Raw genomic sequence first — 456,691 nt, 5'->3', positions numbered from 1 at the left:
GCCATAGAGCTGCCCGAGGCGGCGTGAGGCCCGGCGCACCGCGCTGTTGCTGCAATGCAGCCAGATGCCGTCTTCCTGCTGATTCGTCATGTTGTTTCGCACCTTCCTGCCGATCGGAGGGATATGGTCGTTTCGCTTAAAGCTCCACTCCCGCAATATTCCCGCCCGCCTCTTGCAAGAGCAAATACCTCCCACATATTTTGTGGTATATACCAGTAAATAAAGACAGGAGACAGCCATGACGACCACTTCCGGCAAGGGCACCGCCCTTGTGACAGGTGCATCCTCCGGGATCGGTGCCACCTATGCCGATCGCCTCGCCAGGCGCGGCTATGACCTTGTTCTGGTCGCCCGCGACGAGAGCAGGCTGGCGGAGCTGGCCGGAAGGCTTGAGCAGAACTATGGGATAAGCGCGCAAGCCTTTCGCGCGGATCTCGGCGAGCGGGCCGATCTGCGACGGGTCGAGCAGCGGCTGCGCGATGACGAAGGCATCGCCCTCTTCGTCAACAATGCAGGGATCGGGCCGCAGGGACCGCTCCTGACCGCCGATCTCGATTATCTCGACACCATGGTGGACCTCAACGTCTTTGCGGCCAATCGGCTTGCAGTCGCCGCGGCACAGGCCTTTGCGCCCCGTGCAAGCGGCGCCATCATCAATACCGCCTCGGTGGTGGCGCTCGCGCCGCATTTCTTCAACGGCAGCTATGCCGCAAGCAAGGCTTTTGTTCTGTCGCTCACCGAAGCGCTGGCCGGCGAACTCCAGGGCAAGGGCGTGCAGGTCCAGGCGGTTCTGCCGGGCCTGACTCGCACCGAAATCTTCGACCGTGCAGGCGGGTCGATGGAGGCGCTGGATCCGGGCAGGGTCATGGAAGCAGGCGACATGGTGGACGCGGCGCTTGCAGGCTTCGACCAAGGCGAACTGGTGACCATTCCATCGCTGGCGGATGCGGGTCTTTATGACGGCTACATCAAGGCGCGCAGTGCACTCGGCCCCCACCTTTCGCTGAACCGTCCGGCACCCCGCTACGGCGTTGCGGTCTGACGGTTCACATTCGACAATAGTGTCACCAGGCCAGGTCCAGCCGCTCCAGGCCGTGGAAGTGATAAACGTCCTTCACCACCGGCGGGCTGGCGATCCGCATATCCGGAAGGCGGCGGAAGAGGATCGGCAGCACCGTGTTGAGCTCCAGGCGGGCAAGCGGCGCGCCGATGCAGAAATGGATGCCGGCGCCGAAGGACAGGTTCGGCGCTTGCTGCCGGTCCGGCTGGAACGAGAGCGGGTCTGAAAACTTCTGCGGATCGAGATTGGCGGCGGCAAGAATGAGGCTCACTTTGTCGCCGGGCTTCAGGCTGACCCTGTCGACTTCCACGTCTTCCAGCGCCCAGCGTTGGAAGATATGCACCGGCGCGCAGATGCGCAGCGTTTCCTCGACAGTCCGTTCGGTGGCCGCCTCGTCGCGGAACATCACCGCCGGCGGCAGGCCGCTTTCGAGGATCACCCGCACCGAATTGCCGATCTGGTGCACGGTTGCTTCATGGCCGGCATTTAGAAGCACGATGGTCGTCGAGACCAGCTCGTCATCGGTCAGATACTGGCCCTTATGTTCCGTGTGGATCATGTGGCTCAGCAGATCCTCTTGCGGCTTCAGCCTGCGCTCGGCGATCAGCGACTTCACGTAATCGGCGAATTCCTGAGCCGCGCGGTCGGCTGCATATTCGTCCTGCTTCGATCGCTTGAACATATACATGCCCACATAGGCATGACTCCAGGCCAGCAACTGCGGCCCCATTTCATCCGGAATGCCGATCATGCGGGCGATCATGGTGACGGGAATGATGTCGGCAAAGGCGGACAGCAGTTCCGTCGTACCGTTCTTCTCGAAGCGGTCGATCAGGCGTTCCGCCAGTTCGGCGATGTCCGGCCTAAGTTTTTCGATATGGCGGGACACGAAGGCGCGGTTGACGAGCGTTCGCAGCCGCGTGTGCTCCGGCGGCTCCAGCTCCAGAAGCGAATATCGTTCGGCAAGATCGAAATTCTCCAGATGTGGAGCCGGGGCAGGCAGCCCCAGTTCTTCGCGCTCGGCAATATGCAGGATCTGCCGCCCGAAGCGCCGGTCGCGCAGCAGCATGTTGACATGCTCGTAGCCGGTGAAGAACCATTGTTTCTGCTCTTCCCAGTAGAAGGTCGGGCAGTGCTGGTGCAAAATCCCGTAGACCCGGTTCGGATCACCGTAGAAGGCCGGATTGCGGCCATCCAGGCAGACGCGGCGGGTTGCAGGGTCAATACGGAGAAAATCGGGCAGGGCGGTCATCACCGATGCCTAGCCCAATCTTCCCTTGCGTGGAAGCCCGCTAACCGCCGACAGCCAGGCCCTCGCGACGCGGATCGGCGCTGCCGGCAAGCCCGTCCTGACCGATTTCAATGGCCTGCAGGCCGGAGTTCATTTCGCCCGCCTTGATCTCGTAGCCCAGTGCCTTCAAAGGCTCGGCCATCGCCTCGGCCGCGGTGCCCGCTTCGATCTCATACGTGCCGAACCGGTTGATCAGATGCGGCTGCGAAACAATCTGCTCGACCGGCATGTTCCAGTCGATATAGGCGATCAGCGCCTGCGCCACATAGCCGATGATCTGGCTGCCGCCAGGCGAACCGACGGCCAGCAGCGGCTTGCCCTCCTTCATGACGATGGTCGGCGACATGGAGGAGCGGGGGCGTTTGCCCGGTTCGACGCGATTGGCGACCGGCAGGCTGCCGTCATGGGTCTTGAACGAGAAGTCGGTCAGCTCGTTGTTGAGCAGGAAGCCGTTGACCATCAGTCGGGAGCCGAAGCCGTTTTCGATCGTCGTGGTCATCGACACGACATTGCCTTGCCGGTCGACGATGACGAAATGGCTGGTGGACGGCAGTTCGATCGCCGCGTCGCGTCCGTAAAGCATGGCGTGATCCCATTCCGGTTCGCCCGCCTTGACCGCGTCGGCGGCCAGCGCCTTGTTCCCGTCGAGAAGCGCGGCCCGCTTGCTCAGATAATCCTTCTTCAACAGGCCCTTGATCGGCGAAGCAAGGAAATCGCTGTCGGCGAGATAGCGCTCGCGGTCCGCAAAGGCCAGCCGCTGCGCATCGCCGATCAGCCGCCAGGTCTCGGCATTCTGCGGCCCGAGACCGCGGATGTCGAAATTCTCGATCGTGCCTAGCATCTGGCCGATCGCGACGGCCCCGGAAGAGGGCGGTCCCATGCCGCAGACATCCAGTGCCCGGTAATTGAAGCAGACCGGCTCGCGTTCCTTGATGCGGTAATTGGCGAGATCGTCAAGCGACAGCACGCCCGGATTGCCGGCTGCCTCGCGCACGGTCCTGACGATCGCCTCGGCGATCGGTCCGGTGTAGAAGGCGTCCGCGCCGCCTGCCGCAATGGCTTCAAGGGTCTGCGCATAGGCGGGGTTCTTGAGCACCGTGCCGGCTTTCAGCGGTGCGCCTGCCGCGTCGAAGAAATAGCCCGTCGGCCCCTCGTATTTCTTCAGCTTGTCACCTTCTGCCGCCACCAGTGATGCCAGCCGTGGCGAGACCTGGAAACCCTCGGTGGCAAGCGTCCGTGCGCGTTCGAACAGAGCTGGCCATTCCAGCTTGCCGTGCCGCTTGTGGACCTCTTCCAGCAGTCGCACGGTCCCGGGCGTGCCGACGGAACGCCCGCCGACCACCGCATCCATGAATTTGAGCGGCTGGCCCTGGGCATCGAGAAACAGTTTGGGCGTCGCCTGCATTGGCGCCGTTTCGCGACCGTCGAAGGTCGTCAGCTTGCCGGAAGCCGCATCGTAATAAACCAGAAAGGAACCGCCGCCGAGGCCGGAGCTTTGCGGCTCCACAAGGCCGAGCACGGTCTGAACCGCCACCATGGCGTCGATCGCATTGCCGCCCTTTTCAATGACATCGCGTCCGGCTTGGGCCGCCATCGGATTGGCGGCGGCGACCATGAAATTCTTCGCTTCCACCCGCTTGCCCACGGCAAGCCCGGTGGCCCGCTCGGGCGCAACCGTATCGGAGGCCTGCTGGCCATAAGCGCCCGCCGCGGTGAAAAATGAAACCACAAAGCCTGTGAGAAGCCGTTTGCGCATGACACGCCCTCCGCCGTTAGATCCTTTGATGGATCTGGGCCGTTATGGCCCGTTGGCAAGGGGAGGTGGCGCCGCGACAGCCTCAGCTCTTGCCGAGTGCCGCGAGCTTTTTCAGGACGGCCACCTGCTGGTTGGGATCGGCAATGGTGAGCTCCTCCTCATCCGCCGGCCGGTCGGCTGCCGGAACAACGGAAACATCCGGCCCGCTGCAGATCGCCGTGCGGTCGCGGCCGTTCTGCTTTGCGGCATAAAGGCCGCGGTCGGCCTCTGTCAGCAGCAGGTCGAGATCGGCGTCTTCGGCAGTCGAAAGCGCTATGCCCGTGCTGACCGTCAAGCGGATCTCGTGCTCGCCGAACGGGATGGGTTGGCGCTTCAGGGTCATGCGGATGGCTTCCGCAATGCTTGCGGCCTCCACCACGTCGCCGACGCAGACGATGGAAGCAAATTCTTCGCCCCCCATGCGCCCGAATTGGCCCCGCGCCTTCAGCGAGCTTTGGCCGATCCGCGAAAAGGCGATAAGCACCGCATCGCCGGCCTGATGGCCGAAGCGGTCGTTGATGGTCTTGAAACTGTCGAGGTCGAAATGCAGCAGGGCGAGGATCCGGGGTTCCTCGCTCGGTACCTTTTGCAAGGCGTGAAAGGCCTCGATCATGCCGCGCCGGTTGAGGACGCCGGTCAGAGGGTCGGTGACGGCCAAGGCCCTCAACTTTTCCTCCGAACGCTCGGTCAGCAGTTTCGCGCCGCTCATGATCGCCGCAACGAAGCAGAATGCGGAAGGGAAAAGCAGCCACATGGCGTGGCGGGTCGTGCCGAAGGAGGTTGCCTGGGCACTCACGGTCAGAATGCCGGTGAGGCCGCTTGCGCAGAATTGTACGGCAATGAAGCCGGCCAGCACCCGGCGGGTCAGCCGCGACGGCCCTGAGTGCCGCAGAAGCATGCCGATCATGATCGCATAGCCGGTCATCGCGGCGCCGTTATAGAGCGCTGTCCGGAAGGCAAAGCTTTCCCGCACCGGATTGAGGAACATGCCGGCGATCCAGATTAGCGCCGGAATGGCCGCATAGCCTTGTACCGGCTTGCCGTCGAACTGGAGGAAACCGGCAATCCAGGCACCCACGCCGCCAAGGATCATCGTGTTGGCGATCTGGATGGAGACGAAGTCGGGGATCTCGCCACGAAGGACGATCAGGATAATACCAAGGCCATGCAGGCAAAAGCCGGCGCCCCAGCCGAGGTAGAAGTCTTCCCGCTCGTAGAACCAGCGTGACAGCAGGAGGATTGCAAGCGTGATTGCCTCGACCGCCCAGACGGTCAGGCCCGTGAAAATGTCCAAGTTCAAAATCCCCGTGCCGTTCCGGCGCGGTGACTATGGCAAACACTGCTTAAGACGGAGTTGCCGCAACCTGCCGACAAGTGGGGCACATGAAGATCCGCGCCTTCACATGCGCTTTACCCTAAACGGGGAAAAGCCTGTGGCTTGGGTGCCAGGCTTGCCGAAAGCGCACGCGGTTTTGCTATCTGGCTTGTCCGTCAGCCCCGCGCATCCTCCGGCAGTTAAGGATATCGGCCTCTCCGTCTTGAAGTACCGGGCGTTGACACTCTATGTAGGGGAAGACCAATTCCAATGATTCCGGAGCGCATGGCTGTCTTCGGCAAGGCATTTGACAAAGGACGGACATGAGAAATCCAGTTGATACCGCAATGGCCCTTGTGCCGATGGTCGTAGAGCAGACCAACCGCGGTGAGCGCTCCTACGACATTTATTCGCGCCTTCTCAAGGAGCGCATCATCTTCCTGACCGGCCCGGTCGAAGATCACATGGCGTCGCTCGTCTGCGCCCAGCTGCTTTTCCTCGAGGCCGAAAACCCGAAAAAGGAAATCGCGCTTTACATCAATTCGCCGGGCGGCGTCGTCACCGCCGGCATGGCGATCTACGATACGATGCAGTTCATCAAGCCGGCCGTATCGACGCTCTGCGTCGGCCAGGCAGCCTCCATGGGTTCGCTGCTTTTGTGCGCTGGCGAAAAGGGCATGCGCTTTGCGACCCCGAACGCCCGCATCATGGTGCATCAGCCTTCCGGCGGCTTCCAGGGCCAGGCCTCGGACATCGAGCGCCACGCTCGAGACATCATCAAGATGAAGCGCCGCCTGAACGAAGTTTACGTCAAGCATACGGGTCGCACCTACGAGGAAGTTGAAAAGACGCTCGACCGTGACCACTTTATGACTGCGGACGAGGCCCAGGATTGGGGCGTCATCGACAAGATCTTGACATCGCGCCAGGAACTCGAAGGCGGCTCCTCGGATTAAGCGAAAGCAAGGCTCGTGCGGCTCACCCCGATGTGACCAAATTCGGGGGTTTCAAGTCGTACGGAACGCGCTATGAGTAGATATTAAGGCTGTGTTGAGCTTTTATGACATAGTCTTGTGGCTTTAAGGGTTTCGTTGCCGCCGGTCTGGATGTCTGATCCGGATCGGTAGAGTACCCCGGAAGCGAGGCGGGCGCGAAATCATTCGGGCCTGCCGACAGCGGTAGAGTGGACCGCGCACGCCTCAGGCGGAGAGCGGAGTGCTGGAAGGAAAGTGATATGAGCAAGGTCAGCAGCGGCAACGGCGGCGACTCCAAGAACACATTGTACTGCTCGTTCTGCGGAAAGAGCCAGCATGAAGTCCGGAAACTGATCGCCGGGCCGACCGTCTTCATCTGCGATGAATGCGTCGAATTGTGCATGGACATCATCCGCGAAGAGAATAAGTCTTCGATGGTAAAGTCGCGCGACGGGGTTCCGACGCCGCAGGACATCATCAAGGTTCTCGACGAGTATGTCATAGGCCAGAAGCAGGCCAAGCGGATCCTGTCCGTGGCGGTGCATAACCATTACAAGCGGCTCGCGCATGCCTCCAAGGGCGGCGATGTCGAATTGGCGAAGTCCAACATCATGCTGGTCGGCCCGACCGGCTGCGGCAAGACCTATCTTGCCCAGACGCTCGCCCGCATCATCGATGTTCCCTTCACCATGGCCGATGCCACGACGCTCACCGAAGCCGGCTATGTCGGCGAGGACGTCGAAAACATCATCCTCAAGCTGCTTCAGGCAGCCGATTACAATGTCGAGCGCGCCCAGCGCGGCATCGTTTACATCGACGAAGTGGACAAGATTTCCCGCAAGTCGGACAATCCCTCGATCACCCGCGACGTGTCGGGCGAGGGCGTTCAGCAGGCGCTTCTGAAGATCATGGAAGGCACCGTGGCTTCCGTGCCGCCGCAGGGCGGCCGCAAGCATCCGCAGCAGGAATTCCTGCAGGTGGACACGACCAATATCCTGTTCATCTGCGGCGGCGCATTTGCGGGTCTTGACAAGATCATCTCGGCGCGCGGCGAAAAGACCTCGATCGGCTTCGGCGCTTCGGTCAAGTCGCCGGAAGACCGTCGCGTCGGCGAAGTGCTTCGCGAACTGGAGCCGGAAGATCTGGTCAAGTTCGGCCTCATCCCGGAATTCATCGGTCGTCTGCCGGTTCTGGCAACGCTCGAGGATCTCGATGAGGACGCGCTGATCCAGATCCTGTCCGAGCCGAAGAACGCGCTGATCAAGCAGTACCAGCGCCTGTTCGAAATGGAAGACGTCGAACTGACCTTCCACGAGGACGCTCTGCGCGAGATCGCCAAGAAGGCGATCGTCCGCAAGACCGGCGCCCGCGGCCTGCGCTCGATCATGGAAAAGATCCTGCTCGACACCATGTTCGAGCTGCCGACCTTGGAAGGCGTACGCGAAGTGGTCATTTCGGAAGAGGTCGTGCGCGGCACTGCCCGCCCGCTCTACATCTATGCGGACCGGCAGGACGAGAAGGCCAATGTTTCGGCCTGAGCTCGTTTGGGCGGATGATATTGAAGAGGCCCTCGCGGGCCTCTTTTTCTATGTGTGGTGACCTTGTTCTTTTCGATTAATCCACCAGTTTTGCATCCCAAAGAGTTGCACCACATTGTGCTTGCATTAGAGACGGGCAGGGAAGATCATCTTTGTTCGGACTGCTTCGTTATCTGGTATAAGCCGCCGAGAGACCGGAATCACTGCCGGATCTTCCCATGTGCAGCGTAGAGCGTTTGAGTGGGCGCCCTGTAATACCACTGTCACAATCGAGCGCGGCAGCGGACTTGCAAGGCTTGAAATCGGATTTCGAAAACTCCACTTTTAGGGGGAGTGAAGTGCCTGGGTGATCAACTCGGGACATATCCCGGCAACGGGGATGGAAAGGAAATATCATGACGAATTCAACGTCTGCGGCATCCGGCGGCGAAACCTATCCGGTCCTGCCCCTGCGCGACATTGTGGTCTTCCCGCACATGATCGTGCCTCTGTTCGTCGGACGAGAAAAATCCATTCGTGCGCTCGAAGAAGTCATGGGTTCGGACAAGCAGATCATGCTCGTCACCCAGATCAATGCGGGTGACGACGATCCGGAACCTTCGGCCATCTACAAGGTCGGCACGGTTGCCAACGTGCTGCAGCTTCTCAAGCTGCCCGACGGCACGGTCAAGGTTCTGGTGGAAGGCCGTGCGCGCGCCAAGATCGACAGCTACAGTGAACGCGAGGAATTCTACGAAGCCAAGGCCAATGTGCTCGACGAACCTGAAGAGGATCCGGTCGAGGTCGAGGCTCTGTCGCGCTCCGTGGTTTCCGAGTTCGAGAATTACGTGAAGCTCAACAAGAAGATCTCTCCGGAGGTCGTTGGTGCCGCAAGCCAGATCGAGGATTACTCGAAGCTCGCCGATACGGTCGCCTCGCATCTTTCGATCAAGATCACCGAGAAGCAGGAAATGCTCGAAACCGTCAGCGTCAAGCTGCGGCTCGAAAAGGCGCTCGGCTTCATGGAAGGCGAGATCTCCGTTCTGCAGGTGGAAAAGCGTATCCGCTCGCGCGTCAAGCGCCAGATGGAAAAGACCCAGCGCGAATATTACCTCAACGAGCAGATGAAGGCGATCCAGAAGGAGCTCGGCGACGGCGAGGAAGGCCGCGACGAGATGGCCGAGCTGGAAGAGCGTATCGGCAAGACCAAGCTGTCCAAGGAAGCCCGTGAGAAGGCGGATGCGGAGCTGAAGAAGCTGCGCCAGATGAGCCCGATGTCGGCGGAAGCCACCGTCGTGCGCAATTATCTCGACTGGCTGCTGGGCATTCCGTGGAGCAAGAAGTCGAAGATCAAGAGCGATCTTAACAATGCCGAAAAGATCCTGGAACTGGATCATTTCGGCTTGGACAAGGTCAAGGAGCGTATCGTCGAATATCTGGCGGTTCAGGCCCGCGCCACCAAGATCAAGGGACCGATCCTGTGCCTCGTCGGCCCTCCGGGCGTCGGCAAGACCTCGCTCGCCCAGTCGATCGCCAAGGCGACCGGCCGCGAATACGTGCGCATGGCGCTCGGCGGCGTCCGTGACGAGGCCGAGATCCGTGGTCACCGCCGCACCTATATCGGTTCCATGCCCGGCAAGGTCATCCAGTCGATGAAGAAGGCCAAGCGGTCCAACCCGCTCTTCCTGCTCGACGAGATCGACAAGATGGGCCAGGATTTCCGCGGCGATCCGTCTTCGGCTCTGCTGGAAGTGCTCGACCCGGCACAGAACTCGACCTTCATGGATCACTACCTGGAAGTCGAATACGATCTATCGGACGTGATGTTCATCACCACGGCCAACACGTTGAACATCCCGGCGCCGCTGATGGACCGCATGGAAGTGATCCGCATCGCCGGCTACACGGAAGATGAGAAGCGCGAGATTGCCAAGCGTCACCTTCTGCCGAAGGCGATCAAGGAGCACGCCCTGCAGCCGAACGAATTCTCGGTTGCGGACGATGCCCTGATGGCGATCATCCAGCAGTACACCCGCGAAGCCGGTGTCCGTAACTTCGAACGCGAACTGATGAAGCTCGCCCGTAAGGCGGTCACCGAGATCATCAAGGGCAAGACGAAGTCGGTGGCGGTCACGGCCGAAAACATCAACGACTATCTCGGCGTTCCGCGCTTCCGCCACGGCGAAGCAGAACGCGAGGATCAGGTCGGCGTTGTCACCGGTCTCGCCTGGACGGAAGTCGGTGGTGAGCTTCTGACGATCGAAGGCGTCATGATGCCGGGCAAGGGTCGCATGACCGTGACCGGCAACCTGAAGGAAGTGATGAAGGAATCGATCTCGGCAGCGGCCTCCTATGTCCGCTCGCGCGCCGTCGATTTCGGCATCGAGCCGCCGCTTTTCGACAAGTCGGACATCCACGTCCACGTGCCGGAAGGGGCCACTCCGAAGGACGGCCCGTCTGCCGGCGTCGGCATGGCAACCGCGATCGTGTCGATCATGACCGGTATTCCGATCGACAAGAATGTCGCAATGACGGGTGAGATCACCCTTCGCGGCCGCGTCCTGCCGATCGGCGGCCTCAAGGAAAAGCTGCTCGCGGCGCTTCGCGGCGGCATCAAGAAGGTTCTGATCCCGGAAGAAAACGCCAAGGATCTGGCGGAGATTCCGGACAATGTGAAGAACAACATGGAGATCATTCCGGTCTCACGTATGGGCGAAGTCATCAAGCATGCGCTTGTTCGCCAGCCGGAACCGATCGAATGGGATGGTACGGTTGAAACCCCGGTGATCGCGACGGTCGAAGGGGCCGACGATACGGGTGCCACCCTGGCGCATTGATCTCGCCATAGAGGCCTCTATACAGGGGCATGAACAGTGAAAAAGCCGGCTTTATGCCGGCTTTTTTTGTGAAAATACGGCTGGACCCCTTGTTTTTCAGGCGATAGCGGAGCTTTTGGGTTGCCAAGCGCCGAAGCCTTACTATTGTCGGCGCCGAACGAATGAGTCTTCCAAAACCGTTGAAAGGGGTGGAAACATGAACAAGAACGAATTGGTATCCGCAGTGGCCGAAAAAGCCGGTCTCTCCAAGGCTGATGCCACATCTGCAGTGGATGCCGTTTTCGAGACTGTCCAGGCCGAACTGAAGAATGGCGGCGATATCCGCCTTGCTGGTTTCGGCAGCTTCTCTGTTTCCCGTCGTGAGGCTTCCAAGGGACGTAACCCGTCCACGGGCGCCGAAGTTGATATTCCGGCACGTAACGTTCCGAAGTTCTCGGCAGGCAAAGGCCTGAAGGACGCTGTCAACAACAAGTAAAGGCTGCGGCGGTTCGTCCGCTCGGCATGAAAAGGCTCGGCTTCGTCCGGGCCTTTTTTCATGTCTGGAGACGGTAAAAGGCACGCCTTCGCCTGGCGGCGAAACTGTCATCTGCCTGTCATGCGCGTAGCCCAAAAGCCCCCTGTAGTTCCAAGGACTGGAGGGCTCCCATGACATTCCGTATTCAGGCCGCGCTTGCGGCAGCACTTCTCGCATCGGTCGCCATGCCGGCCAATGCAGATCAGGTTTTCAACCGCATCGCATCCTTCCCCGTCGCCGGCAATCTGCCCGCCGGCAAGGACAAGACGACTGCCACCTCCGCCGAAATCGTGACGGCCAGCGAGGACGGCAATACGCTGATCTATTCCGACAGCCCGCTCGGTGCGATCGGCTTCGTCGACATCACCGATCCCAAGGCGCCGAAGGCGCTTGGCGCCGTTACCTTCGAGGGCGAGCCGACCTCCGTGGCAGCTGTCGGATCCAAGGTCCTCGCCGCCGTCAACACGGGCAAGAGCAAGGCCAATCCGACCGGCATGCTCGCCGTCGTCGACATTGCCTCCAGGAAGGTGGAGCTGACCTGCGATCTCGGCGGCCAGCCCGATTCTGTCGCCATTTCCAAGGACAAGAGCTTTGCCGCGATCGCCATCGAAAACGAGCGCGACGAGGACGTCAATGACGGCGCCCTGCCGCAGATGCCGGCCGGCGATCTTGTCATTGTCTCGCTGAAGGACGGTACGGCCGATTGCGGTTCGATCAAGCATGTCGATCTGAAGGGCATTGCCGAAGTGGCGCCGGAGGATCCGGAACCGGAATTCGTGTCCATCAACGACGCGGGCGAAATCGCGGTGACGCTGCAGGAAAACAATCATGTCGTCATCGTCGATGGCAAGACGGCCAAGGTCACCGGGCATTTCTCCGCCGGAAAGGTGGATCTGGAAGGCATAGACACCAAGACGGACGGGCAACTGGCCTTTACCGGCAAGGCGCAGGGTGTGCTGCGCGAACCGGACGCCATCAAGTGGCTGGACAACAACCGCCTCGCGGTTGCCAATGAAGGCGACTGGAAGGGCGGCTCGCGCAGCTTCACCATCTTCGACCGCGCCGGCAAGGTGCTGTTTGAATCCGGCGCTTCGCTGGAACGCGCCGTCGCCCGCCTCGGTCACTTCCCGGAAGGCCGCGCCAAGTCGAAGGGGATCGAGCCCGAAGGCATGGAAACGGCGACCATCAACGGTCAGAAGTACATCTTCATCCTCGCCGAACGCGCTTCGGTCGTTGCCGTCTACAAGGATACCGGCGCCGAACCGCAGCTCGTGCAGATCCTGCCGTCGGGTATTTCTCCGGAAGGCGCCGTCGCCATTCCGGGCCGCAACCTGCTCGCCACCGCCAACGAGGCGGATCTCGGCGAGAAGGGCGGTGCCCGCTCGCATGTGATGATCTTCCAGCTGGCCGAAGGCCAGGCGAACTACCCGATGCTGGTATCCAACGACGTGGACGGCAATGTGCTCGGTTGGGGCGCTCTATCGGGCCTCGTCGGTGACGCGGAAAAGGACGGCGTCCTCTACGCCGTCAGCGACTCGGTCTATGCCATGCAGCCGTCGATCTTTACCATCGACACGACCAGGAAGCCGGCCCAGATCACCAATGTCCTGCGCGTTACCCGCAATGGTCAGGTGGCCCAGAAGCTGGATATCGAAGGCATAGCGCTCGATGGCAAGGGCGGCTACTGGCTGGCGTCGGAAGGCGACTCGGCCAAGCTCGTCGGGCACGGCATCTACAACGTCAACGCCAAGGGCGAGATCAAGTCCGAGATCGGTCTGCCGGCCGAACTGCTTTCGGGTGAGAGCCGCTATGGCTTCGAAGGCATCACCAGCGTTGGCTCAAGCGACGACCTGACGCTTTGGATGGCCATCCAGCGCGAATGGAAGGACGATCCCAAGGGCACCGTCAAGCTCGTCTCCTACAAGCCGAAGTCGAAGGAATGGGGCGCCGTCCGTTACCCGCTCGACAAGACGCAGGCCGGCTGGGTCGGCCTGTCGGAAATCACCGCGCATGGCGACTATGTCTACATTATCGAGCGGGACAACCTGCTGGGCGATGCGGCCAAGCTGAAGAAGCTTTACCGCGTCAAGATCGCCGACCTGAAGCCCGGCAAGATCGGCGGCGAGCTGCCGCTGATCAGCAAGGAGGAAGCCCATGACTTCCTGCCCGACCTGAAGTCGGCCTCCAACGGTTATGTGGTCGACAAGCTCGAAGGCTTCACCTTCGACAAGTCCGGCAAGGCTTTTGCAGTGACGGACAATGACGGCGTCGACGACTCCTCGGGCGAAACGCTGTTCTTCCCGGTCGAGATGAAGGGCACCAACTGAGCCCCGTCGCCCGCTGACGTGGAAAGGCCGGGCATCGCCCGGCCTTTCTTTTTGCTGACTCTAGAGAACCGAGAACTTCAGCGGTGACCTACCAGCGCTGATGCACATGCGGCGCGATCAGCCGCGCATAGATGTCCTGGGCAGCCTTCATCGTGTCGGCAGAAATCGCCGCAAGCTCGGCGGCTTCCGCATTGCCGCGCGCCTGTTCTTCATTGCGTGCCCCGGGAATGACGACCGTGACCGCCTCGTTCATCAGGATCCATTTCAGCGCAAAGGCCGCCATACTGGCGCCTTCGGGCACAAGCCGACGGATTTCCTCCACGGCCTGAAGCCCGACCTCGAAGGGCACGCCGGCGAAGGTCTCGCCCACATCGAAGGCGTCGCCGTTCCGGTTGAAGTTGCGGTGGTCGTCCCTGGCGAAGGCCGTATCGCGGCTGATCTTGCCGGACAGCAGGCCGCTGGCGAGCGGCACGCGAACGATGACGGCGATTTGTCTGCGTTTCGCTTCCTTGAAAAACAGGTCGGCGGGCCGCTGGCGGAACAGGTTGTAGATGATCTGGATGCTCGACACGTTGGGAAATTCGATCGCTTTTAGCGCTTCCTCGACCTTCTCGACGCTGACCCCGTAATTCCTGATCTTGCCGGCCTGGCGCAGGTCGTCCAGCGCACCGAATACGTCCGGCCGGTAGAATACGTCGGTTGGCGGGCAGTGAAGCTGCACCAGATCGAGGCTGTCGACCTGCAGGTTTTCAAGGCTGCGATCGATAAACGATTCAAGGTTGGCCTTGGTATAGCCTTCGGCCAGATGTGGGTTGAGGCGACGGCCGGCCTTGGTGGCTACCATCGGACGGGGTCCGGAACGCGCTCCAAGCGCGCCGGCAATGATTTTCTCCGACCGTCCGTCGCCATAAACGTCGGCGGTGTCGATGAAAGTGACGCCCGCGTCGAGCGCGGCATCGAGCGCGTTGCGACCGTCTGCCTCGCTGACATCGCCCCAGGAGCCGCCGATCTGCCATGCGCCGAAGCCGATTTCGCTGACGGTAAAGGATGTGCGTCCAAACGCGTGCTGTCTCATGGTCTTCCTCCGGATTTGTGATTTTTCCGCCTGTCCACAGGCGATTGATGCGGATGCTTTCGTCCTGCCCGGCATTTGCCTAAAACACATGTTCAGCCTCGGCAACCAAGACAAGCGATTCTATGACCTCCTTCCGTTTCATTCACGCCGCCGATCTGCATCTCGGCAGCCCTTTCCAGGGGCTGGCACTGAAGGATGCGAGCATTGCGGAAATCTTCATCGATGCCAGCCGCAAGGCGCTGTCCACGCTGGTGGATCAGGCGATCGAGCGCAGGGTCGACTTCTTCATCGTCGCGGGCGATGTCTATGACGGCGACTGGAAGGACAACAAGATCGGCCTGTTCTTCAACCGCGAAATGGCGCGGCTGGAGCGTGCCGGCATTCCGGTCTTTCTTCTCAAGGGCAACCACGACGCCGAAAGCGTCATCACCCGCACCATCACCCTGCCGAAGAATGTCAGCGACTTCCCGGTCGCCAGGCCCGGCAGCTTCAAGCTGGAGCATCTGAAGGTGGCGCTGCATGGCCAGGGTTTTGCGGAACGATCGGCAAACGAAAATCTGGCGCTCGCCTATCCGAAACCTGAGCCTGGCTGGTTCAATATCGGCGTGCTGCATACGTCTCTGACGGGGCGTGAACCGCATGCACCCTATGCGCCCTGTTCGGTCGAGGATCTGCGATCGCGCGGCTATGATTACTGGGCGCTCGGCCATGTCCATGATTTCGAGGTGGTTGCAGAAGACCCGCTGGTGGTTTTTCCCGGCAATCTCCAGGGCCGCAGCATTCGCGAGCAGGGCGCCAAAGGCGCCGTTCTGGTAACGGTCGAGGATGGCCGCGTCACCCATGAGAGGATCATCGCCGACAGCGCCCGTTTTGCGGAACTGACCGTGACCGTCGAGCCCGACGAGAATATTCCCGCCATTCTTCGGCGCTTGGAACAGGCGCTGGAAGCCGTTGCCGAACAGATGGAAGGCCGCCCTCTGGCTCTGCGCATCCGGTTGACCGGCAAGAGCGCCCATAGGCATGAACTGGCGGCCCGGGCAGAGGATTTCCGCGACGAGGTGCAGGGTGCCTGTCACCGGTGCCACGCCGATATCTGGCTTGAAAAGCTCGACGTCCGGCTGGTAGCGGCAACATTCGCGGCAGGAGGCGCACAGGATCTGCTGGGCTTCGAAGGTCTGATGCCGATCACGGACTTTCCCCCGGAACTGATTGCCGACGCCCGCTCGAAGATCGCCGAGATCGCTGCGCGCCTACCGGGCGGAATAGGCGCGGGCGATTTGGCGCTCGGCGATGATGCCGAGACGCTGCTGGCCGAGGCCCGCGAGCTCCTGCTTGCCCGCGCCTCTAGGGCAGGCTGAACGAATGCGCTTCAAACGTCTGGACATCCTCCGCTACGGAGCTTTGACCGACCGAGGTCTCGAGTTCCGGCCCGACGCGAAGTTGCACGTGATCTACGGCCCGAATGAAGCCGGCAAGTCTTCCGCTCTTTCGGCCATATCCGACCTGCTGTTCGGTTTTCCGACGGCTGCCGAATACAGTTTCCTTCATGATCCGGCATCGCTGCGGGTCGGTGCGGAAATTTCAGCCCGGGACGGGCAGACGCTGGCCTTTCGGCGTCGGCGCGGGCGAAAGAGCACCCTGCTGTCCAGCGATGATATGGAGCAGGCTTTGCCTGAGGACGCGCTGTCGCCGTTTCTCGGCACCCTCAGCCGCGATGTCTTCCAACGGGCTTTCGGGCTCGACTCGCTGTCCTTGCGTGAGGGGGGCCAGAGCATGTTGAAGAGCGGCGGCGAAATCGGCAGCCTGTTGTTTTCGGCGGCCTCGGGGCTGACGGGCCTTAGCGATCTGCGAAAAACGCTGGAAGCCGAAGCCGACGGTATCTACGCCCAGCGCCGCTCCAAAGATCGGCTCTTCTACCAGGTTCTCGATGCGCATGACGAAGCGCGCAAGGCGGAACGCGACAGCGAGCTGAAATCGGGTGACTGGAAGAAGCTGCTTGCTGAACAGGCGCAGATCGAGGGGGATCTGGCGGCTGTTCAGGCGGAGCGTCAGGACACCAAAAGACGGCTCGAACATCTGCGCCGGCTGTCACGGCTGGAACCGGTGCTGCGGGAAATCGACCGCGAGCGGGAAGCATTGGCGCGTTACGACGCCATCGCGTCGCTTGCTTCCGGGTTCGAAGCCCGCCTGGCCGCGGCCCTCGAGGCCGAGCGCAACAATGCTGCCGCGCTCAAGGCCGCCGAGTCGGACACGGCACGCCTGGCCGACGAGATCGCCGCAGTGCATGTCGAAGAGGCCTTGTTGGAGGCCGCCCCCAGAATCGTCTCGGCGCTGGCGCAAAAGGGCGCCTATCTGAATGCCAGGGAAGACATTGCCAGGGTTCGCCATGAAGTGGATGGCTTTGACATGCGCCTGGGACAGGCCGCCCGCCGGCTCGGCTTTGCAACCCCCGGCGATCTGGAACGCAGTCAGCCAACGGATGCAGATCTTGTTCGCCTGCGCAAGCTGGTCGATGAAGGAGGCGAAATCGACCGCGGCCTGAAGCAGGTCCTCCAGCAGATGGAGAATGCGCAGGAGAGCTTGAGCAGGCTGACCGGCACCGGACAGAGCAGCCGGCTGATCGATCCCAAGCCCTGGACCGAACAACTGGCGGCCTTGCGCCCAGACGTGGACGACCTGGCCAGGCTCGAGGCTGTGCAAGTCCGCCTGTCGCGGGCGGAAGCGGATCTTGCCGCCATGGCTGGCCGTCTCGACCCGCCGGTCAAGGATATCAAGCGACTTCTCTCGTCGCCGCTGCCGGATGTGGCGACGCTCAATACCCACCGTCGGCTGATCGAAACGGCCGAAGCCGAAAGCGCCGAAGCTCGCAAGACGCTGGCTGCGCTGCAGGATCAGGCGAGGGCGGTTGCTTCCGAGATGGACGCACTGCAGGACAAGGGCCGCATCGTTTCGCGTTCGGATATCGAGGCGGCGCGGCTGGCTCGTGGCAAGTCCGTTGAAGCCTTTGCGGAGAAGGCTTCGGCGGAGAGTCTGCGCGAGCTAAAACGCGCCATCGACGATGCAGACCAACTGGCCGATGCCGCGCTCACGGATGCCGAGCGCGTTTCGCGCCATGCACAGCTTTCCCTTCGGCAGCGGGAATTGCAGCAGGCCGTGGCGGCAGCGGAACTGGCGGCAAAGCAAAGCGAGATCGCCGCATCGGATGCGGTCACCGAATTCCAGGATCTTTTCCATGCGGCACCCGTCGTGCCGACCGCTCCGGATCGGATGGTGGAATGGCGTCGGGCAGTGGAAGAGCTCTCCCAGCGCGCCGCAGCTCTCGACCAGGCGAGGGACGAGCTGGAGGCGCTTCGTCTCAAGGAACAGAAGCTGAGCCCCGCGCTTTTGGCGCTTGCCGATGCCATCGGGCTTGCCTCTGCCGGCCTGCCACCGTTGGCCTTGGCCCGCGCCGTCGACCGGCGGCTTGGTGATCTGGCGGAACGTTGGACGGAAAGCCGCTCGCTTGAAGGCAAGCGCCTTGCAGCCGAAGAGGCGTTGCAGCGGCTCGAGCAACAGGAAACCGCGATGCGCCGTCAGGCGGAGCGGTGGCGGGCAGAGTTTTCGCAAGCCGTTGTTCTGGCGAGCCTTGTCGAAGACGCCGGCATGGATATGGCGCTGGCGGCTCTGGAAGTCTGGCGCGTCGTCCCTGACCAATTTTCGGAGCGCGAAAACCGCCAGCGGCGGGTTCGCGGCATGGCCCGTGACATGGAGGAATTCGAAGATGCGATGCAAAAGCTCTGCGCGCAGCTCGCGCCGGAGCTTGTCTCCGTATCCGCCGATGTCGCCGCCACTATGCTGAACGAACGGGTTCTGACGGCCCGCACCGCAGCCCACCAGCGGGCGACGCTGGAAGCTGCCCTGGAGCGGGCCGGGCTCGCCGTCGCGCGCCATGCGCAGGATAAGGATGCGCTGGCCGCCGAGCTCGAAGAACTGGCCGCGGCGGCATCCTGCAAGCCGCAGGAGGCCGAGGCATTGCTGGGCGATCTGCGCGAGCGCGCCCGCCTTCAGGCAGGACTGGCTCAATGCCGCGCCCGTTTCGTCGAACATGCCGATGACATGAGCGAGGAGGAGGCGCGGCACGCCCTTACCGGCTTTGACAAGATATCGGCGGCCCTGGAGATCGAGCGGCTGGAAGCTGAAGACCATCGGCAAGTCGATAGATTGAAGGACCTCGGCATCGCCCAGGCCGACAATGATCGCCGTCGGCGCGAACTGGAAACGGGCATCGGTGCGGAGCGCGCCGTGTTCCAGCGGCTGGGTGCCGAACAGGAGGCGAGGGAGCTTGCGCGGCGCTGGGTTGTGTTGAAGCTTGCCGCCGGCCTGCTTGCCAATTCCATGGAAGCCTACCGAGACCGTCAGGCCGATCCGGTCATGCAGCGCGCCGGCCAGTTGTTTTCGGAGCTGACGGGTGGGCGCTTCTCGCGCCTTCTGCAGGTTTATGACGACAAGGACGAACTGCTTTTGGCCGTCGAGCGCCGCTCCGGCGAACAGGTCCCGCTTCCCGGCCTGAGCGAAGGAACCGGCGATCAGCTCTATCTGGCGCTGCGTCTTGCTTTCCTGGAGGATTATTGCAGCCGCAACGAGCCGGCGCCGCTCATCCTCGACGATATTTTTCAGACCTTCGATGATGAGCGTACATCGGCCGGCATTAGAACCTTGGCCAAGGCGGGTGAGAAATTTCAGACCATCCTGTTCACCCATCAGATGAGCCTCGTGGACGCCGCCAGGAAAGAGCTCGGCGACGGCCTCGATCTTCTCCACCTGGAGCGAGGCTAGGATTGCGGCTTGCCGAGCGTTCCGGGACGCAGCGCCAGGCAGCCTACCGAGAGATGGTAGGTCTGGGCATGGGCCCCGGCGCCCGCAGCCGTCGCGGTGCTGTCGCAGCCGGCGGTCATTGGCCGCGGCAGGATGAGGAGGTTGAAGCGCCGCTCGTCAGTCATTTCACGGCTGAAGGTCATCCGGTAGTTTTCGACAACGGAGTTGAATTCGCGGCGTGCCGGTAGCCTTTCGCTCAGATAAGCACGGCTTTCGGGGCTCAGCGCCAGCCCGAAAAGGTTGACCGATTCCATGGCCGCTTTGACGACAGCCCTGTCTTGAGACGAGTCCGTCAGGCTCAACTTGATCCGGAATGTGCGAAGGTTGTCCGCCTCGCTCCCGCGCGCCTGGATGAACAGCGACGCCGGCTCGGGCGCCGACCCGAATTCCCTGTAGAAGAGGCACTCCCAGTCGCCCTGTACGGATTTGAAACTGGCCTCTTCTTTGCCTGAAGCATCGAGATTGTCGCAGCTTTCGCTCGGGCTGCTGTCCGGCGCGGCAAGGAATGTCGCACCGCGCTCCAGCCGCGGCTGCAGAAGCCGCGAAGGATAGAGCCCCCGCGGCGGGATCTGCCTTTGGCGATCAACCCGCAGCCGCGGCGGTGGCGCGGCCGGGAGAAGATAGTGCTCCAGCCCCGCCTGGCGCACCAGCCGCCGGTAGTTGCGACCGTTGTTGACGGCAAGTACGGTCGCAACGAGGCTGATGAGCACCGTTGCCAGGACCAGGCCGAAGATGAAGACGTTTTTTCTTCGCCGCCGCCGCAGATCGGCGGGCGTTAAAAGCCCGGCTCTTTCTCCTGGCCTCATCGCGTGAATTTCCGGTTGCGGAATGCTTAGCCCTTGATGATCCCGCCTTAACACATCCTTGTCCGGCTTCAACGCCTGGGCCGCATGATTGGTCAACAAAGCGTCTTCTGCTATACCAGAAAATTGCCGCTCCGCGCAGCAGCGGTAGCCGTTAACCAGTTTTCTTAGAGGGCATTTAACTCAAATTTTCTTAACTAGGGTAACGATGAAGCCCGGCGTCCAACTATGGCCTTAAAACCGCACAGGATCTTAATTTTAAGCGCTGAGGTGCAAACCGGCTTGTTGTTCAATGCCCGGTATGCTTTCAGAAGCGGGCGGATTCTAAGCATCGTTCTTGCTGCCGTCGCAGACGCATCGCGTCGGCGCTGAACTGGAGTGTCTGATTTGGTTCGAATGACTGCAATTGTGGTGTGTGCGGCTCTGGCGGGATGTCAGGCTGTACCGGGTGAAGGACCTTTGGCATCGGCCATCAACAAGGATGCCGGGCGTTCGAGCGCTGACATAGGCCGATTGAACGCCGCCGTTTTCGAGATCGTCGATGTCGACAACCGTTCTGCTCATCTGGTCTCGGACTATGTTTCCTCCGCGTTGAAGCGCCGGTTCGGCATTGGAAATGCAGGCGTCGGCCGGGCTGTGATCGGGGTCGGCGATCAGCTGAAGGTGACGGTTTTCGAAGCGGGCTCCGACGGCCTTTTCTCCACCAGCGAATCGAAGCAGACCAGTATCGATATCGTGGTGCAGCCGGATGGCACTGCCGCCATTCCTTATGTGGGCACGGTCAGATTTGCTGGCAGAACTCTTGAAGAAGCCCGCAAGGCTATTCTCGCTGCCTTGGTCAGCAAGGCTGTGGAGCCGGACGTTATCATTGCCACCGGCGATACTCCGTCTCGTTCGGTCACTGTTTCTGGTGCCGTCGGCAAATCCTCGCAGGTATCTTTGAACCTCAGCGGCGAGCAGATCACGGACGTCATTGCCAAGGCGGGCGGTGCTACGGCGCAACCCTATGAAGCCTATGTCACCATCGTTCGCGGAAAGCGGACGGGGACGGCGCTACTGAAGTCGATTATCGAGAACCCGTCGGAAAACATTTATGTGCAGCCTGGGGACCAGGTTTTCGTAACCCGGGACCCGCGCACCTTCACGCTTCTGGGCGCGGTCAAGGGCAATGCACGGGTCGAGTTCGGCGCGAACGACCTCAACCTGCTCGAGGCAGTGGCACTCGGTGGGGGCGGCAACGATTATACCGTAGACACCAAGGGATATTTCCTGTTCCGCTATGAAGAGCCGGAAGTCATTACCGGCCTCGTCGGCCAAGGGCGGTTCAACGAGCTCCTGCGCAAAGGCATGAAGCCGAACCGCGATGGTCGCTACCCGATCGTTTACCGCTTCGACATGACGCACCCGGATAGCCTCGTAGTCGGGCAGACCTTCCCGATCAAGAGCAGGGACGTCATCTATGCGGCACGCCATAAGTCGGTGGACTTCAGCAAGTTCCTGAGCATCATCGGCGCGCCGCTTGGCATTGCTGCGCAAGGCGCAGGAACGGTGTCGGTGGTCGGAAGCGTCGGTAACTAGGCAATTCAACCGGCAATTGTTTGAAAAATACGTAATATTGCTTTTGTGAGCGGCCGTCGCCGGTTGGGCGAAGCGGTGCATGAAGACGCTTTTCTGGTGACAACGGCCTCTAAGTATGTTGTTAAGGTCATTCGAAGACGAGTTTCCGCATCCGCCATTTTAGCTGTGATGAACACAGAGTGACGATGACGATTGAAGTAATTGGCAGAGCCTGCGTAGCACCAGGCGCGAACTCCATCCAGGAACTGCAGAAAGTTCTCAGCAAGGGAAGATGCACGGTCACGCAAATTCCCGCTGACCGCTGGGACCTTGCTCGGTTCTGGCATCCTGTGCCTGGAACGCCTGGCAAGACCTATACCTTTGCCGCCGGCGTCATCGATTCCGTTTACGATTTCGATCCGGCCGTATTCGGTCTTTCGCAGCGCGAAGCCATGCAGATGGATCCGCAGCAAAGGCTGCTCCTGACGCTTGTCTGGCAGGCGCTGGAAGACGCGAGTCTGCCCGTCAGCTCCTTGGCTAAGGAACGTGTCGGCGTTTACGTCGGCGCCTCCAGCCTCGACAGCGGTAATCTGTCGGCAGAAGATCCTGCATCCGGCAGCCCTTACTTCATGACCGGCAATACGCTGTCGATCGTCTCCAACCGTATTTCGCACGTCTTTGGCCTCAATGGGCCGAGCATGACCATCGACACCGCCTGTTCGTCGTCGCTGGTGGCCCTCGATCAGGCGGTCCGCGGCCTGGAGCGCGGCGATATCGATACGGCGATCGTCGGTGGCGTCAATATCCTCGTCCATCCTCTGTCCTTCGTCGGGTTCGCGCAGGCGCGCATGCTGTCGCCGGAAGGCCTATGTCGCGCCTATGACACGAATGGACATGGATATGTGCGGGCGGAAGGTGGCGTCGCCATCGTTCTGCGTCGCAGCGACCGGGCGCGGCAGCAGAACGACCGCAGCTATGCCCGCATCCATGCCACCGGCGTCAATTCCTCCGGCCGCACCAATGGCATCAGCCTGCCCTCGCGTGAGGCCCAGGCCGAACTGCTGCGGTCGATCTATGAGGGCAATGGCATCGATGTGAACCGGGTTGCCTTCATCGAGGGCCACGGCACGGGAACCCGCGTTGGTGATCCTGCCGAGGTTTGGGCGATCGGCAGCATCATCGCCCAGAAGCGGCGGGCGCCGCTGCCGATCGGTTCTATCAAGTCCAATATCGGCCATACCGAGCCTGTGTCCGGGCTTTTCGGTCTGATCAAGGCGATGATCGCGCTCGAAAACGACTTTGTGCCGGCGACCCTGCATATCGAAAAGACCAACGAGGATATCGACTTCTCGGGCCTCAACGTGCGGGTCAATACCTCGGCGATCAAGCTGCTGCGCGGCAAGGAGGCAAGGCTTGCGGGCGTTAATTCCTTCGGCTTCGGCGGAACCAATGCGCATGTGGTGATCGGCGATCCCGAGCCCGTCAGCCAAACGGCGTCGAATGCGAAAGCCGAAAACTCGCTTTTCCTTGCCAGCGCCCACAGCGCGGCTGCCTTGAACAGCCTGCTGCAGGATTACAAGGCGGCTCTTGAACAGGCGGAGCCGGTAAAGGCCCGTCAGGTCGTGGCCGCGTCGACAGCCAATCGCGACCCGATGCGCTACCGCTTTGCCGTGGATGCAAAGGGCGACGACGCGGTCCTCGATGCGATCGCTGCCCATCTAGCCGGCGAGACCTCCGAAGGAGAGCGTGGCGAGGCGCCTTCCAGCACCGGCAAGATCGCATTCGTCTTCTCCGGCAATGGTGCTCAATGGGCCGGGATGGGCGTCGAAGCCTACCGCGAAAATCGCCATTTCCGCCAATGCTTCCAGTCCTTCAGCGCGCTTTTCGAATATCATCTCGGACACAAGCTGACCGATCTGCTGACATCGGCCGATCTCAGCATGCGTCTCGGCGATACGAAGATTGCCCAGCCGCTATTGTTTGCCATCCAGGCGACGCTGTCCGATTGTCTCGCGGCGCTCGGCATCCGGCCGGATGTGGTTTTCGGCCATTCCGTCGGCGAACTAGCGGCAGCCTATGCCGCCAAAACCTTGACGGCGGCCGAGGCGGTGGCGATCGTTGCCAAGCGGTCCAAGTCTCAGGACCTTTTCGCCGGCCAAGGCAAGATGGCGGCCGTCGTCCTAAACGAAGAAGCTGCCTTGGCTTTCGCCAAGTCCTGTGGCCTCACGCGGATCTGTGTTGCCGCTATCAACGCGCCGAACTCGGTCACCATTTCCGGCCCGGTGGAGGAAATCCAGGCCTTCAAGGATGCTGCCCGCAAGGCGCAGATCGTCGCGCACATCCTCGACATCAATTACCCATTCCATCATCCGATCATCGACAGCGCCCGCGACGCGTTCCTGAGCGATCTTCCAACCATCGAGCCGGAAAGCGGTGCCTGCACATTCGTCTCCACCGTCACCGGCGAAGTCTATGACGGACGTGGGCTGGACTCGGAATACTGGTGGCGCAATGTCCGCGATCCGGTGCTCTTCAAGGCGGCTGCCGAAACGGCGATTGGACTGGGCTGCAACCTGTTCATCGAGATCTCGCCGCGGACTATACTGTCGAACTATGTCAGCGAAGTCGCCAAAAGCCTGTCGCAGCCTGCCGTGGTGATCGGCACCCTGCAGCGCGAGGCGCCGGTTGCCGGACACGATCCTGTGGCTCGGTCCTTTGCCCGTGCCGTTGCGCATGGCGCCGCACTGGCTCCGTCGCGGCATGGCGGCAAACGCAATGCCTTCGCAAGCCTGCCGCCGCTCCCCATGGAGCCGGTCACCTTGAGGATGCCCGGCACCAGCGACGAGATCGACGTCTTCGGCCGCGACCGCAAGAGCCCCTATACCCTGCTCGGCTGGCGCAGTGATCCGAATGGTTCCCATTGGAAGAACCATGTGGATGCATTGCTCTTCCCGGATCTTGCCGAACATGTGGTGGATTCTCGTGCCATTCTGCCGGGAAGCGGTTTTGTCGAAATCGCGGTCACGGCCGCACAACTTCATTTCGGCACCGATGAGGTCGAAATCTCCAATATGGAGATTGTCCGGCCCATGGAGCTTCGCCAGGACCGGATGCTTGAGGTATCGACGGTTCTGTCTCCGGAAACCGGCGACATCGAGATCCGCTCCCGCGAGCGTCTGAGCACCGACGACTGGACGGTCCATGCCGTGGCACGCTGCCGCAAGCCGGTCGAAGAAGCGAGCCTGCGGACATGGCATGGCAGCGACGGCGAGGGCGTGACGCTGACGTCGCGCGATGTCTATGACACGGCCGAAAGATTTGGCTTACAATACGGGCCGCGTTTCCGCCTTCTGTCCAAGGCGGTCTCCTTCGGCCGCAATCTGGTCGAGGTGGAGTTAAAGCCTGCCGATGCGCCCGCGCATCCCTTTATCGGCTATAACCTCAACCCCTTCACGGTGGATGCGGTCTTCCACGGCCTGGTCGCGCTGTTCGATCAGCTTTCCGGAAGCGAGGCTGGCTCGCCTTATATTCCGGTTCGATTCGGCTCGGTCCGGGTTGCGGGCAAGGGGTCGGCTATCACCAGGGCGATCATCGAGATCGAACGCTTCAGCGGCTTCTCGATCAAGGTCAATTTCCGCATGTTCGATGCGGATGGCGCACAGGTCGCGAGCTTCGAAGATTGTCGTTTCCGGCGCACGTCGCTGCGTCGCCATCACGGTCTTTCTTCCGTCGCATTCCATTTCGAGGCGGTTCCGGCCTTCCTGCAGGCCGGGCAGGTTCCACTGCAGCTGGGCCAGCATGTTCTCGAACCCGCCGACGCCGATCTCGATCGCGACAATGCGTCCCTGATGCTGGATGCCGCAGTCTACCGGGCCTGTCATGAAATCGCCCTGTCGCTTGCCAACCAGGACGGTTTCGTGTCGCCGCAGCGCTTCGTGGGCGACGATAATTTCCGCGCATTCCTCGCAAGCTGCCTCTACATTCTGGAAGATGCAGGCATTGCCTCCGCGGACGAACCCGGATGGCGGGTGCCCGCCGAATTCAGCTTTCCACCGGTCGGCGAACTCCTGCAGGAGATCTACCGGGAAGATTCCGGCCGCATTGCCGAAGCAGTGCTGATCAACAATGCCTATCGCGACGCGATGGAGCAGCTGTCGCATGTTTCGCTGCGTCCGGAGGTGGATCAGGCCGAAGGCCGCAACAGCAGCGAAGCGACGCTTGATCACGTTCTGGTCCATTCGCCTTTGGGCCGCAAACGCTCGAGCGTTGCGATCGAGATGGTGGAAGACATATGCCGCTTGAATGGCGGAAACGTCCGCCTGATCGTCGAAGCTGGCACGACATCCGTGTCTTTCAGCAGCAGGCTTGCGGCACTGGCCGACGATCAGGGCGCCAAGCTCGTTGTCGTCGAGGCTCGCGAGAGCGTCAGACGCTCGCTCGAGCTGGCATTCGAGAACCGCACCAATGTGTCGGTCCTCGAGCCCAGGAAGTTTGCAAGCGTGAAGTCCGCCGATCTCATTATCGCAGCGGGCCTCGAAAGCCAGCGGCTGCTGGCCAGCGATGAAGATATCCGCGCCGCCGTTCGGACGGCGGCCGCTTCCGGCGCGACCTTAGTCTTTACCGATCGTGCCCCTTCGGCTTTCAACGACTTTGCCTTTGGCCTGTCCGACAGCTGGTTTGCTGCGAGCCAGTTGCCGGAGTTTCCGGTCGGACAGCTTTTGACCGCAGGTCAGGTCGAGGATCTTGTTCTCGGCCTTGGTTTCGTTGCGCCCCAGGTCGAGGAACGAAATTATTCCGAAGGCGGGCTGATCGTCGCGGCAGCCCAGTCGCTCGTAGCAAGTGCTGCCGCTGACACCGGCACGCGTTCCGATCTGATTGTGGTCGCGGAGCAGAAGGGACAGCTTCTCGGCAAGCTGGCGTCCGTGGAGATCGAGGCGAAGTCCGTCGAGCAATCGCTTGATGCGGCGCTCGAAAAGCTCGATGGCAAGGGCGCGCGGCTTGTTTATGTGGCCAACCGTTCGGCCGCAAACCAGGCGTCGGATCTGTCGCAGGCTCGCCTGCAGCGCTTCAAGATCATCGCCGAAACATTGGCGCGCATGTCCGGTGCCGAAAAGCCCCAGCTCGTCATCCTTGCTCCCGGCGGTTCTCCGCTGGCCGGCGCGGGAACCGGTGACGCCAATGCGGGGCTTTGGGTCTTTGCCCGTGTCCTGCAGAATGAATTCGATGCGGTCGATATCCATATGCTGGATGCGGAGGTCGACGGGGGCGAGCTTGCAGCGGTGATTCCGGCTGTCTTTTCGGCCGCGACCGCCAACCGTGAATGGGTGCTGCGCGAGGGCCGTCTGTCCGAACTTCGCGCCGCGTCCGGACCCTTCCCATTGAAGGACGTCGAAAAGGCCGATTTCACCGCTGCCACGATCACCCAGCTGACGACAGGACGGGTCGACAGCATCGTCTGGCAGGCCTGCGATGTGCCGGTGCCGGGTGATGGCGAAGTGGTCATCGCCGTCGAAGCCGCCGGTCTGAATTTCCGTGACGTGATGTGGGCCATGGGCCTGCTTCCGGAAGAAGCCCTGGAGGACGGGTTTGCCGGTGCCACGATCGGCATGGAACTGGCCGGTCGAGTGCTGAGCATCGGTTCCGGCGTGACCGATCTTGCCCCGGGCGACCGGGTCATGGGCATCGGCCCCGCAGCCTTTTCCACGCATGTGCGGGTTCGCCGCGACGGGGTGACGAAATTCCCGGCGCGGTTGGATTTCGCCGCTGCCGCGACCGTCCCGGTCGCCTTCCTGACCGCCTATTATGCGATGATCCAGCTCGGCCATATCGAACCGGGCGAAACCATCCTGATCCACGGTGCCGCCGGTGGCGTGGGGCTCGCGGCTCTGCAGATCGCCAAGCTGAAGGGTGCCGTGGTGATCGCCACGGCCGGAACGGTGGAAAAGCGCCGCTTCCTGGAAGCGCTGGGTGCGGACCATGTCTTCGATTCCCGCTCGCTGGATTTCGTGTCCAGGGTCCGTGGCGTGACGGGGGGCGCGGGCGTCGATCTGGTTCTCAATTCGCTGTTCTCCGAAGCCATGGAACGCAGCCTGGAACTGGTGAAGCCGTTCGGCCGCTTCCTGGAATTGGGCAAGCGCGATTATTATTCCGACCGCAAGATCGGGCTTCGCCCCTTCCGTCGCAATGTTAGCTATTTCGGCATCGACGCCGACCAGTTGCTGGTCAACCTGCCGGCCATCACCAGACGGATCTTCGCCGAGATCGGCGAACTTTTCGAAAAGAGCGATTTGCAGCCGCTGCCTTACCGCGCCTTCGGCTATGACGAGATCGGCAATGCCTTCCGGCTGATGCAGAATGCAGGCCATATCGGCAAGATCGTCGTGCAGCCGCCGGTGATCGGCGAGGACCGCGTCACAGCTGCGGCTGGCAAGCCGCTCCGCTTCGATGCGCAGGGCGTCTTCCTGGTGGCGGGCGGTATCGGCGGCTTCGGGCTCGTGGCCGCCGATTGGCTGGTCGCCAAGGGCGCCCATCGCATCGCGCTCTGCTCCCGTCGCGGGCTTGCCGATGAAGACACGCTGGCAGCGCTGGCGAGATGGGCCGAGAAGGGCGTCACCGCCACGATCCATGCCTGCGACATCACCGATGAAGCGGCGCTGTCCGCTTTGCTAGCGGAATTGCGGACGGAAGGCCCTCTCAAGGGCGTCGTCCACGCCGCCATGGTTCTCGACGACGCGCTGCTGTCGAACCTGACGCCGGAACGCAACCGGCCTGTGGTCGAGGTCAAGGTGAAGGGCGCGCAGCTCCTCGACACGCTGACGGCGGGCGACGAGCTGGAGCTTTTCCTGCTCTTCTCGTCGGCAACCACCATGCTCGGCAATCCGGGCCAGGCGAACTATGTGATCGCCAACGGCTATCTCGAAGGCCTGGCCCGTTCGCGCCGCGCCAAGGGCAAGGCGGGGCTTGCGGTCGGCTTCGGCGCGATTGCCGATACCGGCTTCCTCGCCCGCAATGCCGAGGTCAATGATCTCCTGTCGAAGCGGATCGGCAAGACGGCGATGAAGGCGCGCGACGCGCTGGAACAGGTCGAGCGTTACATGGTCTCCGACACCGGATCGGTGGACGCAGCCGCCGTGATGATCGCCGAGGTGGACTGGTCGGCCGTGCGCATGCTGCCGATCGCCAATGCCTCGATCTTCGAAACGGCGATACGCTCGGCAGGCAGCCAGCAGGCCGCCGCCGACGGCGACCGGATCGACCTCGAAGACCTGATCCGCGGCAAATCGGCCGACGAGTCGCAGCTTCTGCTGCACAAGCTGGTCGCCGCCGAGATCGCCACCATTCTGCGCATCACCGAAGACAGCATCACGCCTGAAAAGATCCTCAAGGATATCGGCCTCGACAGCCTGATGGCGATGGAGCTCGGGATGAGCTTCCAGCAGAAGACGGGCTTTGATATTCCGCTCAGCGGGGTAGGGGAGGACACGACCGTCAGCGACGTCGTGGCGCGTCTGCGCGAACGCGTCGCCAAGCGAAACGGCGAAGAGGAAGCCTTGCCGCAGGACGAGGTCATCGACCGCCTGGTCAAGAGCCACTCCACGCCGCAGCAGAAAGCAGCCGCACAGTGACAAGCGACGATATGCGAGACGGCAAGCCTTCCGAGCCCGGCTCGGAAGGGCGCACTGGTTTTCTGAACCAGATGCGGCAGGCGAGCGAGAATTCCGGGCGAAACCGCGCGGCGCGCCTCAACCGCCAGCCGCAGCAGCCGGTTCGCCAGCCGCTGCGCTTTGATGCCCTGCCGGAATATCAGCGGGTCAACGCGCAGCGCAAGATCGGCGAGTTGATCGGCGTCGACAATCCTTTCTACCGCTCCCACGATATCGCCGCCGGCGCGACGACGGTCATGGGCGGGCGGGAGTTCGCCAATTTCGCCTCCTACGACTATCTCGGCACCAATACGGATCCGAAGGTGACGGAAAGCGCCAAGGCGGCGATCGACCGCTTTGGAATTTCAGCCTCGGCCAGCCGTCTGGTGGCCGGCGAGCGCCCCGTTCACGTTTCGCTCGAAGCTAAGCTGGCGCAGGTTTACGGCGTCGACGCCGCCGTCTGCTTCGTCAGCGGCTATCTGACCAATGTGGCGGCCATCAGCTGTCTGGTGGGCCCCCAGGATCTCGTCGTGCATGACGAGTTCATCCACAACAGCGCGCTGGCCGGAATCAAGCAGTCGGGCGCGACGCGGCGGCTTTTCCGCCACAACGACGTGGAAAACTTGGATACGGTGCTGCGCACGCTCTCGTCGGATTTCCGCCGCGTGCTGGTCATCGTCGAAGGCGTTTATTCCATGGACGGCGACATTGCCGACCTGCCGGCGCTCTTGGAATTGCGCAATCGCTACGGCTTCTGGCTGATGGTCGACGAGGCGCATGCGCTCGGCGTGCTCGGCCGAACCGGGCGCGGCACCTTCGAGCATTTCGATATCGACCCGCGCGAGATCGATATCTGGATGGGCACCCTGTCCAAGACGAGCTCGAGCTGCGGCGGCTATATTGCCGGCAGCCAGGCGCTGGCCGACATCCTCAAGGCCGAGGCCGGCGGTTTCGTTTACAGCGTCGGGCTGGCGCCGGTGCTGGCGGCTGCGGCCGGTGCCGCGCTGGATATCCTGCGATCGGAGCCGGAACGGACGGAAAGGCTGCGCCGCAACGGAACCCTGTTTCTTCAATGCGCCAGGGAGGCCGGGCTCGATACCGGCATCAGCCTCGGCTTTTCGGTCGTACCGGTGCTTGTCGGTGATTCGCTGCGGGCGGTGCAGCTGTCGAACGAGCTTCTGGAAGAAGGCGTCAACGCGCTACCGATCATCCATCCGGCCGTGCCGGAAGGAATGGCGCGCCTGCGCTTCTTCATCACCTGCAACCATACGGAAGAACAAATCCGCCACGCCGTCGCCTCGACTGCGCGGCGCCTGAAGGGTCTGCAGGACCGCAATTTCGGCCTCGGCTCGCTCGACATGGAAAAAATGATGCAGCTGTCGCCGCTGCTCCAGGCAACCGAGCAATCCTGATCACGAGGCCTTGCCATGCATGTGATCGTCACGGGAGGATCGAGCGGCATCGGGCTGGAAGTGGCAAGGATTTATGCGGGCCGTGGCGCCCATCTGTCGCTCATCGCCCGGGATACTCTCCGCCTTGAACAGGCACGCAAGGATCTTGCGGCAGTTGTTGCGGGCTCCGGCAGCTGCATCCGCACCGCCACGGCCGATATAGCGGCTGAAGCCGAGATCACCGCCGCCATTGCCGCCTGCGAGGCGGAACTAGGCCCCTGTGACATTCTCGTGGCCTCTGCCGGCATGGTGGATCCGGGCCTTTTTGACCAGCAGTCGTCGCAAGCCTTTGCGGCCCAGATCCAGACCAACCTGTCCGGCACGGTCAACACGGTTCGCGCCGTTTATCCTTCCATGTGCCGGCGTCGATCCGGCCGGATCATGATCGTCTCGTCCGGTGCAGCCCTGGTCGGCATCCACGGCTACACCGCCTATTGCGCTTCGAAATCCGCGCTTGTCGGCTTTGCCGAGGCGCTGCAGGCGGAAGCCCGTCACCACGGCGTCTTCGTATCGATCTGCTTTCCGCCCGATACGCTGACGCCGCAGTTCGAAAAGGAACTGCCGCAGCGTTCCCCGCAGGCCCGCAAGCTGATGGGCGCGGCCCCGCCCTGGTCGGCACAGGCTGTGGCCAAAAACATCGTCAAAGGGATCGAGCGGCGCAAGCAAAAGGTTTATTTCGGCCTGTCCATCACCGCTCTCGGCTGGCTCGGTCCGCTGATCAAGCCATGTCTGTTCCGGTGGCACGCCTCAAGGCAGGGCAGGTGATCTAAAGAACCGACGCCAATCCGTCCTCGATCTTCAGAACTGTGAGCTTGCCCGAATAGAAGGCGCCGGTATCGATGCCGATCCGCTGTGCACCGAAGCTCGCATCGGTGCTCGGCGTGTGCCCGTGGATCACCAGAAGAGACGGCAGCCGTGGTCCTTCCGTCAGGAACGGCTCGCGGATCCAGATCATGTCCTCGTTGTCTTGGCGGTTGAGGGCGACGCCCGGGCGGATGCCGGCGTGAACGAAGAGCAGCGACCCGATCTTCAAGGACACCGGCAGGTTGAGCAGGAAGTCGCGGTGCGCTTGGGGGACGGCGTGGGCGAGCATCTCCTTCAGCTTGCCGTTGCGGCCCTTCGGGCGGATGCCGACATGGTGGATGTCGATGCCGTAGGACATCAGCGTCTGCTCGCCGCCCAGTGCCAGCCATTCCAGATGCCGGTCGGGATCCGGAATGAAGGCGCTGAAAATGTCGTCGTGATTGCCGCAAAGGCAGACCCGCTTCAGGCCATACGGGCTCGGTGCGATGAGATGATCGATCACCTGCGCCGATGCAGGACCCCGATCGACATAATCGCCGAGGAAGATGACGGGACCGCGGCGGCCGGTTGCCCGGATATCGGCGGCAATCCGTTCTTCCGCGCGCAGCAGGTGGTCGAGACAGCCATGCACGTCGCCGATCGCATAGATCGGGAAGCCCGGCGCTTTTTCGCCAAGGTCGATGCGGCGGCGCAGAGGCGCCGGTTCGGGCGGAGGCGCGTTTCGCCAAAGCCAGCCAGTCAGTCTGCGCATGATCCCAAGCCGGTCTCGCCTCTTTCCGTAAGGTTATCACAATGGAAATGGAGCCTTAAGACAATGTTAAAGATTCATCGCGAATGGCGAATAGACTTGCGGCCTGTTCAATGCGCTCTATTGATGATCCGAGGCTGCCACTGGTGCGCCTTTTCCCGGAGGAGGGTTATGTGATCGCCACAAAAAACAAGATCCTGGGCCTCCTGTCAGCTCAGGACTGCGAGATTATATCTCCCTATCTTGAAAGGACCGAGCTTAAACGGGATCAAGTTCTTTTCGAGCCACTGGAGCCGATCGAATACGTTTATTTCTTCGAAGGCGGACTTTCTTCAGAAATCGTCGTCAATCCAGATGGAAATGGTGTTGAGGTTGGTTGCATCGGTTTTGAAGGATTCGCGGGCGTTCCTGTCGTTCTTGGACTGACGTCTACGCCCCACAAGAGCTTCATGCAGGCAGCCGGACAAGCCTTGCGCATCCGCCCTGATGATCTGCGCCGAGCAATGGCGACAAGTCCTTCGCTCACGTCACTGCTTCTACGCTACGCGCACGTCTTCATGGTTCAAGTCGCTGCAACTGCGCTGATGAACGGGCGCTACCATATCGAGCAGAGGCTGGCTCGATGGCTGTTGATGTGCGACGATCGGCTTGGGGTAGAGCTTCCTCTTACTCATGAGTTTCTGGCGCTCATGCTCGGAGTAAGGAGGCCCAGTGTCACGGACAGTTTGCATGTTCTTGAAGGTCAGCAGTTGATCACGGCCACTCGAGGCCGCATCACGATAAGAAACCGCCGCCGGTTAGAAGAAGCTGCAGGTGAAGCTTATGGTATGTCGGAACGTGAATACCGCCGGATACTCACTGACACTTGGCCAAGCCTGCACTCTCCGCTAATCACGCAGCGTCAGGAGCATCAGTAGGCGCCTTGAGCTTGAGCTTCCCTGACTTCGTGGACAAAGGCGTCGTCTACCGGGATTACGCCCGATATAGCTGCAGCGAGTGTCACCTGTCCGAGCGCGTTGCCTTGATCGTCGGTTATCTCAACGCTTCGCACAAGCAGCTCCTTTCCCGAGAACAAAGCATCGGCAACAAGAGATCTCATTCCTTTGCGGGCCTCCTTGCGGACGGCTTCCAAGTCCCTGAAATCGGCCCCTTCCGGATCTGTGGCTAATCCGTCTGTCGATCTGACGTGAAGGTAGAAATGCGGCATGACGGTTTTCCGTGTTGGCTGATGGCTTACAATAGAAACACAACTAGGATCGGCGACTTCGGTTTCATCTGCAACAGGCAATGCATGCGTTCTTGGTTATCCCATGCGCACCATGCCTCGGCCAGTCCTTCCTCCAGCACCCTGACGCAAAATGACTTGCGAAGATATCCTATTGACTGGCGCCATCGTTCCCAACCGATCTCATAGGCGGTGATGACTGAGGGCTGCTGTGCTCCGGCCTGCCAAACAGGCCGGCGGCAGCAATAGCTGTTCGAGTTCTGTCAACGAATGCCGATGAACTCGATTTGATGGGCCTGCGTACGCCGTTGGCAGGTGGATACGGCGTGCAAAGCTGTTGCCTATTGCACAGCACCAAGCATTTTAGGCCGGAACCACTGAACCCGATGTCCTGCAGGCGCAAACATAACGCAGTCCCTGTTCGCTCTCGTGCACAAGCTGGCGCTTGATGAATTCGAAGCACAGACGGCCTCAGCGAATGAGGTCAGCTTCCCGACGCGCTAATGGTACGGATCAACGCCCGCACCGGCTCTGTGGATGGCTCTCACCAAGGCGGGAAAATCAATCAGCTTGCCTTGGGCTGATATGGTCTCCAATCCGTACCAAACCTCGAGGAAGGCGCGGGTACGCTGGGAAGTCCCTAGCATAGCAAGGGGGGTAGGTGAGGGAGTGGAGAATTTGGTGGGCGATGAGAGACTCGAACTCCCGACATCCTCGGTGTAAACGAGGCGCTCTACCAACTGAGCTAATCGCCCGTCGCAAGTGCGGAGCAAAACGTCCGCCGCGTCGGTGGCCGTGATCTATGCGGATCGCGGAAAAACCGCAAGAGCTTTCAAGATGTTTTTTCGAATTTTTTGTCCGTCCTATGGGTGAAACGGGCAGGGCAGGTGCAAAGCAGTGCCTCGTCATCCTTTTGTCTTGAAACCTGCTTGACACCCGTTCGCGAACCTCTTAGTTAGCCGCTCAACCGGACAGCCAAGGCCATCCGGGAAAGGTCTTCGGACCTTTTGAGAGATGCGCGGGTGTAGCTCAGTTGGTTAGAGTGCCGGCCTGTCACGCCGGAGGTCGCGGGTTCGAGCCCCGTCACTCGCGCCATTCTCTCAAAACATCTTTGTCTTCGAAGGCTCGCGCCGGAAGATGGGGAATGCCTTCATCGGCATTATGCGCGGGTGTAGCTCAGTCGGTTAGAGTGCCGGCCTGTCACGCCGGAGGTCGCGGGTTCGAGCCCCGTCACTCGCGCCATTGCCGCCATCCGCGAAAGGCGGCTCCGGTCTCTTCGAATTTATCAGATTTATCTAAAATAAATCCAGTGCCTGCATTGTGCGGGGTAATGGCTTTTCCTATTTAACCTGTAGGCTGGCTGACGCGTCAAATCTCCTCGCAGGCGAACCCCACATTTCATCATCGGCTTTTCTTATCTGCAGTGTTCGGAAGGGGAGGGCTCTTCTTGGCCGGACTGCCCGCACCACGGATGCCGGAGATGTGGTTCATCGAACCCCGCTATATTTGGAACTGTTCCAAATTGACACGGGAATCGCCGTTCAAAATGCTTGCGTGGGGGCTTCGGCTGCGCTAGTCACGGCTTGTTGCAATGCACGTTCGCTTGCCGCGCATTGATTCCGAGTGCCGCCCGGCGCTCATGGCAAGCAGGGATCGAATATTATGAGTGAACTTCTCACTTCCTATGTCCCGATCGCGATCTTTATTGGCATCTCTCTGGTGATTGGCCTCGCTCTGTTGATTGCGCCTTTCGCCGTAGCCTATAAGGCGCCCGATTCGGAAAAGCTGTCGGCCTACGAATGCGGCTTCAACGCCTTCGATGACGCGCGCATGAAGTTCGATATTCGCTTCTACCTCGTGTCAATTCTTTTCATCATCTTCGATCTGGAAGTAGCTTTCCTTTTCCCCTGGGCCGTGTCCTTCGGCGAAATGGGCTGGTTCGGCTTCTGGTCGATGATGGTTTTTCTCGCCGTTCTGACGATCGGCTTTATTTATGAATGGAAGAAGGGAGCATTGGAATGGGAGTAGTCGATAACGGCGGCACCCTCATTGCGCCGCAACCCAAAGGCCTCGTCGATCCGAGTACCGGCAAGCCGGTCGGCAGCGACGACCGCTTCGTCAGCGAGATCAACAACGAGCTTGCCGACAAGGGTTTTCTGGTCACCTCGACTGATGAGCTGATCAACTGGGCCCGGACCGGCTCGTTGATGTGGATGACCTTTGGTCTCGCCTGCTGCGCCGTCGAGATGATGCAGCTGTCCATGCCGCGCTACGACGTCGAGCGCTTCGGTTTTGCGCCGCGCGCCTCGCCACGCCAGTCCGACGTGATGATCGTGGCCGGCACGCTGACCAACAAGATGGCGCCTGCGCTTCGCAAGGTCTACGACCAGATGCCGGAACCCCGCTATGTCATCTCCATGGGCTCCTGTGCCAATGGCGGCGGCTACTACCATTATTCCTATTCGGTTGTGCGCGGCTGTGACCGCGTCGTGCCGGTCGATATCTACGTACCGGGCTGTCCCCCCACGGCGGAAGCGCTGCTTTACGGCGTGCTTCTGCTGCAGAAGAAGATCCGGCGGACCGGTACGATCGAGCGCTAAGGGCTTGAGGACAAGATCATGATAGAAGCGCTGAACGAGCTTTCGACCTATATTCGCGAAGCGCGCCCTGCTCTTGTAGCGGGCGCGGAGATCGCCTATGGCGACCTGAACCTGGTGGCCGAGCCGGAGGCAATCGTTCCGCTTTTGACCTTTCTGCGGGACGACCCGCGCTGCGCCTTCATCAGCTTCATCGATATCTGCGGCGTCGACTATCCCGCCCGCGAAAAGCGCTTCGACGTCGTCTACCACCTCCTGTCGCCGCGTCATAATCTGCGCATCCGCATCAAGGTGGCGGTCGGAGAAGACGAAGCCGTGCCGTCGGCCTGCGACGTTTATCCCGGCGCCGATTGGTTTGAGCGCGAAGCCTGGGACATGTACGGCATCATCTTCACCGGCCATCCGGACCTGCGCCGCATCCTCACCGATTACGGTTTCGAGGGACATCCGCTGCGCAAGGATTTCCCGACGACCGGTTATGTGGAAGTGCGCTATGACGACAGTGCCAAGCGCGTGGTCTACGAGCCCGTGGAACTGCGCCAGGAATTCCGCAGCTTTGATTTCCTGTCGCCTTGGGAAGGCACCGATTATGTCCTTCCCGGGGATGAAAAGGCGAAAACCTGAGGCGGCGCGTGATCGCCGCCTGAAGGCAGTTCTTTTCCGCTCGGTGCGGCCTGTCCGCCCGGCATGGAGCAAGTAGAATGACTGAACACAACGTCCGCAACTTCAACATCAACTTCGGTCCACAGCACCCGGCGGCGCACGGCGTGTTGCGGCTTGTGCTGGAGCTGGACGGCGAAATCGTCGAGCGGGTCGATCCGCATATCGGCCTGCTGCACCGCGGCACGGAAAAGCTGATCGAAGCCAAGACCTATCTGCAGGCGCTGCCCTATTTTGATCGGCTCGATTACGTGGCGCCGATGAGCCAGGAGCATGCCTACTGTCTGGCGGTCGAAAAGATGCTCGGCCTCGAGATCCCGATCCGCGGCCAGCTCATCCGCGTCCTTTACGCCGAAATCAGCCGTATCCTGTCGCATCTTCTCAACGTCACCACCCAGGCCATGGACGTCGGCGCGCTGACCCCGCCGCTTTGGGGTTTCGAAGAGCGGGAAAAGCTCATGGTGTTTTACGAGCGCGCGTCGGGCTCGCGCATGCATGCCGCCTATTTCCGTCCAGGCGGGGTGCACCAGGATCTCCCGCATGAACTGGTCGAGGATATCGGCCGCTGGTGCGACGAATTCCCGAGCCGTATCGATGATATTGCCGGCCTGATCAGCGACAACCGCATCTTCAAGCAGCGCAATGTCGATATCGGCGTGATCAGCCTCGAAGATGCCTGGGCCTGGGGCTTTTCGGGCGTCATGGTGCGCGGTTCCGGCGCGGCCTGGGATTTGCGCAAGTCCCAGCCCTATGAATGCTATGCAGACATGGAATTCGACATTCCCGTCGGCAAGAATGGCGACTGCTACGACCGCTACGTCATCCGCATGATCGAGATGCATGAGTCGGTGAAGATCATGAAGCAATGCGTCAACCGTCTGCTGGGCGATGCCAAGGTCGGTCCCTTCTCGTCGGCCGACGGCAAGGTCGTGCCGCCGAAGCGCGGCGAGATGAAGCGCTCCATGGAAGCGCTAATTCACCACTTCAAGCTTTACACCGAAGGCTACCACGTGCCGGCCGGCGAGGTTTACGCCACCGTCGAAGCGCCGAAGGGCGAATTCGGCGTCTATATCGTCGCTGACGGCACCAACAAGCCATATCGCTGCAAGGTGCGTGCGCCCGGTTATGCCCATCTGCAGGCCATGGACTTCATGACCCGTGGCCACCAGCTGGCGGACGTTTCGGCCATTCTGGGATCGCTCGATATCGTCTTCGGCGAGGTGGATCGCTGATGCTTCGTCCGGTCGTCCTCGCTGGCTGCCTGTTTGCCGCGCCTGCTGCCTTTGCGCAGTTGGCGACGCAGACGCCGGATGTCGGCGACACGACCGCCGGCGGCGGATCGAAATCAATGAAGGAGCTTTTGGCCAACGGGTACGAGATCAAGTCGTCGACGCCCAATGGTACAAAGTTCATAGTGTTCATGCAGAAAGACAAGTCTGCCTATGCCTGCGAATTCGTGTCGCTGACGCGGTCGCGGTGTGGTGCCATAAACTGATAAGGCCTGGAAAAGAATGTCCGTTCGTCGATTAGCCGAAGACCAGTTTCAGCCGGCAATGTTCGCCTTCAACGAGGAGAACGCCGTTTGGGCCGAGGCAACGATCAGGAAATACCCGGAAGGACGGCAGCAGTCGGCCGTCATCCCGCTGCTGATGCGTGCGCAGGAGCAGGACGGCTGGGTCACCCGCTCCGCCATCGAATACGTCGCCAACAAGCTGGACATGCCCTTTATCCGGGTTCTGGAAGTGGCGACCTTCTATACACAGTTCCAGCTGAAGCCGGTTGGCACCCGCGCCCATATCCAGGTCTGCGGCACGACCCCTTGCATGCTGCGTGGCGCCGAAGATCTCATGGAGGTCTGTCGCCACAAGATCCACCACGACCCCCTCGAGCTCAACGCATCAGGCACCTTGTCCTGGGAAGAGGTGGAATGTCAGGGCGCCTGCGTCAACGCGCCCATGGTCATCGTCTTCAAGGACGCCTATGAGGACCTGACGCCGGAGCGGCTGGAGGAAATCATCGATGCCTTCGAAGCCGGCAAGGGCAGCGAGATCAAGCCGGGCCCGCAGGTCGACCGCGCATTCTCGGCGCCCGAAGGCGGCCCGCTGACGCTGCTCGAAGAGGTCAAGCCGGTGCGCACCAATCTGGAGCCGCAGCGGGGCGCCGAAGAAGCGGCACCCATGCCGCCCACCGATGCCGGCCGCGCCAAGAATGTCGCTCCCGAAGCGGATGCGTCCATCAAGACGCCGGTCACCGACAAGGAAGGCGCCAAGGCGCGCGTCAAGGCGGCTCAGGATATGCCGCTGTCGGCCACCGCCAAGACGGATCCGGATCCGAAGTCTCCCGGCAGCGCCGTCGAAGGCGCGCCGCCGGAGCCGGGTTCCGTGTCGGGCGATTTGAAGCCGAAGCGGAGCCGCAAGAAGGCGGGACCGACGGAAGGCGAGGACAAGTAATGGCGACAATGCTCGCGGTCGAGGGGAAAGCCGTCTATGCTGGCCTTGCCCTGACGGCCTGGCAGGAATAACCGATGGCGGAAGTCACCAACGATCTGATCTATGAAGTCTTGAAACCGATGCAGGGCAGGCTGTCCAACATCGAGCACAGACTTGATGGCATCGATGCCCGGCTGACTTCGCTGACGACGCAGATGAACGCCGTTCACGTGGACGTTTCCAACATTTATCAAACTCTCGGACGTTTGGATCAGCGCGTAACGCGCATCGAAAAGCGCCTCGACATCATCGAAGAACCGGCGGAATAAGCCATGCTGAATGATCAGGATCGCATCTTTACCAATATCTACGGTCTGAAGGACAAGTCCCTGAAGGGCGCGATGAGCCGCGGCCATTGGGATGGCACCAAGACGATCATCGAAAAGGGCAGGGATTGGATCATCAACGAGATGAAGGCGTCCGGCCTGCGTGGTCGCGGCGGCGCCGGCTTCCCGACCGGCCTGAAATGGTCCTTCATGCCGAAGGAAAGCGACGGTCGTCCGCACTATCTCGTGGTCAACGCTGACGAATCGGAGCCGGGCACCTGCAAGGACCGTGACATCATGCGCCACGATCCGCATACGCTGATCGAAGGCTGCGTGATTGCCGGTTTCGCCATGGGCGCCCATACGGCCTATATCTATGTCCGCGGCGAATATATGCGCGAACGCGAAGCGCTGCAGGCGGCGATCGACGAATGCTATGACAACGGCCTTCTCGGCACCAACAACAAGAACGGCTGGGATTTCGACATCTACGTCCACCACGGCGCCGGTGCCTATATCTGCGGCGAAGAAACCGCGCTCTTGGAAAGCCTGGAGGGCAAGAAGGGCCAGCCGCGCCTGAAGCCGCCTTTCCCGGCCAATATGGGCCTTTATGGCTGCCCGACCACGGTCAACAACGTCGAGTCCATCGCCGTTGCCCCGACTATCCTGCGTCGCGGTGGAGCGTGGTTTGCCGGCATCGGCCGCCCGAACAATGTCGGCACCAAGCTGTTCATGATCTCCGGCCACGTCAACAAGCCGTGCACGGTCGAGGAAGCCATGGGCATCCCCTTCCGCGAACTGATCGAAAAGCATGCCGGCGGCATCCGCGGCGGCTGGGATAACCTGCTCGCCGTCATTCCCGGCGGCGCTTCCTGCCCGATCATCCGCGGCGAGGACATGGACGACGCGATCATGGATTTCGACGGCATGCGCGACAAGAAGTCGTCGTTCGGCACGGCGGCGATCATCGTCATGGACAAGTCGACCGACGTCATCAAGGCGATCGCCCGGCTGTCGCAGTTCTTCAAGCATGAAAGCTGCGGCCAGTGCACGCCGTGCCGCGAAGGCACCGGCTGGATGTGGCGCGTCATGGAACGTATGGTCAAGGGCAATGCGCAGAAGCGCGAGATCGACATGCTGCTCCAGGTGTCCAAGCAGATCGAAGGCCACACCATCTGTGCGCTCGGCGATGCGGCTGCCTGGCCGGTCCAGGGTCTGATCCGCAATTTCCGTCCGGAAATCGAAGCGCGCATCGACCAGTATACCTATAAGGCGACCTCGCAGGGCGCCGTCATGGAAGCGGCGGAGTAAGGCTTGTGTCGGAAGCGGGCAGAGAGCGGGATCAGGGGGCGGCGGATTACCCGGCGTTCGATCCTGCGCGCATGCCCGGCTTCTCGGAAGTTTTGGCCCTCAATCCATGGCTGACCCATCCGGCGGCGGCCATGGCGGCGGCAACCGCGATGAGCTTCAGCCTGGCCAGTCAGATGACGGATGCGTTTTTCGGAGCGCTGCAGGGTGCCATGGAAACGGCAAACCGGTTTTCTGCGGCAGAGGATGAGCAGCCCAAGGCGGAACCACCTGAAAAGCCTCCGGTGGCTGCGGCGGCTAAATCCGAAGTCGTGGCACCGAAGCGGACGACCAGAGCCAAGCCGGCGAGCAAGGCCGCAAGAACGATCGGTGCGGCACAGGCATCCGGTGATCTGAGGAAGATAGCCGGTCTCGGGCCGCGGCTCGAAAAGCGGCTGCAGGATATGGGCGTTACGCGCCTCGAGCAGATAGCCGGCTGGACTGAGGCCGATATTGCCCGCGTCGAAAAAGAATTGGGTTTCAACGGACGCATCGGCCGGGACGACTGGGTCGGCAAGGCCAAGGCGCTGTTGAACTAAAACGACTATGGCCCCGGTCTCTCGACCAAGGGGTGAACTAAGGACGTAAGTGATTAAGATGGCAAAGCTGAAGGTAGACGGCAAAGAGATCGAAGTTCCGGATCATTTCACGCTGCTGCAGGCATGCGAGGAAGCCGGCGTCGAGATCCCGCGCTTTTGTTTCCACGAGCGTCTCTCCGTGGCGGGCAATTGCCGCATGTGCCTCATCGAGGTGAAGGGTGGACCGCCGAAGCCGGCGGCGTCCTGCGCCATGGGCGTGCGCGACGTTCGCCCGGGTCCCAATGGCGAGCTTCCGGAAGTCTTCACCAACACGCCGATGGTCAAGAAGGCCCGCGAAGGCGTGATGGAATTCCTGCTGATCAACCATCCGCTGGATTGCCCGATCTGCGACCAGGGCGGCGAATGCGACCTGCAGGACCAGGCCATGGCCTTCGGTATCGACAGTTCGCGCTACACGGAAAACAAGCGCGCCGTCGAGGACAAGTATATCGGCCCGCTCGTCAAGACGGTGATGAACCGCTGCATCCACTGCACGCGCTGCGTCCGCTTCACGACGGAAGTCGGTGGCATTTCCGAGCTCGGCCTGATCGGCCGTGGCGAGGATGCCGAAATCACCACCTATCTCGAACATGCAATGACCTCCGAACTGCAGGGCAATGTCATCGACCTTTGCCCGGTCGGTGCTTTGACGTCGCGGCCCTTCGCCTTCACCGCGCGCCCCTGGGAACTCGGCAAGACCGAATCGATCGACGTCATGGATGCGGTCGGCTCGGCCATCCGCGTCGATACCCGCGGCCGCGAAGTGATGCGCATCATGCCGCGCGTCAACGAGCAGGTGAATGAAGAGTGGATTTCCGACAAGACCCGCTTCATCTGGGACGGTCTGAAGACGCAGCGCCTCGACCGGCCTTACGTCCGCAGGAACGGCCGTCTGGCTGCCGCCACCTGGGGCGAAGCCTTCGGTGCCATCAAGGCCGCCGTTTCGGCGACCTCTGCCAACAAGATCGGTGCGATTGCCGGTGATCTCGCTTCCGTCGAGGAAATGTATGCGCTGAAGGAACTGATCCGTTCGCTTGGCTCCGAAAATCTCGACTGTCGCCAGGACGGGACGGCGCTCGATCCTTCGCTCGGCCGCGCCAGCTACCTGTTCAACCCGACCATCGAGGGCATCGAACAGGCAGGCGCATTGCTGCTCATCGGCGCCAATCCGCGCCTTGAAGCCGCCGTCCTCAATGCCCGTATACGCAAGCGCTTCCGCCGCGGCAACTTCCCGATCGGCGTGATCGGCGAGGCGACCGATCTGCGTTATGCCTACGATTATCTCGGCGCCGGCGTCGATACGCTTTCCGATCTCGCATCCGGCGCGCATAGCTTCGGCGATGTCCTGCGCGGTGCCAAGAACCCGATGATCATCGTCGGGCAGGGGGCTCTCATGCGTCCGGACGGTGCGGCTATTCTTGCCGCCGCTGCCCAGTTCGCCGGTTCGATCGGAGCCCTGAGCGAAGAGTGGAACGGCTTTGGCGTTCTCCACACCGCAGCTGCCCGCGTCGGCGGTCTGGACCTCGGCTTCGTTCCGGGTGCCAATGGCGTCAATGCGGCCGACATGCTGGCTGGCATGGATGTCCTCTTCCTGCTCGGCGCGGACGAACTGGACTTCTCCCGGAAGGGGTCGGGCTTCACCGTTTACATCGGCAGCCACGGCGATGCCGGTGCCCACCATGCGGACGTCATCCTGCCGGGTGCAGCCTATACGGAAAAGTCGGGCACTTGGGTCAATACAGAAGGACGCGTGCAGGTCGGCAACCGCGCCGGCTTTGCGCCGGGCGAAGCCCGTGAAGACTGGGCCATCCTGCGCGCCCTGTCTGACGTACTGGGCTACAAGCTGCCCTTCGATTCGCTGCCGGCGCTGCGGTCCAAACTCTACCAGGCCTATCCGCATTTCGCCGAAATCGACGAGATCGCCGCGGGCTCGGTCAACGATATCGCCACTCTCGGCCAGAGAGCCGGTACCCAAAGGGGCGACCAAAAAGGTGAATTGTCGAAGTCCGGGTTTGCGTCGCCGATCAAAGACTTCTATTTGACGAACCCGATCGCACGCGCGTCGGCTGTGATGGCTGAATGCTCGTCCTTGGCCCGCAACAATTTCCAGGCTGCGGCGGAGTAATATGAACATGGATACGTTCTTTTCGACCTATGCCTGGCCGGCCATCGTCATGATCGGCCAATCGCTGCTGCTTCTGGTCTGCCTGTTGGTCTTCATCGCCTATATCCTGCTGGCGGACCGCAAGATCTGGGCAGCCGTACAGCTGCGCCGCGGCCCCAACGTCGTCGGTCCGTTCGGCCTGTTCCAGTCCTTTGCCGACCTTTTGAAGTTCGTCTTCAAGGAGCCGATCATTCCGGCTGGCGCCAACAAGGGCGTCTTCCTTCTGGCACCGCTGGTTTCGGTGACGCTGGCACTCGCCACCTGGGCGGTGATCCCATTCAACACCAATTGGGTGATCGCCAATATCAATGTCGGCCTGCTTTATGTTTTCGCCATTTCCTCGCTTGAGGTCTACGGCATCATCATGAGCGGCTGGGCGTCCAATTCGAAATACGCCTTCCTCGGCGCGCTACGGTCCGCCGCCCAGATGGTCTCTTACGAAGTCTCGATCGGCTTCGTGATCGTCACCGTCCTGCTGTGCGTCGGTTCCCTGAACCTGTCGGACATCGTCTATGCCCAGAGCACCGGGCTAGGCACCATGCTCGGCATGCCGTCGTCATTCCTCGACTGGCACTTCATCCCGCTCTTCCCCATGTTCATCGTCTTCTTCATTTCGGGACTTGCGGAAACCAACCGCCCGCCCTTCGATCTGCCGGAAGCGGAATCCGAGCTGGTCGCCGGTTATATGGTGGAATATTCCTCAGCGCCCTACATGATGCTGATGCTGGGCGAATATGCCGCCATCCTGCTCATCTGCTCGCTGACGACGATCCTTTTCCTCGGAGGCTGGTTGCCGCCGGTCGATTTCTGGCTGATCAACTGGGTGCCGGGCATTATCTGGTTTATCCTCAAGGTCGGGCTGATCTTCTTCGGCTATGCCATGGTCAAAGCCTTCGTGCCGCGCTACCGCTATGACCAGCTCATGCGCCTCGGCTGGAAGGTCTTCCTGCCCTTGTCGCTGGTCATGGTCATCATCACCGCATTCGTGCTGAAGCTGACGGGATGGGCCTGATCATGGTCCTGTCCGCCTTCGGCAATACTGGAGAATAAAGATGGCAAGTCTTACCCAGACCGTGAACTCGCTCTTCCTCAAGGAGTTCGTGAGCGCGTTCTTCCTGTCGATGCGTTACTTCTTCAAGCAGAAGGCAACCATCAACTACCCGTTCGAAAAGGGGCCGGTTTCGCCGCGCTTCCGCGGCGAGCACGCGCTGCGCCGCTACCCGAACGGCGAAGAGCGCTGCATCGCCTGCAAGCTGTGCGAGGCCATCTGTCCCGCCCAGGCGATCACCATCGAAGCCGGGCCGCGCCGCAATGACGGCACCCGCCGCACGGTGCGCTACGATATCGATATGGTGAAGTGCATTTATTGCGGCTTCTGCCAGGAGGCATGCCCGGTCGATGCGATCGTCGAAGGCCCGAATTTCGAGTTTTCGGTGGAAACGCGAGAAGAGCTCTACTTCGACAAGGCGCGGCTTCTGGAAAACGGCGATCGCTGGGAGCGCGAAATCGCTCGCAACATCGCCATGGATTCGCCCTACCGCTGAGGCCGGGCTCCAGGCACTCCGGCGCGCTTGGCGCCGGCGACATTGAAATGAAAATGCTCGGTGCGATCAACGGCGCCGAGGTCTGACGGGAAAGGGCAGGGCGCCCTTGTCCCGGAGAGGGACGAAAAGGCACCACGATGGGTCTGCAGGCAATCTTCTTTTATCTCTTCGCCTTTGTCGCGGTGGCGTCGGCGTTCATGGTCATATCGGCGAAGAACCCCGTTCATTCGGTGCTGTTCCTCATCCTCGTCTTCTTCAACGCGGCGGGCCTCTTCCTGCTGACGGGCGCAGAATTCCTGGCCATGATCCTGCTGGTCGTTTACATCGGCGCGGTCGCGGTTCTCTTCCTCTTCGTGGTGATGATGCTCGACATCGACTTTGCCGAACTGCGCTCCGGCGTGCTGCAATATGCGCCGGTCGGGGTGTTGATCGGATTGATCGTCGCCGCCGAGCTGATCGTCGTGATCGGCGGCAGCGTGCTGACGCCGCAGGCCTCGCAGGCGATCACCATGCCGATCCCCAATCCGGCACAGCGCACCAATACCGCCGCCCTGGGCGACGTGCTTTACACCAACTACGTTTATTTCTTCCAGATCGCCGGCATGGTCCTGCTGGTGGCGATGATCGGCGCCATCGTGCTGACCCTTCGCCATCGCCAGCACATCAAGCGGCAGGACATCTCCCGACAGGTCGCACGCACGCCGGCGACTGCCGTCGACGTGGTCAAGGTCAAGTCGGGCCAGGGCCTCTGAGAGCGCGGGAACAAGGAACACGGACATGGAAATCGGACTTTCCCACTATCTCACGGTCAGCGCCATCCTGTTTACGCTCGGCGTTTTCGGCATCTTCCTGAACCGCAAGAACGTCATCATCATCCTGATGTCGGTGGAGCTCATCCTGCTCGCCGTCAATCTCAACATGGTGGCCTTCTCCTCCTTCCTGAACGACATTGTCGGGCAGGTCTTTGCATTGTTCATTCTGACCGTGGCTGCCGCCGAAGCCGCCATCGGTCTTGCAATTCTCGTCGTCTTCTACCGAAACCGCGGATCGATCGCGGTCGAAGACGTGAATATGATGAAGGGCTGATCGGGTCATGATCTACAAGGCTATTGTCTTCCTTCCCCTGATCGGCTTCTTGATCGCCGGCCTGTTCGGTCGCTCGATCGGCGCTAAGGCATCCGAATACGTGACGAGCGGCCTGATGCTGATCGCCGCCGTGCTTTCCTGGATCGTCTTCTTCAACGTGGCGATTTCGCACGGTGAAGCGGGCGAGGTGATCAAGGTCCCGGTTCTGCGCTGGATCCAGTCCGGCGGCATCGATGTCGAATGGGCCTTCCGGATCGACACGCTGACAGCGATCATGTTCGTGGTCGTCAACTCGGTGTCGACCCTCGTGCATATCTATTCGATCGGCTACATGCACCACGATCCGCATCGGCCGCGCTTCTTCGCCTATCTGTCTCTGTTCACCTTCGCCATGCTGATGCTCATCACGTCGGACAACCTGGCGCAGATGTTCTTTGGCTGGGAAGGCGTCGGCCTTGCCTCCTATCTGCTGATCGGCTTCTGGTACAAGAAGCCCTCGGCGTCGGCTGCGGCGATGAAGGCCTTTATCGTCAACCGCGTCGGCGACTTCGGCTTCATCCTCGGCATATCCGGCCTGTTCGTGCTGTTCGGCTCGATCAATTTCGAAACCATCTTTGCCGCGGCCGCCAATTACCTGCCGCATGAAGGCGCTGCCGATGCATCGCAGGCGGTCATCAACATTTTCGGCATGCAGCTCGACAAGGCGCATGCGCTGACCGTCGTCTGCCTGCTGCTGTTCATGGGCGCCATGGGCAAGTCGGCGCAGTTCCTGCTGCACACCTGGCTGCCGGACGCCATGGAAGGCCCGACGCCCGTGTCGGCGCTCATCCATGCCGCCACCATGGTCACCGCCGGCGTCTTCCTCGTCGCCCGCATGTCGCCGATTTTCGAACTGTCGCCGGATGCGCTGCTGTTCGTCACCATTATCGGCGCCATCACCGCCTTCTTTGCGGCGACGGTCGGCCTGGTGCAGAACGACATCAAGCGTGTCATCGCTTATTCAACCTGCTCGCAGCTCGGCTACATGTTTGTGGCGCTCGGCGTCGGCGCCTATGGCTCGGCCATCTTCCACCTGTTCACGCATGCCTTCTTCAAGGCTCTGCTGTTCCTTTGCGCCGGCTCGGTCATCCACGCCGTCGATGGCGAACAGGACATGCGCTATATGGGCGGCCTTCGCCCGCATATCAAAATCACCTTCGCCATGATGCTGATCGGCACCTTCGCCATCACCGGCGTCGGCATTCCCTTCACGCCGATCGGCTTTGCCGGCTTCTTCTCCAAGGACGTGATCATCGAGGCGACCTATGCCTCGCATTCGGCGGCCTCGGGCTTTGCCTTCACGCTGCTGGTCATCGCCGCCATGTTCACCAGCTTCTATTCCTGGCGCCTGATCTTCCTCACCTTCTTCGGCAAGCCGCGCGCGAGCCACGAGGTCATGCATCACGTCCACGAATCGCCGAGCGTCATGCTGATCCCGCTTTACGTCCTGGCGGTCGGGGCGGTTCTCGCCGGCGTCGTCTTCGAGGGCATGTTCTACGGTGAGGAATATGCGGAATTCTGGAAGGGCGCTCTGTTCACCTCCGAACACAACGAGCTCCTGCATGAATTCCACCATGTTCCGGTGTGGGTCGCGCTTAGCCCCTTCATCGCCATGGTCATCGGCTTCGTGACAGCCTGGTACTTCTACATCAAATCGCCGGAGACGCCCAAGCGCCTCGCCGCTTCGCAAGCTGGCCTCTACCAGTTCCTGCTCAACAAGTGGTATTTCGACGAGCTCTACGACTTCCTCTTCGTCCGCTCGGCCAAGGCGCTCGGCCGCTTCCTGTGGAAGAAGGGCGATGTCGCGGTCATCGATAACTACGGCCCGAACGGCGTCGCCGCCCGCGTCGTCGACGTCACCAACCGGGTGGTCAAGCTGCAGTCCGGTTACCTTTATCACTACGCGTTCGCGATGCTGCTCGGCATCGCCGCCCTCGTCACCTGGATGATGCTCGGGAGCTCAATGTAATGACCGACTGGCCAATTCTCTCGACGGTCACCTTCCTGCCGCTGGTCGGCGCTCTTCTTCTGCTGTTCACGCGGGAAGAGGGGGCGCATGGCCGCCGCAACATTCTCAACATCTCGCTGTTCACGACGGTCATCACCTTCATCGTGTCGCTGTTCATCTGGATCGGCTTCGACAATTCGAACCCCGGCTTCCAGATGATCGAGAAGCATGCTTGGCTCGGCACCGGCATTTCCTATCATCTCGGCGTCGACGGGATTTCCATGCTGTTCGTCATCCTGACGACCTTCCTGATGCCCTTCTGCGTATTGGCCAGCTGGGATTCGGTCGGCAAGCGCCTGAAGCAGTACATGATCGCCTTCCTGCTCCTGGAAGTGGTGATGACCGGCGTCTTCGTCGCGCTCGACGTGGTTCTCTTCTACGTCTTCTTCGAAGCGACGCTGATCCCGATGTTCGTCATCATCGGCGTCTGGGGCGGCAAGGATCGCGTCTACGCTTCCTACAAGTTCTTCCTTTATACGCTGGCCGGTTCGGTTCTGATGATGCTTGCCATCATGGCCATGTACTGGCAGGCCGGCACGACCGACATTACGGAACTGCTGAAGTTCGGCTTCCCGGCCGGCATGCAGACCTGGCTGTGGCTCGCCTGCTTTGCTGCCTTCTCGGTCAAGATGCCGATGTGGCCCGTCCATACCTGGCTGCCGGATGCCCACGTTCAGGCCCCGACGGCCGGATCCGTCATCCTCGCCGGCGTCATGCTGAAGCTCGGCGGATACGGCATGATCCGTTTGTCGCTGCAGATGTTCCCGCTGGCGTCGGAATATTTCGCACCCATGGTGTTCGCGCTGTCGGTCATTGCCATCATCTACACCTCGCTGGTGGCGATGATGCAGGAGGACATCAAGAAGCTGATCGCCTATTCGTCGGTGGCTCATATGGGCTACGTGACCATGGGGATCTTCGCGGCCAATACCCAGGGCCTACAGGGCGCCATCTTCCAGATGCTGTCGCACGGCATCGTCTCGGGCGCGCTCTTCCTTTGCGTCGGCGTCGTTTACGACCGGCTGCACACCCGCGACATCGCTGCCTATGGCGGCCTCGTCAACAACATGCCGAAATATGCCGTGGCCTTCATGGTCTTCACCATGGCCAATGTCGGCCTGCCCGGCACGTCCGGCTTCATCGGCGAATTCCTGACGATCATCGGCGTCTTCCGCGTCAACACCTGGGTTGCCCTGTTTGCCGCGACCGGCGTCATCCTGTCGGCCTCCTATGCGCTCTGGCTCTATCGCCGGGTGATCTTCGGTGCACTGGACAAGGAAAGCCTCAAGGCGATGCTCGATCTTTCGGGCCGCGAAAAGCTGATCCTTTATCCGCTGGTGGTGCTCACCATATTCTTCGGGGTTTACCCGGCGCCCGTCTTCGATGCGACGGCGGCTTCCGTGGACCTCGTGGTCAACAACTATAGCGCAGCCTTGGCAGCGGCGAAGAACCTTGCACTGAATGTGCACTGAGACGGGAAAAGACTGGATATGACCGCTGAAATTCTCTCACTCAGCCTGCAGCTCTCCATGCCGGAGATCATTCTGGCCGTGGGTGCGCTCGCCCTTCTGATGATCGGCGTCTTCACCGGCGAAAAGTCAGCTCTGCTGATCACCGGCCTTGCGGTCGTGCTCATTGCCGTCGCCGGCGTCTGGCTCTTCTTCTTCACGGGCGAAGGCCAGGCTTTCGGCGGCGCCTTCCTGCTCGATCCCTTTGCCCGTTTCATGAAGGGACTTGCTCTGGCCGGCTCGATCGTCGCCATGGTCATGACCTTCGGCCAGGCTCGCGCCCATCAACTGGACCGGTTCGAATTCCCGGTCCTTCTGGTCATCGCCACGCTCGGCATGATGGTGCTGATCTCGGCCAACGATTTGATCGCCTTCTATCTCGGCCTGGAACTGATGTCGCTGTCGCTCTATGTCGTGGCAGCCTTCAACCGCGACAGCGTCCGCTCGACGGAAGCCGGCCTGAAATACTTCGTCCTCGGCGCGCTCTCCTCGGGCATGATGCTTTACGGCATGTCGCTGGTTTACGGCTTCACGGGCAATACCGGCTTTGACGAGATCGCGGCTGTACTCTCGTCGGAAACGCGCGGCATGGGCCTCGTCTTCGGCATGGTCTTCGTGCTGGCCGGCGCCTGCTTCAAGATTTCGGCCGTGCCATTCCACATGTGGACGCCGGACGTCTACGAAGGCGCGCCGACCCCGGTCACCGCCTTCTTCGCCGCTGGCCCCAAGGTCGCAGCCATGGCCATCCTGGTGCGCATCGTGTCGGAAGCCTTCATGCCGATCATCGCCGACTGGCGCCAGATCATCGTCTTCGTCGCCATCGCTTCCATGCTGCTCGGTTCCTTCGCGGCCATCGGACAGCGCAACATCAAGCGATTGATGGCCTATTCCTCCATCGGCCATATGGGCTTTGCCCTGGTTGGCCTCGCGGCAGGAACCGAGACCGGAATTTCCGGCGTGGTGCTCTACATGACCATCTACATGGTCATGACATTAGGAACCTTTGCCTGCATCATGGCCATGCGTCGCCCCGAGGGTGGCTTTGTGGAAAATGTCGACGATCTCGCCGGTCTTTCCTCCACCAAACCATTCATGGCCCTGGTGCTGACGGCGCTGATGTTCTCCATGGCCGGCATTCCGCCGCTTGCGGGCTTCTTCGCCAAGTATTTCGTCTTCCTCGCCGCCATCGAAGCCAAGCTTTATGCCTTGGCCGTGATCGGCGTGCTGTCTTCGGTCGTCGGTGCCTATTATTACCTGCGCATCGTCAAGCTGATGTGGTTCGATGAAGCCAAGGGCGATTTCGCGCGCATCTCAGGCGAGTTGCGGCTGGTCTTCGGCCTGTCCGGCCTTTTCGTGCTCGCCTATGTACTGATCGGCGGTCCGATCGGATCTGCTGCAAACGCCGCTGCCAAATCGTTCTTCTGAGGATGGCGGGTAAAGGCGGGCGCTTCTTGCTCGACCGATTTCGCCACGAGGCGCTGGACGAGGTCGGTTCCACCAATAGCGAATGTTTCGCCCGCGCTCGCGCGGGCGATCCTGGTTTATTGTGGCTGACGGCGAGCCGTCAGACCGCTGGCCGCGGACGTCGCGGCCGCGCCTGGATGTCCGAGCCAGGAAATCTTTACGCTTCGCTGTTGCTGATCGATGCCGCTCCTTCCGAGCGGGTCGGGTCGCTACCTTTGGCCGTCGCCGTGGCGGTGCATGCGGCATTGAGCGCGGTTCTGCCACCCGGCCATGCGCCGCTCGAAGTCAAATGGCCGAACGATATTCTCATCGGCCGCCGCAAGACCTGCGGCATTCTGTTGGAAGCCGAAGCGCTTGCCGATGGCCGGCGGGCGCTGGTAATCGGCATCGGTATTAACATTCGGCATATGCCGGATGCCGCCCCTTATGGCGTCACGCGGCTTGCCGACCACGGAGTGTCTGCCTCGCCGCAGGAAGTTTTCGCGTATCTTTACAAGGAGATGGCGCAAGTTCTGGAATCATGGAATGAGGGTCTAGGGACGCCGGAGATTACCGACCGCTGGCGCAGGATCGCCTGCGGCATGGGCGAAAATATCCGCGTGAACCTTCCGGACCGCTCGCTTGTTGGGACTTTCGCAGGTATCGATGACAAAGGTTTTCTGATGCTCAAGACCGGACAGGGCGCGCCAATCGCTGTCGCCGCCGGGGATGTATTTTTTCAAGGAATGGAATAAACAAACAAGATGGCAAACCAAGAAGAACTGGTGTTTCTCCCTCTCGGCGGGGTCGGCGAGATTGGCATGAACCTCGCCCTCTACGGCTACGGGACGCCCGAGAAGCGCCAGTGGATCATCGTGGATTGCGGCGTCACCTTTCCCGGCCCGGATCTGCCCGGCGTGGATCTCGTGCTGCCGGACATCCGCTACCTCGCCAAGCAGCGGGCGAACGTCAAGGGGATGATCATCACCCATGCCCATGAGGACCATTACGGCGCCATGAACGACCTGTGGCCGGGCCTCAACGTCCCCGTCTATGCCTCGCCGTTCACGGCCGGCATGCTGGAAGCCAAGCGCGCCTATGAAGGCTCGCGGGCGCAGATCCCGATCAATATCTTCAAGGCCGGCGACCGCATCAATGTCGGTCCCTTCGAGATCGAGGCCGTTGGCGTCAACCACTCGATCCCCGAGCCCATGTCGCTGGTGATCCGCACGCCGCTCGGCAACGTCGTCCATACCGGCGACTGGAAGATCGACCATGCGCCCTCGCTCGGGCCGCTGACCGATGAGGCCCGGTTCCGCAAGCTTGGCGAAGAAGGCGTGCTGGCGCTGATGTGCGACAGCACCAATTCCATGCGCGAAGGCGTCTCGCCATCGGAAGAGGAAGTCTCGGAAGGCCTGCGCAAGATCATCGAGGCGGCAGAGGGCAGGGTGGCGATCACCACCTTCTCGTCGAATGTCGGACGCATCCGCTCCGTCGCCCAGGCCGCCGAAGCGGCCGGGCGCGAAGTGCTGCTGCTCGGTTCGTCGCTGAAGCGGGTCGCCGCCGTCGCCCGCGACATCGGCCTCATGGAAGGCCTCCAGCCGTTTATCGCCGAGGACGAGTTCGGCTATATCCCGCGCGACAAGGTCGTCGTCATCCTGACCGGCAGCCAGGGCGAACCGCGTGCAGCGCTTGCCAAGATCGCCCGTGACGAGATGCGCAATGTCGCCTTCGCTGCAGGCGATACGGTGGTGTTTTCCTCGCGCACGATTCCCGGCAACGAAAAGGCGATCATCGAGATCAAGAACGGCCTGATCGAACAGGGCATCAAGATCGTCACCGATTCCGACGCACTCGTGCACGTGTCAGGCCATCCGCGCCGCAGCGAACTGCTGCAGATGTACGAATGGACACGGCCGCAGATCCTCGTGCCCGTGCATGGCGAGGCCGCCCACCTGATGGCCCAGGCGGAGCTTGGCGCCTCGGCCGGCATCAAGACCATTCCCAAGGTCCGCAATGGCGATATTCTGCGCCTGGCACCCGGTCACGCCGAAGTGGTCGGTCAGGCGCCGCATGGCCGCATCTTTAAGGATGGCAAGCTGATCGGCGACCTTGATGAAATGGGCGTCAGCGACCGGCGCAAGCTTTCCTATGTCGGCCATGTCTCGATCAACGTCCTGCTCGACAGCAAATATGATTTCATGAGCGATCCGGACGTCGTTTGTTTCGGCCTGCCGGAATTCGATATTGAAGGCGAGGACATGGAGGACACGCTGTATGACTCCGTCCTCAACGCCGTCGAAAGCATTCCGCGGGCCCGCCGCAAGGATCTCGACATGCTGCGCGAAGCCATTCGCCGGGCCGTTCGTTCTGCTGCCAACGAAGCCTGGGGCAAGAAGCCGATCGTCACCGTCTTCGTCACCCGGCTCTAATTTCAGCGAGGCGGCTCGATGATCGGACGCGTCAACCATATCGCCATCGCTGTGCCGGACCTTTCCTCCGCCACGGCGACCTACCGCGATACGCTGGGCGCCAAGGTCTCGCAGCCGCAGCCGCTGCGTGAGCATGGCGTCACGGTTGTCTTTGTCGAGCTCGCCAATACCAAGGTGGAATTGCTGGAGCCGCTCGGCGAAACCTCACCGATCGCCGCCTTCCTGGAAAAGAACCCGGCCGGCGGCATGCACCATATCTGCTATGAGGTGGACGACATTCTGGCTGCCCGCGACAGGCTGCAGGCAGCCGGCGCCCGTATCCTCGGCGATGGCACGCCAAAGCTCGGCGCGCACGGCAAGCCTGTCGTCTTCCTTCATCCGAAGGATTTTACCGGGACGCTGGTGGAGCTTGAGCAGGTATAACGCAGCTCTGTCAGGAAGATAGATCCCTTTGCGGAATCAGATCGAGAAGCTGCGGCGTTACGTCCGGCGCATGGGTTTGAGCTTTGCGCCGGTCCGGCCTATAAGGACAGCCTCTGCACAGGAATGCATTCATGTCTCTTCTGACCGTCGCGGCGATCTTCTTCATCCTCTGGTGGACGGTGCTGTTCATGGTGCTGCCGCTTGGGCATCGCAGCCAACAGGATGACGGGGAGGTGGCCCTAGGGACGGTTGCAAGCGCTCCCACACGGTTTCGCGCCGGCCGGGTCCTGCTGCTGACCACCGTCATCTCGATCGCGCTTTACGGCGGATATTACCTGCTGTCGCGGTATTTCGGGATCGGCATTGCCAGCATTCCCAATATCATGCCCGACTTCAAATAGGCCGAACTTCAACGAGACTTGCGATATCCCGACAGGCTGTCATCCGTCTGTCACCTGTTTCGGGCATATGCGGGATACAGGCGGTCGCCGGAACCGGTGCACCACCAGCCGGGCTGCCGCAAAGGCAAAAAAAAACAAGGCCTGAGCCTTGTTCTTTTAGTTTCGCGTGATCCTTCACCGTTGCCGGGGCTGCGACTTGAGCGCGCCTAAGATCTTATCCTCCCAAGACTTGACCGCGAATTGGCAAGAATTTGAACTCCTTGCCTCTTTTGTGAGCTGAAACTAGCTCAAAGGTTGAGCTTTGTCATGCGTTTTTTTTGTATTTTTGCTACACTCGCGTATATTTTTCCAGTTGACAAAAATCTGTCGTGCTTGCCACCAATGATCATAGTCCGCCGGGAGTACCGGGCTCGAAGGGCTGCAGCGACGCGACTGCATGGCGGCGGCGCGGCGGGTTCCCTTGTCGTGGCGGAACCGCTATGAACGCTCGAACCTGACGTCTTGAAGCGGCCGATTCCCGTCACCCGGGAAGGCCGACAACCTCGGAAAACCAGAATGCGCCTTTCCCGCTATTTCATGCCCATCCTGAAGGAAAACCCCAAGGAAGCGGAGATCGTCTCCCACCGGCTGATGCTGCGCGCCGGCATGATCCGCCAGCAGAGCCAGGGCATCTATTCTTGGCTGCCGCTCGGCAAGCGCGTGCTCGACAAGGTCAACAAGATCATCCGCGAAGAGCAGGACCGTTCCGGCGCCATCGAATTGTCCATGCCGACGCTGCAGTCGGCCGAGCTCTGGCAGGAAAGCGGCCGCTACGAGGATTACGGCAAGGAAATGCTGCGCATCAAGGACCGGCAGGACCGGGCCATGCTCTACGGTCCGACCAACGAGGAAATGATCACCGATATTTTCCGCTCTTCGGTCCGCTCCTATAAAAGCCTGCCGCTCAACCTCTACCATATCCAGCTGAAGTTCCGCGACGAGATCCGCCCCCGCTTCGGCACCATGCGTTCGCGCGAATTCCTGATGAAGGATGCCTATTCCTTCGACCTGACGAAGGAAGACGCGATCCATTCCTACAACAAGATGTTCGCCGCCTATCTGCGCACCTTCGATCGTCTCGGCCTGCGCGCCATTCCCATGCGCGCCGATACCGGCCCGATCGGCGGCAATCACAGCCACGAATTCATCATCCTTGCCGAGACCGGCGAATCGGAAGTATTTTCGCACGAGGATTTTGTCCATTTCGACATTCCCGGCGAAGACACGGATTTCGACGATGTCGCCGGCCTGCAGGCGATCTTCGACAAATGGACCTCGGTCTATGCCGCCACGTCGGAAATGCATGACGAGGCAGCCTTCGGCGCCATTCCCGAAACCGACCGGCTTTCGGCGCGCGGCATCGAGGTCGGCCATATCTTCTATTTCGGCACCAAATATTCCGAGCCCATGGGCGCCAAGGTCCAGGGCCCGGACGGCAAGGAACACCTTGTCCATATGGGTTCCTACGGCATCGGCCCGACCCGCCTTGTTCCCGCCATCATCGAAGCCTCGCATGACGAGAACGGAATCATCTGGCCGGCCTCCGTGGCGCCCTTCGATGTCGTGGTGATCAACATGAAGCCCGGCGACGAGGTCTGCGACCGCCTGTGCGAAAGCCTCTATGCGGGCCTCGGCAAAGCGGGCAAGGACGTGCTTTACGACGACACGGACGAACGCGCCGGCACCAAGTTCGCCACGGCGGACCTGATCGGCGTGCCGGTCCAGGTGATCGTCGGCCCCCGGTCTGCCGCCAATGGCGAGGTCGAGGTCAAGGATCGCAAGACCGGCGAGCGCCAGGTGATGACGTCGGGAGCAGCGCTGAACCGTATCGCCGGCTGATCTGCAGCCTGGCTAAAGGTCCGGCGGGCATATCGGGACGCGGCGCGGAGATTGTTTCCGCCGCTCAAGCATTGTGAGGAAGCGTAGATGGCGAGCATTGCTGCGAATGGTGAGGCCGAAAAGGCGGTGCATTCGCCGTCAGCCGGTCCATTCTCCGCCTTTGAGCGCATGGTCGCCTGGCGCTATCTGCGCTCGCGGCGCAAGGAAGCCTTCATCTCCGTCATCGCCGGCTTTTCCTTTGTCGGCATCATGCTCGGCGTTGCGACCCTGATCATCGTCATGGCGGTGATGAACGGTTTCCGCACCGAGCTCATCTCGCGCATTCTCGGCATCAACGGTCACATGATCGTCCAGCCGATCGACGCGCCGTTCAACGATTATGCCGACGTCACCAAACGCTTTGCCGCTGTGCCGGGCGTCAGGATGGCCCTGCCGCTGGTCGAAGGCCAGACGCTCGCATCCGGCCGCGGCGGCGCCGGTTCCGGCGCGCTGGTGCGCGGCGTGCGGGCCGAGGATCTGGAAAAACTCACCGAAGTCTCCTCCAACATCAAGTCCGGCGATATCGTCGGCTTCGCATCCGGCCAGGGCGTGCTCGTGGGCTCCAGGCTCGCCTCGCAGCTTGGCTTGAGTGCCGGCGACCAGATCACCCTGATCTCGCCGGAAGGCGATGTGACGCCGATGGGCATCAATCCGCGCGTCAAGTCCTATCCCGTCTCGGGCATATTCGAGATCGGCATGTCCGAATATGACGCCACCATCATCTATATGCCGCTCGAGGAGAGCCAGGCCTATTTCAATGCCGATGGTCTCGTGCAGTCGATCGAGCTCTTCATCGACAATCCGGACATGGTCGACGAGCTGCGCCCGAAAGTCGAAGCAGCGGCCGGCCGGCAGATTTTCGTTACCGATTGGCGACAACGCAACCAGACCTTCTTCTCCGCGCTGCAGGTCGAGCGCAATGTGATGTTCATGATCCTGACGCTGATCGTGCTGGTTGCGGCGCTCAACATCATTTCCGGCCTGATCATGCTGGTCAAGGACAAGGGCTCGGACATCGCCATCCTGCGCACCATGGGAGCGGGATCGGGCGCCATCATGCGCATCTTCTTCATGACCGGGGCCGCTATCGGCATTGTCGGCACGCTAGCCGGTGTGGCGCTCGGGGTCATCGTCTGTCTCAATATCGAATCCATCCGCCAGTTCTTCTCCTGGCTGTCCGGGACGGTGCTCTTCAATCCGGAACTTTATTTCCTCAGCGAGCTGCCGGCGGAGATGAGCCTCAGCGAAACGCTGTCGGTCGTCGGCATGGCGCTGGTGCTTTCCTTTATCGCCACCATATTCCCGGCCTGGCGGGCGTCGAAGCTCGATCCCGTTCAGGCTCTCAGATACGAATAGGACTTTGCATCCTTCATGGCACCTAAACCCGTCTTGCAGCTCTCGGGCGTCGAACGTCACTACGGCCAGGGCGAGACCACGCTGTCCATCCTCAAGGGCGCCAATTTCGAGCTGAGAAGCGGCGAAATCGTCGCTCTGGTGGCGCCGTCGGGCACCGGCAAGTCGACGCTTCTGCATCTGGCCGGTCTGCTCGAACATCCCGACGACGGCGAGGTCACGATTGGCGGGCGCGCCTGCAATGGCCTCTCCGACGAGGAGCGGACGGCGATCCGCCGCAGCGATATCGGCTTCGTATATCAATTCCATCATCTTCTGCCGGAATTCACGGCACTTGAAAACATCATGATGCCGCAGCTGATCGGCGGCCTCAGCAAGGCCGATTCGCGCGAGCGGGCAGGGCAGCTTCTCGATTACATGCGCATCGGCCATCGCGGCGAGCACCGTCCTTCGGAGCTTTCCGGCGGCGAACAGCAGCGCGTGGCGATTGCCCGGGCGGTCGCCAACGCACCGCGTCTGCTTCTTGCCGACGAACCGACGGGCAATCTCGATCCGAAGACCGCCTCCTATGTCTTCGATGCGCTGGAGGCGCTGGTGCGTCAGTCCGGCCTGGCGGCCCTGATCGCCACCCACAATCATGAACTTGCCGGCCGCATGGACCGCCGCGTGACGATCGAGGGCGGCAAGATCATCGAGTTTTAAGTTGCTCCTGCCGGCTCGCATTTCTTACCGCAGACACGAGTGAGCGTGCACCCGCCACCGCCCTGCATCTACCTCTGATATTGCTCGGCCGACTGGGTGAGTTTCCTTGCCTCACCCTCCGTCATTCCTGTCCTCGGACTTGATCCGGGGATCTGTCACAGGAATCCAGCAGCGCCGCGTCGGCGGCGCAGGGGCTCTCTCGTCACCGTCACGCATAGGCCATGACGTTTCTCGCCGCGCTGACGGGCGGCGGCCGGATCCCGGCTCAAGGCTGGGATGACGAGGTGGTATAGATGGCGCCGTCGCAGGCGGCATGCCTTTCGGCAACCATTCGCGGGGATGTTTTCGTGCAACAGCGTCAAGCCCATCAATCACTTAGCATAAATTTCATCCCCCTTCATCCCCGTCCTCCAAACCTGTGCCTAGAATATCGGCGTCCCGTTTTCGGATACACCGGCAGGCGTGCCGGCGAGGCGGGGCCGGCGCGGGTCGCGAGGGTTGAGACGCAAAACCTCGCAATCCGGGTCCGCGGAAACTGGCTTCCCTCTGGCAAAGCGGGGGAAGCGGGCGGCCTGGACCGGCCCCCGCTTCCAACTCCCGAAAAGCCGGGCGTGCTTGTGCGGCACACAGGGTGGCGGGACCGCGTCGCAGGCGGTTCGCGGGGCTGTTCGCAGCCTTGCTGTCGGCGGCGCAGGTGGAAGATCCTGGCTAGAGGCAGTCATGGCCTGGCCAGGGTGAGCCTGAGGGCGTGCATGACGCTTTCCTTCAAGGGAAAGGCGCGCCACTGTTCCTGCAAATCCCGTCATCGCAGAGGAGCCGAAGTCGCGGATAAAAACAGCCGAACGGGGCGCTGAAAGGTGCCGCATACCCATTTTACCCGAGGCAGCTTCCAACGCCCCGTCCGAACATTTCACAAAACCGGATCGGTATCCCGAGTCCGGCTAAAGCTGTGGGGCCAGGGTTGGAACAGGGCCATGTGTTAATCTTTCGTTCACGACCCGACGGGGCTCCCATATCCTTCTTGTTCTTCCTATGTTCTGCTGTTGACACCTGTACGAAAATAGAACAAAACAAAAACATACAGGAACAAGGGAGACGAACAATGACTGACCTGCTTCGTGACATTGCCGCATTCGCTTCCATCGCCACCTTTGTCGTCAGCATTTCCATGATTATGCTGGTCATGTGAGGACGGCGCGGCCCGAAACCCGTTGACGGAGAAAATGCAAGCTGGACTCTGAGGCTGCCGCGCCGGAAAATAGCCCGATTCATCAGATGGGTATGGCACGGAAATGGCAGCATCGGCAGACGCGATACAGGGCTCGGATGGATTGGGGAAGGCTCCGCAATTCGTGCACCTGCGCGTCCATTCCGCCTTTTCGCTGCTTGAAGGCGCGCTGCCGCTCAAGAAGATCCTCGCCAAGGCCACGTCGGATAATCAGCCGGCCCTGGCGATTACCGATACCAACAACCTGTTCGTCGCGCTGGAATTTGCCCAGAAGGCGATTGGCGAAGGCCTTCAGCCGATCATCGGCTGCCAGCTGTCCATCGACATGGAAGACCAGGCCGAGGAGCGCCGCAACGGCCAGCCGCATCTCGTCAAGCTGCCGGCCATCGTCATGCTTGCCGCCAATGCCGTGGGCTATGAACGGATGGTCGATCTCGTCAGCCGTGCCTATCTGGGCGGCGAGGGCCAGGGTCCTGTGCATATCCGCCGCTCCTGGCTGGAGGAAGGCGGCACGCAGGGTCTGATCGCGCTTACGGGCTCGGTTGGCGGTCCGGTGGACATGCCGCTCAAGGATGGCAATGCGACGATCGCCGAAGCCCGCCTCCTCAAGCTCAAGCACCTGTTCGGCGATCGGCTTTATGTGGAACTGCAGCGCCACGGCACCTATGACCGCCGCCACGAACAGAAGCTGATCAGCCTCGCCTACGAACACGATCTGCCGCTGGTGGCGACCAACGAGGCCTTCTTTCCGACCAAGGCGGATTACGACGCCCATGACGCCCTGATGGCAGTGGCCCATAACGCCATCGTTTCCGATGACAGCCGCTTCCGCCTGACGCCGGATCATTATCTCAAGAGCCAGGCCGAAATGGCCAAGCTGTTTGCCGATCTGCCGGAAGCGCTGGAGAATACGGTGGAGATCGCCCACCGCTGCTCCTTCGTGCTGAAGACCCGCGATCCGATCCTGCCGCGCTTCACCGGCGCGACCGATGATCCGGGCGAGGCGGAACGGGCTGAGTCGTCCGAACTTCGCCGCCAGTCGATCGAGGGGCTTGAAGTCCGCCTGGCGTCGCTCGGCATGACGCCCGGCTATACGGAGCAGGATTACCGCGACCGGCTGGATTTCGAGCTCGGCGTCATCGAGCGCATGAAGTTTCCCGGCTACTTCCTGATCGTTGCGGACTTCATCAAATGGGCCAAGCAGCAGAACATCCCCGTCGGTCCGGGCCGCGGATCGGGCGCAGGCTCGCTCGTCGCCTATGCGCTCACCATTACCGACGTCGATCCGCTGCGTTTCTCGCTTCTCTTCGAGCGCTTCCTCAATCCCGAACGCGTCTCGATGCCCGACTTCGACATCGACTTCTGCCAGGATCGCCGGGAAGAGGTGATCCGCTATGTGCAGCGGAAATATGGCCGCGAGCAGGTGGCGCAGATCATCACATTCGGATCGCTGCAGGCCCGTGCGGCGCTGCGCGACGTCGGCCGCGTGCTGGAAATGCCCTATGGCCAAGTCGACAAGATCTGCAAGCTCGTGCCCAACAATCCGGCCAATCCGACGCCCTTGTCGAAGGCGATCGCCGAAGATCCGAAATTCCAGGAAGAGGCCGACCGGGAGCCGGTGGTGGCGCGCCTTCTCGATATCGCCCAGAAGATCGAGGGGCTCTACCGCCATGCGTCGACCCACGCGGCCGGCATCGTCATCGGGGACCGGCCCTTGTCGAAGCTGGTGCCCATGTATCGCGATCCGCGCTCGGACATGCCGGTCACCCAGTTCAACATGAAATGGGTGGAGCAGGCCGGTCTTGTGAAATTCGACTTCCTTGGCCTGAAGACGCTGACCGTCCTGAAGACGGCGGTGGATTTCTGCGCCAAGCGCGGCATCGAGATCGATCTGGCGACGATACCGCTCGACGATACCAGGACCTACGAAATGCTGTCGCGCGGCGAAACGGTCGGGGTCTTCCAGGTGGAAAGCGCCGGCATGCGCAAGGCGCTGATCGGCATGCGCCCCGACTGCATCGAGGATATCATCGCGCTGGTGGCGCTCTACCGGCCAGGCCCGATGGAAAACATCCCTACCTACAATGCCAGAAAGCACGGCGAGGAGGAGATCGAATCAATCCATCCGATGATCGACTACCTGCTCAAGGAAACGCAGGGCGTCATCGTCTACCAGGAGCAGGTCATGCAGATCGCTCAGGTCCTGTCCGGCTACTCGCTGGGTGAGGCCGACCTTCTGCGCCGCGCCATGGGCAAGAAGATCAAGGAGGAGATGGACAAGCAGCGGGCCCGCTTCGTGGATGGCGCGGTCAAGAACGGCGTCTCCAAGCCGCAGGCCGATAACATTTTCGACCTGCTCGCCAAGTTTGCGAACTACGGCTTCAACAAGAGCCATGCCGCCGCCTATGCCATCGTCTCCTATCAGACGGCCTATATGAAGGCGCATTATCCGGTGGAATTCCTGGCCGCCTCGATGACCTATGACATGGCCAATAGCGAGAAGCTCAACGACTTCCGCGAAGATGCCGGCCGGCTCGGCATCAAGGTCTTCCCGCCCTCCATCCAAACCTCCTTCCGGCATTTCGAGACCGGCGAAAGCCGCATCTATTACGCCTTGGCGGCGCTGAAAGGCGTCGGGGAATCGGCCGTCGAGCACATTACCGAAGTCCGCGGAGACCGGGAATTTGCCAGCATCGAGGATTTCTGCCTGCGCGTCGATCCCAAGCAGATCAACCGCCGCGTCATGGAAAGCCTGATCGTCGCTGGCGCCTTCGATTGCTTCGGCCGCGACCGCGCCGAACTGATCGGCGGCTTGGACCGTATTCTCGGCTATGCGCAGCGTGCCCAGGAAGAAAAGGTCAGCGGCCAGTCGGATTTCTTCGGGTCGTCGGCGAGCGCCGGGCCGGAAAAGCTCGTCCTGCCGGCCTTCAATCCATGGATGCCGTCGGAAAAGCTGATGCGCGAATACCAGGTTCTCGGCTTCTACCTGTCGGCCCATCCGCTCGATACCTATGGGGATGTGCTGGCCAAGATGCGCGTGCAGACCTTTGCGGATTTCTCCGCCGCCGTGCGCCAGGGCGCAACGGCCGGCCGGCTTGCCGGCACGGTCACCAGCCGGCAGGAGCGCAAGACCCGCACCGGCAACAAGATGGGCATTGTCGCCTTCTCCGATTCCTCCGGCCAGTTCGAAGCCGTGCTCTTCTCGGAAGGGCTCACCCAGTACCGCGATCTTCTCGAGCCGGGAAAATCCTTGGTCATCACCGTCCAGGCGGAAGAGCGGCCGGAAGGTATCGGCCTGCGCATCCAGACGGCTCAGTCGCTGGAAGAGCAATCGGTGCGGATGCAGAAGGCACTGCGCGTCTTCGTGCGCGATTCCGGCCCGATGCGGACCGTGGCAAGGCACCTTAATGCGCGCGGCGATGGTCTCGTTTCCTTTGTCGTCATCAAGGATGACGGTCGTCGCGAGATCGAGGTGGAACTGACGGAGAAATATCGCATATCGCCGGAAATCGCCGCGGCGCTGAAGGCAGCGCCCGGCGTTCTGGATGTGGAACTGGTCTAGCGTTTACGGCTCGGCGCCTCAGTAGAGGCCGACCGAGCGATATTTGGTGACCGATCGCGGCTTGGCCGCGCGGGGCGTCGAAGAAATGGTCTCGATCGTGGCCGGGCCGGGCTGCGAATTGGTGATCGTGATGAAGTCGGTGCCGGCACCGGTATCCTGGCCAATGCCCTGGTCGTTGATGCTGATCGAGCTGCCGTCGTTCAATGCGGTTTCGATCCGCTCGCGAATATCGGCCGAAACCTCGATGCGATCGAGGGCCGCCTTGGCCGAATCCGACACGCCCGGCTGATCCGCGACCGTGATCCCGAGCCGCTGCATGGTCTTCGGATTAAGGGCATTCGGCAAGGTCAGCGCGTGCCATTCCGCAGTTTCGGCCTGGCGATCGACCTTGTTCACCGTCAGCAGATGGGTCCCGAGCGCAAGCTCCGGATTGCGGATGCCGACCGCAGCTTCGAACAGGGGCTGAAATTCCTGCCGCACCATGATCTGGCCGGCCGGCGGCTTCGGCTTGTCGGCCGCCTGATACAGCGCCTCGATGAAGTCGCCGCTGATCAGCGGCCCCTTGGTCGACAGGTTTTTCCAGCGCTTAAAGCCGGCAATGGCTTCGCGTGTCATCGGTCCGGCAAAGCCGTCGGATCCGCCTGTCTCGAAGCCCAGCTCCTCGAGCAGCAGCTGCGCATCCCTCAAGGTTTCCCGTTCACCACGGCGGGTGATGAGAATGCGCAACGGCGCCACATCCTTGGCGGCTTCGGCCCTTGGAGGCGCGGTGGTCGTCGCCGGCGCGGAGTCATGGGTGACGGCCGGATTGCCCGGCACGATATTCATTGCCACCTCGACCGGCTTGCGGCCGGCAGTGATCGAGGAGGTTCTGAGATCCGCATCCGAAAGCATCGGACCGGATGGCAGCGGCTTGCGCGGCTGGAAAAGCGCCACATCGTCGATCCGTTGCGGAACGACAGGCTCATCCGTGACGATCACATGCGCGCCCTGCTCGGTCATCTGGTAAAGCGTTTTGGCAAAGGTGCTCGGCATGCGGATGCAGCCGTGCGAAGCGGGGTAATTCGGCACGACGCCTTCATGCAACGCGATGCCCGACCAAGTCAGCCTCTGCATCCACGGCATGGGCGCATTCGAGTAGATGTTGGATTCGTGGTATTTTTCCTTGCCGAGGATCGAGAAGATACCGCTCGGCGTCGTGTGGCCAGCCTTGCCGCTGGAGACTTTCGAGGTCGCGACGACCTGTTCGCCATCATAAACGACAAGCGCCTGCTTGTCTTTCGAAACGATGATCTGCAGTGATCGGGCGCCTTCGGCGAAAGCCCCGTGCGACAGCATGGTCGCAGACAAAAATCCCAATCCGAACACCAGGCGACGCAACATACGGGACCTCATACGCAATACAATCGGTGCATATTGAACGATGAGGTTTAAGGAAGATTTGCCATGGTGCGAATCGAGTTAGCGTGATGGCGGCTGTACATCACGTTTCATTGATCACGGCGCCGATTCCCGAACGTGTAGCCGGTCTCGACGGCAGCCTTGCCGAACTTGTCGCGCAGCCTGTCCATGGCCGCTTCCGCCGCCGCCCGGCGCCCCGCCTGGACATCGACGAGATCCGGTGGATCGGCGAGCGCCGGAGGGCAAAGATCCGTAACTCCGATGCCGAGCAGCCGGAATTTGGTGCCATCCGTTTCGCGCTCCAGCAGCCCCAGCCCTGTGCGGAAAATACGGTCCGCGAGTTGGGTCGGATCTTCCAGGCGGCGATTGCGGGTGCGGCTTTTAAAATCGGCGGTCTTCATCTTGAGCACCACCGTCTGGCCCGCCACGCTCTGCTTCTTCAGGCGTGCCGAAACCTTTCCCGAAAGCCGCCGCAGAATCGGAACCAGATCCTCGTAGCGGGCGATATCATCGAAGAACGTAGTTTCCGCCGACACGCTCTTCGCCGCATCGTTGATATGCACTTCCCGCTCGTCCATGCCGCGGGAAAGCCGGTAGAGCCTCTGGCCCATGGAGCCATAACGGCGCATCAGGTCGCCTTCGTCCATGGTCTGCAACTGACCGACCGTGCGGATGCCGTCCGCTTCCAGCGTCGCGTTGAAGGCCCGACCGACGCCCCAGATGGTGGTGACCGGCCGCGGCGCCAGAAAGGCTAGCGCCTCTTCGCGGCCGATGACCGAAAAGCCTCTCGGCTTGGCGAGATCGGATGCAACCTTGGCCAAAAACTTGCAATAGGAAAGGCCGACCGAAATGCTGATGCCAATCTCGTCTTCGACGCGCTTTGAAAACCGCGCCAGGATCCGCGCCGGAGGGTCGTGATGCAGGCGCTGCGTGCCTGCAAGCTCCAGAAAGGCTTCGTCTATCGACAGGGGCTGCACGAGCGGGGTCAGGTCCTGCATCATGATGCGGACCTGCCGGCCGACGGACGCATATTTCTCCATGTTCGGCGCGATGACGACGGCGTCCGGGCAAAGCTCCAGCGCCTTGAACATCGGCATGGCAGACCGCACGCCGTTGATGCGGGCAATATAGCAGGCGGTGGACACCACGCCGCGCTTGCCACCGCCGATGATCACCGGCTTGTCAACAAGCTCCGGATTGTCCCGCTTTTCGATCGTCGCGTAAAAGGCATCGCAATCAATATGGGCCAGCGTCAAATCATAGAGTTCCTTGTGACGGAGCAGCCGAGGGCTGCCGCAGGCCCGGCAACGGCGCGCCTCCGCCTTCTGCTCGATCAGGCAGTCGCGGCAAAAGAAGGGGACTGGCGGAGTTGCGGAAGTCATGGCCGGAACAAAAGTTGAACGAACCGACACTAGGCTTTAGGCTGGCGAGTCTCTAGAGAGAACCTTCAGACGGGGGGTGAGCCTCCACAATGTCATCCATCCGCTGCCGGTTATGAAGGCTTATTGTTGGATATGGGCGTGGATCAGCTCTGCCGCATGTTGCCAGTCCCTGGCACGAACGACCTCTTTGCCCGGCTTGGGCGCGAGCAAATGGAGCGGCGAGTCCGGCATCATATGGATGAGCAGGCAGTCAGGGACATGGTCACGCACGGATTGAAGATTGTGCACCATATCGTCGATGAAGACGCAAGGGAGCGAAGCGTGGCTGCGCAGTCGCTGCATGATCGGCCCCTTGGCTTCTTCGCTGGCAACCAGAGGGAAGGGCAGCTCAAGGCGGTCCAGCAGCCTGCGCCTGCGATCTCGAAAGCGCGGCGGCATGGCCGTGAGGAATACGACATCGGCGTCGACGGACAGGTCGCAGAGCGTCCGGACCACGAGATCAAAGGGGGTTTGATGAGTTTCCTGAGCCTCGAAGAAGGCATGGATCAGCCGGCGGACATCGGCCGGTTCAATAGCGATCTGGGTATCGATCGAGACGATATTGCCGGTCAGCCGGAAGGAACGCGGCAGGAGTTCATGTCCCTGACCCCGCAGAAAATCCTGGAACGGTGCGGCGAATTGCAAAACGACATCGTCGATATCGCAGACGATCAGCGGCTTGCCGGACAGGCGCACATGCGACAGATCGACGATCTCGGTCATTCAATATTCGCCCGAATCAAGTCCTGGTTTGGAATAATGCCGCCATGCCGCAGCAACCGCTTCCGGCTTGGTTCCCGTCGCATCGCAGAAGGCGAGCAGCGTCGGCTCATGCCCCATCAGGAAGTCGATCATGCCGGCCAGGAATTGCGGATCGTTCACGGCGCTCCGCAGCTGTTGCGGCTGCAATCCTGACAAAGACAGGAAGCGCCCCAGCATGTCCGGCTCGCCTGCCAGCCATCCTAGAATGGCCGCAGCGGTTTCCTCCGACTGGGCTTCTTGCCCTGCCGCGCCATATGCATCACGAGCCATTTCTATGAAATTACCTCTTTTTCAACCAAATCGCCTTACCGTGCTGCAATGCAGTTCTTCGGATTCGGCCTTCCGACGAACTTATATGCTGAAAGCGCACATGCAAGTTGCGATGTAAGGAACGGATCTCCATGCCCAAGCGGGTCATGATTGTCGAAGACAACGAGCTGAACATGAAGCTCTTCCGCGATCTGATCGAGGCGTCGGGATACGAAACGATCCAGACGCGCAACGGCATGGAAGCCCTTGATCTGGCTCGAAAATATCGCCCCGATCTGATCCTCATGGACATTCAGCTACCGGAAGTTTCCGGCCTGGAAGTGACCAAGTGGCTGAAGGAGGACGATGAACTGCACGTCATTCCGGTGATCGCCGTTACCGCCTTCGCCATGAAGGGTGACGAGGAACGTATCCGCCAGGGCGGCTGCGAAGCCTATGTTTCCAAGCCGATTTCCGTGCCGAAGTTCATCGAGACGATCAAGACCTATCTCGGTGACGCGTAAGGATCGAAGCCATGACAGCACGCATCCTGGTGGTCGATGACATTCCTGCAAACCTGAAACTGCTCGAAGTTCGGCTTCTGGCGGAATATTTCGACGTGCTGACGGCCGACGACGGCTACAAGGCGCTGTCCATCTGCGACAGCACCCATGTGGATGTCATCCTTCTCGACATCATGATGCCAGGCATGGACGGGTTCGAAGTCTGCGAGCGCTTGAAGTCCAATCCGAAAACCTCCCATATTCCCGTGGTCATGGTAACCGCCCTCGACCAACCGTCCGACCGCGTGCGCGGACTGAAGGCCGGCGCTGACGACTTCCTGACCAAGCCGGTTAACGATCTGCAGCTCATCTCCAGAGTGAAAAGCCTGGTGCGGCTGAAGACCCTCAGCGACGAGCTGCGCATCCGCGCCGACACGGCGCAGAACCTAGCGCTCGAGGACATTCTGAAGGGCATGGACGGGCGGGAGGAGGCGGGTCACGTTCTCCTGGTGGACAGCCGGGCGAGCTCACAGGAGCGGATCGTTCGGGCGTTGAAGCCGGTTGCCAATGTCACGGCCATGTCGGATCCGCAGGCGGCCCTGTTTGAAGCGGCCGAAAATCCCTTCGATCTCGTCATCGTCAACGCCAACCTCGACAATTACGATCCGCTACGGCTTTGTTCACAGCTACGCTCGCTGGAGCGGACGCGTTTTCTGCCGCTGCTGTTGATTACCGAGCTCGGTGCCGACGAGATCATCGTCCGCGCGCTCGATCTCGGCGTCAACGACTATATTGTCCGTCCGATCGATCCAAACGAGCTGGTGGCCCGCACGCTCACCCAGATCAAGCGCAAGCGCTACAACGACCGCCTGCGCACCAGCGTGCGCCAGACGATTGAGCTGGCAGTGACCGACAGCCTCACCGGCCTTCATAACCGCCGCTATCTGGACAATCATCTAAAGGTGCTCTTCAACCGGGCTGCTGCCAGGTCGCGCGCTCTTTCGGTCTGCATTACCGACATCGACCGCTTCAAGTCGGTCAACGATACCTATGGCCATGACGCAGGCGACGAAGTGCTGCGGGAATTTGCCGCGCGAATCCGCTCCACCGTTAGGGGCGCCGATCTTGCCTGCCGCTACGGCGGCGAAGAGTTCGTGGTGGTGATGCCGGACACGGACGCGGCTGCCGCAGCGTCGATTGCCGAGAGACTGCGCGATATCATCGAGCGGAGCCCGTTTCACTTGAAGAGCACCGGCACTGCGATCAACATCACTGCATCACTCGGCATAGCCTGCAACTCTACCGGAGCGGAGACTCCCGATCAATTGCTGAAGCAGGCCGACCGGGCCCTCTACGAGGCCAAGAATGCCGGACGCAACCGGGTGGTTGCCGCTGCCGCGTAAGCAGAATCGTCTGACAGAACTTGCCGCTATCGCCTCGGCATATGGTCTTTAGAGGCTCGGAAACGCTTGGATATCGGCAATTGCCCGGCGCCGGCACCAATTATGCACCGATAAAAAGCGGGGTTATTAGTCTGTGCCGACGCCAGTCGTGGCGAACTACTGACATGGGACTTCCGGACGCACCGCATGTAACCGTTCTTTGAGCAGGAGCACTTATCAGAAGACTTGCGTGTATCTACGATTACCAGCTCTTGTCCCAAAGTCGCGGCAAGACGTGCAAAGCCACTATGCTTGTAGGTCGGCGCCCGACCGCTGAACATCTCCTGCCGACGATAAAAAAGATCTGAGGAAAACTTCAGATTGTTCATCGATCTTAATAGAAAAACCGGGCTGGCGGCATGGATTTTAACCAATAAAAGAGAACAGCGGCTCTCCTTATTAGGAATCTGTTGATTTTCCTGCTGCATTAGGCAATTTTGGCGCCAACCACAACAAGTCCCGCAAGGGCACCGATACCCCATGATGCTCAGGTCCGCCGCATCTCCTGGGTCGTGGGGTCGGTCGACTGGCAGGCATACCAAAGCGGTTCCTCGTGCCGTGATTGCTGGCTGGTCGACCCCCGTTCGAAGCGCCGTTGCCCTTGGCAGCGGCGCTTTTTCGTTGTGCTTGTGGGGGAGGCGCAGGTTCGGCGGACGGCACAAAAGGAAAAGGCGCCGGCCTTAACGACCCGCGCCCTGCAAACAGCCAAGCATCAAGAATTACTTGATCTTGGTTTCCTTGAACTCGACATGCTTCTTAGCAACCGGGTCATACTTGGTCTTGGTCATCTTGTCCGTCATCGTGCGGCTGTTCTTCGTGGTGACGTAGAAGAAACCCGTATCAGCCGTCGACAGCAGCTTGATCTTGATGGTCGTAGCTTTTGCCATGGTGTTCTGCCTTTAAGAAAAATGAAGCCGCGGACGCGCTCGGTCCACGGCGAAATCTGGCGCGAAATTACAAATCGCGCCCGAAAAGTCAACTGTGTTTTGGGCCAAAAACAAAACGTCCAATCGAAACGGCCACATAGAGGGCAAAGAAAAACGCCAGCGCCCATGCAAATCCGTCATTGCCAGTCAAATCGATGGCCGCGCCTATGCCCTGCGGCCCGGCAACGGTTCCGATCGCGTAGCAGAAGACGAAGGCCGCATTGGCCGCCGCGAGGTCGGAACCGGTGAGTCGGGAGCCGAGATGCGCCAGCCCGACTGTATAAAGGCCGGAAACGCAGCCTCCCCAGAAGAACAGCACGACCGCCATCAGCAGCCAGTTCTCGACGAGAAAGGGAATAGCGAGCGCGCCGATCAATCCGGTCACTGCCATGGCAGTCAGCAGCGGGCGCCGGTCCCGCAGCTTGTCGGAATAGATGCCGATCGGGATCTGGCAGGCCATGTTGCCGAAGCCCATCACCGTCAGCAGAAGTGCGGCCTGTGCTTCGGAAAAGCCCGACCGGCTTGCATAGATCGGAAACAGCGACAGTCCACCGGCCTCGACGGCTCCGAAAACGAAGACCGCAACCGTGGCCGTCGGCACAAGAAAGATGTAGCGCAGGAAATGCCGCTGCGGCTTTTCATCGAGAACCGGGCTCTCGTCGCGGGCAATATAGATCGGGATGGCTGCAACGAGGATCGCCGCGGCGCCAACGAGAAAAGGCAGAATGCCTTCGCTGCCGATTGCCGAAAAGATCAACGGGCCGATGGCGAAGCCGACCGAAAGCACGGTGGCATAGATGCCCAGCACCAGACCGCGGCGCCGGGGAGGGGCTGCCGCATTGATCCAGAATTCCGACAGGATGAAGAGCGTGGTAATGCCGCCGTGGAAAACCACGCGCAGCGGAAACCACATCCAGAAGGCCGGCGCATAATAGAAGCCCAGCGCCGAGACGGCCGATACGACTACAGCCCAAAGCATGGTGGGAGCGACGCCGAAGCGATGGGCGAGTTTGGTGGTGATGGGCGCAGCGGCCATTGCGGCAATGCCGGCCATGGCCGAGTTCAGCCCGATCAAGGTCGAGGAGATGCCGCGCTTTTCGAGGATGATGCTGAGCAGCGGCAAACCGAGGCCGATGGCGATGCCGACGGCACTGATGGCGGAAATGGCGGCGAAAAGCGACGGCCAGTGAATTTCCTCGGGATGCCCGTTGGCGTCAAGCGTCGGCTGGGACATCGAAAAACCTTACAGTCGGCTGCGGACGAAACGTCCATGACGCATGGAATAACAGGACACAGGGGTCCCGAACGGCAGAGATGGGTCGCTTATGAGCAGGGTCTTCACGTCTTCCAACACAGTCTGGGTGATGCGGGGGAGTTTCAGACCCGAAACGACGCGCATGTCAAGCCATTGCAGGTCCTGAAGTTCTGCCGAATCCTGCAGGGCAGCAAGATCCAGGGCCGTTTCATCGGCGAAGGCAAGGAAAAACCGGGTGTCGTAGCGCCGGATATGACCGGGCGGCGTTATGGCGCGCGCGCGCGCCACATAGCGGAGCTTTGCCAGGTCTGCGCGGCCGGTAGAAAAGCCGATGCCGGTTTCTTCTGCGAGTTCCCGCAGCGCCGCAAGAGCCAGTGCGCGAGCCCGCGCAGCATTCGTGCCGGCAGGCGCGTCGGCGAGGAGCTTGTCAAGAACAAGCGGATGAAGGTCCGACGCAAAGGGCAGGGCGTGGTCGCGCGGGTCGCGACGACCGCCCGGAAAAACGTAGACATCCGGCATGAAGACATGGCCGCTGCCGCGCCGTCCGACGAGGACCTGGCTGTAACCGTGGGAGCGGTCGATGAGGAGAAGTGCCGCCGCATCTTGCGGCCTCACGCCCGCGACATGCACCTTCGCCGCCGCGTCGAGAGCGGTCGGCGCAATGTCCTCGCCGATCGCAATCATGCAAGCGGTCCACCCCGGCCGGGATCGGTCGCTTCGTCGTCGTGGTCTCCGAAACCGTGCATCCTATAGGCCCATTGCAGCCCGATCACACCGCCCTTGATGGGCTGGATGGTCAAAAGCGCCGCCAACACCGCAAGCGGTGCCCAAATGGCAAGATGGATCCATGAAGACATGTCGAACATCAAAGCGCTCGACACATAACCTGCCATCAGCACATGTCCGACCACGAAGATGACGAGATAGGCAGGCAGATCGTCGGCGCGGTGGTGATGGATCTCCTCGCCGCAGACGGCGCATTGATCGACCGGCTTCAGGAAGGCGCGGAACAGCTTGCCGGTTCCGCAGGATGGACAGCGGCCAAGCATGCCGCGCTTGATCGAACGGCCTAAGGGCCGCTCAGCCTGTTGCTGGCCGCCAAATTGTGAGGGCTGGTGGCTTTGCGCGTCCATGCTTATCTCCCTCGGCCGCGCGGCGGCCGCGTGCCGGGCTTGCCGCGCCCGGTTGAGCGGTCGCGGCGTCCGGATTTGTGGAAGGAGCGGGTTCCGGCCGGCAGTTTCTTGCCTTCGCTCAGCATCTCGAAGCGGAGTGCGCCGGCAAGCGGAATGGCTTCCACCAGGCGCACCTCGACCGTGTCGCCGATCTGGTAACCGAGCCCGGTTTTTTCGCCGGTAAGCGCCTGATGCGCCTCGTCATAGATGAAGTAGTCGTTGCCGAGAGTCGAGATCGGAATGAAGCCGTCGGCTGCATAAGTGGGGAGCGAAACAAAGAGCCCGGCCTTGGTCACTCCGGACACCCGCCCGTCGAAATCTTCGCCGATCCGGGCGCTCAGGTGGTGGGCGACCAGGCGGTTGACCGTATCGCGCTCCGCGGCCATGGCGCGACGCTCGAAGGTGGAGATTTCGGCGGCGATGTCCTCGAGCTGCGCCTCCTCGTCCGGGGTGATGCCGCCTTCGCCGAGGCCCAGCGAGCCGACGAGCGCCCGGTGGACGATCAGATCCGCATAGCGACGGATCGGCGAGGTGAAATGGGCATATCTCATCAGGTTGAGGCCGAAATGGCCGATATTGTCCGGGCTGTAGATGGCCTGGCTCTGGGACCGCAGCACCATTTCGTTGACCATGACCTGGTGCGGCGTATCCTCTGCCTTGGCAAGAATGCCGTTGAATGAATTCGCCCGCATCTGGCCGCCCTTGGCCATGGGAATGCCCAGCGTCGCCAAGAACTCGCGCAGGGTTTCCTGCTTGGCGAGCGAGGGCGTGTCGTGGACCCGGTAGATGAGCGGCTGGCGCTTTTTTTCCAGTGTTTCAGCGGCGGCCACATTGGCCTGGATCATCATTTCTTCGATGAGCTTGTGAGCATCTAGGCGCTCCGGCACGAAGACGCGGTCCACAGTGCCGTCGGGCTTGAGCACGATCTTGCGCTCCGGCATGTCGAGCTCGAGCGGCTGGCGCCGTTCGCGGCCACGCTTCAGGATGCCATAGGCATGCCAGAGCGGCTTGAGGATCGGGTCGAGCAGTGGGCCGGCCTTGTCATCCGGCCTGCCGTCTATGGCGGCCTGCGCCTGCTGGTAGGAAAGCTTTGCCGCACTCTTCATCATGACGCGGTGGAATGTATGGCTCGCCTTGCGGCCTTCCTTCGAAAACACCATGCGAACCGCAAGCGCCGGGCGGTCCTCCCCTTCGCGCAGCGAGCAGAGATCGTTGGAAATCCGCTCCGGCAGCATGGGCACGACGCGGTCGGGAAAATAAACCGAATTGCCCCGTTTCAGCGCTTCGCGATCGAGCGGCGACTTCGGCCGGATGTACCAGGAGACGTCGGCAATGGCGACGGTAACGATAACGCCCTCCGGATTGTCTGGCGAAGGGTCCATTTCGGCATAGACAGCGTCGTCGTGGTCCTTCGCATCGGCCGGATCGATGGTGATGAGTGGTACGTCGCGCCAGTCCTCGCGCTGCGACATGCTAGCCGGCGCCGCCGCCTCGGCGGCGTCCAGAACCGCCTGCGGAAAGATGTGCGGAATGCCATGCGCATAAATGGCGATCATCGAGATCGCCTTTTCGGATGCGACCGAGCCGATCACCGACAGAACGCGCGCACGCTGCAGGCCGTATCGGCCGGAGCGAACGATCTCCGTTTCCACCAGATCGCCGTCCTTGGCCTCGCCGATGTCCTCGGCTTCGATGACCATTTCCTCGCCGCGCCGCTCGATCGGCAGGAGGCGCAGTTCACCGTCCGCGAGCTTCCTGACGACGCCGAGCGAGGAATTCTGCCGTCGGTCGATCACCTTGATGACGCGGGCGGTATAGGCGGGGCCGGACCTGTCCTTGTTGGCAAAGATCTTGGCGAGCACGCGGTCGTTCAGCCCGGCTGCCGGCGCCTTGCCCTTGCCGCGGTCCTGCGACGACTGGCGTATCAGAACGGCGGGAGCCGCACCGGCGTCCTCCGGCCATTCAGCCGGGCGACCGATCAGGTCTCCCTCCTTGTCGCGGGTGGTGATGTCGAGCACGGTGACCGGCGGCAATGCGCCGGGACGGGTGAGGGACTTGCGGCTCTTCTTCAGAAGACCTTCGTCTTCAAGCGCACGCAGGACATCCTTCAGCTCGACCCGAGTCTCGCCCTTCAGGCCGAAAGCCTTGGCGATCTCACGCTTGGAGGCACGATCCGGATTATCCGCAATGAATTCGAGCAGCACGTCGCGGGGCGGGATAGCCCCGTGGATGATCACCGGCTTGTCGGCAGAGCCGGATCCGTCTTTGCCTTCGTTTCTTGTGTTTAAGCGTCTGCCCGGAGTTCTTGATCTATCGCGCGGTTCTCTCACGTGCCTGTCTTCTTCTCCTTGGGAGCGGTCTTTTTGGCCGTGGAACTAGCCTTCGCCGGTGCCTTTGCTGCGGCCTTGGCCGGAGCCTTGGCTTTCGCAGGCGCCTTGGCCTTGGGAGCCGCCGCCGTCTTGTCGCTGCTGCTCTTGGCGGCGGCTTTCTTTGGCTTGGCCTTGCCGGAAGACGCCTTGCCGCCCTTTTCAACAATAAGCGCGAGGGCTTGTTCCATCGTCACTTGCTGTGGATCCATAGCCTTGGGCAGGGTGGCGTTGATCTTGCCCCAGTTCACATAGGGCCCGTATTTGCCGTCGCGCACGGTGATCGAGCCACCATCGGGATGGGCGCCGAGATCCTTCAATGCCGCGGGCGTGCCACGTCCGCCACCGGGACCCTTGCTCTGCTTTTCCGCAAGCACGGTCACAGCGCGGTTGAGGCCGATCGAGAATACGTCCTCTATCGTCTCCAGGTTGGCATAGGAGCCATCGTGAAGCAGGAATGGCCCGTAGCGGCCAAGCCCGGCCGAGATCATCTTGCCGCTTTCCGGATGCTTGCCGACATCGCGCGGCAAGTTGATCAGCGCCAGTGCCTTTTCATGGTCGATGTCCTCCACCTTCCAGCCCTTCGGCAGCGAGGAGCGCTTCGCTTCCTTGCCTTCGCCGCGCTGGACATAGGGGCCGAATCGGCCTGAACGCACGGTCAGTTGCTCGCCCGTATGCGGATCGGCGCCGAGCTCCTTCGGCTCGTTCAGGCCGGAAGCTTCCGCCTCCGCACCGCCCTCCGACGAGAGTTGCCGGGTGAAGTTACAATCGGGATAATTGGAGCAGCCAACGAAGGCGCCGTACTTGCCCAATTTGAGGGACAGGTTGCCGGTGCCGCAAACCTGACAGATGCGCGGATCGCTGCCGTCTTCCCGCTTAGGAAACACGAGCGGCGCCAGTGCCTCGTTCAGGGCATCCAGCACGTTGGTGACTCGCAATTCCTTTGTGTCTTCGATCTGCCCGAAGAAATCCTGCCAGAACTCGCGAAGCACCTGCTTCCAGTCCAGTTCGCCGGCGGAAATCCGGTCGAGCTTTTCTTCGAGATCGGCCGTGAAATCATATTCCACGTACTTTGTGAAGAAGCTCTCGAGAAAGGCGGTGACCAACCGTCCCTTGGCCTGCGGCACGAGCCTACGCTTGTCGACAGTCACGTAATCGCGGTCGCTCAGCGTTTTCAGCGTAGCGGCATAGGTGGAAGGGCGACCGATGCCGAGCTCTTCCATCTTCTTGATCAGCGACGCTTCCGAATAGCGTGGTGGCGGTTCGGTAAAATGCTGGCTCGCGTCGACTTTCCGCTTGTCCAGTTTTTCGCGCGCGTTGATCTCGGGAAGGCGGCCATCCTCATCGTCGTCGTCGCGTTTTTCGCCTTCCTCGCGCTGGTCCACATAGGCGCCGAGGAAGCCGTCGAAGCGGACAACCGAGCCAACTGCACGCAAGCCCGCTTTTTCACCCTTGTTGTCAGCGAGAATCTCGACCGTCGTCCGCTCGATTTCCGCCGAGGCCATTTGGCTGGCTATGCCGCGCTTCCAGATCAGCTCGTAAAGCCGGACCTGATCCGCATCGAGATAACGGCGAACCTGGTCGGGCGTGCGGTTGAAGTCCGTCGGGCGGATCGCTTCGTGCGCTTCCTGGGCGTTCTTTGCCTTGGTGGAATAGAAGCGGGGCTTTTCCGGAAGGTAGCGGTTGCCGAACTGGTCGACGATGGCGGCGCGCGCAGCCTCGATCGCTTCCGGCGCCATCTGTACGCCGTCGGTTCGCATATAGGTAATAAGACCGACGGTTTCCCCACCGATATCGACGCCTTCGTACAGCTTCTGCGCCACCTGCATAGTGCGCGACGCATTGAAGCCCAGATTGGAAGAGGCCGCCTGCTGCAAGGTGGAGGTAGTGAAGGGCGGCCCGGGATTGCGCTTAACCGGTTTTGCTTCGACGGTATCGACCGCATAGGCCGCACCCTCGAGCAGTGTCTTCAGACGGGTGGCGTCTTCGCCATTCTTGACCGACCGCGCCTGCAGGCGCTTGCCATCGGCCGATACCAGCCGCGCTTCGAACTCATCGCCACGCGGTGTGCGAAGCAGGGCGGAGAGGTTCCAGTATTCTTCCGAAACGAAGCGTTCGATTTCCGATTCGCGGTCGCAGACCAGCCGCAGCGCCACCGACTGTACGCGGCCGGCCGAGCGGGCGCCCGGCAGCTTGCGCCACAACACCGGCGAGAGGTTGAACCCGACCAGATAGTCGAGCGCACGGCGGGCGAGATAGGCATCCACGAGCGGCACGTCGATATCGCGCGGATTGGCCATTGCATCGAGCACGGCCTTTTTGGTGATCGCGTTGAAGACGACGCGCTTGACCGGCTTGTCGCCGATCAGCTTCTTCTTCTTCAACAAATCCAGCACGTGCCAGGAAATCGCTTCACCTTCGCGATCCGGGTCGGTCGCGAGGAACAGGCCGTCCGAGCCCTTCAGGGCGTCGGCGATATCCTTCATGCGCTTTTGGGAGGCGCTATCGACTTCCCACAACATTTCGAAGTCCTGGTCGGGCAGTACGGAACCATCCTTGGCCGGAAGATCGCGCACATGGCCAAACGAGGCGAGAACCTTGTAGCCAGAGCCGAGATACTTATTGATCGTCTTGGCTTTGGCTGGAGATTCTACAACGACAACATTCATCTTGCTTCTCTGCAATAGAGGCTTTGCTCCGAAACAAGCAGTTCGGGAGCAGAAATCTTGACCTCCCGACATGGAGGCCGTTTGACCCGCGGTCAAGAGGCCACGTCAAATTAGCGCCGCAACGGCATGCAACTTGAAGATTAGGCATAATCAGTTGCAATCTGTGATAAAGGAGATATTGTCACTTTTATGGTTGAAAGTGAATTAATATGGACTTCTGTATCCCTCTTTTGACAGGAACGTAAAATGGGCCCGTTGAGCGACACGAAGCCGCGCCGCGAGGAAGCTACAAAGGAAAATATTGCCTACATCCGCCAGATGCTTGCAGAGCTCCGCCAAGTCGCTGTGGGAGAGGGGGCTGACATGCTGTGTTATCTGATCGAGATGGCTTATGTGGAAGCGGGTGACGTTCAGACCGGCCGCCGGCCCCGATCAGTCTTCCATCGCGAGCGAGACAAGCCCACCGGCATGCCGGTGTAGTCTGCCGGCCAAATCGAGTTCCAGGAGGACGAGATAAACAGTGGCGGCAGGCAAGCCCGTGTGTCGCAGGATATCGTCGACATCCACGGGCGTCGGTCCAAGGGCCGACACGATCACAGCACGGTCATCATCGTCCGGCGGCAGGATGTCGCTACCCAGCCTTTCCGGCTCCTCGACGACCTGATCCCCGAAGAGCTCGAGTTGCGAAAGCGGCGCGAGCGCCTCAATGACATCGGCCGATCCGGTGGTGACGATGGCGCCTTGCTTCAAGAGACCGTTGGTGCCGTGGCAGCGCGGGTCGAGCGGCGAACCGGGAACGGCAAAAACAAGACGACCAAAGTCGGTGGCGAGCCGAGCGGTAATAAGAGAGCCCGATCGCTCCGCGGCTTCGACGACGACCACGCCGAGGGAAACGCCGGCAATAAGGCGATTGCGCCGCGGAAAGTCGCGCGCCCGCGGCTCCCACCCGAATGGCATTTCGCTGACGGCCAGACCGGTGCCGTCGGTGATCTCCTTGAGGAGCGGAATGTTTTCGGGCGGGTAGGGCTGGTCGAGGCCGCCTGCCAGGACGGCGATCGTGCCCGTGTCGAGACTGGCCCGATGCGCGGCGGTGTCGATGCCGCGGGCAAGGCCGGAGGTGATCGTGTAGCCGGCGCGACCGCCGTCGCGGGCAATCATGGCTGCGAACTTGGCCCCGGAAATCGAGGCATTGCGCGAGCCGACGATGCCGATGGAAGGACGGGTGGCCGCTACGAGGTCGCCTTTTGCCGCAAGCAGCGGCGGCGCGCCGTCGATCTGCCGCAAGGCGGGCGGGTAGTCCGGCTCGCCGATGCCGATGAAGCGGGCGCCATGCCGCTCGGCTGCCTCCAGTTCGCGTTCCGCTTCCTGCACCGTTGCAATTCGGATGGTGCGCGATGCGCCCCCGCGCCGGGAAAGTTCCGGCAGCATGGCCAGCGCGTTTTCCGCCGAACCGCAGTGATTGATGAGATCTCGAAAGGTGGCGGGGCCGACATTGTCGGAACGGATCAGCCTCAGCCAGGCGATCCTTTGCCTCTCGGTCAGCGCAATTCCTGCTCGCCTTGCGCTGCCCTCCGGCATTCAGTCCCCCGGTCTATCCCTTTTGGCCGATCCTGCTTTCGGTGCCGGCGATCAGCCGCCTGATGTTGGCCTCGTGCTTCCACCAGGAGATCATGGTCATGACCGCCATAACCAGCGCGATCTTCGGCTCACCTAAGAACCACAGCACAACCGGGATGACAAGGGTTGCAACCAGGGCGGAGAGCGAGGAATATTTGCTGATCTTGGCGACGCCGAGCCAGATTGCAGCAAAGACCAGCACCATCCAGGGGGCGACGCCAAGAAGGGTGCCGATATAGGTGGCGACACCCTTGCCGCCCTTGAAGCCGAGCCACACCGGATAAAGATGGCCGAGGAAGGCAGCAAAACCCGCAAGCAGTCCAGCGTCCGGCCCAAACGCATACCAGCCGATCAGCGCTGCTGCGGTTGCCTTCAAGGCATCCAGCAGCAAGGTGGCCGCGGCCAGCTTCTTGTTGCCGGTCCTCAAGACATTGGTGGCGCCGATATTGCCCGAGCCGATCGAGCGGATATCACCAAGGCCTGCCGATCGGGTGAGGATCAGGCCGAAGGGGATCGATCCCAACAGATAACCGAAGACGATTGCCCCCAGGGCGATCGGCAGTGTGATCTGCCAGCTGAAAAGCTCATCCACGTGGCGCCCCCTCTGGAAGTGAAAACACGCATTGGCCTGCAACATAGGTCGCAACGGCGCGACCGGAGAAGCGGGCATCTTCGAACGGCGTGTTCTTTGAGCGGGAGACAATCATATCCTTGGAAACGATCCAAGGCTCATCGAGATCAATGAGCGTGATATCCGCCTTGGCGCCGGGCTTCAGCGTGCCGGCTTCGAGACCGAAGATCTCGGCCGGCCGGGTCGATATGGCGTCGATCAGGCGCATCAGCGGCACCCGACCGCTATGGTGAAGACGCAGCGCCGCGGCCAGCATGGTTTCCAGTCCAATTGCACCATCCTCCGCGTCGCCGAATGGCAGCCGCTTTGTATCGACGTCCTGCGGGTCGTGCGAGGATACGATGATATCGATGGTGCCGTCGGCCAGCGCATCCGCCATGGCGATCCGGTCCTCTTCCGAGCGAAGCGGCGGCGACAGCTTGAAGAAGGTTCGGTATTCGCCGATGTCGTTTTCGTTGAGCGACAGATGGTTGATCGAAACCCCGCATGTGGCCCTGGCGCCGCGGCGCCGAGCAAGGCGGATGGCTTCAGCCGAATCGACCACAGAAATCTGCGCCGCATGATATTTGGCGCCCGTTAGTGCGGCGATCCGCAGGTCACGCTCCAGCGGGATGATTTCCGCCTCTCTTGGAACGCCGGACAGGCCGAGCCAGCTGGCAAACAGGCCCTCGTTCATCACCCCGTTGCCGAGATAGTTCTCGCGCGGTTCGAGCGACACGACCGCGTCGAACTCGCGCGCATAGGTCATGGCGCGACGCAGCAGCAGCGTGTCGGATAGGCCGCGGCGACCATTGGTGAAGGCAACCGCGCCGGATCGCTGCAGTAAGCCGATTTCGGTCATCTCCTTGCCGGCAAGCCCTTTGGTCAGGGCCGCGGCGGGATGGACGTTGACCACCGCCTTGTCGCGGGCCGTCTTCTGGACGAATTCGATCAAGGCGATGTCGTCGAGGACCGGATCGGTGTCGGGCATCATGATAAAGGAGGTGATGCCGCCGGCTGCCGCAGCGCGGCTCGCCGATTCGATGGTTTCGCGGTGTTCGCCGCCCGGCTCGCCCACATGAACGCGCGCATCGACCAGGCCCGGCGTGGCAACGAGACCGGAACAATCTTTAACAATTGCGCCTTCCGGAGCGCCCTGGTTCTGGGCGCCGCTGCCGGCGGCAAGGATCCGCCCGTCAGCGCCGATGACGATGGTGCCGATCTCGTCGAGATTGCGCGACGGATCGATGATGCGCAGGTTCTGGAGGACGGTCGGGTTGGTCGCATTCATGCGCGCTCTCCCTGGTTCTGCGAGACCAGCAGCGTTTCCATGACCGCCATGCGCACAGCCACACCCATTTCCACCTGTTGTTCGATCACGCTTTGCGGCCCATCCGCGACCTCCGAGGCAATCTCGACACCGCGGTTCATCGGGCCCGGATGCATGACGAGCGCGTCTTCCTTGGCCGCTTTCAGCTTTTCCGCATCGAGGCCGTAGAAGCTGAAATATTCCCGCACGGAGGGGACGAAGGCGCCGGCCATGCGCTCGCGCTGCAGGCGCAGCATCATCACCACATCGGCGTCGTTCAAACCTTCCTCCATCGAGTGAAAGACCTCGACACCCATGTCCCGGATGCCGGAGGGCAGCAATGTGGAAGGTGCCACGACGCGCACCCGCGCACCCATGGCATTGAGAAGCAGTATATTGGAGCGGGCGACGCGCGAATGTAGAACGTCGCCGCAGATGGCGACGATAATGCGCGACAACTTGCCCTTGGCGCGGCGGATGGTGAGGGCGTCGAGAAGGGCCTGGGTCGGATGCTCGTGCTGGCCGTCGCCGGCATTGACCACCGAGCAGGCAACCTTCTGCGCGAGCAGGGCTGCGGCACCGGCCGAGGAATGACGCAGCACCAGCACGTCCGGCCGCATGGCATTAAGCGTCATCGCCGTGTCGATCAGCGTCTCGCCTTTTTTGACAGAGGAATTGCCGACCGACATGTTCATGACGTCGGCGCCGAGCCGTTTGCCTGCCAGTTCGAACGAGGACTGGGTGCGGGTCGAGGCCTCAAAGAACAGGTTGATTTGGGTGAGGCCACGCAGCGTAGAGGTCTTCTTTTCGCGCTGCCGGGAAATCTTCACGGCCTCGTCGGCCTTGTCGAGAAGGTAGGAAATATCCTGTTCGGTAAGGCCCTTGATGCCGAGAAGGTGGCGGTGGGGGAAGAAGACCATAAGTCGCGTCTCCGCTTGGGTTCGGCGGTCTATAAGGTCTAGCGGGGAGGGCTGCAAGCGCAGGATGCCTTATCTCACTGCTTGTTTTCGAAGATCGCCGCGTAGTCCCTACCGCGATAAAATACATTGATGATTTCGATTGCTTCGCCATTTAGCCGGTAAAGGATTACTGCCCTTCTTTCGAAGGGTACGACGCGGATGCCCTCGCCGAGATCGGGACGCGGGGTTCCGCCCTTGGGCACATTGCCAATGCTTTCGCAACGTTCATAAATTCTGTCCGTGTAATCGCGTGCTGTGCCAAAGTTCCCGCTCGCCTCCAGAACATAGAGAAAGATGGCTTCGATGTCAGTCACCGCGTCCGGTCGGTACTCAACCAGCAGGCGCTCCACGCCGTTTAGCCTTTGTGGCGGATGTAAAGTGCGTCCAGATGGCTGCGGACCTCATCGCTCCTCAGATTAGGACGAGGATCTTCCAATGATCTCTCCATTCGCCGCCGGATCACATCGAGGCGATGCTCATCTTCTTCGCGTAGGAGGGCGCGAATAGCGGCCAGAATGGCCTCATCTTCAGAGGCATAATGACCGGAGGCCACCCGTGCCGCGATGGCTTCGGCGGCTTCATCGGGAAGCGTGATGTTCAGTCGTCGGTCGCCCATGATCGGCCTTCTCGTAGAGATTTCGATCCTACGATAAAGGCATGGTTTTCGCAAATGCCACCGGCCCCTTCTGTTGGCTCCTCCACTTTTTTTGAGAACGCCGGATTTCATGAAGGGGTGCCGTTTCCACCTCCTGTAACTTCCGCTAGAACCGCTTCATGAACGACATGTCCCGCGACGAAGAAAAATTTGCCGATCTCAACCAGCCGAAGCTCTGGTCCGGTATCAACGCCTATCGGTCGGATCCGCTGGTCGTCGATCTGACCGGGGAATTGCACCGCGCGATTCGCGACGAATACGATCAGCTCGGCAGCTACGTCACGTCCCCGGAAGCCCAGGAACTGGCGCGGATGGCCAATGAGAGCCCGCCGAAGCTCAGGACGCATGGACCGCGGGGCGAACGGATCGATGTGGTGGAATTCCACCCTGCATGGCATGCGCTGACGCGCCGGTCGATGCAGACAGGCCTGCATTCCTCCATCTGGGAGACTATTCCGGAGGCCAAGGGGCGCGAACACAAGGCCCGTGCCACACGCTTCTATCTCACCGCGCAGCTGGAATGCGGACACCTTTGCCCGCTGACGATGACCAGCGCATCGCTTGCTGCCTTGATGGCATCGCCGCGCGTCCAAAAAGAGTGGGCGCCGAAGATCCTGTCGCGCAAATACGACTCCACCAACCGGCCGGCGCTGCAGAAGAATGCTGTGACGCTCGGCATGGGCATGACGGAAAAGCAAGGCGGTACCGACGTTCGCGCAAACCGGTCCACAGCCGAACGGGTTGGCGAAGGCGTTTACCGTCTGTCCGGCCACAAATGGTTCATGTCAGCACCGATGAGCGACGGCTTCGTGATGCTGGCGAAGACCGCAGAAGGCATGGGCTGTTTTCTTGTTCCCAGGCTGCTGGAGGACGGATCCGCCAATGGGCTTCAGTTTCAGCGCCTGAAGGACAAGATCGGCAACCGGTCCAACGCGTCCTCCGAGGTCGAATTCACCGATGCCTTTGGATATCTGCTCGGCGAATCGGGCGGCGGCATCCGCACCATTCTCGATATGGTGACGCTGACGCGGCTGGATTGCGCCCTGGCTTCGGCCGGAATGATGCGCGCTTCGCTGGCCGAAGCGGTCCACCATACGCGCGGACGCAGCGTGTTTGGCAAGAAGCTGATCGATCAGCCCCTGATGACGCGTGTGCTGGCCGACATGGCGCTGGACGTGGCGGCCGCGACGGCATTGGCATTCCGTTTGGCGGATGCCTTCGACCGGGCTGGCGGCAATTCGGCCGATGCCGCCTTTGCGCGGGTCATGACGCCGGTCGTCAAATACTGGAACTGCAAGATCGCCCCGTCGCTGATCTACGAGGCCATGGAGTGCATCGGCGGCAATGGCTATGTGGAGGAACGTCCCATCGCCCGGCATTATCGCGAGGCGCCCGTCAACGCGATATGGGAAGGGTCGGGAAATGTCATGGCGCTCGACGTGCTGCGGGTGCTGTCGCGCGGCCGCGACCTGTTCGAGACGGTGCTTGCCGGCTTCGAGCGGGATCTCGGCCCCGCCGGCAAGAAGACGGTCGAGGTTCTTCGCGCGGCAATGGCACTATGCGAAACCGATGAAGGTGCGGCAAGGCTGCTGGTCGAGCAACTCGCGCTGGCGGCAGCGGCTTCGGAACTCTTCCGGCTGGGTGCCGGCAAGATCGCCGATGCCTTTCTGGAAACACGCCTGGCGGGCGGCTGGCGCTCCACCTACGGCATGCTGGATGCCCGATTCGACGCCCGCTACATTGTCGATCTGCTTTATCCGCCGGTCAACTGATCTCAGGGCGTCACTGCCGACAAGACCGACAGAGAAACCGCTGCCGGTTGATTTCCGGCCCAAGGTAGCCCGTATCCTGTGCATGGCCTGTAAAGCCGCTTGCCGCCAAGCAAGCCCGGCCCTATCGCCGAATCCGAACAGATCAAGCGATTCAGGCGGGCCATGCTTCAAACGGCGGATATTACGACACAGGACGGAGCGGTGGTCAGAGCAAAGAACCGCGCCGGCACCGAGCGGGCCATTTATTTGGCGGCTCGCGACCTTCTGGCCGAGCAAGGGTTTCAGGGCTTCGGCATCAATGCGGTCGCCCGGCGGGCCGGCTGCGACAAGCAGCTCATCTATCGCTATTACGGAGGCCTCGACGGTTTGATCGAGGCCATCGGCGCCGACCTCGGTACCTGGGTCCAGGACAGGATTCCCGAAGACACCGGCGGCGCCTTCCTGTTGACCTATGGCGACCTGATGGAGCGCCTGGCAATCCTTTTCATGGAGGCGCTGAGGGACGATCCGCTGGTCTGCAAGATCGTCGCCTGGGAAGTCTCCAAAGACACGCCGCAGGTGCGCCGCCTTGCCGAAGCCCGCACCAAGGCCCTCTCCAAATGGCTCGACCGGATGCGCGGCACGCTTGCTCCGCCCAAAGGCGTCGATGCGGCGACCACCAACGCCCTGTTGTTTGCGGCCATCCAGCATCTCGTTCTTTCAGCGACGGTCAGCGGCCAGTTTGCCGGCATAAGCCTGCGGGCGGAGAAGGATTGGGACAAGGTAGCCGCGGCGGTGCGGCGCCTTGTGCGCGCCATCTACGGCTAATCAGGTTTTCCACAGCCTGCGCCGAAATTAACCATGCCACCCGGTTTGGGTTGCGGGAATGCCGCTGAGGTCTAAGTTCTGGATTAACGTCTTGTTAACCAGATAACGCCGGATCGCCTCGAGATGGGAACTCTGATCAAAGACCATGCATTGCTGATCGTCATGACGACAATGTTTGCCGTGTTGGCGCTCAACATCTCAGTTCCCGCAGTGGTGCTGAGCCTGATGGCGATCTCGAGGTGGGTGGTATCGCTGGAGTTTGTTCCCGCGGACCTCAAAGAGGAGGCCGCATGAAGTGGTTCCTGATATTATGGGCTGGTCCGGTTGCCTTGTTAATCAGCTGGTACGGGCTCTCCTACTATGACATGAGCTTCGGCTTCTTCATGCTTACCCGCCAGACCCATGATCTGGTCTTCCAGATCTATGGCGGCATTTTGGGAATACCTCCGGAAACCATTCCGCCTCTCGTGGCCCGGGCCATTGCCTTTGACAGCCTGATCGTCTTCTCGATCATCGCATTCCGCAAGCGAAGAGAAATCGCAGCCTGGTGGCGCCGGCGCCATCAATTGTCCGAGCCGGCTTCCTGAGGACTGGCTTCCATGGAGACCATTGCAGTAAGCCGGTCCAGCGCACCCTGAAGGATGAAGCTGGCGGCTGCCGAATCGATCCGATCCGCCCGTTTGGCCCGCGAAACGTCCATCTCAAGAAGAACCCGCTCGGCCGCGACTGTTGACAGCCTCTCGTCCCAGAAGACGAAGGGGAGGGCGGTCTTCTCCCCCATCGAGCGCACGAAGGCACGGGTTGCCTGGACACGTGGCCCGGATGATCCGTCCATGTTGATCGGCAGGCCGATAACGAAAGCGGCGACCTTCTCCTTCGCGGCAAAGGCGAGCAGGACTTCGGCATCCTTTCCGAACTTGATGCGCTTGATGACCGGCCGCGGCGAAGCGAAGCGACGACCGATATCCGACATGGCAAGCCCAATCGTCTTGGTTCCAAGGTCGAGGCCGGCAAGTGCCTGGCCCGGCTCCAGGACTGTCGCAAGTTCTTCTATTGTCAGAACAGGCATCCGGTATACATCTCGATCGCTGGACTTCGCTCAAGCCGGCTTGCTTTTTCGGCCGGCGCGAACACGTCTTTAGCATTCCCGGCGCGTTTTACATCACCCATCGAGGGAGACTTTCATGAAGATCACCTGGCTCGGCCATGCCGCTTTCCGTATTGAAACGGCCAAAGCAAAAATTCTTATCGACCCGTTCCTGACTCATAATGCGAGCTTTGCCGGCCTCGACCGGAAGGATGCTGTCGAAGGTGTCACCCATATCCTGCTGACCCACGGCCATGGTGACCATGTCGGCGATACGGTGGAGATTGCCAAGGAAAAGGGCGCAGTCGTGCTTGCCAATGCGGATCTGGCCTCCTGGCTCGGGAGCAAGGGCGTGGAGAAGCTGGAAATGGGTAATACCGGCGGCACGATCTCGTTCGACGGCTTCACGGCAACCTTCACGCAGGCGCTGCATTCTTCCGGCCAGGTGGACGAAATGGGCGTCGCCCACTCCCTCGGAAGCGCAAATGGCTTGATGATGCACTTCGACGACGACATGTCCGTGCTGCATATGGGCGATACGGACATCTTCACCGATATGGGCCTGACCAACGAGCTGCATCAGCCGGATATCGGTATCGTCCCGATCGGTGACCGCTTCACCATGGGCGGTGCCGTGGCCGCGCTCGCCTGCCAGCGCTTCTTCGACTTCAAGCACGTTATCCCCTGCCACTATGGCACTTTCCCGATCATCGACCAGACGCCGGACAAGTTCGTCAAGGGCATGGAAGGTTTGAAGACCCGCGTCGAGACGCCGGCAGCCGGCACGACGCTCAGCTACTGACATTCCTGCCGGTCCAGCCGCGCGCCTCGCAACCAAATGAGGCGCGCAACCCTGTTGCGAAGGGCGGGCATGGCCATTATAGCGGGGGAAGAAGTCCTATTCCCTCGGAGAATGCCATGTCCGTCGATCTCGCCACCGTTAAGCGCGTCGCGCGCCTCGCCCGCATTGCGGTTACCGAGGACGAGGCCAATCGCATGGTGGGCGAATTGAACGGTATCCTCGGTTTTGTCGAGCAGCTTTCGGAAGTGGACGTCACCGGCATCGAACCGATGACCTCGGTCACGCCGATGACGATGCGCAAGCGCCGCGACGAGGTGACCGATGGCGACAAGGCCGCCGACGTGGTGGCGAACGCGCCTGTCACCGACCACGACTTTTTCCTGGTGCCGAAGGTCGTCGAGTAAACGCACTCCTCAGAGCTGCCTCACCGATCTTTCCACGCATTCGAACATTCCGAAGAGCCCATGACCGAACTCACCAGCCTCACCATTGCCGAAGCCCGCGAAAAGCTGACGGCGAAGGAATTTACCTCGGTCGAGCTGACCCAGGCCTATCTCAACGCGATCGAAGCGGCCAACCAGGTCTTCAACGCCTATATCGCCGTGACGCCTGAAAAGGCACTCGACATGGCAAAAACTTCCGACAAGCGACGGGCAGGAGGCGCCGCCGGTGCGCTGGAAGGCATTCCGCTCGGCATCAAGGATCTGTTCGCCACCCACGACGTCCATACCCAGGCCTGCAGCCACATCCTCGACGGCTTCAAGCCGAAATACGAATCCACCGTCACCCAGAACCTTTGGGACGACGGCGCGGTCATGCTCGGCAAGCTCAACATGGACGAGTTCGCCATGGGCTCTTCCAACGAGACTTCCCATTACGGCGCGGTCGTCAACCCTTGGAAGGCCCAGGGTTCAAACCAGCAACTAGTTCCTGGCGGTTCTTCCGGCGGTTCTGCGGCGGCCGTTGCCGCACATCTCTGCGCCGCTGCCACCGCGACCGATACCGGCGGCTCGATCCGCCAGCCTGGCGCCTTCACCGGCACGGTCGGCATCAAGCCCACCTATGGCCGCTGCTCGCGCTGGGGAACGGTCGCCTTCGCGTCTTCGCTCGACCAGGCCGGCCCGATCGCTCGCGACGTGCGCGACGCTGCCATCATGCTGAAGTCTATGGCCTCGGTCGATGCCAAGGACACGACATCCGTCGATCTGCCGGTGCCGGATTACGAAGCCGCGCTCGGCCAGTCGCTGAAGGGCATGCGCATAGGCATTCCAAAGGAGTACCGGGTCGACGGCATGCCGGACGAGATCGAGAAGCTGTGGAGCCAAGGCATCGCCTGGCTGAAGGATGCCGGGGCCGAGATCGTCGACATCACCCTGCCGCACACGAAATACGCCCTGCCGGCCTATTACATCGTTGCGCCGGCGGAAGCCTCGTCTAATCTCGCCCGCTATGACGGCGTCCGCTACGGTCTGCGCGTTGACGGCAAGGACATTGCCGACATGTACGAGAAGACCCGTGCGGCCGGCTTCGGCACGGAGGTCAAGCGCCGCATCATGATCGGCACCTATGTTCTCTCCGCCGGCTATTACGACGCCTATTACCTGCAGGCGCAGAAGGTCCGCACGCTGATCAAGCGCGACTTCGAGCTCGTCTTCGATGCGGGCGTCGACGCCATCCTGACGCCGGCAACGCCGTCTTCCGCCTTCGGCATCGCCGATCAGGATCTCGCCGCCGATCCGGTGAAAATGTACCTCAACGACATTTTTACGGTGACGGTGAACATGGCCGGCCTGCCGGGCATTGCCGTTCCGGCTGGTTTGGACGCCAAGGGTCTGCCGCTCGGCCTGCAGCTGATCGGCAAGCCGTTCGAGGAGGAAACGCTGTTCAAGACGGCGTATGTCATCGAACAGGCAGCCGGAAGATTCACCCCGAGCAAGTGGTGGTGAGGCAAGGGCTACGCTAGTAGGCAGGGTATCTTCAACTACATGGCCAAGGGTGGTGCGGAGGCAGCGCGACGTGTGGTTGCTCGTCTGTTGCAGGCGATCGCCATGCTGGAACGCTTTTCTTGCTGCGAAGCGCCGGCCGTGTCGCAGGAACTCGAGAATTGTCCATTGTAAGGCTGCCTTATTACACAGTTTATCATCGGGTCAATGAAATTGAGCTTGACGTGAACGCCGTATCGGGCTCGATATCCCGACCTGAGCTTAAGCGCAGTGTCTCTGCCTCTCCACGTCAGACTGGAACCAGACCTCCTCGACCACCCAAGATCTGGGACTCGCCAAAAGCGGCGCCCGGTGCTTAACTGCCTCCGACGCAGGGGAAGACATGGTCACCATTCGCAATGCGCGGGAAGACGAGGCAGATGTCCTCGCAGAGGTGGGTTTCAGGGCCTGGGAAAAGGCCATGACCTCGATCGGCGAAATGACCGACATGCGCGACAGTGCCTGGCAAGCCTTCCGCAACTTCACCAGCTCTTCCTGGCTGACCATCACGGCACTCGAACAGCATGGGGCGGTGGCCGGCTGGGCGGCACGGGAAAAGTTCGACGAACTGATCTCCGATTTCTGGATCGATCCTCAATACCAGGGGCAGGGCCTTGGCGCCGCGCTTCTGAAGGAGGTCGAGGTGGAGATCGTTCACCAGGGCTTTGAGGTGGCACGCGTCGAAACCCATGCCCGCAATGTCGAAGCCGTGGGTTTCTTCGAAAAGCACGGCTATGCGGTCAACTGGCTGACGGTCGCCTATGCCCCGAAGATCGACCGCGACGTCCAGTCCGTAGGCCTGTTGAAGCGTCTGGTTGAAGAAGAGCGCGACACCTATGGTCCGAACTTCTGAGCGCCTGCGAGCCACCGGTTACGCTTGCACCATGGCGCCATTTGCTCTACCTCCAGAATTCTTAACCGAGACTATTTCACGAGCATCAGATGACCCTTGTCGACGTCCGCACGCCCGATCCGAAACGCATGATTCCCGGTGCCACAGGCGATTGGGAAGTGATCATCGGCATGGAAGTGCACGCCCAGGTCCTGTCCAGGTCCAAACTGTTTTCCGGCGCTTCCACCGAATTCGGCAAGCCTGCCAATTCCAACGTTTCGCTCGTCGATGCGGCCATGCCCGGCATGCTTCCCGTGATCAACGAGGAATGCATCAAGCAGGCGGTGCGCACCGGCCTTGGACTCAAGGCGCAGATCAACAAGCGCTCGCTTTTCGACCGCAAGAACTATTTCTATCCGGACCTGCCGCAGGGCTATCAGATCTCTCAGTTCAAGGATCCGATCGTCGGCGAGGGCAAGATCGTCATCTCGCTCGGCCCCGATCGCCAGGGCCACTTCGAGGATTTCGAGATCGGCATCGAGCGGCTGCACCTGGAACAGGATGCCGGAAAGTCGATGCACGACCAGCATCCGACCATGTCCTATGTGGACCTGAACCGTTCCGGCGTGGCGCTGATGGAAATCGTGTCGAAGCCCGATATGCGCTCCTCCGACGAAGCCAAGGCCTATATGACCAAGCTGCGCTCGATCGTGCGCTATCTCGGCACCTGCGACGGCAACATGGACGAGGGTTCGATGCGTGCCGACGTCAACGTTTCGGTGCGCCGCCCGGGCGAAGGTTTTGGCACCCGTTGCGAGATCAAGAACGTCAACTCCATCCGCTTCATCGGCCTGGCGATCGAATATGAGGCACGCCGGCAGATCGCCATCCTCGAGGATGGCGGCTCCATCGACCAGGAAACCCGCCTCTTTGATCCGGGCAAGGGCGAGACGCGCTCCATGCGCTCCAAGGAAGATGCGCATGACTATCGGTATTTTCCCGATCCCGATCTGCTGCCGCTAGAATTCGACGACGCGTTCATCGACGCCTTGCGGGCCGACCTGACCGAACTGCCCGACGAGAAGAAGGCCCGCTTCGTGTCCGAGCTCGGCCTATCGGTTTACGATGCCTCCGTGCTCGTTTCCGAAAAGGCGATCGCTGACTATTTTGAGGCGGTCGCAGAGGGACGCGATGGCAAGACTGCGGCGAACTGGGTTATCAACGATCTTCTGGGCGCCTTGAACAGACTGGGCAAAGATATTGAAGAGACTCCGGTTTCGCCCGCTCAGCTCGGTGGCATCATCGACCTCATCAAGGCGGAAACCATTTCCGGCAAGATCGCCAAAGACCTGTTCGAAATCGTCCTCACCGAGGGCGGCGACCCGACGGAGATCGTCGAGAGCCGAGGCATGAAGCAGGTGACCGATACCGGCGCGATCGAAAAGGCTGTCGACGAAATCATCGCCGCCAACCCTGACCAGGTCGCCAAGGTGAAGGCCAAGCCGACGCTGGCCGGCTGGTTCGTCGGCCAAGTGATGAAGTCGACCGGTGGCAAGGCCAATCCGCAGGCTGTCCAGGCGCTGGTGAAGGCGAAGCTCGGCATCGAAGAGGAGTAAGACCGGATGGTCTACTTCGTCCGCACGGCCGGCCCCAGGGACGTCGATCAGGTGCACAAGCTCCTGATCGAAACTTGGCACTCCAGTTATGACGCCATTTACGGGGTGGAAGCGGTGGACAAACTACTGCGCTCCTGGAATTCGCCTTCCGCCATTAAAGAACGCATTGGTCGCAAGGGCGGTGAATATATCGTGGCCGACAGCGGCAAGGATATCGGCGGCATGGGGTTTGCCGCCATGTATCCGAAAATGGCCAAGACGGCGATGCTGCATCAGCTTTACGTCAGGCCCTCCTGCCAGAACGAAGGCGTTGGGCGCGATATTTTTGCGGAACTGGAGGGCTGCTTCCCGGATGCGGAAATCGTGCGCGTCGAGGTGGCCCTGCCCAATATCCGCGCGCAGTCTTTCTACCAGCGGCTCGGCTTTGTCGAAGTGGACCGGATGGAAGAATGGGGTGCTCCCAATTCCGGCCTGCCCGCCGTGATCATGGAAAAGCGGCTGGCCCTCGTCTGATCATTTACCGGCCGGCGGCTCGAATGTCTTGCCGTCTTCGTCGTAGATCATCACCAGGCTGCATTCCATCAGATCCTGGCGCCGCTTGTCGCTGCAGACGGACCGGGAGGCCTGGATCGCCGTTTCCTTGCTGTCGAAGCCGCAGAAAGTCTCGTGCCAGTGCGGGCCTTCCTTGGACTGGGCGAAGATGTCGATGCTCCAGCCAGCTGGGAAACAGGCGGTGGTTTCAAGGCAGTCCTGGGCTGTGCCGCCTCCCTTGATGCATTTCTTCCTGGCGCAGTCGAGCGCCTTGCGGATCGACGCGGCAAAGCAGACGCCGCTGCTCATCTCCGGCGCCTGGGAAAATCCGACCGCGCCGCGGCCCTCCGCCGAGGCCGCCATCGGCCAGACAGCCAGCGCGAGCGTCATTAAAATCCTCCCTGGTGTCTGTGACAATGCTGCAATCCTCCTAAGCTACAGACCTTCATCATTGCCGATTCCCGGATGAAAGGAAAACAGATGACCGAAAGCCTCATCATACGCCGGGCGCGGGAAGCGGATCTTCCGGCACTGATCGCGCTCTTTGCCTCTGACGAGTTGGGTGGGCATGGTGACACGACTGACGAGCAGGCCCATGGCGACTACCTGCGCGCCTTCCAGGCCATAGACGCCTCACAGAACGAGCACCTTTTTGTGGCGGAGATCGGGGACGATCTCGTTGGCACCTTTCAGCTTCTCTTCAGCCGGACGCTGACGGGCAGGGGATCGCTCTCGATGATCATAGAAGCCGTCCAGACGAGGGCGGACATGCGCGGCCGCGGGATAGGCGGTCAGATGATCGCGCATGCCATCGAGGAAGCCAAGCATCGTGATTGCAGGCTGGTGCAGCTCTCGTCCAACACGGCTCGAACCGACGCGCATCGCTTCTATGAGCGGCTCGGCTTTGCCAAGAGCCATTACGGCTTCAAGATGAAGCTCAAGTGAGTGCATGCTTCAGAAACACTGGACATGACCCTTCGCAAGCGGCATAAGCGGATCAGCCAATCGATGGCCGGATTTGTTTGTCAAGCCGACGGAAAACTCATGAAAAACCTCCTGCTGCAAGTCTTCACCTGGTGGAATGGACAAACGCTTGGTACGCGCTTCTTCACCTGGCGTCATGGCAAGAAGGTGGGCGAGGACGAATTCGGCAACGTGTATTACGAAGGCCCGATGACGAGTTGGGGCAAGCCGAAGCGTTGGGTAATCTACAAGGATTACGCCGAGGCCTCCGCTATTGCATCGGGCTGGCACGGCTGGATGCACTACCGCACCGATGTTGCGCCTTCGCAGGAAGACTACCAGGCTCGGGAATGGCAGAAGCCGCACCGTCCGAACATGACCGGCACGCCGGAAGCCTATCGGCCGAAAGGCTCCATGGCCGGCGCCGGCGAGCGCCCGAGAGTGACGGGCGATTACGACGCCTGGACGCCCGGTAACTGACACCTGTTTTGGCCATAATCGACCTCTAGTGCTCGACGAAGCCATGCGACCGGGACCGGAACGGACAATGACACGAAACATGCGCTTATTACGCAGGACGGTGCTGGGCGCCATGCTTACGGTTGTACCGGCTCTGTCGGCGGGCGGGGTTTCTGCAGCGCGGCTTTCCAATCCAGTCGCCGTCTTTGCCGGGATCGACAAGATTACTGGCCGGATCACCACCTTCGACGTCTATGTCAACGAGACCGTGCAGTATGGCGCGCTGCAGGTGACGCCGAAAGTTTGCTATTCTCGTGACGATACGGAAGCCCAGAAGATCGACGCTTTCGTGGAAGTGGATGAGATCACGCTCGACCGCAAGATCCGCCGCGTGTTTTCCGGCTGGATGTTCGCCGACAGTCCCGGTCTCAATGCCGTCGAGCACGCGATCTATGACGTATGGCTGACCGGCTGCAAGCAGCAGTCGGATGTTCCAGCGCCCAATGTCACGAACTGAATTCTAGAACTCCAGGTGCTGTGAACCAACGGCTGCCTTCAGCAGCGCCAGATATTCGTCCTTGGGGATGTCGGTGGCGCCGAAGGTTTTCAGATGCTCGGTGGTGAACTGCGTGTCGAGGAGGGTGAAGCCCTTCGCCTTCAAGCGTTCCACCAGATGCACCAGGCAGATCTTGGAGGCATTGGTGCGCCGGGAAAACATGCTTTCCCCGAAAAAGGCCGAACCGAGCGATACGCCATAAAGGCCTCCAATCAGTTCGTCGCTTTCCCATGCCTCAACGCTATGGGCGTGGCCCATGCGGTGGAGCTCGGAATAAAGCTTACGGATGGTGGAGTTGATCCAGGTGCTGGGGCGGTCGTCTGCGGGCGCGGCACAGAGCGCCATGACACCTTCGAAATCCGTATCGACCCGCAGATCGAAGGGCTTCTTGCGGATGGCCTTGGCAAGACTATTCGAGACATGGAATTGGTCGAGCGGCAACACGCCGCGCGTTTCCGGCTCCACCCAGAAGATTTCCGGGTCGTCCGCCGATTCCGCCATAGGAAAAAGGCCTATGGAGTAGGCGCGCAGCAAGATGTCCGGAGTAATTGCCGGGTAATATCTGCCGCGCCGCCCTGCCATCTAATTCCTTTAGTTGGTCTTGTCCTTGGCTAGGTAGTTTTCCAGCCAGTGGATGTCATAATCGCCATTGGCTATGTCGGGATTGTCGACAAGGTCCTGGAAGAGGGGCAGCGTCGTCTTGATCCCATCGACGACGAACTCGTCGAGCACGCGCCGCAGCCGCATCATGCATTCGACCCGCGTCCGCCCATGGACGATGAGCTTGCCGATGAGGCTGTCGTAGTAGGGCGGAATCTTGTAGCCCGCATAGGCGCCCGAATCGACGCGGACGCCAAGGCCACCCGGCGCATGGAAATGCGTGATCGTGCCGGGCGAGGGCACGAAGGTGCGCGGATCCTCGGCGTTTATGCGGCATTCGATTGCATGGCCCTGGAAGTTGATGTCTTCCTGCCTCACCGAAAGGCCACCACCGGAGGCGACGCGGATCTGCTCGTGGACCAGATCGATGCCGGTGATGGCTTCGGTGATCGGGTGCTCGACTTGAAGGCGTGTGTTCATTTCGATGAAATAGAACTCGCCGTTCTCGTAAAGGAACTCGATCGTGCCGGCACCGCGATATTTCAGCTTGCGCATGGCGTCGGCGCAGATCTCGCCGATCTTCATGCGCTGCTCGACGTTGAGCGCCGGAGAATTGGCTTCTTCCCAGACCTTCTGGTGACGACGCTGAAGCGAGCAATCGCGTTCGCCCAGATGGATGGCATTGCCTTCGCCGTCACCGACCACCTGGATCTCTATATGCCGCGGCTTGCCGAGGTATTTTTCCATGTAGACTGCGTCATTGCCGAAAGCGGCAAGCGCTTCCGAACGCGCCGTGGAAACGGCCTCATCCAGGTCTTCTTCGGTCTTTGCCACCTTCATGCCCCGCCCACCGCCGCCGGCGGTGGCCTTGATCAGCACGGGGAAGCCGATCGTCCTGGCAATCTCTAAGGCATTTTCGGGCTTCACTTCACCATCGGAGCCGGGAACTACTGGGATGCCGAGTTCCTGGGCCGTCTGCTTGGCAGTGATCTTGTCGCCCATGATGCGGATATGCTCGGCGGTCGGCCCAATAAAGGTAATTCCGTGTGCGTCGAGGATATCAGCGAATTTGGCGTTTTCGGACAGGAAGCCGTAGCCGGGATGGACGGCATCGGCACCGGTGATTTCACAAGCAGCGACGATTTGATGGATGTTCAAATAGCTGTCACGCGATGGCGGGGGCCCGATGCAGACACTTTCGTCGGCAAGGCGGACATGCATGGCATCAGCGTCGGCCGTCGAATGAACCGCAACGGTGGCAATGCCCAGTTCCTTGCAGGCGCGAAGCACGCGAAGCGCGATCTCACCGCGGTTGGCTATGAGGATCTTGGAAATCATGAGATCGCCTTACTCGATAACGACAAGCGGCTGGCCATACTCGACTGGCTGAGCATCGTTGATCAGGATTTCCGTCACCTTGCCGGCGCGCGGCGCAGGGATCTGGTTCATGGTCTTCATGGCTTCGATGATGAGGAGGGTCTGGCCTTCCTTGACCATGGCGCCGACTTCGATGAAGGCGCGGGCGCCCGGAGCGGACGCCATATAAACGGTTCCGACCATGGGGGCAGTGACCGCGTTCTTGTTGTCCTGGACCGCAGGTGCGGCAGCCGGCGCTGCCGCCGCCGGAGCAAAGCTCGGAGCCGCGATCGGGGCCTGGACATATTGCGGCGTTCCGGCGCGCGAGACGCGGATGCGCAGGTCGTCCTGTTCCACTTCGATCTCGGTCAGATCCGTCTCGTTCAGGATGTCCGCAAGGTCACGGATCAATCCTTTGTCGATCCCGGTTTTGTTTTCAGACATGGCAAACCCTATTGTTCTGTTTATCTTGTCAGGCGTTGATGGATTTCAAGGCGTGAAGCGCGAGAATGTAGCTCGCCGGTCCAAAGCCGCAGATGACGCCCTTGCAGGCCGGCGCGATCATCGAGTGGTGGCGGAATTCTTCTCGCGCATGCACATTCGAGATGTGAACCTCAACGACCGGCACCGATATGGCGCGGATCGCGTCATGCAAGGCAATCGACGTATGCGTGTAGGCGCCGGCATTGATCGCCACGCCCATGGCTTGGTCTCCCGCCTCATGCAGCCAATCGACCAGCATACCTTCGTGGTTGCTTTGACGGAAGTCTATCGCGACGCCCAGTTCGGCAGCGACCGCGCGGCAGTCCGCCTCGATATCCTTTAGCGTCTTGCCGCCGTAGATGCCCGGCTCGCGCTTTCCCAGCATGTTGAGGTTGGGGCCGTTGAGGACGAAGATCGTCTTGCTCATCGCTGCTTTTAATGTTCCATCCAGAAGTTAGCGGCCACCTATAGACCGCTGGCGCGGCAAGGGAAAGCCCCCGGCACGCCGAAAGGCGGCGCGTCCACTGCCGGAGAGGAATAGAGGGAAAAAGCGGTCGGTTCGGCTTTAACAGGTCGCCTTGCCGCAGGCCCGGACATTGGCGACCTTTTCCGTGATCGTATCGAGACCGACGGCGCCGAACACCGCCTCGTCGCCGATCACATAGGTCGGCGTGCCGGTAATGCCGATGCTGGTGGCCAACCGATAGGCCTGACGGACCAGATCGTCGTTGGGATTGTCAGCCATGGATTTGCGGATCGCTGTTTCGTTCAATCCGAGCGACGTGGCCACGGCGATGGCGGTGTTTTCCGATGCATGTTCCTGCCCGCCGAGAAGAGTGCGGTGGAACTGCTGATATTTCTCTGGCGCGAGCAGGCGCACCGCATTGGCGACGCGGTGGGCGGCGATCGAATCGGGACCGAGGATCGGGAACTCCTTCAGGACGAAGCGGACGTTCTTGTCCTTGGCGAGGATCTCGTCCATATCGCCGAGCGCGTGCTTGCAGTAGCCGCAATTGTAATCGAAGAACTCGACGATGGTGACGTCGCCCTTGGGATTGCCAAGGCTCACATCGCTCGGCGACGAGAAGATGTCTTTCTTGCTGGCGGCGACAGCCTTGGTCGACTGGTCGACGCGCTGCGCCTGCTGCTTGGCTTCCAGCGCATTCTGGGCCTCGATCAGAACCTCCGGGTTCTGGATCAGGTATTCGCGGATGAAGTCACCCATTTCGCGCTTCTGCTGATCATCGAGAGCGGATGCCGGCAAGGCTGGAGACACCAGGACGGTCAGCATGGCTGCGGCGGCAAGTCTCTTGAACAGGTGGTTCATCCTTATCCTCATCATTCAGCCGGACTGGTCCTGGCCTGATTTGCGCCAACCTAAGCTACCTCGCCTCTTCTAGAAACTGTAAAAATGACAGGATGCCTGGCAAGCGCTTCACAACTGCGTAGGCGATGTAAGCCAGCCGTCGGACAAGCAAAGTCAATGTCTTGAGCTGACAAGCGGAATCTATTTGAGAGCCGGTTGAATCATTTTCTCACCTCGTGAGCTGCGGCTATCCCACCAAAAGAAAACGGCCGCGCAAGGCACGGCCGTTCCAGTTCTCTCGGATGCTTAGCGGCTCAGAAGAAACCGCGGCGCTGCCACCAGCCGGCCTTTTTCGGCTTCGGCGGCTCGCTGTCGTCTTCCGGCTGCGAGGCCGGCTCGGAGCTCTTGAGCACAGCTTCGCTAGATGACGAAATATTGGAGGCGCGGTTGGCGCGGACTGCCTTACCTTCGCCGGCATCGCTTTCATCCGCATCGGACGGAGACACTTCTGCCGCAGGTGCCGCTTCTGCCGGGGAGGCCGGAGCCTCCGCCGGCGCATCGACAGCCGTCGCTGCTTCGGACGGGGCGGAGGCCTCCTGCGGAGCTTGCTCGGCTTCAACTGACGCCGCCGCTGCACTCACCGCATCGGCAGCCGGTTCCGGCTGTGCTTCGTCCGCAGCAGGTGCGGATGCCTTGCCGCGGCGCGAGCGGCGCGGCTTAGCGGTCTTTTCCGCAGCCGGAGCCTCGGTGACTTCGGCAGATTCCGCGGCGGCTTCGATGGCAGGTGCCTCAGTGGTTGGCTCGCTTTCAGCCTCGTCGGAACGGGACGCCTCGGCGTTCTCGCCCTCGGCTTCCGCATTCACCTCGTCACCTTCTTCGCCGTCACGATTACGCCGACCGCCGCGCTTGCCGCGACGGCGCCGCTTGCGTTGGTTGCCTTCATCGCTTTCGGAAGCCGTGGGCGAGGTCGTGCCTTCGGATGCACTGTCCTCTGTGTCGTCATCCTCGTCTTCGTCGCCCGAAGTATCGTCAGTGCCTGCCTGGCCTGCCTGAACTTCGTCATTGCGCTCGCCATTGCGACCGCGACGACGCCGGCGGCGCTTGCGCTTGCGTCCGTTCTGGTCGTCGCCTTGCTGGGCTCGTTCAGGGGAGGGCGAAGCCGCGGTGGCTGCTGCGACCTCTTCCTCTTCTTCCTCGTCCGCTTCGATGATGATGTCGTCATCATCCTCTTCTTCGACCGGCATCGCGGCGAAGGGCATCAGGCTTTCGATCTTGACCGGATTTTCGACAGGCTCGCCGCGGTCGATGGCAAAATGGCTGGCACCGACGCTGACATCCGATTCGATGAAGATCGAGACGCCGAAGCGGCTTTCGTAATCCACCACGGTCTGCCGCTTGTGGTTGAGCAGATACAGCGCGATATCCGGTGTCGTGCGCACCGTGATGTCGTGCGTCGTGTTCTTGAGGAGATATTCCTCCACGCCACGCAGGACATGCAGGCCAACAGACGATTGCGAGCGCACATGGCCGGTGCCGCCGCAATGGGAGCAGACCTGAGTCGTGGATTCGAGAACCGATGCGCGGATGCGCTGGCGGGACATCTCCATCAGGCCGAAATGCGAGATGCGGCCGACCTGGATGCGCGCCCGATCGTTCTTCAGGCAATCCTTCAGCTTCTTTTCAACGGCGCGGTTGTTGCGCTTTTCTTCCATGTCGATGAAGTCGATGACGATCAGGCCGGCAAGGTCGCGCAGACGCAGCTGGCGGGCAACTTCTTCCGCCGCTTCGAGGTTGGTCTGGAGCGCCGTATCCTCGATGGAATGTTCGCGGGTCGAACGGCCAGAGTTGACGTCGATCGCCACCAGAGCTTCCGTCTGGTTCATGATCAGGTAGCCGCCGGACTTCAGCGTCACCTGCGGCTGCAGCATGCGGTCGAGCTGCGCTTCGATGCCGGAGCGTGCAAAGATCGGGTGAATGTCGCGGTAGGGCTGGACCATCTTTGCATGGCTGGGCATGAGCATTTTCATGAAGTCTTTCGCTTCACGATAGCCTTCCTCGCCCGAGACGATGATCTCCGAGATGTCCTTGTTGTACAGATCACGGATTGAACGCTTGATCAGCGAGCCTTCTTCGTAAACGAGGGTAGGCGCAGTCGAGGCAAGCGTCAGGGTGCGGACGTTTTCCCACAGGCGCATCAAATATTCGAAGTCGCGCTTGATCTCGACGCGGGTACGGTTGGCACCGGCAGTCCGTAGGATAACGCCCATGCCCTGCGGCACGTCCAGTTCGCGGGCGACTTCCTTGAGGCGCTTGCGGTCCTGTGGCTGGGTGATCTTGCGGGAAATGCCGCCGCCACGTGCCGTGTTCGGCATCAGCACCGAATAACGGCCGGCAAGCGACAGATAGGTGGTGAGCGCTGCTCCCTTGTTGCCGCGTTCTTCCTTGGCAACCTGAACCAGCAGGATTTGCCGGCGCTTGATGACTTCTTGAATGCGGTACTGCTTGCGCGGGCGGCGCACAACGCGATCCGGAACTTCTTCCATCGCATCTTCGGCGCCGACCGACTCGATCACTTCCTTTTCGCCGTGATCGTCGTCGTCGTCCTCATCGTCGTCTTCGCGGGTGCGGCGGACATCGACTTCTTCCGAGACCGAATCGGTATCGACCATTGCGGCCATTTCGCCGGGCGTCGAACCATCATCATGGCCGTCGTCGGAGGCCGTGTCGGTCTGCTGATCTGCGTCTCCGACCTCGGAAGTGGCGGCAACCTCTTCAGCCGGTGCTTCCACAGGTTTCTTCCGGGAACGGCTGCGCTTCGGCTTCGCCTTGGGCGCTTCGGCTTCGGCAATCACCGGCACTTCGTCAGGGCTTGCTTCAGCAGCTTCGGCGCCGGCTTCGCTGGAAGGCTCATCCGCCGCACTGGAGGCGGGGATGCCGACGTCGGGCTGTTCTTCATGGGCCAGATCGACAACCGGATCAGCGCCTTCCGCTTCGGCGATCTTGCGCTGATCTTCCGCTTCCTGCTGCATCAGTGCCTGACGGTCCGCGAGCGGGATCTGGTAATAATCCGGATGTATTTCGGCAAAGGCCAGGAAGCCGTGGCGATTGCCGCCGTAGTCAACGAACGCAGCCTGAAGCGAAGGTTCGACCCGGGTCACCTTCGCGAGGTAAATATTGCCGCGTATCTGTTTCTTGTGCTGCGATTCGAAATCGAATTCTTCGATACGATTGCCGCGAACGACAACTACGCGCGTCTCCTCTTCGTGAGACGCGTCGATAAGCATTTTGTCTGCCATGGGAATTCTGCTCCTCGGCGCCGCCGGGAGAATGCACAAAAGCCTGCCCAAAGGACAGGCTTGTCACGCATTGCGGTCGTTGCGCCGGATAAAGATGTTCCCGTCGGGTGCGGCTGTGACGGCAACCGCAAAGGTAATGGGTTGTCTTGTCCCCACTGTCTTTCCGGATTTTTGAAATTCTGCCGTGACATCAATGACCAAACGAGAATGACGAAACCATAGGCCCTAAGGGGCCCGATGAATGTGCTCCGCATCAGCGGTGGGTGGCACGCCACCCGGAATGTTCCGGCCACCGCCGGATGATCGAGTATCAGGAAAAAGTGTAACGACGGCGGATGACTGTCGGTCTTCGGCGCCAGGTCCTGAAAAAGGTTGGCCAGCCTATCGGCAGACTATCCCGTCAACACTTTAACCCTCGCATGCTTTGTATGGTTTATCTGTCACATTGGCAAGGGAAAAGCCGGCTTCGCCATAATCTGGATCGAATTAGTTCCCTTATGGAACAGGTGGGACGGAACGTTGATTCGCAAGCTTTTCGGGGTGTAGAGCCTGCTAGACCGGTCTTTGCGTATCTAGCGGAAGTTATAGCCGAACTCGGGCGGCAGACGGCAATCAATAATGGGGCACTAGGTGGGCGTGGCATTTGCAGAGCGTGGCCGGTCGGCAGGCAATGAGCGAATCGGCTGGAAAGCGCTGCTTCTATTCGCTTTCTTCTGCGTATTGGCTTTACCGGCCTTGTCGGCCCAACCATTACTTGCTTTTAGTGCACGGATAGCCGGCGACTCGGCCCGTACCCGAATTGTTTTGGAATTCGAAGCCAAACCGGAATTCTCCATTCATTATGTGGACGCCCCGGAGCGGGTGATCATTGAACTGCCGGCGACCGCCTTCGGGTTTCCCGCCGAGCAGCTTTCGGCCCGCGGCCTTTTCAAGGACATCCGCTACGGCACGATGGGAGAAACCAGCGCTCGTATCGTCTTGACTGCTATAAAGCCCGTCAAGCTTGTTCTTGCCGAGACCCAGCCGATCGAAAGCGGTGGCTATCGTCTTGTGCTCGACGCCGAAATGACCACTAAGGAAGACTATGCGGATCTGGTGAGGCGCCAGAACTGGGGCGTGATCAGCCAAACGGCACCAGAGGTTCTTTCCGCCGCAGCCGAAGATGATGTCTTCACGGTAGCAGTCGATGCGGGCCATGGCGGCATCGATGCCGGCGCGACCGCTGTCACCACTAAGACGCCGGAAAAGACCATCACCTTGGGTTTCGCCCGGACCCTGATGGAGAAGTTGAACAAGCTCGACGGCGTGAAAGCCTTTTTGACCCGCGATGACGATAGCTTCCTGTCGCTTTCGGAGCGCGTGACGATTGCGCGCCAGCACCATGCGGATCTTTTCATTTCCCTGCACGCGGATACGCTGGCACAAAAGGATATCCGCGGCGCAACCGTATATACCCTTTCAGACAAGGCCTCTGATCGCATGGCTGAAAACCTCGCGGCCCGCGAAAACCTTTCCGATCAGTTGGCCGGCTTCACCATCCAGAGCGGCCCACCTGAAGTCGCGGACATTCTTCTGGACTTGACGCGGCGTGAGACGCAGGCTTTTTCGATCGCGCTCGCGGACAATGTCGTCAAGTCGTTTGAAGGCCAGACGGGTCTTATCAACAACCCGCATCGTCAGGCGAGTTTCCAGGTTCTGCGCGCCCCCGATATTCCCTCCGTGCTCCTCGAGCTCGGCTTCCTTTCCAACCCGGAGGACGAGAAACTGCTGCTCGATGATGCGTGGCGCAACAAGTTGGCTGGGCTTATCAGCAATGCCGTCGACCGCTACCGTGCGCGCGCGCTCGCCAACGGTGGCTGATCCCGTTTTTCAGGTGTTCTGCCGTCTGCGCGTGTTGCGCCTGCCACAGGGGTTCGGCCGTTTAGGCCAATCGGCTGAAATCCTGTGGGAAGCCCTATTTTCCTCACATTCAGGCGGTTACTCGGCCATGACTAGGCGCGCCGATAACGGTCGATTGATCCCTCGGATGCCTTGCGCTAGCGCAACGACCGTGCAAAACGCGTCCAACCATGCGATGGTGCGCAAAGCGCGCCGATGGAAAGCTGAACGGTAGCTCAGACATGATCAGACTGATTGGGTACTTCTTTGGGATGGCCTGCGTCCTTTTCCTGGGCGTTGCCGCGGCCGTTGCCATTTATCTGAATGGCGTCACCAAGGATCTGCCCGATTATGCCGTGCTGAGCGCCTATGAGCCGCCGGTTGCAACCCGCGTGCATGCCGGCAATGGCGCCTTGATGTCGGAATATGCGCGCGAGCGGCGCCTGTTCCTGCCGATCCAGGCCATGCCGGACCGCGTCAAGGCCGCTTTTCTGTCGGCCGAAGACAAGAACTTCTACAACCATCCGGGCGTCGACATTTCTGGCCTCGGGCGCGCCATCCTCAACAACCTGCAGAATTTCGGCTCCGGTCGGCGTCCCGAGGGGGCGTCGACGATCACCCAGCAGGTGGCGAAGAACTTCCTTCTCAGCAACGACCAGACGATGGACCGGAAGGTCAAGGAAGCCATTCTTTCATTCCGTATCGAGCAGACCTATTCCAAGGACAAGATCCTCGAGCTTTACCTGAACGAGATCTTCTTTGGCCTTAACGCCTACGGGATTGCTGGTGCGGCACTGACCTACTTCGATAAATCGGTGACCGAACTGACCACGGCGGAAGCTGCCTATCTGGCGGCGCTGCCGAAGGGTCCGAACAATTATCATCCCTTCCGGCACGAAGCTGCCGCCATCGAGCGGCGCAACTGGGTCGTCGATCGAATGGCCGAGAACGGTTACATCACCCAGGCAGATGCCGAAGAGGCCAAGAAGCAGCCGCTCGGCGTCAAGCAGCGCCGCGGCGGCGGGCAGGTGTTTGCCTCGGACTTCTTCTCGGAGGAGGTGCGCCGCCAGTTGATCGAACGCTATGGCGACAAGGCACTCTATGAAGGCGGCCTTTCGGTGCGCACCTCGCTGGATCCCAACCTGCAGATCATCGCCCGCGCCGCGCTCCAGAACGGCCTTATCGAATACGACGAGCGCAGGGGCTTCCACGGGCCGATAACCGCTGTCGATGTTTCGCCGGACTGGGGCGTCTCCTTGGCCAAGGCGATTGCCGACGGCAAGGCCGTTGATCTGCGCGACGTGCCGGAATGGAAGATCGCGGTTGTGCTTAGCGTCTCCACTAAGGCAGTCGAGATCGGTCTCCGTCCCGGCATGGACGGTGCGGGCAAGGTGGATTCCGCGCGGGAAACGGGAACGATTGCCGCCGATGACATGAAATGGGCCTACCGGGACCCGGCCGGTACACGCAAGACGGCAAAGGGCCCCGAAGGCGTCCTCAAGCCGGGCGACGTGATCTATGTGGAGGAGACGGCACCGAAGTCGAAGGCCTACCGCCTGCGGCAGCCGCCGAAGGTGCAGGGCGGCTTCGTCGCCATGGATCCGACCACGGGCCGCGTCCTTGCCATGGTCGGCGGGTTCTCCTATGCGCAGTCCGAATTCAACCGTGCCACCCAGGCCATGCGTCAGCCCGGATCGTCGTTCAAGCCGTTCGTGTATGCGGCCGCTCTCGACAATGGCTACACGCCTGCGTCGGTTATTCTCGACGCGCCGATCGAGATCGTGACCGGCGGCCAGGTCTGGAAGCCGGAAAATTATGGTGGCGAAGCCGGTGGCCCGTCGACCCTGCGCACCGGCATCGAAAAGTCACGCAACCAGATGACCGTGCGTTTGGCCCAGGACATGGGCATGGAACTGGTTGCCGAATATGCCGAACGCTTCGGCATCTACGACAAGATGCTGCCTGTCCTCGCCATGTCGCTCGGATCAGGCGAAACGACAGTGATGCGCATGGTCTCTGCCTATGCTGTCATTGCCAATGGCGGCAAGCAGATCAAGCCGACCGTCATCGACCGCATCCAGGACCGTTATGGCAAGACCATCTTCCGCCACGAAGAGCGTGCCTGCGACGGCTGCAATGCCAACAACTGGAGTAATCAGGAGGAACCGGTCCTGGTTGACAACCGCGAGCAGGTGCTCGACCCGATGACGGCCTACCAGATCACCTCGATGATGCAGGGCGTCGTGCAGCGGGGCACCGCCGCCGGTAAGATCCCCGTCAAGGACCGCGACGTCGCCGGCAAGACGGGCACGACCAATGACGAGAAAGATGCCTGGTTCGTGGGCTTCACCCCCAATCTCGTGGCCGGTCTTTATGTTGGCTATGATACGCCGACGCCGCTTGGTCGTGCCGGCACCGGCAGCGGTCTTGCGGCCCCAATCTTCGGCCAGTTCCTAGCCGAGGCCGCCAAGCTGACACCGGCCGAGAAATTCCATGTTCCGGACGGCATGCAGTTAATCCCCGTCAACCGCAAGACGGGCATGATGGCCATGGATGGCCAGCCGGATACGATCACCGAGGCCTTCAAGCCTGGTACAGGCCCGGCCGATGTCTTCCATATGATCGGTGAGGGCGAATACATGTCCCAGGACCAGATCCTGGAGTCTTCGCCTCAAGCCCAGCAGGCGGTCACGTCAGGAGCCGCCGGTCTCTTCTGAGATCACGTCGACAGCTGGCGGCGGCTCTTTACATCAGCTGCCTGCCCAACTATGTCGACGGCACTTCAAACACGAAAAAGACCGAGAGAAGAACAGGCGCCATGCGTGCGGAAATCATCAATATAGTCGACGAAATCAAGCAGGCCATAAGCCTGCTGAGGAGGCATCTTTGACTGGGACCAGGCGATAAGGCGGCTGGACTGGTTGAACAACAAGGCCGAGGATCCGAACCTCTGGAACGATGCGGCCGAAGCCCAAAAGCTGATGCGCGAGCGCCAGCATCTCGATGACAGCATTAGCAGCGTCAAGGCGATCGACACCCAGCTCAACGACAATATCGAGCTGATCGAACTCGGCGAGGAAGAGGGCGACGAGGCCATCGTCAAGGAGGCCGAAGAGGCGCTGAAGACGTTGAAGGTCGAGGCGGCGCGCCGGCAGGTCGAGGCCATGCTGTCCGGCGAGGCCGACAGCAACGACACCTATGTGGAAGTTCATTCAGGCGCTGGCGGTACCGAAAGCCAAGACTGGGCCAACATGCTTCTGCGCATGTATACCCGCTGGGCCGAGCGCCGGCGCTTCAAGGTCGAGCTTCTCGAAGTACATGACGGCGAAGAAGCCGGCATCAAGTCTGCGACTATCCTGGTCAAGGGCCACAATGCCTTCGGCTGGCTGAAAACGGAATCGGGCGTCCACCGGCTGGTGCGCATCTCGCCCTATGACAGCAATGCCCGCCGCCACACGTCCTTCTCGTCGATCTGGGTTTATCCAGTTGTGGATGAATCCATCAATATTGAGATCAACGAAAGCGATTGCCGCATCGATACCTATCGCTCCTCAGGCGCAGGTGGACAGCACGTCAACACGACCGACTCGGCCGTGCGCATCACCCATATGCCGTCCGGCATCGTCGTTCAGTGCCAGCAGGAACGCTCGCAGCACAAGAACCGCGCCAAGGCCTGGGACATGCTGCGTGCCCGTCTCTATGAAGCGGAACTGATGAAGCGGGAAGCGGCCGCCAATGCGGAAGCGGCATCCAAGAGCGATATTGGATGGGGTCACCAGATCAGGTCCTACGTGCTGCAACCGTACCAGCTGGTGAAGGATCTTCGCACCGGCGTCGAAAGCACGGCTCCCGGCGATGTTCTCGATGGCGAGCTTGACGAGTTTATGGAAGCGGCGCTTGCGCACCGGATCAGCGGCAAGCCGGATGTAGAAGTGACTGACGTGGAATAATCCGGCAGCTTGAACATGCCAAGGAAAAGCGGCGGTTCAACCCGCCGCTTTTTTATTGGCCGGTGCTGGCCCTAGGGTCGGCGGTTAGTTGTTGAACTGTTCGGCCAGGATCCGCTCGGACCAGGAATGGTCAGGGTCGGAAAGAATGCGCGCCGTTAGTTCGGTCGACTGCGCCACGCGCACATGGAGGACCGATTTGACCTCGGCATTGTCGGCCACCGCGTTGACCGGACGCTTGTCGGCCTCGAGGATCTCGATCTCGACGCAAACGTGATTCGGCAGAAGCGCACCTCGCCACCGCCGCGGCCGAAACGCCGAGACGGGCGTCATCGCCAGCAGGGGGGCTTCCAACGGCAGGATCGGTCCATGGGCGGAAAGGTTATAGGCGGTCGAGCCCGCCGGCGTGGCGATCATCAGACCATCGCAGATCAGTTCCTCCAGCCGGACATGGCCGTCAATGATCACCCGCAGCTTGGCCGCCTGATAGGATTGGCGGAAAAGATAAACTTCGTTGATGGCAAGAGCCACGGAAGTCGAGCCATCGGCATTGACGGTCGTCATCCTCAAGGGATGGAACTCGTTCTCGACCGCAGCAAGGATGCGCTCCTGCAGCCCATCGGAACGGTAGTCGTTCATCAGGAAGCCGACCGAGCCGCGGTTCATGCCGTAAACCCGCTTGCCCGTATTGATCGTCTCATGGAGCGTCTGCAGCATGTAGCCGTCGCCGCCGAGGGCGACGACGACATCTGCCTCCGCCATCGGCAGGTTGCCGTAAAGGCCGGCAAGTTCTTCAAGGCCGGCCTGCGCCTCGGGGGCCGGGGAGGCGATAAAAGAAAGCTTGAGTGGGCTGGACGACATGAACAACCTTTGACGAAGCCGCCGCCCTATGGGCACACACGGGACGCTAACTTGATTGACAGGCACGACGGAATGCTGCCGAGGGTGGCAGTTAGGTACAGGAAAAGGCGCCCTGTAAACAAGCACCTTTACGTTCACGAACCGCCGAGTTCATGCCAATCGACGTGTCTTGCATTCCGAATTCAATTTCTTCTTTACAGCAAATGAGAATCTGCTAACTCCCCTGTCACGGTTGCCCTTGTAGCTCAGTTGGTAGAGCACCTGATTTGTAATCAGGGGGTCGCGGGTTCGAACCCTGCCGGGGGCACCATTTTCAAGCACTTAATTTGTGAAGACGTTCCAACGCTGCCTGTGGCGTTCCTATGCCGATGTTCAGCCTTCGTCTTTACCGCAGCGATGCGGAGAGCGGAAAGCAGAGCATCACCTCTCAAGGAACCACGCGGCATGGGTCTTGTTTAGCCTGCGAAGGAGAGCGAGATGCGCGACAATAGAATTCTGATGGGGCTGGCAGTCTTGGTCGTGATTGTCGTCGGCGTCATGTACTTAATGTCGGGGGATGGAAATCCGCCAGAGCAGCAGTCATCGCCGCACGCGCTCGACCAAAACAAATGAGAACTGTCTGAGATGCAAATGGCCGCCATGTAGCGGCCATATCTACAACTGGTCAAAGGAAGCTACCGCCTGCGAATCGGCGTCCGGAGCTTCGCGTCGATCAGACTGCCTTGCCGACGCCGTGATAAGCAAAACCGTGCGCTTCGACTTCTGCGGCGCGATAAACATTGCGGAGGTCGACAAGCACCGGCGAGTTCATCACCGATTTCAACCGGTTGAGGTCGAGCGCCCGAAATGCGTTCCATTCGGTCACCAGGACCGCCACATCGGCGCCTTCGGCCGCCTTGTAGGGGCTGGTGGCGAAATCTATCTCCATCATCTGGCGGGCATTCTCCATGCCTTCGGGATCATAGCCGGAAACGATCGCGCCGGAATCCTTCAGCGCCTGGACAATGGCGATCGACGGGCTGTCGCGCATGTCGTCGGTGTTCGGCTTGAAGGTCAGCCCGAAGACGGCAATCTTTTTGCCGCGCACATCACCGCCGGCAGCTGCGATGACCTTGCGGCCCATTGCGCGCTTGCGGTTGTCGTTGATGGCGATCGTCGTTTCGATAAGGCGGACGGGGCTGTCGTAATCCTGGGCGGTCTTGGCCAGCGCCAATGTGTCTTTGGGAAAGCAGGATCCGCCATAGCCGGGGCCCGCATGCAGGAATTTGCTGCCGATACGACCGTCGAGCCCGATGCCGCGCGACACGTCCTGGACATCGGCGCCGACCTTTTCGCACAGATCGGCGACCTCGTTGATGAAGGTGATCTTCATGGCGAGGAAGGCATTGGCCGCATACTTGATCAATTCGGAGGTGCGCCGGGAGGTGAACAGCAGCGGCGACTGGTTGAGATAAAGCGGTCGGTAGACTTCCGTCATCACCGCACGGGCGCGTTCGTCGGAAAGTCCGACGACGATCCGGTCGGGACGCTTGAAGTCCTCGATCGCCGCCCCTTCGCGCAGGAATTCCGGGTTGGAGACGACGGCAACGTCGGCGCCCGGATTGGTTTCGCGGATGATGCGCTCGACTTCGTCGCCGGTGCCGACCGGCACTGTGGACTTGGTGACGACCACGGTAAAGCCTTTCACGGCTGCGGCGATTTCGGCCGCGGCGGCGTGGACATAGCCCAGATCCGCATGGCCGTCGCCACGACGCGACGGCGTGCCGACGGCGATGAAGACCACGTCCGCCTCGGAGACGGGTCCTGCCAGTTCCGTGGTAAAGGATAGGCGGCCGGCCTCGACGTTGTTCTCGACCAACTGGTCGAGGCCCGGCTCAAAGATCGGGATGACGCCATTCTTCAGCGCCTCGATCTTGTCCTCCGCCTTGTCGACGCACACGACCTCATGGCCGAAATCCGCAAAGCATGCTCCAGAAACAAGGCCGACATAACCCGACCCAACCATCACGATACGCATATTCTACCTCGTAAACGCACTGTATGCGGGCTACCTAGCGTATCCGCGTTTTAATGCAACGCTTGCTTTGGCGACCTCGACCCCTTGGCTCAATCCGCCGATGATGGGCGAGGGCGGGCGCCATAGGCGATGAAGTCGGGATTCTCGAACCGCGTGTCCTGGCTGCAGCCGAGCTTGCCGTATTGCAGCGGAGAGCCGTCTTTGCCCGAAGTCTCGCCGCCTGCCGCCCGTAATACGGCGTCTCCGGCGGCCGTATCCCACTCCATGGTTCGGCTGAAGCGGGGATAGATGTCGGCCTCGCCCTCTGCCAAGAGGCAGAATTTCAGCGAGGAGCCGATGGAGCGGATTTCGGACGCCTGAGACCTAACCAGAAAAGCATCGGTTTCCGTGGTGCGGTGCGATCGGCTGGCGACCGCGATCGGCGGCTGGCGCATAGTAGAGGCGCGGATCGCGGTGCGGCTCACCACCGTGAAATCTTCGGCGATCAGAAGCTTGCAGGCCACGCCGTCAGCACCCCCATAGGCAAGGCCGAGCGCCGGCGCATAGACGAAACCGACGGCAGGTCGACCAGCCTCGATCAGGGCGATGTTCACCGTGAAATCGTCGCGTCCGCCGACGAATTCCTTGGTTCCGTCAAGAGGATCGATGAGAAAGAAGGAGCCGTTCTCGACTGATGGGATGTCGCCGCGGGCAACGGCTTCTTCGGCGATCGCCGGTATGTGTGGATAATGCTTCGTCAGGGCATCGAGGATGATCCGCTCAGCGCGCTCGTCCGCCTCGGTCACCGGCGAGCAGTCGGCCTTGTAGTGTGTCGTCGGACCGGCATCACGGATTTCCAGGATTGCTCTGCCGGCAGAAAGGGCGGCAGCCTCGAATATGTCGAGCATGGACATTAGGAATGCACCTAGCCGTTCTTCGAAAGATGCTGGCGGCTCGCATAAAGCGCAACCGCGGCCGCATTCGAGACATTCAGCGACTTGATTTCGCCTGGCATGTCGAGCCTGGCCAGCGCCGTCACCGTTTCTCGCGTCTTCTGCCGCAAGCCCTTGCCCTCCGAGCCCAATACAAGTGCTATTCGCTCGCCTGCAAAAGTGCCCTCAAGTGGCGCAGGCCCCTCGGAATCGAGGCCGATCGTCTGGAAACCAAGCTTGTGGAGTTCTCCAAGCGCATCGGCGAGATTGGTGACCTGAATATAGGGAATGAGTTCCAGCGCACCGGAAGCCGATTTGGCCAATACGCCGGATTCCGTCGGGCTATGTCTCTGGGTGGTGACGACCGCACCGGCACCGAAGGCGACTGCCGAGCGCATGATGGCACCGACATTGTGCGGGTCTGTCACCTGATCAAGAACCAGAAGAAGTGGGCTGGCCTTCAGCGCCTCGAGCCGACGTGCCGGCAGAGGGCGGGTTTCCAGCATGACACCCTGATGGATTGCCTCCGGCCCCAGCACCTTGTCTATGTCCTGCGGCGAAACGAACTCGACCGGGAACTTCAACGTCTCCGGCTCGCCGATATCGAGGCGTGCAAAAGCATTCTGCGTCACGGACAATTTGATGAGCTTGCGCTGCGGGTTGTCGAGAGCGGCGCGAACCGTATGCAGTCCGTACAGAAAAACCTCATCGGGCTGCAGCTGCGGCGGTTTCCAGTCCTTGTTGGACTTTGGCCGTCTTTGCTGCGGCGTCGGAATTTCTCCTCGCTCGCGCTTTGCGTCACGCACGGCCCGCCTAAGCGTTGCGTAATGGGTGTCGCGGGTGGATTTGTCTTGGTTATCGTCTTTGGCCATGAGGTCTTATAGCGTTTGCCGCCATTCCGGCAAACCCCGCACATCGAAAGGCGCGGGAAGGGGGTTGATTTATTTTCGTCATTTTTGCTTCTTCCTCGTGTTGACAGACGCAGACGAGGCGGTCATATACGCGGCGCAGATTGAGGGGCGGCAAGCTTCAAAATCTGACGAACTTGGTCTAAACGATCCGGACGAAAAACTGGAGAGATGCCCGAGTGGTTAAAGGGGACGGACTGTAAATCCGTTGGCTCAGCCTACGTTGGTTCAAATCCAACTCTCTCCACCATTCGTCTCTGATCGGACCACGCCGCGGGTATAGCTCAATGGTAGAGCAGCAGCCTTCCAAGCTGAATACGCGGGTTCGATTCCCGCTACCCGCTCCACTTTTTCACCTTTACCATTTTCAGCGATTTCATTGTTCGCAAGCATTCCGGCTGCGACAGGTCAGTACATCCGCGCTATGGAAGTGAGCGGCATAAGCCGATTTCATCCTCTGACGGAACCTTCCATGACCAAGATGCTCCTTGCTGCGGCCGCTGCCATTATGCTGCTGCCCTCCGCCTCATTTGCAGAAACACTTACCTTCCCGAGCGATGCGCCCGTTGCCCAGATCACCATACCCGATGCATGGGAGCCGGAGGAGACCGAAAGCGGCATCCAGGCGACGTCCGATGACTCGGCTATTTATCTGTCGATCGACGTCGCGGATGAGAAAAGCACGGACAAGGTGATCGACGACGCCGTCGAGTTTCTGGAAAGCAATGGCGTGAAGATCGACGCATCGACGCAGAAGCAGTCGGAGGACACGTTCAACGGTATGAAGATGGCCAATTTTGATTGGAGCGGCACCGACAAGGACGGCCCTGCCAGCATCGGCCTGTCGCTCGTTTCGCCAAAGCCTGGCAAGCTCCTGGTCATCACCTACTGGGGTACGAAGGGCGAGCAGGAAAAGCACGGCAAGGAATTGATGGCCATCATCAACTCGCTGAAGTCCGCGGGCAAATAAGCAGCCGGTCCTCTTTCAAGCCGGCGAGGATCCCGATTGGGTTTTCGTCGGCTCCTGTCCATCTAGAACTGTCAGTTGCGACGCTGGCAGCAGGGCGCCGGATGGTTTACGGCGAGCCGTGCATTCGGGCGATTTCGCGCCTTCCCCTTGTGCCGGCGCGGTTCGTAATTATGTCTTGCGCATTCTGGTGGAAACCCTTAAACGGCGACACCAAACCCGGTCGCCGGGTCCACCTCTTATGTTCACAGGAAGCATTCAATGGCAAAGAGCAAGTTTGAGCGCAACAAGCCTCACGTCAACATTGGCACGATTGGTCACGTTGACCATGGCAAGACGTCGCTGACGGCTGCGATCACGAAGTATTTCGGCGAGTTCAAGGCCTATGACCAGATCGACGCTGCGCCGGAAGAAAAGGCCCGCGGCATCACCATTTCGACGGCTCACGTCGAATACGAGACGCCGGCCCGCCACTACGCGCACGTCGACTGCCCCGGCCACGCCGACTATGTAAAGAACATGATCACCGGTGCCGCCCAGATGGATGGCGCGATCCTGGTTTGCTCGGCCGCCGACGGCCCGATGCCGCAGACCCGCGAGCACATCCTGCTCGCCCGTCAGGTTGGCGTTCCGGCGATTGTCGTGTTCTTGAACAAGGTCGACCAGGTCGACGACGCCGAGCTTCTGGAGCTCGTCGAGCTGGAAGTTCGCGAACTTCTGTCGTCCTACGACTTCCCGGGCGACGACATTCCGATCGTCAAGGGTTCGGCTCTGGCCGCTCTGGAAGATTCCGACAAGAAGATCGGCGAAGACGCGATCCGCGAACTGATGGCAGCGGTTGACGCTTACATCCCGACGCCTGAGCGTCCGATCGACCAGCCCTTCCTGATGCCGATCGAAGACGTGTTCTCGATCTCGGGCCGTGGTACGGTTGTGACCGGCCGCGTCGAGCGTGGCATTGTCAAGGTTGGCGAAGAAGTCGAAATCGTCGGCATCCGCGCCACCTCCAAGACGACGGTGACCGGCGTTGAAATGTTCCGCAAGCTGCTCGACCAGGGCCAGGCCGGCGACAACATCGGCGCACTGGTTCGCGGTGTGAACCGTGACGGCGTCGAGCGTGGCCAGATCCTTTGCAAGCCCGGTTCGGTCAAGCCGCACAAGAAGTTCATGGCCGAAGCCTACATTCTGACGAAGGAAGAAGGCGGCCGTCATACGCCGTTCTTCACCAACTACCGTCCGCAGTTCTACTTCCGCACCACGGACGTGACCGGCATCGTGTCGCTTCCGGAAGGCACGGAAATGGTTATGCCTGGCGACAACGTCACCGTTGAAGTCGAGCTGATCGTTCCGATCGCGATGGAAGAAAAGCTGCGCTTCGCGATCCGCGAAGGCGGTCGTACCGTCGGCGCCGGCATCGTCGCCTCGATCATCGAGTAACGAGATCGGGCGACGGTGGCGAAAGCTGCCGACGGCACCAAAGTTCATAGATCGCGCCAGCGCGATCTATGGCGGCGCCGGCATCGTCGCCTCGATCATCGGGTAACGAGATCGGGCGACGGCGGCGAAAGCTGCCGACGGCACCAAAGTTCATAGATCGCGCCAGCGCGATCTATGGCGGCGCCGGCACCGTTGCTTCGATCACCGAGTAATCGATCATCGTCTTGGACTAGAAGGAGCCCTGCCGGAAACGGCGGGGCTTTTTGCTTCAAAGACCTTACCCTGAGTCAATCCAGGCAGCTCACCCAGAGTCAGCTTGTCGAAAAGAGTTCGCTCTCGTAGCGGAAAGGTGTCGCGCCGCGCGACCTGCGATAGGCGAGGGGAAGCCGCTCTTCTTCTTCCATTAGGCGCTTTGCCACGTTGTTCACGCCCTGCTTGAGCGCCTCTCGGCCGATAAATCCGCCACGCACCTGCGTTGTCGCTGCCAGAGCGCGCGTGAATTGGTCGAAGAGCGCCATATCGGGACCCGGGGGGGCAACCCAGAAATCGGCAAGCCGCTCCTGCGACGTCAGGCCCGGAATATCGTAGATGGCAGAGCCGAGCGCTATCACCGGTTTGCCGGCAGCAAGCGCCGAAAGCCCGACCGTGGAATTGACCACGACGACGCCCGTGGCCTTGTCGATCAAGTCGTCGGTATTGCCGCCGTCGGCCAGGAAGACGCGATTGGAGACGCCGAGACGTTCGGCCGCATCACCAATCCGTTGAGGCCAGCGGGAAAGTCCGTTGTCGATCGGATGAACCTTGAACAGCAGCCTAGCATCGTCAGGCGCCGATAATGCGAAGGACTGGATGACGCCGTCGACGATCTGAAAAAGGTCGCCGCCGGGGGCATGCCGGATGATCTGGTAGTCGCCGGGCAACTGCAGCGGGAAAAGAAAGCGTGGCGTGGCGTGGCCTGCTTGGCCTAGCCAGGCGGCAATGGCCTTGCCGGCAGCGTTCCGACGGCTCCGCGACGTCAGCGCCTTGCCGATCCAGCCGGCATATTCCACCAGGGGATGGACGGGACCATGGGTTCGATAATGGGGGTGAACGAGCCAGCCGAGCGCCACGTTGGGAATGTGATAGGCGAGGTCGTAAAGCGCATAGGTGAGGAAGCTTGAGCCGAACCTGACGGTCGTCACAGGTGGTGCGCCGTTTGCAAGCGCCCGGATCCTTTCCGGCTCCTGCGGGAAGCGGGAATGGGCTGACATGCCATCAGGCTCAAGTGTCAGCCAATCGGGCCGCAGATAGCCATGCTCGAGGATATGCACCCGGACACCAAGACCGATACCGAGATCAGCCGCAACTGCATGCACCGGCCGGCCGTCGCCCAGCATGACGAGATCTGTGACGTCATTATCTTTCATATAGGCAAGCAGATAATCGTGCCATTGCTCACGCGGCTTTAAGAACCAGTCGCCATTTTTCGGCCACCAGAAGACTGCATCACCCAGGCTGAAGATGATTCGGCGAACCGAAACATTTTGCTCGGTCAGGGCATCGCCAAGAAGCCTAAAAAAAGGTGAGGCCGGTCCCTGCAGGAGGAGGAAGGTACGTGTTTTCATGTCACACCTCCTGAAACATCTGATGCACCGATACATGGTTTGGCATTGACGGGGGAGCTTGATTGGTCGAAATATCAATTGGTCTTTATTGACAAATAGCCGAATACAACCGTTTCGTGACCGATTTTTCGGGGCTTTGATAAGTAAGGTAGCGGCTCTCGTATGACTAAGGTGCTTTTTCTGCAAGGTCCTCCCTCGAGTTTCTGGCGTCAGCTGGCGGACGCTTTCGAGGCCCAGGGCATCGGCACCAAGCGGGTCAATTTCTCATTCGGCGATCTTCTCTACTGGCGCAAGGGCGGTGCCATTAATTACCGCGGGACATTGCGTGCCTGGCCCCGCTATCTGACGGAACTCATTCGCCGCGAAGGCATCACCGACATTCTTTATTATGCGGATCGGCTTCCCTATCATCGCCTTGCGGCGCGGGTGGGACGAAAGCTGGGTGTCCGGTGTTATGCGGTAGAATTCGGATATCTGAGGCCGGACTGGATCACGCTCGAGCGCGACGGCATGGGCCGTTTCTCTCACTTCCCGAACGACCCTGAGCATATCCGCCGGATTGCCGCGAAGGTCGAGGCGCCTGATATGGTGCCGCATTACGCCCATACCTTCAACCAGGAAGCCACCAATGAGGTGGTCTATAATCTCGCTTCCTATTTCGGCCGGCCTTTGTTTCCTTTCTACAAGTCGGACAAATATTACGATCCGCTTCTGGACTACCTGTCCTGGCTGCCGCGCATGACGCGTCGCCGTCACCGGCTTCCGGAAAACTTCTTCTCGGACGATTCGCCGTCGACCTATCTTCTGGCGCTTCAGCTCCAGAGCGATTACCAGATCCGCGGCAATTCGCCCTATCGGCATCTTTCGCAGATGCTCGATCAGGTCATCCAGTCTTTCGCGCGCTATGCGCCCGACCGCAGCCGGCTCCTCGTCAAGCAGCATCCTCTCGACAACGACCTGGAAGCTTGGAGCAAGGTGGTCATGGAGACCGCTGCCAAATACCGCGTCAGGGACCGCGTCGTGTTTATTGAGGAAGGCGAACTCGGCGGCATCCTGAAGCGCTCCGCCGGTGTCGTCGTCGTCAATTCCACGACGGGCATCCAGAGCCTGCGCGCCAATGTGCCGACCATTACGCTGGGGGCTGCCGTCTACGATATTTCGGGCCTGACTCATCAGGGCGGCATCGACAGCTTCTGGCGCCACCCGGAGCCGATCGACAAAAATCTGCTGGCCGACTTCATCAGCGCGCTGGCCGGCGCCATCCAGATCAAGGGTAACTTCTACCATCCCGAAGGCCGCCGGCTTGCTGCCGAAACCATTGCCGCCCGCGTGATGGGTCAGCTCGTCAACGAGCCTGATGCCTACGTCGCCGTCCCGCCGCGGCTGGCCTGGAAAAGGCTTCCCGTGCCGCAGGAGCGCCGGCATCCGATTACCGGTCTCCTGCCCACGAGCATAGACCTGCCCGGCAAGGAGATGCTGGTCGGCCCTTCCGAACCCGCACTCTCGACAATCCGTGTGGGGGAAGTTTCCGACCGGCTTAGCGGCAAATTCAGATAGATAGGGGATCTGCAAAAACGCACTTGCCAAGTGCGACGCGTCGCCTTAAAGGGAGCGGCAGCCGGCGACGCGAGGACGATCACAAGATTGAACCGCGGCTTGTCGAAGGCGAAGGGGTATAGCTCAGTTGGTAGAGCGGCGGTCTCCAAAACCGCAGGTCGTCGGTTCAAGCCCGGCTGCCCCTGCCATTTCCTGATAGAACTTGCGTGCTCTGCGTGAGGCTGTTTGGAGGAGGCGCCGCTCATGTCGGCGAAAGTTCATCGAACACTGTTTTTCCTCTTGTGTAAAGGGAATCGGGTGTTTATGTAGGGTAAAACAGACACGCGGTGCGTGGGGCTGAGTGAGTTCGGCTTTACGCGCCGTAATTGCGTGGGCAATAGATGGCATCCAAAACCAATCCGATGACGTTCTTTCGGCAGGTTCGCTCCGAAGCATCGAAGATAACTTGGCCGTCTCGTCGCGAGACGACGATTTCGACGGCTATGGTGCTTGTCATGGTTGTCTTTGCCGCCCTGTTTTTCTTCGCTGCCGACCAGCTGATTGGCTGGTTGATACGTTTGGTACTGAACGTCAGCGTTTGATTCTGGAGAATGAAAATGGCGGCGCGCTGGTACATCGTCCACGCATATTCGAATTTTGAGAAGAAGGTTGCCGAGGACATCGAAAACAAGGCTCGCCAGAAAGGGCTTGAGCATCTTTTCGAGAAGATCCTGGTTCCCACCGAAAAGGTTGTGGAAGTCCGTCGCGGCCGCAAGGTCGATTCGGAGCGCAAGTTCTTCCCGGGTTACGTCATGGTGCGGGCAAACCTCACCGACGAGGCTTACCACCTGATCAAGAACACGCCGAAGGTGACCGGCTTCCTCGGTTCGGACAACAAGCCGGTGCCGATCCCGGATTTCGAAGCCGAGCGCATCCTGGGCCAGGTCCAGGAAGGCGTCGAGCGGCCGAAATCCTCGATCTCGTTTGAGATCGGCGAGCAGGTTCGGGTTTCCGACGGCCCATTCGCCTCGTTCAACGGCACCGTCCAGGATGTCGACGAGGAGCGCTCCCGCCTCAAGGTGGAAGTGTCGATCTTCGGCCGCGCGACGCCGGTCGAGTTGGAATATGCTCAGGTCGAGAAGGTCTGATGTTTTAGAATGGGGCTGCCGCTGATGCGGCTGCCTCGTGCGGCATTTGCCGCAGCCGCGTGGGAGGAAGGCATCTTTAGCCGGATGTTTCGACCGAACCACGCAACCGCAGCCGCCGGCATGTCCGGCATAGCAGGGCCGATTGATCGGTCCGTCATGAAAGGCAGAGAGATATGGCTAAGAAGGTAGCAGGCCAGCTCAAGCTTCAGGTCAAGGCAGGATCGGCAAACCCGTCCCCGCCGATCGGCCCGGCGCTTGGTCAGCGTGGCATCAACATCATGGAATTCTGCAAGGCGTTCAATGCCGCCACGCAGGAAATGGAAAAGGGCATGCCGATCCCGGTCGTCATCACCTATTTCCAGGACAAGTCCTTCACCTTCGCTATGAAGCAGCCTCCGGTTAGCTACTGGCTGAAGAAGGAAGCGAAGATCACCTCGGGTTCCAAGACCCCGGGCAAGGGCGCAACTGCAGGCAAGCTCACCAAGGCTCAGATCAAGACGATCGCCGAAGCCAAGATGAAGGACCTGAACGCTGCCGATATCGAAGGCGCAATGGCCATGATCGAGGGCTCTGCCCGCGCCATGGGTCTGGAAGTGGTGGCGTAACATGGCAAAGCTTGCAAAGCGTATTCAGAAGATCCGCGAAGGCGTCGATCCGACAAAGCTGATCGCTCTCCCGGAAGCCATTTCGATGGTCAAGGAACGGGCAACTGCCAAGTTTGACGAAACCGTTGAGATTTCGATGAACCTCGGCGTCGATCCGCGTCATGCCGACCAGATGGTCCGTGGCGTCGTCAACCTGCCGAACGGCACCGGCCGTGACGTTCGCGTTGCCGTTTTCGCACGTGGCGCCAAGGCTGACGAAGCCAAGGCAGCCGGTGCAGACATCGTCGGCGCTGAGGATCTCGTCGAAATCGTCCAGGGCGGCAAGATCGATTTCGATCGCTGCATTGCGACACCCGACATGATGCCGCTCGTCGGTCGCCTCGGCAAGGTTCTCGGCCCGCGTGGCATGATGCCGAACCCGAAGGTTGGCACGGTCACGATGGATGTCACGGGAGCGGTCAAGGCTTCCAAGGGTGGCGCTGTCGAATTCCGCGTCGAAAAGGCGGGTATCGTTCATGCCGGTATCGGCAAGGCTTCCTTCGAGGCCAAGGCTCTCGAAGAAAACATCAAGGCTTTTGCCGATGCCGTCATCAAGGCGAAGCCGGCTGGCGCCAAGGGCAATTACGTCAAGCGCGTTGCGATCTCGTCCACCATGGGTCCGGGCGTGAAGATCGATCCGTCGAGCGTGACAGCCTGATTCGAAATTCGGCCGGAGCCTTCGGGCTCCGGCCTTCATGAATTCCTGGTCCCTTGGGACCGGGGATTTTTCAGGGAAACCTGGAAATTCCTGTCCGAGATTGCAGGCGGTCCAATGTCCTTTATTTGGGCCTTAATCGCTAAGCCTGCATGAGACGGGTAAGACCCGAGATTTTTTAAGGCGCCTTGCGCGTCTTTGGAATTCGGTTCGAGCCTAGTGTGCCTTGTGCCTGGAGCCCCTGTGGCGACAGAGCGAGGGGACAGGATCCTCAAGCGTCGCTTGGGGTCCTACACATGGATCCCTTGAGGCAAAGGCAAACCGATGGGGCCTGCAGGATTGCGGTCCCGTCAACTGGAGACAGACAGTGGAAAGAGCGGAAAAACGCGAATTTGTCACGGAGCTGAGCGAAGTCTTCAAGGCTTCTGGTTCGGTTGTCGTGGCCCACTATGCTGGTGTCACAGTTGCGCAGATGAACGATTTTCGTTCAAAAATGCGTGCTGCTGGCGGCACCGTCAAAGTCGCGAAAAACCGCCTGGCCAAGATCGCTCTTCAGGGTACGGAGTCGGAAGGGATGTCAAATCTCTTCAAGGGTCAGACGCTGATCGCATACAGCGAAGACCCGGTAACGGCTCCCAAGGTCGTCATGGATTTCGCCAAGACCAACGACAAGGTCGTTGTTCTGGGCGGCGCCATGGGTGCAACCACGCTCACAGCAGATGCAGTCAAGTCGCTTGCGACCCTGCCTTCGCTGGACGAGCTTCGCGGCAAGCTGCTGGGCCTCTTGAACGCCCCGGCTACCCGCGTTGCTACGGTTGTCGCCGCACCGGCAAGCCAGCTTGCCCGCGTGTTCGCGGCCTACGCCAAGAAGGACGAAGAAGCCGCTTAAGGTGGTTTTTTGCTGTTCATATCAAACCAGATCGAACCGAATATAAGGAATATCAAAATGGCTGATCTCGCAAAGATCGTTGAAGACCTCTCCGCTCTGACCGTCCTGGAAGCTGCTGAGCTTTCCAAGATGCTCGAAGAAAAGTGGGGCGTTTCTGCCGCTGCTCCGGTTGCTGTTGCTGCCGCTGGCGGTGGTGCTGCTCCGGCTGCTGCCGAAGAAGAAAAGACCGAGTTCGACGTCATCCTCGCTGAAGCCGGTGCCAACAAGATCAACGTCATCAAGGAAGTCCGCGCCATCACCGGCCTGGGCCTCAAGGAAGCCAAGGATCTCGTTGAAGCCGCTCCTAAGGCTGTCAAGGAAGGCGTTTCCAAGGCTGAAGCCGCCGACCTCAAGAAGAAGCTTGAAGACGCCGGCGCTAAGGTCGACGTTAAGTAATATCGGAATGCGGCGGGTGAGGGGATCTCTCCTCTCCCGCCGATTTCCTCCGAACAGATTACCCAGGAACCGTGAAAACGGTCCCTGGGTAATGGGTTCTCAAGAGGATGGTCTCGAACTCAACCGAAAAGGCAATCCGGCCTGGCGCGTTGGGGAAGTGGGACGAGATTGAGAATACCATGATCGACGGGAGATCGACTGGCCAGCGAACCCCGTCCGTTGCAGGCCCGGATGCAATTTTGAAGGAGCGACGATGGCTCAGACCCTTTCGTTTAATGGTCGTAGGCGCGTACGCAAGTTTTTTGGTAAAATCCCTGAAGTCACGGAAATGCCGAACCTCATCGAGGTTCAGAAGGCTTCCTATGACCAGTTCCTGATGGTTGACGAACCCAAGGGCGGCCGCCCGGACGAAGGTCTGAACGCCGTCTTCCGGTCCGTCTTCCCGATCACCGACTTTTCCGGCGCTTCCATGCTGGAATTCGTATCCTACGAGTTCGAGCAGCCGAAGTTCGACGTTGAGGAATGCCGGCAGCGCGACCTGACCTATGCTGCGCCCTTGAAGGTGACGCTGCGCCTCATCGTGTTCGATATCGATGAAGATACGGGCGCCAAGTCCATCAAGGACATCAAGGAACAGTCCGTCTACATGGGCGACATGCCGCTGATGACCGACAACGGTACGTTCATCGTGAACGGCACCGAACGCGTCATCGTATCCCAGATGCACCGTTCGCCGGGCGTTTTCTTCGACCACGACAAGGGCAAGAGCCATTCTTCCGGTAAGCTTCTGTTTGCCGCTCGCGTCATTCCTTACCGTGGTTCCTGGCTCGACATCGAATTCGACGCCAAGGACATCGTGTTCGCGCGTATCGACCGTCGCCGCAAGATCCACGTGACCTCGCTGCTGATGGCGCTCGGCATGGACGGCGAAGACATCCTGTCGACCTTCTACTCGAAGTCCATCTACAAGCGCGACGGCAACGGCTGGCGCATTCCCTTCCAGCCGGAAACGCTGAAGGGCACGAAGGCCCTGTCCGACATGATCGACGCCGACACCGGCGAAGTCGTGGTTGAATCGGGCAAGAAGCTGACGCCGCGTCTCCTGAAGCAGCTGACCGAAAAGGGCGTCAAGGCTCTTCGGGCCAGCGACGAGGACTTGGTCGGCAACTTCATCGCCGAAGATCTCGTCAATCCGGAAACGGGTGAAGTCTACCTGGAAGCCGGCGACGAACTTGACATGACGCTGGATGCCAAAAGCGGCGAGCGCAAGGGCAGCCTGATCGACATCATCAAGCTCGGCTTCGACGAAATCCCCGTCCTCGGCATCGACCACATCAATGTCGGCGCCTATATCCGCAACACGCTTGCGGCCGACAAGAACGAGAACCGCCAGGAAGCCCTGTTTGACATCTACCGCGTCATGCGGCCAGGTGAACCGCCGACCATGGAATCCGCGGAAGCCATGTTCAACTCGCTGTTCTTCGATGCGGAGCGTTATGACCTTTCCGCCGTTGGCCGCGTCAAGATGAACATGCGCCTCGACCTTGAGGTCGCCGACACCGTCCGCACGCTGCGCAAGGACGACATCCTGGCTGTCGTCCGGATGCTGGTCGAACTGCGCGACGGCAAGGGTGAAATCGACGACATCGACAATCTCGGCAACCGCCGTGTTCGTTCGGTCGGTGAATTGATGGAGAACCAGTACCGTTTGGGTCTCCTGCGCATGGAGCGCGCCATCAAGGAGCGGATGTCGTCGATCGAGATCGACACCGTCATGCCGCAGGACCTGATCAACGCCAAGCCTGCAGCCGCAGCTGTTCGCGAATTCTTCGGCTCGTCGCAGCTGTCGCAGTTCATGGACCAGGTGAACCCTCTCTCGGAAATCACCCATAAGCGCCGTCTTTCGGCTCTTGGACCGGGTGGTCTGACCCGCGAGCGCGCCGGCTTCGAAGTCCGCGACGTGCATCCGACCCACTATGGCCGTATTTGCCCGATCGAAACGCCGGAAGGTCCGAACATCGGTCTGATCAACAGCCTTGCGACCTTTGCGCGTGTCAACAAGTATGGCTTCATCGAAAGCCCGTACCGCAAGATTGTCGACGGCGTTGTCACCAAGGAAGTGCTTTATCTCTCCGCAATGGAAGAGGCGAAGTACTACGTGGCGCAGGCCAATTCGGAGCTGACGCCGGAAGGCAACTTCGTCGAAGAGTTCGTTGTTTGCCGTCACGCCGGCGAAGTCATGCTGTCGCCGCGCGACACCATCAACCTGATGGACGTTTCGCCCAAGCAGTTGGTTTCAGTAGCAGCGGCTCTCATCCCGTTCCTCGAGAACGACGACGCGAACCGCGCTCTGATGGGCTCCAACATGCAGCGTCAGGCCGTGCCTCTGGTACGGGCGGAAGCGCCGTTCGTTGGCACCGGCATGGAACCGGTCGTTGCCCGCGATTCCGGTGCAGCGATTGCTGCCCGTCGTGGCGGCGTAGTCGACCAGGTGGATGCGACGCGTATCGTTATCCGCGCAACGGAAGATCTCGATCCGTCGAAGTCCGGCGTCGATATCTATCGCCTGCAGAAGTTCCAGCGTTCCAACCAGAACACCTGCGTCAACCAGCGTCCGCTGGTCGCCGTCGGTGACATCCTGAACAAGGGCGACATCATTGCCGACGGTCCTTCTACGGACCTGGGCGATCTGGCGCTTGGACGCAACGCGCTCGTCGCGTTCATGCCCTGGAACGGCTACAACTACGAAGACTCGATCCTGCTCTCCGAGCGTATCGTTTCCGACGACGTCTTCACCTCCATCCACATCGAAGAATTCGAAGTGATGGCGCGTGACACCAAGCTTGGTCCTGAAGAAATCACGCGCGACATTCCGAACGTGTCGGAAGAAGCGCTGAAGAACCTCGACGAAGCGGGCATCGTCTATATCGGCGCCGAAGTCCAGCCGGGCGACATCCTGGTTGGCAAGATCACGCCGAAGGGCGAAAGCCCGATGACGCCGGAAGAAAAGCTTCTGCGCGCCATCTTCGGTGAAAAGGCCTCAGACGTTCGCGACACGTCCATGCGCATGCCTCCGGGCACGTTCGGCACGGTCGTCGAAGTTCGCGTCTTCAACCGTCACGGCGTCGAGAAGGACGAACGTGCGATGGCGATCGAGCGCGAGGAAATCGAACGGCTGGCCAAGGACCGCGACGACGAGCAGTCAATTCTTGACCGCAACGTCTATAGCCGTCTGCTCGACATGCTGCGCGGCCAGGTCTCGGTTGCCGGTCCGAAGGGCTTCAAAAAGGGCGTCGAATTGACCAACGCCATCGTCTCCGAATATCCCCGCTCGCAGTGGTGGATGTTCGCCGTCGAGGACGAAAAGGTCCAGGGCGAGATCGAAGCTCTGCGTGGCCAGTACGATGAGTCCAAGTCGCGCCTCGAACAGCGCTTCATGGACAAGGTCGAAAAGGTCCAGCGCGGCGACGAAATGCCTCCGGGCGTCATGAAGATGGTCAAGGTCTTTGTCGCTGTGAAGCGCAAGATCCAGCCAGGCGACAAGATGGCTGGCCGTCACGGCAACAAGGGCGTCGTGTCGCGCATTGTACCGGTCGAGGACATGCCGTTCCTCGAAGACGGCACGCATGTCGACATCGTTCTGAACCCGCTCGGCGTGCCTTCGCGCATGAATGTCGGTCAGATCCTCGAGACCCACCTTGCATGGGCTTGCGCCGGAATGGGCAAGCGCATCGGGGCCATGCTCGAAGAGTACAGGAAGTCGAACGACATCACCGACCTGAAGAAGGAACTGACGGAGGCGTACGAGAGCCAGGCCAATAACGAGGTTTCGACCTTCGACGACGAGTCGCTCGTTCGTCTGGCGGAACAGTCGAAGCGTGGCCTGTCCATCGCGACGCCGGTTTTCGACGGTGCCCATGAGCCGGACGTGGCAGCGATGCTCACCAAGGCCGGGCTCAACCCGTCGGGTCAGTCGGTTCTGTATGATGGCCGTACCGGCGAACAGTTCGACCGCCAGGTGACTGTCGGCTACATGTACATGATCAAGCTGAACCACCTCGTGGACGACAAGATCCACGCGCGTTCGATCGGTCCGTACTCGCTCGTCACCCAGCAGCCGCTCGGTGGTAAGGCGCAGTTTGGCGGCCAGCGCTTCGGGGAAATGGAAGTCTGGGCTCTGGAAGCCTACGGCGCAGCCTATACCCTGCAGGAAATGCTGACCGTGAAGTCGGACGACGTCGCCGGCCGCACCAAGGTCTACGAAGCTATCGTCCGTGGCGACGATACTTTCGAAGCGGGCATTCCAGAGAGCTTCAACGTTCTCGTCAAGGAAATGCGCTCACTGGGCCTGTCGGTGGAGCTCGAGAATTCCAAGCTCGAGACGGCGGAAGCCGGCCAGCTGCCCGACGCAGCAGAATAAGCTCAGAACGACGCGCGCCTGAAAAGGGCGCGCGTCACGCCCGCCGCCGGTTCCCGCCGGCAGTGACGGGAAACTTTTGCCGCATTTCGCGGCTATAACGATTTTGAGCGTCGGACTGTCCTTCCCGGGAATTGGGACGGTACCGATAGCAAGCCGAGGGCTTCCGCCCCTAAAGGAGACAGGCATGAACCAAGAGGTCATGAACCTTTTCAACCCGACAGTGCCCGCACAGCACTTCGATTCGATCCGGATTTCAATTGCGAGCCCGGAAAAAATCCTGTCGTGGTCCTACGGCGAGATCAAGAAGCCGGAAACCATCAACTACCGTACTTTCAAGCCGGAACGTGACGGCCTGTTCTGCGCGCGTATCTTTGGTCCGATCAAGGACTATGAGTGCCTGTGCGGCAAGTACAAGCGCATGAAGTACAAGGGCATCATCTGCGAAAAGTGCGGCGTCGAAGTGACGCTGTCGCGCGTTCGCCGTGAGCGTATGGGCCATATCGAGCTCGCCGCTCCGGTTGCCCATATCTGGTTCCTGAAGTCGCTTCCGTCGCGTATCTCGACCTTGCTCGACATGACGCTGAAGGACGTCGAGCGCGTTCTCTACTTCGAGAACTACATCGTCACCGAGCCTGGCCTGACGTCGCTGAAGGAAAATCAGCTTCTGTCGGAAGAGGAATACATGATCGCCGTCGATGAGTTCGGCGAAGATCAGTTCACGGCGATGATCGGTGCAGAAGCCATCTTCGAAATGCTGGCCTCGATGAACCTCGAGAAGATCGCCGGCGACCTGCGCTCGGATCTGGCCGACACGACGTCCGATCTGAAGCAGAAGAAGCTGATGAAGCGTCTGAAGATCGTCGAGAACTTCATTGAATCCGGCAACCGCCCGGAATGGATGATCATGAAGGTCGTGCCGGTCATCCCGCCGGACCTGCGTCCGCTGGTCCCGCTGGATGGCGGCCGTTTTGCGACGTCCGACCTGAACGACCTTTATCGCCGCGTCATCAACCGTAACAACCGTCTGAAGCGCCTGATCGAACTGCGCGCTCCGGGCATCATCATCCGCAATGAAAAGCGCATGCTGCAGGAATCTGTGGACGCGTTGTTCGACAACGGCCGCCGTGGCCGCGTCATCACCGGTGCCAACAAGCGTCCGCTGAAGTCGCTGTCCGACATGCTGAAGGGCAAGCAGGGCCGCTTCCGCCAGAACCTGCTCGGCAAGCGCGTCGACTATTCCGGCCGTTCGGTTATCGTCACCGGTCCGGAACTGAAGCTGCACCAGTGCGGTCTTCCCAAGAAGATGGCGCTCGAGCTCTTCAAGCCGTTCATCTACGCCCGCCTCGACGCCAAGGGGTATTCCTCTACCGTCAAGCAGGCCAAGAAGCTGGTCGAAAAGGAAAAGCCGGAAGTCTGGGATATCCTCGACGAGGTTATTCGCGAGCATCCGGTTCTGTTGAACCGCGCACCAACGCTCCACCGCCTGGGCATTCAGGCCTTCGAACCGATCCTGGTCGAAGGCAAGGCGATCCAGCTGCATCCGCTCGTCTGCACGGCCTTCAACGCCGACTTCGACGGCGACCAGATGGCCGTTCACGTGCCGCTGTCGCTCGAAGCCCAGCTCGAAGCTCGCGTTCTGATGATGTCGACGAACAACATCCTGCACCCCGCCAATGGTGCACCGATCATCGTTCCGTCGCAGGACATGGTTCTCGGCCTCTACTATCTGGCGATCATGAACCAGAACGAGCCGGGCGAAGGCATGGCCTTTTCCGACATGGGCGAACTGCACCATGCACTGGAAAACAAGGTCGTGACCCTGCATGCCAAGATCAAAGGCCGCTTCAAGACCATGAATGCGGAAGGCAAGCTGGAGTCCAGGATCTATGAGACGACGCCTGGACGTATGATCATCGGCGAGCTTCTGCCGAAGAACGTCAATGTGCCGTTCGAGACCTGCAACCAAGAAATGACCAAGAAGAACATCTCCAAGATGATCGACACGGTCTACCGTCACTGCGGCCAGAAGGACACGGTGATCTTCTGCGACCGGATCATGCAGCTCGGCTTCACCCATGCTTGCAAGGCCGGCATTTCCTTCGGCAAGGATGACATGATCATTCCGGACACCAAGGTAAAGATCGTCGGTGATACCGAAGCCCTGGTGAAGGAATACGAGCAGCAGTACAATGACGGCCTGATCACTCAGGGCGAAAAGTACAACAAGGTCGTAGACGCCTGGGGCAAGGCGACCGAAAAGGTTGCGGAAGACATGATGGCCCGCATTAAGGCTGTCGAGTTCGATCCGGAAACCGGTCGCCAGAAGCAGATGAACGCGATCTACATGATGTCGCACTCGGGTGCCCGTGGTTCTCCAAACCAGATGCGCCAGCTGGGCGGCATGCGCGGCCTGATGGCCAAGCCGTCGGGCGAGATCATCGAAACGCCGATCATCTCGAACTTCAAGGAAGGCCTGACCGTGAACGAGTACTTCAACTCGACGCACGGTGCCCGTAAGGGTCTCGCAGATACCGCCCTGAAGACCGCGAACTCCGGTTACCTGACCCGCCGTCTCGTCGACGTCGCGCAGGACTGCATCGTCAACATGGTCGATTGCGGCACGGAAACGGGCCTCACCATGACGGCGATCGTGGACGCCGGTCAGGTCGTTGCCTCGCTCGGCGCTCGTATCCTGGGTCGTACGGCTCTGGACAACATCGATCATCCGGTAACGGGTGAGCGCCTTGTCGACGCTGGCAAGATGATCCTCGAGCCGGATGTCATCGAGATCGAAAAAGCTGGTATCCAGTCGATCCGCATTCGCTCGGCACTGACCTGCGAAGTGCAGACCGGTGTTTGCTCGGTTTGCTACGGCCGCGACTTGGCCCGTGGTACGCCGGTCAACATGGGCGAAGCCGTCGGTGTTATCGCGGCGCAGTCGATCGGCGAGCCGGGTACCCAGCTCACCATGCGTACCTTCCACTTGGGCGGCACGGCAAACGTGGTCGACCAGTCGTTCCTGGAAGCGTCCTACGAAGGCACGATCCAGATCAAGAACCGCAACATGCTGCGTAACTCGGAAGGCGTTCTCGTCGCCATGGGTCGCAACATGGCGGTGACGATCCTGGACGAGCGCGGCGTGGAACGGTCCTCGCAGCGTGTCGCTTATGGTTCCAAGCTGTTCGTCGACGACGGCGACAAGGTCCGCCGTGGTCAGCGTCTGGCAGAGTGGGATCCCTACACACGCCCGATGATGACGGAAGTCGCGGGTACGGTTCAGTTCGAAGACGTGGTCGACTCGATCTCGGTTTCGGAATCCACCGACGAATCCACCGGCATCACCAAGCGTCAGGTCATCGACTGGCGTTCGACCCCGCGTGGCGCGGATCTCAAGCCGGCAATCGTCATCAAGGACGCTTCCGGTGCGATCTTGAAGCTGTCCCGCGGCGGGGAAGCCCGTTTCAACCTCAACGTCGACGCTATTCTGTCGGTCGAGCCAGGTCAAAAGGTCTCCCAGGGTGACGTGCTTGCGCGTGTTCCGTTGGAAAGCGCCAAGACCAAGGACATCACCGGTGGTCTGCCGCGTGTTGCCGAACTGTTCGAAGCCCGTCGTCCGAAGGATCATGCCATCATCGCAGAGATCGATGGTACGATCCGGCTGGGCCGCGACTACAAGAACAAGCGTCGCGTCATGATCGAGCCGGCGGAAGACGGTGTCGAACCGGTCGAATACCTGATCCCGAAGGGCAAGCCCTTCCATCTTCAGGAAGGCGACTACATCGAGAAGGGCGACTACATCCTCGACGGCAATCCTGCGCCGCATGACATCCTGGCGATCAAGGGCGTGGAAGCACTTGCTTCCTACCTCGTCAACGAGATCCAGGAAGTCTATCGTCTGCAGGGCGTTGTCATCAACGACAAGCACATCGAGGTCATCGTTCGCCAGATGCTGCAGAAGGTCGAGATCACCGACGCTGGCGACAGCCAGTACATTGTCGGCGACAATGTCGATCGGATCGAGCTGGAGGACCTGAACGACCGTTTGGCCGAAGAAGGCAAGAAGCCTGCTTACGGCGAACCGGTTCTGCTCGGGATCACCAAGGCGTCGCTGCAGACTCCGTCCTTCATCTCGGCCGCTTCCTTCCAGGAAACGACCAAGGTGCTGACCGAAGCTGCAATCGCCGGCAAGACCGACACGCTGCAGGGTCTGAAGGAGAACGTCATCGTTGGCCGCCTCATCCCGGCCGGTACCGGTGGTACCATGACGCAGATCCGCCGCATTGCCACCTCGCGTGATGAACTCATCATCGAGGAGCGCAAGAAGGGCTCCGGCGCGGCTTCGGCAACCCCGATGCTGCAGGACATGGCAGGCGAAAAAGCGCCGGCCGCCGAGTAAAAACTAAAGGCAGGGCGCTTGTCTTCAGGTGCTTTAACCCTGACCCAAAAAAACGCCCGGAGGAAATCCGGGCGTTTTTTATTTGGTGACATCCGTTCCCGCCGATACGGCGCAGGCGGCTGCTCGACTATTCGAAGCGGATAATCGCGACTTCACCTTCCAGGGCGCCCTGATAGGCGGAGGCATGCGGCTCGTCAGTCGGCTCTTCCGTCAGCACGCCGATCTGGTCCAGATCAGCTTCCAGAAACCCTTCTTCCGAAAGAGCATTGAGCGCTTCGCGAACGGCCGAATCGTCATCGGGCGCGCGCAGCATGACATGAAGATCTATGCCTTCTCCGCCCTTGGTTTCGTAGCCCTTGCCGATAATGATGAAGATCATCGGGCCGTCGAGGTTATTGTCATTATCGGGATTGTCGATCATATCTGTCTCCGCAGGCAAATCCCCTGTCTCCTTCGAAGACGGACGGGAATGAATGGTTCCAGATCTGTTTAAAGCGATCTGCAGTGATTCCCAACCGGTTATGCTTGGGGCTTGGCGGAATCTGACCGCAACAGGCCAGAAGCTGCCGGAATGGCCGCAAAGCCTGCGTTTAAGCTGATATTTTCGGTGCAGGCCTTGACGGGCAGGGGGGAAAACAGTAAACGCCCCCCATCGGAAGCGATGTGAGGCTTGTCCGTCCGTGACGACTCGTTGCGGAGTGCGCCTCAGACACGGTTCCATACGCACGTTGAAGATACGAATGCTGCACGCATGACGCATGAGGAATGCGTCCTCTGCCTTCTGTGGTCCATCCCTCGTCGGATCGGGCCACGTTTTGCGCATGAGGAAATGTGTGTGCCGCCGCCGGAAACGGCAGAAGATTGGCCCGCAAGGGTCCTGAGAGAAACGTAAGGGATGGTTGAATGCCTACCGTAAACCAGCTGATCCGCAAGCCTCGCCAGGCGAACGTAAAGCGCAACAAGGTTCCTGCCTTGCAGGAAAACCCGCAGAAGCGCGGCGTTTGCACCCGCGTCTACACGACGACCCCGAAGAAGCCGAACTCGGCTCTGCGTAAGGTTGCCAAGATCCGTCTGACCAATGGCTTCGAAGTCATCGGCTACATTCCGGGTGAAGGCCATAACCTTCAGGAACACTCCGTCGTGATGATCCGTGGCGGTCGCGTCAAGGACTTGCCGGGTGTCCGTTATCACATCATCCGCGGCGTTCTCGATACCCAGGGTGTCAAGAACCGCAAGCAGCGCCGCTCCAAGTACGGTGCGAAGCGTCCGAAGTAATTCGGGTTTTCATTTTCCCGGCGCTGCGCGAGGTTCTCCGCGTGATAAAGCGCCCATACAGTTTGAGAGACGAGAAGTATGTCCCGACGCCATAGTGCAGAAAAGCGTGAGATCAATCCGGACCCGAAGTTCGGCGATCTGGTCGTCACCAAGTTCATGAATGCGATCATGCTCCACGGCAAGAAGTCCGTGGCTGAAAACATCGTATACGGCGCCTTCGACTCCGTTCAGGGCAAGGCTAAGGCCGACCCGCTCGGCATCTTCCATTCGGCGCTCGACAATGTCGCGCCGCATGTTGAAGTGCGTTCGCGCCGCGTTGGTGGTGCGACCTACCAGGTCCCCGTCGATGTTCGTCCAGAGCGCCGTCAGGCTCTCGCCATCCGTTGGCTGATCGCCGCTGCCCGCAAGCGCAACGAAACCACCATGATCGATCGCCTTTCGGGCGAGCTCATGGATGCCGCAAACAATCGCGGCAGCGCTGTCAAGAAGCGTGAAGACACGCACAAGATGGCCGACGCGAACCGCGCATTCTCGCACTATCGTTGGTAATCTTCACCCGATCGAATTTCGAAAGGCAGTCCTATGGCTCGCGAATATAAAATCGAAGACTACCGCAATTTCGGCATCATGGCGCATATCGACGCCGGCAAGACCACGACCACCGAGCGTATTCTCTATTACACCGGCAAGTCGCACAAGATCGGCGAAGTTCACGATGGCGCAGCCACCATGGACTGGATGGAGCAGGAGCAGGAGCGTGGTATCACCATCACCTCTGCTGCCACCACGACCTACTGGAAGGGTCGCGACGGCAAGATGCGCCGCTTCAACATCATCGACACCCCCGGCCACGTCGACTTCACCATTGAAGTCGAACGCTCGCTGCGTGTTCTCGACGGTGCCATCGCTCTTCTCGACGCCAATGCCGGTGTAGAGCCGCAGACGGAAACCGTTTGGCGTCAGGCCGAGAAGTACAATGTCCCGCGGATGATCTTCTGCAACAAGATGGACAAGACCGGCGCGGACTTCTACCGCTCGGTTGAAATGATCAAGACCCGTCTGGGCGCGATCGCTGTCGTCATGCAGCTGCCGATCGGCGCCGAAACGGAATTTAAGGGCGTCATCGACCTGGTCGAAATGAACGCCCTCGTCTGGCGCGATGAATCGCTCGGCGCCCAATGGGATGTCGTCGAAATTCCGGAAGACATGAAGGCCAAGGCCGAAGAGTATCGCGAGAAGCTCATCGAGACCGTCGTCGAAATCGACGAACAGGCAATGGAAGACTACCTGAACGGCATTATGCCGGACAATGACAAGATCCGTTCGCTGGTTCGCCGTGGCACGATCGACGTCAAGTTCCACCCCATGTTCTGCGGCACTGCCTTCAAGAACAAGGGCGTTCAGCCGCTTCTCGACGCTGTCGTCGAATACCTGCCTTCGCCGCTGGACATTCCGGCCATCAAGGGCATCGACGTCAAGACCGAAGCTGAAATCGAGCGTCATGCCGATGATGCCGAGCCGCTTTCGATGCTCGCCTTCAAGATCATGAACGACCCTTTCGTCGGTTCACTGACCTTCTGCCGCATCTATTCCGGCAAGCTCGAAAAGGGCTCGTCTGTCATGAACACGGTCAAGGACAAGCGCGAGCGCGTCGGCCGTATGCTGCAGATGCATTCCAACAGCCGTGAAGATATCGAAGAAGCCTTTGCAGGCGACATCGTTGCTCTCGCCGGCCTGAAGGAATCGACAACGGGTGACACTCTTTGCGATCCCCTGAAGCCGGTGATCCTGGAGCGCATGGAATTCCCCGAGCCGGTCATCCAGATCGCGATCGAGCCGAAGTCCAAGGGCGACCAGGAAAAGATGGGTCTCGCGCTCAACCGCCTGGCTGCAGAAGATCCCTCGTTCCGGGTCAAGACCGACCAGGAATCCGGCCAGACCATCATTGCCGGCATGGGCGAACTTCACCTGGACATCATCGTCGACCGCATGCGTCGCGAATTCAAGGTCGAAGCCAATGTCGGCGCTCCGCAGGTTGCTTACCGCGAAACCATCACGCGTCAGCACGAAGAAGACTACACGCACAAGAAGCAGTCCGGTGGTACCGGCCAGTTCGCGCGCGTCAAGATCGTCTTCGAACCGAACCCGGAAGGCGAAGACTTCAAGTTCGAATCCAAGATCGTCGGCGGTTCTGTTCCCAAGGAATACATCCCGGGCGTTCAGAAGGGCATCGAAAGCGTTCTGTCTTCCGGCCCGTTGGCTGGCTTCCCGATGCTGGGCGTCAAGGCGACCCTCATCGACGGCGCTTTCCATGACGTCGACTCCTCGGTTCTGGCGTTCGAAATCGCGTCTCGTGCATGCTTCCGTGAAGCAGCCAAGAAGGCCGGCGCTCAGCTCCTCGAGCCGATGATGAAGGTCGAAGTGGTTACCCCTGAAGATTACGTCGGTGACGTGATCGGCGATCTGAACTCGCGTCGCGGTCAGATCCAGGGTCAGGAAAGCCGTGGTGTTGCCGTTGTCATCAACGCCAACGTCCCGCTGGCCAACATGTTTAAGTATGTCGATAACCTGCGCTCCATGAGCCAGGGCCGCGCCCAGTACTCGATGGTCTTCGACCATTACGCGCCGGTCCCCTCGAACGTGGCGACGGAAATCCAGGCGAAGTACTCCGGTCAGAAGTGACCGGAGCATACCTCCTGAAACAATGAAGATTTTCCCGGGAAACGGGACAAGAATGGAGAGCCGATAATGGCAAAGAGCAAGTTTGAGCGCAACAAGCCTCACGTCAACATTGGCACGATTGGTCACGTTGACCATGGCAAGACGTCGCTGACGGCTGCGATCACGAAGTATTTCGGCGAGTTCAAGGCCTATGACCAGATCGACGCTGCGCCGGAAGAAAAGGCCCGCGGCATCACCATTTCGACGGCTCACGTCGAATACGAGACGCCGGCCCGCCACTACGCGCACGTCGACTGCCCCGGCCACGCCGACTATGTAAAGAACATGATCACCGGTGCCGCCCAGATGGATGGCGCGATCCTGGTTTGCTCGGCCGCCGACGGCCCGATGCCGCAGACCCGCGAGCACATCCTGCTCGCCCGTCAGGTTGGCGTTCCGGCGATTGTCGTGTTCTTGAACAAGGTCGACCAGGTCGACGACGCCGAGCTTCTGGAGCTCGTCGAGCTGGAAGTTCGCGAACTTCTGTCGTCCTACGACTTCCCGGGCGACGACATTCCGATCGTCAAGGGTTCGGCTCTGGCCGCTCTGGAAGATTCCGACAAGAAGATCGGCGAAGACGCGATCCGCGAACTGATGGCAGCGGTTGACGCTTACATCCCGACGCCTGAGCGTCCGATCGACCAGCCCTTCCTGATGCCGATCGAAGACGTGTTCTCGATCTCGGGCCGTGGTACGGTTGTGACCGGCCGCGTCGAGCGTGGCATTGTCAAGGTTGGCGAAGAAGTCGAAATCGTCGGCATCCGCGCCACCTCCAAGACGACGGTGACCGGCGTTGAAATGTTCCGCAAGCTGCTCGACCAGGGCCAGGCCGGCGACAACATCGGCGCACTGGTTCGCGGTGTGAACCGTGACGGCGTCGAGCGTGGCCAGATCCTTTGCAAGCCCGGTTCGGTCAAGCCGCACAAGAAGTTCATGGCCGAAGCCTACATTCTGACGAAGGAAGAAGGCGGCCGTCATACGCCGTTCTTCACCAACTACCGTCCGCAGTTCTACTTCCGCACCACGGACGTGACCGGCATCGTGTCGCTTCCGGAAGGCACGGAAATGGTTATGCCTGGCGACAACGTCACCGTTGAAGTCGAGCTGATCGTTCCGATCGCGATGGAAGAAAAGCTGCGCTTCGCGATCCGCGAAGGCGGTCGTACCGTCGGCGCCGGCATCGTCGCCTCGATCATCGAGTAACGAGATCGGGCGACGGTGGCGAAAGCTGCCGACGGCACCAAAGTTCATAGATCGCGCCAGCGCGATCTATGGCGGCGCCGGCATCGTCGCCTCGATCATCGGGTAACGAGATCGGGCGACGGCGGCGAAAGCTGCCGACGGCACCAAAGTTCATAGATCTCGCCAGCGCGATCTATGGCGGCGCCGGCACTGTTGCCTCGATCATCGGGTAATCGATAAGGGTAGGGCGGTGTTCTCGGATACCGCCCGGTTCGAATTTTTTAAGCAAGTGGGTCAAGCTGACTTGCTTATGACACAGAAATGTAGCAAATGGCGCGCGAGCGCGATTTGCGCCATGCTTCGTTTATTCGGAGCAGGCAATTGCCAAGGAAATTAAGGTGGGCCTATGGCCCGAAGACTGGAAGGGGACGCCGCTGTTCGCGTGTCCCGTTTGATCTTTGACACCGGTGGTCCCGCCTTAGGAAAACGAACAAACTCGTGCCGTTACGTTGGGCACGTGGATAACAAGACAACAAGGATAACGTCGAATGAACGGCCAAAATATCCGCATTCGCCTGAAGGCGTTCGATCACCGCATTCTCGACGCTTCGACGCGCGAGATCGTGTCGACGGCGAAGCGCACCGGCGCAAGCGTCCGGGGCCCCGTTCCGCTTCCGACCCGCATCGAGAAGTTTACGGTTAACCGGTCCCCCCACATCGACAAGAAGAGCCGCGAGCAGTTCGAGATGCGCACGCATAAGCGCCTTCTCGATATCGTTGACCCAACCCCCCAGACGGTGGACGCGCTGATGAAGCTCGACCTCGCCGCAGGTGTTGATGTTGAGATCAAGCTCTAAGACTTCGGTCTTGGACTGAGTGAGAAGGATTGAACCGATGCGTTCGGGTGTAATAGCACAAAAGGTGGGAATGACGCGCGTCTATAACGACGCCGGCGAGCATGTCCCGGTCACCGTATTGCGGCTGGAAAGCTGCCAGGTCGTGGCTCATCGTACCGTCGAGAAGAATGGTTATACCGCTCTTCAGCTTGGTGCGGGCGCGGCTAAAGTTAAGAACACGTCCAAGGCCATGCGCGGCAACTTCGCCATGGCCAATGTCGAGCCGAAGGCCAAGCTGGTCGAATTTCGGGTTTCCGAAGATAACATGATCGATGTCGGCACCGAGCTGACGGCCGGGCACTTTGCTGCCGGCCAGCTGGTGGATGTCACCGGTACGTCGATCGGTAAGGGTTTTGCCGGTGCCATGAAGCGCCACAACTTCGGCGGTCTTCGTGCGACGCACGGTGTTTCCGTTTCGCACCGTTCGCACGGTTCGACCGGTAACAACCAGGATCCGGGCAAGGTCTGGAAGGGCAAGCGCATGGCGGGTCACATGGGCCAGACGCGCATCACCACCCAGAACCTCGAAATTGTCTCCACGGACGAAAATCGTGGCCTGATCCTCGTCAAGGGTGCCGTTCCCGGCTCCAAGGGCTCGTGGATCGTCGTTCGCGATGCCATCAAGTCGGCCGCGAAGTAAGGGAGCCAAGCACATGGAATTCAACGTCAAGACCCTCGAGGGCAAAGACGCCGGCACGGTAGCCCTGTCGGACGCGATTTTCGGCCTCGATCCGCGCGAGGACATCCTCGCCCGCATGGTGCGCTACCAGCTTGCCAAGAAGCAGCAGGGCACCCACAAGACCAAGACCCGCGCGGAAGTTTCGCGCACCGGTGCCAAGATGTACAAGCAGAAGGGTACGGGCCGCGCTCGTCACCATTCGGCTCGCGCTCCGCAGTTCCGCGGCGGTGGCAAGGCTCACGGTCCGGTCGTTCGCAGTCACGAGCATGACCTTCCCAAGAAGGTTCGTGCGCTCGCTCTGCGTCACGCCCTGTCGGCCAAGTTGAAGGCTGAAGATTTGATCATCGTCGACAACCTGGTTGCCGCCGAAGTCAAGACCAAGCTGCTTGCCGGCTCCTTCGCGTCGCTCGGTCTGACCAACGCCCTGTTCATCGGTGGCGCTGAGCTCGACAGCAACTTCAAGCTCGCGGCTCAGAACATCCCGAATGTCGATGTTCTGCCGGTTCAGGGCATCAATGTTTACGACATCCTGCGTCGCGGCAAGCTTGTGCTTTCCAAGGCGGCTGTGGAAGCTCTAGAGGAGCGTTTCAAGTGATCGATATTCGCCACTATGATGTGATCTTGTCTCCTTCGATCACTGAAAAGTCGACCATGGCTTCCGAGCAGAATCAGGTCGTCTTCAACGTTGCCCTGACGGCCTCTAAGCCTGAGATCAAGGCTGCGGTTGAAGCACTGTTCGGCGTGAAGGTCACTGCTGTCAACACTCTGCGCCGCCTCGGCAAAACCAAGCGTTTCCGCGGTTTTATCGGCAAGCAGAAGGACGTCAAGAAGGCTGTGGTCACCCTGGCCGAAGGTCAGACGATCGACGTCTCCACCGGTCTTTGAGGTAGAAAACAATGGCATTGAAAAGCTACAACCCGACGACCCCGAGCCAGCGTCAGCTGGTTATCGTCGACCGGTCCGGTCTTTGGAAGGGCAAGCCTGTCAAGGCGCTCACCGAGGGTCTCTCCAAGAGTGGTGGCCGCAACAACAACGGCCGCATCACCGCCCGCTTCATCGGCGGTGGTCACAAGCGTACCTATCGCCTGGTCGACTTCAAGCGTCGTAAGTTCGACATTGAAGGCACGGTCGAGCGCTTGGAATACGACCCGAACCGTTCGGCCTTCATCGCGCTCGTCACCTATACGGACGGCGAGCAGGCCTATATCATCGCTCCGCAGCGCCTTGCTGCAGGCGACAAGGTGATCGCCTCGAACAAGGCCGTCGATGTAAAGCCGGGCAACACCATGCCGCTGCAGTACATCCCGGTCGGTTCCATCGTCCACAATGTGGAAATGAAGCCGGGCAAGGGCGGCCAGATCGCTCGTTCGGCTGGCACCTACGTGCAGCTCGTCGGCCGCGATGCCGGCATGGCGATCCTGCGCCTGAACTCCGGTGAACAGCGCCTCGTCCCTGGCTCCTGCCTTGGTACCGTTGGTGCCGTATCCAATCCGGACCACGGCAACACCAACGACGGCAAGGCCGGTCGTACCGTTTGGCGTGGCAAGCGTCCGCATAACCGTGGCGTCGTTATGAACCCGGTCGACCACCCCCACGGCGGTGGTGAAGGCCGCACCTCGGGTGGCCGCCATCCGGTGAGCCCCTGGGGCAAGCCGACCAAGGGCAAGCGCACGCGTTCGAACAAGTCGACCGACAAGTTCATCATGCGTTCGCGCCATCAGCGCAAGAAGTAAGAGAGGAAGTCACTAATGGCTCGTTCAGTATGGAAAGGTCCGTTTGTTGACGGCTATCTTCTCAAGAAGGCTGAGAAGGTGCGCGAAGGCGGACGCAGTGAAGTGATCAAGATGTGGACCCGCCGGTCCACTATCCTGCCGCAGTTCGTAGGCCTCACATTTGGCGTCTACAACGGCAGCAAGCACATTCCGGTCAGCGTCAACGAAGACATGGTCGGACATAAGTTTGGCGAATTCGCTCCCACCCGGACCTATTACGGTCACGGCGCGGACAAGAAAGCGAAGAGGAAGTAATCATGGCGAAGGCAAAGACCGAACGCCGGCTGAAGGACAACGAAGCGCAGGCAGTCGCCCGTACGCTTCGCGTCAGCCCGCAGAAGCTGAACCTGGTTGCCGCTATGATCCGCGGCAAAAAGGTAGAACGCGCGCTTGCAGAACTCGAGTTCTCGCGCAAGCGCATCGCCGGCACGGTGAAGAAGACTCTCGAGTCGGCTATCGCCAATGCTGAAAACAACCATGACCTCGACGTCGACTCTCTGATCGTATCGGAAGCCTATGTCGGCAAGTCGATCACCATGAAGCGTTTCCACGCTCGTGGCCGTGGCCGCGCATCGCGGATCGAGAAGCCTTTCTCGCATCTGACGATCGTGGTTCGCGAAGTCGAGGAAAAAGGGGAGGCCGCATAATGGGTCAGAAAATCAATCCAATCGGTTTTCGCCTCGGCATCAACCGTACCTGGGACAGCCGTTGGTTCGCCGACAACGCGGAATATGGTCAGCTCCTCCATGAGGACCTGAAGATCCGTGCTTACCTGATGCAGGAACTGAAGCAGGCCGGTATCGCCAAGGTGGTCATCGAGCGTCCGCACAAGAAGTGCCGCGTCACGATCCACTCGGCTCGTCCCGGTCTGATCATCGGCAAGAAGGGCGCCGACATCGAAAAGCTTCGCAAGAAGATCTCGACGATGACGAAATCCGAAACGCATCTCAACATTGTTGAAGTGCGCAAGCCGGAAGTCGATGCGACCTTGGTTGCTCAGTCGATCGCCCAGCAGCTCGAGCGCCGCGTGGCTTTCCGCCGTGCAATGAAGCGCGCGGTTCAGTCGGCCATGCGTCTCGGCGCCGAAGGCATCAAGATCACCTGCGGCGGCCGTCTCGGCGGTGCAGAAATCGCCCGTACGGAATGGTATCGCGAAGGTCGCGTGCCGCTTCATACGCTGCGTGCAGATATCGATTACGGTACAGCTGAAGCCGAAACCGCGTTCGGCATCTGCGGTATCAAGGTCTGGATCTTCAAGGGCGAAATCCTTGAGCATGATCCGATGGCTTCCGAACGCCGCGCGCTGGAAGGCGACGCACAAGGCCCGGCAAGCCGTGAACGCGACCGTGGCGATCGTGATCGCCGCCGCGAAAACGCTTGATTAGCGCTGGCGAAAGATAAGCTCGGAGAAGTAAGAAAATGTTGCAGCCAAAGCGTACCAAGTACCGCAAGCAGTTCAAGGGTCGCATCAAGGGTGTGGCCAAGGGCGGTTTCGACCTGGCTTTCGGCGAATTTGGCCTGAAGTCGCTTGAACCGAACCGGGTCAACGCCCGTGAGATCGAGGCGGCCCGCCGTGCGATCACGCGTGCGATGAAGCGCGCCGGTCGCGTTTGGATCCGCGTATTCCCAGACGTTCCGGTCACGGCCAAGCCGACCGAAGTGCGTATGGGTAAGGGCAAGGGTTCGGTCGAGTACTGGGCCTGCAAGGTCAAGCCCGGTCGCATGATGTTCGAGATCGATGGTGTATCCGAGGAGCTTGCTCGGCAGGCCCTGACGCTGGGTGCAGCCAAGCTCTCGGTCAAGACGCGCTTCGTACAGCGCATCGCAGAGTAAGGAGAAGGCACGATGAAAGCCGAAGAAGTTCGCGGCCTCACGGCCGACCAGCTCAAGGACAAGCTCGCCGACCTGAAGAAGGAGCAGTTCAACCTGCGCTTCCAGAAGGCCACCGGCCAGCTCGAGAAGTCCTCGCGCATCACTGAGGTCCGCAAGGACATCGCCCGCGTGAAAACCATTGCCCGCCAGAAGGCGGCAGAAGCCAAGGCCTAAGGAAAAACAATATGCCTAAACGCATTCTGCAGGGCGTCGTCGTTTCGGACAAGAACGAGAAGACCGTTGTTGTACGGGTAGAGCGCCGCTTCGCGCATCCGCTGCTTCAGAAGACGGTTCGCCGTTCGAAGAAGTACAAGGCGCATGACGAGAACAACCAGTACAAGACCGGCGATATCGTATCCATCCAGGAATGCGCGCCGATCTCCAAGGACAAGACCTGGACGGTTATCTCCGCCCAGGCTTAATTTGCTTCTGATCTGCGTCTGGCCCTTGCGCCGGACGCAGAATCGTATATGAAGCACCCCATTGGCGCAGGACGCTCGGAAACGGGCGTTCTTTTGCTTTGAGCGCAGGGAAGGTCCCGTTCGGGAAACCACCTTGGCAAGACCCCACCCGCGCACATCGAAATTCTGTCCATAAGCCGAAACGGGGCGTTTTTGCGCCCGGTCGTTCCGGTCATTAGAAAAAGGCGACCTGACATGATTCAGATGCAAACAAACCTCGACGTGGCGGATAATTCCGGCGCACGTCGTGTCATGTGCATCAAGGTGCTGGGCGGCTCCAAGCGCAAATACGCTTCGATCGGCGACGTTATCGTCGTCTCGATCAAGGAAGCGATCCCGCGCGGCCGCGTCAAGAAGGGCGACGTGATGAAGGCGGTTGTTGTGCGCACAGCCAAGGACATCCGCCGTCCCGACGGCAGCGTCATCCGCTTCGACAACAACGCAGCGGTCCTCATCGACAACAAGAAAGAGCCGATCGGCACCCGTATCTTCGGACCGGTTCCGCGCGAACTTCGCGCCAAGAACCACATGAAGATCATCTCGCTGGCTCCGGAAGTACTGTAAGGAGCTCATGCGATGAACAAGATCAAAAAGGGCGACAGCGTCGTCGTACTCGCAGGCAAGGACAAGGGTCGCACTGGCGAAGTCCTCCAGGTTCTGCCGAAGGAAGACCGCGCGGTTGTGCGTGGCATCAACATGGTGAAGCGCCACCAGCGTCAGACTCAGACGCAGGAAGCCGGCATCATCAACAAGGAAGCGTCCATTCACCTGTCGAACATCGCGGTCGCCGCGAAAGACGGCAAGCCTACCCGCGTCGGTTTCTCCGTCGTTGACGGCAAGAAGGTGCGTGTAGCCAAGCGTACGGGAGATGTGATCGATGGCTGAGGCAAAGTACGAGCCGCGGCTCAAGGCCGAATATGTTTCCCGTATTCGTGCGGCAATGAAGGAGCAGTTCAGCTACTCCAACGACATGATGATCCCCAAGCTGGACAAGATCGTCATCAACATGGGCGTGGGTGAAGCGACAGCCGACTCTAAGAAGCCTTCTGTTGCTGCTGCCGATCTTGCGGCAATTGCCGGCCAGAAGCCGGTCATCACCAAGGCACGTAACTCGATCGCCGGCTTCAAGGTTCGCGAGTTCATGCCGATCGGCGCCAAGGTTACGCTCCGCGGCGCCCGCATGTACGAATTCATGGACCGCCTGATCAACATCGCGCTTCCGCGCGTTCGCGACTTTCGCGGCCTGAACCCGAAGAGCTTTGACGGCCGTGGCAACTTCGCCATGGGCATCAAGGAGCACATTGTGTTCCCTGAGATCAACTACGACAAGGTTGATCAGATGTGGGGCATGGACATCATCGTTTGCACGACGGCTACCAATGACGACGAAGCTCGGGCTCTTTTGAAAGAGTTCAACTTCCCGTTCCGTCAGTAACCGTAACGACGAGCGTTTAAAAGGAACTCCGATATGGCGAAAACCAGCGCAGTTGAAAAGAACAAGCGCCGCCGCAAGACCGTCGCCAACCATGCTGCCAAGCGCGCCGCATTGAAGGCGATCATCATGAACCAGGCCCTCTCGATTGAAGACCGGTTCAAGGCAACCATCAAGCTCGCTTCCATGTCGCGCGATGGCTCGAAGACGCGTATCCGTAACCGTTGCGAAGTCACCGGTCGCCCGCGCGCTTTCTATCGCAAGCTCAAGATGTCGCGTATCGCGCTTCGTGAGCTCGGCAATTCCGGCAAGGTGCCGGGCATCGTCAAGTCGAGCTGGTAAGGAGATCGTTAGATGACCATGACTGATCCCTTGGGCGATATGCTCACCCGTATCCGCAATGGCGCCGCACGCCGCAAGTCGATCGTTTCCACGCCTGCTTCCAAGCTGCGTGCCCGCGTTCTCGACGTTCTGCAGGCTGAAGGCTACATCCGCGGCTATTCGGAAGTCGATTACGGTAACGGCAAGTCCGAGATCGAAATTGAACTGAAATACTACGAAGGCGCGTCGGTGATCCGTGAGATCGGCCGCGTGTCCAAGCCGGGCCGCCGAGTCTATGTCTCGGTTAAGTCCATTCCGCAGGTCGCGAACGGTCTCGGCATCACCATCCTTTCGACTCCGAAGGGTGTGATGGCCGATCACCAGGCTCGCGAACAGAACGTTGGTGGTGAGATCCTCTGCTCTGTCTTCTAAGACCGAGCAGTGATCTCCATAGCGAACAGACAGGATTGAAACATGTCTCGTATCGGTAAAAAGCCCGTTCCGGTTCCTGCAGGGATCACGGCCACTGTTGATGGCCAGAAAGTGACTGCCAAGGGCCCGAAGGGCGAGCTGATCTTCGTTGCAAACGACGAAATCAAGCTCGGACTAGAAGACAATGCCGTTTCGGTGACTCCGGTCAACGATTCTAAGGATGCTCGTTCCAAGTGGGGCATGTCCCGCACGATGATCGAGAACATCTTCAAGGGTGTAAAGGATGGCTACGAGCGCAAGCTCGAAATTAACGGCGTTGGTTACCGCGCAGCACTGCAGGGCAAGAACCTGCAGCTTCAGCTCGGCTTCAGCCACGACGTGGTTTACGAGCCGCCGCAGGGCATCACCATTGCCGTGCCGAAGCCGACGGAAATCGTCGTCACAGGCATCAATAAGCAGCAGGTCGGTCAGGTTGCAGCGGAAATCCGCGAATACCGCGGTCCAGAGCCCTATAAGGGCAAAGGCGTCAAGTACGCTGAGGAACGGATCGTCCGCAAGGAAGGCAAGAAGAAGTAAGGACGCGCGATCATGGCTACCAGAAAAGAAGCACTCACCAAGCGTGCGAGCCGTGTTCGCCGCCAGATCAAGAAGGTCGCAAATGGCCGTCCGCGTCTGTCGGTTCACCGCTCCTCCAAGAACATTTACGTCCAGGTCATCGATGACGTGGCCGGCCGCACTCTCGCTGCCGCCTCTACGCTCGATGCCGGTCTTCGCACGTCGCTGAAGACCGGTGCTGACGTTGCGGCCGCTGCCGCAGTCGGCAAGTTGGTCGCAGAACGCGCCACGCAGGCTGGCGTCAAGGAAGTCGTGTTCGATCGCGGCGCCTTCATCTATCACGGCCGCATCAAGGCCCTGGCTGAAGCTGCCCGCGAAGGCGGCTTGAGCTTCTAACATTTTTGCCCGGCCTTTCCGATCATGGAAAGGGCGGGCAACGCGGCTTGCCGCATTCATCAGTCGTCCCATCACTGTTCGATAGCAACAGGATGGTTGGCTCCCTAAAATTGCCCGTTGCACCCGGAAAAGAAAAAGGAAAAGGACAATGGCACAAGAAAGAAGAGGTTCGGGCAACGATCGCCAGAACCGCGAAGAGCGCGATAGCGAATTCGTCGACAAGCTCGTCGCAATTAATCGCGTCGCCAAGGTCGTCAAGGGCGGCCGTCGCTTCGGTTTTGCAGCTCTCGTCGTCGTTGGCGACCAGAAGGGCCGCGTCGGCTTCGGCCATGGCAAGGCACGCGAAGTGCCGGAAGCCATCCGCAAGGCAACCGAGTCCGCAAAGCGTGACTTGATTTTCGTACCGCTGCGCGATGGTCGTACGCTGCATCATGACGTCAATGGTCGTCACGGCGCCGGCAAGGTTCTGCTGCGGTCCGCCAAGGCTGGTACCGGCATCATCGCCGGTGGTCCGATGCGTGCCGTTTTCGAAACGCTCGGCATGCATGACGTGGTTGCCAAGTCGACCGGTTCGTCGAACCCGTACAACATGGTTCGTGCGACCTTCGACGCTCTGAAGCACCAGGTGCATCCGAAGGACGTAGCAGCTCAGCGTGGCTTGAAATATGCTACTCTGCAGGCTCGCCGCGCCGCTTCCGGTAATGCGTCGGAAGAATAAGGAGAGCGATCATGGGCAAGACACCAGTCCAGGCAGAAGCCAACAAGACAGTTACCGTTCAGCAGATCGGTAGCCCCATCCGCCGCCCGGCCGTGCAGCGCCAGACGCTGATCGGTCTCGGTCTTAACAAGATGCACCGGACCCGCACGCTGGAAGACACGCCTTCCGTTCGTGGCATGATCCGGGCCGTCCAGCATCTCGTTCGCGTTGTCGACGAGAAGTAAGACGCAGGAGAGCACCATGAAACTGAATGAGATCAAGGACAACGAAGGCTCGTCCAAGGACCGTATCCGCGTTGGTCGCGGTATCGGTTCCGGCAAGGGCAAGACCGGCGGCCGTGGCGTCAAGGGTCAGAAAGCCCGTTCCGGCGTTGCGATCAAGGGCTTCGAAGGCGGCCAGATGCCGATCTATCGTCGTCTGCCGAAGCGCGGCTTCACCAATATCTTCGCATCCGACTATGTCGTTGTTTCGCTTGGCCGCATCCAGGCTGCGCTCGACGCCGGCAAGCTGGATTCGGCGGCAACCGTCGATGCCGCTGCTCTCAAGGCGGCCGGCGTCATCCGTCGCTTGAAGGACGGCGTTCGCGTGCTCGGCGACGGCGAACTGACTGCCAAGGTTTCGATCGAGGTTGCCGGTGCTTCTAAGTCGGCTGTCGAGAAGATCGAAAAAGCCGGCGGCTCCATCAAGCTGCTCGTCGCAGCTGCTGAACCAGCCGCTGAATAAATCGTTTGAAAATCGCCCGGTTTGTGCTTCACACCGGGCGATTTTATCTCCATATGTGAGCCTCACGATCCCCAAGCGATCCTGTTGGTCGCCTGGTTGGCATCAACGAAGAGCAGGGTGAGGCATCCGATTGCAGCCGCAATCTTCCGCGCCCGTTTTTTGAACTTGAATTTAGACTGCTTTCCGGACAAGGCATTTCCCCCGCCGCCGGAGATTTGGTCGGGCGGAGAAATGCATGGCTTCTGCAGCGGAACAACTTGCCTCCAATTTGAACTTTTCCACCTTCGCCAAGGCGGAGGATCTTAAGAAGCGGCTGTGGTTTACGCTCGCTGCTCTGCTGGTTTATCGTCTTGGTACGCATATCCCGCTTCCGGGTCTCAATCCCGAAGCCTATGCTGACGCGTTCCGCGGCCAGTCCGGTGGTATTCTTGGCCTTTTCAACATGTTTTCCGGCGGCGCCGTCGAGCGCATGGCAATCTTCGCGCTTGGTATTATGCCCTATATCTCCGCGTCGATCATCGTGCAGCTGATGACGTCAGTCGTGCCTTCGCTTGAAAACCTGAAGAAGGAAGGCGAAGCCGGCCGCAAAATCATCAACCAGTATACCCGCTACGGTACTGTTATCCTTGGTGCGCTGCAGGCATACGGTATCTCGGCCGGTCTCGAATCAGCCCAAGGCGTCGTCGCCGATCCGGGCTGGTTCTTCCGTATCTCTACGATCGTGACACTTCTCGGCGGCACCATGTTCCTGATGTGGCTGGGTGAGCAGATCACCTCGCGCGGCATCGGCAACGGTATCTCTCTGATCATCTTTGCAGGCATTGCCGCAGGCCTTCCGACTGCGCTTGCCAGCACTCTGGAACTGGGGCGGACCGGCGCGTTGTCGACCGGCCTCATTCTGCTGGTTCTCGTCGTCGCCGTCGCCGTTATCGCGCTGATCGTTTTCGTTGAGCGTGCCCAGCGCCGGCTGCTGATCCAGTATCCGAAGCGCCAGGTCGGCAACCGCATGTTCCAGGGCGACACCTCGCATCTGCCGCTGAAGCTGAATACGGCTGGCGTCATCCCGGCGATCTTCGCCTCGTCGCTGCTGCTTCTTCCGGCGACGGCTGCAGGCTTTGCCGGCACCAATGAGCTGCCGGCATGGGCAACCATGGTGATTGCTTCTCTCGGTCACGGCCAGCCGCTGTTCATGCTGTTCTATGCGGCTCTGATCGGCTTCTTTGCCTTCTTCTACACGGCAATTGTCTTCAATCCGAAGGACACGGCCGACAATCTCAAGAAGCATGGCGGCTTCATTCCGGGTATCCGCCCGGGTGAGCGTACGGCGCAATATATCGATTACGTGTTGACCCGTATCACGGTGATCGGCGCGATCTATCTGGTGGTGGTGTGCATTCTGCCGGAATTCCTGGTTGCCCGCACGGGCGTCCCGTTAGCCCTTGGTGGTACTTCGCTTTTGATCGTGGTCAGTGTTACGCTCGATACGGTAGCACAGATACAGGGACATCTTATTGCGCAGCAGTATGAGGGTCTGATCAAGAAGTCGAAACTACGCGGAGGAAAGAGGGGACGATGAGACTGATTCTTTTGGGGCCGCCGGGTGCGGGCAAGGGGACCCAGGCCCAGCGGATCGTGGAAAAGCATGGCATTCCGCAACTTTCCACGGGTGACATGTTGCGCGCTGCGGTGGCTGCCGGAACGGAAGTGGGCAAACGCGCCAAAGCCGTGATGGATGCAGGCAATCTCGTTTCCGATGAGATCGTCAACGCAATTGTTTCCGAGCGGATCGACGAGCCGGACTGCGCAAATGGGTTCATACTCGATGGCTTTCCGCGCACCCTGGTGCAGGCGGATGCTACCGAGGTCATGCTGAAGGCGAAGGACAAGGAGCTTTCGGTCGTCATCGAGCTTCGTGTGGACGACAAGGAACTGGTCCGTCGCGTATCGGGCCGCTATTCCTGTGCCCAGTGCGGTGCAGTTTATCACGACACGGACAAAAAGCCGTCGGCTGAGGGCGTCTGCGACAAGTGCGGATCGACTCACTTCAAGCGCCGGCCTGACGACAATGCCGAGACCATGACCAAGCGCCTCGAGGTCTACTACAAAGAAACGTCGCCGTTGATCGGCTATTACTATGCCAAGGGCAAGCTCAAGACCGTCGATGGCATGGCCGATATGGACAGGGTGACGTCCGACATCGAGAAGATCCTGGGCGAGCTCTGAGTCGTCACTGGACTGTTAAAGAATCTTGGGCGGAACGGTTGCATTCGAGCGCTGATTCCGTTAAACACCGCGCCAACTCGCGACAGCATTATGCGATTGGCGCGGATATCCCGCAAGGACATCCGGGGCCGGTCGTTTTCACCTGTCCCGTATGACGTTCGAACTGGCAGCCGCAATCTGGCTGCTCTCATGGAAGAAGTACCACTTGCCGGATGGCAACTGGAACCAAGGAGAATAGGCGTGGCACGTATCGCTGGCGTCAACATCCCGACTGCGAAGCGCGTTGTGATCGCGCTGACCTACATTCACGGGATCGGCCCGAAATTCGCATCGGAAATCGTGGAAAAGGTCGGAATTCCGGCCGAGAAGCGCGTTCATCAGCTGACGGACTCTGAAGTCCTGCAAATCCGCGAAACCATCGACCGCGATTATCAGGTCGAAGGTGATCTTCGTCGTGAAACATCGATGAACATCAAGCGCCTCATGGATCTCGGTTGCTACCGTGGTCTGCGTCATCGTCGTGGTCTTCCGGTCCGCGGTCAGCGTACGCATACCAATGCCCGCACCCGCAAGGGCCCGGCCAAGGCAATCGCCGGTAAGAAGAAGTAATTTTCAAGCCTGCAGTTTCGAGTGAGCAGCGACCATGTCCTGCTCACTCAATCATGTTTGCTGCAGCTTGAAGGTGGAGCCGCTGGAATTACGGCGGTGCAGAGATCAACGAAAGGGAAGTTATGGCCAAGGAAGCCACCCGCGTCCGTAGACGCGAGCGTAAGAATATCACGTCGGGCGTCGCCCACGTCAATTCTACATTCAACAACACGATGATCACCATCACCGACGCACAGGGCAATGCTATTGCCTGGTCGTCTGCTGGTGCAAAGGGCTTCAAGGGTTCGCGTAAGTCGACCCCGTTCGCTGCTCAGATCGCTGCCGAAGACTGCGCCAAGAAGGCTCAGGAGCATGGCATGAAGTCGCTGGAAGTCGAAGTCTGTGGTCCGGGTTCGGGCCGTGAATCGGCTTTGCGCGCTCTGCAGGCTGCCGGGTTCATGATCACGTCGATTCGCGATGTGACGCCGATCCCGCACAACGGCTGCCGTCCGCGCAAGAAGCGCCGCGTCTGATCGTCGTATTTGAGGGTCGCCCTTGGTGGCCCGCTTCGAACTCGGGAACAGCCGCTTTGCCTCTCGCAGGTTAAGCGGCTTTACCTGTATCGCCCGACGAGCACATGCTCCTCTCGGTGTTCCTCATGCTCGGTTGCTACGATTGAATGGTGGCAACGAACGGAAGGTTTAAGTGATGATCCAGAAGAACTGGCAGGAACTGATCAAGCCGAACAAGGTGGAATTCACCTCTTCCGGCCGTACCAAGGTAACGCTTGTTGCCGAACCTCTTGAGCGCGGCTTCGGCCTGACGCTCGGCAATGCGCTGCGTCGCGTGCTTCTGTCGTCTCTGCGCGGCGCGGCTGTGACCGCAGTGCAGATCGATGGCGTTCTGCATGAATTCTCGTCTATTCCCGGCGTTCGCGAGGATGTGACGGATATCGTGCTGAACATCAAGGAAATCGCAATCAAGATGGATGGCGATGACAGCAAGCGCATGGTCGTGCGCAAGCAGGGCCCGGGTTCGGTGACTGCCGGCGACATCCAGACGGTCGGCGATATCGAAATCCTCAACCCGGACCATGTCATCTGCACCCTCGACGAGGGCGCCGAAATCCGCATGGAGTTCACGGTCAACAACGGCAAGGGCTATGTCCCGGCCGAGCGTAACCGTGCAGAAGATGCTCCGATCGGCTTGATCCCGGTCGACAGCCTCTATTCGCCGGTTAAGAAAGTGTCCTACAAGGTGGAAAACACCCGCGAAGGACAGGTTCTCGACTATGACAAGCTGATCATGTCGATCGAGACCGATGGCTCGGTCACCGGTGAAGATGCAGTTGCATTCGCAGCCCGCATCCTGCAGGACCAGCTCGGCGTATTCGTTAACTTCGACGAGCCGCAGAAGGATGTCGAGGAAGAAGCCGTCACCGAGCTGGCCTTCAACCCGGCGCTCCTCAAGAAGGTGGACGAACTGGAACTGTCTGTCCGGTCGGCCAACTGCCTGAAGAACGACAACATCGTTTACATTGGCGACCTCATCCAGAAGACCGAGGCGGAAATGCTCCGTACTCCGAACTTTGGTCGCAAGTCGTTGAACGAGATCAAGGAAGTTCTGGCCTCCATGGGTCTCCATCTTGGCATGGAAGTTCCAGCTTGGCCGCCGGAGAACATCGAAGATCTCGCAAAGCGTTACGAAGACCAGTATTAAGATCAGCAAAGGCAGGTTTCGACTGCCTTTCCCCGTCAAACAGCGGGCCCTTTTCCAGCGAAGAGGTGCCCGTATGTGCCAGGAAACGGCAGGTCCTTAAGAAAGTGGGAACCTGCATTAAAGGAGAATAGCCATGCGCCACGGAGTAGCCGGCCGCAAGCTCAACCGCACTGCAAGCCACCGTAAGGCGATGTTCGCCAACATGGCAGCTTCGCTCATCACTCACGAGCAGATCGTCACCACTTTGCCGAAGGCAAAGGAAATCCGTCCGATCGTTGAAAAGCTCGTCACCCTCGGCAAGCGCGGCGACCTGCACGCTCGTCGTCAGGCGATCTCGCAGATCCAGGATCAGGATGCTGTGCGCAAGCTGTTCGACACGATCGCTTCGCGTTACGCAACCCGCAACGGCGGCTACCTGCGCATCATGAAGGCTGGCTTCCGCCAGGGCGATAATGCTGCCATGGCTGTTATCGAATTCGTCGAGCGCGACGTCGATGCCAAGGGTGCCGCCGACAAGGCTCGCGTTGCCGCTGAAGCAGAAGCTGCCGAAGCCGCCTGATCATTCCGCTTCGCGGATCAGAAAAAAGCCGGACGGGCGATCGTCCGGCTTTTTGCGTTTTCCGGCTGCCGGGATTGAAAAGCCGTGACCTGGACGCAGTCGGACTTAGTCGGGCACGTAGATGCGGCTCTTGATGTGCTTCAGATGGGCGACGATCGTGAAGGTCATGATGACGAGCAGGGACCAGGAACTCCACTTTCCGATATGCACGGCCGACCAAGCGCCGAGCTGATTGGGATAGCGCCAGATCCCGAAGAAGGTGGAAATGTTCTCCGCCAGCCAGACAAAGAAGCCGATCAGCACGAAGGCGACCAGCAGCGGCATGCGGCGGTCGCGGTCGTATGGCCGGTAGATGACGGTGGCCCGGGCATAAAGGCCGATGGCGCAGGCAGCTATGTACCAGCGGTAGTCGCCGATATAGTGGTGGGTGAAGAAGTTGGCATAGATGGCGAGGCCAATCAGCGTGGCCATCCAATAGCTCGGGTGGTGCCTGATCCTGACGTCGAGGAGCCGCCAGGCCTGGATGATATAGCTGCCGACAGCGGCATACATGAAGCCCGAAAACAACGGCACGCCCAGCACTTTGCTGTAGGCGAAATCCGGGTATGACCAGGATTGGATGCTGCCGGATGTCTTGAACACTTCCAGCGCGAACCCGACGAGATGGAAGAGGAGAATCGCTTTGGCTTCGTCCAGGGTCTCTAGCCTGCTCCAGATCATGAAGACCTGGATCGAGACGGCAATCACCAGCAGGACGTCGTAGCGGGGAAGGCCAAGGACGCCGTCCCGGGGGACCAGAAAGATGGACACGAAGAACAGGCCGGCAAACAGGCAGGCCCTGGCTTCCTTGATGCCGAAATAAAGAAACTCAACGATGAAGCGTCGGGCGCCCTTGAGTTCGCGCCAGGGATAGGTGTGGCAGAGATAACGGTCCAGCACGGAGAGATTTAGTCCCGTCCAAGTCGTGTCGGTGGTCATGTCTCATTCACCCGTATATTCAGCGGCTTGAATTGCATCAGCCATACAACGACACGAAAGACGAGCCGATGGCACCGCCTTGCTTATCCCGAACTTGTCAGCTGCGAATCCGGCTTTTTGTCGCTGCTACTTTGGTAATTGCTGTCGGACTTGCACTACGCGCCTACGGTTACGCGTTTGGTCTGCCCTTCATGGTGGTGAAATACGGTGGCTCGGTGCTTTGGGGAACGATGGTCTACCTGCTGCTTGCCACACTGCTCGTTGATCGCCGCAAGAGCATTATAGCAAGTTTGGCCGCAGTTGCTGCGATTGCCGTGGAACTTTTGCGGCTCTACCACACCCCATGGCTCGACGATTTTCGGATGACCACCCCCGGCACGCTGCTGCTGGGCCGGGTCTTTTCCGTCTTCAACATTATCGCCTATCTCGCCGGGATCGCTGCGGCATGGCAGATCGATGCCCGATGCCGCCGGCCCCTCTAATCCCATTTCAGGCGTTAGAGGATGCTTGTCGGCCTGTCGGCTTGCTGCCGCGCTTCCACTTCATCAGGGGCTTGCGCAGTGGCCGGTAGGCCAGCAGCAGGCAGATCAGAGCCACATGGATGAACGGCACGAAGGTGACGGATTTTACCGCCAGCACATAATGCAGCGCCCCGCCGGCGGCGATCAGGTAGATCAGCTTATGCAGCTTGCTCCACCCGCTAGATAGCCGCCGGATCGACCAGTTGTTGGAGGTCAAGGCGAGCGGGATCAACAGCAGCAGGCAGGCAAAACCGATGGTGATATAGGGACGGCGGATGATGTCGCCACCGACCGCGGCAAAGTTGAGCTGCAGGTCGAGCAGCAGATACACCGTAAAGTGGATGAGGACGTAGTAGAAGGCGAGGAGGCCAAGCGCTCGCCGGTACCGCATCCAGTTGATGCCCGCCAGATCGCGCAGCGGCGTGACCGCCAGCGTCGCGATGATCAACCGCAGCGCCCAGATGCCGATGACGTGCTCGAATTCCTTGACGGGATTAAAGCCCAGCCCGCCGGTCGCCGCCTGATAAAAATACCAGGCGGCTGGACAGAGCCCGAGGAGATAGAGCGACCAGATGCTGGCGGCATGGTAGCGGCGGGGCAGGGCGGGCAGTGCCATCATCGTCAATAGTTCGCCTTGAGGTCGAGGCCTTGGTAGAGGCTAGCCACCTGATCCGCGTAACCATTGAAGGGCAGGGTCGCGCGTCTTTTGGCGCCGAAGAAGCCGCCTTCGCCGATCCGCTGTTCGGTCGCCTGGCTCCAGCGCGGATGGTCGACCGCCGGATTGACGTTGGAATAGAAGCCGTATTCGCGGGCGTTGGAATTCTTCCACGTCGTTTCCGGCTGCTTTTCGACCAGCGAAATCCTGACGATCGACTTGATGCTCTTGAAGCCGTATTTCCAGGGCACGACCAGCCGGATCGGCGCTCCGTTCTGGTTCGGCAGCGTTTCGCCATAGAGACCGGTCGCCAGGATCGTCAGCGGGTGGCGTGCCTCGTCGAGCCGCAGGCCTTCGATGTAAGGCCAGGGAAGCGGCTGGAAGAAGCCGCCCTGGCCAGGCATTTCCTCGGGCCGGACGACGGTTTCGAATGAAACATATTTGGCGCTGCCGAGCGGCTCGACCTGATCGAGGAGTGCGGCGAGCGGGAAGCCGATCCACGGAATAACCATGGACCAGCCCTCGACGCAGCGCATCCGGTAGGTACGCTCCTCCTGCTTGATCTTCATGAGCTCTTCGAGGCCGAAGACTTTCGGTTTGCCGACCATGCCGTCGATCTTGACGCTCCAAGGCGTCGGCTTGAATGCTCCGGCATTCTGGGATGGATCTTCCTTGTTGACGCCAAACTCGTAAAAATTGTTGTAGGTCGTCACCGCTTCCTTGGGCGTTAGCGGCTCGTTGACCTTGAAGGAGCTCGGAGAAGCGGCCAGTGGCGCCGCCAGAGCGCCTCCACCACCTGCCAAGGCAAGTCCCGCCGTAGCGGCGCTTCCCAGGAAGCTGCGGCGCGACAGATAGATATGGTGCGGCGTGATATCCGACGCAGGAATGCGGGGCGGGCGATAGGCAGGCATCAAAAATCTCCTCTCGGCAGTGGGCCGTCTCAGCCCTTATACGTAGTCCGGAAGCAATCGGTTTCACAGCAGTGCATAGCATCCGCCGAACCACGTTTGCGTGAAAAACCTCGAGCTCTATCTGCAAAGTATCAGGATTTGCGGAACTCTCTGCCTGGCTTTTCATTTCGACCGGGCAGGGTATGCGCCGTGCAAGAGGAGATATTGATGGCGACGAGAACTTGGACTTCCGGAACGAGCGAGCGTGTGGCCGACACCGCGGAGCAGACGGAAAGGCTGAGGCGTTTGCGCCGGCTGCGCGGCATCACCCGTTTGATGGACACGGCGCTCCACATTCCCGGCACGCGAATTCGTTTCGGTGCCGATTCGGTTCTCGGCCTCGTTCCTGTGGTCGGCGATGCCAGCGGAGCCCTCGTCGGCCTATACATCGTCAACGAAGCACGCCGGCTGGGCATGCCGGCGGGCAAGCTGATGCAGATGCTGGGCAATATCGCCGCCGACTCGGTCGTCGGCAGCGTGCCGCTCGTGGGCGACGTCTTCGATCTATTCTTCAAGTCCCACCGCCGCAACATGCAATTGATCCTCGACCATTTCGAGCTTGAGGCCGATGACCTGCAGAAACGCTAGCTTATTGCCAAAAGCCAGCAGCCTCAAACGGCTTGCGGCGCGCAACCACGCCAACCGTACCGGTTTGGCCCGTCATGATAGTGACACCTTGAGCCAACTGGAGTAGAAAAGCCGCAAAATAGCGGCTTTTCGCATAGAAGCTCCCATGGCGAGCTCGCAAGCCCGAACTAATCGAGGACACACCATGCCTGCTTACCGCTCCAGAACCACCACCCATGGTCGCAACATGGCCGGCGCGCGCGGCCTCTGGCGCGCCACCGGCATGAAGGACAGCGATTTCGGCAAGCCGATCATCGCTGTCGTCAATTCCTTCACGCAATTCGTGCCTGGTCACGTGCATCTGAAGGACCTGGGCCAGCTGGTTGCGCGCGAAATCGAAGCGGCTGGCGGCGTCGCGAAGGAATTCAACACGATCGCGGTCGATGACGGCATCGCCATGGGCCATGATGGCATGCTGTATTCGCTGCCTTCGCGGGAAATCATCGCCGACTCGGTCGAATACATGGTCAATGCCCACTGCGCCGACGCCATGGTCTGTATTTCCAATTGCGACAAGATCACGCCCGGCATGCTGAATGCCGCCATGCGCCTCAACATCCCGGCGGTCTTCGTCTCGGGCGGGCCGATGGAAGCCGGTAAGGTCGTCATGCACGGCAAGACCGTCGCACTCGACCTCGTAGACGCCATGGTCGCTGCTGCCGACGACAAGATTTCCGACGAGGATGTCGCCGTCATCGAACGCTCCGCCTGCCCAACCTGCGGCTCATGCTCCGGCATGTTTACGGCCAATTCCATGAACTGTTTGACGGAGGCGCTTGGCCTGTCGCTGCCGGGCAATGGCTCGACCCTGGCGACCCATTCGGATCGCCGCCGCCTGTTCGTCGAAGCCGGCCACCTGATCGTCGATCTGGCGCGCCGCTATTACGAGCAGGAAGACGCGGCCGTCCTGCCGCGCAACATTGCCACCAAGCAGGCGTTCGAAAATGCCATGTCGCTGGACATCGCCATGGGCGGCTCGACCAATACGGTCCTCCATATCCTGGCGGCCGCCTATGAAGGCGGCATCGATTTCGGCATGGAGGATATCGACAAGTTGTCCCGCAAGGTGCCATGCCTGTCCAAGGTCGCGCCTGCCAAGCAGGACGTGCATATGGAAGATGTCCACCGGGCCGGGGGCATCATGCGCATTCTCGGCGAGCTAGAACGCGGCGGACTGATCAATCGCGACTGCTATACGGTCCATGAAGCGACGCTGGGCGATGCCATCGACCGCTGGGATATCACCCGGACCAATTCCGAAACCGTGCGCGAATTCTTCCGTGCCGCTCCCGGCGGCGTGCCCACCCAGGTTGCCTTTTCGCAATCCTCGCGCTGGGACGAACTGGACACAGACAGCGATAACGGCGTTATCCGCTCCGTCGAAAAGCCCTTTTCCAAGGACGGTGGTCTGGCCGTACTCTACGGCAATATCGCGCTTGACGGCTGCATCGTGAAGACCGCTGGTGTCGACGAATCTATCCTCAAGTTCACCGGGCCGGCAGTCGTCTTTGAAAGCCAGGATGCGGCGGTGAAGGGTATTCTCGGCAATGAGGTCAAGGAGGGCGACGTCGTCGTCATCCGCTACGAGGGCCCCAAGGGCGGTCCTGGCATGCAGGAAATGCTTTATCCGACCAGCTACCTGAAATCGAAGGGCTTGGGCAAAGCCTGCGCCCTGATTACCGACGGGCGCTTTTCGGGCGGCACGTCCGGACTTTCGATTGGCCATGCTTCGCCGGAAGCCGCGCAGGGCGGGGCGATCGGACTGGTGCGTCAGGGCGACCTCATCGAGATCGACATCCCGAACCGGACCATCCATCTTGCCGTCTCTGACGCCGAACTTTCGGCGCGCCGTCATGAACAGGATGCACTCGGCTGGAAGCCGGCAGCACCCCGCAAGCGCAATGTCACGACGGCGTTGAAGGCTTATGCCGCCTTTGCCTCATCTGCCGACAAGGGTGCGGTGCGGATTCTGCCGGAGTAATATCCGGCGCACCTATATTGACAAGAGCTTCGCAGGTTTGCTTGGCGAAGCTTTGTGCTATCGTGAAATTCTCGCGCATATGGCCGCCTAGAGGAGCAGAATGTCTCACATCGACCGTATTACCGTTGATCCGCAGATCTGCGCCGGACGTCCTACGATCCGCGGGTTGCGCATCCGCGTGAAGGATATTCTGGAGTTGCTGGCTTCCGGGGCGACGCGGGATGAAATTCTCGAGGATTATCCGTTGCTTGAAGATGCCGATATCGCCGTGGCGTTGGAATTTGCTGCTCGCCAGAGTGATCATGTCGTGCTCCGTGTCGCCTGATGCGTTTTCTGATCGACGTGCAACTGCCGCCTGCACTTGCACGATGGCTCGTGAACAAAGGCCATGAGGCTGATCATGTGACGCATTACGACATGCAATCGGCAACCGATCGACAGATATGGGACTTTGCCTACCTATCCGGTGCCGTCGAAAGACGAAGATTTTGCCCAACGCAAGAACCTAGTGGAAGGCGGGCCATCCGTCGTCTGGATACGCCTCCCCAATTCTCCCCGAGCGGATCTGCTGGCGTGGTTCGAGAAGGCTCTGCCTGAGCTGCTTTCCGCCCTGGAGCGCGGCGACACGCTGGTGGAAATCATCTAGTAAGTGCTAAAGCATTGATTCATGATGGCGCTACAACGGCCGGCTTAAACCCTTGTAGGACTCCTCGAACTGCTTCAAACGTTCGGCATAGGATGCGCGGATGCATTCGGCATCCCCGTTGCAGGCCTGACGCTTCTTCAGCCATGCGCTCTGCTCTTCCTGCAGCGTGCCACGAGTGCCCATGGGCAGCAGGCTCGTCAGAATGTCGAAGGTCGTGGCCATTTTGACGTCGGCATCGTTCAGCGAGCGCGTGTCGCAAATTACCTTCTCGTCCGCAGCCAGATCCGCCCGTTCGCAGTCAAAACTTGCGGCCGATGCAGCGTGCGGAAACATCTGGATGGCGAAGCCGAGCAGCAGGCCGGCCAGTGTCTTTACAGGTAGTTGATGTGGCATGGTCTTCTCCGATGGCTCAGCGCCTGGAAATCTCTTGGGCTCGGCCAGCAAGATGAGGCGGGTGGAGCGGATGACAAGGTGCAACCTGCCGAAACCCCGCGAGATTCAGTAGCTGTCGCCTTTCAGCCACCTTTCTTTTCCACCTTGCCGCGCTACAACTCGATCCGGAATCGAATGAGGAATGATAATGCTGACCATGCTGAAACGGGTATCGATGGGATTTCTAGCGCTTGCGCTGCTTTGCCCTTTGGGAGCCATTGCGCAGGACGCCAAGACGGTGCCGCAGAGCCGTCAGGAAATGCAGCTTTCCTTTGCGCCGCTCGTCAAGCAAACATCCGGCGCCGTGGTCAACGTCTACGCCGAACGGGTCATTCAACGCCCCAATCTCTTTGCGGGCGACCCCTTCTTCGAGCAGTTCTTCGGCCAGCGCATGCCGAACCGCTCGGAGAAGCAGTCTTCCCTGGGTTCCGGGGTCATCCTTTCGGGCGATGGATTGGTTGTCACCAACAACCACGTCGTTGAGGGCGCAGACGACATCAAGATTGCGCTCGCAGACGGTCGCGAATTTCCCTGCGACGTCGTGCTGCGGGACGAAAGCGTGGATCTCGCCGTTCTGCGGGTCAAGGCCAAGGAGCATTTCCCCGTCCTGCCGATCGGCAATTCCGACGCGGTGGAGGTCGGCGACCTGGTCCTGGCGATCGGCAATCCATTCGGCGTCGGCCAGACGGTGACAAGCGGCATTGTCTCCGCACTCGCCCGCAACCAGATCACCTCGGGCGACTTTGGCTTTTTCATCCAGACGGATGCTTCCATCAATCCCGGTAATTCCGGGGGCGCCCTGATGAACATGAATGGCGAGCTGATCGGGATCAACACGGCCATTTTCTCCCGCGGCGGCGGCTCGAACGGCATCGGCTTTGCCATCCCGGCGAATCTGGTGAAAGTGTTCCTGGCGACGGCAGCGCAGGGCAAGAAGAGCTTTGAGCGGCCTTACGTCGGCGCAACTTTCGATGCCGTCACGTCGGATGTTGCCGAGGCGATCGGCTTGAAATCGGCTCGCGGTGCCCTTGTCACCCGCGTCGTAGAAGGCGGCCCGGCTGACAAGGCTGGCCTGAAGACTGGAGAAATTGTCACGGCCGTCGATGGCATTCCGGTCGAGCATCCGGATGCACTGGGCTATCGGTTGACGACGGCGGGCTTGGGCAAACAGGCGACGCTGACTGTCCAGACGACGGACGGGCAGCGTCAGGTGGTACTAGCACTCAATACGGCGCCGGAAAGCACCCCACGCGACGAGCGGCTGGTCGAAGGCCGTAATCCCTTCGCCGGCCTGAAGCTTGCCAACTTGTCGCCGAAGCTTGCAACGGAGCTGCAGATGCCAACGGACAAGACCGGCGTCGTCGTCACGGATGTCACCCGCGGTTCACCAGCCGCGCGGCTTGGCTTTGCGCCCAAGGACATCCTGGTGTCCCTGAACGGCGATCCTGTTACCTCGACTAAAGCAATGGAGGCGATGCTGGACGACGATCCGGGCTTCTGGCGTGTCGAGATCGAACGGAATGGCCAGAGGATCCGGCAATTCTTCCGATGAGCGGCGATCTTTTTAGCCCCAAGGTGCCGGAAGAGGTCGTCAATCGGCGGCCGCTCGCCGACAGGCTGCGCCCGACTTCGCTCGCCGAAGTCACCGGTCAGCCGCACCTGACGGGCGAGGATGGTGTCCTGCGCCGGATGATCGCCTCGGGCTCGCTCGGCTCCATGATCTTCTGGGGGCCGCCCGGCACAGGCAAGACCACCGTAGCGCGACTTTTGTCGGGTGAAACCGGACTGGCATTCGAGCAGATCTCGGCGATCTTTTCCGGCGTCGCCGATTTGAAAAGGGTATTCGAGGCAGCACGGATGCGTCGAATGGATGGCCGGCAGACGCTGCTTTTCGTTGACGAGATCCATCGTTTCAACCGGGCGCAGCAGGATAGTTTCCTGCCGGTCATGGAAGACGGCACGGTCATCCTGGTCGGTGCCACGACGGAAAACCCGAGTTTCGAACTCAATGCCGCGCTTTTATCCCGGGCCCGGGTACTGACCTTTCGCGCCCATGACGAGGAAAGCCTCGAAGAACTGCTGGGTCGTGCTGAGACGGTCGAGCAGAAGGATCTGCCACTGGATACGGAAGCCCGTGCGGCTCTGGTGCGGATGGCGGATGGCGACGGTCGCGCCGTGCTGACGCTGGCTGAGGAGGTCTGGCGGGCGGCGCGGGCCGGCGAGATCTTTGATACCGCCGGCCTGACCCAGATCGTTCAGCGGCGGGCGCCGGTTTACGATAAGGCGCAGGAGGGGCATTACAATCTGATCTCGGCCCTGCACAAGTCCGTGCGTGGCTCGGATCCGGATGCCGCGCTCTATTACCTGGCACGTATGCTCGATGCCGGCGAGGATCCGCTTTATCTCGGGCGCCGCCTGGTGCGCATGGCGGTCGAGGATATCGGCCTTGCCGATCCTCAGGCCTTGGTTGTCTGCAACGCCGCCAAGGATGCCTATGACTATCTCGGTTCGCCAGAAGGTGAACTCGCCTTGGCCCAGGCCTGTGTTTATCTGGCGACAGCCCCGAAATCGAATGCTGTCTATACCGCCTACAAGGCCGCTACCCGCGCTGCCAAGGAAAACGGGTCGCTGCTGCCGCCCAAGCATATTCTCAACGCGCCGACCAAGCTGATGAAGACGGAAGGCTATGGCGACGGATACCGATACGATCACGACGAACCGGATGCATTTTCTGGTCAGGACTATTTCCCGGAAAAGCTGGGACGCCAAACTTTCTATGATCCGCCGGAGCGGGGCTTCGAGCGGGAGATCAGGAAACGGCTGGAATGGTGGGCGAAGCTGCGCCAGGAACGGCAAGCGTAGACGAATATCACCAGGCTGCCGACGGGGCTCAGGAAGCGCGTTTTTGCGAAACGGTTGATCCCGGCGCGGCGATCAGCTTCACAGAAGATTCGGCCAAGCCGTGATGTCCCTCCATGTCGACGATCAGGTGCCAGTGGGCGGGCTCGGGTATCGTCAGCCGGATCGGCGACTTCTTGGCGACCCCGCCGATATATTTGAAGTCCAGCATTTCCGTGAAGCGCTGGAAATTCGGCGCCGTCATCAACCGGATATTGTTGACCGCATTCAACGTGACCTCGATCATCGTGCCTGCACGCTGAGGTTTCAGATCATAATGCGTATATCGGAAGTTCGGCGGAGCCATTTATACCTCTTGGACGCCAGCCCATGGATCGGCGAAGCCTAACGCTTCGTGGTTAAGGATTGGTGGAACCTAGTCGCCAGTTGAGTGTTACTTATACGAGTAAGCTGCTTGTCATCGTCACGGATATGGCAGCTGAACTATAACCAGGCGGTGTTCGTTCCCCTGCCACCGCCGCACAACAACAATTGTTTGACCTCCCATCTGGATATCCCGCTGCTTCCCCTCAGCGGGATTTTTCTTGTTTTCTGCAGGGGAGTCTCATCATGCGCCAAGGCCCCTCAGGTCATGGGCAGCAATCAAATAAGTCATGGATCCAGGATGATAGCGGCGCAAGCGGATTCCGTCCTGCAGCCTCTTGAATCAATTTCTAAGGTTCTCGCGGTCGAGCTGCGTGGTCAAGGCCAGCACAGTATCGCATACCGGAGTCGGGACGCCTGTGAGCCTGCCGAGAGATACCACCATGCCGGTGAGCGGCACGATTTCCAATGGCTTGCCGGCAAGCAGATCCTGCAGCATGGAGGTTCGAGCAGCAGGGTAGCTCTGCGTCTTGGCCAGATGTTCGTCCGCTGTTACCGCAAAGCGGCAGCCGAGTGATTGACCGACCGACTGGGCTTCGTTCATGATCTGGCCGACCATGCGTGCGAGGGAAGGATCGGCCATCACGTCTACCATCAATGCGCGAGTGAGCGCGCTGATCGGATTAAAGGCGGCATTGCCGCGCAGCTTGGTCCAGATCTCATCGCGGATGCGGTTCGTCGGAAGGATCTCGAGTTCGGCTTGTCGTAGTAAAGCCGTGACGGCATCCAGATCCGCCGTTATCTCACCCGAGGGTTCGCCCAAAAAGAAGCGGCCATTATTGCTCAGGCTGATCCTGCCCGGCGCGACCACCTCGGCGCCTTGATAAGCGACGCAGCCGATGACCCGATCCGGGCCGACCAGTGCCCACAGCTTGCCCTGTGGATCGAGCTCTGGCAACTGGCGCTCAGCCAAGCCGCTTTCGCTGTCCCGGTGAAAGTACCACCAGGGAACGCCGTTGAGGATCATCACGATCCGCGTGCCTTGCTTTAGCAAATGTCCCAAACCCTCGGCAGCACCGGCCAACTGATGGCCCTTCAGGCCGGTAATAACAAGATCCTGGGCTGGAAGATCCAAGGGATCATCGGTGGCGAAAACCTTTTCGGAGAGCGATGGCAGAGAATTGTCGGAATAGGCGACATGAAGCCCCTGCTCGCGAATGGCGGCGAGATGTGCCCCGCGGGCGATAACGGAGACGTTAGCCGCTGACCCCAGTCCGGCCGCAATTTTTGCTGCGAAAGCACCGCCGAGTGCTCCCGCGCCATATACGCAGATATTCCTGATGACCATCCCGACCTCGCTACCGCTTTACGACCTCCAGGCAGGTTTAAGCTATGGAGGCTGGGCAGGCGAGCGCCTTTCGCTGATGGTTTAATGCTGCCGGCTGATAGGAAGCAGTTCGGTGCGGCGCAACTCATCGACGGCGGCGACTGCTTCTTCGAGGGGCCAGCCGGCCTTGACGGCTGCGGCGATCATCTTCACTTCCGCTTCCTCTTCAAGCGCCAGAAAAAGCGGCTCCAGGGCTTCGCGAACTGTAACAACATGTTCTTGAGGCGATATCACGGGCTGTCGGGCTGCAGACATCGGCATAGAAGCGGTTCTCCTCTGATTTATGGTTGAATCCCTTCAATTAACTCAGGCGGAAAAAGGTTCCTCAGCTTTTACGATAATTTCGCCGTATCCCGGTTTAGGGCACGAAAAAGCCGCACATCGAAATGCGCGGCTTGTTTTATGTCACTGGACAAAGGTCGATCAGCGCAAGGAGTGGGGCAGCATGCTGGCCGGGAAGTCCTGGTAGGATACGGGCCTCAGGAAGCGGTAGATCGCCAGCGTGCCGACCGAGGTCGTGCGGCCGTCGGACGTAGCCGGGTAGGGGCCGCCGTGGACCATGGCAGGCGAGACTTCGACGCCGGTGCCAAAGCCGTTGATGAGCAGGCGGCCGGCCAGCATTTCAAGCTTGGAGCGAAGGCAGCTCGCCTCTGCGAGATCGGCTTCGTCCACATGAAGCGCTACCGTCAGCTGTCCTTCGAGATTGCCGAGAACTTCTTCGAGCTCCTGCGCATCGCGGCAGCGCACGACGAGGCCGGCAGCTCCAAAGACTTCATCCTGGAGTTCATGATGGGCGATAAAGGAAGCCGCGTCTGTTTCAAACAGCGAGGCGGCACCTTCGAAATCACCGCCCTTGCGACCATGCGCCACCAGGCGCACTTCGGGATGCTGCTCCAGACGCGCCACGCCTTCCCGATAGGCCTTGGCAATCGCGCCGGTAAGCATGGTCTGGGCCGGGGTTTCGGGAAGCAGCTGACGTGCCTTGTCGATAAAGGCGTCCAGCCCGTCACTGCCGACCGCGATGATGAGGCCAGGATTGGTGCAGAACTGGCCGGCACCCAATGAAAGCGAGCTGACAAAGCCGGTGGCGATCTGCTCTGCACGGTTCTTCAGCGCGTCGGGAAACAGGATAACCGGGTTGATGCTGCTCATTTCCGCGTAAACCGGGATCGGCTGCTTTCGCTCGGAAGCGATCTTCATCAAAGCCGTACCGCCGCGGCGCGAACCGGTGAAGCCAACAGCACGAATTCGCGGATCGGCAACAAGCGCCTGGCCCGCCTCGATACCCGTGTCGAACAGCATGGCGAAGGTGCCGGCCGGCAGGCCGGACTTCTCGACCGCCTTCTGCACTGCCCGCCCAACCAGTTCCGATGTCCCTGGATGAGCGGAATGCGCCTTGACCACGACCGGGCAGCCGGCAGCAAGGGCGGAAGCCGTATCGCCGCCAGCAACCGAAAAAGCGAGCGGGAAGTTGGATGCGCCGAAAACGGCCACAGGTCCGACGGCAATGTGGCGCAGCCTGAGATCGGGCTTGGGTGCAGGCTTGCGGTTCGGATCTGCCGGATCGAAGCGGAGTTCCTGGAACTTGCCCTCTCGGACTTCCTTGGCGAACAACCGGAGCTGGCCCATGGTGCGGCCGCGCTCGCCTTCGAGTCGTCCGCGCGGCAGGCCGCTTTCGGCCATGGCGCGGACGATGAGATCGTCGCCGATCGCATCGATCTCGGTGGCAATGGCTTCCAGAAATGCAGCCCGATCTTCCAGCGAGGTTTCGCGGTAGATGTCGAACGCCTCCCATGCCAGCGTGGTCGCAGCTTCGACATCGGCCTTGGTGGCGCCGCCGAACGAACCGGGCAGGGGCTGGCCGGTGGCTGCTTCGATCCCGAAGAACTCACCGTTCGATCCGCGCGTCTCCTTGCCTCCAATCAGGAGGTTGCCGCTGATGGTCATTGGATGTCCCTTTCAATGATGCCTTGTGCCGTCAATATAGTCATCTGACGGCGGAGTTTTACCGGCCCCATACGCCGGAGGGAAGAGGCTGGCGGTAAAAGTATGATTTTAAGCGGGAGGAAGCTCACAGGTGGCTTCTGCAGGCAGTTTAAGCTGCATTGAAAGGGCATAACTGGAAGAGAGCAGCCCTCCCGTCACGACCACTGGATCGTATGGCCAAGGCGCCGGTAAAAATGGTCGGCACTTTCCTGGCGCAGGCGCTCCAGACCCTGGTCGATGAAGCGCCGTCGAGCGCTTTCGAGGCTGTTTGCAAATGAAGTGTCATCAATGCCGTCAGCCTTAAGCACCAAGCTGATCAGCGGGTCCTGCATGACTTCGGTCAATGTGAGATCGTCCATCATGGCAATCCTCCTGTGAAGCCCTCCTGATACCGGAAGAATGCGACCGGATTGTTTCAAATTATGTGATTCACGAACTTGTGCATGAGGGGGTTAGTTCCGGCGAGAACTGCGAGTGTACGCTGGTGGCGCACCGACTGCTGCGCCTCGATTGCCGATCGACGATCGCAATCTTGCCTTCATCTGAACCAGCATGCTTTCTGCACGTTTAGCGAGCCAAGCTACTGATCAGCGGAGGCATGAGATGAGAAAACCCCTGGCAAGACGAACAGTCGTGATCACCGGTGGCTCGGCGGGCGTCGGCCGCGCCGTAGCGCATTCTTTTGCACGGAGAGGATGGCGGGTGGCGCTTCTGGCGCGTGGGCGCCGACGTCTGGATTCGGTGGCAGCCGAGGTAAGGGCACTCGGCGGTGAAGCCATGGTGCTGCCGACCGATGTGGCGGATGCGGCGGCTGTCCGTCGCGCGGCCGATCAGGTGACGGCTGCCTGGGGCGGAATAGATTTCTGGATCAACAATGCCATGGTGACTGTTTTCGGGCGAGCCGAAGACGCTACTCCCGAGGAATACAAGAGAGTGACCGAGGTGACCTATCTTGGTCAGGTGCACGGGACGCTGACAGCATTGCGCCACATGAGCGAACGCGGACGCGGCACGATCATTTGCATCGGTTCAGCGCTGGCCTATCGGTCTATTCCGCTGCAGGCCGCCTATTGCGGGGCGAAATCCGCCACCCGTGGATTTGTGGATTCGCTTCGTTGCGAACTGTTGCATGACAACTCGCCGGTCAAGCTGACCATGGTGCATCTGCCGGCGGTCAATACGCCGCAATTCAGCTGGGCGCGCTGCAAGATGGACCGCCAGCCGAGACCCGTAGCCCCCGTTTTTGCACCCGAAGCCATTGCAGAAGAGATCTATCATGGAGCACTCAGCGCCCCGCGCGAGCTGTGGATCGGAATGCCCACCGTCAAGACCATTATCGGCGGAATGGCCATGCCCGGGCTGACGGACCGCATGGCAGCTTCGCAGGCCTATGACGGGCAGCTGGACTCCGGCGCGGTGCCGTTATCGCGCAAGGACAATCTCTTCGAGCCGGTGGATCTGGACGAAGGTGTCAACGAAGGGCGTTTTTCTGCCGAGTCGTCAGGTTCCGTGGGCTCGATCAGCGCGACCGGCGCGCGGATGATCGTTGCAGGGGCTGGCATGGCGGTGCTGGCGGCAAGCCGGTTGCTGCCAAGGCTGAAAGGCGGCGGGCGCTGAGGCTGTTGTGGATAAATAACGGCAGCAACTCGACTTGCCGACGTTACGGACCATTTGACAGCCTAAGAATTCTCGATTTCAGGAGATACGCCATGAGATTCGTACCGACGCTCGTGCATGGCGTCGCCGACTATATCGTCGGTATCGGCATGATCCTGCTCGCCTTCATCTCGGGAACTGAGGGGTCAGGCTTTTGGGCCTTTATCCTCTTCGGTCTGCTCGCCATCATCTATTCGCTGCTGACGGATTACGAGCTCGGCTGGAAGCCGGTCCTGACAGTGCCAGCGCATCTGGCTCTGGATGCCGTCTTCGCCGTGGTCATGCTCGTCCTGCCGTTTGTCGTTACCCTTTCGGAACTTCTGGCTTGGGTCAGCTGGGTGATCGGGTTTATGGCTGCCGCGCTTGTCACGACCACCCGTATGGCGCCAAACAGAACACACGCCGGCTGAGCTAACCTCTCCAAGTCGTAGTCTTGATCAGATCTGCGTTATCATTTGCGCCGGAGCGTGATCACCGTCAATTCCGATGGTCTGCCAAGGCGGAGCGCAAAGCCCGGCCAAAGCCCTGTTCCGTTGTTGACGTAGAGCTGCATGCCGCCCACCCGGTAAAGGCCCGAAACGTAGCCGTTATTGCCGCGCGCAACGAGGAGGTCGAGCCCCCTGATCATGCCGCCATGGGTGTGCCCCGAAAGCTGCACGGCGATACCTGCTTCTGCCGCTCGCGGCGCCATGCGCGGCTGGTGGTCGAGAAGGATGATAGGTGCGCCCGCCGGTGCGCCCGTCAGGGCGGCACCAAGATCCGGCGCAGGATACCGACTTCCCGCAGCGGCCTGATCGGTGACGCCTGCAAGGACCATCTCGGCCTCGCCGCGCCTGATCACCACATGGCGGTTGGTCAGCATCCGGACGCCCAGGCTCTCGTCATGTTTCATCCACTCGTCGTAGCCGAAGAAATATTCATGGTTGCCGGGAATGCCGTAAACCCCGTCACGCGCCTGCAGCTTGGCGAGCGGCGCGATATCGGCTCGGCGGTTGTCGACACTGCCATCGATGAAGTCGCCTGTGATGGCGATCAGGTCGACGCCTAGCAAATTGGAGCGGGCAACGACCTCCTCTGCCCAGGATCCGGGAAACAGCCGGCTGATATGAAGGTCCGTCAATTGCAGCAGCCGGTACCCGTCGAATTCTGCCGGGAGTCCTGCAATCGCGAGCTCGATATTCTTGACCGGTGGAACCCGGACAGCCTGGCTGACGCCAAAGGCTGCCAAGCCGAATGCTGCAATCGCCATTGCATAGCGCAGCTCGATCGGGATGAGCGGGAAGCGGCCATTGGCGAGCGCGACAACAAGAGAAACAAGGTCAAGCGCGATCTGGAATACCGCAAGCAAGACAGTTGCTCCGAACAGCAGGGTGAAGAGGATGATGAGCGGCCGTGGATATTCCGGCGCAAAGACTGAACCCGACGAGATCCGATTGATCAAGAGGTGCTGGCTCGCAACAAGCAGCAGTCCCGCAACCAGGATCTTGGCGGGCAGGAGCCAGGGAAGCGGAAGGAGAAACCTGACGAGGACAACGAGCCAGGGAAGACCGAGAATGAAATGGAACATCGATTATGTGCTGCTTTTATGAATTCGGGAATGGCAGCCGAAGATGGCTATGCAGACGCCATGCGGCAAGCAGCAAGCAGATGGAATTGTAAAACGTAGCCAAGCTCAGATCTTTGGCCCTCGACTGCGCCGGCCAATGCGGAGCGCATACTTACGATAGAGACGGGCTCGCCCGCGCCAGGTGGTTTCCGGCGTCTTGTCGCGATCATTGGCATTTTATTAAGTTTGTTCGCAAATACTGATCAGCAGGGGGCGATCTGAATCTGGACAGGTGAGTTTAGCGTGTAACCAGAGTGGAGACGGCCATGGAAATGTATTCGCGTACCGTGCTCATCGTCGAAGACGAGATGCTGATCCGCATGATGCTTGCAGATGCCCTTCAAGACGAGGGTTATCGGGTGCTGGAAGCGGAGACCGTTCTGGAGGCGCTTGGATTACTGGGCAGAAACCGGGTCGACGCGCTGATCACCGATGTCGACATGCCCGGTGGATTGAGCGGCCTCGACCTTGTCCGTGCCCTGCATGCAAACTGCCGCGAAATCCCCACCATTGTTGCGTCCGGGGGACATCTGTTCGATGACGCCGATCTTCCCGGTAATGCTCGCTTTTTTGCAAAGCCCTATCGGCTGGACAAGCTCACCTCGGTGCTCGCGGCCATGTTTCCAGACAGCAACGACGAGGTCAGCTATAGGCTTGCCGGCTGACACCACAGGCTTGGAGCTGTGCATGACGCAGTGAAGCGATTGCCGGTTGCGTTTTCTTGGGCTGCGAACTTGAACAAGCCCCAGCGACATTCCGTTTGGCGACAGAACCTCAAGCCGAGCCTGGACCGCGATGATCTGTCGTACTCGTGATAAGCTCACAGTGGCTTTCGAACTCCGTCACGCTACAATCTGACGCTCCACATGCAAGGGGCTCATGATTGGCACGCGATAATATCAGTGACCTGCTGGCCTTCATCGCCGTCGCCCGCGAGCAAAGTTTTACCAGGGCTGCAGCCAGAATAGGCGTCTCTCAATCTGCCCTCAGCCATACGGTTAGCTCTCTTGAAAAGAAGCTCGGCGTCAGGCTGCTGACCCGCACGACGCGGGCTGTTTCTCTCACCGAGGCGGGCGAACAGCTACTCAAGGGGATAGGGCCACAGTTTGATGAGATCGAGGCACAGGTCGATGCGCTGAACGAGCTGCGCGACAGGCCGGCGGGAACGATCAGGATCTCGGCAAGCGATTATGCCATCAAGCACGTCCTTTGGCCGAAGTTGAAGGACTTCCTTCCCCGGTTCCCGGACATCAAGATGGAACTGGTGCTCGACAACGGCTTGACGGACATTGTCAGCGAACGGTTCGATGCCGGTGTGCGAATGGGCGAGCAACTGGCCAAAGACATGATCTCAGCGCGGATCGGCCCGGACTTCTGTCTCGCGGTTGTCGGTGCCCCCAGCTATCTCTCAAGCCGCCCGACGCCGCTCCATCCCAATGAGCTTGTTCAACACAACTGCATCAACTTCCGGCTTCAGAGCGCCGGGGGCCTTTATGCCTGGGAGTTTGAAGACAATGGTCGTCAGTTGAAGATCCGCGTCGACGGTCAGCTTGCCTTCAACAACATCTTCAGCGCGCTCGACGCGGCCCTCGACGGTTTCGGGCTCGCCTATATCCCGGAGGAGATCGTCCTGCCCTATGTCGAGGAGGGCCGGCTTGTGCGCGTCCTTCAGACATACTCGCCTTACTGGGACGGATACCACCTTTATTATCCGAGCCGGCGGCAATCCTCGCCCGCATTCGTCGCCGTGCTGGATGCCTTGCGCCATCGCAACTGAGACGTGGTGCCATGGCGCGCCGGCGTTCTGCTCCATTCATGAACCAGATGAATAAGAGCATGCATCAGGCGGAGGCTAATCAATACCCGTGCCTGCGCTAGATTACCGCTCAGCCTGCTGCCAGTTGATCTTTCTCGAAGAAGTGGAACTCGATATGCAAAGCGCGATTACGCTTGAAATCTCGCGGCGGAACCTACTTGTTTCGTCAGCCGCGGCTGTCGCGGTTACCGGAGTCGCCGGCGGAGCGGCGGCCCAGCCTGCGGGAGCTTCAATGAACCATACGACGAAAGTGTCCTTCACCGTCAACGGTGCAAGCCGCGACCTTGACCTGGACAATCGCACGACGCTGCTGGATGCCTTGCGCGAACACCTCCACCTGACCGGCACCAAGAAGGGCTGCGACCATGGCCAATGCGGCGCCTGCACCGTCATGGTCGACGGCCGGCGCGTCAATTCCTGTCTGACGCTCGCGGTGATGCACGAAGGCGACCGGATCGCCACGATCGAGGGCCTCGGCGAGCCGGGAAACCTTCATCCGATGCAGGCCGCCTTCGTCAAGCATGACGGGTTTCAATGCGGCTACTGTACTCCGGGACAGATCTGTTCCTCCGTCGCCGTGCTGGAGGAGATCAGGGCGAATATCCCCAGCCATGTCACCGGCGACCTAACCACTCAGACACAGATCACCGAGGCGGAAATCCGCGAGCGGATGAGCGGAAATCTCTGTCGCTGCGGGGCTTATTCCAACATCGTCGATGCCATTGTCGAAGTCGCTGGGACAAAAGCATGAGAGCCTTCACCTACGAGCGCGCCTCCTCCGTGGAGGCTGCAGCCAACGCGGCTTCATCCAACCGCCAGTCAAAATTTATTGCCGGCGGCACCAATCTCCTCGACCTGATGAAGCTCGAGATCGAGACGCCGACGCATCTGATCGACGTCAACGGTCTGGGTCTCGATACGATCGAGCCGACGGCCGAAGGAGGCTTGCGGATCGGCGCCCTGGTCCGCAATACGGACCTTGCCGCGCATGAAACGGTTCGCCGTGACTACGGCCTTCTGTCGCGGGCGCTGGTGGCCGGGGCTTCGGGCCAGCTTCGCAATGTCGCCACTACGGCTGGCAATCTTCTGCAGCGGACGCGCTGTCCCTACTTCTACGACACCAACCAGCCGTGCAACAAGCGCCAGCCCGGCAGCGGCTGTTCCGCCATCGGCGGCTTCAGCCGCCAGCACGCAGTGGTCGGCGTCAGCGACGCCTGTATCGCCACGCATCCGAGCGATATGGCGATTGCCATGCGGGCGCTGGACGCCGTTGTGGAAACCGTCAAGCCCGATGGCAGCCATCACGCCATTCCGATTGCCGACTTCCACCGGCTTCCGGGCGAGACACCGCATATCGAAACCGTGCTGGAGCAGGGCGAATTGATCACCGCCGTCGTTCTGCCGCCGCCGGTGGGCGGCAGGCAGATCTACCGCAAGGTCCGCGATCGCGCTTCTTATGCGTTTGCCATCGTTTCGGTCGGCGCCGTCATCCAGCTGGACGGAACTGGCCGTGTCGCGGTCGGCGGCGTTGCCCACAAGCCCTGGCGAGTGGAGGGGGCCGATGCGGAACTCTCTCGTGGCGCTCGATCTGCAGCCTCGGCGCTTTTCGCTGACGCGCGGCCAACCGAGCAGAACCGATTCAAGATCGATCTCGTCGAGCGGACGCTCGGTGCCGTGATCGCAGAAGCAAGGGGTTGAGCCATGCAGTTCGACAAGCCAGCAACCACCAATCCGATTGATCAGCTCAAGGTCGTCGGTCAGCCCATCCACCGCATCGACGGGGAACTCAAGACGACCGGACGGGCCATGTATGCCTATGAATGGCATGACGCCAATCTGCCCTATGTCTACGGCTATCCCGTCGGTGCTGCGATTGCCAAGGGCCGGATCACCGCCATGGATGTTTCCGCCGCAAAGCGCGCACCCGGTGTGCTTGCGGTCGTCACCACGCTCGATGTGGGGCGGCGCGAAAAGGGCAAGTTCAACACCGTCAATCTGTTCGGCGGCGACGAGATCCAGCACTATCACCAGGCGATCGCCGTGGTGGTCGCGGAAACCTTTGAACAGGCACGCGCGGCAGCCGGGCTCGTCAAGGTGGAATATGCCGAGGAGAGGGGTGCCTTCGACCTCAGGGAGGCCATGGCCGGCGCGGCGAAACCGGACGATTCGCAGGAGCCGGACACGGCGGTCGGAAATTTTGAGGCGGCTTTCAAGGCCGCTGCCGTCACCCTGGAACAGTCCTACGAGACGCCGGATCAGTCGCATGCGATGATGGAGCCGCATGCCTCCCTGGCCGCCTGGAACGGCGAGGAACTGACGGTCTGGACCTCGAGCCAGATGATCGACTGGTGGCGGTCGGACCTCGCCACCACGCTCGGCGTGGACAAGGAAAAGATCCACCTGATGTCGCCGTTTATCGGCGGCGGTTTCGGCGGCAAGCTGTTTCTGCGGTCAGATGCGGTGCTTGCCGCCTTTGGAGCGAAGGCCGCCAGCCGGCCGGTCAAGGTCGCGCTGCCGCGGCCCTTCATCATGAACAACACCACCCACCGCCCGGCAACCATCCAGCGCATCCGCATCGGCGCGGGCCGCGACGGCAGGATCACGGCGATTGCGCACGAAAGCTGGTCGGGCGACCAGCCCGGCGGCCAGCTGGAGACGGCGGCAAGCCAGACCCGCCTGCTTTACGCCGGCGCCGACCGCATGACGGCCATGCGTCTGGCGACGCTGCATCTTCCCGAGGGCAATGCCATGCGGGCGCCGGGCGAGGCGCCCGGCCTCATGGCGCTGGAAATCGCCATGGACGAAATGGCCGAAAAGCTCGGCATGGATCCGATCGAGTTCCGGATCGTCAACGACACGCAGGTGGATCCCGAAAAGCCGGAGCGGCCCTTTTCCCATCGCGACCTGGTCGGCTGCCTGAAGCTCGGCGCCGATCGCTTCGGATGGAGCGGGCGGGAGCGGCCCGGCGCCCGTCGTGAAGGAAATTGGATGATCGGCATGGGCGTTGCTGCCGCATTCCGCAACAATCTCGTGCTTCCCTCCGGGGCGCGAGTGCGGCTGGACAGCCAGGGCGTCGTCACGGTCGAGACCGACATGACCGATATCGGCACTGGCAGCTACACGATCATCGCGCAAACCGCCGCCGAGATGATGGGCATCGGCATGAACAAGGTGGCCGTGCATCTCGGCGATTCGCGCTTTCCCGTTTCGGCCGGTTCCGGCGGACAGTTTGGCGCTAATTCCTCCACCTCGGGTGTTTATGCCGCCTGCGTCAAGCTGCGCGAGGCGGTGGCCGCCAAGCTCGGCTTCAATTCGGCCGACGTCGTCTTCGAAAATGGCGAAGTGAGATCCGGCAACCGTTCCGTGCCGCTTGCCGAGGCGGCAGGGGCAGACGGCCTGGTGGGCGAAGACAAGATCGAATGGGGCGACCTCACCAAGACCCACCAGCAATCGACCTTCGGTGCCCATTTCGTCGAAGTCGGCGTCGACATTGCCACCGGCGAAAGCCGCATCCGCCGGATGCTGGCCGTCTGTGCCGCCGGCCGCATTCTCAACCCGATCACGGCGCGCAGCCAGGTGATCGGCGCCATGACCATGGGGGCGGGCGGAGCGCTTTCGGAAGAACTCGCCGTCGATACCCGCAGGGGCTTCTTCGTCAATCACGACCTGGCCGGCTATGAAGTGGCCGTCCATGCGGACATTCCGCATCAGGACGTGATCTTCATGGACGAGACCGACCCGATGTCATCGCCGATGAAGGCGAAGGGCGTAGGCGAACTCGGCCTATGCGGCGTATCGGCGGCAATCGCCAATGCCATCTACAATGCCAGCGGCGTGCGCGTACGGCATTACCCGATTACGCTCGACAAGCTGATCGGCGGCCTGCCGCAGCTCGCCGATATGTCCGATGCGTATCGCAGCCGCGCATAAGGCGGGTGCGATGAAAGCAGCGGGTTGGGGGGGCCAGCTGGTTGGCTGTAATGGAGACCTGCCCGGGCAGCACCGCCCGGGCGGGAACTGATAGGCTTCTCGTCTCCCGATATCTAGCCTGCATGGGAAGGCCCGAGCCATTGGTGGAAGCTGTATCGTCTTAAAACATATCCCTAGGTCAGACTAGCGCTCTTACAGATAACGTTCACCTGCGGTATGCGAACCGAGACTACATTCCGGCATCCGCGGCAAGTTTTTAACTGGCATGCGCATTGGCTTCAGTTTCACCTGTGTTCATGGCTTCAATGCGATCGGTAGCGGGCAGGGTGCCTCTCTTCAGTCAGTACATTGTTAACCATCAGTCAGGCGTTGGGTTGTCTCGCCAATGTGGTTCTTTACGGCCGAGATGAGGCCATCATATACCTTATCTATAAGCGACGCTGTCTCGGCGTCCCATTCCAACTTGTACCATCTCTTCACCACTTCTTCCCCATCGGTGCTGAACGCGTCCCAGTCCGTTCTCGGGTGTTTGACGACCACTTCAAAAACATAGCAGTGCTCAAGGCTTGGCGCACAACTCACCACCAGCACAAGGCGCTTAAGTATCCTGAACTTTGGTGTCAGGCTGATCGTCAATTGCGCTCGCTCCAAAGAGCAGTTTAATTCAAGGTTGAAGTGCTCGGTGTAATCTTGATTGATTGCCGCAATTATTCCCGCGCTTGCCGAGGCCCAAGGGTTAGCTCTACGCTTTTCCAGTTTTATTTCCGCAGTGACCAGACGGTCAGGCCGGTTCTCGCGAGATAAGACACGGATCATGAATTCTTCGCTTGTAGGCTCGGTATATCGGGAGCGCTCGCTAACCTCGGTATCGAAGAGTTCCGTAAACTGTGGAGCGCCGAGCCTCGCTTTCAAACCATCGAAAAGACGACCTATCAAATCCTTCATCTGCGTCGGCGATCCGATCTTTTCTTCTGCGGCTAAGATTAGCTGCATCGGAGAACGCGCGTCCACGGGGGCTTGGCTGTTCGATGCACCGTCAGAGGCGGAGACATCTTCGGTGGACGTGTCATGTACTCCTGTGTCAGGCAAGTTTAGGTGCGCTGTCATTCGCGCTCGAAAACCATCTAGCGTCTTGGCATCATCGACCAACGTCTCGCGACCAGTGCCTTGATAGACAAAGAATGGCGTCTGGCCATCATTCTGTAAGAAGTTATCACGCAGAGTGTTTGACAAATCGGTGTAATAAATTGCGCCCTCAGTCTTACGGATACTCGCCTCAATAAACGCGCGGGTGTAGTCGCTCAGAGGCACTCCGCCCATGGAGGTCTGGTCATTCATCGACGAGGAAAACTGGAACACGTTCCGGAACCCGTCCTTCACAAGAGGCGGCGGTGGGAGTTCCTGCTTTACCAAAGGCGTGCCTGAATAGCATGCGTCGATAACTACCACTAATGTGGTCGGGGAAGCGGCTCGGAACAGACCATGCAGATCCGAGTGCGAGACGCCAGTTTCGTTAGGGCGTTTGTATTCAAATTTAGTGCCGCAGTAATAGAACTCGCTTTCGATCTGTGCTCCGTGGCCCGAAAAGAAGAAGAACACCTCGTTTTGCTTCTCTTCCGGGGGAAGAGCGTTTCGTACAGCGTCGCGCATCGAATCAGCATCAAGATCTATGCAGTCTATGATCTTGTCGAAACGGCTTGTAGCTTCCAGTAGCTCTCGCATTGCAAGAACGTCGTCGCGGCAACAGGATAGGTCGTTCGCGTTCACATAACTTGCATTTCCGATTAGGATCGCGGTCGACGGCATACCTATCTCCACAACAACATTCGCATCTAAACTTCTGGAGACGGACCAGCAGCTAGGCCGCTTAGTGGCCGAATGCTTATCTAGGGAGCTACCGCTTGGCATGGCGGTATCCGCTCGTTTTTTTTAACGACTGGTGCCGCTCCAATTTGCTGACTATTTGTTCTTCAAGCATTTTCAGGCGGCTAAGCCGCCTGAAAATCTGTTTTACTGAGTAGTAAGCTCTACGAGGTCACCTCAAGAAATCATTCGGGGTGGCTGATTTTTTATGGGCGGCAACAGCGACCGTACAAGCTTTAATTAATCAATCAGCTGCAGCCGCTGGTGGCGCCGCATGTATCGCACTTCTCGCAGGTACCGTTGCGAACCATGGTGAAGTTCTGGCACTCGGAGCACATATTGCCCGTATAGCCCTGCATGATCGACTTCATGCGCCGGTCGGCTTCGAGCTTCTTGGCTTCCGTCTTGGCGGCAGCGGCGTCGGCTGCGGCCTTGTCGGAGAACAGCGCGGTGGCGGCCTGCTCGCTTTCGGAGGCGAGGTTGGCGTTCGCGTCGCCGACCTCTTCTGCGATCTCCTCGACGAATTCCTTGGCGCGTTCCTCGTAGTCGCGCTTGAAGGCGACGATTTCCGAAGTCGAGACGGCGACCGTCGTTTCCAGCTTGCGGGCAGCGGAGCCTGCAAAGGAGGTGACATTGGTCGATGCGCGGGCAGGGGCGGCGGTGGCCGATCCCTTGGGCTCGTTTCCGGCAAGCCGGTCGCTTCCGGTGCCGGAAACCAAAGTCGGCTTGTAGCCGCGGGTCCAGCCGGTGGAAACCAGGTTGGTCTTGCCTTCCTGGATGCCCTTGCCGAGTGCCGTCTGCGAAAAGTCCGACGTGTCGACATGCGCCAGGTCGTGACGGCCGAGATAGGAAACGGCAAGTTCGCGGAACACGTAGTCGAGGATCGACGTGGCATTCTTGATTGCGTCATTGCCCGTAACGATGCCGGCCGGCTCGAACTTGGTGAAGGTGAAGGCCTCCACATATTCTTCCAGCGGCACGCCGTATTGCAGGCCGAGCGAGATGGCGATGGCGAAATTGTTCATCATCGCGCGGAAGGCGGCGCCTTCCTTGTGCATGTCGATGAAGATCTCGCCGATTCGGCCATCGCCGAATTCGCCGGTGCGCAGGTAGACCTTGTGGCCGCCGACATTGGCCTTCTGGGTATAACCCTGGCGGCGGTTCGGCAGCTTTTCGCGTTCGCGGCTCATCCGCTCGACGACACGTTCGACGATCTTCTCGGTGATCGTTACGGCCTGGGCGGCGATCGGCTGCTGCATCAGTTCCTCGACCGCCTCTTCCGCATCGTCCTCATCGATCAGCGAGGCGTTGAGCGGCTGCGAAAGCTTGGAGCCATCGCGATAAAGGGCGTTGGCCTTCAGAGCCAGCTTCCAGGACAGCATGTAGGCGGCGCCGCAATCTTCCACGGTCGCATCGTTCGGCATGTTGATCGTCTTGGAGATCGCCCCCGAGATGAAGGGCTGGGCAGCCGCCATCATGCGGATATGGCTTTCCACCGAGAGGTAACGCTTGCCGATCTTGCCGCAGGGATTGGCGCAATCGAAGACGGGCAGGTGCTCGTCCTTCAGGAAAGGCGCACCTTCCAGCGTCATCGCGCCGCAGACATGGATATTGGCAGCCTCGATCTCCTTTTTCGAGAAGCCGATATGCTCGAGAAGGTTAAAACTCATGTCGGCGAGCTGCTCGTCGGTGACCTTCAGGGTGCCCTTGAGGAAGTCGGCGCCAAGCGTCCACTGGTTGAACACGAACTTGATGTCGAAGGCGGCCTTGGTGGCGCCGTTGATGGCGGCGATCTTCTCGTCGGAAAAGCCCTTGGCGCGCAACGAGCCGGGATTGACGCCCGGAGCCTGGTTGATGTTGCCGTGGCCAACCGCATAGGCCTCGATCTCGGCAAGCTGGCTTTCCGTGTACCCGAGCGTGCGGAGCGCTTCCGGAACCGCACCGTTGATGATCTTGAAATAGCCGCCACCGGCAAGCTTCTTGAACTTGACGAGCGCGAAGTCCGGCTCGATGCCGGTCGTGTCGCAATCCATCACCAGGCCGATCGTGCCGGTCGGGGCAATGACCGAGACCTGGGCATTGCGGTAGCCGTGCTGCTGGCCGAGCTCGAGCGCCTTGTCCCAGGCAGCCTTGGCATGGGCAACCAGATCCTGATCCGGGTTTTCCGAATGGATCAGCGCAACAGGATTGACCGACAGCTGTTCATAGCCGGTAGTTTCGCCATGGGCGGCGCGGCGATGGTTGCGGATGACGCGCAGCATGCTGTCGCGGTTGGGCGCGAAGTTCGGGAAGGGACCGAGTTCGGAGGCCATTTCTGCCGACGTGGCATAGGAGACGCCGGTCATGATGGCGGTCAGGCTTCCGGCAATGGCGCGGCCCTCGGCTGAATCGTAGGGGATGCCGGACGACATCAGCAGGCCGCCGATATTGGCATAGCCAAGGCCGAGCGTGCGGTACTGGTAGGAGAGTTCCGCGATCTGCTTCGACGGGAACTGCGCCATCATCACCGAGATCTCGAGCACGACGGTCCACAAGCGGGTCGCATGTTCGTAGTCGGCAATGTTGATGCGCTTGGTCGCCTTGTCCTTGAACTGCAGGAGGTTCATGGAAGCGAGGTTGCAGGCGGTATCGTCGAGGAACATATATTCCGAGCACGGATTGGAGCCGCGGATCGGACCACCGGCCGGCGAGGTATGCCAGTCGTTCATCGTCGTGTTGAAGTGGATGCCCGGATCGGCGGATGCCCAGGCGGCATAGGAGATCTGTTCCCACAGGTCCTTGGCCTTCAGCGTCTTCATCACGCGGCCGTCCTTGCGGGCGGTCAGGTTCCAGTCGCCATCGTTCTCAACAGCCTTCAGGAAGTCGTCCTTCAGCGAGACCGAGTTGTTGGAGTTCTGCCCCGACACGGTGAGGTAGGCTTCCGAATCCCAGTCGGTGTCATAGGTCTTGAACTCGAGGTCCTTGTAGCCCTGGCGGGCGAACTGGATGACCCGGCCAACATAGTTTTCCGGAACCTGGTCCTTCTTGGCGGCCTTGATTTCGCGCTTCAGCGCAGGGTTCTTGTTCGGGTCAAAGCAATCGTCGCCATCCGCCTCGCAGTTGACGCAGGCCTTCATGATCGCCTTCAGGTGGCGCGAGACGATCTTCGACCCGGTGACGAGCGCCGCCACCTTCTGCTCTTCCTTGACCTTCCAGTTGATATATTCCTCGATATCCGGATGGTCGATATCGACGACAACCATCTTCGCCGCACGGCGGGTCGTGCCTCCGGACTTGATGGCGCCAGCAGCCCGGTCGCCGATCTTCAGGAAGGACATCAGGCCGGAGGAGCGGCCGCCGCCGGAAAGCTTTTCGCCTTCGCCGCGCAGCATCGAAAAGTTGGAACCGGTGCCGGAGCCGTATTTGAACAGGCGAGCCTCGCGGACCCAGAGGTCCATGATGCCGCCTTCGTTGACGAGGTCGTCCTCGACAGACTGAATGAAGCAGGCATGCGGCTGCGGATGCTCATAAGCCGACCTGGACTTGGTAAGCTTGCCGGTGAAGGGGTCGATGTAGAAATGGCCCTGGCCGGGGCCGTCGATGCCGTAGGCCCAGTGCATGCCGGTGTTGAACCATTGCGGCGAGTTCGGCGCGACGCGCTGGGTGGCGAGCATATAGGCAAGTTCGTCCATAAAGGCTGCCGCATCTTCTTCCGAAGAAAAATACCTGCCCTTCCAGCCCCAATAGGTCCAGGTCCCGGCAAGCCGCGAAAATACCTGGCGCGCATCGGTTTCAGAGCCGTAGCGCTCGCTTTCAGGCAGGGCCGCCAGCGCCTTCTCGTCGGCGACCGAACGCCACAGGAAGGAGGGCACGTCGTTTTCTTCGACGCGCTTCAGGATTTTCGGCACGCCGGCCTTGCGGAAATACTTTTGCGCCAGAACGTCGGTGGCAACCTGAGAAAACTGTGCCGGGACATCGATATCGGCCAGTCGGAAGACGATGGAGCCATCCGGATTGCGGATTTCGCTGACCGCCTTGCGGAATTCGATTTCGCCATAGGCGCCGGTCTCGGGCTTGGTGAAACGACGTTCGATGCGCATTGCCTTAATCCCTCGTCAGTTCGGCGCCGTCAAAGGGCGCACATATCAGCGCCGGCTGCTCTCCATCATGGGCAGCCGGTCGAATTCTTGTCCAGGTGAATCATCTTGGATGCTGACCTGTATCTTGTGTTATATGGTGGCTGCAAACGCTAAATATAGTATTAACAGTTTCTTTCCACCAGTCCAATCACAGTTTGTGGCAGGCAATCGAAGGCGCGCAGAAGCCGTTGGCGGCCATCTATCATAGCTGGCTCGCCACTTGTCGTTTCCAAGCATCTCGAAAAGGAACCGGCCTTGTCGGTCCCGGTTCAGTCGCCGCCGCAACATGACAGCCAATGTCGACCGCCCCGACAGATTCGTCAAGACGTAGATCGTTACGGATTTATAACCACAAGATATTGTGGTTTTTGGCTGTGGATAACGGGGATGAAAAATTGCTGAGGATTCTCAGGCAGTTGCGGCCGCGTTTCGAGCCAGGTCCTCAGATTGAGGAAAATCTTTGTGATTGCCGATCCCCAGGATAAGCCGCAGTTCACGGATTTCGTAGGCATCAGCCGTATCGAATTGCGACACAAGCATTTTGTGGCATCAGGCGTGGATGACCCGGCCGTTAATGCAGCCGGGCAGAGATCAAGTCCGGACTCCGGGGCAGAATCAGCCCTTGGCGCCCTTTGCGATCGGCTCCTGATAGGTGAAGCCCATGTCCCAAGGGAAATAGATCCACGTATCCTGGCTGACCTCGGTGACGAAGGTGTCGATCATCGGCACGCCGGACGGCTTGGCGTAAACACAGGCGAAATGCGCCTTTGGCAGCATGGCGCGCACTTCGGATGCCGTCTTGCCGGTATCGGTCAAGTCGTCGACCACCAATACGCCGGCACCACCGTCCTTGCTCAGCTCCGGAGTGATTCCCTTCAAGAGGTTCATCTCACCCTGGTTGACGTAGTCGTGGTAGGACGCGATGCAGACGGTTTCGATCAACCGGATATTGAGTTCGCGCGATATGATCGCTGCCGGCACGAGGCCGCCGCGGGTAATACAGACGATCGCGTGGAAATTCTGGTTGAGGCCCGCCAGCCGCCAGGCAAGGGCCCGGGCATCGCGATGAAACTGGTCCCAGGAAACGGGAAAGGCTTTTTCGGGTAGGGACATAAGAAAACTGCCGTGAGCGAGAGATGCTTGGCCCTCGCTAATAGCGGTATTCCTGGCCGTCTGGCAAGGATCGGCGTGCCGGCCGCTCAGCGCGACAGCAGCGTGGGTGCCGTCATCGTATCGAGAATATTGCGCGTCACCCCGCCGAACAGCATTTCCCACCAGCGTGAATGACCGTAGCCGCCCATGACGAGCAGATCGACACCTTTGTCTGACAAGCGGCTGTCTATGATCTGGGCTGGGGAACCGCCGGCGCTTTCGTGGGAGGTGACCGAGACTTGGACGCCGTGGCGGGCAAGTGCGGCGGCGATTTCGGTGCCGGCGAGCTGCGAGTTCTGGTTGGCACGGTCCGGCGGGTCGACCACCAGGACTTCGACAGTGGCCGCAGCCTTAAGGAAGGGAAGCGAATCAAACGTAGCGCGCGCCGCTTCGCGCGAGCCGTTCCAGGCAATCAGCACGCGATTGATCGGGCGAGGCTGCTTCATCGTGTAGGGGATCAGCAGCATGGGCCGGCCGCTTTCGAATAGGAAGGTTTCAAGATCCGCCCGATGATCGGCATGCGATGGATCGCTTTGGCTGGCAAGAATGAGGTCGGCCGTCCGGGCGGTTTCCATCACCGTGCTCGCACCATAGCCCGACGATGACATGAAACTGCGCCACTCAGTGGAGACACCCTCACGCCTGGCTTGGTCGGCGAACATCCGCTGAACCTCTGCCGTCTCCTTCTGTGCCACCTCCTGGAGGACCTGCATGGCAGCCGGATCCGGAATTTCCATCGGTGCGATTAGCGGTACTGCAGCCAGGGTTTCCGCGTGGCAGCCAATCAGGTGGGCGGAAAATTGTTCAGCCAGCGCCATTCCGAAATCGGTGATCTGGCGGGCATTCTGGGGCGTGTCGAGAACGGCGAGAATGGTTTTGTACGCCATGGTTATGTCCCTTATGAGCGTCTGGAATATAACGCCTGAGAACGCATCTTGTAATGCCGCCGACTGCCGGATGCCTGTCGGCCGACGGCGCGAACCGCGCCGGTCAGGCTTCTGCCGTAGGGTTAGGCTGCACTCGTGTCGCGTCTATGGCGGCGATCATATCGATAACGGCTTCCGCGGCGGCATCGAGCGCCTGCTGATCGCGCGCCCGCACGACAATTTCCGTCGAGAAGCGCTGCCCGTCATATTTCGGGTAGGAGCCGATACTGGTTTGCGGATGCGCCTTCTGGACGCCCGCGAGCAGAGTTCCGATATCGCCTTCGCCATAGGGGCAGGGCAGTGCGCGCGACAGCATCTTGGCGCCGGTGCGAAGCAAGGGCAGTACATTGTCCACCATGGCCTGAAAGACCTGAGGCACACCGGCCATGACATAGACATTGCCGATGATGAAGCCGGGCGCCGTCGAAACAGGGTTGGGGATGTGCCGCGATCCCTCAGGCATGCGCGCCATGCGTTGGCGCGCCTCGGTGAACTCCATCTCCCGCCGCTTGTACATCTCGCCGAGCAGTTGCATGGCGTCCGGATCGTGGACGCAGGCAACACCGAAGGCCTTCGAAACGGCATCGGCGGTAATATCGTCATGGGTGGGGCCGATGCCGCCGGACGTGAAGACGTAGTCGTAGCGGCTGCGCAAGGTGTTGAGCGCCTCGATGATTGCCTGTTCCTCGTCGGAAACGATTCGCACCTCCTTGAGATCGATACCGGCAAGCGTCAGCAATTCGGCCAGGTGACCGATATTCTTGTCCTTGGTACGGCCGGACAGCAACTCGTCGCCGATCGCCAGAATGGCCGCGGTGACGAGGGATGATTGTAAGCTTTGGGAATTGGTCTCTTCAGGCATGACTTCCTCCGTGGAGGCGATATTCCTAAGCCCAAACATAGTCGGGCAGAAGCGATTTCTTTGTTCGGTGAAGCGGCGCAGCTGTCATCGATCTGTGACCACAACAGAAATATCGTAGCCAGATGCTGAACACTGCGTCGACGGGCACCGGGGCTGCATGGGGCGCTCAAAACCGGTAGATAGATGCGGAGTTCAAAAGGCCCCAAAGGTCTGCGAAGACATATCGATCAATGGAGAAGATCATGGCGAAGGTTCTGGTTCTTTACTACTCGGCTTATGGCCATATCGAAACGATGGCCCGCGCCGTTGCGGAGGGCGCGAAGTCTGAAGGCGCAGAAGTTACTGTGCGGCGCGTGCCGGAACTGGTTCCAGACGAAGTAGCCAAGGCCTCTCATTACAAGATGGACCAGGAGGCTGCCATCGCCACTGTGGACGAACTGGCAGAATACGACGCCATTATTGTTGGCGCCGGCACACGCTTCGGGACAGTCGCCTCGCAGATGCGCAATTTCTGGGACCAGACAGGCGGCCTGTGGTTCAACGGGAAGCTAATCGGCAAGGTCGGTTCGGTCTTCACCTCGTCCGCAACGCAACACGGCGGTCAGGAATCGACCATACTTTCCTTCATCCCGACCTTCTTGCATCACGGCATGGTCGTTGCCGGCCTGCCATACGCTTTTGCCGGCCAGATGGGCACGGAAGAAGTAAAAGGCGGATCCCCTTACGGAGCTTCGACCATCGCCAACGGCGACGGTTCGCGTCAGCCCTCACAGGTGGAACTGGACGGCGCCAGATACCAGGGCGCCCATGTGGCCAAGCTGGCTGCCAAGCTCTCGGCCTAACGAGAAGAGACGGAAAAAAGCCGCAGCTTGAAAGAGCCGCGGCCTCTTTGCCAGAGAGGCTGGCTACTCGTCAGCCATTATCTTCCATCCAGTAGCGGCGCCCGCGGCGGCCATCACCGTCGTCTCGCCGGTTGTCACGGTCCCGCCAGCCGTCGCGGCCGCGCCGTCCATCGCGGTCCCATCGTTCATGGTTCCGGTCATTGTCGCCGCGGTCATAGCGCGGCCTTTCGCGTGGGCCGGCTTCGTAAGGCCGGTGGTAGCGCGGGCCGTGGTCATAGGTTTCGCCGTCGCTGACACAGCCTGCGAGAGAAACGCAAGCCAGAACGATTGCACACGCAGTTATCGGAAAATTCAAATTCATCGAGAAACCCCCATCATTGTTACCTATGCCTGAGTTATTCAGGAAACGGACCAAGCAATATTACAAAGCTAATGGGATCATCTTGAATGATCGATGAACGCACTCTGTCTTGTTTTGTCGGGAATGGTTCGCCCGCTTTTTGTGCGTCGGATCTATCGGGCAAGGTGACGGCGCGAAGGCTTGCTGAGGCGATAAATTGAGACAAGGTAGCTTGGGAGGGAAACGCCAGGCGATGCGCCAAACGCCTGAACCAGAATGAGGCAAACCGCGCCTTGATTGAGACACATGAACGGTAGATAACATTCTTGTTCATCTAGGGTTCATCAAAGGAGTAAGGCGATGTTTTTAAGTGGTACTCAATATACCCCATCACACTTCAACTACCTCGTTGACCACGGCGTTTCTTGTGATCGAATGGCCGTGGAAGCCGAGATCAGCTACCTGGACGGGGTGGATACAAGCAACGTCGTCGTCGATATGACGGGAACCTACATTGTTCTTGAAGGCACGGTTGCTTCGACGAGCGATGCGGTCAAGGTCGAGCGCGTCGCTGAGGCAGTCATGGGCGCGGGTCGTGTCATGTCGCGCTTGATTTCCATGGGCACACCTTCGCGCTTCCAGCTCTTGGCATAGTCCTTTCGTAGAAACATATAAGTTCAAAACCCTTGCTCTTACCGGAGCAAGGGTTTTTCTTTGCGTTAAGTCGGGAGCAGGGAGTGCTCCGCTAGTTGCCACGGATCTGCTCCTCGCAATTTTCCCGCTGCGTGGGGCTTCCATTTGCATCTGCGTCAAGTTACGGAAATCCCTCAATGCGGACGTGGCGAAACTGGTAGACGCAAGGGACTTAAAATCCCTCGACCTCGGTCATACGGGTTCGATCCCCGTCGTCCGCACCAGGCATTTCCAGCTGCCCCGATGCAGCGCTTTTCGATATCAACGGACGGACTGACGTGACGAAAGAGGGTGTGGACGAAGCCAGAGCGGCAATGCGGACTATCTTTCCCGAAACGCCGCTGCAGTTGAACGAGCATCTCAGCCGTCGGTACGGCGCCGAGATTTGGTTGAAGCGCGAGGACCTGTCGCCGGTCCGTTCCTACAAGATCCGCGGCGCCTTCAACTTCCTGCGCAAGGTCATTGCGAACGGGGCCGACAACCAGACCTTCGTTTGCGCGTCTGCGGGCAACCACGCCCAGGGCTTCGCCTTCGTCTGCCGGCATTTTCAGGTGCCCGGCGTGGTCTTCATGCCGGTAACGACGCCGCAGCAGAAAATCGATAAAACCCGTATGTTCGGCGGCGAATTCATCACCATCCGACTGATCGGCGATATTTTTGACCAGTGCTATGCGGCGGCGCGTGCGCATGTGGAAAAGATCGGCGGGGTCCTGGTGCCGCCCTTCGATCATCTCGACATCATTGAAGGGCAGGCAACCGTCGCTGCGGAGATCATCGATCAACTGCCGGCAGAAACCATGCCCGACCTGATGATCATGCCCGTCGGCGGCGGCGGTTTGTCTTCCGGCTTGACCGGATATATGAAGGGCCGGATCTCACCGCGGGACTTCCTGTTCACTGAGCCGGCCGGCGCGCCGAGCCTCAAACTGAGCCTGGAAGAACGGCGCCCGGTGACGCTGCCGAAGCTGGACAATTTTGTTGATGGCGCTGCGGTAGCGCGGATCGGCGACATGAATTTCGAGGCGCTGAAGTCCTTTTCTCCCGAGCAGGTGCTGCTTGTCCCAGAAAATGCCATCTGCCTGACGATCACCGAAATGCTCAATGTCGAGGGGGTGGTGCTGGAGCCGGCCGGAGCACTTTCGATCACCGCTCTGGAACTGCTGGGGCCGGACAAGCTGGCTGGCAAGACCATTGTCTGCATTGTCTCCGGCGGCAATTTCGATTTCGAGCGCTTGCCGGATGTCAAGGAGCGGGCCATGCGCTATGCCGGCCTGAAGAAGTATTTCATCCTCAGGCTGGCCCAACGTCCCGGCGCACTGCGGGATTTTCTCAATCTTCTCGGTGACGAGGACGATATCGCCCGTTTCGAATACCTGAAGAAGTCCGCCCGCAATTTCGGCTCCATCCTGATCGGCATCGAAACAAGCAGGTCGGAAAACTTCCCGCAATTGCTGGAGCGTTTCGAAGCGGCAGGCCTCGGCTACCAGGACATTACCGACAACGAAATTCTCGCCAACCTGATCATCTGAGGTAAAGCTCGGTCCTGAGCCAATCGATAATGCGGCTTGCCAAGGGCACTGTCGTCTGCGGCGAAAGAATTGCGCCTGCAATGACGTGGTTGCTTGGGTCGCCTGTTTCGCCAACCTCGACAATCTCATGCCGACCGCCCCAGCGGCTGGCCACATGGCGCACTTGGTCCGGGCGCACCACTTGATCGTGAGCCGAATAAAGAAAAAGTGCAGGCGTTCCGATAACTTCCGCAGGAATGCTGACGGCCAGCTTCACCAAGGCCGCCATGGGTAACAGAGCCGATGATGGGTAGCTGGTCGTCCAATGGGCCGCATGTTCCGCATTGGCCGGTTTGAAACTGTAGATTCGGCCTAGGAGCAGGCGTATCATGAGGGCCGCGAAGGGCAGAGTCAGCAGACTGGCGCCCCGTTTGTTGATGCCGTAGTTGGGCGAAAGAAATACGGTGGCAGTAATCCGGTGGCTGAATGTCGGGTCCGCAAGTGCTGCAGTGATCAGCGACGCTCCGGTTGACGTTCCGATCAGGACGACGCGCTCACCCAGCGCTTCACCCACCTTGAGGCTTTCCGCGAGATCGGCGAACCAACCCGCGAGGCTGGCTTCTCCCATGGCTTGCGACGATCGCCCATGACCGCAAAGCCGCGCGAAATATAGATTCGCACCTAGCGCCGCGGCCACCATGTCGGGCAGTGGCCGAACTTCCTCGGCTGCTGCGGAAAACCCATGCACGTAAACCAGTGCCACCGGCCTCCGCTGGCGAAGCGCCGGATTGGCCCAAACTATGCGTTTGGCGGCGCTGGGCCGAATATCGGTAAAGCCACCCTCTGCTGCAGCAAGGTAGGCGTCTAGATCTGCCCCAAGTCGAGCGGCATCGAACGGCGGGAGTTGAGCGATGGGCTTATGCGGTGCAGTCATGAGCACGTCCACGGGAAAGCAAGGTCAACTGCCTAATTGAGATCAGCCGTGGCGCTGCCAATGCAACGGCTGCTGTTTGGCTACTCCCAAGAGTTGCGGTTGATTGGACCGGGTTAAGCAACAGTTGGAAGGGCTGTTCTGCGAAGTTGTCTTCTGCGATTTGGAGGCTATGGTGAAACGGCAAATTTGGCTAGGTGATGTGCTTCCGACCTTCGCCGGAATATGCTAGCAACTGCTATGGCATCGTTTCTTTCCAATCTTTTCTCCAAATTTTCGGGCGGCACGAAGACGGAATCGGCGCCCGCGCCTGACCGAGAGCCGCAGATCTACGGGGACTGCCGGATCTTTGCGGCGCCAATGCGGGAGAGCAACCAGTTCCGTCTGGCGGGCCGCATCGAGAAAGACGTCAACGGCGAGATCCTGACCCGGACCTTCGTGCGGGCCGACATGTTCTCGACCATGGACGATGCTGTCGAATACACGGTTCGCAAGGCGCAGCAAATCATCGACCAGAACGGGCCGTCGCTATTTTCTGATGGTGAAAAGAACCGTTCGGCCTGATTTCGCTCCGAATCTGAACATCAGCATACGTCCAACACGTAATATTAAGCCCTTGGCTCATAAGCTGGCCTCCGTTTCATGAGGCTTTTCAGCGGTCGGGCTAATGCGTTCTCGCCGGGCATATTTCAAACATATTGCAGTTGGAGCGCTTGCTGCAGGGCTGTGTCCTAGCGTGGCTGAGGCAGAGGCAGAGGGCATGGCCAAATCTCTGTCGAGCCTGGATCAGACCTGGCTGCTTGTCGCCGCAGGCCTGGTGATGATGATGCAGGTCGGCTTTCTGCTTCTTGAAGCCGGCATGGTCCGTTCGAAGAATTCCATCAACGTAGCGCAGAAGAACCTCCTCGACTTCGTCTTCGGTGTCGTCGCCTTCAGCGCCATAGGTTTCATGATCGCGTTTGGAAGGTCCGACGGCTTCATCGTCGGTACGCAAGAAGAGTTTTATTTTCTCAATCAGGTTACCTCCGGCCAGGCCGCCTTCTTCGTCTTTCAAGTGATGTTCTGCGGCACAGCCGCCACCATCGTATCGGGTGCCGTGGCAGAGCGGATGAAGCTCGCAGCCTATGTCTTCGGCTCCCTGTTTCTTTCGGCCCTGATCTACCCAGTCTTCGTTCACTGGGTTTGGGGCACGGCTCTGTTCCCCAACGCATCCGCTTTTCTGGCGCAAATGGGGTTCGTGGATTTTGCCGGCTCCACCGTCGTTCACGCAACGGGCGGCTGGATTTCGCTGGCAGCCTGCATGGTCATCGGACCACGCATAGGCAAGTTCAGAGCCGATGGTACTGCGGTGCGCATTGCTGGCCATAGCCCCGTTTTGTCGACGACCGGCGCCCTGCTGCTGTTCATCGGCTGGATCGGATTCAATGGCGGCTCGACCTTGTCCGCCTCCGACGGTGTCGCGCCGATCATCATGAACACAGTGTTGGCCGGCGGCATGGGAGCCTGTGTCGGATATGTCATTGGCTTCTTCCAGGACGGAGTTATCCTTCCTGAAAAATCCAATTCCGGCATGCTCGGAGGCTTGGTCGCAGTTACCGCAGGATGCCATATCCTCGATCCTGCAGCCTCCCTTGTGGTTGGGGCGATTGGCGGGATCGTCGCCATCTTCGGTAACGCCTTCGTGGAGCGCAGGCTGCGCGTCGACGATGCCGTCGGTGCGATCGGCGTTCATGCATTTGCCGGCGTCGCCGGCACGCTGATGCTTCCCCTTCTGGCGCCAGTCGATCTGCTGCCGGCGGGGGGGCGCCTGGCGCAGCTGCATGTGCAAATTGTCGGCGTCGGGATCAATTTCTATTGGTCCTTCGGCCTCGGGTACCTCTTCTTCAAGCTTCTGGACCGGCTGATGCACATCCGCGTGTCGGCAGAGGACGAGCGAAATGGCCTTAATGTCGCCGAGCATGCGACACGGCTAGGTGTCGGCCATGTTGAGGATGCTCTGAGCGAATTGCTGGACGGAAATGCTGACCTGAAGAAGCGACTTACGGTGAACAAGGGCGACGAGGCGGAGAAGCTGTCGGGGCTCTTCAACCGACTCATGGACAATATTGAAGACGAAGAGCGCAATCGCGGTGAGCTGGTGGAACTGCGGCGCCACCATGAAGAGGCGGAACGCGTAGCGACTCTTGCCAGTGCTACATTCGAAGCGATCATCATTCACCGGGACGGCATAGTAATCGACGGCAACGAGCAGCTGAGCCAGCTGGTCGGCATTCCTTTGACTGATCTGCTGGGCCGCTCGATTTTTGAATTCCTGCGCGACGGCGAAGGTATTCGCATTGCCGAGATGATGAAGCTGAACGACAATGACAGCCATGAGATTGTCGTGGAGCGGCCGGACGGAGAGCGCATTCCGGTGCAGGGTCGTGGACGGGATATTCTGTATCGCGGCGAGAAGGCTCGAGTCGGATGCTTCGTGGATCTTCGCGAACGCAAGCAGGCGGAAAGCCACATACGCTATCTCGCCCAGCACGATCCGCTGACTGGCTTGCCGAACCGCGTACTTTTTGCCGAGCGGCTAAAGAGTCTCATGGAGCGGCAAGGCGATGGCATTGGCTGCGCTGTCATCATGATCGACCTCGATCGGTTCAAGGACGTTAACGACATTCACGGGCATCAGGCGGGAGACGCGGTGATTCGCGAAACGGCCGCAAGGCTGGCGGTTGCAGCAGGCGAGCAAAACACAGCAGTGCGGCTAGGAGGAGACGAATTCGCCGTGATCCTCGGACAGGTCAGCGATATCGGCCAGATCGAGGACTTCGGCAGCCGCATCCTTGCTGCCATGGCGGAACCGATCGACGTCGGCTTCGGCGAACAGGTCAGCATCAGCGTCAGTGTCGGCGGCTCGTATTTCCCTGAGCATGCACAGGATATGGACGCGCTTATCGGCTGCGCCGATGTTGCCCTTTATCATGCTAAGAATGGTGGGCGAAACGCATGTCGGGTCTTTAAATGCGGCATGAACGAGCTCATCGAGAAGCGCCGCATCCTTGAGGCGGATCTCGAAATTGCGCTACAGCGCGGCGAGTTCGAACTCTACCTGCAGCCGCGCGTCGATGCCGCTTCCGCGAGCATTATCGGCTATGAAGGGCTGCTGCGCTGGTTTCACCCCAAGCGAGGCATGATCAGTCCCGGCGACTTCATTCCGGTGGCCGAAGCTTCGGGCAAGATCATCAAGCTGGGCGAGTGGGTGCTGGCGGAAGCCTGCCGTCTACTGCAGCAGGTGGATGGCCGCATTAGCGTCAATGTCAGTTCGCTGCAGTTCCGCCACTCGGATTTTGTCACTAATCTTGCGGAGCTCCTTCAACGGACAGGCGCCGACCCGCGCCGCTTGGAGCTTGAAATCACGGAAAGCGTGTTGATCGACGACGACAAACGCGCCGTCCAAATCCTCAACGACTTGAAAGAAATGGGTCTGGATATCGCTCTGGATGATTTTGGCACTGGTTATTCGTCGCTGAGCTATCTGAGCCGCTATCCGTTCGACACGATCAAGATCGATCGGAGCTTTGTCAGCAATCTCGGGCTTGCAGAGAACGCGCAGGTGATCGTGCGCACAATCATCGATCTCGGCGCCGGGTTAGGCATGAAGATTGTCGCAGAAGGCGTCGAACATATAGAGGAGGCGCTTTTCCTGGCGCAGTCCGGCTGCCACGAATTGCAGGGCTATCTCCTTGGTAAGCCGCTGAAGGTCGACGAAGTTGCGCGCGAGGTGGATCCTGCAATCGCCACGAGGCTGCGCAACATGCCGCGCCGCCTTCCGGAATTTCATGGCGACTCGTTCGACACCGGCATCTCGCACGCCGGTGCTTCTCCACAACAAATTCTGGCATAGGCAGGCAATTAAGATCCAGCCAGGCAAGTGCTGGCATGGCGTGTTCGGGAATAGGCGACGTGACGGTACAGATCTCAAATCTCGGCCTATTCTGCCTCGAGGCGGTGATCTATTTTTCCGTCATGACGGGCTTCCTGCATTTCCGCCGTCAGCTCGGGCTCGGCGTCTTTCTCGCCGCGCTCGGCGTGATGCATTTCATGGAAACATACCTAGCGGCCGTTTTCTACGTCGAGCTTCCCTTCGGTCTTGTATCGCCCGGGTCCTCCATCTTCTTTGCCGGCAAGCTGATGTTGATCCTGCTGCTTTACATGAAGGAGGACGCAGCTACGGTGCGCCAGCCGATCTACGGCCTCTTCCTCGGCAATCTCCTGACGGTAGGGATCGCGCAGATCCTGCAAGCTCATCCGGTGGTGACCCTGCCGGGCGGTCGTCCCGCCGATATGGGCTTCCTCAGCGAAATGGGCTGGCTGATGATCTGGGGCACCGCTCTTCTCTATGTAGATGCGATCGGTATCATCCTGATCTATGAACGTCTGAGCCGGATTTTTCGCGGATTAACCGTTCTGAGGTTTGCTCTCGCCGGCGCGATCGTCCTGAGTTTCGACCAAGTCGGCTTCTACGCCGCCTTGCATTTCCTGTTTGATGCGCCGCCTGCGGTCTTCTTCGGAGGATGGTACGCTAAGTTATTAGCCGTCCTGCTCTATTCGATCATGTTTGCAACCTATTTGAAGTTCGGGCAGATGCCGCGAATGGTAAGGTCCAGCCGGCAGATTGGTGACATCTTCAATGACTTGACCTTTCGCGAACGCTATCAAGCGCTCCTCGAAAGCAGCGGCATGGACGGGCTGACCGGCGTATATGGTCGCAGCCGCCTGGAAAAGGATGCACCTGCGCTGATCGACGAAAGCCTGAAGCAGCGCAAAAGCCTGAGCTTGATGATCATTGATGCGGATTGGTTCAAGGAAGTGAACGACCTCTTCGGACACTTGGAGGGAGACGACACGCTTCGACAACTGGCGGCAAGGCTGAAGGCGGGCTGCCGTCCGCGAGATCACCTCTCCCGTTTCGGCGGAGAGGAATTCGTTCTCGTTCTGCCGGATACAGATCATGCGCAGGCCGTGGAACTGGCCGAGGCGCTAAGAGCCAGCGTCTGTCACTCGCTAAGACGTCCGGATGGGCAGGCAATTACGGTTTCCATCGGCGTCGCGACCGCGCCCGAGGACGGGGAGGCATTCGATATTCTCCTCGGCACTGCCGACGAACGGCTTTACCAGGCAAAAAATGACGGCCGGGACAATGTCCACGGCCGCCATGGTAGATCGGTGTTGGGATCGAGGCAGGCAGGCGCTTAGGCTGCCATAGCTAGTTCCTCTGTGCGAGCCTGCGCCGCGGCGATCGCCTTCTGGGCAGCCTCAGGTCCCATGCCGGTGCCCTCTACATAGATGACCTCGACTTCGGTCATGCCCATGAAACCGAGCACGGTCTTGAGGTATGGAATGGCGTGGTTCATGGACACAGCCGGGCCTTCCGAATAGATGCCGCCTGCCGACAAGACGACATAGACCTTCTTGCCGGTGACGAGACCCTGCGGACCTTCTGCCGTGTAGCGGAAGGTCTGGCCGGCCCGCGCGACATTGTCGATCCAGGACTTCAGCGTCGAGTACATGTTGAAGTTGATGAGGCCGGTGGCGAGCACGATCGTGTCTGCGGCAAACAGTTCGGCAACCAGCTTGTCAGATTCCGCCGCGGCAGCGGCTTCTTCCGGATTGCGAGCGTCGGCTGGCTTGCGGATGGCGGCAGTCGTAATCGTATCAAGATGCGCGATCGGGCTCTTGCCAAGGTCGCGGTGGACGACGGTGCTGCCCGGGTTCTGCTTCGTAAGCTTGTCGACAAATTCGGTAGCGATCTTCGTCGAAAGCGATTCGGCCCCCCGAGGGCTGGAGGTCACGAGAAGAATGGAAGACATCTTTGTTTCCCTTGGAAATCTTTGGTCATGCGAGCTGATCCCGCCTGCTTCGAGAAACAAAATAGGTATGGACCTCGATCGAGAGAATGGGGATAATCTAGAAGCTAACTATCTAGAAAATGGATGGATGATCCATGGATGCCAATCCCACCCTCGACCAGCTTCAGGTCTTTCTGGCAGTTGCAGATACGGGCAGCTTCTCGGCAGCATCGCGATTGCTGAACCGGGCGCAGTCGGTCGTCAGCTATACGATCGCCAATCTGGAAGCCCAGCTTGAGGTTACGCTTTTCGAGCGCAGCGGCGCCCGCCAGCCTCGGCTGACTGAGGCTGGAAGGGCGATGCTGACGGACGCGCGGCGGATCGTCGCGGACCTTCAGGTCATGCGGTCGCGCGCAAAGAGCATCAAGCAGGGATTGGAGGCGGAAGTTTCACTGGCGATCAGCGTCATGGTTCCGTCCGACGCTGTCGTCATGCAACTCAAGGATTTCCGAAAGCAATTCCCGAGTGTTTCCTTGAACCTCAATGTCGGCGAACTCGGCATGGTCATGGACATGGTGATGAGCGGCAAAGCTGGCATCGGCATCGGCGGATCTCTGATGAAGCACGACGATTCGCTGATCTCGGAGCGGATAGGTCACTCGTTCATGTTCCCGGTGGCCGCGCCGGATCATCCGCTCGCGAGGCTCCGACGGCCGCTGACGCTGTCCGACGTGCGAGAAGAGGTTCAGCTGGTGGTGACGGACGCCTCCGGGATAACAAAGGGACGAGACTTCAACGTCCTTTCTTACAAGACCTGGCGTGTTAGCGATATCGCCACCAAGCATCAGCTCATCAAGGGTGGGCTTGGATGGGGTGGATTGCCGGGCTCGCTGGTACGGGATGATCTCCGTAGAGGCGAGTTGGTTGCGCTCGAACTCGACGCCTACGAGCAGGGGCAATACCCGCTCTACGCGCTACGCAAAGCTTCCAATCCGCTTGGTCCGGCTGGGCTGTGGCTGATCGACGGTTTTCGACAGGCGCTTTCCATGTGCCCGAGCGAAGCCAGTTTTACGGCCATGCTCAACCTTGAGCAGGCAGAAAAGTTGCGCACGGCTGCCGAGTGACATCCGCGCATGGGTGCGTTGGCTGTTGATCCTGCCGTAGCCTCTGCTATAGGTGGAATACGGTCAGCAGTCACCGAGGCATCGCCGTCCCGAATGGGAAGCTAAACCTGCTATTGAAGATCCTCAGCACTCGTCCTGTGCCGACGTGTCGAAAGCCGGCGATCATTGACTATCCAATCATCGGCACTTGAGAGGATAAGAGATGACCAGAACCATCTTTCCGATGGCCGTTGCCGATTTATCGGCATTTGCAAAGTCCCTGAACCAACAGCTGGGCAGGATCGACCACAAGCCGGGGCATGTGGAAATGCTCAACCTTGTTTGTAGGGCGGCAGGCTACCGCAACTACCAACATTTTCGAGCCTCGTTCGCCCCAGCACCCGTGGATGCGGTCACGCAGTCCGGGCTGGCTCCTGCTCCCAACTTGCAGCGTGTCGTCAAGGTGGCCCGCTACTTCAACGTCGACGGACGTCTGTTGCGCTGGCCCAGTCGCCGCGCGCTCCAGGAGCTTTGCCTCTGGATCTTGTGGTCCCGGTTGCCGCCGCGCCAGATCTTCGCGGAGCGCGAGATCGGTGACCTGCTGACCCAGTGGCATACGTTCGGGGACTATGCCCTGCTTCGAAGGGCGCTCTACGACTTCCGACTTGTCGACAGGAGCGTGGGCGGGCGTGATTACAAGCGCATCGAGCAGAAGCCGCCGGTCGAGCTGAAAATGCTGCTGGACCGCATCGGCAAGGTTGAGCAGAAGGCCGCCTGAAGGCGACCTTTTCTCGGTATTAAAGCACCAGGCGGAACTTCGCAAAACCGTTCTCGCCGTCGCCGGCATCCTCGATCTTCGCCCCTTTGATCTCTCCGGCAAAGTGGCGGGCCTTCGGGCCGGTCTCAAAGATCGCCGTGGTGCCCGGCAGCGGCTTGAACGACCAGTTGCCATCTGCAGAAGGGTTGATCGTGCCCTGGTCGACGATATAGCGGACCACGACGTCGCGGTTGGTGTCCGGGCCTACGAAAATGACTTTGTCGGCGGCAATTTCCGGGAATTTGCCGCCGCCTCCGGCCCGATAATTGTTGGTTACGACGACGAATTTCTGTGCCGGATCGATCAGCTTGCCATCGAACTTCAGGTCCGCAATGCGATGCGCATCCGGATTGATCAGCTTGCCGTCCTTGTCGAAGCGGACCGGCTGCGACAGGTCGATCTGGTAGGTGACGCCATCGATGACGTCGTAATTGTACGATGGAAAATCATTGTTCAAAAGCGGCGCATCCTTGGTGCCGGCCTTCACCTGGTTGAACATGCCTGCCGACATTTCCAGCCAGTTCCTGACCTGCTCGCCGCTCACCAGAACCGCCTGCACGGTGTTGGGATATAGATAAAGGTCGGCAACGTTCTTGATGGCAATGTCGCCCACCGGGACATCCGTATAATATTCGGCGCCGCCACGCCCGCCCGCCTTGAAGGGAGCCGCTGCGGACAGGATTGGATAATCTTTGTACTGGCCGTCCTTGAGCAGGTTCTTGATGTACCAGGTCTGGGCATTCGAAACGATCTGAATGGACGGATCGTCCGCGACCAGTGCAAAATAGGAATAGAGAGGTGCGGATGTCTTGCCCACCGGCCGGCGAACATAGGCCAATGTCGCCTCGTGCTCGGCGCGTGCCGCAGCCACGATTTCCGGCTTGTCCTTGACATCGGCAACGATCTTGCGGCTGTCGTCGCGATGGTAAATCGGTCGTGCTTCGGATGTCGAATCGACGATCTTCCAGCTGTTGCCGTCCTTTTCGAGCAGCAGGTCGATGAGGCCCATATGTGAGCCCCAAAAGCCTGCCATGACGGCAGGCTTGCCCATCAGCTTGCCCTTCTTGTTGTCGGCGCCGGCAATTCCTTCGAAATCCTTGGGTCCGGGAAAGACCAGATGCTGGTGGCCCGTGAAGACCGCGTCTATGCCTTCCACGCCCGCGAGATAAAGCGATGCATTTTCCATGCGGTCGCTCATGCCTGAGCCGTCTATGCCGGAATGCGACAGCGCGATGACGATATCGGCGCCTTCCTCCTTCATGGCAGGCACCCAAGCCTTGGCCGCATCGACGATGTCGCGCGTTTGGGCCTCGCCCTCCAGGTTCTTCGCATCCCAGGTCATGATCTGCGGCGGTACGAAGCCGATGAAGCCTACCTTCATTGGCGCTGTCGCACCTGAACCGTCGCGGATTTGCTTCTCGACGATCACGTAAGGCTTCAGGAAGAGTTCATCCTTTTTGGGATCGGACGCGAGCATGCCTTTGGTAAGATTCGCACAGACATAGGGAAAGTTCGAGCCTGCAAGGACCTTGAAGAGGAAGTCGAGCCCGTAGTTGAATTCGTGATTGCCGAGCGTGCCGGCGTCATAGCCGAGCACGTTCATCGCCTTGACGACCGGGTGCTGGTCGCCTTCCTTCATTCCCCGCTCATAGGCAATGTAATCGCCCATAGGGTTGCCCTGCAGGAAGTCGCCATTGTCGATCAGCATGGAATTACCGGCTTCCGCGCGGATCGAATCGATGATGGAGGCGGTGCGCGCAAGGCCGAGCGTGTCATTGGGTTTGTCGGCATAATAGTCGTAAGGGAAGACGTGGACGTGGATGTCCGTGGTCTCCATGATGCGCAGATGGGCCTGATTGGCCTGCGCTCGTGCCGCGAAGGGGTGCAGCATGACCAAGGCGGAGGATGCGGCCACGCCGCCAAGCAGGCTGCGGCGGGTCATGGGCTTGAAACCGGTTAGAAACGACATGACATTCTCCCTCGCGTGTTTCCCACGGGATAGCCTAAGCACATTCTCATGCGCTTGCACCCGTAAAATCAGAGGGGCTAGGAGGCTTAGGGAGGCTGCGGCGCGAGCCGTGTCGGCAGTTCAGCGGGTCAGCACGCGGCGGCGGTGGAAGAAGCGGAAATAGGAGGCGACCTGCGCGGCCGCATTCGAGTTCGGTTTGAACTGGATGCCGAGCCGGCCGCGATGAAACCATTTTACCGTGCCTTCCAGCACGCCCAGTTCGTCGCTCTGGATCTGGACGGAACTACCGCTGGCAGCGTGAAAAGGACCGTGAAGGTCAAGCGCCATGCCTGTTTCCGACAGGTTGACGACGCGCCCCTTGGTCAACTGGTTATAGTATTTCACCGTGCCAGATATGCTCGTGATCTCACGCGGTGCGCTGCGGTTTTTCATTCCGATATTCTTGCTGAGCATGGCCTTCCCCTGGCTTCCGTTCAGAAAAATAACAACAATGCATTGAATTATATTTAGCCCGTCAGGTAAAATTCGACCGATCGCCTTCACAGTCCCACATTGGGACGGTCGATGATCTCGCGGAGCGCAAAACTCGAATTGATCTTGACCACATGTGGCAGGGCCGACAGCCAGTCTCTGTGGATGCGCTCGTAATCCTCCAGATCCTTGGCCGCAACGCGCAGGATGTAGTCGTACTCCCCCGACATCAGGTAGCAGACGAGAACATTAGGGCAAAGCTTCACCGCCGCCTCGAACTCCGTCAGCGTCTTGGCGAACTGTCCGGACAGCGAAATGTGCACGATCACCATCATCTTGAAATCGAGCGCCTTGTTGGAAAGGCGCGCGTGATAGCCGCTGATCGTGCCGTTCTTCTCGAGTATGTCCAAGCGCCTGGAGCAGGCGGAGGGGGAGAGGCCGATACGTTCGGCAAGCTCGGCATTGGAGATCCTGCCGTGATCCTGCAAGGTCCGCATGATCGCAAGATCGATGGCGTCATAGCCAGGCATTCGAAGATCCTTCCAATTTATGCTTACCCTGTGCAAGCATTTACCGATTCAGCCGCATCGGCAATCCTACTTCGCAAGGACATTCGTTGCGTCCTCTGCTTTGCTTGCAAGCGGGAACATCAATGGCGAAGCCACAATTGAAAGGAGCGCTGCATGCGTGTCGGATGTCCGAAGGAAATCAAAAACCATGAATATCGCGTCGGTCTGACCCCCGGCGCGGTGCGCGAATATGTGGCGCACGGCCACGAGGTTCTGATCGAGACGGGGGCTGGCGCCGGCATAGGCGCCGATGATGGTGCCTATGCCGCGGCAGGGGCAAGGATCGTCGCCAGCGCCAAGGAAATCTTCGAGCGCTCCGATATGGTGGTGAAGGTGAAGGAGCCGCAGCCGGGCGAATGGGCGCAGCTGCGCGACGGCCAAATCCTTTATACCTACCTTCATCTTGCGCCTGATCCGGAACAGACCAAGGGACTGCTTGCCTCCGGAGTGACGGCGGTCGCCTATGAAACAGTGACGGACGAGCGTGGCGGGCTGCCGCTGCTTGCGCCCATGTCGGAAGTGGCGGGGCGCCTGGCCATACAAGCGGGCGCAACCGCCCTTCAAAAGGCCAATGGCGGGCGTGGCATCCTGCTGGGAGGCGTGCCGGGCGTGCTGCCGGCAAAGGTCGTCGTCATCGGCGGCGGCGTCGTCGGCCTGCATGCTGCACGCATGGCGGTCGGGCTCGGTGCCGATGTGAGCATCCTGGACCGTTCCTTGCCGCGCCTTCGCCAGTTGGACGACCTCTTCAATGGCCGCGTCCACACGCGCTATTCCACCATCGACGCACTGGAAGAGGAAGTCTTTGCCGCCGATCTGGTGATCGGCGCCGTGCTGATACCGGGCGCTGCCGCGCCAAAACTCGTCAGCCGCGATATGCTGTCCGGCATGAGGCAAGGCGCGGTCATGGTCGACGTCGCCATCGATCAGGGGGGGTGCTTCGAAACCTCGCATGCAACGACGCATTCCGAGCCCGTCTACGAGGTCGATGGCATTATCCACTATTGCGTCGCGAACATGCCGGGCGCCGTGCCGGTCACATCGGCCCATGCGCTCAACAATGCGACCCTTCAGCACGGGCTGGCGCTCGCCGACCGGGGATTGCGTGCAATCGCCGAAGACAGACATTTGCGCAATGGGCTCAACGTCCATAAGGGCAGGGTGACCAGCAAGCCGGTCGCGGAAGCGCTTGGCTATGAAGTGTCTGCGCCGGAAAGCCTGCTGAACGTCGCGTAAAAGATATATCGGACCCTTCGCTAACCTCTCTGCCGGCCATCTGAAGCCATGGAATGCGCCTACGCAACGGCCTAAGCGCATCCATCAAATGCATCTTAGTTATATCGTAACCATTGACAGACGCTGCGGGTTCACTATCTTTAGATATATCGAAAGATAGTCTAAAGGAGACAGCATGTTTGGACAGAGATTTGATGGACGCCATGGCTGCCGTAATAGCGGCGACCGGCGCGCGTTTGAGGAAATGTTTGCTATGCGCGGCGGGCCGTTTAGCGGCCGCGGCGGCAAGGGAGGTCCCGGCGGTGGGAGGGCCCCCGGTGGCCGAGGATTTGGTGACGACGGCGAGGGTCGTGTCGGCCGGTTCTTGATGCAGGGCGACCTGCGGCTGGTGGTGCTGGCGCTGATCGAAAAGGAGCCGCGGCATGGTTATGAGATCATCAAGCACATCGAGGACTTAACCTACGGCTTTTATGCTCCAAGCCCCGGCGTCATCTACCCCACCCTGACTTACCTCGAAGAGGCTGGTTACGTCGTCTCGGAAGCGGATGGCAACAAGAAGCGTTATGCCATCACTGAGGAAGGGCGCGCCTATCTCGAGGAGAACCGCAGCTTTGCGTCGATGATCCTCGACCGTCTCTCGCAATTCGCCGAGCGCATTCGCGAAAAGCAGGAAAGGTCTCAGCAGCGTGGCCCGGACGCCGGCCCGATGCTGCCACGCAGCGTCGATGCGGCCATGTTGAACCTGCGGGAGGTTGTGGCCCGCAAGCTGCAGGCCGACGAAGCCAAGACAGGCGAGGTGGTGAAACTACTGCTGCAGATTGCCGAGGATCTGGAGCGACCGGCCAACTGAATCTCGTCGAAGGGATTTGACAAAGGCGTCCCCGCTTCAGCCGGGGCGTCTTCCTTTTGTCGGATCAGTCAGGCGCGATCAATCCGGCACTGATAGCAGTTGTTACGGGCAGAGCGCACGTGCAGGTAGGCGATGTCGTCTCGGGTGAGCAGTTCCTGCGCACGTGATGGGATAATTTCTACGGGCGTCACCGCGCCGCTGCCGTAAACGATCCTGTCATTGTAGCCATAGCCCCGCACGATATAATCCGGGCTCGAAAGAACAGGCGGCATGACTTCGGCGGCATGATATCGGCTGCAAGGCTTTTTGTGCAGAAAGATCGGCCCGGTCTCAGCATAGGGTTGAAGCTCGGGGAAGGGACGATAGGCGAGGACGAGCAACCCCTCTCCCGAACCGATATTCCGCAGGCAATGGCGGCATGGATAGCCGGGTCCATCCGACATCATGGTTTCCGGCTGGCGCCCATAGGCATCGGCGCCGCCAGCCCAGAGATAGGCGGCGTCTTGTTCAGGCATGGCTTGGAAGATAATGGACATCGGCGAACTCCTGTTGGCTCGCCTCTTCATGCCGCCCACGCGCATGCACCGCCACCCGAAACCTGCGCGGGTTCAGCCGTCCAGTGCTTTCAACAGCTCCGCATCCGTCATGGGTTGGACGAACGCCTCATAGGTGGAGACAGGCGAAAAACCCATCATCTGATAGAGCTGCAGCGCCCGCGGATGGTCGAGCGTATTGGTGGTCACCGTGACCTTGACCGGATTGTCCTGCCAAGCGGAATAAAGCGCCTGGAGCAGGAACCACTTGCCGATTCCAAGTCCGATCGCCCGCTCGAAAAGGCCGAAGTAAGAGAGTTCGGTTACCTCTTCGTTTTCCTTCAAGAGCTCGAAAAAGCCTGCCGGCGCGCCATTGACATAAAGCACCGTCACCGACACGCGCGGATCATGAATCGCCGCGGACAATTCGGGATCGCTCATCTTCAGCCGCTTGTACCAGTGCCACCGTTTGCCCACCTGCCGGTAAAGATAGCGGTAATAATGGAGCGGTATCTCCGGCGCCCGCATGATAGCAGTCTGGATATTGCTCGGCACGGGCAGGCTGGCCTTCGGAGGGGCTGTCATCTCCAACTTGGTGACATGCGCCTTGAGCGGTGCGGGAAGTTTGGCCATGGCGGCTTAAACCCGATCCGGATGGGCTGGACCGGTAACGATCGGCGTATCTTGGCGGCTGCCCCATTCGGCCCAGGAGCCGTCGTAAAGAGCGTTGTCTTCATGTCCGAGGGACTCAAGTGCGAGCGTGATGATCGCGGCAGTAATGCCGGACCCGCAGCTCGTCACGATTGGCTTGCCGAAGTCTATGCCCGCATCCTCGATAGCCTGGCGAAGCTCGGAAAGCGGCTTCAGCTTGCCGTTGACCGAGAACGTGCTGGATGCAAGGCTGAAGGCCCCAGGCATATGGCCGGAGCGCATGCCAGACCGCGGTTCCGGCTCCGAACCGGTAAACCGACCGAAGCTGCGTGCATCCGCGATCTGGCTCGTGCCTTCGCTGACGATCGAAAGCATGGACTGAAAGTCGATGACCTTGTCGACGCGCAGATCGGCGTTGAACTGGCAGGGTGTCGGCGAGGGAACTTCGGTCTCCAAAGGCCGACCCTCTGACTTCCATCCATCAAGGCCGCCGTCGAGCACGAAGACCTGTCTGGCGCCCATGATGCGGAACAGCCACCAGCCACGAGGCGCGGAAAAAATGCCAGGACCATCATAGATCACGACCCGGTCAGTTTCGCAGATGCCCATCTTGCCGACCGCTTCGGCAAAGACCTCCGGCGGCGGTACCATATGCGGCAGGCCGGTCGAATGATTGGCGACCTTATCGTGATCGAAGCGCATGGCACCGGGAATATGCCCGGCAGCATATTCCGCATCCGCATCACGTTTCTGCGCCGGCAGATAGAAGGAGGCATCGACAATCCTCAAGTCAGGGCTGCCGAGCTCATTGTGGAGCCATTCGGACGAAACGACGAAACGGCTTGTCTCGCTCATGATAGGTCTCCTGTCGGATAATTCAGGCTTCTGCGGCGGGCACGCCGAACCGGATACGGAAGCGGCGGTTTTCCTTGCCCTTTTTCTCGATCTTGGCGATGTGAATCGCCCCGACCTCCTGGGTTTCGGAGACATGTGTGCCGCCGCAGGGCTGGCTGTCAACGCTGGAGTCTTGGCCGATGCAGACAAGGCTGACACGCCCAAGGCCCATGGGAGGACGAACATTCTTGGATTTGACAATGCCGGGATTGGCGGCAAGCTCGGCATCGGTGATCCATTGCAGGGTGACCGGGTGGTTCTGCCGGACGAGATCCATCAGCCGCGCCGTCACGTCGTCCTTGTCGATCGCCTCGCTCATGTCAAAGTCGACCCGGGATTCATCCTCGCCGACCGCGGCACCTGTGATCGGGAATTGGCAGACGACGGAGAGCAGATGACAGGCCGTATGCATGCGCATCAGCTTGTAGCGGCGGGTCCAGTTGATATGCATCACCACCTTCTCGCCCACCAATGGCTGAGCTTCGCCATCAAGCGGCATATGGATGATCATGTCTTTGGTCGGGCCGTGCCTGGTGACGCCCAGCTGAATCTTTTCGCCGTCCGCGCGCTCGAGGAAGCCCGTATCGCCTGGCTGTCCGCCTGACGTCGCGTAAAAGCAGGTGCGGTCAAGCTCGATGGCACCATCCGGATGGACGGAAGTCACCACCGCTTCGGCTGTCGAAAGATAGAAGTCGTCGCGGTAGAGAGCTTCAACGGGCATGACTAGCGGGCTCGATTACGATCAGGCGGTCTGGAACGGTACGGTGATTTCCCGTTTCTGCGTCAGCCAGGCGGGCACCGGCAGGCCTTTCGACTTGAGGAAATCCGGATTGAAGAGCTTGGACTGGTAGCGATTGCCGTAATCGCACAGGATCGTCACGATCGTATGCCCCGGACCAAGCTCCCCGGCAAGACGCATGGCACCGGCTATGTTAATACCCGATGAGCCGCCGAGGCAAAGGCCCTCATGCTCGACCAGTTCAAAGACCACGGGCAGGGCTTCCGCATCGGATATGCGATAAGCAAAGTCCGGCTGGAAGCCTTCCAGATTGGCGGTGATACGCCCTTGGCCGATGCCTTCCGTGATGGAATTGCCCTCTGATTTGAACTCGCCATGGGCATAGAATTCGTAGAGCGCTGCACCTTCGGGATCAGCAATGCCGATCTTGATGTTCGGGTTCTTCTCCTTCAGTCCGGCAGCGGTACCGGCAAGCGTACCGCCAGAACCGACGGCGCAAATGAAGCCGTCGATCTTGCCGCCGGTCTGCTCCCAGATTTCCCGTGCGGTACCCTCGATATGCGCCTGGCGGTTGGCAACATTGTCGAACTGGTTGGCCCATATTGCGCCGGCCGGCTCGCTTGTGGCCAGTTCCTCAGCCAGGCGTCCCGATACCTTCACGTAATTATTCGGGTTCTTGTAGGGGACTGCTGGAACTTCCACCAGTTCAGCGCCCATCAGCCGCAGGGCATCTTTCTTCTCCTGGCTCTGCGTTTCCGGGATGACGATAACGGTCCGGTAACCCAGCGCCTTTGCCACCAGCGTCAGGCCGATGCCGGTATTGCCGGCTGTGCCTTCAACAATGACACCACCCGGCCGCAGCAGTCCCTTCTTCTCTGCGTCGCGGATGATGTAGAGAGCGGCCCGATCCTTGACCGACTGGCCCGGATTGAGGAACTCCGCCTTGCCGAGGATCTCGCATCCGGTCGCTTCGGAAGCGCCTTTCAGCCGGATCAAAGGCGTATTGCCGATCACTTCTAGTACGGAGGACTGGGAGATCATGGGGAAGCCTTCTTGTTCTGGGAACATGTAATCAGCGTCTTTTCGGCGGACAAGGCGCAGCGGGCAAGAAATCTTTTTCAGCATAAACCGGAAGCCGTGCAAAATCTGCCTCTACCAGCGCCAGGTGTCCTTCGGCGCGGCCGACTGGATGCTTATCGACAAAACCTGCGGGCGGCAGTAAAGTATAAGCGCGACGCGAAAGGCCTTGCTGGCAGGGATGCTATTTCGCGGAGGACGAGGCCTCAGTTTGCGGTGCGCCTCATTGACGAAACCGGTTCCCAATCATGTTGTTGAATCTGGAACGTGTGGACTTCCTGATCGGCCAATACGTGTCCGGTGTGCTGCCGGAACCGGCGCAAGTGCTGGTTGGTTCCCATCTCGAGATGCAAACAAGTTCCGGCCTGCTGGCCCGCACCTTGCAGGATCTGGCGGGTGAGGCTTTGAACCGCACCGAGCCTGTTGGTTTGAGCCACCCCAACCAGCGCCTTCAGGCGATCCTGCAGTCTCCGTCGCCAAACACAGATCCCGCCCAGCCGACCCTTGAAGAAAGCGAATTTCCGGCAGTGCTGCGGGCCTATACCCGCAAGGATCTCGGGGCTATTCCCTGGAAGCGGAAGTTGCCCGGAATCCGCCAATACATCATCGAAAGTTCGGCCGACATGGAAGCGAGCCTGATATGGGCGCGGCCGGGCAGGGCGCTGCCGCATCATAGTCACCAGGGTCTGGAACTGACGCTCGTGCTCGAAGGTGAGTTCCACGACCACCGCGGCAGGTTCAAGGAAGGCGAAATTTCCGTCGCCGACGAGAGCTTCGACCACAGGCCGGTCGCCGGCAGATTAGGTCCCTGTCTCTGCTTTTCCGTCCTGTTTGCACCGATTGCGCTGTCAGGTTCTACCCTGCGGTTGTTCGGAGACCTGATCGGAATCTGACGGCTCAATAAAAAAGGGCTGGTGCACCACCAGCGGCAAGAAGATCACGTGTCCCGAGAATGTCTTCTACCCGTTTTGCAAAGGCAAGATCGCTGAAGTCTGGTCTTTAGCGGACAGGGCGCGGGAGCTTAGTCAAGCGCTAGTAAGCTTGTGATCCGGAGGCGCAGGCCTATGATTCCTGCAAGCCGAGGAGAAATGCATGAGCAACTGTAGAACAGCCGATCTTTCGCTTGATGCGTGACTTCTGACTGAAGCTCAGGAGCTGAAACTCGACGTCATCCGTGCTGCGGAAGACTGCATTGCGCGTGCGGTGAAAGCCGAGGAGCGGCTTTGGAAAATTGAGGACGCGGAAGCGAACCAAGCCGAGAACGTGTGTATCGACCGGCATGGGCTGCCATTGGCGAAATACCGGCAGTTCTAGATGGCTCGTTTCGAGATCTTCAGGTCAAAGGACGGTCCGTTTCTTCTCCTTGACCTGCAATCTCGACTGCTGGGCAACGCTTTGCGAACCCGTGTTATTGCCCCTCTTTAACCCTGTAACGACAATGTGCTCTCAATGGGACGTCTAAACCCAAGCTTTGAGATCGAGGCCGTGTCCTATGTCATGGCTACTCAGCGGCTGGCTTCGGTGGATACAAAACAGCTCGGTGCTTTTGTTGCAGATCTCTCTGTGCACGCTGACGAGATAATCGCGGCATCCGATTCCCTGTGACAGGGTTTTTGATCGCTTCGCAGACGGAAGCAAAAGGATTGACAACTGTCATGAAATCTCCTGCGGCTTCAGGCCACCCTGCAGGCTGGACAAAGCTAGGTTGCTCCCCTAACCAAAGCTGATGTTTGGCATGCAGGAGATAAGTTATGGCAGTACGGGACGTGAGGCCTGGCCTTCGCAATGAGGAGGGGATCGCAGCCGTGCTCGGCATCCTGAAGCAGACCTTCGGCGAACGCTTCCAGACAGGTCAGAGCTTTCGCGAGCAGCATGCCCACACCACAACCTATCTGCCGCCCCAGCTTCCGGACGCTGTGGTTTTCGTCGAGAGCACGGAAGATGTGAAGGCGGTGGTTGCGGCTTGTGCGGCCCACCATGTGCCCATCATTCCCTTTGGTGTCGGCTCCTCTCTGGAGGGCCAGGTGAATGCTCCTTCCGGCGGAATATCCATGGATTTCAGCCGCATGAATCGGGTTCTTCACGTCAGTCCGGCGGATCTTGACGTTACGGTAGAGCCTGGTATCACGCGCGAAGAGCTCAACCGAGAGCTCCGCGACACCGGCCTCTTCTTCCCGATCGATCCAGGCGCCAATGCCACGATCGGCGGCATGACTGCCACACGGGCTTCCGGCACCAATGCCGTCCGCTACGGCACGATGAAAGACAACGTCCTGTCCTTGACGGTGGTCACTGCCGACGGCGAGGAAATCCGCACCGCACGCCGGGCGAAGAAATCGTCGGCCGGATACGACCTGACCCGCCTCTTCGTCGGCTCGGAAGGCACTCTGGGCATTATCACGGCGATCACCCTGCGGCTGCAGGGCATTCCGGAAAAGATCGGCGGCGGCGTCTGCGCCTTTCCAAGTGTCGAAGCGGCCTGCAATGCAGTTATCATGACCATCCAGATGGGCATTCCGGTTGCGCGCATCGAACTGCTTGACGATGTGCAGATCCGTGCCTGCAACGCCTATTCCAGCCTCGATTATCCGGAAAAGCCGACGCTCTTCCTCGAGTTTCACGGCACGGAGGAAACGGTTGCGCTCCAGTCTGCCCAGTTTGCGGAAATAGCTGCGGATTGCGGCGGCGATGAATTCCGCTGGACCGCCAATGCGGAGGAGCGGACCAAACTCTGGAACGCTCGCCATAATGCATACTGGGCAGGCCGCGCCCTGGCGTCCGGACTCGACGGGCTTTCGACTGACGTCTGCGTGCCGATATCGCGGCTGGCGGAATGTGTTGTCGAGACGCAAGCCGATATCGAGCGTGAGGGGCTGCTGGCACCGATCGTCGGCCATGCGGGCGATGGCAATTTCCATGTTCTGGTGCTGTTCGACGGCAAGGATCCCGCCTCTGTCGCCAAGGTGGAGGCATTTACGGAGCGCTTGAGCCGCCGGGCGCTGGCCATGGACGGTACCTGCACCGGCGAGCACGGCATCGGCCAGGGCAAAATGGCATTTCTGAAAGAGGAAATGGGTGGGGCAGTCGACCTCATGCGGGCCATCAAGCGCAGCTTTGATCCGCACCAAATCCTCAATCCCGGCAAGATCTTCGCGGCCGCGGAATGATCCCGCGAGGTTGACTTGTCTGCCGTGAGCATGTGACTAGTCGTTCGGTAAAACAAGGGGAGACTGGCGTTGTTCGGGCGCATCATAGCGGCATTGGGCGGGCTGATTGTGATTGCGCTGTTTACGGCGCTGCTTGCTCCACTCGTTGTCGACTGGTCGAGCTTCCGCGAGGGCTTTGAGCAACAAGCAAGCCGCCTGCTCGGCAAGAAGGTCACGGTATATGGCGACGTAGATGCGCGGATACTGCCATTTCCTTCGGTGACGCTGCATGACGTGCAGATTGGCCAGGATGTCGATGGGCAGCCCCTTATGCAGGTTGCGCGTTTTTCGATGGACATGGAACTGGCACCGTTCCTCTCAGGGGAGGCGCGCATCTTCGACATGCGCATCGAGGAGCCGAAAGCACGCATCCGCATCCTCAAGGACGGCACCCTGGAATGGATGCGCGGCAGTCGCGCCGCAATTGCCTCGGATGCCGTGGTTATCGAGGACGTGCATGTCACGGGTGGCACGATCGATCTCATCGACGAACAGAGCGGCCAGATCCGCCGGATCACCAGCCTGTCTGCTGATATGTCCGCGGATTCTCTACGTGGCCCCTGGCGCGGAGAGGGCAATGCGATCCTTGACAGCCAGGAAGCGAAGTTCAGCCTGACCAGCGGCGAGGCGGATGTGGCGGCGCGGCGCGTGCCGCTGCGCCTGCGGCTATGGCCCGATGCGCAGCCGGTTGTTGTTGACTTCGATGGCGAGCTGACGACGGCGGATAATCGGCCTGCCTATAGCGGCACCTTTAATCTCGATTTCCTGGAAGACGAGGACGAGTCGGAGCCGGTCACGCCGCCCCCGCCCGGACCCCGCGCCAAAGGCGAATTCGAGCTTACCAATGAACGGATCCGTATCCCGCAATATCGGGTGGAAGTCGGCCCGACAGACAACCCTTATGTGGTGACAGGGGAGGCGACCCTCGACACCGGCACCAAACCGGAATTCCTTCTGACGGCCGATGGGCAGCAGATCGACGTCAACCGGCTGAGCGACGGCCCTCAGGCCAAGACCGGCCGCGACCCGGCAGCATCGGCGCAACGGCGCATCAACGCCTTCCTCAGCATGGCGGCTTCCATCCCCATTCCCCAAGTGCCGGGACGCGCGAGCTTGAAACTCCCGGCTATCGTCATCAACGATACCACCATCCGCGATATCCGCCTTGATGTGCGACCCGCCGGCCGCGGCTGGACGGTCGACAATGTCGTGGTGACGCTGCCGGGACGCACCCAGCTGGAAGCAAAGGGCGCTTTGAACCTGCGCGACCGTGTCTCCTTCATCGGCGACATGCTGGTCGCGTCCAATCAGCCTTCTGGCCTTTCTGACTGGCTTTCCGGACGGGTGGACCCGCAGATTCGCCAGCTCCGCTCCGCCGGTTTTTCAGCAAAGGTAAGCCTGACGCCGGAACTGCAGCGCTTCGAGGGACTGGAGCTCTCCATCGGGCCGGCGGTTCTGAAAGGCAGGGTAGAGCGCCAGTCTCCGCAGAACCAGATGCCCAACCTGTCGCTGACGCTGGCGGGCAATGAGATCGACATCGATGCGATGCGGGCGCTCGCCTCGCTGGTGACAGGCGACGATGCCGGTCAGGATGTTCTCGACCACCGAGTTGCGGCAAGCCTCAAGGCCGACCGGTTCACGGCGCTTGGAGTGGCTGCAACCAATGTCGATACCGCCTTCACCATGGCGGAAGGTGCTCTTTCACTTGAAAGGTTGAATATCGGCAATATCGAGGGTGCGACGATTGCCGCGAAAGGTCGAGTTGAAGGGTCGCTCCTGTCTTATGCCGGCTCCGGCAACGTGTCCTTCAGAGCTGGTGATCCAAGTGCATTCCTCAAGATGCTGACGGATCGTCTGCCGCAGCATCCGGTTGTGGAACGCCTCGCCCGCAACGGCGGCTGGTATGCCAATGCCGATCTCAATGCGGAGGTTCTGGTAGGCGGCGATGTTGGCGGCGCAGAGGTCAAGCTCAAGGGAACGGCGAACGGCAGCACGATCAGTACGGATCTGAGCCTCCCGGGCATTTTCGACCTGACCGGCGGCAACGACATGACACTGAACGCTTCGCTGGAAAACGAGGAGGCGAGGGTGCTTCTTGGTCAGGCCGGCCTCGATCCCCTCCCTTTCGACGGCGATGGCCCAGCAAGGCTTGATCTCGACGTGAAACAGGGTCCGCAGGGCCCTGCAGCCACCGAGCTTGTCTTCAAGACGCCGAAGACGGTGATGACTGCGAAGGGCGCACTAAACCTCGACGCTCAAGCTTTCGGCGAAGGCAAGGGGCATCTGTCGCTGCAGAGTGCTGATCTGGAACCCTATCTGCTGCTGAGCGGCATCGGCATGCCGCAATTCAGTAGCGGTCTGCCTGTTGCGCTCGATGCCGGCATCGCTCTTTCTGCGGACCGCTTTGACCTAAGCGGGTTGGCGGGCAAAGCGGCTGGCAATGCCTTTGATGGCAACATATCGGTCGATCGTATGGCGCCTGGCTTTCCTGCGACGGGTTCTCTGCAACTCGATGCCGTTGATCTGGCCTGGCTCGGCGAGGCTGTGTTCGGGCCGCTTTCGGATCCTTCAACGGGTGTATTTTCCAGGAAGCCCTTGGCGCTGCCGATCTTCGGTGCGGCCGATCTCGCCCTGGACCTCAGGGCGCGGTCGCTCGATGCCGGCTCATTTGGCCAGATCGCCGACCTTTCCGGCAAGATGACCTATCGAGGTGGCGGCATAACGATCGACAACGCTTCCGGTAATTGGATGGGGGGCAAGGTTTCCGGTCGGCTGATGCTGTCGAACGGCGAGGGAACAGGCATTTTGCAGGCGCGTGTGACGGCCAGTGATGCGGATCTGGCACCGATTGTCTGGTTGCGTGATGGCAAGCCCGTTGCCACAGGGAAGATGAGCGCAACTGTGTCGACAGAATCGACCGGAAAGAGCCTGTTCGATCTTCTGCATGCGGCAAGCGGTTCGGGAGAATTGCGGCTTTCCAACCTGAAGATCAACAATATCAATTCTCAGGCTTTGGTGCCGCTGATGGCTGCCGCCGACAAGCTGCAGGGAGAGGTCACCGAAGACAAAGTGCGCCCGCTGGTGGCGCCGCTCGTGCATGATGGCCGGACCGATATGGGCGTTCTGGTGGTTCCCTTCACCATCGCTGCCGGCGAGGCGAGGCTCCAGAATGTCGCCGGTGCCGCCGGGTCGACCAGGCTTTCCGGACAAGGGCGCTTCGATCTCCTTGATGATAGTATCGGCGCATCGTTGGCCTTGACCTATGATGCCGGCGACGAGGCGATTGCCGGCGGCGACCCCACCGTTCGTCTGACCTATTCCGGGCACCTCAGCCAGCCCCAGGAGAGCGTCGACGTGTCCGCGATTAGCAACTTCCTGTCGCAGCGTGCCTTCGAGCAGGAACGGCGCCGGGTAGAAACCTTGCAGGCGAGCGTGCTTGAAAAGCAGCGTCTTAGACGCGAGGTGGCGCTTTTTAATTTTCGCGCCGGCGAGCGGCAGGCGGCTCGGGAAAGGGCCGAGGCGGAGGAGCGGGCACGTCGCGAGGCGTCCGCTGCCCGCGCCCGGGAAGATGAGCGGCAGCGCCAGAACAATCCACCGCCCTTTGTCATTTCCCCGAGCCAGGACATCTTCCGGGCACCGGATCTCGGCATGCCGCCGGCCGCAAGTGGCGGCTCATCCGGATCAAATCTCCCCGGCGTGCAGTAATTCGACTGCAGTGGTCATGCCGCTGCGCGTGCTTCAATTCACGCCGTCTCGATCAGAACGAAGGAGACGCCCGATCAGGATTTGCCGGAAGTCTTGGGTTGGGAGCCGCTACCGCCGGATTTGAGCCATGCGAGTACGTAGAGCCGCAGCGCCGAAGACAGATTATTGCCGGCGGTTCTTGCATCGTCGATCTCGGCGATCAGACTGGCAAGGCTCATGCGGCGTGCGGCTGCAATGGCCTTGAGTTCCAGCCAGAACTCGTCTTCAAGTGAAAAACTGGTGCGATGACCATGTAAGGTCGCAGAATGTTTGCGGATCAAGCTTAGCCCCGTCACCCTCATGGTGATTGATGGAGCGCAATTGAGGGGGTCGCCCGCGCTCCGTCAAGCCGTTGCCATGAGAGCAGCTAACGAAGCCTTAATGCTGTTAGTCCTTGTCCCGAAACGGCTTTTCGAGCCGCCCTTGATCCAGCGTTTTCTCCGCCTTCTCGTTCAGAGCCTCGGTCAGCGACTTTTCTGCCTTGGTCCGTCCATGCAACAGGCGGTTCTGCTCCGCCTGCTTTTCCTTGTCCGAGCGCAGCCGGCCTTTGCGAAACTGGCGAAGGTTGACGATGTCGGCGCTCATCGACGAATTCCAGCTACTGCTTCTTGCGGAACGAGTCCAAGGAGACGACGGATGCCGGCTTCTTTTCCTCGCCGTTGTCGGCCTGGGACTCAGCAGGCTTGGCAACGCTTTCGATCGGGATCGCGGTGATTTCCGCCCCGGCATCTTCTTCCTCGGAAAGCGGAACTTCGAATTCCAGCTCGAAGTTCACCGATGGATCGTAGAAGCCGCGAATGGTGTTGAAGGGAACGACCAGGCGTTCCGGAGTGTCGGAAAAGGAAAGGCCGATTTCGAACTGGGTTTCGTTGACCTTGAGGTCCCAGAACTGGTGCTGGACGACGATCGTCATCTGTTCGGGATATTTGGACTTCAGATGCTGCGAGATCCGCACGCCCGGTGCGCCGGTCAGGAAGGTGATGAAGAAATGGTGATCCCCCGGCAGCCGGCCGGTCGCCGCAACTTCGGACAAAACCTTGCGGATAACACCACGAAGGGCGTCCTGCGCCAGAATATCGTAACGGATGTGATCCTGCCCCATGCGGTCCTGTCTTTCCAATCTTCGTCTAAAAGAGACGGTTTATGCCATCTGCGTCCCCAGCGGTGAAGCCCGCTTCGGGATCGAGTCAGGCTTATAGTATTCGACTGGAAGACGAAGGTGAAGGCTTCTGTTGCCAGGTGCCTTCGGACCCCGCCTTAAGGGGCTAACCCTAAGGACTTAGTTCGGATTTCCCGCACCGCCATTAGGCAGCGAGAGCATAACCCTTAGCGTTGTTGTCGTTTGCAACTACACTTTTTGACCCGATAACGGCGGTATCATGCCGAGCAAAAGTACGATCTTTACACCCTTGTCGATCCTATTTCGCCCCCATCAAAAGCCGGTCCGAAGACCAACCGGTTTTTGGTGGAGGCGCCGGGTACCGCCCCCGGGTCCAATAGGCTTATTACACCGACCATTTATCGCCATAGCCGGACAGATGTCCGGCAAGGCTGATATAGGCGCTTTGCCTTCTGATGAAAAGGGGCGGAAATTTTATTCCTTGAGCAAGTCTCTGGCGAAGCGGCCTGGTGCCGCTATCTAAGCTACAGCAGCCAGAGGCACGAGCCCGCGGCTATGACACGAGCTAGAGAGGCAGAATTGGGCAAGCGGATCGTATTCACCGGCGGCAGCGGCAAGGCAGGACGGCATGTAGTGCCCTATCTCGTCGAACAAGGGCATCAGGTCTTCAACCTGGACCTGGTGCCGCTCGATTGCCCCGGCGTCAACACCTTGATTACCGACCTCAGGGACAGCGGCGAGACGTTCAACGCGCTTTCCATGCATTTCGATTTCCAAGGCCTCGAAAGTGGTGAAGGCCCGGCGCCCGTTGATGCGGTCGTGCATTTCGCCGCCGTGCCGCGCATCCTGATGCGCCCTGACAATTCGACGTTCCAGGCCAATGTCGTCTCCACCTACAATGTCATCGAGGCGGCGATGAAGCTCGGCATCGCCAAGGTGATCATCGCGTCCAGCGAGACGACCTATGGCGTCTGCTTTGCCGAGGGCGACAAGGACTATCACAGCTTTCCGCTGACGGAGGAGTATGACGTCGACCCGATGGACAGCTACGGCCTGTCGAAAGTCGTCAACGAGAAGACGGCGCGCGCCTTTTCCATGCGCTTTGGCGCCGATATCTACGCCTTGCGGATCGGCAATGTCATCTCGCCCGAAGATTACCGCATGTTCCCGACCTTTCTGGCGGATCCGCCGTCTCGCAAGCGCAATGCCTGGAGCTATATTGACGCCCGTGATCTGGGCCAGATCGTTCATCGCTGCGTCGAAACGGACGGGCTTGGCTTCCAGATCTTCAATGCGGTCAATGACACGATTACGGCGCGGGAGCCGACCCGGGCTTTCCTGGAGCGCTGGGCACCCGGCACGCAGATTACCGCCGATCTGGCCGAATTCGAAGCGCCGATCAGCAACCGCAAGATCCGTGAGGTCCTCGGTTTCACCGAGAAGCATAACTGGCGCGATCACGTGCCGGATTGAGGGGAAGGTCCCGGTTGCGAAAGCGCGGGGAAAACCGAGTGCTGCGGTTGGCTGGAATGATCCGTGCTATTATGTAGTTCAATCACCTAGGAATCGCGGCAAGCCCAATGAAGCAGTATCTCGACCTTCTCCAGCATGTCATGGACAGCGGCATCGACCGTGGCGACCGCACCGGCAAGGGGACTCGGTCCGTCTTCGGTTACCAGATGCGCTACGACCTTTCGCGGGGCTTTCCGGTGCTGACCACCAAGAAGCTGCATCTGAAGTCGATCATCCACGAACTGCTGTGGTTTCTGAGGGGCGACACGAATATCGCCTACCTCAAGGAAAATGGCGTGTCGATCTGGGATGAATGGGCTGATGAAAACGGCGAGCTCGGTCCGGTCTACGGCTATCAGTGGCGCTCCTGGCCGGCACCGGACGGCCGTCACGTGGACCAGATCGCGCAGCTGATTGAGGGCTTGAAAACCAATCCAAACTCGCGGCGGCACATCGTTTCCGCCTGGAACCCGGCGCTCGTCGACGAGATGGCGCTGCCACCCTGTCACTGCCTTTTCCAGTTCTATGTGGCGCAGGGCAAGCTGTCATGTCAGCTGTACCAGCGGTCAGGGGATACGTTCCTGGGCGTGCCCTTCAATATCGCCTCCTATGCGCTGCTGACGATGATGGTGGCGCAGGTGGTCGGGCTCGAGCCGGGCGACTTCGTTCATACGCTCGGTGATACCCACATCTATTCGGATCACTTCGAGCAGGCCAAGCTGCAGCTCTCCCGCACGCCGAAAACCTTGCCGAAAATGATCATCAATCCACAGGTTAAGGACATATTCGGGTTCCGGTTCGAAGATTTTACACTTGAAGGCTATGAGGCCGATCCGCATATCCGGGCGGCGGTGGCGGTTTGATGACCGTACCTGTCGCGATCTTCGTTGCCGTATCGCGAAATAGTGTCATCGGTCGGGATGGAGACATGCCTTGGCGCCTGTCGACAGACCTGAAGCGGTTCAAGGCGATGACCTTGGGAAAACCGGTGATCGTCGGCCGCAAGACCCTCGACTCGTTTGGCGGCAAGCCGCTTCCAGGCCGCCCGCACGTGGTCGTGACCCGCAATGCCGATCTTGCAATTCCGGACGTGAGCTTGGCTAGTTCGCTGGATGACGCACTCGGAAAGGCGCAGCGGATCGCTGCCGAGACCGGGGCATCGGAAATCGCCATTCTCGGAGGTGGGCAAATCTATGCCCAGGCGATCACCAGCGCCGATCGCCTGTATATCACGCATGTTGAAGCCGACATTGCAGATGGCGATACTTTCTTCCCTGGCATCGACCCAGACGTCTTCGAAAAGCAGGAAGAGCTGCTCGTGCCGGCGGGGGAGAAAGACAGTTATCCGACCCGCTTCGCCGTCTACAGCCGTCGTACTGCGACAAACTGAGATATTTCGTTACCAAACAACGGGAAGTTATTGAGGCCGCGTTGAAAGCCGCTCTTCTGATACCTATAACGGCAAAGGCCAGACCGCCGGTACAAGGCAGGGTCACGGCATGGGAGAAGTACTAACAAAGAGGTTTTGATGCCCTGGAGCAATCAGAATGGCGGCGGCCCTTGGGGCGGCGGCGGTGGCGGCGGCAATAATCAAGGTCCGTGGGGACAAGGACCGAACCGCCCGCGCGGCGGCGGGGGCAATGGCGGCCCACCTGATATCGAGGACATTATCCGGCGCAGCCAGGACCGCCTGAGAGGCGTCATGCCCGGCGGTTTCAACGGCGGCGCCTTTGCCGTGGTGATCCTGGTCATTCTTGCCTTTCTGGCTTTCCAGTCGATCTATACCGTCCAGCCGGACGAAAGAGGCGTCGAATTGCGCTTCGGCCGACCGAAAGACGAAATCTCCATGCCGGGCTTACATTTTCATTTCTGGCCTCTGGAGTCCGTGGAAATCACCAAGGTGACGGAGCAGCAGCAGAATATCGGCGCAGCGCGGGGCTCGAACTCGAATGCCGGCTGGATGCTGACGGGCGATCAGAACATCGTCAACGTCCAGTTTTCCGTGTTGTTCACCGTGACGGATCCGAAGGCCTATCTGTTCAGGCTGGAAACGCCAGCCTCGACGCTGCAGCAAGTGGCCGAAAGCGCCATGCGCGAAGTGGTTGGCCGGCGTCCGGCGCAGGATATTTTCCGCGACAATCGCGAAGACATCTCGACCGAGGTCCGCGGCATCATTCAGGGTACGATGGACACATACGGCTCGGGCATTTCCATCAATGCCGTGCCGATCGAGGACGCGGCTCCGCCTCGCGAAGTTGCCGACGCCTTCGAGGAAGTGCAGCGCGCCGAACAGGACGAAGATCGTTTCGTCGAAGAAGCCAACCAGTACGCCAACCAGAAGCTCGGACAGGCTCGCGGCCAGGCGGCTCAGGTGCGCGAAGAAGCATCCGCCTACAAGGACCGCGTCGTCAACGAGGCGAACGGCGAGGCGCAGCGCTTCATTTCCATCTATAACGAATATGCGAACGCGCCCGAAGTAACGCGCCGGCGCATCTTCCTGGAAACTATGGAAGCAGTCTTCAAGAGCTCCAACAAGGTGATCATCGACGACAAACAGGGTGTGGTTCCTTATCTGCCGCTCAACGAAATCAACCGGATGCAACCGGCTCAGCCGCAGGGAGCTAACCGATGATCTCCAACCGACTCCCCGCATTCCTGATCGGTCTCGCGATCATTCTCGTGCTGGTCTATTCATCCGTTTTCGTGGTCAATGAAAGGGAGCAGGCGATCGTCGTCCGTTTCGGTCAGATCCAGGACGTCAAGCGCGAGCCCGGCATCTACTTCAAGCTGCCCTTCAGCTTCCTCGATGCCGACCGGGTCCAGTATATCGAAGACCGGGCGCTGCGTTTCGACCTCGACAATATCCGCGTCCAGGTTCGCGGCGGTGCCTTCTATGAAGTCGACGCCTTCGTGGTTTATTCGATCAACGATCCACGGCTGTTCCGCGAAACGGTCTCCGGCGATCGCGAATCGGCTGAATCGCGTTTGCGCACCCGCCTGGACGCAGCCTTGCGCCGGGTCTACGGCCTGCGCAACTTCGATTCGGCACTTTCCGATGAACGCGCGTCGATGATGCAGGAAGTGCGGGCCGACCTCAATACGGCGGCAGAAACGCTCGGCCTGTCGATCCGGGACGTGCGCATCCGTCGCACCGACCTGACCCAGGAAGTCTCGCAGCAGACATTCCAGCGTATGAAGGCCGAGCGTCTCGCGGAAGCGGAGCTGATCCGCGCACGCGGTAACGAGCAGGGCCAGAGGCGGCGGGCGATTGCCGACCGCCAGGTGGTCGAACTGGTGTCCGAAGCCCAGCGGGACTCGGAAATCATGCGCGGCCAGGGCGACGCCGAGCGCAACAAGATCTTCGGCGAAGCCTTCCAGCGGGATCCGGCCTTCTTCGAGTTCTACCGCTCGATGCGGGCTTACGTCGCGTCGCTTGCCGACAATGGCACGACCATGGTCCTGTCGCCGAACTCCGAGTTCTTCCGGTTCTTCAACTCGTCGGACGGTGCGCCGCCGGCTGGCACCGCTACTCCTGCTCCCGGGGCTGCGCCGCCTGCTGCCGCAGCGCCGGCTGCACCGGGCAACTGACAATCGAAGCGTAGGCGGGGCAGGCGATCTGCCCCGTCTTTATTTTGTCTTTCAAGAGGCAAAAGCTGTGCATACGCCTGCGTCACGAAAAGGTAATTTCTCGCCCGGTCGTTACGTCTTATGCTTGTTGCCGAAACTCCGCCCGATTCCGCGGTTCGAATGCACCGTGCGGGCGGCTGGTGATGGCTCGGCCAGCGCCCCAAGAAATCAACAGCGAGGATGCCCTATGGCCCATTCGACCCGATCGTCCCGCAAGCGCCTCCTGGCGCTGGGCGTAAGCCTTGCCGTGCTCGCTGCTCCCCTGCACGCGATCGCCCAGGCGCCCGTGCCACAATCGCCAGCGCCTTCGCCCGCGCCTGCGCAGGGCGCGGCTCCTGCTCCTCCGGCAGCCATGTTGCCCGCGCCGCCGCCGTCGGCCCCGACCATCACTTCGCCTGCTCCCGTCAATCCCGGCGGTCCAGCCGGCCCGGCGCCGATATCGGACCTCGCGGAAGGGTTGCTGGACGCAGTCGTCAACATTTCCACATCGCAAAGCGTCAAGGACGAGGGGGCAGGTCCCCAGCCGCAGATCCAGCAGGGATCTCCATTCGAGGAATTCTTCGACGATTTCTTCGACGACAAGAGCAATCAGGGCCGCAACCAGAAGGTGTCGTCGCTCGGCTCCGGGTTCGTCATCGATGCCTCGGGTTTCGTGGTCACCAACAATCACGTCATCGAGGGCGCGGACGATATCGAGGTGATCTTTCCGAACGGAACCAAGCTGAAGGCCAAGCTGGTCGGGACGGATACGAAGACAGATCTTTCGGTGCTGAAGGTGGAGCCGAAGGCGCCGTTGAAGGCTGTTCCCTTCGGTGATTCGCGCAAGATGCGGATCGGCGACTGGGTGATGGCGATCGGCAACCCGTTCGGCCTTGGCGGATCGGTGTCGCTGGGCATTATTTCGGCACGCGGCCGCAACATCAACGCCGGACCATACGACAATTTCATCCAGACGGATGCTGCGATCAACAAGGGTAATTCCGGCGGACCGCTGTTCAACATGCGCGGCGAGGTGATCGGCATCAACACGGCGATCATCTCGCCTTCGGGCGGTTCAATCGGCATTGGATTTTCGGTCCCCACTGAGCTGGCGGAAAACGTCGTGCATCAGCTGATCGAGTTCGGCGAAACCCGGCGCGGATGGTTGGGTGTACGGATCCAGCCGGTGACGGAAGACGTGGCATCCAGCCTCGGTCTCGACCGGGCGCGTGGCGCTCTGGTGTCTGGTGTGGTGGCCGAGGGGCCAATCAAGAAGGGCGAGATCAAGGCCGGGGATGTCATCCTCAGCTTTGCCGGGCAGCCGATCAACGAAATGCGTGATCTGCCTCGGATTGTCGCGGAGAGCCCGGTCGGCAAGGAAGCTGAAGCGGTCGTCCTGCGCGACGGCAAGGAGCAGAAGGTCAAGGTGACGCTTGGTCAGCTGCAGGATAAAGCCGAGGCGGACGACGAGGCCGACAAGCCCAACCTACCGGAAGGCAAGGGCGACGATATGGGACCCGACAACGACACGTCGGATAATGGCTCGCAGGGCGGCCAAGGCGGCGAAAAGAGCCAGGCACCGGCGGCTGCCTTCGGAATGACGCTTGCGGTGCTCGATGACGAGCGCCGCAAGAGCTTCGGCATCAGCGAAAGCGTCGAAGGCGTGGTCGTCACCAAGATCGAGGCCGGTTCGGTTGCCGCAGGAAAGGGTTTGAAGGAGGGCGAGGTGGTTGTCGAGGTGGCGCAGGACTTCGTCGACAATCCTGCCGACCTGGTGGCAAAGGTCGAGGCGCTCAAGGGCGAGGGGCGTCGCAATGCCCATCTCATGGTCGCGGATAAGGCCGGCAATCTGCGCTTCGTGGCACTGCCACTCGAATAGACTTTAGGCTGGCGGGCCGCGGTGGGCGGCCTGCCGCTTCCATTCGTCCTGCGTGACGGCGTAAACCAAATGGTGCTTCAGATGCGGGTGGCTGTCGGGCACGCGGGGATGTTCGAAGTCGAGATGCGGGATACGATGAAGGCCTAGGCGCTTCATGACGGCGGTGGAGCGCTGGTTTTCGGCGACTGCGAACGAGACCACCGCCTTGATGCCTTTTTCGCCGAAGCCGAAGTCCAGCAGCGCGCGGGCAGCTTCGGTGGCATAGCCCATCCCCCAAAAGCGCGTCGCCAGCCGCCAACCGGTTTCCACGGTTTCTGCCGGGAAGACGGAGGGCATATTGGCCAGCGACAGGCCGCAGAAGCCGATCGGCTCGCGCGTCGCCTTCAGTTCAAGCGCGTAGAAGCCAAGACCAGTGTCGCTGATCATGCCGTTGAGCCTGCCGAGAAAGGCATCGGCTTCTTCGGGGCTGCGGCGAAACGGAAAGAATTCCATCACTTTGGGATCCGCATTGATTTCCCGGAAGAGATCGCGGTCGGAAGCCAGCCAGTTGCGGATGACCAGGCGTCGAGTTTCGAGGATGATCCTGCGCTCGGTCGGCATCCCGTCCGTCATGGTGTCACGAAATCCGTCTTGCGATAGCCCTGAATGTACAGAAGCGCAGTCAGATCGCCATGGTCGATCCGCATTCTCGCCTGAGCAGCGACGGCTGGCTTGGCATGAAGCGCGACTCCCGATCCTGCAATGCCCAGCATGCCAAGGTCGTTGGCCCCGTCGCCGACCGCCATCGCCTCCTGTGGTGAAGTCCCCAGTCTTGTGGCGATCTCGGTCAAAGCATCCACCTTTGCCTGCTTCCCGAGGATCGGCTCGGCCACTTCACCTGTCAGAACACCGTCCTTTTCGACGAGGATATTGGCGCGGTTTTCGTCAAAGCCCAGCATTGCCGCGATGCGTTGGGTGAACACGGTGAAGCCTCCCGATACCAGCGCGGTGTAAAAGCCCTTGGCCTTCATGGTGGCGATCAGTTCCGGCCCGCCCGAGGTCAGCGTAATACGCTTGGCAATGACATCGTCGACCACGGTGATCGGCAACCCTTTCAGAAGCGCGACGCGTTCGCGCAAAGCCGGCTCGAAAGCGATCTCGCCGTTCATGGCACGCGCGGTAATGGCAGAGACCTGATCCTTAAGCCCAACGACGTCTGCCAGTTCATCGATGCACTCCTGGCCGATCATGGTGGAATCCATGTCGGCGATGAGGATTTTCTTGCGGCGCGTTTCGGCCTCCTGAAGCACGAGGTCGACCGGCAGATCGCCGAGCAGATCCCGCAGCCGTGCCTCGGCCGCGCCGAGATCCGTGCCATCGCGAAGGGCAAGGTCGCAGGCGATCCCGTCCGCGAGCCAGTAGAGCCCCGATGCCTCGATCGTCGCCGCAGCCTGTTCGCCAAGGCTGGGATCTAGAACAGGATTTGACGGATGGGCAATAAGCGTGGCAACGGAAGCCATATGAACAGCCTTATGGACGATCTGGATGCGATCCTGATAACCGGCCCGACCGCCAGCGGCAAGTCGGCGCTTGCCGTGCGTCTGGCCCGGGAGATCGGCGGCGTTGTCATCAACGCCGACAGCATGCAAGTTTATGACACGCTGCATGTGCTGACCGCACGCCCTTTTGAACAGGACATGCAGGATGTGCCACATCTGCTTTACGGCCATGTTGCCGCCACCCGGGCCTATTCGACAGGAGAATGGCTGCGCGACGTAGTTGCTATTCTTGAACCGTTGAAGGCGGACGGTAAGCGCCCCGTCTTCGTCGGTGGAACGGGGCTTTATTTCAAGGCGCTGACTGGCGGTCTATCCGACATGCCGGAAGTTTCCCAGGAAATCCGCTGCCTGGTACGGCTACGCCTGAAGGAAGAGGGACCGGAGGCATTGTATGCCGAGCTGACACGGCGTGACACCGGCGTTGCTCAGTCACTTGAGCCGAAGGATGGGCAAAGGATTGTCCGGGCGCTTGAAATGCTGGAGCAAACGGGTCGCTCGATCACCGAGTTCCAGGGCCGCCGCGGTCCTGTCGTTATCGACCCTTCCCGGGCACGCAAATTGATCGTGCTCCCCGACCGTCAGGTGCTGAGCAGCAGGATCGATCGGCGGTTTGCCGATATGTTGGCGCATGGTGCGGTGGAGGAGGTCGAAAACCTTCTTTGCCTCCAGCCGGCACCGGAGCTTCCGGTCATGAAGGCGATCGGCGTGCGCGAGATTGCCGCCATGCTCGCAGGGAGCATGAGCCAGGCAGAAGTCATCGAACGCGGATCAGCTCTGACCCGGCAATATGCCAAACGGCAAATGACGTGGTTTCGCAACCAGATGGACGACAGCTGGGAGCGCGGCGAATTTTCTGCCGTAACAGAGGTCTGACGCTCGTTAATCCTTGTCGTAGATGCTGCTGAGCGGCTTCTTCAGAAGGCTTTCTCGCAGCGAGCCTTCGCGGCGCAAAAACGGATTGGGACGGGCCGCGAGTTCGGATGTCGCTAAGGACGGGGCGGGGCTGCCCGGCCGGTCGCGGCGGAATTCGGCAAAACGATCGGGTTGCGGCGGATCCGCTGGACGTGCACCTGGCAGCATGTCGGGGTGATAAGGCTCCGGCTGCGACTGCGGAGCCGCCTGATAAGCCGGCTTGGCTAAGGAAGGCGCGGCAGCCCGGGTTTCGCCGTTCCAGCGTTCGATTTCCGCGGCACCGGCGGGCGGAAACTCATCGGGCACATTGCAAGCAGGTTCCGACGGATCAAGAGAAGGCGTTGTCATGGCTGCGCCGTAACTCTGCTGGAAGCCGGAAATATCCGGTCCATTGACCGAGCGCATCCGGGCAATGACGGTGCGAAGGTCGACCGTATCAGGGGTTTCCTCAGAGCTTTTCGCAATAACGCCGTTCGCTTTTGGCAAATATTTCTCGTCGACGCGCGCAAACTTCATCCGCATCGGCACCGATATCGCCTCGCCGAAAGCGATCGCTTCACCATTGCCGATCGAGGAGATGAAGCTGGTTGTCGAAATCGAGGAATTGGGGATAGCCGATTTGATGATCTCTTGGTCGCGATCATTGGACAAACGCATGGCAAAGACGGTCGAGCACTGGGACAGGATTGTCTGGTCCAGCTCGCCCGGGCGCTGGGTGATGACGCCGAGCGACACACCGTATTTGCGGCCTTCCTTGGCAATGCGGGAGATCGCCTGGACCGTAGGGTAGAAGCCGACTTCACGGTCCGCGGGAACATAACGGTGCGCTTCTTCGCAGACGACCAGCATATGGATGGCGCCATTGCTCCACAACGCCAGTTCAAACGCCATGCGGCAAAGGATGGACGCGACGGAATTGACCACTTCCGAGGGAATGCCTGCAAGCTGGAAAGTCGAGATTGGCCTGTCATCGCCAGGAATACGGAAGATATGGGCGATCGTCTCCATGATGGTGTCGTTGATCGTGTTGTTGGAGAACATGAAATGATAGCGGGGATCATTGATGGCCGACATGACGCGCATCTTCAACGAACGCAGGAAAGGCTTTTCGCTGCGGCCTTCAAGCCGGCCGAGGCGCTCGTCGATTAAGGCCAGGAGATCGGCCATTCTATAGGGAACCGGCGTATCGGCCGTGACGGAGCTTTTTTCCGTGGTGCGGCGCATGAGGCCTGTTTCGTTGCCCCTGAAGGCGCGCTTGGCTTCCGGAATGAGGTCGCGCAGGATATCCAGTTCTTCCGCGATCGGCGGCCGGCCCCGAAAGACGACTTCGGAAAATTCTTCAAGGCGCATCAGCCAGAAGGGCAGGTCAAGCGTATCGGTGTCGATGACAACCGCATGTTCGGGGAAGGCTGCGGCAAATTCATTGTGCGGATCGAGGATGAGGACGCGCAGCTTGGGATCGGCCTCGATAGCCTTGTGCAGAAGAAGCGACACGGCCGTTGATTTGCCGACCCCCGTCGAGCCGACGATGGCGAAGTGCTTGGACAGCATGGACGGGATATGGATGGCAGCGTCGATCGTCTCGTCCTGACTGAGCTTGCCGATGACGCAGGTCTCGTTCTTGCCGGCATCGTAGATGCGAAGCAGGTCGGCGGAGCGGATACGGTGGGCGATCGCGCCGAGATACGGATAGCGGGTGATACCGCTGGTGAATTCCTCGCGTCCGTCGTGCCCGACGCGGACTTCGCCCAGAAGCTCGACCTCGATGTGGAAACTGTTGTCCTCGCCTTCACGCCAGTCATGCGCGCCCGTTTGCATGGAATAAGCGAGCGCTACTACGCGATTGTTGTCCACGCTGATGGAGATAAGGCGGCCAACCGACCAGAGTTCGGTCAGATCCGTGTCGCCATGGTCGGCAACAGCCGCAATCGTGGCATGGGCACCGGTACAGGCAACCACACGGCCAAGCATGCGGTTGCGACGCGCTTGAAGGTCGCGGCGATCGAGATCGCCTGCAGAGGCGGAGCGGTGAAGATCATCGTTGAGCAACAGGCGCCCCTGTCATTGGGGTATGAGTTCATGAGCGGTTACTGGTTCGGGCATGCCCGACAGACGAAGAACCTTATGCCCAGCGGCTTAACAAGTGGTGTAGGCAAGTGTATGGCAGGCTGCGGCAGGGCAGCAAAATCAGCAAGATGACGTTTTTCGGCGCTAGCCAGCGTTGACGAACACTTAATCTGTCGCTAACACTCAGCCCCATGAATATCTCGATCGCTCTTATTGTGGTGGGAACGCGCATGGGCAGGATGGTGTAACCATCCGGCGATAGCCACCCATGCGCGAAAAGACAGGCTCCTCGAAGGGGCCTTTTTTTATGCCTTCAAACCGGCTCGGAGGAGCCGCCGGTACAAAATCCAGCAGCAAATGGAAGAAGCAGATGACGGACAGCAGCAATCAGATAGCAGAAAATCAGGCGTCGGATACCCGCATGACTGGTGCGGAAATCGTTCTGAGGGCACTGAAGGACAATGGCGTCGAGCACATCTTCGGCTATCCTGGCGGCGCCGTCCTGCCAATCTATGACGAGATTTTCCAGCAGGAGGATATCCAGCATATCCTCGTGCGTCATGAACAAGGCGCCGGCCATGCGGCAGAAGGCTATGCCCGTTCCACCGGAAAAGTCGGGGTCATGCTAGTGACTTCCGGTCCGGGAGCGACCAATGCGGTTACGCCGCTCCAGGACGCGCTGATGGACAGCATCCCGCTGGTCTGCCTGACCGGTCAGGTTCCCACGACGCTGATCGGCTCGGATGCTTTCCAGGAATGCGACACGGTCGGCATCACCCGGCCCTGCACCAAGCACAACTGGCTGGTCAAGGACGTCAACGAACTGGCCGGGATCATCCACGAAGCTTTTCGCATTGCCCAGTCCGGCCGCCCGGGCCCGGTTGTCGTCGATATTCCGAAAGACATCCAGTTTGCGACTGGCACCTATACGCCGCGTCCAGCCGAACCGGTGAAGTCGAGCTACCATCCCAAGACCCAGGGCGATATCACTGCGATCGAGGCTGCAGTCGATCTCATGGCCAATGCGCGCCGTCCTATCCTGTATACCGGTGGCGGCGTGATCAATTCGGGCCCGCAGGCGACGCGGCTGCTGCGGGAACTGGTCGAGCTTACAGACTTCCCGATCACGTCGACGCTCATGGGTCTTGGCGCCTATCCCGCATCCGGCAAAAACTGGCTCGGCATGCTCGGCATGCATGGTTCCTATGAAGCCAACATGGCGATGCATGACTGTGACGTCATGATCTGTGTCGGTGCCCGCTTCGACGACCGCATCACAGGGCGCCTCAACGCCTTTTCGCCGAATTCGCGCAAGGTCCACATCGACATCGATCCGTCTTCGATCAACAAGAACGTGCATGTTGACATTCCCATCATCGGCGATGTTGCCAGCGTCCTCGGCGACATGGTCCGTTTGTGGCGAGCGCTGCCTAAGACGCCCGCCAAGGCGCAGACCGAGGAATGGCGGAGCGAGATCAGCCACTGGCGAGCTCGCAAGTCCTTCTCCTACAAGCAATCCAATGACGTCATCATGCCGCAATATGCGCTGGAGCGTCTCAATGCGCTGAGCAAGGGCCGCAAGACCTTCATCACCACCGAGGTCGGCCAGCACCAGATGTGGGCTGCTCAGTTCATTGAGTTTGAGGAACCGAACCGCTGGATGACATCGGGCGGTCTCGGCACCATGGGCTACGGGCTCCCGGCGGCGATCGGCGTTCAGGTCGCGCATCCTGATGCGCTGGTTATCGATGTTGCCGGCGATGCGTCGATCCAGATGTGCATCCAGGAAATGTCCTGTGCCATCCAACATAATCTACCGGTGAAGATCTTCATCCTCAACAACCAGTATATGGGCATGGTCCGCCAATGGCAGCAGCTGCTGCACGGCAATCGCCTGTCGAACTCCTATACGGAGGCCATGCCGGATTTCGTCAAGCTCGCGGAAGCCTATGGTGCACTCGGCATGTATTGCGACGATCCGAAGGAACTGGACGGCAAGATCGAGGAGATGATCGCGGTCAAGAAGCCGGTGATCTTCGACTGCCGCGTAGCGAATCTGGCCAATTGCTTCCCGATGATCCCATCTGGCAAGGCGCATAATGAAATGCTGCTGCCGGACGAGGCCACCGACGAAGTGGTCGCCACGGCGATCGATGCCAAGGGCCGTCAGCTCGTTTAATGAGCTGACACTCTTCGACCAGATACTGAGGAAACGGATCCAAGATCATGAATGCGCATCAGCAACCGACAGGCTCGGCCTATTTCATTGCCCCGGAAACAGCCAAGGTGGAAAGCCATACGCTTTCCGTGCTTGTCAGCAACGAGCCCGGGGTGCTGGCCCGGGTGATCGGCCTGTTTTCCGGACGCGGCTATAATATCGAGAGCCTGACCGTTTCCGAAACGGAACATGAAGCGCATCTATCCCGCATCACCATCGTGACGCGCGGCACGCCGACGGTGCTTGAACAAATCAAGGCGCAGCTCGACCGTATCGTGCCAGTCCACCGGGTCGTCGACCTGACCGTGCGGGCCCGCGACCTCGGGCAGGAGCGGCCGATCGAGCGGGAAGTGGCCTTGCTGAAGGTAGTGGGAGCGGGCGATCACCGGGCCGAGACACTGCGTCTGGCGGATGCATTCCACGCCAAGGTCGTCGATGCCACGGTTGAGCATTTCATTTTGGAGATCACCGGAAAATCTTCGAAGATCGACCAGTTCGTCGCCGTGCTGAAGCCGCTCGGCCTGATCGAGGTTTGCCGAACCGGCATTGCAGCGATGAACCGCGGGCCGCAAGGAATGTAGACGCAGCTGACGGAACGAGGGAGGACCAGGAATTGCAGAAGGATTGGCTTCCCCAGCCCGGCATGCGCCTTGGCGCTACCTTCTATGTCCGTCAGTCTCAACCCTGGTTGAGCCGCTATTTCGACGTGGAAAAACTCGAGCCGACGCTTGCGCCCGGCATACAGGGCGTGGTGCGCTGGGGCGGTCGCATTCCCGCAAAGGCAGCGAGCCTCGTCGCGCGTGCACGGGGGCTGCCGGTCTGGTATCTGGAGGACGGCTTCCTGCGATCCGTTGGTCTTGGCAAATCGCTGGCCCTACCGATCTCGATCGCTGCCGACGATCTCGGCATGCCGGTCGATGCGTCAGGACCTTCGCGCCTTGAACAACTGATTGCCGCTTCGTTGACCCCGCAGGCCACCGCGTTGGGGGCGGATATCCGCGACGCGTTGGTGCGCCACAAGCTTTCCAAATACAATAACCTGCCGCATCGAGAGCCAAAGCTCGGGCACACGACGGGTAGGCGTATCCTGCTGGTCGACCAGGTCTATGGCGACGTTTCGGTGCCGTTGGCCGGCGGCTCGACGCGAAGCTTCGTGCGCATGCTCGAGGATGCTGTCGGCAGCGGCGCCCAGTGCATCGTGCGCACGCATCCAGATGTCATGGCCGGTTTCCGTAAGGGCTACATTACTGAAACGGCGGCCCGGACGCCCGGCGTGGTGTTGATGGCGGATGCCGTTTCGGTCGATTCAGTGCTGGGCGGGGTCGATGAAGTCTGGGCCGTGTCCAGCCAGTTCGGCCTCGATGCGCTGCTTCGCGGCATTCCCGTCCGCTGCTATGCCGCCCCCTTTTATGCAGGTTGGGGTCTGACGGATGATCGTCTCAGCAAGACGGCCAGGGCGATCTCGAAGCGCCGGCAGGCCCGGCCGAGTGTAGAGCAACTGGCTGCCGTCGCCTTTGGCTTCTATCCCTCCTATCGCGATACTTCCACCTGGGAGGAGATCGATTTCTTCCAGGCGGTGGATCGCCTTGTCGCCGAGCGACAGCAGCTCGATATCGACTAGAGCATCTGCAACGGCATCTTGCGGTCCGGCGGCGGGAAAGCTGCATCGAGCGCCTCCCAATCCTCGTCGCTGAGGTCGAGATCGGCAGCCTGGACATTTTCCTCGACCCGCTGCGGATTAGACGATTTGGGGATGGCGATCACCCCATCACGCTCCAAGAGGAAGGCCAGCGCGACCTGCGCCGGTGTTGCCTGATTAGCCTTGGCAATACGGATGAGTTCGCCGTTCCTGACCAGCCGACCCTGTTCGATCGGCGAATAGGCCATGAGCGGGATGCCGCGTTCCTGGCACCATGGCAGGAGGTCATATTCCACGCCGCGGCGGGAAAGGTTGTAGAGAACCTGGTTGACTGCGCAATTTTTCCCCTCCGGCACGGCCATCAACTCTTCCATGTCGGAAAGATCGAAATTGGAGACACCCCAGCCCGCGATCTTGCCGGCGCGGCACAATTCCTCGAAACCGGCCACGGTTTCTTGCAGCGGATGTTCGCCACGCCAATGCAGAAGGTAGAGGTCGAGCCGGTCGGTCTTCAAGCGTTGGAGGCTACGATCGCAGGCAGCGATGACGCCTTCGCGGCTCCCGTTCCAGGGGTAAACCTTGCTGACCAGAAAGACGTTTTCTCTGCGGCCTGCGATTGCCGCGCCGGTCACCGTTTCGGCGCCGCCTTCTCCATACATTTCCGCCGTGTCGACCAGTGTCATGCCGAGATCGAGGCCACGCCTGAGGCTTCCCACTTCCACATCGGAATTGCGAGCATCTTCGCCCATCTGCCATGTCCCGAGTCCAAGGGCCGGCACTGAGATGCCAGAGGGCAGGGTGACTTTCGGGATGTCGGCCATGAACATGCTCCTGGTTCTGATGACATGCTTCAGATATGGCGGCCGCACGCGGTTCCAAGTTATGCTTGCGGATTGCGGCCAAGGAACTTATCACCAAGTTGAGGACCATCCACCATACGAGGTGGCCAAGATCGATTGGGAAAGATTGGCGCCAGGAGAACACATGCCGCTGGAAACATTTCTGGCCCTCGTCCTTTTCGCCTTCACCACGTCGATTACCCCAGGGCCCAACAATATGATGCTGTTTGCATCGGGCGTGAATTTCGGGTTCATGCGGACCATCCCGCATATGGCCGGCATCGGGGCGGGTTTCCTGTCGCTGCTGATCGGCGTCGGGCTCGGACTGGGGGCGCTGCTGCATGCGGTGCCAATCGTCTACACCCTCCTCAAATTTGCCGGCGGCGCCTATCTTCTCTGGGTCGCCTGGAAGATCGGTAATTCGCGCACGCTGTCGGACGGCAAGACCGGGTCGCGGCCAATGACATTCCTCGGCGCGGCCGCGTTCCAATGGGTCAATCCGAAAGCTTGGGTCATGGCCGTCACCGCCATGGCGACATACACCAATCCCGATTATTATCTGCCGACCGTGCTGATCGTCGGTCTGGCATTCGCGGCCGTCAACGTGCCGAGCGTGTCGACCTGGGCCGGTTTCGGATCTGCGCTCAGGGACTGGCTTGCCGTGCCGATCAGGCTAAAATGGTTCAACATCACCATGGCCGTGCTGCTCGTCGCCAGCCTGTGGCCGATGCTGCGATAAGAGGAAGACCCCATGCACGACCACGACCACCATGACCACGATCATCATCATGACAACCGCTACAGCGACATGCAGGCGCGGGTGAAGGCGCTGGAAATGGTGCTGACCGAGAAGGGCCTCATCGACCCAGCGGCCATCGACGCGATCGTTGAAACCTACGAGACGAAGATCGGCCCGCGCAATGGCGCGCATGTGGTGGCGAAAGCCTGGACCGATCCGGATTTTGCCGATTGGCTGAAGCGAGATGCGACGGCCGCCATTGCCAGCCTCGGCTATGCGGGCCGCCAAGGGGAGCACATGCGGGCGGTCTTCAACACGCCGGAAACGCACAACCTCGTCGTCTGCACGCTGTGCTCCTGCTATCCTTGGGCCGTCCTCGGCCTGCCGCCGGTCTGGTACAAGGCGCCTGCCTACCGCTCCCGCGCCGTCATCGATCCGCGCGGCATTCTGGCCGAGTTTGGCCTGCAACTGGCGGACACCAAGAAGATCCGCGTTTGGGATTCGACGGCCGAGCTGCGCTATCTCGTCATTCCCGAGCAGCCCGCTGACAGCGATGGATTAACGGAGGAGGCACTGGCTGCGCTTGTCAGCCGGGACGCGATGATCGGCACGGCTATCGTGGAACTGTCGCGATGAACGGACCTCACGACCTTGGTGGCCAGATGGGTTTCGGGCTTGTCGCGCCGGAAACGGACGAGCCCTATTTCCATGCGGAATGGGAAAAGCGGGCGCTTGGCCTGACGCTCTCCTGCGGTGCCTTTGGAGCCTGGACGATTGACGAAAGCAGGCACGCCCGCGAAAACATTCCACCCGCGGACTACCTTGCCGCAAGCTATTACGAGATCTGGACCCGTGCGTTGGAAGTGCTGCTGGAACGGCATGGCTTTGCGACGCGGGAGGAGGTCGATGCCGGCGTGATGCAAATCGAGCCGGCAGTACCGAAGCGGGTGCTGAAGGCGGACATGGTGGCCGGCGTGCTCGCCAAGGGCGGTCCTTGCGATCGGTCGATTGGGACAGAGCCGTTTTTCAAGCCTGGCGATCGCGTGCGGACCCGAAACTTCAACCCGGAAACCCATACGCGGCTGCCGCGCTATGCGCGTGCGAAGAGCGGCATTGTTGAAGCGGTGCAGGGATCCTTCGTTTTCCCGGACGACAACGCCCATAGCAAGGGCGAAAGCCCGCAATGGGTTTATACAGTTGTGTTCGACGCCACTGAAATTTGGGGCGAGGGCGCTGATCCCACGCTGACGGTGTCGATTGATGCCTGGGAGAGCTATCTTGAGCGTGTGTGAAACTCTGCCCGATCTGGTTCAGTCTCCCGGCCTGCCGAAATCGAACGAGGGAGAGCCGGTATTTCCGGAGCCCTGGGCGGCAGAGGCCTTTGCCATGACCGTGCATCTCCACCAAAATGGCTTGTTCGGCTGGAGCGAGTGGGCAGCCGCGCTTTCGTCGGAGGTGCACAAGCCGGGACGGGCGCAGGATGGCAGCGATTATTTCGACTGCTGGGTCGCGGCCTTATCGAAGCTGCTGGTCGACAAGGGACTTGCCGATGATACGCAGATCCGGGGTCTGCAGGCAAGCTGGCAAAGGGCCGCCGAAGCGACACCACATGGGCAGCCCATTCAGCTTGCCAATGATCCGCTGCGATAATCAATCAGTCTTCATGGACAGCTGCGGCATAGTCTGACATGAGCGCCGAGAACTGTGAGGCTTTGATCCTCTTTCGTTCTTTCCTATTGCGCTCGTAGTCAGAATCCTGCCTAGTCCACGTCATGCAATTTGCACCGCAACAGGACGAAGCCCTCAAGGCTGTTTCACGCTGGCTGAAGGAGGGCGGACGCCAAGTCTTCAGGCTGTTCGGCTATGCCGGTACCGGCAAGACCACGCTCGCCAAGCACTTCGCCGAACATGTCGATGGAGAGGTGCTGTTTGCGGCCTTTACCGGCAAGGCGGCCCAGGTGCTGCGGGCCCGCGGCGCGCGCAATGCCAAAACCATTCATTCGCTGATCTATCGCCCGAGAGGCGAAGAAGCGGTCGAGGACGAGGCAGGCAAGACTTCGATTTCCCCGATGTTTTCCATCAACCGGCAGAGCCCGCTCGCCAAGGCGGCGCTGATCATCATCGATGAATGCTCGATGGTGGACGAAGCACTTGGCAGGGACCTGATGAGTTTCGGGACGCCGATCCTGGTTCTCGGGGATCCGGGCCAGTTGCCGCCGGTGACGGGGGGAGGCTTCTTCACCGAGCAGGAGCCGGATTATCTGCTCACCGATATTCACCGGCAGGCGCACGACAACCCGATCATCAAGCTTGCCATGGACGTGCGCGAGGGCAAGGAGCTGATGTATGGCGATTACGGTACGGCCAAGGTCATTTCCCGCAATGAGGTGACCCAGCCGCTGGTCATGGAAGCGGACCAGGTTCTCGTCGGCACCAACAAGACCCGCAAGCGCTACAATCAGCGGCTTCGGGAATTAAAGGGCTTTTCGGCGGACTATCCACAATCAGGCGACAAGCTGGTCTGCCTGCGCAATGATCAGGTGAAGGGCTTGCTGAACGGTTCGCTTTGGCAGGTGATGAGTTCATCGCGCGAGACCGTCAAACCAGGCATTAATCTGATGATCCGGCCGGAAGACGACGACATGGATCGCGGCGCGGCCAAGATCAAGCTTTTGAAGCAGGCTTTCGAGAGCGAGGACGAGATTCCCTGGACAACCCGCAAGCGCTACGACGAATTTGATTATGGCTATGCGCTGACGGTTCACAAGGCGCAGGGTTCGCAGTGGAACAATGTCGTGCTGTTCGACGAAAGCTGGGCCTTCCGCGACACCCGCGAGCGCTGGCTTTATACTGCGATCACCCGCGCCGCCGAAACGCTGACTGTCGTGCGCTAAGGTCGTCGTCGGCTGATCAATCCGGGATCATGCCGAGCAGCAGCGCCTTGGCAACGGCCTGGAAGCGGTTCGTCGCATCGAGCTTTCGGATAATGGCGCTTTCAAGCGCCAGCAGTTCGTCTGCATCCACATCCAAAGTGCGCGCAAGGCGCGGCGCCGAATAGCCCTCGGCCATAAAAAGCAGGCACTGGTTTTCCAGTTCCGTCAGTGCCGGCGACTCGTTTCCACTGGGCGCAGGCCGGTCCTCCTCCGCTTCGTTGAGGAGCATGGTCTGGATTTGCTGCACCTGCCGGCGGATATGCGACGTGTCCGCCGTCAATTCGCGCTTGCGTCGCGTCAGCACGCTCCGGAAAATCTTGTCCGCCTCCACCTGCGAGGCCGCGCCATCCACTTCCTCCATCATCTCCTGGATGACCGCGATGGAAATGCCGATCTCTCGGCAGGCATTGATGACGGCCATACGCTCTATGTCTTCAATCCCATAGGTCCGCATCGGACCGGAGCGACCGGCCGAAATCAGGCCCTTCTCCTCATAGAAATGAAGGGTGCGGTGGGTGACCCCAAAGAAGTCGGCCATATCCGCGATCGCGAGTGGTTCGTCCGGAACATCGAGACGGAGGCCAGTGCGCGGAATGAAGCCCCTGCGCGGAATGCCGCCGCCAGTATCAGTTCCCGGAACTGCTGCAATTGCATCCTTTCGCATGGGATCTCCTCCGTCCTGCGAATGGTTATCTCGAAATGCACTGCCTGCGGTTGCGCGCCTCAGCGCCAAGTCTAAAGTTCAGTCCAAGCCCAGCAACATGGTGACCGGGCAGAAAAGAGTGATAGAACTCGCCGCCGCCGCTGTAGTTTCGCCGCTTTCAGCCTTGTCGGCGGGTTCTGTGTTCCTAAACTACGTTAAATTTTACGAATTGGTAGTACCTCGACCTCGTGATTTATCGTCTACTAAAACTATCTGGGGCTGCATTTTCGCAAAGCTGGTGGCGCGGCTGGTGGCGATGTTCTAAAAGCGATGTCAACACTTTCTGACTCTGGAAGACGCCGCTATGCCGACCCAGCTTTCCGTCAACGTCAATGCCGTCGCCATGTTGCGCAATCGTCGCGACCTGCCATGGCCAAGCGTCGAGGGTTTAGGACGTATCGCCCTCCAGGCGGGCGCGGCAGGGCTGACCGTCCACCCGCGGCCGGACCAGCGCCATATCCGCTTTTCCGACCTGCCGGTGCTGCGCGCTTTGATCGACGACGAATTTCCACAAGCCGAATTCAATATCGAGGGCTATCCCAGCGAAGACTTCCTGGCCCTGTGCGAGCGGATCGAGCCAGAGCAGGTGACGCTTGTTCCTGACGATCCCAGCCAGGCGACATCCGACCACGGCTTTGATTTCCGCGCCACCGGCGAGATGCTGAAGCCGATCGTTGCCCGGCTGAAGGCGAAGGGAATGCGTGTTTCCCTGTTTGCCGATGGTGACGGCGATGTCGAGGCGGTGAAGCTTGCAAAAGCAACCGGTGCTGACCGGATCGAGCTTTATACGGGTCCCTATGGCGGCTGCTACGACGATCCGGAACGTGCTGCAGCCATGCTTGAGGCTTTGGGCCGCACTGCGGATGCCGCTTTCGCCGAAGGTCTGGGCGTCAATGCCGGCCACGACCTGACGGTCGCCAACCTGCCGCCGCTGGTCAAGCGCATCCCGGATATGGCCGAAGTCTCGATCGGCCATGGCTTGACGGCCGATGCGCTGGAACATGGCATGGCGGAAACCGTTCGGCGCTTCTGTCGCGCCTGCGGGCAGACGATCTGACACAGTTTTATCTGTCTCGGATGCCGCTACATCTATGCTGCGTTGCAGCATAGGCTGAACTCAGTCATCTCGGGAATGGTATCATGGCAGAACATAAGGTTGTCGTCGTCGGGGGTGGATTTGGTGGCCTCAGCCTCGTGCACGGTCTTCGCGCCGCGCCGGTCGACATCACTCTGGTCGATAGACGCAACCACCACCTTTTTCAGCCGCTGCTTTACCAGGTGGCAACCACAGTGCTGGCAACTTCGGAAATCGCCTGGCCTATCCGTCTGCTCTATCGGGAGCGAAAAGAAGTCACCACCGTCCTGGACGAAGTTCTGGGCGTCGACCGGCAGGCTAGGACGGTAAGGCTCAAATCGGGCAGGCAACTAGCCTATGACACACTGGTTCTGGCGACCGGGGCCCGGCACGCCTATTTCGGCCGTGACGAGTGGGAAGGCGTCGCACCGGGCCTGAAGACGCTGGAAGACGCCACGACGATCCGGCGGCGCATTCTGCTGGCTTTCGAAAAGGCCGAGATCGCCGAAAAAACAGCGGAGATGGACGCGCTCTTGACCTTTGCCATTATAGGCGCCGGTCCGACGGGGGTGGAGCTTGCGGGCATGATTGCGGAACTCGCCAATACGGTTCTGCCGCCGGAATTTCGCAAGATCGACACGACCCGAACCCGCGTGCTTCTGCTCGAGGCCGGGCCGCGCATCCTGCCTGCCTTTACCGAAAGTTTGTCGGCCTATGCCAAGCGGGCCCTGGAAAAGCTGGGCGTGGACGTACGCCTGGGGCAGCCCGTGACAGCCATCACCGAAGAGGGCGTCACCATCGGCGAGACCTTCATTCCCTGCCGCACCGTCATCTGGGCGGCCGGTGTGCAGGCATCGCCGGCGGCGCAATGGGTAAATGCAGCGGCTGACCGCGCCGGTCGCGCGCATGTCAAGCCGGACCTGACCATTGAGGGAGACGACAATATCTTCATCATCGGCGACACGGCGCTGGTCTTGGGCGAGGACGGCAAGCCGGTTCCCGGCATTGCGCCGGCGGCCAAGCAGCAGGGCTCCTATGTCGCCAAGGTAATCAAGGCCAGGCTTGCGGGTGATCCCACCGTTTCGCCGTTCAGGTACCGCCACCAGGGAAGCCTTGCCACCATCGGCAAGCGTGCTGCGGTCATTGACTTTGGCCGGATCAAACTGACCGGTGCAATCGCATGGTGGATATGGGGGCTCGCCCATATCTACTTCCTGATCGGCACCCGATCGCGTCTGGCCGTCGCTTGGAGCTGGCTCTGGATCTACCTCTCGGGGCAGCACAGCGCGCGGCTGATCACCCAGAAAGAAACGCTGAAGGATAACTCCTGAGCAGCGCGCGGCTGTCGGCTTTAAGCAGCGGAGCGCTCTGCTTCCATCTTGCCAAGCGCGAAATCGACGGCTGCCTGTGCATGGATTGCGGTGGAGTCGACGCCCGGTAGCGGCAGGTCGGACGGATCGAGCAGCAGGCAGATTTCAGTGCATCCCAGGATGATGCTGTCGGCGCCTGCGGCCTTGGCTTTGTCGATCATCGCGGTCGTTCTCAGGCGCGACGCATCTTCGACCCTTCCGGCGCACAACTCGGTGAAAATAATATCGTGAATGTCGGTACGATCATCGGCATCCGGCACCATGACCTCGATGCCCTGCGCTTTCATCCGCTCGGAATAAAAGCCGTGCTCCATCGTGTAGCGGGTGGCAAGCAGAAGCGGACGCCGCAGCCCGCGTGTCTTCAAGGCCTGCGCCGTCTCATCGATGATGTGGATTACTGGAATGCCGCATGCGTTCTGGATCTGGGGCGCAATCAGATGCATGGTATTGGTGCAGATCAGCACGCAGGTCGCACCGGCCGCCTGCAAGTCGGCAGCGCTCTTGCTCAGATGCTCGGCCGCCAGGTCCCAGCGGCCGGCCTTTTGCATGTCGACGATTTCGGTGAAATTGACCGAATGGAGAACGAGATCCGCCGAGGCAAGGCCACCCAGTCGCGCCCGCACCGCCTCGTTGATCAGCCGATAGTAGACGGCCGTACTCTCAAAGCTCATCCCACCAATCAAGCCGATCCTGCGCATTTGTTCTCCGTATTACATCGAAATTAGTATCAACTACTAATTATCGCATCATATGAAGAAATGCAATCCACTACCTAACCTGCGGCCAAGGCGGCCCTGTGCGCCACGAAATAGTCTTCCAGGCTCTGTGGCTCGACGCCCGTCAAGGACCGGAAATGATCCGTCACCAGGTCGAAGTTACCCGCCCGCACATTGGCATCCGCCGAAACCAACATCTTGACCACGAAGTCCGGCAGACCTGCCCCGGCCAAACCTTGTCCAAGCTGCTCGTCGGTCACCTGTACAACGTCCAGGGACTTGCCGCTTGCGGTCGCCGCCAGCGCACCGATTTCTTCGGCAGTCAGCGATTTTGAACCCGTCAACGTCAGGACCTGATTGCCGGCGGGAGGAGAGGCAAGGGCGGCCGCCGCGGCCCGGGCGCAGTCGTCGCGGGAAATGTTGGCGATCTTGCCGCTGCCCATGGCCGTGTACCAGGTGCCGGTCTGCAAATGGTGCGGCATGGCCATCAGATAATTGTCGTGATACCAGGAATTTCGCAGGATGGTGTACGGGATCCCGCTTGCCTTGACCGCTTCTTCCGTGCCCAGATGGTCGGGTGCGAATGTGACCAGTGACTTGTCCGGATTCGGCATCGACGTATAAACGACATGGCCGACGCCGGCTTTGACAGCGGCCGAAACCGCAGCCTTGTGCTGCACGAGGCGCTTGCCGGGTACCGCAAGCTCGTCCGTCGAGATGACCAGCAGGCGGTCGACGCCTGCAAAAGCCTTTTCAAGCCCCGCTTCGTCGTCAAAATCTGCAATCCGCGTTTCAATCCCTTGCTCTTTAAAATGCGCGAGTTTGGAAGAGTCACGGCTGGCCGCGATGATGTCGCTGGGCGCAATCCTCAATGTCTCCAGCAGGTGACGAATTGTCGCCTTGCCGAGTTGCCCTGCAGCTCCGGTTACCAGGATCCTGGCCATATCAACTTCCTTCTAATGCCGGCATATGCCGGGCGCGGTGATTGGTCTCAAAAAGAGACTAGCGCTAGAATAGGAATTGACGAAGATCTGTAAAGGAGGCAGTTTTGAGGGAGATCGTTACCTTGAAGGAACCACCCAAGTGATCGCAAATCCAGACCGCGCCCAAAAGCCCATCGGCAAGCCCTGCGATACGCCCGGCCGGGATGCGGGGAACTGCCCCGTGCGCGATGTCATCGATCGGATCGCCGGCAAGTGGTCGACGCTGATCCTGGAGGCGCTTGCCAAAAGACCCTATCGTTTCGGCGAATTGCGTCGCCTGGTACCGGACATTTCGCAGAGGATGCTGACCCAGACGCTGCGCGACCTGCAGCGCGACGGCTATATCGACCGGGAGGTATTCCCGACCAAGCCGCCGAGCGTCGAATACCGGATGACCGATCTCGGCCGTTCCCTGTTCGAGCCCTTGTCCAAGGTGCTGCAATGGGCAGGCGACAATCACGCGTTGGTAAGGGCTGCACGGGAGAAATACGACCAAAGCGAGCTCGCTTGAAACAAGAAGGGCAGCCTTGCAGCCGCCCTTTCCATGTCGACTGCCGCTAGCTCAAGCAGCCAGCGAGGCGATGTCGATGACGAAGCGGTAGCGAACGTCGCTCTTCAGGACGCGCTCATAGGCTTCATTGACGTCCTGGATGTTGATCGTCTCGATTTCGGAGACGATGTTGTGCTTGCCGCAGAAATCCAACATTTCCTGGGTTTCCTTGATCGAGCCGATCATCGAGCCGGAAAGGCTCTTGCGGCCAGGGATCAGCGAGAAGGCGTGCACGGGGATGGCATGTTCCGGAGCGCCGACGATGACCATAGAGCCGTTGACCTTCAGGAGGCCGAGATAGGCGTTCCAGTCGATCGCCACGCCGGCCGTGCAGATGATCAGGTCGAACGTGCCCGCGAGCTTCGTGAAGGTTTCCGCGTCGCTGGTGGCGTAGTATTCCTTGGCGCCGAGCTTCAGGCCATCGTCCTTCTTGGACAGGGTCTGGGAAAGAACGGTGATATCCGCGCCCATGGCGGCACCGATCTTGACGCCCATGTGGCCGAGGCCGCCCATGCCGACGATGGCGACCTTCTTGCCCGGTCCGGCATTCCAGTGATGCAGCGGTGAGTAAAGCGTGATGCCTGCGCAAAGCAGCGGCGCGGACGCATCGAGCGGCAGGTTGTCCGGGATCGACAGGACATAGCCTTCCTTGACGACGATATGGTCGGAATAGCCGCCCTGGGTCGGCGTCTTGCCGTCTGCCTCAACGCTGTTATAGGTCTGCACGAGGCCGGGCATATACTGTTCGTTGTCGACGTCGCGCGAAGCGCAGCCGACGCAGCTGTCGACGAAGCAGCCGACGCCGACGCGATCGCCTACCTTGAATTTCGTAACGTTGGCGCCGACGGCGGAAACGATGCCGGCGATCTCGTGGCCGGGCACGATCGGGAATGCCGCATTGCCCCACTCGTTGCGGACCGTATGGATGTCGGAATGGCAGATGCCGGCGAACTTGATGTCGATGACGACATCGTCGGCATTCGGTTCGCGGCGCTCGAAGGTAAAGGGCACCAGCGGTTTGGTGGCGTCGGTCGCGGCATAGCCTTTTGCAATAGCCATGGAAGCTCCATTCATCTGTTGAGGTGGAAGAATTCGACGTCAGAACTATGCCTCGCCAGCCGCCGGAAGCGTTAGATCGATCCTCCATTTCTCTTGCACGATCCTGCAAATCTACCCGTCAGTGCGCTTTGCTAACAGCAAGAGGCGATTTACATAGACGCGGTCGCCGTTCGTTGGCTCATTCAGCCGGAAAGTTTTCCATGACGCTGCCTTTCAGTCCTTATCAGGAAATAGCCTCGATCGCGGCGCGCTTCGCGACCAGCGACGGTGAGGTACAGACGGCGATCGAGGGAGTGGGAATCAGCCGCCGCGCTTCGCCAAGTGCGCCGTGCCATGGCAGCTACCGCCCGTGTTTTGCCATGGTCATCCAGGGCGCGAAATCCGTGCAGCTCGGAAGCGATACAATCAACTATGGAGCGGGAGATTATCTGCTGACATCGCTTGATCTGCCCGTCGCATGGCGTGTCGTAGAGGCGAGCCCGCAAGTGCCGCATTTCTGCATTACCATGGCGATCAGCAACGACAAGGTGCTCGACTTGATGGGACGCGTCGAACTTGGCGGGGGTGCGCAGCCGGCAAAGGGGCAGCGCGGCATCATAGTCAACACCGCAACGCCGGAGCTTCTCGATGCCTCGGTGCGACTGATGCGCTTGCTCGATCGTCCAAGCGACATTGCTGCCATGGCGCCCTTGATCGAACAGGAAATCCTTTACAGGATCCTGATCGGACCGGCAGGCGGGCAGTTGGTCAATATTGCTGTTTCCGACAGCCAGGGCAACCGGATCGCGCGCTCGATTGCGTGGCTCAGGGAAAATTTCGCCCATCCGTTGCGGATCGAGGAACTGGCCGAGCACGCGGGAATGAGCGTCTCGTCATTCCATCATCACTTCAAGTCGATTACTGCGATGACCCCGGTACAATACCAGAAGCAGCTCAGGCTGCACGAGGCGCGGCGGCTGATGCTGGCAGAAGGTCTCGATGTCGGCAATGCGGGGCATCGGGTCGGCTACCAGAGCCCGTCGCAGTTCAGTCGCGAATATAGTCGCCTCTACGGCGTATCGCCGATGCGGGACGTCGCCTCTATTCTGGAAGCCTGATACCGCGGCTACCGCGATGTCCAATCAGCCATGTTCGCGATGCACGCGGAAGATCAACTGCAATGTCCTGTCGGGGTTCACCCGGTAAGTCTCGACGATGTGGTCGCCGCCATTGTCGTAGAAATGATGTTCGAAGGTGGAGCCGACAGGCACGCGGCTGAAGCCCATTTGGACATCCGGATTTTTATAGGTGATGCTTCCATCAATGGGTTCCAGCGCATGGGCCGTGCCTGCAAGGCTTAGAACTGCGATCGCAGCCGCAATCATCTTCATCTTACAAATTCCTTCTGATGAACCGGGCAGCGCCCGTGCAACCCGGTTCGAGTTTCCAATCAGCCTATTTGATATCAGGGCACGTACTTATTGCGCCAGTGCGGCTTGTAGGTGCTGCGCTTTTTCCAGCTGCTGTCGTCCGCCTTGTTTGAAGGCGCCTGCTCGTGTGCCGTGACCTGTGGCGAGCGGTTGGTTTGTTTGCTGGGAGCAGCGCTGGCTGCCGATGCCCCGACAACGAGGCTTACAGCCGTTGCGATCATTATCGCTTTCATGACGATCTCCAAAATGGAACTTGGTGCTAAATAAATTATCGAACTGGGTGGTTCGACGCCTCTTATTTGGGTGGCTGATTCAAATAGAACAAGAGAGAGAATTTGGTCGGCCAGGCGGCTTTCGGCTTATCCATCGCACATCTACAAAAATGCGGAAAATCTAATAGATGTAAGTATGTAAATACCTTCGGTGAGAGTTCTCATGCGGCGTCAGAACAGGTGTGAATATTTTTTGACGGGTATTCAACCTAACGTGAACCAGTCTCCGCTCTGCTTGAGTCATAAGCACTGAAAAACCTCTTGACCTCCCAACTCCGCCATTTTAAATGGGAACCGTACCGTACGGTACTTAGAGGAAGATTTGATGTTGTCGACCGGGGCCGCCCCTTCAGCAGAGTTTTCGCCACGCCAGAGCGCCGTTCTGGCGGAGGCGTTGCGTCTTCTCGTTGAAGGTGGCGACAAGGCGCTGACGACGGCCGGTCTGGCGCGTGCTGCAAGCTGTTCAAAGGAAAGCCTCTATAAGTGGTTCGGTGACCGGGACGGTCTGCTCGCTGCCATGATCTCTTTCCAGCAGAGCAAGGTACGTACCGTCGAGCGAAGCGGGGAGCGGCTGACGGCTGACCTGTTGCACGACCATCTGGACGTCTTTGCGCGCGACCTGCTGGAGGTTCTGTCAGGCGACGTGTCGCTTGCCTTGAATCGTTTGGCGATCGGCCAGTCGAGCCGTGATGGCTCAAAGCTCGGCCGGATGCTTGTAGAGCACGGACGGCGGCAGATCGATCGCCGCGCCATGGCGCTCATCGACCAGGGCAAGAGGGCCGGATTGTTGCGTTTCGACAGCGCCGAGGCCGCCTATCACACGCTTTACGGGCTGATCGTCTCCGACCTGCATGTGCGCATGTTGTTGGGCGAAACGCCGTTGAAAGACAACAAGGCGCAGGCGAGAAGGGCCGTCGAGGCTTTTCTGACGCTCCATGGGGTGCAAAGAGATTCGGGGGACGCAGCTGTCTCCTCGGGAAAATGAAGTTCAACTGTTTACACATAGGGAAGGAACAACGATGCGCGTTTATTACGATCGGGATGCCGATATCAACCTCATCAAGTCCAAGAATGTCGCCATCATCGGCTATGGTAGCCAAGGCCGCGCGCACGCGCTGAACCTGAAGGATTCCGGCGCCACTAATGTCGTGATCGCGCTGAAGGCCGGTTCGCCGACCATCAAGAAGGCTGAAACCGACGGGTTCAAGGTGATGACGGTCGCCGAGGCTGCGGCCTGGGCGGACCTGATGATGATGGCAACCCCGGACGAGCTTCAGGCCGACATCTACAAGGCTGACATTGCCGGCAATATCCGAGACGGTGCGGCAATCGCCTTCGCACACGGCCTCAATGTGCATTTTGGCCTGATCGAGCCAAAGTCATCGGTCGACGTCGTGATGATCGCGCCGAAGGGCCCGGGCCACACGGTGCGCGGCGAATACCAGAAGGGCGGCGGCGTTCCCTGCCTCGTCGCGGTTCACCAGAACGCGTCGGGCAATGCGCTTGAACTCGCCCTTTCCTACGCCTGCGGCGTCGGCGGTGGCCGTTCTGGCATTATCGAGACCAATTTCAAGGAAGAATGCGAAACCGATCTCTTCGGTGAGCAGGTCGTTCTTTGCGGCGGTCTTGTTGAGCTGATCCGCGCCGGTTTCGAAACCCTCGTAGAAGCTGGCTATGCGCCGGAAATGGCCTATTTCGAATGCCTGCACGAAGTGAAGCTGATCGTCGACCTGATCTATGAAGGCGGCATCGCCAACATGAACTACTCGATCTCCAACACGGCCGAATGGGGCGAATACGTTTCCGGTCCGCGCATCATCACTGCTGAGACCAAGGCCGAGATGAAGCGGGTGCTGACCGATATCCAGACCGGCAAGTTCACCTCCGACTGGATGCAGGAATACCGGGCCGGCGGCTCGCGCTTCAAGGGCATCCGCCGCATGAACGACAGCCACCAGATCGAGGAAGTCGGCACCAAGCTGCGCGCCATGATGCCCTGGATCGGCAAGAACAAGCTGGTCGACAAGGCGCTCAACTAAGTCCAGGCTGCCTTATGCACTTCGTCCAGAGGCCGGAAGATCCGGCCTCTGGACATCCAAGCTCCCCACATCTGGTCAGACATCTGTGGGCGGGATGACGCCTTTGGTGAGCAGGAAGCATCCGTAGAACCGGGTTTCCCCGGTGGCGATAACGCAGTAGGCTTCTTTCGCCTTCTCGTAGAAAGCGAAACGCTCGATACCATACATGGGAGCAGGCTGACCCTCCGCCAGGTCGATCTCCGTCTGGACCTCGCGCTGGATCGCCGGGATCGTTTGCGGCTCGCCCATCACCTCCATCCGTCCGACGGACGGCTGGAGCGGAGTATCGAGCGGCAAGACCGAGAGGATGGCCTGCATGGCGCGCGCTGAGGATACATTATCGATACGCAGCAGTTCCCCGAGCACGGTGTGACGGGCAACCGAATCGGCCGGAAAATTGGTGTCCACAAGGGCGAGCGTATCGCCGTGGCCCATCGAACTCAGGGCATAAAGCACGTCCGCATTCAGTGCCGGATCCAGGTTCTTCAACATGTCTGTCCTCCTCCAGGGCCGGCGATTCGACCGCCAAACCGATACCGGAAGTCTTAGCCGCCGCAGCCGTCACGCCAAGCGGAGAATTTTTGCTCGGGGAGCTGCAAGTCGAAAACCAATGATTTCGATAGGTCAGTATTGCTGACCTGTCGAAATTTCTGTAAAGCGTGTGCAACAAAATCGGAAATAAGAGGAAACATTCACGTGCTTGATTGGGAACATATATTCGCAACCCGCTCCAGCCGCATGAAGGCGTCGGAAATTCGCGAACTTCTGAAGCTGTTGGAGCAGCCGGACATCATTTCGTTTGCCGGCGGTATTCCCGATCCGGCACTGTTTCCGGCGCAGGAGTTTCAGGCGGCCTATGCCGAGATCTTTTCCAGCAGCCAAGTCAATGCAGCGCTGCAGTATTCCGTCAGCGAGGGCTACAAGCCTCTGCGCGACTGGATCGTCGCAGACGTCGCCAAGATCGGCATCGAATGCTCCGCCGACAATGTGTTCATCACCTCCGGCTCGCAGCAGGCGCTGGATTATCTAGGCAAGCTCTTCCTGTCGCCGAACGATACGGCACTGGTGACCTGGCCGACCTATCTCGGCGCGCTGTCCGCCTTCAATGCTTACGAGCCGAATTACGATCAGCTGTCGCTGAACGGCAACCGCACCCCGGAGGGTTATCGGGACACGGCGGCCAAGGCCGGCGGCCAGGTCAAATTCGCTTATCTGTCCGCCGATTTCTCCAACCCGACCGGCGAAACTATCGGCCAAGAGGGACGTGAAAAGCTGCTGGCGCTCGCCGACGAGATGGATATCGCCATTCTGGAGGATGCCGCCTACCAGCATCTTCGCTTCAACGGGCAGGCAATTTCGCCAATCCTGGCGCTCGACATCGCCCGCAAGGGCGGGATCGAAAATACCCGCACCATCTATAGCGGCAGCTTTTCGAAAACGCTGGCGCCGGGTCTGCGCGTCGGCTTCGTCATCGCCGCCATGCCGGTCATCCGCAAGCTGGTGCTGATGAAGCAGGCGGCCGACCTTCATTCCTCGACGATCAACCAGATCGCCATCGAGCATGTCGCATCGCGTGGCTTCGACGCGCAGGTGGCGAAGATCAAGAAAGTTTACAGCGGCCGTCGCGACGCTATGCTGGCGGCGCTTGAAAAATACATGCCGAAGAACACCAGCTGGACCAAGCCCGAGGGCGGCATGTTTGTTTGGGTCACCTTGCCCGAGGGTATGGACGGAGCGGAACTGCTGGCGAAGTCGCTAGCCACGGAAAGGGTTGCTTTTGTGCCCGGCAAGGCGTTTTACGCGGATGGCAGCAATGCCAATAGCTTGCGCATCAGCTTTTCCTGCGCCAACGACCAGATGATCGACGAGGGGATCAAGCGGCTCGGCCGCCTGATCAGCAATTCCGTTGCCGGCGATAACGAGACGCTGCCAATCATCTGACCTGTTCGGCCTTGGACCAGCTTTGCTGCAAAGACCAGCTTAGTTGCAAATTTTGAACAGCCCGCATCCACCTAGGACGCGGGCTGTTTCTTTGTGCAGGGCACGTTTGCCGCTATCCTTTAGGCGCTCAATCCTGAGCCAGCACGATGACCATATCGGCTTCGGTATAGGTGATGGGCTCAGTCCTGTTCGGATTGACGACCACGCCGCCGAGATTGCGGTGATCAGCATCGTCGGCCCGCTGACGCCGGTAGCCGAGCGCCACTTCCCCACGGCGCAGCGCCGACAAAGCAACGGTGAAGAAGTTGATCGGCTTGCTGATGTCGACATAGTCGCTCATCGGGCGCATGTAGATTTCCGACCCCGCCTCGTCCAGCAGTTCATCAAAGATGGCTGCCATGGATTCGTTTTCGGACGCCTGTGCCAGCATCAAGCTGACCAGTTTGTTGCTGACAACGAAATCCTCAGCTCTGGTGACTTCGGCCAGTTCGCGGTTTCGCACGTCGATCATTTCGCTGACGACGCTGATATGCTTGCCCGCCGTCTCGCTGATCTTGCGCAACTGCAGGAGGGTGATCAGCGTGCGCGTATCGGCAGACTGGGCAAGCATGGTGTCGCTATAGCCGAGAACCAGCACGTGGTTGTAGGACGGAACATCCAGCGCATCGAGTGCCGGGCGGCTGCTGGTGTCGATGACATGGTGTTCGACGACCAGATTGGCCGGATCGAGCTTCAGGCTGGCGATTTCCGCCTCGAATTCCGGCGTGTCGGCGGCGATCGTCAGGCGCGAGCCGGGTGCCACATAGCGCGCGAGTTCGGAGGCTATGATCGGTCCGCGGCGGTTCCAGCCGAGGATCAGGGTCTTCTCGGCGGTCACAGGCCGTTTGACGATCGGCTTGATCGCGCCCTTGTCGATCCCCATGTCGCCGGACCAAGTTTTAATGGCACCGTCGTCTTCCGAGATGATGACGGCCTGATCGCTGGCCAGGATGACCTGGTTGGGGTTGGGGTTGAGGTGGATTGCGCCGCTTTCGTCACGCAGTCCGATCAGCGTGCTGTTCTCGTATGAAAGGACGGCGTTGCCAAAGGATTTTCCGACGATAGCGGGCTGGCCGATCGTGTAGATCTCGCAGCCATCGAAATCCAGCAGTTCGGAATAAACGGCGCTGAGGCCGGCCTGGCGGCTGGTATGCACGACGATCCGTGAGATCAGATCATCGGCAAGCACGAGCTGCATTTCGGCTCCGCCAACAATGCGTGCGACGTCGGCATTGCTTGCATCGCGGATTTCGGCGGCGATCATGTATTTATCGGGCCGGCGGTTGGGGTCGTTGACCAGCGCCAGGACCGTCTTGATGACCTGCGAATCCGCATCCTCGCCTTCCGGCGACAGCACGATAATCGAACGGCTGGTTTGCGGGTTGACGATGGAAAGGTCGTAAAGGTCGGTCGGGTCGCCACTGCGGCAGATGATCTTGGTGTTCTTGCGGTCGCCAACCTTGGCGGCGATCTCGTCTTCCATCTCCACCTTGTCCTTATTCGCCATAATGACGATGCGCGGCCGGCGGCGGCTCTGGTTGGCGATGATCAGCTCGGCGATGACGTCGAAAATGGACGGCGACCAGTTGAGGATGACCGTATGTTCCTTCTCGAGAACCTGCGAGCGGCCCTTGCGCAACTCGTCGAGCTTTTCCTCGAGACCGGAACTGATGACACCGATCAGCGCCGAGAACACGAAAATGCCGGCGATCGTTACCAGCAGCATGATGCCGCGGAAGCTCCAGCCCTGGTCGCCGCCCATCGTGCCTGCGTCGAAGGTCCGCATCAGGCTTTCCCAGGTGCCTTCGATGAAGCCCAGGGGCTCCGCGCCATCGGGTGCGATGCCGGTCAGTGCCAGAATGGCACCGGCAAACATGATGACGACCAGCGATATCAGTGCCAGCCAACCGATCAGCGCAATCGCACCGCCGGCCATGCTCTTATCGAATTCATAGCGCAGCCGTGCGCCCAAGTTTTGTCGGCTTTTCATCTATCAACCCCGCAATATATCCCCGATGTCGCCATGACAGGATTCAAGAAGGAACACAATCAGTGCTGATGGGAGACGCGAAGAAGGCCCAGAAAAGGTATTATAGACGCAAATCTACAAACCATGCTGTCTCTGATGCAGCAAGCGACTTTCGATGAGCTTTGGCCGACGCTGTCACATGACTGTCAAGCAGGAATGCTTTACCTCCGCCACTTACGCTCGCACAGGGACATTCCGATGAAGAACCTTCTTTCCGCTTTCACTGCCCTTGTGGCGCTCGGCACGGTCGCCGGATCCGCCCAGGCTGCCGATCTGGTGCTTTATACGAGCCAGCCGAATGAAGATGCGCAGGCCACCGTCGATGGCTTCAAGGCTGCCAATCCCGGCGTCGACGTCCAGTGGGTGCGCGACGGGACACCGCAGATCATGGCCAAGCTGAACGCGGAGATCGCAGCGGGCAATCCGGCAGCCGACGTTCTTCTCATCGCCGATACCGTCACGCTTGAGCGGATGAAACAGGCCGGCCAGCTGATGGCATACAAGTCTACGGAAGCCGCCAATTATGATGCCACTCTTTATGATGCCGACGGCTATTACTATTCGACCAAGCTGATCACCACCGGCATCATGTACAATACCCAGGCATCCATGAAGCCGACTAGCTGGGCCGATCTCGCCAAGCCGGAAGCCAAGGGCCTTGTCGCAATGCCGAGCCCGCTAGCCTCGGGTGCCGCTCTCATTCATGCGCAGACGCTCACCGCAGTTCCAAGCCTCGGCTGGGATTACTACAAGAACCTCAAGGCCAATGGCGCTGTGGCTGCCGGCGGCAACGGTGCCGTGCTGAAATCCGTCGCGTCGGGCGAAAAGGCCTATGGCGTCGTCGTCGACTACATGCCGATCCGCGAAAAGGCCAAGGGTGCGCCGATCGAGTTCGTCTTCCCGAAGGAAGGCGTTTCGGCCGTGACCGAGCCGGTGGCGATCCTGTCCTCCACCAAACATGCCGAGAATGCCAAGAAATTCATCGACTACGTCCTGTCCCAGAAGGGCCAGGACGGCTTCCTGAAGCTCGGCTACATACCGGCGCGTAACGGCATGGGCGTACCTGCAGGCTTCCCTGCGCGCGAAACCATCAAGCTTCTGCCGGTCAGCGCTCCTGAAGCGCTGAAGAATTCCGAGAAGGATGTGAAGACATTCTCCGAGGTTTTCGCCGTCAAAGGCTGATACAAGCGCCCCATGAAGCAATCTGCAAATCCGGGAAACAGCCAGCCACGTTGGCTGTTTCCATTTGTCGTCACAGTCGTATTCGTTCTGAGCGCGCTGCCTTTGGGTCGGCTTGCCGCTACCGGGATCGCGTCGGCCTTGACCGGTGGCGCCCGTCAACTCCTGACTGATCCGGCGCTGTGGGAGGCGGTCTACAATACCTTGACGACCTCCTTCTTCGGTATGATTGCGGCCGTCATACTAGGCGGCGGCTTTGCACTCTTGCTGACGCTGTTCGATATCCGCGGCAAGACGGCGCTTGGCTTCCTGTTCATGCTGCCGACCATGATCCCGCCGCAGGTGACGGCACTCTCCTGGATCGGCATGACAGGTCCGTCGAGCGCATTGCTGAAAGCGGTCGGCCTGGCACCACCGCTTGGCAGCCCGCAACCTCTCTATTCCCTCGGTGGCATAGCGCTGCTTTATGGCGTGCAGAACGCCCCCTTGGTCTACCTATCGCTGCGGGCAGGGCTCTTGGCTTTGCCCCGCGACGGCGTCGAAGCGGCACGCCTCGCGGGCGCCTCGTCGCTGCAGGTCCTCAAGGACGTCATCCTGCCCTTGTCGCTGCCCGGCTTTGCAGCGGGCGCCGCCATCGCGTTCGTATCCTGCGTCGGCAATTTCGGCATTCCCGCCATCCTCGGTATTCCCGCCTCCATCTACACGCTGCCGACGCTGATCTACGCGAAATTCGCGGCCTTCGGTTCCGGCACGTTCGCCGAGATCTCCATTCTTTCGGCGCTGATCGCCCTGCTTTCGATCGTCGGGCTGGTCGTCGAGGCACGGGTACTGCGCGGGCGTGACTACCGTGTCATCGGCCTATCGGGGCAGGTGGCGGTTTTCCGGCTTGGAATCTGGCGATTGCCGGCACAATTGCTCCTATGGCTGACGATCCTGGTTATTCTGGTCATGCCGCTGACGGCACTGGTCGCAAGCTCGCTGGCGCCGGCTTACGGCGTTCCGCTCACCCCCTCCACGGTCACGGTCAAGGCCTATGAGGAAATCCTCTTCCGCCAATCTGTGACCCGCACTGCCTTTACCAATTCCATTGGCTTGTCGCTCGCCACAGCTTTCGGCCTTCTGGTTGTGGCGGTATTGGTCGGTTATTTCCTGGTGCGCAGCAAAAGCCGCGTCACCGGCTTAATCTCGGCCCTGGCGGAAATCCCCTATGCTTTGCCAGGCGTGGTTCTGGCGGTCGCGTTCATCCTGCTTTTTGCGGCTCCCATTCCTTTCATCGGCGTGTCGATCTATGGGACGATCTGGATCATCCTGATCGCCTATCTTTCCAGCTTCCTCGCCGTCAGCCTGAAGCCCGTTGTCAGCGCCTTCCGCCAGCTCGATCCGTCGCTCGAAGAAGCGGCGCGCTTGTCGGGAGCAGGTTTCGGGCAAAGGCTGACCGATATTCTTGTGCCGCTCGTCGCACCGGCCGCCGGTGCCTCGGTCATCCTGGTTTTCCTGATCGCCTGCAACGAGCTGACGATCTCGGCGCTTCTCTGGTCGGCCGGCACGCAGACGCTCGGCGTGGCAATCTACAATCTCGATGACAGCGGCAGCTTCAATCTCGCATCTGCGCTTTCCGTGCTCGTGGTCATCATGGTCATAGCCTTGATGCTGCTGCTGGAACTGATGGCGAAAAGACTGCCAAAAGGTGTGGTTCCGTGGCGCAGCTAATCCTTGACAATATTTCCAAGCAGTTCGACACGACGGATCGGGCGGCCGTGAGCGGCGTCTCGCTCACCGTGCGCGAGGGCGGCTTTCTGGCGCTGCTCGGCCCATCCGGCTGCGGCAAGACCACTGTCCTCAGGATGATTGCCGGTTTCGAGCAGCCTAGCGACGGCGCGATCCTGCTGGGGGAGAAATGCCTGGCCGACGGGCGCGCGATGGTTCCTCCGGAGCATCGCAACATGGCCATGGTGTTCCAGTCCTACGCGCTCTGGCCGCATATGAGCGTCGCCGAAAACGTCGGCTATCCCTTGAAGGTCCGTGGCCTTTCCGGCCAAGCGCGAGACGCGAAGGTCAGGGAAGCGCTGGCCTCGGTCAGGCTTGAAAAGTTTGCTGATCGCCGCCCGGCCGATCTGTCGGGCGGGCAGCGGCAGCGGGTGGCGCTCGCCCGTTGCCTGGTGACCGACCCGGATGTCGTCTTGCTCGATGAGCCGTTGGCCAATCTGGACCGACATCTGCGCCAGGAAATGGAAGAAACCTTTCGCGAATTCCATTCCCGATCCGGGGCGACGATGATCTATGTGACGCACGACCAGGCAGAAGCCATGGCGCTGGCAACCGACGTGGCGGTGATGTCCGAAGGCAGGCTGTTACAGGTGGCGACACCGGAGGAAATCTATGCGCGGCCGCAGGGCAGGCTGGTCGGGGAACTGATCGGGCAGGGGGCTATCCTGTCCTTGCCGTTGATCGGCGAAGGGCTGCGCCTTCTCGACTGGCCGGCGATGCGGGCGCTCCTGGAGGACCGTCGCCCATCCACCCAAATCGATATTCTCGTGCGCCCCCAGGATGTGGAGCTGGCAGAAGGTGGCGTGCCCGCGACGGTGACCTCGGTCCTTTTCGAGGGCGAGCGCTATGCCGTGCGTCTGTCTCTGCTAGACGGCCAGACCTTGCGGGCCTTTGCCCGGGAGGCGGTGCGGGTCGGGGAGAAGCTCCATGTCGTTATCCGCTCGGCTTGGAGACTTTAGCCATCCCGATCCGGCATGCATAATCTTCCCGTGTTCTGCGTTGCAGTAGCGTGGTGGAAGCAAGTAACCTCATGAGAGACCTGATGGATATCCAGCTTTCGGAAGAGTTTTCGGAATGGCCGCCGGAACAGACCGTCTTTCACGTGCCCAAGGTATCGATCCGGGTGCTGACGGGTGATCACTCGTTTTTCCTCGCCGAGCGCGAGGCAATCGCCGAAAATTGGCGGCAGGAAATCGAGGCCAATCCAGCCTTGTTTGATGGCCGCATGCTGCTTCAGAAACGGATTGGACTTGCGCCCGACGGTTTGGTCGCCGAGGGTCATGCCATCTCCTATTCGACCTTTCTGTGGTGGCGCAAACAGGCGGACAGGCGCGGCGGCATCCACGTCTATGCCTATCCTGTCCTGGAGACATCGGACGGCGCCCTTGTCGCCATTCGCATGGGAGCCCACACGGCCAATGCCGGGACCGTCTATTTCGCATGCGGATCGTTTGAGCTGGAGGACGTCTCCGATGGCTGGTGCGACCCTGATCACAACATGCATCGCGAAGTGCTTGAAGAAACAGGGCTTGATCTCAGCCAAGCACAGGTGAGCGGCGGCTACCATATCGCCCATTACCGGCGGGCGGTCACGCTCTTCCGGGTCTTCCGCTTCGAGCTCACCGCCGAGCAGATGATCGCCCGGATCGAACGCCATATGGAGATCGGTGAGGATAAGGAGATAGCCGGGGCCGTGGCCATCCGCTCGGCTGACCCATACGCTCATCCTTACAATGTTGGCATGTTGCCCGTCCTCGACTGGTACTTCGACCCGGAGCGGAAAGACGCGTGAAGGGGTTGCGCCCGGCGGATCGCTCGGGCAGTTTTGCGGCATGCAAATCACGAGGAGGTGTCCTTGGCGCGCCGCTACAGCATCTATGATGTCTTCACCAGCCGGAAGCTTTCGGGCAATCCCCTCGCAGTGGTCTTCGATGGCGACGGCCTCGAGAGCCGCGAGATGCAGGCGATCGCCAGGGAAATGAACCTCTCGGAAACCGTCTTCGTCCAACCAGCAACGCATGCAGCCCATGCAGCCCGACTTCGGATCTTCACGCCGGGCAAGGAACTGCCCTTTGCGGGTCATCCGACGGTTGGGGCGGCGATCGCTCTGGCGGAGCGCAATCATGGCAGCGCAACAGACGAACTCGATCTCGTTTGCGTGCTGGAGGAGGAGGTCGGGCCGATCCGATGCGCAGTCCGCCTGCGCCGCAACGAGGCCGGCTTTGCCGAGTTCGACCTGCCGCGCACGCCGGTGCGCATCGATCTGCCCCTCGACCGGCAGCAGATCGCCGACGCGCTCAGCGTCAAATCGACCGAGATCGGCTTCGAGAATCACGTCGCATCGATTTGGAGCGCAGGCGTGCCGTTCCTGATGATCCCCTTGCGCAATCTGGCCGCCGTCGAGACGGTTCAGTTCGATCCGGGCCTGTGGGAAAAGGCAGCGCCTTTCGTGGAAGGCGGACTTGTTTCAGCCTATATCTATTGTCGCGGCGGCGTGCATCACCAGGCAAAATTCCACGCCCGGATGTTTTCCCCCGACATGGGCATAGCCGAAGACCCGGCAACCGGCTCCGCGGTTGCCGGACTGTCAGGCGCCATCCGCCATTTCGATGCGCTGCCCGACGGCCATCATCCACTGCTCGTCGAGCAGGGAGTGGAGATGGGCAGGCCCTCACTGATCCATCTGCATATAGACGTGAAGGAGGGACGCATTTCCCGCGCTCGAATCGGAGGGCAGGCGGTGAAGGTCGCAGAAGGCTCGTTGGACGTGTAGAGCCCAGTCAGTGCGCTTTCTCAGGCAGGTTGTTTCGCCTATGGCGGAAGTCGTAAACGGCGCGGAAAGCGCTCGCACGAAGCCGGCGCCAAGCCTGAGTTTTACGTAGAAGTTAGTGATGGTGGGTGATGTAGGGCTCGAACCTACGACCCGCTGATTAAGAGTCAGCTGCTCTACCAACTGAGCTAATCACCCAAGTGACCGGCGGCTTGGAAGCCCTCGCTGCCGGTGTGAGGGGCGTATAATGGGGAAGTCCCGGCTTGTCTAGCGGCTTCATGAAGATTCTTTCGCTGAACCAGTGAAAACAAGCGGACGGCCGTTGATCAGAGGTGAAGCTGCAGCTCCAGAGATAAAGCTTCCAGGATCTTCAGCGAGATATCGCCCCGCCTGGCTCGTGCAGCTCGCGTCGGCCGTTCCAAGCGTACTCGATCCAAGTCTCCTCAATTATCTCGTCACGGTGCGGAGCAACCTTACCCGCCGGACTGCAGTGACTTCATTTTGCATCGCAGCATGGAACCAGGCGCGTCGCTTGGCATTCTCGTCTGAAATTGAGAAAAATGGAGATCCGTCGTGAAAGCAATTTTGCTGCTGCTGGCCAGCCTTGTTTTCCTGGTGACAATCTTCATGTGCGGTGTGTTCTTCACCGCCTATGTGATTGCTGAGCCAGAACCGCATAAGTTTGCTCATATAGACACACCGGATCTCTGGACGTCCAAGCCCGTCAAGGTCGCAACCGAAGGGCAGGGCTATGACCGTCTGGCCGCAGTCGAGACCACAGCTTCCGTCCCGGCGTCGAATGTTTTCGAAGCCGGCGGGATGACCAGCCAGCAAGCCGAGAACGTGCAGTCGCCCGATGTTGACCACACGGTAACAGGCGCGCTCAAGCCGCAGGGCGTGACGAATGAAGCAGACCGGAACGTAGTGCAGAGTGCTTCCGCCGGCGCAGTCGATCCCGTTCGGGCCGAATGGTGCTATGCCCGCTACCGGTCCTACCGTGTTGAGGACAACAGCTATCAGCCCTTCAGCGGACCACGTCGTCAGTGCGAAGCTCCTGGAACAGAGGCACATCAGGCCGCGGCCGCCTTGCCACGTGGTCAGGGTTACGATGCGGCCATGCAGAATCCGGATGCTGAGGAAGAGCAGGATCAGCTGGTCGCGGACCGGGGTTCTTCGATGGGTGGAGCCGACGTGCAGGGCGGAAGCCATGAAGGCTGGTGCCAGGCGCGCTACCGTTCCTACCGCATCGAGGACAATAGCTACCAGCCCCTAGACGGCGGCCCGCGACGCGCCTGCCAGTCGCCTTTTGGTTGATCGGTCGTTCGCTGAACTGTGAACATTAGAGCCAGATTTCGTGAACGCAAGAACGCTGGCCGGTTTTAAGGTGCGACGGCCGCCCTCTGGCTGCCGAGCCTCGCTTTTTCGATGGCCCGAAGCCGCAGGGATAGCAGCAGGCCGAGCAGGGTCATGGAAGCGATGTAATAGGGCGCCGCCCGCCAGCCATGGGCGCCGACGACCATGGCCAGCAACATCGGTCCCAAGCATTGGCCGATATTCGACCCCTGCATCACAAAGCCGCTGAAGGTTCCGACGAGATCCCGCCGAGGTGCATAAACGGGGATGGCTCCCATGATCGTCGCAGGGAGCAGGCCTCCGGAAACCGCATAGAGCACCGACGCCCCGTAGCGCAGTCCGACCGGCAGAGCCTCGGCGAAGACGAGGAAGGAAGTGAGCGTCAGCATGAGGCAGGGGACGGCGACGAGCAGCCAGCGAGGGACGCCGAGACGGGCGAATACACCTCCGAAGACATTGCCGACAGCATTGGCGAGGACGGCGAGGGCGGCGAGCATGGAAGCATGGTTGAGCTCCACCTGCATGTCCTCGATAAGCAGTGTCGGCAGGAAGCCGAAGACCGCCATGAAGCTGGCACTATAGCAAAGGAAGATGCCGGCAATGATCCACGAGGAGCCGCGCGATGCAGTCAGTGACAGGCTGGCAAGCAGCGGTGTTGTTCTGATGTCTGAGGCCGGTGCAGGGATGTTTACCAACGAAAGAAGAACCAGCGGCACAAAACTGATAGAGGCGGCCAAGAGCCAGCTGCCGCGCCATCCATAGGTTGTCATTAGCAGCGGCGATGTCAGCATCATGGTCGCCACGCCAGCCGGAAGCCACAGTCCCCAGATCCCCAGGGCAAGCTGCCTGTCCTGAAGTTCGCAGGAGGAGGAAATCAATCCGGGTGCTGCGACAATCGTCATGATCAGCCCGAAGCTTTCCAGAACCCTGCTTGCCAGCAAGAGAAACGATGTATGGGAGGAAAAGCCCATGAGGCTGCCGGAAATCAGAAGAGCAAGACCGATGATCATGGCCAGGCGATGGGTCAGATAATCGGTCAGCCGACCGATCACCAGGCCGCAGACGGCGCCGAGCGCGCTTGCGAGACCCATCAGCCAACCGGCCTGCACCAGCGTCATCCCGAACTCTTCCCGCAGGAGCGGAATGGCGGGAGGAACCTTGCCGATATGCATGGCCGCAGCAATGCCGCCGAACACCGCAAGCGCGATCACCTTCCACCGCGTCATCGACCTCTCCTCCCGTGCCGCCAGCTTGTCCAGCCCTTAGCATCCCGTTGATCGGGAATGAATAGTTCAGGTCAAAGAACATCGGTGCAAGCAAAGATCATCAGCTGGCTTTGCGCAACGGCTCAGGATGGTCCTCGGCCTTCAGGCCCTGCACGAGCTTGACCAGCCAGTCGACGAAGACGCGGACCTTGTTGCTCAAGTGCCTGGTTTGCGGATAAACGATGTAGAGCGGGAGCGGCGTGCAGCTCCAGCGGGACAGAACCTCGATGAGTTCCCCCTTCGCCACGGCATCCTTCGTCATGAAGCGGGGCGCTTGTGCAATTCCCATGCCGGCAATCGCAGCATTGACATAGGATCGGGCATCGTTGACCGACACAGCGTATCGCGGCGTGACTTCGACTACTTCATCGCTCTGGCAGAATTCCATGGCAAGGACGCGGCCCGACTGGGCGTTGAGATAGCCTACCGAAACGTGGTCTTCTTCCAGATCCTTCGGATGCAGGGGCTCTCCGAACTTTTCGATGTAGAAAGGCGCGGCATAGGTGCTCAAAGGGATCTCGCCGACCTTCCTGGCAATCAGCGACTGGTCCTGCGGCGTCCCGGCTCGCAGGGCGCAATCGACGTTTTCGGCGATATAGTCGACCAATCTGTCGCCGACACCGATATCGAGGCGGATTTGCGGATAGCGTTGGTAGAAATCGCAGAGCGCCGGGATGACCACGAGGTCGGCAAAGGCCCCTGACATCTCGACGCGCAGCCGCCCCTTGGGCTGCATCTGTGAATTCGACATACTCCCATCCAGCTCGTCGATTTCAGACAGGATCTGCATCGCCCGCTCGTAATAAAGGGCGCCGTCGGTGGTCACCATCACCCGCCGCGTCGTGCGGTTGAGCAGTGTCGTATTCAGATGCGCCTCAAGGCTTTGCACCATGTTCGTCACGGTTGTCTTCGGCATGTTGAGCGTTGCCGCCGCCCGGGTAAAATTGCCGGTCTCGACCACGCGGACGAAGACACGCATTGCTGAAAGCTGATCCATCAGAAGCCCGAATGTTGTGCTGCAACATTGTTCCGGAAATTGGGACAGTGTTGCCGAACCGAGTTAGCTTGTGCATTTAGTCCCGAACAATAATATCAGCTTTAACAGTTACGGCAAGTAAGGCCGTGTTTGATCGGCAGGTCCGTCATGACAGCGCATTGGGAAAACATCGAATTGGGACAATCGGCGAAGCCGCCCGTTCCCATGCGCCTTTATGAGGGACATCCGAAATATAAGGTTCCGCCGCTCGTCCTCTACCTACGAGGCGGGGCGTTTCTGGATCAGGACCGCGATCCATGCGAGCGGGCCGTGGCGAAGGCGCTTGCGGATATGGGTGCGGTGGTTCTTGAGGCGGATTATAGCAGCGTTTCGCTCAACGTCTTTCCTAAGGCGATGGAAACGGCCTTCACGGCGTTGAACTGCTTGAGCAGCCGGCGCCGGCAATTCGGCAGCGTCAAGTCGCTGCTCATTGTTGCTGGGGACGAAGCCGGGGGCAATGTGGCCGCGGGCGTGGCGCTTAAGGCGCGCGACCTAATGCCGGGTGAACTGAGCGGTCAGGTTCTGCTTTCGCCAATGATCGACCCGATGATGGCGACGGCGTCATTTCGCAAGGCGGACGAGATCGGGATGCGTGAACGCTGGTCGGATGGCTGGAGCCATTACCTGCGCTCGGCGGGTGGATTTCAACATCCCTATGCCGCGCCCTGTCTGTGTTCGCGGCTTTCGGGTGTTGCTCCAGCGCTCATCATGACATCGGAAGATGATCCGTTGCGTGACGAGACAATCGGTTATGCCGAGCGCCTGGCCGGTGCGGGCGTTCAGGTGCGTTATAAAATTGTCCCATCCGGCAGCGGCTGGACGGGGATCTACCAGGACAAGGAAAAGGAAGACAAGGACGCCAGCAAGCAGACATGGGCCTCGCAGCTCTGTCGCGAGTTTACCGGCTTCGTCCAGGATTTGAGTTCATAATACTGCATATCGGTAGTTGTGGCGGCCGCAAAGCTTGGCCGCATGGAGAATAAGAGATGTCCAAGATGAAAAGCTGGGCCCTGTGGGGCACTGGAATGGGGGCTGTCGCGCTGATCGCCGGAGCCTCACTTTACTTCGATCTGCCGAATGGCGCGAGGGCCGATTCGGCACCTGCTAGCAGCGCTCCGGCGCCGGCCGTCCCGGTGACGGTTGCGACAGTGCAGCCGCGTACGGTGACGACGTGGCAGGAGTTTTCCGGCCGCCTGGAAGCGGTGGATCGGGTGCAGATCCGTCCGCGCGTGGCTGGCGCCATCCAGTCCGTACATTTTCGCGAAGGCGGCCTAGTAAAGGCTGGCGACCTTCTCATCACGATCGATCCGGAACCCTACCAAGCCGCCGTGGCGGAAGCGGAGGGCCAGGTGGCGTCTGCCCAGGCCAAGCTAGAACTGGCCAATACGGAGCTTGAGCGGGGCAAGACCTTGTCTGCAAAGAACACGATCTCGCAGAGCGACCTTGCCCAGCGTCAGAGCGCCCAAAGCGAAGCCATTGCCGGGGTTCAGTCTGCCAAGGCTGCCCTGAAAGTGGCGCAGCTCAATCTCGACTATACCCAGATCCATGCACCGATCGCCGGCCGGGTCGGCCGTATCGAAGTGACTGTCGGCAATCTCGTCGCCGCCGGCTCGGCTTCCGTGCCGCTGACAACGCTCGTCTCGGTCGATCCGATCTATGCCAGCTTCGATGCCGGCGAGGAATTCGTCAGCCGCATCCTGGCGGAACTGCCGAGTGATAATGGCACGGCCGCCCTGGATCAGGTGCCGGTAGAAGTGACGACGCTGTCGGGCGAAGACGCCATCCGCGGCAAGTTGCAGCTGGTCGACAACGAGGTCAACGCCTCGAGCGGCACACTGCGCGTCCGCGCCGTCTTCACCAATCCCGGTGGCAAGCTGATACCGGGCCAGTTCGTGCGGGTCCGCATGGGCCAGCCGAAAGCGGTGGAGCGGATGGTCATCAGCGAAAGGGCCATCGGCACCGATCAGGACAAGAGGTTCGTTTTCGTGGTCGATGGTGAAAATAAGGTTGCCTCCCGTCAGGTGGAACTCGGAACGGCGATCGATGGAATGCGCGTTGTCGAGAAGGGCCTCAATCCCGGCGACCGGATCGTCGTGAACGGCCTGCAGCGTATTCGTCCCGGTGCCGTCGTGGCACCGCAGGACGAAGCCAAACTAGCTAATAAGTAACTTCAATATCGCCGGCACGCCGCCGGCCAGAACAGAACGCTTCCCTGCCACCCGCAGCCATCGTGCTGCGGGACTGGTGCGATGCATGTCTTGTTCATCCCTGGAGAGAGGGTTTTGACATGAACATTTCCGGATTTTTCATCGACCGGCCCGTCTTCGCGGGCGTCCTGTCGATTCTTATCGTCGTTGCCGGCCTGATCGGACTGGGCTCACTGCCCATCTCGGAATATCCCAACGTGGTGCCGCCTTCGATCGTTGTTCGCGCCACCTATCCCGGCGCCAACCCGACAGTTATCGCCGAAACAGTGGCAACGCCGCTCGAAGAGCAGATCAACGGCGTCGAGGGCATGCTCTACATGTCCAGCCAGGCGACCTCCGACGGCGTACTCAACGTCACGGTGACGTTCAAGCTCGGCACCGATCCCGACAAAGCGCAGCAGCTGGTTCAGAACCGCGTTTCGCAGGCCGAACCGCGCCTGCCGGCTGAAGTTCGTTCGCTTGGCATCACCACGGTCAAGAGCTCGCCCGACTTCATCATGGTCGTCAACCTCGTCTCCACCGACGGCAGTTCCGACATCACCTATCTGCGCAATTACGCAACCTTGAACATCAAGGATCGGCTTGCGCGGCTTGAGGGCGTCGGGCAGGTGCAGGTTTTCGGCGCTGGCGATTATTCCATGCGTGTCTGGATCGACCCGCAGAAGGCTGCGGAGCACAATCTGGCCGGCAGCGATATCAGCAATGCGATCAGCTCCCAGAACGTCCAGGCGGCAGCCGGCATCATCGGTGCGTCGCCGAGCCGCTCCGGTGTCGATCTGCAGCTGAACGTCAATGCGCAGGGACGCCTTCGCACCCCTGAAGAATTCGGCAATATCATTGTCAAGAGCGGTGCGAATGGCGAAATCACCCGCCTTCGCGACGTCGCCCGCGTCGAGCTTGGCGCAGCCGACTACACCCTCCGTTCGCTGCTGGACGGCAAGCCGGCCGTCGCCGTCGCCGTTCTCCAGGCGCCGGGATCCAACGCAATCGAAATTGCCGATAATGTTCGCGCCACCATGGATGAACTGCAGCAGGCCATGCCGGCTGGGGTCAAATACGAAATCGTCTACGACACGACCAAGTTCGTGCGCGCCTCCATCGAGAAGGTCATCGACACGCTGCTCGAAGCCATTGCGCTTGTCGTGTTGGTGGTCATCGTCTTCTTGCAAACATGGCGCGCCTCGATCATCCCGCTGATCGCCGTTCCCGTATCCATCATCGGTACGTTTGCGGTCATGTATGTGTTCGGCTTCTCCATCAATGCGCTCAGCCTGTTCGGCTTGGTGCTGGCAATCGGTATCGTCGTCGACGACGCGATCGTCGTGGTCGAGAATGTTGAACGCAATATCGAAAACGGCCTCAGCCCCCGCGACGCGACTTATCAGGCAATGCGCGAAGTGTCCGGCCCGATCATCGCCATCGCGCTCGTGCTGGTCGCGGTCTTCGTACCATTGGCCTTCATCTCCGGTCTGTCGGGGCAGTTCTATCGGCAGTTCGCGTTGACGATCGCCATCTCGACCGTGATTTCGGCGATCAACTCGCTGACTCTGTCACCAGCTCTCGCCGCCTTGCTCCTTAAAGGCCATCACACCAAGAAGGACTGGCTGACACGCTTCATGGATGCGATCTTCGGCTGGTTCTTCCGCGGCTTCAACCGCGCCTTCGGCACTGGGTCGCGCTATTACGGCAAGGGCGTCGGCGGACTTCTGTCACGCAAGAGCATCGTCATGGTCATCTATTTGGCCTTGGTCGCCGCCACCTACAGCCTGTTCACCACGGTGCCGGGCGGGTTCGTCCCGTCGCAGGACAAGCAGTATCTCATCGGCTTTGCCCAGTTGCCGGATGCGGCCAGCCTCGACCGGACGGAAAGCGTCATCAAGCGGATGACCGACATTGCTCTCGATCAGCCGGGCGTCGCCAATGCGATCGCCTTCCCAGGTTTGTCCATCAACGGCTTCACCAATTCCTCGAATGCTGGCATCGTCTTCGTGACGCTGAAGGATTTCGAGGAGCGTGAAACGCCTGAGCTTTCCGGCGGCGCTATTGCCATGGCTTTGAACCAGAAGTTCGGGTCGATCCAGGATGCCTTCATTGCCATGTTCCCGCCGCCGCCGGTCAACGGTCTCGGCACGACGGGCGGCTTCAAGCTGCAGATCGAGGATCGTGCCGGCCTCGGCAACCAGACCCTGGACGAGACCGTCAAGGCGGTGATGGGCAAAGCCTATCAGACGCCGGAACTAACCGGCATCTTTTCGAGCTTCCAGGTCAATGTACCGCAGCTATTTGCCGATCTCGACCGCTCCAAGGCAGAGCAGCTGGGGGTTTCCGTCACGGATGTCTTCCAGACCCTGCAGATCTATCTTGGCTCGCTTTATGTGAATGACTTCAATGCCTTCGGCCGCACATATAGCGTGCGTGTCCAGGCGGATGCGAAGTTCCGTTCGCAGCCCGAAGATATCGGCCAGCTGAAGGTCCGTTCTTCGTCGGGTCAGATGATCCCCTTGTCGGCCCTGCTAAGGGTTGACGCCACCACCGGGCCGGAGCGGGCCAACCGGTATAACGGCTTCCTTGCCGCCGATATCAACGGCGCCCCGGCACCCGGCTTCTCGTCCGGCCAGGCTCAGGCTGCCATCGAGAAGATCCTCAACGAAACGCTGCCGGCCGGCATCGAGTTCGAATGGACGGACCTGACCTACCAGCAGATCATCGCCGGCAATTCTAGCCTTATCGTCTTCCCGCTGGCGCTGCTTCTCGTCTACCTGGTTCTGGCAGCCCAATATGAAAGCCTGACACTGCCGCTCGCCATTGTGATGATCGTGCCGATGGGCGTGCTGGCCGCCCTGACGGGCGTCTGGTTGACGGGAGGAGACAATAACATCTTCACCCAGATCGGCCTCGTCGTCCTTGTGGGCCTCTCCGCCAAGAACGCCATCCTGATCGTCGAATTCGCGCGCGAGCTCGAGTTTGAGGGCCGTACGCCGGTGGAGGCCGCTGTCGAAGCAAGCCGTCTGCGCCTGCGCCCGATCCTGATGACCTCGATGGCCTTCATCATGGGCGTCGTGCCGCTGGTGGTGTCGACCGGTGCCGGTGCCGAAATGCGCGCCGCCATGGGTGTGGCCGTGTTCTCCGGGATGATCGGCGTCACCTTCTTCGGCATCTTCATGACGCCAGTCTTCTATGTGCTGGCCCGCATGCTTACCGGCAGCCGCCCCTTGCGGCAGCACGGGACGGAGGCGGCGCCCGCTCTCTCTCCAGCGGAGTAGCTGGCCTCCAGGCCGCGCGGGCTTTTCCACCGGAGCCCGCGCGGTTTTCTTTTCCCCTAAAGGACGCCGCCGTCGACAACCAGCGTTTGCGCGGTGATGGCAGCAGAGGCATGCGAGGCGAGAAAGAGACACGGGCCAACCAGGTCTTCTGCTGCGAGAACACGCTTCAGGCACTGCCCGGCCTGCATGGCGGCGATCTTGTCCTTGTTCAGCCAGAGACGCTCCTGCCGCTCCGTCACGATCATTCCCGGCATAATCGCATTGACCCGGATGTTTTCCGGGCCGAGTTTGCCGGCCAGGCTTTTCGTCAAGCCGATGATTCCCGCCTTGGCGGTCGTATAGACGGGCATTTCGCTCATGTTGCGCATGAAGGCGATCGACGAGAAGTTGATGATCGATCCGCCGCTGCTGGCGCGCAAATGCCCAACAGCAGCCTGGCTGACGAAGAATACCTGTTTCAGATTGATCGCCGTGCTCCGGTCCCAATAGTCTTCGGTGACGGTATTGAAGTCGTGCCGGTCGTCCCATCCGGCATTGTTGACGAGCACTGAAAGCTGGCCGAGCCGGGTAGCCGCCTCATCGACGGCGGCCTTGGCTTGGGCGACTTGCCGAAGATCCGCCTTGAGGTAGAGGGGAGGGTGCGCGACCGTCCCTGACAGGCGTGTCACCAGCTGTTGACTTGGTTCATCGGCCACATCGATGAAAGCAACCTTGGCCCCTTGCTCCGCAAAGCCCTCGACCAAGGCCGCGCCTATCCCGGATCCGCCACCGGTGACCAGGACTCCACGGTCAACCAGATCCCTATGATATGTGCTGATTTTGCCGATCAAGATTTCCTCCCTCGCTGGCCAAGTTGGCGACGTTCTATCGCGCCAGGACGAAGGAGTACAAGCGATCTGAAAAGCCGCTCCCGAAGCATCGGGAGCGGCTCGTTCTGCAGCTTATTCGGCTGCCTGGCTCTGGGTCATGCCGTTCGTCGGCAGCATGCCGTTCAGCACTTCTTCCGCCGAGGCCTTGTGGTTCTTGACGGAGCTCGTCCACTGGCCCCAGACCGTCGGGTCGATCTTATCGCCGTTATTGCCGAGGTTCTGCAGGCGACGCTGATCCTCGTCGGTCAGCACCTGCTTGGGCAGAGGCGGCAAGTGACGCACGGCATCGGCTGTGACGCCGAGTTTTTCGCCGACGCGCCGGCCGTAATCGTCATGCACGAGGAAGAAGTGCCAGACCATGCGCTCCTGGATATCGCGCTCGCACTGGCCCAGCAGGTCGCCCATGTTGAAGATCAGGTCGTCACGCTCCCAGTCCATCATCGTGCAGAAACGGCCGCGCGCCTGGACATAGTCGTTGCGCCGTTCGACGACGCTGCGAACCAGCCGGCCATGCAGTTCAGGCGAATTGATGGGCTCCTCCCGCTGCGCTTCATGCAGGCCATTGTGGATGGACGGCTCGAAGTTGACATGCGGGTTCTGGCCCGGCGCCAGGTCGCGACGGAAAGACATCTGGCCGCCGCTCAGATTGGTGGACACGGCAGCGTTCTTGGCCTGGTTGACCGGCAGCTGCAGGTAGTTCGTGCCGACCCTGTAGCGCTGGGTGTCCGAGTAGGAGAATGTGCGGCCGACCAGCATCTTGTCGTCTGAGAAGTCGAGGCCGTCGACCAGCACGCCCGTGCCCATGGCGATCTGTTCGTTTTCGTTGAAGAAGTCTTCGACATTGCGGTTGAGCGTCATGACGCCGACATGCCGCAGCGGGAAGTCCTTTTCCGGCCAGATTTTCGTGTCGTCGAGCGGATCCCAGTCGAGTTCCGGGTGATCATGGTCTTCCATGATCTGCACATACATATCCCATTGCGGATATTCGCCGCGCTCGATCGAGGTGAACAGATCCTTGGAGGCCGAGCCGAAATCCTGGCCCTGCACCTTGGCCGCTTCTTCGGCCGTGAGGCTCGCGAGGCCGGCGCGCGGATGGAAATGGTATTTCACCAGAACCGTGTCGCCATCGGCATTGACCATCTTGTAGGTGTTGACGCCAAAACCTTCCATGTGCCGGTAGCTTGCCGGAATGCCGCGCGGGCTGAACAGATGGGTCAGCATGTGCATGGATTCAGGCGTCTGGCTCATGAAGTCGAAGATGCGGTTGGCTTCCTGGCGGAAGGTCACCGGATCCGGCTTTAGCGAGTGGATGACGTCGGGAAACTTGATCGCATCGCGGATGAAGAAGACCGCCAGATTGTTGCCGACGAGATCCCAGTTGCCGTCTTCGGTGTAGAACTTCACAGCAAAGCCGCGCGGGTCGCGCGCAGCCTCGGAGGAATCGCGGCCGCCGATCACGGTGGAGAAACGGATGGCGAGCGGCGTTTTCTTGCCGGCCTGCTGGAAGAGCTTCGCACGCGTGTATTTGGAGGCGGGCTCGTCGCCGATCTTGCCGGTCACTTCCAGGTCGCCATAACAGACGAATCCGCGCGCATGGACGACCCGCTCGGGGATGCGCTCGCGATCGAAATGGGTAATCTTTTCGAGAAACTGATAATTCTCGAGCGTCGCAGGACCGCGGCTACCCACGGTGCGCATCGACTGGTTGTTGGTGATCGGGTGGCCCTGCCGGTTCGTCAGAGTCCTGTCGGCGGAAGCATCCGGCATGTTGCCCGGTGCGCGCGTGTTCGGCTTGTCGTCCATCTTCAACCCTCCTGTTCGAGACATGGACGCGCCGATACCCTTGCGGACGCGGCGCGACCACAAAGGCGTAACTCACCCAGGTGACAGTTGTTCCGCAGGTTAGAAAGATTCCAGGCTGGCTGGCCTTGCCTCTTTGCGCAGCAGGTCTTCCAGCCTCACCGGGCGCAGATGGCGCGCGTCTACCCCGACATCGAACTGGCGCGGCACGGGTTTCAACCGCCCATGTGAATGGCCATGCAGGTTGATCGACTTTTTGCCCATCTTGTTCCAGGTGCGAAAGGGATAGTGACAAAGAACAAGAAACTGTCCCTCGATCATCATTTCCCCGTAGTGCTGGACGCTCGCCCATCCCTTTGCCAGTACGGTCTCTTGCGGATCATTATTGCCAATGACCAAGTGCTTGCGACCGTTGAGACGTCGCAGCAGGTCTTCCACCGGTCCGGCGCGGGCGGAGCTGAAATCGCCCAGATGCCAGACCTCGTCATCCTGCCTGATCGTGGCGTTCCAGGCGGCAATCAGCGCGTCGTCATGCTCTGACATGATAGGAAACGGTCTGCGATCGATCCGCAGCACGCGCGGATCGCCGAAATGTGTATCACTGGTAAAATAGATCGTCATGCGGGCCTTCCATTACAGCATGGCATTTGCTTCTCTGCCTCAAGAGGCTGGCCGCTACGAATGTTCCGGCAGGTGACTCGCCTGAAGTCAGAAGGAATTCCCATGCACGCTCCCACTTCGCCTTCGATCCTGCTTCCGTCCAGGAACTATGCTGCTTTTCTCTTCGACATGGACGGCACCATTCTCAACTCGACTGCCGCGGCGGAACGGGTCTGGGGCCGCTGGGCTGCACGCATGGGCCTCGACGTCGAGGCATTCCTGCCGACAATGCATGGCAAGCGTGGTATAGACACGATCACGGCACTCAACCTGCCGGGCGTCGATCCGGCAGCCGAAGCCGAGGAAATCCTGCGCGGCGAGATCGAGGATGTGGAGGGCGTCGTTGCTCTCCCCGGCGCAGTCGAGTTCCTGAAGGCGCTGCCGCCAGAACAATGGAGTATCGTCACGTCTTCGCCCATCGAACTTGCCAAGCGCCGCCTGGAGGCCGCCGGCATACCTGTTCCGCCTCATATGGTGACAGCGGAAGACGTGACGGTCGGCAAGCCCGATCCGCAGGGCTATCTGCTGGGTGCAAAACGCCTCAACGCCAGCCCCTCCGACGTACTGGTCTTCGAAGATGTGCTGGCCGGGATCCAGGCAGGCGAGGCGACCGGTGCCGACGTGATGGTGATCACCGCCACGCATTCCCATCCGATGGAAACGGCACATTTCAAGATACCGGCCTATCTCGACGTCGCCGCCCATATCGGCGAGCATGGCCTCTTGTCCCTGCGGCTGAAGGACGGGCGTTAAGCGGCGGCGGCAGCCGTTTTCATGAACCGGACGGTCGCAAACCAGAGAAGCACGCCGAGCCCCAGCAGGCAGGCGGCAATGCCGTACTGGATCGGGTCACGCCCGCTCCAGGGACCGGCCAGGAAAACACAGGAGATGGCGCCCAGCACCGGGAGGATGGTTGGGGTACGGAAATGCTTGTGCGCCACCTTGTCCTTGCGCAACACCAGGACCGCTATATTGACGATCGCGAAGACGCAGAGAAGCAGGAGCGAGGTCGTGCCGCCAAGTGCCGGAACGCCGCCCGCGAAGAGAATCAGCACGACGGCAAGCAGAGATGTGAAGCCGATGGCGATATAGGGAGTGCGGCGCTCGGCATGCACCTTGCCGAGCGCCTGCGGCAGCACGCCTTCACGCGCCATTCCATAGATCAGGCGGCTCGCCATCATCATGTTGATCAGCGCCGAATTGGCGACCGCGAACATGGTGATCACGGCAAAGATGCTGATCGGGAAATTCGGCGCTCCAGCCTGGACCACCTTCAGAAGCGGCGTTTCGCCGGCACCCAGTTCATCGGCCGGAACCAGCGTTATGGCGGATATCGCCACCAGAACGTAGATCACGCCGGTAATACCGAGCCCGGCGAGAAGCACCTTCGGGAAGACACGGCTCGGATTTTTGCATTCCTCGGCCATGTTGACCGAATCCTCGAAGCCTACCATGGCGAAGAAGGCGAGCGCGGTGGCGGAAACCACCGGCCAAAAGACGCCGCTGTTTTCGGGCGTCGCAAAGGTCCAGGCGCGCGAGACATCTCCTTGTCCGCCGGCGATTGCCCAGAGGCCGATGCCGATGATGATCAGAAGCCCGGTCACTTCGACAACCGTCAGGACTACGTTCATCTTGACGCTTTCGCCGACACCGCGAAAATTCACGGCGGCGACGAGCGCAATGAAGGCAACGGCCATGAGGGGAACGCCCCAGGCGCCGACCTCGAGGCCGAGCGAAGTCGCGAAATTGGAGGCGAATGCCCGAGACGCGGTGGCGGCCGAGGTGATGCCGGAGGACATGACGGCAAAGGCGACGATGAAGGTGAGGAAGTGGATGCCGAATGCCTTGTGCGTATAAAGAGCTGCCCCAGCGGCCTGCGGGTATTTCGTCACCAGTTCGAGATAGCTGCAGGCGGTCAGCAGCGCGACGATGAAGGCAATCAGGAAGGGGAGCCAGACCACACCGCCGACTTCTGCCGCCACCTGGCCGGTCAGGGCATAGATGCCGGTCCCCAGAATGTCGCCGATGATGAAGAGCAGAAGCAGGCCCGGGCCCATGACGCGTTTAAGATCCGTCTTTTCCTCGCCCTGGACCGTCACTGGCTGCTCCGTCATGCCTTCCTCCGTAACCTCGCGTTGCATTAAGCCTTCAATGGCGAAAAGCAGCCGTTGTTCCAAAACGGTTGTAGAAGAAGCCGGCTCGGCTGCGGGGCGCTTTAACCGGTCACGCCGAGCGTGATCGCCGCAAGGACGATATAGCGGAACGCCTTACCGATGAAGACGAGCAGGAGAAAGGTCGGAAGCGGCTCCTTGAGCACACCGGCCGCAACGGTGACGGCATCGCCGCCGATCGGTATCCAGCTCAGGAGCAGCGACCACTTTCCATATTTGCGGTACCAGGCCTGTGCTTTGTCGAGCTTTTCCTGCGTCACCGGAAACCAGCGGCTGTCACGGAAGCGCTCGACCCCGCGTCCGAGCAGCCAGTTGACGCCGGCGCCCAGCGTATTGCCGACAGAGGCTGTGAGCAGCAGTGCCGCCAACGGATATCGGTCCGTCAGGATCAGACCGACGAGAATGGCCTCCGACTGCATCGGAAAGATCGTCGCGGCAATGAAAGCGGCGGAAAACAGACCGGCGTAGGCGGCAAGATCGATCATCATGAAACTGCTTTAGCCAAACCTCTGCATGGGCTCTTCTACGCAAAAGGGCGGATTTTCATCCGCCCTTTTCGAAATTTGTTGCCTGACCTCAAGCCTGGCTCGGCCGCTCGCCATCCGCCGCCGCTTCTGCGCTGTCTGCCTTGACGCGGTGGCGTGTCCGCCAGTCGCCGAGGAAGAGCAGGATCGGCGCTGCGATGAAGATAGACGAAGCACCGGCAACGAGGATGCCGAAGGCCATCGGCACTGCGAAGCTTTCCACCGCGCTGCCGCCCCAGATCGCCATCGGCAGAAGCGACAGGAAAGCCGTCGCGTTGGTATAGAGGCTTCGGGCAAGCGTCTCGTTGATCGACTTGTCGATGATCTCGCGCAGCGGCATCGACTTGTAGAGCCGCATGTTTTCACGCATGCGGTCGTAGACCACGACCTTGTCGTTCACCGAATAGCCGACCATGGTCAGCACCGCAGCGATCGCCGTCAGGTTGAAGTCGAGACCGGTAATGGCGAAGAAGCCCACCAGCTTCGTGACGTCGAGCACAAGGGTTACGATGGCTCCCACGGCGAACGGCCATTCGAAGCGCACCCAGATGTAGATGAGCATGGCGACGCTGGCGATGAACACCGACAGGAAGCCGGCGATCGCCAGTTCGCCGGAAACCTTCGGGCCGATGACGTCGGTGCCCTGGACGGTCGCCGTCGGATCGATTTTGGTGACCTCGTCCTTCAGCTTGGTGACAGCTGCGGTCTGCGCTTCTTCACCGCCCTCCTGGCGCTGGGCGCGCACGAGAATGGTGTTGGGATCGCCAAAGGACTGCAGCATGATTTCGCCGAGTCCAAGCGTATTCAGGCCTTCGCGGAACTTGCCGAGATCGGCCGTCCCTTGCGTCCTCACCGACATCTGGATGCCGCCGCGGAAGTCGACGCCGTAGTTGAGGCCCGGATAGAAGAACAGGGCTACGGAGGCGATCGACAGGAGAGCCGAAACCCCGACGCCGAAGAAGCGTGCCTTCATGAACTGGATGTGCCGGTCATAGGGGCTGAACCGGAACAGCGACTGGATGTTGATCACCTTCAGCTTCTGGCGGCGCGCGATCGCAATCATCGTGACGCGCACGAAGGCTACCGATGTGAACATGGAGATGATCAGGCCAAGGCCCATGGTCACGGCAAAGCCGCGAACCGGGCCGGAGCCGAAGTAGAACAGGATGGCCGCCGCGATCAGGGCCGTCATGTTGCCGTCGATAATGGTTGAATAGGCCTTGTTGAAGCCGTTGTCGATGGCCGCGAAAGCTCCTCGGCCCTTGCGGGTTTCTTCGCGGATGCGCTCGTTGATGAGAACGTTGGCGTCAACGGCAAGGCCGATGCCGAGAACGATACCGGCAATGCCCGGCAGCGTCAGCGTCGCACCGACGAGGGTCAGCGCCGAGAAGGTGAGGATGGTGTGGATCAGCAGCGCGACGTTCGCCAGTATGCCCCAGGTGCCGTAGAGCACGAAGATGAAGATGGCGACGAGGGCGAAGCCGACGAGGCCCGAATAGATGCCTCTCTGGATGGCGTCGGCGCCAAGGTCGGCGCCGACGGTGCGTTCCTCGATGACGGTCAGCTTGGCCGGCAACGAGCCGGCGCGCAGCAGTGCCGAAAGCGTCGTGGTTTCCTCCGGCGTGAAGCTGCCCGAAATCTGCCCGGACCCGCCGGTAATCGGCGTCTGGATCACGGGCGCACTCAGTACCTTGTTGTCGAGCACGATGGCGAAGGGCTTGCCGACATTGGCCTGGGTGATCTGCGCAAAGCGGGTCGCGCCGGCACTGTCGAAGCGGAAGGTGACGATCGGCTGGCGCGTCTGCTGGTCGAATGCGGCGCGCGCATCGGTCAGCCGGTCGCCGGACAGTTCGACGCGGTCGATCACCGGATACTGGGTGCCGCGCTCGTCGGCGAGCATGGTGACGCCCGGCTGGCCCTGTTCGCCAAGCAGGTGGAAGCTCATCTTGGCGGTCGAACCGAGCAATTGCCGCAGCCGCGACGGATCCTGCTCGCCCGGAAGCTGGACGAGGACGCGGTCACTGCCGACCCGCTGGATCGTTGGTTCGGCGACGCCCACCTGGTCGACGCGCTGGCGAATGATTTCAAGGCTCTGCTCGATCGCGGCGGTGATATGCGAGTTGATGCCGGCTTCCGTTTGAGCCAGGGAGATCGTATTGTCGGCCGGCGTGGTGACGGCCAGATCGCTGCCGCCGACCGTGGTGGTGCCGAGGCCTACCTGATTGGCGAGCGTCCGGAGCTGCGTCACGGCCTGGTCGCGCTGCGCCGGATCACGCAAGGTGACGACGATGGCGTCGCCCGAGCGGCGGATTGCGGAGGTGTTGACATTGGCTTCGCGCAGAACGCGGCGGCTGTCCTGCAGCAGGCTCTGGACCCGTTCGTTGATCAGGTCGCCGCGGTCGACTTCCAGCACCAGATGCGAGCCGCCGCGAAGGTCGAGACCCAGCGCCACACGGCTATGCGGCAGCCATGAGGGGAGGCGGTCCAGCGTCGATTGCGGGATGACGTTCGGCAGAGCCACCAGCATGCCGATGAATATGATGATGGCGTAGGTTGCCACCAGCCAGGGGGAATTTCTCATGTATCTGATCCTGCTGAGCCCTGATCACGCCGTTGGCATGAAGGGCGGAATTTGCCAGTCGTCGGGCGCTGATGCGCGAGGGTCAGGAGACCGTGGGCGGCGCTCGCGGCAGCGAGCCTGGCCAGAAACTGGCGACGAAGGGGGATGCGACACGCTGGGACGCGGCGACCGAGCGGCCGGCCGGATAGTTGGTCTCGGCAAGGCCGGGCAGTATGGCCCCGTCGGCATCCGCGATATGGGTGGCGGCACTGTCCTTGCGATCAGCTGCAGCCAGGGCTCGCAGCGGCTCGCGTTTGATCAGATGCGGTGTATCGGTATTCCGATCGGCGGATTGCAGGCCGCGAAAGAGTTCGGCATCCTTCGCCAGGCCCGGCAGCAGCCCCAGAAAGACGATCAGGGAAGCAGCGACAAAGAGCACCCAGCGCGACAGGAGGATGTCCTGCACGTTCGAGTATCCTGTCCGTGTTCCTTGCGGAAACACCGCCATCCACGTCCACTCCGGAGTTTCAGCAATCCGAAGCCTGCTTCGGAAGATCGCCGCCTTCTAGAGGAGAGGCTTCATATGGTCAATGCAAAGTCCGTAAGGCGGGGCTCACCAACTCTCGCGAGTGGGGGTCCGCGAGCCCCTGACCGGCATCATGCCGGCTGGCCCAACAGGTAGCTGGGCTTGTTCACCATGTTCAATGGGCACAATGCGAAAGGCAAAGACTTGGTGAGGCAATGGTGAAGGTGCGTCCCGTTTCGAAACAGTTCGCGCCTTTTGGCCTGCGGTCCCATGCAGCCTCGGAAGACTTTAAGCCCCGCGGAGAAGCGGCAGAACCTCGATAAAGCCGTGATAGATCATCGTCGCCGCCACATAAACGATGACCGCCAGGCCGAGATAGGCGATCCAACGGAACCGCTCGAGAAGACGGGCGACGAAGTTTGCGGCAACACCCATGAGAGCAATGGAAATCACCAGGCCGATAATCAGGATTGACGAATGTTGCTGTGCGGCGCCGGCGACGGCAAGCACATTGTCGAGCGACATGGAAACGTCGGCTACGACGATCTGGGTCGCGGCTTGCCAGAATGTTTTCTGCGGGGGCGTCTTGCCGCCAGCTGCGTCGATATGGGCCGCTTCGCCGCCGGCGCGCAGCTCGGTCCACATCTTCCAGCACACCCAGCAGAGCAGAAGCCCGCCGACCAGCTGGAGGCCAACAATGCCGAGAAGGTAGGAAGTGACGGCTGCAAATATGATGCGCAGAACGGTCGCGGCGATGATTCCAAAAAGAATGGCCTTGCGACGCATCTCCGCCGGCAGTCCAGCTGCCGCAAGGCCGATAACGATAGCGTTGTCGCCGGAAAGAACCAAATTGATGGCGATGATTTCGAGGAGAGCCGCCAGGCCGGCGGCCGTAAAGATTTCCATCATGAAAGCTTGAGCCTGAAATGCATGGAGGAGGGAGACCTTTCTATTCACATCTTTTGCCGGAGGCACAAGAGGATTTCACGGTTCGGCTTCGATCGCGCGAGGATGTACATCTCGGTCCGTCCGTCTCCACCAAAGACCGCCGCATGTCACAACTGCTTGCTCCCAACCGCGTTGTTCCCTATATCGCCGACGGTCGCAGCGACGACAGCCGTGGATGTTCCCAGCCAGGAGACGCATAATGGGCACACAGAAAGCCATTGTCCTGATCGTCGAGGACGAGCCGGTGATCCGTTTCACGAGCCTGGATGTGTTGGAAGAAGCCGGCCATATGGTCATGGAGGCGGCCAATGCCGATGAGGCTATGGTACTTTTCCGCAACCGCAGCGATATCGACATCGTCTTCACCGATGTGGATATGGCCGGCTCCATGGATGGGATCCGGCTTTCGCAGCGCATCCGCGCCATGCGCCCGAGTGTTGGCATCATCATCACCTCCGGCGTCGTCAATCTCGATCCGATGCTGTTACCCGCCAATACCGTCTTCCTGCCCAAGCCCTACCAGCACGACCGGCTTCTTGAAGCCATCTATCAGCTGATGCCATAACGGGCATGCCGCTGCGGAACCAGCGTCGCGGTCCCGGGTTATCTGAGCGGATCAACCCGAGGACAAGACGATGACGATCTTCAAACATGCGGCCATGGGAGCGCTCGCACTGCTGCTGGCAGGCCCCGCTTTTGCGCAGACGGCGACCGACCCGGGCAATACTCTGCCTTCAACTTCGACCATACCCGATGCCAATGCCCAGCGTGCGACAGGCACCTTGCCGCCGGGCGTTGCCGATCCGACGACCACCAATAGCACGACCGGCACGGCCGACCACGAAGATCATTGTCAGCCCCCTGGTACCGCCACCAACAGCAATCCGACCGCCGACGCGGTGACCATTCCGCGCGCAGGTCCTGCCTGCAACTAAGATGCGGTTGCCTGATCGGCGCCAGGGCGTCCTGTGATGTGTATTGCAGCGCGGGCCTCTAAGGTTCTGAATGGTATTGGTAGATCTTCGAGATTCCTCTGCCGCTGACATGTTCCGGCGGCGGCACGGAGCATCATTTTTCGTTTTTCCTTCGTCGCCTGCAGCTTCCTTGCTTCCACTGCTTGTCAATTCGACTAAGCTGCGACACTTCTATTGGGAAAATCGAAATGCGTCCGGAAGGGAAATGAATGTCGAGCTTCAAGTTGGTCGGCCTTGCAGGCAGCTACAATCGTCCCTCCAAGACCTTCGCACTGATCGACCATGTTGCAACCCTTGCCAGCGAAAAATACGGTTTTGAAAAGCGCCTTTATGACCTGACCGATGTCGGACCGTCGCTTGGGCAGGCGCAGCGCCAGGGCGATCTCGACGCGGCGGCGGCAGCGGTTCTTGCCGATGTGGTGGAGGCCGATGCGATAGTCATCGGCTCTCCGACCTACAAGGGCAGCTATCCCGGCATGTTCAAGCACTTCATCGACCTGATCGATCCGCAGCAACTGCGCGCCAAGCCGATCCTGATCACGGCGACGGGGGGCGGTGATCGCCATGCGCTGATGGTGGAGCACCAACTGCGGCCCTTGTTCGGCTTCTTCATGGCTCATACTCTTCCTACCGCTGTTTATGCGTCGGACCGGGATTTCACGGATTATGCAGTGTCCTCCGATGCCCTGAAGGAGCGGATCGGTTTTGCCGTGGAAGAGCTTTCCGCCTTCTTTCCGCTGAACGAGCTGGCCGCCGCGGAATAGCGCCAGCAAGTCAGCTGCCGAACTTTACAATCTTATCCGTCCGGTTCATCAATGCCCGCCATTGTGACCGAAGGAGGATGTCATGGGAATCGAGGAGGATCTGGCAAGGATCGCCGAGCAGGAGACGGCGCTTGTCTTCGAGCGATTCGATCTTGCTACCGCCTGGGATCTCGGTTCAAGGCTCCGCACGCTGGCCCAGGAGCGCCAGTTGGGCGTGGCGATCGATGTGCGCCTGCATTCTATGCCCGCCTTCTACACCGCCTTGCCAGGATCGACCGCCGATAATGAAGCCTGGGTGCGGCGCAAGCGGAATCTCGTTCTGCGCTTCTTCCAGTCGAGCTATGCGATCGGCCGCAAACTGGCGCTTCAAGACACGACGCTGGAGGACAAATTTGGCCTGTCCGCGGCGGACTACGCCGCGCACGGCGGCAGCTTTCCCATTAAAGTCGCTGGTGTCGGCTGCATCGGTGCCGTGACTGTTTCGGGCCTGCCGCAGCGTGATGACCACAACCTCGTGGTGGAGGTTCTGGCGGCCATGCTCGGCAGGGATTTTGCCACTCTTACGCTGGGTTGACGGCGACATGCTTCCACTGGATGTCTCAGTCCAATATTCTGTAAGGACGCCGGAAGAGGTTTTGCACTTCTGGTTCGAGCAGCTGACGCCGCAGCAATGGTTCGAAAAGAACGAAGCGGTGGATGAGGCGCTGCGGACGAATTTTGTTGCTACGCATCTTTCGCTGGCGCGCCTCGAGCTGGATCCTTGGCGGCTGTCTGCGGCAAAGCGTTTGGCAGCGCTTCTGGTTCTCGACCAGTTTTCCCGCAACATCTACCGGGGAACGGCGCTTGCCTTTGCCACCGACTGGATTGCCTTGAGCGAAGCGAGAACCGCCTTGGATCTGGGAGCTGACCTCATGGTCCCGCCTGAGCACCGAAGCTTCTTCTACCTGCCGTTCGAACATTCCGAACGTCTCGAGGATCAGGATCTGTCGGTGGAGCTTTTTACGAAGCTGGGCGATGCCCATTATCTCGATTATGCGGAGCGTCACCGGGAGGTGATCCGGGAGTTTGGGCGGTTCCCGCACCGGAATGCGCTTCTTGGTCGCGCATCGACCGTCGCCGAGCTGGACTATCTGTCCAGACCCGGCGCCGGTTTCTGATTTCGCCTAACGGCGGAACATTCGCGCGACGGCAATCAGGATACATGCCCCGATGAAGCCGGCAATGAGATAGCCGATCCAACCGCCCAGTACGACACCGAAGACGCCGAGAATGGCATTGGCGATAATGGCGCCGACAATCCCGAGGATGATGTTCATGAGGAGACCCATATTGCTCTTCATGAACTGTTCGGCGAGCCAGCCGGCAATGCCGCCTATAATGATCGCCGCGATCCAGCCGATACCTGCTTGTTCCATGACCTTACCCTTTTGTTTCCAGTTTGCGCCTGCTAACGCGCAGAAATGTTCCAAGGTTCCAGCGCAGATGTGAAGGAAGAGCGCCGGCTTCCTTTTCTTCGCCTTGAACCACCCCTATTTCCGCCCGAATCTCACTAAAGAAAACCGAATCCCACTCAAGAAAAAGAGCAAAGAATTGGCGACAGCTTTTTCCAAGGGCCTTTCTCCCCTGTTGCGGCATGCAAGGCCGCTTGCGGCGCTTTTGCTGGCCGCTTTGGCCGTGTTCGGACCGCCGGCGCCGCCGGCGGTCGCTCAGCAGCCGCCGCAACAGGCGCAACCCCAGCCAGTACAGCAGCCCCAGCAGGCGCAGCCTCCACAAGCTCAACAGCCGCAGCCGCCGGCCGATGTTACCGCCGATTCCATCAACGGAAACATGAAGGGACAGCTGGACACCATCCGCCAGCAGCTAACAACATTCCGCGGCCGGGTGGAAAGCGATGCGCGTGACGACGCGCGCCTGGCGGAGCTGAGGATCCAGGCGGAAGAGATCGTCGGCCAGATGCAGTCGGCATCGGACGCCATGAAGACGCGGGTGGAGCAGATCCAGGCCCGGCTGAGCGCTCTCGGCGAGCCGCCTGCTGCCGGCCAGCCGCCGGAAGCGCCGGCCGTCACGGAGGAGCGCAACCGGCTGCTCAACGAGCGGTCGCAACTCAACCTGATCGTCGATGACGCCGGTAACCTGTCGACCAGCGCGACACAGCTTGCCAACGGCATCACCAACCTGCGCCGGACACTGTTCGCGGAAACGCTGTTCCGGCACACCGAACTCTCGGGCGAGCTGTTTACCGAGGCGGGGCAGGCATTCGTGGCGGAAGTCGGCAATTTCGGCTCGACCTTCGGAAGCTGGATCGGCTTCGTCTGGCGCTTCAAACAAATCCAACTTTTTGGCGCCATCGCGCTGTCGCTCGGAGCAGGGCTGCTCTTCCTGTCAGGCGGCTACAAATTCTTCGGCCGCTTTCTGCGGCGCAACGGGCAGAGCGAACCGACTTATATCAAGCGGCTGTCCGTGGCTTTCTGGTCAACTGTCGTACAAACCATGTCCTTGGCGGCCTTTCTTGCTGCCTCCTATCTTCTGCTCGACGGGTTCAACATCCTGCGCTCGGATGTGGCGCCGATCATCGCCAATTTCTTCGGCCTGATCTGGTTCGTCACTTTCGTCTGGAAACTGAGCTACGGCGTACTTGCGCCGGGTGAGCCGGAATGGCGGCTGGTGCGCATCACCAATAACGGTGCGCGATTGCTGACGGTCGCCGTGTTGGTCATGGCAGTGATTAATGGGTTGGACTATCTGCTGGGGGCGATCAGCGAAGCCTTGAACTCGCCGCTGGTGCTGACCATCGTCAAGAGCTTGGTCGCAGCGGTCCTGATCGGTCTGATCCTGATTGCGATTTCCTTTGTTCGCCCGAGGATCGGAGACGATGAGGATTTCAACGGCAATGGTCACGCCTGGCCGCGCTTCGTCTCGATTATGCTGCGCGTCATGGGCGGCCTGCTGATCCTTCTGGTGCTGACAGGCTATATCGGGCTTGCCCGCTTCGCCTCGACGCAGATCGTGCTCACCGGCGCCGTGCTGGTCCTCATCTATCTTGGCCTGCTTTCCGGCAAGGCGATTTCGAAACAGGGCGCCTTCAAGAATACCGGTGCCGGCCGCCGTCTGGCGCAGCGCAACAAGTTCAACGAAGTGGCGCTTGATCAGGCAGGCCTTGCCGCCGGTCTCAGCATCTACGCCTTCGCCCTCTTGTTCGGCATCCCGCTGATCCTCATCACCTGGGGTTTTCAGATCGCCGATATTGAATCGTGGATCTTCAGGTTCTTCACCGAGATCCGGATCGGCAATGTGTCCATCTCGATCATCGGCATTCTGGGCGGCGTGCTGCTGTTCGGCCTCGGCTACATGATCACCCATTGGGTTCAGAAATGGGTCGACAACAATGTCATGGCGCGAAGCCAGGTGGATGTCGGAGTCCGCAATTCCGTCAAGACCGGGATAGGCTATCTCGGCGTGGGGCTGGCCGTGTTGATCGGCGTGTCTGCGGCAGGCATCAATCTTTCAAGCTTTGCTCTCGTTGCCTCGGCGCTCTCGGTCGGAATCGGTTTTGGTCTGCAGAACATCGTTTCCAACTTCGTGTCCGGCCTCATCCTTTTGGTCGAACGTCCATTCAAGGTGGGTGATCACGTGGTCACCGGCGCCACCGAAGGCATCGTCAAGAGGATCTCGGTGCGAGCAACGGAGATCGAGACCTTCCGCAAGCAGTCGATCATCGTCCCGAACTCGGATCTGATCAATTCGCCGGTGGGCAACTGGACGCATCGCAACAAGATCGGCCGCTCGGAAGTGCCGATTTCCGTCAGCTACGATGCGGACGCCCAGAAGGTCATGGATATCCTGCTGGAACTCGTCGATCAGATACCGGAAGTGCTGCGCAATCCAGAGCCGCATGTGGAGTTTCTAAGCTTCGGTCCCTCGTCGCTGAACTTCGAACTCCGCTTCCATCTGGCCGATATGGGCGAGGGGCTGCGGATCCGCAACGATCTGCGCATAGCCATCCTCAAGCGTTTTCGCAAAGAGGGGATCGAGATACCTTTCCCGCAGCAGGAGATCGTTTTCCACCGCGGCAAGCCGGTCATTCCGGAAGAATCCCATGGCCTCGGCGGAGCCTGATGTGCGTGCATCGGGCTCTTCCGATGGCTCGTCGCGGGCAAGCGTTTCGCATGTCGTATTCAGGCATCTGGCGGCCATGCGGGAACTGCATAGTCACTTCAGTTTCAGAAGGTCGTGACGGGCCGAAGAGGGGTTCATTTTCATGAAGACACATGCACGGGCCGTGGTCATCGGTGGCGGCGTCGTCGGCGTTTCGACGCTGTACCATCTGGCCAGGAAGGGCTGGAGCGACGTGGTCCTGATCGAGCGCAAGGAGCTGACATCCGGCTCGACCTGGCACGCGGCTGGTCTTCTACCGCTTTTCAATCTGTCCTATTCTGTCGGCCAGCTTCACAAATACTCCGTTCGTTTCTACGAGGAACTGCAGGAAGAAACCGGCATGAATGTCGGCTTCTCGAAGGTTTCAAATATCCGGCTGGCCCGCACCAAGGACCGGTGGGACGAATACATGTATTACGCCGGCATTGCCGAGACGATCGGCGTCAAGGTGAATGTGCTGACGCCGGAAGAGGTCAAGGAGGTTTGGCCGCTCTGCGAGACTGACGGCCTGCTGGGCGCCATCCAGCATCCGGACGACGGCTATATCCAGCCGGCCGATCTCACCCAGGCGCTCGCCAAGGGCGCCCGCGACCGCGGTGCAACAATCTACCGTAACACGGCCGTCACGGCGATCGAGCAGCAGCCGGACGGCCTTTGGAAGATCACCACCGATAAGGGCGAAATTACTGCCGAGCACGTTATTTCCTGTACCGGCTCCTTTGCCCGCAAGACGGGCGAAATGGTGGGCATCAACGTGCCGGTCATTCCGGTGGAACACCAGTATATCGTCACCGAACCGCATCCTGCCATCCAGGATCGCCGCCGCCAGGGCTTACCGGAAATGGGCGTGCTGCGCGAATCCGACAGTGCCTGGTATATGCGCGAGGAAGCCGGCGGCCTGATCCTCGGCCCCTACGAAGTCGGTGCACCGGTCTGCTATGTCGACGGTCCTTCAGAGGGCAGCGAATACGAGCTCTTCCAGGAGGATCTCGAGCGCCTGATGCCGCATATCGAAGCCGCTATCGCGCGCGTGCCCGCTTTCGGCCAAGTCGGCATCAAGAAAGTCTACAACGGCGCGATCGCCTATACGCCGGACGGTAACCCGATCGTCGGTCCGGCGCCCGGTTTGAAGAGTTTTTGGCTCAACGAAGGCCATTCCTTCGGCATCACGGCTGCAGGCGGCGCCGGCTGGCAGCTTGCCGAGTGGATCGTCGATGGCGAGCCGACGGTCGACCTGATGGGCGTCGATCCGCGGCGCTTCGGTCCATACGCAACGGAAGGCTACCTGATCGCCAAGAACGAAGAAGCCTATGCCAATGTCTTCACCATGCATTATCCCGACGAAGAGCGTTCGGCAGCCCGGCCTTTGAAGACGACGCCGATCTATGACCGGTTGAAGAAACTCGGCGGCGTCTTCGGCTCGGTTTATGGCTGGGAGCGGGCCAATTGGTACGCACCGCAAGGCTACGATATTCCCAAGGATCAGCTCGGTGTCGGTGCCGATGTCATCACCAATCACAATCATGCGCCGCCGCTCGAAGACGGCCGGATTGTCGAAAAATGGTCCTTCCGCCGCTCGAACTATTTCGAGCATGTCGGCAACGAGGTCAAAAACGTCCACGAGAATGTCGGCGTGCTCGACATGTCTCCCTTCGCCAAGATCGAAGTATCCGGCCGCGGCGCACGCGCTTGGCTGGATTCCATCCTCGCCAATGCAATCCCGAAGAAGCGTGGCCGCATCGCACTCTGCCATGTCCCGACACCGGCGGGCGGCGTCAAGGCGGAATTCACCGTCTATGAATGGGCGCCTGACCGCTTTTATATGGTGTCGGCGGGCGCCTTGGAGGCGCACGATCACGACCTCCTGCATCGACTTGCGCCGAGCGACGGCTCTGTCGTTCTGCAGCCCATTACACAGAAATACGGTGTTCTTGTCCTCGCCGGTCCGAAGTCGCGCGACCTGTTGAAGAAGCTGACCCGCACCAGCCTCGACACCAAGGATTTCCCTTGGCTGACCGCAAAGCCCATCTCGGTCGGCATAGCCACCGCGCACGCTTTGCGCGTCAACTTCGTCGGTGAACTCGGTTGGGAACTGCATCATCCGATCGAAATGCAGACCTATATTTTTGACAAGCTGATGGAAGCGGGCGCCGAATTCGGCATCAAGCCCTTCGGCATCCGTGCCATGAGCGCCATGGCAGTCGAGAAGTCCTACCGCAATATGGGCCGTGAGCTGTCGATCGAATACAATGCCTACGAATCTGCACTGGATCGCTTTGTCCGCCCGGAAAAGTCCTTCATCGGCCGGGATGCCATGCTGGCCTATAAGGAAAGCGGCCTGAAATGGAATTTCGCGACTTTGATCGTGTCCGGCAGCAGCGATGTCGACGCGCGGGGTTCGGAAGCCATCTATGGCGAAGGGGGCGAACTCGTCGGTCGCGTTACGAGCGGAGGCTTCGGCTGGCGTATCGGCCAGTCCGTGGCGCTGGCCATGGTCAAGCCGAGCTCTGCGGCGGTCGGCACCAAGCTGAAGATCAAGATACTCGGAACGCTCTACGACGCGACGGTCGTGCCGGAAAGTCCCTTCGATCCCGACAACCTTGTCCTAAGGGCCTGACAGACGGTCTCACTCGCCGGTAAAAGTAATACGCCTGAGTAATAAAGCGTTCACCCAAACGGGCGGTCTTTCGGCCGCCCGTTCCATTTTGGTAATTTCGAGAAGTCTGAATTAACGCTTCTGCAAATCGTTTGCGCAATACTTGTTCCAAGAGGGCACAGTAATCATAGAAGGGGCATCATGACTTTCCTCGGCATTTCCGGGATGCAGTATTCCGGCCAATCTCTGGCAAATTCGCGCATCCTGCTTGCGGAGGATTCGAATGTATTTACGTCCATGATCGGCACGCGCCTTAAAGAGCTGTTCAATATCGACGTGGAGATCTGCCGCAACTTCGAAGAGCTGCAGCTGGCCTATGACCAGTCGTCCGAACCCGTGACGCTTGCCATTTCGAATATCAATCTGCCGGGCGCTGAAAATGGCGAGGCGCTGGAATACCTGATCGACCTGTCGATCCCGACTGTGATCTTTACCGGTACTTTCCATGAAGCAACACGCGACAAGCTGCTCGCCAAGGATGTTGTCGACTATATCTTGAAGGACAATGTCTTCGCGGTCGAGATGCTGGCCGAATCGGTTTGCCGCTTCCTCACCAACCACCGTCATCACGTGCTGATCGTCGACGACAGCCCGACGGCGCGGGCTCTGCTGACCAGCCGATTGAAGCGCTACAATTTCCGCGTCAGTACCGCTGAAAACGGCGCCAAGGCCCTCGAACTTCTCAAGAAGAACCCGGATATCGGCCTGGTCGTCACCGACTACAACATGCCCGACATCGACGGCTTCGAACTGACGCGCCGTATCCGCTCGGTTCGCGGTTCACATGAATTGCGTATCATCGGTGTGTCATCGTCATCGAACCGGCTGCTTTCGGCTCGCTTCCTCAAGGCCGGCGGCAACGACTTCATGCTGCGGCCGTTCATCGACGAGGAATTCTACTGCCGCGTCAACCAGAACCTCGACACGCTGATCCAGATCCGTTCGATGCAATCGGCCCGTAAGGACGCGGCCATCAAGAACGTCGCCTGATCGTCAACCGATCGAAGCATCGCAGACCAGCCGCAGTCCGTGGAGCCAGCGCTTCCAGACTGCGGCTTCTTCTTTTCCGGCGCCCAGAAGCGGCGCCCTGCAAGGAGGCGCTGGTGAGGTTCAGACGACGACGCCGGTCCGCGCCGTATTCATGGTCAGCTTGCGTTCGGCGCGTTCCTGCTGCGGAGACCTGTTGTAGACTTCCCGGTAGCATTTGGAAAAATGTGAGGCGGACACGAAGCCGCAGGCGACGGCAACTTCCACCACGGGCATGGACGATTGCACCAGCAGGTGCCTTGCCCGGTCGAGGCGGATTTCCAGATAGTAGCGGGCCGGCGAGCGGCCCATTTCCTGGCGGAACAGCCGTTCGATCTGGCGGCGCGACAGGCCCACCTCATCCGCAATCTCCACCAGCGACAGCGGCTCGGAAAGATTGCTTTCCATCAGCTCTATGATCGACAGAACCTTGCCGTTCTGCACGCCAAGTCGGGCGCGCAGCGGCAGCCTTTGGCGGTCGTGCGGATTCCGCACCCGGTCGGTCAATTGTTGTTCGCAGACCCGATTGACGAGATTGTCACCGAAATCCTGGCCGATCAGGTTCAGCATCATGTCGAGCGAGGCGGTGCCGCCGGCGCAGGTATAGAGGTTCGCATCGACTTCATAGAGATCGGCATAGACTTCCGCCTGCGGGAAGGCCTCTGCGAAGCCGGGCAGGTTTTCCCAGTGAATGGCACATCGCTTGCCGTTCAACAGGCCGGCCTGGGCCAGCACATGGGCGCCGGTGCAAAGGCTGCCGACCGCGATGCCGCGGTTATAGGTTTCCCGCAGCCAGGCGTTGACGGACTTGTTCTGGAATTCTTCCACATAGATGCCGGAACAGACGAGCAGCATATTCGGCCGGTTCTCGCCGCCGAGATTGCGTCGCTCGTCGGCGAGCGAAGAGTTGACTTCAATGCCGATGCCGCTCGACGAGTAAACCTTCTCGCCGTCGGCGGAACAGAGGCGCCAGGTATAGGCCGAGTAGCCGAGCATCCGGTTGGCAATCCTCAGCGTCTCCACCGCAGCCGCGAACGGAAGCATGGTAAAATGCGGCACCAGGAAGAAAACGATAGACCGCTTCTTGGTCGGGCTTCTGCTTGTCACATCCATGTTGTCGTTCCCCTTGATCTTTTGCCGCCATGAAAGCGGAAGATACTTTAAAAGCGACACTGACATGGAAAAACAGCGTGGAAAAGGGACCCTGACGACCAGGCGATAACAATTTTGCGACATCTGAAAGTCGCAACGGCTGCGCGCCGGGAACGACAGGCGCCTGAAGCACATTTTGAGGCTCGCGCGGCAGGTTTGCGCGGGCCTCAATCGTGACGCGGGCGGCTCATCGCTTGTCCGCTGCAGTCTGGATGCTGGTCGGCCAGCCGATGTCCTTGCGGATGTCTGCGGGCAGGGACTCCAGCATCTTTTCCGTTTGACGACGATGCAGCTCGGCGCGGAACCTGGAGATCCACAAGCGAGCGGGAATTAGAAAGGAACCAGTCTGGCTCGGGTGGTGCCAGGCACGGTCGGTTCCGGGATAGCTGATAACAGTCATGGTCATGCTCCTTGGATGTTGTGGACGGTCTCGCCGCGACACTGCGGGGCGAGGATCCATCAATCAATCGGATGAAGATGATGCGTCTCATGACTTTTCGTGGTGGTTGGAGGCGCTTCCTTCCGATGTTCTGGAGTATCTGCTTGGTTTGACATTCAATCAAACGAAATGATATGGTGCTTAAGTTCAATAAATCTGATGGAGAGTTTGATGAACGCCCCGTTCCGCCCGCCCCTTCCTCTTCTCGACAATGACGTGCTTCGCACCTTCGTCGCGATTGCTGAGACGGGTAACTTCTCCACTGCGGCAGAAGCGGTATTGCGGACGCCGTCTGCCGTGTCGATGCAGATCAAGAAGCTCGAGGACCAGTTGAAGACGACGCTCTTCCTGCGCGACGCACGGTCGGTAACGCTGACCCAGCACGGCGAAATGCTGCTCTCTTATGCCCGGCGCATGCTGGCCTTGTCGAACGAGGCGGTGTCGCGTTTCGTTATGCCGGAGCTTGCAGGCGTGGTGCGGCTCGGTGCACCCGACGACATTGCCGAACGGCTGCTGCCCAAGGTGCTGAAAAGCTTCGGCGAAAGCTTTCCCGGCATCATGGTGGACGTGACGGTCGACCAGAGCTTGCTCCTCAAGAAGCGACTCGATGAACAGCGGCTGGATCTGGCACTGATCAACTGCGCCACACGCCCCTTCGTCACCGTCGGTGAGATAATTCACTCGGAAAAGCTCGTCTGGGCAGGCGCAAAATGCGGCACCGCGCATCTTCGCGACCCACTGCCGATTTCCGTCTGGGAAGATGGCTGCGTCTGGCGCCAGGATGCTATTTCTCAGCTTGAGAAGCATAAGCGGCCCTATCGTATCGCCTATGCAAGCGCCCATACCATGGCGCAGCGCGCCGCGGTGGTTTCGGATCTCGCCATTGCGCCTTTCCCGCGCTCCTACCTGACCGACGACATGCAGGTGCTCGGACCGAAGGAAGGTCTGCCCGAACTGATCAGTTTCGACATCCGGCTGCTGACATCGCCGCAGCTTTCCATTCCGGGAAAGGCAGTGGCCGAAAGCATCCGCGAAGCCTTTGGATCGATGATCGCTGCAGCCGCGTAGCCTCAGGCTGCAATCAGTTCAGTCCCGGGTGCGGCGGCGCCTGCGACCGCCCTCAGTTGCTGCGTCGGCGCCGGCCTTGCGCTCCGGCAGTTTTACAACCGCTTCCAGGTTGGGAAACCCGTCCACCTTATTCGGCAGGGCCATGGCGGCTACGAAATGCTCCTGAAATTTTGGTTCAAGCGCCGTCTCTATCTTGTCGATTCTCTTGACGGTTTCTTCTATCTCGCGCCGATAATCGCGGTTCAGCAGGCACATACGGGCACCGGTCCCGGCGGCATTTCCGACCGCCTTCACCTTGGCGAGATCGCAATCGGGCACCAATCCGAGAATGAGCGCGTATTTCGGATCGATGAAGGTGCCGAAGGCGCCGGCCAGGCCGATGCGGTCCACATGTTCGACACCCTGCTTGTCCATCAGCAGCTTGACGCCGGCATAAAGTGCGGCCTTGGCGAGCTGGATGGCGCGCACGTCGTTCTGCGTCACCAGAATGCGCGGTGAGCCTTCATGCACGAGATAGGAGAAGGTTCGGCCGTCTGCCAAGACCCGCGGCGATCGCTCGGCGAGCGACCCGTCGACGACGCCATCCTCGGAGATCAGGCCGGCGAGAAACATTTCGCCAATGACCTCGATAATGCCGGAGCCGCATATGCCCGTGACGCCGGTGGCAGCCGAGGCTTCGGCAAAGCCCGGCTCGTCCGACCAGGGCTCCACGCCGATCACCCGGAAACGGGGCTCTAGTGTCACCGGATCGATTCGGATCCTTTCGATCGCACCGGGCGCCGCGCGTTGGCCGGAGGAAATCTCGGCGCCCTCGAATGCCGGGCCGGTCGGCGAAGAGGCGGCGACGACTCGGGCGGCATTGCCGAGCACGATTTCCGCGTTGGTGCCGATATCCACCATCAGCATCATTTCGTCCTGTCGATGTGGCCCCTCGGACAGCGTCGCCGCAGCGGCATCGGCGCCGACATGGCCTGCAATGCAGGGCAGAATATAGGTACGGGTGCCTTCGTTCATCGGCAGGCCGATGTCGGACGATCTGACCTGCACAGCCTCGGAAACCGCCAGTGCAAATGGCGCGCCGCCAAGCTCGGTCGGATCGATGCCAAGGAAGAGGTGGTGCATGATCGGATTGCCGACAAAAACGCTGTCGAGAATGTCGGAGCGGGAAATTTCGCCATCGGCGCAGACCCGGTCGATCAGCGTATTCAACGCCTCGCGGACAGCGATGGTCATGGCTTCGCGACCATCCGGGTTCATCATCACATAGGAAACCCGGCTCATCAGATCCTCGCCGAAGCGGATCTGCGGGTTGGATGTGCCGGCGGACGCGATCGTGCGGCCCGACAGCAGCGACGACAAATGCATGGCAATCGTCGTCGAGCCGATATCGCAGGCAATTCCATAAGCCTCGTTCTTCAGACCCGGATAAAGGGCGATGAGGCGAGGGCGGTCTCCATCTGCGTCCTTGTGGATGGCCGCTGTCACCTTCCATTCGCCCTTGCGCAGGATCGACTGCACTTTCGGGATCAGGTGGAAGTCCACTTCCACGTTTTCGAAATGCCAGTCGGCGGCGAGTGCCGCCTTGAGCCGGTCGAGATCGCCGAGCGGCTTTTCCATGTCCGGCTCTTCGACCTCGACATAACACATGCGCACCGCCGGATTGCGCTCGAAGACCCGCTCGTCGACCGCCTTGCGCACGACCTGCGCATTGATCACCGTGTCCTGCGGCACGTCGATGACGAGGTCGCCGAGAATCTGCACCGAACAGGAGAGGCGCCGTCCTTCGGCCAGTCCGCGGACGCGGTCGTAGCGCTCTTCCTTCGGGCCGACCGGCGACAGGTGGTTATTGGAGGAGGTAATGCCGTGCTTGGCGAAATTACCTTCCTGCACCGAGACCTGGCACCGCCCGCAGGTGGCTCTCCCGCCGCAGACGCTTTCCACGTAAACGCCAAGCTGGCGCGCCGCATCGAGAACGGGTGTGCCCACCGGAAACCGGCCACGCTTGCCGGATGGCATGAACAGGACGAGGGGATCTCTGTCGGAAATGTCCGCCATGGTGTACTGCCTACTCCGTCGCTGCCCCGGCTCCGGCCCGAGCGGCGCGGCCGCCGCGGCGGCCGCCTGCGGCTAGAGGAGCGGCGGAAGTCGCAGCCGGGCCGCCTTCTGCCGGCTTGTAATCGCGGTAGGTCATGATCCAGTTGCCGCAATTGGCATCCGTGCCGTTGAGCACATTGGCGGCCCGCACCGCTTCCATTTCCTGCGGCCGGCACGGGTTCATGATGGCCGAGGTCATGCCGGCGCCGATCACCATGGGGATGAACCCGGCATTGATGCCGTGGCGGTGCGGCAGGCCGAAGGAGATGTTGGACAGCCCGCAGGTCGTGTTGACCTTCAGTTCGTTGCGCAGGCGGTAGAGCAGCGCAAAGACCTGGCGCCCTGCATCGCCCAGTGCGCCGATCGGCATGACCAGCGGGTCGACGACAATGTCTTCCGGCTTGATGCCGTGGTCCATGGCGCGCTCGACGATTTTCTTGGCGACGGCAAAGCGCACGTCCGGATCCATGGAAATCCCCGTCTCGTCATTGGAGATGGCAACGACGGGCACATCGTATTTCTTGCAGAGCGGCAGGATGGCTTCGAGCTTATCCTCCTCGCCGGTGACCGAGTTCACCAGCGGCCGGCCCTTGGCCACCTTCAACGCCGCCTCGATCGCCGCGGTCACCGAACTGTCGATCGACAAGGGCACGTCGACGAGACCCTGGACGATCTCCAGCGTCTGGACGAGCAGGGCAGGTTCGGTCTCGTTCGGATTGACTGAGGTTACTCCGGCATTGACGTCCAGCATAGTGGCACCGGCTGCGACCTGTTCCAGAGCGTCCTTGATCACCGTGTCGAAATTGCCCTCGATCATTTCTGCCGCGAGCTTCTTGCGGCCGGTCGGGTTGATCCGCTCGCCGATCACGCAGAAGGGCTGGTCGAAACCGATGACGACTTCTCGGGTTGCGGATGCGACGATGGTGCGGGTCATGGTGTCCTCCGGGCGCCGCTTGATCGGGCCAAATGATTGAGAAAGCGCGCTTCAGGCTGCTTCGCGTCCGCCGGCCTTCACCAGCGCCACGAGCCGTTCCTTGTCATAAGCCGCTTCCAGCTCGGCCGCCGCCTTATCGGCTTCTGCTTCGAGGTCGTCGCTGACAGAAAGCGGTTCGGCCTTTCGCCATTCGGCCAGGTAGTCGTCAGTTTCTGCCGCGCCGGTTCGCATGGCGCACATGTCGATCGCTTCGGTGAATCGCAGCGAAAGCTCTCGCTTGGCGGTTTGGCGGCCTTTTCTGATGATCACCTGCGCGGGAATATCCCGCCAATAAACGACGATGCGGTCAGCCATGAACTCCTCCGGTTGTCAGCCAGCATGCACGTCCCCGAGGGTAGGGACTGCGCTTGCCACGACGTCGCATGCAGCGAAAAGCGACGCGGCTACCAGATGCCCTTGGTAAGGCCGTGATAAAGCCACGTCCAGAGGGGCGGCGGGAAGCGCAGCACCGATTTCCCCGAAGGCGCGAAGGGTTTCAGCGTTCCGTCGACGGCATCCCGAAGCGCCCGCACGGCCATGTCAGTCGAGGCGGCGGTGAGGAGCAGCGGATAGGTGGCGAGGCTGTCGCTTCGCGAAGGCCTTATGCGTTGTTCGTAGAGCGTGCCGCCAGTGTCCACGCCGGCATCGACCAGATGGATTGTGGCGCCGAAATTTTCGTCGTCACGCTCGACGCGCGCCCAGTAGGCACCCATTTGGCCGCGATACATGGGATTGATGCCCGCATGGAAGTTGATGACGGGGCAGGGGATGGCGGCAAGCGTTGCAGGGGAAAGGATCCGGCAGGAAATGGTAAAGACGGCTGCCGGTTGAAGCCGTGTCACCGCCGCGTGACAATCGGGATGATTGAGCGATGCGACGGGCGTGACCGGCAGCTCCGGGTCTCTCTCGGCGGACAGGCCGTATTCCCGGAGGATTTCCGCCGAGCGCCGGGCGGCGACGTTCTTGCCGAGGCGCGAGGCGACCATTGTCCCCAACTGCCCCAGTGCGGTGACCCAGCCGAAGCGCCGGGCCCTGCGCTTAAACAGAGCCGACTTCGATTCCGGCTGTTCCTCGATCACATGCAGATCGGGAAAATGCCGGGCCAGCACGTTGACCATCATCTGCGGATTGGCGCCGCCGGCGGTCATCACGACGATAGGTGAAGAAGATCTCTGCTGCATCTTATCTCCGGCCAACCCCGCTCAATGCGAGCGGCATCCTCCACCGCAAAGCTGCAAGAAACGGTTAAGCCGACTGCAGGGCGTGTGACAGATCGCCATATCCGGTGAGCCGGTATTCATAGTCGAGGCCGAGGAAATCGGCCGCGGCGCGGGCCTTTTCCTGCAGGCTCTTATCCTCGTCCTGACTGAGGTAAACGAGCTTGCGGTAGTTGGCGAAGTAGATCTCCTTGAGCTCCGGATGCCGGTCGAGCCCCAGCGGCTCGATTACGAAGGCTTCGAACTGGCGGGCCAGGAAGTCGGTGAGGAAGAAGGAGAAGAGATCTTCGTCGGATTTCTCTGCGAACGCTTCATTGCCGGCGAAAAAGGAATAGCAGTGGGGCCCCTCGATGCGGGCGATGCCTTCCCGCTCGCAAAGCCGGTCGATATCACCGCCGGTGCCGCAATCGGCATAAGCGAAAAAGATTTTCTCGAAACCTGCCTGTCGGGCTTCCTCGACGGCTCTTTCCAATCCCGGAACGATCTTCTGGGGATAGGCGTGCCAGATCGCCGGCAGGCAGTTGAGGTCGATATGGGTGAGCCCCTGCTGGCGGCAAACCGCCAAAATCTCGCGTGCAATCGCTCCGCACGCAATCACGTGAACTTTTTCGCGAGTTGAACGTTCCTCCGGCGGAAAATCACTTTCCGACAATTTTTGATCCACATCCATCGGAGTATATTATCATGACGGCCAAGACAGTCACGGTTATCGCCGCACTTTTCGCGACGATGGTTTCTCTTTCTTCCTGCGGCAACACGATCCGCGGTATGGGCAAGGACACGGCAAATACCGTCGACGCGACCCAGTCTGCTGGCCGTACGGTCAACAAGGCCGCCAAGCGGTAATATCCAGTTTCGCCGCCGGTGGCTGATCAGCTGCCGGCGGCAAGGCTGTTGTGCTTGCGACGGATATATTCCTTGGCTGTCTCGACGGCGACCGCCGCGTCACGGCAATAGGCATCCGCGCCAACGGCCTTGCCGAATTCCTCGTTGAGCGGCGCGCCACCGACCAGCACGATGTAATCGTCGCGCATACCCTTTTCCTTCAGCGTATCGATAACAACCTTCATATAAGGCATGGTCGTCGTCAGAAGAGCCGACATGCCGAGAATGTCCGGCTGTTCCCGCTCGATCGCTTCCAGGTAGTTCTCGACCGGATTGTTGATGCCGAGATCGACAACGTCGAAGCCAGCACCTTCCATCATCATGCCGACAAGGTTCTTGCCGATATCGTGGATATCGCCCTTCACCGTGCCGATCACCATCTTGCCGAGTTTCGGCGCGCCGGTTTCGATCAGAAGCGGTCTGAGGATGTTCATGCCAGCCTTCATTGCATTTGCCGACAGAAGCACTTCAGGCACGAAGAGGATGCCGTCGCGGAAGTCGATCCCGACAATCCGCATGCCCTCGACCAGTGCCTGGGTCAGAACGTCGTAGGGCGTCCAGCCGCGATCGAGCAGGATATGCGTCGCTTCCTCGATCTCCTCCTTCATCCCGTCATAGAGGTCGTCGTGCATCTGCTGCACAAGCTCCTCGTCCGAAAGCTCCGCCAGAATGATTTCGTCGTCGGCCATGGAAGTCCTCCGGTTATGGGCTGAGTCGGCAAATCGGCATGCGTCACCACACCATATCTAGCCGCAAAACCTGCCGCAATTTCTTTTGTCTGCGACAGTCGCGCGTCGGAAACGCGACGCCGCGTCGCCAGATGAACGTCCCATCGTCGGGTTCTTGCCGCAGAATGGCAGCTCGTGTGCCGCAGACTGGCAGAGCCGTGCTTGAACAAGCGCCTAGCATGGCGCATCAAGGGATGGCGCGGTTTAAGCGGCACAAGGTGAGGAAAATCCATGGACGAGATCACTGAGCAGACGGAGCAGGCGGCATCCTCGGGGCGGCGGGGCCGCGGTGAACGCGGGGCAGCCGGGAGACGTGCGGCACGCACCGGCGGAGGTCCTGGCCCATCGCTTCCCTATATCACCCGCAAGATCGGCGTTTATGAAGTGCTGGACGAGGAAGGGCTGCAGCTCATCGAGCGCAATGCCGATACGGTGCTCGAAGAAATCGGCATCGAGTTCCGCGACGATGCGGAGGCGCTTGCGCTTTGGCGTGAAGCCGGGGCCAACATCAAGGGCGAGAGGGTCCACTTTCCCAAGGGCCTTTGCCGCGAACTTCTGAAGACGGCGCCGACAGAATTTACATGGCACGCCCGCAACCCGGAGCGCAGCGTCCAGATCGGCGGCAAGGCCACCGTTTTCGCGCCTGTCTACGGCCCGCCCTTTGTGCGCGACCTGGACGGCGTCCGGCGTTATGCGACGATCGAGGATTTCCGCAATTTCGTGAAGCTCTCCTATATGGCGCCGTCCATGCACTCGTCCGGCGGTACGGTTTGCGAGCCGGTGGATGTTCCGGTCAACAAACGGCATCTCGATATGGTCTACAGCCATATGAAATATTCCGACAAGCCATTCATGGGTTCGGTCACGGCACCCGAACGCGCCGAAGACACGGTCGCCATGGCGAAGATCCTCTTCGGCGACGATTTCGTCGAAAACAACTGCGTGACGCTCAACCTCATCAACGCCAATTCCCCCATGGTCTTCGACGGAACCATGCTCGGCGCACTGAAGGTTTACGCCCGCCATAACCAGGCGTCTGTCGTATCGCCCTTCATCCTGTCTGGCGCCATGAGCCCGGTGACAGTCGCCGGCACCCTGACGCAGATTCTCGCTGAGGTGTTGGCCGGGGCATCCCTGACTCAGTTGATCCGCAAGGGTTCGCCGGTGCTGTTTGGCACGTTCGCGGCGTCGATCTCCATGCAGTCGGGAGCACCGACCTTCGGTACGCCTGAGCCATCGCTTGTTTCCTTCGGCGCAGCGCAGCTTGCCCGGCGGCTTGGCCTGCCGTTCCGCACCGGCGGCACGCTTTGCGGCTCCAAGGTTCCAGACGCGCAGGCGGCGCATGAATCGGCCAATACGCTCAACATGACGCTACTGGCCGGCACGAACTTTGTTATCCACGCCGCAGGCTGGCTCGAAGGCGGGCTCGTTTCCTCCTACGAGAAGTTCATGATCGACCAGGATCAGCTCGGCATGATGCAGAAAATGGCCCAAGGGGTGGACCTGTCTTCGGAAGGCCAGGCGCTCGACGCCATGCGTGAGGTCGGCCCCGGCAGCCATTATCTCGGCTGCGCCCATACCCAAGCGCATTTCCAGACGGCTTTCTATCGTTCTGCACTGGCCGACAACAATTCTTTCGAACAATGGGAGATCGAGGGTGAGAAGCGCATCGAGCAGCGGGCCAATGCGCTTTGCCGTTCATGGCTGGATTCCTACGAAGCGCCGGCACTTGATCCGGCGATTGACGAAGCCCTGCTTGCCTTCATCAAGGACCGCAAGGAGTCCATGCCCGACGCCTTCACCTGAAGAGAGCCCGAGGCCGCCAGGGAGCAAGGCGGTGCAAGGCTGGTTGCCGATTTCATACAGGAAGGCGTATGGCGGCCGCATTATAGATATCAGGGGCCGCGATGAACGTCCCTTTGGCAATCGCCGAACAGGTGGCCCAGGCATTGGAGCCGACCGGCATACGCGTCCGCGGCATTGTCAACTTTGGTCAAGGCGAGGGGCCGCGTCTGGAGGATGGGTCACCGGCACAATCGGTTGTGCTGCTCGGCAATATCGGCGGGTCGATCTGGCCCGCCTTCTCGGCGTGGAGACGGAGCTATCAAGGCCGCGATCCTCTGGACACCTGGTCCAAGGCGATGATCCTGCCGGTGGCGCGCCGCATGCATGCAGCCGCCTACTTTCCGTCCGACATGCCCTGGCACCCGTTCCAGCAATGGGCGATGCGAGCGGAAGGGTTGAAGGCGTCGCCACTCGGCATGCTCATCCACCCCGCGCATGGCCTATGGCAAGGCTATCGCGGCGCACTCGGCTTGCCGTTCGAATTGCCTGGGCCACCGGCTGCCCCCACGCATCCTTGTGACGGCTGCCTCGACAAGCCATGCCTGTCCGCCTGTCCCGCGAACGCTCTGGGTGCCGACCGATTTGATGTGGCAGCCTGTCGCTCTTTTCTCGATACCCAATCCGTCGACCATGCCTGCATGGGATCGGGATGTCTTGCGCGCAATGCCTGCCCCCTCGGGGCCAGTTTCCGCTATCCGCAGGCGCAGCTGTGCTTCCACATGGCTTCCCTTAAGACCTAGATCTTTGCCTTGGGATAAGCCCGTTCCAGTCCGCCGGATCGGGTGAGCCCGTCCCGAAATGCCTGATAAGCGGCATGCTGGCTCGATTTCGCCGCTTCCGTGAGCCGGATCTGCAGGCGGGCAGGAGCGGAATTGCCGATCCACTCACCGCACTTCTGCAGCTTCAGCGAATTCAGGAACGAGCCTTCGGACGCCTTGTCGAGATAAAGATGCAGGCCTTCCAGAAAAAGATCATCCGATGTCGGGTTTTCCATGAGCAGCGTCAGCCAGTTCTGCTGCTCGGCGGTTAAGGATGCCAGGCTTTCCGCCACGGTTTCGCGGCTACCGATCGGAGAGATGCTCGTCATTATTGTTCCTATTCGATCACCCGCGGCGGCGACGTCTTTCCCTGCTGCCGTCGCCACCCGATTCGCTTGCGGTCTTATTGCGCAGCGGACCGATCTTGTCGACAATCTCCTCGACGGTCGGACGCGGGCGCGGCGTATATCCATCGATTGCCGCACGCATGGCCGACAGATGCTCGCAGGACGTGCCGCAGCAGCCGCCAATGATCCTGGCACCGGCATCGAGCGCCAGCCGCGCATATTCGGCCATCAGCGGCGGCGTTCCGGAATAATAGATCTCGGAGCCGCGGAACTCCGGGATGCCGCAATTGCCTTTGACGATGACGATCGCATCCGGATTGGCCGCGGTCATGTCGAGCAGGCTCGACAGAATATCGGAAGCCCCGACGCCGCAATTGGCGCCGACCGCAACTGGCCCGGCGCCGACATCCCTGGCCACGCCATGAATGTCCTTCGGGTCCAGGCCCATCATCGTCTTGCCGGCCGTGTCGAACGAGCCGGTATAGGTGTAGGGCATGCCCACATTGGTTGCCGCTTCCGCAGCTGCACGAATTTCGTCTGCCGAGGACATTGTCTCGATCCAGGCTATGTCGGCGCCGCCGGCTTTGAGGCCTTCCATCTGCTCCGCGAACGAGGAGACAGCGTCTTCATAGGACATGGCACCGAGCGGAATGAGCAATTCGCCTGTCGGCCCAACGGAACCGGCCACGATGACCTTGCGACCTGCTTTGTCGGCAACGGAACGGGCGATTTCGGCGGCCCGCTTGTTGAGTTCGTGAACGCGACCTTCCGCCTTGTGCAGCTTCAGGCGATGGCGGGTACCGCCGAAGGAATTGGTGAGGATGATATCGGCACCGGCATCAACGAAATCCTGATGCAGCTTCTCGATCTTTTCCGGCGCCGCCTCGTTCCACATTTCCGGCGCTTCGCCCGCTTCCAGACCCATGGCGAACAGGTTGGTACCGGTGGCGCCATCAGCCAAAAGGACGCCTTTTTCGGCCAGAAGTTCGGTCAGGGCATTCGTCTGCATGGCGCTGTTCCTCGGCGAGCTGAAGGATCTGATATAAGGGCCTCTCTGCACGGTAGCAAGCTGGCAGACCGCCGATCCGCGACGGCTGAGCCATTCACTCCGCCGCCATCCTGGCCGCCTCCGATCCAGCCGGGGTGACCATGGCCGCAACGATGGCTTGAAGGTCGAGCATGCCGACCGGGACGCCTGCCGCATCGACAACCACGGCCCGGGAGCTGCCGGTTTCGCAGATTTCCTTTGCTGCGTTTTCGAGCGTCATCTGCGAGGAAATCCGCAGCCCGTCCGCCGAGCCGTCCAGTGGCCGCATCACCGTTCCGGCCTTGATGACACGTCCGCGGTTCACTTCCTTGACGAAGGCGGCGATATAGCTGTCAGCCGGCGCCAGCACGATGTCCTGGCCAGTGCCCTGCTGTATGACTTGGCCATCACGCAGGATGGCGATCTTGTCGCCGAGCCTCAATGCCTCGTCGAGATCATGGGTGATGAAGACCACCGTCTTCTTCAACTCGGCTTGGAGATCGAGAAGAACCGTCTGCATATCGACCCGGATCAAAGGATCGAGTGCCGAATAGGCCTCGTCCATCAGCAATATGTCGGCGTCGTTCGTCAGCGCGCGGGCCAGGCCGACGCGCTGCTGCATGCCGCCCGACAACTGGTTCGGATAATGGTTTTCAAAGCCTGCGAGACCAACCCGTTCGATCCAGTAGCGGCCGCGCTTGGTGCTTTCCGTGCGCGGCACGCCTTGGATATCCAGACCATAGATGGTGTTTTCCATCACGGTGCGATGCGGCAGAAGCGCAAATTTCTGGAATACCATTGCCGTTTTGTGGCGGCGAAACTCCCGCAACTGCGCCTGGTTCATGCCGCAGATGTCAATACCGTCGTAAATGACCTCCCCGTAGGTCGGTTCGATGAGCCGGTTGATGTGCCGGATCAGCGTCGATTTGCCGGAGCCGGAAAGACCCATGACGACCGTAATGCCACCTGCCGGCATGACGATGTTGATATCCTTCAGACCGAGGACATGGCCATGCTTTTCGTTCAGTTCCGCCTTTGTGACACCGGACTTGACCGCGTCCACATGATCGCGACCGCATGGCCCGAAGATCTTGTAGAGGCCCTTGATCTCGATCCCATGACTAGCCATGCACGACCTCCGAATGTTTCTGGAGACGCTTGCCGAAGGCCTGGCTGGCGCGATCGAAGATGATGGCAATGGCAACGAGTGCAAACCCGTTCATGAAGCCGAAGGTGAAGAACTGGTTGTTGATGGCCTGCAGCGTGTTTTTGCCGAGCCCGCCGACGCCAACCATGGAGGCGACGACGACCATGGCCAGCGACATCATAATGGTCTGGTTGATGCCCGCCATGATGGTCGGCAGGGCGAGCGGCATCTGCACGTTCCAAAGCTTCTGCGCCGACGAGGAGCCGAATGCATCGGCGGCTTCCAGAACTTCCCTGTCAACCAGGCGAATGCCGAGATTGGTCAGGCGGATCATCGGCGGCACGGCATAGATGACGACGGCGATCAGGCCGGGCACCTTGCCGATCCCGAAGATCACGACGACCGGGATCAGATAAACGAAGCTCGGCAGCGTCTGCATGACATCAAGGGCCGGATTGATCGCGCTCTGGATACGCTCTGAACGCGCCATCAGAATGCCGATCGGCAGGCCGATGATGATGGCGATCAAGGTGGAGACGGTGACGATGGCGAGCGTGATCATCGTGTCGTTCCACAGGCCGATCACCCCGATCATGACCATGCCGATGGCCGTGCCGAGGGTGATGCGGATGCTGCGGCTGGCGAAATAGACGATCAGCATCATGACCGCCAGCACCACGATCCATGGTGAATTGGTGAACAGCTTTTCCAGATAGTTCAGGAACCATTGCAGCGGCTGCACGATGGTGTCGATGACGCTGGAATAGTCGCGCACCAGGCCCTTGAAGCCTTCGTCGATGACCTTGCGGGCGTCGCGGATATATTGGTCGCTGATTGCCGGAAAGCGACACAGAGCATTGGGCAGGAAACTGCAGGTCGCCATGATGTTTCCCTTCTGGTTCTTAGTTATGCCACAACCGGCATGGCTGCCCGATTGCAGGTTTAGTCTACCCGCTTTTCAAGGAGGGCTGAAGCTTCGGCTCCGGCAATGGATGTCGCGGAGCCGAAAGCGAGTCGGCGTGAGGCGGAAGATTGCCTGCCGAGGCAGCCTTCCGCCACCATCGCCTACAGCGACGCCTTGACCTTTTCCGCCACTTCCGGGCTCACCCATTTCGTCCAGATGTCCGGGCTGGTTTCGAGGAAGTGCTTGGCGGCATCCGCATTGGTGCCCTGGCTGTCGGTCTGCCAGGCCAGGATGCTGTTGACGGTCGCATTGCTCCACTTGCGCTTCTTGATGTAGTCCATGGCGACGCCGGCCTTTTCTGCGAACTGCTTGGTCACCACGGTGAAGGCCTGCGAGGTGGGGTAGGAATTGACCTTCGGATTGGGGCAGTCCGGAACGGCGGTGCAGGCGTCCCAGGCTGGCTTGTCATGCGGCACGTCGAAGGACAGCTTGACCATTTCATACTTGCCGAGAATGGCCGTGGGCGCCCAGTAATAACCGAGCCAGCCGGTCTTCTTTTCGAAGGCATTGGCAATGGAACCGTCGAGGCCTGCGGCAGAGCCCGTATCCACCAGTTCGAAATTCTTTTCCTTGGCGCCGAGCGCCTTGTAAAGATTGGCGGTCGACACCTGGCAATTCCATCCGGAGGGGCAGTTGGTGACGGCTCCCTTGGACTTGTCTTCGGGAGCCGGGAAGAGTTCCGGATGGGCCAGGGCCTGCTGCACCGTCTTGATATCGGGATGCGCGTCGGCCAGGAATTTCGGGATCCACCAGCCTTCGACCGCACCGTCGGCGAGAATTTCGGCGGCGATCACCAGGCGGCCTTCGGCAGCCGCCTTGTCGAGCGGGGTGCGCACGGCATTGACCCAGAATTCCGGCGCCATGTCCGGCTGGCCCTTCTCGTTCATCGAGGTGAAGGTCGGCATGGTATCGCCGGTGACGAGGTCGACGGAGCAGCCATAGCCGCTTTCGAGGATGATCTTGTCGACATTGGCGGCGACGCCGGCCGATGCCCAATTCATCTCGGCAATGGAGACGGAGCCGCAATCTGCCGCCTGTGCCGAGCCGGCAAGGGCGTAAAGACCGGCGGCGAAGACGGCGGAGCTAAGCAGGTATTTCATCTTAAGACCTCCCAGTCTTGATCGTTGCAATGTTCAGTTCCAGGGATGCCGATCATTCGGTCATCCGGCGGCTATGGCAGACGGTTGAGCAACCGGAGGCTGCGGCCCGCATGAAATCCGCTGAGACCTTGGCGTCTTGTGGCATCCGTGGATGCTTGCCACAGATGCTGCGCATTTATATGTCAGCCGGGCCAGCCTACGTGTTCCGATCAAGAAATCAACAGGCGCCGGGCAAAGGCGGCCGAAGCGGGCAATCGCCAAGGCGAGGACATTGCTCGGATTGCGGGAAGGGCGCGCCGGAAAAACCATCATCTGCCGCCAATATGCGCGCCGGGCGGGCAGGCGGAAGGGGCGGGGTCGAAGCGGGCGGAAATGTCACGCCCGAACTTTGCCCTTTTCTGCTCCATTCGCGCCGGACGCCAATCGAGGCGGGCGCGGAAGGCTTTTGAAAAAAATCTGCGGCGCAAAGCGAAAATTTCGCCGCTGATGTGCCCGACGCTAACGATCGGGTAAGGATGTGCGGCTATTCCTCTGCCTGCGGAACGAAAGCTCCGCCTCGGCGCCGGTCAAGGTAGTGCGTACCGGCCGCCCCCAGTTTCAGCGGACCTTCGTCGGGCGAGCCAGGATCGCCTGTCTCGCCCGAACCTCTTGCGGTTGTAGCCGGCGCGACAGGATCACCCCGCCGCCATGAAGCATAGGGCGCCTCAGCTGTAACCGCCGCCGGCCCGCTGTTCGGCCGCATCGCGCTGCGCCTGCACCATATCCTCTTCGCTTGCATCGCCGGCGTTTCCGCTGGCCTGGCTGTCAGTCTGGTTTTGGCCCCCATTGGTCTGTCCCCCATTGGTCTGGCTCGAAAGCTGCACCCGGCCGGTGTTTTCGCCGCCCTTGGAGCGGGCGGTCGGGATATGGCGGGTGTCGAAATAGGAGCGGAAGGCGGAAATCTTGTCGCCGCCGGTTTCCAGAATGCTGACGCCCTCGTAGGTGAAAGGTTTGCCGTCGATCGAGCCCTTGCTCGTCCATTCCAGAAAAGCGGTGCCGTCCTTTTCCGAAACGGTGCGGAATTCCGAGCGGATCTCCTCGAAGGCGTCGCGATACTGGCTCCAGAAGGTTTTCGCCGCATTCGGGCCGCCGCTCTCGTACTGCACCAGCGGATTTGCGATTTCGGCATTGTCGGCGAACAGGCCGGCGATCGCCGCCACGTCGCGTTCGGTTTCCAGGCGGTGCAGGGCGTCGATAAAGGTCTGGGTCAGGTCGAGCATCGGATTCTCCTCATGGGGCTCCAGAAGTCATGGGGCTTGAGAAGGGGAACCGGCAGAAGCGGGCCTTGTTCCTGCCGCCTGCAATTCTTCGTAGCGCAGCATGAACAGGCTCACCTGATCCATGTCGAGATTGCGCAGGCAGTAGGGCAGTTTCGTTGTCTCTCCATACCATTTGCAGAAGCCGGCGCGGCGGCAGGAGCGCTTGCGGCAGACGAGATGCGGGATGCGCAGCAGGTCCGCCGTCCGGTGGGCCAGGTCAAGGTCGAGGGGTGGCAGCATGAGATAGGACATGGGACTCCCTTGGCGATCTCGGGTTTTGTTTTTCGCCCGGGGAAAAAGGGGCGAAGGCATTTCGGACGGGGCGCAGAAAGCTGCCTCGTAATGTTTAGTTGGGTGGCACCTTTCAGCGCCCCGTTCGGCTGTTTTTATCCGCGACTTCGGCTCCTCTGCGATGACGGGATTTGCAGGAACAGTGGCGCGCCTTTCCCTTGACGGAAAGCGTCATGCACGCCCTCAGGCCCATCCTGGCCAGGCCATGACTGCCTCTTGCCAGGATCTTCCACCTGCGCCGCCGACAGCAAGGCTGCGAACAGCCCCGCGAACCGCCTGCGACGCGGTCCCGCCACCCTGTGTGCCGCACAAGCACGCCCGGCTTTTCGGGAGTTGGAAGCGGGCGGCCGGTTCAGGCCGCCGCTTCCCCCGCTTTGCCAGAGGGAAGCCAGTTTCCGCGGACCCGGATTGCAAGGTTTTGCGTCTCAACCCTCACGACCCGCGCCGGCCCCGCCTCGCCGGCACGCCTGCCGGTGTATCCGAAATCGGGACGCCGCTATTCTAGGCACAGGTTTGGAGGGCGGGGATGAAGGGGGATGAAGTTTATGCTAAGTAATTGACCGGCTTGACGCTGTTGCGCGAAAACATCCTCGCGGAATGGCTGCCGAGAGGGCATGCCGCCTGCGACGGCGCCATCTATACCAGCTCGTCATCCCGGCCTTGGAAGCGGGATCCAGCCGCCGCCCGTCGGCGCGGCGAGAGACGTCATAGAAGTCGTGCCGGAAGGGATGCGCTACTGGCCGCCGAGCAAATCGCGCAGGCTCCAGGGGAATTCGCCTTCCTGGTTGGCGATGTCGTCCACCTTCCAGCCGCCGCCTTCGCGCACCAGCGTGTAATAGAGCGTCACCTTCTCCGTGCCGTTGCGGAAATACACTTCCAGCTCGGCCCGGTCGCCGGTGAGGATCGGCGGCGAAAGTTTTATCCCCTTCGCCTCGCCATCCTGGCCGGAAATCACCGGATCGAAATCCACCGCCCCGACCTCGCCCTCGCCGGTGGCATCGCGGTCCTTCTGGAACAGTTTTTTCAACCCGCGCGAGAAGAAGGGCTGGTAGGGCGAGGGCGCATCCTCAGGCGTTTCGGCCGTGTCGTAGGCATAAAGCGCCTTGATCAGCGCCTGCGGGGTTTTGAAGGTCTCTGCACTCGCCGGGAGAAAGGAGAGGGCGAGGAGGGTGAAGGCGAGGAGGAGTCGCATGGGGATCCGTTGAAGCGTGTGGGGGAACATAAGCCACTCTCCGTGATGTGTAGGGAGAAGAATAGCGCCGGTTGAGGCCGCCCATTTCTTCCAGGATTAAAGGCGACAGGAGACGTTTTGGAGACTTCTGATGATGACGAGCTACGTAGTTCTTCAACTACCAACGCGGTCCAGCCACTACGTTGATATACAAGCCTAAGGATAGGTTCAGCATTCTTTTGAACTTCTAATTCGTTACTTTACGACGCTGCCCGCTTCCCTTTAACGTATGTCAGCAGGAGAGCGAGAGGGAGACGCATGGCTTTACCACCATTCATGAATTCCACCGGCTTAATTGGGAAAATTTTTGAGAAGATACAGCAGGCAAAAGTACCGCCACGCTACACCCAGGATTTCCAGGCAACTGTTCTAGGATATGGCTCTGGCAGTGCGAAGCCGTTCATCCCGTTCTTGAAGCGACTCGGCTTCATTCAAAGCGATGGGACGCCAACAGAGCTATATACTCGTTTCCGTAATGCCGACAGTAGCGGCGCAGCCATGGCCGAGGCCATGAGGAATGGTTACTCAGACATATTCCAGAAGAATGAATTCGCGCACGCACTCACGGACGACAAGTTGAAAAACCTCGTGGTTGAAGTAACTGGAAAAGAACCAAGCGACGGAGCAGTCGGCGCCATTGTCGGAAGCTTCAAGGCCTGCAAGCAACTTGCGGATTTTGATTCAGCCGTTGTGCCTGCGGTTGAAAAGCTTGAACCGTTGGGGATCTCAAAGTCGTTGGTGAAGCACGAATCTAGATCAAGTTCGTCGCCCGAATTGCGACTTGCTTACACGATCAACGTCAATTTGCCTGAGACGACCGACGTTAACGTCTATAACGCGATTTTTTCCGCAATTCGAGCGAACCTCTTGACCAATGAATAGCCTAGCTGACCGTATTCGCCTGTTTGCCTTGAACAACTTAGCCATCGAGGCTGCGATACAACGGGTTGAGCGCGATTACGAAGTCGACTTAGGGCATTTGCCGCCGAACGAACAAAAGATCGACGAAACTTATTATCCGCAGTTTGAACAGAAAATCCGTCGTGAAGCCGCTGAAATGAGCGCCCACTATCGTGTTTTCTACTGTCTGGAAAACTCCATTCGCTCTCTTGTTGTGGACGTTCTCTTCGAGAAGCACGGTGAACAATGGTGGCATGTTAGGGTGCCTGAAAATGTGAAAAGCCATGTCGCGTCAACGCGGAAAAAAGAAAAGGAATTTGGTGTTTCTGTACGATCGCAAGAGGCAATCGATTACACTACTTTTGGTGAGCTGTCAGAGATCATCAAATCCAATTGGAGCGACTTCAACGATATCTTTCAGGATATCAAAGCGCTTGAACGAGTCACCGCTACACTCAACGTGCTTCGCGGTCCCATTGCGCATTGCAAACCCCTTGCTGAGGATGAAGTGGTGCGTTTGCACCTCTCTATTCGTGACTGGTTCCGAGCAATGGGTTGATTTCATAACGAATTCTGCGGTCGTTTTTCAAGATGTGAGGGAGAAACTCGTCTGGTCGTGCGATCAGTCTAGATACCCATTCATGCCAGTTGTGCCGTCGCAATTTGGCGCATTTAAGAAGCGATGATGGTACAGATGATGTTTACCCGGCCTTCTCTGGTGCGGCCCAAGAACATCGCGCCTCGGTGCTGCGTCTAGGCTCGTCATGAGCCGTCTGCATGAATTCCTGGCGCTTCTCTAGCTGAGAGCACAGGACAAGGGGCCTGAATTACCGCCCCGGCCGGCCCATCTTGTCCTTGATCCGTCCCTTGCGCTTCTGCTCGCCGGGATCCTCGCCCGTCATAGCCGATCCGGCCATCGCTGCGATGTGTGCATGATGGTGATGATCTGGATGTGGTTCGGCATGAGGCGATAAACGATGATGTATGGGATGTCCGTCAGAACGAATTCCCGCGTATCGGCGAGACGACCGGGGCGGCCCTTGTGGGGATGGTCGCGAAGCAGATCTATGGATCTGGCGATCCGCGCTACGACTCGTTCTGCTGCGGCGGGATTGTCCTGACCGATCCAGTCTCCCACATGCCGCAGCCGCCCGAGTGCGCGCTTCGTGTAGCGGATGGGCAACATCAGACGGGGCGCGGGGCGACGCCAAAGCGGGTGAGCACGGCATCGACCTCGGCGTCCGTAGCAAATTCACCGCGATGGGCCTCGGCAAGTCCGGCCTCGATTTCAGCCAGCTGCCATTCCTCCCGCGCGAGGAAATCTTCGATGGCGTCAGCGGCCACGGTGCTTGCGGGGCGCGACAGTTTTTCCGCCAGCCTAGCCAGGCGGGCCGCTGTCTCGTTCGGAATGCGGACAGTGATCGAATCCATAGGAATACCTCAGGCTTGGCTAATTATGAAGACGCGGCAGATCTGGTCAAGCCTTACCGCCCCGGTCGCCCCGTCTTGCCCTTGGTGCGGCTCTTGCGCTTCTGCTCGCCCGCATCCTCGTAGCTCCCAGCGCCGACCTTGCCACGCACGACGGGGCGGGGGTCGTCCTTGCTACCGATTGGCGCTGAGGGATCCGCGCGTTCCGGCAGGCCTTCCAGCAGCGGCGAGAAGCGGCGGTTGGGGTCACGCGACGGCTTGGGCGGCAGTGTGCTGGGGACAGGCTTTTCCGTGCGGCCGACGGTCATTTCGTCGAGCGTGTTGCGGCGGAAGAGCGGGCGAGCGGTGTCCGTGCCCGGGCCCATGTCGTCGAGGCTGGGTTTGGCGAAGAGGGATTTGCCCGAGGCACCGTCTCCCCGCCCGTCGCCTTGGCTCCGGGCGTTCGTCGCTGCAATCGATTCGCTGGATCGATTGCTCTCCTCCGCAGACCGCTCCTCACCCCCCTCTGTCCTGCCGGACATCTCCCCCTCAAGGGGGGAGATCGAGTCGTTGCCGCCCCTTGCTCCGCTTTTGCTCTTGCCGCTTGCGGGCTTGCCGCTCTTTCCCGAGCCGCCTTCCAGCTGCCGCGCTTCGTCGCGGGCGATGGGATCATCCATGACCGCCAGTTCGGCGGCTTTCAGGCGCTTGATCTCGTCGCGCAGGCGGGCGGCCTTTTCGAAATCGAGATCGGCGGCGGCATTGCGCATGTCCTTTTCCAGCGCGTTGAGATGCGCCTGGAGATTGTTGCCGACCAGGTGGCCGCCATCCGCAAAGCCCTTGCCCGAAGCGCCGGAAATATCGGCGCGGACATGGTCGCGCTCGTAGACCGAATCGAGGATATCGGAAATGCGCGCCTTCACCGATTCCGGCGTGATGCCGTGTTCGGTATTATAGGCCATCTGCTTTTCGCGGCGCCGGGCGGTCTCGTCCATGGCGCGCTGCATGGAGCCGGTGATCTTGTCGGCATAGAGGATGACCTTGCCGTCCACGTTACGGGCGGCACGGCCGATGGTCTGGATCAAGGAGGTTTCGGAGCGCAGAAAGCCTTCCTTGTCGGCATCGAGAATGGCGACGAAGCCGCATTCGGGAATGTCGAGGCCTTCGCGCAGGAGGTTGATGCCGATCAGCACGTCGAAAGCACCGAGGCGCAGGTCGCGGATGATCTCGATACGCTCCAGCGTGTCGATATCACTATGCATGTACCTCACGCGAACCCCCTGTTCGTGCAGGTATTCGGTGAGGTCCTCGGCCATGCGCTTGGTGAGCACGGTGCAGAGGGTGCGATAGCCCTTTTCCGCGGTTTCGCGGATCTCGCCGAGCACGTCATCCACCTGGCTGCGGGCGGAGCGGACTTCCACGGGCGGGTCGATGAGGCCGGTCGGGCGGATGACCTGTTCGGCAAACACGCCGCCGGACTGTTCCATTTCCCAATTGCCGGGCGTGGCCGAGACGGCGACGGTGAGCGGGCGCATGGCATCCCATTCCTCGAAGCGCAGCGGCCGGTTGTCCATGCAGGAGGGCAGGCGGAAACCGTATTCCGCCAATGTTGCCTTACGTCTGAAGTCGCCCCGGTACATGCCGCCGATCTGGCTGACGGAAACGTGGCTCTCGTCGATGAACAGTAGGGCATTGTCAGGAATGTATTCAAACAGGGTCGGCGGCGGCTCGCCGGGGGTGCGGCCGGTGAGATAGCGCGAATAGTTCTCGATGCCGGCGCAGGAGCCGGTGGCTTCCAGCATTTCGATATCGTAGCGGGTGCGCTGTTCCAGCCGCTGGGCTTCCAGCAGGCGGCCGCCCTTTTCCAGCTCGGCGAGGCGGTGCTTCAGTTCTTCCTTGATCGACTTGATGGCGCCGTTGAGGGTGGGGCGCGGCGTGACATAGTGGGAATTGGCGTAGATTTTGACCGATTTCAGGTCGCCGGTCTTGTGGCCGGTGAGGGGATCGAATTCGGTGATCGCGTCGATCTCGTCGCCGAACATGCTGATGCGCCAGGCGGCATCTTCCAGGTGGGCCGGGAAGATTTCGATCGTGTCGCCGCGGACCCGGAAGGAGCCGCGGGTAAAATCCAAGTCGCGGCGCTTGTATTGCTGAGCGACGAGATCGGCCAACAGCTGACGCTGGTCGAGCCGGTCGCCGACGGCCATCTGGAAGGTCATGGCCGTATAGGTTTCCACCGAGCCGATACCGTAGATGCATGACACCGAGGCGACGATGATGCAATCGTCGCGTTCGAGCAGCGAGCGGGTGGCGGAATGGCGCATCCGGTCGATCTGCTCGTTGATCGAGCTCTCCTTCTCGATGAAGGTATCGGAGCGCGGCACATAGGCTTCCGGCTGGTAATAATCGTAATAGGAAACGAAATATTCCACCGCATTGTCGGGGAAGAAGTTCTTGAACTCGGAATAAAGCTGGGCGGCGAGCGTCTTGTTGGGCGCGAGGATGACCGCCGGGCGCTGGGTCGCCTCGATCACCTTGGCCATGGTGAAGGTTTTGCCGGAGCCGGTGACGCCGAGCAGGACCTGGGAACGCTCGTTGTTGTTGATGCCCTCGACAAGATCGGCGATTGCCGTCGGCTGGTCGCCGGCCGGCTGGTAGTCGGAAACCATGTGGATGGAAACGCCGCCCTCGGATTTTTCCGGCCGGTGGGGGCGGTGCGGCGTCCACAGCTTGCCGTCCTTGAACAAGGGGTTGCCGCTCTCGATCAGCGCCGACAGCGCTTCCACCGTGGCGGTGACCGCGCCGGGCGCCAGATTGGCGGCTTCCTCCAGCGACACGTCCATGCCGGCGACCGGGTTGAGGCCGGCGGCGGCGCGGGTTTTCGGATCGGACGAGGCGCCGATCGACACGCCGCGGGCGGTCTTGCCGGCGGTCGTATGCTTGGCCGTTTGCGGCTTGTCCTTCGCCGCGGCCTTGATCGCTTCCTCGCGGGCGGCGATCTCGATCTTCTTGCGGTGTTTTCCCGCCTTGGAGGCGATCTCGCGCTGCGTTTCGACGCCGGAGGATTCCGCCTCGGCTTCCAGCTGCTTCACCCAGTCGGCGACGGAGCCGGACAAGGGCGCGCCCTCGAAGGACGATTGCGGAGCTTCGGCGAAACCGGATTTCGCGGAGGGTGATGTTTTGGGGGATCTCGCCATAGGGCAAATATGGAGGCAGTCGCGGTCAAAGGGAAGAGGTGGCGGGGCAAAAACCGGTACAAAAGGGAAACGAGGCGGCTGGTGGGGTGGTGGGGCACGAGCATGAGCGCAAATTGGACATGTCCCGAAATAGCCCTATTTCCAAGCGGTTTCCGACACTTTTTTCCCCGACCCTGATTCAGCCAATCAAGGAGTGCGAATGGCCCTTGCAGATCCGACATTTGCGGCCATCCGCTTTGGATACGGCCTGCGTCCGGGCGACGCGATGCCTGCCGATGCGGACGGTCTTCTCGACCAGGTGAAGCAGGGCGTTTCCAAGAAGCCGCGCTTTCCCCGGGAAGGCATTGTCGGTCGGCGCGAAACGGCGACGCGGGTCATTTCGCTGCGTGCCGCCGAGGCCAAGGCGGCCAGGGACGGAAAGCCGAACGAAACGATCCGGCGGCAAACGCAGCGGGAAGCGCAGGCCATCTACCGCCAGGATGCGGTCGCGCGGCTGGCCCAGGCGGTGAATTCGCCGCTCGGCTTCTTTGAGCGCCTGGCGAGCTTCTGGACCGACCATTTTTCCACCAGCGCGCTGAAATCCCTGCCGATGCGGATGGTGGTGCCGCTCCACGAGGCGGAAGCCATCCGTCCGCATCTCGGCGGCTCGTTCTCGCGGCTTCTGGCCGCGGCCGTGCTGCATCCGGCCATGCTGATCTATCTGGACCAGGTGCAAAGCGTCGGGCCCGATTCGGTCGCCGGCCAGAGGGCCGGACGAGGCCTGAACGAAAATCTTGCACGCGAACTGCTTGAACTGCATACGCTCGGTGCCGGCAGCGGCTATGGCCAGGACGACGTGCGCGCCGCCGCCCTGATCCTCACCGGGCTTTCGGTCGACAACCGTTCGCTGGACGTGGTGCATCGGCCGCGCTTCGCCGAGGGCGGGGCGATCAGCCTGCTCGGGCGAACTTATGGTGACGACGAAGGCGCGGGGCAGGACCATGTGCTGATGCTCGAGGACCTGGCCGCCCATCCGAAAACGGCCGAGCATATCTGCCGCAAGCTGCTGTCGCATTTCATTTCCGACACGCCGCCGCCGGACATGCTCGCCCCCATGGTGGCCGCATGGACGGCAAGCGGCGGCAATCTGACGGAGGTCTACCGGGCCATGCTGCAGCAGCCGCGGGCATGGTCCGATCCGGGTCAGAAGATCAAGCGGCCGTTCGAATTCATCGCCTCGGGCTTTCGCGCACTGGATCTTCCGGAAGGGAATTTCGCCACGCTTCTGCGCGACATGGAAAACAGCGAAGCGGCCGATGGCCCAATGGGCAAGGCAATCGACATGGCGAGCAGTGCGACAGCCCGGGAAGAAGCCAAGCAGCGGGCGGCGACCGCCAATGCGCTGACGCTTGCGGCGCTGCAAAGGATGGGGCAGCCCATATGGCAGCCGCCGAGCCCGGCAGGCTTTGCCGACGATGCCTCCGCCTGGCTGACCGCCAGCCAGCTCAGCGAGAGGATCGCCTGGTCGCAGAAGGTGGCGCGCACTTTTGCCGGCAAGCTCGAGCCGTCGCAATTTCTGGAAGCGGCACTCGGCGATGCGGCCACGCCGCAAACCCGAAACATCATTTCGCAGGCGCCCAACAAGGTGCATGGGATCACCATGGTTCTCGCCTCGCCCGAGTTCAACAGGAGATAACGATGACCCTGCAAAACCGCCTGCTGCTGTCGCGCCGCGGCTTTTTGGCCGGCGCCTGCTGTGCCGCTGCGGCGCCTGTGCTGACGCCCGTGAGCTTCGCCGCCATGCCCGGCGACGCCCGGTTCGTCACCATCATCCTGCGCGGCGCCATGGACGGGCTCGACCTGGTACAGCCCTATGGCGACCCCGCCTATGCCGGCCTGCGGCCGAAGCTGGGGCTGACACCCGACAGCGGGCTTCTGGACCTGGACGGCTTCTTCGGCCTCCATCCAGCAGCCTCGGCGCTGATGCCGCTCTGGCAGGCGGGCGAACTCTCCTTCGCGCATGCGGTATCGACGCCCTACCGGGATCAGCGCAGCCATTTCGACGGTCAGGACATTCTCGAAAATGGTGGTGTCAATGGGAGCCAGCGCAGCGGCTGGCTGAACCGGACGCTGTCGGTCATGCCCCGTTCGGAAACGCGCAAGGCGATCGACATCAACACGTCTCTGGAACTCATCCTGACCGGACCTAACGAGGCGGATTCCTGGTCGAGCCAGAGCAATTTTGCGCTAGCCGAGGACGAGATGTCCTTCCTCGACCGGCTTTATGCAGGCGACGAGGCTTTTACCCGGGCGATGCAGGAGGCGAGGCGGACAGATATGTCGTCCGATGCGCTTCATGGCGGGGACAAGCGCGGGACTGGCACGGCGGACATGGCGAAGCTGGCAGGTGGCATGCTGCGCGAGGATTACCGGATCGCCAGTTTCTCCATCCATGGCTGGGACACGCATGTGGGCCAGAAGGGGCAATTCCGCAAAGCTGCCCGCGGCCTGGCGACGGCCATTGTCACCCTGAAGCAGACGCTTGGCGAGGAGGCCTGGAAGAAGACGGTGGTGCTGGCAATGACCGAATTCGGCCGGACGGCGCGTGAAAACGGCACCGGTGGCACCGACCACGGCACCGGCGGGCTCGCCATCCTGGCGGGCGGCGCCGTTGCCGGCGGCAGGGTTCTCGGCCAATGGCCGGGGCTTTCGCCGGACAAGCTGCTCGACAACCGGGACCTGATGCCGACCGGCGACGTGCGCGAGGTGGCGGCCGCCATGCTTTACCGACAGTTCGGTGTGGATCCGAACAACCTGACCAGCAAGGTGTTTCCGGGGCTGAGTTTCGATAAGGGTTCTGTTTATTTACAGGGCTAAGGGGGATGTCACGCGGCCCAAGCGTCCCATTTGAAAATTGACTGTTCTTTCAGCCTCCGTTCACCCAAGCAGCAGGTTTTCTCCATGGCGCAAATCGACGGTCCGATGTTCAAGCTCCATCCCGCACCGAAGGTCATCACCTTCGACTGCTATGGTACATTGGTGCAGTGGTACGAAGTGCTTCTGCACGAGATCGATATGGTCCTCGCAGCGCATGATCCACGCGGTGTCGGTGCATCGGCGATTCTCGATCAATTTTCGGCACAGGGGCGCCGGTTGACGGCGGAGCGACCGCACCGTCTTTACAAGGACATCCTGCGGATCGGCTTCACCGCGGCCTTTGAACACCATGGCCTGACCTTGAACCCAGAGGACGTCGAGTGGATCGCTTCGGCGCCGAAGCGGATGGGACCGCATGCCGATGTGCCGGACGCCTTGCGGCGGCTGCGCCAACATTACAAGCTGGCGATCTTCACCAATTCCGACGATGACCTGATCGCCCCGACCGTGGCGAGCATCGGCGTGCCCTTCGACTATGTCATCACCGCCGAGCAGGCGCAGGCCTACAAGCCATCACGGCAGCTGTTCGAATACGCCTATCAGAGGATGGGCGTGACGCCGGACGAGACGGTGCATGTGGCCATGGGCATGTATTGGGACATGAAGGCCTGCCACGAACTCGGCCTGCGCGGGATCTGGGTGAACCGGCGGGGTGAAACCGGCAATCCGGATTGGCTGCCTTATGCGGAAGTCCCGGACCTGGTGAGAGCAGCAGAGCTGCTTTTGCCGTGATGAGGGTTTAACGAAGGCGGCTTTCCGAAGCGTGAGACGTCGCGACGGTCACGCTGGATAGCCAAGCATCGACATTGGCCCGGTGTATTTGCGAACTTTACCCAATAATGGAACACAAGTGCGGACGCAGGCTGCATCATTTCCGTCGACTTTGCGGACGGAGAATGCAAGATGGCCCATGTAGAACTCAAATTCCTTCAAGGACAGACATGAATATCACCAGCGTTCGCACGGGCTTTGTAGCACTTTCCTTTAGTATAGCGATGAGCGGATTAACCGCTACCTCGGTTTACGCTGCAGAATTCTCCTTCACGGCGACAAATTCCACGAAATCGGCTATTACCAAGGTATTGGTATCGGAAAACAAGAAAGAATGGGGATATTTCGACATCGGCAGCGGCATCAAGCCGGGCGCGACTGTCGATCTTGTTTGGGACAAAAGCACAAACAATGAAAGCTGCGGCCAGTGGGTCAAGGCAGCCTTTGCAGACGGATCCGAATCGGAGCCCGCCAAGTTCGATTTCTGCGAAGAAGGTCTCGAGCTCGATTTCTGATCTCGGTTACGCGATATCGTAGCGACATGTTCGGCAGGTCACATTCTGTGACCTGCCGTTTCTTATGGGACGGTTCAGTTGGCGCAGACGGGAAATTTTGTTCATCCAAACATGACTCCCATCGGGTTGGGAATGAAGCCGGCGCCGTCGCGAAGCTGCAGACTCCAGCGTTGGCATCAGCATCACCGCCTCTGCCTGTATATGAGCAAATTGCAGACGAATGCATTGATCAGGATGGCAAAATTTAGGATGTTGGATCCGCGGAAATCAATGCGCAGCATCAGGTGAGCGATAAGGAAGACGCACTGCAGAAGGAGTGACACGAGGGTGTATGTCTTCATCTCTCTCGCTCGTTGACGCTGCTGACATTTCGCCTCAGAAGCCGCGAAAAGATTGCAAGCTCTCCCATGACAGGCGGCGGGTCGTTCACGGCTCGAAGCGGAAGATGACTTTCGGCCTGAGCGGTCGAGATGGCAGGTCTTCTCTATTCGGCAGGCGTTCGGTATTCCCTGGATTGGTCACTCTTCGCCTGATCGCGATGCCACTTGATGGCGAAGAACATGCCCACACCCAAGACCAGGATCTTGAACTGGAAGAAGACGATCGGGAACCAATCCCATATTGCATACATCCAGACTATTCTTGAACCTACTATCGGGAATGCGCTATCTCAAATTTGCCGCAGGTAACATCCGCCATGTTGACGCAGACCAGACATGACTTTCGTCCTCGGCAGAGGGCGCTTACCCATGCTTTCGAGGAAGTTGGCCTGACGAGGTGGGGAACGTTTCTGGCACGAGGCTTTCGCGTCTCGCGTGCAGCTATGATCGACCTTCGGACCTGAGAGAAAGCGAATGCCGTGGACGCTGGCATGATCTACAGATTCTTGATCATTTCCTCCGTGATGCGTGAAAGCGCCGGTGTCTTGGCATCCTCGCCGCAGGCAGCAACAAGCTGTCTGTAATCCGAAAGCAATCGAAGGCTCTCATCTTCCATCCAGTCCTCGTAGCGACCTTGCCCGTCCATTTTGTTGATGGAGAATCCGACGACGATCAGCAGGGTAGACTGGGCGACGTCGCAGGCAGTGGCCGCGCCACCATTGCCGAGGAATTGCTGACTTCTGTCCGCCTCTGTTTCCAGCCGTTCATATATTGCTTGCAGGTCCGACACGGATTTGTTCGCAAAGGCTTCGGCGGTCGCGCGGTCGATTTCCAAAGCAAAGGGAAGAAACTCCCTCGAACGCTTCATGTATGGGCTGTCTTCAGACATGGCATGTTCCCCTTGGGCGAACAACAAGAGGGCGGCTGCGGCTGTTGCGAGCCTTCTCGAGCGTGAACGCATCGGCACATCTTTCCGTTGAGCATGGCGGGCCGCTTTCCGGAACTACCTGATGTTGCCACGGAAAAAGTCCAGGGCGGTCACGGCTTCAGCCAGCTGACAATCCGGTCCCGGGTGGAGTTCAGGTCCCGGCTATCCTTCCGTGGGCACGGGCGTCGGCTTGCCGTCGTCGTCGAGTGCCACCATAACAAAGGTGCCGGCGGTGACCTTTTCCAGCACCCGGTGGCGAGCTCGGTGCGCCCAGGCTTCGACATTGAGGGTGATCGAGGTGCGGCCCACCCTGGTGATCTCGGTATAAACGTTGAGCGTATCGCCGATCTTGACCGGCAGTTCGAAGGCCATTTCCTTGACGCCGGCGGTAACGACCCGTCCCTGGGCGCGCTCGCCGGCACGGATGCCGCTGGCCAGATCCATCTGCGCCATAACCCAGCCGCCGAAAATATCGCCGGCGGCATTGGCATCCGCAGGCATGGCCAGGGTGCGCAGGGTCAGTTCTCCGCTCGGCTTTGCAGTCTCGTTCATGCAGCAATCCCCTTGATCATCGTCTTCCTCCCGCAGGCAGGCTAGAGCGAATGACAACAAAATCCCAGCCGATTTTCGAAGCTTGGATGCTTGTTCTGAGCGGGGGGCGGTAGAAGGGCTTCCAGGTTTTGCAAATTTAGCCAGTCCTTACTCGCGTCACCGGCGAGGCAAATGTGGCTTCACCACCTAGTAACGATCCTCCGTTAGACTTGGCTCACCGAAAAAGGGGGGAATCCATGCAGCGTCTTACCATTTCAGTGCGGCTTTACAGTCTTGTCGTGCTTTCGCTCGTTATCCTGGGCGGGGCGATGACCTTCAGCCTGTTCCAGGCCTATCGCTCCTCCGAGCACGAGCGCAAGGCCGGCCTGGCGCAGATGAACGACATCGCGCTCACGGTGCTCAAGAAGTATCAAGGGCTGGAAACGGCCGGCACGATGAGCCGCGAGCAGGCGCAGACGGAAGCCAAGGCGATCATCGGCGCGATGCGCTATGGCGACGGGTCAGGCTATTTCTGGATCAACGACATGCAGCCGCGCATGGTCATGCACCCGATCAAGCCGGAACTGAACGGCTCGGACCTCACGCAGAACAAGGATCCCAACGGCAAATTCCTGTTCGTCGAATTCGTCAATGTGGTGAAGGCCAGCGGCAAGGGTTTTGTGGACTACTACTGGCCGAAGCCGGGCGCCGAACAGCCGGTCGAGAAATATTCGCATGTGGCGGGCTTTGTGCCCTGGGGATGGGTGGTCGGCACCGGCGTTTACGTGGACGATCTGCATGCCATGTTCCGCCGCGACGCGCTGAACTTTTCCGGCATATTCGCGATCGGCGCGCTGATCCTTGTCGGTGGTGCCTGGATCGCCGTCAAGAGCGTGACCGGGCCGCTCGGCAAGGTCAAGCAGGTGCTGCAGAAGATCGCCACGGGTGAGACGGGCGTAGCCGTGCCCTGCACGCAGGAAAAGAACGAGATCGGCGACATGGCCCGCGCCCTTCTGGTGCTGCGCGATTCCGTCGAGGAACGCTCGACCCTGCAGGCGCGCGAAGCCGAGCAGCAGCGGATGATTGCCCAGGAGCGTTCGGAAAACGAACGCAGCATGAGCGGCGCCGCACAGCGCCAGTCGCATGCCATGCAGGAACTCGGCCGCGCCCTGGAAGGCCTTGCCGCCGGCGATCTTTCCGTTTCGGTCAACGATATCGGCGCCGATTACGCCAAGATCCAGCACGATTTCAACGCCGCCGTCGGCGCCCTGAAAGATGCGGTCGCAGCGATTTCCGACACCAGCCTCGTGGTGCGCGACAGCGCTTCCGACATTTCCGGCGCAACCGGCAATCTGGCCAAGCGCACCGAACAGCAGGCGGCAGCCTTGGAGGAAACCGCAGCCGCGCTCGACGAGATCACCGCGACGGTTCGCACCGCCTCGGAGCGGGCCCGCGAGGCGCGCAGCATGGTCAGCGAAACCAAGCAGAGCGCCAGCCGCTCCGGCGACATCGTCCGCAATGCGATCGACGCCATGGGCCGCATCGAGGATTCCTCCAGCAAGATCAGCCAGATCATCTCGGTGATCGACGAGATCGCCTTCCAGACCAATCTTCTGGCCTTGAATGCGGGCGTCGAGGCGGCGCGTGCCGGCGAAGCGGGCAGGGGCTTTGCCGTCGTCGCCCAGGAGGTCCGCGAACTGGCCCAGCGGTCGGCCAATGCCGCCAAGGAGATCAAGACGCTGATCGGCAATTCCACCCGCGAAGTGGAGGGCGGCGTCGTGCTGGTCCGTTCCACCGGCGACGCCCTGGTGGAGATCGCAACGCTGGTGGAGCGCGTCAATGCGCATGTGGAGATGATCGCCACCGCCGCCCAGGAACAGTCGGCGGGGCTGCAGGAGATCAACAAGTCGGTCAACCATATGGACCAGATGACCCAGCAGAACGCGGCCATGGTGGAAGAAACCACGGCTGCCAGCCAGGTTCTCGCCGAACAAAGCCTGCATCTGCAGGAATTGCTGGCGGCCTTCCGGCTCGATGCCCGGTCCGACGGACACTCCCGCGCACAGTCAGGCCGCGCCTACGCAGCCTGATGTCTGGAGCGAGGATGAAGCCCGCTGCAGCAATGCGGCGGGCTTTTCGCGTTCTGGTTCCCTTCCGTTGTCTGCCGTCATGCCCGGTTGCTGGCGCAGTCCCCGCGCGAAAAGACCATGAAAGCGCCTTGATGTTTCAAGGCTTCGTTTACCTCGTTTGGCTAAACTGAGCGCCTGTGTCATCTCGGCACCGGAAGAATGGCAATTGGTATGGCGTATGCTTCCCCTTCTCGGCGAGCTGTGGCTCTGCTGATGATATCGACGATGCTGGCGGCCTGTTCTTCCGGGGACCTCGTGCCGCCAGCAGCGATCGACAATGGCGCGCAGGTCGGCGCCATCCACCCGACACGGTCACTGCCGCAGGACCCGGTTTCGCAGTCTCCTTATCCGATGAATGCGGCGCCCGTTTCACAGGCAAGCGCAGCTGACTACGCCTATCGTTCCGGTCCGAGCGACGCTTACACGGGCGATAGCGGCACCTATCTGCGTGCTCCCGACCAGGTACAGGCGGAGCCGCTTGGCCGGCCTGCAGCTGCCCCGCAATCGTCCATGTCGCGGCAATCTGCCAACCGGTCCGGCCGCCTGCCGATGATCGACAGCGACGAGGCCATGCAGCAGGCTTCTGGCCGCAACACCGCCGCCTCGACAGGCATGCCGGAAGACGGCGTCAACATGGATGCGGAACTCGGTTTCGACCCGGATGAAAGCGACGTCACCGGACTTGCCGAAGAGCAGGCGGGCGATATTGCCGAAGGCACGAGCGACCAGCCGGTCGTCGACGGGATCGGCACCGACGCGCCAAGAGCCGTCCAATCGCGTCGTCAGCCTGTGTCCGACGACCGGGTGATCGTGCCACCGAAGCGGCAGAGCTCCGGACTGCAGAGCGATCTGGCCGGCAGCCGTGCCGACTGGAGCAATCCGGCGGCGGCACCCGGCCGGACGCCGGGCGCGGGCACGCAGCAGGTGGCGATGCTGCGCCCCAACAATCCGACACGACTGCCCGGGCCGATGAGCGAGCCCGGCCCGATGAGCGAGCCAAACCAGCCCTGGCTGCGCAGCGTCATGCCGCAGTCGGAAGTCAGCTGCCGTGCTGAATTGCGCCGCCTCAATGTCGAATTCCAGGACAAGCCGCGGATTTCGAACGGCCCCAGCTGCGGCATCGATTACCCGGTCACGCTGTCCGGCCTATCGGGCAATATCGACGTAAAGCCGGCCGTGACGCTCAACTGCCAGACGACGCTGGCCTTTGCCAAATGGGTGAAGAATGAGCTGGCGCCTTCGGCCCGCTACCGCTACCTGACCGGCGTCGGCAAGATCGTGCCGATGGGCGGTTATTCCTGCCGGCGGATGAACAACAGCCGCCAAAGATACAATCCGATGTCGGAGCACGCGCGTGGAAACGCCATCGATATCGGCCGCATCGTGCTGAAGGACGGCCACGAGATCGACGTGCGCAAGAAGGGCCTGTTCTCGATGCGCGAGGGCGGCCTGCTGAAGGCAGTGCGCAGCGACAGCTGCAAATATTTCAGCACGGTCATGGGGCCGGGCAGCAATGCCGAGCACTGGAACCACTTCCACTTCGACCTGCGCACGCGCAAGGGCAGCCGCCATTACTGCAACTGACATCACTGAGACTGACATCACTGCGACCGGATGTGTGCCGGTGGGAAAAAAAGCGCCGGCCAGCGGCCGGCGAGGGCGGAGAAAAGGCCTGCGGGGGATCCCTGTCTCCGAAGCTGGAGCTCATCGTGATGAGCAAAGGTATTCGGCAAGCAAAAAAAGCACTTGAGAAAATAAGGGGTCGTCACGGTCGCGCGAACGAGTGTGCGGCACGAAGCGGACCGTTGCTTGCCTGTGCGCGACAATGACGCAGCAAGATCACGGGAAGATGACAGGCGTTGCTTGCCGTCGTTCCTGGTGTTGAGCGTCTATTGTTGTGTCCTGGCATGCGATTGGCCCGAAAAACCGAACGCAATATTCTTCTCCCGAGGGATGGTCTCGATGCGCCGGCTGCCTATATCTGCGGCAACTTAACGAAAACCATTCCTCCCGCAGAAGAAATCCCATGGCACCCATCGTTTCTGTCCAGAAGCTTACGAAGACCTATGGCAATGGCTTTGAGGCGCTGAAGGGCGTCGATCTCGATATCGAGGAAGGCGAGATCCTGGCGCTGCTCGGTCCCAACGGCGCCGGCAAGACGACCCTGATTTCGATCATCTGCGGCATCGTCAATCCGAGCAGCGGCTCGGTGCTGGTCGGCGGCCACGACGTGGTCAAGGATTTTCGCCAGACCCGCTCGCTGATCGGCCTGGTGCCGCAGGAACTGACCACCGACCAGTTCGAGACGGTCTGGAATACGGTCAGCTTTTCGCGGGGCGTTTACGGCAAGAAGCCGGATCCGGCGCTGATCGAAAGCGTCCTCAAGGACCTGTCGTTGTGGAGCAAGAAGGACAACATGATCCGCGAGCTCTCCGGCGGCATGAAGCGGCGCGTGCTGATCGCCAAGGCGCTGTCGCATGAGCCGAAAATCCTGTTTCTCGACGAACCAACCGCCGGGGTCGACGTCAACCTGCGCCGTGAAATGTGGCAGGTGGTGGAAAAGCTGCGGGCCAACGGCGTTACCATCATCCTCACCACCCATTATATCGAAGAGGCCGAGGAGATTGCCGACCGGGTGGGCGTCATCAATGGCGGCCAGCTGCTGCTGATCGAAAAGAAGACGGCGCTGATGAAGAAGCTGGGACGCAAGCAGCTGCGGCTTGAACTGTCCGAACCGCTGACGGCTCTGCCGGCCAGCCTGTCGGCCTATGACCTGACCCTATCGCAGGATGGCATGGCCTTGTTGCACGATTACCAGAGCGAGGACGGGCAGGGCAGCGTCGTGCCGCTTTTGGCGGCGCTCGCGCAGGAAAACATCCATTTCCGGGATCTTTCCACCCGGCAAAGCTCGCTCGAAGACATCTTCGTCGCACTGGTAGGAGACAAGGCATGAATTTCGAAGCGGTCAAATCCATCTACATGTTCGAAATGGCCCGCATGCGGCGAACGCTGTTGCAGAGCGTCATCTCGCCGGTCATCACCACGTCGCTTTACTTCATTGTGTTCGGGACTGCGATCGGCTCGCGCATTCAATCGGTGGAAGGGGTCTCCTATGGCGCCTTCATCACGCCGGGCCTGATCATGCTGACCCTGCTGACGCAATGCATCGGCAATGGCTCGATCGGCATCTATTTCCCGAAATTCACCGGCACCATCTATGAAATCCTCTCGGCCCCCGTGGCGATGACGGAAATCCTGCTCGGCTACGTGGGAGCGGCGGCGAGCAAGGGCCTGATCATCGGCGTCATCATCCTGATCACCGCCTCCTTCTTCGTCGATATCCGGATCGCCCATCCCTTCATGATGGTCGTCTTCCTGGTGCTGACGGCGGTCACCTTCAGCCTGTTCGGCTTCATTATCGGCGTCTGGGCCAAGAGCTTCGAGCAGCTGAACCTCGTGCCCATGCTGATCGTGCCGCCTTTGACCTTTCTCGGCGGCAGCTTCTATTCGATCAATATGCTGCCACCCTTCTGGCAGGCAGTCAGCCATTTCAATCCAGTGCTTTACCTGGTCAGCGGTTTTCGCTGGAGCTTCTATGAGATCGCCGACGTCAATCCGCTGATCAGCCTGGGCATGATCGGGCTGTTCCTGGTGATCTGCCTGTCTGTGATCGGCTGGATGTTCAAGACGGGCTACCGGCTGCGGAGCTAACCGCAGCCGATCGCTGGCCAGGAGGGAAGGTCAGCCTTCGCTGAGCTGCATCTGCCGGCCGCCGCGCGCAGCCATGACGGAAGCGCCAAGGGCAGCGGCGATGCCGAGGAAGGAAATCACGCCCATCGGCCCCTGCAGATCGATCAGCAGGCCGCCGAGCACCGCGCCGCCGGATATGGCGACCTGAAATGTGGTGAGCAGCATGGCGCCGGCACTTTCCGCCTCATCCTGTGCGGCGCGGGTGATATAGCTCTGGATGCTGACCGGCAGGGAGCCGAAGGCAAACCCCCAAAGCGTGACCGCGACCGCCGAAGCCACGGCGGATGCTCCAAACAGTCCGAGCAGCACGGCCGCGACTGCGATCAGGCCGGAAGCGAAGACGACGCCGAGCGTGGCGCTGCGCTCGGTGATCATGCCGCCGACGATATTGCCGACAAAGCCGCCAATGCCATAGGCCAGCAGCACGAGCGAGATCATATCCACATCCAGCCGCGGAACACCTTCCAAATAGGGGCGGATATAGGTGAAGCCGGCAAAGTGGCCGGCGACGATCAGCAGGGTTGCGAAGAGGCCGATGCGGATCTTGGGGCGCTGAAGCACGGCGATCATCGTGCCGAAGCCGGCATGACCGGCGGGCGGCAGGGAAGGCACGGTGAAGAGCTGGGCGAGCAATGCTACAATGCCGACGGCGCCGGATATGACGAATGCGACCCGCCAGCCGAGCGTTGCGCCGACATAGGCGCCAAGCGGCGCCGCGGTGACCGTGGCGACCGAAACGCCGGTAAAGATGATCGCCATGGCGCGCGGCAGATGCGCCATCGGCACGAGCCGCATGGCGAGCGCGCCGGCCATGGCCCAGAAGCCGCCAAGGCCGATGCCCAGCAGGACGCGGGAGACAAGTAGAAGCGTCAGGCCGTTGGCCAGGGCTGCGAGCGCGCTGGCGACGATGAGCAGCAAGGTCAACCCGAGAAGCGTCCAGCGGCGATCGAGACTGCGTGTGCCGATGACGATGCCTGGCCCGGCAAAGGCCGCGACCACGGCTGTGACGGTAACGGTCTGGCCGGCCGTGCCCGAACTGATGCCGAGATCGGCTGAAATCGGCGTGAGCAGGCTGGCCGGCAGGAATTCTGCCGTGACCAGGCCGAAGACTCCTAACGTCAGCGCAACGATGGCATCCCACCGGGCCTTGGCGGGAGAATCGGCTGAGGGCGGTGCGTCGGGCAAACCGTCATCATCATCGAAAGTGCTGTTTGTCATGATCATTGTCCTGTCTTGGGAGACTCGTATCCTATCCCTGGATCTAGGGAGTGGGAGCAGACTTAGGCGTGACAGCCTGTCGTTTCCATGCTAGAAAATCCGACATGCTTGACCGTTCGTCCAATTTTTCGCCCGATGCTGCTGGTGATCCGCTGTCGGAAATGCTGCGGGGCCTGCGCCTCGACGGCGTCGACTATGGCCGCTGCCGGCTGGCAGAGCCCTGGGGCACGCTGTTTCCGGAACAGGAGGCGGCCCGTTTCCACTTCATCTCCTCCGGGTCCGGATGGCTGCAGACCCCCTCGGGCGACTGGCTCCAACTAAATGCCGGGGATGCGGCCCTGGTGCCGCGCGGTGACGGGCATGTGCTGACCAGCCGTCCGGATGTGGTGCCGGTGCCCTTCGACCGCTATGGCCGCCGGGAAGTCTGCCAGGGCGTCTTCGACGTCCAATGCGCCGATGCCTGCGGCGGCACCGTGGCGCTGACGGCCTCGATGCGCTTCAACATCGACAGGCTGCATCCGGTGTTGCAGCTGATGCCGGAAACCATGCTGACCAGTGATCTGGCTAGAAACGAACCGGCCATACCGCATCTCCTGGATGCCATGGCGCGCGAGGTGGATCTGGACCGGGTCGGCGCCGGCGGGATCCTGGCGCGGCTGGCGGATGTGCTGATGGCGACGATGATCCGGGCCTGGGTCGAGCATGGCTGCGGCCAGACCTCCGGCTGGATTGCGGCGGTGCGCAGCCCCGATATCGGTCGAGTGCTGGCTGCCATCCATCTGGAGCCGGACAGGGACTGGACGGTAGGCGAGCTTGCCCGGCTGATGGGCGCATCGCGATCCGGTTTTGCGGAACGCTTTGCCCGGATTGTCGGCGAGACGCCGGCCCGCTATGTCGCAAGGGTCCGGATGCACCAGGCACGGCTCTGGCTGAAGGACGGCATGCGGGTCGCATCGGTGGCCGAGAAGCTCGGCTATGATGCGGAAGCCTCGTTCAGCCGCGCCTTCAAGCGGATCATCGGCGCACCGCCGAGCGAGTTTCGCAGGAGGAGTGGCGACACCATGTCCTCAGGGCCCGCTTTGCTGGAAGCCTAATCCCGCAGCCGCAGCTCGTCTGTCTGCATCTGGAGCGAGCCGAGCGTCGACAGGAAGGTCATGCCGAGCAGGCTCTCGTCGAGCCGGCCTTCTTCCGCCACCATGGCGCGGATGTTGCGCCGCACGATCGGCCCGATGGAGATCTCGTCAAGGCGCACGGGTGCCGCCATGGCCCGGCCGTTGGCGGTCATCACGCTGACCGTGTAGTTCAGGTCCTTCGCGTCGAGGCCGATGGCGCGCGCATCGTCATAGGAAAGCACGACGCTGCTGGCGCCGGTGTCGACGAGCATGGCGAGGACCTTGCCGTCCACCGTCACGTTCGTCTGGAAATGTCCGCCGCGCGTCTTGTGGATGATCACTTCGCTGCGGCCATCGCTGCCGGTGACCACGACCGCCGTTCCGGGCAAAAGGCCGGCCGTCAGCCGCGCCCCGACGCTTCTGGCATCGTCGCGGTAGAGATAGGCAACGACCAGTGCCAGGATGATGACCAGCCAGATGGCGATCTGGCGCAGGACCTGGCCGAACTGGCCGCGGCGACCCTGGAGAATGCCGACGGACAGGAGGCCGGCGATCGGCAGCAGATAAAGCGCCTGGCCAAAATCCTCGTTGGCCAGCCCGAAGGTGCGGCCGCTATCGTGGTTGAAGATCAGCAGGGCAAGGCCTGCCCCGAGGAAAAGCAGAAGGACGGTAAGTGCGTTCATGCGAAACCCCGCTCTCTGGCGATTCGCTTGCGTCGCGTTTCGCGCCGCGGCTTGCGCTCCACCGTTTCGAGCCGGGCCGGCAGGGCCTCCATCACCACCTGCCGCTCGAGATCGGAATAGTCGATCCAGCCGGCGATCTCATCGCCCGTGCGGCCGCATCCGAAGCAATAGCCGGTCTGGATGTCGATCGAGCAGATGAGGATGCAGGGTGAAATCATGGGTTTTATATCACTGGTTCAGATGGCAAGAGCAAGGGTTGCCAAGCTGGCAATCTCGGTCAATTGCTGGGTGGCGCCGATCGTATCGCCCGTATGGCCGCCGAGTTTTTTTCGGGCAAGACGGGTGAAGCCGTAGCTGACAAGGGCTGCAGCGAGCAGCGACAGGAGCGCGACGGGCAGACCGGCTGCGGGTATCAGAAGGATGAGCGCCGCCAGTGCACCGGTCAGAAGCGCGATGTTGCGCGCGCGGTCTTCGGGCATGCCGGCATTCGAGGCCAGACCGCCGTCTCGGGCCGGGACAAGTGCCCGCCAATGGGCCACCATCAGCGCTCGGCTGATCGCAGCCGTGGCAAGCAGGGCGAGCGCCGCAAGGCCGGCATCATGGCGCGCCAGGGCCGCCAGCGCCGACGCACGCAACCCGAAGGAGAGGATCAGCGACACGACCCCATAGGAGCCGGTGCGGCTGTCCTTCATGATGGCGAGCGCATGGTCGCGGTCACGTCCGCCGCCCAGTCCGTCCACCGCATCCGCCAGCCCGTCCTCGTGCAGGGCACCGGTCATCAGGCTGAGAAGGGCCAGTGCCACAAAGCTTGCCACCAGCGGATCGCCATCGGCCGTTACGAGCAGGAAAAGCACCAGCGCCGGGAGGGCGGCGATCAGCAGGCCGGCTGCCGGAAAGGCTCGAACCGCACGCGAAATCGTGCCGTCATGGCCACGGAAAAAGCGGTCCGGCACCGGCAGGCGGCTGAGGAAGCCGACCGAACGGGCGAGGTCGGCCACGAATTGCGTCGCGTTTGGCAGTTGTCCCTCCTTCGATCCCGAACTAAGAGAGGCGCACAGAAGCGCGATTTGCCGGGAAACACAAGCGAGCCCGGCGCATAAGACCCGAGAGAACCTTCATGAGCGTGAGCGGCCTGCCTTTCGACGATTTCCGGACCCTGTTGCAGAACCTTCCCGGGCCGGATTCCCGTGCACTGGTTGCCGCCCGTGAAAGGGATGCGCAACTGACCAAGCCGCCGGGCGCGCTCGGTCGTCTCGAAGAGATCGCCTATTGGCTTGCCGCCTGGACAGGGCGGCCGCCCGCCGTCACGCGGCCGCTTGTGGCGATCTTTGCCGGCAATCACGGCGTCACCCGGCACGGCATCACGCCCTTCCCATCTTCCGTGACGCAGCAGATGGTGGAGAATTTCGCGGCCGGCGGCGCTGCGATCAACCAGATCTGCGTCACCCATGACCTCGGGCTGAAGATCTTCGACCTGGCGCTGGATTATCCGACCGGCGACATCGCGATGGAAGCGGCTCTTTCGGAACGCGACTGCGCCGCCACCATGGCCTTTGGCATGGAAGCGATCGCCGGCGGTACGGATCTGCTCTGCATCGGCGAAATGGGCATCGGCAATACGACGATTGCGGCGGCCATCAACCTGGCGCTCTACGGCGGTGAGGCGGAAGACTGGGTCGGACCTGGCACCGGTTCGCACGGCGATCTGCTGGCGCGCAAGATTGCCGTGGTGAAGCAGGCTGTCGAGCTTCACAAGGATCATCTCGATGATCCGCTGGAGATCCTGCGCCGCCTGGGCGGCCGCGAAATCGCAGCCATTGTCGGCGCCATCCTCGCCGCCCGGGTGGAAAAGATCCCGGTCCTGCTCGACGGTTATGTGGTGACGGCGGCGGCGTCCATCCTCAAGGCTGCCAATCCGACCGCGCTCGACCATTGCCTGATCGGCCATGTTTCCGGCGAGCCGGGCCATTTGCGGGCGATCGAAAAACTCGGCAAGACGCCGCTTCTGGCGCTCGGCATGCGGCTCGGCGAGGGAACCGGTGCGGCACTCGCGGCCGGCATCGTCAAGGCGGCGGCCGCCTGTCATTCCGGCATGGCGACCTTCGACCAAGCCGGCGTCAGCAACAAGAGCCACTGAGCTTCATGAAAAAGACGCCGCTCGACAGCCCGATCGAAAAAGCGGCGACCTTCCGCAGGATCCTCGCCTCCTACCGCTATTCCATGCAGGGCCTGCGGCGCTTATGGCGCGAGGCGGCTTTTCGGCAGGAGGTTTATGCCTTCGCGGGCGGCATCGTGCTCTTTGCAGCCGTTGGCGCGAGCTTTGCCGACTATTCCGTTTTTCTCGTGCTGATGCTCATCCTGTTTGCGGTGGAAAGCCTCAACACGGCGATCGAGGAACTGGTGGACCGCATTTCGCCGGAGATCTCAACCGTCGGCCGGCATGCCAAGGACCTCGGCTCGTTTGCCGTCTTCTGCCTGCTCTGCGCCAACGGGTTGTTTGCGTTGTATGTGGTAGTGAGGAGTTTTTGGAGCTGAAAGGCCCTACAGAGCTCGTCTCGATGTATGACGAAATCGAAGAACGACAATCTCGTCATTACGAACCTGATAATACACCATATATGGATGAGGCTTAAGGAAGAGGGTTCTTGTGCCCCGGTATCTATTGCTGGTGCCGGAAAAGGGGTGTTCGCGCAGCAATATCAACAGATGGTTTAAACGGTCTGCTACGTTCCGCGCGCCTTCAGGCGAGCGCTCTGCAATATAGGAAATGGCGCGTTCGACCTCACTCAGAGCCCTTGGCGTATATCTCAGTTTCACAGGCCAAACTTTGCCCACATGGCGCGGACTTCTTCGTCGGTCGCGAGTTCACCGCGCTCGACCTCGGCCAGCGCCTCATCAATATCTGCTTTTTCCTCAGGCGTGAGTTCGTAAACTTCGCCGTCGTCCTCGCCCATCAGCCTGAGCAGCACACCGGCATATTCATCCTGCATCTCGGCAGGAAGCTCTTTGGCGATTTCGATGGCGCGGTCGAGGAGCTTGGTCATGCCCCTATTATGCATGAAACCAGCCGGCTGCAAAAGAGGGATGCTTTACGCAAAGCTGCGGCGCCGGCGCTCCACTGCTGTTGCTTCGGCGACGGCCGGGACAGTCTGCAGCACGCGGGTCGACGGCAGGATGGCGATCGCTTCCGTGCCTTCGCGCAGCTTGGAGCGCAGGATGAACTGGCCGTCATGCTTGGCGAGGATGGCCTGCACAATCGGCAGCCCGAGCCCGGTGCCCTGTTCGGCGCTCTTGATGGCAATGGAGCCCTGGCCGAAGGCGGAGAGCACCACCGGGATTTCTTCTTCCGGAATGCCGGGACCATTGTCCTTGATGGCAAGGTACTGACCACCGCCGGCGGTCCAGCCGACTTTTACGGTGATCTCGCCGCCCTGCGGCGTGAACTTCACGGCATTGGACAACAGGTTGAGAATAACCTGGCGTATCGCCTTTTCATCGGCCCAGACCTGCGGGAGCTGCTTTTCGAACTGCTCGCGGATGGTGATGTTCTTGGCGCTGGCACGAAGCTGCACCATGCCGATGCAATCCTCCGCCACTTCAAGCAGGGATAGCGACTCCTCACTGAGCTCGTAGCGTCCCGCTTCGATGCGCGACAGGTCGAGGATTTCGTTGATGAGGTCGAGCAGGTGCTGCCCGGAGCGGTGGATATCGCCGGAATATTCCCGGTATGTGGGGTTGGCGAGGGGGCCGAGCACTTCCGAACTCATCACCTCGGAAAATCCCAGAATGGCGTTGAGCGGGGTTCGCAGCTCGTGCGACATGGAGGCGAGAAAGCGCGACTTGGCAAGATTGGCCTCCTCGGCCCGCCGTCGCGCTTCGTCGGACATGGACTTTGCCACTTCGAGCTCGGCGATCAGATCGTCCTTTTCCGACTGGTAGGACATCAACGTCAGATTGGAGCGGTAGAGACGATCGGCGACATAATGAAAGAACACTACCGCCGTGGCGCAGGCTGCCGTGAGGCCGATATCGAGGATGTGGCCCGACGATACGGCGGTCACCAGAAGCGAGGCGACCGTCGGCAGAAAGCCCACCAGCACGCCCTGCCGCAGCATGAAACTGCTCATGGCGCTGATCGACACGGCGAACAGCAGCACCGTGCCCTTGTAGAAATAGAAGCTATCGCCGGAGCAGGCGGCGCAGTCCTGCAGAGCGAAGATTGCCCAGCCGCAGCCGATCAGGACCTGGGCCACCAGAAAGCGGCGGCGCCACTTCGTGGTTTCGAGCGCGGTGAAATCCTTACGGCCGGCGCGGCGGGCCAGCAGGACATTGACGCCGTGAAGGCAGAGCATGACCAGCGCCCAGCCGAACAGGCGGGCATCCGGATTAAGGTAGATGCCGATCGCGGTCACCAGGGCAACCACCAGCGGCATGATCGAAGCGCCATGCAGCACGGCATTGACATGCATGGCCAGCATGTCGCGATCGAAGACATGGCTGCCGTTGGCGCTCGACTGAAGGCGTTCGCGGGTAGCGCGCACGGCTTTAGACACAGCCTTGTTGCGGTGGCTGCGCGAGCGATCCACGATGATCTTGTCCGTCGAGGTACTGACGCCGCTACTCATGGCTTGCAAACTATGTCCCGAATGGGTGAGAGGTTAGTTTCCAAACCTTAAGAAGATACTGCCGGGAAAGGTTTTGTTTTCCATTTCTGTGAAGTTTCCGTTTTCCCCTGAGGCGGGATTGTGATGCGCGCGCTGCGGATGGTCCGCGAGGGCGTGCTGGTGATCGCCTTGTTTTCGCTGCTGCTGCTGATCGTCGCCAAGCTGGACCGGTCGCAGGAGGTCGAGATCAGCGGCCCCTTCCACGCGATAGATGGCGACACCCTCGCCGCCGGCGACGAGAGGCTGAGACTGACCGGTCTCGATGCACCGGAGCTGGACCAGACATGCGAGGACTCAGGCGGCGCCGCCTGGGATTGCGGACGGGATGCCAGGCAGCTGCTGGCCCGTCTGGTGCGCCAAAGCGCCGCCACCTGCCATGGGAGGGGCCGCGACCGTTACCGCCGTCTGCTGGTCACCTGCCGCGCCGGTGCAGGGAGCATCAATGCCGAACTGGTGCGCCGAGGAATGGCGGTTGCCGCAGGGCAGTTCGAGCAGGAGCAAGCGGCAGCGCGGGGGGAACGACAGGGCATATGGGCCGGAGAGTTCGACGCGCCGCGGGACTGGCGCGCCAGCCGCGGCCTGATGGACAGCCCGGATACGTTCAGCGCCTTGCTGGATTGGAGCAAGCGGCTGGTGGGTTGGCCGTGAATTTGGGCGAAAATCCACAGGCCGAAGAGCAGCTCGAGGCACTTAGGCGCGCCATCGCCACCTGCCGGATCTGCCGGGATGAGCCGGGAGGTCCAGACCGCCTTCCACATGAACCGCGTCCTGTGGCCGTGATCTCTCCCAAGGCGCGCATTCTGATTGCGGGCCAGGCGCCGGGTCTGCGGGTTCACCAGAGCGGGCTGCCTTTCGACGACGCATCGGGCAATCGGCTGCGCGAGTGGCTCACTGTCAGCCGCGACGAGTTTTATGATCGAGATCGATTCGCGATCGTGCCGATGGGCTTCTGTTTTCCGGGCTATGATGCCAAGGGCAGCGACCTGCCGCCGCGGCGCGAATGCGCGCCTTATTGGCGAACGCGGGTCGTCGATGCCATGCCGCAGATCGAGCTGGTCCTTGCGATCGGTCAATATGCCCAGGCCTGGCATATCGGCAACCGCCGGAAAAAGGGCATGACGGAGACGGTGAGGAATTGGCGTGAGTATTTCCTTACCAATCAAGGGCCAAGGGTGCTGCCGCTTCCGCATCCGAGCTGGCGCAATAGCGGCTGGCTCAGAAAGAATCCGTGGTTCGAGGCGGAGGTTCTACCGCAACTGCGAGAGAGTGTGGATAGATGGGCCCGCTGAAACGAAATTCGGTTAACCTGCCTGATTTAGGTGTATAACGAAAAATCATTTCGAAAGGATTCGGATGGACCGGCTCGATCGCAAGATCCTGCGTATTATGCAGGAAGATTCCACCCTCGCTGTCGCGGATCTCGCGAAGAAAGTCGGATTGTCGACGACGCCGTGCTGGCGCCGCATCCAGAAGATGGAAGAAGACGGCGTCATTCGTCGCCGGGTGGCGCTTCTCGATCCGGTCAAGGTCAATACCAAAGTGACCGTCTTCGTTTCCATCCGCACTGCCAGCCACTCGATCGAATGGTTGAAGCGGTTTTCGGAAGTGGTGGTCGATTTTCCGGAAGTGGTTGAATTCTACCGCATGAGCGGCGATGTTGACTATCTTCTGCGTGTCGTCGTGCCCGATATCGGCGCCTATGACGCCTTCTACAAGCGGCTGATCGCCAAGATCGAAATCCGCGACGTGTCCTCGGTCTTCGCCATGGAGCAGATCAAGTACACGACGGAACTGCCGCTCGACTACATGATGATCGACAACCACAAGTCCGGCGAGGACTGATGAGGCTTGCGCGGGCAGCCTCTGCTGCCCGCACTCGCAGTCCTGGCTTATTTCTTGTCGAGCCGTGCGAGCAGTGACGACGTGTCCCAGCGATTGCCGCCGGACGCCTGAACATCTCCATAAAACTGATCGACGAGCGCTGTCATCGGCAGTTTCGCGCCGTTGCGGCGGGCTTCAGTGAGCACGATGTCAAGATCCTTGCGCATCCAGTCGACCGCGAAGCCGAAATCATATTTGCCGGCATTCATGGTCTTGTAGCGGTTTTCCATCTGCCAGGAGCCGGCCGCACCCTTGGAGATCACCTCGATCACCTTTTCGATGTCGAGGCCTGCCTGCTTGCCGAAATGGATCGACTCGGCGAGGCCCTGGACAATCCCGGCAATGCAGATCTGGTTCATCATCTTGGTCAACTGGCCGGAGCCGACCGGTCCCATCAGGCCGACCATGCGGGCATAAGCGTCAATAACAGGCTTGGCCTTGTCGAAGGTCTGCGGCTCGCCGCCGCACATCACGGTAAGAACGCCGTTTTCAGCACCGGCCTGGCCGCCCGATACGGGCGCATCAATGAAATCCACGCCCTTTTCGCGGGCCGCAGCCTCAAGTTCGCGCGCCACTTCGGCGCTGGCCGTGGTGTTGTCGATCAGCACCGAGCCGCGCTTCATGCCGGCCAGCACGCCGGTATCTCCCAATGTCACCGAGCGGAGATCGTCGTCATTGCCAACGCAGGTGAAGACGAAATCGGCTTCGCTTGCGGCTTGTGCCGGCGTGGCGCCGGTGCGTCCACCAAATTTTTGGGCCCAGTCCTCGGCCTTGGCGGCGGTGCGGTTATAGACCGTCACCTCATGGCCGCCTTTTTCCTTGAGATGTCCCGCCATCGGGAAACCCATAACGCCCAAACCAATGAATGCGACTTTTGCCATGCCGGCCTCCAGAAAAGCGATCCCTGACGATTAGAACAAAGCAAGGCCAAGGAGAAGCTCGCGGACAGCAAAAAGTTTTTCCTTTTCAACGCAGATTTAGAGCTGCGGGTAGATTAACGTTCCCGATGTCGTCGAAGATGGAAATCAAATCTCATCAAGGGGGGATTTTTCGAAACAAGTGAATGTCGACCGGATCGCTAGAGTATGGAACCATTCTGTCATCGGACGCAGCCAGCCTTGAGGGACAGGGTCGGCAGGCGTCGAGGAGAGGAAGGGATACGAACATGGTGACACGCAGACAGACACTCGGGTTACTCGGCGCCGCGGCGGCGGCGGCAATCCTACCGAGCGGCGGCAAGGCGAGGGCGGCGACCAAACAGCTTCGCATCGGCTGGCAGAAGAACGGCGTCCTGGCGCTGGCAAAGAGCCAGGGGGCGCTGGAGAAACGCTTCGCTTCGCGCGGCATCTCCGTCACCTGGTCGGAATTCACGTCCGGTCCGCCGCTTCTTGAGGCTCTGGGGGCAGGGGCTCTGGACTTCGGGCCGACCGGCGACGTGCCGCCGCTGTTTGCCCAGGCCGCCAAGGGGAACCTGCTTTACGTCGGCACCTACCGGGGCAGTTCGGCCGGTTCGGCCATCCTCGTCCACGCGGATTCGGACATCAAGGCGCTTGCCGATCTGAAGGGCAAGCGGATCGCTTTCAAGCGCGGGTCGAGTGCCCATAACGTGACGGTGAAGCTGTTGCGCAAGGGCGGGCTGTCGCTGGCCGACGTTACGCCCCTGGACCTTGCGCCGCCCGATGCCGCGGCCGCCTTCAAGAACGGCTCTATCGACGCCTGGTCGATCTGGGACCCCTATACGGCGATTGCGCAGAACGACCCGCAGACGCGGGTGCTGACCACGGCAGAAGGCGTGGTGGACTCCTGGAGCTATTTCCTCGCCAATGGGGATTTCACGCAGGACAATGGCGACCTCATCCCCGAAATTCTCGATGAACTGCGCAATGTCGGCAATGTGGCGCAGGCGAATTTCGACCAGACGGTGAAGCAGCTCGCTTCCATCACCGGCGTGCCGGAGGAGATTACCCGCGTCACCCTGTCTCGCCGCAACGCCAATCTCGGTGCGATTTCGACGCTTCCGGACGAGGCGGTCGCCTATCAGCAATCGCTGGCGGACGAATTCTACAGTCTCAAGATCATTCCGCGCAAGCTGACCATAGCCGACATCGTGTGGCGTCCGAAGCAGAGCTAACCAGTCGATCAACGAAGTCAGACAAGGATAATGCCATGACCGACGTATCCAAACCCATCGACTTTCTTTGGTTCATTCCGACGGCCGGCGACGGCACCTATCTCGGCGGTACGGAGCTCAACCGGGCGCCCGACCACCGGTATCTGCGCGAGATCGCCACGGCCGTCGACCGGCTCGGCTATTCGGGCGTGCTTTTGCCGACGGGCGTTTCCTGCGAGGAGAGTTTTGTGACGGCGGCGGCGCTGGCGCCGTTTACGGAAAAGCTGAAATTCCTGGTCGCGATCCGTCCCGGCACGGCGTCGCCTGCCTATTATGCGCGGCTTGCGGCAGCGCTCGACCGGGTGTCGGAGGGTCGCCTGCTCCTCAACATCGTCGTCGGCGGCAGCCCGGCGGAACTGGCCGGCGACGGCATTTTCCAGGCGCATGACGAGCGCTATGCGCATGCGGAGGAATTCTTCCAGGTCTGGGAAGATCTCGTGACCACCGGCCATGCCGATCTTGACGGCAAGCATATCAAGGCCAAGGACGCGCGCCTCGGCTTTCCGACGGTGCAGCAGCCGCGGCCGCCGCTTTATTTCGGCGGCTCTTCGGATGCCGGCATCGACTTCTTCGCCGGCCGGGCCGACAAATACCTGACCTGGGGCGAGCCGCCGCAACAGGTGGAAGAGAAGATCAAAGCTGTGCGGGCGGCTGCGGCGCGCAAGGGGCGGGAGGTGAGCTTCGGCATCCGCCTGCATTTCATCGTCCGCGAAACCGACGAGGAGGCCTGGGCGGCAGCCGACAAGCTGATCTCCAAGCTCGACGACGACACCATTGCCAAGGCGCAGGCACATTTCGCGACCGGCTCCGATTCAGTTGGTCAGAAGCGCATGGCGGCGCTGCATAACGGCCGCCGCGACAAGCTCGAAGTCTCGCCCAATCTGTGGGCCGGCATCGGCCTGGTGCGATCGGGTGCCGGAACGGCCTTGGTCGGATCGCCGAAGACGGTGGCGGCGCGACTGCGGGAATATCAGGAGCTCGGGATCGAAACAGTGATCGGCTCCGGTTATCCGCATCTGGAAGAAGCCTACCGCGTCGCCGAGCTGTTGTTCCCGGAACTGGGCATCGGCGTGCAGGAACAGCGTACCAGCTTCGGCAGCGAATTTGGCGGAAAACGCGTATTCGGCGGCGGCGGCCATTCAACCCTGAAATCGGTCGCAGCATCCTGAGCGGGACGAGGAGCCAAGCTATGACGACAGTGGATATTCTCGAAGCCCGTCATCCGGTGCGCGGCGTGAAGCGGAGGCAGGTCAGCCTGCCTTCCATTTCACGCCAGCATTACATGCCCTACCTTCTGCCGCTCGCCATCGTGCTTTTGTGGCAGCTGGCGTCTTCCGCCGGCTGGATCTCCGACCGGATCATGCCTTCGCCGTTGAAGGTGGTCGCCGCCTTCTCGGAGGTCGCCGCCTCAGGGCAGCTTGCCCATGACGTGGCGGTGAGCGGTGCCCGGGCCCTGAGCGGCCTCTTGATTGGTGGATCGATCGGCTTCCTGCTCGGCATTGCCAATGGCGTCTCGAAACTGTCGGAGCAGCTGACCGATACGACGCTGCAGATGCTGCGCACCATTCCACACCTGGCGATGATACCGCTCGTCATCCTGTGGTTCGGGATCGGCGAGGAGGCAAAGCTTTTCCTCACCTCGCTCGGCGTGCTGTTTCCCGTCTACCTCAACACCTATCACGGCGTCCGCAACGTCGATCGCGACCTCATCGAAATGGGCCGCATCTACGGCATGAGCGGCTGGTCGCTGTTTCGCAAGGTGATCTTTCCAGGCGCCCTGCCGTCGATTTTCGTCGGGCTTCGCTATGCGCTCGGCATCATGTGGCTGACGCTGATCGTGTCCGAAAGCATCGCCGCCTCGTCTGGGATCGGCCACATGGCCAATACGGCCCGCGAATTCATGATGACGGATGTCGTGGTGCTGTCGCTGGTCATCTATGCCGTGCTCGGCAAACTCGCCGACGTGATCGCCAGGGCGCTGGAGCGCTGGGCGCTATCCTGGAACGCAGCCTATCAAGGGTGAGGAACTGCACATGCCGATCGGACCTTATCAGCAGCCGCTTGCCTTCGTTGCCGAAGGCGGCGAGGTAGACAATTACCGCGTGGCCGAGCCTCGTCCGCGGCCGGAGCCCGCCGGATTGAAACTGCGCGACATCGAAAAGCGCTTCGGCGACAACCGTGTCTTGCGCGGCATCGACCTCGATGTACCGGCCGGGCAGTTCATCGCCATCGTCGGCAAGAGCGGTTGCGGCAAGAGTACGCTTCTGCGGCTGCTCGTCGGGCTCGATACGCAGAGCGAAGGCGAGATCACCTTCCACGACCGGGGCGGACAGCCCATCGTGCCGAATGCCCGCATCGTCTTCCAGGAGCCAAGGCTGCTGCCCTGGTTCGATGTTGCCGACAATGTCGTGGTCGGGCTGGGCGAGGGCGCACCGAAGAGCGAGGCGAGGAGACTGGCCGAGGAGGCGCTGGCCGAGGTGCAGCTGGCGGAAAAGGCGAGGGCATGGCCGTCGCAGCTTTCCGGGGGGCAAAGACAGCGCGTTGCCCTTGCCCGCGCGCTGGTCAGCCGGCCGGGCCTCTTGGCACTCGACGAACCGCTCGGCGCGCTCGATGCGCTGACCCGGATCAGCATGCAGACGCTGCTCACGCGCGTGTGGCGCGAACTGGGCTTTTCCGCCGTGCTCGTGACCCATGACGTGGCGGAGGCGGTTCACCTGGCCGACCGGGTGATCGTGCTCGATGAAGGACGCATCAAGCTCGACCTCGAGATCCCACATCCGCATCCTCGCAAGCGTGGCGATCCGCAGCTGGCGGAGCTCGAAGGCCGGTTCCTGTCCGCCATTCTTGGCGACTGACGGACCGGGCAAAGGGGGCAGGCGGCGGAAGGCATGATTTCGCGCCGCCTCACGTTCTGCCCATCGCGCGTCTTCCGTCGGGCCGTCGGTCATCCCGGTTCTCGCCGCTGCCGCTTGCGAGAACGATCTAGCTTGGGTCGGGCGCAGACGCGCTGTCCATGCAGACGCCGAGCCCGTAGCCTTCCATGTTGACGAAGACGACGCCGCCATCCTCGAAGGCATGGCGGATCTGCGCCGCCGTCGCCCGATGGATATCATGGCGGCTGCCTTCAAAATCACGGATCGTGCTGCGCGAGACTTGCGACCGTTCCGCCAGTTCGCTTTGCGTCCAATCGACAAGCCCTCTTGCCGCGCGGCACAAAGCCGGCGTCAAAATCATTCGCCCTACGTCTTGATCCATGTGCAAAGATAACCATATTGGTCAACATGCGCCATATATGGCAGCTTTTCAGGAGATTTCCAGAGGGAGACGCAGATGCCGCACGATACGCCATTGATCTCGACGATCGTCGGAGGCCTCGTGCTTGCATTCATCTTCGGCGCTATTGCCAACCGGTTCAAAATGCCGCCGCTGGTGGGTTATCTTTTTGCCGGCATATTGGTAGGACCCCATACGCCGGGCTTCGTTGCCGACCAGAGCCTGGCGCCTGAACTGGCGGAAATCGGCGTCATCCTGCTGATGTTCGGCGTCGGCCTGCATTTCTCGCTCAAGGACCTCCTGTCCGTCCGCGGTGTGGCCGTGCCGGGCGCGGTCGTGCAGATCGGTTTTGCCACCTTGCTCGGCTGGGGTATGGGCGCACTGATGGGCTGGCCGCTCGGCGGCAGCCTGGTCTTTGGCCTGGCTCTGTCTGTCGCCTCGACCGTCGTGCTGTTGAAGGCGCTGCAGGAACGGCGACTTGTGGAGACGGTGCGTGGCAAGATCGCCGTCGGCTGGCTGATCGTCGAGGATCTCGCCATGGTGCTTGCCCTGGTGCTGATCCCGGCCTTGGCCAGCATGGGCGGCGAAGTTGCGCATCCGGATCCCGTGGCCGTCGCGGTCGCGCAATTGCTGGACGTCGAGCTCGGGATCGTCGGCATTATTGCGGTGACGCTTCTGAAGGTTGCGGCATTTCTCGGCCTGATGCTGGTGGTGGGGCGCCGCGTCATTCCCTGGATCCTGCACCGGATCGCCCACAGCGGGTCTCGCGAACTGTTTCGGCTCGGCGTGCTGGCCATTGCGCTCGGCGTCGCCTTCGGCGCGGCCAAGCTTTTTGGCGTTTCGCTGGCGCTCGGAGCCTTTTTCGCCGGCATGATCCTGTCGGAAAGCGAGCTCTCGCACCGGGCGGCGCAGGAGAGCCTGCCGTTGCGCGATGCGTTTGCCGTGCTGTTCTTCGTGTCGGTCGGCATGCTGTTCGATCCCAACATCATCTTGTCCAACCCGCTGCCGGTACTGGCCACCGTCTTCATCATCCTGATCGGCAAATCGGTGGCCGCCTTCCTGATCGTGCTCGCCTTCAGGATGACGGTGCCGACGGCGCTGACGATCTCGGCCAGTCTTGCCCAAATCGGCGAATTTTCGTTTATTCTGGCGGAGCTGGGCGTCGGACTTAAACTTCTTCCTGAAGAAGGGCGCGACCTGATTCTCGCCGGCGCCATCATCTCTATCATCCTCAACCCGGTAATGTTCTATCTCGGCGAAAAGCTGATCCCGCGCCTGGAGGCAAGGCTGATCCGCGCGCCGGAAGGCGAAGGCGAGGCTTCGATCGCGCAGACCACCGGAGCAGACATTGATCCGGGCGTTCCGGGACAGGAAACGCCGACGCCGCGGGAAAGCGAGCCGGTGATGACGACGGCCGGCGCCGATGGCGAACTTGCGCCAAGCCATCTGGCGGGTCACGCGGTCGTCGTCGGCTATGGACGGGTGGGCAGCATCGTTGTCGGCAACCTGAAATCTTCCGGCATTCCCTTCCTAGTGATCGAGGATTCGGAGAACCGGGTCGACGAGCTTCTGAAACAGGGCATAGAGGTGATCGTCGGCAATGCGGCCTCGCCGAAAGTCCTGCAGCTTGCCAATCTCAACGCCGCAAAGAGCCTCGTCGTGGCCATTCCCAACGCCTTCGAGGCTGGCAATGTGGTGATGCAGGCGCGCCAGGTGAACCCGGCCTTGCTGATCCTGTGCCGCGCCAATTCCGATGCCGAGATCGAACACCTGGAAAAGCTCGGCGCCGACAAGACGATCATGGGCGAACGGGAGATCGCCTATGGCATGCTGGATGGCCTGGACCAGGTGCATTACCGCCTGGACAGCCCCATGGAAGACGCTGCGCCCGAACCGGCAGCGCCGGCGATGCCGGATCCAGCCGCGCCCATTACCGCCCGACCAGCGGACATGCATGATGAGCCGGCCGCTCCTTCCGATGTGGAGCCGCCGAGCGAGCCGGTCAGAAGCTGAATCAGAACGGCTTGATCACCGCGAGTGCGACGATCAGCACGACCGACACGAGGATGATCGGCATGCCGGCGCGCACGAAAGCCGGCGGGTCGAGCTTCGGATCGGCTTCCATACGCCGCATCCAGGCGCCCTGCATGCCGTGCAGGGCCGACAGCAGGATGACCAGCAGGAACTTTATATGCAGCCAGCCTTCGGAAAAGCCGACATAGCCAATGGCGAGCCACAGGCCGAAGATCCAGGTGCCCGCGAGCGCGATCGTGGTGACGGTGCGATCGTATCGGCGCAGCGACGAAATGACACCCGGGCGGATGGCCGGCGGCACCATGCCGATGACGAAGGCATTCATCAGCATGCCGCCGATCAGCACGAAGTTGGACATCAGGTGCAGGGACTTGATAACGAAATACATCATGGATCAGATCAACTCCAGATCATCGCTTCGGTGAAGCCGAGTTCGGCAAAATCTTGTTTACGTAGCGCTTCAGATGCGGGCTCGCCGGGAAAGAATTCGTCGAGCTGCGGCGGCGCGACTGAGGTTCCCGCCAGCATGGCGTGAACCTGCCCGCGATGATGGATCTGATGCTGGAAAAGGTGGAGGAGGACGCGGTCGGCGCTTTCGACCTGGACATAGGTCCGGCGCGGGATTTCGACCTGGACGGCGAGCGCTTCACGGTCCATCTGACGACAGTGGTCGATCAGCCGCCGGTCCTCTGCCCTTTGCTCGCGCTCGAGGTCGGCAAAGACAGGAAATGGTATGTCCGGCTCGAAGGCAGCCGGCCCAAGACAGTGGCCCTCGAGCGCACTGATATAAAGCCAATCCACCGTCAGGATGTGATTGAGCGTATGGATGATCGACGGGAAGAAGCTGGTGCGCTCAGCATGCAGCTCTGCGGCGGACAATTGCCGGCAGGCCTTCAGGAGCCGATGGTTGGCCCAGGCATTATTATAGGCCTGAGCCAGAAGATAGCGCTGCGGCGTCATGGGGTCCCTCGCCATTCAAGGCGAGAAACTAGCTTGTCCGACTGCCAATGAGAAGTGCCGGGAGAAGAGACAGCGGTCGATTTTGCCGTTTCTCCACCGACCTCAGGGAGCCGGTGGTGGATCCGGCCTCTTCACTTTCGGCGCCCTGCGGTCCAGGCGTTCGGAGCGCCAGCCGAGGCTGTCGGAGATTTCCTGCCAGACGCGCCGCAGCCGGCGGACATGCAGATCATCGGCAATCCAGCCCATCAGGTATTCGACGCAGATCTTCATGCGCTTCTCGTCCTGGCTGATCGCCTCCCAGGCGTGGCGGCAATAGTCCTCCAGATCGACAGGCGTCATCTTCCGATCCTCGCCCATCACCAGGGGCTTGATGCCGCTGATCGTGCCAATCGACCGCATCGTATCTGTGGCGGCAAAGAGGATGCCCGCATAGATGCGGTCGAACTGGTCCGTTTCCTCCCAAGCCGGGCCGACGGGCACTCCGGCCGGCAAGGCTGGCGGCAAGGCTTGCGGCACGGCAGCCGGCTGCGCACCGTCTTGCGCCGGTTGCGCAATCTCGTTCCCGTCTCCCTCGTCCTGGCTGTTGAAGGGTCTCATCCGGAAATCAATGGCGCGTTCGAGGTCGAAGATGGTGCGCACATGCAGTTCGCGCAGAAGCAGAAACCGCTCCAGCCCGACGATATGGCAAAGCTGCGCTTGGGCGACCCAATCGACAGTCTGGTAGATGCCATAGGGAGATTCCACGTAAAGCAGGATAGGATTGTAGACGGCAAGGTTCTGGATATCGTAGATGCCGCATTCCTCCAGCCGGAAACGCGTCGCGTAGCTGATCCCGTCGATGACATCGAGCGGCGTGGAGCGGGTGACGCGGTTGAAGCGGTCGTCATCCATCTTCACCCATGACAGCACCGACTGCATCCGCACCAGCAGGAATTTGGTGGCGCTTTGCGGCATGAGCCCAAGCAGCGGTGCCAGCGCCATCCACACCCACGAGATTTCCCCACAAGTTCGCGTGCCGGCGCCGCCGGTGGCGAAACTGGTGATGGCGGCCGTCGGATCGGCGAAGGCCATATAAAGGAAGATGACGATCAGCACCGAGGCGAAGATCTCGACCGCCTGACGCAGGAAGGTATAGGCGGAGAGATCGAAGACGGCGAGGCTGCCGATGAAGATGCGCAGCGCCGCGATGAAGGCCCCTGCGAAGGCGAGCGATCCGACGATCTCAAGTTCATTGCGCACTGTGCCCGGGGCGCAGCAGGAACCGGCAGCGGATGTGCCGGGCAGGCAGGTGGCCGGATCTGCCGCCGTGATGACCTGCAGCCCATTCTGCAGGGCGTCGAATAGGTGGACGAAGCCGTAATAGGACATCGCCATGAAGCCGATCGAGGAAAAAAGCAGGCGGAAGTCACCACGATTGCCGAAGATCCGGGATTTTTGGATCAGATCCTCGATCTCCGTGACCATTTCCGCTGCATTCATCCAGAGCTGGATTTTCGGCGTCCTCTGCAGGTCGGACGTGTATTTGGATGCGACAAATTCCAGGGACGGATTATTGCCGTAGGCGAACGGATCACCAGTCAGGGCAGCGGCTTGCGGAGATGCAGGCTTGGTGGTCGGGTAGGAGGCGATGAAATCCGAGATCATCCGCAGGCGACGGTTGCGGACTTCGTTGCGCGCGAAGATCATCAGGATCGGAATGAAGAGCGCGATGATCAACGCGATCCAGTGGTTGTGATACTGGCTGGCGACTGCGGCATCCACGACCCCGAAGAGTCCGCTCTCCTCCCAGACGCGATAAAGCTGCTGCATCCAATCCTCCCATGGTTGTAATGGGAGGATAATGCTTGCTTAACGCGAGTCAATCGTTAATGCATCTCAAAGATGTATTCTGAGAGACCTATCAACCCTTAAGGCGTGCGATCACCAGGTGACCCGGCGTCGGATGACCATCCTGCATGCGAACATTGATCTCGCTGATCTCGATCACCTCGAAGCCGGTCGCCGACAGCCGCTCGCGGATATAGATTTCCGAATGAGCAAAGCGCTGATGCGGCCCCACCATGTAGGAGCGGCCCGACAGGACGTCCTCGGGAAGCGTTTCGGAGGAGAAGACGAAGATGCCGCCGGGGACCATGTTTTCCGAGGCACCGAAGAACAGCGGCTCCAGCGCGCCGAGATAGGGCAGGACATCGGTGGCCGTGACGAGGTCGAAGGGTTCCTCCTCGTTGTCTTCGAGAAAGTCTTCGGCTTCCGCTACGTAAAGCGTCTCGTAGAGATCTTTTTCATGGGCAATCTCGACCATGTTTTCCGACAGATCGATGCCGGTGATATCGTCCACCATGTCGCGCAGCGTGCCGCCGGTCAGGCCCGTGCCGCAGCCCAGATCCAGCATGCGCTTGAAGGGGCCGAGCTTCAGCTCCTGCAGGCGCTGGCGGACAAGCACCGGAACCGCATAGCCGAGCTGCTCGACGAGAATTTCCTCAAAACTTTCGGCGTGCTGGTCGAACAGGGTTTCCACATAGGCATCGGGAGCCTTGGGCGGGGTGTCACCGCGTCCCATGGCAGCCATCCGCACGGCCGCGCCGCCATGATCGTCCGGATCGAGTTCCAGGACTTGTTCATAGGCCTTGGCGGCGGCGTCCGCATCGCCAGCCTTTTCCAGCGCAAGCGCCCGGTTATAGGCTTCTGCCAGTGCTTCTTCGTCGATCTTCTTTGCCATCATGCCAGTCCTCGTTTCGCGAGGATTTAAGCTGACGGCGGACCTTTGTCCATCGGGCAGGCCGACGCTGTCACAGCTTCGTTCAGTGGAGGATGAACTCGCCGTTGACCGCACGCCATTCGCCGGCGCTGATCAGCTTGCGATGCACGTAGCGGACCGAATGCAGCGGACCTTCGAGCTTTTCCTGCCAAAATTTCAGGAAGCCCTTCATTTCCGGGAAATCCGGCGCCAGGTCGTAATCCTGCCAAAGATACGTTTGCAGCAGGGACCGATGGTCAGGGAGGCGGTACAAGATCTGGGCAGTGGTCAGGCCGTAGCCTTTCAGCATTTTTTCCATTTCAGACATCAGCAGTTCCCATTGTTTTTGTAGAACGGCGTTTGCGCCGTCCTTAGGGGAACATGCCATGCTTAATGGCGATTTAACAATTCCTGTTTAGCAGGAAATATGTTGAAAAACAGGGTGTTAGCAGCCTCAAGGGGAGGCTGCTGCTAGCGCTTCAGGTGACGGGTCAGGCGCCTTTCGATCCAGGCCCAGATATGCCGCAGCGCCTCGACCATGGCGAGGTAGAAGACGGCGGCCCAAAGATAGGTCTGGTAGTCGAAGGTGCGCGAAAAGGCATAGCGCGTTTCGCCCATGAGGTCGTAAACGGTAACGATGGCGACGACAGCAGAGCCCTTGATCATCAGCACGATCTCGTTGCCATAGGGCCGCAATGCAACGATGAGGGCCTGCGGCAGGATGATCTTGCGGAAGGCGACGCGCTTGGACAGGCCGAGCGCCGCGGCGCCTTCGTGCTGGCCCCGCGACACGCTCTCTATGGCGCCGCGTAGGATTTCCGCCTGATAAGCGGCGGTGTTGAGGACAAAGGACAAGAGCCCGCAATACCAGGCTTCCCGGAAGAACCACCAGAGGCCGACGGTTTCCAACTGCGGCTTGAAGCTGCCGAGCCCGTAATAAATGAGAAAAAGCTGGGCCAGCAGGGGCGTCGAGCGGAAAACGTAGACATAGCCGTAGGCAAGCGCGTTCAAGAGCCTGTTCTGCGCCATGCGGGCAAAGGCGATCGGCAGCGACAGGATTGCTCCGAGCACGATGGAAAGGCCGACCAGCGACAGCGTCACGCCAAGCCCGTTGAGATAGCGCGGTCCGTAGCGCAGGAATTTCGCCTGGTCCCAGCCGTTGACGACGGTGAGAAGGAGCAGGACGGCCAGAAAGGCCCAAAGCGCGAGGACACCTATGGCGGCTACGCGGGCAGGGGTAATCCGGCGCTTGAGTTCCGGCGGCGCGGGCTGCGGCGGAATGAGTTCGCTGATCACGCTCATCGGCGCGCCTCCGAGCGTTTGGCCCAGCGCTCGACGAAGCCGAGGCCAAATGAGGAAAGCATGGCCAGCACCAGATAAAGCAGGCAGGCGACGAAATAAAAGAAGAAGGCTTCCTTGCTGACGCGCGCCGCGATCCCCGTCTGGCGGACGATATCGGCAAGGCCGATGACGGAAACGTAGGACGTGTCCTTGAGCAGGATCAGCCAGAGATTGGTGAGGCCAGGCAGGGCGATGCGGATCAGCTGCGGCACGACGACCAGCCGCATGGTGTGGCCGCGGCGAAGCCCGAGCGCGTCGCCCGCCTCATATTGACCGCGCGGAATGGCGCGAAAGGCCGACAGCAAGACTTCGGAGGAATAAGAAGAGAAAACCACGGCAAGCGCCACCATGCCGGCAAAGAAGGCATTGATCTCGACCCGCTCCTCGACACCGAATGTGGCGAGCACCGACTGGATGAGGATCTGCACACCGTAATAAACAATGAACAGGGTCAGGAGCTCGGGCAGTCCGCGGAAGATGGTCGTGTATATGCCGGCGGCGAGCCGCAGCAGCTTGTCCTGCGACTGGGCTGCCAGCGCAATCAAAAATCCGATGGCGAGACCCACCGGAAGTGTCGCGAGGGCCAGCGAGATGGTGACCTTGACGCCGAATGCGATCTCGTCGCCCCAGCCGGCAGCGCCGCAGGCCAGGAGTGTATCTCCATCGAAAAGCGAGAAGAGCCCAACTGGGCCGCAAAACGGATCAAGCGCGCTGAACAGGGCGGCAAGAAATCCGCTCATAAAATTTTATCCCCTGCGGCTTCTGTCGCGCCGCTTTGTGTTCTTGTCATTAAAAAGAAAAACGGCGGAAGGGCAAGCCTTCCGCCGCATTGTCTTAGTGGATCAAGCCTTCACTTGTCGCCGTAGACGTCGAAGTCGAAATACTTGTCCTGAATCTGCTTGTATTTTCCGTTGGTGCGGATGGCGGCGATCGCGGCGGTGAACTTGTCTGCCAGCGCCGTCTCGCCCTTGCGCACCGCAACGCCTGCGCCTTCGCCGTTGATCTCGGGATCGATCGGCAGCGGGCTGAGGATCTTGCAGCACTTGCCGGCATCCGACTTCACCCACTCAGTCAGGACGACGATGTCGTCGACCACGCCGTCGATGCGGCCGTTGGCGATGTCGAGCTTGTATTCGTCCGCTGTCGGGTAAAGCTTGGCCTCCGCATCGGCGAAGTGCTTCTCGACATAGTTGGAATGGCTGGTCGAGCCCTGGGCACCGAGCGTCTTGCCCTTCAGGGAGGCGGGGCTTGCATCCTTGAGAGGCGAATCCTTCGGCACGGCAATGGCCGGCGGCGTGTTGTAATACTTCTTCGAGAAGGTCACCTGTTCCTTGCGCTCAGGCGTGATCGACATGGAAGCGATGATGGCATCGAACTTCTTCGACTGAAGCGCCGGAATGATGCCGTCCCAATCATTGGTGACGAAGGTGCAGGTGACCTTCATCTCTTCGCAGAGCGCCTTGGCGATATCGACGTCGAAGCCGGTGAGATTGCCGTTGGCTTCGAGAGTGTTGAACGGGGGATAGGCGCCCTCGGTGCCGATGACCAGCTTTTCCTGCGCCATGGCCGAACCGGCAAACAGCGACAGCGCCGCAATCGAGGCAGCGGCAAAGAAACGGGTGGAGATGTTCATGATGATCCTCTCTGTTGGCCGACCTGCAGCGCCCTGATTGTTGTCGCCGCAGATGCAGGGCGCCGATTAATCGCGCCCTTGATTGAACTTATAGATACCCGGCCGGTTAGAATGCAACGGCCTATCGCGGCCAATCATGCACGCCTGAGACATGAACGCTACATTCACGTGCGGTTCAGCCCAAGAGGCTCAGCCTTGAAGGGAACAAATAGCGGTCGAACTGCATTCAGCCGCCGCGCAAGTCCGGCTCTTGAAGTACCAAAAACGGACGCGCTTGAGGGACACCACCCGAGAAAGGATATTTGTCTATGTCGAAGAAGTTCAGACTGTTTGCCAGTGTAGCAACGCCATTGGTTGCCTTGCCGCTGATGATGCAAACCGCCGGTGCAACGCCCCTCAAGCCCGAAATGGCCCCGACCGAGATGCCGGGCCTGATCCGTGTCCAGCAGCAGATCGTCGTTCCCGGCGCCGAAAGCGGCGGCCAGACATCGGGCCAGGCGGACGGCCAGAGCCAGGGCGAAGGACAACAGCGCCCGCGCCGCCAGCAGAGCCAGGGCGATGCCGGGCAGCAGAGCGCCCCGCGCGGCGCACAGTCTTCCGAAACAGAACAGCCGACCCAGCGGCCGCGTCGCCAGCAACAGGCCGAGCCGGATGCAACGACCCGGCAGGCACCTCAGGCCGAGCAGCCTGCGGCAGATGCGCCGGCGCAGCGTCCACGCCGCCAGCAGCAGGCCGAAGACAGCCAGGGTGAAACGCAGCAGCCACGCCGCGACCGTCAGCGCCAGCAGGCCGGTTCCGACTCCGAGGCGCCGGCGGCGACCGACACCCAGCGGACACCGGGCGGGACCAACAGCCAGCAGCGCCGGGCTACCGAAAGCGGCACAACGGATCCGAGCGCAAGCCAGGCCGAAACTCCGGCCACGCGTCCTCGTGCCGGTGAGCGCCCGGCAGCTTCCGATGCGACGCCGGAGCGTCCGGCCCGCCGCAACACCGAGACCCAAAGCACTACGCCGACCGATGGCACGGCGCAGGGCAGCCGTACGACAGGCAGCGACGCCACCGGAACCCCGGCAACCGGCGCTCCGGCTGCACGCACTCTGGGAACCGGAAATACCGCAACCGGTGCTCCGGCAACGGCAACGCCTGGATCAGGGACCTCTGCGCCTGGCAATGCCACGACAACCAGCCCCGCAACGACGGGCCAGCAGCCCGCAGGCGAGGCTCCGGCCACCCAGCAGCCAAGCCGGCAGCAGGCGCAACCAGTCGCCCCGACAGGTACGCAGCAGCCAGCCGCAGGCACACAGCAGCCAGCCGCCGGCAGTCCCGCTGCCGCCGGAAGTGCCGAGCAGCCCGTTCAGCCCGGCGAAAATGGTGCGCCGGTGTTCGACAGCGCCAAGCAGGCGCCCGGTGCCGCTCCGGAAGCCGGACAGCGCCGCCAGCAGGTACAGCAGGCCGACCAGCAGCAGCTTGCACCGCCGAAATCCGACGCGGAGGCCCAGCGCGGCACGCGGGCAACCCGCGAGCAGCAGCAGGAATTCCGCCAGCTTTCGGAAGAGCGCGGACAGCGGCTTGACGCACGTCCGGAATTCGAACGTCCGCGTGGCTGGGATTTCGGCGGCCAGGCCAGCGGCAACCGCAACCGTGACCGCGACGGCGGCCGGGTGATCATCTCGATCGACAACCAGCCCGTGGTTCGGCACGACGACAGCCGCCGCTTCTATGACGAGGGCGGACGCCGTCCTGAATATGAGCGGCTGGGTGGCGACCGCGTCCGCGAAGTCATTATTCGCGACGACGGCACGCGGATCGTCACCGTGCGCAATCGCTATGGCGAGATCGTCCAGCGGTCGCGTGTGGTTCGCGGCGGCGAGGAATATGTCCTTTATTCCGCGCCGGACCTGTTGAGCGAGGATCGCGGCCGCGATTATACATGGCGCGATCCGGGAGCCGATCTGCCGCCGATGCGGCTCAGCGTTCCGGTCGAGAACTATATCATCGATACGTCTTCAGAGCCGGACCGGGATTATTACGAGTTCCTGGAACAGCCGCCGGTCGAGCAGGTCGAACGGGTCTATTCGCTGGATGAGGTGCGCTATTCCGCCCGTATCCGCGACAAAGTTCCGCGTATCGATCTCGACACCATTACCTTTGCAACGGGCAGTGCCGAAATTCCGATGAACCAGGCGAGCTCGCTGCGCAAGGTTGCCGATGCGATCAACAAGGTTCTCGAACGGGATCCGTCGGAAACCTTCCTGATTGAAGGGCATACGGATGCTGTGGGAGCCGACCAGGACAATCTCGTCCTCTCGGACGAGCGGGCCGAGTCGGTTGCCCGGGTCCTCAGCGACGCCTTCGCGATTCCGCCCGAAAACCTGACGACCCAGGGCTATGGCGAGCAGTATCTGAAAGTGAAGACCGAAGCGCCGAACCAGGAGAACCGCCGCGTCACCATCCGGCGCATCACGCCACTGGTGAAGCCGGTCGCTTCCAACCAGTAACCGGCCCGCATGAACTACAGAGCCGCCGGAGCAATCCGGCGGCTTTTTTATTTTGCAGGCAGGCCTGTGACTTGCCCAATGAAATCGGCAACCGCGACCGTATCGTCGAGATCGAAAACCGGCAAAACGTTGTCGGTGACGGGGTGGTCGGCAGCGATCGCGACAATAAAGGGATCGCTCGGCGCCAGCGGCTCGCGGTTTTTTGCTTCCAGCCGCCGCGCCTCGATCTTCGGCACCGGCTCGCGCTTGTAGCCTTCGATCAGCACCAGGTCGCATGGGGCCAGTCGTGACAGGATCTCCTGGAGGCCGGGTTCTGGGCCGCCGCGCAATTCATGCATGATGGCAAAGCGCGTGCCCGAGACAATGGTGACTTCATGGGCGCCGGCTTCCCGATGGCGAAAGGAATCGGCGCCGACCTTGTCGATGTCGAAATCATGATGCGCATGCTTGATGGTGGAGATGCGGTAGCCGCGCCGGGTGAATTCGGTAACCAGCCGTACGGCCAGTCCGGTTTTGCCGGAATTCTTCCATCCGGCTATGCCGAAGACGCGCGGCGCGGTCATGCCAGCAGCCCCGCAAAGCGCCGCGCCGTTTCCAGATCTTCGGGCGTATTGATGTTGAGAAACGGGTCGATCGTCCCTTCCGGCGTGTCGATCAGGGAGAAATCGACCGTCACCATGCGGTGACGGCGGAGGAAAGCCTGGATGCGGCGATTGTCCGGATCCGCAAGCCAGTCCTGCAGATCTTCCGCAATCGCCCTCGGCCATAAACAGAAGACCGGATGCAGCCGGCCGTCGGACGCTGCGACGACGATGCTGTTCTCATCATCGGCCTGAGCCCGCAGCCGGGCGGCAAGGTCGAGCGGAAAAAATGGGCTGTCGCAAGGGACCGTCAGGAGATGGGTTTCGCCTGGCTGAAGGTGGCCGAGACCGGCAAGCACGCCCGCCAGAGGGCCGAGCTGTCCGGCCAAGGTGTCGGGCAGAAGCGGCAGCGCGAGCGGGGCAGGAAAGCCGGGCGGCGCATTGAGCTTGACGACAGAGACCTGCGGTGCCAGCCGGCGCGCCACATGGGCCAGCAGCGGCTGGTCGCCGAGATCGAGCAGGGCCTTCTCGGTTCCCATCCGGCTCGAGCGGCCGCCGGCGAGGATCAGGCCGGGGGGCAAGGCAAGCGCCGAGATCACGGCTTGCTTCCGGTGCCGTGTCCGGCGCTGGTTTCTTCGAGCACCATGCCGGCGGTTTCCGCCAGCGCGCGCTGGCGCTTGCTTTCCCGGTAGAAGGTGTAAAGGCCCGAGCCGATGACGACGGCTGCGCCGACAAGCATGGACAGGTTCGGGTGTTCGTTGAAGACAAGCACGCCGATCACCAGAGCCCAGATGAGGCTGGTATAGCGGAACGGCGCGACAAAGGAGATTTCCCCGCTGCGCATCGCCATGATCACCGTCTGATAGCCGGCAAAGACCAGAAGCGACGTCAGCGCCAGATGGCCGAACGTGCTGCCGCTCACTGGCTGCCATCCTCCCATGGGCAGGATGAGGATGACGCCGAGCAGCGCATTGGCGAGGGACGTGAACAGGGTGATGCTGAGCGACGGAATGTCGGCGCTGACGCGGCGGGTGGCAAGATCGCGGCTGGCGGTGAAGAAGACGGCTGCGACGGCAAACAGGGCGGCGGGTGCAAAGCCCTCCGGGCCCGGCCGGATGATCAGCAGGACGCCGAGAAAGCCCACCGCGATCGCCGCCCAGCGCCGCCATCCGACCGGCTCGCGCAGGAAGAGCGCGGCGCCCAGCGTGACGGCGAGCGGCAGGGATTGCATGATCGATGATGCCGCTGCAAATTCGATGCGTTTGAGGGCGGAGAAGAAGGTGAGGGTGGCGCCCAGTTCGCAACAAACCCGGAAGATGACGAAGCGGTTGGTGATGATCCGCCAGGACATGTCGACGCCCAGATAGCGGCCTATCCCGAAGACCAATGCCGTGGTCATCAGTCCGCGAACCGCCATAATCTGGGCAATGCTGAGCTCGGTGGTGATCGACTTGACCAATGCGTCATTGCAGGCAAAGGCGGCCATGGCGAGCGACATCAGCAGCGCGCCGCGCGAATTGTCTGACAATGGCATCGTGATTCCTCCAGTCACCGGGTCTCTTAAAGCAGTGACACAGGGCAAGCCAGCCAAATACAGCCCGAATTTGCTGCTTTGGCCGGCCGCATTTACCTTTCATTGGCGCCCGTTGCAGAAAAGCTCGCTGCAACCGCAGGGCTTAACCATTGCTCAACCAAGATTCCCGATGGTGGGCCATTTCGTTCCCGCATGATGCTGGAAGGCTTGCCGATGAGTTCGCGAATGCCGCTGCGAACCCCGACAAATGTTTTTGGCTGGGGAAAAAATGTCTTTCATCGATCGTCTTCTTCAACGCCGCAGGATCGTTACCAAGGTTCTCCTGTTCGTGGTTCCGCTGGTGCTGCTGATTGCCGGTATCGGGCTCGCCGGCTACTACACCGCCAAGACGCTGAACGGCCACATGACCGTGACGCGCGCGACGATCGAGAATATCGGTGACTTCGAGAACCTGCAGACGGCCCTGCAGTCCTTTACCGATACCCCCGACGACAAGACCTGGGCAGCACTCAACGCGGCCATCGAGAAGCAGGGCAAGGGTGTCGCAGTTCTGGAAAAACTGCTTGTCACCGACGAGGATCGCCAGCGCCTTGCCGCGGTGAACCGGCTCGCTTCCGTTATGAGCGAGAAGGCCGCTTCCCTGTGGAAGATCGAGCAGAGCCGCGACGCCAACAATGCGGCGATCGATGACAGCGTCAGACAGGTCGGCAGCCTCGGCGCCGGCGTCAAGCAGCGCGTCGGCGACATCCGCAAGCAGTTCGAGGGCAAGGAGCGCTTTGCCAAATCGGCGGTGCTGGAATCCTTCGCCTATAAGTCCATTTCGGACCGGATCGACAACCTTCGCAACGGCGTCCGCGGCGCAAGCAGCGACGATGGCGCGATCCAGTCTGCCGTCCTTTACGTGCAGCCCTTGATCAAGGAATTCGACGCGGTGCGCCCTCTTGTGGCGCCGAAGATCATGACCAGCCTGGATCCCATTCTTAAAGCTGCGCTGGACCTGCAGAAAGCCAGCAGTGATCCGGGCGACGTGGTGGCCAAGGCCCAGCAGGTGCGGGTCGGTACCAGCGCCTTCCTGCGTTTTCAGTCCGAACTGCAAACGAAGATCGTCAAGAAATCGGGCGATGCCGCCGACCGGTTTGCGGGTCTGGAAGCGGATGTGACCAATTTGCGTGAACTTCTCGCCCAGGTCGAACAGTCGCTGTCGCTGATCGACGCGCTGACGCTGCACATGGAACGGTTGCGCGGCCAGGTGAGCGCAGATGCGCAAAAGGTCGTGCTTGCCGATATCGCGGCGCTGCAGGCGGCAAGCGTCAAGGTGTCGGACCTCGGCAATGCCAACCAGGACCTGCAGGATTTCGCCCACAGCCTCGAAGCACCTCTTTCCATGCTTCAGAAGGAAAGTGCCGCCGTGCTCGCGATCGCTGCAGACTGGCGCAAGGCCCGCAGCGAAGCGACCGAAACGCTGGCAGGCGGTATGACGGCGCTGAAGAATTTCGTGGCACAGGCCCAGGAAGTCGGCAAGGAAGACAGCGAGCGTTCCGCCACTGTTTCCGTGATCGCCATGGTCATCGGCACGCTGCTCGCCATTGCGGGCGGCCTGATGCTGGTGGAAACGCTGCGTGGACCGTTGCGCCGCGTTACCGAAATCATGAAGCGGCTTGCGGCTGGCGACCTGGACGTCCGGATCGAAGGCCGCGAGCGCGGCGACGAGATCGGCGACATGGTTCGCTCGGTCAGCGTTTTCCGCGATGCGGCGATCGAGAATGTCCGCCTGGAACAGGAGGCGGCCAGCGCACGCGAGCTTTCCGGTGCGGAAGAGCAGCGCCGCACTGCCGAGCGGGCGCGGATTGCAGCCGAACAGCGGCAGGCGCTGAATGCGCTGAACGAAGTGCTCGGCAAGCTGGCCGAGGGCGACCTTGAGCGCAGCATGGACGAGAACCTGCCTGCCGATTTCGTGGAAATGGCGCATACCTACAATCAGGCGGTGGAAGCCCTGCGGGCAACACTTGCCGACGTGCGCTCCACCGCGGAAGAAATCGATGGCGGCACGGGCAATCTGGCCGCTTCGGCGGATGATCTTGCCCGCCGCACCGAGCAGCAGGCTGCCGCCCTGGAACAGAGTTCACGGGCCTTGCGTCACTTGAGCGACATCGTCAAGGCGACTGCCGAAAGGGCAACCCAAACATCGGCCTCCGTCAACGTGACGGAGGAATTTGCGGTGCGCTCCGGCGCTGTCGTTGCCCGCGCCGTGGATGCCATGGGCGAGATCAGCCGCTCTTCTGAAAAGATCGCGACGATCATCGGCGTCATCGACGAGATCGCTTTCCAGACGAACCTCTTGGCGCTGAATGCCGGCGTCGAAGCGGCGCGTGCCGGGGAGGCGGGACGCGGCTTTGCCGTCGTTGCCCAGGAGGTCAGGGAACTGGCGCAGCGCTGTGCGGGCGCTGCCCGCGAAATCAAGGGCCTGATTTCGGCAAGCTCGGCGCAGGTCGGCAACGGCGTTCATCTCGTCGAGGAAACGGGCGAAGCCTTGAGCCAGATCATTTCCCATGTATCGGACGTGCGAAAGCTGGTCGCGGAAATCTCGGCTGCCACCAACGAACAGTCGACCGGCATCAGCGAAGTCACCCGTGCCGTGCACGAGGTCGAGCTCATCACCCAGCGCAACGCCGCCATGGTGGAAGAGAACAATGCTGAAATCCACGGCCTTCGCAGCCGGGTCGAGACGCTGTCGGAAAAGATCGAGCGGTTCAAGACGCGCGATCCCCGCATGGTTGGGCAAGCAAGTGCATACGGTAGCCGTGGCCCGCGTCGCAGCGACGCTGCCTGATCAGGCTTTCCGGGCAAACGTCTCAACACAAAAAGCCGCGGCGTGCCGCGGCTTTTTGTGCCTGTCGGGGACAAAGAATCTAGCCGCCGGTAACACTCATGTGACGCGCCACGGCCGGCTTCCTATGGGTCCGGTCGATGATGAAATCGTGCCCCTTGGGCTTGCGGGTAATGGCTTCGTCAATGGCGGCGGAAAGATAATCGTCGCTTTCGGAGGCACGCAAGGCAGTGCGCAGATCTGCCGCATCGTTCTGGCCCAGGCACATATAAAGCGTTCCGGTGCAGGTGAGGCGGACGCGGTTGCAGCTTTCGCAGAAATTATGGGTCATCGGCGTGATGAAGCCGAGCCGGCCGCCGGTTTCCTTGACCTCGACATAGCGGGCAGGGCCGCCGGTCGCATAGGGACTGTCGGTCAAGGTGAACTGTTGCTCGAGGTCGGCGCGGACCTTGGAGAGCGGAAGATACTGATCCGTTCGATCCTCGTCGATCTCGCCCATGGGCATAGTCTCGATCACCGTCAGGTCCATGCCGCGCTGATGTGCAAAACGCATCATGTCGGCGAGCTCGTGCTCATTGAAATCCTTCAATGCAACGGCATTGAGCTTGATCTTCAGGCCGGCCTTGAGGGCCGCATCAATGCCTTCCATGACCTTGTCGAAGTCGCCCCAGCGGGTGATCGCCTTGAACTTCTGCGGATCGAGCGTGTCGAGGGACACATTGATGCGGCGCACGCCGCAGTCGTAGAGCTCCTCGGCATAGCGGGCGAGCTGCGATCCATTGGTGGTCAGCGTCAGCTCGTCCAGCAATCCTGCCTTGACCTGGGCACCGAGGGCGCGAACCAGATACATGATGTTCTTGCGCACCAGCGGCTCGCCGCCGGTCAGCCGGATCTTGCGCACGCCCTTGGCGATGAAGGCGGAACAGAGGCGATCGAGCTCCTCGAGCGTCAGAAGATCCTTCTTCGGCAGGAAGCTCATGTTTTCCGCCATGCAATAGGTGCAGCGGAAGTCGCAGCGGTCGGTGACCGAAACGCGCAGATAGGTAACGGCGCGCCCGAAGGGGTCGATCATCGGCGCCTTGCGCGAGATGAGCGGCGAAGCATCACCGATGGGTCCTGCAAAACTATTCACATCTGTCTCCCTCGCCTTGAAAGTGGGTCGTTTCGGCGGCAACGTCAAGGCCGCAGCGGCGCTTGGTACGGAATGGGCGTACCAGGGAAATATTGCTTGCCGCAGGCCTCGTCTCCTCCTAATCCTCGCCTTCAAATCTGCGCTAGCGGGAGATCTTGAAGATGAGCGATGCCTGGCCGACGGAATTGCGGGTTTCCAAGGACCGCCGCACTCTCAGCGTCACATTCAGCGACGGAGCGTCTTATCCGATCGCCGCCGAAACCATGCGGGTCCTTTCGCCGTCGGCAGAAGTGCAGGGACATGGGCCGGGCCAGAAGGTGACCGTGCCGGGAAAGCGCGACGTCGGCATTTCCAATATCGTGCCGGCCGGCAATTATGCCGTGCGGATCCGCTTCGACGACGGCCATGACAGCGGCATTTTCACCTGGCCCTATCTGCGGGAACTGGGCGAGAAGGGCGCAGAACTGTTCGCCGGCTACGAGCGGGAACTGGCCGAGAAAGGGCTGAGCCGGAATCCGCAGCCCGGCCTGCGCTGACCATTCGCCGCCAGTGAGGCGAGGGTGGGCGAAGGACAGGCGGCGGTGGCGAACGAGCGGAGAGCCAAGCTTGCTTGTCCGATGTCATGCGGTTGTCGCATCCCGATTTTAGGCAGGTGCGTGACGCACGGGAAAGACAATGAGCATCATCACCTCCATCGAACAGCTGAAGTCCATTTATGACGGCGTTTCGGAAGCCTCGACAGCCAAGGTAACTGATTACCTGACGGCGGAGTACCGGCTAATGATCGAGCGTTCTCCTTTCGCGGCCTTGGCGACGGTCGGTCCGGAAGGACTGGACTGTTCACCGCGCGGTGACCTGGGAGGCGTCGTCACCGTCAAGGACGAAAAGACGCTGCTGCTGCCGGACTGGCGCGGCAATAACCGCATCGACTCGCTGATGAATATCGTGCGAGACCCGCGCGTCGCGCTGATGTTCCTCGTTCCAGGCTCCAACACAGCCATGCGGATCAATGGCCGGGCGGTGATCTCCGTCGAGCCCGGACTTCTCGATAGCTTCGAGATGGATGGCCGGCATCCCCGCAGCGTCACGGTGATCAGCATCGGCGAAGTCTATTTCCAGTGTGCGCGCGCGCTGATGCGGGCCGAACTCTGGAACCCGGAGCGCTTCGTCGGTCCAAGCGAACTGCCGACGCCAGGCAGGCTGCTCAAAGCTGCCAAGGCCGATTTCGATCAGGAAACCTACGACCGGGAATGGGCGGCGCGTGCCGCCAAGACCATGTGGTGAAGACCACGGGGTAAGAGGAACAGGTCGTTACTTCTTGTAGATGAGCCAGCTCTTGCTGGCATAATCCTTCTTCATGGCCTCGTCGAAGCAGACGGTGCGGTTTCGACCGCTATTCTTAGCATGATAAAGGGCACTGTCCGAGCGGGCATATAGCTCGCCGGGATCGGCAGCCTGCGAGGCCATGGAGTAACCCAGCGAGATGGTCACCGGGCCGTAATTGACGCCTGAGCGTGAATTGCGGAAGGCGCGGGTTTCGAGCGCACGCCGGACCCGCTCGCAGATGATCATCACCTCGTCTGGCGTATTGCCCTCGACGATGATGGCGAATTCCTCGCCGCCAGTGCGCGCCACAAACACTTCCTTGCGAACATTGGCGCGGATCACCGAAGCTACGGTTGCGAGGATCTTGTCGCCGACCGGGTGGCCGAAGCTGTCGTTGATCTTCTTGAAATTATCAATATCGGCGAGAACCAGCGCCGTCACCGGCAGGCTGGTGGCATTGTCGAAGACCGATGCAAGACGTTCGTCGAAGGCGCGGCGGTTGGCAAGCCGGGTAAGCGCGTCGGTATTGGCGATGCGCTTGTATTCATCCAGTTCCTTGCGGACCTGATCCATCTCATGCGAGCGCTGGGCCATGTCGTCGACGGTCTTTTCGCCATGCGCCATGGTGTCGCCGGTCGCTTCGCTCAAGAGCGCAATCGCATTGCGGATGAGGTCGGAGGAGAAATTGGTCTTGGAGTTGATCCGACTCGCCGTTTCGCCCAGAAGCCGGCTGTAGCTTTCCAGCGAGGCTTGTTCCTGCTTCAAGAGCTTGAGCAGCGAATCCAGCTCGGTGACGAGCCGGTCATGCGCCTTCTCGATCACCGTTACCTGGCCTGTGCCGAGATAGCGCGATGCGATATCGTCCAGCTCCTCCTGCGTCGCCCGGCTGCCAAGCGCTGCCAGTTCACGCGTCAAATCGGCATTGGAGCCGATATAGGCATCGTAGAATAGCTGATAGTTGCGCGGGATGGGCGCAACACCCATGGACCGAACCGCATAAATGATTTGACCTATCAGGTCACCTGTTTGCGCCTTAGGCGCTGTTGCCGTCGTCATCGACGATCCTCACCCGATCCCGCCCATGCTTGTCTATATGAATTAGTATGTGAAAAATATTGGAAAAGAATTAAGGGGTCAACGGCCTGTCTTGACGGTGAAATACATTAAAAATCGCTAATATAGCGAACTTATCGTTTTATTTCAGTCGTGTAGTCGTTCGTCTATTACAAGAGAATAGTTCCCGCAGAAGTAGTGTTTCGAAATAGGAAATATTTTTTGTTGCAGATGAAGAGCCCGCTGCAGCGGGCTCCTGCTGGTTTGCCTGAGGCTAGTGCTTCACTTCGGCCCAATCATGTTTTCCGGCCGGACATACTGATCGAACTCCTCATTGGTGAGGTAACCGCCGCCGACCGCTTCTTCCCGCAGCGTCGTGCCGTTCTTGTGCGCGGTCTTGGCGATCTTGGCGCAGATGTCGTAGCCGAGTTTCGAGTTGAGCGCGGTTACCAGCATCAGGGAATTTTCGACGCCCTTGCGGATATTGTCTTCGCGCGCTTCGATGCCGACAACGCAATTGTCGGTGAAGGACACGGCGGCATCGCCGAGCAGCTGGACCGACTGGAGGAAATTATAGGCCATCATCGGATTGTAGACGTTGAGCTCGAAATGACCCTGGCTGCCGGCAAAGGTAAGCGCCGCGTGATTGCCGAAGATATGGGCGCAGACCTGGGTGAGGGCTTCCGACTGTGTTGGGTTGACCTTGCCCGGCATGATGGAAGAGCCGGGCTCGTTTTCCGGCAGCGACAATTCGCCCAGGCCGGCGCGCGGGCCCGAGCCGAGGAAGCGGATATCGTTGGCGATCTTGAACAGGGCAGCTGCGGCGGCATTGATGGCGCCATGGGCGAAGACCATGGAATCATGCGAGGCGAGCGCTTCGAACTTGTTCGGCGCAGTCACGAAGGGGAGGCCGGTGATCTTGGAGATTTCTTCTGCCACCTTTTCGGCAAAGCCGATCGGCGCATTGAGGCCGGTGCCGACGGCCGTGCCGCCCTGGGCAAGCTTGGAAAGGGCCGGAAGGGTGAGCTCGATATTGGCGATCGCAGAGGCGACCTGCGCCGCATAGCCGGAAAATTCCTGGCCGAGGGTCAGAGGCGTTGCATCCTGGGTATGGGTACGGCCGATCTTGATGATGTGCGAGAAGGCCTTGACCTTTGCTTCCAATGCTTCGTGGAGGTGCTTGAGCGAAGGGATGAGGTGGCGGACAATGGTTTCCACGCAGGCGATGTGCATGGCCGTCGGATAGGTGTCGTTCGACGACTGGCTCATGTTGACGTGGTCGTTGGGATGAACAGGCTTCTTCGATCCCATCACGCCGCCGAGCATTTCGATCGCCCGGTTGGAGATGACCTCATTGGCATTCATGTTGGACTGGGTGCCGGAACCGGTTTGCCAGACCACGAGCGGGAAATGATCGTTAAGCTTGCCGTCGATGACTTCCTGGGCGGCTTCGATAATGGCCTTGCCGAGAGCGGCATCGAGACCTGCGAGTTCCATGTTGGCGCGGGCGGCGGCCTGCTTGACGATGCCAAGCGCACGCACGACCGGAAGAGGCTGCTTTTCCCAGCCGATCTTGAAATTGCCGAGCGAGCGCTGAGCCTGTGCCCCCCAGTAGCGGTCGCTTGCCACGTCGATCGGGCCAAACGTATCGGTTTCGGTGCGGGTGGTTGACATTGTGGCTGCCTCTGCTTGCTCGTGGTCGCTGCCGGTCAAGTAGGATCAACAACGCGTTACCGCGTGAATTCCGGCCGGCGGCATTACTATACGATTGCAGCGTGGCCGCAAGACGGGCAAGCCGTGCCAGGGCGGCTTTCGGCCGTGCCCTTTATGACACGAAGCAAGGAAATATGCTGCTGTGCAGCTGTTCACAAGTTCCGCTGCTTTCGTCGCGTCAGTAAATAATTAACCAATAGTTTCTTAACCTTCGGCCTTCGCGTTGATGATTTGCGCGGCGGGCATGGGGGCAGCGGGAGCAAGGCCGATTCTTTCCATTCCGCCCGCAATCGTCTAGACGGCGTGACAAATATTCAGCCCGCAAATCAGATGCGGATCCAGGTGAACGGGGACGACATTGCAGGACAAGCACAAGAACAGGACTTCGATCGCGCTGGCGCTGATGTCGGGTATCTCGATCGCAGCGACCATGGCCGCGCCGGCTCAGGCCATGACGCTGATGGACTTCATCCGCGGCGGTCCCGGCAATGGCCGTACCCGCCCCGCTGATACAGGCCTGCCGGGTGTCGACACGGGCCGCGTGCCGACGGAAAAGGCGTTGGCCGACCCTGAGCCGCTGCCAAAAGTGTCTGGCCCGCAATATTATACCTATAAGCCGGCGGCCGAACGCGCCGTGAAAACCGCAGGCTTTGCTGCGGCATCGGCAAGCGATGCCAGGCATATCCTTGCCGAGGCCAAGGTCATGGCGCCGGGCGACATAGCCGCTGCCCTGGAAGCCTTCTACGGCAAGAATGCCGAGCCGCTCTGGGTTTCGCAAGGCGATGTCAATGACAAGGCGCGTGGCGTTTTAGCGCTGTTCGAGCGTGCCGCGGATTTCGGCCTTGAGCCTTCCGATTATGCACTGCAAGCGCCTGCCTTGACGACGGCGAGCGTCGCGCCGCCGGTTGAAGGTGCGCCTCCCGCTGACGCGGCTGCTTCCGCAGGCGCCGCTGCAGCGGTCTCGCCGACCGCCGATCACGATCGCGCCCTGATGCAGTTCGAGCTGGCGCTGTCGGAAAAAGTGCTGATGTTCGCACAGGACATGGTGCGCGGCCGCGTCGACCCCAATGGCATTTCCGGCTACCACGACTTCAAGCGCAAGGACGTCAATCTTGCCGTCGTCCTGCCTTTCGCCAAGGACGGCCAGGATGCGGGCGCCTATCTGCAGGGGCTGGAGCCGAAGGGCGCCCATTTCCAGGCGCTGAAAGCCGAACTGACGCGACTTCGCGCCGAGGCCGGCAATGACGCCAGCCGCGTTTCGCTGCCGTCCAACCTTTTGCTGAAGCCGGGCGCCAGCAGCCCCGACATGGCCGGCGTCATCGCCGCCATCCAGCATTCCGGATCGGAAGCACTCAAGACCCAGCACGCGGCAGTGCTTGCCGCCTACCAGCAGACGCCCGACTACACGCCCGAGCTGGTCGAGGTGGTGAAGAGTTTTCAAATCGAAGTAGGTCTCAAGGCTGACGGCGTGATCGGTGCGGCAACCGTCCGCAAAATGATCGGCGAGGGATCCAAGGACAAGCTCGCCAAGGTCGTCATCGCCATGGAACAGGCGCGCTGGCTGCCGGACGATCTCGGCCAGCGCTATGTCTTCATCAACCAGCCGGCTTTCCGGGTTTATTACCATGAGCACGGGACCGAACAGTTTTCCATGCGTGTGGTTGTCGGCGCCAAGGCGCACCAGACCTTCTTCTTCCAGGACGAAATCGAAACCGTCGAGTTCAACCCTTATTGGGGCGTGCCGCAGTCGATCATCGTCAACGAAATGCTGCCGCATCTGCGCAAGGATCCGAACTACCTCGACCGCCTCGGCTATGAAGTGGCCGTCAACGGCAAGGCGGTGCCTTCGAGCAGCGTCAACTGGTACGGCTCGACGCAGAACATCTCCGTGCGCCAGCCGCCTTCCAGCGACAATGCGCTAGGCGACCTGAAGATCCTCTTCCCGAACGCCCATGCGATCTACATGCATGACACGCCGTCGAAGAGCTTCTTCCAGCGCGACATGCGGGCTCTCAGTCATGGCTGCGTCCGCCTGGCCGAGCCGCGCAAGATGGCGGCTGCGGTTCTCGGGACGACGCAGCAGGATGTGGATGCCCGCATCGCCGCCGGCCAGAACGCCGCCGTCAAGGTGCCGGTGAAGATCCCCGTTTATGTGGCCTATTTCACGGCCTGGCCGAACAAGGACGGCAAGGTCGAATATTTCGACGACGCCTATGGCCGCGATACGTCGACTGCCAAGGCTCTGGACGCCACGACGAAGGCGCGCGCTGCTCAAAGCTGAGCTGCTGAGCCTGATTCAGACCAAAAGAAAAGGGGCGGCCAGTGGCCGCCTTCATGCATCTTGCCGCTCGCTTCAGGATGAGGTGGCGAGCAGCTGCGCCACGAGGTCCGTCGTCAGTTCTTCGAAGCTGGCAATCACCCGGCTGGCACCCAGGGTTTCCACCGCGACGTCCGAATAGCCGAAGGTGACGGCAACTGACGGGATGGCGGCATTGCGGGCGGCGAGGATGTCGTTGACGCTGTCACCGATCATGATGCTCGCCGCGGGGTCTGCGCCCGCCATTTCCACCGTTCCGAGGATATGGCGGCCATCCGGCTTGCGGACCGAAAAGGTGTTGCCGCCGGTGATCGCGTCGAACCGGTCGGCAAGGCCGAGCTTTTCCAGCAGCGGCCGGGCGAGCTCTTCCGCCTTGTTGGTGCAGACGGCCAGCCGCATTCCGGCTGCGGCCAAGCGATCCATGCATTCCAGCGCGCCGGGATAGGGCCGGCTCTTGCCCGGCATCTGCGCGGCGTAATGGTCCATGAAGCGGATAACCAGCCGCTCCTCGGTTTGATCGTCAAGCGGCACTTCGCGCAAAGCGAAGGCGCGGCGGATCATGATCCGGACGCCCTGTCCCACCAGATGGGTCAGATCCTCGAAGGTGACGGGGGCGAGATCGGCTGCGGCGATCGCGTGGTTCAGGCTGTCGATCAGGTCGGGCGCTGTATCGATAAGCGTGCCGTCGAGATCGAAAATGACGAGGGGACGAGTCAAGGGGCCTCGCAAGGTTGTCGGATGCTAATCCGCTTCGGGAACGCCCGGGAATACGAAATTCGGACGCGAATTGCAAATCTCGCAGACCGGAAGGACCGGGCGCGAATCCACGGGCGGGGGACTTTCGTTTGCCGGAGCCACCGTGTAAACAGCACTCGGCGAAACAGCGGGAGCTTCTGGCGGATGGACGCCCGGAATATGAAGGTCAAGGCGGCAGAGGCTGCACTGGCATATGTCGAGGACGGGATGAGACTCGGCATCGGGACCGGTTCGACGGCCGAGGAATTCGTTCGCCTTCTGGCCGAAAAAGTGCATGGCGGGCTTCGCATCGTCGGAGTGCCGACTTCGGAGCGAACCGCAAGGCTCTGCCTGGAGCTGGGCGTGCCGATGAACTCGCTGGACGAGCTGCCCGAACTGGACCTGACAATCGACGGTGCCGACGAGGTCGACACGAACCTGACCCTGGTCAAGGGCGGAGGCGGCGCGCTGCTGCGCGAAAAGATCGTCGCTGCAGCTTCCAACCGGATGATCGTCATCGCCGACGAAAGCAAGCTGGTCGACATGATCGGTGGCTTCCCGCTGCCGATCGAGGTCAACCCTTTCGGCCGCAAGGCAACCCGGATCGCCATCGAAAAGGCCGCCTCGGGGCTTGGACTTGCCGGTGATCTGACGCTTCGCACAAGTGGTGAAGACGTCTTCACCACGGACGGCGGACACTATATCTTCGACGCATCTTTTGGCCGTATTCCTGATGCAGAGGCTCTTGCGGGCGAACTCAATTCCATTCCCGGTGTCGTTGAACACGGGCTGTTCATTCATATGGCGTCCTTTGCGATCATAGCCGGCGAGGCGGGTGCGCGGACGTTGAAGGCGAATTAAACTAGGAGCAATCACCCATGATCAATTACGCGGTTTTCGGCCGTGCCGCCGCCCTCGCTGTTTTGCTGTCGGGCGCGATGACGATGCCTGCGCGTGCACAGGAAGTTTCCGAGGCCCAGATGGCGGCTGCGCGCGATGCGATCGCCTCGCTGAATGTCACGGACATGTACGACAATATCCTACCGAACCTCGCCGAACGGCTGAAGGGCCAGTTCATTCAAGCCTCGCCGAACTTCCAGACTCAGATTTCCAGCGTCGTCGACCAGCAGGCATTGGCACTGGCGCCGCGCCGCGCCGACCTCGAGAAGGAAGCTGCGACGGTTTACGCCAAGAGCTTTACAGTCGATGAGCTGAAGGCGATCTCCGCCTTCTTCAACACCGAAGGCGGCAAGAAGCTGCTGGCCAACCAGCCGCTGATTTCACGCGAACTGAGCAAGGCCGCGCAGATCTGGGCAAACGGTGTTTCCCGCGACCTGACCAATCAAAGCACGGAAAAGCTGCGCGGCGTTATCGACGCGACGCCCGTCAAGGCGCCGGTTGTCGATCCGGCTCCGGCAGAAGCACAGGCCGCGGCTCCGGCTCCGGCAAAGCCTGCTCCGAAGCCCGCCGCCGCCAAGCCTGCAGCTCCGGCCGCCGCCAAGCCTGCGGCGCCATTGAACCTGACGACGCCGCCGAAGAACTGATCGCCCTGCGAGCCACAACCCTGAAAGCCCGGAGTGATCCGGGCTTTTGCATGTCTGCGCCGATGACTATATCACCTCAGCGGGTCCGCCGCGTATTCGAAGGAGAGTGCCCATGACCGCCTATGATTACGATCTCTTTGTGATTGGCGGCGGTTCCGGCGGCGTCAGGGCCGCGCGTGTTTCTGCCGGGCTCGGCAAGCGGGTGGCCATAGCCGAAGAGTACCGGTTCGGCGGGACCTGCGTCATCCGCGGCTGCGTACCGAAGAAGCTTTTCGTTTATGCGTCACAATATGCCGAGCACTTCGAGGATGCGGCGGGCTATGGCTGGCAGGTCGGGACGAGCACGTTCGACTGGAAAAAGCTGATCGCCGCCAAGGACAAGGAAATCGCCCGGCTGGAAGGGCTTTACCGGCTCGGGCTTGAAAACAGCGGCGCCGAAATTCTGGAAACCCGGGCTGAACTGGTGGATGCCCACACGATCCGTCTGGCCAAGAGCGGCAAGACCGTGACGGCCGACAAGATCGTCATCGCCACCGGCGGCACACCTAATCCGCATGCGGCGCTGCCTGGACACGAGCTGTGCATTTCTTCCAACGAAGCCTTCCACCTGGAAGAATTGCCGCGCTCCATCCTGATCGCGGGCGGCGGCTATATCGCGGTGGAATTCGCCAATATCTTCCATGGTCTCGGGGTCGACACGACGCTGATCTATCGCGGCCAGGAAATCCTGTCCCGCTTCGACCACGACATGCGCCAGGGCCTGCACAAAGCCATGGTGGCAAAGGGGATCCGGATCATCCTCACGGATGTGTTCTCGGAGATCACAAAGTCGGCTGCCGGGGGTCTGGTCGCAAAAACCATGTGCGGTGAGACAATTGCCGTCGATACAATCATGCTGGCGCTGGGCCGCGATCCGAATACGAAGGGCCTTGGCCTGGAACAGGCAGGAGTGGAGATCAACGAACGCGGCGCCATCGTCGTCGACCGTTATTCGCAGACCAGTGTCGATAACATCTATGCCCTCGGCGATGTCACCGACCGGGTACAGCTGACGCCGGTCGCCATCCACGAGGCGATGTGCTTTGTCGAGACGGTGTTCAAGAACAATCCCGTCGCTCCGGATCACGACCTGATCGCCACTGCCGTGTTCTCGCAGCCGGAGATCGGCACCGTCGGTCTTTCGGAGGAAGAGGCCGCCAAGCGCTATCCGGAGCTGGAAATCTATCGCGCCGAGTTCCGTCCGATGAAGGCGACGCTTTCCGGACGCACCGAAAGGACCATCATGAAGCTCGTGGTCGACGCCGCAAGCCGCAGGGTGGTCGGGGCGCATATACTCGGACATGACGCCGGGGAAATGGCGCAGTTGATCGGCGTATCGCTGAAGGCGGGCGTCACCAAGGATGATTTCGACCGAACCATGGCCGTGCATCCGACGGCGTCGGAGGAACTCGTCACCATGTACAATCCGAGCTACCGGATCAGAAACGGCGAGCGCGTCTGATCAAAGCGGCAGCCATTCGGCAGGGCGCTCAGCCAGTCAGGCGCGGCGTGCTGACGATCTTGCGGAACAAGGTGTCCATGGCTTCGGTGATGCCGTCGCTGGGGGTGACCTCGAAATAATATCCTTCGGTGGCGCAGGCCTTCATCTTGGTCGGGATCTCGGCCTGGAAGGGCTTGATCCAGCTCTTGTAGAAGCTGTTGCTTTCCAGCGGCAGGTAGGTGGTGTAGAGGACGGCGATCTTGACGCCGCGGGTCTTGAGCACGTCGCAGAAATGCGTGTTGATAGGCTCCATGCAACGCGGGCCATCCGCCAGTTTCTTCTGGCAGTTCGATTTGCCCGCGTCTCCGACGCCGTCCGCCACCAGAAAGACAATCGCCTGACGGTCAGCGGAACTGGTACCGGCTCCTGTCGAGGCGATCTTGGCGTTGATCTTTTGCAGCGCGTCGTCGTAGTTGGTTTGCATGTTTGGATAGCTGTGGCTCGGAATGCTCATCAGCTCGATCCCGCTCGTCGCCTTGCTGACGGAAGCAAAATCCGTGGTCGGCGCGGCAACCGTGTAGAGCTGGGCATCAACGGCCGTCTTGCCGAACGTATAAGCAGACATCCTGAACTGGCCGCTGACGATCTGCGTGGCGGTGGCGGTGTTCATCAGGGCGGCGACCGCTTCTGCCACGACGTCGATACGGATGGTCGCGCCAATGCTCTTCGCCAGGTAGTAGTAGCTGTTGTAATCGACCACGCCTGCGGTCGATACCACGTGGCAGGCAAAGGCGCAGTTGGCGTCAGAACTTTTGTTTGCGGTTGCGTCGACGAGCTTAGCGACGTCTGCCGGCGTGGCGCCGACGCCCATGGAAGGCGTGTTGTCGAGAAGCATGTAGAAGTCGAGGAAGGACGGCGTCTGATATTCTGCCGTGGCGGTATCGGACACCGTCACGCTGTTCTGGCCGAGAATCTGCATAAAGGTCGTCGGCAGCGTGGCACTGAACGTGACCTTGGACGAGATGACGCCGTTGGTCTTGGCGACTTGGATATCAACATCAACGGGAAGGTCGACAAGTTCGCCCGACATCTGGCCGAAGAAAAGGCCGCGCGCTTCCCGGTCGTCCAGAGGGACCGAGCCGTCGCCAGCCAGCGCCATGGCCTGGGCGACGGCCTTGGACTTTTCCGAAATGGCGCCGACGGCTGCCGCGTCGGCAGCACCGATGAGCTGCGACTTGATGCTGAGCGCCCTGCCGAAATCCATGGCGAGGCCGGCTGCTCCCACCAGCGGGACCAGCAAGAGCGCCGTCATCATGCCGAAATTTCCGCGGCGGTCTGTCCAGAACGCCTTTCCCCGATGCATCGTCTACCCCAACAAGCCTAGTATCTGCGCATAGCTTGCCGCAAACAGATGAAACCGCGTTTAACGCGCAGCCTTAAAATGCGGTTTCAGCACCTTAGATAGGAGGCGCGGCCGGCGAAGCGCGGGGTGGTGGACCTGCACTGAAAGCGGCTAGGCAAAACATGGCTTAAGGTTTATAAGCCGCCTCTATTTTTAAGAGCGGCGCCGGGTTTGATGGCGCTGGAACAGGTGAGTGAGATGGCACAGAATTGGACTCCGAGCAGTTGGCGGCAAAAACCGGTCCAGCAGGTTCCGGAATTTCCCGACAGCGCCGCCCTGGCGGCAACCGAAGCCCAGCTCGCGACCTTTCCGCCGCTCGTGTTCGCCGGTGAAGCGCGCCGGCTGAAAAAGCATCTCGCCAGTGTCGCGGAAGGCAACGCCTTCCTCTTGCAGGGCGGCGATTGCGCCGAAAGCTTTGCCGAACACGGGGCCGATAATATTCGCGACTTCTTCCGCGCCTTCCTGCAGATGGCCGTGGTGCTGACCTTCGGCGCCCAGCTGCCGGTGGTCAAGGTCGGCCGTATTGCCGGCCAGTTCGCCAAGCCGCGCTCCTCGGGCATCGAGAAGCAGGGCGACGTGGAGCTGCCGAGCTACCGCGGCGATATCGTCAACGGCATCGACTTCACGCCCGAGGCCCGGATCCCGAGCCCGGAGCGGCAGCTCGACGCCTACCGCCAGTCTGCCGCGACGCTGAACCTGCTGCGCGCTTTCGCCATGGGTGGCTATGCGAATCTCGAAAACGTCCACAAATGGATGCTCGGCTTCGTCAAGGACTCACCGCAAGGCGAGCGCTACAAGAAGCTCGCCGACCGGATCAGCGAAACCATGGACTTCATGCAGGCGATCGGCATCAGCGCTGAAAACAATCCGAGCCTGCGCGAAACCGATTTCTTCACCAGCCATGAGGCGCTGCTGCTTGGCTATGAGGAAGCGTTGACGCGCGTCGATTCCACCTCCGGCGACTGGTATGCGACGTCCGGCCATATGATCTGGATCGGCGACCGCACCCGCCAGCTCGACCATGCGCATGTGGAATATTTCCGTGGCATCAAGAACCCGATCGGTTTGAAATGCGGGCCGTCGCTGACGCCCGACAATCTGATCGAGTTGATCGACGCGCTCAACCCGACGGACGAGGCCGGGCGGCTGACGCTGATCTGCCGCTTCGGCTATGACAAGGTTGCAGACAATCTGCCGAAGCTGATCCGCGCCGTCGAGCGGGAAGGCCGCAAAGTGGTCTGGTCCTGCGACCCGATGCACGGCAACACGATCACGCTTAATAACTACAAGACCCGGCCTTTCGACCGGATCCTGTCGGAAGTGGAAAGCTTCTTCCAGATCCACCGTGCAGAAGGCACCCATCCGGGCGGCATCCATATCGAGATGACCGGCAAGGACGTAACCGAATGCACCGGCGGCGCCCGCGCCGTAACGGCCGGCGATCTGCAAGACCGCTACCACACCCATTGCGACCCGAGGCTCAATGCTGACCAGGCGCTGGAACTGGCCTTCCTGCTGGCCGAGCGGATGAAAAGCGGTCGCGACGAAAAGCGCATGGTCGTCAACGGCTGAAAAGGGTGACTGACGCAACAAACGAAGCCGGCGGGAATGCCGGCTTTTTTTGTTGCGATGAAGCGGCTGCGTTGATGATCAACTTCAGCGGATTGCATTTGACCCGGCGCCGTACCCGCACGACATTGGCTGTGCAACAGGAGGGAGCGAGTGCATGGATCAGAAACATTCCGGGCGGTGCCTGTGCGGCAGTATCCGCTTTGAAACCAGCGAGCCCTTACGGGACGTCACCGCCTGCCATTGCTCGCAGTGCAGACGCCAGACCGGCCTTTATTACGCGGCTACGAGTGCGCCTGTCAGCAGCCTGGTCATCGAGGGCGAGAAAAGCCTCACATGGTACCGCGCCACCGAAACCGCCCGGCGCGGCTTCTGCTCCCAATGCGGCTCGGCCCTGTTCTGGCTGGCTGACGATGCCGAGGACATTTCCATCATGGCAGGCGCCTTCGACGAACCGAGCGGGCTTCGGATGGGCGAGCATATTTATTGCGCCGACAAGGGCGGATTCTACGACCTGCCGGACGACGGGCTGCCGCGCTATCCGGGGGACCGTTCATCGGCGAACTGAGTTGCGTTTGAAAAAATCCGGGAACTACATTGCCGCCATCGGCGGCCGGCGCTAAATCGACAGCATGACCCAAGACATCAGCCAGACCTTCCGCATCGCCGTTGCCCAGCTGAATCCGACCGTTGGCGATATTGCCGGCAATCTTGCGCTTGCCCGCGAAGCACGCAGGGATGCGGCCCGCGAGGAAGCCGATATCGTGCTTTTCACGGAGCTTTTTCTGTCCGGCTATCCCCCAGAGGACCTGGTCTTGAAGCCGGCATTCCTAAAGGCCTGCCTCAACGCGGTCGAGGCGCTCGCGGCCGATACCGCTGACGGGGGACCAGGCGTCATCATCGGCTTCCCGCGCCAGAGTGACGAGGGGCGGCACAATTCGATCGCGGTGCTCGACGGCGGCAAGATCATCGCTGTGCGCGACAAGATCGACCTGCCGAACTACGGCGAGTTCGACGAAAAGCGCGTTTTTGTTGCCGGCGCCATGCCCGGCCCGGTCAACTTCCGCGGCGTGCGGCTCGGCATTCCGATCTGCGAAGACATCTGGGGCGACCTCGGCGTCTGCGAGACGCTGTCGGAAAGCGGCGCCGAGATCCTGCTGGTGCCGAACGGCTCGCCCTATTATCGCGGCAAGGTGGATATCCGCCACCAAGTTGTTTTAAAGCAAGTGATCGAGACCGGCCTGCCGCTGATCTATGCGGCACAGCTGGGCGGCCAGGACGAGCTGGTCTTCGACGGCGCGAGCTTCGCCTTCAACGCCGACAAGTCGCTCGCCTTCCAGATGAGCCAGTTCGAGACCGCCATTGCCGTCACCGAATGGCGCAAGACGGGCGACAGCTGGCACTGCGCCCAAGGCCCGATGGCGCATATTCCCGAAAAGGAAGAGGCTGATTACCGCGCCTGCCTTTTGGGCTTTCGCGACTATGTCAACAAGAACGGCTTCAAGTCGGTGGTCCTGGGGCTTTCCGGCGGGATCGATTCGGCGGTCTGCGCGGCGATTGCCGTCGATGCGCTGGGCGAGGAGCGGGTGCGCACTGTTATGCTGCCCTACCGCTACACGTCGGAAGACTCGCTGAAGGATGCCGCCGATTGCGCAAAGGCACTCGGATGCCGTTACGACATTGTGCAGATTGCAGCGCCGGTGGACGGTTTTTCCGGGGCGCTTGCGGATCTGTTCGAAGGCACGGACGAAGGAATCACCGAAGAAAACCTGCAAAGCCGGGCGCGCGGCACGATCCTGATGGCGATCTCCAACAAGTTCGGCTCCATGGTGGTGACGACCGGCAACAAATCCGAAATGTCGGTCGGCTATGCGACGCTCTATGGCGACATGAATGGCGGCTTCAACCCGATCAAGGACCTCTACAAGATGCAGGTCTATGCGATTGCCGCATGGCGCAACGAGCACCTGCCGCCGGGCGCACTCGGACCTTCCGGCGAAGTCATCCCGAAGAACATCATTTCCAAGGCGCCCTCGGCCGAACTGCGGCCTGATCAAACGGACCAGGATTCGCTGCCGCCTTATCCGGCACTCGACGATATTCTCGAATGCCTTGTCGAACTGGAGATGAGCACGGAAGAGATCACCGCCCGCGGCCATGATGCGGCAACCGTGCACCGCATCGAGCACCTGCTTTACCTTGCGGAATACAAGCGCCGCCAGTCGGCGCCGGGCGTCAAGATCACCCGCAAGAACTTCGGCCGCGACCGGCGCTACCCGATCACCAACCGGTTCCGGGACCGATAGGAGATCGGTCGTGGCTTGGCGCAGTTCGGTCGAGATCTTCAACATCGTCACGCGCAGCCACCGGGTCGTGTGGCAGAGCGAGGCGCTGTTCGAGGCGCCGAACTGGTCGCCGGACGGTCGATATCTGCTGCTCAACAGCGAGGGACGGATCTATCGGCTGTCACCATCCGGTGAGGGCGGTCCAAGCCTTTTGGATACGGCGTTTGCGACCCTCTGCAACAACGATCACGGCATTTCGCCGGACGGATCGCTGATCGCGATTTCTGACAAGGTGGAATTCGGCAAATCGGCCATCTATGTGCTGCCGGCTGGCGGCGGCGAGCTGCGGCTGGTGACGAAGAACCTGCCGTCCTACTGGCACGGCTGGTCTCCCGACGGACGCAGATTCGCCTATTGTGGCATTCGCGACGAGGTTTTCGACATCTATACGATCGACCTCGAGGGCGGCCAAGAGCGGCGGATGACGTTCGGCGAGGGCCGCAATGACGGTCCCGAGTATTCGGCGGACGGCGAATGGATCTATTTCAATTCCAGCCGCTCCGGCCGGATGCAGATCTGGCGCGTTCCGGCCAAGGGAGGATCCGCCGAGCGGATCACCGACAGCCCCTATGGCGACTGGTTCCCGCATCCGTCACCGAAGGGTGACAAGGTCGTATTCCTTTCCTACGACGGTGATGTCTTCGACCATCCCCGCGACCTGCCTGTGCGGGTCCGGCTGATGGATTCGGATGGCGGCCATGTGGAAACCCTGTTCGATCTGTTCGGCGGGCAGGGGACGATGAACTCCCCGAACTGGGCGCCGGGTGGCGAAGAATTCGCCTATGTCCGTTACTTTCCCGCGGTATGAGCCGGTCGCCCGACTGACCGCGTTGGCGACTTTGAGGCTGCTTGCCCTGGCAGAGCGTCGCGTGCATAAGGCGCGAGCGGCCGGGCGCTGCATTATCGGGAGAAACGATGCCATCTGATTCGTCGTCCGATAAGATCAAGCTTGCAGAAGAATTCACCCAGGCCGAGCGGGATGCCGTCTATAAGGCGATTGCGACGCGTCGCGATGTGCGCGACCAATTCCTCGATGTTCCCTTACCCGACGACCTGATCGGGCGCTTGCTGGGCGCGGCGCATGCGGCGCCTTCGGTGGGTTTCATGCAGCCGTGGAATTTCATCGTCATCCGCGACGTCCAGATGCGGCAGGCGGCGTTTGAGGCCTTTTCGCGGGCCAATGAGGAGGCGGCGGCCATGTTTGCGCCGGAGCGCCGCGATCTTTACCGCAGCCTCAAGCTCGAGGGCATACGTAAGGCACCTGTCTCCATCTGCGTGACATGCGATCCGCAACGGGCTGGGCCGGTCGTGCTCGGGCGCACCCACAATCCGCGGATGGACAGCTATTCGACGGTTTGTGCCATCCAGAACCTCTGGCTGGCGGCACGCGCCGAAGGCGTCGGGGTGGGATGGGTGAGCATTTTTCGCGATGACGACGTGCGCTCGCTGCTGGGAATACCCGAGCGGGTGGAAGTGGTGGCCTGGCTCTGCCTCGGCTATGTGGAGAGCCTTTATACGGAACCGGAGCTGGCCGTGAAGGGCTGGCGGCAGCGCCTGAGCCTCGACGAGCTGATCTTCGAGGAGCGCTGGTCTGAGCCTTGATTACTGCTGCGGCTGCGGTCCCTCGTTTCTCGGATTGGCCAGATCGATATCCTGTTCCGGGAAAAAGGCCGGTCCGACGGAGCGCACCTTCTTGTTCGGGTCATAGGGCCTTGCCGGCTGCGGCAGGGACGGCTCGGCAGCGGCTGTCCGCTCTTGGGTTGCGGGCGATGGGCTGCGCAGGTCGGTAATGCCGGAATAGCCATCTTCCTTCGGCAGTTCCAGACCCGGTACCTTCATCCTTTCCTGTTCTTCCAGATGGTTCTGTTCGGTGAGGTCTGAGGGCGTGCAATTGTTCTGGCGCAGGGCGGCAAGGATAGGAGCCCGATCCTGGGATGACCGCACAAGCGGGCGCGCATCGTTGCGCTCCTGCACCACGACCTCGCGCGCTGCTTCCAAAGACTGGAGCTCCTGGCGCATCCGGCTGCAGTCGGAACCTTCGGGCTGGCCGAGTACGATGATGCTTCCGCCGCCGCATCCGGCATTGCGCATATCGACCCGCAGGCTGCGTATCTCGCTGTTCTTCTGGCTGAGCTCCTGGGCGTATCGGCGCTTGTCGTGCGTGTTGCCGATCAGCTGGGGCGAATTGTGCAATTGCCGGTAAAGCGTGGCACAGGTTTCCAGGTCCCGGGCTGTGGCTGCGGCGGGCGACAGGAGAAACAGTGCCATCAGGAGGCTGCGAATGCGCATCAGCTTTCATTCCTTGGAAGCTTCAAGCGAAGTTTAAAACAGCCGGGTTGATAATCCCATAAATTTTACAGCAAGGAGACGATCCCGAGCGGGATCGTCATCTCACCATGACCGCCAGCGGTTCCGGCTGCGATGCCTCGACCACGGCGAGTGCTGCCAAATTGACCACGCCGCGCGAGGACACGGAGGGCGACAGGATGTGGGCAGGCAGGGCGGCGCCGAGAAGGATTGGCCCGACATGCAGGGCATCCATCATGGTGCGGGCGATGCCGAGCGAGATATTGGCGGCGTCGAGATTGGGGAAGATCAGCAGGTTGGCTTCGCCGGTGAGCGAACTGTCCGGCATGGCGCGCTTGCGCAGCATCTCAGACAGGGCAGAGCCCGCCTGCATTTCGCCGTCCACTTCCAGATCGGGTGCGCGCTTGCGCACCAGGCTCAGTGCCTCGCGCATTTTCGTTGCGCTTTCGGAATTGCGCGAGCCGAAATTCGAATGGCAGATAAGCGCGGCCTTGGGCGCTATGCCGAAACGACGGATTTCTTCGGCCGCGAGAACGGTGATCTCAGCGACCTCCTGTGCCGTCGGATTGTAGTTGACGAAGGTGTCGGTGAAGAAGACTGCGCCGCGCTGCGAGATGATCAGGCTGAGGCTCGAAAAGGCGCAGACGCCCTTCCGCTTACCGATAATCTGGTTGATATCGCGAAGATGGCGGTCGAAACGTCCTTCGGCACCGCAGATCAAGGCATCTGCCTCGCCGCGCTTGACCGAAAGCGCGCCGATCACGGTGTTGTTGGTGCGCACGATGGTGCGAGCCGCTTCCGGATTGATGCCATTGCGGCCAACCAGCGCGAAATAGTCGTCGACATAGTCGCGGTATCGCGGATCGTCTTCCGGATTGACCACGGCGAAATCCACATTCGGGCGGATGCGAATTCCGAAGCGCTTCAGGCGCGCTTCGATAACGGACGGGCGGCCGATCAGGATCGGGGTCGCGGTCTTTTCCTCGAGCAGCACCTGAGCTGCGCGCAGCACGCGCTCATCCTCGCCTTCCGCAAAGATGACCCGCTTCTTTTCGGCATCCTTGGCGGCGGCGAAGATCGGCTTCATGACGAAGCCGGAACGCCAAACGAAGCGGTTGAGTTGGTCGAGATAGGCCTCGAAATCCTGGATCGGCCGCGCGGCGACGCCGGTCTCCTCGGCAGCCTTGGCAACGGCCGGTGCGATCCGCAGGATGAGGCGGGGATCGAAGGGCGACGGGATCAGGTAATCTGGTCCGAAGACTGGGGTTTCTCCCGTATAAGCGCGTGCGGCGACGTCCGAGACTTCTTCGCGTGCCAGAGCGGCAATGGCTTTGACCGCGGCCATCTTCATTTCTTCGTTGATGGTGCGGGCGCCGCAATCGAGCGCGCCGCGGAAGATATAGGGGAAGCAGAGGACGTTGTTGACCTGGTTGGGGAAATCCGAACGCCCGGTGCAGATCATCGCATCGGGCCGGGCTTCCCGCGCCAGTTCCGGCATGATCTCGGGCGTCGGGTTGGCAAGCGCCATGATCAGCGGCTTCGGCGCCATGCGGGCCAGCAATTCGGGCTTCAGGACGCCAGCGGCGGACAGGCCAAGGAAGACGTCCGCGCCGTCAATGCTTTCGGAAAGGACGCGCTTGTCGCTCTTTTGGGCATAGCCTTCCTTCCACTCGTCCATGAGCGTGTTGCGCCCGTCGTAAACCAGGCCCTCGATATCATGGACCCAGATATTCTCCTTCTTCGCGCCGAGCGAAACAAGCAGATGCAGACAAGCAAGCGCTGCCGCACCGGCGCCCGAGGTGACGATCTTGACGTCCTCGATGCTCTTGCCGGCCAGTTCCAGGCCGTTGACGACGGCGGCAGCAACGATGATCGCCGTGCCGTGCTGGTCGTCGTGGAAGACCGGGATATTCATTTTTTCGCGCAGGCGCCGCTCCACCTCGAAACATTCGGGCGCCTTGATGTCTTCGAGGTTAATGCCGCCGAATGTCGGCTCGAGTGCCGCCACGGTCGACACCATGGCTTCGATGCCGGGTGCATCGATCTCGATGTCGAACACGTCGATGCCGGCGAACTTCTTGAAGAGGACGGCCTTGCCTTCCATCACCGGCTTGGAGGCGAGCGGGCCGATATTGCCGAGCCCGAGCACTGCCGAACCGTTGGAGATGACCGCGACCAGATTGGCGCGCGCCGTATATTCGGCGGCCATTTCCGGATTGTCGCGGATGGCCAGGCAGGGGGCCGCGACGCCGGGGGAATAGGCAAGAGCAAGGTCGCGCTGGTTGCCGAGCGGCTTGGTTGCCTGGATCTCGAGTTTGCCGGGACGCGGATAGCGGTGGAAGAACAGCGCCTGTTCGTCGAGATCGCCGGATGCGGGGGTGCTGGGCGACGGTTGCGACGTATTCGATGTCATTTCGAGCTCGGTCTTCTGGTTCTGGGATAGGGTCCTCAATACAGGAATTGAGGCGAGGGTCCAGCCTCATCTTGTCGCGGCCGGAGACAAGCACAGTGGGTCTGACCTAAGGAGAAGCCGAACAGCGCCAGAGCCTGTCGGCAAGCGAAGGCGTGGCGGGTGGCAAGGCTCATACAGGCGCTTGTCATCATCTTGAAACACGAGTCTGGTTTTGGAAGGCAACCAAGCGGCAGCGAAAGGAACACTTCCGTGACCGGTGCAATCGAGGCAAAGCATTTCAGAACCCTGTTCATTTCCGACGTGCATCTGGGCTCCAAGGCGGCCCGGACGGACTTCCTTCTCGATTTCCTGCGTTATCACGAGGCGGACACGATCTTCCTGGTCGGCGATATCATCGACGGCTGGCGCCTGAAACGTAACTGGTACTGGCCGCAGGGCTGCAACGACGTCGTCCAGAAGCTTTTGCGCAAGGCGCGCAAGGGCACCCGGATCGTTTACATTCCCGGCAATCACGACGAATTCCTGCGCTCCTTCCCGGGCACTCATTTCGGCGGCATCGAAGTGGCAGAACGGGCCATCCATGAAATGGCGGACGGCAAGAAATACCTGGTCCTGCATGGCGACGAATTCGACGTCGTCGTGCGCAATGCCCGACTGCTCGCCTATCTCGGTGACTGGGCCTATGATGCGGCGATCGCCATCAACGTCGTCCTTGCCGCCGTCCGCCGCCGCCTCGGCATGCCCTACTGGTCCTTCTCGGCCTGGGCCAAGCTGCAGGTCAAGCATGCGGTGAATTTCATCGGCGAATTCCAGCGGGTGGTCGCCGATGAAGCGCGCCGCAACAATGTCGAAGGCGTCATCTGCGGCCATATCCACCATGCCGTGATGGAGGACATCGACGGCATCCATTACGTCAATACCGGCGACTGGGTGGAGAGCTGCACGGCGATCGTGGAGAATTTCGACGGCACGCTTGAAATGATCACCTGGGGTCAGATCTCGGCAACTGCGGAAATCACTGCATTGCCGACGGCTTCCGGTCTCGGCAGCATGCAGGCCGCTTAAACGGTGGCCTGATTTCATCGAGGGCCAGATCCTGCCATAGGCAGGAAGCAGCCAGCCGTGTTACGGAACGCTTGTTTCATCAGACAGCGTGCAACCGTGATTCCAGCAGACAAGGCTCTTTCTGCGCCTCGCAATTTTCAGCTTCGCTGCGCGCTCGCCTATGGTGCGGCCGTCGCCGTCAACGGCGTCATCCTGCCCTATTTCCCGGTTTGGCTGCAGCACCTGGCCTTCAGCTCTTTCGAGATCGGCGCGATCCTCGCCGCCCAGATGATCCTGCGCGTCATGGCCGCTCCGCTGGCCGGTATAATTGCCGACCGCATGCCGGAGCGGGGTGCCATGCTGGTCTGGTCGGCCGGGCTGTCGCTGATCACTGCGGTTGCCCTGTTCGTCACCCACAGCTTCTGGGCCGTGCTGCTCGTCTTCGGCCTGCAGGCGGCGCTGTTTGCGCCCTATTCGACCATCGTCGAATCGATTGCCGTCACCGGGGTGCGGCGGTGGGGCTTCCAGTACGGAATGATGCGGGTGTGGGGATCGATCGGCTTCGTCGCCGCAACGCTTGCGGCTGGTCACTCGGTCGGGATTGCCGGTGGGGATGCCGTCCTACCGGCACTTGTCATCGCATTCGTCCTGACGGTGGCCGGTGCCGCCGCTGCCCCACGCCTGGGCAAGGCCGGCGCAGTGCCAGCCCTCGGGCGCGGGCCTGATAGCGGTCACCGCGCCCGATTGGACCTGCATATGCTGATGTTCGGAGCGTCGCTCATCCAGGCGAGCCATGGCATGTTCTACGCCTTCGGCACGCTCCACTGGCAGCAGATGGGCTTTTCCAGCGGCGCCATCGGCATCCTGTGGAGCGCTGGTGTGCTGGCGGAAATCCTGGTCTTCTTTTGCGCCGGCTGGATCGCCAAGCGGCTGTCGCCATGGACACTGATGCGGCTCGGCTGCGCCGTGGCGATCGTGAGATGGGCGGTCTTCCCATTGTCACTCGGGTTTATAGGCTACCTGGTGCTTCAGCTCGTCCATGCCTTCACCTTCGCCTTCGTACATCTGGGACTGCAATACCGTCTGGTCGAATCGGTTCGCGAGGAACAGGAAAGTTCGGTGCAGGGCGCCTATGTCTTCTATAACGGCGGCCTGCTGGGGCTTTCGACCCTGCTTTCCGGTTTGCTTTACCGGCAATTCGGGGCACCCGGATTTCTGGGCATGTCCGTTATCGCGATTGCCGGACTGATGGCGATCGCCTTTGCCGCCAGGCTTCAGCCCCATAGAGCGGCGGCGGGTGGATAAACCAGCGAGCCATCGTAGCGCAGGCCGTCGGGCCGGTCGCGCGCCAGCAGCAGCGGGCCATCGAGATCGGCATAATCGGCATCCTGGGCCAGAAGCACGGCGGGCGCCATGGCAAGCGAGGTGCCGACCATGCAGCCGATCATCACCGAAAATCCCAGGCGCTTGGCTTCGGCCTTCATCGCCAGCGCTTCGGTCAAGCCGCCCGTCTTGTCCAGCTTGATGTTGACCGCGTCATAGCGGTCGCGCAGGTGGTGCAGGTCTTCCGTGGCATGGACGCTTTCATCGGCACAAACGGGCACCAGGCGCGGGATCCGCGCCAGGGCGGCATCCGCGCCGGCCGGCAGCGGCTGCTCGATCAGGGATATCCTCAGCTCGGCAGCAATTTCCATATGGCGGACGAGGTTGTTCTCGGTCCAGCCTTCATTGGCATCGACGATGATTCGCGAGATAGGCGCCGCCGCCCGCACGGCCCGCATGCGCGCCTCGTCATCCTCCGTACCGAGCTTGATCTTGAGAAGCGGCCGTTCGGCCTGCCGTCGTGCCTCTGCCGCCATTGCCTCCGCGTCACCGAGCGACAGGGTAAAGGCGGTGACGAAGGGTTGGGTCCCTGCGGCGCCAATCATCTCCGCAGCCCGCCGGCCGGTCCGCTTGGCTTCCAGGTCCCAAAGCGCGCAGTCGACCGCATTGCGGGCCGCGCCAGGTTTCATCCTGTCCTGCAGCTCGGCTCGCGTCAGGCCACCGGCAACGAAGCCGGCCATCGCCTGGACCTCGGCCAGCACCGCCTCGATGCCTTCTCCGTAGCGCCGATAGGGAACGCATTCGCCGCGCCCAACGAAACGGTCTTCACTAATTGTGCAGGTAACAACCTCCGCCTGCGACTTCGAGCCGCGCGAAATGGTGAAAACCCCGGCTATGGGAAAGGTCTCGATTGTTGCTTCGAGGTGACGGCTCATGGTTTTAAACGTCTCATTGTAGTAAATCGTTAAGAGGTCGCTATATTGCGGGTCTCCGATCTGCGATCAACCTGTTGCAGCTAACTCCTTTATTCAGAAGCGCGAAAGACATCTGTGGCGTCGAAGTCAGCCGAGATCAAAGCCGAAACCATGCCGGGAGGCGCGGGCGAGCGTTATGTGCTGACCGGCGAATGGCGAAACCATTCCATTGCACCGACGCTGAAAGAATTCGAACGACTGGAAAAGTCGGACGGCCAGGGACACCTGGAGATCGATCTTTCCGGAGTGGAAGGAATCGATACGGCCGGCGCCTGGCTTGTTCGCCGTTTGATGACCGCCAAGAGCGGCCAGGGTCGTGACGCGGTGCTGGTCGGCGCCGAAGGCCCCATGCAGGAGCTGATCCGCGTCCTGCCTGAAACCGCGCCGGCTCCGCCGGCCAACGAAGCCGACAAGCGCACGGTCTTCGAGCGGGTGTTCTCGCCGCTTGGAAAAATCATGGTGGAATTCGGCGGCGACTTTTACGCCGCCATGCACATACTCGGTTCGGCCGTGCGCGGCGCGCAGCTGAAATTCGGACATGGTTCCGGGATCTCGCCGGCTTCCGTTGTGACGCATATGGATCGGATGGGCGTGCGGGCCGTACCGATCATCGTGCTGATGTCCTTCCTGATCGGCGCGATCATCGCCCAGCAGGGCGCCTTCCAGCTGCGGTATTTCGGAGCCGAAATCTTCGTCGTCGACCTTGTGGGGATCCTGCAGCTGCGTGAGATCGGCGTGCTTTTGACGGCGATCATGATTGCCGGGCGTTCCGGAAGCGCCATTACCGCCGAGATCGGCTCGATGAAGATGCGTGAAGAGATCGACGCGCTGACGGTGATCGGTCTGAACCCTGTCGGCGTGCTGATCTTTCCGCGCCTCGTCGCCCTGACCGTGGCGCTGCCTTTGCTGACGATCGTTGCCAATTTCTCCGCCCTTTACGGCGCCGCCGTAGTGACCTGGACCTATTCCGGCATCACCTTCGACACGTTTCTGTCGCGCCTCCACGAGGCCGTCGATCCTTCCTCGGTTGCCGCCGGCATGATCAAGGCACCGTTCATGGCGCTGGTGATCGGCATTGTCGCAGCGGTGGAAGGTATGAAGGTAGGCGGCAGCGCGGAATCGCTGGGACAACATGTGACCGCAGCGGTGGTGAAGGCGATTTTCGCGGTGATTGCCCTCGACGCCTTTTTCGCGGTCTTCTATTCGGCAATCGATTTCTAGATGGAGAACGCCTTGAACGAGCCGCAGCAGGCCGGCACGAGACCGAACAAGGACCGCCAGGTCGTGCTTTCCGTGAAAGATCTGACGGTCGGCTTTGGAAACAAGTTGGTTCTCGACAACCTCAACCTGGAAATCTACCGCGGCGAGATCCTCGGCTTTGTCGGCGCCTCGGGCACGGGGAAATCGGTCCTGATGCGCACCGTGCTGCGCCTTCTGCCGCAGCGTTCCGGCACGATCGAGATCCTCGGCACGGACTATGACAAGGCCGATGAGGCCGAGCGGATTGCACTCGATACGCGGCTGGGCGTGCTGTTTCAGCACGGCGCACTGTTTTCCGCTCTGACGGTGAAGGAAAACATCCAGCTGCCGATGCGCGAATACCTCGACCTGCCGCAGTCGCTGATGGACGAAATCGCCTATCTGAAACTTGAAATGGTGGGGCTGCCGCCGGATGCGGCGGACAAATATCCGTCCGAACTTTCGGGTGGCATGATCAAGCGTGCGGCACTGGCGCGGGCACTGGCGCTCGATCCGGACCTGGTCTTTCTCGACGAGCCGACTTCCGGCCTCGATCCCATTGGCGCTGCAGATTTCGACGCTTTGATCGCAAAGCTGCGCGACACGCTGGGCCTGACCGTCTACATGGTAACCCACGACCTCGACAGCCTCTTTTCGGTCTGCGACCGTATTGCTGTACTTGGTCAGAAACGGGTATTGGTGGAAGGTACGCTGGAGGATATGTTCGCCTTCGACGATGCGTGGGTTCAGTCCTATTTCCGCGGAAAGCGGGCGCGTACTGTAGTGACCGATGAAAACCAGCCGGCAGCGAAGTAGAAAAGTAGTAACTCATGGAAACCAAAGCTAATTATGCCATTGTCGGTTTCTTCACGCTGCTCGTGATCGCTGCCGCTTTCGGTTTTGTTTACTGGATGGCTCAGTCTGGACGCGGTGGACCGACAGCCGAGCTCGCGATTCGCATTCCGGGTTCCGCCAACGGTCTGTCGGTCGGATCGCCGGTACGCTTCAACGGCATTCCGGTGGGCTCGGTGCGCAGCTTGAGCATCGATCCGGAAGATCCCCGCTATTCGATCGCTTTCACGGAAGTCCGTGCCGATGCGCCTGTCTTCCAGTCGACAAAGTCTGTGCTCGAAGTGCAGGGCCTGACGGGCGCGGCCTATATCGAATTGTCGGGCGGCGCCAAGGGCGAAGAGAACATCCTCCAGAAGGCGATCGAAAACGGCCGCCCGGCCGTGTTGATCGCAGACCAGTCGAGCGTCACCAACCTCCTGGCGACGGCAGACAAGATCCTCGACCGAGCTAACACGGCCATTGGTGACATACAGGGCTTTGTCGGCGATGCGCGTGGTCCTCTGACCCAGACGATCCGCAATGTGGAAACCTTCACGGCGGCGCTGAGCGCCAATTCCGGCAATATTGATAAATTCCTCAACAGCCTGGCGACGCTGTCTTCGGCGGTCGACCGTGTTTCCACGACCTTGAACTCGACATTGCAGGCGGCGGAACAGCTGGTGCGCGCTATCGATGCGGACAAGGTCAACGGCGTCGTGACCAATGCGGAACGGTTGACGCGTAACGTTGCCAACGCATCGGACAATCTGGAAGATGTCGTCAACAATGTGAAGGGCGCGGCAGCCAGCTTCGCCCAGGCGGGCGTCGAGGCGCAAACCGCGTTGAAGCGGGCCAATAGCCTGATGGCAGCCGCCAATCCGGAGCAGGTGAGTACGGTGGTGCGCAATTTTGCGGCCGCCTCGGAAGATGTGCGCCGGATCGCCGGTTCGGCTCGTGATGTGGTGGATGACGTTTCCAACCGCCGTGACGACATCAATGGGGCCATCACCGATTTCACCCAGCTGGCGGCCAAGCTGAACAATGCTTCAAACCGGGTCGACGGCATATTGCAGAAGGTGGACGGGCTTCTGTCCAGCGACGATTCGCAAGGATTGTTTGCGCAGGCGCGCGAAACATTGCAGTCGTTCAAGACGGTGGCCGACAACATCAACGCTCGGGTCGGGCCAATCGCCGACAACCTGCAGCGCTTTTCTGCAGGCGGCCTGAGGGATGTCCAGACGCTGGTCAACGATACGCGCCAGACGGTGCAGTCGCTCAACAACGCGATCAGTAATTTCGACGAGAACCCGCAGCGGCTGATTTTCGGCGGCGAGACGGTGAAAGAATATAACGGCAGGGCACGGCGCTAAGTGCAGGGAGTTCGGAATTTAATGGGTTCGAAGTGCTTAACGGGGCGCATGACGCGTCACCCCCTGCTGGTCGCGCTGCCGCTGATGGCGGTTTTGCTCAGCGGCTGCGGCGGTAAGGCCAATAACGATACGTTCGATTTGTCGCTGACGCCTTCTGCCGATGGGCCTTCTGCCCGTAACCGGCAGATCCTGGTGCCGGAGCCGACCGCCGTTAAGATGCTCGACAGCGAGCAGGTGGTAGTGCGCGTTTCGCCTTCAGAGGTGCAGTATCTTGCCAATTCGCGCTGGGGCGACCGCCTTCCGAGGCTGGTGCAGTCGAAGCTTGTGGAAGGCTTTGAGAATTCCAAGCGGTTGGGCGGCGTGGGCAAGCCGGGGCAGGGCCTTGCCATCGACTACCAGATCGTCACCGACATCCGCAGTTTCGAAGTCACCAGCAATGGCAGCCGCGTGGCGACGGTCGAGATTTCGGCCAAGCTGCTGAACGACCGGAACGGCACCGTACGCGCGCAAAGCGTATTCAAGGCGATCGTGCCGGTGGCTGGGACGGAAAACCGCCGCTTCATCGAGGCGCTGGACAAGGCCTTCGCCCGGGTCGGCGCCGACATCGTCGACTGGGCGCTGAAGTCCATGTAGGCTCTGTGCCCAGCCCGTCCAGGCCTCGTCAATGGCTGTCGGGCGGGGTTTGGGAGAGCCCGTTGCGAAGCGGCCGCCATCCGGCGATTGCGACTATGCCGATACCCATGGCTGCCACGAAGAATGGTGCGGTAAGCGCCGCATCGCGCGTCATGACGCTCCCAGAAATGCGCACAATCAGCCCCGACAGGAGAAGGCCGAGCGGCATCATTCCCCAGGCCAGCAGCCGGTAGACGCTGTTGACCCGACCGAGGAGACGGTCGGGGATCATCCGCTGGCGGGTCGACACTGATACCGTGTTCCAGACGAGCCCGGCAAATTCGAACAGGGCAAGCACGACGCCCAGGGAGACCGCGTCGCGGGCGAACGCCACGGCGGCAATGCAGGGCAGCGAGGCGAGCAGCGACCATTGTGCCGCACGTACGGGCCCGATGGCTCGGACGACAGCCTCGCCGCACAAGCCGCCGATAATGCCGCCGACGGCGCCTGCCGCTAATACCAGGCCGTAGCTCACCGATGATAGGCCGAGATTTTCCTGCACATGCAGGACGAGCGCGATGACTACCATCTGGAAGAACAGGTTCCACCAGCCGGTGAGCCATGCCAGCGTGCGCAGGAGCGGCGCATGGCGCAGGAAGACAATGCCTTCGGCAAGTTCCGTCCGCCAGGATTGACGGGTTTCCCGTTGAGGCTGAAAGCGGCCGATCATGCTGGCGATCATCACTGCGGCGATGGCGTAGAGGACGGCATTGGCGGCGAATGGCAGGGACAGGCCCATCCCGACCAGAATGGTGGCGCCGAGTGGCGGTCCAACCAGCGCATTGCTGGTCAGTTCGACGCTCCAGAGCCTGCCATTCGCCGCCTCCAGGCGTTCATGGGGCACAAGTGCGGGAAGCATGGTCTGAGCGGCATTGTCACGAAACACCTCCGCAGCGCCGACCGTCAGGGCTGCCGCGACCAGAGCCACGAAGCCGAGGGTCGTTGCCACGCCGGCTTCGGGCGGCGACGGAAACGGAAGCGACGACCAGATCGCCAGCCCGGCTGCGGCAAAAGCTAGCGCGCGCACGAGATCCATCAGGAGAATGAGTTTGCGCCGATCGACGCGGTCGGTGACGATGCCGGCCGGCACTGCGAAGATCGCCCAGGGCAAACGCAGAGCAACGGGAACGACAGCAATCAGCAGCGGATCGCGCGTCATCAGCGACGCCGTCCAGGCCCAGGCAATGGTGGCGATCCCGTCTCCGAGATTGGTTAGCCCGCTGGCGGTGATGAAGCGGGCAAGAGGCGCGAACGTCATGGTCAGCGCCTCTTTCGTTTAGCCGAACCGTCCTGCCGCATGGGCGAGCATGGTGTAGACCTTGCCCGTGTCGGAGGTGAGGTAGCTCTGGGTCACCGTCTTGTCCCGGTCGGTGCGCGCGACATCCGCCAGCAGCTTTTCGAAATCGGCGATATAGCGATCCACGGCGGTGCGGAATTCCGGCTCCCGCTCATACTTGCTCTTGATGTCGTCGAAGGTCTGCTGACCTTTCAGCGTGTAGAGCCGGCGGGTGAAGACGTCCCGCTCGCCACGCTGGTAACGCCGCCACAGGTCCACGGAGGCATCGTGATCGATGGCACGGGCAATATCCACCGACAGCGAGTTCAGCGATTCCACCACATGGCGCGGGTTGCGATTGTCGCCATTGCTGCGCGGGGCCGGTGCGGGCTCGGCTGGACGCGGAGCCGGCTGGCGAACAGGCGCGGCTGCACTGGTCTCGTCGCGCGATGCGCCACGCAGGAGGTCGCTGATCCAGCCGCCTTCGCCGCTCCGCTGCACCGGCTCCGCTGCGCGCATCTGGGCCGGTGCGGGCCGATCGAGCGGCAGGCTGCCGCGCAGCGAGGCCGAAGCGTAGGGGTCGGGGCGCGGTGCCGCAGGCGCCGGCTGAGGCCGGGCGGCGACGGGCTGAGCCGCGGGCACTGGTGCCGGCTGGAGAATCGGAGCCGGTTGCGGCGCTGGAGCCGGGGCTGGGGCTGGTGCGGGACGGGCCGCAACGGGCTCTGCCACTTCCAGCTGCTGCGCCGAGCGCCCTACCAGCTGGGAAATGTCCTGCAAGGCCTTGATCTGCTCGGCCACGGCGCGTCGCATGGCGGCGGCGCTTTCCTTGGCTTCCTCGGGCAGATCGAAGGCGCCGCGCTTCAATTCGGTGCGGGTCGTGTCGAGTTCCTGACGAATATCCTGGGCTGAGCGGCGGATTTCATCGGTAGCGCCGGAGAAGCGACCGATGGCCTCCTCGACCGATTCCTTCAGGACGTCTCTCAGCTGCTGCGCAGCGGTTCCGGAACGGGTGGTGGCGTCGGCAAGAAGCCGGTCGACATCAGCCAGCGAGCCTGAAATGCCGGTGCGCATGCGCTCCGAAACGTCGCGGGCACGCTTTTCGGCATCCGATAGGGTTGCCTCGATGGCCCGGTTGGCTTCGCCGCCGGCATTGGTCAGGGCTTCGCGCATGGCATCGGCGGTCATTTCCGCGCGCTGCTGGGTTTCCCCCAGCCTGCGGCCGATATCGGCGAAGGAGGCCTGCAGGGTTTCGCGCAGTGTTACGCCGACTTGCGAAGACCGCTCCTCGGCACGCTCGAAGGCGCCGTCGACCAGGGCGGTGAGATTGCGCAGCGTCGTTTCGATCTCGTCCGAACGCTTCACAAGCCCGGCAGACAGGCTGCGCAGCGCCTGCTGGCGCTCGTCCAGCGTGCTTGCCAGATTGGACTGGGCAGCGCCGAGCAGTTCCGAAGCCTGACCGAGGACCTTGGAATGCTCGTCGAAGCGGCCGACAATGCTACCGACTTGGCTGAGCGTCTGGCCGGATACGTTGACCAGCCGGTCGATATTGTTTTCCAGCAGGCGGCTGGAGCCGGATACCAGATCGGCTGCGCTGCTTGCAGACTGAGCGAACCGGCTGGCGGTCGCATCGAGCCTCTGATCAGCCTCAGAGAGCTGCTGGCTTACCTGTTCCGCTGCCTGGCCGATCTGATGCGTGGCCTGGTGAACGAGGTCGGCAATGCCGGCATTGCTGGCTTCAAGGCGGTCGATCAGGTTGCTGACATTCGCGGCCAGGCCCTGTTCGACGGCACGCATGGTGCCGGCGGCGCTTTCCGTCCGCTGGCTGAGCGCGGCGAGCGTATCATTGGTGCGGGCAGAGATCGCATCGATCAGGGCCGTGTTCTCGTTGCGGATCCGCTCGCTGGTTTCCTGAGCGGCGGCGGACAAGCGGCTGCTGCTCTCCTCGGCGGCGGCGGACAAGCGGCTGCTCGTCTCCTGGGCCACGGCGGACAGGCGGCTGCTGGTTTCCTGTGCGGCGATGGACAGACGCTCGGCGCCGTCTTGTGCGGCGGCACCGATCTGTTCGGCAGCGGCACGGCCGGTTTGCGCGTATTCCTCGACCATCGGTCTGGCTTTTTCTTCCAGCAGACGCGAGAGTTCGGCCGATCGGCTGGCAAGCAAGGAATTGAGGTCGCGGGTGCGGGTATCGAGTGCGGAGCGGATTGCGTCGCCACGCGCGGCAAGTGCGCGGTCCACGGTGTCCAGCGCGACATCCAGTTCGCCGGCTGTTTCGGCGAGCGTGGTACGGATGGAGGTGCCGCGGGCGTCGAGCGCCCTTTCAGCTTCTCCAAGTGCCTCGTTGATGGCCGTTACCTGCTTTTTCACCAGGTTGTCGGCTTCCGCGACCTTGTTGATGATCGAATTTCCGGCTTCGGAGAAGGCCAGGGCGACGTTGGCTGCCTGACCCGCGAGGCGGTTCTGCGTTTCGGAGATTCGTCCGACGATCTCGTTCGACTGTTCCTCGATGGACTTGGTGAATTCGCTGTTGCGGTTGGCAAGCTCTTCGGTGAAATCGGCGCCGGCACGGGCCAGGAATTCGGCCGACCGCGTCGCTTCGCTATCCATTCCCTGGGCCGCGGCACTGACGGCCTCACGCAGGGTAGAGGCAAGCCCCACAGCCTTGCCTTCGATCGTCTTGGCGACGTTGTCGAGCCCGATCGTCAGGGCCCGGTCCATGGTGCCCAGACGTTCTTCTATGCGGGCCGTGCGGCTGTCGAGCGTTTCTGCAATGCGGTCGCTGGCGAGAGCGCTGATGCGCTCGAGCTCGGCCGCCCGGCTGGCCAGGGTCTCATCGATCCGGCCGGCGGTTTCGCCCGAGATACGCTCCAGATCCGCGGTGCGTTCGTTGATGGCCAGCGAGACACGATCGGTCACCTGATTGGTGACACGCTCCAGCTCTGCCGTGCGGGTGCTGAGGATGCCGGCAATGTTGGTTCCGGCATGATCGACCAGCTCGGTTGCGTTGCCGACCTCGTTGCGGATGCGGTCTTCCAGACCACCAAAGGTGGTTTCGATGCGGTTGCCGGCGTCGTTGAGAGCGTTCGACACGCCGCCGACGGTCTGTTCGATGCGGCTCGAGAAGCTGTCGGCGGACTGGCCGATCTCGCGGGCGGCCTCGCCGAGCTGCCCGGCAATGGCGCCGACATTGTCGCGCAGCCGTTCTTCCAGCGACTGACCGGCGCTGTCGATCGTGGCGCGCAGGGCATCCTGCTGCGATTCGAGCGACATTTCGAGCATGGCCGTGCTGGTAGCGATCGTCGTCAACACGTCGCCGACCGTCTGTTCGATACGGCTGGAGAGGCTGTCGGCGGACTGGCCGATCTCGCGGGCCGCAACATCGAGCTGCCCGGCAATGGCGCCGACATTGTCTCGCAGCCGCTCTTCCAGCGACTGTCCAGCGATGTCGATCGCGGTGCGCAGGGCGTCCTGTTGCGATTCGAGCGACATTTCAAGCATGCCGGTGCTCGTGGCGAGCGTGGTGGACACGTCACCGAGCGTCTGTTCGATACGGCTGGAAAAGCTGTCGGCGGACTGGCCGATCTCGCGGGCGGCATCGCCGAGCTGACCGGCGATTGCGCCGACATTGGTACGCAGCCGCTCTTCCAGAGACTGGCCGACGCTGTCGATTGTGGCGCGCAAATTGTCTTGCTGGGTTTCGAGGGACATTTCAAGCATGCCGGTGCTCGTGGCGAGCGTGGTGGACACGTCACCGAGCGTCTGTTCGATACGGCTGGAAAAGCTGTCGGCGGACTGGCCGATCTCGCGGGCCGCAACATCGAGCTGCCCAGCAATGGCACCGACATTGTCGCGCAGCCGCTCTTCCAGAGACTGGCCAACGCTGTCGATCGTGGCGCGCAAATTGTCTTGCTGGGTTTCGAGGGACATTTCCAGCATGCCAGTGCTTGTCGCAAGCGTCGTGGACACGTCACCGAGCGTCTGTTCGATGCGGCTGGAGAAGCTGTCGGCGGACTGGCCGATTTCGCGGGCGGCATCGCCTAGCTGACCGGCGATTGCGCCGACATTGGTACGCAGCCGCTCTTCTAGAGACTGGCCGACGCTGTCGATCGCGGCGCGCAGATTGTCCTGCTGGGCTTCAAGCGACATTTCCAGCATGCCGGTGCTGGTTGCAAGCGTCGTGCCGATGGACGTCGTCTGGTCCTGAAGCAGATCGTTCAAGCGCTCATGCGCCTGGACGAGCGTCGTAGACATCGTGCCGGCGCGGTCATCAAGCGTCGTACGGATACGTTCATGGCCGGAGCCAAGCGCTTGCGTCAGGTTCTGGCTTGCGATCTGCAGCGTGTCGGCGATCTGGACATGGGCGGCACCCACTGTGCCGGCTATATCGCGGCTCGCGGTTTCTACCGTGCCGGCGATCTGCAGACTGACGGATCCCAGCGTTTCCGCAAGCGTGCTGTTTGCCGAACCAAGGGTATCGGCCATTTCCTGGCTTACCGTGCCGAGCGTGTCGGCCAGGCGCTGGTGGCCAAGGCCGATGGTGACCGCGATGCGTTCCTGGGTGGAGCCGAAAGTCTGCTCCATGCGCTCCAAGCCTTCGGACATGCCGGTCTCGAAGCGCGATGAGCCCTCGGCGAGGGCGCTTTCGATGCGGGCGGCCGCGCCGCCCGTTGTCTGCTCCAAACGTTCGCCGCCGGTTTCCAGGATCCGGGCAAGTTCGGCAGTGCGGTTCTCGAGCGACAGATAGAGATTGATCTGGTTGTCGGCAAAGGCCGAGCGAATGGCTTCGGCACGAGCGGAGAAGGATTGCTCGATGCGCTCATCGGCATCGGCAACGGCCGCCAGAAGCGAACTCGCCTTGTCATCCAGAGCGCCGGCCAGCCGGTCTTCCTGCAGGGCAAGCGATGTGGCGAGTTCCATGGACTTGTCGTCGAGGATCTCGGTCAGGCGCTCGCGGCTGGATGTCAATGTGGTCTCGACACCGGCGATGCGACGTCCGAGTTCGCCGCTGAAGCGCTCCTCGCTCTGCGTAAGAATTTTGGCAACCGCCTCGGTCTTTTCATCGAACAGGCCTTCCAGCCGATCAGGCGTGCCGGCCATCAGGGCACCGATCGCGGCCGTTCTCGTGTCGAGAACTTCGGCCAGGCGGTCATGGCTGCCGGTGACGGCGTCGATGATCGAGCCGGTGCGGCTGGCAAGCGTCTGCTCGAAGCGGCTCTGGGTCGTGCCGAGATGGCTCGCGAGCGCTTCGCCATGCTCCGCCATGACGGCGTCGATCTTCTGGTGGGCGCCGCCGACGCTCTCATTGATCTCGCTGGTGCGCGCGGCAAGTGCCTCCGAGAATTCGCGCGAGCGGCTTTCGAGCATGGAATCGAGCACTTCCTGGCCGGTTCCCAGGGTCGTGGCAAGCGCCAGGGACTGGTCCGTCAGAGATGCGCTGATGCGCTCGACGCTGGTGCTGAGGATGCCTTCCAGGGCTTCGGAGCCGCCGGCGACCGTTTCGTTGATGCGGGCGAGGCTGTCCATCAGCTTGCTGTCCAGGCTTCCGGCGCGCTGGTCGAAGGCGGTGGTGAACTGCGACAGGCCTTCGTCAAACGTGGTGCTGAGCTGACCGACCGTTGTCTGCAGGCGCTCCTCGAAGAGTCCTGAGCGCAGGTCGAGGTCCATGATCGCATCGTCGGCTGCCGACTGCAGGTTCTGGCGGAAGCCGGCGCCCTTTTCATCCAGGGTCCGGTTGAGGGCGGCCAGCGCCGTGGTGAGCGAGCCGGTCAGCGTCCGCTCGCTGTCGTTCAGCCCCTCGGTGATTTCGCGGGTGCGGGCCAGCAGTGTCTCGTTCAGCTGGCGGGTCCGGTCGGCAAGCGCAGCATTCAGCTTTTCGGTATTGCCGTCCAGCGTCGACGCGCGGGTCTCGAATTCGCCGAGCAGCATCTTGCCGCGGTCGGAAAGCGTCGTCGAAAGCGTATCGAGCCGCTCGTCGAATTCGTGGGCAAGTGCAATGCCGGACGAGTTGAGCGTCTGGACGAGGCTGTCGGTCTTGGCAGCCAGAAGCGAGCTCAAGGCTTCGCCGGCAGCATTCGACTTTTCCATCAGCACGGCTGCACGCGTGTCGATCATCGAGGCGAGAGCCTGTCCGGTCGTTTCCAGGCGGATGGAAATTTCCTCGGTAGCGAGAGAAAGGTCTTCCTTCAGCTGATCATGGGCGCCGACGATCGACGAGCGGATGCGCTCGGCATGGTTGACGATGGCGTCGCGTTCCGCGCCGAGCTCATGGACGAGGCCGCGGACGCGCAATTCATTGTCACTGTAGCTGCGTTCCAGCGCATTGACCTCGGAATGAACGAGCGTTTCTAGCTCGGAAGCGCGAGCGATGGTGCGCTCGATGCCTTCGTTCATGGCCGAGACTTCACGACGGACAGCCTGGCCGACGCTCATGATGCGTTCTGCCGCGATCGTTTCCGGCTCCGAAAGGCGAAGCGCCACTTCCGCCATGGAGCGTGCGGCATTGCGCAGATCCTGGGCGCGGGCCATCATGATGGCGAAGGCGAAGAAGAGCAGGATGGGAACCAGAATGCCGATGGCCAGGGCGACGATACCGGGGGCGGCCAGAACGCCCGCCACGGAAGTTACCTGCCACAGGGCGCTGCCGTAGATCAGCTGACCAAGGCCGATTCCGGCCATCGTCCACAAGATCGAGATGATGACCGCATTGCGCATGGCCGAGCGCATTGAGCCGCCTTCCAGCGAGCGCAACATGTTGGCGGGGTTGCGGCGGCCACTGTCATTGGCCGGTGCGAAGGCCGGCGAGCGAGCGGCGGTTTCAGCCGGCGCAGCGCGGGGCGCTTCCGGCTGGTTGTCGCGGCGGGGCGGGGTTGGACGCTGTTTCGGGGTGTCTGACACTCTAGCCTCCGAGGCCTGGGGCGCTGGTCGGGAGCGAGGCTGCTCATCGCTAAAATCGATCTTCAGCGCTTCTTCCAGCGCCTGAAACGCGGTCTCGTCGATCGACTCGCTGCTGGTGTTCTTCGCCATGCGGTTACGCCTCGTTACATACACGCCGGGCAATGTCCGTGTTCGACGCCTGCCATTGCAGATCAAAGACACGGCTTACTGCCTGCCGAAGCCCAGACTTCCGTCATGAAAGCCGGAGGCTTCTATTCATTCTTAATCCGGACGGCCGTTCTTTCAAACGGATGATAATGAATGCTTACCAATCTTCCGTCCATGGCATGGAGCCGTTAAGCCCCGCCATCCTAACCGTATTGTAGTGGCACATCCACGCCTTCGGCACAATTAGAAGGCCCAGCGCGTCACACAGCCTGCGATGCTTGTTAACAAGATTTAAACCATGTCCGCAGGCGAAAGCGCTGATTTTACGAGAGCTTAGCGGAAATTAACCATGCTCCGAGAATTGCGCCGCTTTTGTGCCGGAATTTAACGGGATAGGGGCGTCCTTCCCGCATAATTCGGGACAATACCAGATCAAAACAAGGATTATCGGTTGATGCCAGCGGTCAGTTACGCTTTCGACGCTCCAAACAATCTTGGCGGCGCCTGTCCTTCTCAGTGTCGGCCGGTCGATTTGGTACACCTGGCCAACCAGACAATGGGGGACAAGAACCTCGAAAGCGAAGTGCTTCAGATGTTCGCTCGCCAGGCGCGCAAGGCCCTGAGCGATATAGGCGGCGCAGATCCCGCCGCTGTCGCCGCCGTCGCGCATCGGCTCAAGGGAGCCGCCAGTTCGGTCGGCGCCTTCAAGGTATCTGCAGCAGCAGAACGGCTCGAAGGCAAAGCCGATGATGCGGGCTTACAAGCTTCCGTCGCCGCCGCAGTGGTCGAAGCCGAGAATTTTATTCTCAAGCTTTGCCGCTGACGAAACGAGGTGGTGGGGCGGGCGTCGTCGGACAAGCCGCGTCGTCCATCGATGTTGACTGGATTGGTGTTTTGTCGGAAGACACCGCGCTCAAGCAGCGCCCACCTCCAAAACCGGAATTCTCTATCATGACGAAACTGACGATCGTTGCCTTCGATGGAACACGCTTCGAGATCGATGCGCAACCTGGTTCGACTGTCATGGAAAATGCAGTGCGCAATTCCGTTCCGGGGATCGACGCCGAATGTGGCGGTGCCTGTGCCTGCGCCACCTGTCATGTCTATGTCGATGAGGCGTGGACGGAGATGGTTGGTCCGCCGGCGCCGATGGAAGAGGATATGCTCGACTTTGCCTTTGAGGTGAAGCCGAGCTCGCGGCTGTCCTGTCAGATCAAGATGAAGCCGGACCTCGATGGTCTGGTGGTCAACGTGCCCGAGCGTCAGGCATAGGCGACAAAAGAAAAAAGCCTCGCTGCGCATAAGCGAACAGCGAGGCGAGGCGGGCGCATCACCTGCAGGTGGGGGAGGACCACCTGCGGCTTAAGACGCGCCAGGAGAAACAAGAACTCGAACGGAACTCACGAAGCATTCTGGTTCAGGAGTGCGCAACGGTCGCAACAGCGCCGGAAATAATTTGCCTGCGCTGGTTGCACTTCAGAAGTGCCACCAATCAGGCTGTGACCCAACTTATACGTGATACCGCTATATTAGGCTATCGTGATAAATCACCCGTGATTGACGGGGAATGTCGCAAGCTCCGCGAAAGCCTCGAGGGTGCCGGACGCTAGTTTTTCTTCTGTTCCAGATGGTATCGAAGCAGACGCATCATTCGGGAATCGAAATTGGCGGCTTCCACCTGATCGAACCGCAGCTGTTGCCGATCATGTACCTGGAGAAGCTCGCGCGTCGTGTCCGCCACCTGCTTTTCCAGCGCATCGCAGCTGCCATCGGACGGCAGATCGAGGAGTTCCCGTTCCAGCTGGCGGGCATGGGTGCGTGCAATTTCCGCATGCCTTTCCTCGTGCCGCTTGATGTCGGCCGACAGCGTGTCCCAAATAAAGGCAAGATCCGCCGTGGTCCGGTTGCGATTGCTCCAGCGCGGCAGGATGATGCGGGTTCGCAGTGTGACGCGGGCGCCGCCAACCGAACAACGACCGCCGCGATCCATGTAGGTGACTTCGCCGCCGAACTTGATTTCCGTCGCCCCGGGGTGACGATGGCCGGTATTGCGTGTCACCGGGCCACGCTTTTCCAGTTCCCGATCGAGATCTTCGGCGGTCCGCCCGCCAATGCGAAAATAGGAATAGGTCTTGGTGATGACTGGCTCGGCTGAGGCCGTTGCCGGAACCACGCAGAGGAGAAGGACGGCGCCGAAAAGCCGTTGGACCCCGCGTCTTGAAAACATTCTATGGCCTGCGACGTTGAACTTAGCATGAGCTTGGGGCATAGGCTGGCGAAGCGCAACACGAAGGCGTCAAATTTTGCGTTACCTTTGGAAAGATGGTCGGCCGGTGACATCGCCGCGCAACAGGACCTGGCAACTGGCCCGCGGGCGAAGCCTCGATCTGGGCGCCGAGGGGCATCTGATGGCGATCGTCAACGTCACCCCGGATTCCTTTTCCGACGGCGGGCTGCATGCCGATATGGAGGCCGCTTTTCTTCATGCGATGGCTTGCATAGAGCAGGGCGCGACGATCATCGATGTCGGAGGCGAATCGACCCGACCGGGCGCTGTCGCCGTCACGGCTGCGGAAGAGCAGGATCGCGTTCTGCCGGTGATCGAGCGGCTGTCATCGGAAACGGACGCGCTGATATCGATCGACACCTATCGTGCCGACACGGCCCGCCTGGCCATGGCGGCGGGTGCGCATATCATCAACGATGTGCACGGGCTGCAGCGGGAGCCGGATATCGCGAATGTGGCCGCGGACACCGGGGCGGGCGTCTGCATCATGCATACCGGCCGTGACCGCACTGACAAACGCGCCGATCTGGTTGAGGATCAGGAGCACTTTCTCCACCGATCCCTCGAAATCGCCCGGCTGGCCGGCCTTTCCGAGGCACAGATCGTTCTCGATCCGGGCTTCGGATTTGCCAACAACCGCGACGACGACCTCGAGCTGATCGCCCGCTTCGCGGAACTGCACAGGCTGGGCTTTCCGCTGCTGGCCGGCACGTCGCGCAAGCGTTTCATCGGCGCGGTCACCGGCCGCGACAAGGCGACGGAGCGCGATGTGGGGACCGCCGCCACGACAGCCATTCTGAGGATGGCCGGAGCAGCGATATTCCGCGTTCATGACGTGGCTGCCAACCGTGACGCTTTGGCGATGGCGGATGCCGTGCTTGCCACTGGCGCGGCGCAGGAGAACAGCGAGAATGGCTGAATGACCTATACGATTACGTTGAAGAATTGCGCCTTCTACGCCAAACACGGGGCTTTCGAGCAGGAGGCGTCGCTGGGGCAGCGATTTTTCATCGATGTGGTGCTCGAGGTGGATGCCGACGAGGCGCTCGAAAGCGACGATGTCGCAAGCACCGTCCATTACGGTCTCGCCTATGAACTGGTCGAAAAGATCGTCACCGGCAGCCGGCGCAACCTGATCGAGACCCTGGCCAAGGATATCGCGAAAGCGCTTTGCGACTGGTCGCCGCAGATCCGCCGCGCCGATATCACCGTGCGCAAGCCGAGCGTGCCTATTCCAGGCATTCTGGATTATGCGGAGGTGCGCGTTGAGCATGTCGCCTGATCGCCCGTCCAGCATTGCGTCACTGGGGCTCGGCGGCAATCTCGGCGATCCGCCGGCGGCGATGGCGAATGCTCTGAGGGAAATCGATCTTCGGGCCGATTGTGCGGTGATGGCCGTTTCGCGGCTTTATTCGACGCCGCCCTGGGGCAAAACCGACCAAGCCGACTTCTTCAATTGCTGTGCGCTTGTGGAAACGTCGTTGGAGCCGGACACACTTCTCGACGTCTGTCTTTCCATCGAACTTTCCATGAAGCGGGTGCGGCTTGAGCGCTGGGGACCGCGAACCATCGATATCGACGTCCTGACTTATGGCGACCTGAAGCAAAAGACGGAAAAGTTGGAGCTGCCGCATCCGCGCATGACGGAACGGGCTTTCGTTATCCTGCCGCTGTCCGAGATAGCACCGGAACACGAAGTGCGAGGAAAGACGGTCCGCGAATGGGTCGAAACGGTCGATACCGCTGGAATTACGGTTGCGCGGGAGAACACCAACTGGTGGCGCGGAGCCTGAGGCTCCGCTGCATCCGCTTACTGCTTGATCGATCCGACAGTCATGGCATCGAGATCCCGGTCGAGTGACAGGCCGATAACCGGGACCATTTGATCCTCGACCTTAACCGAGATGGTGATGTTCATCTTGTTGTCGCCGCGCAGGCTTGCAACCATGGCGCCGTTCAACTGGGCGCGGTTGATGCCCATGACGACCTTGTCGCCGTTGACGGAACCGGAGATGATGTCGAGCCCCTTGCCCTGCGCACCATCCAGGAACTTGCCGCTATAGCCGCTGCCGCTCTGGGTGATGACGGCCGACATGGGCTGCTGGAAGACGCCGATGCGGCAGGTGCCGTCGAGCTTCATGCCGATATCGCCACTGGCTGCCGGAGCGCCGGTCAGGTTGCAGCTGAACTTGGTGCCCTTGTACTTGCCGGCGACGATTTCACCAGGGCCCTTCCAGACGCCCGATACGGACTGGAAGAACGTCTTGTCGCGGGGCGCAGCTTCGGCTTGCGGCGCCATGGCCGAAGTTGCCGCAGCAGTAAGGACGGCGAACCCGCCGAGAAGCGAAAAGATGCGCGAATACATGGAATTTCCTCTGGCAAGCAGGAACTTAACGTGTCTGCCAATTTAGCCCGGAATGGTTAATGACTGGTATCAATCGGTCTATGCGCGGCGAGCCGGCAAGGCTATTCCCGGTCTTTTGCCGCTCCAACGGATGCAATATCGGCCATGAAATCGCCAATTCCCGGCCGCCGCAAGACACGGAAAGGCAGGGGACGGCAGAGGTCCATGGCGGCGATGCCGATTCGGGCGGTCAGGAGCCCGTTGATCACGCCTTCGCCGAGTCGGCTTGACAGTTTTGACGCCAGACCATGCCCGAGGACCTGCTGCGCCAGGCTGTCGCCGACGGCAATTGACCCTGTCACGGCGAGATGGGCGACCACGTCGCGCATCAGCCGGATGAGGCCGATCGTCCCAGGTCGGCCGCCATAAAGCTCCGCCATGGCTCGGATCAGCCGCGTCACTTCGAAGAGCACATAGGCAAGGTCGACGATGGCGCGCGGGCTGACGGCGGTGACGATCGAGACCCGCTTGGAAGCGTTGAGGATCAGGGAGCGCGCTTTGCGGTCAAGGGGCCCGAGCAGTTCCCGCTCGACCAGTTCCACAAGCTGCGGTCCATCGATGATCTCGTCCTTGGTTGCGTCCAATGCCGCACGACCCTTGGCTGTTTCCGGGCGGTGACTAAGAAGCTTTGCCAGGGACGCAAGCAAAGCGCGGGCCGCGAGCGGACGCGGATTTTGCAAAGCCTCCTCCGCCTGAACCTTCAGCGTCTGCACGGCTGAAAGCCGCAGCAGGCCGAAGATTTCCCGGCCTGCCATGACGGCGACAGCGAGAATGCCGAGACCAAGCGCGGTGAGGGCGGCGTAACCGAGCCAGTCAGCCCGATTGAAAAGATCGCGCACGATCCGGTCCGCCCACAGGCCGAAGGCCAGAGATAGGAATGTACCAAAGGCAGCGGCGGCCAAGTTCAAGAAGGAAAACCTTCTGCGCGGTCGCGGCAAGGCGACGGGCAGGGGATCCACACCAAGCTCGGAAGGTGCATTGAACGGGTCCTTGTCGTCGGGTGTCAACATGACCCCGTCGTCGAAACTGCGCGGGCTGCGGTGAGGTTGGGGAACTGTCTCGTTACGGGACGCCTGGTCCTCATCCAGGATGAAGGCGGAGGGCCTGCGGCGTGGCGGCAGGGTTGGATCGGTCTCCTTCATGCGAGGCGGTCTCCGAACAGGAACTGCATGGCGCGATCGAGCCGGATGTGCGGAACCGAAAGCTTCAAGCCCGAAGCGGCTTCCTCCAGAGCCGGCGGGCGGAATCGCACGACATTCATGTCGGGCAGCACCGGCTCTGTGCCATCCACCTGCCGGAACAGTGATTCGGGATCCTCCGGAAGATCGCCGGGGAAGATGCCAGTCTTGCGGTTGCCGTCGAAGCTTTCGCCATTGATGGTCTCGCCAGCCATGGGCGTGCCGACGATCACCGGCAGAAGATGGCCGTCCTCCTTAACGGTTGCCTCGCGCGTCGCCCTGACCGATGCGATCGCCATGACCTCGATGCCGGCCCCGGCCATGCCGATGCGCTGGACCGCACGGTCCACCAGCCGCCCGGTCAGCCTTTCCAGCCGGTCGTGGCTTTCGTGATGCAGATGATCGGCCTTGGTTGCCGCAACCAGCACCTTGTCGATTCTCCGTCCGATCAGCGAGGACAGGAAGCTGTTATGGCCGGGGCGGAAGCAGGCCAGCACGTCGCTCAAAGCGCGCTCCAGGTCCTGCACGGCCTCATGGCCGCGATTGATCGCCTGCAGCGCGTCGATGAGCACGATCTGCCGGTCAAGCCTGGCGAAATGCTCGCGGAAAAAGGGTTTGACGACAATGTTCTTGTAGGCGTCGTAACGACGTTCCATCATCGCCCTCAGCGACCCCTTCGGCGCCCGCGTTTCAGGAACGTCGGGCAAAGGCGCGAAGGTCAGGGCCGGCGAACCTTCGAGGTCCCCAGGCATCAGGAAACGTCCGGGCGGCAGGGTGGACAGCGAACGCTCGTCCGATTTGCACGCCTTCAGATAGGCGGCGAAGGCTTCCGACAGCCGCCTAGCGGTGGCCTCGTCAGCAGGAGCATCCATGTCCACCGCGGCCGTCAGCGCCAGCCATTCCCGCGAAAGCTCGCTGCGGATCCCGGTTCTGGCCAGCGCGACGGTCTCGCTGCTGAAGGTATTGTAATCCTTGGCGAGCAGCGGCAGGTCGAGCAGCCATTCGCCCGGATAGTCGACGATATCGATCGACAGGCGGCCCCGCGAGAACATGCGGCCCCAGCCGCTGGCGCTTTGATAATCGAGGGTGACGCGCAGCTCGGAAATGGCGCGGGTGGAATCGGGCCAGATGCGATCGCGCACCAGCGCCTGGATATGGTCCTCGTACTGGAACCGCGGAATGGCGTCGTCCGGCTGCGGCTCCAGCCGGACCGCCGAAACCCGCCCCGATCGCAAGGCTTCGAAAAGCGGCAGACGGCCGCCGTTGAGGAGGTTATGCACGAGCGAGGAAATGAAGACGGTCTTTCCGGCGCGCGACAGTCCCGTCACGCCGAGCCTGATCGTCGGATTGACCAGACCCGAGGCGCGGTCGGCAATATTGTCGAGCGCAATGCGCGCGTCGTCGGTGAAGCTGGTGAGCGAAGGCGGCAAGGCGTCGTCCCGGATCTGTTTCCACCCCTATATAGGAGGCCAAGTGGTGACCGGGAAGACCAATGGCGAGGCAGGGCGGCGTCTCAGGCCTTCAGGAAATCGCTCAGCACCCAAGCCGAGCCGGAAGCAGACCCTTCCGCCGCGCCGCGATAGTCGAGAACAGCAAGACCACCGGTCGGGAAACCGCCCGGGATGGCGGCAGCCACGGCTTCCCCGCCAACAAGATCGCGCAGCAATTCCTGGAGTGTCGGATTATGACCGATCAACATCACGGATTGGCTGTCGGGCTGCGACGAGAGGATTTCGGAATAGGTGGAAAGAGAACCGTTATAAAGCTCGTCGACAAAAACCGGCTCAATGGTTTCGCTGATGGCGCGCCGGATGGCTTCGGCCGTTTGACGGCACCGCATGGCGGTCGAGCTGATCACGAGATCCGGCCGGTAGCCACGGTCGGCTGCCTGGTCTGCCACGACCTCGGCTTCCGCATAGCCTTGGGCATCAAGGGTGCGGTCGAAGTCGGGCTGTCCCGGCTCCGCCCAACCAGACTTGGCATGACGGAGCAGATAAATGCGTGATGGGGGCGAAACAATAACAGTCATACCGGCGCCTGAAGCTCCTGAGTTCATGCCTGCCTAATCCTTCGTGGCTAAGGTCGTCAACAGGGCTTAGCTTTATCCGGGCATTTGGAACGCAGAAGTCCGGCCATCCCATGGACTTATTCGGGCGCTGAGAAGAGCTGAAAAATAGGCCTTTAGCTGATTTTCATGTCAGTTTTAAAAACGCCTTGACGGCAGGCGCAAGACTTGAATCGGTACAGCTGAATAGGATATAGAGCGCCGCACGAGATGTTCTTCAGGAGAAACGCGTTGAGTGAGAAGATCGATCTTAGCAACTATGTGCTCTCGGAAGACGATGAGTTCATGAATGCCAACCAGAAGGCATATTTCCGGGCAAAGCTGATTGCCTGGAGGAACGATATCCTTCGCGAAGCGCGTGAGACGCTGGGGCATCTGGCAGAAGAAAGCGCAAACCATCCCGATCTTGCCGATCGCGCCTCTTCCGAAACCGACCGTGCCATCGAGCTTCGCGCTCGCGATCGCCAGCGCAAGCTGATCTCCAAGATCGACTCGGCGCTTCAGCGTATTGAAGAGGGTACCTATGGTTACTGCGAGGAGACGGGTGAGCCGATCGGCCTAAAGCGGCTTGACGCGCGTCCGATCGCAACCCTGTCGATCGAAGCCCAGGAACGCCACGAGCGGCGCGAAAAGGTGTACCGGGACGAATAGAACCTGGCTTCAAATGCAGGACAATAAAAAAGGCACGGGTTTCCGTGCCTTTTTGTTGGTTGGTTGTTTCAGGCATTCTACTTGTCACGCGTCGCTGACATTTCGCCAAAGATACGCGCTACCTCGTCCTGCAGCGACGGATCAGCTGTCGCACCGGTTACCGGCGAAATCGCTGGGTCACGCGGAGGCGTCTGGCGGTTGGGCTGCGGGATGGTGGTCGCTTCGCGTGCGGCAAGATTGCTTGCCATTTCCTCTTCAAGGATCTTCTCGAAGTCGCTGCCGAGCATTTTCGGCTTTTCCGCTGCCGGCTGCAGGGATGCGGGAACCGTCGCAGCATTGATGGGTACGATCAAGGGCGGCTCCGGCTCCGGGCGTTCCACGAACACGCGCGAGCGAGCGGCGTCAAGCGCGTTCGCTGCTTCATCGACCGCCAGGGATGCTGCCGCTAAGGGTAACGCGGCCGATCGCGCTGCAGGTATTGCTGCCGCTAGCGCAGGACCGGGCGCTGGCGATCGGGTCTCGGTTTTCTGTTCGCGTGCGGGCATCGTGGCTTGGGGAGCCGGCGCAATTTCCGCCTGGGTCGCAACGGGCATCGGCCCAGCAATTGCTGCAGAACGCCCGGCAACAGGCTCCGATCGCTGCGGAGCCGCTGGCGTCGCCGCAACAGACCGCTGGGGTTCGCGCGTAACGATGTCTCTGGAATTCTGCGCCCGGTTTTCCGCACTGGTGATTGCCGTACGCGGCAGCGGTTGCCCCCTCGTCTCCGAAACCTGCGCGGCTGGAGCGGCGCTTGGTGCTTCCAAAGCCGCACGAGTGGAAGCCTGGCCGGATATGCCGCTCTCGATGACGATGTCGGTCGGGCCACCGATCATGATCAGGTGTTCGACATCATCGCGGCGAACAAGCACGAGGCGCCTGCGTGCATCGACTGCGGCTGCGTCCAGAACCTGAAGGCGGGGCTGCCGGTTGCGACCGCCGCGCACGAAGGGGGACGGGCCGCTTCGCCCTCTCATAATCCAGAGGATCCCGATCAGGCAGACAAGGCCGATGCCGACGCCGAGGATGGCAACCACCAGCCGGCCGCCATAGGCGCTCATCACTTCTTCGATCATCCCTGGCACTCCTTTTCACAACCTTGGTAAAAAAACGACTTTTTCAAAGCCGACGCAAGTCGCCGCCAGTCTCTGTCCCAGGCTGACGACGGTATAGCGCGTAAGATAGGTCATTAGGCACGACTGTCCCGGCTTTTATGCCGCCATGGAGCTTTTTGCTTTGCGCGCAACTTGCTAAGAGAGGAATCGCGGGAACTTATCCGCCTGAGTTCATGGTCACGGCTCGTGTCGCCAGGCCGATATGTGAGGGATTGATGACGAAGTTGCAGCAGGGCGGCAACTACGAGACGCCATTGGTGGATCGCGGAACACGTGGTCGAACCGCGCTGCGGATTGTGCTTCTGGCGCTGGTCCTGATCGGTGTCGCCGCTGCCTTCGTGGTTTTTCAAAACGCGCTCGACAACCAGGTCGTGCTCGGGCTGCTCGGCATATTGGCGATGGTCGGGATCTTCTTTCTTGTGTCCTCGCTGATCGGCCTCGTCGAGGTCATGCCGCAATCGCGCTCCGACGGTCTGGCACGTGACTTCCTCGCTAATCACCCAGACGGCATATTGATCACCGATGCGAAGGGGCGCATCGTTTACGCCAATGCAGCCTATGGACGCATGACGGGCGCGAACCGGCCAAACAATGTCCAGTCGGTCGAAACGCTGCTGTCGAGGACGCGGGAATCCACCGAAGCGCTTTACCGACTGACAACGGCGCTGCGGGAAGGGCGCGAGGGCCATGAAGAATTTCGCCTGCTGCAGCCGCTCGGACGGGCGACGGGCAACGGTGCCGGTGCCCATTGGTATCGCCTGAAGGCGGGGCTGCTGGCGCCGGCGGACGGCAAGAACCGCAGCCGGCAGCTGGATATCTGGCAGATCACCGAGATCACCTCCGAGCGGGACGATCAGGAACGGTTCTTCCGCGAGTTGCAGAACGCGATCGACTATCTCGACCACGCGCCGGTCGGCTTCTTTTCGGCCGGCAAGAAGGGCGAGCTTTTCTATATCAATGCGACCCTTGCGGAATGGCTCGGTCTGGATCTTACGAAATTCGTGCCGCGCTCGCTGTCGATCGCGGATCTCGTGGCAGGCGAGGGGATGGCTCTGATCCAGTCGGTGCAGCCGGCACCGGGGCTTAAGCGCACCGAGACCCTGGACCTCGACCTGCGCCGCGCCAATGGCCAGAGCCTTCCCGTGCGGCTGGTCCACAGCGTCAGTTCCATGCGCGACGGGGCGCCCGGCGAAAGCCGCAGCGTCGTTCTCACCCGCCCGAGGGGCGGCGAAGGCGACCAGTCTGCTTCTGCCATGCGGTTTACGCGCTTCTTCAACAATACGCCCATGGCGATTGCTTCCGTGGACGGCAATGGCAAGATCCTGCGCATCAACGCGCCTTTCCTGAAACTGTTTGCGGGTGTCGTATCGCGCGACGATGTCGAGGCGGGCGCAGAACTGGAAAAGATCGCCAACGAAGCCACCCGTCCGCAGTTGATGCAGGCTCTGGCCGCTGCCAAGGATCGCCAGGGCGATATTCCGCCGATCGATTCCCGCCACCCGGGCGACGAAAACCGCTATGTGCGCTTTTATGTCAATGCGGTCATCGACGAGAGTGATGAAGCGCCCGAGGAAGCAGCGATCATCTACGCTGTGGAGACGACGGAACAGAAAGCGCTCGAAACGCAGATGGCGCAGACCCAGAAGCTCAATGCCGTCGGCACGCTCGCCGGCGGTATTGCGCATGATTTCAACAATGTGCTGACCGCCATTCTCCTGTCATCCGATCACCTGCTTCTGCAGGCCCGACCTTCGGATGCGAGCTTTGCCGATCTCATGGAGATCAAGCGCAATGCCAACCGTGCCGCCGTCCTAGTGCGCCAGCTGCTGGCTTTCTCGCGCAAGCAGACCATGCGGCCGGCAGTGCTGAACCTGACGGACGTCGTCGGCGATCTGCGCATGCTGGTCGAGCGGCTCATCTCCGGCACGAATGTGAAGCTCGAAGTGGATTACGGCCGCGACCTTTGGGCGGTCCGGACTGACCTTTCGCAGTTCGAACAGGTGCTGATCAACCTCTGCGTCAACGCCCGCGATGCGATGCCGCAAGGCGGTACCATCCTGATCAAGACGCGCAATGTGACCGCCGAAGAGGCGGCAGGCTTCCATCAGGCGGACCTGCCGGCGGAAGAGCTGGTCATGGTCGAAGTCGCCGATAGCGGCACCGGCATAGCGCCCGATATCATGGACAAGATCTTCGAACCCTTCTTCACCACAAAGGAAGTGGGCAAGGGGACGGGGCTTGGCCTTTCCATGGTCTATGGCATCGTCAAACAATCCGGCGGTTACATCTATCCGGAATCGGAAGTCGGTCGCGGCACGAGCTTCCGCATCTTCCTGCCGCGCCATATCGTTGAACAGCCTGCCGCCGGTTCGGACGCCGCAGGCCAGACGGGCTCAGGCGTTGCCCAGCAGCCGGCCCCGGCGCGGATCGTTTCTGCACCGCCGTCGGACGATCTGGACCTGACAGGCAATTCCGCCGTCGTGCTGCTCGTCGAGGACGAGGAGGCGGTGCGCCGCGGCGGCAAGCGGATGCTGGAAACCCGCGGCTATACTGTCCACGAGGCCGGTTCCGGCACGGAAGCACTGGAAATCATGGAAGAGCTCGACGGAGCGGTGGACATCGTCGTGTCCGACGTCGTCATGCCGGAAATGGACGGGCCGACACTCCTGACGGAGCTGCGCAAGACCTATCCAGACCTCAAGTTCATCTTCGTGTCCGGTTATGCGGAAGATGCCTTTGCGCGCAATCTACCGGCAGACGCAAAGTTCGGCTTCCTGCCCAAGCCGTTTTCGCTGAAACAGCTGGCGGTCGCAGTGCGCGAGATGCTTGATTCGGAATAGCAAGGCAGCCTGCGCCGCTCCCGGTATCGGAAGCGGCGAACGGACATTGTTCTTCATGAGGTTTCCACAGCGGCAGAGCGTGAGAACGTTCAGCGAACGTGTGTGGAATGATTATTTTGAATCAGAGGTTTGCCCGCCTCTTGCAATATGAGAACAAACCATGTACACAGCCTTTAACGGCTGCTTCATTGCTTGCGCGGCGGCAATAACCTAAAGGTGGATCCACATGGCACAGAACAGTTTGCGGCTGGTAGAGGATAAAGGCGTGGATAAGAGCAAGGCGCTTGAGGCGGCACTTTCACAGATCGAACGATCCTTCGGCAAGGGATCGATCATGAAGCTCGGTGCGAACGAGAGCATTGTCGAGATCGAGACGGTGTCGACCGGCTCTCTTAGCCTCGATATTGCGCTCGGCATCGGCGGTCTCCCCAAAGGCCGCATTGTTGAGATCTATGGCCCGGAAAGTTCGGGCAAGACGACGCTTGCGCTGCAGACGATTGCAGAAGCGCAGAAGAAGGGTGGCATCTGCGCCTTTGTCGACGCCGAACACGCGCTTGACCCGGTTTACGCCCGCAAGCTCGGCGTCGATCTCCAGAACCTGCTGATTTCGCAGCCGGATACAGGTGAGCAGGCGCTCGAGATCACCGATACACTGGTTCGTTCGGGTGCAGTCGACGTTCTGGTTGTCGATTCGGTTGCGGCGCTGACGCCGCGTGCCGAAATCGAAGGCGAAATGGGTGACAGCCTTCCCGGCCTGCAGGCCCGCCTGATGAGCCAGGCGCTGCGCAAGCTGACGGCGTCGATTTCCAAGTCGAATACGATGGTGATCTTCATCAACCAGATCCGCATGAAGATCGGCGTCATGTTCGGCTCGCCGGAAACGACGACCGGCGGCAATGCCTTGAAATTCTATGCCTCGGTCCGCCTCGACATCCGCCGCATCGGCCAGGTCAAGGAGCGCGAAGAGGTGATCGGCAACCAGACGCGCGTCAAGGTCGTCAAGAACAAGATGGCGCCTCCCTTCAAGCAGGTCGAGTTCGACATCATGTATGGCGAAGGCGTTTCCAAGACCGGCGAGCTTGTCGATCTGGGTGTCAAGGCCGGTATTGTCGAGAAATCGGGCGCCTGGTTCTCGTATAACAGCCAGCGCCTCGGCCAAGGACGCGAGAATGCCAAGACGTTTTTGCGCGACAATCCGGAACTCGCTCGCGAGATCGAAATGTCGCTGCGCCAGAATGCCGGGCTGATCGCGGACCGGTTCCTTCAAAATGGTGGTCCGGATGCCGATGACGGCGATCTGGCCGCAGAATTGTAAGCGGCGCCGCCGCATCTCGGAGTTCGCTCCGGCCGCTTACTTCGTACCGGTCGCCATCGAAAGATGCGCGGCCGGTTTCTCATTGTGTTGGGAGGATGGGCGGCTGGACAGTCTTCGGTGTGGAAGATACAAGCCTTGGGATTTTGAATGGTGGACTGCATCCGGCAGTGACAGGGGCCTAGCATGAGCGGCGTGAATGAAATCCGGTCGACTTTCCTCGACTATTTCCGAAAGAACGGACATGAGGTCGTGTCCTCGAGCCCGCTGGTTCCGCGCAACGACCCGACGCTGATGTTCACCAATGCCGGCATGGTGCAGTTCAAGAACGTTTTTACTGGTCTTGAAAAGCGGCCCTATTCGACGGCGGCGACGGCGCAGAAATGCGTGCGCGCCGGCGGCAAGCACAATGACCTCGACAATGTCGGCTATACGGCACGGCATCACACCTTCTTTGAAATGCTGGGCAACTTCTCCTTCGGCGATTATTTCAAGGAAAATGCTATCGAGCTTGCCTGGAACCTGATCACCAAGGAGTTCGGCATCGATGCCAAGCGGCTGCTGGTGACAGTCTACCATACGGATGACGAAGCTTTCGGCTTGTGGAAGAAGATCGCCGGCCTGACAGATGACCGGATCATCAGGATCGCCACCAGCGACAATTTCTGGGCTATGGGCGATACCGGTCCCTGCGGTCCGTGCTCGGAAATCTTCTACGACCATGGCGACCATATCTGGGGCGGCCCTCCCGGCTCGCCGGAAGAAGACGGCGATCGTTTCATCGAAATCTGGAACCTCGTTTTCATGCAGTATGAGCAGGTGACGAAGGAGGAGCGGGTAGACTTGCCGCGCCCTTCGATCGATACCGGCATGGGTCTGGAGCGGGTGGCAGCGCTTCTGCAGGGCAAGCACGACAATTACGATATCGACCTTTTCCGGGCGCTGATTTCCGCTTCGGAAGACGCGACGGGCATCAAGGCGGACGGCGAGCGCCGCGCCAGCCACCGCGTGATCGCCGACCATTTGCGCTCCTCCGCCTTCCTGATTGCCGATGGTGTTTTGCCTTCGAACGAGGGTCGCGGATATGTGCTTCGCCGCATCATGCGCCGCGCCATGCGGCATGCGGAGCTTCTCGGCGCCCGCGAACCGCTGATGTGGAAGCTGCTTCCGACGCTCGTGCAGCAGATGGGCCGCGCTTATCCGGAACTGGTTCGCGCCGAAGCGCTGATCTCCGAAACGCTGCGGCTCGAAGAAAACCGCTTCCGCAAGACGCTGGAGCGTGGCCTTTCGCTGCTGTCCGACGCCACCACGACGCTCGGCAAGGGTGACATGCTGGACGGCGAGACGGCCTTTAAGCTTTACGACACCTATGGCTTCCCGCTGGATCTTACCCAGGACGCGCTGCGGGCACGGGAAATCGGCGTCGATATTTCCGGCTTCACGGATGCGATGGAACGTCAGAAGGCCGAAGCACGCTCCCATTGGGCCGGCTCGGGCGACAAGGCCACGGAAACGATCTGGTTCGAGCTCAAGGACAAGTTCGGCGCGACCGAGTTCCTCGGCTATGACACGGAAACCGCCGAAGGCGTGGTGCAGGCGATTGTTCGTGACGGTAAAGCGGTCGAGGCTGCAGCGGCCGGCGAGCACGTTCAGATCGTGGTCAATCAGACGCCTTTCTATGGAGAATCCGGTGGCCAGATGGGCGATACCGGCCTCATTTCCACCGATTATTCCAAGCTTCAGGTCGCCGATACCCAGAAGAAGGGCGAGGGTGTCTTCGTTCATTCGGCGGTTGTGACCGAGGGCACCTTGAAGCAGGGCGATGCGGTGCAGTTGGCGGTGGATCACCAGCGCCGTTCGCGCCTGCGGTCGAACCATTCCGCGACCCATCTGCTGCACGAGGCTCTTCGCGAAGTGCTCGGCAGCCATGTGGCGCAGAAGGGATCGCTTGTGGCGCCTGAGCGGCTGCGTTTCGACGTTTCGCATCCGAAGCCGATGTCGGCCGAGGAACTGCAGGTCGTCGAGGACATGGCGAACGCCATCATCCTGCAGAACGCCCCGGTGACGACCCGGCTGATGAGCGTCGACGATGCCATTGCCGAAGGCGCCATGGCTCTGTTCGGTGAAAAATATGGCGATGAGGTGCGGGTTGTATCCATGGGTACGGGGATTGAGGGTCAAAAGACCGGCAAGCCCTATTCCATCGAACTCTGCGGTGGCACGCATGTTCATGCGACCGGCGATATCGGCCTCGTGCGCATCCTTGGCGAAAGTGCAGTCGGCGCAGGCGTGCGGCGCGTGGAAGCCGTGACGGGCGATGCGGCACGCACCTATCTGGCCGAGCAGGATGAGCGGATCAAGGCGCTGGCTGGTGCTCTCAAGGTTCAGCCGGCAGACGTGGTTGCCCGTGTGGAAAGCTTGGTCGACGAGCGCCGCAAGCTGGAAAAGGAACTGGCCGATGCCAAACGCCGGCTGGCCATGGGCGGCGGCCGGCAGGGTGGTTCGGCGGAGGACGTCAAGGAGATCGCCGGCCTCAAATTCCTCGGCAAGGCGTTGCAGGGAATCGACGCCAAGGATTTGAAGAGTCTCGCCGACGAGGGCAAGGCAAGCATCGGCTCCGGCGTGGTGACGTTGATCGGCGTTTCAGAAGATGGCAAAGCGAGCGCTGTGGTTGCGGTGACCGATGATCTCGTCGGACGGTTCAGCGCCGTTGACCTGGTGCGCGTGGCGTCGGCCGCCCTCGGCGGCAAGGGCGGCGGCGGCCGGCCGGACATGGCACAGGCAGGCGGCCCGGACGGCGCCAAGGCTGGCGAAGCGTTGGATGCCGTGGCGGCGGCCCTGGGGGCATGATCACATACCAGAAGCGGGTCAGGCCGGCTTCTGGTGCAAAGGGTGACGAATGGGTGTGACCGTCAAGATTGATGACGAGCTGGACGAGGTCGCAGACGGCCTCGTCCCGGCGCTATTTCGGAATGCCCCTGACTCCGTGTCTTTCAACAAGCTGCGCAAGCGTTTGCTTCGCCAGGTCCGGCAGGCATTTCAGGACTTCGGCATGCTGAAGGACCAGAAGCGCTGGCTCGTGGGCGTTTCAGGCGGCAAGGACTCCTATTCGCTTCTGGCCGTTCTGCTCGATCTTCAATGGCGCGGCCTTCTGCCGGTCGAGCTGATCGCCTGCAATCTGGATCAGGGCCAGCCGAATTTTCCCAAGCACGTTCTGCCGGACTTTCTGACGTCCATCGGCGTCAAGCACCGGATCGAATACCGGGATACCTATTCGATTGTGAAGGAAAAGACGGCTGCAGGTGCGACCTATTGCTCGCTCTGTTCGAGGCTGCGGCGCGGCAACCTATACCGGATCGCCCGCGAAGAGGGCTGCGACGCGCTGGTGCTCGGCCATCACCGCGAAGACATTCTTGAAACCTTCTTCATGAATTTCTTCCACGGCGGCCGATTAGCGGGCATGCCTGCAAAGCTTCTGAACGATGAGGGTGACCTCATGTTGCTGCGGCCGCTCGCCTATTGTGCCGAAGACGATCTGGCGAAATTTGCAGCCGCGATGCAGTTTCCTATCATTCCTTGCGATCTCTGCGGCTCGCAGGATGGCCTGCAACGCAATGTCATGAAGGCAATGCTGGCCGATATCGAGACGCGCATGCCAGGGCGCAAGGATACGATGCTGCGGGCGCTCGCCCATGTCAATCCATCCCATCTTCTCGATCCGCAGCTCTTCGACTTTGCTGGGCTGCAGGCCAAACAAAGCGGCTGACACATCTCTGGAGGAGATCCGACATGCCTTCACCTCTCGACATCACGCGGCTGGCGGAGCTTCTGCGGCTGGCTGCGAAATCCGAAATTCTGCCCCGCTTTCGCAGGCTTGGAAGCGGCGACATCCGGGCAAAGAGCGAGCCGACCGACCTCGTGACGGAGGCGGATGTCGAGGCGGAGCGGATGATCCGGCGTGAGCTGCGGGAATGGGCGCCGGATGCCGTTTTCATCGGCGAGGAATCCGTGGCCGCCGATCCGGCGCTGCTGGGCACGCTGGCTGATGCGGAACTGGCGGTGGTTGTCGATCCGGTGGACGGCACGTTTAATTTCGCATCCGGCATTCCAGCCTTCGGGGTCATGGCGTCCGTGGTCTGGAAGGGCGAAACGGTGGCTGGAATCATCTATGATCCGATGGGCGACGACTGGGTCCTGGCAGAAAAGGGCGCCGGAGCATTTCTGAGGCGTGCCGATGGCGAGGCCATTCGCCTGGCCGTCGCCGATTCGCGACCGCTGGATGCCATGGTGGGCATGGCCTCACCGGGCTACTTCCTCGGCAAGGACCGAGAGCAGCTCCTGAGCAATCTCGCCAAGGTCCGCTTCTTTGCCAACTACCGTTGCGCAGCCCACGAATATCGTACCTTTGCCGGCGGTCATGTCGACTTCGTGCTCTACAACAAGCTGATGCCCTGGGATCACCTGGCCGGCAGCCTTATCGCCGCCGAGGCGGGCGGCTATGTGGCGAGGTTCGACGGTTCGTCCTACCGGCCGTTGCATGTCGACGGCGGCCTTTTGATCGCGACCGATAAGGACAGCTGGCAGTTACTGCGCCGCGAGATTATCGGCGCCATCTGAACCGGAATGACTTCCGGATAAGGAGGAGGACGCGGAAACGGCAGACCAGCCCCCGCTCTCCAGTCGGGCCTATGGCCTTGGATTGTGCGGCTGGAACAGCTTTCCTTTTTCGCCGATCAGCACGAATACCAGGCCGATGACCGAGACAGCAAAGAAGCCGGCCACCATCGGCGTTGCAGTTCCGTCATAAGCCTGCCCAATCATCGCACCGATCAATGCACCGCCCACCGTGCCCATGAAGCCGAGAACGGAGGAGGCAGTCCCCGCAACATGCCCGAGCGGCTCCATGGCAAGCGAATTGAAGTTCGACGCGATCAGACCGAACTGGAACATGGCCAGCGCAAAGAAGGCGAGGAAGAGCGGGAAAGGCATAGGCGTCGCCGAAAGAAGCTGGACTGCCAGCCAGACGAAGGTTACCGCCACAAATCCGAGCAAAGCGGTATGCGACAGGCGTCGCATGCCAAGTCTGCCGACCCAGCGCGAATTCAGGAAGGCGGAGATGGACATGAACAAAGCAACCGCGGCGAAGGCGAGCGAAAACCAGACGCCGAGTTCATAGATCCCCACATAGACCTGCTGGGCGGAATTGATGAAGCCGAACAGTGCCCCGAAGATGAACGTGCTGGCAATCGTGTAGCAGAGGGCGACGCGGTTGGTCAGGACGATGATGAAGCCACCGATGATCGAGGATGCAGTGAAGGGGCGGGCATCGGCAGGATCGAGCGTTTCCGGCAGGCGTCGTGACACCCAGGCCGTAACGACAATGGCGACGACGGCAATGAAGACGAAGATCAGATGCCAATTGCCGAAGAACATCACGACCTGCCCGGTGCCCGGCGCGATGACGGGCACGACCATGAAGACCATCATGATCAGCGACATGACTTCGGCCATGGCGCGGCCGCCGAAGACGTCGCGGACGACCGAGATGGCAATGACGCGGGTGGCGGCGGAGCCGACACCTTGAATGAACCTGAGTATCAAGAGACCGGCAAAAGAAGGAACGAAGACGACGGCAACCGCCGACAGGATATAGATGGTGAGGCCGATCAGAAGCGGCCTGCGCCGGCCAAAGCGATCGGAAATAGGACCATAAAACAGCTGCGCAATTCCGAAGCCGAAGAGATAAGCGGAGACGACATACTGGCGGTGATTCTCATTCTCGACGCCAAGCGACGCACCGATCTGCTGCAGGCCGGGAAGCATGATATCGATCGCCAGAGCGTTCAGCGCCATCAGCGCCGCCATCATGGCGATGAACTCGGTCTTGCCCATGCCATGAAGCCGGCCTGCAGCCAATTGTGAAGGATTTGTCACAGCAATTTCCTATAAGAATGTGAAAGGCGCCGTGGGTGCGGCGCCTTGGAAATTCGTAAAACTGTCCTACAGGGCCGTTTGCTTATGCGGCCCCGCGGACGGTAATGCCCTGCTCCTGCAGATGCGACTGCAGTTCACCCGACTGGAACATTTCCCGCACGATATCACAGCCGCCGACGAACTCGCCTTTGACATAAAGCTGCGGAATCGTCGGCCAGTTCGAATAGTCCTTGATGCCCTGGCGGATTTCCGCGTCGGCAAGCACGTTTACGCCCTTATAGTCCAGGCCGAGATAGTCGAGAATCTGCGCAACCTGGCCGGAAAAGCCACACTGCGGAAACTGCGGTGTGCCTTTCATGAAGAGGACAACGTCATTGTTCTTGACTTCATTGTCGATCAAATCGTGGATGCCGCTCATGTCTCTATCCTTTCACATGCGGTTTCAAGGACCGCTGCGCTGCGTCAATCGCTTAAATAGCAACCTCACTTGAAGAATTCCAGCGCAATAACGGCAAAGCTCGTTCGGCGACATTGCAGAGCGCGGCTAGATGCCGGATCTGCTGCCCTGCGAGCGGCGGATTAGTCGGTCGGAGCAGAAGTTTGCAGAGCCAGTGCATGCAGCACGCCGCCCATATTGCCTTTCAAGGCTTCATAGACCATCTGATGCTGCTGGACACGGCTCTTGCCGCGAAATGCCTCGGCCACGACTTCGGCGGCATAGTGATCGCCATCGCCGGCGAGATCTCGAATGGTGACTTTGGCACCCGGAATGCCGGTCTTGATCATGTCTTCGATGTCGCCAGGTTTCATCGGCATTATGCAATTCCTTTTGATTCGCCACGCGCTCGGCACAGCGTCGATTGCCGCATAGACTGCCTTAAACTGCTACCCGGGTCAAAGGCAGCCGCGGCGCAAACCGACAGGAAATCGGCTAGCCTCAGGCCATGAAGCCTGGGAACCAGCTTTCATGGGCATTGGCCAGATCGACCACCGGAAGATCGATGAGATCATCAATGACCAGCCGGTCGCCGTTCACCGTCCCGAGCGGGCGGAAGGGTACTCCGGCACCTTCCGCACTCGCCTGGACGAAATCGGCAAGATCGGCAGGGACGGCGACGACATAGCGGGCTTGGTCTTCTCCGAACAGGAGCGCATGCGCAGGGCCGCGCTGTTCGGAAAGGCTGATATGAGCTCCCTTGCCGGAAGCCATGGCCATTTCGGCAAGCGTGATGGCCAGACCACCCGATGAAATGTCGTGGCAGGCGGTCACCTGTCCTCCGCGAATGACGGAGCGGACGAATTTGCCATTGCGGCGTTCGGCAGCAAGATCGACTTCCGGCGGAGGGCCTTCGATGCTGTCGCAGATGTCGCGCAGGTAGATGGACGATCCGAGATGGCTCCCATCGCTGCCGATCATGATCAGCTTATCGTCTTGCTGGGCGGAGCCGATCTTCGCCATCTTCTGCCAGTCGGGCAGAAGACCGACGCCGGCAATGGTCGGGGTGGGAAGGATGGCGACGCCGTTCGTCTCGTTGTATAGGGAGACATTGCCCGACACGATCGGGAAATCGAGCGCCTTGCACGCCTCGCCGATGCCCTTGATGGCGCCGACCAGCTGGCCCATGATTTCCGGTTTCTCCGGGTTGCCGAAATTGAGGTTGTCGGTCGCTGCCAGCGGTTCGGCTCCCGTTGCGACGATATTGCGCCAGCATTCGGCGACCGCCTGCTTGCCGCCTTCGAACGGATCGGCTTCCACATAGCGTGGCGTCACGTCCGAGGAGAAAGCGAGCCCTTTCGAGGGATGACCTTCGACGCGAACGACGCCGGCATCCCCGCCGGGACGCTGCAGCGAGTTGCCTTGGATCAACGTGTCATACTGTTCCCAGACCCAGCGGCGGCTGGCCTGGTTAGGCGAGCCGACGAGCTTCAGAAGCGCCTCGTTATAGTCGGAAGGGGCGGCGACCTCTGATGCGGGCAGGGGAGCACGGCCCTTGGTCTCGGTCCAGGGACGATCGTATTCCGGCGCCTGATCTCCGAGATCCTTGATCGGCAGATTGGCAACCTCATCACCCTGATGGAGGACGCGGAAGCGCAGGTCATCGGTGGTCTTGCCGACAATGGCAAAGTCGAGGCCCCACTTGACGAAGATGGCCTTCGCTTCTTCCTCTTTTTCAGGCTGCAGCACCATGAGCATGCGCTCCTGGCTTTCCGACAGCATCATTTCATAAGCCGTCATCCGCTCTTCGCGCACCGGCACCTGATCCAGGTTCAGCTCGATGCCGAGATCGCCCTTGGCACCCATTTCGACCGCCGAGCAGGTGAGGCCGGCGGCACCCATGTCCTGGATGGCAATCACCGCACCCGTCTGCATCAGCTCAAGGCAGGCCTCCAGCAGACATTTCTCGGTGAAAGGATCGCCGACCTGAACAGTCGGACGCTTTTCCTCGATTGATTCATCGAATTCCGCCGAAGCCATGGTGGCACCGCCGACGCCGTCGCGTCCGGTCTTGGCACCAAGGTAAACAACGGGAAGGCCGACGCCCTTGGCTTCCGAGAGGAAGATTGCATCTGACTTGGCAAGGCCGGCTGCAAAGGCGTTGACAAGGATATTGCCGTTGTAGCGTTCGTCGAACTCAACCTCGCCGCCAACAGTCGGCACGCCAAAGGAATTGCCATAGCCGCCGACGCCGGCCACCACGCCGGATACGAGGTGCTTTGTCTTCGGGTGATCCGGAGCGCCGAAACGCAGGGCGTTCATGGCGGCAATCGGACGGGCGCCCATGGTGAAGACGTCGCGCAGGATGCCGCCGACACCGGTCGCTGCACCCTGGTAGGGCTCGATATAGGATGGGTGGTTGTGGCTCTCCATCTTGAAGACCACCACATCGCCGTCATCGATGTCGACGACACCGGCATTTTCGCCCGGACCCTGGATCACCCGCGGCCCCTTGGTCGGCAGGGTCCGCAGCCATTTCTTGGAAGACTTGTAGGAGCAGTGCTCGTTCCACATAGCCGAAAAGATTCCGAGCTCGGTAAAGCTCGGCTCGCGGCCGATCAGATCGAGGATCCGCTGGTACTCGTCCGGCTTCAAGCCGTGGGAGGCTACGAGTTCCGGCGTGATCGCGATGCTGTTGGAAATGGTCATGATCTTCTCTGGGATAGCGAGCCTGAATTGCCGCTGTTTAGCCTATGTGGTGCGCCCGCGCGACAGGAAAATGCTGCTCTGCACGCAGGCTCGGCCTTGATCTGACGGTGTTCCGCGACGGGAAGCGGAGGCGCTAATCGTGTTGAGCCAAGGCATAGATATGAGGCGGCGCGGTGCGGGTTAGCAGCCTGTGCTGCCGGACGACCACTTGTTGACATCCGTATTGATCCGCCCGGCGATCGGCTCGTTCATCAGCGGCCCGAAGGCACTGAGACGGGCAGGGCGCCCTTCCGCCTGGACCACGAGCAGTGGACGAATATCAGCCGAACCCTTGCGGGTCAGCAGGATACGCGGGCGATCGGAGAAGGACGTCAGTTCCGGTGCAAAGCTATAGGATTTGAAGGCGGGATCGCCCGACTTGAACCAGCAGCGGTTGGCCGAAACGGCAACCTTTTCCATCACGTCCAGCGCCGACGGATTGGCGCGCACAGCGACCGGCTTGGACTGGCAAGAGGACAGTGCCAGTCCAACAGCCAAGAACGGGAGGAAAGGCGAAAGTCCACGAGAAGTCGGCATGTGCTTGTGTCCAGAATGATCTTTTTGAGGAGCGCGATGGCTTGCGGCAATCACGCGGCGATGACTTCGAGGGCGGAGGCGAAAATGCCCCGGCCATCATTGCCGCCATGCGCAGCCTCGATGAGGTTTTCGGGATGTGGCATCATGCCCAGCACATTGCCCCGGCTGTTGATCACGCCGGCAATATCGCTCAGGGAGCCGTTGGGGTTGGTTCCTTCCGCATAGCGGAAGATGATTTCACCCCGGTCTTCCATACCTGCAAGCGTTTCTTCGTCTACAAAATAATTGCCGTCGTGATGGGCGACCGGGCAGCGGATGATCTGGCCCTTGGCATAGGCGCGCGTAAAATCCGTGTCGGCGTTGATGACCTCGAGCTTCACGTCCTTGCAGACAAAGCGCAGGGATGTGTTGCGCATCAGGACGCCAGGCAGCATTCCCGCTTCGACGAGGATCTGGAAGCCGTTGCAGACGCCGAGCACCTTGACGCCTTTTTCAGCCTTTTCCTTGATCGCCTGCAGGACAGGCATCCGCGCGGCAATCGCTCCGCAGCGCAGGTAGTCGCCATAGGAAAAGCCGCCGGGAATGACAATCAGATCGACATCATCGGGAATGGCGGTCTCAGTCTGCCAGATGGTGATCGGCGCCTTGCCGGAAATCTTGGTGAGGGCGGCGATCATGTCGCGGTCGCGATTGAGGCCGGGAAGCTGAACGACGGCGGATTTCATGGGTGTGGTTCAAACCTTGCCTGGGCCTCGGAGAGCTCGCGCAGCTCGAGGCGGTTTTCAATACGGTCGAGACGGATCAACACCTGCGCCATCGTCGTCCGAAGGTTGTTCACGTCACCTTGCATGACGTGCATGTGATTACGGAGGCTGATGAAGTCCTGGCGCAAATCATTCTGGCCGTCACGAAGATTGGCCAACTCTCCATGCATGCGTTTCATCAGCTCATACATCAGCTCATTGGTAATTTCGGCCATCATAGCCTCCGCAACCCTCAGTCGATTGCGATAGTATAGTTCTCGATCACCGTGTTTGCCAGAAGCTTGTCGCACATGGTCTTCAGGTTCGCTTCGGCCTGGCCCTTGTCGGTTCCGTCGATTTCGAGATCGAAGACCTTGCCCTGCCGGACCTGGTGAACACCCTCGAAGCCGAGGCTGCCGAGCGCACCCTCGATCGCCTTGCCTTGTGGATCGAGAACGCCGTTCTTGAGCGTTACCGTCACGCGTGCCTTGATCACTGATCTACCCCCTGCTTACTTGACGAGAACCGGGCCGGTCCCGCGGATCGGTTCATTTTCATTGATGATGCCTAGGCGCCGCGCGACTTCGGAATAGGCTTCCACGAGGCCGCCGAGATCCTGCCGGAAACGATCCTTGTCCATCTTTTCCTTCGTCTCGATATCCCAGAGACGGCAGCTGTCTGGCGAAATCTCGTCGGCGAGGATGATGCGCATCATGTCGCCTTCGAACAGCCGTCCGCATTCGATCTTGAAGTCGATCAGCTGAATGCCGACGCCGAGGAAGAGCCCGGACAGGAAGTCGTTGACGCGAATGGCCAGAGCCATGATGTCATCCAGTTCGGCCGGATTGGCCCAGCCGAAGGCCGTGATATGCTCTTCCGACACCATTGGATCGGCAAGCTGGTCCGACTTGTAGTAGAACTCGATGATCGAGCGCGGCAGAACGGTGCCTTCCTCGATGCCGAGCCGCGTCGACAGCGAGCCGGCCGCGACGTTGCGCACGACGATCTCGAGCGGGATCATCTCCACTTCGCGGATCAGCTGCTCGCGCATGTTGAGCCGGCGGATGAAATGCGTCGGGATGCCGATCTTGTTGAGATGGGTGAAGACGTATTCGGAAATGCGGTTATTGAGAACGCCCTTGCCGTCGATGACGTCATGCTTCTTCTTGTTGAACGCTGTAGCATCGTCCTTGAAGAACTGGATCAAGGTGCCGGGCTCGGGGCCCTCATACAGGATCTTGGCCTTGCCCTCGTAAATACGGCGGCGACGATTCATGATTTCTTGTCTCGTTGTTGGCCCTTGAGGGCGCAATGGATAATGTTCGAGCGGTGCCTTATCGGAAAACAACCCGTTTCACAATGAGGGCGCCAAACCCTTCTGGCCTACGGCCTGTGGATCAGGTTCGCAGCCGCAATCGGTCCGTCTGCAGTCCCACTGTTTCCTGAAGCCATTGTTTTATCAATGGCGGGAGCATGAAGCTTTAGCCGTCTTTCCAATATGGTACCGGCGGCGGAAAAACCCTAAAGAAATGATTGCGCCACCAAACTGTACGCATTTCGTACAATCGGATCAACGACGACGGGTGGTTCACCATCCGCTGTCGAGCCTTCGCCGAGCCGGCCCAACCCAATGTCACGGCTTCAGACGGCTGAGGAACTGCGCAAAGACCATGGTGCCCTCCGGCCAGGGGCCATGACCGGAATCGACATTGATATGGCCGGCTTCTCCCGCATCGACCAATAATGAACCCCAAGCAGACGTAATGTCGTCCGAATGCTCGTAGGATCCGAACGGATCATTGCGGCTTGCGACCGTCATCGACGGAAAGGGCAAGGGGTCGCGCGGGTAGGGTCCGAATGTCATCAGGTGTTTCGGCCGGATCTCGGGATTTTCGACCTCCGGCGGGGCGACGAAGAAGGCGCCCGCTACCGGCTTCTTGAACAGCGGTATCGCATGGATGGCGGTCGGAACCCCTAGCGAATGGGCAACCAGCACGACAGGCTTGGTCGCCGCATTCACCTCTTCAGCGACACGCGCGATCCAGTCCTCGCGGACCGGTTTTGCCCATTCCGCCTGCTCGACGCGGCGGGCCGTCGTGAGCTTCTGTTCCCAACGGGTCTGCCAATGATGCGGTCCCGAATTGGTGTAGCCGGGAATGATAAGGATTTCGGCCTCGGATGCTTTCATGCCGGCTATCTGGGTTCGGTCGCGGTGGATATCAAGCTTCGCCGAAAACGCGGCTGAAGATCGTGTCGACATGCTTGGTGTGATAGGCGAGGTCGAACTTCTCGCGGATATCCTCTTCCGACAGGGCCGCGCGAACTTCCGCGTCGGCAAGCAGTTCTTCCAGGAAATCCTTGCCTTCTTCCCAGACCTTCATCGCATTGCGCTGAACAAGCCGGTAGGCATCTTCGCGGGAAACGCCGGCTTGCGTAAGGGCAAGCAGGACCCGCTGCGAATGAATAAGTCCACGGAACTTGTTCATATTCTTCATCATGTTGTCCGGGTAGACCAGCAACTTGTCGATCACGCCCGACATGCGCGCGAGCGCGAAATCCAGAGTCACCGTCGCATCCGGGCCAATCATCCGCTCCACCGAAGAGTGCGAAATATCCCGCTCATGCCAGAGCGCCACGTTTTCCATGGCAGGCATGGCATAGGAGCGAACCATTCGGGCAAGGCCGGTCAGATTTTCGGTCAGCACCGGATTGCGCTTGTGCGGCATGGCCGACGAGCCCTTCTGGCCGGGAGAGAAGTATTCCTCGGCTTCCAGAACTTCGGTGCGCTGCAGGTGGCGGATCTCGATCGAAAGACGTTCGATCGACGAGCCGATAACGCCGAGGGTCGCGAAATACATGGCATGCCGGTCGCGCGGGATGACCTGGGTGGAAACCGGTTCAGGCTTCAGACCCATGGCGGCAGCGACATGCTCTTCGACGCGCGGATCGATATTGGCGAAGGTACCGATGGCGCCGGAAATCGCGCAGGTGGCAACTTCTTCGCGCGCCTCGAGGAGGCGTGTCTTGTTGCGGTCGAATTCTGCATAGGCCTGGGCGAGCTTCAAACCGAATGTCGTGGGCTCCGCATGGATGCCGTGGCTGCGACCGATCGTGACCGTATCCTTGTGCTCGAAGGCGCGACGTTTCAGCGCTTCCAGGAGCCGGTCGACACCGGCGATCAGGAGATCCGTCGCGCGGACAAGCTGGACGTTGAAGCAGGTATCGAGAACGTCCGACGAGGTCATGCCCTGATGGATGAACCGGCTGTCCGGGCCGACAAATTCGGCAAGATGGGTCAGGAAGGCGATGACATCATGCTTCGTCACGGCCTCGATCTCATCGATCCGGTCAATGTCGAAGACGGCCTTGCCGCCCTTTTCCCAGATCGTTTCGGCAGCCGATTTCGGGATGACGCCGATCGCTGCCAGGGCATCGCAGGCATGGGCTTCGATCTCGAACCAGATCCGGTACTTGGTTTCGGGCGACCAGATAGCGACCATGTCAGGCCGGGAATAACGCGGGATCATATGTATTCGGCTTCCTTCAGGAGTGTTGGCGCCGCTGTAGCAAGAACCGGCGGCAAGCTCAATATTCAGTTCTGGCCGCCAAGGGCGGGGGGACGAGCGCGGATTGGTAGGAGCAGGGCTACCTCCGGGCTGCTTCAGCGGCGGCCTTTAGCTGTGCGAGATTGTTACGGTAGGCCTCGATGCCGTCTCCCTTGTAGACGGCTGAGCCGGCCACGAAGACATTGGCGCCAGCCGCCGTTGCCGTGCCGATCGTCTCCACCGTGATACCACCATCCACTTCCAATTCGATCGGCCGGTTCCCGATAAGGGCGCGGGCGGTACGGATCTTGTCGGCCATAGCCGGTATGAATTTCTGGCCTCCAAAGCCGGGATTGACGCTCATGATCAGGATGAGGTCGATGTCATCCAGGACGTTTTCGAGCGCCGACAGCGGGGTAGCAGGATTGAGCGTGACGCCGACCTTTTTGCCGAGGCCGCGGATCGTTTGGAGCGAGCGGTGCAGGTGGGGGCCGGCTTCTGCATGCACGGTAATGCCATCGCAGCCGGCCTTGGCAAAGGCTTCGAGATAGGCGTCGGCTGGCGAGATCATCAGGTGGCAATCGAAGAAGGCATTCGTGTAGCGCCGCAGTGATTTGATGACATCGGGTCCGAAGGAGATGTTGGGGACGAAATGTCCGTCCATGACATCGAGATGGACCCAGTCGGCCCCGGCATCAACCACGTCGCGTACCTCTTGGCCGAGTTTCGAAAAGTCAGAGGCGAGGATGGAGGGGGCAATGCGGATCGGCAGGGTCATGCAAGAGATCTCCGGGTTGACCGGCTTGCCCTAACACTGCGAGACGACCGGGACAATATTACTCGGTTACCGGAAGGATCTGCGTGAAGTTCGCGCCACGCCATTCCAGCAGGCGGAATGGATTTTCCTTCAGTTCGTGATCCTGGCCGAAGGCCACCGTACCAATCGCTGTTTGGAACGAGCCGAGGCTAAGTGCTTCGCTCGGCATTTGTGACTGCGCACGGGCTTGTACGATAGCCTGATGGGCAAGTTCCATCGCTGCGTAAGCGGGCAGGACATAGCCTTCCGGCTCGATATTTCTGGCGCGCAGAACCGCTGACGCGGAAGCGGCTTCCGGCATAGCGGCATAATCGGGCATGGTGACCGCCAGAACCCCCTCGCGCAGCGGCACCGGGCGGTTGGCGGCACGCATGGTATCTCCACCCATCAGCACCAGGGGCATGTTTTCGGTTGCGGCGTCGCGAGCAATGATCGCCATGTCCGTCCGGTCGCCGCCCAGGAAGACGTGACTGGCACCAGCCTTGGCAAGCCGGCGGACAAGGGCGACCTGCTGCTCCTGGCCAGGGCGAAACGTATCCGTGAACACAGGGGTAATGCCGCCGGCCTGCAGCTTCTCCCGTGCAGCGCTCGTCAGTTCCCGTCCGTAGATCGTGCCATCCTCGATCAGCGCGATCGGCTCGGCTTTCCATATGCCGAGAATAGTTTCGGCAATCTTTTCCGCCTCCGCACCTTCGGCCGGCGCCATCCGGAAAAACGGCCAGCCGTTGCGCAGCGTGTCCTCCATGAGGATCCTTGAGCGCACGGACACTGTTATGGCCGGGATCTGCGCCGTCTTCAGAAGCGGCAGGGCCGTCGTCAGCGTTTCCACACATAGAAAGCCGATTGCCGCACTGGCCTTTGCTTCCGTTAGCGACCGTGCCACGGCGGCGCCGCCGCTTTCCTCGCAGCTTTCGTCGATCTCAACGACCTGATCCCCTGCCGTTTCGGCTGCCGCACGGGCGCCCTCCACGATCTGTGTTCCGAGCAGCGCGTATGGGCCGGAGCGCGGGGCGACGATGCCAATCACCGCTGCCGACGCGGATTCGCATCCGGCGAAAGCCGCGAGCAAAGCCGCGAAGAAGTAAGGTCGTGCTGTCATGCTTTTCCTTGAGGCCTGGAATGCCTTGAGGCACATTTAGCCGTCTGGACGCAGGCGTCAAAGGGAATCAAACAGAGAGCGCAAAAAGCTCGGGTCGGCGTGGACTTAAGCCTGACCGCTCACCATATTGAGCCGATGGAACGGGGGCAGGGCCCCGGAGATGCTTTTGACGGACCAGCCAGTTCTCGACCCGCGTGTATATCGTGACGGCATGGCGCGCTATGCCGGCCATGTCCAGATCGTTACCACCAGGCTGGCCGGCGTCCTGCGTGGCGTGACAGTCACTGCCGCCTGTTCTGTTTCGGACGCGCCGCCAACCGTGCTGGTGTGCCTCAACGGCAGCAATCGGAACAATGACATATTCGAGCAAAGCCGCGTGTTTGCCTTGAATTCGCTGGCAGCTCATCACCAGCCACTGGCTGCAGCCTTTGCGGGCATGGGCGGCGTTCCTTCACAGGAGCGGTTTGGGCTCGGGGCGTGGCGGGAGCTGGTGACCGGCGCCCCGGTTCTCGAGGATGCTGCCATAAGCTTCGATTGCGAACTCATGGAAGTGAAAAGGATGTCGACGCATTTCGTGATGTTTGGTGCGGTGAAAGCGATGCATTTCGGCCCTACGGCGCCGTCGTTGATCTATCTCGATCGCGGCTTTCGGGCCTTGTAGACACGGAAAGGGGACCGTCATGGCAAGCGAAACCGTAAGTCACGATCAGCTGCATCGATCCTGCCGGCGGCTCACCTGGCCGAACCGGCTCCTGCGGTTCAGTGGTTTCGTGCCGAAGGTGCGGGGCGTGCGCACCATCTTGCCGCATGCGGGCGATTTCCGTGGCGTCAACAATCTTCAGTCCATTGCCGATCTGGCTGCGGCACTATCGAACAAACAGCATAGCTCCGCCGATCTGCGGCGCCACTTCAAGCAAAGGAGGGTCGCATGACCGTTTCCGTAACTATGGATCCGCTGTTGACGGCGGAAAGCTGGGTGAAGAGCGGGCGCAGCGTAGCGCTCGCGACGGTGATGGAGACCTGGGGTTCCGCGCCGCGTCAGGCTGGCAGCCATCTCGTCATCGACGGCGAGGGCAATTTTGAAGGATCCGTATCCGGTGGCTGTGTGGAAGGCGCCGTCATCACCGAAGCTCTGGACGTCATAGCAAGCGGCCAGCCGAAAATGCTGGACTTCGGTGTGGCGGACGAGACAGCCTGGCGGATCGGCCTGTCCTGCGGCGGCAGGATCCGCGTTTATGTCGAAAGGCTCGGCTGATGCAACTTGCAGAACTTGCACGGCTGAATTCCGCCCGACTTCAAAGGCGCGCTGCAGTCGTGCTGACGGATATTTCGGCGGGCGGAAGCGAGGTGCTCGTCGAGGGAGAAGGCGTGCCGCCAGCGCTTGCCGGTATCGTAACGGGCGCTTTGCGGAGTGGAAAGGCCGGTCTGACAGAGATCGAAGGGCGCACGCTTTTCATCAACGTCCATCTGCCGCCGCCACGCCTTCTGGTTATCGGCGCCGTGCATATCAGCCAGGCCCTGGCGCGCATGGCGCCGATCATCGGCTATGACTTGACGATCGTCGACCCGCGCACTGCGTTTGCAACGGAGGAGCGTTTCGAGGGGGTGAAGCTGGTCGCCGACTGGCCCGAAGATGTGCTGAAGGAACAACCGCTCGACGCTTATACGGCTCTGGTGGCCGTCACCCATGATCCGAAGATCGATGACTTCCCCCTCTCGGAGGCTCTGAAAGCCGGCTGCTTTTATGTCGGAGCGCTGGGCAGCCGCAAGACACATGCCAAGCGAATGGAGCGGCTCAAGGAGATGGGGTGCGCTGAAACGCAGATTGCCACCATTGCTGCTCCGATCGGCCTCGACATCGGCGCGGCCACCCCTGCCGAGATCGCGCTGGCAATCCTGGCCCAGGTGGTTGAGGCCTTCCGGCGTCGTGACCTTGCGGCAGAGGCATAAGGCCATGAGATACGGAAGTTTCTCTCTGACAGAGGCAGAGGGCGTCGTGCTGGCGCATTCCATCCGCATTGCCAGCGGGCGGCTGTCCAAAGGGCATATGGTGACGGCGGAGGATGTGGAGCGTTTGCAGCAAGAGGCCATCACTGCTGTTCTAGGAGTAAGGCTCGAGCCGGGCGACCTGCTGGAAGACGATGCAGCGCATGCCATCGCCCATGCGATCGCTCCCGATCATCTGCGGTTTTCCATACCAGCGACGGGGCGGGTGAACATCTATTCCGAAGTCGACGGGCTGTTTGTTGCTCAGAAAACCGTTGTCGACAGGCTCAACCGCATTGATCCGGCCATCACGCTTGCCTGCCTTGCGGATCACGTCCCTGTCCGGAAGGGCGACATGGTCGCGACCGTGAAAATCATTCCGCTTGCAGTGGAAGCTGACAAGGTCGCCGCTGCGGTAGCTTTGCTGGAGACATCCGTGCCTTTCGAGGTCAAGGCCTTTCGTCCGCATCTGGTGACACTGGTGGCGACGGAGCTGCCTTCGCTGAAGCCGTCCGTCATGGACCGGACGGCTCGGCTCTTGGAGCACAGGCTCGCCTTATCCGGTAGCCGGCTCATGAAAGAGATCCGAGTACCCCATTCCGCCGAACGACTTACCGAGGTTCTTCAGCAGCTTGACGCTGCGGAATTTGATGAGCCGGCTATGGTTATTGTCTTTGGAGCGTCTGCCGTGACCGATCCGCACGACGTCATTCCCGCTGCAATTCGCGGCGCCGGAGGCGAGGTCGAGCATGTCGGTATGCCGGTCGATCCGGGCAACCTGTTGGTTCTCGGGCGGCTGGGTAATGTGCCAGTGATCGGCGCTCCGGGCTGTGCAAGATCGCCGAAGGAGAATGGCTTCGACTGGGTGCTGAACCGGTTGATGGCCGGTGAAACGCCAACGGCTTACGATCTGACGGGCATGGGGGTCGGGGGACTATTGACCGAAATTCCAAGCCGCCCGCGGCCTCGGGAGGAAGCAATACCCCGCTCGCAACCGGTTCGGGTCGCAGCGCTGCTGCTGGCAGCGGGCCAGGCGCGCCGGATGGGAACGGACGGCCCGCACAAACTTCTGGCCGAATTCGACGGAAAGCCACTGGTGCGGAGGACCGCCGAAATGCTCATGCGATCTGAAGCGTCGCCAGTTGTCGCCGTGCTCGGGCATCGCCGCCAGGAGATAGAAACCGCTCTTTCGGGGCTGGATATCCTGGGTTGTTTCAATGGGGAGTTCGCTTCCGGTATGGCGAGTTCGTTGATTGCCGGATTGTCGAAGCCCACTGTGAAAGACGCCGACGGCGTGCTCGTGATGCTGGCCGACATGCCCGCAGTCACCACAGAGCATGTGAACCTTCTCCTGCGCACCTTCCGCGAGGCTGGCGGCGGAATCGTCGTCAGATCGGTTTCCGACGGTAAGCGGGGCAATCCGATCATTCTTCCTCGGGCGGCCTATGACGCTGTTCTGCGGCTCGAAGGGGATGTCGGCGCGCGTGCGATCGTGGAGGGCTCCGGTCTCGAAGTGGTGGATGTGGATATCGGTGCTGCGGCTCATCTGGATGTGGACACGCCCGAAGCGGTCACCGCCGCCGGCGGCGTCTTGGGAGACTGAGACTTGGACACGGCGGATATTGAGGAAATGTTTGCGGGACTGGGGCCGGTCACCATCCGCCGAATGTTCGGCGGCAAGGGAATTTATCATCAGGGGCTGATCATCGCCATCGACATGAGGGGCGACATTCTCCTGAAAGCGGACGAGACGACCGCTTCGGAATTCGAAGCGGCGGGAGCGCGGCGCTAGGTCTATCAGAACAAGAAGGGCAATGCCGTGCCGATGCCCTACTGGACGACGCCGGACGAGGCTTATGACGACCCCGACGCCATGGCGAAGTGGGTTCATCTGGCATTCGCCGCTGCGCTCAGGGCTAATGAGAAACATGGCACCTGAACGGATTACGGATAGCGGCAGATTTCGCGTATTGATGCACCAGATAGGTCCGGTAACGTCAACGCGTAGTGGGGATGCGCCCTCGCCAACTGGCTTGTTGTTGCATCTGCGATAAGGGCCAAATCGATTTTCATCAAGACCGCCGCTTCGGTAATGCCGGAGCGGCTTTTTCCGTCAGGTACTGAGATGTTTGAACGCCTGTTCCGCGAAGGCCGAAATGGGCGCCGGTGCTTCCTGGGGCGAAAACCAGCCGAAATCTGAAAGCTTGTCAGGTTCCGTTAAAGCGGCATTGCCGGTGAAATCACGGGTGAGATAAATCAGCGACACCCAATGCTGCCGATCGGCCGCGATGATCTGTTCGGCAGCGCAGAGGAAGTCGACTTGGCCGATCTTGAGGCCGGTCTCCTCTTCCGCCTCACGGCGGGCAGCCTCGGCGGAAGGTTCCATGAGATCAACCTTGCCGCCGACAATGTTCCAGTATCCGGCTTCAGGCGCCTTGAGGCGACGGTAAAGCAGGACCTTACCATCATCTCGCATGATGACGAGACCGGCTCCGACACCGGGGAAATCGATACCGGGGCGAGACACGGAAGAGATTCAGGCCTTGGCGGCGTTCGCGACGATCAGCATGAAGGCGGGAATGTCATCGCCGAAGCCGACCGGAGTCGGGCCATCGTCGTGATCGCGGTGGTAGCGACGGCGGTTGTCGTCGTTGGCCGGATTAGGCCGGATGTCGCGGTTGCCGCCATTGTTCTGGGGCTTCCTGTCAGCCTTACGTTCCGGTCTCACGTTTTCCACCTTCGCTTCCACGAGCGCCACTTCGGGCTCGCTCTGATGATCATCATTCTTCGTATCATGGTTTTTCGTGTCAGGCTTGTGACCCGGCTCGCTGCGCCGGCCACGGCCGCGGTCCTTGTCACGATCACGGCCCTTGCGTCCGCCACGATCACTCTCATGGCTTTCCATCGGCGCCGGCAAGGCCGACAGATCGCCGCTGGCCCATTCGATCTTTTCACCGATCAGTTTCTCGATGGCGTCCAGATATTTCGAGTCCGACTTGGTCACCAGCGTGAATGCACGACCGGAGCGGCCGGCACGACCGGTACGGCCGATGCGGTGGACGTAGTCTTCCGCATGAATCGGAACGTCGAAGTTGAAGACATGGCTGACATCGGGAATGTCCAGGCCGCGCGCCGCGACATCGGATGCCACGAGCAGGGTGATCTGGTTGTCCTTGAAACCGGCCAGCATGTTGGTGCGCGAGCGCTGATCCATGTCGCCATGCAGGGCGCCGACGGAAAAGCCATGGCGCTCCAGCGAGCGGAACAGGTCGGCGACGTCCTTCTTGCGGTTGCAGAAGATGATCGCGTTCTTCAGGTCGTCCTGCGCCTTGATCAGGTCTCGCAGAACAGCACGCTTCTCGTAATCCTTGTTGTGGGATGCGACGAGGCGCTGCGTCACCGTCTTCGCCGTCGAGGACGGCTTGGCCACCTCGATGCGCTCCGGGTTTTGGAGGAAGCGGTCGGCCAGCTTCTGGATTTCTGGCGGCATGGTCGCCGAGAAGAACAGCGTCTGGCGGGTGAACGGGATCATCTTAGCGATCCGCTCGATATCGGGAATGAAGCCCATATCGAGCATGCGGTCGGCCTCGTCGATGACGAGGATCTCGACGCCGCTCATCAGCAGCTTGCCGCGCTCGCAATGGTCGAGCAGGCGGCCTGGCGTGCAGATCAGCACGTCGGCGCCGCGCTCAAGCTTGCGGTCCTGGTCTTCGAAGGAGACGCCGCCGATAAGAAGAGCGACGTTCAGCTTGTGGTTCTTGCCGTATTTGTCAAAATTCTCTGCCACTTGTGCCGCCAGTTCGCGGGTCGGCTCGAGAATGAGGGTTCGCGGCATCCGGGCGCGAGCGCGACCTTTTTCGAGAAGCGTCAGCATCGGCAAGACGAACGACGCCGTTTTGCCGGTTCCCGTCTGCGCTATACCGCAAATATCGCGGCGCTGCAGGGCGTGCGGGATAGCTCCCGCTTGAATGGGTGTGGGAATAGTATAGCCCGCGTCGGTGACAGCGGAGAGGACTTTTTGGCTCAGGCCAAGGTCAGCAAATGTGGTCAAAGGAAATTCTGTTTCCGTTCCGGTTCCAGGAGAAACTCGCGAGTCGACAGGCGTCCGGCCGACAACTGGCCCGCGACATAGGACCAAAATAGCTGAAAGTCAAGGAAAGCGGGCCGTATAGACCATGACTTGGTGAACGAATATTCGTTCTGCCAAGCCGGCTATACTGGCTGCATCGGCCAATGCTTCGCCGGACAATACTGGCTGTCGCTCACTGAAGATAGGTGGTGAGCTTCATGCCGGCATTCAAGAAGTGGATCGGATCTATCGCATTGCCATCCCGGCGCACTTCGTAATGGACATGGGGTCCCGTTGCCCGTCCGGTCGATCCGGCCCTGCCGATCAGGTCTCCGGTTGCGACGACATCGCCGACATCTACCAGGATCCTCGACATGTGGCCGTAGCGGGTAGTGATGCCCTGGCCATGGTCGATCTCGACCATATTACCATAGCCGCTGGCGGGTCCGGCAGCGATCACTTTGCCGGCTCCGGTAGCCTTGATTTCATCGCCATTGTCCGCCTGGAAGTCGATGCCGGCATGGAGCGCCAGCCGCCCGAGGAAGGGATCAATGCGGTTGCCGAAGCGGCTGGTCACGCCGTGACCGGGGGCCGGATTGCCGAAGGGCAGGTTCCGTGCGGTTTCGCGGACGCTTTCCAGACGACTGAGCGCAGCATCCAGCTGGTCCAGCGAGGCTTCAAAGGCACTGGATCTCAGTTCGGGCTCTACGAAGGGGCCGCCGATGCCGACGGTCTGGTATTCGGGGGAGGAGGATGCAAGTTCAACACCGGTCCGCCGCAGGATGGTGGCTATAGCGTCGGCCGTCTGGGAAGCGCCAACCGTGAGGTCTGCGATTTTGGCGATCTGCTGCTTTTCGATGCTTTTCAGCGACAGCGTGATTTTTGAAAAGACCCGGTCGGCCCGGTCGGCAAGATTTTCTCGAAGCGGGGCATAGGCGAGCGCCGATCCGGTGTCGGCGCCTGTTTTTTTGCCCAAAAGGTTTTCCACAGTTTTCAAGCCGCCTCCCAATGCTGCCTGACGCTCGGGTGCGGCCGAAGAGGAAGGCTGAGCCTTGGAGCCGAGACCATCGGCAGGCTTCAGGCCGGACTCCTCCGCGCGGTCCAGCAACGAGCCGAGCTTGCCATGCCGGGAAAATAGCGCGCTTTGCTGCTCGAGAAGCTTTTCCACCTTCTGTTCCATCACCTGCTGGTCCAGCAACTGGCGTGAGGTAATGCGATCGAGCTGAGCGCGCAGGGCGGCGATACGGTCCTCGTAATCGTGCTGCATGCGCGCCTGGCGCGCCATGGTCGCGCCGATGAGATCGTCACGGATGACGAGATAGGAGGTGGCGGCGAGATAGCCGATGACGAGACTACCGAGGACGCAGACGGCGAGGGCCGCCATCCAAGGGCGGATCGCCATGTGGCGGATCCTGTCGCCACTGGCCAGAATGAGGACGTGCTGTTGCGGCCGTTTGCCAAACACCTTGTTTCCGGTCCCGTACGCCACCTGTATCCCTCGCAGAAGCGACTCGTCCGCTGACAGTTCTGTTGCTGGCAATAGACAGGCTTATGGTTAACAAAGGCTTTAATGGAGGCAATCAGGCGCTGCTGGTGGAGGTGAGGGAGCGGTAAAAGGAGGGAGTCAGCCCGGCTTCGGCACGGGCGATATCGTTGAAGGGAGCCTTCAGGGAGCCGCGGAAATTTGCCCTCACCAATTGCTGGAAAGTCTGGGCGGGATCCTTGCGCTCACGGGCGCAGAGGAAGCGGAACCATTTGGCGCCGATCGCAACATGTCCCTTCTCGTCGTTATAGATGACGTCGAGGACGACAGCACTGTCCAGGTCGCCGGTTTCGCGCATCTTCGCCTGCAGGGACGGCGTCACGTCCAGTCCACGTGCTTCCAGAATGAGCGGGACGACTGCCAGCCGGGCGGTCAGATCGTTGCGGGTCGAATGAGCGGCCTGCCACAAGCCGTCATGGGCCGGCATGTCGCCATAGTCGGCGCCGAGCTCGTTAAGCCGCTGCCGCACCATGCGGAAATGCTTGGCTTCTTCGAAGGCGACGGTCATCCAGCCGTCGAAAAAGGAATGGGGCACGGGTTCGGTGGCGAACCTGGCGACGATGTCGAGCGCCAGGTCCACGGCATTCAGCTCGATATGGGCAATCGAGTGAAGCAGGGCGATCCGGCCATGAGTGGTATGCAGCGACCGCTTTTCAACCGCTCTCGGTGGCACGAGCTCCGGCTTGTCCGGTCGCCCCGGGCGGTCAGCCAGGGGTGGGTCGAGGGGGGAGCGCAGCGAAAGCCGGCGCTCGAACCATCGGGTCGCCGTTTCCTGGGCAAGCCTCGTCTTGACATCGAGGTCAGGCGACCGGATTGCCATGGTCGCTCCGCCGCGCAGTGAGGTGATTGCCCATTCATCCGCCATGGTCAGTCTCCCGTTCGAAGCGCCTTGACGCTTTCAAGCACGTCCTCGGCATGCCTTTCAACCTTCACCTTCGGCCAGATCCTGGCAATACGGCCATCTGCGCCGATCAGGAAAGTGGTGCGCTCCACGCCCATATAGCTGCGGCCGTACATGCTTTTCTCCTTCCAGACGCCGTAACGATTGGCGAGCGCCGTGTCCTCGTCGGACACGAGGATCAGGCCAAGGTCATGCTTCTTGGCAAATTTGTCATGCTTGGCGACCGTGTCGGGGGATACGCCGATGACCACGGCCCCGGCCTTCTCGAACTCCGGGAGCAACGACGTGAACGAGATCGCCTGCTTGGTACAAGCGGTGGTGTCGTCTTTCGGATAGAAATAGAGCACGACCGGCGTTCCGCAAAAGGCTTTGAGATCCGTTGTACCGCCGCCATTCCGCGGCAGTTCGAAACTTGGTGCGATGTCGCCCATAGTCAGATCCGTCATGGTTTTCCTTTCTTTCGCCAGTATCGTGAGTGATATTTGCCGCAATCGGTATATATTCGCCCGCGTGTCGTCCAGATCAGTCGCACGCGGCTCGTTCGCGCATGAAGAAAAATGAGTTCTCAACCTGATGGCAGAAATTCGTGGAGAAAGGATCAGCTTCAGCAGGAAAGAACTCGTCCCGCTGCATGAACTTCCTTCCGCCCAGGTAGAAGACCCGATCATTGTTCACTGCCCGCCACAGCGCTCACGGGGAAAGCGGATTGGCAGGGCGTTGGCCCTGTTCGTAATGCTCGTTGTACTGGCCATTGGCAGCGCTGTCTTCGCCATCGAGGGGGGAATTGTCGACGGCGCCCTGTCGGCGCGGGCGCAGTCTGCACTCAACAATGCCATTGGACCCCGTTACGTGGCCTCCGTCGGCTCGACCGTAATCCGCTTCGATTCAGGCTTTCGCCTCGCCATCGAGGCACGCGACGTCGATATCGTCGAACAGGCCAGCGGCGAGCATCTCAGCCGCGCCGGAGCCATGCGAATGGCGATCGATCCGGTGGCATTGCTCGGCGGTCGAGTGTCGATCAAGCACATGGAGGCGCAGGACATCCGGCTGGAGACGGCACAGCTGCCCGCCGGCGACCCCATGCCGCTCTCCAAGGTGCGGGTCGACGCGGTACCTCTCATGCTCGAGCAGGCCTTCGAGCGCCTCGACGAAGCGCGCGGCCTGATCGAACGCAGCGGCACGGCCTCCGTGCGGATATCCGGCATTGATGTGGTTTTGCCGGCGGCGCCCGGACGGGAACCACTCAAGCTGCAGATCGAAGATCTGGACCTTTCGCGCAGTCCGCAGGGCGAGGTAGAGATCAATGGCACGGTCGGTCTCAGCGGCCGAAAGGCTACTCTGGTCGCCGCATCTCGCACCGTAGACGGGGTCACCACCGGGCTTTCGGCCAGGCTGTCTGGTTTGGAAGTAACGCCCTTTCTCATGCAAAGGGCAGAAGACGGAGCGCCGAGGGAGGGTATAGAGGGCTTTGTCGACCTGGAGATTGCCGCGACGCGTGCCCGGGAAGCCACTCAGCCTTCGATGACGGCCACGCTGCGCCAGTCACCCGGGCACTTCTATTTCGACGGAATCGGCCAAACGCTGAGCGGTGCCGACATCAACCTCGCCTATAATTTCGAAAGAAATTCGATCGAGATCCAGAAATCCGAAGCCCGGTTCGGGCCGACGGTCTTACCCCTGACAGGCGCCGTGATCGACCTCAACCGGCTCGATCCGGCCGACAAGCGTCCCGGTTTCGGCCTAGACCTCCTGATCAGCGGCGGATCCGCCATGGGCGCCAATGAAGGCGAACAGCCCACCCAGTTCGATCTGAAGGCGGTAGGCCGTTACCTGTCTGCCGACCGGGAACTGCAGTTCGATCAGATGGGCGTATCGAGCCCGGCCGGGCGAATGGCGGGATCGTTGAGGGTGCGATTCGGCGACAAGTCGCCTGAAATCAGCTTCGGGGCGCAGCTTCCGAAAATGGAAGTCACCGCCGTCAAGCAATTGTGGCCCTTCTGGATGGCCCGAAAGCCGCGCGACTGGATCATGGCCAACCTGTTCGGCGGCGATTTGTCGAACGGCTCTATCGCCGTCTTCATTCCGGCTGGTCGGATGAAGGGTCCCGGTATTCCGATGGAGCTCAACGGCAACGAGCTGCAGATCCGCTTCGATCTCAGCGATTCTCGCCTCAACCTGCCGGGCGACATTCCGCCCTTGCGCGACATCGCCGCACATTTCGAGCTTAAGGGAGAGGTCCTGCAGGTCGATATCGCCAAGGCCGCGTCCTTCTTCCCGTCAGGCCGTTCGGTCGCGGTCGAAAACAGCCGGTTCTCGCTGCCGTCGGCCTATTCCAAGCCACTGATGGCCGACATTGCCTTAAACATTGCCGGTCCGGCCGATGCGGTCACTGAGCTCGCCAATTTTCGCCCGATCGGCGCCCTGAGAGGCACAGGGTATAAACCAGAGGATTTCGCAGGCTCGGCCAAGGCGAAGATCGAAGCACATATGGGCCTGATTTCCGATCAGCAACCGCCCAAGCCGATCTGGTCCGCGCATGTGGATCTGGCGGATGTGGATCTGACACCGGAAATTGCGGGACGAAAGATCGGCGGCTTGACCGGCGTGCTGGATGTGGATCCGCAGTCGGCGCGGCTGACGGCGAAGGGAACGATCGACACGGTGCCGGCCGATATCCTTCTCGTGGAGCCGGTCGATCCAGCCTCGGCCGTCAAGCGCGAGCGCGTCATCAAGGCGGTTCTCAACGACGCGCAGCGGGAAAAGCTGGTTCCCGGCCTGTCCGACATGATCGAAGGGACGATCGGCGTGGAACTGACGCGCCTGGACGAGACCCGCCAGGGCGTTTCGCTCGATCTTGGCAAGGCAAGTCTGTCTGTGCCGTGGATCGGATGGACAAAGGGCAGCGGCATCCGTGCCAAAGCGCAGTTCGAGGTATCGGGCGAGGGCGAGAAGGCCATCGACATCCGCAACTTCAGCCTGGAAGGGGAGGGTTTTGGCGCCCGCGGCAACCTGGCCCTTGCGGACGGTGCTTTGACCTCGGCGGAATTTACCAAGATGCAGCTGTCGCCAGCCGACGACTACAGCGTGGCGGTGAAGCGCAGCAAGGGCGTCTACGACATTTCCATCGGCGGCTCGACAGCTGATCTGCGGCCGATCATCACCAAGCTTCGCTCGGGCGGCAAAGGCAGCGGCTTGGGTGGCGACGGCAAGGAATCCGGCGGTGCAATCCTGCGGGCCAAGCTCGATCGTGTGACGGGATTCAACGATGAGAGCCTGTCGAACGTCTCGCTGCTGTTTTCAGTTCGTGACGGAGACATTACCATGGCGGACCTCTCCGCCGTGACCGAGAGCGGCCAGGCGCTCGTCAGCGAGATGAGCAAGGGCAACACGGTTTCCATTACCAGCGGCGACGCCGGCGCGATCGTCCGCTTCACCAACCTCTACAACAATATGCGCGGCGGCCTGCTCAATCTCCGTCTGAAGGCGCATGGATCCGACTGGAACGGATCGGTCGACATCCGAAGCTTTTCGCTTGTCGACGAGGCGCGCCTGCAGTCGCTCGTTTCAACACCAGTCGGCCGCGACGGCGAGAGCCTCAACTCAGCTGTCAAAAAGAATATCGACATCAGCTCGGCGAAATTCCAGCGCGGCTTTGCGGCGCTCATCTACAAGGATGAAGCGCTGTCGCTGGAAAACGGCGTGGTGCGCGGCGAGCAGATCGGTGCCACCTTCCAGGGCATGCTGCGCGATGCCCGCGGCAATATGGAAATGACCGGGACCTTCATGCCGGCCTATGGCCTCAACCGGCTGTTTGGTGAACTGCCGCTGATCGGCGCCATTCTCGGCAACGGCAATGACCGCGGCCTGCTCGGGATTACGTTCAAGCTGCAGGGGCCGTTCGAGAAGCCGAAGCTTTCCATCAACCCCCTGTCGCTGATTGCACCAGGGGTGTTCCGCCAGATATTCGAGTTCTAAGAAAAGGCCGCGGAGGCGGCCTTTGTCTTCGTCACTATGATCTGTCATCCGCTCAGGCGGGGCGCACCAGAATATGCTTCTTCTTGCCCAGCGAAAGCTTGACCAAGCCGTCCGAGGTGACGTCGCCGGTTCCGATCAGTCTGCGCTCGTCGCTGACCGGCTGGTCATTGATGCGCACTGCGCCGCCCTGCACATGTCGACGCGCCTCTCCGTTCGAGCTGGCAAGTCCGGCACGCACGATCAGGCTGAGCAGGCCGATCCCGGCTTCGAATTCTGCAGAGGGAACGTCGATGGACGGCAGATTTTCGGAAACTGCGCCTTCCTCGAAGGTTTTGCGCGCCGTCTCGGCGGCTTCTTCGGCGGCCGTACGTCCGTGCAGGAAGGCCGTGACCTCGGTCGCGAGGATCTTCTTGACCTCATTGATCTCGGAACCGCCAAGCTCCGACAGATGTTTGATTTCGTCCATGGGCAGCGTCGTGTAGAGCTTCAAGAACCGGGATACGTCCGCATCCTCGGTATTGCGCCAGTACTGCCAAAAATCATAGGCAGTCAGCATATCCGGGTTGAGCCAGACGGCACCATTGGCCGATTTTCCCATCTTCGCACCTGACGAGGTCGTCAGCAGCGGGGAGGTCAGCGCATAAAGCTGCGGCGTTCCCATGCGGTGACCAAGGTCGATACCATTGATGATATTGCCCCATTGGTCGGATCCGCCCATCTGCAGCCGCACGTCGTAGCGCTTGTTGAGCTCCACGAAGTCGTAGGCCTGGAGGATCATGTAGTTGAATTCCAAGAAAGACAGCGACTGTTCGCGGTCGAGCCGCGTCTTCACGCTTTCGAAGGACAGCATTCGGTTGACGGAAAAATGCCGGCCGACATCGCGCAGGAATTCGAGGTAGTTCAGGCCACGCAGCCAGTCCCCATTGTTGATCATCAAGGCGCCGGTCTTCCCGTCGCCGTAGTTCAGGTAGTTGGAGAAGACGCGCTTGATCGAAGCGATATTGCTTTCGATCGTGTCGATCGTCATCAGCTGGCGCGCCTCGTCCTTGAATGACGGGTCGCCGACCATGCCCGTACCGCCGCCCATCAGCGAGATCGGCCGGTGGCCGGTCTTCTGCATCCAGTGCAGCATCATGATCTGGATAAGGCTGCCGGCATGCAGGCTGGGCGCCGTCGGGTCGAAACCGATATAGGCAGTGACGACCTCTTTGGAAAACAACTCGTCCAGACCGGACTCGTCGGAGATCTGGTGAAGGAAGCCGCGCTCGTCGAGGGTGCGGAGGAAGTCGGACTTGAACCTGGACATGATCAATCTCTGGCAGAGGTGTTTTGAAGGTCGGTCGCGCCTCTAACATTGTTTGGTGGCACAATCACTTCAAAAGTGCTTTTGCGTGGCATCAGAGAAATGAATGACGCGGACAGGAAATTTTAATCAATTTTTGTCGGGCAGTCTTTAGCATCGCGCTCATCGGGTACATTTCCAACAAATCCAGTGACAGGCGATGAACGGAGCGGTCTTTTTCCTAACGGTGAACTTCATCGTCGCAATTTCCTTCAGCGCAGTCTTCGCTGTCGTTTCGACCCGAAGCCGATCGCGGACAGCGGCACTGTGGCTGGCTGCTGCCTTCGCGATAGCCTCGTTATCGGCTGTCTGCGAGCTCTGCGTCGCCTATAGCGGATGGCCGAAGATCTGGGCACTTGGCGCTTTCGCAACAGTGATGGGCGGCATGCTTCTCCTGAATATCGGTATTCGGCAGCTTTATGAATTGCGCATCAACTGGTGGATGTCCGCCGGATTTCTGGTGGCGAGCCTCATCCTCAGCTACACGATCTACGACCTGCCGCGGGGAACGCCGTTGCAGGCCTTTTCCTATCAGACGCCGTTCGCACTCATCGTCCTGGCCAGCGCCTTTCCTGCACTCTCTTCATCGCGGCGCCTGGCAGGCGATCGGTTTCTCGGCATCCTTCTGCTGGTGACCGGGGTGCATTTCGTCGCCAAAGCCGCGCTTGCCGTCATTGTCGGGTCCGGATCGACGGCCAAGGATTATATCCATAGCAATTACGCGCTTGTCTCGCAGAGCTCTACCGCAGTGTTGATGGTTGCCGTCGGCCTGACGCTTTTATCGGTGCTCGCGCTGGAAATCATGGCCGCTGAGCGCAACGAGTCGGAAATGGATCTGCTGTCAGGGCTCTGCAATCGAAGAGGGTTCGAGCGAGGCGTGAAGGCTGCCATTTCCCGCAGGCCCGATGGCCAGCATGCGGTGGTGCTGTGCGACCTCGACCACTTCAAGAATATCAACGACAGCTATGGGCACCATGCCGGCGACATGGTCATTCGTGCCTTCGGCGCGCTTCTAAGTTCCTCTGCGCCCAATGAAGCCATTGTTGGCCGGATGGGCGGTGAGGAATTTGCCGTATTCCTGCCCAATACGACGATGGATGTCGCTCTCCTTTTTGCCCACGCGCTGAGAAGTGGGACGGCTGCAATGGATATCGCCGGGATACCGTCATCCGTCACCGTTACCGCAAGCTTCGGAGTCGCCAATCTGGTTTCGGCCGACCAGTTGGAGGAGATGCTGCGGCGCGCCGATGTGGCGCTTTACGAGGCCAAGCGTGGCGGCCGCAACCGAGTTCAGCAAGCAGCCAATACCAAAGCTTCGCGGCCTGCCCAATCCATGACGAGGCCCTGACAAAAATGGCCGCAACAAGCGGCCATTTCCAATCAGATGTTATAGGTGGCTCAGCGAATGCGCTTGGCTGCCGGTTCAGGCACCAGTTCGCCGTTCAGGCGCCTGTCCAGATAGTCCTCGCATTCGGCCATCAGCGGCTCGACCTTGGCGTTGAAGAAGTGGTTCGCACCTTCCACCACGCGATGGGTGATCAGGATACCCTTCTGGGTCTTCAGCTTTTCAACCAGGCCATTGACGTCCTTTTCCGGCGCGACCTTGTCGGCGTCGCCATTGATGATCAGGCCGGAAGACGGGCAGGGCGCCAGGAAGGAGAAGTCATAAATGTTCGGCTGTGGAGCGATGGACATAAAGCCCTCGATCTCCGGCCGGCGCATGAGCAACTGCATGCCGATCCAGGCGCCGAACGAATATCCGGCGACCCAACAGCTCTTGGAATCGGGATGCAGGCTCTGTACCCAGTCGAGCGCCGAGGCGGCATCGGAAAGTTCGCCCGCACCGTGGTCGAATTCGCCCTGGCTGCGCCCGATCGAGCGGAAGTTGAAGCGCAAAGTCGTGAAGCCGCGCTTCTGAAACATGTAGAACAACTGGTAGACGATCTGATTGTTCATCGTGCCGCCGAACTGCGGGTGCGGGTGCAGGATGATAGCGATCGGCGCGCTCTTTTCCTTGGATGGCTGGTAGCGGCCTTCCAGGCGGCCGGCAGGGCCATTGAAAATGACTTCGGGCATCGGTACTCCGGTCAATGCGTTCAAGGTTCCAAACCGGCCGGCATGTCGAGTTGGACTTGACGAAGCCGCTCAGCTTTTCTAAAACACAGTTTAGAACCATTCGAAACTTGGGGCGCACTGCAACGGCGCCCGATGCGATGTCTCATAAGGCAAGCGTGGCCGAAATTTCAAGGGAAATGCGGCTCAAGCTCACCCTATGTGTGGTTCGACCTTATCTAGAGACGGAACCCCATCAGGCAATGACGCGCGAACGGACATATCTGGACTGGAATGCCACCGCGCCCTTGAGCGAGCCGGCCCGTGCCGCGATGCTGGACGCACTGACCTTGCCTGGGAATGCCTCGTCCGTTCATGGCGAAGGCAGGTCTGCGCGCGCTGCGCTGGAAAAAGCCCGCCGGCAGGTGGCGGCGCTTGTCGGCGCCGAACCGGCTCACGTAACATTCACCAGCGGCGCGACCGAAGCCGCCAATCATGTCCTGACACCCGATTTTCGCATGGGCCGGGCGCCGCTGAACGTCGGCAGGCTCTACGTGTCGGCCGTCGAACACCCGGCAGTCCGGGAAGGCGGCCGCTTCGATTCGTCTGACGTTACGGAAGTTGCCGTAACGTCAGATGGTATCATCGATCTTGCGGTCCTCAAAACTCTGCTCGAGGATCACGATTCTGCGGTTGGTCTGCCCATGGTGGCCGTCATGCTCGTCAACAACGAGACCGGCATTATCCAGCCGGTGGCCGAGGCGGCTGCCATGGTCCATAGCCATGGCGGATTGATGGTCGTCGATGCGGTGCAAGCCGTGGGGCGGATTCCCGTCGATATCGGCGCTCTGGACGCGGATTTCCTGATCCTGTCCTCGCACAAGATCGGAGGTCCCAAGGGCGTGGGTGCGCTTGTCTCCCGTGGAGAAACATCGATGCCGAAACCGCTGATCCGCGGCGGCGGGCAGGAAAAGGGCCATCGTTCCGGCACTGAAAACTTTCATGCCATCGTCGGCTTCGGCGCTGCGGCGCAAGCCAATGCCGGTGAGCTTCACGTTCGTAACGAGGCTATATGTGTTTTGCGTGATCGGCTTGAGATGGCAATGCGGTCACTCGCGCCCGATGTCCTGATCCATGGCAGGAATGCAGGCCGGGTCGCCAATACCAGCTTCTTCACGCTTCCCGGGCTGAAGTCGGAAACGGGCCAGATCGCCTTCGATATCGAGGGAATCGCCCTTTCGGCAGGCTCGGCCTGTTCGGCGGGAAAAGTCGGCGAAAGCCATGTTCTGACCGCCATGGGTCAGGACCCGAAGCTGGGTGCCTTAAGGATCTCGCTTGGCCGGGATACGACGGGCGAGGATATCGACAAAGCAATCGCCGCTTTTGAAAAGATTGCCGCCCGTCTGAAGCGGACGGGGAAGGCGGCGTGAGCCGCGCATAATGTTGCGGAAGCGCAATTTCTGCTTGCCAAGAGGTGTGAAAACCGCCTTCTGGCGCCTAAATAGGGGTGACGACAAGTTCCCCAGAATGATGACAAGAATTGCCGGAAGTTGAACCGGCAAGATTTGGAGAATGAACATGCCTGCTGTCCAGGAAACAGTCGATCAGGTCCGACGGATCGATATCGACCAGTACAAATACGGTTTCGAAACCGTCATCGAAGTGGACAAGGCGCCGAAAGGTCTTTCGGAAGACATCATCCGCTTCATTTCGGCCAAGAAGCAGGAGCCGGAATGGATGCTGGAATGGCGTCTCGACGCCTACCGCCGCTGGCTGACCATGGAAGAGCCGAACTGGGCGCGCGTCGAATATCCGAAGATCGATTTCAACGACCTTTATTACTATGCGGCTCCGAAGGGAACGTCCGGTCCCACCTCGATCGAGGACGTGGATCCGGAACTTCTGAGGGTTTATGAGAAGCTCGGCATTCCGTTGCGCGAGCAGGAAATCCTGGCCGGCGTCCAGACGTCGAAGGTCGCCGTCGACGCGGTGTTCGATTCCGTCTCCGTCGTCACGACGTTCAAGAAGGAACTCCAGAAGGCCGGCGTGATCTTCATGTCGATCTCTGAAGCCATCCGCGAGCATCCCGACCTCATCAAGCAGTATCTCGGCACGGTGGTCTCCACCACGGACAATTTTTACGCGACACTCAACGCCGCCGTCTTCACCGACGGTTCCTTCGTGTTCGTGCCCAAGGGCGTTCGTTGCCCGATGGAATTGTCGACCTATTTCCGCATCAACGAAAAGAATACTGGTCAGTTCGAGCGGACGCTGATCATTGCCGAGGAAGGCGCCTATGTCTCCTACCTCGAAGGCTGCACCGCGCCGCAGCGTGACGAAAACCAGCTGCATGCGGCGGTGGTCGAGCTCGTGGCTCTCGATGACGCCGAAATCAAGTATTCGACGGTACAGAACTGGTATCCCGGCGATGCGCAGGGCAAGGGCGGCATCTACAATTTCGTCACCAAGCGCGGCGACTGCCGTGGCGCCCGCTCCAAGATCTCCTGGACCCAGGTCGAGACCGGATCGGCGATCACCTGGAAATATCCGAGCTGCATCCTGCGCGGCGACGACAGCCGCGGCGAGTTCTACTCGATCGCGGTGTCCAACGGTCACCAGCAGATCGATTCAGGCACGAAGATGATCCATCTCGGCAAGAACACGTCGAGCCGCATCATCTCCAAGGGGATTTCTGCCGGCAAGTCGCAGAACACCTATCGCGGCCAGGTCTCGATCCACCGCAAGGCGGAGAATGCCCGCAACTTCACCAATTGCGATAGCCTGCTGATCGGCGACAAATGCGGCGCCCATACGGTGCCTTACATCGATGTGAAGAACGCCTCGGCGCAGATCGAGCACGAGGCAACCACTTCCAAAATTTCCGACGACCAGAAGTTCTACGCCATGCAGCGCGGCATCCCGGAAGAAGAGGCGATCGCGTTGATCGTCAACGGCTTCGTCAAGGACGTCATCCAGCAGCTGCCGATGGAATTTGCCGTCGAGGCACAAAAGCTGATCGGCATCTCGCTAGAGGGGAGTGTGGGGTAAAAATGGCTGGCAACGGAGGCGCCTTCTTTGATGGCTTGCCTGAGGATGATGAGCACGCATTCTTGGTTTACAGCCAAAAAGTGCGAGAGGATGTTGTGCGCGTTGACAACGACGGGGACCCTATGCCGGATAGTGTTATCCTCTATCGTAGCCGTCTTGTCCAAGCGACAGATGTATTCTCGCTTTCTGATCAAATGCTGGCAGTAGTCACTCGCGAAATAGAGCGGAATTTTGGAGAAGCAAAAGCGTATCTTTCAGCCGTGGACGGATTGTACGACCTTAAAATGCTTAGGGAGTCACGGAAGAAATTTTCAGAAGTATTCGATGCCGTCGAGATCTCCAGTGAATACAAGGATCACATCCGCTTACTCGTCAACAAGATAAAAGAGCGAATAGACACTGTAGATATTGGTATCGAAAAACGCGAAAGCCTTTTTGCGAAGCTGAATACATTCCTAAAAGAACTCGACAGTGATCGAACACGGTTGTCTGCTCTAACTGCTGCATTCGTTCAGGTGAGCGGGGCCGTAGGTGAGGCGGCTGAGAAGCTGGAACCAGCTATTGGGCTTTTCGAACGTATAATGAAAGCTATTGGCCACGGTAGCAAAGAAATGCGCGGTCTTCCTAAGACCGAGGAGGAGCTGAAGCGTCTTCCTCCTCCAGAGCAAATTGACGAATAGAAAGCGAAACAAGAATGCTTGAGATCAAGAACCTGCACGCCCGTATTGCCGAAGATGGCACCGAGATCATCCGTGGCCTGAACCTGACCGTCAAGGCAGGCGAAGTGGCTGCCATCATGGGGCCGAACGGCTCCGGCAAGTCGACGCTCTCCTACATCCTTTCCGGCCGCGAGGATTACGAAGTGACCGAGGGCGAAGTTTTGCTGAATGGTGAGAACATCCTCGAACTCGATCCGGCAGAGCGCGCCGCAAAGGGCGTCTTCCTCGCCTTCCAGTATCCGGTGGAAATCCCGGGAGTCGCCACCATGCAGTTTCTCAAAGTCGCGATGAACGAGCAGCGCAAGGCACGCGGCGAAGCGGAGCTGACGACGCCGGACTTCATCCGCCGCGTCAAGGAAGCTGCCGAGCAGCTGAAGATCGACCAGGCCATGTTGCGTCGCCCGCTGAACGTCGGCTTTTCCGGCGGTGAGAAGAAACGCGCTGAAATCCTGCAGATGGCACTGCTCGAGCCTAGTCTCTGCATCCTCGACGAGACGGATTCGGGTCTCGACATCGACGCGCTGAAGATCGTCGCCGACGGCGTCAACGCGTTGAAGTCGCCGGATCGGGCGACCATCGTCATCACCCATTACCAGCGCCTGCTCGACTACATCGTTCCGGACACGGTCCATGTTCTTTACAAGGGCCAGATCATCCGCTCGGGCGACAAGGCGCTTGCGCTTGAACTGGAAGCGAATGGCTACGCCGATATCATCGGCGAAGCGGCTTGAAGCCCGCGGGAAGGATGTTGTCATGAACATGCAGACGACAAGCCGGCTGACAGTGGCCGAGACGGCTCTGATCGAGGCGTTTGCCCAGCAGATCGGCGAACTGCCCGGCGACGGCGCCGTTATCGGTACCCGCGACAGGTTGCTGGACGACTTGAAGAAGTCGGGTCTGCCGACCCGCCGCATCGAGTCCTGGCATTACACCGACCTCAAGACGCTGCTGAAGAGCATCCCCGATGCGACCGCAGTGGCTGCGATCGACCCGATCGCGCCGCTCGTTGAAGGTGCGACCATCCTGTCGGTCCTGCAGGGATCGGCAGATACCAGGACTACGGTCGAAGGTGTCGATCTCGCATCCTTCAAAGAACGGCTTGCGGATGGCTCAGCGGTTTCAGGTCTGACTGCGCGCGGCAGCGACGATGCGATTGGCCGCATCAACGGCAGTTTTGTGCGTGATGGCTTTGCGCTGACCCTGCCTGCCGATCTTCAGCTGGAAGAGCCGATCGAGCTTCAGACGCTGCATGCAGGTGGACAGATCCATACGCGCTTTCCGGTTTCCTTCGGCGCACGCTCCAGGGCAACGATTATCGAGCGTCACCAGACGGTGACGGGCGAGGCGGCCTTTGTGTCCTCCATCAGTGACATCGTTGTTGAAGAGAGCGCCGAGGCGACCTGGATCATCCTGCAGCAGCAGGGTGCCGCCGACACGCATCTCGGCCAGATCCGCGTCCAGCTCGGCACCGGTGCCAAGCTGCGTCTCTTCGTGGTCAATGCCGGCGGCAAGCTGGTGCGCCAGGAATTGCGGATCGAAGTGGCCGGCGAGGGCGCCGAACTCATGCTTCGCGGCGTCAACCTGCTGGGCGGCGACAGCCATACGGATGTGACCTTGGTGCTCGGTCACAACGTGCCGCATACAAATTCCACCGAGACAATCCGCAATGTCGTGTTCGATCGCGCCAGCGGCGTTTTCCAGGGTATGATCCGGGTTGCGCCGGATGCCCAGAAGACCGACGCGAAAATGGCCTGCAACACGCTGTTGATGTCGGACGACGGCGACTTTTCCGTCAAGCCCGAGCTGGAAATCTTCGCCGACGATGTCATCTGCGGCCACGGCGCGACCGTTGCCGATATCGACAGGAACCACCTGTTCTACCTGATGGCGCGCGGGGTTCCGGAAAACAAGGCCCGGGCGATGCTGGTCAATGCCTTCGTGGCCGAGATTGTCGAAGAGCTGGAAGACGAAAAGCTGGTCGAGGCCTTGGAAAACGTCATCTCGATCTGGCTCGAAACACACGCCTGATAAGGGGACCTCGGCATGGACCACACGACACCTGCAACGAGTTATGACGTGGACGCGATACGGCGGGATTTTCCGATCCTGTCGACCATGGTGCATGGCAAGCCGCTGGTGTATCTGGACAATGGCGCCTCCGCTCAGAAGCCGCAGATGGTGATCGACGCCATCAGCCACGCTTATTCTCATGAATATGCCAATGTCCATCGTGGCCTGCATTATCTTTCCAATGCTGCCACCGATGCCTATGAGGCCGCACGCGAAAAGGTGCGGCGGTTCCTCAATGCCGGTTCTGTCGATGAGGTGGTCTTCACCAAGAACTCCACCGAAGCGATCAACACCGTCGCCTATGGCTGGGGCATGCCCCATATTGGTGAAGGCGATGAGATCGTCCTGACCATCATGGAGCATCACTCCAACATCGTCCCCTGGCATTTCATTCGCGAAAGGCAGGGTGCCAAGCTTGTTTGGGTGCCGGTCGACGACGAGGGTGCCTTCCATATCGAGGACTTCGAAAAGTCGCTGACGGACAAGACCAAGCTCGTCGCAATCACTCATATGTCCAATGCGCTTGGAACGGTGGTGCCGATCAAGGAAGTCTGCCGCATCGCGCATGAGCGTGGCATTCCGGTGCTGATCGATGGCAGCCAGGGCGCCGTGCATATGCCTGTCGATGTGCGCGACATCGACTGCGACTGGTATGTCATGACCGGCCACAAGCTTTACGGTCCGTCAGGGATCGGCGTGCTCTATGGAAAGGCCGACCGGCTGAAAGAGATGCGTCCGTTCCAGGGCGGCGGCGAAATGATCGTCGACGTCACCGAAGACGTGGTGACCTACAACGATCCGCCGCATCGGTTCGAGGCGGGCACGCCGCCGATCGTCCAGGCGATCGGGCTCGGCTATGCTCTGGATTACATGGACAAGATCGGGCGTGAAGGAATTGCCCGTCATGAGGCGGACCTGACCGCCTACGCGACTGAGCGGCTGCGTGCCATCAACTCGCTGCGGGTGATCGGCAATGCTTCGGGCAAGGGGGCGATCTTCTCCTTCGAGCTTGCCGGCATCCATGCGCATGACGTGTCGATGGTGATCGACCGCAAGGGCGTGGCTGTCCGGGCCGGCACGCATTGTGCCATGCCGCTCTTGAAACGCTTCGGCGTCACCTCCACATGCCGGGCATCGTTCGGCATGTACAATACGCGTGCCGAAGTAGATGCGCTGGCCGATGCGCTCGACTATGCGCGCAGTTTCTTTTCCTGAGGATTTTGCCATGGCCATCGACGAACAGATTCCGAAGTGGGACGCCCGGGAAGGGATCATTCAATCTGCTATTCCGGCAGATGAGCTGGCACGCCTGAGCGACGATGTAATTGCCGCGCTGAAGACGGTCTATGACCCTGAAATTCCGGCAGACATTTTCGAACTCGGCCTGATCTACAAGATCGACATCGAAGACGACCGGATGGTCAAGATCATGATGACATTGACGGCGCCCGGCTGCCCGGTTGCCGGGGAAATGCCGGGCTGGGTGGAAAATGCCGTCGGCTCCGTCGAAGGGGTGTCGGGCGTCGAGGTCGAAATGACCTTCGATCCGCCGTGGACCCCGGAGCGCATGTCCGAAGAGGCGCAGGTCGCCGTCGGCTGGTATTGATCGGTTCACATTGACCGATTAGATTGAACCGTGAAGCGGCGGGCCTTGAACCCGCTTGTGGAAGGAGAATGGCCCATGGGCTTTGCAGTGATGACCATGACCGATGCCGCAGCGGCACGCGTCAAGCAGATCGTCGCTACCTCCGGAGCCGATGCCAAGGGCATCCGCGTCGGGATCAAGAAGGGCGGCTGCGCGGGCATGGAATATACCATCGACATGGTGGCCGAAGCCAATGCCAAGGACGACCTGATCGAGCATGAGGGTGCCAAGGTGTGGATCGAGCCTTCTGCGGTTCTCTACCTGCTCGGCACCCAGATGGATTTCGAAACGACCAAGATGCGGTCGGGCTTCACCTTCGTCAATCCAAATCAAACATCCGCCTGCGGCTGCGGTGAATCGGTGGAACTGAAGCCTGCTGATCTCGCGGCTCTCGCCAAACAACGCGAAGCGGAAGCGCACGCCTGATCGACTGACACCGCGACTCCCGGGGTTTTTCATCAAGTAGAAAGATAGGTGAGGAGGGTTTCCATGGCCCTTCTCGCAGCGTCCTGGTCGCCACCCTGGATGGCGCGGATCACGGCCACATGCCGTGTCACCGACTGGTCCATCCGGTCCACCGAGGCGGTCGAAAACCAGAGCCGTCTTGAGTGCGTCCGGAGCGGCGCCAAGGCGGCGCTCAGGAAACGATTCGGGCAGGCGTCCTCAAAGATCTCGTCAAACACTCTGCCGGCATCGACGAACCCAATCAGGTCATTCGTGGCTGCCGCAGCGCTCATCGCCCTGGCGCACTCCACCAGCGCCAGGCGCTGATCGGCGTTCGCGTGAGCGGCGACCAGAGCCGCTGCCAGGGGTTCCAGCTGTTTCGTGACCTGCATGATCCCTTCATGTTCGCCGGCAACGATCTCCGCGATCTGCAGACCCGCCCGCGGCCGCACCACGATTAATCCCTGCCATTCCAGCTTCTGAACAGCTTCCCTGACTGGCGTGCGGCCCTGACCCGTCAAGGCAATCAACTGCTTCTCGGTCACCAGAGCACCCGGCCTGAGCTCCATTGTCACGATCAGTTTCTCGATCTTCCTGAATGCCTGCTGGCTGAGCGAATTGGCGGTCAGCGTCTCGATCTCCTGCAAACTGATATATCAGCCACCGCGGGTTCTACGGATGGTCGTATTTATCTGATATATCAGAGAGATTCAATTCGGTCGAGTATCATCGCGAGGCGGACAGGAAAATAATCCTGGTTCTGGTCTGGGAGAAGTCGGTGTTGCGACGTAGTCGCCAGATGGCATCGGACACCTGCTTCTCAGGACACCCGATGCCCGTCCCGCCTTACTCGTGACGCAGCGCTTCGATCGGATTGAGCTGTGCGGCACGGCGCGCCGGGAAGTAGCCAAAGATCATGCCGATCGCCGCCGAGAAGGCGAAGGCGAGCAGCACGATGGTCGGGCTGACGACGAAGGGTACATCGAGGAGGGACACGACCGCGTATGCAAGCGCTAGTCCCGTCAGAATGCCGGTCACGCCTCCGAAGATGGACAGCATGACGGCTTCCACCAGGAACTGCGTCAGGACCTGGTTTTCGAGTGCTCCGATCGCCAGACGGATGCCGATTTCGCGGGTTCTTTCGGTCACCGAAACCAGCATGATGTTCATGATGCCGATGCCCCCGACCAGGAGGCTGACGGCGGCCACGGCGCCCAACAGGCCCGTCAGCAGGACGGTCGTTCCGGTCATTGCCGCTGCGATCTGTGACATGTCATTGACGGAGAAATCGTCCTCACGGCCGATGCCGATGCGCCGCCGCTCCCGCAGCAGGCTCTCGACATCCGCTTGGACTTTTGCTGTAGATATGCCGTCCTGCGCCGACAAAATGATGCTGCTGATCGTCGTCGTGCCGCCGATCCGCCGCTGGTGCAGCTTCAGCGGCATGACGACCGTATCGTCCTGGTCGTCGCCCATGCCCGACTGGCCTTTGACGGCCAGTACGCCGACGACCGGGCAGGACACATTGCTGACCCTGATATTCTGCCCGACAGGATTCGCAGCCCCGAACAGTTCCTTGCGCACCGTCTCTCCGATGATGCAGGCAGCCCGGCTGCCGCGGTCCTCATTCGCGAGGAACTGCCGGCCGAGGGCGAGATCCCAATCCTGCGCGATCAGATAATCACCGGTGGTTCCGATCACGCTGGTGGAATGGTTGGCGCCGCTGGCAATCACCGTGGCCGTACCGCGGTTGATCGGAGCCACGGCCCTCAAGCCGCTCACCTGCGCCTGAATGGCCTCGACATCCTTGTCGGTAAAGCGTTTCGCTTCCGTGCTGGCGCGTCCCGGTCCCCATTGGCCCGGCCGCACAAACAGGGTGTTGGTGCCCAGCCGGGACAGCTCGTCCTTGACCTTGGCGGTTGTGCCATTGCCGACCGTCACCATGGCAATGACGGCGGCAACGCCGATGACCACGCCGAGCACCGTCAGGAATGAGCGGAGCATGTTGCGGCTGATTGCGCGCCAGGCCAATTTCGCCGTTTCAAAGAACATGGTCGTGCTCCTTCGCCTGCGCCTGATCCGAGGCGAGATGGCCATCGACGAAGCGCAGCAGGCGCTTGCCATAGGCGGCGATGTCCTCTTCATGGGTGACCATGATGACGGTGATGCCGTTTTCGCGATTGAGCCGGGTGATCAGCTCCATGATCTCGACGCTGGTCTTGGTGTCGAGGTTGCCGGTCGGCTCGTCCGCAAGCAGGACGGCCGGGTCGGTGACGATCGCGCGTGCAATCGCCACGCGTTGCTGCTGGCCGCCTGAAAGCTCCTGCGTGGTATGGTGTTCGCGGCCTTTCAGCCCGACCTGCTCAAGCGCGGCCAGTGCCAGGCGCCGCCGCTCGCGATGATCCATGCCCCGGTAGACCAACGGGAGTTCGACATTTTCCACGGCCGAGGTGCGGGCCAGGAGATTGAACCCCTGGAAGACGAAGCCGAGCATATGCCGCCTCAGCAGGGTCAGCTGCGCCCGGCTGAAGCCGCTGGTCGGGATGCCCTGGAAGACATATTCGCCGGATGAGGGAAGGTCGAGGCCGCCAATAATGTTCATCGCGGTAGACTTGCCGGATCCGGACGGACCCATGATGGAAACGAACTCTCCAGCTCGGATGGAAAGGTCGATCTTGTCCAGCGCGCGGATGGTCGCTTCGCCGCGTCCGTAGAATTTGGAAACTTGCTGGAAGGCGATGAGCGAGGATCCGATCATGGTCGGCCTCAACTGCTCTGCGCAACAGCATCGGTGATGAGCTGGTCGCCATCCTTGATCTCACCGGACTTGAGCACGGTAAACTGCCCGTCCGTCGGACCTGTCTCGACGCGAACCCGCTGCGGCGCACCGTTTCTAAGCACCCAGACGGCCCGCCCTTCGCTGCTGTTCTGCTCGCCGCCAGCGCCACGGTTGCCCCGCGGGCGAGGGGGCGCAAATAGCCGTGAGAGGAAGCTGCCGCGCGGGCCGGATCTGGCAGCCGGCGAATAGCGCAAGGCGGCATTGGGAAGGAGTAGCGTATCCGACACCGACTGCACCGTAATATCGGCAGTCGCCGTCATGCCTGGCCGCAGCAGGAGATCGGCATTGTCGACGGTGAGGATCGCCTTGTAGGTGACCACGTTGGACACGGTTTCGGACGCGAAGCGCACGGTCTGGATGGTGGCCGGGAAATTCCGGTCCGGATAGGCGTCAACCGAAAAGCGCGCCGCCTGGCCCTCCCGTACTTGACCGACATCGGCCTCGTCGACCGCCACCTGAAGCTCCATGAGCCGTAAGTCTCCGGCAATGGTGAAAAGAACCGGTGCATTGAGGGAGGAGGCGACCGTCGCGCCGGGATCAACATCCCGCGTCAGCACGATGCCGTCGATCGGCGAGAGGATCTTGAGCTTGGCGAGATTGACTTCGGAAAGCCTGAGGCTCGCTTCTGCGGACAAGACTGCGGCTGCATTGATTTCCTTGGTGGCAAGAGCAGATTCATAGGTGAATCTTGCGGCGTCTAGCTCCTGTTGGCTGGAAATCCGGTTGCTGACCAGGCCGGTCAAACGATCCAGCGAGGTCTTGGCCGATTGGGCTTCCGCCTCGGCCTTCAAGACATTGGCTTTCGCTGAGGCGAGTTCGGCGCGGGCGCTCTGAACATCTGCCTCCTGCTTGTTGGTATCGAGTTCGGCCAGAACATCGCCGGCCTTGACCGCGCTGTTGTACGAGACATTAACCCGGCGCACCGTTCCCGAAAGCTCGCTCGATATGTCCACCTGATCCGTAGGCTGAACCGATCCGGTCGCCGTGACGATGACCGAGAGGTCGCCCCGCTTGGCCGGCAAGGTTGTGTAATCGTATTGAGGGCCGTTGCCGGCCGTGTAGAAATAAACTGCGGCGGCTACGCCCAATAGCAGAACCATCACAATCGGCCAGATCAGCCAGCGGCCGCGGCGCCTGGTCTCTCCCGAAGCGGAAAGAATGGCAGCAAGATCAGGTGCATCCGCTTTGGTTGCGGGACTGGGGCTTAACTGGCCGGGATTGTTCTGGACGTTCAAGTTTGACCTCAAGATCATATCACTGCATGAAGGAAAAGCGCCGGATCGCAACCTTGAGGGCTGGTGGGAGCGATCCCGACATCAGCAGATGCCACGAAAACAACCGGCGGCATACTTAAATGTCGGTAAGGTTGTTCCGCTGCCGAGGTGGCTCGGAAAGCTCTCTCAGCGAGACGCGACACAATCAGGCTTGCCCTGCATCTATCTGCGGGCTGACGCGTTATGGGAAGCCAACAAAGGAGTTTTACAATGGTCGATGCAGCCAAAATCAAGGAACATGCCGAAGTCATCGGCGCCGACGGCGTTCATGTCGGCATCGTGGATCATGTCGAAGGAAACCGGATCAAGCTGACCAAAAGTGACAGCGGTCAAGGCAGCCATGAGGGGCACCACCACTTCATTCCGCTCGAACTGGTAGCGGATATCGAAGGCGACAAGGTGCGCCTTTCCGCCAATGGAGACGTGGCAGTCTCGTTCGAAGAAGAAGAGGGCGGCAAATCCGTCCACTAACGATCAATGGCCGGTGCCTCCAGGAGGTGCCGGCCTAATTCGTAGATCTTCATGTTTACTGCGCCGAGGCCGGCACACCAAAACGTTCAGGAAGGAACGCCGTCTCTGTCTGTGGCCCATCCAGCCTCGCAGACTTCGACGACGGCTCGCCAGACTGGCCGATAACAGTCAGTGTCAAGAGCCCGCCTGCGATGGCCGATATCAATGCGATCAAAGCATTTCTCATAATCATGGCAATCACTCCTTCGTCTTTTCCGAAACCTGCTGGATGGAAGAACGTTCCTCGATCTGTGTCGACTTGCGTTAGAATGCTGGATGCGATCAACCCGTTGTGACGCCTGTCCTGTCGAGGCTAATTCATCGCTGAGAGCTCGCTTGGTGACGCCAGGATCTCGTCGCCTCCAATGCCTCGGTCGAGATATTTAATCGCGGCAATGCTCAGCACTGATCCGACAAGAACAACGAATATAATTCGCATCTAATTCTCCTTATGGCTCTCAAAACACCTAAGCAGCCATAGTAGTTCCGCAGTAATCGCTTATGCGTGATCTGAGGCGTCATTTTCCTTGCACCTTCCGGCTGAGGTGCAGTCGGACCTCGTCTTGGGTGGAACTTTTGACCTGCCGATCATTTTCATCAATGCGCTGCCTTGGCAGTGATCCAGAAGCGAGGAAAAGGTAGCAGTTGATGCCGGGTACCAATACAGTCGCGATGTTTGTCGCATTTGATGAGGATGACCATGGTCAGGCCGTGCCGGCCTTTGCACCGCTACAGGCATCCACGGCAGAAGAAGCGATCCAGTCTGCCGATCAACTGGCGTCTGAGCATGCCGGTGCAGTCGCCTGGACGCGCAGCACGGAGCCGGCCATCGGGGAAATGGGAGAGCCAGTGATCATCTTCCAGCGAGGGCATGTTGGCGACTTCAACTGACAAATGATCCAGTCGCCATTCGACCAATGACCGGGCTACATTGGGGGATTGAGGATCTTGAACGGTCCTGGATTCCGGATGCTCAGTGGCCTTGTCTTTGCTGACGGTCCGACCCTATACAAGGGAGGTGAAAAAGGTACCGCAAATGCAAAGCAATGAGGTCGAAACTCTGATCAATCGCGTCGCGATAGGAGATCGCCAGGCCTTTGCGCTTCTTTATCGTGTGACCAGCCCGAAACTATTTTCGATCTGCCTTCGTATCTTGCGAGACAGGGCGGAAGCCGAGGAAGCTCTTCAGGAGATCTATATCAAGATCTGGCAAAGGGCGAAGACATTTGCCGTCGGGGCAGGGAGCCCGAGCAGCTGGTTGGCGTCGATCGCCCGGAACCATTCGATCGACACCATCCGCTCACGCAAGCCTGTGGCCGAGGACATTGCCGACCAATACGACTTGGTCGACGAAACGGTAGCAAGCCCGGAGCAGCAGGTCGTCATCATCGACGAGGGGCGCCGGATCGCACACTGTATGGAACAGCTCGATGCCTCACATGCGCGCGCGGTGCGGCGAGCCTATGTGGAAGGTTTGAGCTATCTCGAACTAGCCGACGAATTGCAGGCGCCCATCAACACGGTCCGCACTTGGCTGCGGCGGAGCTTGATGAAACTTAGAGAGTGCATGGAACGATGACGTCGAGCGGCCAGAACCAGGGCGGCGGACCGCAGGACGAGATCCTGGCGGGTGAATACGTGCTCGGCGTGCTGTCGTTACCCGCGCGCCGGCTCGTCGAACAGCGCATGGTGCAGGATGCGCGTTTCGCCCGGATCGTACAGCGCTGGCAGGCGGATCTCTCGAGTTTCAATAGTGACTATGACGAGCAGGTGCCGCCGAGTGCCGTGTTTGCGCAGATCGAGCGGCGTCTCTTCGGGAACATGGAGCAATCGTCGCGATCGGGCCTCTGGCATTCTGCCGTCTTCTGGCGCTCGCTTTCATTCGTTACCTCCGCGGTGGCGATCGTCGCCTTGTTTTACGCGGCGACATCTATCCCTGGCAGGCAGCCAGCGGCGCCGCTGGTGGCGGAACTGTCGGCGCCCGGCAGCTCGATCAATCTGCTCGCATCCTACGATATAGCAAGTGGCCGCTTACGGATGACACCCGTTGCCGCGGGCCGGCCGGAAGAAAAATCGCTCGAGCTCTGGCTTGTGCCCGAGAGCGGCAGCCCGCTGTCGCTCGGTGTGCTGCAAGCGGGAATTGACGGTGAAATGCTCGTTCCGGCAGACATGCGTGAGCGCATCGCCGAGGGATCGACGCTTGCCGTCACACTTGAACCCTTCGGCGGCTCGCCGACCGGCCAGGCGACCGGCCCAATCGTCGCAAGCGGCTCAGCTCGCCGGCTCTGAATCCGCCGATCGAGTTGGAATGATGATTTATTCTGGTGCCGCCTGAAACGGATGGCGGTCGCCAGCCGTATGAGCTTGCAGGCGGTCCTTATTCCGTCGTTCCATGAATTCGAGCACGAATGTCCAACAGCATCCTGCGCCATATCCAATTCCTCTTCCTCGTATTCGCCGTTATGGGCAGTGTCATCAGTATCAGCCGCAGCGGCGAACTGGCGGACGGCGAGTTGCGCATCGACATTGGCGGCTTCGAGCTCAACAGCCTGCTCGTGCCAGCACAAAAAGGCGCTGATCTGCCGCCGATCGTTTTCCTTCATGGTGCAAGCGCCAATCTTTACGACCCCGTCCTGTCCTTCCGCGCCAAGCTGGAGGGGCGTGCGACCATGCTTTTTGTCGACCGGCCGGGCCATGGACGCTCCGATGCAGGAGGATCTGAAGACATCTATCCCGACGGCCAGGCGGACAGCATCGCCCGGCTGATGGAGAAGCGCGGAATACCCAAGGCCATCATTGTTGGACATTCTTTCGGCGGTGCCATTGCGGCGGCCATTGCATTGCGCCATCCGGACAAGGTGATCGGCCTGGTTTTTCTTTCGCCCGCCGTTTATCCGTGGCCCGGCGGCGTGGCCTGGTATTATGATGCGGCGCGACGGCCGGTGAGCGGGACCTTGTTCAGCGCCATCCTTGCCCCCAGCATCGGCCTCTTTGCAATGAACCGGGCCATTGCCGGCGTCTTCGCACCCAATCGCCCGCCGCCTGGCTATAGCAGCAAAACCAAGGCCTGGCAGGCCCTCCGGCCGGCAGCCTTCCGGCATAATGCGCAAGAGATCGCAGGGTTGAGCAAATGGGCGGAGACTGCATCGAGGCATTATGGCAGGATCAAAGCGCCAACGGTGATCATCACCGGAGATGCGGACCAGATCGTTTCCCCTCAACTGCATGCGAGGCAGCTGACGCGCGCCATTCGCGGCTCGCAGCTTGTCGTGGTCCATAATCTCGGTCACAAGTCGGATTACGTTGCCGCGGATCTTGCGATCGCAGCCATCGAAAAGGTTGCGGGGCGCGATCGTGATCTTCATGCAAAGGCGGTCCAGCTTGAACGGCAGATCGCCAACGATCGTTGATCTGTCTCCCAGTCGGACTGGCAGTCGGATCTAGCTTCCTTCGCGGTAACGACGCCTGTCGCGCCCTTCGTCCGAGGGCTGCCGGTCTTCAGGCAGTTCGCTGCGCATATGATCGATCACCTGGAGCAGGGCCTCGGTGCAATCCCGCAAAGGTTCTCCCGTCGGGCATTGCAGGTCTATCTTCGACTGGCCGGCTTCGATGCGGAAACGTGCGCCGCGTTCCTCGGGCAATTGCTCCCTCGATGCGTCTGCTCGCCAGTTCTCCTGCCGTTCGGACCGGTCGTCGGCTCGTGCCGCTTGCTTGTCACCCAGCCCCCTTTCATACCGGGGCGGGTTCCGCGACGACATGTCGACCACCGACTGCGCGGCTGCGCCTTGAGCCAGAAAAGCAAAGGCGACCACGCCTAGTGTCAGACTTCTCTTCATGATTTCGCTCCCGTGATTGGCGCACCATCTGATCGGAACGGCATTAAATTCTACAGACACGATGGGGAGATCAACAAGAAGGACGAGCAACAGATCACGGCTATTGCAAACAATCTAGCGTACCGGCCACTATTAAAAGACCCGGTGAAGCTTCTGATCATTCAGCAGAGGCCTTGGCACTGTATGCTGCACGCAATGCTAGTATCATTCCTGCTTCGGGGCTCGCAGGCCTAAAGATCGGCGTCTATCAGCACTCTTTTGTGCCTCGGGATCTACTCGTAGATGTTCTCGAAGGCTACGGCGCATTGGTCGTTGCACTTGGTCGTTCCGATCATTTCATCCCGGTGGATACCGAGGCTGTGCCACCAAAAATGCTCAACCCTCCTTCGGACGTGGGCGGCTGACTGCACGCTGGGTGCAATCGTTTCGGCAGACGGAGATGGTGACCGACCTCTTGTTGCGGACGAGACTGGTGCATTGATGCGAGGCGACTTCCTTGGCCTCATAAGTGCTACTTCCTCGGCGCACCCGTCGTCGTAACTCCGGTTACGTCCAATTCCGGCCTGGACACGCTCGGCAATTCGAGGTTATTCGGACCAAAGTAGGCTCACCCTTTGTGTTAGCCGAAATGGAGAACTGTTTGCGGCGCCGGCAGAAAGGCGTGATTGGATTTAAGACCAATGGGGGGTACAATCATTGCTTCAGATTTTGACATCCAAGGCCGAATCTTGTCGCCGCTTCCAACGCGCGATAGCGTCCTACCAATCCTGCCGGCGTTTTTCACCGCGGCTCGAAGAAAACAGACGTTGTCACAGCTCGCTGCGTCTTACATTCTCCCATTCACTGCCGCCGATCGACTAGAGAACTTTGATAGGACAAAAAGTGCAGCACTCATGGCGCGCCTGCACCACTCGGACTACAATTTGCAAGGTTTTTTCGCTCCTCTGTCAGAAGTTATAGATGTCAACAAGGTGAATGGATTACGAGTAACCTTGGCGGAGGGAGAAATTGTTCACGTGCGCACGTCTGTTAACGCTCCGGAGATGCGTTGCTATGTAGAAGCACGCACCGAGCAGGCGGCGATGGAGCTCCTACAGCAGACTGCTGGCCTCATTCGCCAATGGGCAGAAAGCAGCTACCCTGACGCAGGTTTTAGGTTCGAGGACTAATGACTGGCTGACCGGGTTGTTTCCGTGATCTTGGCAGGAGGCAAGGGCACCCGTCTGTGGCCCTTATCGCGCGCCAGCTCACCAAAGCAGTTCATTCGTTTCGGCAGCAATAAAACATTGTTCCAAGAAGCCCTCGGCCGAGTATCCAACTTGTCTTCTACGAGCCTCCCCTTGTGGTTACTAATGAAGAGTTTCGTTTTCTCGCCGCAGAGCAGGCTCGGGCAAGCCGAGTTATGTTGTCCGCTGTTCTTTTAGAGCCCGTCGCACGAAATACCGGTCCTGCGATCGCGGCCGCGGCTGCGTTCGCACTGGAGCGCTTCGGTGAGGGCGCAATATTAAAAGTGCTAGCGTCGGACCATGAAATTGCAGCCGACGGTGCATATTTCGACGCCATGTACCAAGCACGCGCAACGGTACTCTGTAAACTCGTTGCTATCGGGATCAATCCGACGGAACCGGCGACAGGCTACGGTTATATCCAATTTGGTGAACAATTGACTTCTGGCGCCTATAACATCGAGAGATATGTCGAAAAACCCACTCTTGAAGAGGCCGAAAAAATGTTGGGGGAGGGGAACTCCGTCTGGAACTCTGGCATTTTCATGTTCTCTGCTAGACAAATATTCAACGAATAGGAAAATTTGCCCCAGTCGTAAGCGATTCTGCTGCTAAGTCCGTTGCCAATGCTTCGCGCGATCTCGATTTTTTACGGGCGGATTCAGCAACCTTTGCATCTAGCCGAGACACATCGATCGACTTTGCCGTGATGGAGAAGACGATCGATGCCGCTGTGGTGCCCTCGACCTTTGGTTGGTCAGATATGGGCAGTTGGGATGCCGTTTGGAAAATGAGTAAGCAGGACGAGGCTGGCAATGTCACTTCTGGGCATGCGACAGTCCTGAATACTAAGAACTCGTTAGTGATATCTCGCACCTGCCATCTTGCGGTTCAAGGGCTTAATGGTGTTGCTGTCATCGCGAGCGAAGATGCGGTATATGTGGGTCGGCTGGACGAAAGCCAACATGTCCGCGATCTTGTCAGGCTTCTTGCTGCAGAGAAAGATACCGCAGCGTTAACTCAGACTCATCCTACTGCCTATCGGCCTTGGGGCGGCTACACTTCCGTACTTAACGGCGACCGATTTCAGGTGAAGCGGTTGTTCGTCACGCCTGGAAAAAAACTTTCGCTCCAGACGCATCAGCATAGGTCTGAGCATTGGATCTGCGTGAAAGGTACCGCCGAGGTCACAGTCGGGGATGATACTAAGATCCTTCGTGAAAATGAGTCCGTCTTCATTCCACAGGGCCAAGTTCATCGTCTTGCTAATCCAGGCAAAATCGTGCTTGAGATGATTGAGGTGCAGACCGGCTCTTATCTTGGCGAGGATGACATCACCCGCATAGACGATGAATATGGACGCAAGTAAGCAGCTGTAGAAGATGTCATCTTCAACGCGTTCCGCTAGCCATCGGTAAAATTTGAACAGCGGGTCATCTTTGTTCCGCGGCATGAATGAAGAAGAACCAGGTTAGCCCTGTAGATAGTGAAAGCTGAATATGCTGGTACCAGTCATTGGCCCTCCAGGGGCTTTCACTGAGCTGTTGATCCAAGCAGTCGCACGTAGCATGGACGAGGCAGGAAAACCGTGGTCCCGGCATAAGGCCGATTCACTTGAGGAAATAGCGCGAATTTGTACATTTTCAAATGAGCCTTTGCTGCTCGTCGAAAGCACGTCGCCCGACGCAAAACTTCTGGTGCACCTAGCAGATGCACGGATTCCTGTGCTTATCGCCGCGCCGCATTTCTTGCCTCTGTTGGCCATCAAGCTGCAGGCCGAAGACGGGGACGTCCTGTCTTGCTGGCGCCAGCTTTCTGAAGAGACTGCGGTTCTGATCACGGCCGCAGCCAACGAAGCGGCAATTATTATCCGTCCAGCGGACGTGCAATCCCGCTCCACACGCACTGTCTCGTTTTCAGCTTGGGAATTGGCTGAACCGACTTTCGAGCGGGCCGCCAGCTTCTGTCCGGATTCGACACTGTTATCAACTGAAGAAGAGCTAGGAGCGCTGCATGGGCTTCTAGCAGATCTTCCTCCGGAGATAATGCTTTATTGTCAAGCCATGGAGGAGCGGCTGCTGGGGCGAGAACTCCGTGTCCCGATTCCGGTTACCGGCTTAGTCCTCTCTGATGATTTCACGCCGTTCCTCGGAGATATGGAGGTTGTAGGAGAGCCACGTGGTTTACTTTGCGGACCGTTCGTCAGGCTTCCTACGGGATCGTGGACAGTCAGAGTCGCTGTCGAAGTTTCCGAAAGCATCCTTGGCGCAGCGTGGGTTGCTGACGTCTTCGTATACAAAGACAATGCCGGAGTAAGTCACGCGAGATTAGATGGCTTTGCCAGCAGCGCGACGCACCTCGAAGTCTCGATGTCATTCGTAGTGCAAGACCCCCATGATCCATATGAGTTCAGGTTTGCATTGAGCGATACGTTGCTGACAAAAGGGACTCTGCAGGTAGCTTCGATCATCGTTGAATCACAGAGCTGATCTCATGTCGGAGTGCACAGCACGTTGATCGGATCTACAATATCCTCGTAGTCATCGATGTTACTGTGGTTGATTACACGGCCAAGCCGACCGTGTTCGAATTCCTCAACCTTGTATTGAAGGTCAGTCCATCTGGCGACCAATTCTCGAGCCGACCTACCGCCTGTGTTGCGAAGCCCACACGGAAAGAGTTCGGCCAGCACCAGCGGTCGATGTTCACCGAGCAACTTGCTGCCACCTTCAAGCACCTGGCATTCATAACCTTCAACATCAATTTTCATGAAGTTGATCCGTCTTTCGAACGTAAAGGAGTCAAGGCGACGAAGAGATATAGAGATGCCGGCACCCGCAGACTTACTGACGTAAGCCGCACCAACGTTATTGGTGCCCGTGAGATGGTGCAGAGACCCGGGTGTGTCGGCATCAGCAAGCCCAACTTCGTGGACTACACAGATATCTTGAAAGCCATTATCCGTGATCGACCTCCTCAACATTCTGTTCACCGTCGGATTAGGTTCGAAAGAATGTATTTCTCCCGTCGACCCAACCGCTCTCGCGGCCTGTAGCGTGTAAACGCCTACATTGGCCCCAATATCTAGCATAGTGTCCCCAGAATTTAGCATATCCGTCATGAAGTGGGCTTCGCGAACCTCCCAGTCCTGATGCAAGACGCCGAAAGAGACCTGGCTGTCATGTAAATTGACCCAGATGCGCAGCCCCATGTATTCTGTACACACCCATTTTTCCTCAGCAAAAAGCGGTACTTTGTCCCGTATGTCCCAGCGAAAACGGTCTGAATTCAAAAGTAGGATCGCAGCTTCTCGAATATCCCCACATGCTTCCAGCTGGCTCAGCGGCGTTAAATGGTCAGTAGGCCATCCAAACAACGCGAAGTGTAGGCTGTCTAGCTGCTGTTTAAAGCTAAAGCTGCTCATGCTCCCCTCAGGGCTAGTGTGATACGGCAACAGTTGAACAGCCGCAATTTTTGCAGACACCCTCGCGTCAAGTTTTGCGCTACTTCTCGAACTCGAAGGGCGATAGCATCCCGTTTCTCACCTGCTTGCGCTTCGGGTTGTAGAACATTTCGATGTAGCCGAACCCATCCTGGCGAGCTTCATCGCGTGAACGATAGACCCTGCGACGTATCCGCTCTCGCTTCAGAAGATTGAAGAAGCTGACGGTAACTCGGCATTATCGTCGATCAACAGGAACCTTTGTGCTTGTACCTTTGCTTGCGCCGGACCCCGCCCCTCGGCGACAGTTGAGGGTCAGGCATGTGTCCTATCACGATTATAACTAACTCCGCAAATTGCCGTCCATCGAGCCGCTCCCGACTTCTTGCACCATTTTCAGCGCAAAGGTGTTAGGAGAACTCCTTTGTTCCGGTTCAGCTAAATTCCATAGATCCCAAACAGCACGTTCTTGAGTTTTGTTCATTAGTTGAATTGGTTTCGATGCCATTCAGCCTCTCAATTGCTCCGAAGTAATGTTGACATGATATAGATTTATAGGACATCCATTTTGCGTAGGACTTTGTGGACTTTCTACCTATAAATGTACTGACAAAAAAAGGGCTGGATGCCCGAAATGGGGAACTAGCTGCGCTGTGATACAACATGAGCTTCTCGGGTTGGCGGTCGATGGGAACAGCGGGATCCGTACCGTATTCGGCTTTCAGTTTAAGAAGTGGAAACACGATTTCCTAAGGCAGGCACTGCCTCATCTGCACTTCGAATTTGCTCCCATGTATTTAAGTGCGGAAGAGTTTGGCAGGGAATGGGAGCCGAAGATTAAAGCATGCGAATCGCCGGCCATTTTTCTTTGGGGGATTGATAGGTGGGGGTTTTACACGCAACTTGCGGCGGATCTCCAGATGCCCATATTTTTCATTGAAGACGGCTTTATTCGGTCCGCAAATCCTCACGCCAGCCAAGCGATTCCATTGTCGTTAACCATCGACGACGTGGCACCTCATTTTGACTGGAAGAGACGGACGCGGTTGCAGCGGATCTTGAGCGATTACAACTTTCGAACGGATGAAGCGCTACTTTCACGGGCTAGGGCAGGAATTGCGCGACTATGCGAGAACGAGATATCTAAGTACAATGGAGGCGTCTATAGGGAGTTGCCGACCTATCTGAATAGTTCGCGCAAAAAAGTTTTAGTTGTTGGGCAAGTAGAGAATGACGCGGCGGTTATGTACGGCTCGAAGGTCGCCCACACCAACAATGAGTTAGTTCGTCTTGCTGCTAAGGAAAATCCCGAAGCTGAAATCATCTACCGAATTCACCCAGACATTATCTTCCGTGTTAGGGAGGCGCGAAGCCGGCCTGAAGACGTTGCGCACCTCTGCCACATCATGGCGGAAAATATACCTATTTCAAAGGTCCTCCAATGCGTGGACCATGTCTATACGATAACCTCACTGGTTGGATTTGAAGCCCTTATACGGGAAAAGTTGGTAACTGTCCTTGGGCGGCCCTTCTACGCTGGATGGGGTTTGACGGACGACAGACAAGAAGGTTCAGAACGACCGCGAAAACTTGGACTCATTGAGCTATTTGCCGGAGCGTATCTTCTTTATCCGCGATATTTTTCGCGGAATGGATCTCCGATTGAGTTCGAGGACGCGCTTCATCTGCTGGAGTCAGACCTGCAAGGGCGTACTTCGGAAACCTGGAAAGATCCGAGACCTCATATATTCAGCGTAGCCGAGTGGGGCCTACGCAGTCCACTCGGCTTGCTCGGTTGGAGATACCTGCTGCGCTTCATTTTAGATCCTTACATCAAAAAAGTAGCCAGCGCCGAAGACCTAGTGGAGTTCCGGCGAGACCCTGGCCTTTTCTTTGCAGAGCTCCAGTCTTCGAGACTGCGTCAAATTGGGCGCCTTCTTTTTCCTCCTGAAAGATGAGCAGACGGACCGGGATTATCTGTGAGATTTAGCGGCTTCTTCTCGTGCGATGTCTAGTCGCCTGACTGATACTGTTCCATCAAATATAGCTTTGGTAACAAAAAGCCTAATTTCAAGTGGAGTGTTTGGGTCGTCGTTGCTGAAGGACAAATCGATGGTCCAAGACGACCTCTCTCCAGTCTTAACTTCTGACCGAGCAAGCTCTTTGACTTGACCGTCCTTAAGTCGTACTACATCCGCCATCCAGGGTACACCGCGCAGGTTGCTTGAAGTTGCTAGCTCGAGCGTGGCCACCCATTGTCCGATCGGCAACCTCACATAAGGTCCACAGAATAAGCCGCGGGCGCGGCCTGTGACATCGATGGCGCCTTCCAAAGGCTGAAGGTCACTGATCTGCGTGAGAGTGTTCAAGGGAATGGAGAGATAGTCGAGACCGGAGATAAGGCCGCGATCCAGTTCCAGCACAGAAGATAGGATCTGTTCCTTGTTCCAGGGTGCGATTTTCTTCCAGAGAGGCTCTAGTTGGGACGGGTGATAAGACATTGACAGGTCGTTTTTGCTGCTAAACTCGTTGGCGCCTTCAAAATACGGAGGCGGATCGAGATGCCAAGTTCGAGCGATCTTCGCTGCAAGATGAGAGTACGCCTCAAATGGTACCGGTCTCACGAGAGAGATGCGCGGGGCCGCCGCCAATCCCATCAGGCCACTGAATTCAGCTGTAGTACCACGCCAAGCTTCCAGAGCGTCACCAGATTGAGTAAGCCAGAATGCCAACATAGATGCGCAATGCGGCGCGGCGACTACAGCGGAGATCTGCATCGTCCTAACATGTTGTATCAGGTCGGTTGATGGCTTTCTTGCTACTACGATGACATCACCTTGTGCGGCGACTGCTGCTTTGCCGAGTTCGGTCAGAGACGAGGCATCTACCAAGTCATGCTCGACACGATTGTGGACCAGGGCGGCGGATAAAGCGGTAGCACAAACTTCTGTAAATGAACCTGAGGTCCCAAAAATAATGTAGATCATAAAGAAATCAACCTACTGTAGAAGCAGCCGTTAATCGACTTTCCGCGCCGACACCGCTATCAATAAAACTGCACATTATCATCGTCATCGAGGTTTACATGTTCGCTCTGAACGAGCTCACTATCTTAGTGCACGGTCCTGTCACAGCAGGCAACTTAGAAGAGGTTCTAAAATCAATTGAAATGTGGCGGGAGGCATATCCAGGCGCTTACCTACATTTTGCGGCGTCTATGATTGAGCGAGATGTCAGCGCTATAGAGATGCAGTTTTGGCAACAGCAGCATGTCTCCGAGCTGGAAAAGCGCCGAAAGCTTGTAATTGATCAAGTCAGCCAAGCCGTAGACCATTTTTCTGTCGCGGATTACCAAGCTCCAATCGCACCTCTGAAATTCGACGACAAGGTTAATAACACAAATAAGATGATTGCTACCGTAAAGGTCGGCCTTGAAAATGTGTCGACCAAATTCTGCCTCAGAATACGTTCCGATATGATGGTAGCGAACATCTTAGCATGTGAGGAAGATTACAAGTTCCTTGCACAGCAAGCGGTGGTGCCTGACTTGTTTAATCAACAAGTTGTCGTTGCCCCCTTTTTTACACTTAACCCTTTCTTGCTTGAACGCCTCCCGTACCACTTCTCGGACTGGCTTAACTTTGGACAAACTGCAGACATCAGGAAGCTTTGGGATGTGAGTCCGGTGAGTGAAATTGATGCTCGTCATTACCAGATGTATCCGCATGCTTCACACTCGAACGTCCTAGAGCGCGAGTTCAGATCGCGTTTCACACCGGAGCAGCATCTGGTTAGCCGTATAGCATCCCACAACGGGTATAAGAAACTCGACCACCACAACGAGGCGGGCATGGAGATCGAAACGCTAGAGGTCCTAAGGCGAAATTTTATCGTTCTTGATCACCAGCGGACGGGTATGACTAACCCAAAATACGACCGCGTCAAGAGTATGGTACAAACCCGGTTCCAGTGTTTAACAAACAGGGACTGGCGGATTATAGTAGCTGACGGCCCAGCCAAGTTCTCAGAAACACTCGCCTGGAAGAAGTTTGTGGTGTGGTGCTACCTCAACCTGAAGCCAAAGCTTGCTTGGTCTCGCCTGCGCCGGACTTTACCGATGCGTCTATTGTGGTGGATCTTCTAATAAGCTTAGAAGGAAGCCACTCAACCGAAACTAGGGTTCCTTCAAAGAGCGTTGTAGATATCCAACGCGACATCAAGGTCGTAAAAAACTTTAGCCATACCCGAGTGCAGGACTAATGCAGACGAGCAGTATTGCCTTAAAATGTGCCCGTCGTGCGAAATCAAGATGAGAGAGCGGTTCTTATCCCGCTCGAACAGCTCTTCTTGGCACTTTCTGTGGAAGCGCTGGTCCCCAACAAAGATGACTTCATCGACCAGATAGCAGTCAAACTCGATTGCAAGCGACAGCCCAAAGGCCAGCCTAGCACGCATACCGGACGAATAGGTTTTTACAGGCTCACGAAGGAACTTCCCGAGTTCAGAAAACGAAGTCACGAAGTCGTTAACTTCTTCAATATCTTTGTTATAGACGCGGGAAATGAATCTGATGTTGTCATAACCGGTTAGACTACCCTGAAAACCGCCGGCAAGACCGATCGGCCACGACAGCGACATTTTCCGTTCGACGCGCCCCGAGGTTGGTCGTTCTACGCCGGCGAGTATCCGCATCAAGGTTGATTTGCCCGCTCCGTTTCTCCCAAGTACCGCCATCCTTTCACCTGTACCTATCGAGAAATTGACGCCTTTCAGAACAGGGTGCGGTCCTTGACGTGAATGATAAACTTTTTTCAGATCGATTGCGGCCAGCACTTCAGTTCCTTCAGATCCACCCGTTAGCTTTTACTCAACTTCGACATAGCGGCGAGCATCTTTCAGAAGGAAGAGACCTGCTACAGTCACAAGAAGGCAGAAGTAAAAAGAAGTGACAAGGTTATAATGCACAGTCACCGTGTCGCCGAAATACCCGCCCCGGATTAGTTCTACGGCAGAGATCATCGGCATAAGGGCAGCAATGTCGTGCATCGATGGAGTTAGCCAATCCACCATAAAGAACGTGCCTGATAGGGGGATCGTGATGTAGGACAAAGGCTGCCATATTTTTTCTGTCAGTTCGCTCCTCTCACTGAGCGAGCCTACGAGTATTGAGACAGATACAGTGATCCAGACGTAGAGCCCCCAGCCAAGCAACATCAAACTGACGTCTCTTGGGGCCTCCACCACACCGAAGATCCAAAACGCGAAGCATGAAATGCTGAAGGCTGTTATCGTACTAAGTACCTCAAGTACGATACGTGCTGTGTACATTGAAAAAATGGTGACCTTCGAGTGGTAGAGTAGGGCGGAGTTGGCTTGCATGCACCGCATTATTCTGGCGGTTGTGTGCCGGTACATTAGAAGAGGCATATAACCGGTGAGGAGAAATGGCACCAGTGCGACGGCTATCGAATGCTCGCTCTTTATGATGGTCCAGAGCAAAACGACGGCGCAGCAAAACAGTATGGGTTCAACAATGATCCAGAGGAAGCCGATGTTATCTCGACCAAAACGGGTGTATAGTTCCCGCATCAGGAGCGCGAAGACCACTCGAGGCATTGCTCGAATTGGTGACTCAAGATGGCTTTGTTCTGAGCTCAATCCTTATGTTCCCGCGCATTGACATAGAGAAGCCAACCCATTGCATAGACCAAAAACAATGTGATGAAGACGGTAAGCACGGAAAGGAAGCGTTTTGGCTCTAGAGCATCATCGACAAGGTTTGGCTTTACTACCGGCACCAAGTAGACCTGTTTTCGCATCAGCTCCATTCGGGCTTTCTCGAAGTTTGCCTTGGCCGAAACAAGCGTCTGGTTCGCGAGTTCGCTCTCAAGTTTAAGACGCTCGTACTCTTCAAAAAAAGAAACCATAGACTTCCCGTTGCCAACGACGCGTGCTTGTTCATCAGCTATGGACTGTTCTAAGCTCTGGATGCGCGTGGACAGGACTTTTTTCTCAGGCGAACTTGCGTTGAGTTGATTGATTGAAGACAGCCGTGTCTGCGCTTCTATCAGTTGTTTCCGGAGGCCGTCAGCAGTTGCGAGATAGCTTTTAGCTACGGCCTCCGGATCCAAAACCGCTGTCTGAGTCCTAAAGGTAGTTAACAAACCCTGACTTTCCGTCAGCCGTTTTTCAGCTAAACGGACATCGTCTCTGGCGTAGGAAAGCGCGTCGCTGAGCGCCTGCTCACTCATGCTGTTCACGAACTCCTGAGCCTGCAACAACAACTTCGATACA

General features: G+C 60.4%; 428 protein-coding genes, 9 tRNA genes, 1 other RNA gene and 5 pseudogenes (2 of these 443 only partly in view). 259 read left to right on the top strand and 184 right to left on the bottom strand.

The genetic code is table 11. The annotated features are described in order from the left end of the window. Positions 1–90, bottom strand: partial view of a MarR family winged helix-turn-helix transcriptional regulator gene (locus tag E2F50_RS08835; RefSeq protein ID WP_133315768.1) — the start only. 372 nt of this gene lie to the left of the window's left edge; the window shows 90 of its 462 coding nt (coding positions 1–90); its start codon is at positions 88–90; its stop codon lies beyond the left edge, outside the window. Between the two features lie 148 nt (positions 91–238). Here E2F50_RS08835 and E2F50_RS08830 point away from each other — a divergent pair, with 148 nt between their 5' ends. Further along, entirely contained in the window at positions 239–1,042 is an 804-nt protein-coding gene (locus tag E2F50_RS08830; RefSeq protein ID WP_133315767.1) for an SDR family NAD(P)-dependent oxidoreductase, read from the top strand. 22 nt (positions 1,043–1,064) lie between these two features. On the opposite strand, the gene E2F50_RS08825 is transcribed toward E2F50_RS08830, so the two are convergent. The 3 genes from E2F50_RS08825 to E2F50_RS08815 all read right to left on the bottom strand — a co-directional run bounded on the left by E2F50_RS08825 (position 1,065) and on the right by E2F50_RS08815 (position 5,440). Further along, complete coding sequence (locus tag E2F50_RS08825; RefSeq protein ID WP_133315766.1) at positions 1,065–2,312, bottom strand: cytochrome P450; 1,248 nt, start codon at positions 2,310–2,312, stop codon at positions 1,065–1,067. A gap of 40 nt (positions 2,313–2,352) precedes the next feature. Further along, positions 2,353–4,107, bottom strand: coding sequence for a gamma-glutamyltransferase (gene ggt / locus E2F50_RS08820; protein WP_133315765.1), 1,755 nt, complete (start codon positions 4,105–4,107; stop codon positions 2,353–2,355). 82 nt (positions 4,108–4,189) lie between these two features. Then, positions 4,190–5,440, bottom strand: coding sequence for a GGDEF domain-containing protein (locus E2F50_RS08815; RefSeq protein ID WP_133315764.1), 1,251 nt, complete (start codon positions 5,438–5,440; stop codon positions 4,190–4,192). A 344-nt stretch (positions 5,441–5,784) separates the two neighbouring features. On the opposite strand from E2F50_RS08815, the gene clpP reads away from it, so the two are divergent. The 5 genes from clpP (at position 5,785) to E2F50_RS08790 (ending at position 13,630) form a co-directional block, all read left to right on the top strand. After that, on the top strand, positions 5,785–6,417 hold the full coding sequence (gene clpP / locus E2F50_RS08810; protein WP_133315763.1) for an ATP-dependent Clp endopeptidase proteolytic subunit ClpP: 633 nt from the start codon (positions 5,785–5,787) through the stop codon (positions 6,415–6,417). Positions 6,418–6,695: 278 nt separating this feature from the next. Then, positions 6,696–7,973: an ATP-dependent Clp protease ATP-binding subunit ClpX gene (clpX, locus tag E2F50_RS08805; protein ID WP_133315762.1), complete on the top strand. Its 1,278-nt coding sequence runs from the start codon at positions 6,696–6,698 to the stop codon at positions 7,971–7,973. 395 nt (positions 7,974–8,368) lie between these two features. Continuing rightward, positions 8,369–10,789, top strand: coding sequence for an endopeptidase La (gene lon, locus E2F50_RS08800; RefSeq protein WP_133315761.1), 2,421 nt, complete (start codon positions 8,369–8,371; stop codon positions 10,787–10,789). A 196-nt stretch (positions 10,790–10,985) separates the two neighbouring features. Next, complete coding sequence (gene hupB, locus E2F50_RS08795) at positions 10,986–11,264, top strand: DNA-binding protein HupB (protein WP_133315760.1); 279 nt, start codon at positions 10,986–10,988, stop codon at positions 11,262–11,264. Between the two features lie 170 nt (positions 11,265–11,434). Beyond that, a complete protein-coding gene (locus tag E2F50_RS08790) occupies positions 11,435–13,630 on the top strand; it encodes an esterase-like activity of phytase family protein (RefSeq protein ID WP_133315759.1) in 2,196 nt (731 codons plus the stop codon). A gap of 88 nt (positions 13,631–13,718) precedes the next feature. Here the strand turns inward: E2F50_RS08790 and E2F50_RS08785 are convergent, their stop codons facing one another. Further along, positions 13,719–14,705 (bottom strand): aldo/keto reductase, encoded by a 987-nt coding sequence (locus E2F50_RS08785; RefSeq protein WP_133315758.1) that lies wholly within the window; start codon positions 14,703–14,705, stop codon positions 13,719–13,721. Positions 14,706–14,827: 122 nt separating this feature from the next. Here E2F50_RS08785 and E2F50_RS08780 point away from each other — a divergent pair, with 122 nt between their 5' ends. Continuing rightward, on the top strand, positions 14,828–16,063 hold the full coding sequence (locus tag E2F50_RS08780) for a metallophosphoesterase family protein (RefSeq protein WP_133315757.1): 1,236 nt from the start codon (positions 14,828–14,830) through the stop codon (positions 16,061–16,063). Positions 16,064–16,067: 4 nt separating this feature from the next. Beyond that, entirely contained in the window at positions 16,068–19,520 is a 3,453-nt protein-coding gene (locus E2F50_RS08775; protein ID WP_133315756.1) for an ATP-binding protein, read from the top strand. Here the strand turns inward: E2F50_RS08775 and E2F50_RS08770 are convergent. Continuing rightward, on the bottom strand, positions 19,517–20,365 hold the full coding sequence (locus E2F50_RS08770; RefSeq protein ID WP_133315755.1) for a DUF6030 family protein: 849 nt from the start codon (positions 20,363–20,365) through the stop codon (positions 19,517–19,519). The genes E2F50_RS08775 and E2F50_RS08770 overlap by 4 nt on opposite strands. A gap of 384 nt (positions 20,366–20,749) precedes the next feature. On the opposite strand from E2F50_RS08770, the gene E2F50_RS08765 reads away from it, so the two are divergent. The 4 genes from E2F50_RS08765 (at position 20,750) to E2F50_RS08750 (ending at position 31,778) form a co-directional block, all read left to right on the top strand. After that, the gene (locus E2F50_RS08765) at positions 20,750–21,940 is read left to right on the top strand and encodes a polysaccharide biosynthesis/export family protein (protein ID WP_133315754.1); all 1,191 of its coding nucleotides are present in this window, start codon (positions 20,750–20,752) and stop codon (positions 21,938–21,940) included. A gap of 185 nt (positions 21,941–22,125) precedes the next feature. Further along, positions 22,126–29,544, top strand: a complete 7,419-nt coding sequence (locus E2F50_RS08760) for a type I polyketide synthase (protein ID WP_133315753.1) — start codon at positions 22,126–22,128, stop codon at positions 29,542–29,544. A gap of 71 nt (positions 29,545–29,615) precedes the next feature. Further along, complete coding sequence (locus E2F50_RS08755; RefSeq protein WP_425375383.1) at positions 29,616–30,974, top strand: aminotransferase class I/II-fold pyridoxal phosphate-dependent enzyme; 1,359 nt, start codon at positions 29,616–29,618, stop codon at positions 30,972–30,974. 15 nt (positions 30,975–30,989) lie between these two features. Then, on the top strand, positions 30,990–31,778 hold the full coding sequence (locus E2F50_RS08750) for an SDR family oxidoreductase (RefSeq protein ID WP_133315752.1): 789 nt from the start codon (positions 30,990–30,992) through the stop codon (positions 31,776–31,778). 1 nt (position 31,779) lies between these two features. On the opposite strand, the gene E2F50_RS08745 is transcribed toward E2F50_RS08750, so the two are convergent. Further along, positions 31,780–32,568, bottom strand: coding sequence for a metallophosphoesterase family protein (locus E2F50_RS08745; RefSeq protein WP_133315751.1), 789 nt, complete (start codon positions 32,566–32,568; stop codon positions 31,780–31,782). Between the two features lie 83 nt (positions 32,569–32,651). Between E2F50_RS08745 and E2F50_RS08740 the strand changes: the two genes are divergently transcribed. Then, positions 32,652–33,482 carry a Crp/Fnr family transcriptional regulator gene (locus E2F50_RS08740; protein WP_245515344.1) on the top strand — a complete coding sequence of 277 codons (831 nt, stop codon included), beginning with the start codon at positions 32,652–32,654 and terminating at the stop codon, positions 33,480–33,482. Here the strand turns inward: E2F50_RS08740 and E2F50_RS08735 are convergent. Together E2F50_RS08735 and E2F50_RS08730 are read right to left on the bottom strand one after the other, a co-directional pair. After that, positions 33,476–33,772 (bottom strand): DUF6894 family protein, encoded by a 297-nt coding sequence (locus E2F50_RS08735; RefSeq protein ID WP_133315750.1) that lies wholly within the window; start codon positions 33,770–33,772, stop codon positions 33,476–33,478. The two genes, E2F50_RS08740 and E2F50_RS08735, sit on opposite strands and share 7 nt — an antisense overlap. A 697-nt stretch (positions 33,773–34,469) precedes the next feature. Continuing rightward, a tRNA-Val gene (locus E2F50_RS08730) sits at positions 34,470–34,545 on the bottom strand. Between the two features lie 263 nt (positions 34,546–34,808). Between E2F50_RS08730 and E2F50_RS08725 the strand changes: the two genes are divergently transcribed. The 27 genes from E2F50_RS08725 (at position 34,809) to dnaE (ending at position 63,537) form a co-directional block, all read left to right on the top strand. After that, positions 34,809–34,885: transfer RNA gene (locus E2F50_RS08725), tRNA-Asp, on the top strand. A 70-nt stretch (positions 34,886–34,955) separates the two neighbouring features. Continuing rightward, positions 34,956–35,032 (top strand) — tRNA-Asp (locus E2F50_RS08720). Positions 35,033–35,452: 420 nt separating this feature from the next. Continuing rightward, complete coding sequence (locus E2F50_RS08715) at positions 35,453–35,818, top strand: NADH-quinone oxidoreductase subunit A (RefSeq protein ID WP_133315749.1); 366 nt, start codon at positions 35,453–35,455, stop codon at positions 35,816–35,818. Further along, positions 35,809–36,390, top strand: a complete 582-nt coding sequence (locus E2F50_RS08710) for a NuoB/complex I 20 kDa subunit family protein (RefSeq protein WP_133315748.1) — start codon at positions 35,809–35,811, stop codon at positions 36,388–36,390. The genes E2F50_RS08715 and E2F50_RS08710 overlap by 10 nt, the downstream gene beginning before the upstream one ends. Before the next feature lie 18 nt (positions 36,391–36,408). Then, positions 36,409–37,011 (top strand): NADH-quinone oxidoreductase subunit C, encoded by a 603-nt coding sequence (locus tag E2F50_RS08705; RefSeq protein WP_133315747.1) that lies wholly within the window; start codon positions 36,409–36,411, stop codon positions 37,009–37,011. Between the two features lie 77 nt (positions 37,012–37,088). Next, positions 37,089–38,279, top strand: a complete 1,191-nt coding sequence (locus tag E2F50_RS08700; RefSeq protein WP_133315746.1) for an NADH-quinone oxidoreductase subunit D — start codon at positions 37,089–37,091, stop codon at positions 38,277–38,279. Then, entirely contained in the window at positions 38,276–38,542 is a 267-nt protein-coding gene (locus E2F50_RS08695) for a hypothetical protein (RefSeq protein ID WP_425375382.1), read from the top strand. Before E2F50_RS08700 ends, E2F50_RS08695 begins: the two co-directional genes overlap by 4 nt. A 16-nt stretch (positions 38,543–38,558) precedes the next feature. Further along, the gene (gene nuoE / locus E2F50_RS08690) at positions 38,559–39,497 is read left to right on the top strand and encodes an NADH-quinone oxidoreductase subunit NuoE (RefSeq protein ID WP_133315744.1); all 939 of its coding nucleotides are present in this window, start codon (positions 38,559–38,561) and stop codon (positions 39,495–39,497) included. 74 nt (positions 39,498–39,571) lie between these two features. After that, positions 39,572–39,805, top strand: coding sequence for a hypothetical protein (locus E2F50_RS08685; RefSeq protein ID WP_133315743.1), 234 nt, complete (start codon positions 39,572–39,574; stop codon positions 39,803–39,805). 3 nt (positions 39,806–39,808) lie between these two features. Then, positions 39,809–41,113, top strand: a complete 1,305-nt coding sequence (nuoF, locus tag E2F50_RS08680; RefSeq protein WP_133315742.1) for an NADH-quinone oxidoreductase subunit NuoF — start codon at positions 39,809–39,811, stop codon at positions 41,111–41,113. Between the two features lie 5 nt (positions 41,114–41,118). Beyond that, positions 41,119–41,688 carry a 5' DNA nuclease gene (locus E2F50_RS08675; protein WP_133315741.1) on the top strand — a complete coding sequence of 190 codons (570 nt, stop codon included), beginning with the start codon at positions 41,119–41,121 and terminating at the stop codon, positions 41,686–41,688. 58 nt (positions 41,689–41,746) lie between these two features. Next, positions 41,747–43,852 carry an NADH-quinone oxidoreductase subunit NuoG gene (gene nuoG / locus E2F50_RS08670; protein ID WP_133315740.1) on the top strand — a complete coding sequence of 702 codons (2,106 nt, stop codon included), beginning with the start codon at positions 41,747–41,749 and terminating at the stop codon, positions 43,850–43,852. A 7-nt stretch (positions 43,853–43,859) separates the two neighbouring features. After that, positions 43,860–44,903, top strand: a complete 1,044-nt coding sequence (nuoH, locus tag E2F50_RS08665; protein WP_133316380.1) for an NADH-quinone oxidoreductase subunit NuoH — start codon at positions 43,860–43,862, stop codon at positions 44,901–44,903. Between the two features lie 40 nt (positions 44,904–44,943). Beyond that, positions 44,944–45,435, top strand: coding sequence for an NADH-quinone oxidoreductase subunit NuoI (gene nuoI, locus E2F50_RS08660; RefSeq protein ID WP_133315739.1), 492 nt, complete (start codon positions 44,944–44,946; stop codon positions 45,433–45,435). Positions 45,436–45,572: 137 nt separating this feature from the next. After that, the gene (locus E2F50_RS08655) at positions 45,573–46,187 is read left to right on the top strand and encodes an NADH-quinone oxidoreductase subunit J (RefSeq protein ID WP_133315738.1); all 615 of its coding nucleotides are present in this window, start codon (positions 45,573–45,575) and stop codon (positions 46,185–46,187) included. A 25-nt stretch (positions 46,188–46,212) separates the two neighbouring features. Then, on the top strand, positions 46,213–46,521 hold the full coding sequence (gene nuoK, locus E2F50_RS08650) for an NADH-quinone oxidoreductase subunit NuoK (RefSeq protein WP_062453229.1): 309 nt from the start codon (positions 46,213–46,215) through the stop codon (positions 46,519–46,521). 7 nt (positions 46,522–46,528) lie between these two features. After that, a complete protein-coding gene (gene nuoL, locus E2F50_RS08645) occupies positions 46,529–48,529 on the top strand; it encodes an NADH-quinone oxidoreductase subunit L (RefSeq protein ID WP_133315737.1) in 2,001 nt (666 codons plus the stop codon). After that, positions 48,529–50,040: an NADH-quinone oxidoreductase subunit M gene (locus tag E2F50_RS08640; RefSeq protein ID WP_133315736.1), complete on the top strand. Its 1,512-nt coding sequence runs from the start codon at positions 48,529–48,531 to the stop codon at positions 50,038–50,040. The genes nuoL and E2F50_RS08640 overlap by 1 nt, the downstream gene beginning before the upstream one ends. Before the next feature lie 18 nt (positions 50,041–50,058). Continuing rightward, a complete protein-coding gene (nuoN, locus tag E2F50_RS08635) occupies positions 50,059–51,501 on the top strand; it encodes an NADH-quinone oxidoreductase subunit NuoN (RefSeq protein ID WP_133315735.1) in 1,443 nt (480 codons plus the stop codon). Between the two features lie 2 nt (positions 51,502–51,503). Continuing rightward, complete coding sequence (locus E2F50_RS08630) at positions 51,504–52,274, top strand: biotin--[acetyl-CoA-carboxylase] ligase (protein ID WP_133315734.1); 771 nt, start codon at positions 51,504–51,506, stop codon at positions 52,272–52,274. A gap of 9 nt (positions 52,275–52,283) precedes the next feature. Beyond that, complete coding sequence (locus tag E2F50_RS08625; RefSeq protein WP_133315733.1) at positions 52,284–53,951, top strand: ribonuclease J; 1,668 nt, start codon at positions 52,284–52,286, stop codon at positions 53,949–53,951. Positions 53,952–53,969: 18 nt separating this feature from the next. Next, entirely contained in the window at positions 53,970–54,374 is a 405-nt protein-coding gene (gene mce, locus E2F50_RS08620; protein WP_133315732.1) for a methylmalonyl-CoA epimerase, read from the top strand. 131 nt (positions 54,375–54,505) lie between these two features. After that, entirely contained in the window at positions 54,506–54,775 is a 270-nt protein-coding gene (locus E2F50_RS08615) for a DUF1467 family protein (RefSeq protein WP_133315731.1), read from the top strand. 555 nt (positions 54,776–55,330) lie between these two features. Then, on the top strand, positions 55,331–56,653 hold the full coding sequence (gene proS, locus E2F50_RS08610; protein WP_133315730.1) for a proline--tRNA ligase: 1,323 nt from the start codon (positions 55,331–55,333) through the stop codon (positions 56,651–56,653). 87 nt (positions 56,654–56,740) lie between these two features. Continuing rightward, positions 56,741–58,048 (top strand): lipoprotein-releasing ABC transporter permease subunit, encoded by a 1,308-nt coding sequence (locus E2F50_RS08605; protein WP_133315729.1) that lies wholly within the window; start codon positions 56,741–56,743, stop codon positions 58,046–58,048. Between the two features lie 15 nt (positions 58,049–58,063). Then, positions 58,064–58,747 carry an ABC transporter ATP-binding protein gene (locus tag E2F50_RS08600; RefSeq protein ID WP_133315728.1) on the top strand — a complete coding sequence of 228 codons (684 nt, stop codon included), beginning with the start codon at positions 58,064–58,066 and terminating at the stop codon, positions 58,745–58,747. A gap of 1,292 nt (positions 58,748–60,039) precedes the next feature. After that, on the top strand, positions 60,040–63,537 hold the full coding sequence (gene dnaE / locus E2F50_RS08595; protein WP_133315727.1) for a DNA polymerase III subunit alpha: 3,498 nt from the start codon (positions 60,040–60,042) through the stop codon (positions 63,535–63,537). Between the two features lie 18 nt (positions 63,538–63,555). Here dnaE and E2F50_RS08590 read toward each other — a convergent pair whose 3' ends face one another. The 4 genes from E2F50_RS08590 to E2F50_RS08575 all read right to left on the bottom strand — a co-directional run bounded on the left by E2F50_RS08590 (position 63,556) and on the right by E2F50_RS08575 (position 67,388). After that, complete coding sequence (locus E2F50_RS08590) at positions 63,556–64,917, bottom strand: L,D-transpeptidase family protein (protein ID WP_133315726.1); 1,362 nt, start codon at positions 64,915–64,917, stop codon at positions 63,556–63,558. Positions 64,918–65,024: 107 nt separating this feature from the next. Then, positions 65,025–66,317, bottom strand: a complete 1,293-nt coding sequence (locus tag E2F50_RS08585) for a DNA polymerase IV (protein ID WP_133315725.1) — start codon at positions 66,315–66,317, stop codon at positions 65,025–65,027. A gap of 120 nt (positions 66,318–66,437) precedes the next feature. After that, on the bottom strand, positions 66,438–67,079 hold the full coding sequence (locus E2F50_RS08580; RefSeq protein ID WP_133315724.1) for a hypothetical protein: 642 nt from the start codon (positions 67,077–67,079) through the stop codon (positions 66,438–66,440). Next, complete coding sequence (locus tag E2F50_RS08575; RefSeq protein ID WP_133315723.1) at positions 67,080–67,388, bottom strand: DUF3572 domain-containing protein; 309 nt, start codon at positions 67,386–67,388, stop codon at positions 67,080–67,082. Between the two features lie 131 nt (positions 67,389–67,519). Here E2F50_RS08575 and E2F50_RS08570 point away from each other — a divergent pair, with 131 nt between their 5' ends. Next, on the top strand, positions 67,520–67,891 hold the full coding sequence (locus tag E2F50_RS08570; protein WP_133315722.1) for a response regulator: 372 nt from the start codon (positions 67,520–67,522) through the stop codon (positions 67,889–67,891). 11 nt (positions 67,892–67,902) lie between these two features. Next, the gene (locus E2F50_RS08565; protein WP_133315721.1) at positions 67,903–69,273 is read left to right on the top strand and encodes a PleD family two-component system response regulator; all 1,371 of its coding nucleotides are present in this window, start codon (positions 67,903–67,905) and stop codon (positions 69,271–69,273) included. 758 nt (positions 69,274–70,031) lie between these two features. Here E2F50_RS08565 and rpmG read toward each other — a convergent pair. From rpmG to topA, 6 genes are all read right to left on the bottom strand, one after another. Beyond that, positions 70,032–70,199, bottom strand: a complete 168-nt coding sequence (rpmG, locus tag E2F50_RS08560; RefSeq protein ID WP_003547442.1) for a 50S ribosomal protein L33 — start codon at positions 70,197–70,199, stop codon at positions 70,032–70,034. A gap of 88 nt (positions 70,200–70,287) precedes the next feature. Beyond that, the gene (locus E2F50_RS08555) at positions 70,288–71,472 is read right to left on the bottom strand and encodes an MFS transporter (protein WP_133315720.1); all 1,185 of its coding nucleotides are present in this window, start codon (positions 71,470–71,472) and stop codon (positions 70,288–70,290) included. A gap of 9 nt (positions 71,473–71,481) precedes the next feature. Next, a complete protein-coding gene (locus E2F50_RS08550) occupies positions 71,482–72,108 on the bottom strand; it encodes an NUDIX domain-containing protein (protein ID WP_161974103.1) in 627 nt (208 codons plus the stop codon). 65 nt (positions 72,109–72,173) lie between these two features. Next, a complete protein-coding gene (locus E2F50_RS08545) occupies positions 72,174–72,626 on the bottom strand; it encodes a DUF983 domain-containing protein (RefSeq protein ID WP_133315718.1) in 453 nt (150 codons plus the stop codon). Positions 72,627–72,628: 2 nt separating this feature from the next. Then, the gene (rnr, locus tag E2F50_RS08540; protein WP_133315717.1) at positions 72,629–74,995 is read right to left on the bottom strand and encodes a ribonuclease R; all 2,367 of its coding nucleotides are present in this window, start codon (positions 74,993–74,995) and stop codon (positions 72,629–72,631) included. Continuing rightward, positions 74,992–77,700: a type I DNA topoisomerase gene (topA, locus tag E2F50_RS08535; protein WP_133315716.1), complete on the bottom strand. Its 2,709-nt coding sequence runs from the start codon at positions 77,698–77,700 to the stop codon at positions 74,992–74,994. The genes rnr and topA overlap by 4 nt, the downstream gene beginning before the upstream one ends. A gap of 246 nt (positions 77,701–77,946) precedes the next feature. On the opposite strand from topA, the gene E2F50_RS08530 reads away from it, so the two are divergent. Then, positions 77,947–78,180 carry a hypothetical protein gene (locus E2F50_RS08530; protein ID WP_133315715.1) on the top strand — a complete coding sequence of 78 codons (234 nt, stop codon included), beginning with the start codon at positions 77,947–77,949 and terminating at the stop codon, positions 78,178–78,180. Here E2F50_RS08530 and dprA read toward each other — a convergent pair. The 6 genes from dprA to E2F50_RS08500 all read right to left on the bottom strand — a co-directional run bounded on the left by dprA (position 78,133) and on the right by E2F50_RS08500 (position 82,811). Then, a complete protein-coding gene (gene dprA / locus E2F50_RS08525; protein ID WP_133315714.1) occupies positions 78,133–79,278 on the bottom strand; it encodes a DNA-processing protein DprA in 1,146 nt (381 codons plus the stop codon). The genes E2F50_RS08530 and dprA overlap by 48 nt on opposite strands. 13 nt (positions 79,279–79,291) lie before the next feature. Further along, positions 79,292–79,954: a glycerol-3-phosphate 1-O-acyltransferase PlsY gene (plsY, locus tag E2F50_RS08520; RefSeq protein WP_133315713.1), complete on the bottom strand. Its 663-nt coding sequence runs from the start codon at positions 79,952–79,954 to the stop codon at positions 79,292–79,294. Next, the gene (locus tag E2F50_RS08515) at positions 79,902–81,218 is read right to left on the bottom strand and encodes a dihydroorotase (RefSeq protein WP_133315712.1); all 1,317 of its coding nucleotides are present in this window, start codon (positions 81,216–81,218) and stop codon (positions 79,902–79,904) included. Before E2F50_RS08515 ends, plsY begins: the two co-directional genes overlap by 53 nt. Next, entirely contained in the window at positions 81,215–82,156 is a 942-nt protein-coding gene (locus tag E2F50_RS08510) for an aspartate carbamoyltransferase catalytic subunit (RefSeq protein WP_133315711.1), read from the bottom strand. Before E2F50_RS08510 ends, E2F50_RS08515 begins: the two co-directional genes overlap by 4 nt. A 74-nt stretch (positions 82,157–82,230) precedes the next feature. Continuing rightward, positions 82,231–82,545 (bottom strand): type II toxin-antitoxin system RelE/ParE family toxin, encoded by a 315-nt coding sequence (locus tag E2F50_RS08505; protein ID WP_133315710.1) that lies wholly within the window; start codon positions 82,543–82,545, stop codon positions 82,231–82,233. 5 nt (positions 82,546–82,550) lie between these two features. Continuing rightward, positions 82,551–82,811, bottom strand: a complete 261-nt coding sequence (locus E2F50_RS08500; protein WP_133315709.1) for a ribbon-helix-helix domain-containing protein — start codon at positions 82,809–82,811, stop codon at positions 82,551–82,553. A gap of 158 nt (positions 82,812–82,969) precedes the next feature. On the opposite strand from E2F50_RS08500, the gene E2F50_RS08495 reads away from it, so the two are divergent. The 4 genes from E2F50_RS08495 (at position 82,970) to E2F50_RS08485 (ending at position 86,016) form a co-directional block, all read left to right on the top strand. Then, a complete protein-coding gene (locus E2F50_RS08495; RefSeq protein ID WP_133315708.1) occupies positions 82,970–84,622 on the top strand; it encodes an acyl-CoA dehydrogenase family protein in 1,653 nt (550 codons plus the stop codon). 162 nt (positions 84,623–84,784) lie between these two features. Further along, a complete protein-coding gene (locus tag E2F50_RS08490; RefSeq protein WP_133315707.1) occupies positions 84,785–85,429 on the top strand; it encodes a TetR/AcrR family transcriptional regulator in 645 nt (214 codons plus the stop codon). Positions 85,430–85,552: 123 nt separating this feature from the next. After that, positions 85,553–85,723, top strand: coding sequence for a hypothetical protein (locus tag E2F50_RS23195; protein ID WP_202615431.1), 171 nt, complete (start codon positions 85,553–85,555; stop codon positions 85,721–85,723). Then, the gene (locus E2F50_RS08485; RefSeq protein WP_133315706.1) at positions 85,720–86,016 is read left to right on the top strand and encodes a DUF6105 family protein; all 297 of its coding nucleotides are present in this window, start codon (positions 85,720–85,722) and stop codon (positions 86,014–86,016) included. The genes E2F50_RS23195 and E2F50_RS08485 overlap by 4 nt, the downstream gene beginning before the upstream one ends. Here E2F50_RS08485 and ruvX read toward each other — a convergent pair. Continuing rightward, complete coding sequence (gene ruvX / locus E2F50_RS08480; RefSeq protein ID WP_133315705.1) at positions 85,992–86,498, bottom strand: Holliday junction resolvase RuvX; 507 nt, start codon at positions 86,496–86,498, stop codon at positions 85,992–85,994. The two genes, E2F50_RS08485 and ruvX, sit on opposite strands and share 25 nt — an antisense overlap. A 115-nt stretch (positions 86,499–86,613) precedes the next feature. On the opposite strand from ruvX, the gene E2F50_RS08475 reads away from it, so the two are divergent. The 6 genes from E2F50_RS08475 to E2F50_RS08450 all read left to right on the top strand — a co-directional run bounded on the left by E2F50_RS08475 (position 86,614) and on the right by E2F50_RS08450 (position 92,261). Further along, positions 86,614–87,318 carry a metal-dependent hydrolase gene (locus tag E2F50_RS08475; protein WP_133315704.1) on the top strand — a complete coding sequence of 235 codons (705 nt, stop codon included), beginning with the start codon at positions 86,614–86,616 and terminating at the stop codon, positions 87,316–87,318. A gap of 116 nt (positions 87,319–87,434) precedes the next feature. After that, positions 87,435–87,722, top strand: coding sequence for an Asp-tRNA(Asn)/Glu-tRNA(Gln) amidotransferase subunit GatC (gatC, locus tag E2F50_RS08470; protein WP_133315703.1), 288 nt, complete (start codon positions 87,435–87,437; stop codon positions 87,720–87,722). 60 nt (positions 87,723–87,782) lie between these two features. Then, complete coding sequence (gene gatA / locus E2F50_RS08465) at positions 87,783–89,264, top strand: Asp-tRNA(Asn)/Glu-tRNA(Gln) amidotransferase subunit GatA (RefSeq protein ID WP_133315702.1); 1,482 nt, start codon at positions 87,783–87,785, stop codon at positions 89,262–89,264. Positions 89,265–89,643: 379 nt separating this feature from the next. After that, on the top strand, positions 89,644–90,153 hold the full coding sequence (locus tag E2F50_RS08460; protein WP_133315701.1) for a GNAT family N-acetyltransferase: 510 nt from the start codon (positions 89,644–89,646) through the stop codon (positions 90,151–90,153). 89 nt (positions 90,154–90,242) lie between these two features. Next, a complete protein-coding gene (gene gatB / locus E2F50_RS08455) occupies positions 90,243–91,748 on the top strand; it encodes an Asp-tRNA(Asn)/Glu-tRNA(Gln) amidotransferase subunit GatB (protein WP_133315700.1) in 1,506 nt (501 codons plus the stop codon). Between the two features lie 6 nt (positions 91,749–91,754). Continuing rightward, positions 91,755–92,261, top strand: a complete 507-nt coding sequence (locus E2F50_RS08450; RefSeq protein WP_133315699.1) for a GNAT family N-acetyltransferase — start codon at positions 91,755–91,757, stop codon at positions 92,259–92,261. On the opposite strand, the gene E2F50_RS08445 is transcribed toward E2F50_RS08450, so the two are convergent. Continuing rightward, entirely contained in the window at positions 92,262–92,669 is a 408-nt protein-coding gene (locus E2F50_RS08445) for a hypothetical protein (protein ID WP_133315698.1), read from the bottom strand. Between the two features lie 90 nt (positions 92,670–92,759). On the opposite strand from E2F50_RS08445, the gene E2F50_RS08440 reads away from it, so the two are divergent. The 3 genes from E2F50_RS08440 (at position 92,760) to E2F50_RS08430 (ending at position 94,218) form a co-directional block, all read left to right on the top strand. Then, a complete protein-coding gene (locus tag E2F50_RS08440; RefSeq protein WP_133315697.1) occupies positions 92,760–93,224 on the top strand; it encodes a GNAT family N-acetyltransferase in 465 nt (154 codons plus the stop codon). A 99-nt stretch (positions 93,225–93,323) separates the two neighbouring features. Continuing rightward, positions 93,324–93,722 (top strand): NADH:ubiquinone oxidoreductase subunit NDUFA12, encoded by a 399-nt coding sequence (locus tag E2F50_RS08435; RefSeq protein WP_133315696.1) that lies wholly within the window; start codon positions 93,324–93,326, stop codon positions 93,720–93,722. A 67-nt stretch (positions 93,723–93,789) separates the two neighbouring features. Next, complete coding sequence (locus E2F50_RS08430; RefSeq protein ID WP_425375371.1) at positions 93,790–94,218, top strand: DUF2155 domain-containing protein; 429 nt, start codon at positions 93,790–93,792, stop codon at positions 94,216–94,218. Positions 94,219–94,221: 3 nt separating this feature from the next. Here the strand turns inward: E2F50_RS08430 and aat are convergent, their stop codons facing one another. From aat to E2F50_RS08400, 6 genes are all read right to left on the bottom strand, one after another. After that, positions 94,222–94,839, bottom strand: coding sequence for a leucyl/phenylalanyl-tRNA--protein transferase (aat, locus tag E2F50_RS08425; RefSeq protein WP_133315695.1), 618 nt, complete (start codon positions 94,837–94,839; stop codon positions 94,222–94,224). A 9-nt stretch (positions 94,840–94,848) separates the two neighbouring features. Next, entirely contained in the window at positions 94,849–96,195 is a 1,347-nt protein-coding gene (gene accC, locus E2F50_RS08420; protein ID WP_133315694.1) for an acetyl-CoA carboxylase biotin carboxylase subunit, read from the bottom strand. Between the two features lie 9 nt (positions 96,196–96,204). After that, on the bottom strand, positions 96,205–96,657 hold the full coding sequence (accB, locus tag E2F50_RS08415; protein ID WP_133315693.1) for an acetyl-CoA carboxylase biotin carboxyl carrier protein: 453 nt from the start codon (positions 96,655–96,657) through the stop codon (positions 96,205–96,207). 28 nt (positions 96,658–96,685) lie between these two features. Continuing rightward, entirely contained in the window at positions 96,686–97,123 is a 438-nt protein-coding gene (gene aroQ, locus E2F50_RS08410) for a type II 3-dehydroquinate dehydratase (RefSeq protein ID WP_133315692.1), read from the bottom strand. Between the two features lie 138 nt (positions 97,124–97,261). Beyond that, entirely contained in the window at positions 97,262–98,023 is a 762-nt protein-coding gene (locus E2F50_RS08405) for a DsbA family protein (protein WP_133315691.1), read from the bottom strand. A 293-nt stretch (positions 98,024–98,316) separates the two neighbouring features. Further along, positions 98,317–101,298 carry an Rne/Rng family ribonuclease gene (locus E2F50_RS08400; protein ID WP_133315690.1) on the bottom strand — a complete coding sequence of 994 codons (2,982 nt, stop codon included), beginning with the start codon at positions 101,296–101,298 and terminating at the stop codon, positions 98,317–98,319. 636 nt (positions 101,299–101,934) lie between these two features. Here E2F50_RS08400 and E2F50_RS08395 point away from each other — a divergent pair. The 3 genes from E2F50_RS08395 (at position 101,935) to prfB (ending at position 107,126) form a co-directional block, all read left to right on the top strand. Next, positions 101,935–103,158: an N-acetylmuramoyl-L-alanine amidase gene (locus E2F50_RS08395; RefSeq protein ID WP_425375381.1), complete on the top strand. Its 1,224-nt coding sequence runs from the start codon at positions 101,935–101,937 to the stop codon at positions 103,156–103,158. Positions 103,159–103,418: 260 nt separating this feature from the next. Next, on the top strand, positions 103,419–105,893 hold the full coding sequence (locus E2F50_RS08390) for a penicillin-binding protein 1A (protein ID WP_133315688.1): 2,475 nt from the start codon (positions 103,419–103,421) through the stop codon (positions 105,891–105,893). Between the two features lie 101 nt (positions 105,894–105,994). Continuing rightward, positions 105,995–107,126, top strand: a protein-coding gene (gene prfB, locus E2F50_RS08385; protein WP_133315687.1) for a peptide chain release factor 2 whose coding sequence is annotated in 2 segments (ribosomal slippage) — positions 105,995–106,063 and positions 106,065–107,126 — 1,131 coding nt in all. Because the reading frame shifts where the segments join, the coding sequence is not laid out codon by codon here. An 84-nt stretch (positions 107,127–107,210) separates the two neighbouring features. Here the strand turns inward: prfB and E2F50_RS08380 are convergent. Further along, positions 107,211–107,984 (bottom strand): NAD kinase, encoded by a 774-nt coding sequence (locus tag E2F50_RS08380; RefSeq protein ID WP_133315686.1) that lies wholly within the window; start codon positions 107,982–107,984, stop codon positions 107,211–107,213. A gap of 234 nt (positions 107,985–108,218) precedes the next feature. Here E2F50_RS08380 and E2F50_RS08375 point away from each other — a divergent pair. Both E2F50_RS08375 and E2F50_RS23515 read left to right on the top strand, forming a co-directional pair. Continuing rightward, positions 108,219–108,294: transfer RNA gene (locus tag E2F50_RS08375), tRNA-Thr, on the top strand. A 167-nt stretch (positions 108,295–108,461) separates the two neighbouring features. Further along, on the top strand, positions 108,462–108,596 hold the full coding sequence (locus E2F50_RS23515) for a hypothetical protein (protein WP_281029188.1): 135 nt from the start codon (positions 108,462–108,464) through the stop codon (positions 108,594–108,596). 100 nt (positions 108,597–108,696) lie between these two features. Here E2F50_RS23515 and E2F50_RS08370 read toward each other — a convergent pair whose 3' ends face one another. From E2F50_RS08370 to rlmB, 3 genes are all read right to left on the bottom strand, one after another. Beyond that, the gene (locus tag E2F50_RS08370; protein ID WP_133315685.1) at positions 108,697–110,001 is read right to left on the bottom strand and encodes a UDP-glucose dehydrogenase family protein; all 1,305 of its coding nucleotides are present in this window, start codon (positions 109,999–110,001) and stop codon (positions 108,697–108,699) included. Between the two features lie 89 nt (positions 110,002–110,090). After that, positions 110,091–110,888: a 3'(2'),5'-bisphosphate nucleotidase CysQ gene (gene cysQ / locus E2F50_RS08365; protein WP_133316378.1), complete on the bottom strand. Its 798-nt coding sequence runs from the start codon at positions 110,886–110,888 to the stop codon at positions 110,091–110,093. Between the two features lie 17 nt (positions 110,889–110,905). Further along, positions 110,906–111,784, bottom strand: a complete 879-nt coding sequence (gene rlmB, locus E2F50_RS08360; protein WP_133315684.1) for a 23S rRNA (guanosine(2251)-2'-O)-methyltransferase RlmB — start codon at positions 111,782–111,784, stop codon at positions 110,906–110,908. Positions 111,785–111,985: 201 nt separating this feature from the next. On the opposite strand from rlmB, the gene E2F50_RS08355 reads away from it, so the two are divergent. The 4 genes from E2F50_RS08355 to tuf (E2F50_RS08340) all read left to right on the top strand — a co-directional run bounded on the left by E2F50_RS08355 (position 111,986) and on the right by tuf (E2F50_RS08340) (position 114,224). Continuing rightward, positions 111,986–112,070, top strand: a tRNA-Tyr gene (locus E2F50_RS08355). A 23-nt stretch (positions 112,071–112,093) separates the two neighbouring features. Further along, positions 112,094–112,167: transfer RNA gene (locus E2F50_RS08350), tRNA-Gly, on the top strand. Between the two features lie 125 nt (positions 112,168–112,292). Next, positions 112,293–112,790: a histidine kinase gene (locus E2F50_RS08345; RefSeq protein WP_133315683.1), complete on the top strand. Its 498-nt coding sequence runs from the start codon at positions 112,293–112,295 to the stop codon at positions 112,788–112,790. Between the two features lie 258 nt (positions 112,791–113,048). Further along, entirely contained in the window at positions 113,049–114,224 is a 1,176-nt protein-coding gene (gene tuf / locus E2F50_RS08340; RefSeq protein ID WP_133315669.1) for an elongation factor Tu, read from the top strand. Between the two features lie 311 nt (positions 114,225–114,535). Here tuf (E2F50_RS08340) and E2F50_RS08335 read toward each other — a convergent pair whose 3' ends face one another. Further along, positions 114,536–115,828, bottom strand: coding sequence for a capsule biosynthesis protein (locus E2F50_RS08335; protein WP_133315682.1), 1,293 nt, complete (start codon positions 115,826–115,828; stop codon positions 114,536–114,538). A 162-nt stretch (positions 115,829–115,990) separates the two neighbouring features. On the opposite strand from E2F50_RS08335, the gene E2F50_RS08330 reads away from it, so the two are divergent. The 10 genes from E2F50_RS08330 (at position 115,991) to rpoC (ending at position 129,951) form a co-directional block, all read left to right on the top strand. Continuing rightward, positions 115,991–117,385 carry a capsule biosynthesis protein gene (locus tag E2F50_RS08330; RefSeq protein WP_133315681.1) on the top strand — a complete coding sequence of 465 codons (1,395 nt, stop codon included), beginning with the start codon at positions 115,991–115,993 and terminating at the stop codon, positions 117,383–117,385. A gap of 112 nt (positions 117,386–117,497) precedes the next feature. Then, positions 117,498–117,573, top strand: a tRNA-Trp gene (locus E2F50_RS08325). 192 nt (positions 117,574–117,765) lie between these two features. Next, the gene (gene secE, locus E2F50_RS08320; RefSeq protein ID WP_133315680.1) at positions 117,766–117,966 is read left to right on the top strand and encodes a preprotein translocase subunit SecE; all 201 of its coding nucleotides are present in this window, start codon (positions 117,766–117,768) and stop codon (positions 117,964–117,966) included. 15 nt (positions 117,967–117,981) lie between these two features. Then, positions 117,982–118,512 (top strand): transcription termination/antitermination protein NusG, encoded by a 531-nt coding sequence (gene nusG, locus E2F50_RS08315; protein WP_133315679.1) that lies wholly within the window; start codon positions 117,982–117,984, stop codon positions 118,510–118,512. A 173-nt stretch (positions 118,513–118,685) separates the two neighbouring features. Next, the gene (gene rplK, locus E2F50_RS08310) at positions 118,686–119,117 is read left to right on the top strand and encodes a 50S ribosomal protein L11 (protein ID WP_133315678.1); all 432 of its coding nucleotides are present in this window, start codon (positions 118,686–118,688) and stop codon (positions 119,115–119,117) included. Between the two features lies 1 nt (position 119,118). Further along, complete coding sequence (gene rplA / locus E2F50_RS08305) at positions 119,119–119,814, top strand: 50S ribosomal protein L1 (RefSeq protein ID WP_133315677.1); 696 nt, start codon at positions 119,119–119,121, stop codon at positions 119,812–119,814. A 364-nt stretch (positions 119,815–120,178) separates the two neighbouring features. Then, a complete protein-coding gene (rplJ, locus tag E2F50_RS08300) occupies positions 120,179–120,700 on the top strand; it encodes a 50S ribosomal protein L10 (RefSeq protein ID WP_133315676.1) in 522 nt (173 codons plus the stop codon). A 57-nt stretch (positions 120,701–120,757) separates the two neighbouring features. After that, on the top strand, positions 120,758–121,135 hold the full coding sequence (gene rplL / locus E2F50_RS08295; protein WP_133315675.1) for a 50S ribosomal protein L7/L12: 378 nt from the start codon (positions 120,758–120,760) through the stop codon (positions 121,133–121,135). A gap of 253 nt (positions 121,136–121,388) precedes the next feature. Next, on the top strand, positions 121,389–125,555 hold the full coding sequence (gene rpoB / locus E2F50_RS08290; protein WP_133315674.1) for a DNA-directed RNA polymerase subunit beta: 4,167 nt from the start codon (positions 121,389–121,391) through the stop codon (positions 125,553–125,555). A gap of 184 nt (positions 125,556–125,739) precedes the next feature. Further along, positions 125,740–129,951 carry a DNA-directed RNA polymerase subunit beta' gene (gene rpoC, locus E2F50_RS08285; protein WP_133315673.1) on the top strand — a complete coding sequence of 1,404 codons (4,212 nt, stop codon included), beginning with the start codon at positions 125,740–125,742 and terminating at the stop codon, positions 129,949–129,951. Between the two features lie 127 nt (positions 129,952–130,078). Here the strand turns inward: rpoC and E2F50_RS08280 are convergent, their stop codons facing one another. Next, the gene (locus tag E2F50_RS08280) at positions 130,079–130,372 is read right to left on the bottom strand and encodes a transcriptional regulator (RefSeq protein ID WP_133315672.1); all 294 of its coding nucleotides are present in this window, start codon (positions 130,370–130,372) and stop codon (positions 130,079–130,081) included. A gap of 482 nt (positions 130,373–130,854) precedes the next feature. On the opposite strand from E2F50_RS08280, the gene rpsL reads away from it, so the two are divergent. The 31 genes from rpsL to rplQ all read left to right on the top strand — a co-directional run bounded on the left by rpsL (position 130,855) and on the right by rplQ (position 150,475). Further along, positions 130,855–131,226 (top strand): 30S ribosomal protein S12, encoded by a 372-nt coding sequence (rpsL, locus tag E2F50_RS08275; protein ID WP_003547537.1) that lies wholly within the window; start codon positions 130,855–130,857, stop codon positions 131,224–131,226. 78 nt (positions 131,227–131,304) lie between these two features. Next, on the top strand, positions 131,305–131,775 hold the full coding sequence (gene rpsG, locus E2F50_RS08270) for a 30S ribosomal protein S7 (RefSeq protein WP_133315671.1): 471 nt from the start codon (positions 131,305–131,307) through the stop codon (positions 131,773–131,775). A gap of 33 nt (positions 131,776–131,808) precedes the next feature. Further along, complete coding sequence (gene fusA, locus E2F50_RS08265; protein ID WP_133315670.1) at positions 131,809–133,908, top strand: elongation factor G; 2,100 nt, start codon at positions 131,809–131,811, stop codon at positions 133,906–133,908. Positions 133,909–133,974: 66 nt separating this feature from the next. Beyond that, complete coding sequence (tuf, locus tag E2F50_RS08260; RefSeq protein ID WP_133315669.1) at positions 133,975–135,150, top strand: elongation factor Tu; 1,176 nt, start codon at positions 133,975–133,977, stop codon at positions 135,148–135,150. A 527-nt stretch (positions 135,151–135,677) separates the two neighbouring features. Next, positions 135,678–135,986: a 30S ribosomal protein S10 gene (gene rpsJ, locus E2F50_RS08255; RefSeq protein WP_003547547.1), complete on the top strand. Its 309-nt coding sequence runs from the start codon at positions 135,678–135,680 to the stop codon at positions 135,984–135,986. A 37-nt stretch (positions 135,987–136,023) separates the two neighbouring features. Next, positions 136,024–136,665 (top strand): 50S ribosomal protein L3, encoded by a 642-nt coding sequence (gene rplC / locus E2F50_RS08250; protein WP_133315668.1) that lies wholly within the window; start codon positions 136,024–136,026, stop codon positions 136,663–136,665. 13 nt (positions 136,666–136,678) lie between these two features. After that, on the top strand, positions 136,679–137,299 hold the full coding sequence (gene rplD, locus E2F50_RS08245; RefSeq protein ID WP_133315667.1) for a 50S ribosomal protein L4: 621 nt from the start codon (positions 136,679–136,681) through the stop codon (positions 137,297–137,299). Continuing rightward, the gene (locus E2F50_RS08240) at positions 137,296–137,589 is read left to right on the top strand and encodes a 50S ribosomal protein L23 (protein WP_133315666.1); all 294 of its coding nucleotides are present in this window, start codon (positions 137,296–137,298) and stop codon (positions 137,587–137,589) included. The genes rplD and E2F50_RS08240 overlap by 4 nt, the downstream gene beginning before the upstream one ends. Before the next feature lie 11 nt (positions 137,590–137,600). Continuing rightward, positions 137,601–138,437, top strand: coding sequence for a 50S ribosomal protein L2 (rplB, locus tag E2F50_RS08235; protein ID WP_133315665.1), 837 nt, complete (start codon positions 137,601–137,603; stop codon positions 138,435–138,437). A gap of 15 nt (positions 138,438–138,452) precedes the next feature. After that, entirely contained in the window at positions 138,453–138,731 is a 279-nt protein-coding gene (gene rpsS / locus E2F50_RS08230; RefSeq protein ID WP_007770151.1) for a 30S ribosomal protein S19, read from the top strand. Between the two features lie 2 nt (positions 138,732–138,733). Continuing rightward, a complete protein-coding gene (gene rplV / locus E2F50_RS08225; RefSeq protein WP_133315664.1) occupies positions 138,734–139,123 on the top strand; it encodes a 50S ribosomal protein L22 in 390 nt (129 codons plus the stop codon). Beyond that, the gene (rpsC, locus tag E2F50_RS08220) at positions 139,123–139,857 is read left to right on the top strand and encodes a 30S ribosomal protein S3 (RefSeq protein ID WP_133315663.1); all 735 of its coding nucleotides are present in this window, start codon (positions 139,123–139,125) and stop codon (positions 139,855–139,857) included. The genes rplV and rpsC overlap by 1 nt, the downstream gene beginning before the upstream one ends. A 38-nt stretch (positions 139,858–139,895) precedes the next feature. Further along, positions 139,896–140,309 (top strand): 50S ribosomal protein L16, encoded by a 414-nt coding sequence (gene rplP, locus E2F50_RS08215; protein WP_133315662.1) that lies wholly within the window; start codon positions 139,896–139,898, stop codon positions 140,307–140,309. 12 nt (positions 140,310–140,321) lie between these two features. Next, positions 140,322–140,522 carry a 50S ribosomal protein L29 gene (gene rpmC / locus E2F50_RS08210; protein WP_119939782.1) on the top strand — a complete coding sequence of 67 codons (201 nt, stop codon included), beginning with the start codon at positions 140,322–140,324 and terminating at the stop codon, positions 140,520–140,522. A gap of 11 nt (positions 140,523–140,533) precedes the next feature. Further along, positions 140,534–140,770 carry a 30S ribosomal protein S17 gene (gene rpsQ, locus E2F50_RS08205; protein ID WP_133315661.1) on the top strand — a complete coding sequence of 79 codons (237 nt, stop codon included), beginning with the start codon at positions 140,534–140,536 and terminating at the stop codon, positions 140,768–140,770. Between the two features lie 234 nt (positions 140,771–141,004). Next, positions 141,005–141,373 carry a 50S ribosomal protein L14 gene (gene rplN / locus E2F50_RS08200; RefSeq protein WP_105374405.1) on the top strand — a complete coding sequence of 123 codons (369 nt, stop codon included), beginning with the start codon at positions 141,005–141,007 and terminating at the stop codon, positions 141,371–141,373. Between the two features lie 12 nt (positions 141,374–141,385). Beyond that, a complete protein-coding gene (gene rplX, locus E2F50_RS08195) occupies positions 141,386–141,694 on the top strand; it encodes a 50S ribosomal protein L24 (RefSeq protein ID WP_133315660.1) in 309 nt (102 codons plus the stop codon). Next, a complete protein-coding gene (gene rplE / locus E2F50_RS08190) occupies positions 141,687–142,244 on the top strand; it encodes a 50S ribosomal protein L5 (RefSeq protein ID WP_133315659.1) in 558 nt (185 codons plus the stop codon). The genes rplX and rplE overlap by 8 nt, the downstream gene beginning before the upstream one ends. 33 nt (positions 142,245–142,277) lie before the next feature. Further along, positions 142,278–142,583: a 30S ribosomal protein S14 gene (rpsN, locus tag E2F50_RS08185; protein ID WP_133315658.1), complete on the top strand. Its 306-nt coding sequence runs from the start codon at positions 142,278–142,280 to the stop codon at positions 142,581–142,583. Between the two features lie 12 nt (positions 142,584–142,595). Continuing rightward, the gene (gene rpsH, locus E2F50_RS08180) at positions 142,596–142,994 is read left to right on the top strand and encodes a 30S ribosomal protein S8 (RefSeq protein WP_133315657.1); all 399 of its coding nucleotides are present in this window, start codon (positions 142,596–142,598) and stop codon (positions 142,992–142,994) included. A 42-nt stretch (positions 142,995–143,036) separates the two neighbouring features. After that, positions 143,037–143,570, top strand: coding sequence for a 50S ribosomal protein L6 (rplF, locus tag E2F50_RS08175; protein ID WP_133315656.1), 534 nt, complete (start codon positions 143,037–143,039; stop codon positions 143,568–143,570). 12 nt (positions 143,571–143,582) lie between these two features. After that, a complete protein-coding gene (gene rplR, locus E2F50_RS08170) occupies positions 143,583–143,945 on the top strand; it encodes a 50S ribosomal protein L18 (protein ID WP_133315655.1) in 363 nt (120 codons plus the stop codon). 148 nt (positions 143,946–144,093) lie between these two features. Beyond that, positions 144,094–144,663 (top strand): 30S ribosomal protein S5, encoded by a 570-nt coding sequence (gene rpsE, locus E2F50_RS08165; protein ID WP_133315654.1) that lies wholly within the window; start codon positions 144,094–144,096, stop codon positions 144,661–144,663. A gap of 11 nt (positions 144,664–144,674) precedes the next feature. Further along, on the top strand, positions 144,675–144,887 hold the full coding sequence (gene rpmD / locus E2F50_RS08160; RefSeq protein WP_133315653.1) for a 50S ribosomal protein L30: 213 nt from the start codon (positions 144,675–144,677) through the stop codon (positions 144,885–144,887). 16 nt (positions 144,888–144,903) lie between these two features. Then, positions 144,904–145,386, top strand: a complete 483-nt coding sequence (rplO, locus tag E2F50_RS08155; protein ID WP_133315652.1) for a 50S ribosomal protein L15 — start codon at positions 144,904–144,906, stop codon at positions 145,384–145,386. 235 nt (positions 145,387–145,621) lie between these two features. Continuing rightward, entirely contained in the window at positions 145,622–146,962 is a 1,341-nt protein-coding gene (secY, locus tag E2F50_RS08150; RefSeq protein ID WP_133315651.1) for a preprotein translocase subunit SecY, read from the top strand. Further along, a complete protein-coding gene (locus tag E2F50_RS08145; RefSeq protein WP_133315650.1) occupies positions 146,959–147,609 on the top strand; it encodes an adenylate kinase in 651 nt (216 codons plus the stop codon). Before secY ends, E2F50_RS08145 begins: the two co-directional genes overlap by 4 nt. A 240-nt stretch (positions 147,610–147,849) precedes the next feature. Beyond that, a complete protein-coding gene (rpsM, locus tag E2F50_RS08140; RefSeq protein WP_133315649.1) occupies positions 147,850–148,218 on the top strand; it encodes a 30S ribosomal protein S13 in 369 nt (122 codons plus the stop codon). Positions 148,219–148,340: 122 nt separating this feature from the next. Continuing rightward, complete coding sequence (gene rpsK / locus E2F50_RS08135; protein WP_007766864.1) at positions 148,341–148,730, top strand: 30S ribosomal protein S11; 390 nt, start codon at positions 148,341–148,343, stop codon at positions 148,728–148,730. Between the two features lie 175 nt (positions 148,731–148,905). Continuing rightward, positions 148,906–149,916, top strand: a complete 1,011-nt coding sequence (locus E2F50_RS08130; protein WP_133315648.1) for a DNA-directed RNA polymerase subunit alpha — start codon at positions 148,906–148,908, stop codon at positions 149,914–149,916. Positions 149,917–150,049: 133 nt separating this feature from the next. Continuing rightward, positions 150,050–150,475 carry a 50S ribosomal protein L17 gene (gene rplQ / locus E2F50_RS08125; protein WP_133315647.1) on the top strand — a complete coding sequence of 142 codons (426 nt, stop codon included), beginning with the start codon at positions 150,050–150,052 and terminating at the stop codon, positions 150,473–150,475. 105 nt (positions 150,476–150,580) lie between these two features. On the opposite strand, the gene E2F50_RS08120 is transcribed toward rplQ, so the two are convergent. Next, positions 150,581–151,453, bottom strand: a complete 873-nt coding sequence (locus E2F50_RS08120; RefSeq protein WP_133315646.1) for a DUF817 domain-containing protein — start codon at positions 151,451–151,453, stop codon at positions 150,581–150,583. Positions 151,454–151,521: 68 nt separating this feature from the next. On the opposite strand from E2F50_RS08120, the gene E2F50_RS08115 reads away from it, so the two are divergent. Continuing rightward, a complete protein-coding gene (locus E2F50_RS08115; protein ID WP_133315645.1) occupies positions 151,522–151,935 on the top strand; it encodes a ribosomal maturation YjgA family protein in 414 nt (137 codons plus the stop codon). Positions 151,936–151,942: 7 nt separating this feature from the next. Here the strand turns inward: E2F50_RS08115 and msrQ are convergent, their stop codons facing one another. Beyond that, positions 151,943–152,593, bottom strand: coding sequence for a protein-methionine-sulfoxide reductase heme-binding subunit MsrQ (gene msrQ / locus E2F50_RS08110; protein ID WP_133315644.1), 651 nt, complete (start codon positions 152,591–152,593; stop codon positions 151,943–151,945). Positions 152,594–152,595: 2 nt separating this feature from the next. Then, the gene (msrP, locus tag E2F50_RS08105; protein WP_133315643.1) at positions 152,596–153,540 is read right to left on the bottom strand and encodes a protein-methionine-sulfoxide reductase catalytic subunit MsrP; all 945 of its coding nucleotides are present in this window, start codon (positions 153,538–153,540) and stop codon (positions 152,596–152,598) included. A 207-nt stretch (positions 153,541–153,747) separates the two neighbouring features. On the opposite strand from msrP, the gene E2F50_RS08100 reads away from it, so the two are divergent. The 5 genes and pseudogenes from E2F50_RS08100 to E2F50_RS23190 all read left to right on the top strand — a co-directional run bounded on the left by E2F50_RS08100 (position 153,748) and on the right by E2F50_RS23190 (position 156,833). Next, entirely contained in the window at positions 153,748–154,167 is a 420-nt protein-coding gene (locus E2F50_RS08100; RefSeq protein WP_133315642.1) for a DUF4112 domain-containing protein, read from the top strand. Between the two features lie 184 nt (positions 154,168–154,351). Further along, the gene (gene ilvD / locus E2F50_RS08095; RefSeq protein ID WP_133315641.1) at positions 154,352–156,187 is read left to right on the top strand and encodes a dihydroxy-acid dehydratase; all 1,836 of its coding nucleotides are present in this window, start codon (positions 154,352–154,354) and stop codon (positions 156,185–156,187) included. A gap of 100 nt (positions 156,188–156,287) precedes the next feature. Beyond that, a complete protein-coding gene (locus tag E2F50_RS08090) occupies positions 156,288–156,512 on the top strand; it encodes a DUF433 domain-containing protein (protein ID WP_133315640.1) in 225 nt (74 codons plus the stop codon). After that, positions 156,512–156,586 (top strand): annotated as a pseudogene (locus tag E2F50_RS23655) (hypothetical protein); the annotation flags it as partial. The gene E2F50_RS08090 and the pseudogene E2F50_RS23655, both read left to right, overlap by 1 nt. Before the next feature lie 52 nt (positions 156,587–156,638). Next, positions 156,639–156,833 carry a hypothetical protein gene (locus E2F50_RS23190; RefSeq protein WP_245515343.1) on the top strand — a complete coding sequence of 65 codons (195 nt, stop codon included), beginning with the start codon at positions 156,639–156,641 and terminating at the stop codon, positions 156,831–156,833. Between the two features lie 30 nt (positions 156,834–156,863). Here the strand turns inward: E2F50_RS23190 and E2F50_RS08080 are convergent, their stop codons facing one another. Beyond that, positions 156,864–157,226 (bottom strand): lysozyme inhibitor LprI family protein, encoded by a 363-nt coding sequence (locus E2F50_RS08080; RefSeq protein WP_133315639.1) that lies wholly within the window; start codon positions 157,224–157,226, stop codon positions 156,864–156,866. A 187-nt stretch (positions 157,227–157,413) separates the two neighbouring features. Here E2F50_RS08080 and E2F50_RS08075 point away from each other — a divergent pair, with 187 nt between their 5' ends. Together E2F50_RS08075 and E2F50_RS08070 are read left to right on the top strand one after the other, a co-directional pair. Continuing rightward, a complete protein-coding gene (locus E2F50_RS08075) occupies positions 157,414–158,817 on the top strand; it encodes a DegQ family serine endoprotease (protein ID WP_133315638.1) in 1,404 nt (467 codons plus the stop codon). Continuing rightward, positions 158,814–160,127 (top strand): replication-associated recombination protein A, encoded by a 1,314-nt coding sequence (locus E2F50_RS08070; RefSeq protein WP_133315637.1) that lies wholly within the window; start codon positions 158,814–158,816, stop codon positions 160,125–160,127. Before E2F50_RS08075 ends, E2F50_RS08070 begins: the two co-directional genes overlap by 4 nt. A 28-nt stretch (positions 160,128–160,155) precedes the next feature. On the opposite strand, the gene E2F50_RS08065 is transcribed toward E2F50_RS08070, so the two are convergent. The 5 genes from E2F50_RS08065 to E2F50_RS08045 all read right to left on the bottom strand — a co-directional run bounded on the left by E2F50_RS08065 (position 160,156) and on the right by E2F50_RS08045 (position 164,222). Further along, on the bottom strand, positions 160,156–160,470 hold the full coding sequence (locus E2F50_RS08065; RefSeq protein WP_133315636.1) for a DUF1883 domain-containing protein: 315 nt from the start codon (positions 160,468–160,470) through the stop codon (positions 160,156–160,158). Between the two features lie 360 nt (positions 160,471–160,830). Further along, positions 160,831–161,835, bottom strand: a complete 1,005-nt coding sequence (locus tag E2F50_RS08060; RefSeq protein WP_133315635.1) for a ketopantoate reductase family protein — start codon at positions 161,833–161,835, stop codon at positions 160,831–160,833. Positions 161,836–161,916: 81 nt separating this feature from the next. Beyond that, on the bottom strand, positions 161,917–162,135 hold the full coding sequence (locus E2F50_RS08055; RefSeq protein WP_133315634.1) for a hypothetical protein: 219 nt from the start codon (positions 162,133–162,135) through the stop codon (positions 161,917–161,919). 162 nt (positions 162,136–162,297) lie between these two features. After that, positions 162,298–163,821, bottom strand: coding sequence for an aldehyde dehydrogenase (NADP(+)) (locus E2F50_RS08050; protein WP_133315633.1), 1,524 nt, complete (start codon positions 163,819–163,821; stop codon positions 162,298–162,300). Between the two features lie 194 nt (positions 163,822–164,015). Further along, positions 164,016–164,222 carry a hypothetical protein gene (locus tag E2F50_RS08045; protein ID WP_133315632.1) on the bottom strand — a complete coding sequence of 69 codons (207 nt, stop codon included), beginning with the start codon at positions 164,220–164,222 and terminating at the stop codon, positions 164,016–164,018. 241 nt (positions 164,223–164,463) lie between these two features. Between E2F50_RS08045 and E2F50_RS08040 the strand changes: the two genes are divergently transcribed. Both E2F50_RS08040 and E2F50_RS08035 read left to right on the top strand, forming a co-directional pair. Then, positions 164,464–165,477, top strand: coding sequence for an SDR family oxidoreductase (locus E2F50_RS08040; RefSeq protein ID WP_133315631.1), 1,014 nt, complete (start codon positions 164,464–164,466; stop codon positions 165,475–165,477). 92 nt (positions 165,478–165,569) lie between these two features. Further along, positions 165,570–165,926, top strand: a complete 357-nt coding sequence (locus E2F50_RS08035; RefSeq protein WP_133315630.1) for a hypothetical protein — start codon at positions 165,570–165,572, stop codon at positions 165,924–165,926. Positions 165,927–165,967: 41 nt separating this feature from the next. Here the strand turns inward: E2F50_RS08035 and E2F50_RS08030 are convergent, their stop codons facing one another. Beyond that, positions 165,968–167,083 (bottom strand): metallophosphoesterase, encoded by a 1,116-nt coding sequence (locus tag E2F50_RS08030; RefSeq protein ID WP_133315629.1) that lies wholly within the window; start codon positions 167,081–167,083, stop codon positions 165,968–165,970. 305 nt (positions 167,084–167,388) lie between these two features. Here E2F50_RS08030 and E2F50_RS08025 point away from each other — a divergent pair, with 305 nt between their 5' ends. The 5 genes from E2F50_RS08025 (at position 167,389) to paoC (ending at position 172,868) form a co-directional block, all read left to right on the top strand. Next, positions 167,389–167,787, top strand: a complete 399-nt coding sequence (locus E2F50_RS08025) for a response regulator (protein WP_245515342.1) — start codon at positions 167,389–167,391, stop codon at positions 167,785–167,787. Between the two features lie 218 nt (positions 167,788–168,005). Next, positions 168,006–168,899 carry a LysR family transcriptional regulator gene (locus E2F50_RS08020; RefSeq protein ID WP_133315628.1) on the top strand — a complete coding sequence of 298 codons (894 nt, stop codon included), beginning with the start codon at positions 168,006–168,008 and terminating at the stop codon, positions 168,897–168,899. 154 nt (positions 168,900–169,053) lie between these two features. Further along, on the top strand, positions 169,054–169,689 hold the full coding sequence (paoA, locus tag E2F50_RS08015; RefSeq protein WP_133315627.1) for an aldehyde dehydrogenase iron-sulfur subunit PaoA: 636 nt from the start codon (positions 169,054–169,056) through the stop codon (positions 169,687–169,689). Further along, positions 169,686–170,636, top strand: a complete 951-nt coding sequence (locus tag E2F50_RS08010) for an FAD binding domain-containing protein (RefSeq protein WP_133315626.1) — start codon at positions 169,686–169,688, stop codon at positions 170,634–170,636. Before paoA ends, E2F50_RS08010 begins: the two co-directional genes overlap by 4 nt. Positions 170,637–170,639: 3 nt before the next feature. Continuing rightward, complete coding sequence (gene paoC / locus E2F50_RS08005) at positions 170,640–172,868, top strand: aldehyde oxidoreductase molybdenum-binding subunit PaoC (protein ID WP_133315625.1); 2,229 nt, start codon at positions 170,640–170,642, stop codon at positions 172,866–172,868. Between the two features lie 351 nt (positions 172,869–173,219). Here the strand turns inward: paoC and E2F50_RS08000 are convergent, their stop codons facing one another. The 5 genes from E2F50_RS08000 to E2F50_RS07980 form a co-directional block, all read right to left on the bottom strand. Next, on the bottom strand, positions 173,220–174,674 hold the full coding sequence (locus E2F50_RS08000) for a caspase family protein (RefSeq protein WP_161974057.1): 1,455 nt from the start codon (positions 174,672–174,674) through the stop codon (positions 173,220–173,222). A gap of 305 nt (positions 174,675–174,979) precedes the next feature. Beyond that, positions 174,980–178,810 (bottom strand): vitamin B12-dependent ribonucleotide reductase, encoded by a 3,831-nt coding sequence (locus E2F50_RS07995; protein WP_133315623.1) that lies wholly within the window; start codon positions 178,808–178,810, stop codon positions 174,980–174,982. A 654-nt stretch (positions 178,811–179,464) separates the two neighbouring features. Continuing rightward, positions 179,465–179,962 (bottom strand): xanthine phosphoribosyltransferase, encoded by a 498-nt coding sequence (gene gpt / locus E2F50_RS07990; protein WP_133315622.1) that lies wholly within the window; start codon positions 179,960–179,962, stop codon positions 179,465–179,467. 86 nt (positions 179,963–180,048) lie between these two features. Further along, positions 180,049–180,888, bottom strand: a complete 840-nt coding sequence (locus E2F50_RS07985; protein WP_133315621.1) for a universal stress protein — start codon at positions 180,886–180,888, stop codon at positions 180,049–180,051. 103 nt (positions 180,889–180,991) lie between these two features. Then, complete coding sequence (locus E2F50_RS07980; RefSeq protein ID WP_133315620.1) at positions 180,992–181,789, bottom strand: competence/damage-inducible protein A; 798 nt, start codon at positions 181,787–181,789, stop codon at positions 180,992–180,994. 242 nt (positions 181,790–182,031) lie between these two features. Between E2F50_RS07980 and wrbA the strand changes: the two genes are divergently transcribed. After that, the gene (gene wrbA / locus E2F50_RS07975) at positions 182,032–182,631 is read left to right on the top strand and encodes an NAD(P)H:quinone oxidoreductase type IV (RefSeq protein ID WP_133315619.1); all 600 of its coding nucleotides are present in this window, start codon (positions 182,032–182,034) and stop codon (positions 182,629–182,631) included. A gap of 70 nt (positions 182,632–182,701) precedes the next feature. On the opposite strand, the gene E2F50_RS07970 is transcribed toward wrbA, so the two are convergent. Continuing rightward, the gene (locus E2F50_RS07970) at positions 182,702–182,992 is read right to left on the bottom strand and encodes a hypothetical protein (RefSeq protein WP_133315618.1); all 291 of its coding nucleotides are present in this window, start codon (positions 182,990–182,992) and stop codon (positions 182,702–182,704) included. Positions 182,993–183,026: 34 nt separating this feature from the next. Next, positions 183,027–183,305 carry a hypothetical protein gene (locus tag E2F50_RS07965; RefSeq protein WP_133315617.1) on the bottom strand — a complete coding sequence of 93 codons (279 nt, stop codon included), beginning with the start codon at positions 183,303–183,305 and terminating at the stop codon, positions 183,027–183,029. 26 nt (positions 183,306–183,331) lie between these two features. Here E2F50_RS07965 and E2F50_RS07960 point away from each other — a divergent pair, with 26 nt between their 5' ends. The 3 genes from E2F50_RS07960 (at position 183,332) to ilvA (ending at position 185,193) form a co-directional block, all read left to right on the top strand. Then, complete coding sequence (locus E2F50_RS07960) at positions 183,332–183,625, top strand: BON domain-containing protein (RefSeq protein ID WP_133315616.1); 294 nt, start codon at positions 183,332–183,334, stop codon at positions 183,623–183,625. A gap of 178 nt (positions 183,626–183,803) precedes the next feature. Further along, positions 183,804–183,888 (top strand) — tRNA-Leu (locus E2F50_RS07955). A 90-nt stretch (positions 183,889–183,978) separates the two neighbouring features. Next, positions 183,979–185,193, top strand: a complete 1,215-nt coding sequence (gene ilvA / locus E2F50_RS07950) for a threonine ammonia-lyase (protein WP_245515378.1) — start codon at positions 183,979–183,981, stop codon at positions 185,191–185,193. Here ilvA and E2F50_RS07945 read toward each other — a convergent pair. After that, complete coding sequence (locus E2F50_RS07945; protein WP_133315614.1) at positions 185,186–186,106, bottom strand: alpha/beta hydrolase; 921 nt, start codon at positions 186,104–186,106, stop codon at positions 185,186–185,188. The two genes, ilvA and E2F50_RS07945, sit on opposite strands and share 8 nt — an antisense overlap. A gap of 237 nt (positions 186,107–186,343) precedes the next feature. On the opposite strand from E2F50_RS07945, the gene E2F50_RS07940 reads away from it, so the two are divergent. From E2F50_RS07940 to E2F50_RS07930, 3 genes are all read left to right on the top strand, one after another. Then, positions 186,344–186,667 (top strand): HlyU family transcriptional regulator, encoded by a 324-nt coding sequence (locus E2F50_RS07940; protein ID WP_133315613.1) that lies wholly within the window; start codon positions 186,344–186,346, stop codon positions 186,665–186,667. Between the two features lie 196 nt (positions 186,668–186,863). Beyond that, positions 186,864–189,995, top strand: a complete 3,132-nt coding sequence (amt, locus tag E2F50_RS07935) for an ammonium transporter (protein WP_245515341.1) — start codon at positions 186,864–186,866, stop codon at positions 189,993–189,995. A gap of 122 nt (positions 189,996–190,117) precedes the next feature. Beyond that, positions 190,118–191,347, top strand: coding sequence for a GGDEF domain-containing protein (locus E2F50_RS07930; protein WP_245515377.1), 1,230 nt, complete (start codon positions 190,118–190,120; stop codon positions 191,345–191,347). Here the strand turns inward: E2F50_RS07930 and E2F50_RS07925 are convergent. Then, the gene (locus E2F50_RS07925) at positions 191,344–191,961 is read right to left on the bottom strand and encodes an FMN-dependent NADH-azoreductase (protein WP_133315610.1); all 618 of its coding nucleotides are present in this window, start codon (positions 191,959–191,961) and stop codon (positions 191,344–191,346) included. The two genes, E2F50_RS07930 and E2F50_RS07925, sit on opposite strands and share 4 nt — an antisense overlap. Positions 191,962–192,095: 134 nt before the next feature. Between E2F50_RS07925 and E2F50_RS07920 the strand changes: the two genes are divergently transcribed. Together E2F50_RS07920 and E2F50_RS07915 are read left to right on the top strand one after the other, a co-directional pair. Beyond that, the gene (locus tag E2F50_RS07920) at positions 192,096–193,064 is read left to right on the top strand and encodes a LysR family transcriptional regulator (RefSeq protein ID WP_133315609.1); all 969 of its coding nucleotides are present in this window, start codon (positions 192,096–192,098) and stop codon (positions 193,062–193,064) included. Between the two features lie 202 nt (positions 193,065–193,266). Then, positions 193,267–193,821: a DUF2087 domain-containing protein gene (locus E2F50_RS07915; RefSeq protein ID WP_133315608.1), complete on the top strand. Its 555-nt coding sequence runs from the start codon at positions 193,267–193,269 to the stop codon at positions 193,819–193,821. Positions 193,822–193,840: 19 nt separating this feature from the next. Here E2F50_RS07915 and E2F50_RS07910 read toward each other — a convergent pair whose 3' ends face one another. The 3 genes from E2F50_RS07910 to E2F50_RS07900 all read right to left on the bottom strand — a co-directional run bounded on the left by E2F50_RS07910 (position 193,841) and on the right by E2F50_RS07900 (position 196,830). Further along, a complete protein-coding gene (locus tag E2F50_RS07910; RefSeq protein ID WP_133315607.1) occupies positions 193,841–195,829 on the bottom strand; it encodes a bifunctional 2',3'-cyclic-nucleotide 2'-phosphodiesterase/3'-nucleotidase in 1,989 nt (662 codons plus the stop codon). A 120-nt stretch (positions 195,830–195,949) separates the two neighbouring features. Further along, positions 195,950–196,282, bottom strand: coding sequence for a PilZ domain-containing protein (locus E2F50_RS07905; RefSeq protein ID WP_133315606.1), 333 nt, complete (start codon positions 196,280–196,282; stop codon positions 195,950–195,952). Positions 196,283–196,368: 86 nt separating this feature from the next. Further along, a complete protein-coding gene (locus tag E2F50_RS07900; RefSeq protein WP_133315605.1) occupies positions 196,369–196,830 on the bottom strand; it encodes an Lrp/AsnC family transcriptional regulator in 462 nt (153 codons plus the stop codon). A 153-nt stretch (positions 196,831–196,983) separates the two neighbouring features. Between E2F50_RS07900 and ald the strand changes: the two genes are divergently transcribed. Next, the gene (ald, locus tag E2F50_RS07895; protein ID WP_133315604.1) at positions 196,984–198,102 is read left to right on the top strand and encodes an alanine dehydrogenase; all 1,119 of its coding nucleotides are present in this window, start codon (positions 196,984–196,986) and stop codon (positions 198,100–198,102) included. Positions 198,103–198,277: 175 nt separating this feature from the next. Continuing rightward, positions 198,278–198,952 carry a PadR family transcriptional regulator gene (locus E2F50_RS07890; protein WP_133315603.1) on the top strand — a complete coding sequence of 225 codons (675 nt, stop codon included), beginning with the start codon at positions 198,278–198,280 and terminating at the stop codon, positions 198,950–198,952. A gap of 68 nt (positions 198,953–199,020) precedes the next feature. Here the strand turns inward: E2F50_RS07890 and E2F50_RS07885 are convergent, their stop codons facing one another. From E2F50_RS07885 to E2F50_RS07865, 5 genes are all read right to left on the bottom strand, one after another. Further along, positions 199,021–199,488 carry a DUF1203 domain-containing protein gene (locus tag E2F50_RS07885; protein ID WP_133315602.1) on the bottom strand — a complete coding sequence of 156 codons (468 nt, stop codon included), beginning with the start codon at positions 199,486–199,488 and terminating at the stop codon, positions 199,021–199,023. A 72-nt stretch (positions 199,489–199,560) separates the two neighbouring features. Then, the gene (locus E2F50_RS07880) at positions 199,561–200,118 is read right to left on the bottom strand and encodes a GNAT family N-acetyltransferase (protein ID WP_133315601.1); all 558 of its coding nucleotides are present in this window, start codon (positions 200,116–200,118) and stop codon (positions 199,561–199,563) included. Positions 200,119–200,124: 6 nt separating this feature from the next. Then, positions 200,125–200,991 (bottom strand): 3-mercaptopyruvate sulfurtransferase, encoded by an 867-nt coding sequence (gene sseA / locus E2F50_RS07875; protein WP_202615429.1) that lies wholly within the window; start codon positions 200,989–200,991, stop codon positions 200,125–200,127. A gap of 22 nt (positions 200,992–201,013) precedes the next feature. Further along, positions 201,014–201,751, bottom strand: coding sequence for an alanyl-tRNA editing protein (locus E2F50_RS07870; protein ID WP_133315600.1), 738 nt, complete (start codon positions 201,749–201,751; stop codon positions 201,014–201,016). A gap of 21 nt (positions 201,752–201,772) precedes the next feature. Further along, the gene (locus E2F50_RS07865) at positions 201,773–202,810 is read right to left on the bottom strand and encodes a cysteine synthase A (RefSeq protein ID WP_133315599.1); all 1,038 of its coding nucleotides are present in this window, start codon (positions 202,808–202,810) and stop codon (positions 201,773–201,775) included. 284 nt (positions 202,811–203,094) lie between these two features. On the opposite strand from E2F50_RS07865, the gene E2F50_RS07860 reads away from it, so the two are divergent. The 5 genes from E2F50_RS07860 to E2F50_RS07840 all read left to right on the top strand — a co-directional run bounded on the left by E2F50_RS07860 (position 203,095) and on the right by E2F50_RS07840 (position 209,757). Further along, positions 203,095–203,739 carry a cupin domain-containing protein gene (locus E2F50_RS07860; protein ID WP_133315598.1) on the top strand — a complete coding sequence of 215 codons (645 nt, stop codon included), beginning with the start codon at positions 203,095–203,097 and terminating at the stop codon, positions 203,737–203,739. Positions 203,740–203,983: 244 nt separating this feature from the next. After that, positions 203,984–204,160 carry a type II toxin-antitoxin system CcdA family antitoxin gene (locus tag E2F50_RS07855; protein ID WP_245515376.1) on the top strand — a complete coding sequence of 59 codons (177 nt, stop codon included), beginning with the start codon at positions 203,984–203,986 and terminating at the stop codon, positions 204,158–204,160. Positions 204,161–204,295: 135 nt separating this feature from the next. After that, positions 204,296–204,451, top strand: coding sequence for a CcdB family protein (locus E2F50_RS23370; protein WP_281029186.1), 156 nt, complete (start codon positions 204,296–204,298; stop codon positions 204,449–204,451). Positions 204,452–204,597: 146 nt separating this feature from the next. Further along, positions 204,598–206,013, top strand: a complete 1,416-nt coding sequence (locus E2F50_RS07845) for an FAD-binding oxidoreductase (RefSeq protein ID WP_133315597.1) — start codon at positions 204,598–204,600, stop codon at positions 206,011–206,013. Between the two features lie 69 nt (positions 206,014–206,082). Further along, a complete protein-coding gene (locus E2F50_RS07840; RefSeq protein ID WP_133315596.1) occupies positions 206,083–209,757 on the top strand; it encodes an AsmA family protein in 3,675 nt (1,224 codons plus the stop codon). Between the two features lie 74 nt (positions 209,758–209,831). On the opposite strand, the gene E2F50_RS07835 is transcribed toward E2F50_RS07840, so the two are convergent. The 4 genes from E2F50_RS07835 to ssrA form a co-directional block, all read right to left on the bottom strand. Continuing rightward, positions 209,832–210,077 (bottom strand): ribbon-helix-helix domain-containing protein, encoded by a 246-nt coding sequence (locus tag E2F50_RS07835; protein ID WP_133315595.1) that lies wholly within the window; start codon positions 210,075–210,077, stop codon positions 209,832–209,834. A gap of 106 nt (positions 210,078–210,183) precedes the next feature. Continuing rightward, positions 210,184–210,381 carry a DUF4169 family protein gene (locus tag E2F50_RS07830; RefSeq protein WP_133315594.1) on the bottom strand — a complete coding sequence of 66 codons (198 nt, stop codon included), beginning with the start codon at positions 210,379–210,381 and terminating at the stop codon, positions 210,184–210,186. Positions 210,382–210,394: 13 nt separating this feature from the next. Then, complete coding sequence (locus E2F50_RS07825) at positions 210,395–210,898, bottom strand: SspB family protein (RefSeq protein WP_133315593.1); 504 nt, start codon at positions 210,896–210,898, stop codon at positions 210,395–210,397. Between the two features lie 116 nt (positions 210,899–211,014). After that, positions 211,015–211,382: a transfer-messenger RNA gene (ssrA, locus tag E2F50_RS07820) on the bottom strand. Positions 211,383–211,495: 113 nt separating this feature from the next. On the opposite strand from ssrA, the gene E2F50_RS07815 reads away from it, so the two are divergent. The 6 genes from E2F50_RS07815 to E2F50_RS07790 all read left to right on the top strand — a co-directional run bounded on the left by E2F50_RS07815 (position 211,496) and on the right by E2F50_RS07790 (position 217,913). Next, complete coding sequence (locus E2F50_RS07815; RefSeq protein ID WP_133316375.1) at positions 211,496–212,389, top strand: NAD-dependent epimerase/dehydratase family protein; 894 nt, start codon at positions 211,496–211,498, stop codon at positions 212,387–212,389. Positions 212,390–212,496: 107 nt separating this feature from the next. Beyond that, complete coding sequence (locus tag E2F50_RS07810; RefSeq protein ID WP_133315592.1) at positions 212,497–213,291, top strand: thymidylate synthase; 795 nt, start codon at positions 212,497–212,499, stop codon at positions 213,289–213,291. Further along, positions 213,288–213,818 carry a dihydrofolate reductase gene (locus E2F50_RS07805; RefSeq protein WP_425375370.1) on the top strand — a complete coding sequence of 177 codons (531 nt, stop codon included), beginning with the start codon at positions 213,288–213,290 and terminating at the stop codon, positions 213,816–213,818. Before E2F50_RS07810 ends, E2F50_RS07805 begins: the two co-directional genes overlap by 4 nt. A gap of 138 nt (positions 213,819–213,956) precedes the next feature. Next, positions 213,957–215,060, top strand: coding sequence for an FtsH protease activity modulator HflK (hflK, locus tag E2F50_RS07800; protein ID WP_133315590.1), 1,104 nt, complete (start codon positions 213,957–213,959; stop codon positions 215,058–215,060). Then, complete coding sequence (gene hflC / locus E2F50_RS07795; RefSeq protein ID WP_133315589.1) at positions 215,057–216,016, top strand: protease modulator HflC; 960 nt, start codon at positions 215,057–215,059, stop codon at positions 216,014–216,016. Before hflK ends, hflC begins: the two co-directional genes overlap by 4 nt. A 226-nt stretch (positions 216,017–216,242) precedes the next feature. Further along, entirely contained in the window at positions 216,243–217,913 is a 1,671-nt protein-coding gene (locus E2F50_RS07790) for a Do family serine endopeptidase (protein WP_133315588.1), read from the top strand. A gap of 3 nt (positions 217,914–217,916) precedes the next feature. Here E2F50_RS07790 and E2F50_RS07785 read toward each other — a convergent pair whose 3' ends face one another. Continuing rightward, complete coding sequence (locus E2F50_RS07785) at positions 217,917–218,525, bottom strand: GNAT family N-acetyltransferase (RefSeq protein ID WP_245515340.1); 609 nt, start codon at positions 218,523–218,525, stop codon at positions 217,917–217,919. Then, on the bottom strand, positions 218,522–219,412 hold the full coding sequence (serB, locus tag E2F50_RS07780; RefSeq protein ID WP_133315587.1) for a phosphoserine phosphatase SerB: 891 nt from the start codon (positions 219,410–219,412) through the stop codon (positions 218,522–218,524). The genes E2F50_RS07785 and serB overlap by 4 nt, the downstream gene beginning before the upstream one ends. Between serB and miaA the strand changes: the two genes are divergently transcribed. Continuing rightward, entirely contained in the window at positions 219,413–220,324 is a 912-nt protein-coding gene (miaA, locus tag E2F50_RS07775; RefSeq protein WP_133315586.1) for a tRNA (adenosine(37)-N6)-dimethylallyltransferase MiaA, read from the top strand. A 6-nt stretch (positions 220,325–220,330) separates the two neighbouring features. Here the strand turns inward: miaA and E2F50_RS07770 are convergent, their stop codons facing one another. Further along, a complete protein-coding gene (locus E2F50_RS07770) occupies positions 220,331–222,412 on the bottom strand; it encodes an ATP-binding protein (protein ID WP_133315585.1) in 2,082 nt (693 codons plus the stop codon). Between the two features lie 388 nt (positions 222,413–222,800). On the opposite strand from E2F50_RS07770, the gene E2F50_RS07765 reads away from it, so the two are divergent. The 3 genes from E2F50_RS07765 to E2F50_RS07755 are packed head-to-tail and all read left to right on the top strand — an operon-like array spanning position 222,801 to position 226,269. Then, on the top strand, positions 222,801–224,609 hold the full coding sequence (locus tag E2F50_RS07765) for an acetolactate synthase 3 large subunit (protein WP_133315584.1): 1,809 nt from the start codon (positions 222,801–222,803) through the stop codon (positions 224,607–224,609). Between the two features lie 47 nt (positions 224,610–224,656). Next, positions 224,657–225,229, top strand: coding sequence for an acetolactate synthase small subunit (gene ilvN, locus E2F50_RS07760; RefSeq protein ID WP_133315583.1), 573 nt, complete (start codon positions 224,657–224,659; stop codon positions 225,227–225,229). A 32-nt stretch (positions 225,230–225,261) separates the two neighbouring features. Then, a complete protein-coding gene (locus E2F50_RS07755) occupies positions 225,262–226,269 on the top strand; it encodes a capsular polysaccharide export protein, LipB/KpsS family (protein WP_245515339.1) in 1,008 nt (335 codons plus the stop codon). Here the strand turns inward: E2F50_RS07755 and E2F50_RS07750 are convergent. Continuing rightward, positions 226,266–227,108, bottom strand: a complete 843-nt coding sequence (locus E2F50_RS07750; protein WP_133315582.1) for an aldo/keto reductase — start codon at positions 227,106–227,108, stop codon at positions 226,266–226,268. The two genes, E2F50_RS07755 and E2F50_RS07750, sit on opposite strands and share 4 nt — an antisense overlap. Positions 227,109–227,271: 163 nt before the next feature. On the opposite strand from E2F50_RS07750, the gene E2F50_RS07745 reads away from it, so the two are divergent. The 5 genes from E2F50_RS07745 (at position 227,272) to E2F50_RS07725 (ending at position 230,759) form a co-directional block, all read left to right on the top strand. Beyond that, the gene (locus E2F50_RS07745; protein WP_133315581.1) at positions 227,272–227,865 is read left to right on the top strand and encodes a LysE family translocator; all 594 of its coding nucleotides are present in this window, start codon (positions 227,272–227,274) and stop codon (positions 227,863–227,865) included. 12 nt (positions 227,866–227,877) lie between these two features. Then, positions 227,878–228,501 carry a nitrile hydratase subunit alpha gene (gene nthA, locus E2F50_RS07740; RefSeq protein WP_133315580.1) on the top strand — a complete coding sequence of 208 codons (624 nt, stop codon included), beginning with the start codon at positions 227,878–227,880 and terminating at the stop codon, positions 228,499–228,501. Further along, entirely contained in the window at positions 228,498–229,157 is a 660-nt protein-coding gene (nthB, locus tag E2F50_RS07735; protein ID WP_133315579.1) for a nitrile hydratase subunit beta, read from the top strand. The genes nthA and nthB overlap by 4 nt, the downstream gene beginning before the upstream one ends. Beyond that, entirely contained in the window at positions 229,144–229,515 is a 372-nt protein-coding gene (locus E2F50_RS07730; RefSeq protein WP_133315578.1) for a nitrile hydratase accessory protein, read from the top strand. The genes nthB and E2F50_RS07730 overlap by 14 nt, the downstream gene beginning before the upstream one ends. 122 nt (positions 229,516–229,637) lie before the next feature. Next, positions 229,638–230,759 (top strand): ATP-dependent DNA helicase, encoded by a 1,122-nt coding sequence (locus E2F50_RS07725; protein ID WP_133315577.1) that lies wholly within the window; start codon positions 229,638–229,640, stop codon positions 230,757–230,759. Between the two features lie 16 nt (positions 230,760–230,775). On the opposite strand, the gene E2F50_RS07720 is transcribed toward E2F50_RS07725, so the two are convergent. Continuing rightward, positions 230,776–231,462 (bottom strand): MerR family transcriptional regulator, encoded by a 687-nt coding sequence (locus tag E2F50_RS07720; protein ID WP_133315576.1) that lies wholly within the window; start codon positions 231,460–231,462, stop codon positions 230,776–230,778. Positions 231,463–231,805: 343 nt separating this feature from the next. Here E2F50_RS07720 and E2F50_RS07715 point away from each other — a divergent pair, with 343 nt between their 5' ends. Together E2F50_RS07715 and E2F50_RS07710 are read left to right on the top strand one after the other, a co-directional pair. Next, a complete protein-coding gene (locus E2F50_RS07715) occupies positions 231,806–232,558 on the top strand; it encodes a pyridoxine 5'-phosphate synthase (RefSeq protein ID WP_133315575.1) in 753 nt (250 codons plus the stop codon). 83 nt (positions 232,559–232,641) lie between these two features. Beyond that, entirely contained in the window at positions 232,642–233,907 is a 1,266-nt protein-coding gene (locus tag E2F50_RS07710) for an NAD(P)/FAD-dependent oxidoreductase (protein WP_133315574.1), read from the top strand. A 20-nt stretch (positions 233,908–233,927) separates the two neighbouring features. Here the strand turns inward: E2F50_RS07710 and E2F50_RS07705 are convergent, their stop codons facing one another. Then, complete coding sequence (locus E2F50_RS07705; protein WP_133315573.1) at positions 233,928–234,644, bottom strand: aspartate/glutamate racemase family protein; 717 nt, start codon at positions 234,642–234,644, stop codon at positions 233,928–233,930. 74 nt (positions 234,645–234,718) lie between these two features. Then, positions 234,719–235,606 (bottom strand): SDR family oxidoreductase, encoded by an 888-nt coding sequence (locus E2F50_RS07700; protein WP_133315572.1) that lies wholly within the window; start codon positions 235,604–235,606, stop codon positions 234,719–234,721. 142 nt (positions 235,607–235,748) lie between these two features. Between E2F50_RS07700 and E2F50_RS07695 the strand changes: the two genes are divergently transcribed. After that, positions 235,749–236,156 (top strand): winged helix-turn-helix transcriptional regulator, encoded by a 408-nt coding sequence (locus E2F50_RS07695; protein ID WP_425375380.1) that lies wholly within the window; start codon positions 235,749–235,751, stop codon positions 236,154–236,156. A gap of 51 nt (positions 236,157–236,207) precedes the next feature. Here E2F50_RS07695 and E2F50_RS07690 read toward each other — a convergent pair whose 3' ends face one another. Further along, positions 236,208–237,254, bottom strand: coding sequence for an NAD(P)-dependent alcohol dehydrogenase (locus E2F50_RS07690; RefSeq protein ID WP_133315569.1), 1,047 nt, complete (start codon positions 237,252–237,254; stop codon positions 236,208–236,210). Positions 237,255–237,454: 200 nt separating this feature from the next. On the opposite strand from E2F50_RS07690, the gene E2F50_RS07685 reads away from it, so the two are divergent. Further along, positions 237,455–238,351: an AraC family transcriptional regulator gene (locus tag E2F50_RS07685; RefSeq protein WP_133315567.1), complete on the top strand. Its 897-nt coding sequence runs from the start codon at positions 237,455–237,457 to the stop codon at positions 238,349–238,351. Positions 238,352–238,375: 24 nt separating this feature from the next. Here E2F50_RS07685 and E2F50_RS07680 read toward each other — a convergent pair whose 3' ends face one another. Then, positions 238,376–238,624 carry a hypothetical protein gene (locus E2F50_RS07680; protein ID WP_133315564.1) on the bottom strand — a complete coding sequence of 83 codons (249 nt, stop codon included), beginning with the start codon at positions 238,622–238,624 and terminating at the stop codon, positions 238,376–238,378. Between the two features lie 74 nt (positions 238,625–238,698). Continuing rightward, complete coding sequence (locus tag E2F50_RS07675; protein ID WP_133315562.1) at positions 238,699–238,896, bottom strand: hypothetical protein; 198 nt, start codon at positions 238,894–238,896, stop codon at positions 238,699–238,701. 364 nt (positions 238,897–239,260) lie between these two features. Here E2F50_RS07675 and E2F50_RS07670 point away from each other — a divergent pair, with 364 nt between their 5' ends. Next, a complete protein-coding gene (locus E2F50_RS07670) occupies positions 239,261–239,920 on the top strand; it encodes a TetR/AcrR family transcriptional regulator C-terminal domain-containing protein (protein WP_133315560.1) in 660 nt (219 codons plus the stop codon). A 34-nt stretch (positions 239,921–239,954) separates the two neighbouring features. Then, the gene (gene ilvC, locus E2F50_RS07665; RefSeq protein ID WP_133315558.1) at positions 239,955–240,974 is read left to right on the top strand and encodes a ketol-acid reductoisomerase; all 1,020 of its coding nucleotides are present in this window, start codon (positions 239,955–239,957) and stop codon (positions 240,972–240,974) included. 75 nt (positions 240,975–241,049) lie between these two features. Here the strand turns inward: ilvC and E2F50_RS07660 are convergent, their stop codons facing one another. Continuing rightward, positions 241,050–241,505: an RbsD/FucU family protein gene (locus E2F50_RS07660; RefSeq protein ID WP_133315556.1), complete on the bottom strand. Its 456-nt coding sequence runs from the start codon at positions 241,503–241,505 to the stop codon at positions 241,050–241,052. Positions 241,506–241,709: 204 nt separating this feature from the next. Here E2F50_RS07660 and E2F50_RS07655 point away from each other — a divergent pair, with 204 nt between their 5' ends. Beyond that, complete coding sequence (locus E2F50_RS07655; RefSeq protein ID WP_133315554.1) at positions 241,710–242,954, top strand: aminotransferase-like domain-containing protein; 1,245 nt, start codon at positions 241,710–241,712, stop codon at positions 242,952–242,954. Between the two features lie 127 nt (positions 242,955–243,081). On the opposite strand, the gene E2F50_RS07650 is transcribed toward E2F50_RS07655, so the two are convergent. Further along, on the bottom strand, positions 243,082–244,983 hold the full coding sequence (locus E2F50_RS07650) for a CASTOR/POLLUX-related putative ion channel (protein WP_133315552.1): 1,902 nt from the start codon (positions 244,981–244,983) through the stop codon (positions 243,082–243,084). A gap of 237 nt (positions 244,984–245,220) precedes the next feature. Between E2F50_RS07650 and E2F50_RS07645 the strand changes: the two genes are divergently transcribed. From E2F50_RS07645 to E2F50_RS07625, 5 genes are all read left to right on the top strand, one after another. Beyond that, on the top strand, positions 245,221–246,204 hold the full coding sequence (locus E2F50_RS07645; protein WP_133315550.1) for an ABC transporter substrate-binding protein: 984 nt from the start codon (positions 245,221–245,223) through the stop codon (positions 246,202–246,204). A 12-nt stretch (positions 246,205–246,216) separates the two neighbouring features. Further along, entirely contained in the window at positions 246,217–247,911 is a 1,695-nt protein-coding gene (locus E2F50_RS07640) for an ABC transporter permease (protein WP_133315548.1), read from the top strand. Beyond that, a complete protein-coding gene (locus E2F50_RS07635; RefSeq protein WP_133315546.1) occupies positions 247,899–248,927 on the top strand; it encodes an ABC transporter ATP-binding protein in 1,029 nt (342 codons plus the stop codon). The genes E2F50_RS07640 and E2F50_RS07635 overlap by 13 nt, the downstream gene beginning before the upstream one ends. Before the next feature lie 83 nt (positions 248,928–249,010). Beyond that, positions 249,011–249,760 (top strand): NUDIX hydrolase, encoded by a 750-nt coding sequence (locus E2F50_RS07630; RefSeq protein WP_133315544.1) that lies wholly within the window; start codon positions 249,011–249,013, stop codon positions 249,758–249,760. A 63-nt stretch (positions 249,761–249,823) separates the two neighbouring features. Continuing rightward, positions 249,824–250,741 (top strand): PhzF family phenazine biosynthesis protein, encoded by a 918-nt coding sequence (locus E2F50_RS07625; RefSeq protein ID WP_133315542.1) that lies wholly within the window; start codon positions 249,824–249,826, stop codon positions 250,739–250,741. Between the two features lie 119 nt (positions 250,742–250,860). Here the strand turns inward: E2F50_RS07625 and E2F50_RS07620 are convergent. Further along, positions 250,861–250,936, bottom strand: a tRNA-Lys gene (locus E2F50_RS07620). Positions 250,937–251,311: 375 nt separating this feature from the next. On the opposite strand from E2F50_RS07620, the gene E2F50_RS07615 reads away from it, so the two are divergent. Further along, positions 251,312–252,052, top strand: a complete 741-nt coding sequence (locus E2F50_RS07615) for a BA14K family protein (RefSeq protein ID WP_133315540.1) — start codon at positions 251,312–251,314, stop codon at positions 252,050–252,052. Between the two features lie 65 nt (positions 252,053–252,117). On the opposite strand, the gene E2F50_RS07610 is transcribed toward E2F50_RS07615, so the two are convergent. Beyond that, positions 252,118–253,317 (bottom strand): MFS transporter, encoded by a 1,200-nt coding sequence (locus E2F50_RS07610; protein ID WP_133315538.1) that lies wholly within the window; start codon positions 253,315–253,317, stop codon positions 252,118–252,120. 100 nt (positions 253,318–253,417) lie between these two features. Next, positions 253,418–254,353 carry a LysR family transcriptional regulator gene (locus E2F50_RS07605; RefSeq protein WP_133315536.1) on the bottom strand — a complete coding sequence of 312 codons (936 nt, stop codon included), beginning with the start codon at positions 254,351–254,353 and terminating at the stop codon, positions 253,418–253,420. A gap of 147 nt (positions 254,354–254,500) precedes the next feature. On the opposite strand from E2F50_RS07605, the gene E2F50_RS07600 reads away from it, so the two are divergent. From E2F50_RS07600 to E2F50_RS07590, 3 genes are all read left to right on the top strand, one after another. Continuing rightward, positions 254,501–255,322, top strand: coding sequence for an alpha/beta hydrolase fold domain-containing protein (locus E2F50_RS07600; RefSeq protein ID WP_133315534.1), 822 nt, complete (start codon positions 254,501–254,503; stop codon positions 255,320–255,322). A gap of 56 nt (positions 255,323–255,378) precedes the next feature. After that, positions 255,379–256,560, top strand: a complete 1,182-nt coding sequence (locus E2F50_RS07595) for an efflux RND transporter periplasmic adaptor subunit (RefSeq protein ID WP_133315532.1) — start codon at positions 255,379–255,381, stop codon at positions 256,558–256,560. Between the two features lie 119 nt (positions 256,561–256,679). Continuing rightward, positions 256,680–259,862, top strand: a complete 3,183-nt coding sequence (locus tag E2F50_RS07590) for an efflux RND transporter permease subunit (RefSeq protein ID WP_133315530.1) — start codon at positions 256,680–256,682, stop codon at positions 259,860–259,862. A 56-nt stretch (positions 259,863–259,918) separates the two neighbouring features. Here the strand turns inward: E2F50_RS07590 and E2F50_RS07585 are convergent, their stop codons facing one another. The 3 genes from E2F50_RS07585 to E2F50_RS07575 form a co-directional block, all read right to left on the bottom strand. Then, on the bottom strand, positions 259,919–260,689 hold the full coding sequence (locus E2F50_RS07585) for an SDR family NAD(P)-dependent oxidoreductase (protein WP_133316372.1): 771 nt from the start codon (positions 260,687–260,689) through the stop codon (positions 259,919–259,921). A gap of 114 nt (positions 260,690–260,803) precedes the next feature. Beyond that, positions 260,804–262,534 (bottom strand): catalase, encoded by a 1,731-nt coding sequence (locus E2F50_RS07580; protein ID WP_281029185.1) that lies wholly within the window; start codon positions 262,532–262,534, stop codon positions 260,804–260,806. Between the two features lie 99 nt (positions 262,535–262,633). Beyond that, positions 262,634–263,152 (bottom strand): metallophosphoesterase family protein, encoded by a 519-nt coding sequence (locus tag E2F50_RS07575; protein WP_133315528.1) that lies wholly within the window; start codon positions 263,150–263,152, stop codon positions 262,634–262,636. Positions 263,153–263,254: 102 nt separating this feature from the next. On the opposite strand from E2F50_RS07575, the gene E2F50_RS07570 reads away from it, so the two are divergent. Then, entirely contained in the window at positions 263,255–263,944 is a 690-nt protein-coding gene (locus E2F50_RS07570; RefSeq protein WP_133315526.1) for an HAD-IA family hydrolase, read from the top strand. On the opposite strand, the gene E2F50_RS07565 is transcribed toward E2F50_RS07570, so the two are convergent. From E2F50_RS07565 to E2F50_RS07545, 5 genes are all read right to left on the bottom strand, one after another. Next, positions 263,941–265,305 carry an APC family permease gene (locus E2F50_RS07565; protein ID WP_133315524.1) on the bottom strand — a complete coding sequence of 455 codons (1,365 nt, stop codon included), beginning with the start codon at positions 265,303–265,305 and terminating at the stop codon, positions 263,941–263,943. The genes E2F50_RS07570 and E2F50_RS07565 overlap by 4 nt on opposite strands. Positions 265,306–265,406: 101 nt before the next feature. Continuing rightward, positions 265,407–265,847, bottom strand: coding sequence for a YqaA family protein (locus E2F50_RS07560; RefSeq protein WP_133316370.1), 441 nt, complete (start codon positions 265,845–265,847; stop codon positions 265,407–265,409). Positions 265,848–265,938: 91 nt separating this feature from the next. Further along, positions 265,939–268,467 carry a protein translocase subunit SecD gene (secD, locus tag E2F50_RS07555; RefSeq protein ID WP_133315522.1) on the bottom strand — a complete coding sequence of 843 codons (2,529 nt, stop codon included), beginning with the start codon at positions 268,465–268,467 and terminating at the stop codon, positions 265,939–265,941. Positions 268,468–268,549: 82 nt separating this feature from the next. Beyond that, the gene (locus tag E2F50_RS07550) at positions 268,550–268,912 is read right to left on the bottom strand and encodes a hypothetical protein (protein ID WP_133315520.1); all 363 of its coding nucleotides are present in this window, start codon (positions 268,910–268,912) and stop codon (positions 268,550–268,552) included. A 348-nt stretch (positions 268,913–269,260) separates the two neighbouring features. Beyond that, positions 269,261–269,878 (bottom strand): TerC family protein, encoded by a 618-nt coding sequence (locus tag E2F50_RS07545; protein ID WP_133316369.1) that lies wholly within the window; start codon positions 269,876–269,878, stop codon positions 269,261–269,263. A gap of 238 nt (positions 269,879–270,116) precedes the next feature. Here E2F50_RS07545 and E2F50_RS07540 point away from each other — a divergent pair, with 238 nt between their 5' ends. The 5 genes from E2F50_RS07540 to E2F50_RS07520 all read left to right on the top strand — a co-directional run bounded on the left by E2F50_RS07540 (position 270,117) and on the right by E2F50_RS07520 (position 272,815). Beyond that, positions 270,117–270,485, top strand: a complete 369-nt coding sequence (locus E2F50_RS07540; RefSeq protein ID WP_133316368.1) for a response regulator — start codon at positions 270,117–270,119, stop codon at positions 270,483–270,485. Positions 270,486–270,555: 70 nt separating this feature from the next. Continuing rightward, on the top strand, positions 270,556–270,855 hold the full coding sequence (locus E2F50_RS07535; protein ID WP_133315518.1) for a hypothetical protein: 300 nt from the start codon (positions 270,556–270,558) through the stop codon (positions 270,853–270,855). Positions 270,856–271,103: 248 nt separating this feature from the next. Then, positions 271,104–271,658, top strand: coding sequence for an FMN reductase (msuE, locus tag E2F50_RS07530; protein WP_133315516.1), 555 nt, complete (start codon positions 271,104–271,106; stop codon positions 271,656–271,658). A gap of 82 nt (positions 271,659–271,740) precedes the next feature. After that, positions 271,741–272,232 (top strand): heme-degrading domain-containing protein, encoded by a 492-nt coding sequence (locus E2F50_RS07525; protein WP_133315514.1) that lies wholly within the window; start codon positions 271,741–271,743, stop codon positions 272,230–272,232. A gap of 7 nt (positions 272,233–272,239) precedes the next feature. Further along, a complete protein-coding gene (locus E2F50_RS07520; RefSeq protein WP_133315512.1) occupies positions 272,240–272,815 on the top strand; it encodes a DUF924 family protein in 576 nt (191 codons plus the stop codon). Between the two features lie 6 nt (positions 272,816–272,821). Here the strand turns inward: E2F50_RS07520 and E2F50_RS07515 are convergent, their stop codons facing one another. Then, complete coding sequence (locus E2F50_RS07515) at positions 272,822–273,073, bottom strand: GlsB/YeaQ/YmgE family stress response membrane protein (protein WP_133315510.1); 252 nt, start codon at positions 273,071–273,073, stop codon at positions 272,822–272,824. A 175-nt stretch (positions 273,074–273,248) separates the two neighbouring features. Between E2F50_RS07515 and E2F50_RS07510 the strand changes: the two genes are divergently transcribed. The 3 genes from E2F50_RS07510 (at position 273,249) to E2F50_RS07500 (ending at position 279,459) form a co-directional block, all read left to right on the top strand. Further along, positions 273,249–275,774, top strand: coding sequence for a mechanosensitive ion channel domain-containing protein (locus tag E2F50_RS07510; protein ID WP_245515338.1), 2,526 nt, complete (start codon positions 273,249–273,251; stop codon positions 275,772–275,774). 142 nt (positions 275,775–275,916) lie between these two features. Continuing rightward, positions 275,917–278,430: a GcvT family protein gene (locus tag E2F50_RS07505; RefSeq protein ID WP_133315508.1), complete on the top strand. Its 2,514-nt coding sequence runs from the start codon at positions 275,917–275,919 to the stop codon at positions 278,428–278,430. Positions 278,431–278,610: 180 nt separating this feature from the next. Then, positions 278,611–279,459, top strand: a complete 849-nt coding sequence (locus tag E2F50_RS07500) for a response regulator (protein ID WP_133315506.1) — start codon at positions 278,611–278,613, stop codon at positions 279,457–279,459. Between the two features lie 120 nt (positions 279,460–279,579). On the opposite strand, the gene E2F50_RS07495 is transcribed toward E2F50_RS07500, so the two are convergent. After that, positions 279,580–280,608, bottom strand: coding sequence for a GlxA family transcriptional regulator (locus tag E2F50_RS07495; protein ID WP_133315504.1), 1,029 nt, complete (start codon positions 280,606–280,608; stop codon positions 279,580–279,582). 226 nt (positions 280,609–280,834) lie between these two features. Further along, positions 280,835–281,047 (bottom strand): hypothetical protein, encoded by a 213-nt coding sequence (locus E2F50_RS23185; RefSeq protein ID WP_133315502.1) that lies wholly within the window; start codon positions 281,045–281,047, stop codon positions 280,835–280,837. Positions 281,048–281,215: 168 nt separating this feature from the next. On the opposite strand from E2F50_RS23185, the gene E2F50_RS07485 reads away from it, so the two are divergent. Further along, positions 281,216–282,154: a LysR family transcriptional regulator gene (locus E2F50_RS07485; protein WP_425375369.1), complete on the top strand. Its 939-nt coding sequence runs from the start codon at positions 281,216–281,218 to the stop codon at positions 282,152–282,154. Between the two features lie 18 nt (positions 282,155–282,172). On the opposite strand, the gene E2F50_RS07480 is transcribed toward E2F50_RS07485, so the two are convergent. The 5 genes from E2F50_RS07480 to E2F50_RS07460 form a co-directional block, all read right to left on the bottom strand. Then, entirely contained in the window at positions 282,173–284,209 is a 2,037-nt protein-coding gene (locus E2F50_RS07480; protein ID WP_133315498.1) for an ASKHA domain-containing protein, read from the bottom strand. A 10-nt stretch (positions 284,210–284,219) separates the two neighbouring features. Beyond that, a complete protein-coding gene (locus tag E2F50_RS07475; RefSeq protein WP_133315496.1) occupies positions 284,220–285,182 on the bottom strand; it encodes a methyltetrahydrofolate cobalamin methyltransferase in 963 nt (320 codons plus the stop codon). Positions 285,183–285,233: 51 nt separating this feature from the next. Next, positions 285,234–285,536, bottom strand: coding sequence for a virulence factor (locus E2F50_RS07470; protein ID WP_133315494.1), 303 nt, complete (start codon positions 285,534–285,536; stop codon positions 285,234–285,236). 89 nt (positions 285,537–285,625) lie between these two features. Then, the gene (locus tag E2F50_RS07465) at positions 285,626–286,402 is read right to left on the bottom strand and encodes a formyl transferase (protein WP_133315492.1); all 777 of its coding nucleotides are present in this window, start codon (positions 286,400–286,402) and stop codon (positions 285,626–285,628) included. A 64-nt stretch (positions 286,403–286,466) separates the two neighbouring features. Then, entirely contained in the window at positions 286,467–287,108 is a 642-nt protein-coding gene (locus E2F50_RS07460) for a DUF1638 domain-containing protein (protein WP_133315490.1), read from the bottom strand. 14 nt (positions 287,109–287,122) lie between these two features. Here E2F50_RS07460 and E2F50_RS07455 point away from each other — a divergent pair, with 14 nt between their 5' ends. Next, positions 287,123–287,284: an entericidin domain-containing protein gene (locus E2F50_RS07455; RefSeq protein WP_133315488.1), complete on the top strand. Its 162-nt coding sequence runs from the start codon at positions 287,123–287,125 to the stop codon at positions 287,282–287,284. 26 nt (positions 287,285–287,310) lie between these two features. Here E2F50_RS07455 and E2F50_RS07450 read toward each other — a convergent pair whose 3' ends face one another. Continuing rightward, positions 287,311–288,012: a corrinoid protein gene (locus tag E2F50_RS07450; RefSeq protein ID WP_133315486.1), complete on the bottom strand. Its 702-nt coding sequence runs from the start codon at positions 288,010–288,012 to the stop codon at positions 287,311–287,313. A gap of 270 nt (positions 288,013–288,282) precedes the next feature. Here E2F50_RS07450 and E2F50_RS07445 point away from each other — a divergent pair, with 270 nt between their 5' ends. Together E2F50_RS07445 and E2F50_RS07440 are read left to right on the top strand one after the other, a co-directional pair. Next, positions 288,283–289,857 (top strand): trimethylamine methyltransferase family protein, encoded by a 1,575-nt coding sequence (locus E2F50_RS07445; protein ID WP_133315484.1) that lies wholly within the window; start codon positions 288,283–288,285, stop codon positions 289,855–289,857. 101 nt (positions 289,858–289,958) lie between these two features. Then, positions 289,959–290,636 (top strand): 4Fe-4S dicluster domain-containing protein, encoded by a 678-nt coding sequence (locus E2F50_RS07440; RefSeq protein WP_133315482.1) that lies wholly within the window; start codon positions 289,959–289,961, stop codon positions 290,634–290,636. Here the strand turns inward: E2F50_RS07440 and E2F50_RS07435 are convergent. The 8 genes from E2F50_RS07435 to E2F50_RS07400 all read right to left on the bottom strand — a co-directional run bounded on the left by E2F50_RS07435 (position 290,633) and on the right by E2F50_RS07400 (position 298,020). Further along, positions 290,633–290,983, bottom strand: a complete 351-nt coding sequence (locus tag E2F50_RS07435) for a hypothetical protein (protein ID WP_133315480.1) — start codon at positions 290,981–290,983, stop codon at positions 290,633–290,635. The two genes, E2F50_RS07440 and E2F50_RS07435, sit on opposite strands and share 4 nt — an antisense overlap. Positions 290,984–290,999: 16 nt before the next feature. Then, a complete protein-coding gene (gene bmt, locus E2F50_RS07430; RefSeq protein ID WP_133315478.1) occupies positions 291,000–292,010 on the bottom strand; it encodes a betaine--homocysteine S-methyltransferase in 1,011 nt (336 codons plus the stop codon). A gap of 94 nt (positions 292,011–292,104) precedes the next feature. Continuing rightward, positions 292,105–293,157 carry a quaternary amine ABC transporter ATP-binding protein gene (locus E2F50_RS07425; RefSeq protein WP_133315476.1) on the bottom strand — a complete coding sequence of 351 codons (1,053 nt, stop codon included), beginning with the start codon at positions 293,155–293,157 and terminating at the stop codon, positions 292,105–292,107. Then, positions 293,150–294,058, bottom strand: coding sequence for an ABC transporter permease (locus E2F50_RS07420; RefSeq protein WP_161974055.1), 909 nt, complete (start codon positions 294,056–294,058; stop codon positions 293,150–293,152). The genes E2F50_RS07425 and E2F50_RS07420 overlap by 8 nt, the downstream gene beginning before the upstream one ends. Before the next feature lie 182 nt (positions 294,059–294,240). Beyond that, complete coding sequence (locus E2F50_RS07415) at positions 294,241–295,239, bottom strand: ABC transporter substrate-binding protein (RefSeq protein ID WP_133315472.1); 999 nt, start codon at positions 295,237–295,239, stop codon at positions 294,241–294,243. A gap of 704 nt (positions 295,240–295,943) precedes the next feature. Next, positions 295,944–296,498, bottom strand: a complete 555-nt coding sequence (locus tag E2F50_RS07410; protein WP_133315471.1) for a nuclear transport factor 2 family protein — start codon at positions 296,496–296,498, stop codon at positions 295,944–295,946. Positions 296,499–296,525: 27 nt separating this feature from the next. Next, positions 296,526–296,789 carry a hypothetical protein gene (locus E2F50_RS07405; RefSeq protein WP_133315469.1) on the bottom strand — a complete coding sequence of 88 codons (264 nt, stop codon included), beginning with the start codon at positions 296,787–296,789 and terminating at the stop codon, positions 296,526–296,528. 772 nt (positions 296,790–297,561) lie between these two features. After that, positions 297,562–298,020 (bottom strand): DUF3828 domain-containing protein, encoded by a 459-nt coding sequence (locus E2F50_RS07400; protein WP_133315467.1) that lies wholly within the window; start codon positions 298,018–298,020, stop codon positions 297,562–297,564. 297 nt (positions 298,021–298,317) lie between these two features. On the opposite strand from E2F50_RS07400, the gene E2F50_RS07395 reads away from it, so the two are divergent. Both E2F50_RS07395 and E2F50_RS07390 read left to right on the top strand, forming a co-directional pair. Further along, positions 298,318–298,941, top strand: a complete 624-nt coding sequence (locus tag E2F50_RS07395) for a DUF5343 domain-containing protein (RefSeq protein WP_133315465.1) — start codon at positions 298,318–298,320, stop codon at positions 298,939–298,941. Then, positions 298,934–299,518, top strand: coding sequence for a Swt1 family HEPN domain-containing protein (locus E2F50_RS07390; protein ID WP_133315463.1), 585 nt, complete (start codon positions 298,934–298,936; stop codon positions 299,516–299,518). Before E2F50_RS07395 ends, E2F50_RS07390 begins: the two co-directional genes overlap by 8 nt. 339 nt (positions 299,519–299,857) lie before the next feature. Here E2F50_RS07390 and E2F50_RS07385 read toward each other — a convergent pair whose 3' ends face one another. Genes E2F50_RS07385 through uvrB form a run of 3 tightly spaced genes read right to left on the bottom strand, consistent with a single transcriptional unit; the run spans position 299,858 to position 303,560 of the window. Next, entirely contained in the window at positions 299,858–300,145 is a 288-nt protein-coding gene (locus E2F50_RS07385; protein ID WP_133315462.1) for a type II toxin-antitoxin system RelE/ParE family toxin, read from the bottom strand. Then, entirely contained in the window at positions 300,145–300,390 is a 246-nt protein-coding gene (locus E2F50_RS07380; RefSeq protein WP_133315460.1) for a CopG family ribbon-helix-helix protein, read from the bottom strand. The genes E2F50_RS07385 and E2F50_RS07380 overlap by 1 nt, the downstream gene beginning before the upstream one ends. A gap of 53 nt (positions 300,391–300,443) precedes the next feature. After that, positions 300,444–303,560 carry an excinuclease ABC subunit UvrB gene (gene uvrB / locus E2F50_RS07375; protein ID WP_133315458.1) on the bottom strand — a complete coding sequence of 1,039 codons (3,117 nt, stop codon included), beginning with the start codon at positions 303,558–303,560 and terminating at the stop codon, positions 300,444–300,446. Positions 303,561–303,759: 199 nt separating this feature from the next. Between uvrB and E2F50_RS07370 the strand changes: the two genes are divergently transcribed. The 4 genes from E2F50_RS07370 to E2F50_RS07355 all read left to right on the top strand — a co-directional run bounded on the left by E2F50_RS07370 (position 303,760) and on the right by E2F50_RS07355 (position 307,762). Further along, positions 303,760–305,235, top strand: coding sequence for a DUF1800 domain-containing protein (locus tag E2F50_RS07370; RefSeq protein WP_133315457.1), 1,476 nt, complete (start codon positions 303,760–303,762; stop codon positions 305,233–305,235). A 2-nt stretch (positions 305,236–305,237) separates the two neighbouring features. Beyond that, on the top strand, positions 305,238–306,416 hold the full coding sequence (locus E2F50_RS07365; protein ID WP_133315455.1) for a DUF1501 domain-containing protein: 1,179 nt from the start codon (positions 305,238–305,240) through the stop codon (positions 306,414–306,416). Between the two features lie 84 nt (positions 306,417–306,500). Continuing rightward, positions 306,501–307,208, top strand: a complete 708-nt coding sequence (locus E2F50_RS07360; RefSeq protein ID WP_133315453.1) for a haloacid dehalogenase type II — start codon at positions 306,501–306,503, stop codon at positions 307,206–307,208. A gap of 209 nt (positions 307,209–307,417) precedes the next feature. Further along, complete coding sequence (locus tag E2F50_RS07355) at positions 307,418–307,762, top strand: hypothetical protein (protein WP_133315451.1); 345 nt, start codon at positions 307,418–307,420, stop codon at positions 307,760–307,762. Between the two features lie 484 nt (positions 307,763–308,246). On the opposite strand, the gene E2F50_RS23180 is transcribed toward E2F50_RS07355, so the two are convergent. The 3 genes from E2F50_RS23180 to E2F50_RS07340 all read right to left on the bottom strand — a co-directional run bounded on the left by E2F50_RS23180 (position 308,247) and on the right by E2F50_RS07340 (position 309,622). After that, the gene (locus E2F50_RS23180; RefSeq protein WP_202615428.1) at positions 308,247–308,393 is read right to left on the bottom strand and encodes a hypothetical protein; all 147 of its coding nucleotides are present in this window, start codon (positions 308,391–308,393) and stop codon (positions 308,247–308,249) included. A gap of 245 nt (positions 308,394–308,638) precedes the next feature. Further along, positions 308,639–309,031, bottom strand: a complete 393-nt coding sequence (locus E2F50_RS07345; RefSeq protein WP_133315450.1) for a hypothetical protein — start codon at positions 309,029–309,031, stop codon at positions 308,639–308,641. Positions 309,032–309,232: 201 nt separating this feature from the next. After that, positions 309,233–309,622: an acyl-CoA thioesterase gene (locus tag E2F50_RS07340; RefSeq protein ID WP_133315448.1), complete on the bottom strand. Its 390-nt coding sequence runs from the start codon at positions 309,620–309,622 to the stop codon at positions 309,233–309,235. Positions 309,623–309,858: 236 nt separating this feature from the next. Between E2F50_RS07340 and E2F50_RS07335 the strand changes: the two genes are divergently transcribed. The 4 genes from E2F50_RS07335 to E2F50_RS07320 all read left to right on the top strand — a co-directional run bounded on the left by E2F50_RS07335 (position 309,859) and on the right by E2F50_RS07320 (position 315,441). Beyond that, positions 309,859–311,691, top strand: a complete 1,833-nt coding sequence (locus tag E2F50_RS07335; protein ID WP_133315447.1) for a methyl-accepting chemotaxis protein — start codon at positions 309,859–309,861, stop codon at positions 311,689–311,691. 210 nt (positions 311,692–311,901) lie between these two features. Then, positions 311,902–313,314 (top strand): extensin-like domain-containing protein, encoded by a 1,413-nt coding sequence (locus E2F50_RS07330; protein WP_133315445.1) that lies wholly within the window; start codon positions 311,902–311,904, stop codon positions 313,312–313,314. A gap of 442 nt (positions 313,315–313,756) precedes the next feature. Next, positions 313,757–314,683: an ABC transporter ATP-binding protein gene (locus E2F50_RS07325; RefSeq protein ID WP_133315443.1), complete on the top strand. Its 927-nt coding sequence runs from the start codon at positions 313,757–313,759 to the stop codon at positions 314,681–314,683. After that, a complete protein-coding gene (locus E2F50_RS07320) occupies positions 314,680–315,441 on the top strand; it encodes an ABC transporter permease (protein ID WP_133315442.1) in 762 nt (253 codons plus the stop codon). The genes E2F50_RS07325 and E2F50_RS07320 overlap by 4 nt, the downstream gene beginning before the upstream one ends. A gap of 30 nt (positions 315,442–315,471) precedes the next feature. Here E2F50_RS07320 and E2F50_RS07315 read toward each other — a convergent pair whose 3' ends face one another. After that, positions 315,472–316,698 (bottom strand): MFS transporter, encoded by a 1,227-nt coding sequence (locus E2F50_RS07315; RefSeq protein ID WP_133315440.1) that lies wholly within the window; start codon positions 316,696–316,698, stop codon positions 315,472–315,474. Positions 316,699–316,802: 104 nt separating this feature from the next. Here E2F50_RS07315 and E2F50_RS07310 point away from each other — a divergent pair, with 104 nt between their 5' ends. Then, on the top strand, positions 316,803–317,792 hold the full coding sequence (locus E2F50_RS07310; RefSeq protein WP_133315438.1) for an AraC family transcriptional regulator: 990 nt from the start codon (positions 316,803–316,805) through the stop codon (positions 317,790–317,792). Here E2F50_RS07310 and E2F50_RS07305 read toward each other — a convergent pair. From E2F50_RS07305 to E2F50_RS07295, 3 genes are read right to left on the bottom strand one after another with little or no spacing between them, the layout of a single operon-like run. Beyond that, the gene (locus tag E2F50_RS07305; protein WP_133315436.1) at positions 317,789–318,493 is read right to left on the bottom strand and encodes a TIGR02281 family clan AA aspartic protease; all 705 of its coding nucleotides are present in this window, start codon (positions 318,491–318,493) and stop codon (positions 317,789–317,791) included. The two genes, E2F50_RS07310 and E2F50_RS07305, sit on opposite strands and share 4 nt — an antisense overlap. Further along, complete coding sequence (locus tag E2F50_RS07300; protein WP_133315435.1) at positions 318,490–318,711, bottom strand: DUF1289 domain-containing protein; 222 nt, start codon at positions 318,709–318,711, stop codon at positions 318,490–318,492. The genes E2F50_RS07305 and E2F50_RS07300 overlap by 4 nt, the downstream gene beginning before the upstream one ends. A gap of 18 nt (positions 318,712–318,729) precedes the next feature. Further along, positions 318,730–319,491, bottom strand: a complete 762-nt coding sequence (locus E2F50_RS07295) for an adenosylcobinamide-GDP ribazoletransferase (protein ID WP_245515337.1) — start codon at positions 319,489–319,491, stop codon at positions 318,730–318,732. Between the two features lie 119 nt (positions 319,492–319,610). Between E2F50_RS07295 and cobT the strand changes: the two genes are divergently transcribed. Beyond that, the gene (cobT, locus tag E2F50_RS07290; RefSeq protein WP_133315432.1) at positions 319,611–320,630 is read left to right on the top strand and encodes a nicotinate-nucleotide--dimethylbenzimidazole phosphoribosyltransferase; all 1,020 of its coding nucleotides are present in this window, start codon (positions 319,611–319,613) and stop codon (positions 320,628–320,630) included. A 5-nt stretch (positions 320,631–320,635) separates the two neighbouring features. Further along, positions 320,636–321,028, top strand: a complete 393-nt coding sequence (locus E2F50_RS07285) for a diacylglycerol kinase (protein ID WP_133315431.1) — start codon at positions 320,636–320,638, stop codon at positions 321,026–321,028. A 6-nt stretch (positions 321,029–321,034) separates the two neighbouring features. Here E2F50_RS07285 and E2F50_RS23650 read toward each other — a convergent pair whose 3' ends face one another. From E2F50_RS23650 to E2F50_RS07270, 3 genes are read right to left on the bottom strand one after another with little or no spacing between them, the layout of a single operon-like run. Further along, a complete protein-coding gene (locus tag E2F50_RS23650; RefSeq protein WP_425375379.1) occupies positions 321,035–321,310 on the bottom strand; it encodes a type II toxin-antitoxin system RelE/ParE family toxin in 276 nt (91 codons plus the stop codon). Continuing rightward, a complete protein-coding gene (locus E2F50_RS07275) occupies positions 321,307–321,537 on the bottom strand; it encodes a hypothetical protein (protein WP_133315428.1) in 231 nt (76 codons plus the stop codon). Before E2F50_RS07275 ends, E2F50_RS23650 begins: the two co-directional genes overlap by 4 nt. A gap of 45 nt (positions 321,538–321,582) precedes the next feature. Further along, positions 321,583–323,118: a sensor histidine kinase gene (locus E2F50_RS07270; protein ID WP_133316365.1), complete on the bottom strand. Its 1,536-nt coding sequence runs from the start codon at positions 323,116–323,118 to the stop codon at positions 321,583–321,585. A 123-nt stretch (positions 323,119–323,241) separates the two neighbouring features. Here E2F50_RS07270 and E2F50_RS07265 point away from each other — a divergent pair, with 123 nt between their 5' ends. The 3 genes from E2F50_RS07265 to E2F50_RS07255 all read left to right on the top strand — a co-directional run bounded on the left by E2F50_RS07265 (position 323,242) and on the right by E2F50_RS07255 (position 324,999). After that, positions 323,242–323,805 carry a thermonuclease family protein gene (locus E2F50_RS07265; RefSeq protein WP_245515336.1) on the top strand — a complete coding sequence of 188 codons (564 nt, stop codon included), beginning with the start codon at positions 323,242–323,244 and terminating at the stop codon, positions 323,803–323,805. Then, entirely contained in the window at positions 323,802–324,446 is a 645-nt protein-coding gene (locus tag E2F50_RS07260; protein WP_245515335.1) for a uracil-DNA glycosylase family protein, read from the top strand. Before E2F50_RS07265 ends, E2F50_RS07260 begins: the two co-directional genes overlap by 4 nt. 64 nt (positions 324,447–324,510) lie before the next feature. Further along, the gene (locus tag E2F50_RS07255) at positions 324,511–324,999 is read left to right on the top strand and encodes an Lrp/AsnC family transcriptional regulator (protein ID WP_133315424.1); all 489 of its coding nucleotides are present in this window, start codon (positions 324,511–324,513) and stop codon (positions 324,997–324,999) included. Between the two features lie 47 nt (positions 325,000–325,046). Here the strand turns inward: E2F50_RS07255 and E2F50_RS07250 are convergent, their stop codons facing one another. Next, positions 325,047–325,919 carry an NAD(P)-dependent oxidoreductase gene (locus tag E2F50_RS07250; protein ID WP_133315423.1) on the bottom strand — a complete coding sequence of 291 codons (873 nt, stop codon included), beginning with the start codon at positions 325,917–325,919 and terminating at the stop codon, positions 325,047–325,049. Positions 325,920–326,203: 284 nt separating this feature from the next. Here E2F50_RS07250 and E2F50_RS07245 point away from each other — a divergent pair, with 284 nt between their 5' ends. The 4 genes from E2F50_RS07245 to E2F50_RS07230 all read left to right on the top strand — a co-directional run bounded on the left by E2F50_RS07245 (position 326,204) and on the right by E2F50_RS07230 (position 330,063). Next, positions 326,204–327,169 (top strand): aliphatic sulfonate ABC transporter substrate-binding protein, encoded by a 966-nt coding sequence (locus E2F50_RS07245; RefSeq protein ID WP_133315422.1) that lies wholly within the window; start codon positions 326,204–326,206, stop codon positions 327,167–327,169. A gap of 35 nt (positions 327,170–327,204) precedes the next feature. After that, positions 327,205–328,377 carry an FMNH2-dependent alkanesulfonate monooxygenase gene (ssuD, locus tag E2F50_RS07240; protein WP_133315421.1) on the top strand — a complete coding sequence of 391 codons (1,173 nt, stop codon included), beginning with the start codon at positions 327,205–327,207 and terminating at the stop codon, positions 328,375–328,377. A gap of 113 nt (positions 328,378–328,490) precedes the next feature. Beyond that, a complete protein-coding gene (locus E2F50_RS07235; RefSeq protein WP_245515372.1) occupies positions 328,491–329,231 on the top strand; it encodes an ABC transporter permease subunit in 741 nt (246 codons plus the stop codon). Positions 329,232–329,241: 10 nt separating this feature from the next. After that, positions 329,242–330,063: an ABC transporter ATP-binding protein gene (locus tag E2F50_RS07230; RefSeq protein ID WP_133315419.1), complete on the top strand. Its 822-nt coding sequence runs from the start codon at positions 329,242–329,244 to the stop codon at positions 330,061–330,063. Between the two features lie 127 nt (positions 330,064–330,190). On the opposite strand, the pseudogene E2F50_RS07225 reads toward E2F50_RS07230, so the two are convergent. Continuing rightward, positions 330,191–330,507, bottom strand: a pseudogene (locus tag E2F50_RS07225) (helix-turn-helix transcriptional regulator). A gap of 31 nt (positions 330,508–330,538) precedes the next feature. Between E2F50_RS07225 and E2F50_RS07220 the strand changes: the two are divergent. Next, a complete protein-coding gene (locus E2F50_RS07220) occupies positions 330,539–332,494 on the top strand; it encodes a cation:proton antiporter domain-containing protein (RefSeq protein ID WP_202615427.1) in 1,956 nt (651 codons plus the stop codon). Between the two features lies 1 nt (position 332,495). Here E2F50_RS07220 and E2F50_RS07215 read toward each other — a convergent pair whose 3' ends face one another. The 8 genes from E2F50_RS07215 to E2F50_RS07180 all read right to left on the bottom strand — a co-directional run bounded on the left by E2F50_RS07215 (position 332,496) and on the right by E2F50_RS07180 (position 339,186). Further along, positions 332,496–332,906, bottom strand: a complete 411-nt coding sequence (locus E2F50_RS07215; protein WP_133315416.1) for a CopD family protein — start codon at positions 332,904–332,906, stop codon at positions 332,496–332,498. A gap of 8 nt (positions 332,907–332,914) precedes the next feature. After that, on the bottom strand, positions 332,915–333,475 hold the full coding sequence (locus tag E2F50_RS07210; protein WP_133315415.1) for a DinB family protein: 561 nt from the start codon (positions 333,473–333,475) through the stop codon (positions 332,915–332,917). Between the two features lie 102 nt (positions 333,476–333,577). Beyond that, entirely contained in the window at positions 333,578–335,284 is a 1,707-nt protein-coding gene (locus E2F50_RS07205) for a hypothetical protein (protein WP_133315414.1), read from the bottom strand. A 91-nt stretch (positions 335,285–335,375) separates the two neighbouring features. Next, the gene (locus E2F50_RS07200; RefSeq protein ID WP_202615442.1) at positions 335,376–336,194 is read right to left on the bottom strand and encodes a class I SAM-dependent DNA methyltransferase; all 819 of its coding nucleotides are present in this window, start codon (positions 336,192–336,194) and stop codon (positions 335,376–335,378) included. 82 nt (positions 336,195–336,276) lie between these two features. Then, positions 336,277–336,543 (bottom strand): usg protein, encoded by a 267-nt coding sequence (locus E2F50_RS07195; RefSeq protein ID WP_133316364.1) that lies wholly within the window; start codon positions 336,541–336,543, stop codon positions 336,277–336,279. 140 nt (positions 336,544–336,683) lie between these two features. Continuing rightward, entirely contained in the window at positions 336,684–337,514 is an 831-nt protein-coding gene (locus tag E2F50_RS07190; protein ID WP_133315412.1) for an ABC transporter permease, read from the bottom strand. Next, entirely contained in the window at positions 337,511–338,293 is a 783-nt protein-coding gene (locus tag E2F50_RS07185; RefSeq protein ID WP_133315411.1) for an ABC transporter permease, read from the bottom strand. Before E2F50_RS07185 ends, E2F50_RS07190 begins: the two co-directional genes overlap by 4 nt. A 110-nt stretch (positions 338,294–338,403) precedes the next feature. Further along, on the bottom strand, positions 338,404–339,186 hold the full coding sequence (locus E2F50_RS07180; protein ID WP_133315410.1) for an ABC transporter substrate-binding protein: 783 nt from the start codon (positions 339,184–339,186) through the stop codon (positions 338,404–338,406). 308 nt (positions 339,187–339,494) lie between these two features. On the opposite strand from E2F50_RS07180, the gene E2F50_RS07175 reads away from it, so the two are divergent. Beyond that, entirely contained in the window at positions 339,495–341,684 is a 2,190-nt protein-coding gene (locus tag E2F50_RS07175) for an OmpA family protein (protein ID WP_133315409.1), read from the top strand. 47 nt (positions 341,685–341,731) lie between these two features. Here the strand turns inward: E2F50_RS07175 and mobB are convergent, their stop codons facing one another. From mobB to E2F50_RS07160, 3 genes are read right to left on the bottom strand one after another with little or no spacing between them, the layout of a single operon-like run. Further along, positions 341,732–342,247, bottom strand: a complete 516-nt coding sequence (mobB, locus tag E2F50_RS07170) for a molybdopterin-guanine dinucleotide biosynthesis protein B (protein WP_133315408.1) — start codon at positions 342,245–342,247, stop codon at positions 341,732–341,734. After that, complete coding sequence (gene mobA / locus E2F50_RS07165; protein ID WP_133316363.1) at positions 342,244–342,861, bottom strand: molybdenum cofactor guanylyltransferase MobA; 618 nt, start codon at positions 342,859–342,861, stop codon at positions 342,244–342,246. The genes mobB and mobA overlap by 4 nt, the downstream gene beginning before the upstream one ends. Beyond that, positions 342,861–343,799, bottom strand: coding sequence for a DMT family transporter (locus tag E2F50_RS07160; protein WP_133315407.1), 939 nt, complete (start codon positions 343,797–343,799; stop codon positions 342,861–342,863). The genes mobA and E2F50_RS07160 overlap by 1 nt, the downstream gene beginning before the upstream one ends. Positions 343,800–344,067: 268 nt before the next feature. On the opposite strand from E2F50_RS07160, the gene E2F50_RS07155 reads away from it, so the two are divergent. Next, positions 344,068–346,629 carry a methyl-accepting chemotaxis protein gene (locus E2F50_RS07155; protein WP_133315406.1) on the top strand — a complete coding sequence of 854 codons (2,562 nt, stop codon included), beginning with the start codon at positions 344,068–344,070 and terminating at the stop codon, positions 346,627–346,629. A 79-nt stretch (positions 346,630–346,708) separates the two neighbouring features. Here E2F50_RS07155 and moaA read toward each other — a convergent pair whose 3' ends face one another. Next, entirely contained in the window at positions 346,709–347,698 is a 990-nt protein-coding gene (gene moaA, locus E2F50_RS07150; protein WP_425375378.1) for a GTP 3',8-cyclase MoaA, read from the bottom strand. Positions 347,699–347,919: 221 nt separating this feature from the next. On the opposite strand from moaA, the gene E2F50_RS07145 reads away from it, so the two are divergent. Together E2F50_RS07145 and E2F50_RS07140 are read left to right on the top strand one after the other, a co-directional pair. Continuing rightward, positions 347,920–348,294, top strand: coding sequence for a gamma-butyrobetaine hydroxylase family protein (locus E2F50_RS07145; protein WP_133315404.1), 375 nt, complete (start codon positions 347,920–347,922; stop codon positions 348,292–348,294). A gap of 139 nt (positions 348,295–348,433) precedes the next feature. After that, on the top strand, positions 348,434–349,042 hold the full coding sequence (locus tag E2F50_RS07140) for a pyridoxamine 5'-phosphate oxidase family protein (RefSeq protein ID WP_133315403.1): 609 nt from the start codon (positions 348,434–348,436) through the stop codon (positions 349,040–349,042). Between the two features lie 27 nt (positions 349,043–349,069). Here E2F50_RS07140 and E2F50_RS07135 read toward each other — a convergent pair whose 3' ends face one another. Continuing rightward, complete coding sequence (locus E2F50_RS07135) at positions 349,070–350,140, bottom strand: GGDEF domain-containing protein (RefSeq protein ID WP_133315402.1); 1,071 nt, start codon at positions 350,138–350,140, stop codon at positions 349,070–349,072. Positions 350,141–350,419: 279 nt separating this feature from the next. Continuing rightward, complete coding sequence (gene fumC, locus E2F50_RS07130; protein WP_133315401.1) at positions 350,420–351,811, bottom strand: class II fumarate hydratase; 1,392 nt, start codon at positions 351,809–351,811, stop codon at positions 350,420–350,422. Between the two features lie 442 nt (positions 351,812–352,253). Here fumC and E2F50_RS07125 point away from each other — a divergent pair, with 442 nt between their 5' ends. Then, positions 352,254–354,131: a L,D-transpeptidase family protein gene (locus E2F50_RS07125; RefSeq protein WP_133316362.1), complete on the top strand. Its 1,878-nt coding sequence runs from the start codon at positions 352,254–352,256 to the stop codon at positions 354,129–354,131. A gap of 72 nt (positions 354,132–354,203) precedes the next feature. Here the strand turns inward: E2F50_RS07125 and gph are convergent, their stop codons facing one another. Continuing rightward, complete coding sequence (gene gph, locus E2F50_RS07120; protein WP_133315400.1) at positions 354,204–354,884, bottom strand: phosphoglycolate phosphatase; 681 nt, start codon at positions 354,882–354,884, stop codon at positions 354,204–354,206. 183 nt (positions 354,885–355,067) lie between these two features. Between gph and rpiA the strand changes: the two genes are divergently transcribed. The 3 genes from rpiA to gor all read left to right on the top strand — a co-directional run bounded on the left by rpiA (position 355,068) and on the right by gor (position 357,947). Then, positions 355,068–355,763: a ribose-5-phosphate isomerase RpiA gene (gene rpiA / locus E2F50_RS07115; RefSeq protein WP_133315399.1), complete on the top strand. Its 696-nt coding sequence runs from the start codon at positions 355,068–355,070 to the stop codon at positions 355,761–355,763. A gap of 17 nt (positions 355,764–355,780) precedes the next feature. Continuing rightward, positions 355,781–356,446, top strand: a complete 666-nt coding sequence (locus E2F50_RS07110) for a DUF2059 domain-containing protein (protein ID WP_133315398.1) — start codon at positions 355,781–355,783, stop codon at positions 356,444–356,446. A 112-nt stretch (positions 356,447–356,558) separates the two neighbouring features. Continuing rightward, on the top strand, positions 356,559–357,947 hold the full coding sequence (gor, locus tag E2F50_RS07105) for a glutathione-disulfide reductase (RefSeq protein WP_133315397.1): 1,389 nt from the start codon (positions 356,559–356,561) through the stop codon (positions 357,945–357,947). 28 nt (positions 357,948–357,975) lie between these two features. Here gor and E2F50_RS07100 read toward each other — a convergent pair whose 3' ends face one another. Further along, positions 357,976–359,289: a pilus assembly protein TadG-related protein gene (locus tag E2F50_RS07100; protein WP_133315396.1), complete on the bottom strand. Its 1,314-nt coding sequence runs from the start codon at positions 359,287–359,289 to the stop codon at positions 357,976–357,978. A 237-nt stretch (positions 359,290–359,526) separates the two neighbouring features. Between E2F50_RS07100 and E2F50_RS07095 the strand changes: the two genes are divergently transcribed. From E2F50_RS07095 to bluB, 5 genes are all read left to right on the top strand, one after another. Further along, positions 359,527–360,900, top strand: coding sequence for a class II 3-deoxy-7-phosphoheptulonate synthase (locus tag E2F50_RS07095; RefSeq protein ID WP_133315395.1), 1,374 nt, complete (start codon positions 359,527–359,529; stop codon positions 360,898–360,900). 154 nt (positions 360,901–361,054) lie between these two features. Continuing rightward, positions 361,055–361,465: a GFA family protein gene (locus E2F50_RS07090; RefSeq protein ID WP_133315394.1), complete on the top strand. Its 411-nt coding sequence runs from the start codon at positions 361,055–361,057 to the stop codon at positions 361,463–361,465. Between the two features lie 64 nt (positions 361,466–361,529). Beyond that, positions 361,530–363,203 (top strand): NAD+ synthase, encoded by a 1,674-nt coding sequence (locus E2F50_RS07085; RefSeq protein ID WP_133315393.1) that lies wholly within the window; start codon positions 361,530–361,532, stop codon positions 363,201–363,203. A gap of 10 nt (positions 363,204–363,213) precedes the next feature. Beyond that, the gene (locus E2F50_RS07080) at positions 363,214–364,050 is read left to right on the top strand and encodes a TolB family protein (RefSeq protein ID WP_133315392.1); all 837 of its coding nucleotides are present in this window, start codon (positions 363,214–363,216) and stop codon (positions 364,048–364,050) included. A gap of 107 nt (positions 364,051–364,157) precedes the next feature. Next, positions 364,158–364,844, top strand: a complete 687-nt coding sequence (gene bluB, locus E2F50_RS07075) for a 5,6-dimethylbenzimidazole synthase (protein WP_133315391.1) — start codon at positions 364,158–364,160, stop codon at positions 364,842–364,844. Here the strand turns inward: bluB and E2F50_RS07070 are convergent, their stop codons facing one another. Then, positions 364,845–365,531 (bottom strand): hypothetical protein, encoded by a 687-nt coding sequence (locus E2F50_RS07070; RefSeq protein ID WP_133315390.1) that lies wholly within the window; start codon positions 365,529–365,531, stop codon positions 364,845–364,847. A 97-nt stretch (positions 365,532–365,628) separates the two neighbouring features. After that, entirely contained in the window at positions 365,629–367,962 is a 2,334-nt protein-coding gene (locus E2F50_RS07065) for an NADP-dependent malic enzyme (RefSeq protein WP_133315389.1), read from the bottom strand. 249 nt (positions 367,963–368,211) lie between these two features. On the opposite strand from E2F50_RS07065, the gene E2F50_RS07060 reads away from it, so the two are divergent. Both E2F50_RS07060 and E2F50_RS07055 read left to right on the top strand, forming a co-directional pair. Continuing rightward, a complete protein-coding gene (locus E2F50_RS07060) occupies positions 368,212–369,027 on the top strand; it encodes a UDP-2,3-diacylglucosamine diphosphatase (protein WP_133315388.1) in 816 nt (271 codons plus the stop codon). A 96-nt stretch (positions 369,028–369,123) separates the two neighbouring features. Then, positions 369,124–370,311, top strand: a complete 1,188-nt coding sequence (locus tag E2F50_RS07055; RefSeq protein ID WP_133315387.1) for an MFS transporter — start codon at positions 369,124–369,126, stop codon at positions 370,309–370,311. Here the strand turns inward: E2F50_RS07055 and dgcA are convergent. Continuing rightward, positions 370,281–371,264, bottom strand: a complete 984-nt coding sequence (dgcA, locus tag E2F50_RS07050) for an N-acetyl-D-Glu racemase DgcA (RefSeq protein WP_133315386.1) — start codon at positions 371,262–371,264, stop codon at positions 370,281–370,283. The genes E2F50_RS07055 and dgcA overlap by 31 nt on opposite strands. Before the next feature lie 150 nt (positions 371,265–371,414). On the opposite strand from dgcA, the gene E2F50_RS07045 reads away from it, so the two are divergent. The 4 genes from E2F50_RS07045 to E2F50_RS07030 are packed head-to-tail and all read left to right on the top strand — an operon-like array spanning position 371,415 to position 375,376. Continuing rightward, complete coding sequence (locus E2F50_RS07045) at positions 371,415–372,524, top strand: ABC transporter permease (RefSeq protein ID WP_133316361.1); 1,110 nt, start codon at positions 371,415–371,417, stop codon at positions 372,522–372,524. Further along, entirely contained in the window at positions 372,525–373,358 is an 834-nt protein-coding gene (locus E2F50_RS07040) for an ABC transporter ATP-binding protein (protein WP_133315385.1), read from the top strand. Positions 373,359–373,372: 14 nt separating this feature from the next. Continuing rightward, positions 373,373–374,743 (top strand): MlaD family protein, encoded by a 1,371-nt coding sequence (locus E2F50_RS07035; RefSeq protein ID WP_133315384.1) that lies wholly within the window; start codon positions 373,373–373,375, stop codon positions 374,741–374,743. A 48-nt stretch (positions 374,744–374,791) separates the two neighbouring features. Further along, on the top strand, positions 374,792–375,376 hold the full coding sequence (locus E2F50_RS07030) for an ABC-type transport auxiliary lipoprotein family protein (protein ID WP_245515333.1): 585 nt from the start codon (positions 374,792–374,794) through the stop codon (positions 375,374–375,376). Positions 375,377–375,404: 28 nt separating this feature from the next. Here E2F50_RS07030 and E2F50_RS07025 read toward each other — a convergent pair whose 3' ends face one another. Continuing rightward, complete coding sequence (locus E2F50_RS07025) at positions 375,405–376,673, bottom strand: MFS transporter (protein WP_133315382.1); 1,269 nt, start codon at positions 376,671–376,673, stop codon at positions 375,405–375,407. Positions 376,674–376,691: 18 nt separating this feature from the next. Further along, positions 376,692–383,711 (bottom strand): apolipoprotein A-IV repeat region-like domain-containing protein, encoded by a 7,020-nt coding sequence (locus E2F50_RS07020; RefSeq protein ID WP_133315381.1) that lies wholly within the window; start codon positions 383,709–383,711, stop codon positions 376,692–376,694. A gap of 472 nt (positions 383,712–384,183) precedes the next feature. Here E2F50_RS07020 and E2F50_RS07015 point away from each other — a divergent pair, with 472 nt between their 5' ends. Both E2F50_RS07015 and E2F50_RS07010 read left to right on the top strand, forming a co-directional pair. After that, the gene (locus E2F50_RS07015; protein ID WP_133315380.1) at positions 384,184–384,552 is read left to right on the top strand and encodes an Hpt domain-containing protein; all 369 of its coding nucleotides are present in this window, start codon (positions 384,184–384,186) and stop codon (positions 384,550–384,552) included. Positions 384,553–384,680: 128 nt separating this feature from the next. Beyond that, positions 384,681–385,001, top strand: a complete 321-nt coding sequence (locus E2F50_RS07010; protein WP_133316360.1) for a 2Fe-2S iron-sulfur cluster-binding protein — start codon at positions 384,681–384,683, stop codon at positions 384,999–385,001. A 334-nt stretch (positions 385,002–385,335) separates the two neighbouring features. Here E2F50_RS07010 and E2F50_RS07005 read toward each other — a convergent pair whose 3' ends face one another. After that, positions 385,336–385,956, bottom strand: coding sequence for a DUF922 domain-containing Zn-dependent protease (locus E2F50_RS07005; protein ID WP_133315379.1), 621 nt, complete (start codon positions 385,954–385,956; stop codon positions 385,336–385,338). 106 nt (positions 385,957–386,062) lie between these two features. Between E2F50_RS07005 and folP the strand changes: the two genes are divergently transcribed. Genes folP through folK form a run of 3 tightly spaced genes read left to right on the top strand, consistent with a single transcriptional unit; the run spans position 386,063 to position 387,809 of the window. Continuing rightward, positions 386,063–386,935 carry a dihydropteroate synthase gene (folP, locus tag E2F50_RS07000; protein ID WP_245515332.1) on the top strand — a complete coding sequence of 291 codons (873 nt, stop codon included), beginning with the start codon at positions 386,063–386,065 and terminating at the stop codon, positions 386,933–386,935. Further along, positions 386,936–387,298 (top strand): dihydroneopterin aldolase, encoded by a 363-nt coding sequence (gene folB / locus E2F50_RS06995; RefSeq protein WP_133315378.1) that lies wholly within the window; start codon positions 386,936–386,938, stop codon positions 387,296–387,298. Beyond that, positions 387,288–387,809 (top strand): 2-amino-4-hydroxy-6-hydroxymethyldihydropteridine diphosphokinase, encoded by a 522-nt coding sequence (gene folK / locus E2F50_RS06990; protein ID WP_245515331.1) that lies wholly within the window; start codon positions 387,288–387,290, stop codon positions 387,807–387,809. Before folB ends, folK begins: the two co-directional genes overlap by 11 nt. A 17-nt stretch (positions 387,810–387,826) precedes the next feature. Here the strand turns inward: folK and E2F50_RS06985 are convergent, their stop codons facing one another. The 4 genes from E2F50_RS06985 to E2F50_RS06970 all read right to left on the bottom strand — a co-directional run bounded on the left by E2F50_RS06985 (position 387,827) and on the right by E2F50_RS06970 (position 391,627). After that, positions 387,827–388,381 (bottom strand): hypothetical protein, encoded by a 555-nt coding sequence (locus E2F50_RS06985; RefSeq protein WP_133315376.1) that lies wholly within the window; start codon positions 388,379–388,381, stop codon positions 387,827–387,829. A gap of 101 nt (positions 388,382–388,482) precedes the next feature. Further along, a complete protein-coding gene (locus E2F50_RS06980; protein WP_133315375.1) occupies positions 388,483–389,562 on the bottom strand; it encodes a YcjF family protein in 1,080 nt (359 codons plus the stop codon). Continuing rightward, positions 389,559–391,028 carry a YcjX family GTP-binding protein gene (locus E2F50_RS06975; protein WP_133315374.1) on the bottom strand — a complete coding sequence of 490 codons (1,470 nt, stop codon included), beginning with the start codon at positions 391,026–391,028 and terminating at the stop codon, positions 389,559–389,561. Before E2F50_RS06975 ends, E2F50_RS06980 begins: the two co-directional genes overlap by 4 nt. Before the next feature lie 83 nt (positions 391,029–391,111). Further along, the gene (locus tag E2F50_RS06970) at positions 391,112–391,627 is read right to left on the bottom strand and encodes a SixA phosphatase family protein (protein ID WP_133315373.1); all 516 of its coding nucleotides are present in this window, start codon (positions 391,625–391,627) and stop codon (positions 391,112–391,114) included. A gap of 267 nt (positions 391,628–391,894) precedes the next feature. On the opposite strand from E2F50_RS06970, the gene dksA reads away from it, so the two are divergent. Continuing rightward, positions 391,895–392,314 carry an RNA polymerase-binding protein DksA gene (gene dksA, locus E2F50_RS06965; RefSeq protein ID WP_133315372.1) on the top strand — a complete coding sequence of 140 codons (420 nt, stop codon included), beginning with the start codon at positions 391,895–391,897 and terminating at the stop codon, positions 392,312–392,314. A gap of 77 nt (positions 392,315–392,391) precedes the next feature. On the opposite strand, the gene E2F50_RS06960 is transcribed toward dksA, so the two are convergent. Further along, positions 392,392–393,426 (bottom strand): flagellar biosynthetic protein FliO, encoded by a 1,035-nt coding sequence (locus tag E2F50_RS06960; RefSeq protein WP_133315371.1) that lies wholly within the window; start codon positions 393,424–393,426, stop codon positions 392,392–392,394. A 254-nt stretch (positions 393,427–393,680) separates the two neighbouring features. Between E2F50_RS06960 and cckA the strand changes: the two genes are divergently transcribed. From cckA to E2F50_RS06935, 5 genes are all read left to right on the top strand, one after another. Further along, complete coding sequence (gene cckA / locus E2F50_RS06955) at positions 393,681–396,305, top strand: cell cycle histidine kinase CckA (RefSeq protein ID WP_133315370.1); 2,625 nt, start codon at positions 393,681–393,683, stop codon at positions 396,303–396,305. Positions 396,306–396,531: 226 nt separating this feature from the next. Then, positions 396,532–397,620, top strand: coding sequence for a recombinase RecA (gene recA / locus E2F50_RS06950; RefSeq protein ID WP_133315369.1), 1,089 nt, complete (start codon positions 396,532–396,534; stop codon positions 397,618–397,620). A gap of 183 nt (positions 397,621–397,803) precedes the next feature. Then, positions 397,804–400,467 (top strand): alanine--tRNA ligase, encoded by a 2,664-nt coding sequence (gene alaS / locus E2F50_RS06945; protein ID WP_133315368.1) that lies wholly within the window; start codon positions 397,804–397,806, stop codon positions 400,465–400,467. 49 nt (positions 400,468–400,516) lie between these two features. Further along, complete coding sequence (gene ttcA / locus E2F50_RS06940; RefSeq protein WP_133315367.1) at positions 400,517–401,383, top strand: tRNA 2-thiocytidine(32) synthetase TtcA; 867 nt, start codon at positions 400,517–400,519, stop codon at positions 401,381–401,383. Positions 401,384–401,406: 23 nt separating this feature from the next. Continuing rightward, positions 401,407–402,234, top strand: a complete 828-nt coding sequence (locus E2F50_RS06935; protein ID WP_133315366.1) for an inositol monophosphatase family protein — start codon at positions 401,407–401,409, stop codon at positions 402,232–402,234. A 69-nt stretch (positions 402,235–402,303) separates the two neighbouring features. Here E2F50_RS06935 and E2F50_RS06930 read toward each other — a convergent pair whose 3' ends face one another. The 13 genes from E2F50_RS06930 to E2F50_RS06870 form a co-directional block, all read right to left on the bottom strand. After that, positions 402,304–403,509 (bottom strand): multidrug effflux MFS transporter, encoded by a 1,206-nt coding sequence (locus tag E2F50_RS06930; protein ID WP_133316358.1) that lies wholly within the window; start codon positions 403,507–403,509, stop codon positions 402,304–402,306. 124 nt (positions 403,510–403,633) lie between these two features. Next, positions 403,634–403,969, bottom strand: coding sequence for a Grx4 family monothiol glutaredoxin (grxD, locus tag E2F50_RS06925; RefSeq protein ID WP_133315365.1), 336 nt, complete (start codon positions 403,967–403,969; stop codon positions 403,634–403,636). A gap of 161 nt (positions 403,970–404,130) precedes the next feature. Further along, positions 404,131–404,367 (bottom strand): BolA/IbaG family iron-sulfur metabolism protein, encoded by a 237-nt coding sequence (locus E2F50_RS06920; protein ID WP_133315364.1) that lies wholly within the window; start codon positions 404,365–404,367, stop codon positions 404,131–404,133. Between the two features lie 121 nt (positions 404,368–404,488). Continuing rightward, on the bottom strand, positions 404,489–406,696 hold the full coding sequence (gene purL, locus E2F50_RS06915) for a phosphoribosylformylglycinamidine synthase subunit PurL (RefSeq protein WP_133315363.1): 2,208 nt from the start codon (positions 406,694–406,696) through the stop codon (positions 404,489–404,491). A gap of 180 nt (positions 406,697–406,876) precedes the next feature. Further along, the gene (locus tag E2F50_RS06910) at positions 406,877–407,272 is read right to left on the bottom strand and encodes a hypothetical protein (protein WP_133315362.1); all 396 of its coding nucleotides are present in this window, start codon (positions 407,270–407,272) and stop codon (positions 406,877–406,879) included. Positions 407,273–407,322: 50 nt separating this feature from the next. Further along, complete coding sequence (gene purQ / locus E2F50_RS06905) at positions 407,323–407,997, bottom strand: phosphoribosylformylglycinamidine synthase subunit PurQ (RefSeq protein WP_133315361.1); 675 nt, start codon at positions 407,995–407,997, stop codon at positions 407,323–407,325. After that, positions 407,994–408,251 (bottom strand): hypothetical protein, encoded by a 258-nt coding sequence (locus tag E2F50_RS06900; protein ID WP_133315360.1) that lies wholly within the window; start codon positions 408,249–408,251, stop codon positions 407,994–407,996. The genes purQ and E2F50_RS06900 overlap by 4 nt, the downstream gene beginning before the upstream one ends. 17 nt (positions 408,252–408,268) lie before the next feature. After that, positions 408,269–408,511 (bottom strand): phosphoribosylformylglycinamidine synthase subunit PurS, encoded by a 243-nt coding sequence (gene purS / locus E2F50_RS06895; RefSeq protein WP_133315359.1) that lies wholly within the window; start codon positions 408,509–408,511, stop codon positions 408,269–408,271. Positions 408,512–408,526: 15 nt separating this feature from the next. Next, positions 408,527–409,291: a phosphoribosylaminoimidazolesuccinocarboxamide synthase gene (purC, locus tag E2F50_RS06890; RefSeq protein ID WP_133315358.1), complete on the bottom strand. Its 765-nt coding sequence runs from the start codon at positions 409,289–409,291 to the stop codon at positions 408,527–408,529. 357 nt (positions 409,292–409,648) lie between these two features. Further along, positions 409,649–410,203 (bottom strand): RBBP9/YdeN family alpha/beta hydrolase, encoded by a 555-nt coding sequence (locus E2F50_RS06885; RefSeq protein WP_133315357.1) that lies wholly within the window; start codon positions 410,201–410,203, stop codon positions 409,649–409,651. Between the two features lie 31 nt (positions 410,204–410,234). Beyond that, positions 410,235–411,542 (bottom strand): adenylosuccinate lyase, encoded by a 1,308-nt coding sequence (gene purB, locus E2F50_RS06880; protein ID WP_133315356.1) that lies wholly within the window; start codon positions 411,540–411,542, stop codon positions 410,235–410,237. 118 nt (positions 411,543–411,660) lie between these two features. Beyond that, positions 411,661–412,338 carry a ribulose-phosphate 3-epimerase gene (gene rpe, locus E2F50_RS06875; RefSeq protein WP_133315355.1) on the bottom strand — a complete coding sequence of 226 codons (678 nt, stop codon included), beginning with the start codon at positions 412,336–412,338 and terminating at the stop codon, positions 411,661–411,663. Between the two features lie 58 nt (positions 412,339–412,396). Then, complete coding sequence (locus E2F50_RS06870; protein ID WP_133315354.1) at positions 412,397–413,476, bottom strand: branched-chain amino acid ABC transporter substrate-binding protein; 1,080 nt, start codon at positions 413,474–413,476, stop codon at positions 412,397–412,399. 160 nt (positions 413,477–413,636) lie between these two features. Here E2F50_RS06870 and E2F50_RS06865 point away from each other — a divergent pair, with 160 nt between their 5' ends. From E2F50_RS06865 to E2F50_RS06840, 6 genes and pseudogenes are all read left to right on the top strand, one after another. Further along, positions 413,637–414,137, top strand: a complete 501-nt coding sequence (locus E2F50_RS06865) for a flavin reductase (RefSeq protein WP_133315353.1) — start codon at positions 413,637–413,639, stop codon at positions 414,135–414,137. A 19-nt stretch (positions 414,138–414,156) separates the two neighbouring features. After that, a complete protein-coding gene (locus E2F50_RS06860; protein ID WP_133315352.1) occupies positions 414,157–414,408 on the top strand; it encodes a hypothetical protein in 252 nt (83 codons plus the stop codon). Then, positions 414,405–414,731 (top strand): XdhC family protein, encoded by a 327-nt coding sequence (locus E2F50_RS06855; protein ID WP_133315351.1) that lies wholly within the window; start codon positions 414,405–414,407, stop codon positions 414,729–414,731. The genes E2F50_RS06860 and E2F50_RS06855 overlap by 4 nt, the downstream gene beginning before the upstream one ends. Next, positions 414,731–415,426 (top strand): XdhC family protein, encoded by a 696-nt coding sequence (locus E2F50_RS06850; protein WP_133315350.1) that lies wholly within the window; start codon positions 414,731–414,733, stop codon positions 415,424–415,426. Before E2F50_RS06855 ends, E2F50_RS06850 begins: the two co-directional genes overlap by 1 nt. Before the next feature lie 4 nt (positions 415,427–415,430). Continuing rightward, positions 415,431–417,065, top strand: coding sequence for an NTP transferase domain-containing protein (locus E2F50_RS06845; RefSeq protein WP_133315349.1), 1,635 nt, complete (start codon positions 415,431–415,433; stop codon positions 417,063–417,065). Between the two features lie 3 nt (positions 417,066–417,068). Next, positions 417,069–417,401: pseudogene (locus E2F50_RS06840) on the top strand (TfoX/Sxy family protein). A gap of 174 nt (positions 417,402–417,575) precedes the next feature. Here E2F50_RS06840 and E2F50_RS06835 read toward each other — a convergent pair. The 5 genes from E2F50_RS06835 to bcp all read right to left on the bottom strand — a co-directional run bounded on the left by E2F50_RS06835 (position 417,576) and on the right by bcp (position 422,421). Then, entirely contained in the window at positions 417,576–417,989 is a 414-nt protein-coding gene (locus E2F50_RS06835; RefSeq protein ID WP_133315348.1) for an NUDIX domain-containing protein, read from the bottom strand. 9 nt (positions 417,990–417,998) lie between these two features. Further along, the gene (locus E2F50_RS06830; protein ID WP_133315347.1) at positions 417,999–419,513 is read right to left on the bottom strand and encodes a DEAD/DEAH box helicase; all 1,515 of its coding nucleotides are present in this window, start codon (positions 419,511–419,513) and stop codon (positions 417,999–418,001) included. A 211-nt stretch (positions 419,514–419,724) separates the two neighbouring features. Beyond that, positions 419,725–421,020 carry a peptidoglycan DD-metalloendopeptidase family protein gene (locus E2F50_RS06825; RefSeq protein WP_425375368.1) on the bottom strand — a complete coding sequence of 432 codons (1,296 nt, stop codon included), beginning with the start codon at positions 421,018–421,020 and terminating at the stop codon, positions 419,725–419,727. A gap of 91 nt (positions 421,021–421,111) precedes the next feature. Continuing rightward, positions 421,112–421,939, bottom strand: a complete 828-nt coding sequence (locus E2F50_RS06820) for a ferritin-like domain-containing protein (RefSeq protein WP_133315345.1) — start codon at positions 421,937–421,939, stop codon at positions 421,112–421,114. A 2-nt stretch (positions 421,940–421,941) separates the two neighbouring features. Next, a complete protein-coding gene (gene bcp / locus E2F50_RS06815) occupies positions 421,942–422,421 on the bottom strand; it encodes a thioredoxin-dependent thiol peroxidase (protein ID WP_133315344.1) in 480 nt (159 codons plus the stop codon). A 127-nt stretch (positions 422,422–422,548) separates the two neighbouring features. On the opposite strand from bcp, the gene E2F50_RS06810 reads away from it, so the two are divergent. Then, on the top strand, positions 422,549–425,950 hold the full coding sequence (locus tag E2F50_RS06810; RefSeq protein WP_133315343.1) for a YhdP family protein: 3,402 nt from the start codon (positions 422,549–422,551) through the stop codon (positions 425,948–425,950). Between the two features lie 52 nt (positions 425,951–426,002). Here E2F50_RS06810 and tyrS read toward each other — a convergent pair whose 3' ends face one another. Next, a complete protein-coding gene (gene tyrS, locus E2F50_RS06805) occupies positions 426,003–427,256 on the bottom strand; it encodes a tyrosine--tRNA ligase (RefSeq protein ID WP_133315342.1) in 1,254 nt (417 codons plus the stop codon). A gap of 196 nt (positions 427,257–427,452) precedes the next feature. Here tyrS and E2F50_RS06800 point away from each other — a divergent pair, with 196 nt between their 5' ends. Further along, positions 427,453–428,640, top strand: a complete 1,188-nt coding sequence (locus tag E2F50_RS06800; RefSeq protein WP_133315341.1) for a GGDEF domain-containing protein — start codon at positions 427,453–427,455, stop codon at positions 428,638–428,640. Between the two features lie 50 nt (positions 428,641–428,690). Here E2F50_RS06800 and E2F50_RS06795 read toward each other — a convergent pair whose 3' ends face one another. Further along, positions 428,691–429,368, bottom strand: a complete 678-nt coding sequence (locus E2F50_RS06795) for an alpha/beta hydrolase (protein WP_133315340.1) — start codon at positions 429,366–429,368, stop codon at positions 428,691–428,693. A gap of 239 nt (positions 429,369–429,607) precedes the next feature. Here E2F50_RS06795 and E2F50_RS06790 point away from each other — a divergent pair, with 239 nt between their 5' ends. The 8 genes from E2F50_RS06790 to sufA all read left to right on the top strand — a co-directional run bounded on the left by E2F50_RS06790 (position 429,608) and on the right by sufA (position 437,252). After that, a complete protein-coding gene (locus tag E2F50_RS06790; RefSeq protein ID WP_133315339.1) occupies positions 429,608–430,774 on the top strand; it encodes a cysteine desulfurase family protein in 1,167 nt (388 codons plus the stop codon). 148 nt (positions 430,775–430,922) lie between these two features. Next, entirely contained in the window at positions 430,923–432,392 is a 1,470-nt protein-coding gene (sufB, locus tag E2F50_RS06785; RefSeq protein ID WP_133315338.1) for a Fe-S cluster assembly protein SufB, read from the top strand. A 2-nt stretch (positions 432,393–432,394) separates the two neighbouring features. Further along, positions 432,395–433,072, top strand: a complete 678-nt coding sequence (locus E2F50_RS06780; protein WP_133315337.1) for a hypothetical protein — start codon at positions 432,395–432,397, stop codon at positions 433,070–433,072. 14 nt (positions 433,073–433,086) lie between these two features. Next, entirely contained in the window at positions 433,087–433,842 is a 756-nt protein-coding gene (sufC, locus tag E2F50_RS06775; RefSeq protein ID WP_133315336.1) for a Fe-S cluster assembly ATPase SufC, read from the top strand. Between the two features lie 22 nt (positions 433,843–433,864). Next, positions 433,865–435,139: a Fe-S cluster assembly protein SufD gene (sufD, locus tag E2F50_RS06770; RefSeq protein ID WP_133315335.1), complete on the top strand. Its 1,275-nt coding sequence runs from the start codon at positions 433,865–433,867 to the stop codon at positions 435,137–435,139. A gap of 15 nt (positions 435,140–435,154) precedes the next feature. Then, on the top strand, positions 435,155–436,396 hold the full coding sequence (locus E2F50_RS06765) for a cysteine desulfurase (protein WP_133315334.1): 1,242 nt from the start codon (positions 435,155–435,157) through the stop codon (positions 436,394–436,396). A 10-nt stretch (positions 436,397–436,406) separates the two neighbouring features. Next, complete coding sequence (locus E2F50_RS06760; protein ID WP_133315333.1) at positions 436,407–436,787, top strand: SUF system Fe-S cluster assembly protein; 381 nt, start codon at positions 436,407–436,409, stop codon at positions 436,785–436,787. Between the two features lie 75 nt (positions 436,788–436,862). Beyond that, positions 436,863–437,252: a Fe-S cluster assembly scaffold SufA gene (sufA, locus tag E2F50_RS06755; RefSeq protein ID WP_133315332.1), complete on the top strand. Its 390-nt coding sequence runs from the start codon at positions 436,863–436,865 to the stop codon at positions 437,250–437,252. Between the two features lie 32 nt (positions 437,253–437,284). On the opposite strand, the gene E2F50_RS06750 is transcribed toward sufA, so the two are convergent. The 4 genes from E2F50_RS06750 to E2F50_RS06735 all read right to left on the bottom strand — a co-directional run bounded on the left by E2F50_RS06750 (position 437,285) and on the right by E2F50_RS06735 (position 441,362). Next, complete coding sequence (locus tag E2F50_RS06750; RefSeq protein ID WP_281029183.1) at positions 437,285–437,917, bottom strand: GntR family transcriptional regulator; 633 nt, start codon at positions 437,915–437,917, stop codon at positions 437,285–437,287. Between the two features lie 199 nt (positions 437,918–438,116). Beyond that, positions 438,117–439,322, bottom strand: a complete 1,206-nt coding sequence (locus tag E2F50_RS06745) for an ABC transporter permease (protein ID WP_133315331.1) — start codon at positions 439,320–439,322, stop codon at positions 438,117–438,119. Next, entirely contained in the window at positions 439,312–440,028 is a 717-nt protein-coding gene (locus E2F50_RS06740; RefSeq protein ID WP_133315330.1) for an ABC transporter ATP-binding protein, read from the bottom strand. The genes E2F50_RS06745 and E2F50_RS06740 overlap by 11 nt, the downstream gene beginning before the upstream one ends. A gap of 8 nt (positions 440,029–440,036) precedes the next feature. Further along, entirely contained in the window at positions 440,037–441,362 is a 1,326-nt protein-coding gene (locus tag E2F50_RS06735; protein WP_133315329.1) for an efflux RND transporter periplasmic adaptor subunit, read from the bottom strand. A 231-nt stretch (positions 441,363–441,593) separates the two neighbouring features. Between E2F50_RS06735 and E2F50_RS06730 the strand changes: the two genes are divergently transcribed. Continuing rightward, positions 441,594–441,854 (top strand): DUF2171 domain-containing protein, encoded by a 261-nt coding sequence (locus E2F50_RS06730; RefSeq protein WP_133315328.1) that lies wholly within the window; start codon positions 441,594–441,596, stop codon positions 441,852–441,854. 352 nt (positions 441,855–442,206) lie between these two features. Here E2F50_RS06730 and E2F50_RS23510 read toward each other — a convergent pair whose 3' ends face one another. Continuing rightward, positions 442,207–442,332, bottom strand: coding sequence for a hypothetical protein (locus E2F50_RS23510; protein WP_281029182.1), 126 nt, complete (start codon positions 442,330–442,332; stop codon positions 442,207–442,209). Between the two features lie 209 nt (positions 442,333–442,541). On the opposite strand from E2F50_RS23510, the gene E2F50_RS06725 reads away from it, so the two are divergent. From E2F50_RS06725 to E2F50_RS06710, 4 genes are all read left to right on the top strand, one after another. Continuing rightward, entirely contained in the window at positions 442,542–442,784 is a 243-nt protein-coding gene (locus tag E2F50_RS06725) for a hypothetical protein (protein WP_133315327.1), read from the top strand. 145 nt (positions 442,785–442,929) lie between these two features. Beyond that, complete coding sequence (locus E2F50_RS06720) at positions 442,930–443,472, top strand: sigma-70 family RNA polymerase sigma factor (RefSeq protein WP_133315326.1); 543 nt, start codon at positions 442,930–442,932, stop codon at positions 443,470–443,472. After that, entirely contained in the window at positions 443,469–444,182 is a 714-nt protein-coding gene (locus E2F50_RS06715; protein WP_133315325.1) for an anti-sigma factor, read from the top strand. The genes E2F50_RS06720 and E2F50_RS06715 overlap by 4 nt, the downstream gene beginning before the upstream one ends. A 119-nt stretch (positions 444,183–444,301) precedes the next feature. Further along, positions 444,302–445,303, top strand: coding sequence for an alpha/beta fold hydrolase (locus tag E2F50_RS06710; RefSeq protein ID WP_133315324.1), 1,002 nt, complete (start codon positions 444,302–444,304; stop codon positions 445,301–445,303). 30 nt (positions 445,304–445,333) lie between these two features. Here the strand turns inward: E2F50_RS06710 and E2F50_RS06705 are convergent, their stop codons facing one another. Then, positions 445,334–445,729 carry a hypothetical protein gene (locus E2F50_RS06705; protein ID WP_133315323.1) on the bottom strand — a complete coding sequence of 132 codons (396 nt, stop codon included), beginning with the start codon at positions 445,727–445,729 and terminating at the stop codon, positions 445,334–445,336. Between the two features lie 173 nt (positions 445,730–445,902). Here E2F50_RS06705 and E2F50_RS06700 point away from each other — a divergent pair, with 173 nt between their 5' ends. From E2F50_RS06700 to E2F50_RS06685, 4 genes and pseudogenes are all read left to right on the top strand, one after another. Next, positions 445,903–446,133, top strand: coding sequence for a hypothetical protein (locus E2F50_RS06700; RefSeq protein ID WP_133315322.1), 231 nt, complete (start codon positions 445,903–445,905; stop codon positions 446,131–446,133). Positions 446,134–446,409: 276 nt separating this feature from the next. After that, positions 446,410–446,898 carry a phosphohexomutase domain-containing protein gene (locus tag E2F50_RS06695; protein ID WP_133315321.1) on the top strand — a complete coding sequence of 163 codons (489 nt, stop codon included), beginning with the start codon at positions 446,410–446,412 and terminating at the stop codon, positions 446,896–446,898. Positions 446,899–446,901: 3 nt separating this feature from the next. After that, positions 446,902–448,324: pseudogene (locus E2F50_RS06690) on the top strand (mannose-1-phosphate guanylyltransferase/mannose-6-phosphate isomerase). Positions 448,325–448,523: 199 nt separating this feature from the next. Further along, positions 448,524–449,444: a hypothetical protein gene (locus E2F50_RS06685; RefSeq protein WP_133315320.1), complete on the top strand. Its 921-nt coding sequence runs from the start codon at positions 448,524–448,526 to the stop codon at positions 449,442–449,444. Positions 449,445–449,446: 2 nt separating this feature from the next. Here E2F50_RS06685 and E2F50_RS06680 read toward each other — a convergent pair whose 3' ends face one another. Beyond that, a complete protein-coding gene (locus tag E2F50_RS06680; protein ID WP_133315319.1) occupies positions 449,447–450,379 on the bottom strand; it encodes an FkbM family methyltransferase in 933 nt (310 codons plus the stop codon). 79 nt (positions 450,380–450,458) lie between these two features. Continuing rightward, positions 450,459–450,629, bottom strand: a pseudogene (locus tag E2F50_RS06675) (IS3 family transposase); the annotation flags it as partial. Between the two features lie 445 nt (positions 450,630–451,074). Between E2F50_RS06675 and E2F50_RS06670 the strand changes: the two are divergent. Continuing rightward, positions 451,075–452,355 carry a capsular polysaccharide export protein, LipB/KpsS family gene (locus tag E2F50_RS06670; protein WP_133315318.1) on the top strand — a complete coding sequence of 427 codons (1,281 nt, stop codon included), beginning with the start codon at positions 451,075–451,077 and terminating at the stop codon, positions 452,353–452,355. Positions 452,356–452,370: 15 nt separating this feature from the next. Here E2F50_RS06670 and E2F50_RS06665 read toward each other — a convergent pair whose 3' ends face one another. Continuing rightward, positions 452,371–453,384 carry a hypothetical protein gene (locus E2F50_RS06665; RefSeq protein ID WP_133315317.1) on the bottom strand — a complete coding sequence of 338 codons (1,014 nt, stop codon included), beginning with the start codon at positions 453,382–453,384 and terminating at the stop codon, positions 452,371–452,373. Positions 453,385–453,482: 98 nt separating this feature from the next. On the opposite strand from E2F50_RS06665, the gene E2F50_RS06660 reads away from it, so the two are divergent. Continuing rightward, positions 453,483–454,541, top strand: coding sequence for a WavE lipopolysaccharide synthesis family protein (locus tag E2F50_RS06660; protein WP_133315316.1), 1,059 nt, complete (start codon positions 453,483–453,485; stop codon positions 454,539–454,541). 41 nt (positions 454,542–454,582) lie between these two features. Here the strand turns inward: E2F50_RS06660 and E2F50_RS06655 are convergent, their stop codons facing one another. The 3 genes in view from E2F50_RS06655 to E2F50_RS06645 are tightly spaced (at most 47 nt apart) and all read right to left on the bottom strand, a layout consistent with a single transcriptional unit that may run on beyond the window. Next, positions 454,583–455,230, bottom strand: coding sequence for an ABC transporter ATP-binding protein (locus tag E2F50_RS06655; protein WP_133315315.1), 648 nt, complete (start codon positions 455,228–455,230; stop codon positions 454,583–454,585). A 30-nt stretch (positions 455,231–455,260) separates the two neighbouring features. Further along, the gene (locus tag E2F50_RS06650) at positions 455,261–456,004 is read right to left on the bottom strand and encodes an ABC transporter permease (protein WP_161974051.1); all 744 of its coding nucleotides are present in this window, start codon (positions 456,002–456,004) and stop codon (positions 455,261–455,263) included. A 47-nt stretch (positions 456,005–456,051) separates the two neighbouring features. After that, positions 456,052–456,691, bottom strand: partial view of a KpsE/RkpR family capsule polysaccharide export protein gene (locus E2F50_RS06645; RefSeq protein WP_133315313.1) — the 3' portion only. It continues 584 nt past the right edge of the window; only the last 640 of its 1,224 coding nucleotides appear in the window; its start codon lies beyond the right edge, outside the window; its stop codon occupies positions 456,052–456,054.

Source organism: Rhizobium deserti (genome assembly GCF_004358025.1).
Lineage (GTDB): Bacteria > Pseudomonadota > Alphaproteobacteria > Rhizobiales > Rhizobiaceae > Neorhizobium > Neorhizobium deserti.
The sequence above is the reverse complement of the archived record's forward strand: the minus strand, read 5'-3'. Positions and strand labels throughout refer to the sequence as shown.

Coding starts and splice junctions, on each gene's coding strand:
- E2F50_RS06855 (WP_133315351.1), top strand. CDS start 414,405: ATGACCGTTTCCGTAACTATGGATCCGCTGTTGACGGCGGAAAGCTGG.
- E2F50_RS07745 (WP_133315581.1), top strand. CDS start 227,272: ATGCCGCTGGAAACATTTCTGGCCCTCGTCCTTTTCGCCTTCACCACG.
- rpsK (WP_007766864.1), top strand. CDS start 148,341: ATGGCCAAGGAAGCCACCCGCGTCCGTAGACGCGAGCGTAAGAATATC.
- E2F50_RS07605 (WP_133315536.1), bottom strand. CDS start 254,353: ATGGATCAGCTTTCAGCAATGCGTGTCTTCGTCCGCGTGGTCGAGACC.
- E2F50_RS23370 (WP_281029186.1), top strand. CDS start 204,296: ATGGGACGTCTAAACCCAAGCTTTGAGATCGAGGCCGTGTCCTATGTC.
- E2F50_RS08390 (WP_133315688.1), top strand. CDS start 103,419: ATGATCAGACTGATTGGGTACTTCTTTGGGATGGCCTGCGTCCTTTTC.
- E2F50_RS07765 (WP_133315584.1), top strand. CDS start 222,801: ATGACGGACAGCAGCAATCAGATAGCAGAAAATCAGGCGTCGGATACC.
- E2F50_RS08090 (WP_133315640.1), top strand. CDS start 156,288: ATGTCTCACATCGACCGTATTACCGTTGATCCGCAGATCTGCGCCGGA.
- E2F50_RS06720 (WP_133315326.1), top strand. CDS start 442,930: ATGCAAAGCAATGAGGTCGAAACTCTGATCAATCGCGTCGCGATAGGA.
- E2F50_RS08710 (WP_133315748.1), top strand. CDS start 35,809: ATGGGAGTAGTCGATAACGGCGGCACCCTCATTGCGCCGCAACCCAAA.
- E2F50_RS08080 (WP_133315639.1), bottom strand. CDS start 157,226: ATGCCACATCAACTACCTGTAAAGACACTGGCCGGCCTGCTGCTCGGC.
- ggt (WP_133315765.1), bottom strand. CDS start 4,107: ATGCGCAAACGGCTTCTCACAGGCTTTGTGGTTTCATTTTTCACCGCG.
- msrQ (WP_133315644.1), bottom strand. CDS start 152,593: ATGATGGCACTGCCCGCCCTGCCCCGCCGCTACCATGCCGCCAGCATC.
- plsY (WP_133315713.1), bottom strand. CDS start 79,954: ATGTTGCAGGCCAATGCGTGTTTTCACTTCCAGAGGGGGCGCCACGTG.
- tuf (WP_133315669.1), top strand. CDS start 113,049: ATGGCAAAGAGCAAGTTTGAGCGCAACAAGCCTCACGTCAACATTGGC.
- E2F50_RS07525 (WP_133315514.1), top strand. CDS start 271,741: ATGGGAATCGAGGAGGATCTGGCAAGGATCGCCGAGCAGGAGACGGCG.
- E2F50_RS08515 (WP_133315712.1), bottom strand. CDS start 81,218: ATGAATGCGACCAACCCGACCGTCCTCCAGAACCTGCGCATCATCGAT.
- E2F50_RS07135 (WP_133315402.1), bottom strand. CDS start 350,140: ATGACGACGGCAACAGCGCCTAAGGCGCAAACAGGTGACCTGATAGGT.
- rpsH (WP_133315657.1), top strand. CDS start 142,596: ATGACCATGACTGATCCCTTGGGCGATATGCTCACCCGTATCCGCAAT.
- E2F50_RS08615 (WP_133315731.1), top strand. CDS start 54,506: ATGTCTCTTCTGACCGTCGCGGCGATCTTCTTCATCCTCTGGTGGACG.
- E2F50_RS07705 (WP_133315573.1), bottom strand. CDS start 234,644: ATGCGCAGGATCGGCTTGATTGGTGGGATGAGCTTTGAGAGTACGGCC.
- E2F50_RS06920 (WP_133315364.1), bottom strand. CDS start 404,367: ATGCCGATGAAACCTGGCGACATCGAAGACATGATCAAGACCGGCATT.
- E2F50_RS07335 (WP_133315447.1), top strand. CDS start 309,859: ATGCAGCGTCTTACCATTTCAGTGCGGCTTTACAGTCTTGTCGTGCTT.
- sufB (WP_133315338.1), top strand. CDS start 430,923: ATGCCTGCTGTCCAGGAAACAGTCGATCAGGTCCGACGGATCGATATC.
- E2F50_RS07180 (WP_133315410.1), bottom strand. CDS start 339,186: ATGAACATCTCCACCCGTTTCTTTGCCGCTGCCTCGATTGCGGCGCTG.
- rpsQ (WP_133315661.1), top strand. CDS start 140,534: ATGCCTAAACGCATTCTGCAGGGCGTCGTCGTTTCGGACAAGAACGAG.
- E2F50_RS08370 (WP_133315685.1), bottom strand. CDS start 110,001: ATGCGTATCGTGATGGTTGGGTCGGGTTATGTCGGCCTTGTTTCTGGA.
- E2F50_RS08780 (WP_133315757.1), top strand. CDS start 14,828: ATGACCTCCTTCCGTTTCATTCACGCCGCCGATCTGCATCTCGGCAGC.
- E2F50_RS07610 (WP_133315538.1), bottom strand. CDS start 253,317: ATGACGCGGTGGAAGGTGATCGCGCTTGCGGTGTTCGGCGGCATTGCT.
- E2F50_RS07970 (WP_133315618.1), bottom strand. CDS start 182,992: ATGAATTTGAATTTTCCGATAACTGCGTGTGCAATCGTTCTGGCTTGC.
- E2F50_RS08825 (WP_133315766.1), bottom strand. CDS start 2,312: ATGACCGCCCTGCCCGATTTTCTCCGTATTGACCCTGCAACCCGCCGC.
- E2F50_RS07945 (WP_133315614.1), bottom strand. CDS start 186,106: ATGACTGCACCGCATAAGCCCATCGCTCAACTCCCGCCGTTCGATGCC.
- E2F50_RS08115 (WP_133315645.1), top strand. CDS start 151,522: ATGGCACCGCCTTGCTTATCCCGAACTTGTCAGCTGCGAATCCGGCTT.
- nuoH (WP_133316380.1), top strand. CDS start 43,860: ATGGATACGTTCTTTTCGACCTATGCCTGGCCGGCCATCGTCATGATC.
- E2F50_RS07220 (WP_202615427.1), top strand. CDS start 330,539: ATGCCGCACGATACGCCATTGATCTCGACGATCGTCGGAGGCCTCGTG.
- purB (WP_133315356.1), bottom strand. CDS start 411,542: ATGATCCCGCGTTATTCCCGGCCTGACATGGTCGCTATCTGGTCGCCC.
- E2F50_RS08145 (WP_133315650.1), top strand. CDS start 146,959: ATGAGACTGATTCTTTTGGGGCCGCCGGGTGCGGGCAAGGGGACCCAG.
- E2F50_RS08630 (WP_133315734.1), top strand. CDS start 51,504: ATGGCGGGTAAAGGCGGGCGCTTCTTGCTCGACCGATTTCGCCACGAG.
- E2F50_RS07495 (WP_133315504.1), bottom strand. CDS start 280,608: ATGGATGTGACAAGCAGAAGCCCGACCAAGAAGCGGTCTATCGTTTTC.
- E2F50_RS08760 (WP_133315753.1), top strand. CDS start 22,126: ATGACGATTGAAGTAATTGGCAGAGCCTGCGTAGCACCAGGCGCGAAC.
- E2F50_RS08045 (WP_133315632.1), bottom strand. CDS start 164,222: ATGATGGACGATCTCACATTGACCGAAGTCATGCAGGACCCGCTGATC.
- bcp (WP_133315344.1), bottom strand. CDS start 422,421: ATGACGGATCTGACTATGGGCGACATCGCACCAAGTTTCGAACTGCCG.
- hflC (WP_133315589.1), top strand. CDS start 215,057: ATGATCTCCAACCGACTCCCCGCATTCCTGATCGGTCTCGCGATCATT.
- E2F50_RS06860 (WP_133315352.1), top strand. CDS start 414,157: ATGGCAAGCGAAACCGTAAGTCACGATCAGCTGCATCGATCCTGCCGG.
- msuE (WP_133315516.1), top strand. CDS start 271,104: ATGTCGAGCTTCAAGTTGGTCGGCCTTGCAGGCAGCTACAATCGTCCC.
- E2F50_RS08705 (WP_133315747.1), top strand. CDS start 36,409: ATGATAGAAGCGCTGAACGAGCTTTCGACCTATATTCGCGAAGCGCGC.
- E2F50_RS07015 (WP_133315380.1), top strand. CDS start 384,184: ATGCCAGCGGTCAGTTACGCTTTCGACGCTCCAAACAATCTTGGCGGC.
- E2F50_RS08335 (WP_133315682.1), bottom strand. CDS start 115,828: ATGAAAACACGTACCTTCCTCCTCCTGCAGGGACCGGCCTCACCTTTT.
- E2F50_RS08400 (WP_133315690.1), bottom strand. CDS start 101,298: ATGGCAGACAAAATGCTTATCGACGCGTCTCACGAAGAGGAGACGCGC.
- sufD (WP_133315335.1), top strand. CDS start 433,865: ATGAACATGCAGACGACAAGCCGGCTGACAGTGGCCGAGACGGCTCTG.
- E2F50_RS07560 (WP_133316370.1), bottom strand. CDS start 265,847: ATGATCGATCTTGCCGCCTACGCCGGTCTGTTTTCCGCCGCTTTCATT.
- E2F50_RS07520 (WP_133315512.1), top strand. CDS start 272,240: ATGCTTCCACTGGATGTCTCAGTCCAATATTCTGTAAGGACGCCGGAA.
- grxD (WP_133315365.1), bottom strand. CDS start 403,969: ATGAGCGGCATCCACGATTTGATCGACAATGAAGTCAAGAACAATGAC.
- E2F50_RS08590 (WP_133315726.1), bottom strand. CDS start 64,917: ATGTTGCGTCGCCTGGTGTTCGGATTGGGATTTTTGTCTGCGACCATG.
- E2F50_RS07925 (WP_133315610.1), bottom strand. CDS start 191,961: ATGTCTTCCATTCTTCTCGTGACCTCCAGCCCTCGGGGGGCCGAATCG.
- E2F50_RS07900 (WP_133315605.1), bottom strand. CDS start 196,830: ATGCCTGGCTATGACGCCATCGATCTTGCGATCATGCGGACCTTGCAG.
- folB (WP_133315378.1), top strand. CDS start 386,936: ATGACCTATACGATTACGTTGAAGAATTGCGCCTTCTACGCCAAACAC.
- E2F50_RS07345 (WP_133315450.1), bottom strand. CDS start 309,031: ATGTCTGAAGACAGCCCATACATGAAGCGTTCGAGGGAGTTTCTTCCC.
- ald (WP_133315604.1), top strand. CDS start 196,984: ATGCGTGTCGGATGTCCGAAGGAAATCAAAAACCATGAATATCGCGTC.
- E2F50_RS08785 (WP_133315758.1), bottom strand. CDS start 14,705: ATGAGACAGCACGCGTTTGGACGCACATCCTTTACCGTCAGCGAAATC.
- E2F50_RS06800 (WP_133315341.1), top strand. CDS start 427,453: ATGAACGGAGCGGTCTTTTTCCTAACGGTGAACTTCATCGTCGCAATT.
- gor (WP_133315397.1), top strand. CDS start 356,559: ATGACCGCCTATGATTACGATCTCTTTGTGATTGGCGGCGGTTCCGGC.
- E2F50_RS06680 (WP_133315319.1), bottom strand. CDS start 450,379: ATGAGCAGCTTTAGCTTTAAACAGCAGCTAGACAGCCTACACTTCGCG.
- gatC (WP_133315703.1), top strand. CDS start 87,435: ATGTCCGTCGATCTCGCCACCGTTAAGCGCGTCGCGCGCCTCGCCCGC.
- gatA (WP_133315702.1), top strand. CDS start 87,783: ATGACCGAACTCACCAGCCTCACCATTGCCGAAGCCCGCGAAAAGCTG.
- topA (WP_133315716.1), bottom strand. CDS start 77,700: ATGAATGTTGTCGTTGTAGAATCTCCAGCCAAAGCCAAGACGATCAAT.
- E2F50_RS07905 (WP_133315606.1), bottom strand. CDS start 196,282: ATGCTCAGCAAGAATATCGGAATGAAAAACCGCAGCGCACCGCGTGAG.
- moaA (WP_425375378.1), bottom strand. CDS start 347,698: ATGATCGACCCCTTCGGGCGCGCCGTTACCTATCTGCGCGTTTCGGTC.
- E2F50_RS06985 (WP_133315376.1), bottom strand. CDS start 388,381: ATGTATTCGCGCATCTTTTCGCTTCTCGGCGGGTTCGCCGTCCTTACT.
- E2F50_RS07505 (WP_133315508.1), top strand. CDS start 275,917: ATGAAGACACATGCACGGGCCGTGGTCATCGGTGGCGGCGTCGTCGGC.
- E2F50_RS07940 (WP_133315613.1), top strand. CDS start 186,344: ATGGCATCGTTTCTTTCCAATCTTTTCTCCAAATTTTCGGGCGGCACG.
- E2F50_RS07425 (WP_133315476.1), bottom strand. CDS start 293,157: ATGGCTAGTCATGGGATCGAGATCAAGGGCCTCTACAAGATCTTCGGG.
- E2F50_RS08745 (WP_133315751.1), bottom strand. CDS start 32,568: ATGCGCAGACTGACTGGCTGGCTTTGGCGAAACGCGCCTCCGCCCGAA.
- E2F50_RS07480 (WP_133315498.1), bottom strand. CDS start 284,209: ATGGCGGACATTTCCGACAGAGATCCCCTCGTCCTGTTCATGCCATCC.
- secY (WP_133315651.1), top strand. CDS start 145,622: ATGGCTTCTGCAGCGGAACAACTTGCCTCCAATTTGAACTTTTCCACC.
- E2F50_RS08035 (WP_133315630.1), top strand. CDS start 165,570: ATGAGATTCGTACCGACGCTCGTGCATGGCGTCGCCGACTATATCGTC.
- E2F50_RS23510 (WP_281029182.1), bottom strand. CDS start 442,332: ATGCGAATTATATTCGTTGTTCTTGTCGGATCAGTGCTGAGCATTGCC.
- E2F50_RS07185 (WP_133315411.1), bottom strand. CDS start 338,293: ATGAGCGGATTTCTTGCCGCCCTGTTCAGCGCGCTTGATCCGTTTTGC.
- E2F50_RS07100 (WP_133315396.1), bottom strand. CDS start 359,289: ATGCATCGGGGAAAGGCGTTCTGGACAGACCGCCGCGGAAATTTCGGC.
- E2F50_RS07590 (WP_133315530.1), top strand. CDS start 256,680: ATGAACATTTCCGGATTTTTCATCGACCGGCCCGTCTTCGCGGGCGTC.
- nuoF (WP_133315742.1), top strand. CDS start 39,809: ATGCTGAATGATCAGGATCGCATCTTTACCAATATCTACGGTCTGAAG.
- E2F50_RS08740 (WP_245515344.1), top strand. CDS start 32,652: ATGGCGAATAGACTTGCGGCCTGTTCAATGCGCTCTATTGATGATCCG.
- E2F50_RS06685 (WP_133315320.1), top strand. CDS start 448,524: ATGGACGAGGCAGGAAAACCGTGGTCCCGGCATAAGGCCGATTCACTT.
- E2F50_RS23180 (WP_202615428.1), bottom strand. CDS start 308,393: ATGTATGCAATATGGGATTGGTTCCCGATCGTCTTCTTCCAGTTCAAG.
- E2F50_RS07300 (WP_133315435.1), bottom strand. CDS start 318,711: ATGATTTCACCCTGCATCCTCATCTGCTCGATCGACATCCAGACCGGC.
- E2F50_RS07035 (WP_133315384.1), top strand. CDS start 373,373: ATGGAAACCAAAGCTAATTATGCCATTGTCGGTTTCTTCACGCTGCTC.
- purL (WP_133315363.1), bottom strand. CDS start 406,696: ATGACCATTTCCAACAGCATCGCGATCACGCCGGAACTCGTAGCCTCC.
- E2F50_RS08735 (WP_133315750.1), bottom strand. CDS start 33,772: ATGCCGCATTTCTACCTTCACGTCAGATCGACAGACGGATTAGCCACA.
- rplF (WP_133315656.1), top strand. CDS start 143,037: ATGTCTCGTATCGGTAAAAAGCCCGTTCCGGTTCCTGCAGGGATCACG.
- E2F50_RS08065 (WP_133315636.1), bottom strand. CDS start 160,470: ATGGCTCCGCCGAACTTCCGATATACGCATTATGATCTGAAACCTCAG.
- E2F50_RS07930 (WP_245515377.1), top strand. CDS start 190,118: ATGACGGGCTTCCTGCATTTCCGCCGTCAGCTCGGGCTCGGCGTCTTT.
- E2F50_RS07190 (WP_133315412.1), bottom strand. CDS start 337,514: ATGAGCGTGATCAGCGAACTCATTCCGCCGCAGCCCGCGCCGCCGGAA.
- rplB (WP_133315665.1), top strand. CDS start 137,601: ATGGCATTGAAAAGCTACAACCCGACGACCCCGAGCCAGCGTCAGCTG.
- E2F50_RS07145 (WP_133315404.1), top strand. CDS start 347,920: ATGAGCGATGCCTGGCCGACGGAATTGCGGGTTTCCAAGGACCGCCGC.
- sufC (WP_133315336.1), top strand. CDS start 433,087: ATGCTTGAGATCAAGAACCTGCACGCCCGTATTGCCGAAGATGGCACC.
- E2F50_RS07575 (WP_133315528.1), bottom strand. CDS start 263,152: ATGACGATCTATTTTACCAGTGATACACATTTCGGCGATCCGCGCGTG.
- E2F50_RS06795 (WP_133315340.1), bottom strand. CDS start 429,368: ATGCCCGAAGTCATTTTCAATGGCCCTGCCGGCCGCCTGGAAGGCCGC.
- E2F50_RS07265 (WP_245515336.1), top strand. CDS start 323,242: ATGCGCGCGCTGCGGATGGTCCGCGAGGGCGTGCTGGTGATCGCCTTG.
- E2F50_RS07355 (WP_133315451.1), top strand. CDS start 307,418: ATGAATATCACCAGCGTTCGCACGGGCTTTGTAGCACTTTCCTTTAGT.
- E2F50_RS07390 (WP_133315463.1), top strand. CDS start 298,934: ATGAATAGCCTAGCTGACCGTATTCGCCTGTTTGCCTTGAACAACTTA.
- E2F50_RS07005 (WP_133315379.1), bottom strand. CDS start 385,956: ATGTTTTCAAGACGCGGGGTCCAACGGCTTTTCGGCGCCGTCCTTCTC.
- E2F50_RS08600 (WP_133315728.1), top strand. CDS start 58,064: ATGGCACCTAAACCCGTCTTGCAGCTCTCGGGCGTCGAACGTCACTAC.
- E2F50_RS08490 (WP_133315707.1), top strand. CDS start 84,785: ATGCTTCAAACGGCGGATATTACGACACAGGACGGAGCGGTGGTCAGA.
- E2F50_RS08565 (WP_133315721.1), top strand. CDS start 67,903: ATGACAGCACGCATCCTGGTGGTCGATGACATTCCTGCAAACCTGAAA.
- E2F50_RS08040 (WP_133315631.1), top strand. CDS start 164,464: ATGAGAAAACCCCTGGCAAGACGAACAGTCGTGATCACCGGTGGCTCG.
- E2F50_RS07600 (WP_133315534.1), top strand. CDS start 254,501: ATGACAGCGCATTGGGAAAACATCGAATTGGGACAATCGGCGAAGCCG.
- E2F50_RS07680 (WP_133315564.1), bottom strand. CDS start 238,624: ATGAAGATGATTGCGGCTGCGATCGCAGTTCTAAGCCTTGCAGGCACG.
- bluB (WP_133315391.1), top strand. CDS start 364,158: ATGCCATCTGATTCGTCGTCCGATAAGATCAAGCTTGCAGAAGAATTC.
- E2F50_RS07860 (WP_133315598.1), top strand. CDS start 203,095: ATGTTGTTGAATCTGGAACGTGTGGACTTCCTGATCGGCCAATACGTG.
- E2F50_RS08460 (WP_133315701.1), top strand. CDS start 89,644: ATGGTCACCATTCGCAATGCGCGGGAAGACGAGGCAGATGTCCTCGCA.
- rpsJ (WP_003547547.1), top strand. CDS start 135,678: ATGAACGGCCAAAATATCCGCATTCGCCTGAAGGCGTTCGATCACCGC.
- E2F50_RS07535 (WP_133315518.1), top strand. CDS start 270,556: ATGACGATCTTCAAACATGCGGCCATGGGAGCGCTCGCACTGCTGCTG.
- E2F50_RS08025 (WP_245515342.1), top strand. CDS start 167,389: ATGGAAATGTATTCGCGTACCGTGCTCATCGTCGAAGACGAGATGCTG.
- rplR (WP_133315655.1), top strand. CDS start 143,583: ATGGCTACCAGAAAAGAAGCACTCACCAAGCGTGCGAGCCGTGTTCGC.
- E2F50_RS08100 (WP_133315642.1), top strand. CDS start 153,748: ATGGCGACGAGAACTTGGACTTCCGGAACGAGCGAGCGTGTGGCCGAC.
- recA (WP_133315369.1), top strand. CDS start 396,532: ATGGCACAGAACAGTTTGCGGCTGGTAGAGGATAAAGGCGTGGATAAG.
- E2F50_RS06820 (WP_133315345.1), bottom strand. CDS start 421,939: ATGGCGGATGAATGGGCAATCACCTCACTGCGCGGCGGAGCGACCATG.
- E2F50_RS08555 (WP_133315720.1), bottom strand. CDS start 71,472: ATGTCCCAGCCGACGCTTGACGCCAACGGGCATCCCGAGGAAATTCAC.
- E2F50_RS07630 (WP_133315544.1), top strand. CDS start 249,011: ATGGATATCCAGCTTTCGGAAGAGTTTTCGGAATGGCCGCCGGAACAG.
- E2F50_RS08380 (WP_133315686.1), bottom strand. CDS start 107,984: ATGTCGTCCAGCCCACTCAAGCTTTCTTTTATCGCCTCCCCGGCCCCC.
- E2F50_RS07660 (WP_133315556.1), bottom strand. CDS start 241,505: ATGTTGAAGAACCTGGATCCGGCACTGAATGCGGACGTGCTTTATGCC.
- E2F50_RS06765 (WP_133315334.1), top strand. CDS start 435,155: ATGGACCACACGACACCTGCAACGAGTTATGACGTGGACGCGATACGG.
- rlmB (WP_133315684.1), bottom strand. CDS start 111,784: ATGGCCAAAGACGATAACCAAGACAAATCCACCCGCGACACCCATTAC.
- tyrS (WP_133315342.1), bottom strand. CDS start 427,256: ATGTCCAGGTTCAAGTCCGACTTCCTCCGCACCCTCGACGAGCGCGGC.
- aat (WP_133315695.1), bottom strand. CDS start 94,839: ATGGCAGGGCGGCGCGGCAGATATTACCCGGCAATTACTCCGGACATC.
- E2F50_RS07790 (WP_133315588.1), top strand. CDS start 216,243: ATGGCCCATTCGACCCGATCGTCCCGCAAGCGCCTCCTGGCGCTGGGC.
- paoA (WP_133315627.1), top strand. CDS start 169,054: ATGCAAAGCGCGATTACGCTTGAAATCTCGCGGCGGAACCTACTTGTT.
- uvrB (WP_133315458.1), bottom strand. CDS start 303,560: ATGGCGAGATCCCCCAAAACATCACCCTCCGCGAAATCCGGTTTCGCC.
- E2F50_RS08510 (WP_133315711.1), bottom strand. CDS start 82,156: ATGGTCTTCTTCCCCCACCGCCACCTTCTCGGCATCAAGGGCCTTACC.
- rpmG (WP_003547442.1), bottom strand. CDS start 70,199: ATGGCAAAAGCTACGACCATCAAGATCAAGCTGCTGTCGACGGCTGAT.
- rplN (WP_105374405.1), top strand. CDS start 141,005: ATGATTCAGATGCAAACAAACCTCGACGTGGCGGATAATTCCGGCGCA.
- E2F50_RS23195 (WP_202615431.1), top strand. CDS start 85,553: ATGGGAACTCTGATCAAAGACCATGCATTGCTGATCGTCATGACGACA.
- E2F50_RS08655 (WP_133315738.1), top strand. CDS start 45,573: ATGGGTCTGCAGGCAATCTTCTTTTATCTCTTCGCCTTTGTCGCGGTG.
- E2F50_RS07455 (WP_133315488.1), top strand. CDS start 287,123: ATGACGGCCAAGACAGTCACGGTTATCGCCGCACTTTTCGCGACGATG.
- clpP (WP_133315763.1), top strand. CDS start 5,785: ATGAGAAATCCAGTTGATACCGCAATGGCCCTTGTGCCGATGGTCGTA.
- msrP (WP_133315643.1), bottom strand. CDS start 153,540: ATGCCTGCCTATCGCCCGCCCCGCATTCCTGCGTCGGATATCACGCCG.
- E2F50_RS07440 (WP_133315482.1), top strand. CDS start 289,959: ATGAACGTCCCTTTGGCAATCGCCGAACAGGTGGCCCAGGCATTGGAG.
- E2F50_RS08130 (WP_133315648.1), top strand. CDS start 148,906: ATGATCCAGAAGAACTGGCAGGAACTGATCAAGCCGAACAAGGTGGAA.
- E2F50_RS07450 (WP_133315486.1), bottom strand. CDS start 288,012: ATGGCCGACGACGAAATCATTCTGGCGGAGCTTTCGGACGAGGAGCTT.
- fumC (WP_133315401.1), bottom strand. CDS start 351,811: ATGTCAACCACCCGCACCGAAACCGATACGTTTGGCCCGATCGACGTG.
- rpiA (WP_133315399.1), top strand. CDS start 355,068: ATGGACGCCCGGAATATGAAGGTCAAGGCGGCAGAGGCTGCACTGGCA.
- E2F50_RS08770 (WP_133315755.1), bottom strand. CDS start 20,365: ATGAGGCCAGGAGAAAGAGCCGGGCTTTTAACGCCCGCCGATCTGCGG.
- E2F50_RS06980 (WP_133315375.1), bottom strand. CDS start 389,562: ATGAAGGAGACCGATCCAACCCTGCCGCCACGCCGCAGGCCCTCCGCC.
- E2F50_RS06730 (WP_133315328.1), top strand. CDS start 441,594: ATGGTCGATGCAGCCAAAATCAAGGAACATGCCGAAGTCATCGGCGCC.
- E2F50_RS08580 (WP_133315724.1), bottom strand. CDS start 67,079: ATGACCGAGATCGTCGATCTGTCGCATGTGCGCCTGTCCGGCAAGCCG.
- E2F50_RS07885 (WP_133315602.1), bottom strand. CDS start 199,488: ATGTCCATTATCTTCCAAGCCATGCCTGAACAAGACGCCGCCTATCTC.
- E2F50_RS07670 (WP_133315560.1), top strand. CDS start 239,261: ATGTTGTCGACCGGGGCCGCCCCTTCAGCAGAGTTTTCGCCACGCCAG.
- E2F50_RS08445 (WP_133315698.1), bottom strand. CDS start 92,669: ATGACGCTCGCGCTGGCTGTCTGGCCGATGGCGGCCTCGGCGGAGGGC.
- E2F50_RS07245 (WP_133315422.1), top strand. CDS start 326,204: ATGGTGACACGCAGACAGACACTCGGGTTACTCGGCGCCGCGGCGGCG.
- E2F50_RS08345 (WP_133315683.1), top strand. CDS start 112,293: ATGACCAAGATGCTCCTTGCTGCGGCCGCTGCCATTATGCTGCTGCCC.
- E2F50_RS08530 (WP_133315715.1), top strand. CDS start 77,947: ATGGGCCCGTTGAGCGACACGAAGCCGCGCCGCGAGGAAGCTACAAAG.
- accC (WP_133315694.1), bottom strand. CDS start 96,195: ATGATTTCCAAGATCCTCATAGCCAACCGCGGTGAGATCGCGCTTCGC.
- rpe (WP_133315355.1), bottom strand. CDS start 412,338: ATGACCCTGCCGATCCGCATTGCCCCCTCCATCCTCGCCTCTGACTTT.
- ilvA (WP_245515378.1), top strand. CDS start 183,979: ATGCGGACTATCTTTCCCGAAACGCCGCTGCAGTTGAACGAGCATCTC.
- E2F50_RS07915 (WP_133315608.1), top strand. CDS start 193,267: ATGACCAGAACCATCTTTCCGATGGCCGTTGCCGATTTATCGGCATTT.
- E2F50_RS07720 (WP_133315576.1), bottom strand. CDS start 231,462: ATGCGAAAGGATGCAATTGCAGCAGTTCCGGGAACTGATACTGGCGGC.
- E2F50_RS07810 (WP_133315592.1), top strand. CDS start 212,497: ATGAAGCAGTATCTCGACCTTCTCCAGCATGTCATGGACAGCGGCATC.
- rpoC (WP_133315673.1), top strand. CDS start 125,740: ATGAACCAAGAGGTCATGAACCTTTTCAACCCGACAGTGCCCGCACAG.
- E2F50_RS07230 (WP_133315419.1), top strand. CDS start 329,242: ATGCCGATCGGACCTTATCAGCAGCCGCTTGCCTTCGTTGCCGAAGGC.
- E2F50_RS07275 (WP_133315428.1), bottom strand. CDS start 321,537: ATGACCAAGCTCCTCGACCGCGCCATCGAAATCGCCAAAGAGCTTCCT.
- E2F50_RS23185 (WP_133315502.1), bottom strand. CDS start 281,047: ATGACTGTTATCAGCTATCCCGGAACCGACCGTGCCTGGCACCACCCG.
- E2F50_RS08075 (WP_133315638.1), top strand. CDS start 157,414: ATGCTGACCATGCTGAAACGGGTATCGATGGGATTTCTAGCGCTTGCG.
- E2F50_RS07965 (WP_133315617.1), bottom strand. CDS start 183,305: ATGAACAAGAATGTTATCTACCGTTCATGTGTCTCAATCAAGGCGCGG.
- E2F50_RS07410 (WP_133315471.1), bottom strand. CDS start 296,498: ATGCTCGACCTGACCCAGACCTTTATCGACGCCCTGCACCGCCTGGAA.
- E2F50_RS07405 (WP_133315469.1), bottom strand. CDS start 296,789: ATGTCCTATCTCATGCTGCCACCCCTCGACCTTGACCTGGCCCACCGG.
- E2F50_RS08715 (WP_133315749.1), top strand. CDS start 35,453: ATGAGTGAACTTCTCACTTCCTATGTCCCGATCGCGATCTTTATTGGC.
- folK (WP_245515331.1), top strand. CDS start 387,288: ATGTCGCCTGATCGCCCGTCCAGCATTGCGTCACTGGGGCTCGGCGGC.
- lon (WP_133315761.1), top strand. CDS start 8,369: ATGACGAATTCAACGTCTGCGGCATCCGGCGGCGAAACCTATCCGGTC.
- E2F50_RS07235 (WP_245515372.1), top strand. CDS start 328,491: ATGCCCTACCTTCTGCCGCTCGCCATCGTGCTTTTGTGGCAGCTGGCG.
- miaA (WP_133315586.1), top strand. CDS start 219,413: ATGAACAGCCTTATGGACGATCTGGATGCGATCCTGATAACCGGCCCG.
- mce (WP_133315732.1), top strand. CDS start 53,970: ATGATCGGACGCGTCAACCATATCGCCATCGCTGTGCCGGACCTTTCC.
- hupB (WP_133315760.1), top strand. CDS start 10,986: ATGAACAAGAACGAATTGGTATCCGCAGTGGCCGAAAAAGCCGGTCTC.
- rplE (WP_133315659.1), top strand. CDS start 141,687: ATGGCTGAGGCAAAGTACGAGCCGCGGCTCAAGGCCGAATATGTTTCC.
- E2F50_RS07045 (WP_133316361.1), top strand. CDS start 371,415: ATGCCGGGAGGCGCGGGCGAGCGTTATGTGCTGACCGGCGAATGGCGA.
- E2F50_RS07725 (WP_133315577.1), top strand. CDS start 229,638: ATGCAATTTGCACCGCAACAGGACGAAGCCCTCAAGGCTGTTTCACGC.
- E2F50_RS07320 (WP_133315442.1), top strand. CDS start 314,680: ATGAATTTCGAAGCGGTCAAATCCATCTACATGTTCGAAATGGCCCGC.
- E2F50_RS06810 (WP_133315343.1), top strand. CDS start 422,549: ATGGCAGAAATTCGTGGAGAAAGGATCAGCTTCAGCAGGAAAGAACTC.
- E2F50_RS07645 (WP_133315550.1), top strand. CDS start 245,221: ATGAAGAACCTTCTTTCCGCTTTCACTGCCCTTGTGGCGCTCGGCACG.
- E2F50_RS06735 (WP_133315329.1), bottom strand. CDS start 441,362: ATGATCTTGAGGTCAAACTTGAACGTCCAGAACAATCCCGGCCAGTTA.
- E2F50_RS06850 (WP_133315350.1), top strand. CDS start 414,731: ATGCAACTTGCAGAACTTGCACGGCTGAATTCCGCCCGACTTCAAAGG.
- nusG (WP_133315679.1), top strand. CDS start 117,982: ATGGCGGCGCGCTGGTACATCGTCCACGCATATTCGAATTTTGAGAAG.
- E2F50_RS07400 (WP_133315467.1), bottom strand. CDS start 298,020: ATGCGACTCCTCCTCGCCTTCACCCTCCTCGCCCTCTCCTTTCTCCCG.
- E2F50_RS07595 (WP_133315532.1), top strand. CDS start 255,379: ATGTCCAAGATGAAAAGCTGGGCCCTGTGGGGCACTGGAATGGGGGCT.
- cobT (WP_133315432.1), top strand. CDS start 319,611: ATGAGCGTGAGCGGCCTGCCTTTCGACGATTTCCGGACCCTGTTGCAG.
- E2F50_RS07920 (WP_133315609.1), top strand. CDS start 192,096: ATGGATGCCAATCCCACCCTCGACCAGCTTCAGGTCTTTCTGGCAGTT.
- E2F50_RS08060 (WP_133315635.1), bottom strand. CDS start 161,835: ATGGTCATCAGGAATATCTGCGTATATGGCGCGGGAGCACTCGGCGGT.
- E2F50_RS06710 (WP_133315324.1), top strand. CDS start 444,302: ATGTCCAACAGCATCCTGCGCCATATCCAATTCCTCTTCCTCGTATTC.
- gatB (WP_133315700.1), top strand. CDS start 90,243: ATGACCCTTGTCGACGTCCGCACGCCCGATCCGAAACGCATGATTCCC.
- hflK (WP_133315590.1), top strand. CDS start 213,957: ATGCCCTGGAGCAATCAGAATGGCGGCGGCCCTTGGGGCGGCGGCGGT.
- sufA (WP_133315332.1), top strand. CDS start 436,863: ATGGGCTTTGCAGTGATGACCATGACCGATGCCGCAGCGGCACGCGTC.
- E2F50_RS07065 (WP_133315389.1), bottom strand. CDS start 367,962: ATGACATCGAATACGTCGCAACCGTCGCCCAGCACCCCCGCATCCGGC.
- ilvN (WP_133315583.1), top strand. CDS start 224,657: ATGAATGCGCATCAGCAACCGACAGGCTCGGCCTATTTCATTGCCCCG.
- E2F50_RS07085 (WP_133315393.1), top strand. CDS start 361,530: ATGACCCAAGACATCAGCCAGACCTTCCGCATCGCCGTTGCCCAGCTG.
- E2F50_RS08030 (WP_133315629.1), bottom strand. CDS start 167,083: ATGTTCCATTTCATTCTCGGTCTTCCCTGGCTCGTTGTCCTCGTCAGG.
- E2F50_RS07750 (WP_133315582.1), bottom strand. CDS start 227,108: ATGGCCGACATCCCGAAAGTCACCCTGCCCTCTGGCATCTCAGTGCCG.
- E2F50_RS08570 (WP_133315722.1), top strand. CDS start 67,520: ATGCCCAAGCGGGTCATGATTGTCGAAGACAACGAGCTGAACATGAAG.
- dnaE (WP_133315727.1), top strand. CDS start 60,040: ATGGCAGCATCGGCAGACGCGATACAGGGCTCGGATGGATTGGGGAAG.
- E2F50_RS06725 (WP_133315327.1), top strand. CDS start 442,542: ATGCCGGGTACCAATACAGTCGCGATGTTTGTCGCATTTGATGAGGAT.
- wrbA (WP_133315619.1), top strand. CDS start 182,032: ATGGCGAAGGTTCTGGTTCTTTACTACTCGGCTTATGGCCATATCGAA.
- rplP (WP_133315662.1), top strand. CDS start 139,896: ATGTTGCAGCCAAAGCGTACCAAGTACCGCAAGCAGTTCAAGGGTCGC.
- E2F50_RS07870 (WP_133315600.1), bottom strand. CDS start 201,751: ATGCCCGTTGAAGCTCTCTACCGCGACGACTTCTATCTTTCGACAGCC.
- rplC (WP_133315668.1), top strand. CDS start 136,024: ATGCGTTCGGGTGTAATAGCACAAAAGGTGGGAATGACGCGCGTCTAT.
- E2F50_RS07325 (WP_133315443.1), top strand. CDS start 313,757: ATGGCACCCATCGTTTCTGTCCAGAAGCTTACGAAGACCTATGGCAAT.
- rplO (WP_133315652.1), top strand. CDS start 144,904: ATGAAACTGAATGAGATCAAGGACAACGAAGGCTCGTCCAAGGACCGT.
- E2F50_RS08640 (WP_133315736.1), top strand. CDS start 48,529: ATGACCGACTGGCCAATTCTCTCGACGGTCACCTTCCTGCCGCTGGTC.
- E2F50_RS07380 (WP_133315460.1), bottom strand. CDS start 300,390: ATGGATTCGATCACTGTCCGCATTCCGAACGAGACAGCGGCCCGCCTG.
- E2F50_RS07205 (WP_133315414.1), bottom strand. CDS start 335,284: ATGCAGCAGCTTTATCGCGTCTGGGAGGAGAGCGGACTCTTCGGGGTC.
- rpsE (WP_133315654.1), top strand. CDS start 144,094: ATGGCACAAGAAAGAAGAGGTTCGGGCAACGATCGCCAGAACCGCGAA.
- ruvX (WP_133315705.1), bottom strand. CDS start 86,498: ATGCCTGTTCTGACAATAGAAGAACTTGCGACAGTCCTGGAGCCGGGC.
- E2F50_RS07565 (WP_133315524.1), bottom strand. CDS start 265,305: ATGACGGAGCAGCCAGTGACGGTCCAGGGCGAGGAAAAGACGGATCTT.
- clpX (WP_133315762.1), top strand. CDS start 6,696: ATGAGCAAGGTCAGCAGCGGCAACGGCGGCGACTCCAAGAACACATTG.
- nuoK (WP_062453229.1), top strand. CDS start 46,213: ATGGAAATCGGACTTTCCCACTATCTCACGGTCAGCGCCATCCTGTTT.
- nuoI (WP_133315739.1), top strand. CDS start 44,944: ATGGCAAGTCTTACCCAGACCGTGAACTCGCTCTTCCTCAAGGAGTTC.
- cckA (WP_133315370.1), top strand. CDS start 393,681: ATGACGAAGTTGCAGCAGGGCGGCAACTACGAGACGCCATTGGTGGAT.
- E2F50_RS07025 (WP_133315382.1), bottom strand. CDS start 376,673: ATGACGTTCGCGCCTCTTGCCCGCTTCATCACCGCCAGCGGGCTAACC.
- E2F50_RS07175 (WP_133315409.1), top strand. CDS start 339,495: ATGTCGAAGAAGTTCAGACTGTTTGCCAGTGTAGCAACGCCATTGGTT.
- amt (WP_245515341.1), top strand. CDS start 186,864: ATGGCCAAATCTCTGTCGAGCCTGGATCAGACCTGGCTGCTTGTCGCC.
- rpsS (WP_007770151.1), top strand. CDS start 138,453: ATGGCTCGTTCAGTATGGAAAGGTCCGTTTGTTGACGGCTATCTTCTC.
- E2F50_RS07255 (WP_133315424.1), top strand. CDS start 324,511: ATGGACCGGCTCGATCGCAAGATCCTGCGTATTATGCAGGAAGATTCC.
- fusA (WP_133315670.1), top strand. CDS start 131,809: ATGGCTCGCGAATATAAAATCGAAGACTACCGCAATTTCGGCATCATG.
- rplX (WP_133315660.1), top strand. CDS start 141,386: ATGAACAAGATCAAAAAGGGCGACAGCGTCGTCGTACTCGCAGGCAAG.
- E2F50_RS08790 (WP_133315759.1), top strand. CDS start 11,435: ATGACATTCCGTATTCAGGCCGCGCTTGCGGCAGCACTTCTCGCATCG.
- E2F50_RS08450 (WP_133315699.1), top strand. CDS start 91,755: ATGGTCTACTTCGTCCGCACGGCCGGCCCCAGGGACGTCGATCAGGTG.
- E2F50_RS08500 (WP_133315709.1), bottom strand. CDS start 82,811: ATGGGCGACCGACGACTGAACATCACGCTTCCCGATGAAGCCGCCGAA.
- E2F50_RS07250 (WP_133315423.1), bottom strand. CDS start 325,919: ATGGCAAAAGTCGCATTCATTGGTTTGGGCGTTATGGGTTTCCCGATG.
- dgcA (WP_133315386.1), bottom strand. CDS start 371,264: ATGAGCCGTCACCTCGAAGCAACAATCGAGACCTTTCCCATAGCCGGG.
- nthA (WP_133315580.1), top strand. CDS start 227,878: ATGCACGACCACGACCACCATGACCACGATCATCATCATGACAACCGC.
- E2F50_RS08545 (WP_133315718.1), bottom strand. CDS start 72,626: ATGGACGCGCAAAGCCACCAGCCCTCACAATTTGGCGGCCAGCAACAG.
- aroQ (WP_133315692.1), bottom strand. CDS start 97,123: ATGAGCAAGACGATCTTCGTCCTCAACGGCCCCAACCTCAACATGCTG.
- rpmD (WP_133315653.1), top strand. CDS start 144,675: ATGGGCAAGACACCAGTCCAGGCAGAAGCCAACAAGACAGTTACCGTT.
- E2F50_RS07475 (WP_133315496.1), bottom strand. CDS start 285,182: ATGACCCGCACCATCGTCGCATCCGCAACCCGAGAAGTCGTCATCGGT.
- E2F50_RS07640 (WP_133315548.1), top strand. CDS start 246,217: ATGAAGCAATCTGCAAATCCGGGAAACAGCCAGCCACGTTGGCTGTTT.
- E2F50_RS08775 (WP_133315756.1), top strand. CDS start 16,068: ATGCGCTTCAAACGTCTGGACATCCTCCGCTACGGAGCTTTGACCGAC.
- E2F50_RS07365 (WP_133315455.1), top strand. CDS start 305,238: ATGACCCTGCAAAACCGCCTGCTGCTGTCGCGCCGCGGCTTTTTGGCC.
- E2F50_RS08430 (WP_425375371.1), top strand. CDS start 93,790: ATGACACGAAACATGCGCTTATTACGCAGGACGGTGCTGGGCGCCATG.
- E2F50_RS07685 (WP_133315567.1), top strand. CDS start 237,455: ATGACGCTGCCTTTCAGTCCTTATCAGGAAATAGCCTCGATCGCGGCG.
- E2F50_RS07030 (WP_245515333.1), top strand. CDS start 374,792: ATGACGCGTCACCCCCTGCTGGTCGCGCTGCCGCTGATGGCGGTTTTG.
- E2F50_RS08750 (WP_133315752.1), top strand. CDS start 30,990: ATGCATGTGATCGTCACGGGAGGATCGAGCGGCATCGGGCTGGAAGTG.
- E2F50_RS07515 (WP_133315510.1), bottom strand. CDS start 273,073: ATGGAACAAGCAGGTATCGGCTGGATCGCGGCGATCATTATAGGCGGC.
- E2F50_RS07200 (WP_202615442.1), bottom strand. CDS start 336,194: ATGGCAAAGAAGATCGACGAAGAAGCACTGGCAGAAGCCTATAACCGG.
- E2F50_RS07095 (WP_133315395.1), top strand. CDS start 359,527: ATGGCACAGAATTGGACTCCGAGCAGTTGGCGGCAAAAACCGGTCCAG.
- ssuD (WP_133315421.1), top strand. CDS start 327,205: ATGACCGACGTATCCAAACCCATCGACTTTCTTTGGTTCATTCCGACG.
- E2F50_RS08585 (WP_133315725.1), bottom strand. CDS start 66,317: ATGACTTCCGCAACTCCGCCAGTCCCCTTCTTTTGCCGCGACTGCCTG.
- E2F50_RS07465 (WP_133315492.1), bottom strand. CDS start 286,402: ATGCAGCAGAGATCTTCTTCACCTATCGTCGTGATGACCGCCGGCGGC.
- E2F50_RS08605 (WP_133315729.1), top strand. CDS start 56,741: ATGGCGAGCATTGCTGCGAATGGTGAGGCCGAAAAGGCGGTGCATTCG.
- accB (WP_133315693.1), bottom strand. CDS start 96,657: ATGTCTGAAAACAAAACCGGGATCGACAAAGGATTGATCCGTGACCTT.
- E2F50_RS07960 (WP_133315616.1), top strand. CDS start 183,332: ATGTTTTTAAGTGGTACTCAATATACCCCATCACACTTCAACTACCTC.
- serB (WP_133315587.1), bottom strand. CDS start 219,412: ATGGCTTCCGTTGCCACGCTTATTGCCCATCCGTCAAATCCTGTTCTA.
- paoC (WP_133315625.1), top strand. CDS start 170,640: ATGCAGTTCGACAAGCCAGCAACCACCAATCCGATTGATCAGCTCAAG.
- tuf (WP_133315669.1), top strand. CDS start 133,975: ATGGCAAAGAGCAAGTTTGAGCGCAACAAGCCTCACGTCAACATTGGC.
- E2F50_RS07545 (WP_133316369.1), bottom strand. CDS start 269,878: ATGGAAATCTTTACGGCCGCCGGCCTGGCGGCTCTCCTCGAAATCATC.
- E2F50_RS07845 (WP_133315597.1), top strand. CDS start 204,598: ATGGCAGTACGGGACGTGAGGCCTGGCCTTCGCAATGAGGAGGGGATC.
- E2F50_RS07830 (WP_133315594.1), bottom strand. CDS start 210,381: ATGAGCGCCGACATCGTCAACCTTCGCCAGTTTCGCAAAGGCCGGCTG.
- E2F50_RS07710 (WP_133315574.1), top strand. CDS start 232,642: ATGGCAGAACATAAGGTTGTCGTCGTCGGGGGTGGATTTGGTGGCCTC.
- E2F50_RS08070 (WP_133315637.1), top strand. CDS start 158,814: ATGAGCGGCGATCTTTTTAGCCCCAAGGTGCCGGAAGAGGTCGTCAAT.
- nuoN (WP_133315735.1), top strand. CDS start 50,059: ATGACCGCTGAAATTCTCTCACTCAGCCTGCAGCTCTCCATGCCGGAG.
- E2F50_RS07445 (WP_133315484.1), top strand. CDS start 288,283: ATGGACGAGATCACTGAGCAGACGGAGCAGGCGGCATCCTCGGGGCGG.
- E2F50_RS07985 (WP_133315621.1), bottom strand. CDS start 180,888: ATGGCGTACAAAACCATTCTCGCCGTTCTCGACACGCCCCAGAATGCC.
- E2F50_RS07715 (WP_133315575.1), top strand. CDS start 231,806: ATGCCGACCCAGCTTTCCGTCAACGTCAATGCCGTCGCCATGTTGCGC.
- E2F50_RS07285 (WP_133315431.1), top strand. CDS start 320,636: ATGAAAAAGACGCCGCTCGACAGCCCGATCGAAAAAGCGGCGACCTTC.
- E2F50_RS07570 (WP_133315526.1), top strand. CDS start 263,255: ATGCACGCTCCCACTTCGCCTTCGATCCTGCTTCCGTCCAGGAACTAT.
- E2F50_RS07700 (WP_133315572.1), bottom strand. CDS start 235,606: ATGGCCAGGATCCTGGTAACCGGAGCTGCAGGGCAACTCGGCAAGGCG.
- E2F50_RS06665 (WP_133315317.1), bottom strand. CDS start 453,384: ATGATCTACATTATTTTTGGGACCTCAGGTTCATTTACAGAAGTTTGT.
- E2F50_RS06885 (WP_133315357.1), bottom strand. CDS start 410,203: ATGAAAGCATCCGAGGCCGAAATCCTTATCATTCCCGGCTACACCAAT.
- E2F50_RS06780 (WP_133315337.1), top strand. CDS start 432,395: ATGGCTGGCAACGGAGGCGCCTTCTTTGATGGCTTGCCTGAGGATGAT.
- E2F50_RS08700 (WP_133315746.1), top strand. CDS start 37,089: ATGACTGAACACAACGTCCGCAACTTCAACATCAACTTCGGTCCACAG.
- E2F50_RS23515 (WP_281029188.1), top strand. CDS start 108,462: ATGCGCGACAATAGAATTCTGATGGGGCTGGCAGTCTTGGTCGTGATT.
- E2F50_RS07675 (WP_133315562.1), bottom strand. CDS start 238,896: ATGAAAGCGATAATGATCGCAACGGCTGTAAGCCTCGTTGTCGGGGCA.
- nuoL (WP_133315737.1), top strand. CDS start 46,529: ATGATCTACAAGGCTATTGTCTTCCTTCCCCTGATCGGCTTCTTGATC.
- nuoG (WP_133315740.1), top strand. CDS start 41,747: ATGGCAAAGCTGAAGGTAGACGGCAAAGAGATCGAAGTTCCGGATCAT.
- E2F50_RS07140 (WP_133315403.1), top strand. CDS start 348,434: ATGAGCATCATCACCTCCATCGAACAGCTGAAGTCCATTTATGACGGC.
- rplA (WP_133315677.1), top strand. CDS start 119,119: ATGGCAAAGCTTGCAAAGCGTATTCAGAAGATCCGCGAAGGCGTCGAT.
- E2F50_RS07420 (WP_161974055.1), bottom strand. CDS start 294,058: ATGGCGACCTGCAGTTTCCTGCCCAATGCTCTGTGTCGCTTTCCGGCA.
- E2F50_RS06695 (WP_133315321.1), top strand. CDS start 446,410: ATGGGGGGTACAATCATTGCTTCAGATTTTGACATCCAAGGCCGAATC.
- E2F50_RS06960 (WP_133315371.1), bottom strand. CDS start 393,426: ATGATCGAAGAAGTGATGAGCGCCTATGGCGGCCGGCTGGTGGTTGCC.
- E2F50_RS08830 (WP_133315767.1), top strand. CDS start 239: ATGACGACCACTTCCGGCAAGGGCACCGCCCTTGTGACAGGTGCATCC.
- rplK (WP_133315678.1), top strand. CDS start 118,686: ATGGCTAAGAAGGTAGCAGGCCAGCTCAAGCTTCAGGTCAAGGCAGGA.
- E2F50_RS08120 (WP_133315646.1), bottom strand. CDS start 151,453: ATGACCACCGACACGACTTGGACGGGACTAAATCTCTCCGTGCTGGAC.
- E2F50_RS07460 (WP_133315490.1), bottom strand. CDS start 287,108: ATGGATGTGGATCAAAAATTGTCGGAAAGTGATTTTCCGCCGGAGGAA.
- ilvC (WP_133315558.1), top strand. CDS start 239,955: ATGCGCGTTTATTACGATCGGGATGCCGATATCAACCTCATCAAGTCC.
- E2F50_RS07310 (WP_133315438.1), top strand. CDS start 316,803: ATGCTTGACCGTTCGTCCAATTTTTCGCCCGATGCTGCTGGTGATCCG.
- cysQ (WP_133316378.1), bottom strand. CDS start 110,888: ATGCTCGACATATTCGAGGCTGCCGCCCTTTCTGCCGGCAGAGCAATC.
- proS (WP_133315730.1), top strand. CDS start 55,331: ATGCGCCTTTCCCGCTATTTCATGCCCATCCTGAAGGAAAACCCCAAG.
- E2F50_RS07690 (WP_133315569.1), bottom strand. CDS start 237,254: ATGGCTATTGCAAAAGGCTATGCCGCGACCGACGCCACCAAACCGCTG.
- E2F50_RS07580 (WP_281029185.1), bottom strand. CDS start 262,534: ATGGACGACAAGCCGAACACGCGCGCACCGGGCAACATGCCGGATGCT.
- E2F50_RS07215 (WP_133315416.1), bottom strand. CDS start 332,906: ATGATGTATTTCGTTATCAAGTCCCTGCACCTGATGTCCAACTTCGTG.
- E2F50_RS07125 (WP_133316362.1), top strand. CDS start 352,254: ATGTCGGGTATCTCGATCGCAGCGACCATGGCCGCGCCGGCTCAGGCC.
- E2F50_RS07825 (WP_133315593.1), bottom strand. CDS start 210,898: ATGGGGCAGGATCACATCCGTTACGATATTCTGGCGCAGGACGCCCTT.
- E2F50_RS08495 (WP_133315708.1), top strand. CDS start 82,970: ATGAACGACATGTCCCGCGACGAAGAAAAATTTGCCGATCTCAACCAG.
- E2F50_RS06970 (WP_133315373.1), bottom strand. CDS start 391,627: ATGACTGTTATTGTTTCGCCCCCATCACGCATTTATCTGCTCCGTCAT.
- E2F50_RS06745 (WP_133315331.1), bottom strand. CDS start 439,322: ATGTTCTTTGAAACGGCGAAATTGGCCTGGCGCGCAATCAGCCGCAAC.
- secD (WP_133315522.1), bottom strand. CDS start 268,467: ATGAGAAATTCCCCCTGGCTGGTGGCAACCTACGCCATCATCATATTC.
- E2F50_RS06900 (WP_133315360.1), bottom strand. CDS start 408,251: ATGGCCGAAATTACCAATGAGCTGATGTATGAGCTGATGAAACGCATG.
- E2F50_RS07980 (WP_133315620.1), bottom strand. CDS start 181,789: ATGCCTGAAGAGACCAATTCCCAAAGCTTACAATCATCCCTCGTCACC.
- E2F50_RS08475 (WP_133315704.1), top strand. CDS start 86,614: ATGAAGATCACCTGGCTCGGCCATGCCGCTTTCCGTATTGAAACGGCC.
- E2F50_RS06935 (WP_133315366.1), top strand. CDS start 401,407: ATGCCTTCACCTCTCGACATCACGCGGCTGGCGGAGCTTCTGCGGCTG.
- gpt (WP_133315622.1), bottom strand. CDS start 179,962: ATGTCCCTACCCGAAAAAGCCTTTCCCGTTTCCTGGGACCAGTTTCAT.
- E2F50_RS07385 (WP_133315462.1), bottom strand. CDS start 300,145: ATGTTGCCCATCCGCTACACGAAGCGCGCACTCGGGCGGCTGCGGCAT.
- E2F50_RS07040 (WP_133315385.1), top strand. CDS start 372,525: ATGGAGAACGCCTTGAACGAGCCGCAGCAGGCCGGCACGAGACCGAAC.
- E2F50_RS07360 (WP_133315453.1), top strand. CDS start 306,501: ATGGCGCAAATCGACGGTCCGATGTTCAAGCTCCATCCCGCACCGAAG.
- E2F50_RS08405 (WP_133315691.1), bottom strand. CDS start 98,023: ATGAACCACCTGTTCAAGAGACTTGCCGCCGCAGCCATGCTGACCGTC.
- E2F50_RS06790 (WP_133315339.1), top strand. CDS start 429,608: ATGACGCGCGAACGGACATATCTGGACTGGAATGCCACCGCGCCCTTG.
- E2F50_RS08435 (WP_133315696.1), top strand. CDS start 93,324: ATGAAAAACCTCCTGCTGCAAGTCTTCACCTGGTGGAATGGACAAACG.
- nthB (WP_133315579.1), top strand. CDS start 228,498: ATGAACGGACCTCACGACCTTGGTGGCCAGATGGGTTTCGGGCTTGTC.
- E2F50_RS06845 (WP_133315349.1), top strand. CDS start 415,431: ATGAGATACGGAAGTTTCTCTCTGACAGAGGCAGAGGGCGTCGTGCTG.
- E2F50_RS06865 (WP_133315353.1), top strand. CDS start 413,637: ATGCTTTTGACGGACCAGCCAGTTCTCGACCCGCGTGTATATCGTGAC.
- E2F50_RS07340 (WP_133315448.1), bottom strand. CDS start 309,622: ATGAACGAGACTGCAAAGCCGAGCGGAGAACTGACCCTGCGCACCCTG.
- E2F50_RS07995 (WP_133315623.1), bottom strand. CDS start 178,810: ATGCGCATCGAACGTCGTTTCACCAAGCCCGAGACCGGCGCCTATGGC.
- E2F50_RS08755 (WP_425375383.1), top strand. CDS start 29,616: ATGCGGCAGGCGAGCGAGAATTCCGGGCGAAACCGCGCGGCGCGCCTC.
- E2F50_RS07110 (WP_133315398.1), top strand. CDS start 355,781: ATGATCAATTACGCGGTTTTCGGCCGTGCCGCCGCCCTCGCTGTTTTG.
- E2F50_RS07155 (WP_133315406.1), top strand. CDS start 344,068: ATGTCTTTCATCGATCGTCTTCTTCAACGCCGCAGGATCGTTACCAAG.
- ilvD (WP_133315641.1), top strand. CDS start 154,352: ATGCCTGCTTACCGCTCCAGAACCACCACCCATGGTCGCAACATGGCC.
- E2F50_RS07370 (WP_133315457.1), top strand. CDS start 303,760: ATGGCCCTTGCAGATCCGACATTTGCGGCCATCCGCTTTGGATACGGC.
- E2F50_RS07210 (WP_133315415.1), bottom strand. CDS start 333,475: ATGACGCCGCAGCGCTATCTTCTGGCTCAGGCCTATAATAATGCCTGG.
- rplQ (WP_133315647.1), top strand. CDS start 150,050: ATGCGCCACGGAGTAGCCGGCCGCAAGCTCAACCGCACTGCAAGCCAC.
- E2F50_RS07890 (WP_133315603.1), top strand. CDS start 198,278: ATGTTTGGACAGAGATTTGATGGACGCCATGGCTGCCGTAATAGCGGC.
- E2F50_RS06930 (WP_133316358.1), bottom strand. CDS start 403,509: ATGGGCAAGACCGAGTTCATCGCCATGATGGCGGCGCTGATGGCGCTG.
- rplD (WP_133315667.1), top strand. CDS start 136,679: ATGGAATTCAACGTCAAGACCCTCGAGGGCAAAGACGCCGGCACGGTA.
- E2F50_RS06660 (WP_133315316.1), top strand. CDS start 453,483: ATGTTCGCTCTGAACGAGCTCACTATCTTAGTGCACGGTCCTGTCACA.
- E2F50_RS06870 (WP_133315354.1), bottom strand. CDS start 413,476: ATGACAGCACGACCTTACTTCTTCGCGGCTTTGCTCGCGGCTTTCGCC.
- E2F50_RS07315 (WP_133315440.1), bottom strand. CDS start 316,698: ATGACAAACAGCACTTTCGATGATGATGACGGTTTGCCCGACGCACCG.
- E2F50_RS07785 (WP_245515340.1), bottom strand. CDS start 218,525: ATGACGGACGGGATGCCGACCGAGCGCAGGATCATCCTCGAAACTCGA.
- E2F50_RS07865 (WP_133315599.1), bottom strand. CDS start 202,810: ATGATCTCCCAGTCCTCCGTACTAGAAGTGATCGGCAATACGCCTTTG.
- E2F50_RS06740 (WP_133315330.1), bottom strand. CDS start 440,028: ATGATCGGATCCTCGCTCATCGCCTTCCAGCAAGTTTCCAAATTCTAC.
- E2F50_RS07395 (WP_133315465.1), top strand. CDS start 298,318: ATGGCTTTACCACCATTCATGAATTCCACCGGCTTAATTGGGAAAATT.
- secE (WP_133315680.1), top strand. CDS start 117,766: ATGGCATCCAAAACCAATCCGATGACGTTCTTTCGGCAGGTTCGCTCC.
- E2F50_RS07160 (WP_133315407.1), bottom strand. CDS start 343,799: ATGCCATTGTCAGACAATTCGCGCGGCGCGCTGCTGATGTCGCTCGCC.
- rpoB (WP_133315674.1), top strand. CDS start 121,389: ATGGCTCAGACCCTTTCGTTTAATGGTCGTAGGCGCGTACGCAAGTTT.
- rpmC (WP_119939782.1), top strand. CDS start 140,322: ATGAAAGCCGAAGAAGTTCGCGGCCTCACGGCCGACCAGCTCAAGGAC.
- E2F50_RS08280 (WP_133315672.1), bottom strand. CDS start 130,372: ATGATCGACAATCCCGATAATGACAATAACCTCGACGGCCCGATGATC.
- rpsL (WP_003547537.1), top strand. CDS start 130,855: ATGCCTACCGTAAACCAGCTGATCCGCAAGCCTCGCCAGGCGAACGTA.
- purC (WP_133315358.1), bottom strand. CDS start 409,291: ATGAATCGTCGCCGCCGTATTTACGAGGGCAAGGCCAAGATCCTGTAT.
- mobB (WP_133315408.1), bottom strand. CDS start 342,247: ATGACCGCGCCGCGCGTCTTCGGCATAGCCGGATGGAAGAATTCCGGC.
- E2F50_RS08330 (WP_133315681.1), top strand. CDS start 115,991: ATGACTAAGGTGCTTTTTCTGCAAGGTCCTCCCTCGAGTTTCTGGCGT.
- E2F50_RS06705 (WP_133315323.1), bottom strand. CDS start 445,729: ATGAAGAGAAGTCTGACACTAGGCGTGGTCGCCTTTGCTTTTCTGGCT.
- E2F50_RS07070 (WP_133315390.1), bottom strand. CDS start 365,531: ATGCGCATTCGCAGCCTCCTGATGGCACTGTTTCTCCTGTCGCCCGCC.
- dprA (WP_133315714.1), bottom strand. CDS start 79,278: ATGCCGGAGGGCAGCGCAAGGCGAGCAGGAATTGCGCTGACCGAGAGG.
- E2F50_RS07435 (WP_133315480.1), bottom strand. CDS start 290,983: ATGACGAGCATCTCTCCGATCGGTAGCCGCGAAACCGTGGCGGAAAGC.
- bmt (WP_133315478.1), bottom strand. CDS start 292,010: ATGCAGACGAATGCCCTGACCGAACTTCTGGCCGAAAAAGGCGTCCTT.
- E2F50_RS07485 (WP_425375369.1), top strand. CDS start 281,216: ATGATATGGTGCTTAAGTTCAATAAATCTGATGGAGAGTTTGATGAAC.
- E2F50_RS08625 (WP_133315733.1), top strand. CDS start 52,284: ATGGCAAACCAAGAAGAACTGGTGTTTCTCCCTCTCGGCGGGGTCGGC.
- nuoE (WP_133315744.1), top strand. CDS start 38,559: ATGTCCGTTCGTCGATTAGCCGAAGACCAGTTTCAGCCGGCAATGTTC.
- E2F50_RS06760 (WP_133315333.1), top strand. CDS start 436,407: ATGGCCATCGACGAACAGATTCCGAAGTGGGACGCCCGGGAAGGGATC.
- rplV (WP_133315664.1), top strand. CDS start 138,734: ATGGCGAAGGCAAAGACCGAACGCCGGCTGAAGGACAACGAAGCGCAG.
- E2F50_RS07650 (WP_133315552.1), bottom strand. CDS start 244,983: ATGAAAAGCCGACAAAACTTGGGCGCACGGCTGCGCTATGAATTCGAT.
- E2F50_RS07880 (WP_133315601.1), bottom strand. CDS start 200,118: ATGGCCAAACTTCCCGCACCGCTCAAGGCGCATGTCACCAAGTTGGAG.
- rpsN (WP_133315658.1), top strand. CDS start 142,278: ATGGCGAAAACCAGCGCAGTTGAAAAGAACAAGCGCCGCCGCAAGACC.
- E2F50_RS08575 (WP_133315723.1), bottom strand. CDS start 67,388: ATGGCTCGTGATGCATATGGCGCGGCAGGGCAAGAAGCCCAGTCGGAG.
- E2F50_RS07010 (WP_133316360.1), top strand. CDS start 384,681: ATGACGAAACTGACGATCGTTGCCTTCGATGGAACACGCTTCGAGATC.
- E2F50_RS07330 (WP_133315445.1), top strand. CDS start 311,902: ATGGCGTATGCTTCCCCTTCTCGGCGAGCTGTGGCTCTGCTGATGATA.
- rpsC (WP_133315663.1), top strand. CDS start 139,123: ATGGGTCAGAAAATCAATCCAATCGGTTTTCGCCTCGGCATCAACCGT.
- E2F50_RS08440 (WP_133315697.1), top strand. CDS start 92,760: ATGACCGAAAGCCTCATCATACGCCGGGCGCGGGAAGCGGATCTTCCG.
- E2F50_RS08485 (WP_133315706.1), top strand. CDS start 85,720: ATGAAGTGGTTCCTGATATTATGGGCTGGTCCGGTTGCCTTGTTAATC.
- sseA (WP_202615429.1), bottom strand. CDS start 200,991: ATGAGCGAGACAAGCCGTTTCGTCGTTTCGTCCGAATGGCTCCACAAT.
- ttcA (WP_133315367.1), top strand. CDS start 400,517: ATGGGTGTGACCGTCAAGATTGATGACGAGCTGGACGAGGTCGCAGAC.
- E2F50_RS07270 (WP_133316365.1), bottom strand. CDS start 323,118: ATGAGTAGCGGCGTCAGTACCTCGACGGACAAGATCATCGTGGATCGC.
- E2F50_RS07305 (WP_133315436.1), bottom strand. CDS start 318,493: ATGAACGCACTTACCGTCCTTCTGCTTTTCCTCGGGGCAGGCCTTGCC.
- purQ (WP_133315361.1), bottom strand. CDS start 407,997: ATGAAATCCGCCGTCGTTCAGCTTCCCGGCCTCAATCGCGACCGCGAC.
- E2F50_RS08010 (WP_133315626.1), top strand. CDS start 169,686: ATGAGAGCCTTCACCTACGAGCGCGCCTCCTCCGTGGAGGCTGCAGCC.
- E2F50_RS07470 (WP_133315494.1), bottom strand. CDS start 285,536: ATGGCTGACCGCATCGTCGTTTATTGGCGGGATATTCCCGCGCAGGTG.
- E2F50_RS08000 (WP_161974057.1), bottom strand. CDS start 174,674: ATGCCGTCGACCGCGATCCTAATCGGAAATGCAAGTTATGTGAACGCG.
- E2F50_RS07020 (WP_133315381.1), bottom strand. CDS start 383,711: ATGGCGAAGAACACCAGCAGCGAGTCGATCGACGAGACCGCGTTTCAG.
- E2F50_RS06715 (WP_133315325.1), top strand. CDS start 443,469: ATGACGTCGAGCGGCCAGAACCAGGGCGGCGGACCGCAGGACGAGATC.
- E2F50_RS07500 (WP_133315506.1), top strand. CDS start 278,611: ATGACTTTCCTCGGCATTTCCGGGATGCAGTATTCCGGCCAATCTCTG.
- E2F50_RS07090 (WP_133315394.1), top strand. CDS start 361,055: ATGGATCAGAAACATTCCGGGCGGTGCCTGTGCGGCAGTATCCGCTTT.
- E2F50_RS08055 (WP_133315634.1), bottom strand. CDS start 162,135: ATGCCGATGTCTGCAGCCCGACAGCCCGTGATATCGCCTCAAGAACAT.
- E2F50_RS08685 (WP_133315743.1), top strand. CDS start 39,572: ATGGCGGAAGTCACCAACGATCTGATCTATGAAGTCTTGAAACCGATG.
- rpsG (WP_133315671.1), top strand. CDS start 131,305: ATGTCCCGACGCCATAGTGCAGAAAAGCGTGAGATCAATCCGGACCCG.
- E2F50_RS07415 (WP_133315472.1), bottom strand. CDS start 295,239: ATGAAATACCTGCTTAGCTCCGCCGTCTTCGCCGCCGGTCTTTACGCC.
- E2F50_RS06910 (WP_133315362.1), bottom strand. CDS start 407,272: ATGCCGACTTCTCGTGGACTTTCGCCTTTCCTCCCGTTCTTGGCTGTT.
- E2F50_RS07910 (WP_133315607.1), bottom strand. CDS start 195,829: ATGTCGTTTCTAACCGGTTTCAAGCCCATGACCCGCCGCAGCCTGCTT.
- E2F50_RS08050 (WP_133315633.1), bottom strand. CDS start 163,821: ATGACCATCAGCGGCAACCTCCTGATTGGAGGCAAGGAGACGCGCGGA.
- alaS (WP_133315368.1), top strand. CDS start 397,804: ATGAGCGGCGTGAATGAAATCCGGTCGACTTTCCTCGACTATTTCCGA.
- rplL (WP_133315675.1), top strand. CDS start 120,758: ATGGCTGATCTCGCAAAGATCGTTGAAGACCTCTCCGCTCTGACCGTC.